Genomic DNA, 324677 nt, shown 5'->3' on the forward strand with positions numbered 1-324677 from the left:
CCCATGCCGTGGTCGATGAACACACGCCTGCCCAGCTGGGCGCCGGGGTGGATCTCGATGCCGGTCATGTGCCGCGCGTGCTGAGAGACCAGGCGCGCGAGCGACCGGCGCCCGCGCAGCCACAGCCAATGCGCGACGCGGTGATACCAGACGGCGTGAACGCCCTGGTAGGACACCCAGATGACGAACGACGACGGCGCGGCGGGATCGCGATCCTTCGCTGCGCGCACGTCCTCTGCCATGAGGGCGATCCCTCTCGGCCTGCCCGTCATCCGGGTGCTCCTTCCTGGTTCTCTGCCTCGACGCTGTCGCGCGTCAGTCCATCAGGTCCGCGTAGAGGACCGTGGACAGGTAGCGCTCACCGAATGACGGGATGATCGCGACGATGGTCTTGCCCGCGTTCTCGGGGCGCTTGCCGACCTCGATCGCGGCGTGCAGCGCGGCGCCTGACGAGATGCCGACGAGCAGGCCCTCCTGGCGGGCGGCGGCGCGCGAGGTCGCGATCGCGGTCTCGGCGTCGACGTCGAAGACCTCGTCGTAGATGTCCGTGTTGAGGATCGGCGGGATGAAGTTCGGGCCGATGCCCTGGATCTTGTGCGGGCCGGGCTGACCGCCGTTGAGGATCGGGGACTCCGAGGGCTCGACAGCGATGATCTGCACGGACGGCTTCTTGGCCTTGAGGACCTCGCCGACACCCGTGATGGTGCCGCCGGTGCCGATGCCCGCCACGACGATGTCGACCTCGCCGTCGGTGTCGGCCCAGATCTCCTCGGCCGTCGTCTTGCGGTGGATCTCCGGGTTGGCGGCGTTCGCGAACTGCTTCGCGGCGACGGCGCCGGGACGCTCCGCGAGGACCTTCTCCGCGGCGTTCAGCGCGCCGGACATGCCCTCGGCTCCGGGGGTGAGGATGAGCTCGGCGCCGAAGGCGCGCAGCAGGGCGCGGCGCTCCTTGGACATCGTTTCCGGCATGGTGATGACGACGTTGTAGCCGCGTGCCGCGCCGACCATCGCGAGCGCGATGCCGGTGTTGCCCGACGTCGCCTCGACGATCGTGCCGCCGGGCTGGAGCTCGCCGGAGGCCTCCGCGGCGTCGACGATCGCGACGCCCAGGCGGTCCTTGACCGAGTTGGCGGGGTTGTAGAACTCGAGCTTGCCGAGGATCGTCGCGTCGACGCCCTCCGTGAGCTTGTTGATCCGCACGAGCGGGGTGTTGCCGATGAGCTTGGTCGCGTCGTCGTAGATGCGTGCCATGGTGAGGAGTTTCCTTCGCTGTTGTTTTCCGGGGTGGGTAACGCCGAGGCGTCGGGTCGGCATTCCTCACTATCGCAGGAAGGCCGGGGGCGAGCACTGGTGAGGCGGTCCCGTTGCCCGGGTGCGCCCAGGGGTCGGGGCCTGCGCCAGCGCTCTAGAGACAGCGGCAGGCGGCCGGCATGCAGGGCATGCCGGCCATGCGCATGGCACAGGTGTCGAGGGCAGGAGCGTGCGTCGCGACGACGCTGCTCACGTTGCTCATCCCGATTCCTCCCTGTGCGATGCGGCCAGGGTAGCCCGGCGTCCGGCGCGGGGGCAAGCGCAGGTTGTGGGTCGGCGGCGAACCTGCCACGTAGGCTGGACGCGTCCGTCAGCGCAGAAGGAGTGTTCGTGGCCGCCGTTCCGTACATCGAGGAGTACACCGTCGAGGGGTTCGTCCGGGCGAGCGCTCTGGAGCTGTGGAACCTGCTGAGCGACCCGATCGACTACGCGAGGTCCCGCAAGGACATCACCGAGATCGAGGTGCTCGACGGCGTCATGGGGGAGAAGGGCTGTCGCACCCGGACCACCCACAAGGTCGGCAAGACCGACTTCATCGTGACCGAGGACACGCTTGAGGCGGACAAGCCCCGGCTGCTCGTGAAGCGGGCCCTCAACGCGCAGATGACCTCGACGTCGCGCTGGGAGATCGAGGATGCGGACGGCGGCGCCAAGGTGACCGTGACGTCGACGCTGGAGGCCTCGCTCGGGATGGTCCAGCGGTGGTTCATCACGCGCCAGGCGATGCAGCGCGAGCGCTCCGCGATCGATGCGGTCCGCGAGCAGTGCGAGGAGTACAGCGTGTTCTTCGACAAGCGCCGCACGAACCTCGGCTTCGACATCTGACGCGACGGGCACCCCAGCGCCATACTGAACCCAGGCATCGTCCGTCCCCGTTCATCGATGCCGCGTGGAGGTCCTCATGGAATGGCTGTCGTTCGCCGACGTGAGCTGGCTGGGAGTGCTGCTCGCGTTCGTCGCCTCGTTCGTGTTCGGGTGGCTCTGGTACTCGCAGTTCGCGTTCTTCCCGGTGTGGGCCCGGCTCGGGAACCTCGACCTCGAGAGGCTCGGCAACACGAGCATGGGCCCCGTGTTCGGTCAGATGATCGTCGGCAACGTGCTCGGCATCGTCACGCTCGCGCTGCTCATGGCCGGCCTGGGCGCCTCGGGGCCGGTCGACGGCCTCGTGCTCGGACTCATCGTCGGCGTGGCCTTCCGCGCGGGCGCGCATCTGGTGCATAACGGCTTCGCGCAGCGCGTCGGTGGGATCACCCTGATCGACTCGGCCCACGACGCCCTCGCGCTCGCGATCTCCGGCCTCGTCCTCGGATTGTTCATGTAACGAGGAAATTCCTCGCGCGTCCCGCACGTTGCCATCTGTATGACAGTGAATACGGATACGACCATCGCCCTCGGTTCCCTCGACCTGTCCGGCGCCCCCCTCGCGCTCGGCGGCAACGTTTTCGGCTGGACGGCCGACGCGGACGCCTCCTTCTCCGTGCTTGACGGCTTCGTCGACGGGGGAGGGCTGCTCATCGACACTGCCGACGTCTACTCGGCCTGGGCGCCCGGTCACGTCGGCGGCGAGTCCGAGTCGGTCCTCGGCGCCTGGTTCGCGGCCGCTGGCCGCAGGGACGATGTGCTGGTCGCCACCAAGGTCTCCGAGCACTCGGAGTTCTCGGGGCTGAGCGGCGCCACGATCCGGGCCGCCGCGGAGGCGTCGCTCAAGCGGCTCGGTACCGACCGCATCGACCTGTACTACGCGCACTTCGACCACGACGACCCGATCGAGGAGACCGCAGCGGCCTTCTCCTCCCTCGTCGACGACGGGCTCGTGCGCGAGATCGGCATCTCCAACTTCTCGCCCGAGCGCATCGACGCGTGGCTCGCCGCGGCCGAGGCGAACGGGCTGCACAAGCCCGTCGCGTTGCAGCCGCACTACAACCTCATGGAGCGCGACTTCGAGGGCGGCCTGCGTGATGCGGCCGCTCGCCACGGGCTCGGCGTGCTGCCCTACTGGGGTCTCGCCAAGGGCTTCCTCACGGGCAAGTACCGCGAGGCGGACGGAGACGTCGACAGCCCGCGCGCCGGTGACGCTGTGAAGTACCTGGATGATCGCGGCCGACGCGTCCTCGCCGCGCTCGACCGCATCGCCCTCGAGCACGACGCCGAGGTCGCCTCGGTGGCTCTCGCGTGGCTCAAGGCGCAGCCGACGGTCGTGGCGCCCATCGCGTCGGCGCGCAACGCGTCGCAGCTGACGACCCTGCTCGCGTCGATGCGGCTGACCCTCACCGACGTCGAGGTCGAGGCGCTCACGGAGGCGTCCGCCTGACGATCCGCGCTCTCGCGACAGGGGCTCGGCGCCGTATGGTGCCGAGCCCCTTCGCGTGGGACGATTCGTGCACCATGAGCACCACTCACCAGCCCGCGTGGGACGAGGCTCGCGCGGAGGCGATCGCGCGGGACTCCTTCGGCATCGACGTCGGTGCGGTGCGGAGGCTCGGGTCCAACGAGGACCTCAACGCCCTCGTCACGGCGACCGGCGGCGCGAGGTACGTCCTCAAGATCAGTCACGGCGGGATCCCGCGCGACTCGCTCGACGCGCAGAACGCCGCGCTCGTCCACCTGCGGGATGCCGCCACGGGGCTGTCGGTGCCGCTGCCGCTTCCCGCGACCGACGGGGCCCTTGTCCAGACGCTCGAGTGGGGCGGCGAGCCGAGGGCCGCGCGGCTGCTCGAGTTCGTCGAGGGGCACAGCCCGACGACGAGTGCGCGGCTGAGCGAGGACACCGCCGCCCGCGTCGGCGCCGCCGCGGGCCGGATCACTGCCGCGCTCGCGGACTTCACCCACCCGGGGCTCGCTGGCGGGGGCGACTGGGACCTGCGCGAGGCGGCGAGGGTGATCCGGGAGGCTCGCGGGCACCTCGATGACACGACCTCGGCCGCGATCGAGAGCGCGCTCGACGGGTCGCTCGAGCGCCTCGCCGAGCGGGCTGACGCGCTCCGCGTCCAGGCCGTGCACGGCGACGTCACGGGGGACAACCTGGTCGGCGAGGCATCCGGAACGGTCGAGGGCGTTATCGACTTCGGCGATCTGGGGCTCGGGTGGGTCGTGGCCGAGGTCGCGATCGTCGCCTGCTCCCTGTTCCAGCACGACGGCGACGCGTTCGGCCTCGCGCTTGCGGCGATCGAGGCCTTCGACCGTGAGATGCCGCTCACCGACGCGGAGATCGAGGCGCTGTGGCCGGCGGTGCGGACCCGTGCCGCGGTGCTCGTGGCCTCAGGCGGACGCGTGCTCGCCGACGACCCCGGCAACACCTATGCGGCGGTGCGCGCTCCGCTCGAGCGCAGGATGCTCGAGCGCGCGCTCGAGACCGGGCTCGACGAGGCGGAGCTGCTGATCAGGCACAGGCTCGGGAGGCTCGCCGGCCCGCCCCGGCCCCTCGGGGCGATCATCGGCGGGCTCGGCACGGCTCCCGTGCTCGACCTCTCGGTCGCGTCGAGCGTGCACGATGCGGGCGCCTTCCTCGACCCCGGGAACGCCCGCGCGGAGCTCCTCGTGCTCGCGCGACGGGATGGCACGGCCGTGACCGCGTACGGCGTGCCGAGCCTCACCCCGGAGGCGGGCCTCGCCGGCGCGCCCGACTCGGTGGAGCTCGCGGTCGAGGCCGCGGTGGTCGCGGGGACGCCGGTCGTGGCGCCCGCGGAGGGCCTTGTGCGCGTCGGCGACGAGCTCGTCATCGTCCTCGACGACGGCACGGCGGTACGGCTGACCGGGGTCGACCCCGCGGTCGCGGACGGCGACCGGGTCGGCCGGGGCGACCTGGTCGGGACCGTGGTGGGGGAGGCGGAGGACGAGGGCGACCACCGCATCGTCTCCGTCCAAGGGGTGTGCCACGCGAGCCTCGTGCCGCCGAGGCGCGTCCGCCCGTCACGGGCGCGCGCCTGGCGCGAGATCTGTCCCGATCCCGCGGCGCTGCTGGGGCGAGTCCCGGCCCCGGAGCCGGATGCCGAGCCCGCCGACCTGATCGCCCGCCGCGACGCCGCCTTCGCGCGCGTCCAGGAGCACTACTACGCCGCGCCGCCGCAGATCGAGCGGGGTTGGCGGCACCACCTGATCGACACCGACGGCCGCGGCTACCTCGACATGGTCAACAACGTCGCGATCCTCGGCCACGGCGAGCCCCGACTTGCTGACGCCGTCGACGCCCAGATGCGTCGCCTCAACACGAACTCGCGGTTCCACTACGCGGCCGTCGTCGAGCTGTCCGAGCGTCTCGCCGCGCTCGCCCCCGCCGGCCTCGACACGGTGATGCTCGTCAACTCCGGCTCCGAGGCCGTGGACCTCGCGCTGCGTGTGGTCCGAGCGGTTACCGGACGCGACGACGTCCTCGCCCTCACCGAGGCGTATCACGGGTGGACCGTCGGCGCCGATGCCGTCTCGACCTCGCTCGGCGACAATCCCCGCGCCCTCGAGACCCGGCCCGCGTGGGTGCAGCTGCTCGACGCGCCCAACACGTATCGCGGGACGCATCGCGGGCCCGACGCGCACCGCTACCTTCCCGACGCGCTCGCGCGTCTTGAGCAGATGGACGATGCGGGGGTCGCCCTGGCGGGCTTCATCGCCGAGCCGCTGTTCGGCAACGGGGGAGGGATCGCGCTGCCCGACGGCTACCTCGCCGGGGTGTGGGAGGCGGTGCGCGCTCGCGGCGGCCTGTGCATCTCCGACGAGGTCCAGGTCAGCTACGGGCGGCTGGGCGACCACTTCTGGGGCTTCGAGCAGCAGGGCGTGGTCCCCGACGTCATCACGGTCGCGAAGGCGATGGGCAACGGGCATCCTCTGGGCGCAGTCATCACCACGCGGGAGATCGCCGAGGCGTTCGCAGTCGAGGGGTCCTTCTTCTCCTCGGCGGGGGGAAGCCCTGTGAGCTGCGTCGTCGGGACGACGGTGCTCGACGTGCTCGAGGCGGACGGCCTTCAGGAGAACGCCCGTGTGGTCGGCGGTCTTCTCGCGGACGGGCTCAGGTCGCTTGCCGGCGCGCACCCGACGCTCGGCGCGATCCACGGGATGGGGCTCTACCTGGGCGTCGAGGTGATCGCGGGCGGGCCGGACGATCCCGATCCGACGGCCGCACGAGAGATCTGCGAGGCGCTGCTCGACGAGGGCGTGATCGTGCAGCCCACGGGCGACCACAAGAACGTCCTGAAGATCAAGCCGCCGATGACGATCGACGCGCCCGCGGTGGAGCGGTTCCTCACCGCGCTCGACCGCGTGCTCACGTGGCGGGAGTCGCGCGCGCAGCTCTGATCCCCGGCCGCCGCGCGGTGTCGTCTACTCGCAGACGATCCCGTCCCCGTCGCCGTCCCGGTACCAGTCGTACTCGGGGTCGACGCCCTCGTAATACGGGCCGTACCCGGCCGGCAGGTCCTTGCAGTAGGGGTAGCGCTCGTCCACCGCATCGTCCGAGGTCTCGGCAGGGGCCATCGTCTTCTCGGCGACGGTCTCCTCGACGGGCTCGCTCTGCCCGCCGAGGTTCGTCGCGACGACGGGCTGGTCGCCGGGCCCCGGCAGCGGGTAGTCGGGGCAGGACTCGAGCACGTCGAGCATCGCGTCCTGCTCGGCCTGCGTCACCCACACCCCGTACTTCGCCTTCACCGCGATCTGGCGGGCGACGTACTCGCAGCGATACGACTTGTTCGACGGCAGCCAGGTCGCGGCGTCGGCGTCGCCCTTCTGCCGGTTCGCGGCGGCCTCGACGGGCTCCAGGTTGAGCGGGTCGTTCGCGAACGCGACGCGCTTGGCGAACTTCCACTTCTGCGCGCCCTTCTGCCAGGCGTCGGACAGTGCGACCATGTGGTCGATGTCGACCTCGCTCGCACCGCCGTACTCGAACACGATCGCGGTGCCCGTGTACGGGTCGTCGAGCGTGCCCGACAGCACCTTGCACGAGCCCGACATCTCCTTGTCCGTCAGCCGCAGCCGCAGCATGTCGTTCCTGGTGTCGCAGCCGTTGGAGTCCACGTCGATCCACCCGGACCCGAACTGGTCGCGCGAGTACCCGGTCTTCGCCGCGCGGCCCTTCACCGTGAGCTCGAGGGCGGCGTCCTGCGCGGTGCCGAACTCAGGCTCCTCCGTCTCGACCGCCGCGGCGGTCGAGGGCTCGGGCGAGGAGGACGGCGTGGACGATGCGCTCGCAGCGGCGGTCGGCTCCTCGCCGAGCGTCTCGCTCGGGCTGGGCGACGCCGACGCGGTGGCCGACGCGGTGACCGACACGGACGGCGACGCCGACCCGTCGGCGACCGTCGCATCGTCCTGGTCCCCGGGGAGGTTGCTCGCGAGGAGGACGAGCGCCGCGGTGACGCCCGCGACGATCAGCTTGGTGATGGGGGAGACGCCCTTGCGGAGGAGCAGCAGGACGACGCCGGGGATGACGCACATGAGGAAGCCGAGGATGATCATCGGCCAGCTCAGCCACCAGGGGTTCGCGGATCCGGCGGCCATCAGGCTTTCCTGGTCGTGGGCGCGGGCGCACCTGCATCGTTGCTCATGCTCATCCCCTCAGCGGTCTCAGCGGCGGGAATGATTGTAGGCGGGGAAAGAGGAAAGCCTCGACGCCTTGCGGCGCCGAGGCTTGATTCCTCCATGCGAGCGGGTGACGGGAATCGAACCCGCACCATCAGTTTGGAAGACTGAGGCTCTACCATTGAGCTACACCCGCACTGCCTTGACCTGGCCGTCGCATGTCCGACCGCGACCTCGGCGCGTACTAGAGTAGCGGAGCCTGGCGGGTGCTGGGTAATCCCGCGCGCAGCGCGGACGGGGTGTGGCGCAGCTTGGTAGCGCATCTGCTTTGGGAGCAGAGGGCCGCAGGTTCAAATCCTGTCACCCCGACTCTGGGGCCCCGGGCGCGCCAGTGGGCCATGAGTGTCGGGATCTGGACGTCCGGCGGCACCGATGGGCTACCAGGGCGCGTGGCCAGGGCGATGCTGTGCTCGGCTCAGCGCCCGGGCACAGGTCCCGTGTGAACCGCGCTCACGAGCGCGTCCGCAGTGGACGACGGATCGGCGCCCGCCTGGATCGCCTTCGCCGCCGCGCCGAGCATGCCGCCGATGAGCGTCATCGCGATCTCGGGATCGGCGGCGCCGCCGTCGCGCACGGCCGTCGCGAGGGGCTCCATCTGCTCGCGATGAAGGGCGTCGATGCGCTCAAGGGTCTCGGGAGGCAGCGTGGCGGGGTCGATCGCGTCGAACATGCGATGCGACGAGCCCGAGGCGAGATCGAGGCTCGCGCGGAGGTAGGCGTCGAGCCTGTCCGAAGGCGAGTCGGCCCGGCCGATCGCCGCGAGGATCTCCGCGTTGGCGCGCTCGAAGGCGTCCTCGATGATCGCGGCGACGAGCGATGCGGTGGAAGGAAAGTACTGGTAGACGCTGGATCGGGCGATCCCTGCCGCCTTCCCCACCGCGCCCGGGGTGACCGCGTCGGGGCCCTCGGATGCCAGGAGCGAACGCCCGGCTTCGAGCAGGGCGGCGCGGCGCAGGGCGTGGTGCTCGGCGACCGTGGCGGCCTCGATCCGTGGCACGGCGGCCTCCCCTCTCGCATTGCTTGCCGACAGACGTGTCGATAAGATGCCGACATGACTGTCGATAAGGATATCGCGGAGTCCCCGAACCCCGCCGGGTCTCGTCGTTGGTGGGCCCTCGCCGCCGTCGCGCTGGGCGTCTCGCTCATCATCATGGACGCCACGGTCGTCAACGTGGCGCTGCCGGTCGTCATCGAGGACATCGGCCTCACCGCGACCCAGGCCGAGTGGATGAACGCGGTCTACTCGCTCATGCTCGCCGCGCTCCTGCTCACCACCGGACGCGCGGGGGACCTCTGGGGTCGGCGCCGTCTGCTGCTGGTCGGCATGGGCGTCTTCATCGTCGCCAGCGTGGCCGCCGGCTCAGTGGACAGCGGCGGCGCGCTGATCGCCGCGCGCCTGGTCCAGGGCGTCGGCGCGGCGATGATCCTGCCCGCGACGCTGTCGACGGTCAACGCGATCTTCTCCGGCCGCGAGCGGGCGATCGCCTTCGCCGTCTGGGGCTCGACCATCGGCGGCATGGCCGCTGTCGGCCCGCTCGTCGGCGGGTGGCTGACCACGGACGTGACGTGGCGCTGGGCGTTCTGGCTCAACGTGCCCGTCGGCATCGCCGTCCTCGCGCTCGTGATCTGGGCCGTGCCGGAGACCCGCGACCCCGGCGAGCATCGCTCCATCGACGTGCGCGGCGCAGCGCTGTCGACGCTCGGCATGGGGGCGATCGTCTTCGCGCTGATCGAGGGCGGCCAGTACGGCTGGTGGCTTCAGGACTCGGGCACCATCTCGCCAGTTCCGATCGCGATGGCCGCGGGGCTCTCCCTCATGGCACTGTTCGTCGTCGACCAGCTCCGACGTCAGCGCGCCGGCCGACCCGTCCTCGTCGACCTCACCCTGCTGCGGCTGAGGTCCTTCCGCTACGGCTCGATCGCCGCGCTCGTGGTCGCGCTCGGCGAGTTCGGCCTGCTCTTCACGCTGCCGCTGCTGCTTCAGAACGCGCTCGGCTACTCCGCGCTCGGAACGGGATGGCTCGTGCTGTTCCTCGCGATCGGCACGTTCCTCATCTCGGGTGCGACGCCGCAGCTCACCGCGCGGCTCGGCGCCCGCGCCGTGGTCCGCATCGGCCTCGCGTGCGAGGCGATCGCCGTCGGCGGGCTCGCGCTGACACTGTCCGCGGACATCGGCGGCGTGGCCATCGCCTCCTGGCTGTTCCTCTACGGCGCGGGCGTCGGCATGGCGACCGCACAGCTCACGAACGTCATCCTCACCGACGTGCCCGTCGCGGAGTCGGGCCAGGCCTCGGGGCTGCAGAGCACCTTCCGTCAGCTCGGCTCGGCGCTCGGCGTCGCGATCCTCGGCACGCTGCTCGTCGTGAGCCTCGGGACGTCCACGGACACCCACCTGGCGGATGCCGGCGTCCCGGACGATGCGCGGCCCGCGATCGTCGAGTCGGTCCGCCACTCCGCTGGTGCCGTCATCCCGTCCCTCCAGGCCGACGCGTCCACCGAGGCCGCGGGTGATGCCGCCGCGGACGGCATGATCACGGCCTCGCGGATCACGACGGGGGTCGCCTCGGCCATCATCCTGATCGGGCTCGCCGCGACGCTCGCCCTGCCCGCGCCCCGCAGGCGCGAGGACGACGAGCAGGACGAGTCCGACGTCGAGGTGGACGCCGCCTAGCTGTAGAAGGGCGCTCCGCCGCCGATCCTCACCGCGGTGTAGAAGGTCGATGCGCCGGCGTCGCACGCCACCTGCTCGGCGGGCGGGACGGTGTCGCAGATCGCGAGCATGTTGCGCTTGAAGTCGGCGTCGATCGCGGCGCGGTCCGCGTCTGTCGGCGAGAGCCGCTCGTTGCCGAGCTTCAGGTAGCCGTAGTCGTGCAGGACGCACGCGAGGAAGAACGTGTCGCTCAGGTCGTCAAGGGCCGGGAGCAGCCCATCGATCTCGGCCGGGACGCTGCATCCGTCCGACGCGGCGATCATCGCGGGGGTCGGGGCGAGGTCCATCGCGTCGTACACCGCGGCGATGTCGGCGGCGTCGCTCGGATCCGCGATGGGCTCCGGGAGCGTCACGAGCCCGGACGACTTGATGCGCCAGCCGCTGATCAGCGTCACGGTGACGCCGCGGATCGCGGTGCCGTAGCCCGCCTCGACCCGAACGGGCCCCGACGCGTCGTCACATCGGACGGTCTTCGTCTGGTTCGCTCCGGAGACCACCGACAGCGTCACCCGGACCGTGCACCGGTCGGCCGCGGACAGATCCAGGACCACCTCGGCGCCCCATCCATCGCGCGTGGCGGTGTACGCCACCGTGTCGTGGTTCGCGGAGACAACCCCAGACTTCGACTCAGCCGCGGGTGCGGCCGCGGAGGCGGACGGCGCCGCCGCCACGGCTGCGGCGAGAGCGAGCAGCAGGGTCAGGGCGAGCGCCACGAGCGGTCGGCGCGCGGGCAGGGACGATGCGGGGGCTGGCTGGGACATCGTTGTCTCCTTGGGAAAGGGGCGACCGGGGATGCGCCCTCCCGTGCAATGTATGTCCGGCCTGCTCATCCCGCACGACAGTGGCACAAGGTGTCCCGAGCGCGACGATGCCCGGGCCTGACCCGGCCCGGGCATCGTCCATGTGCGCGCATCGCCCCGCTGGCGCATCGTCTCCGCGAGGCGGCCAGGGTCAGGGGACCGTGTGCCCCGCCGCCCGGAACATCTCGTACCACTCGGCGCGCGACAGGTGGATGTCGGCCCCCTTCGCGGCGGCCTCGACGCGGGCGGGAGTGGTCGTGCCGAGCACGACCTGCATCTGCGCGGGGTGACGGGTGATCCAGGCGGTGGCGATCGCCTCGACCGGCACCTCGTACTTCCACGCGAGCTTGTCGATCACGGCGTTGAGCTCGGCGTACTTCTCGTTGCCGAGGAACGGGCCGTCGAAGAATCGCGCTTGGAAAGGCGACCACGCCTGGATGGTGATGTCGTTGAGGCGGCAGTAGTCGACGATGCCGTTGTCGCGGTCGATCGACTGGTCCAGGTCGAGCATGTTGGACGCGATCGCGCTCGCGATCACCGGGGAGTGCGTGACCGACAGCTGGATCTGGTTCGCGACGAGCGGCTGCTTCACCGAGCGCTTGAGCAGCTCGATCTGATTGGGCGTGTGATTCGAGACGCCGAAGTTCTTGACCTTGCCCGCGTGGTGCAGCTCGTCGAACGCGCGCGCGACCTCGTCGGGCTCCATGAGCGCGTCAGGGCGGTGCAGCAGCAGGATGTCGAGGTAGTCGGTGCCGAGCGCCTCGAGCGACGCGTTGACGGACTCGATGATGTGCTCGTACGAGAAGTCGAAGTACGGTCCAGGCTGGCGGATGCCGCACTTGGACTGGATCGTGACGGCCTCGCGCTCCGAGGGGGTGAGCTGGAGGGCCTCCGCGAAGCGGCGCTCGCACCCGTGATACGGCGGGCCGTACAGGTCGGCGTGATCGAAGAAGTCGATGCCGGCATCCCTGGCCGCGCTCACGAGCGCTCTGATCTCGTCGTCCGTCTTCTCCACGATGCGCATGAGGCCGAGGACGACCGCGGGGGCGGTGATCTCGGTGCCGGGCATGGTGAACGTCTTCATCGTCGATCCTTCCAGGTCTCACGCCGCGGCGGCGTCGCCGGGCACGCTCTCCAATCTAGGCCCATCCGGCCGCTGAGGGTCTTCCGCGAGTGCCGCTCGGGCCGCGTCGCGGACCGTTTCTGACACACGACGGTGACGCGAGCCGGCGTGTCGCGCGCGACACGCCGCAGCTGCCCTGCGCGCTGTGTCAGGAAGTGTCCGCGGAGGCGTGCGGAGGCGCGCGGAGGGGCGCGGAGGGGCGCGGAGGCGTGCGGAGGGGCGCGGAGGGGCGCGGAGGCGTGCGGAGGGGCGCGGAGGCGTGCGCGTCAGACGAGCAGCACGACGAGCGCGCCCGTCGCCGCGAGGCCGACGATCCCGAGCGGCACCCCGACGCGGACCATGTCCATGGTCGAGACCTTGCCCGTGGAGTACGCGAGCGAGTTCGGGGGAGTGGACACCGGCAGCGCCATCGCGAGCGAGCATGCGAACGTCGTCATGATGAGGGCCGGCAGCGCGCCGCCGACCTCCTGGAGCGCGGGCAGTGACGCCCCCATCGCGGCCACGAGCGGCAGCAGGAGCGCCGCGGTCGCGGTGTTGGAGATCACGGTGCTCATCGCCCACGCGACCAGCCCCACCGCGACGACGACGGCGACGCCCGACATCGCGTGGAACGGCACCATGTCGACGAGCGCGGCGCTGAGCCCCGTGTCGAACATCGCGTTGCCGAGGACGACGCCGCCGGCCACGAGCCACAGCACCTCCCAGTTGAGCTCCCTGAGGTCCACCGCGGTCATGACCCCGGTGAGGAGGAGCACTGCGATCGGGAGGATCGCCACGACCGAGGAGGTCACGCCGTGCCAGCCGCTCGTAAGCCACAGCAGCACCGTGACCGCGAAGGTGGCGTACGTGATGTAGGCCCGGGGCGAGCGCTCCCAGGAGGCGTCGATGCGCAGTGCGACGTGCGTGGTCCCCGACCGGAACCGCCACCCGAGCATCGCCCAGGCGACGACCAGCATGAGGATCACAAACGGCACCGCGAACAGCATCCAGCCGCCGAAGGTGATCGGGTCGACTCCTACGCGGTTGCCGGGTCCCAGGTAGTTGACGGCGAGCGCGTTCGGGGGCGTGCCGATGGGCGTGCCGATGCCGCCGATGTTCGCGCCGACCGGGATGGCCAGGACGAGGGCGCGTCGGGCGCGGTCGCCGGCCTCCATGCTCGCGATGACGGGAGCCGCGACGGCGAGCATCATCGCGGCGGTCGCCGTGTTGGACATGAACATGCTGAACAGCGCCGTGATCGCCATGAGCGCGAGCACGACCATCGGCGTGCGCGTGCCGAAGGGCTTGAGGATGATCCGCGCGAGGTTCTTGTCGAGCTTGTACTTCGTGGCCGACGCGGCGAGGAAGAAGCCGCCGAGAAACAAGATGATCACGGGGTCGGCGAAGCCCGCGAGGATGTCGACGTGGCTGAGCGCCTCGCCGTCGCCGTCGGCGACGGCCCACCAGCGCGGCGTCTCGTCCGAGATGAGCATGAGCTGTGCGGCGATGACCGTGATCGACGTCGCGTAGATCGGGAACGGCTCGAGCACCCACGCGAGCACCGCGAACACGAAGATCGCGAGGAGACGATGCTGGACCTCGTCGAGGCCCGCGAAGGCCGGGACCGCGAGGATCGCCACCGGGACGAGGAAGACGACCGCCACACGCCACCACCGCGCCAGCAGGCTTCTCCGTGCCATCGTCGCTCCTCGTTGAGCCCTGCCTCCCCTGGGCACCAGGTCTATCGGAAGTCCGGGAGCGGCGCACCTTCTGCGCCCTGCGCGTCCCGCGTCGTCCCTGGATCATGTCCCATCCGAGTGAGGCTATTGACATTAGCCATAAGGCTATGGAGCATAGCCATATGACCGAGGAAGCAGTCCCCACCCTGTATCTCGACCGACCCGACGGCCGAGTCGCCTACGACGTGCGAGGCTCCGGCCCGCTCGTGGTGCTCGCGCCCGGCATGGGCGAGCTGCGCCGCACCTACCGCTTCGTCGCCCCCGCGCTCGCGGACGCGGGCTGGACCGTGGCCGCCGCGGACCTGCGTGGCCATGGCGACAGCGACGCGACCTTCGACGTCTACGGCGACGAACCCACCGCCGATGACCTCATCGCGCTGATCGAGCACCTCGGAGGGCCCGCGCTCGTCGTCGGCAACTCGATGTCCGCGGGCTCCGCGGTGATCGTCGCCGCGCGTCGGCCCGAGCTCGTGTCCGGACTCGCCCTGCTGGGGCCGTTCGTGCGGGACCGGCCCGGCGGTGCTGCGGCCCGCATGATGTTCCGGGCCCTCATGCTGCGCCCTTGGGCGGTGCCCGTGTGGAAGACCTATCTGCCGTCGCTGTACGAGGGCGCCAAGCCCGTGGACTTCGACCAGCATCGTCGCCTGGTCGCCGACGCGCTGAGGCGCCCCGGCGCCGCGAACGCGTTCGTCCGCACGACTCGGACGTCGCACGCGCTGTCCGAGTCACTCCTGGACCGCGTCGAGGCGCCGGCCCTCGTCGTGATGGGGGACAAGGACCCCGACTTCCCTGACCCTCGCGCCGAGGCCGCGTGGATCGCGCGCGCCCTCTCCGGCGAGGCGGTCGTCGTCCCCGACGCGGGCCACTACCCGCAGGCCCAGCAGCCCGAGGCGACGCTCGACGCGCTCCTCACCTTCGCCGAGGGGGTGAGGGACGATGCCGCGCGCGGGGCTTGATCGACCTTCCGTGGTCGCGGCGGCGGTCGCGATGGTCGACGAGCTCGGGGCAGAGTCCCTCACCCTCGCACTCCTTGCCGGGCGGCTCGGCGTCAAGGCGCCGTCCCTGTACAAGCACGTCGACGGGCTCGCCGACCTCCGGGCGGCCGTGACGGTCGAGTCCAAGCGCGAGCTCGCGGGGGTGCTCGAGCGCGCCGCAGTCGGACACGGGGGCGCGGAGGCCATCGTCGCGCTCGCGGACGCGTACCGCGCGTGGGCGAAGGCGCATCCCGGGCGCTATCCCATGACGATCGTCGCCGAGCGCGCGGACGACGCCGAGGACATCGCCGCATCGTCCCGGCTGTACGCCGTCGTAGCCGGTGCGCTCCGCGCGCTGCGACTGGACGGGGAGGACGAGGTCGACGCGATTCGCGCGCTGCGCGCCTCGCTCCACGGATTCGTGGGCCTCGAGGCGGCGGGGGCCTTCGGTCTCCCGGACGATGTGGACCGCAGCTTCGCGCTCATGGTCGCCGACGTGGTCGCGGGGCTCGAGCGTAGGGCCGCGAAAGACGGAACGCCCGCCGGCTGACAGCCGGCGGGCGCCCTTCACAGATGCGGCGGAGGCGTCAGCTGATCGCCTCAGTGGCCGCGCGCTCGATCGCGAGACCCGCGCGGTACTGGGCCAGCCAGGCGTCGTATCCGGCCACGTCGGAAGCGTCGGGAGCGACCGTGTCGAGCGTCGCGTCGGCGAAGACCTCGTCGTTCAGGTACGCGCCCAGGCCGGCGTCGCCGCCCTTGCGCAGGTACTCGGCGAGCACCGCGATGCCCCAGGCGCCGCCCTCGGAGGCGGTGTCGCCCACGGACACGGGAGCGTTGATCGCCGCAGCGAGGAGGCGCTGGGCGACGCCAGCGGTACGGAACATGCCGCCGTGCGCGAACATCGAGTCGAGCTTCACGCCCTCGTCGTGCAGGACCTTCATGCCGAGGCTGAGCGTGCCGAAGGCCCCGTACAGCTGCGTGCGCATGAAGTTCGCGAGCGTGAGGCGGCTGCCGGGGGTGCGCACGAACAGCGGGCGGCCCTCGGCCATCCCGGTGATCGGCTCGCCGGACAGGTAGTTGTAGGCCAGCAGCCCGCCGCCGTCGGCCTCGCCCTCGAGCGCGGCCGCGAACAGCGCGCCGAACACGGCGTCCGAGCCGCCCTCGACCCCCATCGCGGTCGCGAACTCGGTGAACACCGAGGCCCACGTGCCGAGCTCGCTCGCACCGTTGTTGCAGTGCACCATCGCGACCAGGTCGCCGCCGGGCGTCGTGACGATGTCGAGCTCCTCGTGGACCGAGTCGAGCGGGTGCTCGAGGACGACCATCGCGAAGATCGAGGTGCCGGCGGAGATGTTGCCGGTGCGCGGCGCGACCGCGTTGGTCGCGACCATGCCGGTGCCCGCGTCGCCCTCGGGCGGCGCCACGGGGGCGCCCGCCTGGAGCTCGCCCGTCGGGTCGAGCAGCAGCGCGCCCTCGGGGGTCAGCGATCCTGCGTCGGCGCCAGCGACGATCGACTCGGGCAGCATGGCCGTGATGTCCATGCCGGGACGACGCTCGGCCACGAGCTCCTTGAAGCGGGCGAGCATCGTCGCGTCGTAGTCACGCGTGGCGGGGTCGATCGGGAACATGCCCGACGCGTCGCCCACGCCCAGCACCTTGCGGCCCGTGACCTTCCAGTGCACATAGCCCGCGAGCGTCGTGAAGAAGTCGAGGTCCGCGACGTGCGGCTCCTCGTCGATGATCGCCTGGAAGACGTGCGAGGCGGACCAGCGCAGCGGGAAGTTGAAGCCCAGCTCCTCGGTCAGCGCGGCCGCGGCGGCCTCGGTGTTGGTGTTGCGCCACGTGCGGAACGGGGTGAGCAGCGTCCCGGCCTCGTCGAAGGCGAGGTAGCCGTGCATCATCGCGGAGAAGCCGAGCGCGCCGACCTGCGTGAGCGCGACGCCGTGAGCGGTGGAGACCTCCGCCTTGAGCGCGGCGATGCTCGCCTGGAGTCCTGCCCAGATCGCGTCCTCCGAGTAGGTCCAGAGGCGGTCCACGAACTGGTTCTCCCACTCGTGGCTGCCCGTCGCGAGCACCTCGTGGTCCGGGCCGATCAGGCACGCCTTGATGCGCGTGGACCCGAGCTCGATGCCGAGCGAGGTCTGGCCGGTGGTGATTGCGGTGGCTGCGTCGATCGCGTGCTTCGCCATCGGTTCTCCAACTCCTTCGTCGTGCGTCCGCCCCGTTGCGGGCGCGCAATGTGAACGTTCGACATCACTGTACGGGTTGCGCCTGCGCCCCGACGACCGCCGAAGGTCCCCCAGTCATCGTGCCAGAAGGCGTGGGCGCGCGCGTGGGAATGCGGCGTTCGTCCCCGTGGGTGCGCTTACCTGCGATGTGATGGCATTCGGTGCTGGATAAATAGTTTGAATATCGCTAAGTTCATCGGGTGATCCCCGTGAAGCGCATCTCGCGCACCCTTGCCGCCTCTGCGGTCGTCCTCGTCCTTGCAGCTATGCCAGCCGCCGCCACCGAGGTCGACGTCTCCGACACCCCGTCCGACACGATCATCGTCGACCGCACGTCGGTCGACCGCGCACTCGAGGTCGACACCGTCGGCATCGTCCAGTCGGCCTCGGTGACGATCGACTTCCAGAAGATCGACGGCGACAACTGCCCCGTGCCCGAGACCGGCACGCCCTACGACGACGAGATCGTCTTCGGCCTCACGTCGCCGACGGGCACGACCGTCGCGCTCCTCGAGGAGGACACCTACGACACCAACGACACGACCGCCGGGCGTGTTCAGATGACGTTCCAGGATGGCGGCGCCGCCTTCGGATCCGCGCCGGCCACCGGCGTCTACGCGCCCGTCGAGCCGCTGTCGGTGCTGGCCGGCGAGCAGGCCGAGGGCACGTGGACCGTCACCGTCGCCGACACCGCGGGCGGCGACGTCCTGTGCTACTACGGCGCCACGCTGTCGCTCGAGGTACTGGCAGCTCCGGTGCTCGCGGGCACCGCGGTCGCTGACGGGGTCCTCGGCGCCGCCTACGACGAGACCCTGGCCCTCGCCAGCACGAGCGACGCGGCTGACTCGTACGCGATCGCGACCGGTGCCCTGCCCGACGGGCTCACGTTCGACACCGCCACCGGCGAGATCTCCGGCACGCCCACCGAGACAGGCGACTTCGCCTTCTCCGTCACCGCGACGAACGCCGTGGGCACGAGCGCCGCGGTCGACTATGTGCTCACGATCGGATCGGCTCCGACCATCTCCGCGACGGGCGCGCTGACCCTCACGCTCGGCAAGGCCTTCGAATACCTGCCGACGATCGTGGCGGGCTACCCCGCTGACCTCACGGTCTCGCTCGCGTCCGGCAAGCTTCCGAGCGGACTCACGCTCGACGCGGTCACCGGCGCGCTCTCGGGCACCGCGAGCGTGGCCGGCGTCTACCCGATCACGCTCAGCGTCACCAACGGTGTGGGGGAGGCCGCCGAGGTGGAGCTGTCGCTCACCGTCGTTGACGACGCCGCGCTCGCCGATTCGAGCGACTCGGACGACTCGACCGCCGACGCTGCATCCACGGAGGATGACGCCGCCGTCACGGAGACGGCGTCCACGACGACGACCTCCGCCACCTCGGCCACGTCGGCCACCGCCACCGAGCTCGCGGAGACCGGAGCGCTCGACGGCTGGCAGCCGCTCGCCGCGGGGGCCGCCGCGCTGATGGCGCTGGGAGCCGCGCTCGTCGCGCGCCGCCGCGCTGTCCGCTGACGCGGGCGCGCACGCCTGACGACAGACGGGGCCGGCCCGGGGAGGATCCTCGGGCCGGCCCCGTCGTCTGTGCGTTCGGCGACTGCGTGGGCGTCTCCTCGCCGCGCGGTCCGCGTGGGTCGGGCGGGTGCTAGGCGAGCAGCGCCGCCGTCATCGACGCGACCGCGATGAGCGGGAAGGTGCCCTGCGAGGCGGCGGCTCGCGCGTACGCGCGGGACCTCGTGACGAGCACGATCGCCGCCGCGAGCATCGATCCGGTGCCTGCCAGGATCAAGGCCGCCCCCGCATCGTCCTGGCCCGACAGGAGCAGGACGATGCCGACGGCCGTCACGATCGCGAGGAACAGGTTGTAGAAGCCCTGGTTGTAGGCGAGCTCCCGGGTCTGCTCGGCCTCCTCGACCGACGCCATGCCGAACACCTTGCGGGCGCGCGGCCCGGTCCAGGCGATCGACTCGAGGACGAAGATGTAGACGTGCAGCAGCGCCGCGAGCGCGGCGGTCACGAGGGCGAGGGCGGTCACGGGGGGTCCTTGCGAGAGACGATGCGCGACCGGGCGGCCGCGCCAGTGCAAGGCGTCGGCCGCCCGAGGTATTCCCGCTCCCTCGAGCGCTCCGTCAGACGGCGTCGCCGACGCTGATCGCCTCGGCCTCGAGCTCGAAGGGCTCGGGCTCGACGCCGTCGACCCGCGCGAGCAGCGGACGGCCCGCGAGGATCACCGCGGAGGCGCCCAGCACCGCGAGCGCGGCGACCGCGTACGCGAGCCAGTCGCCGGCAAGGGCCGCGAGCCATGCGGCCAGCGGGGGAGCGGCCGCGCCGCCCAGGAACCGCACCGACGAGTACGAGGACGAGGCGACGGAGCGGGGCAGGTCCGTGACCTCCATGACCGACTCGGTGAAGACCGTGTTGAGCACGCCGAGCAGGAGGCCGCCCACGACCACGACCGCGACGAGCGCCGCGGCGTTCGCGACCACGACCGCGCCGACGGCGAGGTCGAGCGCGAGGAGGGCAAGCGTCGTCGACAGCACGAGCGTGCGCGGGAAGCGCGCCGTGAGGAGCGGCGCGACCAGCACCGACGTGATCGCGAGGCCGACTCCCCAGCCGAAGAACGTGAGCCCGAGCCCGATCTCGCCGAAGCCGAGGGGGAAGGGCGAGTACGCGAGCAGGGTGAAGAAGCCGATGTTGTAGAGCACCGCGGCGATCGCGAGGAGGCGCAGGCCCGGGTGGGCGAGCGCCTTGAAGGGGGCCGAGAGCGGGACGCGGACGCGCGGGGCGCCGTCTCCCTTGAGAAGCACGACGAGGCCGATGAAGCCGACCGCCATGAGGACCGCCGTGCCGAAGAACGGCGCGCGCCAGCTCACGGTGCCGAGCGCACCGCCGAGCAGCGGGCCGATCGCGATGCCGAGGCCGAGAGCGGCCTCGTACAGGATGATCGCGTTGGCCGCGCCTCCCGAGGCGGCTCCGACGATCGTCGCCAGCGCTGTTGAGATGAAGAGCGCGTTGCCGAGGCCCCAGCCTGCGCGCAGGCCGATGATCTCGCCGACCGTGTCCGAGGATCCTGCGAGGGCCGCGAACAGCACCACGAGCGCGAGGCCCGTGAGCAGGGTGGCGCGGGCGCCGATGCGCCCCGACACCCAGCTCGTGAACATCATCGCGATGCCGGTGACGAGCAGGTAGCTCGTGAACAGCAGCTCCGCCTGGGCGGGGGTCGCATTCAGCTCCTCGCTGATGGCGGGGAGGATCGGGTCCACGAGGCCGATGCCCATGAAGGCGATGACGCTCGCGAAGGCGACGGCCCAGACGGCCTTGGGCTGGTGAAGGATGCTTCCTTCTGGTGAGGCGTGACTCAACGGGGGCTCCTGTCGATCGAGGCGAGGATCGCGACGGTGCGGGCCAGCGCGGCCCAGTCGTCGTCGGAGAGCTCGCCGAGCATGGGGGACAGCGCGTCGGACAGATCCCGACGCCATGAGTCGACCGACGCGCGGCCGGCCGGGGTGAGGGAGATGCGGGTGGCTCGGCCGTCCTCGGGATCCGGGGAGCGGACGACGAGCCCCTCGCCTTCGAGCGCGTGCACGGCCTGGGTGACGGCCGGCTGGGCGAGGCGCAGCTGCACGGCGATCTCGCCGACGCGGTGGTCGCCGTCCCTGGCCAGCAGGGCGAGCAGGGTGCGGTGCGACGACGGGACGATGCTGCCGGTCGCCGTGCCGGCGATCCGAGTGACGCGGTGCGCCTGGGCGAGGAGGTCCTCGAGCGTCGTCCTACGATTACTTTCCATCACGTGAATATATAAGCAGTATATGTAAAGATTGACAAGTGTCCACCTGCAAGGATGGTGCCATGCCCGTCTCGCAGCTCCGTCGCGCGGTCCTGGCCGTCGCGCTCATCAACCTCGCCTATGCGGTCGTCGAGTTCACAGTCGCGAGGCTCATCGGGTCGGTGTCGCTCACGGCGGACTCGATCGACTTCCTCGAGGACGCGATCCTCAACCTCCTGATCTTCTTCGCGGCCGCGTGGTCGGCGCAGCGGCGCGCCCGCATCGGTCACCTGCTCGCGCTCGTGATCCTGGTGCCCGCCGTCACGACCGTCGTGACCGCGATCATCAAGATCCTCGACCCCACGCGTCCCGAGACGATCCCCCTCACCGTGACCGCGTTCGGCGCGCTGCTCGCCAACCTCGCCGCCGCCTCGATCCTCGTGCGGCATCGCCACCACGGCGGATCGCTCGCCCGGGCAGCGTGGCTGTCCGCGCGCAACGACGCGCTCGCGAACGTCGCGGTGATCGGGGCCGCGCTTGTCGCTCTCGTCTGGGTCTCGGGCTGGCCGGACATCATCGTCGGCCTCGGGATCGGAGCGCTCAACGCCGACGCCGGGATGAAGGTATGGCGCACCGCCTCCAAGGAGAGGCTCGAGGCGAAGCAGGCCGAGGCGTAATGCGGGCCGAGGTGTAACGCGGCGCGGGCCGCGCCTCGTGCCCGCCCGGCGCCCCGCATCGTCCCTGCCTCCGCGTCCCCGCCGGACCCCCGCATCGTCCCCGCCTCCGCGTCCCCGCGTGTCAGCCGAGGGCGAACCGGTCGCCTCTCGATTGGGGCGATGCGCCTATCCCTTATAGGATTGCGGGGTTGCCCGTGCGCGGGCCCGCCCGGCACCCGGGTCATATCCCACCCACTCAGGAGTTTTTCAGTGACCAGCGCCCTCGAGAAGATCGACGACACGACCGTCAAGCTGACGGTCACCCTGACCGAGGAGGACCTCAAGCCCTCGCTCGACCACGCCTACCAGCACGTGGGCGAGCAGGTGACCATCCCCGGCTTCCGCAAGGGCAAGGTCCCCCCGCGCATCCTTGAGCAGCGCGTCGGCAAGGGCGCCATCATCGAGCACGCGGTCAACGATGGACTGCCCGGCTGGTACTCCGCCGCGGTCGAGGAGCAGGGCCTGCGCCCCTTCGGCCAGCCCGAGGTCGAGATCACCAAGATCCCCGGCGCCGTCGAGGGCGACGAGGGCCTCGAGTTCATCGCGACCGTCGAGGTCCGCCCCGAGATCGAGCTGCCCGCCGCCGACTCGCTGACCATCACCGTCGAGCCCATCGAGGTCTCCGACGAGGACGTCGCCGAGCGCCTCGACAACCTCCGCGAGCGCTTCGGCTCGCTCAAGAGCGTCGACCGCCCCGCCGCGGACCGCGACTTCGTGACCATCGACCTCGACGCGGTCGTCGACGGCAACGACGTCGACTCCGTGCAGGGCACCTCGTACCAGATCGGCGAGGGCAACATGCTCGAGGGCCTCGACGAGGCCGTCACCGGCCTGTCCGCCGGCGAGGAGACCACGTACGAGGGCCCGCTCGCCGCGGGTGAGTACGCGGGCCAGACCGCGACCATCACCGTCAAGGTCACCGCCGTCAAGGAGCGCGAGCTCCCCGAGGCCGACGACGACTTCGCGCAGCTCGCCTCCGAGTTCGACACGATCGAGGAGCTCAAGGCCGACCTGGTCGAGCAGACCAAGCGCATCAAGACCAACAACCAGGCCATGGAGGCCCGCGAGAAGCTCCTCGAGGTCCTCATGGAGGCCACCGGCGAGTTCGCCGTCCCCGCCAAGGTCATCGAGAACGAGGTCCACCAGCACCTCGAGAACGAGAGCCGCCTCGAGGACGACGAGCACCGCGCCGAGGTCACCGAGGAGGCGCACACCGCGCTGCGCACCCAGATCCTGCTCGACACGCTCGCCGACGACCTGGACATCCAGGTCGAGCAGCAGGAGCTCCTCGACTACCTTCTGAACGCGTCGCGCCAGTACGGCATGGACCCGGGCACGTTCATCCAGCAGATCGAGCAGGCCGGTCAGATCCCCGCGATCGTCGCCGAGGTCGCCCGCTCGAAGGCCACCGCGTTCGCGCTGCGCCGCGCCACCGTCGTCGACACCGCCGGTGCCGCCGTCGACCTCTCTCCCGTCATCGGCTCGCTCGAGGACGAGAACAAGGAGGAGATCGACGTCGAGGCCGCCGCCGCGATGGTCGCCGAGGCCGCCGGTGCGGTCGAGGCCGACGCTGAGGCCGCTGACGAGGCCGACGCCAAGTAACCCCTCTTCACGCACGAGGCCCCCGTACTCCTCAAGGGAGGACGGGGGCCTCGTGCTGTGTCGGAGCCCGTGGGGCCTACCTGGCCGGCGCGAAGACGATCCTCAGCATGAAGGCCGCGAACATGACGACGACATAGAGGCTCGCCGCGAGCAGCAGATAGCTCAGGATCAGGCCGACGACAGCGACCGCGCGATTCGTCGGCCGGCCCCGCTTGATGCCGTACAAGGCTCGATGACCCTGCACGATGCCCATGACCGCGGAGCCGAGCGCGAGCCCGAACATGAGTCCACCCGCGCCGAAGCTGACGGCCGCCGACAGGCCGACGCAGCCCGCGCTCACGAGCCCGTAGACGAGCGAGGAGGTAGCACGCCGGTCCCTGAACGCTCGCGTCGGCGCGGGCCACCGCAAGCCGGACGGTCTCTCACGCGCGTCGCTCATGGACCCCTCCGCAGGTCTCTCGCGTCCCTGCCTGACGCGGACGGCTCATGCCGAGAGACTACTGGCGGTGGTCGTCTTGCCTGGGGAGTCGCGAGTCGGAAGCCGGGCGCCAGGCGGCCTGGGGGTCAGACGGCCTGGGATCAGGCCGCCGTGGCCTCGAGACTTGAGAGCACCTCGGGGTCGCACCAGGACGCGGGGTTGTCGCCGCCGCACTCGTTCGCCAGGTAGCCGACGACCACGAAGAGCATGATCAGCCCGATCGCTGCGGCCACGACGATGACGTAGCTGAGCACCAGGCCGGCGAGGCTCATGCCCGCGTTGTCGGCCTCGCCGCGACGCGCGGCCGCGCGGCCCATGTGACCGAACACGATTCCGGCGAGCGCCGTGACACCCGTGAACAGGCCGAGGAGGCCCATGACGAGCGCGGTGATGCCCATCCAGTTCTTCTCGGTGCCGTACCGCGGACCCGCGGGCGGCTGAGCGTAGGGTTGCTGCATCGGGTACTGCTGCTGCGTGTACTGCTGGTTCTGCGGCTGGCCCTGGTAGGGCGGCATCGCGTACTGCTGGCCCTGCTGCGCGGCGTCGGGCTGCGGCTGCTGCGCGGCTCCCGAATCCTCCGGCCGGCTCTGGAACGGGTCCTGAGGTGTGCTGGACATGATGCCCTCCTGGCGTTCGTCGTCTGTCCTGCTCCTGACGCTACTCAGGGGCGGCGCGCCCCGCATCGTCCATGCGCCCGATTGCGCGGCCCGAGGGATCGGGGAACGCCCCGAAGGGCGCGTCAACCGAGCCCGGGGTGGAGGACCAGCGCGACCACCGACGGCCCGAGCAACCACGCCACCGCGCCGAGCCCCGCGGCGCCCAGGACCACCGCCGCGTAGCCGAGCGCGGCGCACCCGGCATCGTCCCGCGCGGCCGCGCGCACTCCCATGACGCCCAGCGCCACCGCGCCCACGGACATGAGAGGAGCGATGTACAGCAGCGGCCCCACGGGAATTCCGGCGAGCGCGAGCGCGAAGCCCAGGACGTTGATCCACGAGCAGCTCTCGCGCCGCGTCGCGGGCGCGGCGCCGCGCGCGACCGAGCCCCCGATCGTCGCATCGTCCTGCTCGTCGTCATGGGCGCGAAGGCGCGCCGAGGCGTCCGTGAACATCGTGATCCCCCTTGATGGTGCGTCGACCGCCCCCAGCCGTCGACGGATCGACCCTACCCCTTCTGTCATGGAGTGTCCGATGGCTGTTCACCCCGTAGCGAAAAGGCGCGCTTTCCGGCATGACTTGTCAGTCCGCGCCGTTAGGTTTGACGCAAGACCTGAGAAGGAAGGACCGGCGTGAACGAGATCACCGCACGCTCCGAGGGCATGGGGATGGCGCTCAACGACTCCATCTTCAACCGCCTGCTGCGGGAGCGGATCATCTGGCTGGGCGACGAGGTGCGCGACGACAACGCGAACGCCATCTGCGCGCAGATGATGCTCCTCGCTGCTGAGGACCCGGACAAGGACATCTACCTGTACATCAACAGCCCCGGTGGCTCGATCACCGCGGGCATGGCGATCTACGACACCATGCAGTACATCAAGCCCGACGTCGCGACCGTCGCGATGGGCATGGCCGCGTCGATGGGGCAGTTCCTGCTCTCGTCGGGCGCGCCCGGCAAGCGCTACGCGACCCCGCACGCCCGCGTCATGATGCACCAGCCCTCGGGCGGCATCTACGGCACGGCGACGGACATCCGCATCAACGCCGAGCTGATCATGCACATGAAGAAGACGCTCGCGTCGCTGACGGCGGAGCAGACGGGCAAGACGCTCGAGCAGATCACCAAGGACGCGGACCGCGACCGATGGTTCACCGCGGAGCAGGCGCTCGAGTACGGCTTCGTCGACAAGGTCATCAAGCACGCCGCTGAGGCGGGCGACTCTTCCCAGGGAGGCAAGGCGTGAGCAGCTCCGAGTACCAGGCGATCCAGGCCGCGGGACGCACCGCGGGCACGCTGGGCAACGTGGCCGGCTTCGGAGGCGCGGCGGGTGTTGGCGGGACTGCACCGGCCGGCCCCGACTCGCGCTACATCCTGCCCCAGTTCGAGGAGCGGACGGCCTACGGCTTCAAGCGCCAGGACCCCTACGCCAAGCTGTTCGAGGACCGCATCGTGTTCCTCGGCGTCCAGATCGACGATGCGTCGGCCGACGACGTGATGGCGCAGCTCCTCGTGCTCGAGTCCCAGGACCCCGACCGCGACATCAAGATCTACATCAACTCGCCCGGTGGATCGCAGACCGCGCTCACCGCGATCTACGACACCATGCAGTACGTGAAGCCGCACATCCAGACGGTGTGCCTCGGCCAGGCCGCCTCCGCGGCCGCCGTGCTGCTCGCGGCGGGTCAGCCCGGCCAGCGCCTCGCGCTGCCCAACGCCCGCGTCATGATCCACCAGCCGCGCATCGAGGGCGGCTCGCGTGCGCAGGCCTCGGACATCGAGATCTACGCCGAGGAGATCCTGCGGATGCGCGAGTGGCTCGAGAACACCCTCGCGCTGCACTCGGGCCAGACGCCCGAGAAGGTGCGCGAGGACATCGAGCGCGACACCTTCCTGTCGGCGCAGGAGTCCAAGGAGTACGGACTCGTCGATGAGGTGCTGGAGTCGCGCAAGTCACAGGCGCTCTCAGCGAAGGCCTGACCGCCGATAGGACATTCGAGAAGAGGACCCCGGGGCCACCGTCTCGGGGTCCTTCTCGTATCCCCGGCCCTCCCGGCCGCGCTGCCGCCACCTGGCGGCGCGTCGAGAGGCCACGTGTCAGACCGTCTAGGTAGCCTTGAAGCAGACTGGACGGTTGGAAGGAGACCGCATGTCCCGCCCCACGGACACCGGCGATCTGCTGAAGTGCACCTTCTGCGGCAAGACGCAGAAGCAGGTGCGCAAGCTGATCGCGGGACCCTCCGTCTACATCTGCGACGAGTGCATCGGACTGTGCAACGAGATCCTCGAGGAGGAGTTCGCTGAGCAGGTCGAGGCGGAGCTCACCGAGCTGCCGCGCCCTCGCGAGATCTACGACTTCCTCGAGCAGTACATCGTGGGTCAGACGCAGGCCAAGCGGGCGCTCTCCGTCGCCGTGTACAACCACTACAAGCGCGTGCGCGCAGCCGACGCGAAGCCGAAGAACGACGAGGACGCGGTCGACATCGCCAAGTCCAACGTGCTGTTCATCGGCCCCACCGGCACCGGCAAGACCTACCTCGCGCAGACCCTCGCGCGCATGCTCAACGTGCCGTTCGCCATCGCTGACGCCACAGCTCTGACCGAGGCCGGCTACGTGGGTGAGGACGTCGAGAACATCCTCCTCAAGCTGCTCCAGGCCGCCGACTACGACGTCGACAAGGCGCAGCGCGGCATCATCTACATCGACGAGATCGACAAGGTCGCGCGCAAGGCGGAGAACCCGTCCATCACGCGCGACGTGTCGGGCGAGGGCGTGCAGCAGGCGCTGCTGAAGATCCTCGAGGGCTCCGTGGCCTCCGTGCCGCCGCAGGGCGGGCGCAAGCACCCGCACCAGGAGTTCATCCAGATCGACACCACGAACGTGCTGTTCATCCTCGGTGGCGCCTTCGCCGGCCTCGAGGAGATCATCTCCGCGCGCGTCGGACGCAAGGGCATCGGCTTCGGTGCGCAGCTCAAGGAGGCCGACAACACGGACCTCTTCTCGGCCGTCACCCCGACCGACCTGCACAAGTTCGGCCTCATCCCCGAGTTCATCGGGCGCATGCCGGTGATCGCCACCGTGTCGCCGCTCGACGTCGACGCGATGGTCAGCATCCTGAGCGAGCCCAAGAACGCGCTCGTGAAGCAGTACCAGCGGATGTTCCAGATCGACGGCGTCGAGCTCGAGTTCGACGATGACGCGGTGCGCGCGATCGCCGAGCAGGCGCTCGAGCGCGGCACCGGAGCACGCGGACTGCGGGCCATCATGGAGGAGGTCCTCCAGGAGACGATGTTCGAGGTCCCGGGCCGCGACGACATCGAGCGGGTCGTCGTGACCCGCGAGGTCGTCATGGACCGCGTGGCGCCGGCGTTCCTCTCCCGCCCGGCCGCCGACGAGCACGAGGGCGCGGCGTAGCCTTCACGCCACCGCTCTGCGGCGGGTCGGCTCTGGCCACTTGCTCGCGCGTCCGACGTCCACACTCGGAACCTCGCGCCACCCGCTCCGCGTGTCGTGCGTCCCAGTGGACACTCATGGTCGCCTCGCGGGCGTCGTCGCGTGCAAGTGGACGATTCTGGACCACCCGGGGTGCCGCTCCGCACCCTACAGCGCCGCTATGCGCCTACGCGCCCTGACCGCTGCGATCACGCTGCCTCCGCTCGTGACTGCGACGGCGAGCACACGTCGTCCACAGGCGCGCGGCCCTCAGATGTCTGTCCACGGACAACGCCTCCGCGCGATTGGGGCCGGCGGGGTGATGGTGGGCTCGACCCATGGAGCCATCGCTGCCGCGTTCCCGTGTGGACCGGCGCATCGTGGATGCGCTGATCGACTCGCCTGCATGCTTCGCGTTCGACGAGCTTGCCGGGCTTGCGTCACGTCGCGCGGCTCGAACGGCGATCGACACGGGCCACGCGGTCAGGTTGCTGCCTAACGTTTATGTCGGTGCGTGCCACGCTCAGTCCTTCGCGGCCCGCGCTTCCGCGACGCTCCGATGGCTCGGCGACGGCGCGGTGCTGTCCGGCGGGGCGGCGCTGTTTGCCTGGGACGCTGTGAGGGAGGCACCTGAGCGGATCGCCGTGGTTGTCGAGTCATCGCGTCGGCCGCGGGCCCCGGAGTGGATCCGGGTCACCCGCACAGGCGTTGCGATGCCTTCCTCCCTGAGAGGGACGCTCCGGGTGGTGCCACTCGCGCACGCCCTGATTCATGGCTATGCAGAGTTGCCGCGCGATGTCGCTGAGGAAGCGATGTACCGAGCGGTCCAGCAGCGGCGCCTCTCAGCCCGGACGTTGCAGGGGGTGCTCGAAGCCATGCCGCGTGTCGCGCGACGTCGGGAGATCGAGCGGCTCGTCAGGGCTCTCTCCGCCGGCGCGCATAGCCACCTCGAACGTGTCGCGCTGACGGACGTCTTCTACGGGCAGCCGTTCTCCGACCTGCTCCGGCAGCACACGCTCGTCGTCGAGGGCCGGCGTTGCGACTTCGACATGTACGACGCCGCGACCCGCACCGCCCTCGAGGTGGACGGCGCTGCTTATCACTCGACGCCCGCCGCACACCAGAGCGACGCTGAGCGCGATGTCCTGGTGGCGACGCTCGGAATCCAGACCCTGAGGTTCACGTATCGCGACATCGTCGAGCGTCCTGACTGGTGCCGGGCGATGGCTGCGGCCGTACTGCGCGTGCGTGCAAGGCGGCAGGGCTCCGGGCGATAGTGACTTTCTCGGCTTCACCGGGGTGGCGAGGCGTGCACGGGCGCAAGTGGTGCGGAATGGTCCACTGGCTGACGCTGGTGGCGCGAAGACGACAATGAGCGTCCACTGGGGCGCCTTGCCGCAGATGAATGGCGTGAGTGCCGCACGGGTCGCGTTTGCGTGCCAGTGAGGTCGTTCGCGCATGTCTGATCGGGCCGCGGACGTTTTGGTTGCCTTCGGCATTGCTTGCTCACGCAAGGAGGGGCGCGACGCCCCGCAGGCCAGTTCCGTAGGGACCGCGGAGACGCGCGAAGGGGCGGCGCCCGCAGGCACCGCCCCCTCGTCGCTGAGCTCGCGTCAGGCCTCGGCCAGGACCGCGTTCTCCGTGCGGACGACGGTGGTGTCCGCGATCTCGTCAGCGACGCCGTCCTCGGGGGCCTCGCCGTCCACGCCGGGCTCGAGCGCGGGCACCGAGTCGACGATCTGCATCTCGCGGACCTTGCCCGCGGACATGAGGTCTGCCTTCGCCGCGCGCACGGCCGCGACCTGGACCTCGGGCACGAGCACGTCGACCGAGAGGATCTCGGTGCGCTGTGCAACCTTGGCCTCGGACTTGACCTTGCGCAGCGCGGACAGCGCGGCGCCGGCGGCGGGGAGCACGCCCGCGTCGGCGTCATCGCCCGCGGCGGCCGACAGGGGAGCGGAGACCGGCCACGCGGCGTGGTGGACCGAGCCCTCGCGGAACCAGGACCACACCTCCTCGGTCGCGAACGGCAGCACCGGTGCGAACAGGCGCAGGAACGTCTCGAGCGCGAGGGTGAGCGCCGCACGCGCCGAACCGGCCTCAGGTGAGCACCCGGCCGCCGCGTCGATCGCCTCGCCGGGGGCGGCGCCGTCGTAGGCGCGCATCTTCACGAGCTCGAGGTAGTCGTCGCAGAACGTCCAGAAGAGCGTCTCGGCGACCTCGAGGGCCTTGGTGTGGTCGTACTTCTCGTACGCGGCGGTCGCCTGGTCCACGACGGACGCGAGCGCGGCGAGCATCGCCTTGTCCAGGGCCTCGGTGACGGGCAGCGCCATCACGGAGTCGGAAACCGCCACACCCTCAGCGAGCGACACATCAGCCGCCGTCGCGATGCCGGTCGCGCCGAGCACGAACTTGGAGGCGTTGAGGATCTTCATCGCGAGGCGACGGCCGATCTTCATCTGGCCCTCGTCGAACGCCGCGTCGGTGCCGAGGCGGGCCGAGGCCGCCCAGTAACGCACCGCATCGGACCCGTGCTGTTCGAGCAGCCCCATGGGCGTGACGACGTTGCCCTTGGACTTGGACATCTTCTTGCGGTCGGGGTCGAGGATCCAGCCCGAGATCGCCGCGTTCTTCCACGGCAGCACGTCGTCCTCGAGGTGCGCGCGCACCACGGTGGAGAACAGCCAGGTGCGGATGATGTCCTGGCCCTGGGGGCGCAGGTCCATGGGGAAGACCTTCGCGAACAGCTCGGGGTCGGTCCGCCATCCGCCGACGATCTGCGGCGTGAGCGACGACGTGGCCCACGTGTCCATGACGTCCTTCTCGCCGATGAATCCGCCGGCGACGCCGCGCTGCGACTCGTCGAAGCCGGGCGCGGGCTCGGCGGACGGGTCGACGGGCAGCATGTCCTCGGTCGGCACGATGGGCGCGTCCCACACGGGGTTGCCCTCGGCGTCGAGCCCGTACCAGACGGGGATCGGCACGCCGAAGAAGCGCTGACGCGAGATCAGCCAGTCGCCGGTGAGCCCGTTGACCCAGTTCTCGTACCGCTTGCCCATGTGCGAGGGCACGAAGTTGAGCTCCTCGCCGCGAGCCACCAGGCGGGAGCGCAGCGCCTCGTCCTTGCCGCCGTTCGCGATGTACCACTGGCGCGAGGTGACGATCTCGAGCGGCTTGTCGCCCTTCTCGAAGAACTTCACGGGGTGCGTGATGGGCTTGGGGTCGCCCTCCATCGCTCCGGACTCGCGCAGCATCTCGACCACGCGCTGCTGCGCGGAGAACACGGTCTTGCCCGCGAGCTCGGCGTACGCGGCGACGCCCTCAGGCGAGGAGATCGCGGCGGGCGCCTCGGCGAGGAAGCGGCCATCCCAGCCGATGCACGCGCGGGTGGGGAGCTGGAGCTCGCGCCACCACACGACGTCGGTGACGTCGCCGAAGGTGCAGATCATCGCGATGCCGGAGCCCTTGTCGGGCTGGGCGAGGCGGTGGGGGACGACGGGCACCTCGACGCCGAACAGCGGCGTGCGGACGTGCTTGCCGAACAGCGGCTGGTAGCGCTCGTCGTCGGGGTGCGCGACCAGGGCGACGCACGCGGGGAGGAGTTCGGGGCGCGTGGTCTCGATGTAGACGGCCTCGTACGAGCCGGTGGCCTCCTCGAGGTCGGCCGCGGGGTCGAACGCGAGGCGGTGGTACGCGCCGGGACGCTCGCGGTCCTCGAGCTCGGCCTGCGCGACGGCGGTGCGGAACGTCACGTCCCACAGCGTCGGGGCCTCGGACTGGTACGCCTCGCCGCGCGCGAGCGAGCGCAGGAACGCCTGCTGCGCGACCGCGATGGAGGACGGCGAGATGGTCTGGTAGGTGCGCGACCAGTCGACGGAGAGGCCGAGGTGGCGCCACAGCGCCTCGAACTGCTTCTCGTCCTCCTCGGTGAGCCGCTCGCACAGCTCGACGAAGTTCTTGCGCGAGATCGGCACCTGGTCCGCGGCCTTGATGGACTTGCCCTCGCCGCCGACGTGCGGGGGCTCGAAGCCCTCGACGTAGGGCAGCGACGGGTCGCAGCGGACGCCGTAGTAGTTCTGCACGCGACGCTCGGTGGGCAGGCCGTTGTCGTCCCAGCCCATCGGGTAGAACACCTCCTTGCCGCGCATGCGCTGGAAGCGCGCGACGGTGTCGGTGTGCGTGTAGCTGAAGACGTGGCCGACGTGGAGCGATCCCGAGACGGTCGGCGGGGGAGTGTCGATCGAGTAGATCTGCTCGCGGGTCTTCGAGGAGTCGAAGCGGTACGTGCCCTGGGTCTCCCAGGCGGCGTTCCAGCGGTCCTCGAGCCCGTCGACGGTGGCCTTGTCAGGGATGCGCGACGTCATGGGGGCCATTCTTTCAGACGGGTGGGACACTCCGCGCACGGGTGAGCGGGCGCGACGGGCGCCTTCGCGCCCAGGGACGATGCGTGGGCGGGGCTCGCGCATCGCCCGGACGATGCTCGGGTCGCCTTCCGAGGGAGCGCTGGCGACGTGCCGAGACGGTACCAGGTGTCGGATTTGCCCCTTCTCAGATCCGGGTTGCTACCCTGCCTGGCGTGGACGATGCGACGCTGCGACCGGAGTTCCTGCGCCGGATGGAGGGGTCGGACGGTGATGCTGGCCGCGGCCTCAAGGCGGGGCTCAAGGCGATGCTGCGCCTGCGGTGCAGCCACATCAACGGAGACGCCTACTCCGTGCGCATGCACTCGGAGGAGCTCGCCGATCTCGGCGCCAAGCCGGGCCTCATCGCCTCGCTCGCGCGCCCGGTCAAGCTCATGCGCGAGGATCTCGTCTCCGCGCCTCACGCGGCCGCACTGCGTTTCGCGGAGATCCTCACGGACTACCCGCGCGGCCTCGAGGTCGAGGCGCGCGAGGAGCTGAGGGCCCACTTCTCGGCGGAGGAGGTCGGCGCGATCATCGAGGTGATCGCGGTGACGAACGCCTGGAACAGGGTGACGCGCGGGTCGGAGTAGGCGGTCGCTCTCGACCCGTCCGCGCAGCATCGTCTCCGCGAAGGCGGCCCGCGCATCGTCCCCGGGCCCGCGAATGCGTGGCTGCCAGCGCGAATGCACACGATCGACATGCATTCGACGCGCATTTGTCACCCATGCGCGGTAGTGTCCGAATCATGGTGCGATTCATCGTGAACGGGGTCATCTACCTCGGCTCTGCCGCTATCGGTCTGTTCGTGACGTCCCTCATCCTCGGTGAGGACTTCAAGCTGTCGATCGCGGCGCTGCTGCTCGCGACCGTGCTGTTCGCGGCGTTCCAGATGATCCTGGGGCCGTTCATCTTCAAGATGACGCACAAGTACGCCTCGGCGCTCACCGGCGGCGTGGGGCTCGTGTCCACGTTCGTCGCGCTGCTGCTCACCAACATCCTGGTCGACGACTTCTCGATCACGGGCGGCATCGCCACGTGGCTCGCGGCGGTCGTGATCGTCTGGCTCATCACTGCCATCGCGACCTGGGTCCTTCCCATGTTCGTGCTCAAGGAGGCGGTCGAGAACCGCAAGGACTAGGACCCGAACGGCGCCCGGGCCCGGGCCGACGCGGAAGTCGGCGCCTCGTCAGGACCAGCGCCACACCACTCGGGACCTAAGTCCTATGGGCAATGCCCCCGGGGGTATAGTTTCTTCGGAGCCGCAACGGCGCGGTCCTCCTCAAGAAGAAGGTGATCCCCATGGCCCGCGTGGTCGTCCTCGGAGCCGGCGTGTCCGGCCACACCGCCGCCCTCTACCTGCGCAAGCGCCTGCCGCGCGAGCACGAGGTCGTCGTCGTGTCTCCGAACTCCCACTACAACTGGATCCCGTCCAACATCTGGGTCGGGGTCGGCAAGATGACCACGGACGATGTGGTCTTCCCCCTCGCCCCGATCTACGAGAAGAAGGGCATCACGTTCGTCCAGGCCAAGGGCGTCGCCCTGTGGCCCGAGGGCGACGCGAACGTCGAGCCCGGCTCGGACGGCGCGACCGCGTACGGCACCGTCGCCGACGCATCGTCCACGAAGCCCGCCGTCACCGGCGAGATCGGCCTGACCCAGTCCGCCGTGGACGTCGAGCACACCGCGGCGCACCGCGTGGGCGAGATCGAGCGCATCCGCTACGACTACGTCATCAACGCGACCGGGCCCAAGCTCAACTTCGGCGCGACCGCGGGCCTCGGCCCCGACAACGGCTACACCGTCTCGGTGTGCACCCCCAGCCACGCGACCGAGGCGCACGCGCGCCTCGACGAGCTCATCGCCGAGTGCAGGGCGGGTGCCAAGAAGACCGCTGTCATCGGCGTCGGCCACGGCACGTGCACATGCGAGGGCGCGGCGTTCGAGTACACGTTCAACGTCGAGCACCAGCTGCGCGAGGCGGGCGTGCGCGACAACGTCGAGCTCATCTACCTGACCAACGAGAACGAGCTCGGCGACTTCGGCGTGGGCGGCATGCAGTTCGACCAGAACGGCTACCGCACCACGAGCCAGCTGTGGACGGAGTCGCTCTACCGCGAGCGTGACGTCAAGGCGATCACGGGCGCCGCCGTGACGAGCGTCGAGCCCGGCGTCATCCACTACGACCAGCTCGACGGCTCGCACAACGATCTCGAGTTCGACTTCGCGATGCTGCTGCCCCCGTTCAAGGGCAACGACTGGAAGGCCTACGGGGCCGACGGCGCCGACATCACGGGCACCGTCTTCGCGCCGTCGGGCTTCATGAAGGTCGACGCGGACTACACCGCGAAGAAGTACGAGGAGTGGAGCGCCAAGGACTGGCCCCGCACCTACCAGAACCCCACGTACAAGAACATGTTCGCCGTCGGCATCGCGTTCGCGCCGCCGCACCAGATCTCCAAGCCGCGCGCCACGCCTGACGGCGTTCCCGTGGCGCCGAGCCCGCCCCGCACGGGCATGCCCTCGGGCACGATGGGCAAGGTGGTCGCGTTCACGATCGCGGACATGATCAACAAGGGCGCGACCGAGCCCACGCACTCCGCGTCGATGTCGGAGATGGCGGCCGCGTGCGTCGCGTCGGCCGGCACGGGCTTCCGGACGGGCACCGCTGCGGCGATGACCATGAGCCCCGTCGTCCCGGACTGGGAGAAGTACCCGGAGACCGGGCGCAACCTCAAGGAGACCATGGGCGAGATCGGGCTCGCGGGCCACTGGGTCAAGCGCATGCTCCACACGCTGTTCATCTACAAGGCCAAGGTGAAGCCGGGCTGGACCTGGATCCCGGAGTAAGGAGGAATCGACATGGACACGACGAACGACAGGATCGCGGCCGCGCCGCTTCCCACGCAGGGCGAGCTCCGCAGGCGGCGCAACCCCTTCACGCAGTTCTTCCGCTTCATGCGGATCAACCTGACGATGTTCATGCTGGCGCAGAAGAAGCACGGCTGAACCAGTCGGCGGGTCGGCGGGGCCCTCTGCTCCGCAGTCCGGCCGACAGGACGAACCAATCTCAGAACGGACACCCCGGTCGAGGGGCCTCGAGAGGCCACCTCGCCGGGGTGTCGGCGTTCAGATTGGTGCAGACTGTCCGGCGGGGAGGGGGAAAGGGACGATGCCGCACCCGGGTGAGCGCCGCATCGTCCGTGGTCTGGCGCGGGAGGGACGACGCGTCAGTCGCCCATCTCCTCCGGGTCCGCGGCCGCGGCGACCATGAGATCGGAGATCTCGTGCACGCCGACGTACACGCGGCTCGCGCCCATCTCCATGAGGTAGTCGATGTCGACCTGGCGATGGCCGCGCGCGATGATCGTGGCGTCGGGGGCGAGGCGGCGGATCTTCGCGACGACCGCGCCGGCCTGGATCGGGTCGGGGATGCCGACGAGCACCGTGTGCGCTCGCTCGATGCCCGCGGCGCGGAGGACCTTGGAGCGCACGGCGTTGCCGAGGATCGCCTCGTGCCCCGCGTCGCGGATCTCGTGCACGTGGTCCTCGTCGTCCGAGACGACGACCGTGGGCAGCCCTCGGGCCCACAGCCCCGCGGCGATGCGCTTGCCGACGCGGCCGTAGGTCACGACGATCGTGTGGCCCTCGCCGACATAGGCGATGGGGCCCGTCTCGCCGCTCGTCTGGTCGTCGGTGACCTTGGCGACGTACGCGCGCGACGCCCACGCGAACAGCGCCGGGTTGATGACGATCGACACGATCGCGCCCGCGAGCACGAGGTTCTGGGCGTCCTCGGGAAGGATCTCGTAGTCCGCCCCGAGCGTCACCAGGATGAAGGAGAACTCGCCGATCTGCGCGAGCGAGGCGGCGATCACCAGGCTCATCGCCTTCGAGTACTTCATGAGCCGGACCAGCGCGTACGCGCCGAGCCCCTTGCCGACGACGATCGCGAGCACGGTCAGGACGAACGACACCGGCCGCGACACGACGATGCTCGGGTCCACGAGCATGCCGACCGAGACGAAGAACAGGACGGCGAACGTGTCGCGCAGCGGCTGCGAGTCCTCGCCCGCGCGGTGAGCGAGCTCGGACTCCTTGAGGATCGTGCCCGCGAAGAACGCGCCGAGCGCGAACGAGACGTCGAAGACCGCTGCCGCGCCGACGGCGACGCCCAGGCTCAGCGCGAGCACGCCGAGCGTGAACAGCTCGCGCGAGCCCGTGTCCGCGGTGCGCGCAAGGATCCACGGGATCGCGCGACGCCCGAACAGGACCATGATCGCGACGAACGCTGCGACCTTGAGCGCCGTGATGACGAGCTCCCATGCGAGCTCCGCGCCGCTCGCGTCGCCGCCGCCCACGACGGGGATCACGACGAGGGCGACGACCATCGCGAGGTCCTCGACGATCAGCCATCCGATCGCGATGTGACCCGCCCTGGTGTCGAGCAGGCCGCGGTCCTCGAGCCCGCGCAGCATGACGACGGTGGACGCGACGGACAGCGCGAGCCCGAACAGCAGCGAGGGCCCCCAACCCCATCCGAGCCAGTGCCCCAGCATCGTCCCGAGCGCCGTCGCGAGCGTCATCTGCACCACCGCGCCGGGGATCGCGACCTTCTTGACGCTCAGCAGGTCTCCGAGGGAGAAGTGCAGGCCGACGCCGAACATCAGCAGGATCACGCCGATCTCGGACAGCTGGTTCGCGATCTCCACGTCGCCCGTGTAGCCGGGCGTGTACGGGCCGATGATGATGCCGGCCGCGAGGTAGCCGACGATGGGGGAGAGCTTGGCCTTCTGCGCCGCGAATCCCAGCACGAAGGCGACGACCAGTCCCGCGGCGATGGTCAGCAGGAGCGGGGCATGGTGCAGCATTGGGCAAGTCTACCTGGGGTGATGTGAACGGGTCGTGAACTCGTGTCTCCTGGTGCCCCGGGCGCCGTCAGTTCCCGAGCTGCTGCAGCAGCGTCGCCTGCGAGGCCGCGCGCTCCTCGAGGTACGCGGCGAGCTCGTCGGTGTCCGCGTCGGTCCAGCCGTCGGGCTCGGTGATCGCGGCCCAGGCCTCGAGGTTCTCCGTGTACGAGTACATGTGCCCGTATCCGTCGGGCACCGAGCCGGACGTCGGCATGTCGAGCAGCACCTGCCACACGGTCACGAGCGGGAACCAGTCCATGCGCGGGGACACGTCGGGCGCGCGTTCGTCGCCCTCGAGCCAGTCGGGCTCGCTCCACGTGAGCGAGGGGGAGAACATGCCCACCGGGTCGGAGCCGTGCTGCAGGTAGACGATGCGGGTGTCGCCCCAGGTGCCGGTCGGCAGGTCGAGCGTCCCCAGCCCCATCATGAACCGCACGGTGCGTCCCTCGCCCACGATCGGGAGCCATGCGGTGCTGCCCGCGTCGCGCGCGGCGGTGAGCTCGGTGTGCGCCGGGTTCACGAACGTCGGGCCGACCATGAGCGCGCCGTCGATCGGCTCGTTGAGGATGTCCGGCGAGGTGAGCACCGACTCGACGCCGTACGAGCCGAGCGAGAGCCCGTAGAGGTAGAGCTCGGGTCGGTCGTCCTCGGGCAGCGATGACCAGTACTCGTACACGACGCGGAACGTCGCGAGCGCGGTGTCGCGCGTCACCTCCTGGTCGGCGAGCACGGAGATCCAGCTGGGAAGGTACGAGTACTGGATGCCCGCGATGGCGACGTCGCCCTGGTACAGGTAGTCGAGGGGGTCGACGCCGCTGGGTGCGAGGTACCCGGTGCCGGTGACCGTGCCGAGGACGATGGCCTTCCGGTCGAACGCTCCCGTGCGGACCAGCTCCTGGAGCAGCAGGTCGGCCCGCTCCTCGAGCGTGTCCGCGGATCTGAGCCCCACGTAGACCCGGATCGGGTCCATCGAGCCTCCGCCCCAGTAGTCGTCGAGGTCCTCGGCGGTGGGGCCGGAGGAGATGAAGTAGCGCCCCTGCCGCCCGAGGTCGTCCCACGAGATGAGCGACCCGGGGCCGCCGGACCGCAGCGTCGAGTCGGTCTCGACGACGCCCGGCAGGTCGTGGGTGTCGACGATCGAGAACGCGGCGTTCGAGGCCGCGAAGAAGCCCCGCACGAACAGGCCCGACACGGCGAGGTACAGCACCACGAGCAGCAGGGTGGTGCCGATCGCCACGGCGAGACGATGCGGCATCCAGCGGTCGAGCCGCCGGTACGCCGTGCGGAACAGCAGGCGCAGCGCCCGCGCGGAGACGAGCAGGAGCGCCGCGGTCAGCGCCCCGACGCCGATGACGATCGGCCACGCGGTGGGGCTGAGGTCGTCCATCCCGAACTGGTCGCGGATCTCGTTCTGCCAGCCGACCCACTGCCAGATCGCGAGCCCCGTGAGCACGCCGACGATCGCGAGCAGCGCGAGGGAGACGACATGGATCCACCGCCCGCGCAGGTTCGGGATCTGGAGGTAGTTCCACACCGCGTGGCCGGACGCGCCGATCGCGTACCCGATCATGAACGACACGGCTGAGGCGACGCCCTGGATCGCGGGCAGGCGCGGCAGCAGCGACGGCAGGAGCGACAGCGCGATGAAGTACGCGCCGAGCACGAGCCCCACGCCGGAGAACGTCGGCTCGAAGACGCGCGGCGGGATGGGGCGGAGCGCGCGGCGCTGGCGCGCCGGCGAGGTTCCCTCCGGCGCCGCTGACTGCTCGTCACGCATCGTCCCTGGCACGGCCGCTCCCTTCCTCCTTCGACTGTAATGCCGGGAGGAGCCGGAGGATTCCGGGTGGGCCGCTAGAAGGCGAGCGCGTCCCTGCTCAGCGGGCAGGTCATGCAGTGGCCGCCGCCGCGGCCGCGGCCCAGCTCGGCGCCGACGATCTCGAGGACCTCGATGCCAGCCGCGCGCAGGAGGTCGTTCGTGTGGGTGTTGCGGTCGTAGGCGACGACGACGCCAGGCTCGAGAGCCACGAGGTTGTTGCCAGAGTCCCACTGCTGGCGCTCGGCGGCGTACCGGTCGCCTCCAGTCTCGATGAGGTTGAGCCCGTCGAGCCCGAGCGCGTCGGCGACGACCTCCACGAACGGCTTGCCCTCACGCACGACGTCGAGCGTGGCCGGCGGCTCAGCGGGGTACAGCGAGAAGGTCTCGATGTCGTCGACCACGTCGGGGAACATCGTCGCGACGTCCCTGTCCGCGAACGTGAAGATCGTGTCGAGGTGCATCGCGGAGCGCATGCGCGGCATCTTCGCGACGATCACCCTGTCGGCCGCGTCCGCCGCGAACAGCTCGAACGCGACCTGCGTGATGGCCTGCCGCGAGGACCGCTCGGACATGCCGATGATGACCACCCCGTTGCCGATCGGCATCACGTCGCCGCCCTCGAGCGAGGCGAGCCCGTGGCCGATCTCGGGGTCGCCCCACCACACGTTCACCTGCTCCTTGAATCGCGGGTGGTGGTCGTAGACGGCCTTCATGATGAGCGTCTCGGCGTGCCTGGCCGGGTAGTACAGCGGGTTGAGGGTGACGCCCTCGTAGATCCAGCTCGTCGTGTCCCGCGTGTACAGCGTGTTCGGCAGGGGCGGCACCAGGTAGTCGCGCATGCCGGACTCCTCGCGCACGAGCTGCACGGCCGGCGGGGCGAGGTCGCGTGGCAGGTCGGCGACGGCGAGGCCGCCGATGAGGTGGTGGGCGAGGTCCACCGAGGGCAGCTCGTCCAGGAAGGCGCGCACGTCCTCGGTGAGGCCGACGCCGAGATCGTCGCGAGTGAGCTTGCGATCCAGGAGCCATGTTCGGGCCGTCGGTGCGTCCATCGTCTCGGCGAGGAACGTGACGAGGTCGAGCACCTCGATGTCTCGAGAGCGCATCAGCTCGACGAACTCGGCGTGGTCGCGGATCGCGTTGTCGACCCACATCACGTCGTCGAACAGCAGGTCCGCGCAGTTCGTGGGCGTGAGCCGATGATGCGCGAGCCCGGGCGAGCACGTGAGAACCGTGTTGAGGACTCCGACCTCGGAATGCACGCCCAGGGGCGTGACCAGGTCGTTCTGGGTGACAGCGGCGTCGGACACGGGGCCTCCCTATCACTCCTGACGCTAGCATCGGGGCCTAGGCTGGGGAATGGCGAGGGGGCGAGCCGCGCGCCGATGTCGACGCGCAGGAGGGCAAGGGACGATGGCCGAGCACCGTCATGTGACACTCGCCGCCGTCGCGAAGGCGGCCGGCGTCGCGAAATCGACGGCATCCCACGTGTTCACGGGCAAGCGCGTCGTCGCGCCCGAGACCGCCGAGCGGGTGCGACGTGCTGCCGAGGCGATGGGATACACGGGACCGTCCGCGCTGGGGCGCGCGCTCGCGTCGGGGCGCTCCCACCTGATCGGGGTCGTGACGCACGCGCTGCTGGAGGACGCCGACACGGATCCGCTGTCGCTCGCGATCCTCGACGGCCTCCAGCGCGAGTTCGCGCAGGCCGGCTACGGCATCGTGATCATCCCGCCGATCACGGACGATGCGTCGCGCGAGCTCGCGCACGCGGTCCTCTACGACGGGGTCGTGTCGGTGCGCCGCATGGTGGGCTTCGAGGAGACGGACCCGTACCTCGCCTCGCGCAAGGTCCCGTGGATCTCGCTCGACGGCTACATGAACGAGGAGTCGGCGGTCCGCATGGACGATGCGGCGGCCACGGAGGAGCTCGCGCGCCGGGTCCTGGAGGCGGGTCACACGCGGATCGCGATCGCCGCGTACACGTTCGCTGTTGAGGAGCGGCCCGACGGGCTCACGACGTACGACGAGCTCTACGCGATCGCGCCGGAGAACGTGAGGCGCAGGCTCGACGGGTTCCGGCGCGCGGGAGTTCAGCCCGTGGCGGTGTACCAGTGCGGCTCGGTGAGCCGCGCGAGCGGGGAGGCGGCGGGCGAGGCGCTGCTGGGTCTCGATGAGCCGCCCACGTGCATCCTCACGACGGCCGATGTCCACGCCGCGGGGATCATCGACCATGCGCGCCGGAGCGGCGTGAGGGTTCCCGAGGATCTGTCCGTCACGGGCTTCGACGCGATCACGCTGCAGGGCTTCGAGAACGGTGAGATCTGCACGATCGTGCAGGACGGCGAGGCCAAGGGGCGGATCGTGGCCCGCCGGCTGCTCAGGATGCTCGAGGTCGCCGCCGCTGCGCGCGCCGGCGGTGAGGTCGAGGAGCTCGGCGAGGTCGAGGAGCTGCCGCTTCCGGTCCGGTGGGGGACCACCGTCGCGACCTTGTCCTGACACCTGCGCGAGGCGGCACGTGTCACCGTCGCCGCTGCAGCTCTCCTGAAGGCGGCCAGGCACCGCTCCGCCCGATCACTGGCCAGGGCACAAAGAAGCGGCGGGCCGACCCCCGGAATGGTCGACCCGCCGCTGTGGGAGAGAAGGTCTGGATCAGCGACCGAACATGCGGCCGAGCAGGCCGGCAGTCGTGGCGCCGTTACCCGAGGCGGCCGAGTCGCACGAGCAGCGCTGCGCGGCGGGAACGCCGGCGAGGGCCTGCTCGATGTGGTTGCCGCAGCCGGTCCAGGTGGTCTTGCCGCAACGCGGGCAGGTGGCGGGAGAGCACATGTGTGCGTTCCTTTCGTTGGTGGTCTTGACGCATCCAATATACCCATGGGGGTATATGTTCGCAAGTGGATCTAGTCACTCCCGACCCTAGGACGCGGACGATGCGCACGCGGGCTGGGTGCCGCGTCAATGGTTCGCGGAGGGCGAGGGGTTGTGGGAGGCGCCGGGTCGTGGCGTCCCCGCCGCGATCGCGAGGTGCCAGGAGCGGGACCTGCGGGTCCCCGAGCGCGCCCACCGGGCGCCCACTCCCAGCCCGCGCGCGCATCGTCCCTGGTGGGTACCCTGAATCCACGGCGCAGGACGTGCGCGAGGCGGTGCGACGGTGTTCGGTGCGACGGTGTTCGGGCGACGGTGTTCGGCGGGGAGCGTGATGGACCACTACGTGATGGCGATCGACCAGGGCACGACGTCCACGCGCGCCATGGTGTTCGACCACGCCGGGTCGATCGTCTCCGCGGGCCAGCTTGAGCATCGCCAGCACACGCCCCGCCCGGGCTGGGTCGAGCACGACCCCCTCGAGATCTGGGCCAACACTCGCCGTGTCGTCGCGGAGAGCCTCGCGAAGGCCGATCTCACGCGCGTCGACATCGCCGCCGTCGGCATCACCAACCAGCGCGAGACCACCGTCGTGTGGGATCGCCGCACCGGACGCCCTGTCCATCCTGCGATTGTCTGGCAGGACACGCGCACGCAGCACATGGTCGACGCGCTCGCGGCCGAGGGTGGGCGCGACCGCTTCCGCGACGTCACGGGCCTGCCGCTCGCGACCTACTTCTCGGCGTCCAAGATCAGGTGGATCCTCGACAACGTGGAGGGCGCCGCGGAGAAGGCCCAGGCGGGCCATCTGGCCTTCGGGACCACGGACTCGTGGCTTGTGTGGAACCTCACGGGAGGCGTCGACGGCGGCCTCCACGTCACCGACGCCACGAACGCCTCGCGCACGCTCCTCATGGACCTCGCGGAGCTCGACTGGGCGGACGACATCGTCGACACCTTCGGCATCCCGCGCTCGATGCTTCCCGAGATCCGCTCATCGTCCGAGGTCTACGGCATGATCGGCGGGCACTCGCTGCTGCAGGGAGTGCCGATCGCGGGGATCCTGGGCGACCAGCAGGCAGCCGCTTTCGGGCAGGCGGCGTTCGACGAGGGCGAGTCCAAGAGCACCTACGGCTCGGGCAGCTTCATCCTGGTCGGCACCGGGACCGAGCGCGTCCTGAGCGAGCACGGGCTCCTCACCACGGTCGCCTACCAGCTCGGTCGCAGCGCGCCGCGGTACGCGCTCGAGGGGGCGATCGCGGTCACCGGCGCCCTCGTCACGTGGCTGCGCGACAACCTGGGCATGATCGATGACGCCGTGCAGATCGAGGCGCTCGCGGCCTCCGTGCCCGACAACGGCGGCGCGTACATCGTGCCCGCGTTCTCGGGGCTGTTCGCCCCGTACTGGAGGCCCGACGCGCGCGGCGGCATCCTCGGCCTGACGAGCTTCGTGACGCGCGCGCACCTGGCTCGCGCCGTGCTCGAGGCGACGGCCTTCCAGACGCGCGACGTGCTCGGCGCGGTCGAGGCCGACATGGGCGCCGAGGTGCACACGCTCGCCGTCGACGGCGGCATGACGGTCAACGACCTGCTCATGCAGTTCCAGGCCGACATCCTCGGAATCGACGTGGTCCGCCCCGGCGTCACCGAGACCACCGCGCTCGGCGCGGCCTACGTCGCGGGTCTCGCGGTGGGCTACTGGCGCTCGCTCGACGAGCTCAGGGACAACTGGCAGGAGGACCAGCGGTGGGAGCCGACGATGCCCGCCGAGCAGTCCGAGCGCCTGTACCGGAACTGGCGCAAGGCCGTGTCCCGCACCCTCGACTGGGTGGACGACGACGTCGACTGATCCTCGCATCGTCCCTGGTCGGTCGCGGGACGATGCGGAACCGACGATGGGTCAGGGCGCGACGCGCCGGGGCTGCGTCAGCGGATGCCCGCCGCGCGCTGGGCGTTCACCTGGCGCACCTGCGCGGGGATCGTGAACAGGTCCCAGATCACCATGATCCCGAGCACGCCGCCGGTGAGCAGGTAGAGGATCCCGCGGCCGACCTTGCCCATGTAGAACTGGTGCACGCCGAGGATCCCGAAGAAGAACCACAGGATGTACGTGACGAAGGTGTCCTTCAGCGGAAGCGGGGCGGTCTGCTGGGCCATGGTCGAGTCCGTTCTGTCGTGTTTCGGCAACTGGATCGATCGTACGGCGAAGGGGCGCGTGACGCCCTCGTGCCAGGGGATGACGTGGCCGCGTGCCGAGGTCAGGGTGCGGCCGTCGCCCGAGCCTGGAACGCGCCGATGCGGCGGCACTGCATCGTCCGAAATCCGCCAGACAGCGGGCTCCCCGGGCGCGCATCCTGGCGCCATGACTGTAGCGCCGCCCCTCGTCACCCTCGGATCGCACGAGGTGATCGACCCCGCGATCCTCTACTTCGGCACCCCCGTGGTGCTGCTCTCGACCGTCGCCGCGGACGGCGCGGCGAACCTTGCGCCGATGTCCTCGGTGTTCTGGCTCGGGAGCACCGCGGTGCTCGGCATGGGAGGACGGTCGCTCACGGCACGCAACCTCGTCGACACGGGCGAGTGCGTCCTCAACCTCCCCTCGGCAGCGCAGGTCGCCGCCGTCGACCGGCTCGCGCTCACGACCGGCCGGGTCGATGTTCCCCACGTCAAGCGCGAGGCCGGCTACCGCCACGTCGCCGACAAGTTCGCGCTTGCCGCCCTGACGAGCCTCGACGCGGACACCGTCGCCGCGCCGAGGGTCGCCGAGTGCCCGGTGAACCTCGAGGGCCGGGTCGTGGCGCATCGTCCCTTGGATGCCACGAGGGACGACGACGTCCCTACCTGGCTCTTCGAGGTCGAGATCGGCCGCGTCCACGTCCACCCGGAGATCCGCGCGGACGGGCACGCCAACCGCGTGGACCCCGACCGGTGGCGGCCCCTGATCATGAGCTTCCAGCACTTCTACGGGCTCGGCCCGCGCGTGAATCCCTCACGGCTGTCGACGATCGACGAGGAGTGGTACCGCTAGGCGTGGTCGAGCGCGGGCGTGCGGGAGCGCGGCGGAGGCGGCCTCGGGGTGACCCCGAGCCCGGCTACGGTGAGGGCATGACCGATCCGGGCGGAGCGTACGAGCGCATCCACATGAGGGCCGCGCTCGCCGACGTCGTCGCCGCCGCTCCCGCGGCGCCGCGCTGGCGAGCGGGGACGCTCGAGGACCTTGACTGGCAGAACGACATGGCGTGGGGGATGTATCCCGCGCGTCCGCCGTTCGAGTCGCGGGAGGCTCTCGACGTCCTCGCGGACGAGATGCGCGCCGGCGCGTGGGGCGAGATGGTGCCCGAGGCCTCGCCCGTCGTGCTGACCGACGGGGGCGAGGTGAGGGGCTTCGTCGTCACCACCCGGAGGCTGCTCGGCGAGTCCGCGCCCGACTGCCCCTACGTGCTCGACGTCGTCGTCGCGCCTGCGTCCCGACGCCAGGGCGTGGCGGCGGGGATGCTCGGCGTCGCCGCATCGTCCCTGCTCGCCGACGGCGAGGCGCACCTGGCGCTCACCGTCGACGCCGACAACCCGGGCGCGCTCGCGCTCTACGCGCGGCTGGGCTTCGTGGAGACGGGCCGGAGGGTGCAGGCGGGCTAGGCTCCTGCGCCCTGGGGTCGCGAGGTCACGCGAGCGGCGCGAGCAGCTCCTTGAGGGTCGCCGCGGTGGGAACACGGCCCGACATCACGAGCTTCTCGTCGACGACGAGGCCCGGGGTCTTCATGACGCCGTAGCCGGCGATGGCGCCGTAGTCGGTGACCTTCTCGAACTCGGCCTCGATGCCGAGGTCCGTCGCGGCCTCGCGCGCGGCCTTCTCGAGGTTGACGCAGTTGGCGCATCCGGCGCCGAGGATCTTGATGTTCATCATGATGCTGTCCTTTCGGGTGGTTCGTGCGGTGGAAGGTGTCGCTAGACGGGGATCACGGCGTTGAAGAGGTAGCCGACGGCGATGATGCCGACGGTGACGACGCCGATGAACAGCCCGATGAGCTGGGGCTTCAAGACTCGGCGCAGCAGGATCATCTCGGGCAGGCTGAGCGCGACCGTCGCCATCATGAAGGCGAGCAGCGTGCCCATCGGCAGGCCCTTGTCGAACAGCGCCTCGACCATCGGGAGGACGCCCGCGGCGTTCGAATACAGTGGCACGCCCAGCAGCACGGCGAGCGGCACGGCGAGCAGGTTGTCCGCGCCGGCGTGCTCGGCGAACCACTGCTCGGGCGCCCAGCCATGGATCGCGGCGCCGATGCCGATGCCGATCACGAGGTAGGGCCAGATCTTCTTGAGGATGTCGAGGACCTCCTCGATGCCCATCTGGATGCGGTCGTTCCAGGTGAGGCTCATGCCGGGGTCGATGGCCTGCCCGCCGATCTTCGTCTCGAACACGAACGGCTCGATCCAGCGCTCGGGCCTCATGCGGCCCAGGATGAACCCGGCGACGACCGCGATCGTGAGGCCCGCGCCGACGTAGAGCAGCGTCGGGCCCCAGCCGAACAGGCCCAGCAGCAGGGCGATCGCGACCTCGTTCACGAGCGGGCTCGCGATGAGGAAGCTCATGGTTACGCCGACGGGGACGCCCGCCGCGACGAAGCCGATGAACGCGGGCACCGCCGAGCACGAGCAGAACGGCGTGATGACCCCGAGCCCTGCCGCGATGACGTTGCCGACGCCCTCGGCCTTGCCGCCGAGGATCGCGCGCGTGCGCTCGACCGACATGAAGGACCGCAGGACGGTGACGATGAAGATGATCCCGGTCAGGAGCAGCAGGATCTTGACGGTGTCGTAGAAGAAGAAGTGAACACCCGAGCCCAGGCGGGTCTCGAGGTCGAGGCCGATGACGTCGCCGATCATCCAGTTCCAGAACGGCAGGTTGACGCTGTAGAGCGCCCACCAGAGCACGGTGGCCGCGGCGAGGCCGCCCCAGCGCTGCGTGGGGGACGCCTTGTGGACGCGGTCGATGACGGTCATGGTGTCGCCGCCGCGGGGGAGGGGGACGATGCTTGGGCCGACGAACCGCTGACCAGGGACGATGCGGCGGGCAGGGCCTCGGTCAGCCGCGCGAGGGCGTCGGTCGCGAGCGTGTAGTCGACCCAGCGGCCCCGGCGCGAGGTGGTGACGAGCCCCGCGTCGCGCAGGATCCGCAGGTGGTAGCTGAGCAGCGTGTTCGAGACGTCGACGTGGGCCTGGAGGTCGCACACGCAGTGGGTGCCGTCGGCGAGGCGCTCGAGCACCGTCCAGCGCACCGGGTCCGCGATGGCCTGGAGAAGGTCGAGCGCGGGCGCGGGGTCGCGCGGGGTCGGCGCGGAGCCGCACGCGCCTGAGGCGCAGGAGGAGGGCTTGTCCGCCGATTCCTTCGTGGGCTTGGGGCCGATCTTCAATAGTTGAGTCACATTTGAATTGTCCGCCTCGGAGAGGCGGAATCGCGTGGGACGAAGGTCCGCATCGTCCTCGTGAGCCCTCGTTCGCCGTCTGGGCGCCCCATAGCCTCGGCTCCTCGGCTCCTCGGCTCCTCGGCTCCTCGGCTCCTCGGCTCCACCGCCCGCCTGGTTCAGCTCGGCCCCGCGCCGACCCCGCCGCGGACACTTTCTGACACATCGCGGGGCGGTCGCCCCGCGTGTCGCGCGGGACACGCCGTCGGCGGCCGCCGGCTGGTGTCAGAGACCGTCCGCTCGCCGCGAGGTCGGTGTCAGTCCGCGCTCGTAGACTCGTCCGCATGATTGAGCGGGTGGGCGGAAGCGGCGCGGCAAGCACCGGAGACCTCCTCGACGGGCTCAACCCCGGTCAGCGAGAGGCCGTCGTCACCGGCGCGAGCCACAACTTGGTCCTCGCGGGAGCGGGGACAGGCAAGACGACCACGATCGTCGCGCGCATCCGCCACCTCATCAGGAGCGGCGCCGCGCCGAACCGCATCCTCGCGATCACCTTCACCCGCCGCGCCGCCGCGGAGATCCGCTCCCGCGTCCAGGCCGACAGCGCGGCGACCGAGGGCGTCGCGGCGATGACCTTTCACGGCTGGGCGATGCGCGAGGTGCGAGCCAACCCCGACGTGTTCGGCTATGAGGGGTGGAGCGTGCTCGACTCCGACGACCAGGCCCAGGTCATGCGCGGCGTGCTCGGGCGCGGCAAGCGGGTCGAGGGGCTCAAGGCCGCGCAGATCATCGACGTCGTCTCCTTCGCCCGCAACACCCGGGTCACGCTCGCCGACGCGATCAAGGCCAAGTTCCCCGACCAGACCATCGACCCCAAGGCCATCGCGACCGTCGTGAGGGACTACGAGGCGCGCAAGAAGGAGCGGCGCTACCTCAACTACGACGACCTGCTCATGATCTTCGCGGCGCGGCTCGCCGACCCCGAGGTCGCGGCCTGGGTCGGCAGCCACTACGACGAGATCCTCATCGACGAGATGCAGGACACGAACCCGCTGCAGTGGACCATCATCGACCCGCTCGTGCCGCACACGCGGTTCTACTGCGTGGGCGACGACGCGCAGTCGATCTACGGCTTCCGTGGCGCCGACTTCGCGTCGATCCACTCGTTCTCCGAACGGGTGCCAGGCGCGCGGATCCTCAAACTCGAGGACAACTACCGGTCCACGCAGGAGATCCTCGATCTGTCGAACTGGCTGCTCGCGGCGAGCCCTCTCGGCTACGACAAGAAGCTCCGCGCGGTACGCGGCAACGGCGCCAAGCCGGAGCTGCACAGCTTCGAGACCCCGCAGGACGAGGCGGGATGGATCGCGGGGGAGCTCAAGCGGGCGCATGAGGACGGGCTGCCGTGGGCCACTCATCTGATCCTCGTGCGCTCCAACTACTCGGGCCGCAGCATCGAGGCGCTGCTAGTCGAGAACGAGATCCCGTACGTGTTCTTCGGCGGAACGAAGCTGCTGGAGAGCGCGCATGTGCGCGATGTCCTCGCCGCGCTGCGCGTGGTCGCCAACCCCGACGACGAGGTCGCCTGGATGCGCCTGCTCACGCTCGTCCCGAGGGTGGGGGACCGGACCGCGGTCCGTGCCTTCGACGCGCTGCTCGACGCGCGCGCGGGCGGCGCGACCGCGAGGCAGGCGCGGGCCTCGGCGCTCGCGGGCATGCCCGGCTGGCTCACGGCCGGCCTGGACGCGATCGAGGACGCCGCCGACCGCGTGGACGATGCGGTGGGACGGGCGGGCGCGATGCTCACCCCGGTGCTCGCGCACAAGTATCGGAACGAGAACTGGGAGGCGAGGCAGCGTGACCTCGTCCACGTCGAGCGGCTCGCGGCGTCGCGCTCCTCGATCCTCGAGTTCATCGAGGAGTACCTGCTCTCGCCGGTCTTCACCTCCGAGCTGACGGCCGATCAGAAGGACGACGATCACGTCGTCCTGTCCACCGTGCACTCCGCGAAGGGGCTCGAGCGCGACTGGGCGTTCTGCGCGGGCGTGAGCCCGGGCGCGTATCCGTCGTCCCGCGCGCTCGGCGACGAGGACTCGGTCGAGGAGGAGCGGCGCGTGCTCTACGTCGCGCTCACGCGTGCCCGGGACCGGCTGTGCGTCACGCGGTCCGTGTTCCATACGCCGGTCCGCGCGTGGGTCGGCGGCCCCTACGCGATGCACGAGATCGAGGACGCCTACTTCCTCGCGACCCTGCCCGAGGGGCTGATCGAGGAGACGGTGCACGTGCCGCAGCGTCCACCCAAGCCGAAGCCCCCGTCGGGGCTCAGCGCGCCGCGCGAGATCGACCTCGGCGTGGACCTGGGGGATCTGGGGTAGAGAGCAGAGTCATGCGTGGTCCGCGCGTTGGGTGCCGCGGTAGGCGAGGATGCGCCCCTCGCGCCGTACGCGATCGCTCGATCGAAATGCAGCACCGCATCCGCGAGGCGTTCATCGGTGCTCCGGCTCACAGGGGAACTGCCTCATCGAGGATGCGGTCACGCAGATCGTCACGCAACGACGACTCCGCGACGAGGTCGACCTTCACGCCGACGAGCGCCGATAGCTCGCGCTCGACTGCTGAGAGCTGCATCAGGCTCAGCGGCTCTCGCATCTCGAACAGCAGGTCCACATCGGAGTCTGACGACTCGGTGCCGCGTGCCGTGGAGCCGAAGACGCGGACGTTCCTGCCGCCAGCCGCCCGCACCCGCGCCCGTATCTCAGCGCTGTGCAGGCGAAGGGCATGCGCGCGCGGGGTCGAGCCGTGGAAGCGGAGGATTCGGTTCACCTCGGATTGGCTGCGGCCGATTCGGGCGGCGATCTGCTCTTGCGTCATCCCTCCTCGGTAGGCGGTCCTCACCGCGTCGACGAGCGTGGCGCGCGCGTGCTCGACGGCTGCGTCGCACTCACGCGCCACCCGCTCCAGGTCCCGCTCCATGCTCCAAATATAGCAAGTGCGATAGTCGGAGGAATGGAGGCGGCGCCTCGCTGTGGAGAGGCTTGCGCGAGGTGTGCTCGCTGAGTGCGGATGAGGTGACAGCAACGGCTCCGACGCCAGACCTCTGTCACCCGGGGGCGGTAGGGTCGAGGCTTCGCCACCCCGACCGGAGGACTGCATGCCCGCCTACGATCTCCACGACAGGCTCGTCGTGGGCGTGGCCTCGAGCGCGCTGTTCGACCTCACGGAGTCCGACGCGTACTTCCGCGAGCACGGCGAGGCCGCGTACGCGGCGTACCAGGACCGTCACCTCGACGACCTTCTCGCGCCCGGCCCCGCCTTCCCCTTCATCAAGCGGCTCCTGACGCTCAACGACCTGCGCCCGCGCGACCCGCTGGTCGAGGTCATCGTGCTGTCGCGCAACGATGCGACCACGGGCCTGCGAGTGATGCGCTCGATCGAGAAGCACGCGCTCGGCGTGACCCGTGCGTTCTTCACGCAGGGCAGGTCCCCGCTCGAGTACGTGCCCGCGCTGGGGATGAGCCTGTTCCTCACGCGCAACGCGGACGACGTGGTGACCGCGGTGAAGGCCGGCCATCCGGCGGGCCACGTGCTCGAGAACACCGCTGCCTACGACGATGCGGATCGGGGCCTCAGGATCGCGTTCGACTTCGACGCGGTGCTGGCGACGGACGAGTCGGAGCGGGTGTTCCAGTCGGAGGGCATGGACGGCTTCGTGGCCAATGAGGTCGCGAAGCGGGACGTCGCTCACGCGCCGGGGCTGCTGCAGCCGCTCGTCGCGGACCTCAACCGCATCCAGCGGCTCGAGCAGGAGCGCCAGGCGCAGGACCCGTCGTACGAGCCGCGCGTGCGCATCGCGCTCGTCACGGCTCGCGCGGCACCGGCTCACGAGCGCGCGGTGCACTCGCTGCGCAGCTGGGGCGTCACGGTCAACGATGCGTTCTTCATGGGCGGCATCGAGAAGGCGCGGGTGCTCGAGGTGCTGCGTCCGCACATGTTCTTCGACGACCAGCACGGGCATCTGAGCCCGGCCCTGGAGCATGTGGCAGGCGTCCACGTGCCGTACGGCGTCGCGAACGAGCCGCTCTTCTAGGAGCCGTTCAGAACGGGGTGCCGGCGGCGCGGGTGATCTTGCGGCGCGTGTCGGGGTCCAGATGCGCGTCGAAGAGCTCCAGCGCCCAGGAGAAGGCGCTCGTGAACGCGCGCCAGGTGAACCGTCCGACGGAGCCGAGCGCGCGGACCGGCGCCTCGACGACAAGCACGGCGTACCCGATCGCGTTGAACACGAGCGCGAGGATGCTCGAGTGCGGGACCTGCGGGCCGGTCGTCACGCGCGCGGTCGTCATGGCAGCTGGGTGGGGGTCGCGTGCGAGCGCCGTGGATTCTGCAGCGCGGCCTCCTCCTGGTGGCGGGAGTAGGCGTACTCCCAGAGGCGTTGGAAGGCCGTGCGCGGGTCGGGTCGCGTCGGCACGGTGACGCCGAGGTCGAGACGGGTGGTGCGCGGCTGGATGATGAGCCGCGGGGTGGCGAACGAGGTCATGGCGGGGACTCCTGTGGCGGCGGGCGTCACGGCGGTGACGCGGGCGTCACACGGCCGTGGCGCCCGAGCCCAGGCTGTGCCCGGTCGGTCTACGGTCGGTAAACAGGCGGACAATGCGGCACGGGGCGTCGCGCGGCAGAGCGCGATGGAGCGCGGTGGAACGCGGCGCGAGGCGCCGACTTCAGAGGTTCGGTCAGGCGGGCAGATGCAGCCGGTAGAACCGGAAGAAGCTGAAGTCGGAGATGGGCAGCACCGACACGTCGGTGAAGCCGGCCTCCATCGCGTAGTGCGTGAGTGTCGCGGGCCGCATTACGGTGCCGGTCCCGGCGGACGGCTGCGACGACATCCCATCGGGGAGGCAGACGAACAGGCTGAAGCCGTACATGAGCCGTTCGACGTCGTCGCCGGGCGCCACCGCGTCGCCGACGCCCTCGTCCATCACGATCACGACGCCATCGGGCTTCACCGCCCGCCGTATCGCTGCCAGCGCTTCGACCGGGCGCGGCATGTCATGCAAGGCCTCGAAGACGAACACGCCGTCGAATCGACCGCTGAGATCCGCCACGTCACCCGCATGGAACACGACGCGATCCCAGGAGGACGACTCGGAGGCGTTGCGTCGCGCGCGCTCGATTGACGGGCCGTCGATGTCGATGCCCGTGACGGCGGCGAGCGGGTAGGCGTCGGCGAGCGCGATCGTGGACCAGCCCGCGCCGCACGCGACGTCCGCGATCCGAGCGCCGGGCCGGTCGAGCACCTGGTGGACGTCGGGCACTCCGCGGATCGCGTCTGCCAGCAGGGACTCGAACCAGGGCCGGTTCATGTCGGCCTGGGACCAGCGCGCATCGTCCCCGAGCTCGGTCCAGCTCACGCCCTTGCCCGTGCGATACGCGTCGAGCAGCGCGGGCATGTGAGAGGCCGAGCCGGACAGCATGCGGGCCAGCGGGGCTATGTAGGCGAGGGAGTGCTTGTCCGTGAGCGCCTCGGCGGCGCCCTCGGGAAGCCGGAACTGCATCGGGTCGGTGGGCAGGGCCTCGAGGAATCCGGAGGTGACCTGCTGCTCGAGCCACTCCTGCGCGTATCGCGGGTGCGTGCCGGTGCGCTGAGCGAGCTCGCTCGCGGTCAGGGGGCCGGCGGCCGCGAGCGCGCGATACCAGCCCAGCCGATCGCCGAGGTGGATCGCGAGGATGTCGATCGCGCCGAGCGCGGACGCGAAGACGAGGTCCGCCCAGGCGTTGGCGGGTGCGTGAGGATGCAGGGACATGGCAGGTCTCCTCCTGCGGGCGTCTTCGCTCACATACCTCCAGGGTCGCACCGGAGGCGTCGAACGTCCACCCGTTCGACGGGAGACCGGCCTAGCAGCCCGTCAGCACTTCCTCGCGGAGCCCGAGCTTCCCCACGTGCACGTGTCGACCTTCGTGCCGGCCCGGTTCTTCAAGACGGCGACGTCTCCGTCGTTGTTCCAGATGTACCAGGTGCTGCGCCAGTAGCGGTGCTTGCTTGAGTTGCTGCCCTTGCCCGTGTGGAGCGTCACCGTGGCGCCGGGCTTGAGGGTGAGCGTGCCGAACTTGTACACGTGCCCGGCCTTGTCCCGCACGGTCCAGCCGGTGATGTTCCGCGACTTGCTGCTGTAGTTCTTCACGACGATGTACTCGGCGTTGAGCGACGTGTTCGAGCCACGGTCCGAGCCGGGGCTGTTGTACTGGACGTACGAGAACCGTACGGCCGACGCGGCGTCGGCGGGCTCGGTCCCGACGGTGACGCTCCATGCGAGCGCCATCGTCAAGGCGATGGCGAGCGTGGTCACGCGGCGAACAGCAATCATCGGTTGCCCCCTCAGGCATTCGCAGTATCGGCATCGGGATTCTACGCGCGAGCAGGGATGCCGAGGTTCCGCACGTGCGCGAGATCACATGGCCCGCTCCGCGGGTGCCATCCGCTTCTCGCGGCACCGGGTGTTGCGATGTGACGGATGTCACATACAGTCGTGCCATGAGCATCGAGAAGACGCGCCGAGAGGTCACCCGCCTGCGGGCGGAGTTCACGGTTGAGCCGCGCGAGAGCGCGCTTCGCCTCGCCCAGCGACTGTCCTGGTACTCGATGGAGCTCGCGCTCGCCAAGGACTACAAGAGGTCCGAGGAGGCGTGGGAGGAGGCGTACGGCGTCGCCCGCTGCATGCTCGAGGGCGGCGGTCCCACGCAGTACGAGCGCACCGAGCTGATCCGCATCGGCGTCGGCACCGCCCACGCGCTGCTGCTCGCGGGCCGGCAGGACGATGCGTCTGCCGTCGTCGATGAGACGGAGCGCCAGTACGACCGTCTCGTGGCGCAGGCGGACGATCCTTCGACGGTGCTCGCGCTGCGCGGCCCGATCCTCGGGGTGCGGGCCGAGATGCTTCACGATCAGGGGGATCGTGAGGCGGAGATCGAGGCCGTGTGCGAGTCGATCCTCGAGATGCTCGCCGGTTCCGAGGCGAGTCCGGCGATCGTGAACTCGATGGTCAAGGAGCCGCTGCGGAGGCTCCACGCGCTGGTCGTCGCGGGGGACGACGTGTAGCTTCCGCGCGACACGCCGTGTCGTGCGTGGTTAGCCTGAGATCACGGGGGTGTTGATCGCAGGCTGAGGGGACAAGGGGGAGGCCATGCCGGGAGGCGAGGGCCAGGTGCGGCCGCCAAGGCTGCCCGAGGCGGGTTGGCTGCCCGATCCTGCACTGGTGGACGTCGAGCGCTACTGGGACGGCCACCGCTGGAGCGCGCATACGCGCGATCGCGACACCAAGCTCGAATTCGTCGATCCGCTGTGGACCGCCGCCGAGCACCTGGACCGTCGTCGCACCGACGTGAAGCCCATCGATCCGCGCTTCGAGGCGATCCCGGAGCTTCCGGGAGTGCCGGCGGCGGCCGCGACCCATCCGCACAGTCACTGGGTCATGGGGTTCGCGCTCGTCGGCGTGGTCGCCGCGGGGACCATCGCCTCGGCGGGCCTGTTCTCGGGGACGCTGTCGTGGGGCGGTGGCGGTTCGGCGGTACCGGCGGGCCCAGCCGTCGACTATCCGGTCTTCGGGTCGGATGCACTGAGTCTCTACCTCGCGCGAAGCCTCGTCGCTCAGGAGCAGACGATCGACCTGTCATGGATCGCCGTGGACGGCGACGAGCGCGAGGCGCTGGTCGAGGACGCGCTTCTCGAGGTCGCGGCGCAGAACCCGTACGTGTACATCGATCCCGACGCGGCGGAGTTCGCGGAGCTGGGCGACGCGCTGACGCCCGCGTACTCGTATACCGACACGCAGGCCGCGATGCGGCGCGAGCGCACGGCGTCAACGGTCGACGTGATCGTGCAGTCCGAGGCGGTGGCCGGGGCCGTCGGCGATGTCGCGACCGCTGCGGCGCTCTACGACGCGCTGATCGACGCGACCGAGTATGACGCGGACGGCGCCTTCTCCTCGGGCTCCGCGAGCCTGAGCGAGTACGAGGCCTACGGCGCGCTGGTCGACGGCGTCGCGGTGGGCGAGGGGTACGCGCTCGCCTTCCAGGCGCTCGCCGAAGCCGCAGGGCTCACGAGCGTCGTTGTCACGGGCACGGCCTACGACGGCGACGTCCTCGGTCAGCACGCGTGGAACAAGGTGCTCATCGGCGGTGCGTGGCTCGTGGCCGACGCCGCGTACGACGACCTCGGCGAGCTGGGCGCGTCGCACGACTACTTCCTCATCGCGGACTCCAACTCGGCGATGTCGTCGCGCGCCGCGGACAGCGACTGGGTGGCCGACGATCTGGTGTGGACCTTCGGGAGCTAGCCGGCACGGCGCGTCGCGCGCCGGCTCGGGCGTGAGCGTCAGTGCCAGGTGGCGGGACGGCGCGCGGCGTTCGCGATCTCGTCGACCTCCTCGAGCGTGAGGACCCCTGCCCGACGCTCGAAGTGATCCGGCAGATCGAGCGGCCGCAGCACGGCGACGTCCGCCGGCGGCTGGAGGAACGTCAATCCCTGCCCGATCGCGCCCGCGACGATGACGAGCGTGGGGCGGACCTCGACGAGCGCGCCGGTCGCGTCCGACAGCAGGCGGCCCGCGATGTCGGCGTCGGCGCGGGCGTCGAGAAGGTGGTTGGCGGGACGGCCGTCGACCATGACGTCGTCCGCGCCGATCCACACCCGCTTGCCGCGGTGATTGCGGGTCGTGACGGTGAAGACTCCTCCTGGCCCGACGAGCAGGTGGTCCAGCCGTGAGCCGGCGGGGCCGAACGGGACTCCGTGCAGCACCTGCCAGCCGACGTCCGCGAGGCGATCCAGGCGGGCGGAGATCGCGTCGCTCGCGGCGGGGTCGTCGTGGGGCTCGGCGTCGTCGCGAGCCGTGACACCGGGGATCTCGGTGGGACCCGGTGCCGCGGCAAGGATGCGTGCAGGGTCGTCGGGCGGGTCGAGCGCCGGGACCGCGATGTGCTCGCGCGCCGCCCAGGCGCGCACCGCGAGGTCGACCAGCTCGGCGTCGCCCTCAGGGCTCACGGTGAGGCAGCCGGTCCCGAGGTCGATCCAGCCCAGCTCCGTGCCGTCCGCGCGCGCGACCCTGACGCGATCCCTGCCTGGCGCGCCGAGTCGGGTGACGGTGAAGCCGGTCATGGTCCTCAGGAGACCTCCTTGCCTTGACTCGCACATTACGCGCGCGGTGCGCTTCCCGGAAGAGGTGACGCGTCCACAGATCAGGGGGGACCGACCCGGCGGGCTACCGTGGAACGAGGGGGAGGGCTTCGAAGGGGGCCCAAGGTGAGGTGCGCATGGACGATGCGCGCGCGTCGAGGAACCGGCGCGCTGCTCGCGCTCGGCCTGGCTGTCGGCGTCGCGGGATGCTCCGGTGGGGACGATGCGGCGACGACGGTCGCGTCGGCGCCCCTGGCATCGTCCGGGGCTGCGAGCTCGTCCCCAACCCCCGCATCGTCCGTGAGCCCCGCGGCCCTGGCCGCGGAGGACCCGGCGATGCCCGGCGGTGAGTACCCGGTCTACGGCAGCGACGAGCTCGTGAAGTATCTGGCGCGGGCGCTGGTGAACCAGGAGGACCCGATCGACCTCACGAGCTTCGCGGGCGCGAGCGACGGCTTCGCCGTCGACGTCATGGACGCGATGTCCGAGGTGATCGCCCAGGATCCGTACGTCTACCTGGACAGTTGGGACTACTGGGATGACGACCCCGGCCCGCGCGTGCTGCCCGTGTACCTGTACGACGATGCCGCGGCCGATGGGCGGCGCGCCGAGACCGCCGCGGTCGTCGACGAGATCCTCGCGACGTCCGACGTTGCGGCGGCGGCCGACGATGATGAACTCGCCCTCGCGCTGCACGACGCCGTGATCGTGCGCACCGAGTATGACTGGGAGGCGTCCGAAGCGATCGACTCGTTCGACACGACCGACGCGGGCGCCGCGCTCGTCGCCCGGTCGCAGCAGGCCTCAGGGGCCCTCGTGGACGGCACGGCGGTGTGCAACGGCTACGCGCAGGCGTTCCTCGTGCTCGCGGAGGCGGCGGGGCTCGACGCGGTGCTCGTCACCGGCACCACGGACGGGAGCGATGTCTTCCACGCGTGGAACAAGGTGCTGATCGACGGCTCGTGGATGGTCGTGGATGCGACCTGGGACGACACGGACGTCGGTGCGCCGCTGCGCGACTACTTCCTGCTCGGCGACGGAGATCCGCTGCTCGACGGCCGCGAGGCCGACACCGACTGGATGGTTGACGCGTACCTGGGCGATTACGGGGAGTGACAGCACCGCAGGAGCGCGACTGCCCTTCTCAGCCCGGGCGGCAGTCGCTACTCTTCCGTGTGAGAACGGGAGGTCTCGGTGGGGGAGCATGACGCGCGTGTGGTGGCCGGTGACGAGTCGGCCACGCAGCCGTACGTGCCCGGCGCATCGTCCGCCACCGGGGTATGGACCGGGTCGTCGAGCGGGGAGCCGGCATCGTCCTGGACCTCCGAGCCGATACGAGAGCGCCGCGGCCGACCCGCGTGGCTGCAATATGTGCTGCTCCTGACCGTGACCGCGGCCGCAGTCGGGCTCGCCGGCTACGGAGGGCACCTGCCCGGGTGGGTGCCCTGGCCCGACGCGCTCACACCCCAGCAGCCCGAGGCTCCCGACGTCGCGTACGCGGTGCACGGCTCCGACGAGCTGAGCGTCTACCTGGCCACGAGCATGGTCGCCCAGGAGGACTCCATCGACGTGACGTGGCTCGTCTCCGACGAGGACGACTTCGAGGCGATCCTGACGGACACGATGTACGCGGTCGTGACGCAGAACCCCGCAATCTTCGTGGACGGCTGGGCGGTTCAGGGCAACGCGGTCCGCGTCGAAGTGGTGCCCGACTACGTCTACGACGACGTGGAGGCCGAGCGTCGCAGGGCCTCCGCACAGGCCGAAGCCGAGAGGATCGCCGCGCTTCCCGCGATCGTCGCGGCCGCGGACGACGCTGCCCGCGCCGCTGCGATCCACAACCAGGTGATCGCCGCCACCGAGTACGACTGGGATGCCTACGACGCGATCAACTCCGGGGCGTTGGACGCCAACGCCGCGGTCGTGGCGCGCTCGCAGGAGGGCTACGGTGCGCTCGTCGAAGGCGTGGCCGTGTGCACCGGCTACGCGCAGGCGTTCCAGCTGATCGCCGACGCCGCGGGACTCGACAGCGTGATCGTCACCGGCGAGGTGTCGGAAGGGTTGAGCACGGACGGGCACGCATGGAATCGGGTGCTCGTGAATGGGTCCTGGCTGGTCGTGGACACGACGTGGGACGACGAGGGCGAGGGCTACGTCGCGAGCGACGAGTACCTGCTGCTCGACGACACGTCGCCGCGGTTGCTGACCAGGATGGCGGACTCGGACTGGGCGCTCGACGCTGAGCTGGCCGCCTACGGGGCGTAGCCACTCTTCTCGGTACTGACAACAGCCGCTAGTCTTCCCTGGTAGTGGGGGAGGTTACGTGGACGACAACGGCGCGCGAGCGCGGAAGCCGGTTTTACCTGCGCCAGGTTGGCTGCCGGATCCGAGCAGGCTCGACATCGAGCGCTACTGGGACGGGCACAGCTGGACCGCGCGAACACGCGATCGTGTGTCGAAGCTCGAACGAGTGACCTACCCCGAACTTCAGCGTTCGGGGCGCGCGAGCCGTGGCGGTCGGGGGCCCCGCGATGCGCCTTTCGTGTGGCGGGGCGGCTCGAACTGGGACCCGGCGCCCTTGCCTCCACGGCCTCGGGCCTCGCGCATGACGCGGGTGGTCGCTGTGCTCGCCATCGTTGTGGGACTCGTGACCGTGCTCGGATACGCATGGCAGTTGGTGGACCGCGAGGCCTGGGAAGCGGTCCTCGCCGATGAGTCCCCGACGGGGCCGGACGTCGCGTACACGGTTCACGCCACCACGGAGCTCAGTCGATACCTCGCTCGAAACCTCATCGCACAAGAAGATCGCATCTCCGTGTCGGCCTTCATGGATGACAACTTCGACGAGGCGCTCTCGGATGCGATGCAGGAGGCGGCTGCGCAGAATCCCGACGTGTTCATCAATTCGTGGCAGTGGACCACCAGCGCATCCGGGGCGTGGGTCGAGCCCGCCTACACGTACGACGATGCCGAGGCCGAGCGGCGTCGGGTCGCCACGGCGCAGGCCGTCGACGCGATCGTCGCCTCGCCCGCGGTCTCCGGAGCCACGACGCAGGTCGAGCTCGTGACGGCCATCCACGATGCGGTGATCGCCGCGACCGAGTACGACGACGAGTTCTACCAGTCGACGTTGGGCGCGACGATCGAGCCGGGCCCCGATCAGGGCCAGGAGGCCTACGAGGCCCTCGTCGAGGGAACCGCGGTGTGCAACGGGTACGCGCAGGCGTTCCAGCTGCTCGCCGACGCTGTCGGGCTCGACAGCGTCATCGTCACGGGCACTGCGAACAACGGGCTCACCACCGGCCGGCACGCGTGGAACAAGGTGCTGATCGACGGCGAATGGCTCGTCGTGGACACGACGTGGGACGACCTGGGTGCGGCCGGCGCGCGCCACGACTACATGCTGCTGTCGGCGTCGAGCCCGCTGCTCGCCTCTCGCGCCGCCGGGACCGAGTGGGCGATCGACTCGGCGATCGCGGGGTACGGCGAGTAGTCACGGCGTTCCTTCTCAGGATTGACAGCGGTCGCTAGTCTTCCCTGGGAGAAGGGGTGATCTCGTGGTCTCGAACGGTAGGACGGTACGAAGGCTCGGACCTGTGGCTGCGAGCAGGCTGGCCGTGGTGCTCGCGCTCACCGCCTGCACCGGTGGGGACTCCGCCGAGCCGTCGGACTTCGCGTCGACGTCGAACGCGGGCGGCGCATCGTCCTCCGCGTCCGTCGACGGCCACGTCGACAACCCCTTCGCCGGCGCGACCATGTACGTCAACGCCCAGTGGTCCGCCCAGGTCGAGGAGACCGCGTCCGACTACGAGGACTCCGACCCGGACCTCGCCGACGACATGCGCGCCGTGGCGTCCGAGCCGACCGGCGTGTGGATGGACCGCATCTCGGCGATCGATGGCAATGCCGACGGGCCCGGGCTCAGATATCACCTGGACGCCGCCCTCGACCAGCAGGACGGCGACCAGCCCATCACCGTGACCGTCGTCGTGTACGACCTGCCCGGGCGCGACTGCTTCGCGCTCGCGTCCAACGGCGAGCTGCCCGCGACCGACGAGGGGCTCGAGCGGTATGAGACCGAGTACATCGACGCGCTCACCGCGATCTTCGCGTCGCCCGAGTACGAGGACCTGCGGATCGTCACGGTCCTGGAGCCGGACTCGCTGCCGAACCTCGTCACCAACTCCTCGGACGCGAACTGTCAGGCGGCCGATCCGTACTACCGGGCCGGCGTCGCCTACGCGCTCGACGCGTTCGCCTCGCTCCCGAACGTCTACACCTACATCGACGCGGCGCACTCGGGCTGGCTCGGGTGGGACTCGAACTCGGGGCCTTCGGTCGCGCTGTTCGCGTCCGTCGTGGAGTCCACCGAGGCTGGTTTCGACGCCGTCGACGGCTTCGTCACCAACACCGCGAACTACACGCCCACCGAGGAGACCTATCTGGCCGATGCCTCGCTCCAGGTGGGTGGTCAGGAGATCCGGTCTGGGAGCTTCTACGAGTGGAACTACGACTTCGACGAGGCCGACTGGACCGCGGATCTGTACGCGCGGGCCGTCGCGGCGGGCTTCCCTTCCACCATCGGGATGGTGATCGACACCTCCCGCAACGGCTGGGGAGGCGACGATCGGCCGACCGAGGTGACCGACGCATCGTCCGTGGATGCGTATGTCGCCGCCAACAAGATCGACGCGCGCACGCACCGCGGCGCGTGGTGCAACCAGTCGGGCGCGGGGCTGGGGCTCAGGCCGCAGGCGCTGCCGTCGGGGTATCCGGACTCGCACCTGGACGCGTACCTGTGGGTGAAGCCGCCGGGGGAGTCCGACGGGTCTTCCGAGGAGATCGACAACGACGAGGGCAAAAGTTACGACCTGATGTGCTCGCCGTCGTACTCGACCGAGCGGCTTGGCGGTAACACGACCGGGGCTCTGGCCGATGCGCCGCTGTCGGGGAAGTGGTTCGCTTCCCAGTTCGCCGAGCTCGTCGCGAATGCGTATCCGGCCGTGGGCGAGGAGAACCCGCCTGCCAGGGAGGACGACTCGGTGGAGCTGGGGTCCGCTGAGGACTCGGCGGCCGGTGACTCCTCAAGCGATGCGGACGATGCCTGGGGTGAGGACGATGCGGTCGTCGCCGGGGAGTCTGGCGAGTGCTCGGCCTCGCTCGAGGTGACGAACTCGTGGCAGGGCGGGTTCCAGGCGAACGTTGTCGTGACTGCGGTGGGTGACCTGGCGGGCTGGGAGGTCTCGTTCGACCTGCCGACGGGCGTCGAGATCGACGGGCTGTGGAACGGCGACTCGTCCGGGACGAGCGGGGCCGTGACCGTGGGCGACGTCGGGTGGAATGGCGTGTTGGCCGCGGGCGAGACGGGGGAGTTCGGGTTCACCGGGACAGGGGATGCGCCTGACGGCGTGGACGTGGAGTGCGTGGGGAACTGACTCTTCTCGGTTCTCGAACTGATCGCTAGTCTTCACCCGAGGGGGACACATGACCGCTGGTAGTTCTGCAAAGACGGAGTCCGAGCGACAGCTCGCGCTCGCGGCCGCCCACGAGGCCGCGGCGGCTGACGCGCGAGCTGCGGCCGGGCGCTACGAGGTCGCAGGCGTGACCGAGCATCGGATCGCGCGACTGCTCGCGCCACTAAGCGTCTACGAGGCACGGTTCCTCCATGACCGTCGCTGGCCCGGGTCGCGCCGGGCGCAGGTGGACCTGATCATGGTCGGCAAGCCCGGCGTCTTCATCATCGACACGAAGGCCTGGAAGGACGTCTCGATCGTCGACCAGCGCATCTTCCGCGGCGACGAGGACGTGACCGAGGACCTGATGAATCTCGCAGACCTGTGCGATCGCGCGGAGGAGGACCTCGCCGCTATCGGACTTGCTCCGGGCGAGGTCCACGCCGTTGTCGTGCTCGCCGGGCGGCAGGGCATCAATGCGCGGGTCGGACCGGTGGAGGTGGTGGGGGAGAAGGACCTGCTGCGTCACATCGCGTCCAAGGGCGAGAGGCTCACCGTCACCCAGGTGGACGAGGTCGATGGGCGGTGCCGGCAGTTCTTCCCGCCTGTGTCCGCGCCTGCGCACACGGCACCGCCCGTATCCGTCGAGGTGCCCGTGCTGCATGTCCAGACGGATGAGCCTGTGGTCGACGAGGCTGACGCACTCTTCTCTGCCTCCGAGGTCGAGGCCGCGTTGCTTGAGGGGATCATGGCGCAGCCCGTGGAGGAGTGGATGACCTTCCTCCACCCCGACCAGGCGAAACTCGTGCGTCGTTCCTTCAACGGGCCCTCCCGCATCCGCGGCGCGGCCGGGACCGGCAAGACCGTCGTCGGGCTGCATCGTGCGGCGTATCTGGCGCGGACCAGGCCAGGGCGGGTGCTCGTGACGACCTACGTGCGGACTCTTCCTTCGGTGCTGAAGACCTTGCTCGGCCGAATGGCACCCGACGTGGTGGACCGCGTCGACTTCATGGGAGTTCACCAGTTCGCGTCGTCCGTGCTCGACGACCGCGGAGTGCGCCGCAGGCTCGACAGTTCCGCGGCGGATGGTGGCTTCGCCGCGGCGTGGAATGCGGTCCCCATGGACAGCCCGCTGAGGCGCAAGGGGCTGTCCGAGCGGTATTGGAGGGAGGAGATCGACTACGTCATCAAGGGGCGAGGAATCTCCGACTTCGACACCTACGCCGAACTGTCTCGCACCGGGCGGCAGCATCGTCTGGGACTTGACCAGCGTCGGGCCGTGTGGGGCCTGTATTTGGATTACGACCGCAACCTGCGGCGCCAGCGCGTGCATGACTTCGCGGACGTGATCCTGCTCGCCGAGGCGGAGCTCAATCGCGAGCCGCTCGCCGAGGGCTATGCCGCGGTGATCGTCGACGAGGCGCAGGACCTCAGCTGCGCGATGGCGCGCATGCTGCACTCGCTCGTGGGCGACGCGCCCGACGGCTTCACTCTGATCGGAGACGGGCAGCAGAGCATCTATCCGGGCGGATACACGCTTGTGGAGGCCGGGCTCTCCGTGGCCTCGCGAGGCGTCGTGCTCGACATCAACTACCGCAACACCGAGGAGATCCTCGACTTCGCGCATGGGCTCGTCGCGGGGACTGGATACGCCGACATTGAGGGAGAGATCGCGAAGGGTGAGCGGCCTCGCTCCATCTCTCGTTCGGGGCCCGTGCCGGAGATCGCGCGATGTGCCACCTGGCGCGAGCATGATCGCGCTCTCGTGGCGCGGGTCCAGCGCACTGTCCGAGAGATCGGCACGTCGCTCGGGGACGTCGGGGTGCTGTGCGCCTCCAACTACACGGCGGACAAGGTCCGAAAGGTCCTCGCGGAAGCCGGCATCGCGAGTGTGGACCTCAAGGAGTATGACGGTGTCGCGGCCGACGCGGTGCGCGTGGGAACGATCAAGCGCGCCAAGGGTCTCGAGTTCAAGCAGGTGCTCGTTGCGTCGGTGAGGCTGTCGCTGCTCGAGGGCGAGCCTCCTTCCGAGGACGATGCGGCCGAGCGCGAGACTTGGGAGCTTGCTCGCAGGGAGCTGTACGTGGCGCTGACCCGCGCGAGGGACGGGCTTTGGGTCGGGGTGGTCGCGCAGTGAATCACGAAGTCGAGTGCATCGGCGGGCATGCGAGAGGTCTAGTCGAAGTAGGCCCGTAGACGGTGCCTGAGTGCTGGATCGCAGACGTAAACGTACGTTCCTCGCATCCCCCGGGTCAGAAGGACTCGGTATGCGTTGAGAACGAGACTCAGGATCTCGTCGTCGGAATATGTGATTCCCAGGAGTCTGTTGTTTTGTTTGCCACGGGTGTCCGCGTATTGAGCGCGGTCCAGAATGATCCGGCGCGCCGACGGGTCCCACTTCAGCTCCGGTCCAATGATCACCCCCGCGTAGTTCAGGTCGTAACCCTGAACAGTATGGATCGAGCCCACTTCATGTAGGGATGTCGGCGTGTTGATCCAGTCGACGTCGGTTTGATTCCACTGGAGCTGGAGACCGTCGATATTGATATCAACCGCGGCCGGGTCCTTCTTGCTCAACCATTTCCAGCCGAAGCCCGCGACGAGACGCGAAAGCCCCGCTTCGTGGTCGCGGGCGATGATTGCGCTACGCATGTCACGCAGGCTTTCGAAGAACCTGAGGTCGTAGCCTGCGAAACGCTGAGGCTCGCGTGGAGCGGCGCCAGAGAGTAGTTCGCGGACGAACGCAAGATAGTCGTCGCCGCCTTGTACTCGCATCTGGGACCTGAGCGGGTAGAGGCGTCCGACCGCTCCGGCAGCGCTTCGGAGCTGTCTCGTGGTTTCAGGCGGCAAATCGATCGGACGCACGCTTTGCTCATGGTCCAAGAGCAGGAGTTGGTGTCTGCTCCTCCTCGAGATCCAGTCCAATTGCGTGAGGCTCTCCCAGCGCTCTCCTTTATGCGCCAGCGACTGAGAGATGTGGCGGAAACGGTTGGTTACGCCCGGCGCCGACTGGGCGCCCCATTGCGACAGGCGATGGGTCTCGTCGACGATGAGCAGGTCGAAGTCTTCTGGTTGGTTGTAGACGTCGTAGGCGCTCAATACCATGCTGGCGCGCAGGCCCGGAACGCGTCTGAAGACTCCCTTGATTGAACGCCGCAACGACTGCTGAGGTACGACGAGGCCCATTCGGAAGCCGCGCAACGCTTCGCGATATCCGCCGACGAAGAAGTCGGAGAACACGGAGTCAGAAGGTGCATCGTCCGATGGCTCCGTCGACGCGATATCGCTCAGCAGTTTCATGAGGTAGATTGCGACGATCGTCTTGCCCGTCCCAGGCGCGCCTTGGATTACTGCGCGACTCGCCGTGCCACCGGATAGGTCGTCGAAGAGGCCCTCGAGGATGTCGACGATGGCCACTTCCTGGTCCTGCGTGAGGGCCTTGAACGGGGACAGTTTGAAGAGGTCGCTGTTCTCGATCTCGGCAATCGAATTCCGGAAGAGATCGTCTTCGCGTAATTGCTCGAAGATCTCCCCAAACAGTGCTTGATAGCGATCTCGATCGAAGTAGTCCGCGTTGGTGATGCCATCGTTGCGGTTCAGAACCGTGAACTGGCCGTCGCCGGCGAAAAGCCGTATGAGGTACGACTCGAGGTCGAGGCATACCGACTTGTTGAACTGTTCGTCGATGACCACCCGCAGAGACGTCAAATGCTTCTTCTCCGGGTTGTCAAGATGCTGTCGCATCCGCCCGACGGCGTTCAGGGTTTCGCCGACGTACACCTCGCGCCTGTCGTTGAGCGTGTAGACGACGGGCCAGTTCGACTGACGGCCGTGGGGCTCTTCCCAGGTTCGCAACGAGGCCGGGCTGAACGGCAGTCGCTCAATCTTCATAAGCGTCGTACTTGGTGCTCTTGCCTCGGGCCTTCTCGACCGGGTACTTCACGCGCGTCGTCGCCAGTTTGTCGAGCACAATCTCGTCGGCGTCCAGGCCGAGCGCATCGGCGAACAGCAAGCAGTAGGTGAGCACGTCGGCCAATTCGTCCTTGACCTTGTCGGCATCGGCGTAGGGACTCCATTGGAAGCACTCAAGCAGCTCGCCAGCTTCGATGGAGATGCTTTTCGCGAGATTCTCGGGCGTGTGGAACTGCGCCCAATCGCGTTCGCGAACGAATTCTCGGAGAGTGCGAAGGACCTCGTCATCGGCCATGTCTGGACAGTAGCAAGCGGTGCCTGGCCGTGGCAGGAGGGCACCGGCGAGCCGTCCCAGGTGGCGGTGAGCGACGGGGAGGTCTCGCAGCCGAGTGTGGAATACATCACACGCCAAGCAGTACCCTTGAGGCAGTCAGTGTCAAGGAGGCGGTCATGACGGTCGATAGCGCAACCAAGGCCGGCGTCGTGTACTTCCACGGTCCCGAGCCCGTCTTCGCCGACCACTACGACTACCGCGAGGAGAGGGCCTACATGGCGACGCTCGCCGAGATCGACAGCCTTGACGTCCCGACGGACCGTGGTGCCCACGCCGCCGCGTCGGCCCCGGGTAAGAAGAAGTCGCGTGCCCAGGCGGCCGCGGCGGCCACCCGTCGCTCGGTCGCCTACGCCACGCTGGCCGCGCTCGAGGTTCGCGCCGCGCGCGCCTGAACCGAGCCCGCGCTTTCGCGCGGCGGCGGTCCCGGATCCACGGCGCGCCGACGGATCGTTTGACGCCCGTCAAACAAGGTCCTACGGTCTGAGGTGGAGGCACGTCACCGGCGACTGCACCCTTCCCTTCCCCGGGGGCATGGCCAGCGCTGCCGTGCAGCCGCGCGCCACACGAGGCGCAGGCATCGGGCTTGCGCTGCACAACGGAAGGGGAATGCCGTGACCGCTGGAAAGATCGCCAAAGTCGTCGAAGTCCACCGCGACGGCCGCGCCATCGTCGAGATCGGGAGCGAGCGCCAGGAGGTGCTCGAGATGACCGTCTCCGACGACGACATCACGCCGGGGGACTGGGTCATCGTCCGTTCCGGCTTCGCCCTCGAGCGCCTCACGGACAAGGAGCTCAAGGAGCTCCAGGCGCAGCACAAGACCGAGATCACCGCCTGACCGGCGACGCTCAAGCTCCGACGCCCGGGCGGGAGCGCGGGCGTCGGCGTGTCTCGGTGGCTTGCCGACCGGAAGCCGCCTAGCGTGGGGTGTGACAGATGTCACACGTGCGTCGTATAGTTCACCTCATCTGGAATATGCACCGAGTGACGCTAGGCCTGGGGGATTGACGATGCAGATCGCTGGAGACGCGAGCAGTCTGGACCTCTGGCGCAGGGCCGTCCTCGACAACGCGGACGATGCGTCCCTCAAGCTCGGCCTCGCCCGCGCCTTGGTCTCGCACTCCATCCGCGCCACGTGCTCGGGCGGCGACGGAGCGGAGCTCCTCGCCGAGTGCGCCTTCACCCTGTGCGCGATCGATGACCTCGAGGCGCTGACCGACCCCGAGGCTCTGCTCTTCGCGGGCACTGCCGCGGGCTGTGCGAGCGGTCTCGTCACGGCGGGGCGTCCCCGTCTCGCGCTCGGCGTCCTTGCGCCCGCTGCGCACGTCCTCGACTCGCGCCCGGCCCTCGCCGGCACCGCGACGCCGCAGGCCAAGCCGCAGCTGCCCGGCACGGCGGCGGAGGACGGGAGTGAGGCCAAGGGGCGCGCCCTGGCGGCCTCGGCCCGACGCTCCGAGGCCTCGCGCAGGTTCCAGTCGTTCACGCCGTACAGCCCCGAGGATGTCGCCCCTGGCACCGTCTTCACGACGCCGTGGCCCCTGCCTCCCGTGTCGTGGCACTACCTGCGCGCGTCGGTCGGCGTCGCGATGGGATGCGGGCTCGCGGCCGTCGGCGAGACGGACAAGGCGATCGCGGAGCACAGCGAGGCGATGCTCACCTGCTTCGCGGGGGCGCCCTACGACTACGCTCGGACCGTCAGCCTCTCGGCGACGATCGGGCGTCGGCTCGAGCAGCTGCTCGAGACCAGCGAGCCGCACGGTCGCGCCGCGAACCGCTGACGAGCTGCCGGAAAAACCGGACATCGGGGGACATGTCCACCAAATCTCGGGAGATTTCTCCTTGGACTGTGGAATTTCTCACATGTGACACCTAGGCTGGCACTCAGAGTCACTTCGGGGGGCGAAGCGGCTTGTTGGGGGTATTCACATGCAATACAGCAGGGGACTGATCGGTCCGGCCGCCTGGCGGGCCGCACGCGACGCGAGGCCCACCGATCCGTATACGCGGCTCGGACTGGCGCAGGCGCTCATCGTGCGGGCCTTCGAGGCCGATGCGGACGAAGTCGGCGATGCGAGAGGCGACGAGCTGTCGATCCTCGCCGAATGCGCGCGCACGCTCGCCTCGATCGACGGGCTGGAGGGGCTCAGCAACTGCGACGCGCTGCTCTACGGCTCCACCACGGCGCGATGCGCGACGCGCCTCAGCGAGCTGGGTCGCCCGCGGCTCGCGCTCACGATCCTCGCGCCTGCGATCGCGCTCCTCGATGAGCGCGCCGGCAAGGCCGGCTGCGCGCCGTGCGAGCTGTTCCGCGACGCCTCTCCCGGGTCATCGAACGCATCGGCGCCGCAGGCGACCGCCCACGCCGCTCGCCCCGACTTCGTGGCGCTCAGCCCGGAGGACACGGCGCCCGGCGAGCTGTTCACGCGACAGTGGCCGCTGCCGGGCGTGTCCTGGCAGTACATGCGCGCGACCCTCGCGGCCACGGCGGGATCGGCCCTGCTGCTGGCGGGGGACCATGACCGGGCCATCGACGAGCTGAGCCACGCCGCTCTCATCGCGATGGTCGGCGCGCCTCTCGACTACACGCGCACGGCGCAGCTTTCGGAGGAGATCGGTCGCCGGCTCGAGGAGGCGCTCGACCTCGAGGCCGCCCTGAGCCGCGAGGGGCTCTGGGGGCAGTAGGGGAGTCTTCCCTGGTCGCGGCCTCCGAGGTACCCACGACGCGCGGCGCTACACTCGCGCCATGGCCGGTCGCAACTACCCGAAGGGTGCGGCGAAGCGCGAGGAGATCCTCGACGTCGCACTCGAGACGGTTGCCGAGAACGGGTACAACGCCGCGACGATCCGTACGATCGCCGAGGCCGCGGGTCTGAGCAAGACCGGCGTCGGGCACCACTTCGCGAGCAAGTACGAGCTGCTCACCGCGGTGCTCGCGCGGCGAGACGAGGCGGGCGTGGAGGCGACGCAGGACGCGGGCGTCGAGCTCCTGTTCGACGCGATCCGCGAGGCGCTCGCGGAGCACGCCAAGGAGGCGGGCCTCACCGAGCTCTACGTGCGGCTCGCGGCCGAGGCGAGCGATCCGTCCAACGTGGCCCACGAGTTCTTCGTCGACCGCTACCGCCGCCTCGAGGAGTTCGGGGTCGACGAGCTGTCGGAGCTTCAGCGCGCTGGCGGCGTTCCTCGGGATCTCGATCCTCGGGTGCTGTCGGTGCTGATCGCCGCGGTCGTCGACGGGCTGTCTCTGCGCCTGCTGTACGAGCCGGAGCTCGACCCCGAGCCTGTCGTCGACGCGCTGCGCGGACTGCTGGCCGCCGCGGCGAAGGCGGCTCCAGAGTCCTGACGCGCCCGCGCTGACCCCGGCGCGCACCCTGACGGCAGGCCCTGCATACGGACCCTCCTAGTGGGACGATGCGGGTTCCGCTGCCCTGCCCCGCGTCCGACACGCCGCACCGAGCTCTGCGTGAACTTCCTGGCAGACCGGCGATTTTCGCATGGGGACATCGTCCGGTATTGAAAAACGGGACATTGTCCTGTTATCTGGTGACACGACATCCAAGTCGGCGCGACGAAGCGCAGGCTGCTGAGTTCGGAACGCAACGGCGCGTTCCCGACGAAAGGTCCCCCCATGGTCGTAGCAACAGACGTGTCCCTGCTCATCCGAGAGCGCACCGACATCACCGACGAGTGGCTCTCGCGCGTCCTCGGCATCCCAGGGTTGCGGGTCGAGGAGGTGAGGAGCATCGGCGCCGGCGCGATGTCCCTCACGCTCCGCGTCCGTTACTCGGGCGCTGAGAGCGACACCGTGATCGTCAAGCTCGCCTCCGAGGACGAATCCGTGCGGAACCTCGGGCTGATGATGGGTGCCTACGTCCGCGAGGTCGCGTTCTATCAGAACGTGAGGAGCCGCGTCGTCGGACCCCTGCCCGACTATCACTACGCGGCGCTGGACCCGGTCGAGGGCTGGTTCACGCTCGTCATGCACGATGCGGTCGACGCCGTCGCCGGCGACCAGATCGCGGGGGCGACCATCGCGCAGGCCGAGGTCGTGATGCGCACGCTCGCCCAGGTCCATGCGCCCGCGTGGAACGATGCGTCGATCGGAGACGACGCGCCGTTCGTCGATGACGACACCGACTTCATGAACAGCGCGCTCCTGGAAGGCACGGTCCCGAGCTTCACCGAGATGTTCGGCGACAGGTTCCCCGAGGAGCATGCCGACGTGCTGCGGCGCTACGCGGCCGTGGCCGACCAGCACAACGCGGACCGTCGCGCCCCGTTCGGCCTGGTGCACGCGGACGCCAGGCTCGACAACGTGCTCTTCCGCGGTGACGACGAGGCGCTGCTCGTCGACTGGCAGACGGTCCAGTGGGGCCACGTCATGACCGACGTGTCCTACTTCCTGGGCAGCAGCCTCGAGGTCCACGAGCGCCGGGAGCATGAGGAGCGCCTGGTGCGCCTGTACTACGACACGCTCCTCGCCAACGGGGTGGTCGACTTCGCGTGGGAGCACGCTTGGGAGGAGTACAGGCGGCAGGTCTTCTGGGGCATCGCCATGCCGCTCGTGTCCGCCGTGTTCGTCGAGGGCACCGAGCGCACCAAGGAGATGTTCCTCACCTGGGCCATCCGCTCGTGTCAGCAGGCGCTCGACCTCGGCTCGCTCGACCTGCTGCCCGAGCCCGAGGGGCGCGACGCGCTTCGCGTCGAGCCCGACGACGAGGGCGCCCACGACACCGGATCCGCCCGCCTGTGGAGCGAGAGCTACTACCTGGACGCGGTCAGCGACGACGGGCGGCTCGGCCTGTACACGCGCATCGGGGACACGAGGAACCTCGGCAGGTCCCTCGTGTCGCTCGCGATCGTGAGGCCCGGCGAGCCTCCGATCATCCTGTCCGACGCGGAGGCGCCCCTGCCCGAGTGGGCCGACGACGGCGTCCGTCTCACCGTCAGCGCTCCCCGCTACACGCTCGACTACTCCGTCACGAGGCCGGTGGACGAGTTCGCCGTCGCCTTCGACGGGCAGGCGCTCAGGTACGCGGACGACGCGGCGATCCTGCGCGGCGAATCCGGCGAGCCCGTCGACGTCTCTCTCCGGCTTCACTGGATCCGGGATGGGATCGACTACCGCTGGCGCCAGACGACCCGCTACGAGGTGCCGTGCCGAGTCGTCGGCACCCTCATGATCGACGGCCAGGAGATCCGCTTCGCAGGCGACGGGCAGCGCGACCACTCATGGGGGATCCGCGACTGGTGGGGCAACGCATGGATGTGGACGGCGTTCCGCCTCGAGCACGGCGAGAAGGTCCACGCCGTCACCGTCGAGGACACCCCCGGCATCGCCTTCGGCTACGCGCAGACCGGCGCGGACCTCACCGAGCTCCTCTCTGGCCGTACCGACATCGAGCTTGGCGAGACCGGCGAGATCACGCGCGCGCACCTCAGGTTCAACGAGGCGCACCTCAAGGTCGACGCCGAGCCGATCGCGTACGGCAGCCTCAGGCTGGTCGCGGAGGACGGCCGCGAGGCCCACTTCATCCGCGCGCTCTCCAGGTTCCACGCCGCCGACGGTCGCGACGGGATCGGCTGGATCGAGTGGGAGGACCTCAGCCGGATCACCACCACGAAGGGAACCGACGCATGAGCACGATCTACGAGATCACCGAGAGCCACCCTGAGCCCGTGATCAAGCCCATCACCGACGCCGACGTCAAGGGCGACGAGCGTCGCTGGCGCCGCGGCAAGGTGCCCGTCGCCGCGGGGGAGTCGCTCAAGGCGGACGGCACCCCGGACTACGGGATCTTCGGCCCCGACACGGTGGTGTGGGAGGTGTTCACCCACCCCGCGATGGTGATCTTCCACCACGCCGCCCAGAAGCTCGCGCAGGACGTCTACAAGCCCATTCAGGCCGCCGTACGCGACTACGAGCCCCTGAACAAGAAGGCACGCGCCGGCGTCTTCACGCTTTTCGACGCGATGGAGCGGGTCACCCGCGGCGCCGGCATGCACGTGCCGCTGTGGCTGGGCGACACTCCCACCGCCGAGCACATGGCGGCCTGGCTGCATCGGATCCACGAGCCGCTCAAGGGCGACGTGATCGACCCGGGCGAGCCCGAGCTCGGCGGCTACGACGCCGTCAGCCACCGCGAGACGATGTGGGCCGTCTACACCGAGATGCATCCGATGCTGTGCGCGTACGAGGCCTTCGCCTTCCGCGGCCTGCGACCTCCGCGGAGGCTCTCGCCCGAGAAGCGCGACCGCTTCATCGAGGAGACCTCGCACTACGCGATCCTGCACGGCGCCGACCCGGACCGGGTGCCGCGCACCATGGCCGAGCTCGACGCCGCGTACCGGCACGACGCGAAGCTGTTCGAGCACAGCGACACCGTGCAGAACCAGCTGGACACCGGCGAGAGCATCCTCGACCTGTCGGCCCGCGTGAGCAAGAAGAACTGGGACAAGACCCAGACCAAGGCGCTCAAGGTCATCTTCCTCGTCATCCTCGGGATGGAGACGCCGATGCTCGGCGCGCTCCCGCGCGAGTACCGCCTCGCTCACGGACTGAGCCCTGCCAAGGCCACGTGGGCGGCCATCGCGGCCAAGCTGTTCCTCCCCGTCGCGTGGGTCCTGCAGCGCCGCTTCGTCGAGCGCAGGTGGATCCGCATCCTCTGGGGGCCCGACGGCATGCGGCTCATCGACCACGCGCGCCGGGTGCGCGCCGAGCACCTCAAGGCCCAGGAGCGCATCGACACGCGCGCCTGACCTCTCCTCACAGCCCACGACCCACCCCACCCGCCACCCCAAGAGAAAGAGACAACGATGTCCCCGCAGATCGGTACCTGGAACCTCACCGTCAAGGCCCCCACCGGCCCCCAGAACTTCTCCCTGCGCTTCGAGGAGGGGCCCAAGGGCTTCGTCGTCGACGGCCCGGAGGGCGACACGGAGATTCCCGTCGTCGCCTTCGCCGACGACGGCGGCGTGACGTTCGAGAACGACACCCTCAAGCCCATGAAGCTCCACATGAAGTGGGATCTGTTCGTCGACGGCGACGAGATCTCGGGCACCGTCAAGCCCGGCATGTTCCCCGCCCAGAAGGTCACGGGCAGCCGCGCGTGAGCACGGACATGCTTCACGGAGGGAGGCGAGCATGGTCGACACGACGGTAGCGACCCCCGCGCCTGCGGCCCCCGACGCGACGGCGGAGTCGATCGCGGCGCGGGTGGCGACGATCCGAGCCGGCTTCGACTCGGGCATCACGCGACCGCTCTCGTGGCGCCGCGCGCAGCTTCAGGCCGTCGCGCGGATGCTGCGCGAGAACACCGCGGAGATCGAGGCCGCGGTGCACTCCGACCTGGGCAAGCCTCCCGTCGAGGCGTACATGACCGAGATCAGCTCGGTGCTGACCGAGACCAAGGCGATGCTCAAGAACCTCGCGCGCTGGACACGGCGCAGGCGCATCCCGTTCGTGCCGACCGTCTGGTCCGCGGGCTTCGTCCAGCGCGAGCCGCTCGGCACGGTGCTGATCGTCGCGCCGTGGAACTACCCGGTGCACCTGCTGCTCATGCCGGCGGTCGGCGCGATCGCCGCGGGTGACGCGATCGTGCTCAAGCCGAGCGAGCTCGCCCCCGCCACGAGCGCGGTCATGGCCAGGCTCGTGCCGAAGTACCTGGACTCTCGTGCCGTCACGGTGGTCGAAGGCGGAGTACCTGAGACCACGGCCCTGCTCGAGGAGCGGTGGGACCACGTCTTCTACACCGGCAACGGGACCGTGGGGCGCATCGTCATGGCCGCGGCGGCCAGGCACCTCACACCGGTCACGCTCGAGCTCGGCGGCAAGTCGCCCGTGTGGGTGGACCCCTCGGCGAACCTCGATGAGGCGGCACGCTGGCTCACGTGGGGCAAGTTCCTCAACACCGGCCAGACGTGCGTCGCGCCCGACTACGTGCTCACGACGCCCGAGGTGCAGCCGCGGCTCGTGGCCGCGCTCTGTCGCGAGATCGAGGCCTTCTACGGACCCGAGCCGCGCACCAGCCCCGACTACGGGCGCATCGTCAACGAGCGTCACGTCGCGAGGCTCGCGAGGCTGCTCGACGGCGCGTCCATCGCCGTGGGCGGCCAGGTGGACGCGAACGACCGCTACGTCGCGCCGACCGTGCTGCGGGATGTCCGTGCCATCGACGCGGTGATGCAGGAGGAGATCTTCGGCCCCCTCCTGCCCATCGTCCCCGTGAAGGACAGCGACGCGGCGATCGCGCACGTCAACGCGGGGGAGAAGCCCCTCGCGATGTACCTGTTCGCCAAGGCCAAGGAGCCGATCGAGGCGTTCCTGGCCCGCACATCGTCCGGGTCCGTGGCGATCAACGCCGACATGATCCAGCTCGGCGTCGACGCGCTGCCGTTCGGCGGCGTCGGGGAATCCGGCATGGGCGGCTACCACGGCGAGGCGACCGTGCGGCTGTTCAGCCACGAACGCGCGGTGCTGAGAAAGGCGGCCGGACCCAACCCCGCGGCGATGACCTTCCCCCCGTACACGGCCAAGAAGGAGAGGCTGCTGCGCCGCGCGTAGCCGCCTCTCTCCACAGCACGACAAGACACGACACCAGACGAAGGACCACCGACATGACCGCCACGCTGTTCACCAATCAGCATCCGCTCACCACGGACGTCGACATCTCCTCGCTTGCGTTCTGGTCCAGGACGTTCCGTGAGCGGGACGAGTCGTTCAAGCGCCTGCGCGGCGAGTCTCCTGTCAGCTGGCACGAGCCCATGGAGGACCTCGACCTCACCTTCGCCGACCACGGGCAGGAGGGCTACTGGGCCGTGGTGCGGGCCGCCGACGTGAGCTACGTGTCGAACCATCACGAGCTCTTCTCCTCGGCCAAGGGCCACACGATGCTGCACCCCGCGCGCCCCGAGATGGCGGTCGCGGCGGCCTTCCTGGATCAGGATCCGCCCGAGCACACCGCGTTCCGCAAGGTCATGAGCTCGTACTTCACCCCGAAGGCCGTCAAACGGCTCAGCGACAGGATCGAGGAGCGAGCGGCGCAGATCGTCGACCGCGTCGTCGGCGCCGGTGACATCGAGTTCGTCGAGGCCGTCTCGTCGCGGCTGCCGATGCTCACCGTCGCGGACCTGCTCGGCGTCCCCGAGGAGCACATGGAGGCCTTCCGCGAGAACGGCGACAAGCTGCTCGCCCTCCAGGACCCCGACGCGGGCGACAGCGAGGAGGAGCGGATGGGCGTGGTCGGAGAGGCCTTCGGCTTCTACGCCGCGCTTGGAACGGAGATGGCGGAGGAGCGCGAGAAGCGCCCCACCGACGACATCATGACCGCCCTCGTTCAGGCGGAGGTCGACGGCCGCCGGCTAGACATCAGCGACATCACGATGGTCATGCTGCTCCTGTCCACCGCCGGCAACGACACGACGAAGCAGACCACGACGTGGTCGGTCATGAACCTCGTCGAGAACCCCGACCAGCGTGCCTGGCTGCTCGAGGACTACGACGCCCGCATCAACGGCGCCGTCGAGGAGATGGTGCGCTGGGCGAGCCCCGTCATCCAGTTCGCGCGCACCGCGACCCAGGACGTCGAGCTCGGCGGGCAGACGATCCTCGAGGGCGACAAGGTCGGCATCTTCTACAGCTCCGCCAACCGCGACGAGCGGCTCTTCGAGGACCCTTGGAGGTTCGACCTGTCGCGCCCCCGCAACCCGCACCTCGGCTTCGGCGGCGGTGGGGTCCACTACTGCCTCGGCAACGGCGTCGCGAAGGCGCAGCTGCGGGCCCTCATGAGGAACATCCTCACCAAGCTGCCGGACATCGAGCTCGGCGAGCCCACCTACCTGGTCAACGACTTCATCAACGGGGTCAAGACGCTCCCCGTCACCATCCGCTGAGAGAGGAGAATCACCATGTCTGACTATCGCATCGAGGTCGACCGCGGCCGCTGCACGGGCATCGGCATCTGCGAGTCGATGCGCGACGACCGCTTCGAGGTCGACGACGACGGCACGCTCGTCATCCACGACGACGTCGTCGACGAGGACGAGCGGGCCGAGATCGAGAGCATCGTGCTCTCGTGTCCCGCGTCCGCCCTGAAGCTGGCCACGGTCGTGGGATGACCCGCCTCGTCGTCGTCGGCGCCTCGCTCGCCGGGCTGCGCGCGGTGGAGTCGTCCAGGAGGGCAGGCTTCGACGGGGAGATCGTCCTGCTCGGCGCCGAGCGGCACCTGCCCTACGATCGGCCGCCGCTGTCCAAGCGCTACCTGGTCGGCGAGGCTGAGGCCGACACGTGGCGCACCGAGGACGAGATCCGCGGCGAGCTCGGCGTGGACCTGCGCCTCGGCGTCGCCGCGACCGGGCTGCGCCCCGCGGACCACGTCGTCGAGACCACCGATGGCGACGTCCGCTACGACCGGCTGATCATCGCGACCGGAGCGTCGCCGCGGACGCTCCCGAGCCTGCCCGACCTCGACGGGATCGTCACTCTGCGCACGCTCGACGACGCCGACGACCTCCGCCGCCGCATCGTCCCCGGCTCACACGTCACCGTGCTGGGCGCCGGCTTCATCGGTTCCGAGATCGCGTCGTCGGCCGAGAAGATCGGCGCGTACGCGACCGTGGTCGAGGCCGCGCCGGTCCCGCTCGTGCGCGCCGTCGGCGACGAGGTGGGCGCGGCGCTCGCCCGGCTCCACCCGAGGAACGGCACGCGCCTGCTGCTCGGCACCCATATAGCGGAGTACCGAGGAGAGCGTGGGCGCGTCACCGAGGTCGTGCTTTCCACGGGAGAGGTCCTCACGACCGACGTCGTGGTGGTCGGCATCGGCGCCGCCCCGGCGACCACGTGGCTCGAGGGCTCCGGGATCGCGCTGCACGACCGCGACGGCGGCATCGTGTGCGACGAGACGCTGCTCACGTCGGTTCCGGACGTGTGGGCAGCGGGCGACGCGGTCCACTGGCCCAACGCCGCCTACGGACGGACGATGCGGCTCGAGAACTGGACGAACGCGAGCGACCAGGGACTCCGCGCCGGCGCCAACGCCGCGGACCCCGAGCATGCCGCGCCGTACGCGACCGTCCCGTACTTCTGGTCCGACTGGTACGGGCATCGCATCCAATTCGTCGGCGTCGCCTCGGACGAGGTCGAGTTCGTCAGCGGCGGTCCCGACGGCGACAGGTTCGTCGCGCTCTTCACCGACGGCGACCGCGTCGTCGCCGCCGCGACGCTCAACGAGCCACGCAAGATCATGAAGCTCCGTCGGCTCATCGCCGAGCGCGGTGATCGCGCCGCGGCGCTCGCCCTCGTCAACCCCGAGCTCGTCACGAAGGAGTGACCGTGTCCATCACCACGACCGCAGCGGTGCTGCGCGACCCCGAGGCCGCCTACTCGATCGAGGAGGTGACGCTCGCCGACCTCGGGCCCACCGAGGTGCTCGTGAGGCTCGCCGGCGTCGGCTTCTGTCACACCGACGTCGTCGCCCGCGGGATGGCGTCCTACGTGTTGCCCGCGATCCTCGGGCACGAGGGAGCGGGGACGGTCGAGGCGGTCGGCGCCGACGTCGACCGTGTGAGCGTGGGCGACCCCGTGATCATGTCCTTCGCCTCGTGCGGTGCGTGCGCGCAGTGCGCGGCGGCCAAGCCCTCGTACTGCGCGCTGTTCACGCCTCTCAACATGGCCGCGCGCAACCTCGACGGCAGCGCCACCGCCACGGACAGCGAGGGCGGGGAGATCGCCAACCGCTGGTTCGGGCAGTCGTCCTTCGCCGGGCGCGCGGTCATCGACCAGCGCGGCCTCGTGCTCGTCCCCGCGGGCACCGACCTCACGAAGGTCGGCCCGCTCGGATGCGGCATCCAGACCGGCGCCGGCACGGTGCTGCGGGCGATGAACGTCCAGCCGGGGCAGTCGATCGTCGTCTTCGGCGCGGGCGCCGTCGGCCTCGCGGCGGTCATGGCGGCGAGGATCGCGGGCGCCTCCGACATCGTCGCCGTGGACCTCCACCAGTCGAGGCTCGACCTCGCGCTCGAGCTGGGCGCGACGCGCACGGTGCTCGGCAGCGACCGCAGGCTCGTCGACCGGATCACGGACGACGGTGCCGGGCTCGACTTCGCGCTCGACACCACGGGTGTGGGATCGGTCATGGAGGCCGCGATCGAGTCGGTCGGTCCGGGCGGCTCCGTCGTCCTCGTCGCCGCGAGCGAGGCAGCGCTCGAGTTCCACCCCACCCAGCTCACCGGCAAGTCGCTGTCGTACGTGCTCGAGGGCGGAGCCGATCCGCAGGAGCTCATCCCGTACCTGCTCGAGCAGTGGCGGGAGGGAAGGTTCCCTTTCGATCGGCTGATCGCGACCTACCCGTTCAGGGACATCGATCAGGCGGAGGCGGACGCGCGCTCGGGCGCCGCGATCAAGCCGGTGCTGGTGTTCTGATGGCCGCGGCTCCGGAGGAGGGAGTGCTCGTGTGGGCGGTCAAGGAGTCGTTCGTCGAGTACGTTGAGGCGCTCGGTCAGGTCGAGGTGGTCGCCCCGGCCACGAGGGACGATGCGGGGGGCTTCCGATTCCCGGCGTCGGCGGGCGGGTTCTCGGGGACGGTGTCGTTCCGCGCCCACCACGGCGCGATGAACGTGACGCTGCGCGACCCGCGCCTCGAGGGGGATCGGCTCACCGTGGAGTATGACGACCACGGACGTCCCCAGGGGCGGATCGTGCTCGCGGAGGTCTCCGTCGCGGGGCGGACGGCGCTCGCGGGCCCCGGAGCGGTGGTGTTCGACTTCACCTACCCGGTCGGCACCGAGCTGGCGCCGATCGCGGTCGTGGCGGCGGCGGAGGCGGCCGCAGGAGCGTCCGGGGAGCCGGACGTGCTCGGGATCGCGGTATGACCGGGGTCTCCCGGTCGCCTGCCCGCAAGGATTCTCGATTCTTGGAGCGGTACGTGCCAGGCGGGATCGCCGCCTCCCGGACCTTGGTCCCGGGTGTCGATTAGTCGCCGTCCTAGCCTCGCAGGTGAGGCATGTCATGGACGACATCAGGATCCTTCAGGCATCCGGCCTCGACGCCCTTATCGAGGAGTTGCGCTCGCGTGGCTTCCGAGTCGTCGGGCCGACCCTCCGGGGCGATGCGATCGTCACCGGCGAGATCCGTGCGGCCTCGGACCTGCCGCGAGGCAAGGGCGACTCCCAGGACGCGAAGACGTATCGCGTGCGCTCGCGCGGCGACGACGCGTACTTCGGCTTCGCCGCGCCCGCCCAGTCCTCCAAGCCGGTGTTCTTCCCCGCGGAGGAGGTCGTCTGGCGCGGCCACCGCGACCACGACGACGATGGTCACTTCACCGTGGAGCGCGACACCCCGGACGGGGCGCCGATCGCCCTGCTGGGGGTGAGGTCCTGCGACCTCCGCGCCGTCCAGATCCACGACCGGGTCCTCGCGGGCCGGAGCCACGTCGACGCGCACTACGTGGGACGACGCGATGGCGCCTTCGTCGTCGCGGTCGCGTGCTCCGACCCGGCCGCCAGCTGCTTCTGCGCCTCGATGGGGACCGGCCCTCGCCCCGCCACGACGGACCCGGAGACCGGCGCATCGTCCTATGACCTGCTCCTGACCGAGATCCTCGGCGAGGACGACCACCACTTCGTCATGGAGATCGGGACCGATGCGGGAAGGGAGGTCGCCGACGAGATCGGCGCCTCCATGGGCCACCCCGCGGACAGGGACGATGCGGTCGCTGTCACGGACGCGGCCGCCGCCAGGCAGACCCGCGCCATCGACACCACGATCGTCCACGACGTGCTGCGCGCGTCCGCCGAATCCCCGCGCTGGGAGGACGTCGCGAGCCGCTGCCTCGCGTGCACCAACTGCACGCTCGTGTGCCCCACGTGCTTCTGCACGACCGTGCAGGACGTCTCCGACCTCACCGGCGACAGCGCCGAGCGCCACCGCGTGTGGGACTCGTGCTTCTCCGAGAGCTTCAGCTACATCCATGGCGGCCCCACCCGCGAGTCCACGAAGGCCCGCTACCGCCAATGGATCACCCACAAGCTGTCCTCCTGGGAGGACCAGTTCGGCATGCTCGGCTGCGTCGGATGCGGCCGCTGCATCACGTGGTGCCCCGCGGGCATCGACATCACCGAGGAGGCCGCGGCGCTCGGGCGCATGAGCGGCCTCGCGGCACCAGCCCCAGCCACGTAGGGAGCGGGCATGAGCACGGCAGCAGCCGAGCCACGGATCGCCGACGCGGGCGACCCGATGGTGCCGCGCCGCTACGCGATCACCCGCGTGCGCCAGGACACGCGCGACACGTTCACCCTGCTGCTCGACCCCGTCAACGGCGCGCCGCTCACGTTCCGCGCCGGCCAGTTCACGATGCTCCACGCCTTCGGGGTGGGGGAGGTGCCCATCTCCATCTCGGGGGATCCCGCCGCGCCCGCTCCCCTCGAGCACACGATCCGCGACGTCGGCGCCGTCACCCACGCGCTCGTCAACGCCCATCCGGGCACGGAGATCGGCGTGCGAGGCCCCTTCGGGACCTCGTGGGACGTGGACGATGCGGCAGACGGCGACGTCGTCTTCGTCACGGGCGGCATCGGGCTGGCACCGCTGCGCCCGGCCATCCTCGACGTGCTGCGCGAGCGCGACCGCTACGGCAAGGTGCTGCTGCTCTACGGGTCCCGCACACCGGACGACATCCTCTTCGGCAACGAGATGCACCGCTGGGCGGACCTGAACGACGTCAACGTGCAGATGACGGTCGACAACGCCCCCTACGGCTACACCGGCAAGGTGGGCTTCGTCACCGAGCTCATCGCCCGCGCGGGCTTCAACCCGCGCACGTCGTGGGCCTTCGTGTGCGGCCCCGAGGTGATGATGCGCTCCGCCGCGTCGGCGCTCGCGGGCCGTGGCGTCCCCGCGCCCCACATCCGGCTGTCGATGGAGCGGTCCATGAAGTGCGGCATCGGGCTGTGCGGGCACTGCCAGCTGCGCGACCTGTTCATCTGCGTCGACGGCCCCGTGCTCGACTACCCGCGGCTCGAGCCGCTCATGAGCGTGAGGGAGCTGTGACATGAGCATCGCCACCGAGCCCCACGGCGTCACCGAACCACACGCCCACTCCCACGGACACGACGACGCGGCCTCCGCATCGTCCCGGCCCAAGCTGGCCGTGTGGAAGTTCGCGTCGTGCGACGGCTGCCAGCTCAGCCTGCTCAACTGCGAGGACGAGCTGCTCAGCATCGCCGAGGCCGTCCACATCGCCTACTTCCCCGAGGCGACCAGGGCCGTGGTCGAGGGGCCGTACGAGCTGAGCCTGGTCGAGGGCTCGATCACGACCCCCGACGACGTGCGCCGCATCCATGAGATCCGCGCCCAGTCGGGCGTGCTCGCGACGATCGGCGCGTGCGCGACCGCGGGCGGCATCCAGGCGCTGCGCAACTGGGCGGACGTCGATCAATACAGGTCGGTGGTCTACGCCCACCCGGAGTACCTCAAGACGCTCGACACGTCGACGCCGATCGCGTCCCACGTGGACGTCGACTACGAGCTGCGCGGCTGCCCCGTGGACAAGAAGCAGCTGATCGAGGTGCTCGCCGCGTTCCTGAACGGTCGCAAGCCGCGCATCCCGACGTACTCGGTGTGCGTGGAGTGCAAGCTCAAGGGCAACGTGTGCGTGCCCGTCGCGACCGGCCAGCCGTGCCTCGGTCCCGTCACGCAGGCCGGCTGCGGCGCGCTGTGCCCGTCGTACGGCCGCGGCTGCTACGGCTGCTTCGGCCCGCAGGACAGCGCCAACACCGAGTCCCTCACACGTCAGCTGGTGGAGCTGGGGATGCCCAGCGACGACATCGTCCGGGTGTACCGGACCTTCAACGCGGGCGCGCCCGCGTTCGCCGCGGCGTCTGATGCGGTGGAGGCCGACGCGGTCGAAGCCGCGGCCTCCCGCGCCGCAGAGCAGGGAGGCGCGTCATGACCCACCAGCTCAAGGACGGCGGCCAGGTCCTCAACGTCGGCATGCTCGCGCGCGTCGAGGGCGAGGGCGGCATGCACATCGAGATCAAGGACCGCCAGGTCGTCGACGTGAAGCTCAACATCTTCGAGCCGCCACGCTTCTACGAGGGTTTCTTGCGCGGACGCAAGTACACGGAGCCTCCCGACATCACCGCCCGCATCTGCGGCATCTGCCCGGTCGCGTACCAGAGCGCGTCGACCGAGGCGATGGAGACCATCTGCGGCATCGTCACGACGCCGCAGATCCAGCTCATGCGGCGGCTGCTGTACTGCGGCGAGTGGATCGAGTCGCACGCCCTGCACATCTTCATGCTCCACGCGCCCGACTTCCTCGGCTACGAGTCCGTCCTGGAGATGGCCAAGACCTACCCGGACGTCGTGAAGATGGCCTTGCGGCTCAAGAAGGCGGGCAATGACCTCATGGAGCTCGTCGGCGGGCGCGCGATCCACCCCGTCAACGTCAAGGTCGGAGGCTTCTACAGGATGCCGACCGTCGCCGAGCTCGAGGCCCTCCGCCCCGATCTGGAACGCGGCGTCGAGGACGCGCTCGCGGCCGTGGAGCTCGTCGCGGGCTTCGACTTCCCCGAGATGGAGCAGGACTACACGTACGTCTCGCTGCGCCACCCCGACTGGTACCCGCTCGAGCGTGGCGCTGAGGTGGTCGCCTCGAACGGCGTGCGCTTCCCCGTGGCGGAGATCCCGCAGCACATCGAGGAGTTCCACGTCGAGCACTCGAACGCGCTCCACGCACGCTTCGACGGCGGGATCTACTTCGTCGGCCCCCTCGCGCGCTACAGCAACTGCTTCGATCAGCTCTCGCCGCGCTGCCAGGAGGCCGCGCTGCGTGCCGGGCTCGGAGAGACCTGCCGCAACCCGTTCAAGTCGATCATTGTCCGCACCGTCGAGCTGGCCTACGCCTTCGAGGCGGCGGTGCGCATCATCGACGAATGGCGTGACGGGCGCTCGCCCTCGGTGCCGGTCGCGCCGCGCGCGGGAGAGGGCGTCGGCGCGTCCGAGGCGCCCCGCGGCACCATCTGGCACCGCTACCGCATCGACGCCGACGGGGTGATCGAGGACGCGCAGATCGTGCCGCCGACCTCGCAGAACCAGGCGAGCATCGAGGCCGACCTGAGGCTCGCCGCTCAGCAGTGGGTGGACCTCGACGACCACATGCTCACGCACCGCTGCGAGGAGGCGATCCGCAACTATGACCCCTGCATCTCGTGCGCGACGCACTTCCTGGACCTGAGGGTGAAGCGCTCATGAACGCGGCACCCGTGCGCGAGGCGTCGCTCGTCATCGGACTCGGACAGCCTGACCGGGGCGACGACGCCGTCGGGCCCGTCGTCGCCGCACGGATCCGAGAGCTCGCCGGTGACGGCGTCGAGGTGCTCACCCGCGAGGACCCGACCGCGCTGGTCCAGGCGTGGGACGGCTACCGCATCGTCGTGCTCGTCGACTCGATCCTGTCCGGAGCCGATCCGGGCAGCCTGACCGTGCGGCACGCGGGAACCGCAGCCGAGCCGCTGCCGACGCACGCCTTCACCGCGGCGGGCAGGGGAGGCAGCCACGCGTTCGGCGTGGCCGGCGCGGTCGAGCTGTCCCGCACGCTCGGGACGCTGCCCGAGCAGCTCGCGATCGTCGGCATCGAGGCAGAGACCTTCGACCATGGGCCCATGTCCGACGCGGTCGTCGCATGCGTGGACGATGCGGTCGCCACCGTGATCGCCACGCTCGCCCACGCGATCGGCGAGCTGCGGGACACGGAGGCCGGATCATGTGCCTAGGCCAGATCGGGCGCGTCGTCGCGGTGGGCGACGGGGGAGCAGTCCTCGTCGAGGCCGACGGGCGCCGCGTCGACGCGACCGACCTCACCCCTGAGGAGGCGCCTCTCCACAGCGGCGACCGGGTGGTCATGCACTCGGGGTTCGTTCTGAGTAGGCTCACCGAGTCCGAGGCCGACGACGCCCTCAGCATCCGCAATCACCGTGGCCAGGAATCGGACCGGCTTCAGCCTCCGTCTGACCCCACACTCATGGAGGCGAAGTCATGAACCCGACCCGCAGCCGCGGTCTCGTGCTCGCGGCGCTCACCGCCTGCATCTCGGGCGTCTCGATCTACGTGAACACCAACGGGGTCGCCGCGTACGGAGATCCCACGGCCTATACGACCGCGAAGAACGCGACGGCCGCGCTCGTCATCGCCGTGGCGTTCATGGTCGGGCGCCGCGCCGTCGGCGGCGCGTCGGTGTCGTTCACGCGGCCCTCGCGTCCTGCCCACTGGTGGGGCCTCGGCTTCGTCGCGATCCTCGGTGGCGCGGTGCCGTTCGTGCTGTTCTTCCAGGGGCTGGCCACGACGGCGTCCACGCAGGCGTCGTTCCTGCACAAGACCCTCGTCGTGTGGGTCGCGCTGCTCGCCGTCCCGCTCCTCAAGGAGCGCTTCAGCGCGTGGCACCTCGCCGCGATCACGCTCCTCGTGGTCGGGCAGCTCGGTCTCGTCGGCGGGGTGGCGCTCGTCGCGGACCCGGGGACGATGCTCGTGGGCGCGGCGACCCTGCTGTGGGCAGGGGAGGTCGTCGTCTCGAAGCGGCTGCTGGCCGACGTGACCCCGTGGACGCTGTCGCTCACGCGCATGGTGGGCGGCTCGGTCGCGCTGCTCGTATGGTCGGCCGCGGCCGACTCGTTCGCGGCCGTCGTGCCGAGCACCGCCGCGCAGTGGGGCTGGGTGCTCGTCACCGGGCTGCTGCTCGCGGGCTACGTCCTCACGTGGCATCAGGCGCTGTGGCGTGCGCCCGCGATCGATGTCACCGCCGTGCTCGTGCTCGGCGCGCTCGTCACGGCGCTGATCGCCACGATCCTCGACGGCGCTCTGCTCGGCGCCCAGGCGCCGTGGCTCGCCGCGATCCTCACGGGGGCCGCCCTCATCTGGGGCGCGCCTCGCCCCGAGGTCGCCGCCATCTCTGCCTCTGGGGGCGCACGCATGACATGAGCGCCGTCGCGCGCGGGCCCGCGATGCCGGCCACGCCCGCCGTCCCCGCCTCGGAGGTGGACGGCGCGGTCCTGTTCGGCCGCTACGCGTTCCCCCCCAATGAACGCGGCTACTGCGGGCCCGACCGTGCGGCGGAGCTCCTCGAACGCGTGAGCGTCGGCGCGGCCGGTCGTGCTCTCGAGGAGGTGGCCCGCGGCTTCGAGGGGGCCTGGCCGTATCTGGAGCACATCGGCGAGTGCCTGGGTCGCGCGCCGCTCGACCCGCTCGTCGTGCGGACGTACTGGCTCGGCGGTCGCCCGCTGGCCCGGTGCGGTGGTCGGCGCTTCGCCGACTCCCTCGAGAGCCGCTTCCGTTCTCGGCTCTCGCGGCTCGACTTCGAGCGGCTCGTGGACGCCGCCGTCCACGGAGCGACTCCGCACCACAGCTTCCATGTCTTCGGCGTCTACCCGTGGGTCGGGCTGCTGCGCGGAGGCGTGGGCGATGCGCCGCTCGAGGTGCTGGACCGCTGCCGGATCGGTTGGGGCCGGGTGGTCGAGCTGCGCGGCGACGTCGCCGATGTCCTGACGCCGCGGCTCGGCTGGGACGGTCGACGCCTCGCACTCGGGACCCCTCGGCTCGAGCCGATGCGGGTGCGGCGCGGCGAGCTCGGCCTCGCCCGCCCTTTCGTGGTCGGCGACTGGGTGTCCCTGCATTGGGACTGGGTATGCGACAGGCTCTCGCCCGCCGACCTTCGTGATCTGAGACGTTCCACCGCCCAGGAGCTGGCGGCGGTCGATTCCTGCGCCCATGCGGCACCCGCTGCGGTGCTCGCGTGAGGCGCCAGCCTGGAAGGAGAGAGTCATGCACATGCCGGATGGGGTTCTGGACCCGGTGACGCTGAGCGTCGCTGGCGCCGTGTCGGTGGGGGCGATCGCGTGGTCGGCCCGCGAGCTCAGACGCGGCGACGTCCGCTGGGGATCGGCGGCCGGGGGAGCGGGGCTCGTGCTCGTCGCGCACCTGGCCGATGTGCCGCTGTACGGGCCGTACACCGCTCACGTGATCGGTGGCACGCTGCTCGCTGTGGCGCTCGGGCCACGGGTGGCGATGCTGACGATGGCTGCGGTGCTTGCGCTCGAGGCTTTCGCCTGGGGCGATGGCGGGATCGCCGCGCTCGGGGTGAACTTCATGGTCATGGGCTTCGCCGGGATCCTCGCGGGGTGGGGCGCGTATCGCGCTGCGCTTGCGCTTGCGGCTCGACGTCGCGAAGTCACATCGGACGATGCCGCGTCGTGGTGGCGTGTGCCCGCCGCGGCCGTGGGCGCGTGGGTGAGCGTGATGGCGTCGGCGCTGACGTTGACGGTGCTGTCGATCGTGGGTGGCGTCACCGGGATCGTGCTTGAGGAGGTCGTGCTTCCGCATGCGGCGTGGGGCCTGCTTGAGGCCGCCGCTACCGGGCTGCTCGTGGCCGCCGGGGTGGCAGCGGTGCGGTTTGCGCGCGCTCGTGGGCTGGGGGCGTTGGCGAGGGCTTCAGTCTCCGTTCGGGCGTGACAGTACGCGGCTGGATCCGTCGGCGGACTTCGTGACCTCGAGCTTGGCGGGGATCGCCTCCTTCATCGTCTCCACGTGGGAGATGAGGCCGACGGTGCGGCCCTGATCGCGCAGGTCCTCGAGGGTGGCCATCGCGACCTCGAGGGTCTCCTCGTCGAGCGAGCCGAAGCCCTCGTCGATGAACAGCGTGTCGAGCTGGATCCCGCCCGCCTCCGCGGAGACGGTCTCCGCGAGTCCGAGCGCGAGCGCGAGCGAGGCGAGGAACGTCTCGCCTCCCGACAGCGACTGCGTGGAGCGGGAGCGGCCCGTGTGGGCGTCGGCGATCGACAGCGCGAGGCCCGCCTCCTTGTTGCGATACTGCGCGGAGTCGTCGTGCTCGAGCCGGTACTGGCCGGACGACATGGTCTCGAGCCTTGCGTTCGCCGCGGCGACGATCCGCTCGAGCTTGGAGGCGAGCACGAAGGACTCGAGTCGCAGCCTTCGATCGTTCGGGGGCTTGCCCTCGAGCGCGTCGGCGAGCGTCACGATGGTGTCGCGCGTGGCGCGAGCGGCCTCGGTGGAGCGGCCCAGTTCGAGGTGCTCGGCGTGGAGCGCGGCGAACTGCCGTGCCCGGCCGGCCGATGCGGTGGCCTCCTCCACGGCGGCCTCGCGCGTGCGAGCGGCCTCGGTCGCGGCGGTCTCGAGCGCTTCGAGGTCTGCCGGTTCTGCGGGAATCTCTCGCGCGGAGAGCTCGGCGACGACACCCTTGGCCGAAGCGAGCCGCTCGCGATGCGAGGCGACCGTTCCCTCGAGCTCAGCGAGCTCGGCGCTGGGCAGCGCGGCCTCCGCGGCCTCCTGTGCGGTGGCGAAGCCCGCAGACGCGAGCTCCACCCCGAGCGCTTCTCGGGCGGCGGCGACACCGGCGGCCGCGGTCGCCACAGCCCTCGTCGCCGACTCGACACGACCGAGAAGCGCGAGCGCACCGTCGAGCGCCGCCGCGTAGTCGCGGGCGCTCTCGTAGCCGTCGGGAAGATCGGAGGCCCTGGTGCGTGCCGACTCCAGGGCGGCGGACGCACGCGTCTGGGCCTCGCGAGCATCGGCGAGCGCTTGCGCGTGCGTGGACTGCGCGTCGAGGAGGACGGTCTTCTCCTGCTCGAGCGCGTCGAGCGAGGCCTTGAGCCCGTCCTGGTGGATCGCCGCATCCCGTGCCGCGGTGTGCTCTGCTCTCGCCGACGCGAGCGCCGCGGCGGCGTCGTCCGCGCCGCCGTCGCCTGCGGCCTCCCGCGCCGTGGCGATGCTCTTGTCGTGCTCCACGCGTTGGCCACGGGCGTTCTCGAGCATCTGCGAGGCGGCCTGGGCGGCTGCGTAGGCGGCGTCCACCTCGTCGTCGGTGACGTGATCCTCCGTCGGTTCGGCCGGCGAGGGATGCACCGTCGACCCGCACACCGCGCACGGGCGCTCGTCGACGAGCTCCGTGGCGAGGTGAGCAGCCTGGGACGCGAGCCGGCGTCGCACCAGGTCGGCGTGCTCGATGGATCGTTCCGCGGAGGCGGCGGCGGCCTCGGCCTCGCGTGCCCCGATCGGCCCCGCCTGCTCCTCGAGTCGAGCCACCTCGGCATGGGCCGCGACGGCGCGGGCGGCGCGCGCGACCTGCTCCTCCAGGTCGTGCGTCCTGGCCGCGGTCATCGCCGTCGCCTCGAGATCGAGCCGCAGCTCCTTCTCCTTCTCGGGGATCGCGTCCGCTCGTCGTTGAGTCGCGGCCTGTGCTTCGAGCGCCTCGGCGACGGCAGCGACCGAGGACTGGACGGCCGACTCAAGACCTGGCAGGGAGCTCTCCGCCTCGATCGCGTCCTTGAGCTCGCCCCGCTCGCCCGTCAGCGCGGTGATGCGGGTCTCGAGCGCGTCCGCTGTGGCGTCCCGCAGGGAGCCGTCGGGCCACGCGATGCCGAGTCCCTCATTCGACTCCGCAGGCCCGTGGGCGGTCTCGAGTGCCTCGAGTGCTGAGCCCTCCGCGGCCGAGGCCTGGTCGAGCGCGCGGCGCGGTCCCGCGACGGCGACCGCCCTGCGAGCGAGGGCGAGCCGTGCCACCTGCTGCTCGTGGTCCTCCGCCTGGTCCTCGAGCTCGGACAGGGTCGCCCTCGCTCGCGCGAGTCGAGTCCTTGCCTCCTCGTCCGCGCGTGCCTGTTGGAGCGCATCCGACGCCTTCTGCGCCTCCGCGACCGCGGTGACCCTCGACTCGGTGGCACTCGCGGCGGCGGCCGCGAGGGATTCCTCCTGCTCTGCGAAGAACTGCGTCCGTTCCTGCGCGGGAGGCGCGTCTGCTCCGACGAGCGTCGCCGCGCGAGCCGCGAGCGAGGCGAGCCCCGCGTCGGCGGTCTCGACCTTGGCGGCGGCGTCCTTCGCGAGGTCTCGGATCCTCGACTCGAGGTCCTCGAACCGCTGGGTGCTGAACAGTGACCGCAGGAGCGTGCGGCGGTCCTTGGTGTCGGCCTTGAGGAACTCCGCGAAGCGCCCTTGGGCGAGCAGGATCACCTGGAGGAACTGCTCTCCCGTGAGCGGCACGGTCGTGGCGACGTGCTCCGCGACCTCGCGCGGCATCGTCGCGATCGGCTCAGGGTCGCCTTGGCCGAGGCGGTACAGCGACGCCTTGGCCTTCTCGGGTGTCGTGCCCGTGCCGTTCTTCTTGGTGCGTTCGTACGCGGGGGAGCGGACGATGCGGTAGCGCTCGCCGTGGATCTCGTACTCGAGCGTGACGGTGGTCTGCTCATCGGGGCCGCAGAAGTCGCTGCGCACGGACTTCTCGCCGTCGTACCGCGGCACCTTGTCGTACAGCGCGAAGCAGATCGCGTCGAGGATCGTGCTCTTGCCCGCTCCGGTGCGCCCCGAGATGACGAACAGGCCCTGGGACTCGAACTGCGTGAAGTCGATCGATTGCGGGGCGCGGAACGGGCCGAAGCCCTCGACCTCCAGGCTGAGGATCCTCATCGGGTCGACTCCTCCGCTTCCATCGCCTCAAGCGCGTCGTGGAGCAGCGTCCGCTCCGCCTCGGTGGGGCGCTGCCCATTGCGGACGAATTCGAGGAACTCGTCGATCACCTGGGCGTCGGTCCTGCCCTCCACGCGCGTCGCGTAGGTCGCCTCCCCGTGGTCGTGCACGGTCGCGGGACGGTGCGCGAGCGTCACCGCGTGCGGGTAGCGGGTCTGCAGGCGACGCATCGCCTCGCGCGGCAGCTGATCGTCGGTGAGGACGGCCTCCACCCAGGCGTCGATCGCCTCGGGATGGGAGTCGTCCGCGAGGAGGTCCTCGAGCGTGCCTTCGATCCTGACCGCCGCCCGCGGGGTCGGGAGCTCGAGCCATGCGACCGACTCGAGCCCACCGGGGCCGAGGTCGACGAGCCACGTCCCCTTCGCGCTCGAGCGCTCGCCGAAGCTGAACCTCAGCGGTGCTCCGCTGTACCGTGCGTGCTCCCGCAGCGTCTGCTGGCCGTGGATGTGGCCGAGCGCGACGTAGTCGACGCCGTCGAACACCTCGACCGGCACCAGGTTCAGGCCACCGCGCGTGATGTCGCGCTCCTCGGCGTGGCCGCTGTCCTCCGTCGTCGCGTTCACACCCGCCGCGAAGCAGTGGCTCGCCACGACCGTGCGCAGGGCGGGCGACGCCTGCCTGCGGGCGTCCGCATCGTCCCTGATCAGGTCCATCGCGAAGGACAGGGCCTGCTCGTGCGTCGTCCCCGTGAAGTCCGGGATGGCGGCGCGCAGGAACTCCGGGTGGATGTACGGGATCCCGTAGATCGCCACAGGGCCGTGCGCATCCTCGAGGAGCACCGGCTCCGCGAGCGCTGCGAGATCAGTGCGGAGGTGGACGCCGCCGAACGCGGCGAAGTCCGCCATGTGCCCCAGGCGGGCGGGGCCATCGTGATTTCCCGAGGTGAGGACCACCGTCGCGCCGGCCTCGCGAATCGACCCGATGATCCGGTTCAGCAGCGTGAACGCCTCGGCCTTGGGCGTGGACGAGTCGAAGACGTCGCCCGCGATCACCACGGCGTCGACACTGTGAGCCGTGACCTGGGCGACGATGGCGGACAGGGCGATCTCGAGATGCGCGTCCGTGCTGTGGCCGTGGAACGTGCGACCGATGTGCCAGTCCGACGTGTGGATGATCCGCATGGGCCGAGGCTATCCGGCGCCACTGACATCGGATCATGCGCCGTCTGCTCGCCGATGTGATGGCACGCCGTGACGCATCTGTTGCGACATCCTCCAAATGGGGTGAAACTCGACATAAGTGACGACGTGAGTGCAGCGATCCGTCTGCTGTGTTGGGCGCATGGCGGGGCGGGCCGAGCGAAGGGGGAGGACGATGCGGCGCAGCGTCTTGGTCGCCGCCACTGCGGCCACCGCGCTCCTTGTCGCGCCCATCGCCTTCGCCGCGACCACCGACACCGCGACCGCGCCCAACGTGAACGTCAACGCCGACTGCGGGACGGACTTCTACCTGGATGTCACGTACAACGAGGAGCCGACGCCCGGTTACTGGATCCTCACTGCGCAGGTCACCGGTGCCAACAACACCCACTACACGTTCACCATGAAGGACGAGGACGGCGACCTCATGGGGATGCACGTGTACATCCCGGCCGACATGCTGCCCGAGGAGGGCTACGACTATCAGGTCGACGCCACGTTCGTCGAGCAGGATGCCGAGGGCAACTACGTCGCCGAGGTCTCCTTCCCGTCGGTCTACGACGGCATCTGGTGCGGCGGCGTGCCCTCGCCGTCGCCGACCCCGACGCCGACCGTGACCGTCACCGCGACGGCGACCGTCACTGCGAACGCGACCGCGACCGCTACCGCTACCGCTACCGCTACCGCTACCGCGACTGAGACTGCCACCGCGACTGAGACTGCTACCGCGACTGAGACTGCTACCGCGACCGAGACCGCGACGGAGAGCTCCACGGCCACCGCGACTGCTACCGCCACCGAGACGGCGACGGCGACCGAGACCGCTACGGACAATTCCACCGCGACCGAGACCGCGACAGCCACGGAGACGGCGACTGCCACCGAGAAGGCGACCGAGACCGCGACCGCCACTGCGACGGAGACCGTGACCGCGACGCCTCCGACTGTGACGGTGTCCGCCTCGCCCGCGCCCATCGTGACGGTGACGCAGACGGCCACGGAGAGCGCCACTGCGACGGAGACCGCGACCCGGAACGCGACGGAGACGGCGACGGCCACCGCGACGGAGACCGTGACTGCGACGCCTCCGACGGTGACGGTGTCCGCCTCGCCCGCGCCGATCGTGACCGTGACAGCGACGGAGAGGGCGACCGAGAGCGCCACCGCGACCGAGACTGCCACGGAGACGGTGACCGCGACGCCTCCGACTGTGACGGTATCGGCCTCGCCCGCCCCGATCGTCACGGTGATCCAGACGGCCACGGAGACGGCGACGGCCACGGAGACCGTGAGTCAGCCCGCCGTCACCGTCACGGCGTCCCCGGCCCCGGCCGTCACGATCACCGCGACCGAGGTGCCCAGCCCCGGCGCGGTGGTGACGATCACCGAGCAGGTGCCGCAGCCGGCCGTCACGGTGACCCAGACCGAGGCGAAGCCCGCCGTGACGTTCACCCTCACCGAGGCGGCCAAGCCCGCGGTGACCATCACCGAGACCGCCGATGTCGAATGCTCGCCCGGCGCCACGGTGACGGCCACGGTCACCACCGACACCGGCGTGCTCCCGACGTCGGCCACGTCGAGCTCGGCGGAGGAGTCCACCGACACAGGCGGCGGCGTCCTCGGAACCTCGGAGGTCGCGGACGCCGCGACACCGGTGACCGGCAGCCCGAGCTACGTCGGCTGACCGTCGTACCGCCACGCCGCCGGTAGCGTCATGCCCATGTACACCAGGCCCGTCGTCGTGTTCCCCGAGCTCAGGGACGATGCGGGAGCGGTGATCCCGTACGGTCGTCGGCTGGGCGAGATCCCGGGCTGGCCGCCTGATGATGCGTACAGCGTCGTCGTCCACCCCGAACGCTTCGAGGTCGCGTGGACCATCGCGCGCGCCATCGTCGACCACCTGGTCGCCACCTACGACGTCGACGTGATCGAGGATGCCGACCCTGAGGCCGGCCGACTGCCCGGCGTCCGCCACCTCGAACCGCGCGGGCCCATCGCTGACGCGCCCCCTGCGGTGCGCCGCATCGTCCCCCGGGGGCAGGGCGCACCGTTGACCGTGATCGAGACGGACCACCCCGGCGTCGAGCTGCTCGCGGGCGTCACGACGGGAGCGCTCGCGCCCGTGTGCGGATGCGAGGCGTGCGATGAGTCGGTCGAGGAGGTGGCGGACAGCCTCGAGGACTTCGCGTTCGCCGTCGCCTCCGGTGAGGTCTGGGAACGGGTCGAGGGGCGGGGCGTGAGGTCCGGTCATACGGGACCCGTGAGCAGCGGCTCGGGCTGGAGCAGGAGCGAATCGTGGGGGCAGCGCCGCGAGATCGCATCGCTGATGAAGCAGGCGACGCCGTTCGCGCCGTGGCCCTTGCGCGTCGACGAGGTGTCGCGTTGAGAGGCGCGCCCGCATCGTGCACAATGGGCGGCGCAGCGCATCAAACGAAGCCTCGGATTCGCCGCATCGTGCTCGACCAGCCCGAATGCGAGCGGAAGTTGCCTGCGACAGCCCGTCGACCCCTGCGTCGACGGCCGCCCGTCGTCGGGCTCAGCCGTCGCCGCACCCGAGGAGAACAATGAGCAAGCTCATCCAGACCACCACCGCCGGCTCGCTGCCGCGCACCAAGAAGCTCGCGGAGGCCAACGCCGCTCGTCCCGTGTCCGAGGACGGCTTCACGTTTGAGACGAACGACGAGTTCGAGGCCCTCCTGCAGGAGGCGGTCACCGACGTCGTGAAGCAGCAGGTCGAGGCTGGCATCGACATCGTCGGCGACGGCGAGTTCGGCAAGGCGATGTCGCCGGGCCACGACTTCGGCGCCTGGTGGTCGTACTCGTTCCAGCGCACCGGTGGCCTGTCGCTGCCGCCCAAGGACGCGCCCATGCCCGAGCCGGTCCGCTCGAGCCCCGGCAACGTGCGCCTCACGTCGATGAACGACCGTCGCGACTGGACCAAGTTCGCCGAGGCCTACTTCGACCCGACGTCCGGCGTGCTGCTCGGCGACGTCCCCTACTGGCCCGAGACCTCCGGCCCGCTGACGTACCGCGGTCACGACCTCGTCTCCGCGGACGTCCGCCACCTGCGCTCCGCGCTCGACGCCAACGGCCTCCAGGACGGCTTCATCACCGCGCTCGCCCCCGGGTCCGCCGCGCGCATCGGCAACTCGTTCTACAAGACCGAGGAGGAGCACATCTGGGCGTGGGCCGACGTGCTCCGCGAGGAGTACAAGGCGATCGTCGATGCGGGCTTCACCCTGCAGATCGACGACCCGTCGCTCGCCGAGTCGTGGGACCAGATCAACCCCGAGCCGTCCGTCGCGGACTACCGCGCATTCATCCAGACCCGCATCGACGCGATCAATCACGCGATCGAGGGCCTGCCCGAGGACAAGGTGCGCCTGCACCTGTGCTGGGGCTCGTGGCACGGTCCCCACACGACCGACCTCGAGTTCGCGCACATCGCGGACAAGATGCTCGAGATCAACGCGGGCGAGTACTCGTTCGAGGCCGCCAACGCGCGTCACGAGCACGAGTGGAAGGTCTGGAAGGACGTCCAGCTCCCCGAGGGCAAGAAGATCGTCCCCGGCATCGTCGGTCACTCGACCAACGTCGTCGAGCACCCCGACCTGGTCGCCGAGCGCATCGTCCGCTTCGCCGAGCTGGTGGGCCCGGAGAACGTCATCGCCGCGACCGACTGCGGTCTCGGCGGCCGCGTCCACGGCCAGATCGCGTGGGCGAAGCTCGAGTCGCTGGGCGAGGGCGCGCGCCGCGCTGAGGCGCTCCTCAACGGCTGACGCCCGACGTCATGAGGCCCGGCTCCCGCACGATGCGGGGGTCGGGCCTTCGTCGTTCCCGGAAGATGCGGGGGTCTGGTCGTCGTCGTCCCCGGACGATGCGCGGGTCGGGTCGGGTGTCAGACCCCCGTTCTACGGTCGTCGCCATGGCCCTCGATCGGGGGCCTCGGCGCATCCTGAGGGGGAACTGACCATGCACACCATCGGCACCCGCTGCATCCTCGTCGATGTCGAGAACCTGCTCGGCTGCAGCCCCGAGCTCGCCTCCGACGCGGCCTGGGATCTCGCCTGCGAAGGGCTCGTGGAGGCGCTCCGCTATCGGCCTGAGACCGACAGGCTCACCGTCGCCTCGGCCCCGTCCTGGGCGTTCGAGGCGCGGGCCCGATTTCCCCGGGCACGACTCGTCGTGAGGCGCGGGTCGTCGGGAGCCGATCGTGCGCTGTGCGAGGAGGTCGATGATGCGGAGTGGATCGCCTCGCGCTTCGCGGAGGTGATCATCGCGAGCGGTGATCATGAGTTCATCGACTCGGTCGTCGGGCTCCGCGCGGCCGGCGTGCGGACCACCGTCGCGGCGCTTCCGGCCTCGGCCTCGGCCGAGCTGACCGCGCGCGCGGACGACGTGGTATGGCTCGAGCGGCCGGCGGTTCGCCTCGGTGAAAGCGCCTACATCCGGGTCTCGGGAGGCATGCGCCGCGGAACGCCGGCCGCTCGCGCCGCGCATGCGCTCGCGGCCTGAGCGTGGGGGCGTCCGGACATGGCAACGCCCGGTGCACGAGTCGCGCCGTGACGCGTGCACCGGGCGTAGATATGGGGCGGCGGGCCAGGGGGAGAGGGGAAGCCCGCCGCCACAGCTATGGGGGAGGGGTGTCGGTGCCGGTCGACCGAGGGGCTGATGTCTTCATGGCTTCACATTACGTTTCGGTAAAGGACCTCAGAGGATGTCCCAGGGAGTTATGCGGCAACTCCCAGCAGGCGTGTCGCTGACCGCTCAGCCCTGCGCGGGTCGGGGCCGTGAGGCCGCGCGCGTCACGCCCCATGGGCTGCAGCGTGGCGCAACCTCGCAAACCGGGACAAAGCGGCATCGTTGTGGCACGATGCCTGGTAGGGGCAGGGAATTGCGACATAGTTCGCGAAAACTCCGTGGGCGTCCTAGCGTTGTCTTTGATGGCACTTGGCAACGTTCTACAACAAGGGGGAGCTTTGACCACGCCGAACCTGGCGACCGTAGCCATCCGTCCGCTGCGGCGGCCAGTCGCACCGTCACGGGGCGCCGTGCCGAGCGCTCGGACGCTCCGGGTCCCCGTGTACTTCCTCATCGAGCTCATCGTCGCGGCGGCACTGGCCTACCTGGTGTACACCGCGGTCACGGAGCAGTGGTTCTTCCTCGGCGTCGAGTCGCTCACCCATTGGTACATCGACGTGGTTGCCCCGTACTTCGACATCGGACTCTCCTTCCGCACCCCGCCCGCCATGGGCGTGACGGGACCGGAGATGGTCGGTCGGGCTGTCGGCGTCCTCACCTGATCGGCGGCGCTCCGGTCAGAGCGCGCGAGCGGCGGCGCTGTGGTCCACAGGCTGCGCGACGAGATCCAGCCAGTCCTCCACACGCTGCTCGAACAGGTCCGCCGCGTCCGCGTCGTAGTCGCGCAGGGAGCGGTCCATGAACATGTGTCGGCGGTCGGGGTAGCGGAAGACGCGCGCCTGGGGCGCACGGAACGTGAGCCCGTTGAGGGCGCCCTCGTCGACCCACTCGTCGGGATCGGCGAGGTGGATGTCGAGGGGGACCTGGTGGCGCCAGTCGCCGCCGAGCGCCAGCGGCTGAAGCACTCCACCCATCAGCAGGCACCCGCGGATGCGCGGGAGGTCCTGCGCGAGCTGCTGCGCCTGCGCCGCCCCGAGCGAGAAGCCCATGACGATGCTGGCGTGGCGGTGCTCGCGGGCCGCGCGGTGCGCCACCTCGGCGAACGCGTCGTGGCCGATGCTCTGCGCATGAGCCAGACCATCGTCGAGCCTGTCGAAGGTGAGGCCGGCGTACGAGTCGGGGGTGTGAACGATGTGTCCCTGTGCGCGCAGGCGATCCGCAAACGACCTCAGACCGTCCGTGAGGCCGTGCGCATGATGGAAGAGCAGGATCTCTGCCATACGCCCAGTGTCGCCCGAACCCGAGGCGGACGCGAGTCGAACCAGAGTTGGGCGAGGGCGGTCAGGCAGGCGAGTCGCGGAGCGAGTCTGTGGCCTGCCAGGGGTGACGAGGGTGCGTCGCGCACAGGTGGCCGCCCACGTATGGGCGCCATTGACCATACGTGGACAGGTCTCTGGTGGTGCCGACGGCGGCGCCTCGTTCTCAGAAGCGAACCTAGTCCCTGTGACCGTTCACAGGTCTCGACTCGCGGGGTGCCGTGACCGGATCGTTACCTACATCTCGGCGATCGCGAGGGCGTCCGAGGTCGGCTCCTCGGAGCCTCCCATGGGCTCCTCGGTGACGGCTATCGCGGCGACGTCGTCGAGGCCTGCATGCATCATCGTCATCACCTCGCCCGAGTCGTCGGGCATGAACGTAGGGCCGGCCATGGTCGAGCCGTCATCCATGACGAGCCACAGCTGGTACTCCATCCCGTCGTCGGGCATCGGGGTGTCGGCGCACATCACCGCGACCCCCTCCATCCGGTCCGAGACGATCACGTGAGTCGTGCCGAGGTCGAGGTCCATCGTGTGCGCGTCCGGCGCGGAGACGATCATCATGACGTCGCGTTCCATCGCTGAGGTGTCGGCGGCGTCCGGGGTCGGCCGCAGCAGGCCCACGCCGACAGCGACCACCACGACCACGGCGGCCGCTGCGGCGCTCAGCGGCAGCCAACGATGTGCGGGGCGACGAAGCAGGCGCCGTACGGGCGCGATCGTGCTGACCTCGCCGGGACCGACAGCGGCCGCGGGCGCTGCGGCGTCGGTCGACGCGTCAGCCGCTCCCGGCGTGAGCTGCGGAGTCGTCGCGATCTGCGCCATCACGCTGGCGCGCAACGTCTTCGGGGGTTCGATCGCCTCGGCCGAGGCCAACGCCGCCGCGACGTCGCGCAGCGATGCCACCTCGGCGCGGCAATCCGCGCAGGACTGGAGGTGCCGCTCGAAGGCGACCCTCTCGTCGTCCGTCACCGCGTCGACGACGTAGGGCCCGAGGAGCGAGTGCACGCTCTGGTCGTCGTTCATCGTTCCTCCTCCCACATGTCTCGAAGCCTGCTCAAGCCGTCCCGGATCCGCGCCTTGGCCGTGCCGAGCGGCACCCCGAGCGACTCTGCCACCTCGCGGTGCGTGAAGCCCCGGTAGTAGGCGAGCTCGAGCGCCTGGCGCTGCCGGTCGGTGAGGGCCGCAAGTCCGCTTCGCACGCGCGCGGCCTCCCACTCGTGCTGCATCGTGTCGATCACGTTCTCCTGCTCCGCGGGCTCGGACTCGGGCTGGACGCCGTGCGTGCGCAGCCGGTCCGCGTGCGCCTGCTCCGACCGAACCCGGTCGACGGCGCGACGGTGAGCGATCGTGAGGATCCACGACCGTGCCGAGCCCGCATCGGACCTGTACCTGGCGGCCCGATGCCACACCTCCACGAGCACCTCCTGCGCCACGTCCTGAGCCATGTCGCGGTCACGGACGATGCGGACCGCCAGGCCGTGCACCGAGCCTGCGACGGCGTCGAACAGCTCCTCATAGGCGGCCTGATCGCCGCGGCCGACGCGGGTGAGCAGAAGGTCCAGCGCGTCGGCCTCGCGTGGTCGACGGCGCGGGGAGCCGGAGGCTTCGTCCATCGACGACGCGGCGGTGCGGGCGGCGGGATCGTCCCCGTCGCCGCGCACCGCCCTGAGATGCCGTTCGCCCATGGCCGTCGTCCGTCTCCGTCAGGAGTCGGCGCTCTCCTCCATCATCTCGTCGTCGGACATCGTGTCGTCCTCCATGGAATCGTCCTCCATCGAGTCCTCGGAGTCCATGGAGTCCTCGGTCATGGTGTCGTCCTCCATGGAGTCCTCGGTCATCGAGTCCTCCGACATCATCTCGTCGTGCGTCGCGGTCGGCTCCATGGTGTCCTCCGCGTCCTCGGTGTCTCCGCAGCCGGCGAGCATGCCTGCCGCGAGCAGTGCGACCGCCGGAGCGACGATCATCTTCGGTGCGAGCCTCATCGGTTCCCTCCCTGTGCTCGTGAACGGCGGGCGCCGCTCGTGGGGTGTTCGGTGCTGCGGGGGCTCCGGATGGGTCGCGGATCACCCGAAGGTGAAGGCGTACGCCTCGAGGCCCTCGGTGAGCTCGAGCCGCACGGTCGCCTCCTTCGCCTCACCGGAGACGAGCGTGTACAGGTCGGAGGTGCCGTCCACCTGGACCTCGGACGAGGCGCCGGTCTCCACGTCCGTCACGGTGACGGTGCCGGTTCCTGCGAGCACCAGGTAGACGTCGGCGGCGTAGTAGTGCAGGTACAGTCGCGCGTCGTCGCCAGCGCGCGCGTACTCGCTCGCGATGGTCCACGTGCCGTCGAAGGTGAAGTGGTCGAGGCTCGGCTCGGTCTCGCCGGAGAACGCCGTCTCCTGGCCGAACGGGAGCGAGTCGTTCTCGGCGTACGCGATGCGGCTGGACCCGAGGTAGGACTCCTGCGTGCGCCCGCTCGTGTCCGCGGTCTCGTCGGCCTGCACGAAGTCGCCGTCCGACATGCCGAGCAGCTCTTGGATCAGGGCCTCGGTGGCCTCGTAACCGCCCTCGCCGTAGTGAACCTGGCGGACGTCGCCCTCCTGGTCGATCAGGTAGTGCGCGGGCCAGAACCGCTGGTCCCACAGGCGCCACGTCTGATACGAGTTGTCGAGAGCGACCGGGTACTCGACGCCGTACCGGTCGTTCGCGTCGGCCACGTTGGACTCGACCTTCTCGAACGCGAACTCGGGTGTGTGCACGCCGACGATCTCGAATCCCTGGTCCTTGTACTTGTCGTACCACCCGGTCAGATAGGGCAGCGTGCGCTGGCAGTTGATGCAGGAGTACGTCCAGAAGTCGACGAGGACCACCTTGCCCGTGAGGTCGGGCGCGGCGCCGTCGTCCGTGTTGAGCCAGGCCTCGATCCCCTCGAAGCCGCGCGCCTCGCCGCAGTCCTGGAGCACCGAGATGTCCCCTTCCTCGCACTCGTCGAAGGTGCGGCTCTCGCCCGAGGCAACGGCCGCATCGTCCCTGCCCGAGAGGTCGTCCAGCTCTCCCTGGACCGTGTCGTTGTTCTCGACGCGGTCCTGGATCTCCGCGAGGAACCCTGGCACCGCGCGCTGGAGCGGTTCGGCGACGTTCGTCGCGATCACGACCGCGGTGAGCATCAGGACGACGCCCGAGGCGATGCGGATCCCCTGAAGGCGGGTGCGGACCCACCGGGTCCTTGAGCCGATCGCCTGGCCCGCGAGCCCGAAGATCAGCAGCGGGATCGCGATGCCCGCAGAGAACGCGAGCGTGAGCACCACGAGGCCCCAGCTCACGCCGTTGGTCGCGGCGAGGACGGTGATCGCGGCGAGGATCGGGCCGGCGCACGGCACGAACACGAGCCCCAGCGCGAGGCCCATGACGTAGCCGTTGCCGTCGCGGCTGAGCGTGGGGATGCGGGTGTTCTGGAACGGGCGCTCGAGGATGTGGCCCACGGCTGGGACCGCGAGGCCGAGGCCGACGATCGCGAGCACGACGATGCCGATCCATCGCAGCAGGTCGTCGGGCAGGCCCAGGCTCGACAGCAGGATCCCGCCGAGCAGCGTGAACACCGCGAAGCTCGTGACGAGACCAGCGACGACGACGATCGGCCGTCGCCTGGACGATGCGCCGTCCTGGATCGCGCTGGTGAGGATCGCTGGCAGGACGGGCAGCACGCAGGGGCTGACGGCGGTGATGATGCCGGACACGAGTCCGACGATGAGGAGCGTGATCATGTCTGGTGTTCGGAGGCGCCTCGGTGGGGGACGGGTGCTCCTCACCCTGCCACGCGCCGCGCCGGATGACAGCCCTCGCCGGGCGTGGAAGAGTCGAGACCATGACAGTCGGATTCGTCCTCGGTGGCGGCGGGGTGCGCGGCGCCGTCGAGATCGGGATGCTCCAGGCCCTGGTCGAGGCCGGGATCCGCCCCGACCTCATCGTGGGCACGTCGATCGGCGCCATCAACGGAGCGGCCTTCGCGGCCGACCCGACCGAGGCCGTGATCGAACGCCTCGCGGATGCCTGGGGCTCGCCCGCGGCGTCGGCCGTCTACGGTGACTCGTGGATGCGCCAGCTCCAGCGCCTCGCGACCTCGCGCATCCACCTCAACGACCCCGAGCCGCTTCGCGAGCTCATCGCCGCGATGGTGGGTGACGACGCACGCTTCGAGGACCTCGAGATCCCGCTCGCGGTGTGCGCCGCGAGCATCGAGCGCGCGGCCGAGCAGTGGTTCGACTCGGGGCCGCTCATCACCGCCGTGCTCGCCTCGGCGTCGGTTCCCGCGGCTCTGCCCCCCACGTTCGTGAACGGAGAGCACTACGTGGACGGCGGTCTCGTGAACTCGATCCCGCTCGGCGAGGCGATCGCGCGCGGTGCGACCGAGGTCTATGTCCTCCAGGTGGGCCGCATCGAGGAGCCGCTGGCCGCGCCGCGCACCCCCGCGGACGTCGCGAAGGTGTCCTTCGAGATCGCCCGTCGCCACAGGTTCGCCCGGGAGCGCGAGCAGATCCCGGACGACGTGTCGGTGCATGTGCTCCCGTACGGCGGCCCGCACCCCCTGGACTCGCGCCCGGGCTCCTACCGTCGCATGGACGCCACGCATGCCCGCATCGCCGCGGCGTACGAGGCATCGGCCGCCTACCTGGCTCTCGACGGCGAGCGCTGAAGCACGGGAGGATGCCAGCATGAGAGCCGCCGGCAGCCTTCGCCTGCCCCCGATCTGGGTGCGCCGCCTGGTGATCGCCCCTGCGCTCGTGTTCGTCGCGGTCGCTGTGCTGCCGGTCACGGTCATCCTGCTCGCCGTCGTCGCGGGCGTCGTGAGCTGGGCGCTGCCGGGTCGCGGTCGCCTGCTGCGCGTGTTCGCGATGACGGTCTTCTACCTGATGTGGGAGGCGCTCGCGCTCGTGAGCCTGTTCCTGCTGTGGGTCGGGTCGGGCTTCGGGCTGCTGATCAGGCGGCCCGCGTTCCAGGAGGCGCACTACACGCTCACGAGCCGCCTGCTCGCCCTGCTGTTCTGGCAGGTGCGGTGGACGCTGCGGCTCGACATCGTCCACGAGGACCCCGACCTGTACGGCGCGGCGCACGGGCGTCCTGTGATCGTCGTGAGCAGGCACGCCGGTCCCGGGGACTCGTTCGTCATCGTCGAGGCGCTGCTCAACCGCTACTCGCGCGACCCGATGATCGTGCTCAAGGACACCCTCCAGTGGGACCCGGCGATCGATGTCCTGCTGCACCGCATCCCTTCACGGTTCGTCACCCCGCGCCGTCACCGGCGCGCCGGGGCGCCTGGCGGGGCGGAGGCCGTCGGTCAGCTGGCCGCGGGGATGGACGACGACGATGCGGTGCTCATCTTCCCCGAGGGCGCCAATGTCACCCCGCGGCGGCGCGAATCGCGCATCCGCGCGCTGCGCGCCGCCGGGCACGACGCGCTCGCGGACAGGGCCGAGGCCATGCCCAACGTCATGCCGCCGCACGTCGGGGGAGTGATGGCGGCGATGGAGGCGTGCCCCGAGGCGGCCGTGATCGTCGTCGCCCACACGGGACTCGAGGGACTCTCGACCGTGCGCGACGTGTGGCGCGAGCTGCCGATCGACAAGCGCATCACCATGAAGGGCTGGACCGCGATGCCGGAGGAGATCCCCTCGGATGCGGAGCGGCGCACCATGTGGCTCTTCGACTGGTGGGAGCGCGTGGACGGCTGGATCGGACAGAAGGAGGACGAGGTGTCGGATGCGGCGGGCAAGGGGCGCCTCGTCCCTGGACGGATGAGGCTGCTGGACCGTCAGGCGCGCCTGGACTGGACGCTTGTCGCGGTGCAGGCGCTGCTGTTCCTCGGGGTCGGGTTCTGGCCAGCCTCGTGGAGCCCGGACGTGCCGGGCGCTCCGATCGCGGGGCTTGCCGTCGTGCTCGTCGGGGCGGTGGGGCTCGCGGTGTCGGGGTTCCACCTGGGGCGTGCGCTCACTCCGCTGCCGACCCCGAACGGCACGGGGCTGATCGCCAAGGGGCTGTATCGATGGATGAGGCATCCCCTCTACACCTCGGTGGTCGTCATCTGCGCCGGCGTCGCGGTCGCGCGCGGCGAGGTCGTCGTGTGGGGGCTGGTCGCGGCGCTCGCGGTCTTCTTCGAGCTCAAGACGCGACTCGAGGAGTCCTACCTGCTGCGCGAGTACGACGGGTACGCCGACTATGCGGCGAGGACCGGGAAGTTCGTGCCGGGACTCGGGCGGATCCGATAGCGGGGCGATCCGTCCGATACGGTCGAATTCATGTCCGGGAATATCGACCCGGTTCGATGTTCTCATATTGATAATGTCACATTCGGCGACGGTGCATTCAGGAGAATCTCGGGCAATGCGGGCGCGACCAGCGCGAATCTGAGGAAATTGTGCGACATCGAGTGTCGAATATGCTCGAATTCCCGTTTACCAGACAGTAGAATGACTTGACATGGACCCTCGTCGCTCTCGTCTTCTTCTGCACCCCGTCCGCATCCGTGTGTCCCTGGTGCTCGCCCAGTCCGAGATGAACGTCAAGCAGCTCGCCAAGGTGCTCGACGACGTCCCTCAGGCCTCGCTGTACCGGGCGGTCGCCGAGCTGCTCGACGGCGGCATCATCGAGGTGACCCGCGAGGAGCGACGCGGCGGCGCGATCGAGCGCTACTTCCGCGCGAACGAGCAGGAGAGCCTCATCACGCGTCAGGACCTCGGCACTCTCGGCCCCGCCGAGTTCGTCGCCGGCATCGAGGGCCTCAACCGCATGCTCGCCGCAGACGCCTCCCGCTACATCGCGAGCGAGGACTTCGACTGGGTCGCTGACTTCACCCGCATCGCGCGTCAGGTCGGCTACTTCGACGACGAGGAGCGCGCGGAGGTGCAGGGCATGGTGAACGCCCTCATCGAGCGCTTCGAGAAGGCCGCCGAGTACCGCCCGGGTACCAAGCCGTCGCTGCTCAACGTCTCGGCCTTCCCCTACGTGGCGGGATTCCACCACGACGACGAGGACGCCGAGGAGGGCGCGGCCGCCGAGGCGCGCGCCTGACCCTCACCGTCTCTGCGATGCCCGGGCGCGCATCGGCGACGATGCGGCTGCCGTGAGGTTCACACCTCGGGCGCCGCGCCGCCGAGAACCTGGCTCCGCAGCGTCGTGAGCGGCACTGCTCCGTAGCGCAGCACGCGGTCGTGGAAGTCGCGGATGTCGAAGTCCGGCGACTTCTCGGCCTCGGCTCGGATCGCCTGGATCTCGAGGCGGCCCACCATGTAGGCGAGCGCCTGGCCGGGGAGTGAGATGTAGCGATCGACCTCCTGCGCGACGTGCGCAGGATCGATGGGCGAGTGATCCACGACGTACTCGATCGCGCGCTCGCGGCTCCACCCGAACGCGTGGATCCCGGTGTCGACCACGAGCCTGCATGCGCGCATCGAGTCGTTGAGCAGCATCCCCACCCGCGCCATCGGCGTGGAGTACAGCCCCATCTCGTCGGCGAGGCGCTCGGCGTACAGCGCCCATCCCTCGGCGTACGCGGTGTTGAAGAGCTCGCGCTGCACCTTGTGGAGCGAGTCGTCCTCGGCTGCCAGACCCACCTGGAGATGATGCCCGGGCACCGCCTCGTGGAAGGTCAGGCCCTCGAGCTCGTACGTCGACCACGACGAGGGATCGGACGTCTTGACGTAGAACCTCGGCTCCTTGCCGGTCTCGGGATCGGGCGCCGAGTAGTAGCCCATCGCGCCGAAGTCCGTCGCGTTGGCCGTGCACCGTGACCGTGGCAGGACGCGGAACCAGTCGCGTGCGGCGACCTCCGCCCGCGCGAGCGCCGAGGTGGCGTCTGCGATCAGCGCGTCAGCGGAGTCGTAGCGCAGCGACGGATCGTCGCGTAGGCGCGCGTAGATCTCGGAGACGTCGCCCAGGCCGAGCAGCGGACCCGCGATCGTGCGGTACTCGTCCTCGAGCCGGGCGACCTGAGCCAGGCCGAGCTCGTGGAGGTCCTCAGGGGTGCGATCGAGCAGGAGGTTGCCCCAGATGTGCTTGCGATACATGTCGAGGCCGCCGTCGAGGTGCACAAGCCCGGGCCGGTCATCGGGCCTGCCGCGCTCGGCGAGCGCTCGCAGGCGGGCGGCGTATGCGGCAAGGCCAGGCCTCACCTGATCGCGCACCACGGCGATGAGCCGGTTCCTCCACGCGTCGGCGTCGGCGTCGTCGAGGTCGCTCGGCGGCGCCTGTCCGCACAGCCGCTCCTCGGGCCCGGCGGGAGTGGCAAGGTACTCCTCCGCGGTCGCGGCCGTGTCGAGCAGGTGGCGCCGCAACGCGACGCGGCCCTCGTCGGCCGCCGCCCCCGCGACGTCCATGAGCTGATCGAGCATCGTCGGCATCCGGCGCATCTTGGCGAGATAGTCCTCGCCGTGCTCGGCCGTCGCGAGCGGGAACGACGTGATGAACGACATGATGTCCTCCAGCACGCCCATCCGGGGGCTGACGAGCAGCAGCTCGGGCTCCCACGCGTCGAGCAGGGCATTGCTCCGCGCGGTCGTGGACACGACGTCGCGCAGCGCTCGCGCTGCCGGCCCGTCGACCGCGAGCGACTCCGCAGCAGCGGCGATCTCCAGGTATCGACGGTTGCGCTCCTCACGCGCGTGAGGCGAGAGATCGGTCCACTCGCTCAGATTGTCGAGCTTCCCGTCCCACAGGAGCGCGGTCGGGTTGCTCGACGTCGCGTGGTCGTACAGGTCATCGGCGATGCGGTGCAGTGCGGACATGGCTCGACGCTACGCCGATCGAGCGCAGGCCATGTCGATCTCAGGTCTCGAGGCTCGACGGCCTCGTCCGCCACGAGCGCGTGTCGCGGTCGTACTCGGCAGACCTCAGCACGATCGCCAGCTCCTCGGTCGAGGCCGCCAGCGACACGAGGCCCGCGAGCGCGAGCGCCCACACCGGCATCGTCCCCGTCGCCAAGGCGGACCCAGCGACGACCGCCACCGCCACGCCCGTCGCGCGGTTCAGGTGCGTGTGCATGATCGACGCGAGTCGGAAGCGACGCCACGCGACGGCGACGACCGCGAGCCGCGCCGCCGTGACCGCGGCGACCGCACACCACCCCCAGTCCGCGAGCGCCCACGAGACCGAGGCGAGCAGCGCGACGATCGTGCAGACCGTGAAGACCGCGTCCGCGAAGGAGTCGAGCGACGCCCCGCGGTCCGAGGCCGCACCGGCGCGCCGCGCCCACCAGCCGTCCAGCACATCGGTGACGACGCCGAGAACGAAGCAGATCAGCAGCGTCGCCCTTGACTCGGGGGCGATCACAGCCGTCGCCGCGAGGGCCGCGCCGAGCGGGATGCGCGCGATCGACAGCGCGTCGGCGACGCCGGCCCTCGCCCATCTTCCAGCCCCCATGCCTTGAGACTAGGGGCTCGAGGCATGCAGCGTCAGTTGTCCTCGCGGTACGGATCGAGCGCCTGCAGCGCCGCGATCTGCTCCTCGGCATAGCTCTCGTCCGGCGGGGCGACGGGCTCGCCGGCCCCGGCGATCATCGGCACCGCCTCGGTGAGGACGGCCTCCGAGTGCGCGACGTGCTCCTCGGCCGCGAGGCGCACGGCCTCGGCCGCGATCGCCTCCTGCTGGGCGGTGAGCTCGGCAGCCTGCGCGAGGGTGCGCTTCTGCTCGACGGTGGTGCGTCTGCTGACGCGAGCCGTGCGCGCCGCGGGCCAGTGCGGCGTCGGCCGCGCGAGCCTCGCCCCGACGAGCGGCCGGTTCCAGATGGACGCCATCTTGGAGCGCTGCTCGGCGCCCGGCTGCTCGGCGGCGTGCTGGCCGACGGCCCACTGGGCCGCCACGGGACGATGCGCGGGCGCCTCGGTGCGCCGACGCCACTCTCGGCGCTTGTCGCGCAGCTCCTGCTGGCGCTCGAGCGCCATGCGTACCTGGCGCGGCACCGCGAGTCGCGCGACGACCTGCGCGTCCACCGTCGCGAGGGCGACCAGCGCGAGCGCGGAGAACCCGAACGAGACGATCGGCAGCCAACGCATCCCGAAGGTGGACACGATCGTGGCGCCGATGAGCGGTCCGACGGCGGCACCGATGTTCGCGGTGACCATGTACAGGCTCGAGCCGATGTCCGTGCGCCACGGCGTGTGGCGCATCGCCCAGTTGAGCAGGCCCGCGACCAGGACCGCCCACCCCGCCGACACCGAGATCTGGCCCAGCACGGCCGCCCACGGCTGCGCGATCGCGTAGAGCACGTAGGCGAGACCGACGCCCAGGACGCCGAGGCCGACGGTCTGGACCGCGTGCCGTGCGAGGAAGGGACTGATGAGGAGGGTCGACGCGACGCCGACCATGCCTCCGAGCGAGAACAGCAGCGGCACCGCACCCGGCGGCAGCCCCGCTGTGTCGGTGTAGTACGACACGATGTACGTCCACGTGATCGCCATGCCGATCTGCATGCCGAACGTCACGACGAGCACGCGGATGAAGTGCTTGAGCGAGGGGACGTCACCGATCGTGTGAGGTGCGGGCGGCGGCTCGTCGTCGTCGTCCTCGTGCGTGTCCTCGTGCTCGTGTCGCGCGCGCCCCGGCAGCACCAGCGGGAGAGTGACGGTGAGCGCGAGGCCGAGCACGGCCAACGCCCAGAACGGCTGATGCCATCCGACGGTCTCGCCCGCGACGGTGACGAGGGGCGTGCCGATGACGCCTGCCGCGGAGGCTCCGACCATCACCCGAGTCACCGTCATGGCACGCAGGTGGGGCGCGAAGAGGCTCGCGGCGGTCGGTGCGACGACTCCCCAGAACAGTCCATGCGCCGCTGCGGTCACCATGCGTCCGGCCGCGAGCTGCGCGAACGAGTGGGCGGAGGCGGCGATCACGACGCCCGTCGTCCACACCGCGAACGTCGCCGTGAGGGTGGTGCGCTTCGAGAGTCGGCCAGCGAGCATCGTCAGCGGCACGGAGGCGATCACGACGGTGAGGGCGAATGCGGTCGCGAGCAGCCCCACCTGCGCCACCGCGATACCGAGGTCCGCGGCGATCGCCGGGGTCAGCGCGACGATCGCGCCCTCGTTGACCCCAGCCGCGAAGGCCGCGCCGGCCAGCACCAGGAGAGCGGTCATCGCCCTGCGCGGCGACAGCGTCAACGCCTCGAGGGACCGCACCCCGGGTTCGGGCTCGTCGACGACGATCGCCTCGACCGCGCCCGCGACGGGGATCGCGAGCGTGGTCGGCTCCGGGTCGAACGGCTCTGCGGGAGCCGGATGCGCGGGCGCGTCGGAGTGCAGCAGCTCATCGAGCGCGGCCATCTCCAACGTGCGGGTCGTCGCGGACAACGGGGTCTTCCTCTGCGAGGGTCAGGCAGCGGAGGGAGCCGTTGCGTGGGTGTGGCCGGGAGGGTGGCGCGGTGCCGCGAGACGCGGCTCGCCGGGTGCGGATCGCGAGGATCCGCGCAGGAAACGAGGCATTTGATCGTAAGGTTCCCGGCGGCTCGCTGTCGATGCGAAAGGTCCCGGTCGTCCTCGCCGTGGGCGCATCAGGGCATGCGGTCGGGCGGTGCTGTCGCGACCGCGGCCCGGGCCGCGATCACGGCTCCTCGCGGTACGGGTCGAGCGCCTGGAGCGAAGCGATGTGCAGATAGGCGGCGCCCTCGTCGAGGACCTCCGAGGGTGCGCTCGACTCGGCCCGGGCCGTGACCGCGGGGGCGTCGGCATCGTCCTTGGTCATGCTGGGCGCGGAGGCGCTCGTTCCGGGCACCGAGGCGGCGAGCGCGGCATCCGCGTGACGCGCGGCCTGCTGGCCGACGCTCCACGCAGCCGCGATCGAGCGCGGCGCGGTGCGCTCGGTGCGACGGGCCCACTCGTCGCGCCGGTCGCGGAGAGCCTGACGTCGTTCGAGAGCCGTGCGGACGCTGCGCGAGACGCCGAGGCGGTGACGCAGGCGCGGATCCACGGTCGCGACAAGGACGGCGGCGACGCCGGTGAGGGCGAGCGACACGAGGGGAAGCGCGGCGAGGCCGAACGCCCCGAGGACGGCTCCTCCGATGATCGGGCCGACGGCCGCACCCGAGTTGGAGGTCATCATGAAGGTGCTCGCGCCAAGGTCCGTGCGCCACGGGGTGTGGCGCATCGCCCAGTTGAGCAGCGCCGCGACGAGCGCCGCCCAGCCGGCGGCCTGGAAGATCTGCCCGCCGACGGCGCCCCACGCCGTGCCCGTCGCGAGCAACACCCAGGCGATGCCGATGCCGACGACCCCCAGCCCGACGGAGTGGACGGCGCGCCGCGCGAGGTGCGGGCCGATCGCGAGCGTCGATGCGACGCCGAGGACGCCGCCGAGGGCGAACAGCACGGGGAGGGTCGCCTTCGGCATCCCCGCGACGTCCGTGACGTACGACGCGATGTAGGTCCACGTCGCCGACATCGCGACCTGCGCGGTGAAGGTCACGGCGAGCACCCGCGCGAAGTTCCTCATCGAGGGCACGTCGCCGCGGGTGTGCTCCGGCGCCGGGGGCAGGTCGTCGTCGGGGTCGACGGAGTCGTCTCGCACCGGCCGGGGGAGGGTGAGCGCGAGTGCGACCACGAGCACGACTCCGAGCGCGGCGAAGCCCCAGTAGGGCGCCTGCCAGCCCAGATGCTCTCCCGCGATCGTGACGAGCGGGGTGCCGACGACGCCGGCGGCGGCGCCGCCGACCATGATGCGCGTGACCGTCATCGCACGCAGGTGCGGGGCGAACAGGTTCGCCGCGGTCGGGGCGACGAGCGCCCAGAACAGCGCGTGTGCGGCCGCCGAGACGATGCGTCCCCCGGCGAGCTGGGCGAACGATCCGGCGGTCGCGGCGATGGTCACGCCCGTGGTCCACAGGGCGAGGGTCGCGGTGAGCGTGGTGCGCGGCGAGAGCCGCGCGGTGAGCAGGGTGAGCGGCACCGCCGCGACGACGACGGTGAGCGCGAAGGCCGTCGCGAGCAGCCCGACCTGGGCCACGGGGACGCCGAGCCCCGTCGCGATCGAGGGGCTGAGCGCGATGATCGAGGCCTCGTTCGCGCCCGTCGCGAAGGCGCCGGCGGCGAGGACGAGCAGCGCGGCGTGGGCCCGGCGCGGGGAGAGGGTGAGTGCGGCGAGGGAGCGGACCGCGCGCTCGGGCTCGTCGATGACGACGGCCTCGGCACCGCCGACGACCGGGATCGCGGCGGTCGTGGGCTCGGGCTCGATCGACTCGGGACGGGCTCCACGCTGCTCGGGCGCGCGTGCGAGCAGCTCATCGAGCGCGGGCAGCTCAAGCGTGCGGGTGTGGGAGGACAAGGCGGGGCTCCAGGTGCGGGGACGTGAGGCAAGGGGACGAACGTCGCGCCCGCTGGCGGCGGAGGCGGCGTGTGAAGGGCAACGCCGCCCGGCCGGATCGCAAGGGATCCCGATATGGGTTCAACCAGAGGCTCTAGGGTAGGCATTCCCCTGGACATCTGTCGAGGAGCAGGTGACGCGTCTCACAGTTCTCTGCGGGAACTCTCGTCTCCTCCTCAGACGGACGCGAACGTCGCCGGACCGCGCCCGCTACACTTGTCCCACCAGCGTCGACCCGGCCATCACCGGCGAGCTTGCGGAAGAAACCCGGCCACGAGGCGGGGGAGTAGAACCGCACGGGCAGCCCGTCACAGCGTCCGTCCCGTGGAAGCGGGGCACGAGCGGCCGCGATCCGCCTGCACGGCAGGGGAGAGCGGCAAGCGAGGTGGTACCGCGCGAGCGGACCGGTCACGGCCGGGCCCGAGCGTCCTCGCAGAGCGGTCCTGAGGCAACCAGCCCCAGGATCCCCGAGTCGACGCACCACCGAAGACGCCTCACGAAGGCGTCGTCATCCGAAGGAAAGCCTCCACATGGCCGACGCCCGCTATCCGCTGCACCGTCCCGACGCCGAGGTCCCCGCCTCGCCGAGCTTCCCCTCCATCGAGGAGGACGTGCTCGCCTACTGGAAGGCCGACGACACCTTCCAGGCGTCGATCGACAACCGGGCGACGGAAGAGGAGTTCGTCTTCTACGACGGCCCTCCGTTCGCCAACGGACTGCCGCACTACGGCCACCTCCTCACGGGCTACGTCAAGGACGTCGTGCCCCGCTTCGAGACGATGCGCGGCAAGAAGGTCGAGCGCCGCTTCGGCTGGGACACCCACGGCCTTCCTGCCGAGCTCGAGGCCGAGCGCATCCTCGGCATCACCGACAAGTCGCAGATCGAGGAGATGGGCATCGCCCAGTTCAACGACGCCTGCAAGACCTCGGTGCTCAAGTACACGAAGGAGTGGGAGGAGTACGTCACCCGCCAGGCGCGCTGGGTCGACTTCGAGAACGACTACAAGACGCTCGACGTGACCTTCATGGAGTCCGTCATCTGGGGCTTCAAGACCCTGTACGACAAGGGCCTCGCCTACGAGGGCTTCCGTGTCCTCCCGTACTGCTGGCGCGACGAGACGCCGCTGTCCAACCACGAGCTGCGCATGGACGACGACGTCTACGCGATGCGCCAGGACCCCGCGCTCACCGTCACCTTCCCGCTGATCGACGCACCCGGCGACCTCGCGGGCACCGAGCTGGTCGTCTGGACCACGACGCCCTGGACCCTGCCCAGCAACCTCGCCGCCGCCGTCGGCGCCGACATCGACTACGTCATCGTGCGCCCGGTCGAGGGCGCGTTCGCGGGCCGCAAGCTCGTCTTCGCCGCCTCTCGCGTCGGCAGCTACGCGCGCGAGCTCGGCGAGGGCTACGAGACCCTCGCGACCGTTAAGGGAGCCGAGTTCGAGGGCCTCCAGTACACCCCGCCGTTCCCGCACTTCGTGGGAGGCGACAACGCCCACCGTGCCTGGACCGCCGACTTCGTCTCGACCGAGGACGGTACCGGGCTCGTTCACATGGCCCCCTACGGTGAGGACGACCTCGCGCTGCTCGGCGCGAAGGGCGTGCACCCGGTCGAGACCGTCGACGCGAAGGGCCGCTTCACGAGCCTCGTCCCCGAATACCAGGGGATCCAGGTCTTCGAGGCGAACAAGCAGATCATCGCGGACCTCAAGGAGGCCGGCGTCGTCGTCCGCCACGAGACGTACGACCACAGCTACCCGCACTGCTGGCGCTGCCGCAACCCGCTGATCTACAAGCCCGTGAGCTCGTGGTTCATCCGCGTAACCGAGTTCCGCGACCGCATGGTGGGCCTCAACGAGGACATCACGTGGGTGCCCGAGCACATCAAGCACGGGCAGTTCGGCAAGTGGCTCGAGGGCGCGCGCGACTGGTCCGTGTCCCGCAACCGCTACTTCGGCACGCCGATCCCGGTGTGGGTGTCGGACGACCCCGAGCACCCGCGCATCGACGTGTACGGCTCGCTCGCGGAGCTCGAGGCGGACTTCGGCCGTCTCCCGCTCGACGAGAACGGCGAGCCGAACCTGCATCGTCCCTACATCGACGACCTCACGCGCCCCAACCCGGACGACCCGACCGGCGCCTCGACGATGCGCCGCATCCCCGACGTCCTCGATGTGTGGTTCGACTCGGGCTCGATGCCGTTCGCGCAGGTGCACTACCCGTTCGAGAACCGCGAGTGGTTCGACAGCCACAACCCGGCGGACTTCATCGTCGAGTACATCGGCCAGACCCGCGGCTGGTTCTACGTGATGCACACGCTCGCGACGGCGCTGTTCGACCGCCCGGCGTTCACCACGTGCATCTCGCACGGCATCGTCCTGGGCGACGACGGCACCAAGATGTCCAAGTCGCGTCGCAACTACCCGGACGTCAACGAGGTCTTCCACCGCGACGGCTCCGACGCGATGCGCTGGTTCCTCATGGGCTCGCCGATCCTGCGCGGTGGCAACCTCATCGTCACCGAGCAGGGCATCCGCGAGGGCGTCCGCCAGGTGATGCTGCCGCTGTGGTCCACGTACTACTTCTTCACCCTGTACGCGGGCGCGGCCAACAAGGGCGCGGGGCTGCTCGGCAAGAAGGTCATCCCCGAGCGCGTCGCGTCGCTGCCCGTCATGGACCGCTACGTGCTCGCGAAGACCGCGGAGCTCGTCGACACCGTCACCGAGCAGATGGACGCGTTCGACGTGCCCGGAGCCTCCGACGCGCTCGCGCAGTACATGGACCTGCTCACCAACTGGTACGTCCGCACCCAGCGCGACCGCTTCTGGGACGAGGACCGCGACGCGTTCGACACGCTCTACACCGTGCTCGAGACCGTCTCCCGCCTCGCCGCGCCGCTCCTGCCGCTCACGACCGAGGAGGTCTGGCGCGGGCTCACGGGCGAGCGCTCGGTGCACCTCACCGACTACCCGGTCGCCCCGAAGGCCTGGCACGACGACACGCTTGGGGCCACGATGGACCAGGTCCGGGAGGTCGTCTCCTCGGCTCACGCGCTGCGGAAGAAGGAGCAGATCCGCGTGCGTCAGCCGCTGCCCTCGCTCGAGGTCGCCGTGGCGGACCCGGCCGCGCTGGAGTCCTACGCCTCGCTGATCGCATCCGAGCTCAACGTCAAGGCCGTGTCGCTCGTGACAGAGGCCGAGTTCACGGAGGCCAACCCGGTCGAGCGTCGCCTCACCGTCAATGCCCGCGCGGCCGGCCCGCGCATCGGCAAGAACGTCCAGGCCGCGATCAAGGGCTCCAAGACCGGCGACTGGTCCGAGGCGGACGGCGTGGTCACGTCGGGAGGCATCGCGTTGGTCGAGGGCGAGTACGAGCTCGTCACCGTCATCGGCGGGGAAGGGGACGATGCGCTGGTCGCCTCGGTCCTCGCGGGCGGTGGCTTCGTCGCGCTCGACACCGTGCTGACCCCCGAGCTCGAGGCCGAGGGCTTCGCGCGCGACCTGATCCGCGCGATCCAGGACGAGCGCAAGGCCGCGGGCCTCAACGTCGGCGATCGCATCGTCCTCACGCTCACCGTGCCCGCCGAGCGCGTGGCCGCGGTCGAGACGCACCGCGACCTCATCGCGGGCGAGGTGCTCGCGACCGAGGTCGTCGTGACCGAGGGCGATCAGGCGATCGCGGTCGCGAAGGCTTGACGGACCGGATTCTCGACGAGGAGGACGACATGACGGTGCTGATCACGGCGGGCGAGCTCGCCGAGGAGATGGCGAGCGCGCACCCGCCGCTCGTGCTCGATGTGCGGTGGGCGCTCACCCAGCCCGACGGGCGCGCCGAGTTCGAGGCGGGCCACGTCCCGGGCGCGGTCTACGTGGATCTCGAGACCGAGCTGTCGACCCACGGCGAGCCGACCGCCGGCCGCCACCCGCTTCCCTCGCGTGAGCGCCTCGAGAAGGCCGCGCGCGCGTGGGGCCTGAATGACGGCATGCGCGTCGTCGTCATGGACGGCGGGCCGTCCTTCGGTGCGTCCCGTGCCTGGTGGCTCCTGCGTCACGCTGGCGTCGATGTGCGGATCCTCGACGGCGGCTTCCCCGCGTGGGCCGAGCTCGCGCTGCCGATCGAGCAGGGGTCCGCGATGCCGCTGGCCGGCCATGCGACGCTTTCTTGGGGTCACATGCCCGTGATCACCGCGGACGAGGCGGGCGCCTATCAGGGGCTGCTTCTCGATGCGAGGGCTGGCGAGCGGTACCGCGGCGAGGTCGAGCCGATGGACCCCGTCGCCGGTCACATCCCCGGGGCGGTCAACGCGCCCACGACCGAGAACTCCGAGCTCGACGGCCGGTTCAAGCCGGCCGCGGCGCTCACCGCGCGCTTCGCCGAGCTCACGACCGATCCCGGGGCGATCGCGGTGTACTGCGGCTCCGGGGTGACCGCCGCGCACCAGATCGCCGCGATGGAGATCGCGGGCATCACGGATGTCGCCCTCTATCCAGGATCGTGGTCGGCGTGGTCGAACATGGGCCGGCCCGTGGCCACAGGAGAAACGCCCTGAGCCTCGCTCGACGGCGACGTGGCATCTCGTGTCATGATGGTGTCACGACGCGAGATCGGGGGATCTCATGGGGGCAGTACGGCACCGGCACGATGTCATCGGGCCGAGCGACCTGGGCGGCGCGCGACGCCATCCCCGGTCCGACCGCGCGAGGGGATGGGTCGAGAGGATGCCCCGGGTCACCCTGGCGAACCTGTTCGCCGTGACCGGCACCGTGCTCATCGTCGCGGGGCTGCTTGTGCGCTGAGCCCGATGCGCTGAGCCCCGTGGGGACCCGCGCTACAGCGTGCCGGCGAGGATGAGCCGGATCGCCGCCGTCGTGAGCCGCTCGTCGACCTTGTAGCGGCGCCCGTCCAGCGTGTGGAGCGGCCGCAGCAGGAAGCCGGAGTCCGCGAGCCACAGCGCGTCAGCGGTGGCGAGCTCGTCGTGGTGGATGTCGCGGTACTCGCACGTGAGGCCGAGCGACTCGAACGCCTCGAACGCCGCGCGTTGCGCGGTGCCGTGCAGGAGGCCTCCGGTGACCGCGGGCGTGCTGATGACCTCGCCCTGACGGATCAGCAGGGTCGAGCGGGGAGCCTCGAGGACGTACCCGTCCGTGGTGATGAAGAGGACCTCCTCGGCGCCCAGCGTGCGGGCATGCCGCAGCGCGGCCATGTTGACCGAGTAGGACAGCGTCTTGGCGCCGATCGTCAGCCACGGCGCAGTCTCGCCGATGCCGAGCGGGTAGCCGCGCGTCAGGGTCACGGCCGACGTTCCCTCGCGGCGGGCCTCCGTGGGGTCCGGGAAGTCGTAGGCGAGCGCGAAGCCGAGCGGACGGCCCGGGGGTGCCGCGAGCGCATCCTCCTCGCCGCGTGTGTAGACGATCTTGCACAGGGCCGTCACGGGGGTGCGCTCAAGGTTGTCGAGGAGGTCACCGACGGCGAGGGTGATCGCCATGCGGAAGGCCGCGAGGTCGGGGCTCGGCAGGTCCATGAGCCTCGCCGACTGCGCGAGGCGCTCGAGATGGGGCTCCAGGTCGAGCATCCGACCGTGGTGGACGCCGACGGTCTCGAACACGCCGTCGCCGCGGGTCAGGCCGAGATCCGTGGCCGTCGCGATCGGCGTCTCAGGGTCGATCACCCGGGTGCGCTCGGGAGGCATCCCGATCGCCGGAGTGCCGCAGAGGACGAGCGTGCGCATGTGGCTCCCTTCGATTCAGCCAACCTATCGCCTCCTTGCCGCTGCGTGGGAGGATGGCGAGGGGAAAGGGGTGTCGATGACATCACAGGCGGGATGGCGCATCGTCCATGGCCGAGCGCGCTACTGGGACGGCGACCAGTGGGTCGGAGGCGACTTCGACCCCGAGACCATCTCGTCGCAGATGCTCGCCAAGGAGGCGGGATCCGCCGCGCCCTCCGTCGCGTCCACCTACCAGCCCGCCGCGCCGTCCTCACCATACGGCGGCATGGCAGCGGCGCCAGCACCCACACCGACAGCGCCTCCGCGCCCGCCTCAGGGATCAACCGGGGCGCGTCCCGCGCCGGTGGCATACCCCGATCCCACGTCCCCGCAATGGATGGCGGACCTTGTCCAGGGCAGGCTCCCCGGGACGACGTCCCCGGGGGCGCGCCCGGCTCCTCCCGCATCGTCCTCGCCGTCCTCCGGGGCGGCCGGATCGCCCACCGCGATGCCACGCGCCCCGCTGGGGGCCAACCCTCCCCAGACGCCCGCGTCTCAGGCTGACGCGGGGCGCAAGGTGAAGCGCCTGATCGGCTTCATCGTGGGCGGCTGGATCCTCATCCAGATCCTGGGCGGGCTGCTCGGCCAGCTCGACTGAGACCTCCCCGGTGACGACGCGGTGACCACCGCGATCACGGGGCCTCCTCGACGCGCGAAAAGGTTGCTGTAGCAGGGGAGATGAAGGCGCGCTCGGTGTCGTCGAAAATCGCTCCCGAGAATGGTCATGAGCATGCCTTCTCGTGCCTCAGAATTGCTCGGTGACCAACGCAGGTTTCCCCCAGATCAGCCTCTCCGAGGCCGAGCGCGAGATCGACGCGCACATCTTCGCCCGCCACCCCGAGGCCGACCACGAGGCCAAGCTTCTGCGCGTCTCCGAGGCGCTCGCCATGCTCGGTGATCCGCAGCGCGCGCTGCGGATCGTGCACGTCACCGGCACCAACGGGAAGACCTCCACGAGCCGCATGATCGAGTCGCTCCTGCGCGCCTCCGGGCTGCGCACGGGCCTCTACACCTCGCCGCATCTCACGACCTTGCGCGAGCGGATCCAGATCGACGGCCGCCCGCTCCCGCAGGAGGACCTCATCCGTCTGTGGCAGCGCGTCGCCCCCGCGATCCACGCGGTCGATGCCGGCTCCCTCCAGCGCGGCGGTCCTCGCATGAGCTTCTTCGAGGTCCTCACGGTCCTCGGCTTCACCGCGTACGCCGACGCCGCCGTGGACGTCGCGGTGATCGAGGTAGGCATCGGCGGTCGCCGCGACGCGACCAACGTGGGCGACGGCCGCGTGGCCGTCCTCACCCCGATGGCGCTCGACCACGACGGCTACTTCACCGGAGGGCTGCCAGGCGTCGCGTCGGAGAAGTGCGGCATCATCAAGCCCGGCGCCGCCGTGATCTCCGCGATGCAGAAGGACGAGGCCGCGGAGATCATCACCGCTGCCGCGGCTGATCGCGGAGCCTCCGTGTTCTGGGAAGGCGCGCACATGAGCGTTGAGGCGCGACGCGTCGCGCCTGGCGGGCAGATCGTCACGCTGCGCACCGCCGCGGCCACCTACGAGGACATCCATGTCCCGCTGCACGGGGACTTCCAGGCGCAGAACGCGCTCACGGCGCTCGCCGCGGTCGAGGTCGCTCTCGGCGATGGGATCCCTCGCTCGCTCGACCCCGACGTCGTCGCCCGAGGGTTCGCGGCCGCCACCTCGCCGGGTCGGCTCGAGGTCATCGCCGCCGACCCGATCGTCGTCGGCGACGCCGCCCACAACCCGCACGGCATCGAGGCTCTCGCGCGTTCCCTGCACGAGGCGTTCGGGCTCACCAAGGTCATCGGCGTGGTCGCGGTCCTGGGGGACAAGGACTACGTCGGCATCCTCGACGGGCTCGCGCCGATCCTGGACCACGCGGTGGTGACCCGCACCGAGTCGCGCCGCGCCCTCGCGATCGACACGCTCGCCGCTCAGGCGCGGGCGTCGATGGGGCAGGAGCGCGTGACCGTCGCGCCCGACGTTGCCACCGCGCTCGCGGAGGCGCGCGCGCTCGCCGCCGCTCACGGGGAGGGGACGGGAGTGCTCGTCGCGGGGTCCATCACGCTCGTGGGCGAGGCCCGCCGCGAGCTCGCGGCGCAGGCGATGGCGCCGGTCACAGAGGCGACGCTGCCGCTCGCTCGCGGAGTGCAGCACGGCGCGTCGGACGGCAGCGCGGAGCCGCAGCCGGCCTGACGCTCGGGTCCGCGTCGAGCAGCACGGAGCGGACCCGCGACGCTAGGACAGGTCCTCGCCCTGCCCGCACGTGCCGGGGCTCGCGCCGCTCGTCGCGTCGTATTGGAAGCCCGATCCGGCGGAGGACAGCACGAAGACGCAGAAGCCCACGGCGTCGCCGCTGGCCCCTCCCAGGGTCACGTCGGTGGGCAGCTCGAGCGTCTCGGACCAGCCCCCGTCGTAGCTGAGGGTGACTGTTCCGTCGGCGGCCTGCGACAGTTGAGGCAGTCCGCCGGACGGGTTCTCCACGAGGCCGCTTGCGATGGCCACGCCCAGCTTCGCGGCCGCCGCCTGCGCCTCCGCGTCGCTCGCCTTGTGCTGCTGGTTCATGAAGATCGGGATGGAGATCGCTGCCAGGATCCCGATGACGACGAAGCCGGCGACGATGATGCCGAGCACTATCAGGACCCTGGCCCCCGTGGTCATGCCCGTGCGGGGCGCGCCGGTCGCGACGGCGACGGCCGCCGGCGCGAGGGTCGGGGCGGGCGCGACATGCTCCGTCCATGCGCCACCGTCCCAGTAGCGCACCGTCCCCGGCGCGCTCGGGTCGGCATACCAGCCTGCGGGCGCGGCCTGCCCCATGGGATCCCCCTATCCCGTCCGACCCCCGCGGACGGTGCGCCCAGGCTAGCGGCCCGACCGTGAGGTGCGCCAGGGCCTGCGACGTGTCAGCCGCAGCGGCCCTCTGACGGAGTCGTTCCCGGTTCTCCCTGGTAGGAGACCCCGCTGCTGGCAGTGACCCACACGCACCAGTCGCTGCCGTCGGTTCCCGAGAAGCCCCCGAAGGCGACGCCCTCGGACATCCCGACCGACGTGGTGTCGCCCGACGCGCCCTCGATGAGGTAGGCCGACCCATCGGAGGTGATCGTCGGCAGCTCGCCCGACCCGTCGGCGGACAGGTACACGGTGAGCGCGGTCTGGAGCTGTTGCACGTCGCTCCTCGCGGCCGTGTCGCCGGCGTCATCGACCGCGCCGGTCATCTGCGCGCCCGCGTCCTCGACATCGGTCGCGAGGGACGACATCCAGTACCAGGCCCCGACCGCGATCGCGGCGACGACGACCAGCAGGAGCAGGACGACGAGGAACCGCCGTGATCCGCTCGCTCCCGACCGGCCCGGCGTCGGCGCCGACGGCGCGGCGACCCATGACCCCGTGGAGACGCCGGCGGGAGGCGTCGTCGTGTCGGAGACTTCGGGACCGGGGGAGGGGTCGCCTTCCGGCGTGAACGATTCAGGCTCGGGCTCGAACGTCCCGGGCGCGGGCTTCGCGGTCGGGGCCTCCGGTTCCGGCGCGGCCGCGTCAGGCTCGGAGGGCATCCCGGCCGGCGGGGGCGGCTCGGGTCCGTCGAGCGGCGCGGTGTGCTCGGTCCACTGGCTGCCGTCCCACCACCTTGCCAGGCCGGGCGTGGAGGAATCCTGGTACCAGCCCGCCTCGGGCGTCGTCGACGTCATGTCGCCCCCTCAGCCGTCGTTCCTGGACGATGCGGCCAGACTAAGCCGACGCGTCCCGGTCGCGCCAGAGATCGCCACGCGGAACAGCGCTCCGCCCATGGGAGACTGGTGGACATGACAGACCTGGACCTCGGCGGACTGTCGCTCGACGAAGCCGAGCGCGAGATCTACGCCCACATCATCTCCCGCAACCCCGAGCACCGCTTCGAGCCCACCACGGACCGCGTGCGCGCGGCGTGCGAGGCCCTCGGCGATCCTCAGAGCTCGTTCCGCGTCGTGCACCTCACGGGCACGAACGGCAAGACCTCGACGGCGCGCATGACCGAGTCGCTCATCCGCGAGCACGGCCTGCGCACGGGACTGTTCACGTCTCCGCACCTCACGAGCGTGCGCGAGCGCATCCAGATCGACGGCGAGCCGATCTCCCAGGAGGACTTCGTCCGCCTGTGGACGGACGTCGCGCCGATCATCCACCTGGTCGACGCCCGCTCGCAGCAGGAGGGCGGCCCGCGCCTGAGCTTCTTCGAGGTGCTCGTGGTCCTCGCGTACGCGGCCTTCGCGGACGCCCCGGTCGACGTCGCCGTGATCGAGGTCGGCATGGGCGGCGTGTGGGACGCGACCAACGTCGCCGATGCGGACGTCGCCGTGATCGGCCCGGTCGCCATGGACCACCAGGACTACCTCGGCGACAGCCTCGTGGACATCGCCGCGGAGAAGTCCGGGATCATCAAGGACGGGTCCGTCGCCGTCATCGCCGAGCAGTCCGAGCCGGTCGTCCCCGTGCTGCGCGCGGCCGCCGACGAGCGTGCCGCATCGTCCCTGTGGGAGGGCGACCAGATCGAGGTCGTGGACCGCCAGCCCGGAGTCGGCGGCCAGCTCGTGACCCTGCGCACGCCCGCCGCGACCTACGCCGAGATCTTCGTGCCGCTGTACGGCGCGCACCAGGCGCACAACGCGCTGCTCGCGCTCGCGGCGGTCGAGGCGCTCATGGCCGGCGGGGGAGAGCCCCGTGCGCTCGTGGGCGAGATCGTCGAGGCGGGCTTCGCGGGCGTCTCCTCGCCAGGTCGCCTCGAGGCCGTGCGCACGTCCCCGATGATCCTCGTCGACAGCGCGCACAACCCGCACGGCGTGGACGCCCTGGTCGACGCGCTCGAGGAGTCCTTCACGTTCGAGGCGCTCGTCGGCGTCGTCGGCGTCCTCCAGGACAAGGACGCCGAGGGGATCCTCGGCGGTCTCGAGCCCGCGCTCGACCACATCGTCATCACCGCATCGTCCTCGCCCCGCGCGATCCCGGCCGACGAGCTCGGAGAGCTCGCGATCGAGGTGTTCGGAGAGGACAGGGTGACGATCGAGCCGAAGCTGCCCGACGCGATCGACGCCGCGGTGCAGCGTGCCGAGCGCGACCACGACATGGGCGCGGGAGTCATCGTCGTCGGGTCCGTGACGCTCGTCGCGGACGCGCGCATCCTGCTCGACGCGGACAAGCGCAAGGGGGCGGGCCAGGCCCGATGAGCGACACCCGACCACGGGGCCAGCGCCCCGCGACACTCGTGTTCACCCAGACCGTCCTCGCGCTCCAGGCGTTCGTGGCGCTGTTCTCCGCGCTCACCGTCTTCGGCCTGGCCAAGGCCGGCACGCTGTCCGATCACTCGTACGGCGTGATCCTGGGCCTCCTGCTGGGCGGCTTCGCGCTCATGGTGCTGCTCCTGCTCGCCTCGGGCGTCCAGCAGCGGCCCTGGGGACGATGGCTCGGGTGGCTGCTGCAGGTCCCGATGCTGGTCGCGGGAATCGTCGTTCCGGCGATCGCGGCGCTCGGAGCCGTGTTCCTCGTGCTGTGGATCACGGCGCTGCGGCTCGGCGGTCGCATCGACCGCGAGCGCGCGGAGCGCGCCGACGTGGCGGCAGCCACGATGACCGAGCCCGGCGGCGACGTCACCGAGGGAGGTCAGGCATGAGCGTGTCACGCCTGCTGTGGACGATGGGCGGGCTGCTCGTCACGGGCACGATCGGCATGTCGATGATGTTCTGGGCGCTCGAGCGCACCGTCCTGCTGACGTTCGCCGACGGCGCCCACAGCGACCCGCCCGACCACATCTACATCATCATGTTCGTCGGACTGTCGCTCATGAACCTGTCGGGCTTCTACGCGATGCTGCGGTGGTCGCGCTTCCTCCAGGAGAACCCGGACACGAAGCAGGCGCCGATGTGGCTGCTCGGCTCGATCAGCGCGCTCGCCGTCGCTGCGCTCGTGACCGCGGTCGCGACGCATGCCGCGTACGTGCGCTCGCTCGACTCGATCCCCGTGGATCCCAACCAGGGCTATGTGGCGTTCCTGGTCGTGATGGGGATGCTCGTGGGAGTGAGCATCGTGCTCGCGGCCGTCCGGTGGGCACCCGGCTACAAGCAGCGCGCCGTCGTCGACGCCTGAAGCGCGAGGCGCATGCGACGTCAGACGACGACGGCCGAGGTCACCGCGTAGTCCTTCAGCACCTCGCGACCGGGGATGTCGCCGATCTCCATGAGGAAGCTGAAGCGCACGCTCGCTGCTCCGGCGCGCTCGAGCATCTCCGCCACCGCGCGCGCGGTGCCGCCCGTGGCGAGCACGTCGTCGATCACGAGCACGTGCTTGCCGTCGATGCCGTTGGGGTTGAGCGTCAGCTCGGACGAGCCGTACTCGATCGTCGCGTCGGCCTCGAGGAGGTCGCCGGGCATCTTGCCCTTCTTGCGCACCATCGTCATGCCGACGTCGAGCGTCTGCGCCACGACGGGCGCGAAGATGAAGCCGCGCGCGTCCACGCCCGCGACGATGTCGACCTCGGCGTCGCGCGGGGGCATCAGGGAGATGCACGCCTCGCGGAAACGCTCGGGGCTCGCCAGGATCGGCGCGATGTCGTAGAACAGGATCCCTTCGACAGGGAAGTCGGGATACGTGTCGAAGTCATCGAGCGTGATCATGGCTCCCATCCTGGCACGGCCCGGCGCGGTAGGGTCGCGGTCATGGAGCGCACCCTGATCCTGGTCAAGCCCGACGGAGTCCACCGCGGCCTCTCGGGAGAGATCCTGCGACGCATCGAGGGGAAGGGCTATCGCCTCGTCGCCGTCGAGCTGCGGCAGGCGACCCCCGAGATCCTCGGCAAGCACTACGAGGAGCACGCCGGCAAGCCGTTCTACGAGGCGCTGGTCGAGTTCATGCTGTCAGGTCCGACGCTCGCGATCGTGGCCGAGGGACAGCGCGTCGTCGAGGGCTTCCGCTCTCTCGCCGGCGCGACCGACCCGACCACCGCTGCTCCCGGCACCATCCGCGGCGATCTGGGCCGTGACTGGGGCATGAAGGTCATGCAGAACCTCGTGCACGGATCGGACTCGCTCGAGTCCGCCGAGCGCGAGATCGGGATCTGGTTCCCCGAGCTGTAGGCACTGCCCGTCCCAGGGACGGGCCTCCCGCATCGTCCAGCGCGCGGGGGTCCAGCATCCAGCATCGTCCCGCGCGCGAGGGTCCAGCACAGTCCCGCGCGCCTCGGCGCGCAGGCACCCGCTCTTCCCAGACGATGCCGTGGTGGGTATCCTCCCAGGAAAGACCCACGTGGCTGTGGTCGCGTGAGCACCGATGTCCCCGCATCGGCGCGCCGGAGGGCGTGTCGTGGGGCGCCGCGCGAGCCTGAGGGGGCTGCCGTGAGGGATGTGTTCGAGGACGGGCTCGAGAAGGCGATCTTCGCGAGCCGCTGGATCCTGGCGCCGATGTACCTCGGTCTCGCCGCCGCGCTGATCGGGGTCACGATCAAGTTCTTCATCGAGCTCGCGAAGATGGTGACCACCATCACGGTCGACACCCCGACGGACGACATCACGGTCGGGATCCTCACGCTCATCGACATCGCGCTGCTGGGCAACCTGATCCTCATCGTGATCTTCGCGGGCTACGAGAACTTCGTGTCCAAGATCAAGGCCGCCGCGGACTCGGAGGACAGGCCGTCGTGGATGGGCCACGTCGACTTCTCGGGCCTCAAGATGAAGCTCATCGGCTCGCTCGTGGCGATCTCCGTGATCCTGCTGCTCAAGGACTTCGTGGCCATCCACGACGAGGAGCACATCGACTACGAGGGGATCGCGTGGCGCATCGGCCTGCACCTCACGTTCACCGTCTCCGGCGTGCTGTTCTCGATCATGGACTACATGGCCGCGAAGCGTGAGGTGCTGCTCGTGAAGGCGCACGTGGACCACCCCACGTCGGCGCCGGCGCGTCAGTTCGAGGTGCCCGCGCTCGAGAAGGGTGTCCGCACCGACGCCGACGGCATCTGAGCGCGGGTCGGGCGCGCCTCGCCGATCTGGGTATCCTCTCGGGGCTCACCAGTCCCCGAACCCCTGGAGCCCCGTCGTGCGCGACACCCTTGAGAACGGCCTGGAGAGGGCCCTCTTCGCGAGCCGCTGGCTGCTCGCCCCCATGTACGTCGGCCTCGTGGCCGGCCTGCTGGTCGTCCTCGCGAAGTTCTTCACCGCCCTCTGGAAGCTGGTCTCCGGCTTCAGCCTCACGACCGAGGCCGAGGAGATCACCGTCGACCTGCTGTCGCTGATCGACATCGCACTGCTCGGCAATCTGCTCGTCATCGTGATCTTCGCGGGCTACGAGAACTTCGTGTCCAAGATGAAGGCCGCCGAGCAGTCCGAGGACCGTCCGTCGTGGATGGGCCACGTCGACTTCTCGGGCCTCAAGATGAAGCTCATCGGCTCGCTGGTCGCCATCTCCGTGATCCTCCTGCTCAAGGACTTCGTCGCAGTCGAGGGCGCGGGCGAGGACTACGACTACACCGGCATCGCGTGGCGCATCGGGCTGCACTTCACGTTCGTGCTGTCGGGCGTGCTGTTCGCGCTCATGGACTACATCGGCGCCAAGCGCCAGGTGCTGCTCGCGACCGCGCATGACGCGCACCCGTCGATCCAGGCGCCCGAGCTCGACGAGGTCGAGTAGGGCGCAGGGACGATGCGGGCGCGGGGCGCTCTCGGCGGTCGCCGGTGAGCGTCCCCGGCTCGGGGTGCCGGTTCCCCTAGACTCCCGACCATGCATCTCAAGACGCTGACGCTGCGTGGCTTCAAGTCCTTCGCGTCGGCGACGACCCTCGAGTTCGAGCCAGGGGTCACCTGCGTCGTCGGACCCAACGGGTCCGGCAAGTCCAACGTCGTCGACGCTCTCGCGTGGGTCATGGGCGAGCAGGGCGCCAAGACGCTGCGCGGCGGCAAGATGGACGACGTCATCTTCGCCGGCACCTCGGGCCGCGCGCCGCTGGGCCGCGCCGAGGTCTCCCTCACGATCGACAACACCGACGGCGCGCTGCCGATCGACTACTCCGAGGTGACGATCTCCCGCACGCTCTTCCGGTCGGGCGGCTCGGAGTACGCGATCAACGGCTCGGCGTGCCGACTGCTCGACATCCAGGACCTGCTGTCCGACTCGGGCCTCGGCCGTGAGATGCACGTGATCGTCGGCCAGGGTCAGCTCGACGCGGTGCTGCGCGCGACCCCCGAGGACCGCCGCCACTTCATCGAGGAGGCCGCGGGCATCCTCAAGCACCGTCGCCGCAAGGACAAGGCGCTGCGCAAGCTCGACGGCATGCAGGCCAACCTCACGCGCGTCCAGGACCTCACCGCGGAGATCCGTCGCCAGCTCGGACCCCTCGGCAAGCAGGCCGAGGTCGCGCGGCAGGCGCAGACCATCCAGGTGCAGGTGCGCGACGCGAGGTCCCGCCTCATCGCCGACGACCTCGCGCAGCTCACGGGCCGCCTCGAGCAGGACAAGGCCGACGAGTCGGCGCTCACCGAGCGTCGTGAGGCAGTCGAGAAGGCGATGCAGGAGGCCCGCGAGCGGCTCGCCGAGCTCGAGCGCGTCGCGGCCGAGGCCACGCCCGCGCTCACGAGGGCCAACGATCTCTTCTATCGCCTGAGCGCGATCCGCGAGCGGCTGCGCAACCTCGCGACTCTCGCTGACGAGCGCCTGAGGATGCTCGGCCACCAGGTCGAGCAGCTGCCGACCGCCGACCTCGTCGACCTCGACGAGCAGGTGCAGCGGGCGAAGGCCGCGCGCGCCGAGCTCGACGCCGAGGTCGCGGCGGCGGCGGTCGAGCTCGAGGCGGCCGAGGCGGCCCGCAAGGAGGCCGAGGACGTGGCCTACGCGTCCGAGCGCCACCATGCGAACCTGCTGCGCTCGATCGCGGATCGGCGCGAGGGCGTCGCCCGCATCGCGGGCCAGGTCGCCGTGAAGCGCTCGCGCGTCGAGGCGACCGAGGACGAGGTAGGACGCATGCACGAGTCGCTCGCGGCCGCGAGCAGGCGCGCGCACGAGGCGACCACTGAGTTCCAGGCCCTCGAGACCACCGTCACCTCCGTCGAGGAGGGCGAGGAGGACCTCGATGAGCAGCATGAGGTCGCGACCTCCGAGTGGGATGTCGCCAAGGAGACGCTGACCGCGCTCAAGGACGCGCTCAACGCCGCGATGCGCGAGCGCGACACGTGGGCGGCCAAGGCGGAGGCTCTCGAGCTCACGCTCGCCCGCAAGGACGGCGCGGGCGCGCTGCTCGCCGAGGGGGTGCGCGCGGTGCGCGGCACCGTCGCGGCGTTGATCGAGGTCGCGGGCGACGCCGAGGACGCGATCGCGGCGGCGCTCGGCCCGCTCGCCGAGGCGCTCGCGGTCGACACGGTCGAGGACGCCGTGGACGCGATCCGCTGGCTGCGCGACGAGGACGCCGGACGCGCGCGCTTCGTCGTCGCGGACCTCGACGCGCGCCCGGTCAACCCCGCGGTGGCGCTTCCCGACGGCGCGGCCTGGGCATCCGACCTGGTCTCGGGACCTGCAGGGATCGTCGACACCGTGCGCGCGACCGTGTCAGGAGTCGCGGTCGTGGACGACCTCGCGTCCGCGCGGACCCTGGTCGCCTCCCACCCCGAGGTCACCGCGGTCACGCGCAGGGGAGACCTGCTCTCGGGCCGAGGAGCGTACGGCGGCGCCGGCGAGGCGCCGAGCGTGCTGCACCTCCAGGCTGCCCTGGACGATGCGCGCGAGGCTCGCGACGCCGCCGCCCGTCAGGTCGAGGCGACGAGCTTCGAGATCCGCGCGGCCGAGGACGCCGAGCGGGGCGCGCACACGCGGTTCCAGACGACGCTCGACCGCCTCAACGAGTCCGACGCGCGCCTGTCGGCGGTCGCCGAGCAGCTCGGCCACCTCAACGCGTCCGCGCGCGCGGCGCGCGCCGAGGCCGAGCGCGTCCAGGTGCAGCTCGACCAGGCGGCCGAGCGCATGAAGGCCGACCAGGACGCGCTCACGGAGCTCACCGAACGGCTCGCCGCCGCGCAGGAGGAGCCCGAGCAGTTCGAGGCGGACGTCAACGAGGCGCAGGAGACGCGGGCCGCGGACGCGCGTGCCGCGACCGCGGCCCGAGCCCGCGAGACCGAGGCGCGCCTCGCGCTGCGCACGAGCGAGGAGCGGGCGCGGGCGCTCGCCGCCCGCGCCGAGAGCCTCGAGCGGGCCGCGGAGGCCGAGCGGGACGCGCGTGCGCGGGCCGCGGAGGCCGCCAAGCGGCGCGAACGTCAGGCGGCCGCGGCCACCGAGGTGCTCGCGGGAGCGACCGAGGCGATCGAGGCGATCGACGTGTCGGTGCAGCGCGCCGACGACGCCCGCGCCGAGGCCGAGCTCGCGCGCACGGAGCGCTCGGGCGAGCTCGCGGGCGTGCGCCGCTCGGTCGACGAGTACGTCCAGGAGCACGCGCGTCTCACCGACGACGCCCACAAGGACGAGGTCGCCCGCGCCCAGATGCGTGTGCGCCTCGAGCAGCTCGAGCAGCGGGCGATCGACGAGCTCGGCGTGGACCCCGCGCAGCTGGTCGAGGAGTTCGGACCGCACCTGCCGGTGCCGCTGTTCGGCCCAGTCGGAGACGCCGCCCGCGAGGCCGCGCTCGCCGCCGCCGCCGAGGCGGGGGAGGACCTGGACCAGGACTTCACCCCGACCGAGCCCTTCGTGCGCGAGGCGCAGGAGAAGCGGCTGCGCCAGGCCGAGCGGGCGATGAACCAGCTCGGGCGCGTGAACCCCCTCGCGCTCGAGGAGTTCGCCGCGCTCGAGGAGCGGCACAAGTTCCTCCAGGATCAGCTCGCCGACATCAAGTCATCGCGCGAGGACCTGCTCGAGATCGTCAAGGAGATCGACGAGCGCGTCGAGCAGATCTTCACCCAGGCCTTCGAGGACACGGCCGCGCAGTTCGACAGGGTCTTCCCGCGCCTGTTCCCCGGCGGCGAGGGCAGGCTCGTGCTCACCGACCCCAAGCACATGCTGACCACGGGCATCGAGGTCGAGGCGAGGCCCGCGGGCAAGAAGGTCAAGCGGCTGTCGCTCCTGTCGGGCGGCGAGCGCTCGCTCACCGCGGTCGCGCTGCTCGTGTCGATCTTCAAGGCCCGCCCCAGCCCGTTCTACGTCATGGACGAGGTCGAGGCCGCGCTCGACGACATGAACCTGGGACGCCTGCTCGAGATCTTCCGCGAGCTCCAGGAGGACTCGCAGCTCATCGTGATCACGCACCAGAAGCGCACCATGGAGATCGCCGACGCCCTCTACGGCGTCACGATGCGCGGCGACGGCGTCACGACGGTCATCTCCCAACGCCTGCGCGACGACGACGCGGCGTAGCGCCCCCCCGGCGCCGCGAGCGCGAGGCTCCGCCCCCGCATCGTCCGGCTCCCGCATCGTCCCTAGTCCTCCGCGACCACCCTGAGGTCGTAGTCCGCCGCGTCGTCGTCGAAGAACGTCGTGACGGCGATCAGCAGGGTCCCCTCGGGGAGGACCCTGTCGATCGCGGGGTCGGTGCTCGTGAGGGTGTCGTCGTCGGGGTCGGTGTCGGACCAGCCCACGCGGACGGCCTCGCCGTCGACGAACTGCACGACCTCGAGCACCAGGTCCTGGTCGGCGAGGGTCGCCGCCTCGATCCTCAGGCGCTGCTTCGTCGGGTTGTCGAGGCACACGTACTCCTGCTCGCCCTCGACCGTGATGGCGTCGCCGACGTCGATGCTCGTCGCGGAGTCGCACGCGGCCTCCGTGACGCCGTCGATCGCGGTGCTCACGTCGCCCGTGCGCATGATCGAGCCGGCCGGCCCGGCGTAGAGCGTCATGTCGCCCGACTCGGTGCCGAACCAGGACGATGCGGAGACCAGGTACGTGCCGGGCTCGAGGTCGATCGTGATCTCGGGGTCGTAGCCGAACACGTCGTCGTTGGACCGGAGCACCTGGGCGACGCCGTCGTCGTCGAACGCGGAGATGGCGAGGGTGAGGTCGGGGCCGCCCTCGTCCGGGGTCAGCTCCGCGTGCGACTCGGCACCCGCGACCAGGAAGGTCGGCTCGGTGACCTCGAGGCACAGGTACGGCGAGTCGCCGTCGGTCTCGAGCGTCGCCTCGTCCGTGAACAGCGGCACGTCCGCGCCGCAGTCCGCGAGGGTCGGGGTGACGACGGCCGTCGTCGTCGTGTCGGAGTCGGAGGCCTCGAGGGTCGACGTGTACACGAGGAACGGGGGAGCGTCCGTGCCGTCGAGCGCGGTCACGTAGCCGACGTACGCGCCGGGCTCGACGACCACGGTCACGGTCGGGTCGGCGCCGAGCGAGGTGTCCGCCTGGGCGAGGATCCCGCCGTCGGTGGTCTCGAGCGACAGCGCGAGGTCGTCGCCCTCCTCGAGCGCCGCCGCGCCGACCGTCAGCTCCGTGCGCTCGGTGACCACGAGGCAGAACGGTGAATCCGGCTCGACCACCTGACCGTCGAGCTCGAGGACCTCGGACGCGACCGCGGGACACGCGGCCGCGTCCGACGCGGAGGCCGCCGGCGAGCCCGTCCCGGTGTCGTCACCTGACACCAGCCGCCACAGCAGGAACGATCCACCGAGCGTGACAGCGAGTGCCGCCGCCGCTGCGAGGATCGCATATGATGTCCGTGCATTTCCGGAATGCGACGCGGGGGCGTCGTGGTGGTCTGACGGCATCGTGTGGGCGGACTCCGGCATGGGGGGAGCGTAACGCGCGCGTCGATCGTTCACGCCCATGAAGGACCCGGAATGTCCCGTTTCGCCAGATCGTTGCGACCAGGTGCGACGGGGGCCGCCGCGCATCCGAACACGAGAGGACTCGAACTCACTGTGATCTCGTTCCACGACATGGAAGCCACGCTGCTGCTCGCGCTCGCGCTCGCAGTCATCGTCATCGTCGCCGCAGCGCTCGACGAGGGGCGGGGGAGGCACCTGCTCGACCTCGTCCGAGGGCGACGCGAGGGGAACGTGCCACAAGAGGGCGTGCTCGAGCACGAGGTGCCGCGCGACGACTTCGACTGGGATGTCGTGGGCCGGCTCGACTCGCCGACGCGTGCCGAGGACGGAGAGCCCCGTGTGCGGTTCAGGGAGATCGTCGCGGTGAAGGAGCGGACCGAGGGGCCGTCGCTCAAGGACCGGGCAGAGTCCGTCAAGCAGAGCCTCCCCGAGCTCAAGGACCGTGCCGTCGACCTCTGGCAGAGCCGACCCGCGCTCAAGGAGCTGCCGGTCGTGAGGTCGCTCGGCGCCTCGCATGAGGCGAGCACCGAGACCGGCGGGACCCCGGTGCTGGCCGACAGCGGACGCCGCTGAGCCCCCTGGGACCCCTCACCGTCTGACACACTGGGCCCGTGGACGTCACATGGATCCCTGGAGACGCTGACCTCGTCGTCATCATCGTCGCGCTCGCGGCGATCGGCGGCGGCGCCTTCGCGCTGCTGCGCCGCCCCGGCGGCGGACAGCAGCCGCCGAGCGCACCGCCCGCCGCTCCGCCGACGGCCGAGCCGGGCGCCGAGCAGCCCGAGGCAGCGGCGGTCGAGGAGGCTCCGGCTGAGGAGGCCGAGCCCGCCCGTGCCGCTCCCGAGGCTCCCGAGTCCCGGCTCGCCCGCCTGCGCTCACGGCTGTCCGGCGGCTTCGGCGCCACGCTGCTGTCGATCTTCTCGCGCGACTCGCTGAGCCAGGACGACTGGGACGAGCTCGAGGAGACGCTGCTCGCGGCCGACGTCGGCGCGGCCTCGACCGACGTCCTGCTCGAGGATCTGCGCGCCCGGCTCAAGGCCGAGCCCGAGGCGGAGCCGATCGCGCTCCTGCGTCAGGCGCTGCTCGACGTCGTCGATCCGACGCTCGACAGGTCGCTCGACCTCACCGGCGCCGAGGGGATGCCCGCCACCGCGGTCGTCGTCGGCGTCAACGGGGTCGGCAAGACCACGACCGTCGGGAAGCTCGCGCGCGTCCTCGTCGCCGAGGACAAGACGGTCGTGCTGGGCGCGGCCGACACCTTCCGCGCGGCCGCGGCCGATCAGCTCGAGACCTGGGGCTCCCGCGTCGGCGTGCCGGTGGTGCGCTCCGACCGCGAGGGCGCGGACCCCGCATCGGTCGCGTTCGAGGCCGCGCAGGCGGGCAAGGACCAGGGGCTCGACGTGGTCCTCGTCGACACCGCCGGCAGGCTGCAGAACAAGGCGGGGCTCATGGACGAGCTCGGCAAGATCGTGCGCGTCGTGTCGAAGGTCAGCCCTCCCAGCGAGGTCCTGCTCGTGCTCGACGCGACCACGGGGCAGAACGGGCTGACCCAGGCGCGGGTCTTCGGAGAGGTCGCGCCCCTGACGGGCATCGTCCTCACCAAGCTCGACGGCACCGCCCGCGGCGGCATCGTCGTCGCGGTGCAGCGCGAGCTGGGCGTGCCGGTGAAGTTCATCGGGCTCGGCGAGGGCGAGGACGACCTCGCGCCGTTCGACGCCGAGCAGTTCGTGGACGGGCTGCTGGGACGCTAGCAGGCGCATCGTCCGCTAGCAGGCGGGTTCCGTGGACGTGTCACCCCATGCCGGCGATGCGCGTCATCGTCCCACCGTGTGAGATCCGCAACACACCTTTTACTCGACCGGCGTCCATGTAACAGTCCCGAAACACGGGGGCAGTTCAGGCGTAACAGTTCTGCGGGAGGGTCTCTCTTGACTAGCCGAAGGGTTAGCGAAAGGGAGAAAACCAATGGATTTCACGCTGGACACAGGCAATACCGCGTGGATCATCGTTGCGACCGCACTCGTCCTTCTCATGACGCCGGGACTGGCGTTCTTCTATGGAGGAATGGTTCGCACGAAGTCCGTGCTCAACATGATGATGATGAGCTTCATCAGCATCTTCACCGTCGCTGTGGTCTGGGTCGTCTACGTCTACGGCCTCGCATTCGGACCGGGCGAGGGCCTGTTCGGAAGCATCTCCGGGCTGATCGGCCTCAACGGCTACGCTGACGCGGACGGCCTCGGCGCCGGCGTCGGCATCCCGGCCCTCGTGATGGTCGCCTTCCAGGCCACCTTCGCGATCATCACCGTCGCGCTGATCTCGGGCTCGGTCGCCGACCGCATGAAGTTCGGCGCCTGGACCCTCTTCACGGTCATCTGGGTCTCGCTCGTCTACGCGCCCATCGCGCACGGCGTCTGGGGTGGCGGCCTGCTCGGCTCGTTCTCGCCCAGCACCGTCATCGACTTCGCCGGTGGAACGGTCGTCCACATCAACGCCGGTGTGGCTGGCCTCGTCCTCGCGCTCCTGCTCGGCACCCGCAAGGGCTTCGGCAAGGAGCCGATGAAGCCGCACAACCTGCCGTTCGTGATGCTCGGCTCCGCGCTCCTGTGGTTCGGCTGGTTCGGCTTCAACGCCGGCTCCGAGTGGGCCGCTGACGCGACCGCCGGTCGTGCGTTCCTCAACACGCTGGTCGCGCCCGGCATCGCCGCGCTCGCCTGGCTGCTCGTGGAGAAGATCCGCGACGGCAAGCCGACCTCGCTCGGTGGCGCCTCCGGTATCGTCGCAGGTCTGGTCGCGATCACCCCGGCCGCTGCCGCGGTCGACACCTGGGGCGCGCTCGCCATCGGCGCCATCGCCGGTGCGATCTGCGCCATGGCGGTCTCGCTCAAGTACAAGTTCGGCTATGACGACTCGCTCGACGTCGTCGGTGTCCACCTCGTCGGTGGTGTCATCGGTACCGTGCTGCTGGGCTTCTTCGCTAACCTGGACGAGGGCACCACGTGGGCGCCGGACGGTGCGCTGAACGGTCTGTTCTACGGCGGTGACTTCACCCAGCTCGCCTCGCAGATCATCGGTGCTCTCGTGGCGATCGTCTACTCGGGCGTGCTGACGCTGATCATCGGCCTCGCGCTCAAGTACACGATCGGCATCCGCGTCGCCGAAGAGGTCGAGGTGGCAGGCATCGACCTCGCCGAGCACGGTGAGACCGCTTACGAGGAGGCTCTGTAAACCATGAAGCTCGTGACTGCAATCATCCAGCCGCACCGCGTCGACGAGGTCCGGGCAGCCCTTGAGGCTGCCGGCGTCAAGGGCGTGACCGTCTCGGAGGCTGCCGGCTACGGCCGCCAGAAGGGACACACCGAGGTCTACCGCGGTGCCGAGTACACCGTCGACCTGGTGCCCAAGACGCGTCTTGAGGTCCTCGTGGACGACGCCGACGCCGCGACCGTGACCGAGGCCATCGTCTCGGCCGCGCAGACCGGCAAGATCGGTGACGGCAAGGTCTGGGTCGTCCCGGTGGACGACGTCGCCCGCGTTCGCACCGGCGAGCACGGCGCGGACGCTCTGTAAGGAGCCATACCGCATATGCCGAGCCGGGACGGTCAGTTCCGCGAAGGCTCGGACGCTGAGGTCCCGCATCCCGATGGGGTGCGGGACCTCAAGCGTCTGAGGCGCGAGCTGGCCGACACGCTGTACCGGGAGGGAGCTCCCGGGAAGTACCGCCGTCAGGCGCTCACCGACCTCACCATCGCGGCCCTCGCCGCGCACTGGGACGAGGCCGCCGAGGGTCTGGAGGAGGGGGTCGCGCTGGGCGCCGTGGGGTCGCTCGGCCGAGGAGACTCGGGGCCGTACTCGGACCTCGACGTGGTGCTCATCCACGACGGTCGCGCGCTCACGTCCGACGCGGTGGCCGAGCTCGCGCAACGGCTCTGGTATCCGATCTGGGACGCGGGTCTCGAGCTCGACTACTCGTCGCGCTCGCTCACCGAGGTGCGCCAGGTCGCGTCCAAGGACCTGCGCGCGGCCTCCGGCCTGCTCGACCTCAGGCCCGTGGCGGGCGACAAGGAGCTCGCGCAGCGCGCGCGCTCCCTCATCTACCAGGACTGGCGCGCCGCCGCGCGCAAGCGGCTGCCCGAGCTGTTCGCCGCGTCGAAGGCGCGCTCCGAGCGCCATGGAGAGCTCGCCTACCTGATCGAGCCGAACCTCAAGGAGGCCAGGGGCGGGCTGCGCGACCTCGTGAGCCTCACGGGCCTGTCCGCGACGTGGCTCACCGACCGGCCGCACGGCGCGGTCGACGAGGCCGGCTCGCACGTCATGGATGTGCGCGACGCGATCCAGATGGAGGTGGGCCGCCCGCAGAACGTGCTGGGCCGCCACCTCGCGGACGAGGTCGCGACGGCCCTCGGCTTCGGCGACCCCGACGACCTGCTCGCCTCGCTCGCGGAGGCGGGACGTGAGATCGCCTACGCGCTCGACATGACCGAGCGCGGCGCGCGGCGCTCGCTCGAACGCTCGGGCGTCGGCTCGCGCGCCTTCCTCGCGCGGCGGCGAGCCCGCGCGCCCCGTCACACCGTCGTGGCCACGGGACTCATCGACGTCGACGGCGAGCTCGCGCTCGCCCCCGGGTACGACGCGACCGCGGACGCCCTGCTGCCGCTGCGCGCCGCCGCGACCGCTGCGTCGACCGGCCTCACCATCACGCCCACGCTCCTCGAGACGCTCGAGCGCTGCCCCGACCTTCCCGAGCCTTGGCCAGCCGAGGCGCGCGAGCACCTGCGCGAGCTCCTGCGAGGCTCCGCCCACCTCATCGCCGTGTGGGAGGCGATCGACCTTGCGGGCCTCGTCGTGCGCGGCCTCCCCGAGTGGGCGGGGGTGCGCAACCGCCCGCAGCGCAGCCCCATCCATCGCTTCACCGTCGACCGGCACATGATCGAGTCCGTCGTCCTGGCCGCGAAGATGCGCAAGTACGAGATCGACCACGACCTGCTGCGGCTCGCACTCCTCGTGCACGACATCGGCAAGCGTGCGGGCGCGACCGACCACTCGATCGACGGCGCCGCGCTCATCCCCGCGATGGGCAGGCGGCTCGGGCTGTCCGCGCGGACGACGGACGATGTCGAGCTGCTGGTGCGTGAGCACCTCACCCTCGCCGACCTCGCCACCACGGAGGACCCTGAGGATCCCGTGACGATCGAGCAGCTGCTCACCGCCGTCGACGATCGGCTGGACCTGCTGGACACGCTGCGCGCGCTCACCGAGTGCGATGCGCGCGCCGCGGGTCCGAAGGCCTGGACGCAGTGGCGCGAGCAGCTCGTGCAGACGCTCTACGTGCGAGCGCGCGCCGCGCTCGTCGCGAGGGGTGACGCCGGCGCCGAGTGAGCCGGCCCCGTCGTCGGCGGGCGCGCAGGGCGGCGGGTAGGCTGGTGCGCCTGAGACACGCCTGAAGGGACACCTGTGTTCGCCAACCTCTCCGATCGCCTCACCGAGACCTTCAAGAGCCTCCGTGGCAAGGGACGGCTGACCGAGGCGGACATCGACGGCACGATCCGCGAGATCCGCCGCGCTCTGCTCGACGCCGATGTCGCCGTGCCCGTCGTCAGGTCGTTCACCGCTGCCATCCGCGAGCGCACGCTGGGCTCCGAGGTCTCCGGGGCGCTGAACCCGGGCCAGCAGGTCGTCAAGATCGTCCACGAGGAGCTCATCGCCGTCCTCGGCGGCGAGCAGCGCCCGCTCACGCTCGCGAAGCACGGGCCCACGGTCATCATGCTCGCTGGTCTGCAGGGTGCCGGTAAGACGACGTTCGCAGGCAAGCTCGCGCATCACCTCAAGGCTCAGGGGCAGACCCCGATCCTCGTCGCAGCCGACCTTCAGCGTCCGAACGCCGTCACGCAGCTCAAGGTGGTCGGCGAGCGTGCGGGCGTTCCCGTGTTCGCGCCCGAGGCTGGTGTCACGCGCGAGGACGAGCGGCCGCACGGCGACCCCGTCGAGGTCGCGCGCCGCGGCCTCAGGGAGGCGCAGGACAAGCAGCACACCGTCGTGATCGTCGACACCGCGGGACGCCTCGGCGTCGACGCGGAGCTCATGAAGCAGGCCGGCGACATCCGCAAGGCGATCGACCCGCACGAGGTCCTGTTCGTCATCGACGCGATGATCGGTCAGGATGCGGTCGCGACCGCGCAGGCCTTCCAGGAGGGCGTCGACTTCACCGGCGTCGTCCTGTCGAAGCTCGACGGCGACGCGCGCGGCGGTGCGGCGCTGTCGGTCGCCCAGGTCACGGGCCGCCCGATCATGTTCGCGTCGGTCGGCGAGAAGCTCGACGACATCGAGGTCTTCCACCCCGACCGCATGGCGTCGCGCATCCTCGACATGGGCGACATCCTCACGCTCATCGAGCAGGCCGAGCAGAAGTTCGACCAGGCCGAGGCCGAGCGCATGGCCGGCAAGATGCAGCGCGGCGAGGACTTCACCTTCACCGACTTCCTCGCGCAGATGCAGCAGCTCAAGAACATGGGCTCGATGAAGAAGATGCTCGGCATGCTGCCTGGCATGGGCGCGATGCGCGACCAGATCGACAACCTCGACGAGCGCGAGCTCGTGCGCACCGAGGCGATCATCCAGTCCATGACGCCGCTCGAGCGCGACAACCCCAAGGTCCTCAACGGCTCGCGCCGCGCGCGCATCGCGGCGGGCTCCGGCATGACCGTCGCGGACGTGAACTCGCTGGTCAAGCGGTTCGAGGACGCGCAGCGGATGATGAAGGCCATGGCCAAGGGCGGCGGCATGCCCGGGATGCCCGGCATGGGCGGCCCCGGAGGCTTCGGCGGGCTGCCCGGCGGCAAGAAGTCCAAGGGCAAGCAGGCGCCCCAGCGCAAGGTCAAGGGCAAGTCCGGCAACCCCGCCAAGCGCGCCCAGCAGGAGCAGCAGGCACGCGCCCGTGCGGCCGGCGAGAAGCCGGCCGCGCCCGCGGGCTCGGCCTTCGGCCTCGGCGCCCCGGCTCCGCAGGAGGACATCGATCCCGCGCAGCTGCAGGCGGATCTGGGCAAGTACCTGAGAAGGTAGGCGCATGGAGTCCGTCGTCCCCACCGTCGCGAGCGACGTGCTGCACCTGACCGGTCCGGTGCTCGCGGGAGACGACGATGTCAGGCCCGAGGCCTGGGTGGTGGACGGCCGCATGGCCTACGAGCCGCCCGCGGGCCGCCGCGTCGATGCCCGGCTGGACGGCGTCGTCGTCCCCGGCCTCGTGGACGTGCACTGCCACGTGGGGCTGGACAGCGGGGGAGCGGTCGAGCCCGACCTCGCGCTCAAGCAGGCGCATCTCAACCGCGACGCCGGCACGCTGCTGATCCGCGACGCGGGGTCGCCGTCGGACACGTCCTTCCTCGACGGCGTCCTGAACGCACCCCGCATGATCCGCGCGGGACGCTTCATCGCGCGCCCCAAGCGCTACCTGCGCCATTACGCGCGCGAGATCGAGGTCGAGGACCTCCCTCGCGTCATGGCGGAGGAGGCCCGCAAGGGCGACGGCTGGGTGAAGATCATCGCGGACTGGATCGACCGCGAGGCCGGCGACCTGACGCCTCTGTGGCCCGCGAAGGTCCTCAAGCAGGGGATCGCCGCGGCGCATGACGAGGGCGCGCGCGTCACCGCGCACACGTTCGCGACCGAGTCGATCGATGCGCTTCTCGACGGCGGCATCGACTGCCTCGAGCATGGGACGGGCATGACGCCCGACCAGATGGCGCAGGCCGCCGACCTCGGCGTGCCCGCGGTCCCGACGCTCCTCCAGGTGGACAACTTCCCCGGCTACGCCGCGCAGGGGGCCGAGCGCTTCCCCGCGTACTCGGCGCGGATGACCCGCATGCACGAGCGCCGACACGCGCAGGTCCAGGCGATGGATGCCGCGGGCATGCAGCTGCTCCTCGGCACCGACGCGGGCGGGACGATCGGCCATGGACGCCTGCCCGAGGAGGCCTTCGCCCTGGTGGAGGCGGGGATCCCTGCCGCGAGCGTGGTCGCCGCGGCGTCGTGGCAGGCGCGTGCGTTCCTTGGCGTCCCCTCGTTGGGCGAGGGTGCGTCGGCCGACCTCGTCGTCTATGCGTCGGACCCGCGCGACGACATCCGCGTCCTTGCGAGCCCCACGCACGTGGTGCTTCGCGGGGTGCGCGTCGCGCCGTAGCGACGCCGTCGGGAGTCACGGACGATGCGCCTCCCGGTTGCGGGATCGGGCCGACACCAGGGAGAGTTGATACGACAACTGATGGGTCCCGCGTGGGGGCGCGGGCCGGGGGAGGCGACGATGACGGCGACGGTGGAGCGGGAGCGCGCCCGCGAGGGGGAACGAAGAGACTGGTGGCCAGACGGTCTCGAGGCGATGATCTGGGTCGTCGCGGCGATCGGCGTCGCGCTCATGCTGCGCAGCGGGAGCCTGCAGATCGCCGCGCCGATCGACCTGGTCTACACGCTCGGCCGCGCGCTCGGCATCGTCGCCGCGGTGCTCCTGCTCACGCAGGTGCTGCTCGTGTCGCGCGCGCCGTACATCGAGCGGTCCGTGGGACACGACCGCACGACCGCGCTGCACACGCGCCTCGGCACGTGGGCGATCATCCTGATGCTCACGCACGCGTCGATCATCACCGGGATGTCCGCGTACTACGACGGCCGAGGCCTGCTCGACCAGTCGATCGCCACGTTCACGTCGGCCTGGTACCTCGCGGCCGCCCAGATCGCCCTGACCGCGTTCCTCGCGGTGCTCGCGACCTCGATCGCGATCGTGCGTCGCAGGCTGCGCTATGAGCGCTGGCACCTGGTCCACGTGCTCGTCTACGTCGGGATCGCGGGCGCGGTGCCGCACCAGTTCCTCGAGGGCTCGACGTTCCGCGACGGCGGGCCCGCGTGGTGGTTCTGGCTCGTGCTGTACGCGTTCGCGTTCGGGTCGCTCCTCGTGTTCCGCTTCGTCCAGCCGCTGTGGCGGCTCGCGCGACACGACGCGCGCGTTTCCGACGTGACGCGGCTGCCCGACGGATCGGTGTCGATCACCGTTATGGGCAGGGACCTCGACGCGCTCGGCGCCAAGTCCGGCCAGTTCATGCTGTGGCGGTTCCTCGATCGGACCCGCTGGCGTGAGGCCCACCCGTTCTCGCTGTCGGCCCGGCCCACGGACACATCGCTGCGCCTCACGGTGCGCCCGTCGGGGGACTTCACGCGAGAGCTCGCGACGCTCGCCGTCGGCACCCGCGTGCTCGCCGAGGGCCCGCTCGGCGTGTTCACGCACCGGGCGCGGCGCGGGCGCGGACTCGTGCTCGTCGCCGCGGGCATCGGCATCACCCCGATCCGCGCGATGCTCGAGGACTGCGACGCGTCGGAGCCATGCACCGTGATCGTGCGCGTGAGCGGCGCCGAGGACGCGCCGCTGCTCGACGAGGTCGAGGACCTCGTCCGGCGCTCGGGAGCCGATCTGCGCGTGCTGCGGGGCCCTCGCGGCGACGGATGGACGCCGCGGGACGCCCCCGGCGGCCTCGCGGACCTCGTCGAGGAGGTCGGCGGGCGTGACGTGTACATCTGCGGTCCGCTCGCGTGGGCGGACGCGGTCGAGGCGGACGCCCGCGCGTGCGGAGTCCCGCCGGCGGCCGTGCATCGGGAGCGGTTCGCATGGTGACGACGAAGGGCGGACAGGCGTGAGAGCGAGCAGGATGACCGCGGTCGCGGTCGGATCGGCGGCGATCGTCGGGGTCGGGTATGCGACGGCGCCGAAGGGGGTCGTGACGCTCGACCTCGCGGAGTCGGTCGACTCGGACGCCGCGGCGGGTGCGGACGATGCGACCGCGTCGCAGGACGCGGAGGATGGCGCGGACGCGGGGACGCAGGACGGCTCGTCGGAGTCCGGAGGCTCCGGCTCCGGGACGTTCGACGGTCCCGTCGTCACGAACATCAAGGGCGACTTCCAGGCGCAGATCGTCGTGCAGGACGGCGTCGTCGTCGAGGTCAACGCTCTCGCGGCGGGAACCTCCGCGGCCGAGTCGCAGCGGATCAATGCCGAGGCCATCCCCGAGCTGTCCGCGCGCGTGATCGAGGCGCAGGACTGGGACGTCGACGCGTACTCGGGGGCGTCCTACACCTCCCCGGGCTTCCTCGAGTCGGTCCACGGCGCCTTCGACGACGCCGGGCTGTAGCCCGATGCCCGTCGTCCCCGACCGGGCGACCCTCACCCGCATCGTCCATGCGATGGCGATGCCGTTCACCGTGCGACTGCGCGGCGTCGAGGACCCCGCGGCCGCCGAACGTGCCGTGGACGCGTTCGAGGCCTCGCTGCGCGAGGCCGACGACCTCCTGTCCCTGTGGCGGCCCGAGACTCCCATGAGCAGGGTCGCCAGGGGAGAGCTGCACGTGGACGATGCGCCCGCCGAGGTCGCGGCCGTGCTCGCCCTCGCCTCGGCGTGGGGCAAGGAGACAGGCGGCGCCTTCGACGCGAGGCTCACCGCTCGCGCCGCGCGCCGCCTGCCGGTGCCGTACCCGCCCGGCGCTCCCGACCCGACCGGCGTCGTCAAGAGCTGGGCCGTCGTGCGCGCGCTACCCACGCTCGCGGCCGCCCGCGCCGAGGGCTGGCTCGTGGACGCGTCCGGCGATGTCGTCGTGGGCGGACAGGGGCAGTGGCGCGTCGGGATCGCCGACCCGCGGACCCAGGGCGACCCCACGGGAACTCGGCCCGTCGACGCGGTGGCTCTCGGCGACGGCTCGGCGCCTCGCCCATGGCGAGCGCTCGCGACCTCGGGCGGCGCGCAGGTCCACGACCACATCTGGGACCCGGTCACCGGCGACGTCGCACGGCACTACCTGCAGGTCTCCGTCCTGGGCGACGACCCGGTGGCGTGCGACGCGTGGGCGACCGCCATCTGCGCGCGAGGCCCTCACGCGCTCGCGCTCGCTGCCGATCGTCAGGTTGCCGCGCTCGCGGTGACCGGAGGACGATCGGAGGGAGGCTACGACGCCCTGACCACCCCCGCGTGGCCGAGCTCGTGGCACTGAGCGTCGATCCCCGGCGACCTCTCCGTCCGCTCTGAGCCGGTTCTCAGATACGGGCGGGAGTATCGATCCTGTCAGGTTGGAGGACACCTGGCGGAGAGACCTCGGGGAGGAGCCCGCATGACCACGATCCAGACGACGCCGCACCACCCGGCACCGGCGCGACGCCCGTCGTCGCCCGTGGCGGGCCGGCCTCGCGCAGCATCGTCGGTCCCCTCCGAGGCGGTCGCGAGGCGGAAGAGCTTCCGCGCCGACATGCTTCAGGCCGCCGTGTGGCTGATCGCCGTCACGGGCATCGCGTTCATGATCCAGTCGGGCGCGTTCCTCGACTCCGGTCTCTGGGGCTGGCTCGGGATGATCTCCCGCGCCCTCGGCATCGTGGCCGCCGTGATGATGCTCGCGCAGCTCCTGCTGGCCTCGCGGGCCCCGTGGATCGACCGCGTGATCGGGCACGACAAGGCGATCCTCCTGCACACCCAGTACGGCGTGACCTCCGTGGTCGTGATGCTTCTGCACATCGCCACCGTCACCATCGCCGACGCCCACACCGGCGGGACCAACGCGGCGTCGCAGCTGATCGACTACTGGTCCTACGACTGGTTCATGGCGTGGGCGCTCGTCTCGCTCGCCGCGACCCTCATCGTCCTGGTCACGTCGTTCGCCTCGGCGCGGGCGCGCATCCCGTACCACAAGTGGCACGCGATCCACCTGCTCAGCTACGTCTCGATCGCGCTCGCGGTCCCGCACCAGTTCCTTCAGGGCGCGACCTTCCGCAGCATGGGGGCCGCCTGGTACTTCTGGTTCGTCCTGTGGGCAGGAGCGGGTGCCGCGTTCCTGTACTGGCGCGTCGTGAAGCCCATCGTCCTCAACCGCCGCCACCGCCTCACGGTGACCGCGGTGGCGCACGAGACCGACGGCTCGGTCACCCTCACGCTCGCCGGCGACGCCGTCTCCCGCATCGGCGCTCGCTCGGGGCAGTTCCTCAACATCGCCTTCGGACGCTACGCGTTCCTTCGCGAGATGCACCCCTACTCGCTGTCCGCCGCCCCCGGCGACACGCTCCGCATCACGGTGAAGCCGCTCGGCGACGCCTCCTCCCGGCTCGGCGACCTCCAGGTCGGCACGGCCGCCTGGATCGAGGGCCCCCTGGGGATCTTCACGCACGAGCAGCGCACCGGACGGGACGTCATGCTCATCGGCGCGGGCATCGGCGTCACGCCGATCCGCGCCCTCCTCGAGGACGCGCCGGGTCACGGATCCGTGTCGGTGATCGTCCGCGGTCGCTCCCGCGAGGAGATCCCGCTGCTCGACGAGATCGAGCAGCTGTCGGCGGATCGCGGGGCCCGATTCGCGACCCTCCTCGGACGCCGCGGCACCACCTGGGGGACCGCGCTCCACCCGGTGACCCTCGTCGGAGCGATCAAGGACCCTAGCGACACCGACATCTACATCTGCGGACCCGAGCAGTGGGGACGTCAGGTCCAGGACGACGCCCTCGCGGCAGGCGTCCCGGCCTACGCGATCCACCGCGAAGAGTTCACCTGGTAAGCGGCGGGGACTCATATGAAGACCTCACGCGCAGTCATGGTCGGCGGAGCCGCCGCCGCGATCCTCACGACAGGGTGGGTCACGGCCCCTCGAGCCGACGAGTCGGTCGCGTACGCCGCATCGTCGGACTCGGACTCGTCAGGAACGACGCTGGGCGACGGCACGGATGATGCCGATGACTCGACCACCGACGACTCGACCACCGACGACTCGACCGACGACTCCGAGTCGAGCGACGACTCGGGCCTCACGCTCGAGCAGGACTCGGGCGACGCATCGACCGACGACTCGACGACCCCCGACGACGCCACCGCTCCCGACGGCTCCGACCGGGGCTTCGGCGACGGCGAGGCGCCTCAGGGCGGAGGCGGCCACGGCGGCCAGGGAGGACCGCCGGGATCCGGCGGCGAGCAGAGCACCGGCACCCTCGACGACTCGGCGACCACCGCGGGCGACACCGACGGCACCTCCTACACCGGCGCATCGGTCCAGACCCGCTACGGCTCGTTCTCGGTGCAGATCACCGTGGTCGACGGCGAGGTGACCGGCATCACCATGGTCGAGTCGGGTCAGACCGACCACGAGTCGATCCAGATCAACTCGAACGCGCTCCCGCAGCTCATGCAGGAGGTCCTCGACACGCAGAGCTCCGACGTCACCTACGTCTCGGGCGCGAGCTTCACCTCGCAGGGCTTCGCACAGTCCGTGGCCGACGCGTTCGACCAGGCGGGGCTGTGATGATCGTCAGCCGCACCGTCGCGCACGCCCCGGCGGCGCACGACCACTCATAAGGCAACACCCCTCGAGGGCGAAAGGAGAGCAGAGATGAAGACAGGACGGGCATTCATGGTCGGCGGCGCCGCCGCGGCCATCCTCACGACCGGTTGGGCGCTCGCACCCCACGCCTCCGGGACCGTCGCGTACGCCTCATCGTCGGACTCGAGCGCGACCGACTCGACATCCACGGACTCGACGACGGATTCGACGTCCACCGATTCGACGGCCGACTCGACGACGGATTCGAGCGCGACCGACTCGACGTCCACGGACTCGACGTCCACCGGGTCGACGAGCGACGCGGCATCGTCGGACTCGAGCACGTCTGACTCGAGCACGTCCGACGCGACGTCCACGGACTCGACGACCACCGGCTCGACGAGCGACACCGCATCGTCCGACTCGACGACCACCGACTCGACGACCTCCGACTCCTCGGCGGACGGCACCTACACGGGTGAGGCGGTCCAGACCCGCTACGGCGTCTACCAGGTGGAGATCACGGTCTCCGGTGGCGAGGTCACCGACGTCACCCTGGTCCAGGAAGGCGCGAGCGACCGCGAGTCGACGCAGATCAAGTCGGTGGCGCTGCCTGAGCTCATCCAGGAGGTCCTGGACACGCAGAGTTCCGACGTCAGCTACATCTCGGGCGCGAGCTTCACGTCGCAGGGCTTCGCCCAGTCGGTGGCCGATGCGTTCGACCAGGCGGGCCTGTGATGGTCCGCGCCGCACACGTCCCCTCATGCCGCGTCCCCAGCGACGACCTCGCCCGCCACGGGCGGAAGGAGAACTGAGATGAAGACCTCACGCGCATTCATGGTCGGCGGCGCCGCCGCCGCGGCCCTGACCGCCGGGTGGGCGCTCACCCCCAAGGACTCGAGCACGTCGGCGTACGCCTCGACATCGGACTCGACGGACACCTCGTCCTCCGACTCCGACGGCACCTACACGGGCGAGGCGGTCCAGACCCGCTACGGCGTCTACCAGGTCGAGATCACGGTCTCGGGCGGCGAGGTCACCGACGTGACCCTCGTGCAGGAGGGCGAGACCGACCACGAGTCGGAGCAGATCAAGTCGGTGGCGCTGCCGGAGCTCATCCAGGAGGTCCTGGACACGCAGAGCTCCGACGTCACCTACGTCTCGGGCGCGAGCTTCACCTCCGAGGGCTTCGCGCAGTCCGTGGCCGACGCCTTCGACCAGGCCGGACTCTGATGATCGTCTCCGCGCACGCCATGGCGATGGAGTTCACGCTTCACGTGGACGACTCCGTCGACAAGGATGTGCTCGCGACGACCATGGATCACGTCGAGCGCGATCTGATCTGGGTGGACGAGGTGTTCTCCACCTTCAAGGAGGACTCCTGCATCTCCCGCATCGGGCGTGGGGAGACCACTGTAGAGGAATGCCCTCCCGCGGTCGCTCAGGTGCTCGACATGTGCGCCGAGTACCGCGACGCCACGGGTGGCGCCTTCGACGCCGTGAGGCCCGACGGTCGCATCGACCCCACCGGCATCGTCAAGACCTGGGCCATGGAACGGGTGCGCTGGCGTCTCGACTCCCTGCCCGTGCGCGGCTGGATGTGGGGATGCGCGGGGGATGCGACGGTCTCCGGCCAGGGCCCGGACGATGGCAGGGTCTGGCGGGTGGGGATCGCTCACCCCGAGAGCCGGTTCCAGTCCGTCGGCACGGTCGTGCTCGGTGGCCGGAGGACCGCCATCGCGACCTCCGGGACCACGATCCACGCGGACCACATCTGGCCGACGACCGACGACGGCGCGAGGTATGTTCAGGCGAGCGTGGTCGGAGACGACCTCGTCGCATGCGACGCCTGGGCCACCGCGATCGTCGCTGGTGGCGAGAAGGCCGCGCTCGCGGCGCAGGAGCACGGTCTCGACGTGCTCGCGCTGCGCCTCGTCGACGGCAAGGTGCTCGCGGACCGCTCGCCCGGCTGGAGCTGGGCGGCCTGAGGCCCGCGCGTCGCCGCAGGGCGCCCGCATCTGGCATACTTGACCGCTAGCGCGTACGGCCCTCTACCCGTGCGAGCGATTCGTCTTGCCGGACCGACCTCCCCGTGATTCCCCGGGGGCGCGAGGTCAGGCTCATACCGAATGATCAAGGAGACCGCAGCATGGCTGTGAAGATTCGTCTGAAGCGCTTCGGCAAGAAGCGCGCCCCGTTCTACCGCGTCGTCGTCATGGACTCGCGCACCAAGCGCGATGGCCGTGCCATCGAGGAGATCGGCAAGTACCACCCCACCGAGGAGCCCTCGGTCATCGAGATTGACTCCGAGCGTGCGCAGTACTGGCTCTCCGTCGGCGCGCAGCCGACCGAGCAGGTCACGGCGCTGCTGAAGCTGACCGGCGACTGGGGCACGTTCAAGGGCGAGAAGGGTGCCACGAGCACCGTCAAGGGCGCTGCCGCCAAGGTCGACGCCGCCGACGCCATCAAGGCTCACGCCGACGCCGCGGAGAAGGCCAAGGCCGCCGCCGCCGCGAAGAAGGCCGACGACGCGAAGGCTGCCGCCGCTGAGGCTGAGGCCGCCGAGGCGCCCGCCGAGGACGCGGCCCCTGAGGCCGCCGAGTCCGAGGAGAACTAAGCGATGGTCCTCGACGCCCTGGAGTTCCTTGTCCGCAGCATCGTCCGCAACCCGGACGACGTGCGCGTCACCGAGCGCTCGGGGCGTCGAGGCACCACGCTGAACGTGGTCGTCCACCCCGACGACCTCCCGCGCGTGATCGGCCGCCGTGGCCGCACCGCGCAGGCGATCCGCACCGTGGTCGACGCCGTCGCGCGCGATGACGTGCGGGTCAACATCGTCGACGTCGCCTGACGTCCATGGCGGACATCGTGCTCCGCGCCCAGCGCCCCTCGGTCGGCAGGCTCGTCCTGCCAGGCCTGGGGGCGTTGTTCATGCTCGCGCTCTCCGTCGTCTCGATCGCCAACGTCGTGATCGCCCCCGCGACGGTCGCCGTCGTCCTCATGGTCGTGATCGTGCCGACCACGGCGTGGCTGTGGTGGGATCTCGCGAAGGCGCTCGGGCTCGCCCCGCTCGCGAAGGCCGAGATCTCCTCCGACGCGATCGTCGTGCATGCCCCGATGCTCGGATGGCGGGGACGGCGGAAGGCCATGGTCCCGGGAGCCCTGGTCAAGGTCGACGTCCTTCGCCAGTCGGGATTCATGGGCGCGACGTACCTGTACACGTTCTCGCAGGACGATCACAGGACGACCGTCGTCGGGCCCGCCTCGGTGCGTGAGGCGGATCTCGACGCCTTCGCCGACGCGCTCGCTGAGGTCGACAGCCCGCTTGAGATCGGGGTCATGGAGCTCGGCAGGGGACGAGGCCGCCGCTAGGCGGTCAGTGGCCGGCGAACCACCGGCTCGCGTGCGAGGTCCACAGCAGCGCGAGCGTCACCATCGCGAGCACGGACGACACGGCGACGGTGCCGAGCGCGGTCCAGCCGAGCATCCCCCAGGCGGCGCCCTGCGTGCCCAGGCGCGTCACCAGCAGCCCCGACACCATCGCTCGCACCATCGGCGTGCCGTCCGGCAGCAGCACCGCCACCGCCCCGGTGAGGATGCCGAGGGCGAGGAGCGCGGACCCGATCAGCGCGAGTCGCTCCGCGGAGCCGCCCGCGCGCTCCACCGCCGACTCGTCGAGCGCCATCGAGAGCGCCGCCACGCCGGCCACCGTGTCGAGAGCAGCGGTGCTCCATGCGAGCGCGGTCGCCGCGACGACCGTGCGAGGGCGGGTACGTGCCATCGTCCACCTCCGTGCGGGGCCCTCCGGTCCATCGGCCCTGGCAATAGCGTGGCATCTGGTGTCAGATGATGCGAGTTGGACGCTCCGGAGGATGCCCAGGGCAGTCCCTGCGGAGTCGAGGGGCCGCCTGCCTCGGTGCCCGGCCCTAGGCTTGTCCGCATGAACGTGACTGTGGCGCGCATCGGACGCGCGCATGGCTTGAAGGGCGAGGTGACGGTCGAGCTCCGCACGGACGTGCCGGAGGAGCGGCTCGCGAAGGGGGCCGTCTTCGCGACGGAGCCCGCGGAGGCGGGGCCGCTCACGATCGCGAGCACGCGGGTGCAGGCGGGTCGCTGGTACGTGCGGTTCGAGCAGATCGCGGACCGCAACGCCGCTGACGCGGCCCGCGGCGTGTCTCTCGTGATGGACGCCGACGAGGGCGACGAGGACGATGCCTGGTACGTCCACGAGCTCGTCGGCCTGACGGCCGTGCGCCCCGATGGCACGGAGATCGGCACGGTCGTGGATCTGCAGTCGATGCCCGCCCAGGATCTCCTGGTCGTCAAGCAGCCGGGAGGTTTCCGGGCGATGATCCCGTTCGTCACGCAGTTCGTGCCCGAGGTGGACGTCGAGGCCGGCCGCGTCGTGCTCGATCCTCCGCATGGGCTGCTCGCGGGCGAGGAGCCCGAGGCGACCGGCGAGACGACGGGGGGCTGACGTGCGCGTCGATGTCGTGACGATCTTCCCCGAGTTCTTCCAGGTGCTCGACGTGTCGCTGCTGGGCAAGGCGCGCCAGGCGGCGCTCGTCGAGACCCACGTGCACCAGCTGCGCGACTGGGCGGCGTTCAAGGCCGACGGCACTCCCGACGCGCACCGCACCGTGGACGATGCGCCGTTCGGCGGCGGCGCGGGCATGGTGATGAAGCCCGACGTGTGGGGCAAGGCGTTGGACGATGTGCTGCAGCCGGGTGCGGTGCTGCTCATCCCGAGCCCTGCCGGCGTGCCCTTCACCCAGGCGCTGGCGGCCGAGCTCGCTCAGGCGCCCCAGATCGTGTTCGCGTGCGGGCGCTACGAGGGCATCGACGCGCGCGTCGCCGAGCATTACGCGGGCGCCGGCTTCCGCGTGCTCGAGGTCAGCCTCGGTGACTACGTGCTCAACGGGGGAGAGGTCGCGGCCTTCGCGATGATCGAGGCGATCACGCGCCTGATCCCGGGCTTCATGGGCAACGCCGAGTCGATCGTCGAGGAGTCGCACTCCGATGGTCTGCTCGAGTACCCGTCGTACACGCGGCCCGCGTCGTGGCGCGGTCATGACGTGCCCGACGTCCTGCTGAGCGGCCACCACGGGAGGGTGGCCGAGTGGCGCCACGAGCAGCAGGTGGAGCGCACGCGCGAGCGTCGGCCCGACATGCTCGCGGCGCTCGAGCCCGGTGAGTCCGGCTCGTAGCAGGGGGCGATCGTTGGGGATGCCGGGGACGATGTGGCACAATGGTCAGTCGGCGCGCCCGGCGCTCACACCTGCCACAGGGGGTGGAGCATCGGCCCGGAGCGCGGCATTCACTTACGTAGCCTTCGGGCAGAACCGCATGGTGACCTGTGGCATGTGCGAGGAGAGACGTCATGCAGAAGCTTGACTCCGTCGTCGCGGGCCAGATCCGCGATGACATCCCGGACTTCCGCGCCGGTGACACCGTCAACGTCCACGTGAAGGTCATCGAGGGCAACCGCTCGCGTATCCAGGTCTTCAAGGGCGTCGTGATCGCCCGCCACGGCAAGGGCATCGGCGAGACCTTCACGGTCCGCAAGATCTCGTTCGGCGTGGGCGTCGAGCGCAAGTTCCCGATCAACGCGCCGACCATCGACAAGCTCGAGGTCGTGTCGCGCGGTGACGTGCGTCGCGCGAAGCTGTACTACCTCCGCGGTCTGCGCGGCAAGGCCGCTCGCATCCGCGAGAAGCGCGAGAACTAGTCATCAGCGCATCCACGCAGCAGCCGGCGGACGGGGAGCCAACCCCGTCCGCCGGCGCTCGTGTATGGGCCTGGTTCCGGGAGATCGGGATCATCGTCGTCGCGGCGCTGGTCCTGTCCCTCATCATCAAGACCTTCTTCTTCCAGTCGTTCTGGATCCCTTCCGGGTCGATGCATCCGACGCTCGTGGAGGGCGACCGCATCCTCGTCACCAAGTGGCGTCCGGATCCCCTCGAGCTGCGGCGCGGCGACGTCGTCGTGTTCAAGGATCCGGGAGGCTGGCTCTCCGGCTCTGAGACCGTCGAGGCCACGGGCGTGCGCAAGGTCGCGCAGGACGTCCTGCAGTTCGTCGGGCTTCTGCCCGAGGATGCGGGCGAGCACCTGGTCAAGCGCGTGATCGGCCTGCCCGGCGACGAGATCGTGTGCGAGAGCGCCGACAGCCAGGTGATGGTCAACGGCGTCTACCTCGACGAGGACTACCTCGCCGAGGGCTCCCAGCCGTGCGGCGCCGAGTTCACCGTCACCGTCCCCGACGACTCGCTGTGGGTCATGGGCGACAACCGGGACAACTCCGCCGACTCCCGGTATCACATGGGACTTCCCGGCGGCGGCTCGATCCCGCTCAGCTCCGTCGTCGGAACCGCCTTCGTGACGGTCTGGCCGATCGAGAACTGGGGTGGCATCGGCAACCCGCTCGTGGATTCGGGCCAGGCCTGATCCGTGCTCACCGCCGTCTCGCTCGAGCATGAGCGCGCCCTGTGGGACGCCGGCGCCCGCGTGGTCGCCGGCATCGACGAGGTGGGCAGGGGAGCGCTCGCCGGCCCCGTGAGCGTGGGGCTGTGCGCCGTCGCTCCGCGCGAGGACTGGCCTGACGGCCTCGCCGACTCCAAGCAGCTCACCCCCGCGAGGCGGGACCGGATGGCCATCGAGCTCGCCGACTACGGCGTCGCGCGAGCCGTGGCCCACGCGCAGGCGAGCGAGATCGATGAGCACGGCATCGTCGGCGCGCTGCGGCTCGCCGGCCTGCGCGCACTCGCCTCGCTCGCCGCTGACGGCGTCGTCGTCGACGCGATCCTGCTCGACGGCACGCACGACTGGCTCACCCCGCCCGCCGCCGACCTGTTCGCCGCCGACGCCGGCGACCCGCTCGTCGTCCTGGTTCCAGACGCCCCTCCCGTGGCCCCGGTCACCACCGTCGTCAAGGGCGACGGCAAGTGCGCGTCCATCGCCGCCGGGTCGGTCCTCGCGAAGGTCGAGCGCGACGCGCTCATGACCGCTGCGGACGCCGATCACCCCGCGTACGGGTGGGCGCGCAACAAGGGCTACGGCGCCCCGGTGCACCTCACGGCGCTGCGCAAGCAGGGACCGAGCCCGCTGCATCGGCTCAGCTGGTCGCTTCCTCAGCGCGACGTGTAGGCGCCACGCACGGGTCACATCGCGTCACCGCGGCGCTCATCGGCCACAATGGGAGGGTGAGCAGCGAGGACCTGGAGAACTACGAGACCGAGGCGGAGCTGGCGCTCTACCGTGAGTACCGCGACGTGGTGGGCCTGTTCCAGTACGTCGTCGAGACCGAGCGTCGGTTCTATCTGGCGAACAAGGTCGACCTTCAGGTGCGGGCCTCCGGTGGGGACGTCTACTTCGAGGTCAGCATGACGGACGCCTGGGTGTGGGACGTGTACCGCTCGGCGCGGCTCGTGAAGAAGGTGCGCGTCGTGACGTTCAAGGACGTCAACATCGAGGAGCTCGCGCACGACGACGACCCGACGATCCCGGACATCAGGCAGCTCCGAGGGAGATAGTTCACACGTGGTTGACTAAATCTTGCAGAGTCTGCAACAATGCAGAACATGCAAGATTTGATCGAGGCGACCCCCCAGGCCTGTGAGGGGCTGCGTGAGCGCAAGCTGCGGCTCGCGCGCAACGCCACCCAGAAGGCCGCGATCGAGCTGTGCCTCGAGCACGGCCTCGACGCCGTCACGGTCGAGATGATCGCCGACCGCGCGGGCATCTCCGCCCGCACGTTCTACAACTACTTCGGCACCCGCGAGGCCGCGCTGATCGGCGAGGGCCGACCCGAGCCGACCGAGGCGCACATCGCCCGGTTCATCGAGCGCGACGACGCGAGCGACGTCGAGGCCTTCGCCCTCATGATGACGTCCGCGTGGATCGAGGCCGAGCCCGACGCCGAGCTCTTCACCCTGCGCCATCGACTGTTCGAGGCGGAGCCGACGCTCGCCGCCGCCAACCTGTCCCGCATCGGCGACGCGCGCGAACGACTCGCCGACATCGCCGCCCTGCGCCTGCGCGCCCAGCGCCCCGACCTCGACGGGGAGGCGCTCGCGCTCGAGTCCTCGCTCGTCGTCGCGCTCGCCATGGGCGCGCTCCAGACCATCGGACGACGCTGGCTCGCGAGCGGCTCCGACATCTCCCACATGAAGCAGATGATCCACGAGCTCGTGCCGATCGTCCGTCGCCTCACCCAGACCTCTCGCCACTAGGCGAGCACCATCGCAAGGAGTTCCCGTTGACTGACATCACTGCTGAGCCGCGCCCTGACGCGGCCGCCGCGCCCGACCGGCGCGGCATCCTCCTCGTCTTCGTCGGCCTCATGACAGCCATGCTGCTGTCCGCGCTCGACCAGACGATCTTCTCGACCGCGCTGCCGACCATCGTCGGCGACCTCGACGGCGTCGACCACATGCTGTGGGTCACCACGGCCTACATCCTCGCCGCGACGATCATGATGCCGGTCTACGGCAAGCTCGGCGACCTTGTCGGCCGCAAGTCGCTCTTCCTCGGAGCGATCGGACTGTTCATGATCGGCTCGGTCGTCGGGGCGCTGTCCACCGGCATGACCGAGCTCATCGTCGGGCGCGCGATCCAGGGGCTCGGAGGCGGTGGCCTCATGATCCTGTCGCAGGCCGTCATCGCCGACATCGTCCCGGCGCGCGAGCGCGGCAAGTACATGGGGCTCATGGGCGGCGTGTTCGCGCTCGCGTCCGTGATCGGCCCGCTGCTCGGCGGCTGGTTCACCGAGTCCGTCGGCTGGCAGTGGTGCATGTGGATCAACGTGCCGCTCGGCATCCTCGCGATGGCCTCGGTCGCGATCTTCCTCCACCCGGCCCCGCAGGACCGTGAGAAGCCCAAGCTGGACATCGCCGGCATGCTCCTCATCGCGATCGCCTCGGCCTCGCTCGTCCTCGTCACGTCGTGGGGCGGCGGCCAGTACGAGTGGGACTCGGCGGTCATCCTGTCGCTCATCGGCCTCACCGTGGTCGCGGGCATCGCGTTCGTGATGGTCGAGCGTCGCGCCGTCGAGCCGATCATGCCGATGACGCTGTTCACCGAGCGCAACTTCACGCTCACGACCGGCGCGGGCCTGCTCATGGGCATCGCGATGTTCGGCACGCTCGCGTACATGCCCACCTACCTTCAGATGGTGGCGCAGGTCGACGCGACCGAGGCCGGCCTGCTCATGATCCCGATGATGGGCACGATGCTGCCCACGTCGATCATCGTGGGTCGCGTCGTCAGCAGGACGGGCCGGTACAAGTGGTACCCCGTCTCCGGCGCGGTCGTGATGGCCGCCGCGATGTACCTGCTGTCGACCATGACCTACGACCAGCCGCTGTGGCTGACCTGCGCCTACCTCGCGGTCTTCGGCGCGGGGCTCGGACTGATGATGCAGACGCTCGTCCTCATCGTGCAGAACACGTTCCCGCTGCGCATGGTGGGCACCGCGACCGCGGCGAACAACTACTTCCGCCAGATCGGCGCCTCGCTCGGCGCCGCCGTCGTCGGCTCGATCTTCACCAACAACCTGGTGGACCTGCTGTCCGACCGCGTCGCTGCCGGCACCGCCGACCTCAGCGACGCCAACTCGCTCACGCCGTCCGCGGTGCTCGAGCTTCCGCAGGAGATGCAGGACGTCATCGTGAGCTCGTACAACGACGCGCTCACCCCTGTGTTCCTCTACATCGTGCCGCTCGCGCTGATCGCGCTCGTGCTGCTCATGTTCGTCAAGGAGGTGCCGCTGCGCACCACGCTCGAGCGCGACGAGGCCGCGGCGTCGGCCGCGGACGGCGCGGACATGGACGATGCGGGAGTCGACGCCGAGTCCGGGATCGCACCGGTCCTGGTCGGGGCCGCGGACGATGCGAGGGCTCAGGAGCCGGCCGACCGCTGACATCGTCGTGGGCGCCTCGCGCGGGTCCTCAAGGCCTGCGCGGGGCGCCCGCGTCGTTCGTGGCGAAGAATTTACGCGTCCGTAACCCGGCGGCGCCGTGGGACGTCTCGAATGGCCGAAGGCGCCCGCGGGAGACGGCAGGATGGTGGCACGGAGGCGCGCCATCGGCGGGCTCGGACGAGACGGGGGCAAGCATGGCCGGATCGAGCATCCTCGAGGGCAACAGCTTCCGCGCGGACGCGGGGGAGCGGCTCGGCGAGCGCGCTGCCGCGCTGATCGACGACCGTGCCAGGCTGCTCGGGCCGGCCTATCGGCTGTTCTACTCCCGGCCGGTACACCTCGTGCGAGGCGAGGGAACGTACCTGTACGACGCCGACGGGGTCGAGTACCTCGACGTCTTCAACAACGTGCCCGCGGTCGGGCACGGCAACGAGCGGGTCGCTCAGGCGGTGGGCGCTCAGGCCGCGACGCTCAACACGCACACCCGGTACCTCCTCGACGGGCTCACCGCCTACGCCGACGACCTGCTCGGCACGATGCCAGGGCTCGACCAGGTGATGTTCACGAACTCCGGATCGGAGTCCAACGACCTCGCGATCCGCGTCGCGCGTGCGGCGACCGGCGGCACGGGCATCATCGTCACGAGCGAGGCGTACCACGGGACGTCGTACCTCACGTCCGGCGCGAGCCCCGCGATGGGCGAGGGATTCGCGCTGCTGCCGGAGGTCCGCGTGATCCCGGCGCCCGACACCTACAGGCTCGGGGACGATGCGGTGGACGCGGCCTCGCTCGGCGCCTGGATGGCCGCGCGCTACCGGGAGGCGGTGGACTCCCTCGCTGACGCAGGGCTCAAGCCCGCGGCGCTGCTGCTCGACTCGATCATGGCGTCGGACGGCGTGTTCCCCGATCCCCGTGGCTTCCTCGCCCCCGTGCTCGACGCGGTCCACGGCTCGGGTGCGATGTGGATCGCCGACGAGGTGCAGACCGGGCTCGCACGCGTCGGGGACGCGATGTGGGGCTTCGAGCGCCACGGCATCGTCCCCGACCTCGTGACGTGCGGCAAGGCGATGGGCAACGGCATCCCCGTGTCCGCGATGGCGGCGCGCTCCGAGGTCCTCGCGCCGTTCGCGACGCGGGTGCCGTACTTCAACACCTTCGGGGGCAACCCGGTCTCGATCGCGGCGGCTCAGGCGGTGCTCGACGAGATCCGCGACCGCGATCTGATGGCGTCCGCGGCGAAGGTCGGCGCGGTGCTGCGCGACGGGATCCGTGCGATCGCCGCGGACCATCCTCGCCTCGCCGATGTGCGTGGAACGGGCCTGTACAACGCGGTCGAGGTGGTCCGCGACCCCGCGACCCGCGTCGCCGACACGGATGCGGCGCTCGCGCTCGTCAACGCTCTGCGCGAGCGGCGGGTGCTCGTGTCGCCCTCGGGCCCGGCCTCCAACGTCATCAAGGTCAGGCCCCCGCTCGTGTTCGGGATGCGCGAGGCCGAGCGGTTCCTGACCGAGCTCGCGGGAGCCGCGTCCGACCTCGGCCTCTGACCCTCGCGGTGGGTCTCGGGGTGGCACCCCCGTCGTCAGCGTCGTCCCCAGGACCTCGCGATCCCGGCCGCATCCACAGTCTCGAGACCCTCGCCCCCGAGCAGGCGGCGCGCCGCCCACGCTGGCACTCACGGAGGTGAGGCATGGCGGCGAAGGACGCGGTGGGCAGGTACGGGGAGGATCTCGTCGTGCGGCGGCTGGCCGAGCGGGGCTGGGTGGTCCTCGCGAGGAACTGGAGGTGCCGCGAGGGCGAGATCGACATCGTCGCCACCGAAGGCGACGCGCTCGTGGTCGTCGAGGTCAAGACCCGGCGCGGCGCGTCGATGGGCGCGCCGCAGGAGGCGGTGACGGTTCGCAAGCTCGCCCGGCTGCGCAGGCTCGCCGCGGCGTGGCTGGCCGCCCAGGACCGAAGGTGGCCGGAGGTGCGGATCGACGTGGTCGCCGTGACGCTTCCGCGCGCGGGCGCCGCGCGCCTCGAGCACCTCAGGGCCGTCGGATGATCGGACGCACCCGCTCCGTGGTCCTCGTGGGTCTCACCGGGCACCTGATCGAGGTCGAGGCGCATCTCGCCGCCTCGCTTCCCGCCTTCACGATCGTCGGTCTGCCCGACACGGCGCTGGGCGAGGCGCGCGACAGGGTGCGGGCGGCGACGTCGTCCTCGGGGCTGCTCTGGCCCGCGCGCAGGGTGACGGTCAACCTCACTCCGGCGTCCCTGCCCAAGTCGGGCTCCGTCACGGACCTCGCGATCGCCGTCGCGGCCCTCGTGGCCGCCGACCAGATCCCTCCCGCGGCCCCCGCGTCGGCCGTGCATCTTGGAGAGCTCGGCCTCGACGGTCGCGTGCGGCCGGTGCGCGGGATCCTGCCGATGGTCGCCGGCGCGGTCGAGGCAGGTCTGACGCGCATCGTGGTGCCGGTCGGGAACCTCGCGGAGGCGAGGCTCGTGGAGGGCGCCGACGTGCTCGGGGTCGCGAGCCTCGCCGAGCTGCTCGCGATGTACGGCAGCACCGAGGCGGTCGCGACCGCGTCCGAGCCCGTTCTCGAGGCGCCGCCGCCGGTGTCGCACGCGAACCGCGTCGACCTGTCCGATGTCCAGGGCCAGGCGGACGCCCGGTGGGCGCTCGAGGTCGCTGCGGCAGGCGGTCACCATCTCCTCATGACCGGGCCTCCCGGCACGGGCAAGACGATGCTCGCGGAGAGGCTGCCGGGAATCCTCCCCGACCTGCCCGCGCGCGAGGCGGTGGCGGCCACCTCGGTCCACTCGCTCGCGGGCACTCTCGATCCCTCCGCAGGCCTGATCAGCCGACCGCCGTTCGAGGCACCCCACCACAGCGCGAGCGCGGCCGCGATCGTCGGCGGCGGGGCACGGCTGGCCCGACCCGGCGCGATCTCCCGCGCCCACGGCGGCGTGCTGTTCCTCGACGAGGCACCGGAGTTCTCGGCGCGCGTGCTGCAGACCCTCCGCCAACCGCTCGAGTCCGGTGAGATCGTGCTGCACCGCGCGCACGGCGCGGTCCGCTATCCGGCCCGCTTCCAGCTGGTGCTCGCCGCGAACCCATGCCCCTGCGGTCGCTTCCACGGCAACGGAGCCGGATGCACCTGCACCCCGCTCGAGCGACGTCGCTACCTGAGCAGGCTGTCCGGGCCGCTCCTGGACCGCGTCGACCTTCAGGTCGCGGTCCTTCCGGTCAGGCTCGGCGCCGCAGCAGGAGGTGAGGCGGAGAGCAGCGTCGAGGTCGCGGCGCGCGTCGCGGCGGCGAGGCGACGGGCGCGTGAACGGCTCGCAGACGCGGGATGGCGGATGAATGCCGAGGTGGCGGGCGCCTGGCTGCGCGCGCGCACGTCGGGTCCAGCGTGTGCGCCAGCGTGGCGCGCGCTCGAGCGGGGCCTCGTGTCCGCGAGGGGAGCGGACCGCGCGTTGAGAGTCGCGTGGACCCTCGCCGACCTCGATGGGGACGAGGCTCCCGGAGCCGCGCACGTCGAGCAGGCCTTGCTGCTGCGCAGGGGCGACTCATGAGACCTGCGGGGAGCAGGGTGGTTGGCGAGAGTGGGAGGCGAGCTGATCATGGCGGACATCGCTGAGGCAGACGCATGGGTCGCGTGGAGCGCCCTCGCGGAGCCCCTCGACGCCTCGGCAGGGGCGCTGCTCGCCTCCCTCGGGCCGCTCGAGGCGCTGCGATGGCTGCGCGAGGCGGGCCCGAGCCGGTCCAGGGCGCAGGCCGGGCTTCTCGAGCGGCTCGGCCCTGACGTGGACTCGCGCGCCCTCGGGCGGATCGCGGCCGCGACGGAGCGCTGGAGCCAGCGGCTGGCCGGCGCCGATCCCCGCGAGCTGCGGCGTCGCACGGCCGCCGCCGGCGCGGAGGTCGTGACCCCTGCTGACGACGGGTGGCCCGTGACGATGCGTGACCTGGGCCCCGCGATGCCGTCGGCGCTGTACGTGCGGGGAGGGCAGATCGCCCCGCTCCTCGCCGGAGCCGTCGCGCTCGTCGGGTCGCGAGCCGCGACGTCCTACGGCGAACACGTGGCCGCCGACCTGGCGGCGGGCATCGTGGGTGACGGTCGAGCGGTCGTCTCGGGAGGCGCCTACGGGATCGATGCTGCGGCGCACCGGGGAGCGCTCGCGGCGGGCGGCCCGACGGTCGCGGTGATGGCCGGAGGAGTGGATCGCTGGTATCCGACGGGTACCGCGAGCCTGCGGGACGAGGTCGTCCGGAGCGGCTGCGTGGTGAGCGAGGTGCCTCCGGGCCGGGCGCCGCATCGGAGCAGGTTCCTCAGCCGCAACAGGCTGATCGCGTGTGCCGCCGGAACCGTGGTGGTGGAGGCGGCGTATCGTTCGGGCGCGCTCAGCACGGCCCGTCATGCCGCAGAGCTCGGACGCCCCGTGGGCGCAGTGCCGGGGCCGGTGACCTCGGCCGCCTCGGCGGGATGCCATGCGCTGGTGCGCGACGTCGGGGCGGTGCTCATCACGTCCGCAGCCGAGGCGCTCGAGCTCGTGGGGCCGATCGGGTCGGGCGGCCCTCCCGAGAAGCGCGACGAGGACGGATTCGCGTCCCAGGCGGAGCGCGCGGCCTTCGACGGCGTGGGCCCGCGCGGAGCGTCTCTCGAGCAGGTCGCGCTGTCCGCGGCCCTCACCCCCAGTGAGGCCAGGCGGGCGTTGGCCGGGCTCGCCTCAGCGGGGCGGGTCGAGCTCGTCGAGGGGACCTACCGCAGACGCCGCGCGGCATGAGGGCAACCAGGCCCGTGGGTCGCTGCGGCGGCCTCTCCAGGCTGGTAAACGGACAAAAGGGTGACATCTGAGAATATTCTCAGAAATAGATGTGACAAATGTGACTAGAGGGGTTGATTTGACTGGAGTGACGATGCCAGGGTGTCGATATGCCGATAACGCCACGGGCCGCGCACAGCGCGTTGCTCACCGCCTTCGAGGGTCACCTGCGCCATGAGCGCGGCCTCTCGGAGAACACGGTGCGCGCCTACGTGGGCGACCTTGCGCACCTTGTGGACTCGCTCGGCCAGCCCGAGGCCGACGTCGACGCGCTGCTCACCGCGGTAGCGCTCGCCGACCTTCGCGCGTGGCTCGCGACGATGGCGGCCGAGGGCCTGAGCAGGACGACGCTCGCGCGGCGCGGCGCATCGGTCCGCTCGTTCTACGCGTGGGCGCACGACTCGGGCCGACTCGACGCCAACCCCGCGCTGCGGCTCGCCTCGGCCAGGCCCGCCTCCACGATCCCCGACGTGATCTCGACGCACGACGTGCTCACCCTGCTCGAGGTCGCGCGTCAGCGCTGCGACGACGGCGACGCCATGCACCTGCGCGATTGGGTCGCCGCCGAGCTGCTGTACGCGACCGGCATGCGCGTCGGCGAGCTCGTCGGAGTCGACGTCGTCGATGTCGATCTGCGCGAGCGCCTCGTGCGGGTGATGGGCAAGGGCGGCAAGGAGCGCATGGTGCCCTTCGGAGAGCCCGCGGCCAAGGCCGTTGAGGAGTGGCTCGCGCGGGGACGTTCCGCGCTCGCGAACGCCGCCTCCGGCGACGCGCTGCTCGTCGGTCGGCGGGGCACCCGCGCCGACCAGCGGCAGGTGCGGGAATCGATCCACCGCCTGTGCCGGCTGGCGGGCGTGCCGGACATCGCGCCGCATGGGCTGCGCCACAGCGCAGCCACGCACCTGCTCGACGGGGGCTCCGATCTCCGCTCGGTCCAAGAGGTTCTCGGTCACGCGAGCCTCACCACCACCCAGCGATACACCCATGTCTCCGCAGAACGGCTGCGGTCCGCCTACCAACTCGCACATCCGCGCGCATAAGAGGGGAATGCCATGTCGGAGCTGAACACGGTGCTGAAGCACCTCGAGTCCACACCTGAGCCACAGGAGGTCCGCGCGCAGGCGCCGACGGCGGAGGGAGACCGACGGTGGACCGCGCTGCAGCACGGAGACGTGCACGAGCGCCGGGCCGCGCGCGACACGATCATCACCGACTACGCGCCCCTCGTGACCCACGTCGCGTCGCGCATGATCGGCCGCCTTCCGGAGTCCGTCGAGCTGGGCGACCTGGTCTCCTACGGCATGTTCGGGCTCATCGACGCGGTCGAGAAGTTCGAGCCGGAGCGCGGATTCAAGTTCGAGACCTACGCGAGCCAGCGCATCCGCGGCGCCATCATCGACGAGCTCCGCGCGGCGGACTGGGTCCCGCGCTCGGTGCGAGCGAAGGCTCGCGCGGTCGAGACCGCCACGCGGCAGCTCGAGCAGCGGCTCCAGGGTCGCGTCACGGACGAGATGATCGCCGAGCAGCTCGAATGGCAGACTGCCGAGGTCCGCACGGTGCGGGCCCAGGTGGCGCTCAGCCATGTCGCGGCCCTCGACACCCTCGGGGGCGTGGGGGACGACGTGACCGCCCTCGACACCGTGGCCGCGCTCGCGGTGCCGGGCGCGTCGCGCAGCGTGGAGCACCACGAGACCCGCTCGCTCCTTGCCGACGCTGTCCAGCAGGTTCGCGAGAGGGAGCAGGAGGTGCTCCGGCTGTACTACTACGAGAACCTCACGCTCGCCCAGATCGGCAAGATCCTCGGCGTCACGGAGTCGCGGGTCTCGCAGATCCACTCGGCCGCGGTGAAGAAGCTGCGCGAGACCCTCGTCAAGACCGGAGCGTTCAGCTGACGTCCACCGCCTTGAGGCGGATCGGGCCCCACCCGGCGGTCCAGTCGAGCGGGTCCAGGTAGACGTCACCGCGCTTGAGGCCCCAATGGAGGCAGGCCCGCGGAGCGCAATGTCCGACGTCGGGGTCCGTCGCCGACTCCTGCACCGTGCCGATGGCCTCGCCTGCCATCACGATGTCTCCCGCGGAGACGGTCGCATCGACCGGCTGCAGCGTCGTCCGCAGGCCTGCGGTCACCGAGACCACCACGACCCCACGGCCCGCCACGACGCCCGCGAAGGTCACCTCGCCAGTGGCGGGGGAGAGCACCGCGGCGCCGACCACGGTCGAGAGGTCCACTCCACGATGTCCTGGCAGCCAGTCCTTGGATGGGATATCGGCCCCGTGGAGCACGAGCATCCGTGTCGTCGGTGGCTGCAGCAGCGGTTCCGGAATGATGCCTGGGGAATCCGACGCGGTGGCCACCGACGCCGTCGTGGCCTCGGCCGAGACTCCGACGCCGAGCATCAGGATCAGCGCCGCTGTGAGCGCGTACGCGGGGCGAGTATGGGGCAGGTTCATGGGGCGAGCCTCGCCGGACGGAGCGCCCCGCGCTCGCGTGCGACCGCGCGCTGGGGAAGGCCCTGTCAGGCGTCGGGCCTGGGGACGACGACGCCGTCGTCCTCCGGTCGCTGAGGCAAGGCCTCGTCAGGTATGATCGACCCCGCATCCGGCATGCCCGGATGACGTCGCGCGCCTATCGCGCCCGGGACCGTCTCGCACGGAACCGGGAGGCGCCGGGGACGCAAGGTCCGAGTTCGCTCGGTGCGGAACCGCGCAGGTGCCAGGGATCCGCTCCCACCCAGGGAGCGGATCGTCAACCGAACAACGGCGGGTGAGCCCGCCACGACATCATGCACGTGGCATCGCGTGCGGAAAAGGAAGTGCCATGGCCGTCGTGACCATGCGCCAGCTGCTCGACTCGGGTGTCCACTTCGGACACCAGACCAGCCGTTGGAACCCCAAGATGAAGCGCTTCATCTTCACCGAGCGCAACGGCATCTACATCATCGACCTTCAGCAGTCGCTGTCGAAGATCGACGCCGCCTACGAGTTCGTCCGCGAGACCGTCGCCCACGGCGGCACGATCCTCTTCGTCGGCACGAAGCGTCAGGCGCAGGAGACCATCGCCGAGCAGGCCGCGCGCGTGGGCATGCCCTACGTGAACGAGCGCTGGCTGGGCGGCATGCTCACCAACTTCCAGACGGTGAGCAAGCGCGTCGCGCGCCTCAAGGAGCTCGAGCTCATCGACTTCGACGACGTCGCCGGCTCGGGCCGCACCAAGAAGGAGCTGCTGGGTCTGCGCCGCGAGAAGGACAAGCTCGCCAAGACCCTCGGCGGCATCCGTGACATGGGCAAGGTCCCGTCGGCCATCTGGGTCGTCGACACCAACAAGGAGCACCTCGCGATCGACGAGGCCCAGAAGCTTCAGATCCCTGTTGTCGGCATCCTCGACTCGAACTGCGACCCCGACGATGTCGCGTACGGCATCCCGGGCAACGACGACGCGATCCGCTCCGTCGGCCTGCTCACCCGCGTGATCGCGGACGCGGTCGCGGACGGCATCAAGCAGCGTCACGCCGTGAAGTCGGGCACCGAGGCCGAGGCCGAGGGCACCGAGGAGCCGCTGGCCGAGTGGGAGCAGGAGCTCCTGGACGGCGCGAAGGCCGAGGAGACCCCCGCTGAGGAGGCCCCCGCCGCTGACGCCCCCGCCGCCGAGGCCGTCGAGGCCGAGGCTGAGACCACCCCCGCCGCCGAGGCCGTCGAGGCCCCCGCCGCGGACAAGTAAGCGACGAGTCGAAGGACGCATCCATATGGCTAACTACACCGTTGCCGACATCCAGGCGCTCCGTGAGCGCACCGGTGCCGGCATGCTCGACGTCAAGAAGGCGCTCGACGAGGCGGACGGCAACATCGACGCCGCCGTCGACATCCTTCGCGTCAAGGGACTCAAGGGCGTTGCGAAGCGCGAGGGCCGCTCGGCCTCCGAGGGCCTCGTCATCACGCAGATCTCGGACGTCGACGGCGGCCAGGTCGGCACGCTGATCGAGCTCAACTCCGAGACGGACTTTGTCGCGAAGAACGAGAAGTTCATCACCCTCGCGAACGACGTGCTCGCCGCCGTCGCCGCGGCCGGTGCCGCTGACGCCGAGGCTGCTGCCGCGGCCCCGATCGAGGACACCACGGTCGGCGCGTACATCGACGCCGCCGCCGGCACCCTCGGTGAGAAGATCGTGCTCCGTCGCGTCGCTCGCGTCGAGGCCCCGGTCGTCTCCGAGTACCTGCACCGCACCAACAAGGACCTCCCGGCTCAGGTCGGCGTCCTCGTCGGCTCGGACGCGAAGGCCGCCGAGGTCGCCCGCGACATCGCGATGCACATCGCCGCGTACTCGCCGATCTACCTCGTCCGCGACGACGCCCCCGAGGAGACGATCGCCAACGAGCGCCGCGTCGCCGAGGAGACCGCCAAGGCGGAGGGCAAGCCGGAGGCCGCGCTTCCGAAGATCGTCGAGGGCCGCCTCAACGGCTACTTCAAGGAGAACACCCTGGTCGACCAGGCGTTCGCCAAGGACCCCAAGACGACCGTCGGCAAGGTCATCGAGGCGACCGGTGGTCAGGTGACCGCCTTCGCCCGCTTCCGTGTGGGAGCCTAGGCTCTAGTCGGAAGACACCCTTCAGCATCAACCGCGCCGCGTCGCCTAGGAGGCAAGCAATGTCCGAGACCACCACGATCCCGGACACGGCCCCTCCGGCGGCGCGGCGCGTGCTGTTGAAGCTCTCGGGAGAGATGTTCGGGGGCGGCGGCATCGGCGTCGACCCCGACGTCATCTCCCGTGTCGCCCACGAGATCGCCGCGGCGGTCCAGCAGGGCGTGCAGGTCGCCATCGTCGTCGGTGGAGGCAACTTCTTCCGCGGCGCCGAGCTCAGCCAGCGCGGCATGGAGCGGGCGCGCGCGGACTACATGGGCATGCTCGGCACCGTGATGAACGCGCTCGCGCTGCAGGACTTCCTCGAGCAGTCCGGCGTCGCGACGCGCGTGCAGACCGCCATCACGATGGGGCAGGTCGCGGAGCCGTACATCCCGCTGCGCGCGATTCGCCACATGGAGAAGGGCCGCGTCGTCATCTTCGCGGCCGGCGCGGGCATGCCCTACTTCTCGACCGACACCGTCTCGGTCCAGCGCGCGCTCGAGACCCGCTGCACCGAGGTGATCATGGGCAAGAACGGCGTGGACGGCGTCTACACCGCCGACCCGCGCACGGACTCCTCGGCGCGCAAGCTCGACCACGTGACCTACCGTGACGCGCTTCAGCAGCGTCTGAACGTGATGGATGCCTCGGCGTTCTCGCTCGCCATGGACAACCGCGTCCCGATGGTCGTGTTCGGGCTCGAGGAGCATGGCAACGTGACGAAGGCCCTGCTGGGTGAGAGAATCGGGACGCTCGTGACGGCCTGACAGGCCGCACTGACAAGGAGACACAGACGTGATTGACGAGATCCTCCTCGAGGCCGAGGACAACATGGACAAGGCCGTCGCCGTGGCCAAGGACAACTTCGCCAACATCCGCTCGGGCCAGGCCTCCGCGGCCATGTTCGCGAACATCGCGGTGGACTACTACGGTGCGCCGACGCCGCTGCAGCAGCTCGCCTCGATCTCCGTGCCCGAGCCGCGCATGGTCACCATCTCTCCCTACGACGCCTCGGCGAAGAAGGAGATCGAGAAGGCGCTGCGCAGCTCGGACCTGGGCGTGAACCCCACGGACGACGGCAACGTGCTGCGCATCAACATGCCGCAGCTGACGGAGGAGCGCCGCCGCGACTACGTCAAGCTCGCGAAGACGCGCGCGGAGGACGCCAAGGTCACCATCCGCAACATGCGCCGCAAGGCCAAGGACCTCATCGACGCCGCCGTGAAGGACGGCGAGGTCGGCGAGGACGAGGGCACCCGCGGTGAGAAGGACCTTGACGCGATGACCAAGAAGCACGTCGAGGTGATCGACGCGCTCCTCAGCCACAAGGAGAGCGAGCTGCTCGCCGTCTGATGCGTGCAGCGAGCGCATCGTGGGGCTGTCGATGAGGTGGGGACGGCGCCGACCGGCGCAACCCGACACCGCCCATGAGGCGGGGCCTCAGTTCAAGCCCGACGGCAGCGTCGTCTGGCCGACCCCTCAGGGGACGGGCACCGACCTGACCTACCTCGACGCCGAGGGCGATGGCCTCGACGACGACCTTGAGCTGTCCGACGCCGCCTCGGCGGATGAGTACGACGCAGCGCCGACCGCACTGCCCGCCAGCAAGGGCGGTCGCAACATGGCGGTCGCGACGTCGGTGGGCGTCGGGCTGCTGGTGGTGGCACTGTTCGCCGCGTGGCTCGACGCGTGGGTCTTCGCGGTGCTCGTGTACGCGTTCCTGCTGCTCGCCACGCTCGAATGGCGCAGCGCGCTGCTCGGCCAGGGACGACGGGTGCCGGCGGTGCCCCTGGTCCTGGCCACGCTGGGCATCGGCACCGCGACCTGGTTCGGCCGGGCCGAGGGCCTCACCGTCGCCGTGCTGGTGGGGCTCGCGGGCATGGTCGCGTGGCGCGCGACGGACGAGCGCGTCGAGAACACGCTCGCCGACTCCCTCGCATCGATGTTCACCCTGATGTGGATCCCGTTCCTGGGCTCCTTCATCATCCTGATGGAGCAGGCGGACGACGGCTGGCAGCGCGTCGTGGTGTTCGTCGTCGCCGTGGTCGGCAACGACACGGGAGGCCTCTTCGCGGGGATGCGGTGGGGCAGGCACAAGCTCGCCCCGTCGATCAGCCCCAACAAGACGTGGGAGGGCATGATCGGCGGCGTGCTCCTGGGCACGGTCGCCGCGACGGTCGCCGCGGCGCTCCTGTTCGACGGCCGCTGGTGGCTCGGCACCCTCGTGGGCCTCGCCTGCACGGGGGCCGCGGTGCTCGGCGACCTCGCCGAGTCGTCGATCAAGCGCGACATCGAGGTGAAGGACATGAGCTCCCTCATCCCCGGCCACGGCGGCGTCATGGACAGGCTCGACTCGCTCCTGCTCGCCGCTCCCGCCGCCTACGTCATCTTCGCAGCCATCCTCGGTACCTTGGGGGGACGATGAGCACTCCGGTCAAGCTGACCTTCGCCGCACCGCGCAGGGGCAAGCCCCCGCGCCACTTCGCTGATCTCACGGTCGATGAGCGCAAGGAGGCGATGCGCGAGCTCGGGCAGCCGTCGTTCCGCGCCAAGCAGCTCGCGACGCACTACTTCGATCACCTCACGGTGGACGCCGCCGACATGACGGACCTGCCGGCTGACGCGCGCGAGGAGATGGTCGAGGCGCTCTTCCCGCCACTGATGACCCCGATCCGGTCGCTCGAGGCCGACAAGGGCGCCACGCAGAAGACGCTGTGGAGCCTTCACGACGGCGTCAAGGTCGAGTCGGTGCTGATGAAGTACCCGGATCGAGCGACGCTGTGCGTGACGAGCCAGGCCGGCTGCGGCATGGCCTGCCCGTTCTGCGCCACCGGCCAGATGGGACTGACCCGCAACCTCTCGGCTGCCGAGATCATCGAGCAGGTGCGTCTCGCGGCACGGTCCGCGCGCGACGGCGATCTGGGGGAGGGCGTTCGGCTGTCGAACGTCGTCTTCATGGGCATGGGCGAGCCGCTCGCCAACTACAAGACGGTCATGACGGCCGTGCGCGCGCTCGTCGCGCCCGAGCCGCTCGGCTTCGGGCTGTCCGCGCGCCACGTCACGGTCTCCACCGTCGGACTCGTGCCCGCGATCGACAAGCTCTCCAAGGAGGGCATCCCGGTGACGCTCGCGCTGTCGCTGCACGCTCCCGACGATGAGCTGCGCGACGAGCTCGTGCCGATCAACACGCGCTGGAAGGTCGACGAGGCGCTCGACGCCGCGCGCCGGTACTTCGACGCGACCGGGCGCCGCGTCAGCATCGAGTACGCGCTCATCCGCGACATCAACGACCATGCGCACCGCGCCGACCTGCTCGGCGAGAAGCTTGCCGCGCGTGGCACGGGCTGGGTCCACGTGAACCCCATCCCGCTGAACCCGACGCCGGGCTCCAAGTGGACGGCGTCGGACCCCGCGGTGGAGGACGAGTTCGTGCGCCGGCTGCGGGCCCACGGCATCCCCACGACGATCCGGGACACCCGGGGCAGCGACATCGACGGCGCCTGCGGTCAGCTGGCGATCAAGGAGGACGACTGATGGCGGACCTGTTCCCGCGCGCGGGCTGGCTCAAGATCGGCTACAGCCGCGAGCACGTCGATGCGTTCTTCACGCACGCGCGTGAGGCCTACGAGGACATGGAGGGCGACTCCATGGCGGCGCTCGACGTGAGGCGCGCCTCGTTCGATCTCAAGCGCGGCGGGTATGCGACGCAGCCGGTGGACGCCGCGCTCGACCGTCTCGAGCAGGCCTTCTCCACCCGAGCCAGGGACAACTACGTGCGCGACCACGGGCAGCAGGCGTGGTTCGCCGAGCTGGCCACGCACGCTCAGGTCCTCTACCCGCGTCTGCGTCGGCCCCAGGGCGAGCGGTTCGACCGCCCGCGCGGGATCTCCGGGGGGTACGACGCCAAGGCGGTCGACGAGGTGCTGGACCGCATGACGAGCTTCTTCGACAAGGGCGAGCCCCTCAACGTCGAGGACCTCCGCAGCCTCACCTTCAAGCGCCGCGCCAAGTGGCGTGCCTACGACGAGCGCGTGGTCGACGCGTATCTCGCCCGGGCGGTGGACATCCTGCTCGGCGTCGCGTGATGCCCCGTACCGTCTCCCTGCTGGGTTCGACGGGCTCGATCGGCACCCAGGCGATCGACGTCATCGTCCGCAATCCCGAGTCGTTCGACGTGGTCGCGCTCGCGGCGGGCGGCGCCGACCCCGCGCTGCTCGCGGACCAGGCCGCTCGGGTGCGGCCGGGTCTCGTGGCCGTGGCAAGGGACGATGCGAGGGGCGACGTGGTCGAGGCGCTCGCCGCGCGCGGCGTGCGGGCGGAGGTGATCGCAGGGGACGATGCGGTCGCGACGGCCGCCGGCATCGGCGCCGACACGGTCCTCAACGGGGTCACGGGCTCGGTGGGGCTCAGGCCCACCCTCGCCGCGCTCGAGGCGGGATCCACGCTCGCGCTCGCGAACAAGGAGTCGCTCGTCGCGGGCGGGGTGCTCGTGAAGCGCGCCGTGCGGCGCGAGGGGCAGATCGTGCCGGTCGACTCGGAGCATTCGGCGCTCGCGCAGGCGCTGCGCTCGGGATCGTCTGACGAGGTGAAGCGCCTGGTGCTGACCGCGTCGGGAGGCGCCTTCCGCGGCTGGACGCGCGACATGCTCCAGGGGGTCACCCCCGAGCAGGCCCTCAAGCACCCCAACTGGGACATGGGCCCGGTCGTCACGATGAACTCGGCCTCGATGGTCAACAAGGCGCTCGAGGTGATCGAGGCCCACCTGCTGTTCGACGTGCCGATGGACCGCATCGACGTCGTGGTCCACCCGCAGTCGATCGTGCACTCCATGGTCGAGTTCGTCGACGGCTCGACCATCGCGCAGGCCTCGCCGCCCGACATGCGGCTCCCGATCGCGCTCGGGTTGGGATGGCCCGACCGCGTCGCGGACGCCGCTCCCGGGCTCGACTGGACGCAGGCGCAGTCGTGGGACTTCCACCCGCTCGACGAGGACGCGTTCCCCGCGATCCGCGTCGCGAGGGCCGCGGTGGCCGAGTCGGGACTGCATCCCGCGGTGTTCAATGCCGCCAACGAGGAGTGCGTCGCGGCCTTCGCGGCCGGCGATCTTCCGTTCCTCGGGATCGTCGAGACGGTGCGGAGCGTTGTCGAGGAGTATGAGGCTCCCGGTGACATCACGCTGGACGCCGTGGATGAGGCGGAGCGATGGGCCAGACGGGCCGCGCGCACCGCGATCCGCGGATGACCCGCGTCGTCCCTGTGCCTCCCGAGAACAGACCTACGGTGGCGTCGCTCACCGTGACACGGAGCTGATGGTGAACACATGGAATTCCTGATCGGTGTGCTGGTGCTGGTGGTCGGGCTGCTGATCTCGATCGCGTTGCACGAGCTGGGGCACCTGATCCCCGCGAAGCGCTTCGGCGTGCTCGTGAGCGAGTACTTCGTCGGCTTCGGTCCCAAGCTGTGGTCGCGACAGGTCGGTGAGACCGAGTGCGGTGTCAAGGCGATCCCGCTCGGTGGCTACGTCAAGCTCATCGGCATGGTGCCGCCCGCCTCCGCGGTCAAGCCCGTGAAGAGCCGAGGCTGGGCGGGGCGGCTCATCGAGGACACCCGCGCGCAGGCTGAGGAGGAGATCCCCGAGGGCCAGGACGACAGGGCGTTCTACCACCTGTCGTGGTGGCGCAAGGCGATCGTCATGATGGGCGGCCCGGTCGTCAACCTCGTGATCGCCATCGTCCTGTTCACCGGCGTGCTGTCGTTCATGGGGCTGCCGACGCAGACCCTTCAGGTGGCCCAGGTCGCCGAGTGCGTGCTTCCCGTGGACGCGACCGCGTGCACGGCTGACGATGAGGCCTCGCCCGCGTCGACTGCGGGCATCGAGGAGGGCGACGTGCTCGTCTCCGTCGACGGGATCACGCTCGACGGATGGACCGACCTCACGACGTACGTGTCGGAGCACCCCGGACAGGAGCTGTCGCTCGTCGTCGACCGCGACGGCCAGGAGGTCGACCTCGCCGTCACTCCCGCCGTGCGTACCGTCAACCAGTATGACGACTCCGGGAACCTGCTCACCGACGCGAACGGGGACGCGCTGACCGAGGAGATCGGCTATCTCGGCGTGTATTCGGTGACCGCGAACGAGACGCAGCCGCTGTGGGCCGGCACGGTGCTCGCGTGGGACTACCTGGGTCAGACGATGCAGGTGATCGTCCACCTACCGTCCGAGGTCTACCACGTGGCCAGAGCGTCTCTCGGGCTCGAGGAGCGCACGACGGACTCGGTGATGGGCGTGGTCGGGGTGGCCCAGGTCTCGGGTGAGATCGCATCGGCTGACGTCGAGGGCTACACGCTGTCGGAGCGTGTGTCCGACATGCTGATGCTGCTGGGCGGGCTCAACCTCGCGCTCTTCGCGTTCAACATGATCCCGCTCGTGCCGCTCGACGGCGGCCACGTCGTCTCCGCCTTCTGGCAGGGGATCAAGAACGGTTGGGCGCGTGTGCGCGGAGCCGCCAAGCCCGCGCCCGTCGACGTCGCCAGGATGATGCCCGTGGCGTACGGCGTGTTCGCGCTGCTCATGATCATGGGCGCGGTGCTGATCTACGCCGACATCGTCGCCCCCGTGCAGATCGCGTGAGCGAGGCCTCGACACGTGACAGGTAAGGAATACTGAAGACATGACCTCGATCGGACTCGGTATGCCGGCGATGCCGGCCCCGGTGCTTGCCCCCAGGAAGAAGACCCGCCAGATCAAGGTGGGCGACGTGCTCGTCGGCGGTGACGCGCCGGTCTCGGTGCAGACCATGACGACCACGAAGACGCATGACATCAACGCCACCCTTCAGCAGATCGCGGAGCTCACGGCGGCCGGCTGCGACATCGTGCGCGTCGCGTGCCCCACGCAGGACGACGCCGACGCGCTGCCCGCGATCGCGAAGAAGTCCAACATCCCCGTGATCGCGGACATCCACTTCCAGCCGAAGTACGTGTTCGCCGCGATCGAGGCGGGCTGCGCCGCCGTCCGCGTGAACCCGGGCAACATCAAGCGCTTCGACGACCAGGTCAAGGAGATCGCGCAGGCGGCCAAGGACCACGGGACGTCGCTGCGCATCGGCGTCAATGCGGGCTCGCTCGACAAGCGTCTGCTCGAGAAGTACGGCAAGGCCACCCCCGAGGCGCTCGTGGAGTCCGCGGTGTGGGAGGCGAGCCTGTTCGAGGAGCACGACTTCCACGACTTCAAGATCTCGGTCAAGCACAACGACCCGGTGGTCATGGTCAAGGCCTACGAGATGCTCTCCGAGCGCGGCGACTGGCCGCTGCACCTCGGCGTCACCGAGGCGGGACCCGCGTTCCAGGGGACGATCAAGTCCGCGACCGCGTTCGGCGCGCTGCTGAGCAAGGGCATCGGCGACACGATCCGCGTGTCGCTGTCCGCGCCTCCGGTCGAGGAGGTCAAGGTCGGCATCCAGATCCTCCAGTCGCTCAACCTCCGCCCGCGCAAGCTCGAGATCGTGTCCTGCCCGTCGTGCGGTCGCGCGCAGGTGGACGTGTACGAGCTCGCCGAGAAGGTCACCGCAGGGCTCGAGGGCATGGAGGTGCCCCTGCGCGTCGCCGTCATGGGCTGCGTCGTGAACGGTCCGGGCGAGGCGCGCGAGGCCGACCTCGGCGTGGCCTCCGGCAACGGCAAGGGGCAGATCTTCGTCAAGGGCGAGGTCATCAAGACCGTGCCCGAGCGCGACATCGTCGAGGTGCTGATCGAGGAGGCGATGAAGATCGCCGACACGATGGAACCCGTCGAGGGCGCCGAGCCGCAGGTGATCGCGGCACCATGACCGACTCGTTGCTGCGGAGGGCCCAGCAGACGCTGGCGCCCCTGCAGCGGCGTGAGGTGGAGGCGGCGCTCGAGATGTGCGCCGTGGACCCCGTCGCCACGGTGCTGCCCACGATGCACCTCGAGCTGGCTCGGGACAGCGGCGTGGTCCCGCGCGGCATGTGGGCGGTGAGGCGACGCAACGGGATGCAGCGCGAGCTCGCGGGCATCCTATGGAACGGCGCGAACCTTTCCGCAGTGCTTCCGGTGACGCCCGACGACCCGACGGGGGAGGAGCTGAGGGCCGGTGTCTCCGCTGCGATGGTCGCGCGGCTCACGCGGCCCGCGGCACTGGTGGGGAACGCCAGCCTCATCCTGGACCTGTGGGGTCGGGTGGAGCCATGGTGGGGTCCCGCGCGCGAGCTGCGGCCGTGTCAGCTGTCCATGGCGATGTCCGTCGACCCGGCGCCCCAGCCGGCACCGGCCTCGGACGGAGACGTCGAGCTCGCTCCGCTGCGGATCGCGACGATGGACGACTACAGCATCCTCCTGCCCGCATGCGTGCACATGTTCAGGGCCGAGGTGGGATACGACCCCCTGCGTCACGGCCGCGCGGCCTACGAGGACCGGCTCCAGTACCTCGTGCGCGCGGGGCGCTCCTACGTGCAGCTCGGGTCCATCAGGGGGAAGCGCCCCGAGGTGGTGTTCAAGGCCGAGATCGGGGTGCTGGGCGGCGGCGTGGCACAGATCCAGGGAGTGTGGACGCACCCCGAGCTGCGGGGACGTGGCGTCGCGCGCGCGGGGATGGCCGATCTGGTGCGCGCCGTGCGCGCGGACGTGGCGCCCGTCGCGTCGCTGTACGTCAACGATTTCAACGCCCCTGCGCTCGCCGTCTACCGTGCCGTCGGATTCGCCGATGTCGGGACCTTCGCCACTGTCATGTTCTGACCTTTCCCCCAGGTCCATGGCAGGAAGCCGCTATTCCTTGAATTGATTCCGGTGCAGTGTGGAATTCGCCACACCGTCATGACTTTGGGCCTTTTGGGTCGATAAGTTCGGGCCGTCGCCCGGTTCCTCGCGGGCCGCCCGTGTCGTCGATCTGGGAGTCCCACCCATGCGCCGTCTTCTTGCAGTCCCACTGACCATCGCGCTCCTCGTCGGAGTCGCGACCCCGGTGTACGCCGACGCCGAGTCGAACGCGTCCGACGTCATCGTCAGGCTCACCAACAACATCCGCGAGGGTGAGGGCAAGTCCGAGCTCGCCGTCAAGTCTGGGCTGACCGGAGTCGCGGACCGGTGGAGCGAGAAGCAGCTCGTGCGCGTCGTCGCAGCGTGGGAGAAGTACCTCGCCGGCGGCACGCTGTCGGTCCCGCTCGAGCACAACCCGAACTACTCCTCGCAGATCCCCTCCGGGTGGACATCGGCGGGGGAGAATGTCGGATGGGCGTGCGGCTACAGCAGCGCGAAGGAGGCCGCGAAGGCCATCGAACGCGCTTGGAAGAACTCGCCAGCGCACCTGGAGAACATCCTGGGCGGGTACACGCACATCGGCGTGGGTTTCGCCTTCGACACGGAGACCGGGTGCGCGTTCTCGACGCAGAACTTCGGCAAGTACGCGAAGTCCTCTGCGGTGCTGGCTGCGAGCACCTCCAGGTTCTCCGATGTCACGAAGAAGACCGCGGGCTACAGCGCGATCATGTGGCTCGCGGACGAGGGCCTGGTCAGCGGCTACAAGGACGGGACGTTCCGTCCGGGCACCAAGGTCACGCGTCGTCAGCTCGCGGGCATCATGTACAAGCTCGCGGGCTCGCCGAGCGTGTCGCTGCCGTCGAAGAGCCCCTTCTCCGATCTGAAGAAGTCGGATCCCGCGTACAGGGCGATCGTGTGGCTTGAGTCCACGGACCTGGTCAGCGGCTACAAGGACGGGACGTTCCGCCCGGGCAGCAAGGTCACGCGTCGTCAGCTCGCGGGCATCCTGTACAAGTTCGCCGGCTCGCCGAGCGTGTCGCTGCCGTCGAAGAGCCCTTACTCGGACCTCAAGAAGTCTGACCCGGGGTACAGGGCGATCGTGTGGCTTGAGTCCACGGACCTGGTCAGCGGCTACAAGGACGGCACCTACCGTGCGGGGCTGAAGGTCACCAGGCGCCAGCTGGCCGGGGTTCTCTACCGGTACGCGGGGTAGAGGAGCGCGCGAACGACCGTAGCGCTATCGCCGGAGGACCGCGGCTGCGCGCGGTCCGTCCACCGCAACCCACGCGGCCTTGTCGAGGGTATACTTTCTCGCGCCTGAGGGGCCGCATGCCTGAAACCCGGAATCGATCGCTGTCGGCGGCCATCAGCTTTCGAACGGAGTCGAACCCCCCATGGACCAGTTGGCGGTGCTCATACCCTGCTACAACGAGGCGCAGACCATCGAAAAGGTGGTGACCGACTGCCGCGAGCAGATGCCCGAGGCGACCGTGTACGTCTACGACAACAACTCGACCGATGCGACTGCCGGGCTCGCCCGCAATGCCGGAGCGGTGGTGCGTACGGAGCGACTTCAAGGCAAGGGCAACGTCATCCGTCGAATGTTTCGCGAGATCGACGCCGAGTGCTACATCATGCTTGATGGAGATGACACGTACCCGGCTGAGCACCTGCGCGAACTCGCAGCGCCCATCCAGAGCGGCGAGTACGAGATGGTCGTGGGCGACCGACTCTCTTCGACGTACTTCGAGGAGAACAAGCGGCCGTTTCACAACGTCGGCAATGTGAGTGTGCGCTGGTTCGTCAACCGCCTCTTCGGTGCGGACGTGCGCGACGTGATGACGGGCTACCGCGCGTTCTCGTACACGTTCGTGAAGTCGTTCCCCGTGATCTCGCGCGGTTTCGAGATCGAGACAGAGATGACGATCCACGCCGCGAACCACAACATGGGCATTGCCCATGTCGAGGTCGAGTATCGAGATCGACCTGAGGACAGCCACTCGAAGCTCTCCACCTTCTCGGACGGCTTCCGGGTGCTTGGCACGCTGTTCACGCTGTTTAAGGACCTTCAGCCGATGAGGTTCTTCTCGGCGATAGCTGCTGTACTCATCGGTGTCCCCTTGCTGGTGCTCATCCCCACCGTGATGGTCCCGTACGCACGCACCGGAGAAGTTGAGAACTTCCCGACGCTCATCGTCTGTGGGTTCATCGGCCTTGTGGGTGTGCTGGCCTTCATGGTGGGGGCGATTCTCGACACGGCGTCCAAGAACTACAACAAGAACTTCGAGTTGCACCTCCTGCGCGTCCAGCACGAATATCGGAACTTGCCTGAGGAGAACGCGGGTCGATGACTGTGGTGCAGGATCACAAGGAGACTCCTGGTTCTTGGTGGCGTTGGCCCCTGAGTTTCTTGTTCGGGATCTGGAGCGCCGCCTCGCTGAGCGTAGATGTGGCCGTGGGCCGTGGGCCCTCGGAGATCGCGGGGCTGGTCAATGGCAGTGGCCCATTGTTTGCGCTTCTCGCAGTGGGTCTTTCTGTCGGGTACCGTCGTGTCCTATTCGCGCCAAAGGCTCGGCTGTCGAGTACCGCGCTAGTTCTGGCAGTGCTTTTCGGAGCGGCGTCGTTGCTGGGCGTGAGCTACCACGGCCTCGGCAGCTGGGACTTCGTCTTCGGAAACCGCCTGCAGTTCGTGTTTGCCATGGTGGTGCTGGCGGGCTACGTCGCGCTTCTCTACGCGGTCCTAGCTTCAGCGATTCGCGTGATCGATCGGTGGGCGTTGCGGGCCGGTGCGGCACACGGCAGCGCTGCCTCACCTTCAGATGGACACCGGCTCTGGGCGCGGGCAGCTCGCCAGTTCGATGACCACACCCTTGGCTTCTCGATGATCGTGCTGATCGTGTGTTGGCTCCCGTGGCTCGTGGTGTTCTACCCGGGATCGGTTCCCTACGACGGCACCCTAGAGCTGCACATGTACTTCGGGGAGTACCCGCTCACCAACCACCACCCCGTCATCATGACCTGGCTCATGGGAATGTTCATGCAGGTCGGTCGGGCTCTCGGCTCCGACAACCTCGGTGTCTTCCTATTCGTGCTTGCACAGACCGCGGTCGTCGCGTTCGCGTTCGGGTTTGCGATTCGAGTAGTGCGACGGCTTCGTGCCCCTCAATGGGTCGCCCCGAGCAGTTTGGTCTTCTTCGCCCTGCTGCCCATCTGGCCCGCCTACGTCCAGACGGAGATGAAGGACACGCTCTTCTTCGCGTTCTTCACGCTCTATCTCGCGCTACTCATCCAGGTGATCGTGCGGCGCCGAGAGCCGATCCGCGCTTGGAAGCCCTTCGCGCTCCTCACCCTTCTTGGTGTCGCGGTGGTTTTTACCCGCAACAATGGCTTCCACGTCGTGGTACCCGCAGCTGTGCTGCTGATCTTGGTAGTCCATGCCCGCCAGCGGCTCGCTGCAGCGGCTTCGGCCACGGTCGTCACTGTGGCTTTTCTGTCGATCGGCGCCGTATTGCTCCCGGCTTTCGGTATTTCCGGCAGCAGCCCGAAAGAGATGCTCTCGGTGCCGTTCCAACAGACTGCACGGTACTTCGTCGAGTACGGAGACGAGGTCACCGCCGAGGAATGGGCGGCGGTGGACTCGGTGCTGCCTGCGGACCTGCTGGCAGAGAAGTACGACCCGGAGACCGCAGACCCAGTGAAGAACATGTACCGCGCGGGGGCCACTTCGGAGGAACTGCGTCAGTACTTCAGCGCCTGGGGAGAGATGCTCCTGAAGCACCCCGCTGTCTACGTAGAAGCGACACTCAACAATACGTACGGGTACTACACCATCAGCGACCAGATCGAGAATCTGGGCATCGTGCAGTACTACCAGCAAGGCGAGCCCCTGGCGACGGGGTTCTTTGACTACAGCTATCCTGACGAACTCCGGACGGCACGTGAGGGTCTGAAGGACTACACAAGACTCGTGTGGAATCTGCCGCTTGTCGGACTGCTTTACAGCGCTGGGCTGTACACATGGGTCACTGTCGCGCTCTTCGCGTTGCTCATCCGACGAAGGGCATGGGCAGACATGGTGGTCTTCGTTCCAGTGGTACTGACGATCGGGATGTGCCTGGTGTCGCCCGTCAATGGCTATCTCCGATACATGCTTCCTGTCATGGCGGTCACACCGCTGTTGGTCGGCTGGACGCTGCACTCCGTCGCGGCCCACGCACGTGGTTCCGAAGACGAGCACTGCGCGAGCCGGGAAGGCATCGCAAGATGAGGCTGTTCCGGCGAGCCTGGCATCGGTACGGTTCGCTCGGGCTAGAGGCGTCTCGTTTCGCTGTCGCGGGAGTTGTCTGCTTCGCATTGGAATACGCAGCGCTGTTCTTGCTTGCCGGACCGCTCGGAGTGCAGTACCTCGTCGCGAATGGCGTCGCTTTCACGGCGTCGGTGATCCTCAACTACTGGATGTCGGTGGCATGGGTGTTCGACGGGGCCAAAGACTCGGGACACATCGTGCGTGCGGCATTCGTCGCGGTCAGCATCGTCGGGCTCGGGATCAACCAAGTTCTCCTATGGGCGTTGGTCAGCGGGCTCGGAATGCGACTCGTCGTCGCGAAGGTGCTGGTGTCGGGCGTAGTTCTTGTGTGGAACTACGTGGGCAAGCGCAGAGTTATGGTGGGCGACGGGTAGGGTCCGAAGAAGCCGCCTCAGAGGAGCCGATGGACGCGGGCGACCCTCCGGGGAACTACGCCGCGGCCGCCCGCCGGTACGCTTGGCTCATGCTTCGCATGTCCACTCTCTTCCTCCGCACCCTTCGTGAGGACCCGGCAGACGCCGAGGTCGCCTCGCACAAGCTCCTGGTCCGCGCCGGCTACATCCGTCGTGCCGCGCCGGGCATCTACACCTGGCTCCCGCTGGGGCTGAAGGTGCTCGCGAAGGTCGAGGCGATCGTGCGCGAGGAGATGGACGCGGCGGGCGGCCAAGAGGTCCACTTCCCGGCGCTGCTCCCGCGCGAGCCCTACGAGGCGACCAACCGGTGGACCGAGTACGGGCCCAACCTCTTCCGCCTCGCGGACCGCAAGGGCGCCGACTACCTGCTCGCGCCGACGCACGAGGAGATGTTCACCCTCCTGGTCAAGGACCTGTACTCGTCGTACAAGGACCTGCCGCTCACGATCTATCAGATCCAGACCAAGTACCGCGACGAGGCGCGTCCGCGCGCGGGCCTGCTGCGCGGCCGCGAGTTCATCATGAAGGACTCGTACAGCTTCGACCTCACGGATGAGGGCCTCGACGCGTCGTACGCTACGCAGCGCGCCGCCTACATCCGCATCTTCGAGCGCCTGGGCATCGAGTACGTGATCGTGCAGGCGCAGTCCGGCGCGATGGGCGGCTCGAAGTCGGAGGAGTTCCTCTCGCCCACCGAGGTCGGCGAGGACACCTTCGTGCGCTCGCCCGGCGGCTACGCGGCGAACGTCGAGGCCGTGACGACCATCGTCCCCGCGGCGATCGATTGGTCCGACGCGCCCGCGGCTCACGTCGAGGACACCCCCGACACCCCGACGATCGACTCGCTCGTCGCCGCCGCCAACGCGAGCCACCCGCGCGACGACCGTCCCTGGACCGCCGCGGACACGCTCAAGAACGTCGTCGTCGCGGCGACAAACCCGGAGGGGGAGCGTGGCCTGCTCGTCGTCGGCGTCCCCGGCGACCGCGAGGTCGACATGACGCGTCTCGAGGCGGCGCTGTCGCCCGCGACGGTCGAGCCCGCCAACGAGGACGACCTCAAGGCGCACCCCGAGCTCGTCAAGGGCTACATCGGCCCCGGCGCCCTCGGCCCGCAGGCGCGCCCGGCGGACGTCGCGTACCTGTCCGAGGACGACGCGACGATCCCGTACCTGCTCGACCCCCGCATCGTTCCTGGAACCCGCTGGATCACCGGCGCGAACGAGCACGGCCGCCACGTGTTCGACCTGGTCATGGGCCGCGACTTCGTCGGCGACGGCACGATCGAGGCCGCCGAGGTGCGCGCCGGTGACGAGGCTCCCGACGGCTCCGGGCCGCTCGAGCTCGCGCGCGGTGTCGAGATCGGCCACATCTTCCAGCTGGGCCGCAAGTACGCCGAGGCGCTCGAGCTCAAGGTGCTCGACGTGAACGGCAAGCAGCAGGTGGTCACGATGGGCTCGTACGGCATCGGCGTCACGCGCGCCGTCGCGCTGCTCGCCGAGAACAACCATGACGACCTGGGCCTCGCGTGGCCGATCCAGGTCACGCCGTTCCACGTCCACGTGGTGGCGACGGGCAAGGACGATGCGGTGTTCGAGGCCGCGCAGTCGCTCGCCGACGGTCTGGAGGCCCAGGGGATCGAGGTCATGTACGACGACCGCCCCAAGGTCTCTCCCGGCGTGAAGTTCAAGGACGCCGAGCTGCTGGGGGCCCCGTACATCCTGGTCGCCGGTCGCGGTCTCGCCGATGGCGTCGTCGAGCTCAAGACGCGCGCGACGGGCGAGTCGGAGCAGGTCCCCGTGGACGATGCGGTGGCGGCGGTCGCGGCACGCGTGCGTGAGGCGCTCTCGCAGGCGTGAGCAGGAGTTCACGCGACGTCCACCCCGACGTCAGGATCCTGTCACGTGAGCGCGCTAGCGTGCGAGCGTGACGCAGATATGGGCGCACCGCGGTGCGCGTCTCGCAGCACCCGAGAACACGCTCGCGGCCTTCGCTGAGGCAGCGGCTGTCGGCGCCGACGGGGTCGAGCTCGACGTCCACCTCACGGCCGACGACAGGCTCGTGGTCAGGCACGACCCCGAGCTCCCGATGCCGGACGGCTCGCTCGTCCCGCTGGCGGCGCTCACCCGCGCCGAGGTGGCGCTCGCCGACGTCGGCGACGGCGTCTCGGGGCCGCATCGCGTGCCGCACCTGTGGGAGGTCCTCGACCTGCTCGAGCCCACGGGTCTCACGGTCAACGTCGAGATCAAGGTCGGGTGCGCGGCACCGTATCGGGGGATCGCGCAGGCCGTGGCGGAGACTGTCCGCGCCGCGCGGATGTCCGAGAGGGTCATCGTGTCGTCGTTCGACCATGTGGGCCTGCTCGAGATGCGCGAGCACGACGACGCGCTCGCGCTCGCCCCGCTCTACTCCGAGGGGCTCGCGAGGCCCTGGGACTACGCGTCGATGCTCGGCGTGGGGGCGGTGCACCCGCACATCGCCACGCTGCGGCGCCCCGGCGAGGTGGAGTCGTTCCGCGCGGCGGGGATCGCGATCAGGCCGTGGACCGTGAACGACCCCACCGACCTGCACGCGATGCTGCTCGCGGAGGTCGACGCCGTGATGGTCGACGACCCTGCCGGCGCGCTCGCCGCGCGCCGCGCGCTGGCCCGCCAGGCCGCGGCGGACTTGACGACGCAGCCGCTCGTGCCCGCGTGAGCAGGGGCCCCGAACCGTCGATCGTGCGCCTGCGCCGGCATGCCCGTCGCACGCGCCCCGGCGCCTCAGCCCTGCGTGTCCTCCGCTGAGGAGGCGTCGGCGAGCCCCGGCAGCACGGGCAGGTCGGTGAGCCGCCAGCCGTCGAGCAGCGACTCCGCCGCGTAGGCGTCGAAAGCGCCGTCGAGGAGCCACGCGACGTCGCCTGACTCGCTCGAGACCGCAGCGGCGGCGTACGCCGAGGCGACCGCGTCCTCGGTGTCCCTGAGCGTCGCGGCGCGGCTCGCATCGTCCTCGATCGAGGAGGCGAGCGTTGAGTACACCTCGGTGCGCGCATCGTCCGCTCCCGACAGCTCCTGGAGCGCGTCCGAGCGCTCGGCATGGAGCTCGGCACGGGCGAGCGACGCCGCCTTCTCCGCCCCGGACTGGCGGGTCGCGACCAGCTCGTAGAGGTACCGCGCCTGATCGTGACGCAGCGCGAGATCCGCGAGCGTCGTGGAGTCGAGCGCGCTCGAGTCCGGGACCGTGAGGCTCTCGGCCGCATCGGAGGAGGGGAGCGTCCTCGCGGCCGCCCCGGTGTCCACGGAGCCGTCGTCGACGAGACCGAGCCACAGCGCCATGCCATGCACGAGCGCGCCGCTCGTGGCCCATGCGCGCAGGTCGGCGTCGTCGGTCGACGTCGCGATCTCGACGGACGTGTCGAGCGCCGCCTGGACGACGCTGTCGAGCGTCACAGGATCGGCGGACGCGGACGCGGACGCGGAGGCGGACGGAGTGACCCCGGGATACGTGACGTAGCGCTGACCGACGCCGTCGACGAGGGAGGGGAGGCTGCGCGCCTCGACCTGCGCGAGCGTGCCCCCGTCGGAGCCCTCGGCGAGCGCGGTGGACACGTCGTCGAGGGCCGCCGCGAGCGTGTCTCGCTCGACCGTGACGGGTGACGCGGTGCGCGCCGGCGGAGCCGGCGTCTCGAGGCGCACGCAGCCCGCGAGGGACACCGTGAGCAGCGTCGCCGTGAGCCCGACGAGCGCGGGGAGGCGGCGCGGAGAGGTCATGGCCGTCATCATGACACGTGTCCTGCCTGCGTTTAGAATGTCTCGCGAGCGAACTACAGGAACGGAGCGCGTCACCGACGCGCGGGGAGGCTGGGCATGGACATCACGGAGCGCATCGTCGACCTGGCAGCCCCCGCCGCGGAAGCGGCAGGCCTGGTGATCGACAGCGTCGAGGTGCACCGGGCGGGCAAGCGTTCCCGCGTGGTCGTGACCGTGGACCTGCCGGAGACCGAGATCGGCTCGGCGGGCCTGGACGCGGTGGCCGAGGCCTCCCGCAGCATCGGCAAGGCGCTCGACGAGGCCGACCCGATCAAGGGCGAGTACATGCTCGAGGTGTCGACCCCCGGGACGTCACGGCCGCTCACCGAGCGCCGCCACTTCCTGCGCGCCCGCACGCGCCTCGTCGTGATCGACCTCGCGAGCGGCGACCAGGCCAGGGGCCGGATCACGGACGTGACCGACGACGCGGTGCTGCTGGACGGCGACGCCGGCGAGGTCACCGTTCCCTTCGCGAACATCGCGCGCGGCTCGATCGAGGTCGAGCTCAAGCGCATCGACGACGCCGAGCTCACGGAGCTCGCGGACCAGGAAGAGGACTGATGGATATCGATATGACGGCGTTGCGCTCGCTCGAACGCGAGCGCGACATCTCCTTGAACGTCCTGGTCGACGCGATCGAGCAGGCGCTCGCCTCCGCGTACCACAAGACCCCCGGCGCGTATCGGAACGCCCGCGCGCACCTCGACCGCGACACCGGCCACGTGACGATCTACGCCAAGGAGCCCGTTCCGGAGGGCTCGGAGGCGGACCCCGACGCGATGCCCGAGTTCGACGACACCCCCGCCGACTTCGGCCGCATCGCGACGGCGACCGCGCGCCAGGTCATCGTCCAGCGCATGCGTCAGGCCGGGGACGATGCGGTGCTCGGCGAGTACGCGGGCAGCGAGGGACACCTCGTGTCCGGCGTCATCCAGCAGAGCGCCGACCCCAAGAACGTCCACGTCGACCTTGGCGACGTCGAGGCGCTGCTGCCTCAGCACGAGCAGGTCCCGACCGAGGAGTACGTCCACGGCGAGCGGCTGCGCGCCTACGTGCTCCAGGTCGCGCGCGGCCAGAAGGGGCCGTCGATCATGCTGTCGCGCACCCACCCTGGGCTCGTGCGTCGCCTGTTCGAGATGGAGGTCCCGGAGATCGCCGACGGCACCGTGGAGATCATGAGCCTCGCCCGCGAGGCCGGCCACCGCTCCAAGATGGCCGTCCGCGCCACCGTGCCCGGTGTCAACGCCAAGGGCGCCTGCATCGGTCCGATGGGCGCGCGCGTGCGAGCAGTCATGAGCGAGCTCCACGGGGAGAAGATCGACATCGTCGACTGGGACGAGGACCCCGCGAAGTTCGTCGGCCATGCGCTGTCGCCCTCGCGCGTCGTCTCCGTGACGGTCGTCGACCCCGAGGCGCGCGCCTGCCGTGTGATCGTGCCGGACTACCACCTGTCGCTCGCGATCGGCAAGGAGGGGCAGAACGCCCGCCTCGCCGCGAGGCTGACCGGCTGGCGGATCGACATCCGTTCGGACGAGGCCGACGGCGCGCAGTCGGGCGCCGGGGCCTGACGGCCCGGACAGCGGGTAGACTGGTGCAGCCGAGAGACTCGTCTCGTGTCGCCGACCACCCGGAACCGCCCGATGAGGGCCCGCTCCGCACGTGCGTCGGATGCAGGGGACGGGGGTCTCGGTCGGTTCTCGTGAGGGTCGCCGTCCTGGACGGTGCCGCCGTGGTCGACACGGCCAAGACCCTCCCCGGACGTGGAGCCTGGCTTCATCCCGGTGACGACTGCCTCGAGCTCGCTCTCAGGAGACGTACGATCGGACGTGCACTGCGCGCGCCCGACGTCGACCTGAGCGCTCTCGCAGTGCGGTAACGTGGACCGCGTCCACCAGCCATTCGGCCTGACAGAACGGGATGAAAGCCCATGGTCAAGCAGTGAGTACCTCGAAATGAGATACCAGCCGTAACGATGGCTCGACCCTGTCTTGGTCGGGCCAAGACAGGAGAATTGTGGCAAAGCCCCGCGTTCACGAGATCGCGAAGGAGCTCGGTGTTCCGAGCAAGGACCTGATCGCCAAGCTCAACGAGCTCGGCGAGTACGTCAAGGGTCCGTCCTCCACCCTGGAGGCACCGGTCGTGCGCAAGGCCCGCGAGGCCTTCCCCGGTGGTGCGTCGTCCGACAGCAAGCCCGCAGCGAAGCCCGCGGCCAAGCCTGCCGCGAAGCCGGGCCCCAAGCCGGCGCCCAAGCCCGCCCCTGCGGCCGCAGCCGCGCCCGCCGAGGCGCCCGCCGCGTCGTCCGCGCCGAAGCCCGGCGGCCCCAGGCCCGGCCCGAAGCCCGCCGCGACGCCGGCGCCCGAGGCTCCTGCCGTGGCGGCGCCTGCTCCCGCGACCGACGCTCCGGCCGCATCGTCCGCGCCCAAGCCGGGCGCCCCGAAGCCTGCCGCGAAGCCCGGCGCTCCGAGCCCGGCCGACATGCCGAAGCCGCGCCCGCGTCCCGGCGGCAACAACCCCTTCTCGGACCGCTCCGCCGGTCCGCGTCCCCGCCCGCGTCCGGGCGGCAACAACCCGTTCCAGGGTCCCCGCAGCGGCGGCCCCGGCGGCGCTCCGCGTCCGGGCGGTCAGGGCCGTCCCGGCGGCGCGCCCCGTCCCGGCGGCGCTCCTCGTCCCGGCCAGGGCTTCGGCCCGCGCCCGACCGCCCCTGCGGGCGGCAACGGCGGCGCGCCGGGTCGCGGCGGCCGCGGCGGCTTCGGCGGTCCCGGCGGCGCTGGTGGTCCCGGCGGTCCTGGTGGCCCCGGCGGCCGTCCGGCTCCCGGTGGCCGCGGTCGTGGCGGCGGCACCGCTGGTGCCTTCGGTCGTCAGGGCGGTCGTCCCGTCCGTTCGCGCAAGAGCAAGCGCGCGAAGCGGGCCGAGTACGAGCAGCAGCAGGCTCCGGCGATCGGTGGCGTGCAGATCCCTCGCGGTGACGGCACGACCCCGCTGCGTCTGCGTCGCGGCGCGACGCTGACGGACTTCGCCGAGAAGATCGATGTCAATCCCGCGTCGCTCGTCACGGTGCTGTTCCACCTCGGTGAGATGGCCACGGCGACGCAGTCGCTCGACGAGGACACGTTCGAGACCCTCGGCGCCGAGCTGGGCTACAAGATCCAGATCGTCTCTCCCGAGGACGAGGACAAGGAGCTCCTCGAGGGCTTCGGCCTCGACCTGGAGGCCGAGCTCGAGGCGGAGACCGACGAGGAGCTCGAGCCCCGGGCCCCGATCGTCACCGTCATGGGTCACGTCGACCACGGAAAGACGCGCCTGCTGGACTCGATCCGCAAGGCGGACGTCATCTCCGGCGAGGCCGGCGGCATCACGCAGCACATCGGTGCGTACCAGATCCGCCACGTCCACGGCGGCGTCACGCGTCCCATCACGTTCATCGACACCCCTGGTCACGAGGCGTTCACCGCCATGCGTGCCCGTGGTGCGCAGGTCACCGACATCGCGATCCTCGTGGTCGCTGCCGATGACGGCGTGATGCCGCAGACCATCGAGGCGCTCAACCACGCCCAGGCGGCCAACGTGCCGATCGTGGTCGCGGTCAACAAGGTGGACAAGGAGGGGGCGAACCCCGACAAGATCCGCCAGCAGCTCACCGAGTACAACCTGGTGTCCGAGGAGTGGGGCGGCGACACGATGTTCGTCGACGTCTCCGCGCTCAAGGGTCAGGGCATCGACGACCTCCTCGAGGCCGTCCTGCTCACTGCGGACGCCGGTCTGGACCTGCGCGCGAACCCGAACAAGGACGCGCGTGGTGTGGCCGTCGAGGCTCACCTCGACAAGGGCCGCGGTGCCGTCGCGACGGTGCTGGTCAACTCCGGAACGCTGCGCGTCGGCGACGCGATCGTCGCGGGCACGGCCCACGGACGCGTGCGTGCGATGTTCGACGAGTACGACAACCAGGTCGACGAGGCGAAGCCTGGCCGCCCGGTGCTCGTCATCGGTCTGACGTCCGTCCCCGGTGCCGGTGACTCGTTCATCGTGGCCGAGGACGACCGCACCGCTCGCCAGATCGCTGAGAAGCGTGAGGCCGCGGAGCGTGCCGCTCAGCTCGCCAAGCGCCGCAAGCGCATCTCTCTCGAGGACTTCAACAAGGCCCTCGAGGAGGGCAAGGTCGACACCCTCAACCTCATCATCAAGGGTGACGTCTCCGGTGCCGTCGAGGCGCTCGAGGACGCGCTGCTCCAGATCGATGTGGGCGACGAGGTCGACCTGCGCATCATCCACCGCGGCGTGGGTGCGGTGACGCAGAACGATGTGAACCTGGCGACGGTCGACAACGCGATCATTATCGGCTTCAACGTGCGTCCCGCCGAGCGTGTCCAGGACATGGCGGACCGCGAGGGCGTCGACATGCGCTTCTACTCGGTCATCTACCGGGCGCTCGAGGACGTCGAGGCCTCGCTCAAGGGCATGCTCAAGCCCGAGTTCGAGGAGAAGCAGGTCGGCGCCGCGGAGATCCAGGAGATCTTCCGCTCGTCCAAGTTCGGCAACATCGCGGGCTGCCTGGTCCGCGAGGGCGTCATCAAGCGCAACGCGAAGGCGAAGGTCGTTCGTGCGGGCGTCGTCATCGGCGAGCCCACGATCGACACGCTGCGTCGCTTCAAGGACGACGTCACCGAGGTCAAGGACGGTTACGAGTGCGGTATCGGGCTCGGCAAGTTCAACGACATCCAGGTGGGCGACATCATCGAGACCTTCGAGATGGTTGAGATTCCGAGGGACTGATGAGCGACAACCCCCGCGCTCTGCGGCTCGCGGGCACGATCAAGAAGATCGTCGCCCGCGCGCTGGAGAGCGAGATCAAGGACCCGCGTCTCGGGTTCGTGACGATCACGGATGTGCGCGTCACGGGTGACCTGCAGCAGGCCTCGGTGTTCTACACGGTCCTCGGCTCGGACGAGGACCGTGCGGGCACCGCGGCCGCGCTGCAGTCCGCCAAGGGCAAGCTGCGCTCCAAGGTGGGCAGCGAGCTCGGCATCAGGCTGACGCCGAGCCTCGAGTTCCACCTGGACGCGGTTCCCGAGTCCGCGGCCTCGCTCGATCGCGCGCTCCACGAGGCGCAGCAGCGTGATGAGGAGCTGCGTCGCCTTCGCGAGAACGCGACCTACGCCGGTGAGGCGGATCCGTACCGTCACGCCGACGAGGACGACGAGGACTAGTCCCGATGGGCCGTCGTAGCGGCGACGAGCCCACGCCTGGGCTGCTGCTCGTCGACAAGCCGCAGGGCTGGACGTCGCACGACGTGGTCGGCCGGACCCGTCGACTCGCGGGCACCCGCAAGGTCGGGCATGCCGGCACGCTCGATCCCATGGCCACGGGCCTGCTCGTGCTCGGGATCGGGCGTGCGACCAAGCTGCTCACCTACATCACCGGGCACGACAAGGCGTACGAGGCGACGATCCGGCTCGGTCAGTCGACGGTCACGGACGATGCGGAGGGTGACGTCACCTCGTCGGCCGACGCGTCGGGCGTGACGGATGATGCGATCGCCGAGGGCGTCGCCGCCCTCACGGGCGACATCATGCAGCGTCCGTCGTCGGTCAGCGCGATCAAGGTCGACGGCAAGCGCTCGTACGCGCGCGTGCGCGGGGGAGAGGACGTCGAGCTCCCCGAGCGTCCCGTGACCGTGAGCCGCTTCGAGGTGCTCGCCATCCGTCGGGACGATGCGGTGGTCGACGTGGACGTCGCGGTCGACGTGTCGTCGGGAACCTACGTGCGCGCGCTCGCGCGCGACCTCGGCGCCGCGCTGGGAGTGGGAGGCCACCTCACCGCGCTGCGCCGCACCCGCATCGGCCGCATCCCGCTGACCGAGGCGAGAACGCTCGAGGAGCTGTCCGCGCTCGTCGACACCGGTGAGCCTCTGCCGCTGCTTCCGCTCGGCCCCGCGGCCGCCGCGACCCTCCCTCCGGTATCGATCTCCGACGACGACGCGCGCGCGCTCGGCTACGGGCAGTGGATCGAGTCCGACGCCGGATCGGAGGGCGAGCACCTCGCGCTCCTCGACGCCCGCGGCGAGCTCATCGCGCTCGGTGAGCGGCGCGGGGGGAAGATCAAGCCCGTGGTCGTGATGAGGCCCGCCGGGGCTACGGCAGAATGACCGACATGCAGGTCTGGCGCTCCCTCGACGAGGTCCCCTCCGATCTCGGTCCCACCGTGGTCACCATCGGGAACTTCGACGGCGTGCACCGCGGCCACAGGGCCGTGCTGTCGCGCATGGCGGCCGACGCGCGTGCGCAGGGCCTCAAGGCCGTGAGCATCACGTTCGACCCGCACCCCCGCGCGGTGCACGATCCCGCGCATCCTCCCGTCCTCATCACGGGGGTCGACGACAGGCTCGAGCGCCTCGCCGAGACCGGGCTCGACGGCGTGCTCCTCGTGGAGTACACGCTCGACTTCGCGATGCAGACGCCCGAGGAGTTCGTGCGCAACTATCTGGTCGACGGGCTCGGCGCCGCGGTCGTCGTGGTCGGCCGCGACACGAAGTTCGGGCGCGGCAACGCGGGCGACGTCGACACCCTCAAGGAGCTCGGCGTGCGGCTGGGCTTCGCGGTCGAGGTGCTGGCGGACGCCGGCGACACCGACGCGCGCGGCCGACGCTGGTCCTCGACGTGGGTGCGCGAGCTGCTCGACGACGGCAAGGTGGCCGAGGCATCCGAGGTCCTCGGCTGCCCCCACCGTCTGCGCGGCGTGATCGTGCATGGCGACAAGCGCGGGCGCACGATCGGCTTCCCGACCGCCAACCTCGATGTGTCCGCGGGGATGATCCCCAGGCACGGCGTGTACGCGGGCTGGCTCACGGTGCTGGACGCGCACGGCAACGACCGCGCCGCGCACCTCGTGGGCACCCCGATGCCCGCCGCGATAAGCGTGGGGCTCAACTACACCGTCGGAGGCGAGAGCCTGCGCGTCGAGGCGTTCGTGATCGACGCCGACGACCTGGACCTGTACGACGCGTCGGTCGCGTTCGACCTCGTCGGCTGGCGACGGCCGATGCTGGACTTCGGCTCGCTCGAGGCGCTCACGGAGGCGCTCGAGGAGGACGTCGCCTGGAGCCGTGAGGCACTGGGACTGCCCGTGAAGGGCTGACACCGCATCGTCCGCAAGCCCCGCATCGTCCCTGACCAAGGAGAGGCGACCGCGGCATCGTCCTGGTCCTCCCAGCCCGCCCGCCACCGCACCCACCCCGGCAGTACGAACCAATCTGAACCGCGACACCCCGGCGACACGCCGCTTCGACAGGCGACACGCTCGCGTGCCGGAGGTGAGATTGGTTCGGACTGTCGGTGGCGACGGGCCACGGGACGATGCGGAGTCGAGCAGCCAGGGGAGCGGCACCACGCGGTTGGGGCGCAGGGCGTACCTGAGGTATGATCTTCTCTGCCGTTCAACGGCCGCGGTTCCCAGTGCCCCGGTGGACAAGCCCGGGTGCTCCGCGCAACAACCTTGAGAAGGAGAGCCAATGCCGCTCGACACCGCCAAGAAGCAGTCCATCATGGCCGAGTACGCCACCAGCGAGGGCGACACCGGCTCGCCCGAGGTCCAGATCGCGCTCCTGAGCGCCCGCATCACGGACCTGACCGAGCACCTCAAGGAGCACAAGCACGACCACCACTCGCGTCGTGGCCTGCTGCTCCTCGTCGGTCGCCGTCGCAACCTGCTGAACTACCTGCAGAAGGTCGACATCGCGCGCTACCGCTCGCTGATCGAGCGCCTCGGCCTTCGCCGCTAAGACTTCCGCCCCGGGGCCTTCAAGCCCCGGGGCGATTTCTGTGTCACGCTAGTGACCGGCGGTTCGCCGCCACCCACACCACAACTCAACAACCGCGTCCGGTTGCCTGGTCCTCGGTAGTGGCCTCCTCACCTCAACGCAGGGGAGTGGGCCTCGATCGACGACCGACATTCGGACGCCCTTCACGAAACGGAGGGTGACCCATGGAGGGTCCCGAGATCCAGTTCGCCGAGGCCGTCATCGACAACGGCTCGTTCGGCAAGCGCGTGGTGCGCTTCGAGACCGGCCGCCTCGCTCAGCAGGCAGCCGGCTCTGTCGCCGCCTACCTGGACGGCGAGACGATGCTGCTGTCCGCCACCACCGCGGGCAAGCACCCGCGCGACGGCTTCGACTTCTTCCCCCTGACGGTGGACGTCGAGGAGCGCTCGTACGCCGCCGGCAAGATCCCCGGCTCGTTCTTCCGCCGCGAGGGCCGCCCCTCGACGGACGCGATCCTCACGTGCCGCCTGATCGACCGCCCGCTGCGCCCGACCTTCGTGTCCGGCCTGCGCAACGAGGTCCAGGTCGTCATCACGGTCCTCGCGATCAACCCGGACGACGCCTACGACACGCTCGCGATCAACGCCTCCTCGGCGTCGACCCAGCTGTCCGGCCTGCCGTTCACGGGTCCGATCGCCGGTGTGCGCATCGCGCTCATCGACGGCCAGTGGGTCGCGTTCCCCAAGTACTCGCAGAAGGAGCGCGCGGTCTTCGACATGGTCGTCGCCGGTCGCATCGCGGGTGACGACGTCGCGATCATGATGGTCGAGGCGGAGGCCACGGACGACGCCTACAACCTCATCTCCGAGGGTGCCAAGGCCCCCACCGAGGAGGTCGTTGCCGAGGGCCTCGAGGCCGCCAAGCCGTTCCTCAAGGCGCTGTGCGAGGCTCAGATCGAGCTCGCCGAGAAGGCCGCCAAGGAGACCGTCGAGTTCCCGCGCTTCCTGGACTACCAGGACGACGTGCTCGAGGCCGTCAAGGAGTTCGCGGGCGGCAAGCTCGCCGAGGCGCTCACGATCGCCGACAAGCAGACCCGCGAGTCGCGCCTGGACGAGGTCAAGGCGGAGACGCTGGCTCAGTTCGCCGAGACCTTCGAGGGCCGCGAGAAGGAGGTGTCGGCAGCGATCCGTTCCGTCACCAAGCAGTCGGTGCGCCAGCGCATCCTCAAGGACGGCGTCCGCATCGACGGCCGCGGCCTGCGCGACATCCGTCCGCTGTCCGCCGAGGTCGCCCCGATCCCGCGCGTGCACGGCTCCGCGATCTTCGAGCGCGGCGAGACCCAGATCATGGGTGTCACCACGCTCAACATGCTCAAGATGGAGCAGCAGATCGACTCGTACAACCCCGAGACGCGCAAGCGCTACATGCACCACTACAACTTCCCGCCCTTCTCCACGGGCGAGACCGGTCGCGTGGGCTCCCCGAAGCGCCGCGAGATCGGCCACGGCGCGCTCGCCGAGCGCGCCCTCGTGCCGGTGCTGCCGTCGCGTGAGGACTTCCCCTACGCGATCCGCCAGGTGTCCGAGGCCCTCGGCTCCAACGGCTCGACCTCCATGGGCTCGGTCTGCGCCTCGACGCTGTCGATGCTCAACGCGGGCGTGCCGCTGCGCGCCCCCGTCGCGGGCATCGCGATGGGCCTCGTGTCCGACACGGTGGACGGCGAGACCCGCTACGCGGCGCTCACCGACATCCTCGGCGCCGAGGACGCGTTCGGCGACATGGACTTCAAGGTGGCCGGAACCTCCGAGTTCGTCACCGCGATCCAGCTCGACACCAAGCTCGACGGCATCCCCGCCTCGGTGCTCGCCGGCGCGCTCACCCAGGCCAAGGAGGCCCGCCTCCACATCCTGGACGTGATGGCCCAGGCCATCTCGGAGCCCGACGAGATGAGCCCGTTCGCGCCGCGCATCATCACCGTGCGCGTGCCCGTCGACAAGATCGGCGAGGTCATCGGCCCCAAGGGCAAGATGATCAACCAGATCCAGGACGACACCGGCGCCGACATCTCGATCGAGGACGACGGCACCGTGTTCATCGGTGCGGTCGACGGCCCCTCGGCCGAGGCGGCGCGCGACGCGATCAACGCGATCGCGAACCCGCACATGCCTGAGGTCGGCGAGCGCTTCGTCGGCACCGTCGTCAAGACGGTCGCCTTCGGCGCCTTCGTCTCCCTCTCGCCGGGCAAGGACGGTCTGCTGCACATCTCGCAGATCCGCAAGCTCGTCGGCGGCAAGCGCGTGGAGAACGTCGAGGACGTCCTGAGCGTCGGCCAGAAGATCCAGGTCGAGATCACCGAGATCGACCCGCGCGGCAAGCTGTCGCTCGGCGTCGTCGAGGAGGCCTCGGCTGAGGGCTCGTCGGAGGAGGCCGCGGAGTAACCCTCCCGCCTCATCCATCGCCACGCTTCTTCATACCGAAAGGGCGGTCCCGATTCCTCGGGGCCGCCCCTTCGGCGTTAGGCTCGCTCCCATGCCTCACGTCCTGCCGCTGGTGGCGCCGACCACAGCCGGAAGCTCGGTCACGATCGAGCAGGATCACGGAGCCGTGATCCGCCGTTCCATCCTCCCGGGAGGCGTGCGCGTCTTCACGGAGAACATCCCAGGGATGCGGTCCGCGACCGTCGGCGCGTGGTTCGGCGTCGGCTCGCGAGACGAGACCGACGAGCACGCGGGGTCCACGCACTTCCTCGAGCACCTCTTGTTCAAGGGCACCGCGCGTCGCAGCGCCCTCGACATCGCCGAGGCCTTCGACCGAGTGGGCGGGGAGTCGAACGCGCTCACGGGCAAGGAGTACACCTGCTACTACGCGCGGGTGATCGACACGGACCTGCCGATGGCGATCGACGTCATCCTCGACATGGTCACGTCGGCGAAGCTCGACCAGGCCGACTTCGACATGGAGCGCGGGGTGATCCTCGAGGAGCTCGCCATGAACGAGGACGATCCGGGCGACGTCATCCACGAGCGCTTCGCGGAGGCGGTGCTCGGGGGTCACCCGCTCGGCCGTCCCATCGGCGGCACCCCGGAGATCATCGAGTCCGTCTCTCGCGACGCGGTGTGGGAGCACTACACGCAGCATTACGCGCCGAGCACCCTCATCGTGACGGCCGCAGGGGGAGTGGACCACGACGTGGTCTGTGGGCTGGTCCAGTCCGCCCTCGAGGAGGGCGGCTGGGACCTGACGACCGCGGCGCCGCCGGTGAGCCGGCGCGACCCCAGCGCTCCGGTCGAGTCCGTCCACACTCCCGAGATCGACGTGGTGCGCTCGGAGCTCGAGCAGTCGCACCTGCTCCTCGGCACGCGCGGCTTCCGCGCCAACGACGAGCGCCGCAACACGCTCGCTGTCTACAACGCGATCCTGGGCGGCGGGATGAGCTCGCGCCTGTTCCAGGAGATCCGCGAGAAGCGCGGGCTCACCTACACCGTCTACTCCTTCGGCGCCCCGAGCGCCGAGACCGGGCTGTTCGGCGTGTACGCCGCCTGCACCCCGGCGAAGGCTCCCGAGGTGGAACGCCTCATGGGAGTCGAGGTCGACCGGATGGCCGAGGGCGTGACCGCGGCGGAGCTCGACCGTGCCAAGGGCCAGATCGCGGGGTCGATGGTGCTGAGGCTCGAGGACTCGTACTCGCGGATGTCCCGGCTCGGCAAGGCCGAGCTGGCCTTCGGGGAGCTGTGGAGCATCGGGGAGATGCTCGACCAGGTGCATGCCGTGACCGCGGACGATGTGGCCGCCCTGGCCTCCGACATCGCCTCGCGGGACCGCGCCGTGGTGCGCGTCGGGCCTGCACGCTAGGAGGGCTCCTCCTGGTCGTTCAGCCCGCCTTGCAGGGGGTGAACCAGGACCAACGGGACGATTCGGCGCGTCCTCGGAGCCTTCCGAGGTGTCCTCTGGGTGAACTCTGCGATTGCCTGGATGCGCCCAGCAGTTTCTTAGCGTTTTCTTAGATTGCCTTCCTAGGTTGTGACACGGAAACCACGTCACGACCGACAGGACGGCCCATGCCCCAGATCACTTTCCGTTGGAACCGCGCGCGCAAGTGGGTGATCCCCACCACGGCGCTGGTCGCCGGTGCCGGACTCGGCGTCGGCTCGATGTACCTGTGGGGCCCGAGCAGCGGCTCCGACCAGCAGGCCTTCGCGATGGACGGCATGGATGACGCGAGTCAGCAGACGCTGACCGTGAGCACGCAGACCCTCGAGTCGTCGGTCGAGGCCGACGGCACCCTCGCGGCCGTGTCGACCGACTCGCTCGCCTTCGAGGCCTCCGGCGAGGTCACCGCGGTCTACTTCGAGGAGGGCGACTACGTCGAGGAGGGCGATGTCATCGCCGAGATCGACACCCTGTCGCTCACCGCGTCGCTGACGTCCGCGAAGGCCGAGCTCGCGCAGGCGAAGGCGACGCTGTCCAACCTTGAGGACGCCGACGACGGCACGGACGCGAGCGAGGCCCAGATCGAGGCCGCCGAGTCCCAGGTCGCGGTCCTCAAGGCCTCCGTCGCGGACGCCAAGGATGCGATGAGCGACGCCGAGCTCGTCGCAGACATGGACGGGCTCCTCACCTCGCAGCCCTACGAGGTCGGCGATGTCGTCTCGAGCGGCTCGAGCTCCTCCAGCGGATCGAGCTCGACGATGACGGCCACGAGCACCTCGACGTCCACGTCGAGCTCGAGCGGCGTCACGATCGTCGGACAGGACGAGTGGACGGTGACCGTCAGCCTTGGTGAGGACGACGTCGCGCAGATCGAGGAGGGCGACCAGGTCACCTTCACCTCGGACGATGTGGACGGGGAGTTCTACGGCATCGTCACCGACATCGCCAACCTGCCCACGACCACGGGCGGCACCGCGACGTACTCGGTCGAGCTGCAGGTCACCGACGACGTCGAGGGACTGTACGAGGGCACCTCGGTGACCGCGGACATCGTCTACCTGCGTGAGGCGGACGTGCTCGCCATCCCGACCAACGCGATCACGACGACCGACGGTGTCTCGACCGTGACGGTCGTCGACGACGAGGGCAACGAGGAGACCCGTGAGGTCACGCTCGGCGACGCGATCGACAGCTACACGATCATCACCGACGGCCTCGAGGAGGGCGAGTCGATCGCCGTGACGACGACCGCCTCCGCGGACGGCTCCGACTCGTCGAGCACGGACGACTCCAGCGACACGATGGGCCAGATGGGTGGCGGTCAGATGCCCAGCGGTGACATGGGTGGTGCCCCGGCCGGCGGGATGCCCGGCCAGTAGGCCCGGACGCACCTCCGACCAGATCCACTCAGACAAGGACCTTCCATGACCCTCACTCAGAGCGAGCGGCTCGATGAGATCGCCCCGGTGATCGAGCTCAACGCCGCGCGCAAGACCTATCACACGGGCGACATCGAGTTCGAGGCCCTCCGTGGCATCAACTGCAAGATCTATCCGGGCGAGTACGTGGCGATCGTCGGCCCGTCCGGCTCCGGCAAGTCGACGCTCATGAACATCCTCGGATGCCTCGACGTGCTCACGACCGGCGACTACATCCTCGCCGGCGAGGACGTCTCCAGGATGGACGAGAACGCGCTGGCCTCGGCTCGCAACCGTCGCATCGGCTTCGTGTTCCAGCAGTTCCACCTGCTGTCCAGCCTCACGGCGCTCGGCAACGTCGAGCTCCCGCTCGTCTACGCGGGCGTCTCGCCCGCAGAGCGCAAGGAGCGGGCCATGGCCGCGCTCGCACGCGTCGGACTGGGCGACCGGTACCGCAACCACCCGGGGCAGCTCTCGGGCGGTCAGCAGCAGCGCGTCGCCATCGCGCGCGCGCTGGTGACCGAGCCCGCCATCGTGCTCGCCGACGAGCCGACCGGAAACCTCGACTCGAAGTCCACCGAGGACGTCCTCGGCATGCTCGACGACCTTCACGCGGAGGGCAGCACGATCGTGCTCATCACTCACGAGGGTGACGTCGCACGCAGGGCCGGCACCATCTACAACGTCACCGACGGTCAGTTCGTCGGCGCCGGGACGGAGATCGCCAAGTGAGGCCCGCAGACCTTTTCAAGAGCTCGCTGAGCGCGATCCGCGCGCACAAGATGCGCTCCGCCCTCACGATGCTCGGCATCGTCGTCGGCATCGCCTCCGTCGTCCTGACGGTCGGGCTCGGACTCGGCACGCAGAAGGACGTGAGCGAGGAGATCTCCGCGCTCGGCTCCGACCTGCTCATCGTCTCGCCCGGATCGTCCACGGATGAGGACGGCATGCAGGGCGGCTTCGGCACGGGCGACACGCTCACTTTGACCGACGCCGAGGCGCTCGCCTCGATCATCGCGGTGCCCGACGCCGCGGCGGTCGCCGCCGAGAAGACCGAGAGCCTGTCCCTCGAGTACGGCGAGACCAACTGGACCACCGACGTGACGGGAGCGTCGACGAGCTGGACCGAGGTCCGGTCCCGCGAGCTCCTCTACGGCAGCTTCTTCACCGAGGACGAGGAGACCTCCGGCGCGAACGTCATCGTGCTCGGCACGGAGACCGCCACGGAGCTCTTCGGCTCGACGAACGTCGTGGGCCAGGAGGTCACGATCGATGACGAGACGTTCGAGGTCATCGGGGTGCTCGCAGAGGCCGGCTCGTCAGGCGACACGTCGCTCGATGACATGGCGGTCGTGCCGATGACGACGATGTTCGAGTCCCTCATCGACGACACCACGTCGACCGAGTCGGTGGACACCATCTACATCAAGGCGAACGACTCCGACTCGCTCAGCGCCGCGTCCCAGGAGGCGACCGCGCTGCTGCTGAACCTCCACGGCATCAGCAGCGCCGATGACGCCGACTTCTCGATCGATGCGCAGGACTCCCTGATCTCGACCGCGACCGCGGTCTACGAGAAGCTCACGATCCTCCTGACCGGCATCGCGGCCCTCGCGCTGCTCGTCGGCGGCATCGGGGTCATGAACATCATGCTGGTGTCGGTCACCGAGCGCACCAAGGAGATCGGTCTGCGCAAGGCCCTCGGCGCCGCGCCCGCGAACATCCGCAACCAGTTCCTGATCGAGGCGATGATCCTCGGTCTGGCCGGTGGCGCGATCGGCGCGCTCATCGGCGTCGGCCTCGCGCTGGCACTGCCCACCGTCCTCGGATCGACGATCGTCATCTCCGGCCTGGCTCTGGTGGTGTCCATCGTCGTTGCGGTCGGCATCGGCGCGATCTTCGGCGTGTACCCCGCGGCCCGCGCCGCCAAGCTGGCGCCGATCGACGCCCTTCGAGACCAGTGACCGCCGACATGACAACCGTAATGACCGTGAGAGAACAGGAACGACCGAAGATGAAGACCCGTACCCTGACCGCCGTGGTGGCGTTCGGCTGCACTGCCGCCCTGCTCGCAGGCTGCTCCTCGAGCGACGCGGACACGACGGCCTCGGCCTCGGCCTCCGCCGGCACGGAGACCTCAGCGGACGACGGCGCTGACGCGGCGATGCCCGAAGCGTCCGGACTGACCGGCGAGATCTCCTACGTGTCCGACGACACCGCGCAGGTGCAGGACGACTCGTCCCAGACCGCGGTGACCTGGACCGACGACACGACCATCACCCAGGAGGTCGAGATCTCCCTCGCGGACATCGACACCGGCGCGTGCGTCGTCGTCACGCTCGCGGACGACGGCACGACGGCCAGCACGATCTCCGTGACCGAGGCCGACGATGACGGCAGCTGCGCGACCGCGATGGGCGGCGGCATGGGCGGAGGCGACATGGCCGACGGCGACGCGCCGACCGACATGCCGACCGACATGGCGGACGGCGACATGCCGACGGACATGCCCACCGCCGCGGCGGACGGCGACGCGCCGACCGACATGCCCACGGACATGGCCGGTGGCGGCGACTTCGACACGACCTCGATGGTCAACGGCACCGTGACGGCGGTGGGCGACGCCACGCTCACGGTCGAGACGACCGACGGCGATGAGACCACGGTCGACATCGACGACGACTCGGCCATCACGGGCACCGAGGATGCGGACTCCGACGCGATCGAGGTCGGCATGTGCATGACCGCGACGGGCGAGTCCGACGACTCGGGCAACTACGCGGCGACCGACATCTACGTGTTCAGCGCGGACGACGAGGGCTGCGTGACCACCTCCGGCTTCGGCGGCGGCATGGGTGGCGGGATGCCCAGCGGCGACGCGCCGACGGACGAGAGCGGGGAGTGATGAGCACGCAGGCGATGGATCTCGCGAGGCGCTGGAAGTGGCGCCTGGCGGTCGTGCCGGTCGCAGTCGGCGGCCTCGTGGCGGGCACGCTGCTCACGGGCGCCTCGTCGTCCTCGGCGACGTATCGCACCGCGACCGTCGAGACCGGTGACGTCACGCAGACGCTGTCGGCGACCGGCTCGATCGAGTCGGCCAGCCAGTACGACGAGGCGTTCCAGGTCGACGGCACCGTCGACTCGGTGGACGTGTCCGTCGGGGACGAGGTGGAGGCCGGCGACCTGCTCGCCACGCTCGACACCGAGGACCTCGAGGACGCTGTGGCCGATGCCAAGGAGGCGCTGGCCGACGCCAAGGAGGTGCTCGCGGACGACCTCGATGCGCAGAGCGACTCGTCGAGCAGCTCGAGCTCGTCGACGTCGACGGCCTCCTACTCGACCGACTCCGACTCCGACTCTGACTCCGACGACGACTCGGCAGCGAACGTCACGACGGTCGCGTACACGACCGCGGTGTACGCGGCCACCGCGGCCCTCGAGGCCTCGACCGCCACGACGACCACGACGACGACGAGCACTGAGGACGAGGCCGTGACGGCGGCTCGTGAGGCGCTCGAGGCGGCGCAGACCGCGCTCCTCGACCAGTACGAGATCACGCAGAACCTGCTCGACGACGCGGCTGACTATGGGGACGCGGCCACGACCGCGTGCCAGACGTTCACGGACACGTCCGCGGACGCGAGCGCGACCGCCGACGATATCGCGACCGCGCTCGAGGCGTGCCAGACCGCGACCACGGCCGCGCTCGATGCCTCGAACGACGCCTATGACGCGCAGGTTCTCCTGATGGATTACGCCGATGCGCTGGACGACGCGGTCGCGGCTCTTCAGACTGCGATCGAGGAGGCCGCCGCGGCCGACGAGGCGTCGGACGACGACGCCAGCTCGTCGGACGACGATTCCTCCGCTGACTCGGACAGCTCCGCCTCGGCCGGCGACGACACCGCTGCCGGCGACGACTCGGCGATGGCGGGCGATGACTCGGCCACGGCCGGCGACGACTCGGCGATGGCGGGCGATGACTCGGCGATGGCGGGCGATGACTCGGCGATGGCGGGCGACGACTCGGCGATGGCGGGCGATGACTCGGCCATGACCGGTGACGACTCCACGATGACCGGCGGCGACTCCACGAGCGGCGCGACCACCGAGGAGGACGACACTCCGAGCGCGGCCGACATCCTCGCGGACAAGGCTGACGTCACTGCCGCGAAGGCCGCCCTGGAGGTCGCCAAGCAGCAGCTCGAGTACGCCGAGCTCACCGCGCCCGTCGCGGGTGAGGTCGTCTCGGTGGCTCTCGCGGAGGGCGACTCCGTGAGCGCGAACGACACCTCTGCCGTGATCACGATCGTCGCGGACAACACCTATCTCGTCGAGCTGTCGGTGAGCCTCACGGAGGCGCAGCTGCTCGAGGTCGGTCAGGACGCGGAGATCACCCTCACCGCGAGCGGCGACGTCGTCGAGGGCACCGTCTCCAGCGTGTCGAACGTCAACTCCGGCAACACCTACTCGCAGTCCTACGCGGTCACGATCGCCGTGCCCGACCCGGGCATCGACATCAGGATCGGCGCGGCTGCCCGCATGGAGATCACCGTGGCAGGCTCGACTGACGTCCTCGTGGTGCCGACCTCGGCGATCACCGACGCCGCTGGCGACGCCACGGTGCTCGTGGTCGGCGACGACGGCGAGGCCGTCGAGACCGAGATCGAGACCGGTGCGATCGGCGCCGAGTACACCGAGGTCACCTCGGGGCTCGAGGAGGGCGACGTGGTCGTCCTCGCCGACCTCACGACGGACGTCACCTCGGACGACGAGGAGAGCACGGACGACTCGAGCAGCGGACTGCTCTCGGGCCTGAGCGACGACTCCTCCGACTCGAGCAGCGACAGCTCCGGCATGCAGATGCCCTCCGGCGGATTCAGCGGCGGCCAGATGCCGCAGATGGGTGGCTGACACGCCCCGACGAATCCCGACGCCCGAGGCGCCCGGTACGCTCGACGCATGATCTCCGTCGCCGTGCTGGGCGCCTCCGGGCGCATGGGAAAGACCACCGTCCAGGCGATCGAGGGTGCCGAGGGACTGACTCTCGTCGCGTCCCTCGACGCGGGTGACGCGGTGGCGGAGGCGGCCCGCGCGGGCGCGTCCGTGGTCGTGGACTTCACCGTCCCGTCGGCGACCGAGGCCAACGTCCACGCGGCGATCGATGCCGGGCTGCACGCGGTCGTCGGGACGACTGGCTGGACCGCCGACGCCCTGGCCCGCGTCGAGGACCATCTCAAGGAGCGCCCCGAAGTGGGAGTGCTGATCGCGCCGAACTTCGCGCTCGGAGCCGTGCTTGCCATGAAGCTGTCAGCGATCGCCGCACCGTACTTCGAGTCCGTCGAGATCGTCGAGCTCCACCACCCCGACAAGGTCGACGCGCCGTCGGGCACAGCCCGTCACACCGCCGCCGGCATCGCGGCGGCGCGAGCGGCCGCGGGAGTGGCCCCCTCTCCCGACGCGACGACGCAGGATCCCGACGGGGCTCGTGGCGCGGTCGTCGACGGCGTCCACGTCCATGCCGTCCGCCTGCGCGGTCTCGTCGCGCACGAGGAGGTGCTCATGGGCAACCCGGGGGAGCAGTTCACGATCCGCACCGACAGCTTCGACCGGGTGAGCTTCATGCCCGGCGTGCTGCTCGGCGTCCGCGAGGTCGCCTCGCACCCCGGTCTCACGGTCGGGCTCGACGGATACCTGAGCCTGTGAGGCTGATGCGCCGCCCGGCGTTCCTCGGCGCCGTCGCGATGACGGTGCTGGTCGCGATGTACTCGGCGTACGTCGGCCAGCAGGCGCTCGCCTTCCTGGGATCCGGTGAGCCGATCGGCGTCGCGATCGGCATCGCGCTGTTCGTGCTGCCGGCGCTCGCGATCTGGTGGCTCGCGATGGAGTGGCGGCTCGGCGTCGCCGTGCAGAGGATGTCGACCCGGCTCGAGTCGCAGGGACGGCTTCCCGTCGACGATCTCGAGCGCATGCCGTCCGGTCGTGTCGCGCCCGAGAGCGCGGAGGCTGCCTTCGAGGTCGCGCGGCGCGTGGTCGACGACAATCCGGACGACTGGGCGTCATGGTTCCAGGTCGGCTATGCGTACGAGGCGAGCGGGGACAAGCGGATGGCACGTCGGGCGCTCGGCCATGCGGCCTCGCTGTTCCGCGCGGAGCGCCGCCGGTCCTGAGGACGATGCGCTGGCCGGGTCGTCTCTGGAACAGGGACGATGCGCCGGCCGGGTCGCGTCGGATCAGGCCTCGGGCGTGAGGTCCGTGTGCCAGAGCTGCTCGGGGATCGTGATGCCTGGCCCATCGAGCTCGCGGCGCATGCCGGCCTGAGCGAAGCCCGCGGTCTCGAGGAACTCCGATCGCACGGTGTCCTTCTCAAGCGCCCACAGTCGCATCGTCTGCGCCCCTTGCGACCGCATGTGGTCGGCGGCGGCGGAGAGCAGCCGCGAACCGTGACCCTGCCGACGCTTGCCCGGATCCACCTCGAGAGCGACGAGGTCCTTGGGAGGCGCGCAGGCGACGAAGCCCGCGATCTCCCCATCGTCACCGAGGGCGACGAGCACCTGGTGGCCCTCCGAGGGCGGCTGAGCGATCGCGTCCTTCCATCCCGCTTCGACAGCGCCGACGTCGAAAGCGCTGTGCCGTCGCGGACCCAGGCGCTCGCCGAGCGCGGCGATCCATGCTCCGACCTGGATGCGGGCGATCGCGGACTCGTCTCCGGGGCGGGCGGGGCGGACGGTGTCGGCCGGGGATGCGCTCATGCCCCGAGCCTAGAGGCAGAGTGGTCCCGGCGGTGTGGATCGGCGCGCGGTGGTGGAGATCAGCCCCAGCCGAGAGCGCGCAGACCTGCGGCGACGGCCGCCGCCGCAGCCACGACGACGAGGAACGGCGCGCGCCGCCACAGCAGGACCGCGGCCACGATGATCGCGGCGAGCCGCGCATCGATCACGAGGGAGCCGTCCGTCGTGAAGGTCTGCACGGCCGCGAGCGAGATGAGTAGCGCGACGGTGACGAAGGCCGCGATCCGGTGCATGCGAGGGTTCTGCACGACTCGCTCGGGCACGGTGTGGCCCGCGATCTTCGTGAGCCACGCGAGCAGCCCGGCGGCGACGATCGCGGCCCATGTCCACGCGTAGGGGGTCACTCGGGAACCGCCTCGCCCTTGTGGGGCGCCCAGCCCGCGACCACGCCGACGAGCGCGGCGGCCAGGACGGGTACGCCGGCCGGCACGAGGGGCGTGAGCGCGAGCGCGAGCACCGCGGCCGCTCCTGCCACGGCCTGCGCACGGCGAGAGGCGAGGCGCGGCCACACGAGGCCCAGGAAGGCCGCGCCCGCGGCCGCGTCGAGGCCCCAGTCCGCGGGATCGCCGATCCGCGTGCCGAGCAGCGCCCCGAGCACGGTGATCGCGTTCCACAGCACGAAGACGCCGACGCCTGTCCACCAGAAGCCGGCGCGCCTGGCCGGGAGGTCGTCGTGCGGCTGCGCGAGGGCGACGGCGGTGGACTCGTCGATCGTGACCTGCGCGCCCCACGCGAGCCGCGCGCCCCGCATCGGGCGGAGCACCTCGGCGAGCGCGACCCCGTAGAAGCCGTTGCGGATCCCCAGGAAGGTCGAGGTGGCGACCGCAGCGGCGGCGGAGCCGCCCGCCCCGAGCACCCCGACGAACGCGAACTGCGAACCGCCCGAGAAGACGAGCAGGCTCAGCGCGGCCGTCTGCCAGACGTCGAGCCCGGCCGCGACGGACAGCGCGCCGAAGCTGAGCCCGTACGCGCCTGTCGCGATCGACACCGAGACCGCCTGCTGGCGGGCGGGGTCGAGGGTCAGGCGGGCCACGTGATCCGCATTCCTTCGGCGTCGAACACCGTCGGGCGAGGGGTCGCGGCCACCGGCGTGGCGGGGAGGTGCTCGAGAGTCGCCTGCCATGCGACCGGAACGACCTTCCGGTCGCCATCGGTGCACGTCGGGGCATCGAGAGGCGCCTGGCGGACGTATCCGAGCCGCTCGGGGACCGCCTCGCTGCGCGCGTTGGTCGGCGCGTGGACGATGCCGACGAACGGGACCTTGAGAAGCTCGAGCGCGACCCGGGTCAGCGCCGCGACCGTCTCGGTCACGAGCCCCTGGCCCTGCCTTGCCGCGTCGATCCAGTAGCCGATCTCGACGTGGTCGACGGGCCGCTTCCGGGGATGGAACCCCGTGCCGCCGACAAGCTCGCCGGTCTCGCGCGCGAAGATCCCCATCGTGTAGTCGCGGCCCTCATCGAAGTCGGTGTCGGTCACGGCGATGTACTCGATGCGCTGCTCGGCGGTCTGAGGCTCGTATCGGGCCCACGGGAGGTACCTCACAAGATGCTCGCGATTGCGTGAGGCGACCGCCGCGAGCGCCTCCGCGTCGGTGCGCGCGTAGCGCCGGATGACGAGGCGCTCGGTCTCGATGCGCGCGGGCACGTTCCAGGTCATGGGCTCATCCTGGCACTCGGGCGCGGGGCCGCGGGTGAGGCGGGTGCCGTCAGACGCGGTGGTAGGTGACGAACCGATACTCGGGCCCGTCCTCGTCGCGCTGCGGCTCCGAGGTCGCGACCACCCTCCACTCGCTCTCGGGGATCTCAGGGGCGAACGTGTCGCCCTCGACCTCGAGGTCGATCACCGTGATCTCGAGCGTGTCGGCGACGCCGAGCGCCTCGGCGAAGAGGCGTGCGCCCCCCATGATCCAGATGTCCGTGCCCGGGTCCTCGTCCTCGGCGAGCTCGAGCGCCGCGGACAGGGACGATGCGGACGCGGCTCCCTTGGGAGCCTCGTGGGTCGTGACGACGATGTTGAAGCGGTCGCGCAGCGGCCGGAAGCGGGGCGGCAGCGACTCCCAGGTGTGGCGCCCCATGACGACCGCGTCGTTGTGCGTGAGCGACTGGAAGTGCTTGAGGTCGCCGGGAAGGTGCCAGGGCATCCCGCCGTCGAGGCCGATCACCGGCCGTCCGTGCGCGTCGCGGGCCTGAGCCCAGATCGCGTGGATGGCCGCACGGTCCTCTGACATCTGTTCCTCCTCGATGTGCCGACGCTCAGACGGCGACGGGCGCCTTGATCCCCGGGTGGTGCTGATAGTTCTCGATGACGACATCGTCGATGTCGTAGTCGAACAGGCTGTCCCGGGGAGCGAGGCGGAGCGTGGGGTAGGGGAACGGCTCACGCGAGAGCTGCAGCTCGACCTGCTCGATGTGGTTCGAGTAGATGTGGCAGTCGCCGCCCGTCCACACGAAGTCTCCGACCTCGAGCCCCGTCTGCGCGGCGATCATGTGCGTGAGCAGCGCGTAGGACGCGATGTTGAACGGGACCCCGAGGAACAGGTCCGCGCTGCGCTGGTAGAGCTGGCATGAGAGCCGGCCGTCGGCCACGTAGAACTGGAACATCGCGTGGCACGGCGCAAGCGCCATCGACGGGACGTCCGCGGGGTTCCACGCGGAGACCATGAGGCGGCGCGAGTCAGGGTTGTCGCGGATCTGTTGCACGACCTCGGCGATCTGGTCGATGTGCCTGCCGTCCGGCGTCGGCCACGAGCGCCACTGGTAGCCGTAGACCGGACCGAGCTCGCCTTCGGCGTCGGCCCACTCGTCCCAGATGCTGATCCCACGCTCCTGGAGCCAGCGCACGTTGGTGTCGCCGCGCAGGAACCACAGCAGCTCGCCGACGATCGACCTCGTGTGCACGCGCTTCGTGGTGATGAGGGGGAAGCCCTCGCTCAGGTCGAAGCGGATCTGGCGGCCGAAGACCGACAGCGTCCCGGTGCCGGTGCGGTCGCCCTTGGGCGTCCCGGTGGCCAGCACGTCGCGAAGCAGGTCCTCGTAGGGCGTGGGGATGTCGGTCACGGGGTCAGCGTACGGCCTGGGAGCGGTCACGGACCGAAAAGGCGCAGTCGGTCTCAGAACTGAGCGAGCGACCTGCCGATGAGCATGACGCCGATCACCAGCATCAGCACCGCCATGATCGTGGCGTTGTTGGCGCCGAGCCAGCCCTTGAGGGAGTCCAGGGGTCCGCGCAGGCGTTCCTGCGCGATCAGGTAGCCGACCACCGGGATGGCGACGGTCGAGGCGGCGAGCGCAGTGAAGACGAGGATCGCGACGACGACTGTTCCCTCGGGCGCGGTGTCCATCGTGCCTGTGCCGATCTCGACGCCCGCGCTCGCGGCAAGGAGGAGGTTCTTCGGGTTGACGCCCGACAGCAGTGCGCCCATCCCGAGCGCGGCCGGGAGGCTCATGTGGTCGATCGCGCCCATCCACCTCGGCATCTCGGGCTCCTCGCCGGGGCCGGGACGACCGCGCCATTGCGTGACGGCCACGGCGACCATGAGCGCGCCGAGCGCGAGCTTCGCGAAGCCCGCGACGGGCGAGGGCTCGGAGTCGTCGCCGTTCAGCACCGACGAGAGCGCGGTGAAGAGGGTGACGGCGACGACGATGCCCGCGACCCAGCCGATCAGGAAGCCCACGCTCGTCACTCTCGCGCGGGGAGACAGCAGCATGAGGATCGCCGCGATGATCGGGATCGGGCTGATCGCGATCCCCAGGGCGAGCGGCAGCACCGCTCCGACGACTGCGCCCATGGCGGTCTCCTCCCAGCGAGGTGCGGCGCGGCCGGCTGGTACGCGTCGCGTCCTCCCTGCTCCTCACGCTAGCCGTTGTGCGACGGTGGCCGCCGGTTGCGCGGTCGAGGTCGTAGGGCGACTCTTGTCGAGAGGGCAGTTCTCGTCGTCGAGAGCGAGGCGCATCATGCTGAAGAACGATCCCATCCCCACCGTTCGATTGGCGCACGCGGCCCAGTCCGCGATGCTGCCGTTCGACGACACCGCGGACTTCGAGGCCGCCGACCGAGGCTTCCTCGGGACCACCTCGGCGAGCGTCATCGAGGACGATGACGGCAACGTCGTCTGGGACCTCGGGTCCTACGACTTCCTCAGCGGCGACGCGCCCGAGACCGTGCATCCGAGCCTGTGGCGGCAATCGATCCTCAACGCGAAGCACGGCCTCTTCGAGGTCGTCGAGGGCATCTATCAGGTGCGCGGCTTCGACCTCTCCGTGATGTCGATCATCGAGACCGACACCGGCGTGATCGTCGTCGACCCGCTCATCTCCCGCGAGACGGCGAAGGCCGCGTTCGACCTGTACACCGAGCATCGGGGTCGCAGGCCGATCCGTGCGCTGCTGTACACGCACTCGCACCTCGATCACTTCGGGGGAGCCCTGGGGCTCGTCAGCGCGGAGGAGGCGGCGTCGGGCGCCGTCCAGGTGCTCGCTCCCGAGGGTCTGGTCGGGCACGCGATCGCCGAGAACGTCTACGCCGGCACCGCGATGTCCCGTCGCGCGGGCTACATGTACGGCGCGAGCCTCCCACGCGGGCCCCACGGCGCCGTGGGCGCCGGCCTCGGCCAGACCACCTCGACGGGCCACCCCGGCATCGTCCTCCCCACCCACGAGGTGAGGGCCACGGGGGAGAAGGTGACCGTCGACGGCGTCGAGATCGAGTTCCAGATGGCTCCCGGCACCGAGGCGCCCGCCGAGATGCACTTCTTCCTCCCGCGCTACGCGGCGCTGTGCATGGCGGAGAACGTCACCCACACCCTTCACAACATCCTGACGCTCCGCGGCGCTGTCGTGCGGGACCCCAACGTCTGGTCCCGCTACCTCACCGAGGCGCTCGCCCTCTTCGGCGACCGCGCCGAGGTGATGTTCGCCTCGCACCACTGGCCGACATGGGGACGCGAGACGGTCGTCGAGTACATCGCCGCCCAGCGCGACCTCTACAAGTACCTGCACGACCAGACGCTCAGGATGGCGAACAAGGGTCTCCAGGGCGCCGAGATCGCCGAGGCGATCACCCTGCCTCCCGCCCTCGAGCACACGTGGGGCGCCCGCGGCTACTACGGCTCCGTCAGCCACAACGTCAAGGCGATCTACCAGCGGTACCTGGGCTGGTTCGACGGCAACCCTGCACGGCTGTGGCCGCACCCGCCCCAGGCGCTCGCGGACCGCTACGTCGCCGCGATGGGAGGCATGGTGGAGGTCCTCGCGCTCGCACGCACGGCGTACGACGAGGGCGACCTCCGGTGGGCCGCGACGCTGCTCGACCACGCCGTGTTCCACGACCCGGACAACGCGGTGGCGCGGGAGCTCTACGCCGACACCCTCGAGCAGCTGGGGTACGGGTCGGAGAACGGCACCTGGCGCAACTTCTTCCTCTCAGGCGCCGTGGAGCTGCGCGAAGGCAGCTTCGGGACGCCCGTCGCTACCGCCGCCCCCGAGCTCATGGCGCAGCTCACCCCCGAGCAGATCTTCGATGCCATCGCGATCACCGTCGACGGACCGCATGCGTGGGACCTGCACCTGACGATAGGAGTCGTCCTCACCGACCTGGAGCGGGCCTTCATGCTCACCCTGCGCAACGGCGTGCTGGTGCCGGAGGAGAAGGCCCCGACCGAGGACGCCCAGGTCGTCGTGCGCCTCACCAAGCAACGGCTTCTCGGGCTCGTCGGAGGAGACCTCGCCTCGCCGGGAATCGAGACCACCGGCGATCCGCAGGTGCTGAGCTCGCTGCTCGGCGTGCTCGACCCGGGCGACCCCGACTTCGAGATCGTGCTGCCCTGACGAGGCCCCGGTGCCGCCGCGAGCAGGGTGGATGGGCACGTGCGCGGTAGGTTGGTCCCATGACTGATCCCGCACGTCCGTTCGGCACCGTTCTCACCGCGATGGTCACGCCGTTGCACGAGGGCGGCGCGATCGACTACCGCGGTGCTCAGCGTCTGGCGCAGTACCTCGTCTCCCGCGGCTCGGACGGCCTCGTGCTGTCGGGAACGACGGGGGAGGCCCCGACCACGCACGCGCCGGAGAAGGTGGACCTGATCCGCGCCGTGCGCGAGGCCGTCGGTCCCGAGGCCACGATCCTCACGGGCGCGGGCTCGAACGACACCGCCCACGCGGTGCGCATGGCGGAGCAGGGCGAGGAGGCCGGCGCCGACGGCATCCTTGCGCTCGCTCCGTACTACTCGAAGCCCTCCCAGGCTGGCATCGTCGCGCACTTCCGCGCGATCCTCGGCGCGACCGGCCTGCCGGTGATGATCTACGACATCCCCGGTCGCACGTCGATCGCGATCTCGGACTGGGCGTACGACGAGCTCGCCCCCCACCCGCGCGTCGTCGCCGTGAAGGACGCGACCGGCGACGTCGCGACCGGCAAGGCCCGTCACGAGCGCACCGGGCTCGCCTGGTACTCGGGCGACGACGGGCTCACCCTCGACTTCCTCCGCGCGGGCGGCGTCGGCACGGTCTCGGTGATCGCGCACGTTGCCTCCCGGGAGACCAAGGCCATGATCGACGCGTTCGCCGCGGGCGATGAGGCCGAGGCCCAGCGCATCCACGAATCCCTCCTGCCCGTCGTCAGCGCGATGTTCGCCATCCCAGGCGCCGTCAGCGCGAAGGCCTCCATGCAGTGGGCCGGCGTCATCGAGAACCGCGCGATGCGGCTCCCGCTGCTGCCCGCCACGCAGGCCGAGTACGAGGCACTGACCGCGGCCCTCGAGGCCGCAGGAATGACACGATGAACTTCCACCCCGAATTGACGGCGCCCCCGGCGCTCAAGCCCGACACCCTCCGCCTCGTCCCGCTCGGCGGGCTCGGCGAGGTCGGCCGCAACATGCACGTGCTCGAGCTGAACGGCAAGCTGCTCATCATCGACTGCGGCGTGCTGTTCCCCGAGGAGCACCAGCCGGGCGTCGACCTGATCCTGCCCGACCTCACGTACCTCCAGGACCGCCTGGACGACATCGAGGCGATCGTCCTCACGCACGGCCACGAGGACCACATCGGCGCGGTGCCCTACCTGCTGCGCAAGAAGCACGACATCCCGATCATCGGCTCGCAGCTCACGCTCGCCTTCATCGAGGCGAAGCTCAAGGAGCACCGCATCACGCCCATCACCCTCGCGGTCAAGGAGGGCGGACGTGAGCAGATCGGCGCGTTCGACCTCGAGTTCGTCGCCGTCAACCACTCGATCCCCGACGCGCTCGCGGTCTTCGTCCGCACGAGCGCCGGCACGGTGCTCAACACGGGCGACTTCAAGATGGACCAGCTTCCGCTCGACGGCCGCATCACCGACCTGCGCGCCTTCGCCCGCATGGGCGAGGAGGGCGTCGACCTGTTCATGGTCGACTCGACCAACGCCGAGGTGCCGGGCTTCACGACCGCGGAGGCCGAGATCGGGCCGACGCTCGACGGGCTGTTCGCGCAGGCGCAGGGACGCATCGTCGTCGCGTCGTTCGCGAGCCACGTGCACCGCGTCCAGCAGGTCATCGACGCCGCGCACAAGCACGGCCGCAAGGTCGCGCTCGTCGGCCGCTCGATGGTGCGCAACATGGGGCTCGCGGCGGACATGGGCTACCTCAACGTGCCGGCCGGAATCCTCGTCGACCCGAAGAAGGCCGACCACATGCCAGGCCACCAGGTGGTCTACATGTCGACGGGCTCGCAGGGCGAGCCCATGGCGGCGCTGAGCCGCATCGCCACCGGCGACCACAAGGTCACCGTCGGCGAGGGCGACCTCGTGATCTTCGCATCGTCCCTGATCCCCGGCAACGAGAACTCGGTGTACCGCGTGATCAACCTGCTCATGCGTCGTGGGGCGACCGTCGTGCACCAGGGCAACGCTCGCGTGCACGTCTCGGGCCACGCGAGCGCGGGCGAGCTGCTGTACTGCTACAACATCCTGCGCCCCAAGAACGTGATGCCGATCCACGGCGAGGTGCGCCACCTGCTCGCCAACGGCAAGCTCGCGATGAAGACCGGGATCCCCGCCGAGAACGTGATGTTCGCCGAGAACGGCGTCGTCATCGACCTCAAGGACGGCCGCGCTCGCGTCGTCGGCGCGATCGAGCACCAGAACGTCTACGTGGACGGCTCGTCGGTGGGCGAGATCACCGAGACCGAGCTCAAGGACCGCAGGATCCTGTCGGAGGAGGGGTTCGTGTCGGTGTTCGCCGTCGTCGACTCCTCCAATGGCAAGGTCGTGTCCGGCCCCGAGGTGCACGCGAGGGGTCTGGCCGAGGACGACGTCGTGTTCGACGCCGTCCTGCCGCAGATCAAGCAGGCGATCGAGGAGGCCGCGGCCGGCGGCACGACCGACACCCACCAGCTCCAGCAGGTGATGCGTCGCGTGCTCGGCCGCTACGTCGGCACCAAGCTGCGCCGTCGTCCGATGATCGTGCCGATCATCATCGAGGCCTGACCCGCATCCGGACGCCGTCGCCGCGCCTCACGCTCGGGGAGGGCCTGCCGTCGTAGATTGGCGGCATCATGGCACAAGCACGATCCAGTGGCACCCGGACGACGGCGGCCAAGTCCAAGGCGTCGTCGTCGCGCTCGCGCGCGCCACAGCCGCAGAAGCAGCAGCCCCCGGCGATCCTGCGTGGGATCCGCGCGATCGCTCAGGGCGTCTCCCACGGCATCGGCGCGATCTTCCGCTCGATCGGCGACGGCGCGCGCGACGTGAGCCCCGAGGTGCGGCGCGACGGCGCGGCCGTCCTGCTGCTCATCCTCGCGGTCGTCGTCGCGGCGAGCGAGTGGTTCCACGTCGACGGCGGCTGGTTCATCGACCTCGCGCACCGCATCTTCGCGGGCACCTTCGGGGTGCTCGCGGTCGTGCTTCCCGTCGTGCTGTTCGCGTTCGCGATCCGGCTGTTCAGGGCGCCGCAGGAGGACGATGCGAACCAGCGCATCGTGGTCGGCGGGCTGCTCGTCGCGCTGACCCTCGGCGGGCTCATCCACCTCGGCCACGGGCTGCCCAACCCGATGGACGGTCTCGGACCCGTCCAGGAGGCCGGGGGCATCCTCGGCTTCGTGCTCGGTACACCCTTGGCAGCCCTTGTGACGGTGCCGATCGCGGCGATCATCCTCGTGCTGCTGCTCGGGTTCTCGCTGCTCGTCGTCGCGGGGATCCCGCTTCGCGACGCGATCGCGCGGGGCGGCGCCCTCGTCTCACGCATGGGCGGGTCGCGCTCGGACGCGGCCTTCGACGACGACGAGACGTTCGTGCTTCCCGAGCACGGCTCGCTCGATGGGCATGAGGCGCCTCGCCGCCGCCGCAGCCTGCTTGGACGGATCCGCAAGGACGAGGACGCGCTCGACTCCTACGAGGGGGACGAGGCCTTCCAGACCTCGGCGAGCGTCGAGCGCACAGCGCGGGACGCGCAGCTGAGGCCCGCGTCCGGCGCAGGTCGCGACGAGGACGCGATGCGCACCGAGGTGCTCGGCGGTCAGGACGATGCGGACGTCGCGACCGTGCCCGTCTCGCCGTACGTGTCGCACGTCGAGGAGCACGAGGTCGACGCGGACGCCGAGTACGAGTCCGACCCCGAGGCCCCGACCGAGCCGAGCCCGGCGCTCTCGGCGCCCCTGACCACCCGCATCGTCCCGCAAGGCGAGCAGGGTGAGCTCGACGAGACGGGCCCGTACTACCTGCCCGACCCGAACGTGCTCGTTCAGGGCGCCCCGCACAAGACTCGCTCGGCCGCGAACGACCGCGTGGTCGAATCCCTTCAGGCGGTGTTCGAGCAGTTCAACGTCGACGCGGCCGTCACGGGCTTCACGCGCGGTCCGACGGTCACGCGCTACGAGATCGAGCTCGGCACGGGCGTGAAGGTCGAGAAGATCACGCAGCTGAGCAAGAACATCGCGTACGCGGTCGCGAGCCCTGACATCCGCATCCTGTCGCCCATCCCTGGCAAGATGGCGATCGGCATCGAGATCCCCAACGTCGACCGCGAGACCGTGTCGCTCGGCGACGTGCTGCGCTCGCCCGCGGCGATGAAGAACGACCACCCCATGGCGATCGGCATCGGCAAGGACGTCGAGGGCGGCTTCGTGATGGCCAATCTCGCGAAGATGCCGCACATGCTGGTCGCGGGTGCGACCGGCGCCGGAAAGTCGTCGTTCGTCAACTCGATGATCACGTCGCTGCTCATGCGGGCCACCCCCAAGGAGGTCCGCATGGTCCTCGTGGACCCCAAGCGCGTCGAGCTCACCATCTATGAGGGCATCCCGCACCTCATCACGCCCATCATCACCGACCCCAAGAAGGCCGCGCAGGCGCTCGAATGGGTCGTCAAGGAGATGGACACGCGCTACGACGACCTCGCGCTGTTCGGCTACAAGCACGTCGACGACTTCAACAAGGCCGTCCGCGCAGGCAAGGTCAAGCCGCTGCCGGGCTCCAACCGGCGCATCAAGACCTACCCGTACCTGCTCGTGATCGTCGACGAGCTCGCGGACCTCATGATGGTCGCGCCGAGGGACGTCGAGGACTCGATCCAGCGCATCACGCAGCTCGCGCGCGCCGCGGGCATCCACCTCGTGCTCGCGACGCAGCGACCATCGGTCGACATCGTCACCGGGACCATCAAGGCCAACGTGCCGTCCCGTCTCGCGTTCGCGACGTCGTCCCTCGCGGACTCCCGCGTCGTGCTCGACATGCCCGGCGCCGAGAAGCTCATCGGCCAGGGTGACGCGCTGTTCCTGCCCATGGGCTCGTCCAAGCCGATGCGCGTCCAGGGCGCATGGGTGTCCGAGACGGAGATCCACGCCGCGGTCGAGCACGTCAAGACGCAGGCCGAGCCGCAGTTCCGCGAGGACGTCGTGCAGCCTCAGGCGAGCTCCGTCGTCGCCGAGGACATCGGCGACGACCTCGACGACCTGATCGCGGCGGCGGAGCTCGTCATCACGACCCAGCTCGGCTCGACGTCGATGCTCCAGCGCAAGCTCAAGATGGGCTTCGCGAAGGCCGGACGGCTCATGGATCTGCTCGAGACCCGCGAGGTCGTCGGACCCTCGCAGGGATCCAAGGCGCGTGATGTTCTTATCAGACCCGATGACTTGGCCGCGACGCTGGCTATCCTCAGGGGTGAGCGCCCGGCGACCCCGGTCGAGGCGCCCGAGGAACCCGACACTGAGGATGTGCCATGGGAGGACGAGTAGGCGACGTCGTGACATCCACGGCGAGCGTCGGTGACGACGCGTCCGAGTTCTCGATCCTCGTCCTGGCCGTCCTCGTGGCGTTCGCGGTCGGCTTCGTCACCTTCCTGGTGCGAGCGCGGATCGCGCGCGAGGCGCGCGACGCCGCGGTGGCGCGCGAGCATGCCCTGAGGCGACAGTTCGACGCGGTGATGTCCTCCGCGCGCGATGGCGTCCTCATCACGACTCGTGGCGGCGACGTGCTGCTCCTGTCCGACACCGCTGCCCAGATCCTCGGGGTGACGCGCCAGGAGATGCTCGGCCGCTCGATCGCGCGGCTGCCGCTGCGGATCGTCGACGAGCGCATGCGGCCGGTCCTCGCGCACGAGGTCTTCGCGCCCCGCGCGGATGACAAGACCCCGCGCATCGTCGGCGTCCCGGGCCGCAGGGGCACGGACGACATCAGATGGGTGCAGGTGAAGGCGAGGCTCCTCACCGACGAGGAGGACGGCGAGCCGATCACCGTCACGACCATCATGGACACCTCGGGCCTCCGCGAGGCCGCCGAGGCGCTCAGCCGGTCGGACGCTCAGTTCCGCAAGGCGATGGAGAACGCCCCCGTCGGGATGGCGCTCGTCGACCTCGAGTGGCGGCTCATGGAGGTCAACCGCGTGTTCGCCGAGATGATGGGCTCGACCGTCGTCGCGCTCCGCGGCACGCCGTTCTCCGCGCTGTCGCATCCGCAGGACAGGCACGCCGAGCGTGACCAGCTTCAGCGGCTCTACGACGGCTTCCAGACGAGGTTCACGTGCGAGAAGCGGTACGTCCGCGCGGACGGCCACGTGGTGTGGGCCGTGCTCGACGTGGGGCTCGTGCGCTACGCGGGAGGGGCGCCCGACCACTATGTCGTCCAGCTTCGCGACACCACGGACGACCGCATGAACTCCGAGCTCATGGCCCATCGCGCGCTCCACGACCCGCTCACGGGCCTCGCGAACCGCACCCTTCTTCAGGACGTCCTTCAGAGGCTGCTCGTCGACCAGGACGATGCGGAGGTCGGCGTCGTCGCGGTGGACCTGGACGGCTTCAAGGGCCTCAACGACCGCTTCGGGCACGCGGCCGGCGACAACGCCCTCATCCACGTGGCGGGGGTCCTGCGCGGGGCCGCGGCCGGTCGCGGCGAGGTCGCGCGGATCGGCGGCGACGAGTTCATCGTCGTGGTGCACAGCGTCGACTGCGCGGCCGTGATGAGCGAGATCGCGGACGCCGTCCACGCCGCTCTGCGCACCCCCCTTCAGATCAAGCGCCATCAGATCAGGCTCAGCGCGTCGATGGGCTTCGCGGTCGCGGACGACGAGATCGCGGCGGGCGGGCCCGCCGCGCTGCTGAGCGCGGCGGACGGAGCGATGTACCGCGCCAAGGCGGGAGGCAAGGGACGTACCGAGGCGTACGACGCGCGGGAGCAGGGCCCCTCCGAGTCGCAGTCGGCGTTCACGCTCGAGCTCGATGGCGCGGTCCGTCGCGGCGACCTCGTCCTCCACTACCAGCCGATGTACGACCTCTCGACCCGGCGCGTCGTCGGTTTCGAGGCTCTCGTGCGCTGGCAGCACCCGACGCGCGGGCTGCTTCTCCCCGGAGCGTTCCTGCCCCTGCTGAAGGACCGGGACCTCGCGGTCGTGCTCGGCACGACGCTCGTGGACCAGGCGGCGGCGTTCCTCGCCGCCAGGCCGGACGACGAGACATGGGTGTCGATCAACGTCTCCGCGGACCAGCTCGGCAACTCCGAGTTCGCGGACAGCGTCCTCACGGCGATCGGCAGATACCGGCTCAAGCCTCAGCGCATCGTCATCGAGCTCACCGAGGCGTCGCTCGTCTCGCCCAACACCCGGATCCGGCACGAGCTGACCGAGCTGCGCAACGCTGGCGTCCCGATCCTGCTCGACGACTTCGGCACCGGCGTCTCGCCGCTGTCCTACCTGCGCGACCTGCCGGTGTCGGGGGTGAAGCTCGACATGTCCTTCGTGGCAGGCATCCCCGAGGACCCGGCGGGGGCCAGGGTCTCGAGAGCGCTGGGGGCGCTCGCGCGCGAGCTCGGGCTCGCGACGATCGCGGAGGGGATCGAGACGGAGGCGCAGGCGGACTTCCTCGAGAACTGCGGCTGGCGCCTCGGACAGGGATGGCTGTTCGGCGTCGCTCAGCCCGCGCAGACGCTTCTCGACCTCGACCTCGATACCGGCGTCTTCCTCATCGACCCGCTTCCCGAGGGCGAGGACGACGCGCTCACAGGGGCCTGAGCCGACCGGATCGCGGACCCTAGCGCGTCGCCGTCGGCGACGCTTCGGCGAAGGCGGGTGAACCCGTCCCCCGTGGCTCGGCCGACGAGGACGACGCGAAGGAGCCCGCCGGCTCCACGCGCTCGGGCGCCGCGTCGCCCACGGCCCCGGCGACCAGCTCGTGCCGGTGCGCGACCTCGGCGGCGCTGAGAGTGCCGAGGCCCCCGTCGGCGCCGCTGAGCACCTGGATCGTGTGGGAGTCTGAGCGGTCGACGGTGGTCGCGGTCCACTCGACCCGCGTGTCGACCTCCCCGGTCGGCTGCATCGTGAAGGACGCCGTGAGCAGCACGCCGTTGCTGGTCTGCGCCACGCAGCAGTGCGACGACTGGTTCGACAGCATGTTCCCCAGGCCGTACGCGACCCACATGCCGTCGCCCTGGGTGCCGCCGGGGAGCTTGACGATCGGCTGCGGAACGTGCGCGTGATGACCCACGTAGAGATCCACGAGACCGGAGGCCGCGATCTGCCTGGCGACCTCCTCCTGCGCGGGGGTGGGCGACGTCCGGTACTCGACCCCGTTGTGCACGGAGACGACGACGATGTCGGCGCCGGCATCGCGTGCGGCCTGGGCGGCGTCGATGATCGGCGAGGCGTCCGCCGCATCCGCGTCGAAGAGTGAGACCGACCCGGGCAACTCGACCGGCAGCCCGTTGGTCCCGTACGCGAAGGCGAGGTGCGCGACGGTGGCGGTCGTCTCGCCGTCGCTGACGACATAGGTCTGCGCGATCGCGGCGTCGTCGGCGTCGCGCGCAGTGCCCGCGTACCCCAGGCCGGCCTGCTCGAACGCGTCGATCGTCGCGACGACCCCTGCGTAGCCCTTGTCCACCGAGTGATTGGACGCCGTGGAGCATCCGTCCCACCCGATGCCGGCGAGGCCCGTCACGAGCTCCGCCGGCGCGCCGAAGACCGGGTAGGTCGTGATCTGCGTCTGGTCCGGAGCGACCGGCACCTCCATGTGGCACCAGGCCAGGTCGGCCCCCGCGACGAAGGGCTCGACCGCCGTCATCAGCGGCGCGTAGTCGTAGCCGTCCTCAGTGCGCGCCGAGCGGTTCACGGGGGCGTGCGGGAGGACGTCGCCGGCGGTGACCAGGGTGAAGGTCAGCGGCTCAGGATCAGGCTCGGGTTCGGGAGACGGCGCGAGGCTGGCCGACGGCGCGGCCTCCGCGTCGGGCCCGCGCTCGAGCAGCGCCGCGGCTTCCGCGGAGGCGTCTCCCACCGGGGGCGACTCGTGCCCGAGCGTGGGGGAGGCGGGGTGCGGCCCCGAACCGGCGGTCAGCATCGGACCGATGAGGAACGCTCCCGCGCACAGCACGGTGACGGCGCCGGCCGTCACCGCGGCGGTGCGCGCGCGACGCCTTCCAGCTCCCTCAGCCATGCCTCCATTGTCAGGCCTGGGAAGGAGTGCTCTGGCACATGCGCGTGAGTGCTCCGATGCCGCGGCGCCCGTTGAGGCGGCGCAGGTGCGTCCGCGTCGCGGCGCAGTGAAGGCAGGTCCCGGCCTCGCCTAGGTAGGGTGTGGGGGTGACCTCAGCCCTGCCTAACCTGCTCACGGTGCTCCGCCTCATCGGGGTGCCGGTCGTGGTGGTGGCGCTGCTGGTCGACGGTGGCGCCGACGGAAGCTGGCGCTGGGTCGCCTTCTGGGTGTTCGTCGCCGCGTCGGTGACCGACTACCTCGACGGATACCTGGCGCGCCGCTGGCAGGTCGTGTCCAACTTCGGCAAGCTCGCGGACCCGATCGCCGACAAGGCGCTCGTGCTCGGCGCCCTGGCCTGCCTGATCGTCGTCGACGGCCTGCCGTGGTGGCCCGTCGCGATCATCGCGTTCCGCGAGATCTATGTGACGGTCGGGCGCCTCCTGGTCGCCTCGGACGTGGTCATCGCGGCGTCTCCCGGGGGCAAGGTCAAGACGGTCCTTCAGCTGGTGTCGGTGAGCCTCTACCTGTTCCCGCCGGCTCCCGGCTGGATGCTCGTGCTCGCGTGGGTGCTGCTGCTCGGGGCGACGGCGGTCGCGGTCGTCTCGGGAGTCGACTACGGGATGAAGATCGCCAAGGCTCGGCGCGAGCACCCGCCGCAGCCGGGGGAGCACCGGGTCCCGAAGCCCGAGGCCGGGGGATTCCCGCAGTGACCTCGCCCGGCGAGGTCGTCTCGCTCGGGGCCTCGCAGGGCGCCACGCTCGCGGTCGCCGAGTCGCTCACCGGGGGAGCGGTGTGCTCCGCTCTCGTGGGAGTTCCGGGCGCATCCCGGGTGCTCGTCGGCGGCGTGGTCTCGTACACCGTCCACGCGAAGCACACGCTGCTGGGCGTGCCGATGGACCTTCTCGAGGGGCCGGGCCCGGTGTCCGAGGAGGTCGCGATCGCCATGGCCAGCGGCATTCGCGAGCGTCTCGGCGCCGACGTCGGCGTCTCGACCACCGGGGTCGCGGGTCCGGAGCCGCACGACGGCAAGGCGCCCGGCACCGTCTGGGTCGGCGTGGCGACCGCCGCGGGCGTGCACGCACAGCTGCTGTCGCTCACCGGGGACCGCGACTCGATCCGGCGCTCGACCGTCGACCACGCCCTGGACCAGGCGTACGCCGCGCTGAGTGAGGTTTCACACGCTTGAAACGGTTCCGTAGTGTCGCGGAACAAGCGTGGGGTAGTGTGCGTTGTGTCAGACATGGACAACGGTCTGATGGTGAAGAGAGGAGGACGGATGCCCATTCTGCGAACAGAGCTCGGCGACGTTCTCCGTGAGGCGCGCCTGACTCAGGGCAAGACGCTGCGCGACATCTCGTCCGCGGCCCGTGTGTCCCTCGGATACCTCTCCGAGGTCGAGCGGGGCCAGAAGGAGGCGTCCTCGGAGCTGCTCGCCTCGATCTCGGATGCGCTCGAGGTTCCGATGTCGGACATCCTCCGCGAGGTGTCGGACCGCTTCGCGACGGCCGAGGCCTTCGACACGGTCCCGGTGATGCCGATGATCCCGGACACCGCTCAGGAGCTCCTCGACTCCATGCCGCGCCGCTAGCGGCCGCTCGTCCGTGCGCCACAGCGAGTTCTGGTCCCTCATGGACGCCGTCTTCGGCGAGGTCTACGCACCCACGCTCGCACGTGATCACGCCCTCACCGCGCTGTCCTCGCGCACCTGCGTGCAGGCGCTCGAGGATGGGGTCGCTCCGCGCGACGTGTGGCACGCGCTGTGCGACGAGCTCGAGGTGCCGCAGGACCGACGCGACGGCGGCGACCGGCGCCGAGTGATCCCTCCGCGCCGGCGCTGACGGTTCGAGACCGGATCGCCGCAAGCGTGCCCCCGCTGGAGATGCGGACGATGCGCGAGCCTCGCGGCGTGTCGCTTGCGATCGTTCGAACATTCGTTCGATACTTGTGCACAGGACGCCGGGACGCGGTGCTCGTCCCCAGCGGGGGAGGGCTCCGGGACCGCGATGTCAGTGGTCGCATCTAATGTCGGTCACGTTCCACGGCTCACCGGCCGACACCGCGAGACAGGGGAGAACCCGCATGGCACAGGCAGCAGACCGCGCGAAGTCGCTCGAGGCGGCGCTCGGACAGATCGACAGGCAGTTCGGCAAGGGCTCGGCGATGCGCCTCGGCGAGAAGCAGCACGTCGCGGTCGAGGCGATCCCCACAGGGGCGCTCTCGCTCGACATCGCGCTCGGCATCGGCGGGCTTCCCCGCGGCCGCGTCGTGGAGATCTACGGTCCCGAGTCCTCGGGTAAGACGACGGTCGCGCTTCACGCCGTCGCCAACGCGCAGAAGGCAGGCGGAATCGCGGCGTTCATCGACGCGGAGCACGCGCTCGACCCGGAGTACGCCCGCAAGCTCGGCGTCGACACCGACAACCTGATCGTCTCGCAGCCCGACACGGGTGAGCAGGCGCTCGAGATCGCCGACATCCTCGTGCGCTCGGGCGGCATCGACATCCTCGTGATCGACTCGGTCGCGGCGCTCGTGCCCAAGGCGGAGATCGAGGGCGAGATGGGCGACTCCCACGTCGGTCTCCAGGCCCGCCTCATGTCGCAGGCGCTGCGCAAGATCACCGGCGCGCTCAACACCACGGGCACCACCGCGATCTTCATCAACCAGCTGCGCGAGAAGATCGGCGTGTTCTTCGGCTCGCCCGAGACCACCACGGGTGGCAAGGCGCTCAAGTTCTACGCGTCGGTGCGCCTCGACGTGCGCCGCATCGAGACCCTCAAGGACGGCACCGACCCGGTCGGCAACCGCACGCGAGTCAAGGTCGTCAAGAACAAGATGGCGCCGCCGTTCAAGCAGGCGGAGTTCGACATCCTGTACGGCCAGGGCATCTCGACTGAGGGTGGCATCATCGATCTCGGTGTGGAGCACGGCTTCGTGAAGAAGTCCGGCGCCTGGTACACCTACGAGGGCGACCAGCTCGGCCAGGGCAAGGAGAACGCCCGCAACTTCCTCAAGGACAACCCTCAGCTCGCGATCGAGATCGAGCGCAAGGTGAAGGCGAAGCTCGGCATCGGTCAGCCCGCGGTCGAGGCTGAGGCGGAGCCCGCGGTCGACGAGGCTCCCGCTTCCGCAACGGCCAAGGCGACCGCTCGCGGTGGCCAGAAGGCCGGAGCCTAGGCGGGAACGGCTGATGGCTGGGAGGCCTCGGACCAGGGAGAAGCGGGCCGAGACAGCGTCGATGGACCCCGCCGAGAGGGCGCGGGAGATCGCGCTGAGGCTCCTGGACCACTCGCCGAGGTCGGCGGCGCAACTGCACGAAGGTCTGATGAAGCGCGAGGTCGATGCCGAGACGGCGGATCTCATCGTCGAGCGGTACATCGAGGTCGGACTGCTCGACGACGCCGCGCTCGCCGCGGCCATCACGCGGACCAGGCACCGTGAGCGGGGCCTGTCTCGGCGCGCCGTCGCCGAGGAGCTCCGGCGCAAGGGGATCGGCGCCGAGGACGCGGAGGCGGCGCTCGCGCAGATCTCGTCGGACGACGAACGGGTGGCGGCGCGGGAGCTCGCCGAGCAGCGCTGGCAGAGGCTTGCCTCTCACGACGCACGGACCCGCGCGAGGCGCGTCGCGTCCATGCTCGCGCGCAAGGGATACTCGCCGTCACTGGCATTCGAGGTCGTGCGCGAGCTCGAACGTGCCGATAATGGCGGTGAATCTGTCTGACCTCACCGGGAAGGGGCGCGCGTGGAGCCGATCATCATCGTGATGCTCCTCGGCGCCTCGCTGGTGGCGCTGCTGCTGGTGATGTTCGCCAGGCGCGAGGCGGCCGCGGAGAGGGAGTCGGCCCACCGCGAGGCCGAGTCCCTGCGAGGTGAGGCGAGGGCAGCGATCGCGGAAGCGACACGGCGCGAGCAGCAGGTCATCGAGCGCGAGAAGGAGATCGCCGCCGATCAGCGCAACGCGCAGGCCTACGCCCGGGGGCTCGACGAGCGGGTGGAGGTGATCGCACGCGACGAGAAGCGGCTCGGACGCGAGCGTGCGGCGCTGGACGTCGAGCGGCGCAAGCTGCGCGACGAGCACGCTCAGGAGATGGCCCAGCTCTCCGAGACGGAGCCCGACGCGCTCCGCGAGGAACTGCGTGCCCAGCTGCTCGAGCAGGCGCGCGAGGCCTCGCAGACCGAGCTGCGGCGGCTCGAGCGCAAGGCCGAGGCAGAGGCCGCCGCGCGCGCGAGGCAGATCCTCGTCGAGGCCATGCAGAGGCAGACGGGGGAGACGACGACGCACGCGACGACCACGCGGGTCGCGCTGCCGCACGAGGAGATGAAGGGCCGCATCATCGGCCGCGAGGGCCGCAACATCCGCGCCTTCGAATCGCTGACCGGCGTGAATCTCATCGTCGAGGAGAACGTGGATGCCGTCCAGCTGTCCTCGTTCGACGTGCAGCGACGCGAGATCGCGGAGGTGGCGCTGCGCGCTCTCATCGAGGACGGGCGCATCCAACCGCAGCGGATCGAGGCCGCGTACACGAGAGCGCTCGTAGGCGCGGATCAGCGGCACAGGCAGGCGGGTCTCGACGCGCTGGACGAGGCCGGAGTCAAGGGCCTGCCGATGCCCATCGTCGATACGCTCGGGCGTCTACGGCTTCGCACGTCCTTCGGGCAGACGATCCTCGGGCACCTCGTCGAGACCGCGCGGCTCGCGGCGGCGATCGCGGAGCAGGTCGGCGCCGACGTCGAGCTCGCACGTCGAGCGGCCTTCCTGCACGACATCGGCAAGGCCTTCACCCCGGATCAGAAGGGCACCCACGCGCTGCTCGGTGCCGACTTCCTCGCGGAGCACGGCGAGGACCCTCTCGTGGTGAGCGCGGTGGCCGCGCACCACGACGAGGTCCCGCAGCTCACGCTCGAGGGCGTGATCGTGCAGATCGCGGACGCGCTGTCCGCGGCACGGCCGGGAGCGCGGCGCGAGGACCTCGACGCCTACGTGCAGCGCATGGAGAGCCTCGAGGAGAAGGTGGGCCGTCACGCGGGCGTCGCGAAGGCGATCGCGATGTCCGCGGGCAGGGAGATGCGCGTCGTGGTGGAGCCGGACGAGGTCGACGACGAGGGGGCGCGGGCGCTGGCGCGTACAATTGCTGAGCACATCAGCAAGGACTTCACGTTCCCCGGAGAGATCAAGGTGACGGTGATCCGCGAGCTACGCGCGGACGCCGTCGCAGGACAGGCATGACCGACACCACCCTCGCCCCCACCTACGTCGTGCGCACGCTCGGCTGCCAGATGAACGTCCACGACTCGGAGCACATGGCCGGGCTCCTCGAGGGCGCCGGCTACACGGCCGCGGAGCCCGACGCTGAGACCGCCGACGTCGTCGTGATCAACACCTGCGCGGTCCGCGAGAACGCCGCGACCCGGCTCTACGGCAACCTCGGCCAGCTGGCCTCCAAGAAGGCGGCGCGTCCCGGGATGCAGATCGCCGTCGGCGGGTGCCTCGCACAGAAGGACCGCGGCGAGATCCTCGACAAGGCGCCCTGGGTCGACGTGGTCTTCGGGACGCACAACATCGACGTCCTCCCTGTCCTCCTCGAGCGGGCGCGGCACAACGCGCAGGCGCAGGTCGAGATCGAGGAATCTCTCAAGGTCTTCCCCTCCACGCTCCCCAGCAAGCGCGACGCGATCGCCTCCGGCTGGGTGTCGATCTCGGTCGGCTGCAACAACACGTGCACCTTCTGCATCGTCCCGTCGCTGCGAGGCAAGGAGCGGGACCGCCGTCCTGGCGAGATCCTCGCCGAGGTGGAGGCGCTCGTCGCCCAGGGCGCCGTCGAGGTGACCCTGCTCGGCCAGAACGTCAACTCGTACGGCGTCGAGTTCGGCGACCGCGGCGCGTTCGCGAAGCTGCTGCGCGCGTGCGGCCAGATCGAGGGCCTCGAGCGCGTGCGCTTCACCTCGCCGCACCCGGCCGCCTTCACGGACGACGTGATCGAGGCCATGGCCGAGACCCCCAACGTCATGCCGAGCCTGCACATGCCGCTGCAGTCGGGCTCGGACCGCGTGCTGCGCGCGATGCGCCGCTCGTACCGCTCGGAGCGGTTCCTCGGGATCATCGATCGCGTCCGTGCCGCGATGCCCGACGCGGCGATCACCACGGACATCATCGTGGGCTTCCCCGGCGAGACCGAGGAGGACTTCCAGGAGACGCTGCGCGTCGTCGAGGCCGCGCGCTTCACGTCCGCCTTCACGTTCCAGTACAGCCCGCGTCCCGGCACGCCGGCATACGAGCTCGAACCGTTGCCCAAGGCGGTCGTGCAGGAGCGGTTCGAGCGTCTCATCGCGCTCCAGGACAGGATCACGCTCGAGGACTCCGAGCGTTTCGCCGGTCGCACCGTCGAGCTCCTGGTCCTCGACGGCCACGGTCGCAAGGACGATGCGTCGGCACGGATGTCCGGCCGTGAGACGGGCAACCGCCTTGTGCACTTCTCGGTGCCTGCGGGCGACGGGGCAGACGGCGGTGGAGCGCCCCGACCGGGTGACATCGTGACGGTGGACGTCACGAAGGTCGCTCCCTATCACCTCATCGCCGACTCCGCGCTCGAGGGCGGCACCTACGCCGTGCGCCGCACCCGTGCGGGAGACACGTGGGACGCCGTGCAGCGCGGAGAGCACAGCCATGGCGACGGCGATTCGTGCGGCACCGGCCCGAGCACGCCCGCGGGCCCGGTCGGCCTCGGCATGCCCGGCCTGCGTCGCGTCGACGCCTAGGACCCCCGTGGAGGACACCGCTTCCGCGCCGCCCGTCATCGCGATCGTCGGCGCGACGGCGACGGGCAAGTCGGCGGTCAGCGTCGCGCTCGCACACCTGCTCAGCGCGCGCGGCACGCCGGCTGAGATCATCAACGGCGACGCGATGCAGTTCTACCGCGGCATGGACATCGGCACAGCGAAGATCGCCGACCCCGAGCGCGAGGGCGTGCCGCACCACGAGCTCGACTGGCTCGACGTCACCGAGGACGCCTCCGTGGCCCGCTTCCAGGAACGGGCCCGCGCGGACATCGACGCGATCCACGCCCGCGGAGGTCGAGCCATCGTGGTCGGGGGCTCCGGACTCTACCTGCGGGCGCTTCTCGACGTCTTCGAGTTCCCCGCGACGGACCCGGCGCTGCGCGCGCACCTTGAGGCGAGAGCCGAGGCGGAAGGGCCGGGGACGCTCCACAGGGAGCTCGCCGCGCTCGACCCGGACGGTGCCCGCGCCCTCGACCCGCGCAACGCGCGGCGCGTGGTGCGGGCGCTCGAGGTCGTGACCCTCACCGGCGTGCCGTTCGGCACGTCGCTGCCTCGCCACCGGTACGCGATCCCCGCGGTCCAGGTCGGTCTCGAGCTCGTGTACGACGTGCTGGACCCTCGCATCGAGGAGCGGGTGACGCGCATGTGGGAGGGCGGGCTCGTCGAGGAGACCGAGCGGCTCGTGGCGGCCGGGCTGCGCGACGGTACGACGGCGCGACGCGCGGTCGGCTACGCCGAGACCCTGCGGCATCTTGACGGCGAGCTCGATGAGAGCGCCACGCGTGACCTCATCGCGCAGCACACCCGTCGGCTGGCCAGGAGGCAGCGCCGTTGGTTCAACCCCGACCCCCGCGTCGGCTGGGTGCCCGCGCCGACCGATGGCGCGGACGCCGAGCGTGCGGCACGCGACGCGCTCGAGATCGTCGAGGGACGAGGACCCCTGCCCGCGGCCCCCGTAGGGTAGGAGCCATGACGACGCTGCGCTTCACCAAGGGACACGGCACCGAGAACGACTTCGTGCTGCTGTTCGACGAGCGCGGCGAGACCGAGGTCACGCCAGCGCTGGTGCGCTATCTGTGCGAGCGTCGGGCCGGCATCGGCGGCGACGGGCTGATCCGCGCGGTGCGGGCCGGCAGCCTGGCGGCGGGCGCGGGCTTCTCGCCTGACGCCTGGTTCATGGACTACTGGAACGCGGACGGCACCACGTCGGAGATGTGCGGCAACGGCGTGCGCGTGTTCGCGCGCTTCCTGGAGCGCGAGGCCGGGGCCGATCTCTCGGAGGGGCTCGCCATCGGCACCCGTGCCGGCGAGCGCACCGTCACGTCGCTCGGCGACGGCCGGTACGCCGTCGGGATGGGGCGATGGGTCGTGTCCGCGGACGATGCGGTGGTCACCGCGGCCGGCCTCATGCCGCCGCGGCTCGCGCAGCCGGTCGACGTCGGCAACCCCCACCACGTGGTCGCCCTCGCGTCCGTCGACGAGCTGGAGGGTCTCGACCTTCTTGAGGCTCCGGGCGTCGATCCCGTCCCGCCCGCGGGCTCGAACGTCGAGTTCGCGGTGATGCTCGGGATCGACGAGGCCGCGGGGGAGAGCCGAGGCCGCGTGCGGATGCGCGTCCACGAACGCGGCGTCGGGGAGACCCGGTCATGCGGCACGGGCGCGTGCGCCGTGGCCCTCGCCATGCACGCGTGGGCAGGAGAGGCATCGCCCACGGTGTGGGACATCGAGGTCCCCGGGGGCGAGGTGACGGTGCGGATCGAGCCGAACCGGACCGTGCTGGAGGGTCCCGCGGTCCTGGTGGCGGACGGCGTCGTCGACATCCCGGACTCGGGCATCTGACCGCCGCACCGGTTCTTCTCGTTCTCTCCGGAGGATTTCCGGAGTCCTTCCTTCGATTTCAGGCAACTCCCTGCTAACCTGCCGACCGAGGCGTCGGCTCGTCGATGAGGTGACGTCGCGTCGTGCGTGGGCTGCGCACGATGTCCAAAGCTGAGGAGGGAAAGCTGTGGGGAGTCCTTTGCGCCGAGCAGGCGCTGTCGGGATCGTGAGCGCTGTGCTCGTCATGGTCGGAGCGCCGGCGTTCGCCGACAACTACGCCATCGACAACGATTCCGCGTACTGGCACGGCATCGAGAGTGACGGCGGGTTCATCTGGGAGGCCGAGACGCAGTATCCCGACCTGTGGGGTACGGGGATCACCGTGTGGAGCCTCAACACCGACGCGTTCGACAACCTGCCGTACCAGTACACGATCGCGAGCGATCTCGCGGACGTCGTGCTCAACGACAGCGACTTCTCCGAGGTCTCCGCGACCGCTGTGGACGGTGGCGTGAGCACGTTCGTGGCGGACGCGCCGTTCTCGCTCGCCTTGAGCGAGGTTGGCGGCGCGACGGTCGACTTCACGCTCCGGGTCACCCTGACGATCGAGGGCTCCTACGCGTCGTGGGACTTCGCCGTCACCTCCGACTCCGCGGACCCGGCCGTCGCCGACGCGATCGACGAGCTCACGGTGTCGGTGGAAGGCGACCTCGGCTCCGATGGTCAGACGGTGTTCGTGCCCGTTGACGCGACGTCCATGGTGTCGTACGAGGACGACGGGATCTGGAGCGACCCGGTGGTCGCGTACAAGGCGATCGCCGACGCGGTCACCTTCGACGCGGTCGACGGCGACGATGAGCCCACGGTCACGATGGAGCTCACCTCCGCGGGCGAGGCCACCCTGATCCTGTCGCTGCAGGGCTTCGACGTCTGCTCGAAGGACGACGCCATCGCGGCTCAGGTTGCCGCCGCACCCGCCCTCGACACGACGTTCGGGGCCGACAACGACCTCATCGCGTCGGGAGGATGCTGGTCGGCCGAGACCGCCGAAGGCACCGCAGGCGAGGAGTTCGACCAGACGATCGTGCTCGAGCCGACGGCCGACAAGATCGAGTCGTTCGACGGCATGGCGCCGGAGGACGTCGTCTTCGCGCTGCTCGACGCGCCCGCAGGCCTGACGGTCGACGCGACCTACGACCCGATCGAGGACGTCTACATCGTCCACATCACCGGCGTGGTCGCTGACGCGGGTGCCTACGAGGTTCGGCTGGGAATTCTCATCTCCACGTACGGCGGCGAGGAGTGCGGAGACGAGTGCGAGTACTCGTACGAGTACGAGGGCAGCCCGTGGTACGAGCCTACGGTGGCCGTGATCCCGATCACCGTTCACGCCGCGGTCGTTCCCGAGGCCATCGAGGAGACCGAGGACCCTGAGCCCGAGCCGGTCGAGGTCGAGCTCGCCGCCGAGGAGGAGACGGTCGAGACCGCCGAGACCGCTGAGACCGCCGGTGCCGAGCTCGCGACCGCTGAGCTCGCCGAGACGGGGGCCGAGGAGACTGCGCTGAGCGCCGTCGCGCTCGCGCTGATCGCCTCGGGCGCAGGCGCTATCGCCCTGTACCGACGCCGCGTCGCGTGAGAGCGGACGCCCGCTGAGCGACCGTCCCGGTCGCTCAGCGGGCGTCGACCCGCAGGACGCGGAAGCCCTTGGCTGAGGCGACCTTCTGGACCGCGCCCCATCCGCCGGTCCCCTCGCCGGTGTCGGCGAGCCACGTGGCGAGCGAGTCCGCCCCGAGGTTCTTCTGCACGACGAGGTAGGCGACTCCTCCGGGCGCGAGGCGCGGCAGCCACTTCATGAGCAGCTCGTGCAGCGCCTCCTTCCCGATGCGGATCGGGGGGTTCGACCAGATCACGTCGAAGCGTGCATCGTCCGGGACCGCGTCGGGCACGGCCGCGACGATCGGCGCGAGCGGCGCGACCGCGTTGGCGCGCTCCACGTTGCGGCACAGGAGGTCGAGCGCGCGCTCGTTGACATCGACCGCTGTGATGGTCGCGTCGGGGGAGCGAAGCGCGGCGGTGAGCGTGATCGGTCCCCACCCGCAGCCCAGGTCGAGCACCCGGCCCGATGGGTCCGGCACGGTGCGCAGCAGCACCCGGGTGCCGGTGTCCACATGCCCGGGCGAGAACACGCCAGGAGCGGTCTCGAGCGTCAGATCGGTGTCGGCGAGCCTCACGGAGATCGTGCGTCGCTCGTCGGCCGAGGCTGGCCGGGCGCTGAAGTAGTGGTCATCGCTCACGCCTGAAGCGTAACCTTCCGCCGGCCATGGCTCCTCGCGCTGGCGGGGTGAGACAATGGACCCCCTATGACAGACCGCCTTCACCGCCTCGACGACGCATTCGACACCGCCCACGATGACGGGCTCGCCGACGGACCCCTTGCCGACGACCTGGACGTGGACCCCTCGCGGGCGGACGCCGTGCTCGAGCGCATCCTCTCCCGCTCCGGCACGGCCGTGAGCGAGGGCGTCACCGAGGTCACCGACTATGACGGCGACCAGTACGAGCGCGAGGAGCGCGCGGCCCTGCGGCGCGTCGCGGGGCTGTCCACCGAGCTCGAGGACGTCACCGAGGTCGAGTATCGGCAGCTGCGCCTCGAGCGCGTCGTGCTCGTCGGCCAGTGGTCGCACGGCACGGTCCAGGACGCGGAGATCGGCCTGCGGGAGCTCGCGGCCCTCGCGGAGACCGCCGGCTCCGAGGTCCTCGACGGCGTGCTCCAGCGTCGTCCTCATCCCGACCCCGCGACCTACATCGGCTCCGGAAAGGCGCAGGAGGTCCACGACCTCGTCAAGGCGGTCGGCGCGGACACCGTCATCGTGAACGACGACCTCGCGCCCAGCCAGCGCCGCGCGCTCGAGGACGTCATCAAGGTCAAGGTCATCGACAGGACCGCGCTGATCCTCGACATCTTCGCCCAGCACGCGAAGTCCCGAGAGGGCAAGGCTCAGGTCGAGCTCGCGCAGCTCGAGTACCTCCTGCCTCGACTGCGAGGCTGGGGTGAGTCGATGTCCCGCCAGGCCGGCGGCCGGGTCGCGGGTGGTGAGGGCATCGGCTCGCGCGGTCCCGGTGAGACCAAGATCGAGCTCGATCGCCGCCGCATCCGGACCCGCATGGCGATGCTGCGCCGCCAGATCAAGGCCATGGAACCAGCGCGAGCCGTCCGCCGAGAACGTCGCCTCGGACTGCCGAACGTCGCGATCGTCGGTTACACGAACGCGGGCAAGTCGTCCCTGCTCAATCGCGTCACCGGCGCGGGAGTGCTCGTCGAGAACGCGCTCTTCGCGACCCTGGATCCCACGGTCCGCCGATCCCAGACGCCCGACGGGCGCGCCTTCACCGTCTCCGACACCGTCGGCTTCGTGAAGGACCTGCCCCACCAGCTCGTCGCGGCGTTCGCGTCGACGCTCGAGGAGGCGGCGAATGCGGACCTGATCCTGCACGTCGTCGACGCCGCTCACCCCGACCCCGAGGGGCAGATCCGCGCGGTGCACGAGGTGCTCGCGGATGTCCCTGGCGCGACCGACGTGCCCGAGCTTCTCGTGCTCAACAAGTGCGACGTCGCGGACCCCGCGACAGTCCTCCAGCTGCGGTCGCGGCGTGAACGGACCGTCGAGGTGTCGGCGCTCACGGGCGAGGGCGTCGAGGAGCTCATGGACGTCATCGGCGCGATGCTCCCGCGCCCTGGCGTCAAGGTCGACCTCGTCGTCCCTTACACGCGAGGGGACCTCATCAGCGAGGCGCACACCCACGGAGAGGTCCTCGGCGAGAGTCACGAGGCGACGGGCACCCACCTGATCGCGCTCGTCGACGAGGCGCTCGCCGCACGCCTGGAGGCGAGCGCGGCGGACGCCTCGTGACGTCGTCCCGCGGCGTGCGGGCCGAGGACGCCGGCACGGACGATGTGGCGGTCGCCGTCGCGGACGGCGCTCAGGCAGCTGGTGTCACGGTGGACGGCATCACAGTCGAAGACCCTCACCAGGTCGCGGAGCTGCTCGAGGCCGCGGTCGAGGCCCTGGCGGGCCGACCGCGCGAGGGCCAGCAGAGGATGGCCGCCGTGGTGGCGAAGGCGCTTCACGACGGCGAGCATGCGCTCGTCCAGGCGGGCACGGGCACCGGAAAGTCTCTCGGCTACCTCGTTCCCGCCGTCGCGCACGCGGTGCGCACGGGACAGCGCATCGTCGTGTCGACCGCGACGCTCGCGCTTCAGCGCCAGGTCTACACCAAGGATCTGCCGATGGTGCTCGATGCCCTCGAGCCGGTCCTCGGCAAACGGCCTGGCACCGCGCTGTTCAAGGGGCGCTCGAACTACTTGTGCGTGCATCGTCTCGGGGGAGGCTACCCCGAGCCCGACGACGACCGGCTGTTCGATGTCGGCCCCACGAGCGAGCTCGGGCGCGAGGTCGCGCGCCTGCACCAGTGGGCGGATGAGACGGAGACCGGCGACCGCGACGACCTGGTCCCGGGGGTGTCCGGCAGGGCGTGGGCGCAGGTGTCGGTGTCGGGCCGGGAGTGCCTCGACAGCAAGTGCCCCATGGCGGAGGAGTGCTTCTCGCAGCGCGCCCGCAAGGATGCGTCCGAGGCGCGGATCGTCGTGACGAATCACGCCGTGCTGGGCGTTCAGGCGGCGAGTCACGACCTGCTGGGCGAGCACGACGTGCTCATCGTCGATGAGGCGCACGAGCTCGTGCAGCGCATCACCTCGGCCGCGACCCACGAGCTGACCGTCCGCGGGCTCGATCGCGCCGCGAGCGCGGTGCGGCGGTGCGGCAAGACGACGGACGATCTCGACCGTGCGGCCCGCGCCGTCGACTCGGCCCTCGGCGATCTCGCCGTGGGTCGCCTGCGGCGGGGGATGCCCGAGGAGCTCGCGGCCGCCGTCGAGCTCGTCCGTGGGGCGGCCCGAGCGCTGCTCACCGAGGTCGCGAAGACGCAGGAGCAGGCGGGCGCCGCGGCGAAGATGGCGAGCGCCGCCCTCACCGAGATCACGGACGTGTGCGGGGAGCTTCAGGGGGAGGAGGGGCGCTACGTCATCTGGCTCGCCCCGCCCGATGGCGAGTACGACGAGGAGCGGCCTTCCCGCATCGTCGCCGCGCCCCTCGACGTGGCGGCGCTCATCGGGCACCGGCTCGTCGAGGAGAAGGCGGCTGTGTTCACCTCGGCGACGCTCGCGCTCGGCGGCGGCTTCGACTCGATCGCGCGGCACCTCGGCATGGACGACCCCGTGACCCTCGACGCTGGCAGCCCCTTCGACTACGGGAAGCAGGGCATCCTCTACGTCGCGTCGCATCTCCCGCGCCCGACGCAGGGCGGGATCTCGGACGAGGCGATCGACGAGCTCGTCGCGCTCGTTGAGGCGGCTGGCGGGCGGACTCTCGGCCTGTTCAGCTCGCACCGGGCGGCGCAGGCCGCGACCGACGCGGTGCGCGAGCGCCTGGACCTGCCCGTGCTCAACCAGAAGGACGACCAGCTTCCGACGCTCGTGAAGCAGTTCGCGGAGGACCCCCGCGCGTGCCTCTTCGGGTCCACCTCGCTGTGGCAGGGCATCGATGTCCCGGGGCCGACGGCCTCGCTCGTCGTGATCGACCGCATCCCGTTCCCGCGGCCGGACGACCCGGTGTCGCAGGCGCGGACGGAGGCGGTGGGTGCGGCCGGCGGCAACGGGTTCATGGCGGTGAGCGCCACGCACGCGGCGCTGCTGATGGCCCAGGGGTCGGGGCGCCTGATCCGGTCGATGGACGATCGTGGCGTCGTGGCCGTGCTGGACTCGCGCCTGAGGACCGCACGCTACGGAGGGTTCCTCGCCCGGTCGATGCCGCCGCTGTGGGGCACCACGGATCGCGACGCCGTGCTGGGTGCGCTCAGGCGCCTGGACGATGCGGCGTGCGCCGACGGTCGCTGAGGCTCAGAGCCGTCGCATCACCGAGACGACCTTGCCCATGATCTGAGCGTGCGTGCCGTCGATAGGCGTGTACGCAGGATTGTGGGGCATGAGCCAGACCTGGCCGTCCCGACGGCGGAAGGTCTTGACCGTCGCCTCGTCGTCGAGCAGCGCCGCGACGATGTCGCCGTTCTCGCAGGTCGCCTGGCGGCGCACCACGACCCAGTCGCCGTCGCAGATCGCGGCGTCGATCATCGAGTCCCCGGAGACGTTCAGCATGAACAGCTCGCCCTCGCCGGTGAGCTGGCGGGGGAGGGTGAACACGTCCTCGACGGCCTGGTCCGCGAGGATGGGCCCACCGGCGGCGATGCGGCCGACGAGCGGGACCCCGACGGTCGGGCCGTCCGTCACGGCCGAAGGCAGGTCGATGACGTCGTGCGACGGTGCAGCGGTCACGGCAGCCGGCTCCTCCGGCATCACGACCTCGATCGCGCGCGGTCGGTTCGGGTCGCGGCGCAGGAAGCCCTTGGACTCGAGCGCGCTCAGCTGATGCTTCACCGACGAGGTCGACGTGAGGCCCACGGCCTCGCCGATCTCCCGCATCGACGGCGGATAGCCGCGCGAGGCGACCGAGTCCCGGATGTGCTCGAGGATGAGGCGCTGCCTGTCGGTGAGCGCCCTCTCCGCATGCACGTCGGGGAACGCGTGGATCGTCGCGTCCTGCCGATCGCCGTCAGCCATGGTGCCGCCCTCCGTTAGCCCGGGGATGTCAGACCCCGGTGTTTGCCTTGTCTCGAACCTAGATCAGTTGAGTGGCGAAATCAAACACATGTTCGACCGTGTCTTGTGAATGTGGCTGCTCGGTGCTACAACTAGAACATACGTTCGATAGAACAGGTGTTCGAAGGAGGATGACATGTCGATCGGAACCATGACAGTGACGGCGCCCCGCACCGCTTCCGCACGCCTTCGTCGGGCTGTGGTCCTGATGGTCCTCGTCGCGTTGGGGATGCTCGTGGCACCGCGCGCGATCGCGGGCTCCGACGAGGTGCCCGTCGAGGCCGCTCTGTCGACCTACACCGTCGCGACCGGCGACACGCTGTGGGGTCTTGCCTCGGCGTTGACCCCGGCGGGCGAGGACGTGGCGGAGACGGTCGCGGAGCTCGTGGAGCTCAACAGGATGTCCGACTCGGCGCTGATGGCCGGGGAGCAGATCCTCATCCCGCTCGTCGGGTGAGCCGCGGCGGTGCCTGATGAGCTCCGCAGCCTCGTCTCGACCGCTCGCTCGCGCTGCGCGCGCGACGCCCGTCGTAGCGGGCTCACCGCCTTCGATGCGGTATGTGCGTGACTGGTGTGAAACGTGGGAGAGTAGGGGCATGTATTGCCCGTTCTGCAGGAACCCTGACTCCAGGGTCGTCGACTCGCGTGTCGCCGACGATGGTGGCCAGATCCGCCGGCGTCGCGAGTGCCCCAACTGCGGCAAGCGCTTCTCGACCGTCGAGACCCCGACACTGATGGTGGTCAAGCGCACCGGGGTGTCCGAGCCCTTCAGCCGTGACAAGGTCGTCACCGGAGTGCGGAAGGCGTGCCAGGGGCGCCCTGTGAGCGACGACGACCTCGTGAAGCTGGCCTACCGGGTGGAGGACACCATCCGTGAAGGTGGCCAGGCCGAGATCAACGCGCTCGACATCGGTCGCGCGATCCTGGAGCCGCTGCGCGATCTCGATGAGATCGCCTACCTCAGGTTCGCGAGCGTCTACCAGAGCTTCGACACGCTCGATGACTTCCAGGCCGCCATCGACCGGCTGCGCGCCGAGGATGCCGAGCGCGACAGCTGACCTCGGCCTGCGCGCAAGTGTCGTGCGAGACGAGAGAACCCGCCGCGGACCGAGGTCCGGGGCGGGTTCTTCTGCGAGAGGCGTGCTTCAGGAGACGACGCGGACCTTCACGGTGCCGGGCATCGCGCGAAGCTCGTCGACGGCCTCGCGGCTCAGCCCCGACGCGACGTCGGTGACCACGTAGCCGAGATCGCCGCGCGTGGACAGCATCTGGGCGTCGATGTTCACGCCGTGAGCGGCGAACACCTGGTTGACCGCGGCGAGCACGCCGGGGACGTTGGCGTGCAGATGGGCGACACGGTGCGAGCCCTGGAGCTGCTCGAGCGACTGGCTCGGAAGATTCACGGACAGCGACGTGGAGGCGTACTTCACGTAGTCGCGCAGGCGGGAGGCCACGAACTGGCCGATGTCGCGCTGCGCCTCCTCGGTCGATCCGCCGATATGCGGCGTCAGGATCACGTTGCGCTTGCCGCGGAGGGGCGACTCGAACAGGTCGCCCTTCTTCTTCGGCTCCACGGGGAAGACGTCGAGGGCGGCGCCCCCGACCTGGCCCGACTCGAGGGCGTCGCCAAGGGCGTCCATGTCGGTGATGAAGCCGCGCGAGAGGTTGAGGAACTTCGCGCCGGGCTTCATCGCGGCGAACTGCTCGCGACCGAAGAAGTCCTGGTTGCCTGCGCGACCGTCGACGTGCAGCGTGACGATGTCGGCCTCGCCGAGAAGCGCCTCAAGCGAGGGCATCGGGGTGGCGTTGCCCAGCGCGAGCTTCTCGGCGGTGTCGTAGAAGATCACGTTCATGCCGAGCGCCTCGGCGATGACGGACAGCTGCGAGCCGATGTTGCCGTAGCCGACGATGCCCAGCGTGCGCCCGCGGATCTCGTGGGCGCCCTCGGCCGACTTCGACCAGACGCCCTCGTGCATCTGGTTGTTGTGCTCGGCGAGGCGGCGGGTGAGGGAGATCATCTCCGACACGGCCATCTCGACGACGGAGCGGGTGTTCTGGAACGGGGCGTTGAACGCGGCGACACCGTGACGCGCTGCGGCGCCCAGGTCGATCTGGTTCGTGCCGATCGAGAACGCGCCGACCGCGAGCAGCGAGGGCGAGGCCTCGATGACCCGCTCGGTCAGGTGGGTCTTGGAGCGGATGCCGAGCAGCTCGACGCCGTCGAGGGCGGCGATGAGCTCGTCCTCGTCCATCGCTCCGACGTGGTTGTCCACCTCGATGCCGGCCTTGGTGAGGACCTCGGTGGCACGGGGGTGCAGGGATTCAAGGAGAAGTGCGCGCACGAGCGTCATACTCTCGCAAAACCGGCGAAGCACCAACTTCGCGCTATGCCGCGCCGTCGCCGCGGGGGCTCGCGAGCCTCCCGCGCCGAGAGATGCTTGGCACTCTCCGAACGTTCCCATTATCGCGAGCGCTATCGGTTTCGCGGAGTTACCGTGAATTGACGCGACAACGTCGTCCGTCACGACGCAGGCATGGGGCTTGGAGGGGTCATCTATGCGCAGATCGAGGGCGGCCTTCTCCGGGCTGGTGGCGGGCGTGCTCGCGCTCGGGATGTGCGCCGCGGTCGCCGCGCCCGCGTCGGCGGAGGACCCTGCAGTGCTCGGCATCACGAAGTCGGCGAGCACCGAGGAGGTCGTGCCGGGAGAGACCTTCGACTTCATCGTCGACGTGTCGTGCACGTATTCGGGCGTGGTCGCCAACGCGGGGTGCACCAACGCCCAGATGGTGGATCAGATCCCCGCCGGGCTGACCCCGATCAACGTGTCGGTCAACAACTACTCGGACGTGAGCACGTCGATCGACGGCCAAACCGTGACCGTCGACTTCACGAGCGCGTTCGATGACCCCGCAGGCGGCCAGGGCATGATCCAGGGCAGCACGGCGGAGATCATCATCACCGTGCGGGTCGACGATCTGCCGTACTCCGCCGACGGCGTGCTCCTGACGAACGAGGCGGTCTTCACCGCGACGAATCCGGACACCGACGATGTCTCGGCTGAGGCGATCGTCGTTCCTGAGGTCCCGCTCGAGCTCGAGACCACGATCGACAAGTCCTTCTCGCCGACCGAGGCCATGGCGCTTCGGGGTGAGGCGACCACCGCGACGCTCACCGCGACGAACTCCTCGACCGAGGGCGCCGCCGAGATGGTGGTGACCGACCCCGCCGACCCCGCCGCGGACCCCAGCGTCTTCGACTCGCTCGCGCTGACCGACGTGACGGTGGTCGAGTTTCCCGCGTCCGCGGACCGGGTCCAGGTGGAGGTCTACGTCGACGGCGCGTGGGTGTCCGGGCCGGTCTCCTCGGTCGCGGAGATTCCCGCGGGCGTGGACGCCGCTGACGTCGAGGGCGTGCGGCTCACCTTCACGAGCTCGACCGGTGACCTGATCGAGCCGGGCGCGGCCGCCGAGATCGACCTCGGCTTCGAGCAGCGTGATCTCGGGGCGGTCGACGAGGAGATCGCGGTCGACAACACCGCGTCGTCCGAGGTCTCGCGCGACGACGTGGTCGCGACGGCCACCGGCGACGCGACCTACACGATCACGGAGAACATCCCGCAGGTCGAGGCGACGAAGACCATCACCCCGGACACCGCGCCGCACGGAGACTCGTTCGTGGCGGACCTCACCGCCGAGAACTCGTGGACCTCGACCCTCGACTCCTTGTCGGTGATCGAGCCCGCGGCGCCGCAGGAGTTCGACGACTCGATGTCCTTCGGAGGCTTCACCGAGGCGCCGACCTGGCCAGCCGGGGCGACGAGCGCCTCGATCACCTACGACACGGACGGTGGCGAGGAGACCTACGCGTTCGCGAACGGGGAGATCCCCACGCTTCCCTCGGACCTCGACTCGGTGAACGGCTTCAGGATCGACTTCGAGGGATCGATCGAGCCGGGGGCCACCGCCGAGGTGGGAGTGGTGCTGGGCACGGATCCCGACGACCCGAACCTGGTCACGACGCACGACAACGTCGTGGACGTCGAGGGCGTGAGCGGTGACGTGACCGGGGACGACTCCGCGGACGACAGCTTCACGACCTATCTCGCCGTGCTCATGACCCAGCAGGACAAGTCGATCACGCCGAGCACGATCCTCGGGACGGCGGGGCAGTGGGTGGTCGCGACGCTGCCAGGCGGCACCGAGGACTTCCCCGACTCCACCCCGCTTCCCGACGACTTCTCGACCGTCGGCTCGGACACGATCGTGATCCAGGACCCCGCCGCGACCGGCGTCGATGACGACACCCCGGTCGCGAGCGACTTCTGGGACAGGTTCGATCCCACCGAGATCGCCGACGTCGAGGTGCTCGACGACAGCACGCTCACCGTGAACTACTGGGACGGCTCGGAATGGGTGCCGCTCGCGGGCCCCGTCGAGGGGCCGACGATCTGGTCGTTCGACATCGAGGGAAGCGGCGTCGACCCCTCGGACATCGGCGGCCTGCAGTTCGTCTTCGAGTCCGAGTCCGAGGACGGCTTCGAGCCAGGGACCGACCTGCAGCCGAACATCGTCTTCGAGCTGTCCGAGACCATCTATGGCACCGATCCGTTCGTGCTCACGAACTGTGCGACCACCGCGGCCGACGCTGACGACGCCGACGCGGCCATCTCCGATCAAGGATGCGACACGATCGAGATCATCCCGATCGATCCCGAGGGCGGAGGCGGCGACGGCGCGGGAGGCACCGGCGAGTACATCGCCAAGGACATCGATGAGGAGTACGTGTCGGCGCGCACCGGCGACGAGATCGGCGTCACGATCGACTGGTCCACCGGCGGTGCGGCGGATGTCGACTCGATGACGCTGTCGGACATCCCCGATCCCGACGAGGACACGATCGAGGACTCCTTCTACGACGCGTTCGACCTCGTGTCGATCGAGCCGATCACGACGTCGACGGACCCGCTGATCCAGTGGGACAAGGTCGCGAAGGTCGAGCTGTACCGGGAGGGCCAAGGGTGGGTCGACGCCGAGAACGACCCGTGCCCGGCCGCATGCGACGGATCGTTCCCCGGCTACACCCTCACCGATGCGGAGCGGGCCGACACGATCGCATTTCGGCTGGTGTTCGTCGAGGGCTCGGCGCGCGAGACCACGACCGACCCCACGGCGCCGCCGGTCGGCTCAGGCGTCGCGCGCTCGATCGACGGCGAGCGCGAGGTGAGCGCCACGTTCGAGATCCGTGACGACCGCAGGTCCGACGGGTCGCCTGTGACGGGGCACGACTTCTACAACGAGGACGACGAGGCGCTGATCAGGGACGATGCCGGCGCGCAGATGGTCGTGGGGGAGGAGACCTTCACTGACGGCGACAGCGACGTCATCACGATCCTCGACGTGCCGCTCAACACGAGCATCGACAAGCAGTGGGATGGCGGTCCGGTCGGCGTCCCCATCCCGGGCAGCCAGGATCCGGCCGACTATCCGTCGACGCGCGTGACGCTGACCGCGACCAACCTGACGCAGGCCCGCGTCGACAGCATGGTGGTGACGGATCCCAGCAGCGACTCCCTCTCACCGTACGACTACTTCACGCTCGTCGACGTGGTGAGCATGGAGGTGCCCGAGGGGACGACCTCGTGGACCGCGACCTTCGAGCTCGACGGCGGGGGCACGATGGTGGTCGAGTCGGGCACGGATCCTTCCGACCCGAGCCCTCTGACCTCTCTCACCGCCGCCGACCTCGAGGACGTCGTGGGCCTCAGCATCGACTACGAGGGGAGGATCGATCCGGACGCGCAGGCCGTCATCGTCCTCGACCTGCAGCTGCGCCTGTTCAACCGCACCACGGGTGAGCCGGTGGCCGCGCCAGGCGTCGGCTCCACCATCCCCGTCTACAACGCCGCGAGCGTCGTCGTGGACGATGCGGGACGCGACCCCGAGACGGACCCCGCGACCGACGACGACCTCGCGACGGTCGACCTGGAGAGGCTCGACCTCGAGCTCGAGGTCGAGAAGCAGTTCGGCCCGCTGCCCTCGGAGGGGGAGGACTGGTCGGTCGATGAGTTCTCGCAGCACGAGCCGGATCAGAGCGAGTTCGCGATGCTCCTGTCGACCACGCCGATCGGCAGCGCGCGCACGGGCAGCATCACGGTCACCGACGTCGACCCGTCGTTCTGGAACGCGTATCAGCTCGTCGGCTTCGACGACTCGTTCGAGTTCACCGACCCGATCGACCAGGTGCAGATCGACGTCCTCACGGGGGGCACGTTCGTGGAGGACGGCGACGATGTGGCGCTCGAGGGCGCGACCTGGGTCGAGGGGCAGCCGAGCGCCTCCCCGACGCTCCCCGACGGCGTCGCCCCCGGGGACGTTCAGGGGCTGCGCATCACCTACACGCGCGCGGACGGCGACCAATGGGAGAACTCGAACGCGCCCACGCAGGAGATCCCGATAGTCATCCAGCGCCGCGACGAGCTCGAGACCGGCGGCCCCGTCCCGACCGACATGGCGGGCAACGATCCCGCTCCCGGCGAGACGGAGGCGGGCTGGTCCACCAACACGATCAGCGGCGAGGCCGTCTCCTACCTCGAGGACGGCTCGGGCGAGCCGCTCTTCTCGGTCGGCGCGCCCGACGCCACCGCGGAGGTGCTCTACGAGCACGCGACGACGGAGGTCGAGGTCCTGAAGTACCCCGAGGGCATCGTCCAGCCGGGGTCGGTGACGGCGTACACGCTCACGATCACGAACACGGGCGAGTGGCCGCTCGAGAACCCCGTCGTGACCGACCGCCTGCCCACCGAGGACGGCGTGGCCCAGCTGATCCTCGATCCCGACGTCGCTGACCCGTACTCCTACGCGCTGACCGGCGACGCCCCGGACCCCGCCAACGGGACGGCGATGCCCACCGACGCCGACGACGTCACGGTGACGTGGTCCGAGGACGAGACCGAGATCGAGTTCACCTTCCCCGAGGGGACGGTCCTCGAGCCGGGGCAGACCTACACGATCACGATCCTGCTGCTGCCGCGCCCCGGCGTCGAGGCCGGCCAGCTGCTCACGAACGAGTTCGGAGTGGTGGCGGACCGCCCGTACGACGCATGTGACGGCACGCTTGTCGAGGAGACGGGGGAGTGCGCCACGGACACGACCGTCGAGGTCGGCGAGGCGGGCGCGGATCGCTCGGGCAAGAAGGTCAAGGCGGACAACGACGAGCACGGCGTGATCGACCTGCTGCCCGACGACGGCGAGGAGTGCACGCCCGACGACGACGGCTTCTACGGCGCGGGCTGCGTGCCGATCACGGCGCCGGGCGAGACCGAGACGTGGCGGCTCGAGCTGCTCAACACCGGAACGCTCCCGCTCACGGAGCTCGTCGCGATCGACGTGCTGCCCACCTATGGCGACACCGGCGCGATCAACCCCGCGGAGCGCGGCTCGGAGTGGGACGCGATCCTCGTCGCGGTGAACACCGGCGGATTCGGTCCGAAGGGCGAGCTGACCGTCTACGGCACGACCGACGCCGAGCCGTGCACGGATGATCTCGAGCCGCTGACGGATCCGTCCTGCGGGGCGGGGGACTGGATCCCGATCGAGGACTTCGACGACCTCTCCGTCGTCACCGCCCTCAAGTTCGACATCGTCTTCGACGAGGAGGACCCCCTGCTCCCGGGCGAGGTCGCGGCCGTCGACATCCAGACCCGCACCCCCGCGTCGGCCTCGGCCGAGGGCGCTAATCCGATCGCGTGGAACACGGTCGCGACGGGCGCCGTGACCTCGGCCGGCACGGACCTGCTGCCGATCGAGGGCAACAAGGTCGGCGTCGCGCTGCTGACGGGCCCGCTCGCGCTCGAGAAGGCGGTCACCGGCGACGGCGCGGAGTACGCGGCCGAGGAGTTCACCGTCGACGTGCAGTGCACGGTCTCGTGGGAGGAGCCGGACGGCACCGTCGTCGAGGAGCTCGCGTACGAGGGCTCTGCCACCATCGTGCTCGGGGAGACGACCGTCCTCGAGGACCTCCCGTGGGGGGCCGAGTGCACCGTCGTGGACGAGGACGATGCGTCGGGGCAGTCGAGCTGGAGCGCGGACACCGCGACGGTCGGGGACGAGGACGCCGAGGAGATCGGCACCGTCACGGTGACGAACACGTACGAGCTCGCGGACCTCGAGGTCACCAAGACGGTCGACTCGGAGGCGGTGGACGCCGATGGCGAGCCGCTCACGTACGGTCCCTTCGTGGTGCTCGCGCAATGCACGTTCCTCGGAGAGGACGTGTACGCCGACGGCTACGGGCCGATCGAGATCCTCGGCGAGACGATCACGATCCCGATGCTCGCGGTCCTGGCGGATGGCGATTCGGTCACCTTCGAGGGCCTGCCCGCGGGCGCGGAATGCATCGTGACGGAGATCTGGACCGCTGAGGCGGCAGGCGTGGAGATGACGGTGACCGCGGGATCACAGGAGCCCGTGGTCGTCGACGGGGACGAGTCCGTCATCGAGCTCGCGCCGCGCGACGACGGGGTGAGCACGGTCGACGTCCTCAACTGGTACGACGTGGGTGACGTGACGATCGAGAAGGTCGTCGAGGGTCCTGGCGCGGACATCGTGGGCGCGGGTCCCTTCGCCTTCGACGTGGTGTGCACGTACGAGGGGCCCCTGCGGACGGTCGAGACCTGGGCGGGGACCGTCGAGCTGTCCTACCCGGACGAGCTGTCGTACACGATCGAGGACGTGCGAGCCGGGTCGGTGTGCGTGGTGACGGAGACCGACTCCGCGGGAGCGGACGAGGTCGTGCTGGCTCCGCCGGGCGAGGAGGACGGCACCGCCGAGGTCACGGTCGCCGCGGACCAGACTGTCACGGCGACGGCCACGAACTCGTTCGACACCGGCGACCTGACCGTGTCCAAGAACGTCGAGGGCGACGGCGCGGGCTTCGCGCCCGACGAGTTCACCGTCACGGTGTCGTGCCAGGTGGACGACGAGGAGGCGTTCTCCGGCACGTACGTCCTCGACGAGTCGAACGGCTACTCCGTCGACATCCTCGGCGAGATCCCCTACGGCGCCGCATGCTCCGTGACGGAGGAGGAGTCCGGCGCCACGACGGTCGTCGTGTCCCCGGGCTCCGCGGTCGTCGGTGTCGACCCCGACATGACGGTGACCAACACGTACGACCTCGCCTCCCTCGAGATCACCAAGACGGTCGAGTCCGACGCGGTCGATGCGGACGGGAATCCGATCGAGTACGGGCCGTTCTTCGTCTACGCGCGCTGCGAGCTCCTGGGAGAGCAGGTGTTCGCGGACGGCTACGGTCCGCTGTTCCCGATGGTGTCGTTCCTGGACGACGGCGAGTCCGTGACCTTCGACGGACTGCCCGCGGGCGCGGAGTGCACGGTCCGCGAGCTTCTCACCGCGGGCGCCGACGACGTGTCGATGACGGTGACCGCGGGATCTGCCGAGGCCGTGGTCACCGAGGGTCCGCGTGCCGTGGTGGAGCTGGTTCCCGAGAAGGACGGGATCACTGCCGTCGAGGTCCTCAACCTCTACGACGTGGGCGAGCTGACGATCGAGAAGATCGTCGACGGTCCAGGCGCGGATCTTGAAGGCGGGGGGCCGTTCGTCTTCGATGTGGCGTGCACCCTGGACCAGCCCGCAGGCCCGATCGAGACCTGGTCGGGACAGGTGGAGCTCTCGTACCCGGACAACCTCTCCGCGACCCTCACCGACGTCGCCGCGGGCTCGGAGTGCGTCGTGGTCGAGACCGACACCGGCGGCGCCGATGCGACGGTGCTGTCGCCCGCAGGCGCCGCAGAGGGAACCGCCGAGGTGACCGTCGCGGCCGACGAGGCCGTGACGGTGACGGCGACGAACACGTTCGAGGTCGGGAACCTCATGGTGTCGAAGGCGGTCGAGGGCGACGGGGCGCAGTTCGCTCCGGACGAGTTCACCGTGAACGTCACCTGTGCGGTCGACGACGAGGCCGTGTTCGACGGCACGTACGTGCTGAACGAGGGCAACGGTTACACGGTCGAGATCGTCGACCAGATCCCGTACGGCGCCGTGTGCGCGGTGACCGAGGAGGAGTCCGGCGCGACGACCGTGACGATCGCCCCCGAGCAGGCCGTCGTCGGCGTGGACGACGAGGTCGTGGTCACCAACACGTACGGGGCAGGGGATCTGACGATCCTCAAGACCGTCTCCGGCCCCGGCGCCGCCGAGCGGGGCGACGGCCCGTTCGAGATCGCGGTCGGATGCGTGCTCGAGCAGGTGGACGGCACCACGGTCACGACCTGGTCGGGCGTGGTCGAGGTGGGCGGTGGATCCCCCCTCGAGGCGACGATCGAGGACATCGCCGAGGGGTCGGTCTGCACCATCGAGGAGACGGACTCCGGCGGTGCCGACGAGGTAGCCATCAGCGAGGACACCGTGACGATCGGCGCCGACGAGGTGGTGTCGATCACGATCGACAACTACTTCGAGGCGCCCGACAGCGGCACGGCCGGCACGGGTGACGAGAAGGGCACGGGCGGCACGTCGGGACTCGCGGGCACCGGCTACCAGGGAGGCGGCTCGCTCGGCTGGATCGTGCTGCTCCTCGGCGCCGGCATCGTCCTGCTCGTGGGGCGCGCGTGGAGGCTGGGCGCCGCGCGGCGGTGATCCTCTGGGCTACTCTCCCAGGCCTGCGGGGAGGTCGCCCGCGTGGACGATGTCGAGGTGACGGGTGGGGCGCGTGAGCGCCACGTACAGGTCGCCAGGGCGGGAGGCGATGGCGACCGGGTCGACGACGACGACGGCGTCGAACTCGAGCCCCTTCGAGGCGAGCGCCCCGAGAACCTCGACGTCGCGCTCACCCAGCTCCGCGCGCAGGTCGTCGTGGAGCGCCTCGGGCGCGATCACGGCGACGAGGCCGCCGCCCGACGCCGCGAGGGACTCGGCCCGGTGCGCGGCGCGGCGCGCAGACGCCGAGGCGAACGACGCGCGCTCGACCCGGTGGTAGGCCACCGCATCGTCCACCGCCCGCGCGGCGCTGAGCTCCGACACGGGCAGGTGCGCCGCCTTGGCGAACGACTGCGCCGCCTCCGCGACCTGCGCGGGGATGCGGTAGCTCACGGTGAGCTCTCGCAGCGTCCACGTTCCCTTGAACAGGGGGTCCATCGCCTCGGGCCACCACTGCGTGCCCGCCGCCGACGACGTCTGAGCGACGTCTCCGACGATCGTGAACGAGCGGGTGGGGCAGCGGCGGGACAGCATCCGCCAGGCCATCGGGCTGAGCTCCTGCGCCTCGTCGACGACCACGTGGCCGTAGGTCCACGTGCGGTCGGCGGCCGCGCGCTCCGCGACCGTGAGTCGCGAGCTGCCCTCGCGCATACGGGAGGCGAGCGCCTCCGCGGTGACCATGCCCCCGTCGCCGAACGTCTCGAGGACCTCCTTGGCGTACTCGAGCTCCTCGCTCGTGAGATCGCCCGCGTTCGGTCGGGGCGAGCCCGACGGCATGTCGCCGAGCAGCTCCGCGGCCTCGTCCAGCAGGGGCACATCGGCGTCGGTGAACGGTGCCGATGTCGGCCGCAGCAGCAGGTCGCGCTCCGTCTCGCTCAGCGAGGGCGCCGCGTTGTCCAGCAGATGCGGCTTGGAGAAGAGGTCCTTGAGCAGCTGCGATGGCGTGATCGGCAGCCAGCTCAGGTTGATCGCGATGCGGATCGTCCGGTTGTCGCGCACCTCGCGCTCGAGCTCGATCCTGTCGTCGGCCTCCACATGCTCGAGCTGCTCGGCGAGCTGCGAGGTGAGGCGGCCGATCATGTCCTTCGCGAAGGTCGCGCGCGCCTCGTTGTGAGGCCGTCCGTCGCGGCGGGCGCGCGCCTGCGCGTCCCTGATGTCGGAGCGGCGGATGACGACAGGGCGGCCGTCGAGCCTCACCGTCTGGTCCGTCAGGGGGACCCTCTGGCGCTCGCGGACGGCGCGCTTGATGACTCGCGCCATGTCGGCGCGTCCCTTGACCCGCGCGACCTCGTCGGACTCGACCGCGGTGACGGTGACTCCCTTGAGCAGCCCCGCGAGCGTCGTCGAGACCGCGCCGGTCTCGCCGAGCGAGGGCAGCACGTGGTCGATGTAGCGCAGGAACTGGCGCGACGGGCCGATCAGGAGCACGCCGCGGCTCGCGAGCCTCTCGCGGTGGTGATAGAGCAGGAACGCGGCGCGGTGCAGCGCGACGGCGGTCTTACCGGTGCCGGGGCCGCCCTGGACGACGAGCGCGCCCTCCATGGGGGCGCGGATCACGGCGTCCTGCTCGGCCTGGATCGTGGCGACGATGTCTCCCATGCGGCCCGTGCGGCGGGCGTCGAGGGCCGCGAGGAGCGCGCCCTCGCCCGCGAGGCTGTCGGCCTTGCCCGACGTGCGAAGCGCCTCGACGTCCAGCACGTCGTCCTCGACCGCCGTGACCTTGCGGCCGCGCGTCGTGAGGTGGCGGCGGTTCATCACGCCGCTGGGCGCGGCGGCGGTGGCCGAGTAGAAGGCTCGCGCCGCAGGGGCTCGCCAGTCGGTCAGCAGCGGCCCGTGGTCCTCGTCGGAGAGCCCGATGCGACCCACGTACAGCGTCTCGCCGTCGATCATGTCGAGCCGGCCGAAGCACAGGCGGTCCTCGACGGCGTCGAGCTGGCCGATCCGGTCCTCGTACAGCGTCGCGAAGGCGTCGCGCTCAGAGCGGTTCTGCGGGGAGCCCGACGGGCCCTGGCGCCGGATCTCCGCCAGCCGGTCCTGAGTCTCGTCCCTGAGCGTGTCGAGACGCCCGTACAGCGTGTCGACGACGCGCTGCTCGGCCTCGAGTCCCGTATCGGTGGCGGTGGACTCGTCGTGCATTGGCATATCCCTCGGGTCGGGTGTTCGTCCGTGGCAGGCGGTCAATCATTATCGCAGGATTGGGAGGTCCAGACGCACCCCTTTCGCGGAATCTTTCGCCGCACGCGGAAGTTCCTGGTCCGAGCATTGAGGCGTGGGAGGATGAACGGATATGGACACGAAGCTGGTGACGTGGGACCCCGATGGCGTCGCGGCGTGGGCGGACGTCGCGCCCTCCGAGGGCGCCGTGATGATGCATGTGCTGCGCGGCTTCATCGACGGAGGCAAGGCCGGGCGGCTGGTCGGCGAGCACCTTCTGGAGCTCGGAGAGCCGGTGCGGATCGCGACCTTCGACATCGATGAGCTGCTCGACTATCGCTCGCGTCGTCCCGAGATGACCTTCTCGGTGAACGAGTGGACCGAGTACGACGAGCCCTCGCTGGTGCTCGACATGGTGCACGACGTCGAGGGCACCCCGTTCCTCCTGCTGCACGGCTTCGAGCCCGACATCAGGTGGGAGGCGTACATCGCCGAGGTCCGCTCCATGGTGCAGCGGCTCGGCGTCGGCCTGGTGCTCGGTGCGCACGGCATCCCGATGGCGGCGCCGCACACCCGGCCCCTCGGCGTGACGGTGCACGGGACCTCGCAGGACCTGCTGCCCGATCAGCCGAGCATGTTCGGCACGGTCACCGTCCCCGCCTCGGCGCAGAACCTCCTCGAGTACCGCTTCGGGCAGTGGGGCCTCGACATGGTCAACGTGGCCGTGCACGTGCCGCACTACCTCGCGCAGTCCTCGTACCCGCAGGCGGCGCAGCGCGCGCTGTCGGCTCTCGAGGACCTCTCGGGCCTCGTGCTCGAGCCTCAGGGGCTCGACGCGGAGGCCGAGCGCGCCGAGGAGGAGATCGCGCGCCAGATGTCGGAGTCCGAGGAAGTGCAAGCGCTCGTCACGGCTCTCGAGGAGCAGTACGACGCGTTCACGGAGTCGCGCGACGACGAGATGCTCCGTGAAGGGCTCATCCCGTCCGCGGACGAGCTCGGCGCCGAGTTCGAGAAGTACCTTCGGCAGCAGGGGCCGGAGTTCCCGCAGGGCTGACGAGGCCTTCTCCGCGGGCTTCGGCCACCGATCTCGCCGCAGCGATGATGCGGAACTTGCCCCGACATGTCGCGCTCGTGGCCCCTTGCATGACACACTTGGTACCGGTTGCAAGAACGTAGTGTGCAGGAACCCGCCCCCCTGGGTGGGAGAAGTCATTGCGGCGACGAGCGCGGCACGGTGTCGCGCTTCCCTCCCAGGGCATTGTGAAACAAAGGGAGAAACCCGCATGGCGCAGGGTTCCGTGAAGTGGTTCAACGCAGAGAAGGGCTTCGGCTTCATCGCCCAGGACGGTGGCGGCGCTGACGTCTTCGTCCACTACTCGGCGATCGAGACCGACGGCTACAAGTCGCTCGACGAGCAGCAGCGCGTCGAGTTCGAGGTGACGCAGGGTCCCAAGGGCCCCCAGGCCTCGAACGTCCGCCCGCTGTAAGGATCGACCGGGCGTCCGTCAGGGCGCCCAGTCGCTCCTGACGCCCGTCGGCAGGGATGCCGACGCGGCGTAGCGCGCGAGCACATCCTCATCGAGGCGCGTCGACGCGGCGAGCACCACGTTCCCGCGTCGACGCCCCTTGAGGACCGCGTGCTCCGCGACCGCGATCACCGTGCCGAAGGCGGCACGGGCCGCGGCAAGATCGCCGCGGGTCGTGGTCCCTCCTGGCCTCGTCCCCACGTTGGCGAGCACCAGGCCCCCAGGCCGCAGCGCCCGACGCGCGTGCGCCCACCACTCCTCACCTGCCAGGTGCGGGGGAGTGTCATCGCCGGCGAACGCGTCCCTCACGATGAGGTCGACGCTCGCCTCGGCCCGCCCCGACACGGCCTCGAGCCCGTCCTGGGCTCGTATCCTCAGCCGCGGAGCGCGCGGCAGATCCCACCACGTCCGCACGAGCTCAGGAAGCACGTCATCGATGTCGACGGCGATGTGGCCCGAGTCGGGGAACCGGTGCGCCAGATGCCTCGGGAACGCGCACGCGGCGGCACCGACGTGCAGCGCGAGCATCCGCGCGGGAGGTCCCCACGCGTCCACGGCGGCAGAGAAGCGCTCCATGTACTCGAAGTCGAGCACCTCCGGGTCGGATCGGAGCGGGGAGCTGGGAACTCCATTGACCCACAGGAACGTTGTCCCATCGGGTTCATCCTCGAGACGAGCAACGCCGGTCGCGATAGGGAAGTCCACCCCTCGCGGAACTCCGGGGGCGATTTCGTCCGTGGGTGTCCTGCGTCGGGCCATGGGGTCAGAGTAGACGGCTGGATTGCCGTGGCGCTTGCAACTAGACTTGACCTCAAGCCCGTGGCCCCCGGGCGTGGTTGAGGGTAGGGAGGTGGCACCATGCCGCTGTCGGAGTACGAGCAGCGCGTGCTCGATCAGCTCGAGCGCGATCTGGGCACCGACCCGCAGCTCGGACGCGCGATGAAGCGCGGACCGAAGGCCCGCAGCAGGGTCGCGCTCGGTGTGGTCGGAGTGGTTGTAGGACTTGGCGTCGTCGTGATCGCCGTCGTCACGCAGTTCCTCTGGCTCGGGATCGTGGGTTTCGCGGTGATGGTCGCGTCGGCGCTGTGGGCGCTCCTCGGCGGATCGTCCGCGGCCCCAGTCAAGGGTCACGGAGGCAAGCCCCAGGGCAAGGGCGGCGCCGCGAAGCCGCGGCCGTCCAAGAAGCCGTTCACGCAGCGCATGGAGGAGCGGTACGACCGTCGTCGCGAGAACGGCGACTTCTGACGTTCTCCTCGCGGTGACGAGGGCCGGCCGGCGTGGTCGTGCCCCCTCAGCCCCGTGACCTCCCGCGCGCCTCGGCCGCGATCAGGTCCGCCAGCTCCCTCATCCGTTCGGCCGTGAGCCCTCCCGCCTCAGGCTCCGTCGCGTCCGTCGCGGCAGGTGAGCCGTCGTCGGGCAGGTAGCGGGAGCGCACCACCGCGTCGACGAGCGTGGACAGCGCCTCGTCAGCCTCCTGCGTCAGCGTCGCGTGCTCCCTCACGTGGGTCGCGGCCTCCGACGGCGTCGCCGACAGCGGCCATCTCGCGTCCTCCGGGAGGCGCTGACGCAATCGGGCCCACGCGGCCTCGGTGTCGTGAGAGGCCGACGAGGCCGCGCGACCACGCCACGCGAGCCACACGCCGATGCCCATGGCCAGGATCAGGACCGCGAGCGTGGCCCACACGATCCACGCAGAGCCCTCGTCGTCGCTGACGGCGTCGGGGTCAGTGGGCGAGGCGGTCGGCGAGGCCGACGGCGACGCGGATGCTGTCGGCGACTCCGAGGGCGAGGCGGACTGGGACTGCGAGACGCTCGGGGAGGGCGACGGGGTCGCATCGTCGGCGTCTCCGGCCGCGTAGGCGGGCGCGGTCGCCTGGACCGCGGGTGTCGGCTCGAAGCGCACCCAGCCGGTGCCTGGGAAGTACAGCTCCGGCCACGCGTGGGCATTCCCCGCGACCACCTCGAAGGTGCCGTCCGAGGTCTCCTCTCCTCCGAGGAATCCGACGCCGATCCTCGCGGGGATGTCGAGCGTGCGCGCCATCACCACCATCGTGGTCGCGAACTGGACGCAGTATCCCGTGCGCGTGTCGAGGAACTCGGACACCGCATCGTCTCCCGTGAGCGCGACCGTCGTGTCGTACGTGAACTCGTCCGGGTCGCGGAGCCAGTTCTGGAGGGCGACCGCCTGGTCGTAGCGTGTCGTGGCGCCGGCGTCGTCGACGATCTCCTGAGCGAGCGAGCCGATGCGATCGGCGTCGACCGCATCCGGGATCGCGAGCACCGCGCCGGCCGCGTCCTCTCCTGTGAGGGTGCGGAGCCGCTCCGCCGTGACATAGGACGGGTCCGTGACGAGGGCGTACTCGAGCCCGTTGGTGTCGGTCGTCTCCGAGCGCACCTCGTCGGTCTCCATGTCGTAGCCCCAAGCATCCGACACGGACACCCTGCGCGGGTCGACCGTGATCGGCAGCGACTTCTCGGTGAGGGTGTCGACCGTGATCTGCACGGACTCGTTGGGCTCCTGCGTGAGCAGGCTCTGCTCGGGCCAGAGGATCCACCCGCTCGTCGGCTCGTCGGCGTCCGAGTCGATGGCCTGGTCCCACGTGGCTCCGGTGAAGGTGTCGAGCGTGCGCAGCCGCAGCACGTCGACGGGTCCACCCGTCGTGGTGTACGTCAGCACGGTCGAGTCCGAGTTCACGTTCAGCGAGTCCCGCAGGTCGAGGCCCAGGTCCAGCCGGGTGTTCGAGCCGGTCGCCAGATTCGTCTGCGGCAGGCTGCCCCAGCCGGGCGCTCCCGGCGTCAACGGCGCCACGACGAGCGCGATCCCGAGCGCGGCCGCGGTCGCGCCGACCCACGAGGCGAGGCGCGGGGCGAGCACGACGTCCTCGTGCATCGAGGTGAGCGCCATCGTGCCGAGCCAGGCGGCCAGCGTGATCGCGATCGCGATCCACGACACGGACCATGGCATCACGGCCAGCGGCAGCCAGGGCAGGAGCAGCACCGCTCCCGCGAATCCCGTGGCGCGCCACGACACTGCCAGGTGCTCGGCGATGAGGAAGATCAGCGCGAGTCCCGTGGTCACGAGCGCGCTCAGGGGCGCGGCGTCGTCGACGGGCGCGACCGAGGTCGCCGCGTAGGCCGCCCCGTCGCCGATCGCGTCGAGCAGCGCTCGCACGCCGTCGGGGGTGGGGAACGAGTGGGCGGTGTGCATCGGGATCGCGGCGGCGACCGTGACGGCGAGGCCGACCGCCGTCGGCAGCACGCGCGACCTCGTGAGGAGCCGCAGCGTGACCGTGGTGAGGATCAGCGCGGCGAGGAGCGCGAGCGCGGGCAGGAGCCACGCGCCGAGCTCGACAGGCTCGGAGTAGGCGAGCAGCCCGGCGGCGCTGGCCACGCCGATGAGCAGCGTGGCGGCGGGGGAGACGCGGTGGGTCGGCTCGTTCACACCGTCCCCGTTCCGCGCGCCACGGACGCCCAGGCGTCGGGAAGGTCGCCGAGGTCGTTCCAGATCGCGCAGTGCCATCCGCCGCGCGCGAGCGCGCGTCGGGTGTCGGACGCGTGATCGCCCGCGCGGACGAGCGCGATCGCGCGTCCCCCCGCGCCGACCCCGGACAGCGAGACGATGCCGGGGTCCCGCTCGCCGCGTGGCTCCACGAGCGCGATGACCAGGCTCGCGGCGCCGTCGTCGCGCAGCAGCTCGTGGGCGCTCCTCGCAAGCGAGTCCGAGGACTCGGCGTCCCCGGGCCGGAGGTCGACGCACGCATCGAGGATCCCTGCGCGCGCCTCGTCGGGGGCCTCCGCGCCCCACGTCGAGACCGTGGACTCCCCAGGCACGGCGAGCGTGAGGCCGTGGCCGTCGGCGACGACGCTCAGCGCGACCGACGCGGCGGCGGAGACGGCCGTCTCGACCGCGTCGGCGTCCCCGGGCAGGTCGAGCAGCAGGGTCGCGGGCGGGCGTCCGGAGTGCTCGTCCGCGCGGACCACGAGGCTGCCGCGGCGTGCGGTGCTGGGCCAATGGACCCTGCGGGGGTCGTCTCCCGTCCGGTACTCCCTGACGGCGGCGTCGTCGGCGGAGGCGCGTCGCGCGCCGCGTGCGAGCTGCTCGAGCCCGTCGAGGCGCGCCCCGCCGGCCGCGCCGAGATCGACGACCTGGGGTCGGACCGGCACGAGCTCCTCGGCGCCGACCGGGGTGTCCGCCCAGGCGAGCCCGAAGGGATCGGCGACGCGGACGATCGCCGGGCCGAGCGGCCAGCGGCCGCGCGTGTCGGGACGGAGCGCGTAGGCGAGCCTCACTCGGCCTGGCGCGCGCAGGACCTCCGCGGAGGTGGGGCGCGGCCCGGTCAGCTCGGGTGCCGCCTGCTCGCGGATGTCGAGAAGAGGCACGCGGCGCGTCGCATGGAGCGCGTCGACATCGACCGTGACCGCGCCTGGCTCGCCCACGACCAGGGGGAACGGGGCTACGACGCGGCGGGCCGAGCGATACCTGCGTCGGAGCGTCTGCACCGAGCCGAGGATCCACACCGCCGATATCCCCGTCGCCGCGAGCACCGTGAGGCCGACGAACGCGACCATGGTCGAGGCGAGCCCGATGCCGAGCGCGAGCAGCGCCACTCCCGCGCCCGCCATGCCGATGCCGCGCGCCGTGACCACGGTCTCGGTGCGTCCCGGCCGCGAGGCCGTCGGAGCGGTCCGCGCGGTCGCCGTGCCGCGTGAGGTCATGCGGGGCGAGCCGACCTGGTGCGCGCCTCGGAGGGGACCGGCACGTTCGCGGTCAACGAGCTCACGATCGCCTCCGCGCCGCGTCCGGCGGCGCGCGACTCGACCGAGGGGATGACCCGGTGCGAGAGGACGGCGACCGCGAGCGCCTTCAGGTCGTCGGGCAGCACGTGATTGCGTCCTGCCATCGCCGCTCGCCCCTTGGCGGCGGCCAGGAGCTGCAGCGACGCGCGAGGGGAGGCTCCGAGTCGGAGCGCGGGGTCCTGACGGGTGTCGCGCACGAGGTCGACGATGTACTGCTTGATCGCGGGGGCCGCGTACACGCGGCGAGCGACCGCGATGAGGCGTGCGAGCGTCGCGGCGTCCGTCACCGCGGAGACCGACTGCAGCGGGTCGACGCCGTCGTGGCTGTCGAGCATCGCGAGCTCGTCCTCGGGTGAGGGGTACCCCACGGCGACGCGCGTCATGAAACGGTCGCGCTGCGCCTCCGGCAGCGGGTACGTGCCCTCCATCTCGACCGGGTTCTGCGTGGCGACGACGAGGAACGGCGAGGGCAGCGGGTGGGTGGTGCCGTCGACGGTGACCCGGCGCTCCTGCATCGATTCGAGCAGAGCGGACTGGGTCTTGGGCGAGGCTCTGTTGATCTCGTCCGCGATCACGACGTTCGCGAAGATCGGGCCCGGCCTGAACTCGAACCGCTGCTCGTCGGAGCGGAAGATCGAGACGCCGGTGACATCCGACGGCAGCAGGTCGGGGGTGAACTGCACCCTGCCGACGCTCGCGCCCACCGACGCGGCGAGCGCGCGGGCGAGCGTCGTCTTGCCGACCCCGGGGACGTCCTCCATGAGCACATGACCTTCGGCGAGCACCGTCGACAGGGTCGCCTCGACCGCGGGGGCGAGGCCGGAGAGCACCGTTGCGATGGACGCGCGGACGCGCTCCATCACCTCGGCGACCTCGGCGAGCTCCTCCGGGGTGGGGATCGGGTGTGCCATGTGGGGTTCCTCCTGTTCGGACTGGTTCGAGCGTATCGGACGCTCGCGTTGATGCGTCGGCCCTCCACATCCTTCTCTGGGTGATTACCTGCTTGTATGGAGAATTCAACACGGGAATTTGGTCGATCTTCCGAAATTGTGGGGAGAAGTGGAGTAAAGTGGGGGCATCGGGTGAACCGTGGCGAGGGGAGGTGAGGCCACGTGTCGGAGATCGCGGCGCATGGCCTGGGCCCCACAGGGGTCTTCCTTGGCACGTTCATGCCGCGCCTCGACGACAAGGGCCGGCTGATCCTCCCCGCGAAGTTCCGCGGCCGTCTGGCCTCCGGCCTGGTCGCCACCCGCGGCCTGGACCGGTGCATCTTCGTGTTCCCGATCGATGAGTTCCAGGAGGTTCACGCGCGACTCCGCAAGGCGCCGCTCGAGAACAAGGCCGCGCGCGACTACATGCGCAGCTTCCTCGCGTACGCCCAGGACGACATCCCGGACAAGCAGGGTCGCGTGCTGCTCTCGCAGCCGCTGCGCAAGTACGCGGGGATCGACCGCGAGGTCGCGGTGGTCGGCATGGGCTCCCGCGTGGAGATCTGGGACGTGGAGGCCTGGGAGAAGTACCTGGAGGAGGGCGAGGACGCCTACGCGGAGACCGCGGCAGAGGTGTTCGACGACATGTGACGCGCGCGCCCCGTGGCCTTCTTCCGAGCAGCTCTGGCGGACTTCCCCCCGCCAGAGGGGCCGGAGGGAGACCTCGGGGCACGACACGACCGGAGCAGTACCGACCGAGGAAGGGGGCAGGGGATGGGCCAGGATGCGGCTTCACGGCACGTGCCGGTCATGCGCGACCGATGCGTCGACCTGATGGCCCCCGCCCTTCAGCGCGAGGGCGCGGTCGCGATCGACGGCACGCTCGGCATGGGCGGCCACACCGAGGCCCTGCTCGAGCGCTGTCCCCAGGCTCGGGTCGTCGGCATCGACCGCGACGAGCAGGCCATCGCCCTCGCCTCCGAGCGCCTTGCGCGATTCGGCGACCGGTTCATCGCGCACCACGCGACCTACGACGACATGGCGGGCGCGCTCGCGGCCGCGGGGGCCGAGTCCGCCGATGCGATCCTCCTCGACCTGGGCGTGAGCTCGCTCCAGATCGACGAGCCCGAGCGCGGCTTCTCCTACGCGCAGGACGCGCCCCTCGACATGCGCATGGACCGCTCGGAGACGCGCAACGCGGCGGATCTGCTGCGCGAGGAGGACGAGCGCGAGCTCGCGCGCATCCTCAAGGTGTACGGCGAGGAGCGCTTCGCGCCGCGAATCGCGCGCGCGATCGTGCGACGCCGTCAGACCACTCCGCTCACCCGTTCCACGGAGCTCGCGGACCTGGTCCTCGAGGCGATGCCCGCCGCAGCGCGCCACGCGCCCGGCGGTCATCCCGCGAAGCGCACCTTCCAGGCGCTCCGCATCGCGGTCAACCGCGAGCTCGAGGTGCTCGATCGGGCCGTCCCCGCGGCGATCGAGGCGGTGGGCGTCGGCGGTCGCGTCGTCATCATGAGCTACCACTCGCTCGAGGACAGGCTCGTGAAGCATGCGTTCGCGGTCGGCTCCGAGGTCGACGTCCCGCCCGGGCTGCCCGTGGTCCCGGACGAGGCCCAGCCCTACCTGCGGCTCCTCACCAGGGGCGCCGAGAAGGCCTCCCCGGAGGAGGCCGAGTCCAACCCGCGATCCAAGCCCGTCCGCCTGCGCGCGGCCGAGCGGCTCCGTCCGACCCCGCCGTCGCGCAGAAGGAGGGACGCATGAGCGCCGCACCGAAGCTCAAGCCCACCGCATCCGGGCGACCGATCCCGGTCTCCCGGTCGTCGGCCGCCACGGCTGCCGCTCCGCGGCGCCAGCACGCTCGCCCCGAGTCCGAGCAGCCGAGCCGCGCCGCGCACCTGCGCGCCGTGGCCGCGCCCGAGCAGGCTCGCTCGATCGTGCCGTTCGCGATGCTGTGCGTGGCCATCATCGTCGCGGCGCTCGCGAGCGTGCTCTTCATCAACATCGCGATGACCGAGGGTGCGTACGAGCGTCGGGACCTCAAGATCGAGATCGCGCAGCTCGCTCAGGAGCGCGACGACCTCGTGTCCGAGCTCGAGGCGAGCTCGGCGGCTCCGATGCTGGCACAGCGTGCCTCCGAGCTGGGGATGCAGTCCGCGGATAGTCTCGGTTTCGTGTCACTCGAGCAAGGAGTCGTCCTCAAGGCGAGGGCGGGCTGATGGCCGACCGCGCTGACCGCGCGGGACGCTCGCACCTGCCTCGCATCGGGCATCCGGTACGGCGGCAGCGCGCACTGTCCATGGCCGCGCTCGCGATCCTGCTGGTCTTCGTCGGCAGGCTCGTCATGGTGCAGGCGGTGAACGCCGAGGAGCTGTCCGATGAGGCGCTCGCGACCCGCCTGACCACGACCACCGTGACGACCGAGCGGGCGGACATCGTCGATCGCAACGGCGTGACGCTCGCGACGTCCGTGGACAAGTACAACGTGTACGTCGACCAGACGGAGCTCGCCGAGTGGCAGCGGATCGAGGACGGCAAGGTCACCGCGGAGGGCCCCCTCGACGCCGCCAAGATCCTCGCTCCGATCCTTGACGTGAGCGAGAGCGAGCTCGCGGCCAAGCTCGTGGGTGACAGCACCTTCAAGTACATCGCGAAGTACGTCTCGCCCGAGACCTGGGCGCTGATCGACGACGAGGGCATCTACGGGATCGGCAAGGAGAGCGTGTCCCAGCGCGTCTACCCGAACGGCACCGTGGCGGGCAACGTCATCGGCTACCTGGCAGGCAACTCGGACCAGGTGGGGAAGTCCGGCGCGGCGGGGATCGAGCTCGCCCTCGAGGACACCCTCGAGGGAGAGGACGGCTCGGTCACGTATGAGCGCGGCGCGAACGACGCGAGCGGCACCGTGATCCCGACGGGCATCCTCGACGAGGTCGCGGCCGAGCCCGGCGACACGGTCGTGCTCACGATCGACTCGGACATCCAGTATCAGGTGCAGGACATCCTCGACCAGGCAGTGGCCGACACCGGCTCGTCGGCGGGCATCGTGATCGTCGAGGACTCGCAGACGGGAGAGATCTATGCTCTCGCGGACTCCGACACCGTCGATCCCAACGATCCCAGCGCCTCGGACGCGGACGATCGAGGCTCGCGCGCGGTGTCCACGGTCTTCGAGCCAGGCTCCACGGGCAAGGTCATCACGATGGCCGCGGCGCTCGAGGAGGGGGTCGCGACCCCGACATCCGAGTACGTCGCGCCGTACAAGTACACGACCTCGAACGGCCAGACCTTCAGCGACTCCCACGACTACGGCAAGCAGAAGTACACGCTCGCCGGCATCCTGGTGAACTCGTCGAACACCGGCACCATCCAGGTGGGCGAGGAGATCGGCTCGGAGACGTTCTACGACTACCTCACCGCCTTCGGCTTCGGGGAGCCCACGGACGTCGGGCTGCCTGGCGAGTCGGGCGGCATCCTGCGTAGTTGGGAGAGCTGGGACGGGCGCACGAAGTACGCGGTCTACTACGGTCAGGGCGTCGCCGTGACCGCTCTGCAGACCGCGCAGGTGTATCAGACGATCGCGAACGGCGGCGTGATGGTGCAGCCGACCGTGGTCCAGGGATACGAGTCCGCCGACGGCGAGTTCACCGAGCGCGAGACCGACGAGGACACGCGGGTCATCAGCGAGGAGACGGCCTCGGAGCTCATGACGATGCTCGAGGACGTCACCGCTGAGGGCACCGGTGGCGCCGCGAAGATCGAGGGCTACCGCGTCGCTGGCAAGACCGGTACGGCGCAGGTGTTCTCCGACGGGGAGCAGTCGGGAATCGTCGCGTCGTTCGTCGGCATCGCGCCCGCCGATGATCCGCGTATCGTCGTATCCGTCATCATGTTCGACCCGCAGACCGCGATCTGGGGCGGCACGGTGGCAGCACCGGTCTTCCGCGACGTCGCGACGCTCACGCTCCAGTCGCTCGGCGTCGCGCCCTCGACGGGCGAGGCCGACCCGTACCCCACGACCTGGGAGTGAGCTTGACAGAGATGGACCTGCGTCCCGCGCACCCGCGCGGTGCGACCCTCGCCGCCGTCGCCGACCGGTTGGGCCTCGCGCCCCTGCCTGGCGTCGTCGCCACGCTCACCGTCGGTGGCGCGACCGTCGATTCGCGCGAGGTGCGGTCCGGCGACCTCTTCGGGGCGTTCCCCGGCTTCAAGGTCCACGGCGCGCGTTTCGGCGCGCAGGTCGCCGCCGCGGGCGCCGCCGCGATCCTCACCGACGCCGAGGGCGCCGAGATCCTCGCCGCCGACGGCGTCGACATCCCCGTCGTGGTCGTGGACGATGCGCGGGCCGCGATGGGGGAGGCCGCGGCGGAGATCTACGGTGATCCCTCGAAGCGGATGACGTTCGTCGGCGTCACGGGCACCAACGGCAAGACCACGACGAGCTACTTCATCGAGTCCGCGCTGAAGCGCGTCTACGAGCGCACCGGCATCATGGGCACGGTCGAGCTGCGCATCGGCGACGAGGCGATCGAGAGCCCACGGACGACGGTCGAGTCGCCCGTGCTGCACGGCCTGCTCGCGCGCATGCTCGACGAGGGCGTGACCGCCGCGGTGACCGAGGTCAGCTCGCACGCGGCGGCGCTCGACCGCATCGCGGGCGTCGAGTTCGCCGTCGCGGTCTTCACGAACCTCCAGTGGGACCACCTGGACTTCCATCTCACGATGGACGGCTACCTTGACGCGAAGGCGAGGCTGTTCGAGCCGGGGCGCGCGCGGCGCGGCGTCATCAACGTGGACGACGAGTGGGGGCGGAAGCTCGCCGCGCGGGTCGAGATCCCGTGCGAGCGGGTGTCCACCCACCCGGACGACCCCCAGGAGGCCGAGTGGTCGGTGACCTGGGCGGACATCGGACTGGACGGCGTGGGCTCGCGCTTCGCGTTCACCGACCCCTCCGGCGCGAGCCACGGCGCGGAGAGCCCTCTCCCTGGCCTCGTGAACGTCTCCAACTCGATGGTCGCGATCGTCGCGGCGCACGCCGCGGGCGTGCCCCTGGACGAGGCGATCGCGGGTGTCGCGGGCGGTCACGAGGTCCCGGGCCGCATGGAGCGCGTGATCGAGCGCAGTGACGCGGATCCGCTTGCCATCGTCGACTACGCGCACACGCCCGACGCCCTCACGCTCGCGCTTCAGGGCGTCCGCCCCATCACGCCCGGTCGTCTCATCCTGATCTTCGGCTCGGATGGCGACCGCGACCAGGGCAAGCGCCCGGTCATGGGGGAGATCGCCGCGAACCTCGCCGACGTCATCGTCCTGACCGACGAGAACCCGCGCTCCGAGGAGCCCGCCGCGATCCGCGCCGCGATCCGCGAGGGCATCGAGAAGGTGCGTCCCGACCTCGCCGACGTGCACGAGGTCGAGCCCCGCGTCGCCGCAGTCGAGTACGGGCTGCGCCTCGGACGGCCGGGCGACACCGTCATCGTCACGGGCAAGGGCCACGAGCCGACCCAGGAGATCGCCGGAGTCTTCCACCGCTACAACGACAGGGACGCGTACCTCGCGGCCCACGCGCGCATCGTCTCCGAGCGGGAGGCGGCCGAATGAGGCCGCTGACCGCAGCCTGGATCGCCGAGGCCAGCGGGGGAGAGCTGCGCGCCGACGCCGACGTCACGGTCACCTCGGCCTGGAACGACACGCGCGTCCTGAAGCCGGGGGCGTTGTACATCGCCGTCGTGGGCGAGTTCTTCGACGGGCACGAGTTCGTGTCGACGGCCGTCGAGGCGGGGGCCGTGCTCACGCTCGCGTCGCGCCCGGTCGACGCGCCTCACGTCCTCGTGGACGACGTCCCCGCGGCGGTCGGGCTGCTCGCGAAGGCGTACCTCGCGCTGCTGCGCTCCGAGGGCGAGCTCACCGTCATCGGGATCACGGGCTCGAACGGCAAGACCACCACGAAGGACCTGCTCACCCAGCTGCTCCCCGACGTTCACGCGCCCATCAAGAGCTACAACGACGCGCTCGGCATGCCGCTGACCGTGCTCGGCGCCGAGCCCTCGACCCGGCACCTCGTGCTCGAGATGGGGGCGAGCGCGCCCGGAGACCTCGCGTACCTCACCGGGATCGCGCCGCTCGACATCGCGGTCGTCCTGACGGTCGGCACGGCGCACCTCGGGGGATACGGCGGCTCTCCGGAAGGCCTCGCGGCGGAGAAGGCGACGCTCCTGGACGGGCTCGTGCCGGGCGGTCTCGCGATCCTCAACGCCGACGACCCTCGCGTGCTCGCGATGACCTCGCAGCCATCCCTCGCTGCCGAAGGGCGCGAGACCTGGCTGTTCGGGCTCGCGGGCGACGGCCCCGACCTTGCCGTGGCCGCCGAGGGGCTGCGAACCGCGGGCGGACGGGCCTCCTTCACCCTGCGGGGATCTGCCGACGCGCCGGTCTGGGCCGCGATCGACGGCTCCGAGATGGGCACCCGCGTCGCCGCGGGCGTGGAAGCCGAGCGCGCGAAGGTCACGCTGAGGCTCGTGGGAGTGCACCACATCACGAACGCGCTCGCCGCGGCGAGCGTCGCTCTCGCCTGCGGCCTGACGTTTCAGGACGTCGCGGCTCGGCTCGCCGAGGCCGGGCCCCTGAGCGAGCACCGGATGGCGCTCACCGAGCGCGCCGACGGCGTACGGATCCTCGATGACGCGTACAACGCGAGCCCCGAGTCGATGAAGGCCGCCTTCCGCGCCCTCAAGGAGGTCGCCGAGGACGGCCGTGCGATCGCTGTCGTCGGCGAGATGCGCGAGATGGGGGAGGCCTCCAGAGCCGCGCACGAGGCGATCGGCCTCGACGCGGTGCGTCTCCGACTCGACCTGATCCTCGTCGTCGGCGAGGGCGCGCGACCCGCCTACGCGTCCGCGGTGCGCGAGGGTTCGTGGGGCGAGGAGGCGGCCTACGCCGCTACGATTGACGAGGCCCGGACGATGCTCGCGAGCGAGCTGCGATCGGGAGACACGGTGCTGGTGAAGGCATCGCATGGCTCGGGCCTGTGGAAGCTGGCCGACGAGCTCCTGGAGGAGAGTGCATGAAGGCGGTAGTCGCCGCGGGCGGAATCGCGCTGCTGGTGTCCCTGCTCGGGACACCGCTGTTCATCCGGTACCTCACCAGCAAGCACTACGGGCAGTTCATCCGTCAGGACGGCCCGGCCTCGCACCACGTCAAGCGCGGCACCCCCACCATGGGCGGTGTCGTGATCATCCTCGCGACCCTGTTCGGGTGGCTCGGCGGCAACGCCTTCATCGGACGATCCCCGAACGTGTCCTCGATGCTCGTCGTCTTCCTGTTCGTCGGGCTCGGCTTCGTGGGCTTCCTGGACGATGCGATCAAGATCCGCCAGGAGCGCTCGCTCGGGCTCAGGGCCGGGTGGAAGATCCTGGGGCAGGCCGTCGTCGGCATCGGCTTCGCGGTGCTCGCGCTCCAGTTCCCGAACGATGCAGGGTTCGCGCCCGCGTCGACGGCGATCTCGATCCTGCGCGACACGTCGATCGATCTCGCGGTGCTGGGTCCGGCCCTGTCCCTGATCGCCTTCGTCATCTGGTCGAACTTCCTCATCACGGCGTGGTCCAACGCCGTGAACCTCACCGACGGCCTCGACGGCCTCGCGACCGGGGCGTCGCTCATCTTCTTCGGCTCGTACATCATCATCGCCATCTGGCAGCTCCAGCAGAACTGCCAGCTCGATGGCGCCGGGTCGCTGTGCTACAACGTGCGCGACCCCCTCGACCTCGCCGTGCTCGCCTCCGCGATCGCGGGCGCGTGCTTCGGCTTCCTGTGGTGGAACACCTCGCCCGCGCGGATCTTCATGGGCGACACCGGATCGCTCGCCCTCGGTGGAGCGATCGCGGGCATGACCATCGTCTCCCGCACCGAGTTCCTCGGGATGCTCATCGGCGGCCTGTTCGTGATCATCGTCGCCTCGTCGGTGCTGCAGATCGGCTGGTTCAAGATCAGCGGCGGCAAGCGGATCTTCAAGATGGCGCCCCTGCATCACCACTTTGAGCTCATGGGATGGAACGAGGTCACGATCGTCGTGCGCTTCTGGATCATCGCTGGGCTTTGTGCGATGGCCGGCGTCGGAGCCTTCTACGCCGAGTGGGTGGCGAACCTGTGAGCATCGCCGGCCTGAGGGTCCTCATCCTCGGCGTCGGCGTCGCGGGGACGTCGGCGCTCCAGGCGTGCCGTGAGGACGGCGCCGAGGCCGTGACCGTCGACGGGAACGGGCGCGGTGACCACCGCGACGTCTCCGAGGTCGACCTCGCCACCTTCGACGTCGTGATGGCGTCGGCGGCCTTCGCCCCGCACTCGCCCGCGATCCGGGCGTGCGAGGAGGCGGGCCTGCCGATCTGGTCCGAGATGGAGTTCGCGTGGAGGGTCCGCCGTCCGGGGATCCCGTGGGTCCTCGTGACCGGCACCAACGGCAAGACCACGACGACGCAGATGGTCGGTGCGATCGCGGAGGCCGGGGGCCTCGACGTCGCCGTGTGCGGCAACATGGGCATCCCCGTGATCACCTCCGCGCGTGAGCAGCACGACCTCGTGGCGGTCGAGATCGCGAGCCTCCAGCTGCACTTCACCGAGACCCTCTCGCCCCACGCGGCCGTCTGCCTCAACGCCGACGACGACCACACCGACTGGCACGGCTCCCTCGAGGCCTACCGCGCGGACAAGGCACGGGTCTATCGGCACGTCCAGGTCGCGTGCGTGTACCCGAGCGCCGACCCGCTCGTCGAGTCGATGGTCGAGGAGGCGGAGGTCGTCGACGGCTGCCGCGCGATCGGCGTCTCGCTCGGCTCGCCGGCGCCGAGCCAGCTGGGCGTCGTGGAGGGCCTGCTCGTGGACCGCGCGTTCGTCGAGGACCGCCGCCACCAGGCGGCCGAGCTGGGAGAGGTCCAGGACCTCGCGCACCTCGTCGCGGGCGCGGTGCCTCCCTACCTCGTGACGAACGCGCTGTCCGCCGCGGCGCTCGCGCGCGCCGTGGGCGTCACGCCCGAGGCCGTCAGCGCCGGGCTCCAGGGATTCGCGCTCGACCACCATCGGACCGCGTTCGTGCGTGAGCTCGACGGGGTCCAGTACGTGGACGACTCGAAGGCGACGAACGCTCACGCGGCGATCGCGGCGTTCGGGGGCATGGGCGCCGGGTCCGTCGTCTGGGTCGCGGGCGGGCAGCCCAAGGGCCAGGAGTTCTCCGACCTCGTGCTGCAGGTGCGGGACCGGCTCAAGGCCGTCGTGCTCATCGGGGAGGACCCCGAGCCGCTCCTGACGGCCCTCTCGGGACACGCGCCGGATATACCCGTTTCGCGGATCGAGCCGGGAGACACTGTGATGGCGAGGGCCGTCCAGGCCGCTCGCTCGTTCGCCACCGTGGGAGACACGGTCCTGCTGTCTCCCGCGTGCGCGTCGTTCGACCAGTTCACCAGCTATGCGGACAGGGGAGAGGCCTTCGCCGAGGCGGCGGGAGCCCTGAGATAGGCGCGGGGGCGCCGAGGGAGGTGCGTGTGACCGCGACGGCAGACCGCCGCAAGGCCGCGCCCGCGCCCACGGGCTCGCCGGTCGTCACCTACTACCTGCTCGCCGCGGCCACCGCCATCCTGCTGCTCATCGGCCTCGCCGTGGTGCTGTCGAGCTCGTCGATCACGTCGACGTTCACCTCCGACGGGGACCCGTGGGGCGCCTTCCTCGTGCAGGTCGCCGCGATGGTGATCGGTCTCGTCCTCCTCGTCGTCGGCTCGCGGATGCCGATCGTGTGGTGGAAGGCCGCCACCCCGATCGCCTTCTACGGCTCGGTCGCCCTGCTCGTGTTCGTCCAGGTCGCGGGCACCGCGGTGAACGGCAACAGGAACTGGATCCGCATCGCCGGCTTCTCCCTCCAGCCGTCCGAGTTCGCGAAGCTCGGCCTCGCGCTCTTCCTGGGCCTCGTGCTCGCGCAGCGGCGCAAGGAGCTGGTCACCCTCAAGGGCATGCTGCTGCCTGGCGGTCTCGCCGCGGGTGCCGTCATCGGCCTGGTGCTCATGGGCGGCGACATGGGAACGGCCATGGTGATCGCCATGATCACCGCGGCGGCCTTCTGGATCGCGGGCACGCCCGCGCGGTTCTTCGGGATGGCTGCGCTCGCCGCGATCCCGGCCGTCGTCTGGCTGCTCACGCAGGGCTCGACCAGATCCGACCGCATCTCCTCGTGGCTGTCTGGCGAGACCGACACGGTCGGGACAGGCCTCCAGCAGACCCGCGGCACGTGGGCGCTCGCGTCGGGAGGCATCTGGGGCCTGGGCCCCGGCAACAGCCGCGAGAAGTGGGGCTATCTGCCCGAGTCGGAGAACGACTTCATCTACGCGATCATCGGCGAGGAGTGGGGGCTGATCGGCACCGTCACGGTGCTCATCGCGTTCGGCATGATCCTCGTCGCGGTCTCCCGCCTCGTGCACCGCCACCGCGACCCGTACGTGCAGATCGCCGCGGGCGCGATCGGGGCCTGGATCGTGGGTCAGGCCTTCCTCAACATCGCCGTCGTGCTCGAGCTGCTGCCGGTGTTCGGCGTTCCGCTTCCGCTCCTGTCCTCCGGCGGATCCTCGATGATCGCGTCGCTCGCGGCGCTCGGCGTGCTGATGGCCTTCGCGCGCCGAGAACCCGGCGCCCCGGAGGCGTTCGCCGCGAGGCCCTCGATGATCCGTCGCTCCATCGCAGTCGTCTCAAGGGGGCGTCGTGGGTGAACCCATCCTGCTGGCCGGCGGAGGCACCGCCGGCCACGTCAATCCGTTGCTCGCCACCGCGGCCGAGCTCGCCTCTCGGGGGCACGCACCCGCTGCGCTCGGGACCTCGATGGGCCTCGAGGCGGACCTCGTGCCGCGCGCGGGCCTCGAGCTCTTCACCGTGCCCAAGGTGCCCATGCCGCGTCGTCCCTCGATGGATCTGGTGCGGCTGCCGATGAACCTCAAGCGGGCGGTCGACGCCGCCGGTCACGCGATCGACGAGATCGGCGCGAAGGCGGTGGTCGGGTTCGGCGGCTACGCTTCCACCCCCGCCTACCTCGCCGCGCGGCGCCGCGGGCTGCCCGTGATCGTGCATGAGGCGAACATGATGCCCGGCCTCGCCAACAAGCTCGGCGCTCGGTGGGCTGCGGCCGTCGCGACGACCTTCCCGTCGACTCCGCTCAAGGGAGCGGTGGTGACCGGGCTGCCGCTCAGGGCCCAGATCGGGGAGCTCGCGCCGATCCTGCTCGAGGACTCCTCGCGTGCCGAGGCGCAGGCCGCCGCGCGGCGCGCCCTCGGGTGGCCCGAGGACGCCGCGGTCCTCCTCGTCACCGGTGGCTCATCCGGCGCCGCGAGCCTCAACGCCGCCACCGTCGGCGCCGCCGAGCGGCTCACCGCGCACGGCGTCCACGTCATCCACCTCACCGGCATCGGCAAGGCCGACGACGCGCTGCGGGTGCGCGGCGGGATGTCGGCCGCGCATCGCGAGATGTACAAGGTCGAGGAGTACGCGCACGACATGGCGGCGATGCTGTCCGCCGCGGGCGCGGTCGTCGCCCGATCCGGCGCCGGCATGGTGTGCGAGCTGACCGCGCTCGCGATCCCCGCGTTGTACGTGCCACTCCCGCACGGGAACGGGGAGCAGGGCCTCAACGCGGGACCCGCGGTCGACGCGGGCGCGGCCACGATGATCCGCGACGCCGACCTGACCCCGGCATCGATCGAGATGGCCGCCGAGCAGATGCTGCTCGACAAGGAGGCTCCCGCCCGCATGCGCGCGGCCGCGCGCCGCGTGGGGATCGCCGACGGTTCGGCGCGCCTGGCCGACCTGGTGGAGCAGCAGCTGAACGCCGAGACGCGGTCGACACCGAACGAGCAGTCGACACCGGAGGAGCAGCCGTGACCGACAGGATCCACTTCATCGGCGTCGGCGGCTCCGGCATGTCCGCCGTCGCACGCCTCACCGCCGCGACCGGCGTCGACGTGTCGGGCACGGATGCCAAGGAGAGCGCCTACTTCCTCGCGCTCAAGGCCGCGGGCATGGATGTCCGCATCGGGCACGACCCTGCGCTGGTGGACGGCGCGGCCGCGGTGGTCATCTCGACCGCGGTGCGCGACACGAACGTGGAGCTCGTGCGGGCGCGCGAGCTCGGCATCCCCGTGGTCCACCGCTCCGAGGCGCTCGCGAATGCCCTGGCCGGGCAGCGGCTGGTCGGCGTGGCCGGCTCGCACGGCAAGACCACGACGTCGGCGCTCACCGCGCACGTCCTGCACGCGTGCGGGATCGACGCGAGCTACGCGGTCGGCGCGCGGGTGCTCGGCATCGAGGGCGCGGTCGCGGGCGGGTATGCCGGCTCGAGCGGCGTGGGTGTGGTCGAGGCCGACGAGTCGGACGGGTCGTTCCTGCGCTACCACCCCGAGGTCGCGGTCATCCTCAACATCGAGCCCGACCACCTCGACCACCACGGCACGGTCGAGGCGCTCCACCAGGCGTTCGAGGACTTCGCGCGCGAGGCGAGCCTGCTCGTGGCGTGCGTCGACGATCCGGTCGTGCGCGGCATCGCGGAGCGTCTGCGGGCCGAGGGTCGCGATGTCGTCGGCTACGGCCAGTCCGCGGATGCGGACGTGCGCGTGACCGATGCCGGGCTCGTGCGCGGATCGGACACGTTCCCGATCTCGCCCGCTCTCCCGGGCGCCCACCAGCGTCTCAACGCGGCGGCGGCGTGGGCCGCCGCGGTCCACCTGGGCGTCGACGCGCATGAGGCGGCCGATGCGGTCTCCACGTTCGGGGGCACCGGACGGCGGTTCGAGCTGCGCGGCGAGGTTGACGGGATCCGCGTGATCGACGACTACGCGCATCACCCCACCGAGGTCGCCGCGATGCTCGAGGGCGCGCGGGCGGCGGGTGCCGGCCATCTCGTCGTCCTCTTCCAGCCTGCGCTCTTCACGCGCACCGAGCTCCATGCCGCGGCGTTTGGCCAGGCCCTCTCCGTCGCGGATGCCGACGTCGTCCTCACCGAGGTCCACGGGGACCGCGAGGACCCGATCCCCGGCGTGTCCTCGCAGCTCATCGCTGACGCGGCCACGATGCCGGAGGGCTCGACGCTCACGCTCGTGCCGTCACTCGTCGATGCCGCGGCGGAGGCCGCGCGTCTCGCCCGTCCCGGCGACCTTGTGCTCACCGTCGGCTCCGGTCCCGTGACCCAGGCCGCGGGCTGGATCCTCGATGCCCTCGCGAAGGGCGCGGGTCGGAGCCCGGATGCCTGAGCGTCCCGCAGCACCCTCGCGCCCGGCGTCCGGCACGCGCCCGGCGGTGCCCAGGGGGCGGAGCTCCGCGACTCCCGCGTCCTCCGACCGGCCCGCCTCGGTATCGCCGCAGGAGGTCCGTCCTCGGCGCGCGGGTGTCGAGACCGTCGAGCCGCCGCAGGCGCCGTCGCACTCCCAGGCGATCGAGCGCGACGCGCCTCAGGCGCCGAACGGACACCCGATGGTCGACCCGAGCATCTGGGTCGGCAGGGCGTCACGCACCTTCGACCAGGTGACGATGCGGATGCAGGAGCGCCTCGCCGAGCGCCGCAAGGTGGAACGGCGCGTGCAGTGGCGGCGATGGGGGCTGCGAGGCGGGATCGTGCTCGCGGTCGCCGTGCTCGCGTGGGCGGTGATGATGTCGCCCCTGCTGCGCTTCGACGCGTCGGCCGCGGAGATCTCGGGCGAGGGGCGGTACGTGGACGCCGACGCCGTCGCCGCGGCGGTCGCCGAGTATGACGGAGAGTCGCTGCTGCTCGTCGACACGGGCGCCCTCGTGGACGGTCTCGAGAGGATCCAGGGCGTGGCTTCCGCGACCGTCGTGCGGCCGTGGCCGTCGACGCTGCGCATCGAGCTCGAGTCCCGCGTCCCTGTCGCCGCGGTGCCGCAGGATGGCGGCGGCTACGTCATCGTCGATGACCAGGCGCAGCCCGTCTCGACCGTGAAGAACGCTCCCAAGAAGCTCCCCGTCGTGAGCGTCCCGTTGGGCGAGGGAAGCGACAGGGTGCTTCAGGCGGTGCTCGGGGTGATCGATGAGCTCCCGGTGGATCTGCGCGCGAAGGTGGAGAGCATCGAGGCCGAGACGGAGGACTCGGTGAGCTTCACGCTGCGCGACGGTCCGCTCGTGGAGTGGGGGAGCGTCGAGGACTCCGCGACGAAGGCCCAGGTCCTCGCCGTGCTGCTCGACTCGAAGAAGACCTCGCAGGCTGCGGTGATCGATGTGTCGGCACCCACCTACCCCATCACGCGCGACGAGTGACGCGGCGAGACGCGTTGATCTGATCCGCGCGACACGCGCGCGTCCTGCCGGGCGAATCCGGCCACGGGACGTACCTTCGTCGTGGATCAACTTGACATAACTATAACCCTCAAGTTGAAGGTTAATGTTTAGGGGGAGGCACCCATGGCCGCACCGCAGAACTACATCACCAACATCAAGGTCGTCGGAGTCGGCGGCGGCGGCGTCAACGCCGTCAACCGCATGATCGACGTCGGGCTCAAGGGCGCCGAGTTCATCGCGATCAACACCGACGCGCAGGCGCTGCTCATGTCCGACGCGGACGTGAAGCTCGACATCGGCCGCGAGCTCACCCGTGGGCTCGGCGCCGGAGCCGACCCCGAGGTGGGGCGCCAGGCCGCCGAGGACCACGAGGACGAGATCACCGAGGCGCTCAAGGGCGCCGACATGGTCTTCGTGACCGCGGGCGAGGGCGGCGGCACCGGCACCGGCGGCGCTCCCGTCGTCGCCAAGATCGCCCGGGGGCTCGGAGCGCTGACCGTGGGCGTCGTGACGCGGCCGTTCGGCTTCGAGGGCCGTCGCCGCGCCGACCAGGCCGACACCGGCATCCAGCGTCTGCGTGAGGAGGTCGACACCCTCATCGTGATCCCGAACGACCGGCTGCTCGACATCTCCGACGCCCAGCTGAGCGTCCTCGGAGCGTTCGCGGCGGCCGACCAGGTCCTCCAGGGCGGCGTGCAGGGCATCACCGACCTCATCACGACGCCCGGCCTCATCAACGTCGACTTCAACGACGTGAAGTCCGTCATGCAGGGTGCGGGAACCGCGCTCATGGGCGTCGCGTCGGCGCGCGGCGAGGGCCGTGCGCTCGAGGCGGCGGAGGGCGCGATCTCGTCGCCGCTGCTCGAGGCCTCGATCGAGGGCGCGCACGGCGTGCTCCTGTCGATCTCGGGTGGCTCGAACCTTGGCATCAAGGAGGTCGAGTCCGCGGCGCGCCTGGTGCGCGAGGCCGCGCACGCGGAGGCGAACATCATCTTCGGAACCGTCATCGACGACTCGCTCGGCGACGAGCTGCGCATCACGGTCATCGCCGCGGGCTTCGACGGCGGCGCCCCGACCTACCGCCAGCACGACCAGGCGGTCGGCGGCGTCGAGACCAAGCCCGCCGCGGCCGCGGCGCCGGCGGCGCCTGTGTCCGCACCGATCGAGAAGCCTGCGATCCCGACCGCGATCGACGACGAGCCCGAGGCTCTGACGGACGCGATCCAGGTCACGCCCCAGGTCGTCTCGGCCGCGGACGAGCTGGACGTCCCCGACTTCCTGCGGTAACCGCCGCATGCTCGACGCCGGGCTGCCAGTCAGAGCGTTCTTCACGGACCGTCGGGGCGGCCACTCAGCGGCCCCGTACGACAGTCTCAACGTCGCGCTCCACGTCGACGACGATCCGGATGCGGTCGCCCGCAACCGGGTCGTCGTGTCGGAGGCGGCGGGCGCGCTCGTGACCTTCCTCGAGGCCGATCACGGCATCCGCGTCGCGCGGATCGACGAGCCGACGCCCCGGCCGCCCCTGGCCGACGTCCTCATCACCGCGACGCCCGGGATAGCGCTCGCCGCGATCGCCGCCGACTGCGTGCCGCTGCTCCTGCACGACCCGTCCACGGGGGCCGTGGCGGCCGTGCACTCGGGGCGTGAGGGGCTGTACCGAGGAGTCGTCGACGCCGCCATCGCAGCGATGCTCGACCTGCGACCTGGCGGGGCGGGCGCGGCCGGGATCCGGGCCTCGATCGGGCCCGCCATCTGCGGCGCGTGCTACGAGGTCCCCGAGGACATGCGCGCCCGCGTCGGGGAGCGCCACCCGGTCGCGATCGCATCGACCTCGTGGGGCACGCCATCCCTCGACATCCCGCGCGCGATCGAGACCCGGCTCACCGAGCTGGGCGTCGGGCCCGTGCTGCGGCATCGCTTCTGCACGCTCGAGGACACGCGGTGGTTCTCGCATCGTCGCGACGGTCGCACCGGCCGCCACGCCGGCGTGATCGTGTGCGAGGGTCCCGTCGGCGTGTCGGTCCCGTGACCGGACGAGGCCGAGACCTAACGTGGTGGCAGATGGCACAGGACATCCATCACGGGAGAGGAGCACGCCGATGAGCGCGGTGCGCAAGGTTGTTCAGTACCTCGGCTTCGACGTCAGTGAGCACGAGGACTACGACTACTCCGAGGAGGAGCTCGCCCCGGTGACCAACCTCCACGAGGCGGCGGAGTCCCGCAAGAGCTCTCCCGCGACCGGATCCGTCCGCGCCGCCCACCGCGAGCCCTCGGCCCCGCAGTCGAAGAGCCTGCGTCGCATCCAGACCATCAACCCGCGCTCGTACAACGACGCGCGCCTGATCGGCGAGGCCTTCCGCTCGGGCGTGCCCGTCATCATGAACCTCACCGAGATGTCCGACGCCGACGCCAAGCGTCTCGTCGACTTCTCCGCCGGACTGTCCTTCGGGCTGCACGGCTCGATCGAGCGCGTCACCACCTCGGTGTTCCTGCTGTCCCCGGCGCACGTCGAGATCGGCATCGACAACGAGCAGCAGCAGGACCACCAGACCTTCTACAACCAGGCCTGAGCCGCGTCTCGGGCGCTGCGGGAACCCTGCGGTTCGTCGGCTAGGCTCGTCGCGTGAACGTCATCTTCGGCCTGCTGGAATTCCTCGTCTTCCTGTTCCTCATGTTCCTGCTGGGACGTGTCGTGCTGAGCTGGGTGCAGGTCCTCGCACGCGATTGGCGCCCCACGGGCGTCGCAGCGGTCGTGGTCGAGTCCGTGTACAGCGTGACCGACCCGCCGATCAAGTTCCTGCGCTCGATCATCCCGCCGATCACCATCGGCCAGATCCGTCTGGACCTGGCCGTGATCATCCTGTTCTTCGTGTGCTACTTCCTCATGATGGTGTTCTCGCTCTTCGGCTGATTTCGGCGCCGACCTGGGACGTCTCAGGAGCGGGCTCAAGTGCGAGCCGATATTTAAGTGAGTAGAGTGACGGAAACGACGCGTTCGTTTCATGTTCGGACGTAGCGAAGGGGTGACCCATGGCTTTGCTGACAGCAGAGGACGTGCTTAACAAGGCGTTCTCGAAGACGAAGTACCGCGAGGGCTTCGACCAGGACGAGGTCGACGACTTCCTCGATGAGGTGGCGCACACGATCTCCGTGCTCACCGCGGAGCGTGACGACCTCCAGCAGCGCTTGGCTGCCGCCCCCGCCTCAGGCGTGGCCGCGCCCGTGGCGCAGGAGGCCGAGCCCGAGTCGCTGCTCGCGGCGGCGACGGACCCGGCTCAGGCCGGCGGTCCGGAGATGGTCGCGATGGCTCAGAAGCTGCAGGACGAGTACGTCCGCGCGGGCGAGGAGGAGCGCGACCGCATCGTCGAGGAGGCACGCGTCAAGGCGGACGAGCTCGTCCGCCAGGCCGAGTCCGACTCGTCGGCCCGCATGGACCAGCTGGCGCAGGAGCGCTCGGCCGTCGAGCGCAAGATCGATGACCTGCGCCGCTTCGAGCGCGACTACCGCGCCCGCCTGAAGACCTATCTCGAGAACCTGCTCGGTGACCTCGACCACGGCGAGGCGCCCACGGGCGTCGCGGCCTCTGGGCCCGCCGCCGCGATCCCCGAGACATCGAGCCCCGCCACGTCGAGCATGGCCGGGCTTGAGGCGGCGGTCGCCGCCGCAGCGCTCGAGGAGGCCGCTGTCGGCGTCGGTGAGGACACGATCCCCATGGACGACGAGGTGGTCGAGGAGCCCGTGGCCGAGGAGGCCGAGGCTGAGGTGTTCGAGGCCGTGGCTGAGGAGTCGGAAGAGGCCGTCGTCGAGGCCGAGGAGGCCGCCGACGAGTCGCCGGTCGAGGACTTCGCCCCTGTGGGGTCCGAGGCCGAGCCCGACGCGATGCCCTTCGGCGGCTTCCACCCGTACGGGGAGCCCGTCGCAGAGGCTGAGCCGGAGCCCGTGGCCGTCGAGGAGCCGGTGGCCGAGGAGGACTCCGCACCCGCCTGGTCGGCAGCGATGCCCACCTTCGGCGCGGAGCCGACCGCGGTCGAGGCCGAGGAGTCCGCTCCCTACCAGCCGCGCATGTTCGCGGCACCGGAGGAGCAAGCGGCGGACGAGCCTCAGCCCGAGGCCGCGCCGGCGCGCGCCTCGCTGTTCGGGGCCCCCGCGGCGCAGCCCGAGGAGGCGCCCTACACGCCTCAGACGTGGGCCGCCCCGCAGGCCGCTTCCCCGGCAGCGCCGGAGCCCGCGAGCCCGGAGGCTCCGAGCTATGAGGCACCTGCGTCGGCGACGCCGATGTGGGCTCCCACGACGTCCGCTCCCTCGTCGACGTCGGCCGAGCCCGCGGCGGCCGCGGAGGAGGAGCCCGAGGCTCCCAAGCCGGACATCTACGACATCCGTTCGATCTTCGGGGACGTGACCCCGCGCAACGACGGCTGATCCTCAGCACCTTCGGAGAGGGCCGGGCGGCGACGCCCGGCCCTCTCCGTGTCCCCGGCGCGGCGTCGGGCCCGGCAGACGTCCGATTATGGAAGGATGTACGCCGACGGCTGACAAGGCGCGTCACGCTTTGCCTGCGACGCGAAACAGGTCTACTCTCGCGTCACTACCGAGAAGAGGTGTGTCATGACCAGCACGGACGTGACGATCATCGAGATCGACCCGAACGACATCAAGGCGGCTTCCGTGAAGTCGTTGCCTGTGCGCGAGGGTGACGAGGCTTGGAAGGTCGCGGAGCTCAAGGACATCGTGACGCTGCTCAACGCTGACGTGGCGCGGCTGCTCGAGGAGTTCCGGGACACGGAGCTCGAGCTGGATGACCTCCTGCACACCTCGGAGGGCGCGGGCGACGACCAGGCCGACGCCGGTTCCACCGCGCTCGAGCGTGAGCAGGAGATGTCGATCGTCAACAACACGCGCGAGATGCTCGAGCAGAGCGTCGACGCGCTGCGTCGCATCAAGGCCGGCACCTTCGGCGCCTGCCAGGTGTGCGGCAACGGCATCGGCAAGGCTCGTCTCCAGGCGTTCCCCCGCGCGACGCACTGCGTCACCTGCAAGCAGCGCGAGGAGCGTCGTTGAGCTGGCGGCCAGCCTTCTGGCTGGCCGCGATCCTCACGGTGGCGGTCGACCAGGCCACCAAGCAGTGGGCGCTGTCCGCGCTCACGCCGGGAACGAATCAGCCGCTCGTCGGTGATCTGCTGTCGCTGCAGCTCGTGTTCAACTCAGGGGCGGCGTTCTCCTTCGGGAACTCGAGCACGCTCATCCTCACCGTCGTCGCCCTCGTGCTCACGGTGGGCATCCTCTGGTACGGCCGACGCGCCTCGGCGACGTGGTCGGCGGTGGTGCTCGGCCTCGGCCTCGGCGGCGCGGTCGGCAACCTGATCGACCGGCTGTTCCGTGAGCCGTCGTTCGGGCAGGGGCACGTGGTCGACATGATCAAGTACGGCGACCTCTTCATCGGCAACGTCGCGGACATCGCGATCGTCGGCGCGGCCGTCTGGGCGGTGCTCGCGGGGCTGTTCGGGCACCGACTCCTGGAGCACGAGGCGCCCTCCGCGCCGGTGACTGCCGAGGGCACGGCCGACGGTGTCTGAGACCCGCTACCTGCCGGTCCCTGACGCGGTCGTGGGGGAGCGGGCCGATGCCGCGCTGTCCAGGATGCTGGGGCTGTCGCGCACGAAGGCCGCCGAGATCCTCGAGTCAGGTGCCGCGATGCTCGACGGGCGCGTGCTCGGCAAGTCCGACCGCCTCGCCGACGGCATCCTCGCCGTGGATATCCCGGACGAGCGCGAGCCCGCTCCCGAGCCCGAGATCCCCGGCGGCCTGACGATCGCGTATGAGGACGAGGACCTCGTCGTCGTGGACAAGCCCGTCGGCGTGGCCGCGCATCCGTCGCCCGGGTGGACCGGCCCCACGGTGGTCGGCGCGCTCGCCTCCGCCGGGGTGACCCTGGCAGACGCCGGGCCTGCCGAGCGCAAGGGGATCGTGCATCGTCTGGACGTCGGCACGTCCGGACTCATGGTGGTCGCGAAGTCGGTGCCCGCGTACAGCGCGCTCAAGGCGGCGTTCAAGGAGCGCACGGTCGAGAAGATCTACCATGCTGTCGCGCAGGGCCACCTGGACCCTACGGTCGGCACGATCGACGCGCCGATCGGACGGCACCCGAGCTCGGACTGGAAGTTCGCGGTGGTTGAGGGCGGGAAGCCCTCGGTCACGCACTACGAGGTGCTCGAGATGTTCCCCTCGGCGTCGCTGCTGGAGATCCATCTGGAGACCGGCCGCACCCATCAGATCCGCGTCCACATGCAGGCGATGCGGCATCCCCTCGTGGGCGACCTCACGTACGGCGCGGATCCCACGCTCGCGAAGAAGGTCTCGCTGAGCCGCCAGTGGCTGCACGCGCATGAGCTCGCGTTCGCGCACCCGACCCGCGGTGGCGAGGTGCGCGTGGTCTCGCAGTATCCGGAGGACCTCGCCGCGGCTCTCGAGATCCTGAGGGGCTGACATGAGGGTCGAGACGGTCACGACCCCCGAGCTGCTGGATCAGGCGATCGCGGTGAGGCTCGAGGTCTTCGTGACGGAGCAGGGCTTCGATGCCGAGGGCGAGCGCGACGCGGTGGACGACGACCCCCGCACCGTCCACGCGGTGTGCCTCGCCGATGACGGGACGATGCTGGGGACGGCTCGCCTCGTGGCGCCGGGCACGGACTCGGGTCGTGGCGTGGACGGCGGCATCGGCGGCATGGATGCGTCCGTGCCGCACATCGGCCGCGTCGCGGTGACGCGCGCGGCTCGCGGCACCGGTGCGGGACGCGCGCTCATGGAGTTCCTCGAGCGCGAGGCGCTCGAGCGCTTCGGCGTCGACGGGGAGGCGCGCGTGGAGGTCAGCGCGCAGCGCCAGGCGATGCCGTTCTACCGCTCTCTGGGCTACACCGCCTTCGGCGACGCGTACCTCGATGAGCACGTCTGGCACCAGGACGCGTTCCGCATCGTCCGCGACGCCTGAGACGCGTGCTGCCCCGAGGGCGCCGCCGTCAGGACTCGAGTGAGTCCAGGAACGCCAGGGCGGCGTCCGAGATCTGCTCGCGGGCGTCGTCGTTCGAGATCGTCGGCGTGCCGTCGCCCGGCTGAAGGCCGTAGGCTCCGAACTGCGCGTGGCTCCCGCCGTCGATCACGGTGAACGTCGAGTCGGCGGGCAGGTCATCGCGCGACGCGTCGATCTTGTCGGGCGTCGCGAGGCCGTCCTCGGAGCCTGAGATCGACAGCACGTCGCCCGCGAAGTCGCTCATGTCGTCGGCCGGGTATGAGGCGAGGAACAGGAGCCCTACGGGCAGGTCGCCGCCGTTGCCGACCTGGAGCGCCGCGACGGTGCCTCCGAGCGAGTGCCCGCCGACCACCCACTGGGCGTCGAGGTCGAGCTCGGCCGCCATGACGTAGCCGTCGAGGGCGAAGAAGCCGATGCCGAACGGCTGCTTGGTGATCACCACCGTGTGGCCCGCCTCCGCGAGCGGCCTCAGCACGGCCGCGTAGGCGCGCGGGTCGACGCGCGCGCCGGGCTGGAACTCGAGCGCGATGTCGCTGGCCTCGCCGGTGGGCGCGAACAGGATGTAGTCCGCCGTCTCGGTGACCGTCACCGCGTCGTCGGAGGCCATGGCGGCGAGCGCGGGCTCGGTCGCGCTGAAGGGCCGCAGCCATGCGGTCACGGCGATCCAGCCCAGCCCCGCGACCGCGCCGAGGATCCGCAGCACGCGGCGCCACCCAGGGCGACCGCCCCAGCCGCGCCACGAGGCGACGCCCACGAGCGCCGCGCCCAGGACGGTCAGCGCCAGCATGATCGCGTACGCCGGGTGGCCGTGCCGCACCGCGCCCCACTGGGTGAGCAGCACCCACGCGACGACTGCGATCGCGGCGGCCGCGAGGGCGCGCTCGGTCCACACGAGCCAGGCTGGGGCGGTGGTCTTCATGCTGCTCCTTCGGTGATGCAGGGACGATGCGTCGCTCGGGCGTGCGGCGGTCGCGTCAGATCTCGGCGAGCGCCTTGCGGATCCGCTTGTCCGACACGGGCCCGTCGGTGCCGAGGGTCTGCGCGAAGAGCGAGACCCGGTACTCCTCGATCATCCAGCGCACGTCGTCGAGCGCGGCGCGGCGCGCGGGATCGGGGCGACCGGCTTCGAGCGCCTTGCGGACGGCGTCGTGCTCGTCGGCGACCTCGCGCACCTTCCAGGCGAGCTCGGTGTCCCGGGACGATGCGGTCGCCGCCTTCTCGAGGCGCACCTTGGCGGCCTTGAGGTAGCGGGCGAGGTGGCGCAGTCGAGCGGGAGGCGTCGCGGACACGAAGCCGTCGGCGACGAGCTCCGCGGATTGGGCGCGGAGCTCCGACAGCACGTTCAGCAGCGCCATCGAGGTCGATGACCTCACGGCGGAGTCGAGCTCCCGCGCGGCCTCGAGGATCGGGAGCACGCGCGCGACGATCGCGTGGACCTCGTCCTCGAGCCGTTCGCGCAGGATCGTGCGAGCGCGGTCGTACTCAGTTGCCGAGCGGATCGCCCCCGCGTCGAGTCCGGTGTCCGAGCCGGGGGAGGTGAGCGCGGTGACGGCGGCGAGCTGAAGGTCGTCGACGAGCGCCTCGGTGTTCCGGTACGGCGCCGAGGCGAGCAGCAGGGACTCCTTCGAGCTCCACCGCGACGTCACGCGCGCGGTGGCGAGCCCGACGTCGGCGACCAGGAGGCGTCGGATGCCGGCGGGGTGGGCCGCGTCGCGCGAGGGAGCGTCGGGAAGGATCCGCAGCGCTGCCTTGCGCCCCTTCTCCGCGACGATCGCGGGATAGCCGCGGACCGCGACGCCGCCGACGACTCCTTCGACGTGCTCGGGCAGCACGCCGCCGGGGAGGGTCGGCCAGGCGGTGAGCCCCTCCTGCTCGGGCAACGAGGCGACGACCGGGGCGATCGACGCAGGGCTCGGCGTCGCATCGTCCCTGTTGCCAGGCCCTTGCGAGCGGGAACGCGAGGACGGGCGCGCCGTCGCGACCGCGCGCTTGACCGCAGCCTCGGTCCTCGGCGCGAGCTCGCGCTGGAGCGCGATGAGGCTCGTGGACGACGACACGGCCTTGCGGCCCTCGACCGCCTCGAAGGTGACCCTGAGGTGGGAGGGGAGGCGCGCGTCGACCTCGTCCCACGCGTCGTCAGGGATCGTGACGCCCTTGACCGCGGCGATCCCCCGCGTGAAGGCGGAGCGGTAGGACTCGGCCATGTCGCCCGCTCGCGCCATGTCGGTCCATGCGGGTGTCTCGACGTCAAGCCATCGCACGACGGCACGCGCGGTGTCCGGCGCGGGCACGAGGCCTCGGCGCACCACCTTGGGCAGGGCGCGGATGGTCTCGGTCGTGAGCTCCTCGAGCAGGCCGGGGACGAGCCAGTCGAAGCCGTCGGGGACGACGCGGGGCAGCAGCGCGAGCGGGATGCGGACGGTGAGGCCGTCATGGAGCGCGCCCGGCTCGAACGCGTACTGGAGCGGCAGCGCGAGCTCGCCCTGCGGCCAGGAGTCAGGGAAGGCGTCGGGGTCGACGTCGGCCTCGGGAGGCAGCAGGTCGTCGCGGCGCAGCGTGAGCAGGTCGGGTGCGCTCCGCGAGGCGTCCTTCCACCAGCGATCGAAGTGCCGCGCGGAGACGACCGAGTCGGGGATGCGCTCGTCGTAGAAGTCGAACAGCGTCTCGTCGTCGGCGATGAGGCCGCGCGTGCGCGAGCGGGCCTCGATGTCCTCGAGCTCGGCGAGCAGCCGCTGGTTGTCCTTCCAGAACTTGTGGTGCGTGGTCCACTCGCCCTGGACGAGCGCGTGGCGGACGAACATCTCGCGCGCCTCGGCGGGCCGCACGCGCCCCCACAGGATCGCGCGGTCGGACACGATCGGCACGCCGTAGAGGAGCACCTTCTCGTGCGCCATCGCGGCGCCCTGCTTGGTGGACCAATGGGGGTCGGAGTAGGTCTTCTTGGCGAGATCACCCGCGAGCTCCTCCGCCCACTCGGGCTTGATCGCCGCGACGTCGCGCGCCCACAGGCGACTCGTCTCCACGAGCTCGCCTGCCATGACGAACTCCGGCGGCTTCTTGGACAGCGCCGAGCCGGGATTGATCGCGAACCGCACGCCGCGCGAGCCGAGGTACTCGTTCGACGCACGTTTGCGGGCCTTGCGGATCGCCGCCTGGCGCTTCTCGCCCGTGAGGTGGCTGAAGTCGGACGCCTTGACGTCGAGGGTCTCCTGCATGCCGATCTGGGACAGCAGGCCGGCGAGCACCGAGCGGTGGATCGCCTCCTCGTTCCACACGTGCCGGAGCGCGCCGGTGGCCTTCTCGTCGCCCTCGGGGGTGACCTTCTTGGGCCTTCCCGACTGCATCGGGATGCCGAGCGGCTTCGCTGCCTCGCGGATCTGCTGGACCACGTCCTGCCATTCGCGGATCCGCAGATAATGCAGATGCTCGGCCTTGACGAGGCGCCTGAACGCGGAGCCGGACAGCTCGCGGCGGCGCTCGCGGAGGTGCTCCCAGAGGTTGAGGTAGGACAGCAGATCCGAGCTCGGGTCGGCGAAGCGGCGGTGCATGAGGTCGGCGGTCTCGCGGATCTCGGCGGGACGCTCGCGCGGGTCCTGGATGGACATGGCGGCGGCGACCACGGCCACCTCGTGCGCGACGCCGTGCTTGGCTGCCTCGACGATCATGCGCGCCTGGCGCGGGTCCATCGGCAGGCGCGCGAGGGCCCGCCCGGTCTCGGTGAGACGCGTGGCGCCGTCGCGCTGTGAGATCGCGCCGAGCTCGGCGAGGAGGTTCATGCCGTCCCTGATCGCGCGCGTGTCCGGCGGCTCGACGAACGGGAACGACGCCATGTCCTCGGGCGAGGCGACCACGCCGACGGAGATCATCTGCAGCAGCACCGACGCGAGCGAGGTGCGCAGGATCTCGGGCTCGGTGAACCGGGGCCGGCCCTCGAAGTCCTCCTGCGAGTACAGGCGGATCGCGATGCCGTCCGCGAGGCGTCCCGCGCGGCCCGAGCGCTGGTTGGCGCTCGCCTGCGAGATCGGCTCGATCGGCAGGCGCTGCACCTTGGTCGCCTTGGAGTAGCGCGAGATGCGCGCGGTGCCGGGGTCGACCACGTAGTGGATGCCGGGGACGGTCAAGGACGTCTCGGCGACATTCGTCGACAGGACGATGCGGCGCGCGGTGTGGCGCTCGAACACCCGGTGCTGCTCGGCGGCGCTGAGCCGGCTGTAGAGGGGAAGGACCTCGATGCGGCGTGGGTGCCTCGGGTTCCGGACGCGGTCGCCGTAGTGGCCCTCGAGCGCGTCGGCGGCGTCCCGGATCTCGCGCTCGCCCGAGAGGAAGACGAGGATGTCGCCGTCGCCCCACGTCATGAGCTCGTCGCACGCCTCGACGATGCCGGTGACCATGTCGCGCTCGTCGCCCTTGGTCTCGCCCTCGAGCGGGCGGTAGAGGATCTCGACCGGGTAGGTGCGGCCCGTGACCTCGACGACGGGGGCGACCGGCGCATCGTCCATCTGGGGGGACGGGGACGATGCGGTGGTCCCGGACGATGCCAGGGCGGCGGTCGCATCGTCCGTTCCGTCGGGAGCGACGTCTTCGGGAGCGACGTACGGGAGCGGGCCGCCCGGCGCGAAATGCCGCGCGAAGCGCTGCGAGTCGATCGTCGCCGACGTGATGATGACCTTCAAGTCGGGGCGACGGGGGAGCAGGTTGGTGAGGTAACCGAGCAGGAAGTCGATGTTGAGGCTGCGCTCGTGGGCCTCGTCGATGATGAGGGTGTCGTACGCGCGCAGCTCGGGGTCGCGCTGGATCTGCGCGAGCAGGACGCCGTCGGTCATGACGCGCACGAGCGTCTCGGGCGAGGACTCGTCGGTGAAGCGCACCTGGTAACCGACGATGCCGCCCAGCGGCGTACCGATCTCCTCGGCGATGCGCTCGGCGACCGAGCGGGCCGCGATGCGGCGCGGCTGCGTGTGGCCGATCTGGCCCGCGCGGCCGCGGCCGAGCTCGAGGCAGATCTTGGGAAGCTGGGTCGTCTTGCCCGAGCCCGTCTCTCCCGCGACGATGACGACCTGGTTGTTCCTGATCGCCTCGGCGATGTCCTCGCGACGGGCGCTGACGGGCAGCTCCTCGGGATACGAGATCGGCGGCAGCTCGACGGCGGCGCGCTTCTCGGCTGCGGCCGCGAGGGCGGCGTGATTCACGCGCGGCTGGCGAGGTGTGCCCCGACCCGAGCCCTGCCCGCGACCCGAGCCCTGCCCGCGGCGACGGCCGTGACCGCGGCGACCCGAGCGTCCCTGCGCCTGATTCCCGTCGCGGTCGAGGCGACGGCCCGGCGCGTTCTCGGGCGGCGTGTCGGCGGTCATGCCCACCATTGTCCCAAGGTGTCAGGGGTGATCCGTCCGCCACATCGTCGGGCCGCGAGTCTCGCCGATCCGTGTCGGTGGTGGGTCCTAGAATCAACCCCATGCCGGGCAAGGAATTCACTCATCTGCACGTCCACACCGAGTACTCCATGCTGGACGGCGCCGCCCGCATCGGCGACCTCATGACAGAGGTCAAGAGCCTGAATCAGAACGCGATCGCGATCACCGACCACGGCTACCTGTTCGGCGCGTACGAGTTCTGGAACAAGGCGACGGCCGCGGGAGTGAAGCCCATCATCGGCCTCGAGGCGTACCTCACGCCCGGCACGGCTCGCGCCGACAGGACGCGTGTGCGCTGGGGCGAACGCGGTCAGGAATCCGACGACGTCTCGGCCGGTGGTGCGTACACGCACGCCACCATGTGGGCCGAGACCACCGAGGGCATGCACAATCTGTTCCGCATGGGCTCGTACGCGAGCCTCGAGGGGCACTTCCACAAGGCCCGCATCGACCGCGACCTGCTCCAGCGCTACGCCAAGGGCATCATCGCGACCACCGGCTGCCCGTCCGGCGAGGTCCAGACCCGGCTGCGCCTCGGTCAGTACGAGGAGGCCGTCAAGGCCGCCGCGGAGTTCCAGGACATCTTCGGCAAGGACAGCTACTTCGTCGAACTCATGGACCACAACCTGTCCATCGAGAAGCGCGTGTACGAGGACCTCATCCGCGTGGCGAAGGCCATCGGCGCCCCTCTCGTCGCGACCAACGACCTGCACTACGTGCGCAAGGAGGACGCGCACGCGCATGAGGCGCTCCTGTGCATCCAGTCGGGCTCGAACCTCAACGAGCCCACGTACGACCAGGGCGGCAAGCGCTTCGCGTTCTCCGGGGACGGCTACTACGTCAAGTCCTCGGAGGAGATGTGGGACCTGTGGGGCGACGCGCACCCCGATGCGCTCACGAACACCATGGCGATCGCCGAGCGCTGCGAGGTGCAGTTCGACACGAAGGCCGACTACATGCCCGTGTTCGACTGCCCGCCGGGTGAGGACGAGCACTCGTGGTTCGTCAAGGAGGTCCAGAAGGGGCTGCACCTGCGCTACGGCGAGACCATCCCGTCGGAGGTGCAGGAGCGCGCCAACTTCGAGATCGAGGTCATCGCGGGCAAGGGCTACCCGGGCTACTTCCTGGTCGTCGCCGACTTCATCCAGTGGGCCAAGGACCACGGGATCCGCGTCGGCCCCGGTCGTGGCTCTGGCGCTGGTTCCATGGCCGCGTACGCGATGAAGATCACCGACATCGATCCGCTCGTCCACCAGCTGTACTTCGAGCGCTTCCTCAACCCGGAGCGCGAGTCCAAGCCCGACTTCGATGTGGACTTCGACGAGCGCCGTCGCGCCGAGGTCATCCGCTACGTGTCGGACAAGTACGGCGAGGACCGGGTGTCGATGATCGTCACCTACGGCACCATCAAGGCCAAGCAGGCGCTCAAGGACGGCGCCCGCGTCCTCGGCAAGCCCTACGCCGTCGGCGAGCAGCTCACCAAGGCGTACCCCGACGCCATCATGGGCAAGGACATGCCGCTCGGGGCCGTGAACGACGAGAGCCACAAGCAGTACCACGAGGCCGCGGACTTCCGAGCGCTGCTCGAGACCGATCCCGAGGCGCGCGAGGTCATGGACCTCGCGCGGGGACTCGAGGGTCTGAAGCGCCAGTGGGGCGTCCACGCCGCCGGCGTCATCATGTCGTCGGATCCCCTGATCGACATCATCCCGATCATGCGTCGCGAGCAGGACGGCGCGGTCATCACGCAGTTCGACTACCCGACGTGCGAGACGCTGGGCCTGGTCAAGATGGACTTCCTGGGCCTCAGGAACCTCACGATCCTGGACGACGCGCTCGACAACATCGTCGACAACGGCAAGGAGCCCCTGGTCCTCGAGGACCTCCCGCTCGCGGACGACGAGACGTTCAAGCTCCTCCAGAGCGGCGACACGCTCGGCGTGTTCCAGCTCGACGGTCTTGCGATGCGCTCGCTCCTGCGTCAGATGCGTCCCGACACGTTCGAGGACATCTCCGCCGTGCTCGCGCTGTACCGCCCGGGCCCGATGGGAATGAACTCCCACACGAACTACGCCGAGCGCAAGAACGGCCGGCAGCAGATCGCGCCGATCCACCCCGAGCTCGACGAGCCGCTCAAGGAGGTCCTCGGGATCACCTACGGCCTCATCGTGTACCAGGAGCAGGTGCAGCGCATCGCGCAGATCGTCGCGGGCTACACGCTGGGCGCGGCAGACCTGCTGCGCCGCGCGATGGGAAAGAAGAAGAAGGAGATCCTCGACAAGGAGTTCGAGCCCTTCAAGAACGGCGCCCTCGAGCGCGGCTACTCGATCGAGGCGATCAACGCGCTGTGGGAGACGATGCTCCCGTTCGCCGACTACGCGTTCAACAAGGCGCACACCGCCGCGTACGGCGTCCTCTCCTTCTGGACCGCGTACTTGAAGGCGCACTACCCGACGGAGTACATGGCGGCGCTGCTGACCTCGGTCGGCACGGACAAGGACAAGTCGGCCCTGTACCTGGCTGAATGCCGTCGCATGGGCATCAGCGTGCTCACCCCCGACGTGAACGAGTCGCGCGCATTCTTCTCCGCCGTCGGCTCCGACATCCGCTTCGGCATGGCCGCGGTGCGCAACGTCGGCGCGAACGTCGTCGCGGAGATCGTCAAGGCACGCGAGGAGAAGGGCCGCTTCACGTCGTTCTCCGACTTCCTCGACAAGGTGCCCGCGTCGGTGTGCAACAAGCGCACGATCGACTCGCTCATCAAGGCCGGCGCGTTCGACTCGCTCGGCCACACGCGCCGCTCGCTGAACGCGATCCACGAGCAGGCCATCGAGTCCGTCGTCGGCGTCAAGCGCCAGGAGGCGACCGGCCAGTTCGACCTCTTCGGCATGGACGAGGAGCTCGGCGGCGGCGTCACGGTGTCCGTGCCCGACATCGAGGAGTGGGACAAGAAGACCCTGCTCAACCTCGAGCGCGACATGCTCGGCCTGTACGTGTCGGACCACCCGCTGTCGGGGCTCGAGAACGTGCTGCGCTCGGAGGCCTCGCACCAGATCCTCGCGGCGACGCCCGCGAACGGCGTCTCGGACGGCGATCAGGTCACCTTCGCGGGCCTGCTCACGCGCGTCGACCGACGCATCGCGAAGTCCGGCAACGCGTACGCGATCGTCACGCTCGAGGACATGACCGGCGAGACGGAGATCTCGTTCTTCGGCAAGACGTACGAGACCTACGCCCGCGACCTCGCGGACGACGCGGTGATCGTCATCAAGGCGCGTTCGCGCGAGCGCGGCGACGGCGGCATGCAGTTCTCCGCGGTCGAGCTGCGCGTGCCGAACCTGAACGTCCAGGACAACTCGCCGGTGATCATCACGCTGCCCGCGGCACGGGCGACGCCTCCCGTGGTCGAGGAGGTGAGGTCGATCCTCACCTCTCACCCCGGCGGCATCGAGGTGAAGCTCGTGCTCACGGGTTCGGGCGACCCGGTGACGGTCTCGGTGGATGACAAGTTCCGCGTGACCCGGTCAAGCGCGCTGTACGGCGATCTCAAGGCGGCGCTCGGTCCGGCCTGCCTCGCCTGATGCGACCTCTCTCACCGGTCCGCGCATCTGGCGGGTGAGTCGGTGTCGGCGTGCGGGGACCTCGGGGCCGGGCGGGCCCTGTGCTCGCCACTAGGCTGACCTCATGCTCAGCCGTATCGACCTGCGTGACCGCGATCTCACCGCCCGCGAGCTGCTCGAGGTGGTTCCCCGTGCGGAGGTGGACGTCGCCGCCGCGCTCCAGACCGTCCTGCCGATCCTCGCCGACGTGCGCGAGCGCGGCGAGTACGCGCTGCGCGAGTACGGCGAGCGCTTCGACGGCGCTGTGCCCGAGTCGCTGAGGGTCCCTGCGGCCGAGATCGAGGCGGCGCTCGAGACCCTTGACCCCGCGGTCCGCGCCGGACTCGAGGAGGCGATCACGCGCGTGCGCGCCTTCCACGTCGCTACCGTGCCGCCGCCCGTGCGGGTCGAGCTGGCCGACGGCGCGACCGTGTCGCAGCGGTGGATCCCCGTCGGCCGCGTCGGGCTGTACGTGCCTGGCGGCCTCGCGGTGTACCCGAGCTCGGTCGTCATGAACGTGGTCGCGGCGCAGGCCGCGGGCGTCACCCAGATCGCCGTCACCAGCCCGCCCCAGCGCGAGTTCGGCGGTTCGGTCCACCCCACGATCCTCGCCGCGTGCGCGCTGCTCGGGGTCGACGAGGTCTACGCGGTGGGCGGAGCCCAGGCCATCGGGATGCTCGCCTACGGCGCGGCGGCGTCTGACGGTGGCACGCTATGCGAGCCCGTCGACGTCATCACGGGTCCGGGCAACGTGTACGTCGCCGCCGCGAAGCGCGCGGTGAACGGCACCGTGGGCATCGACTCCGAGGCGGGACCGACCGAGATCGCGGTCGTCGCGGACGACTCCGCCGACGCCGACTTCGTCGCCGCCGATCTGCTGAGCCAGGCGGAGCACGACCCGATGGCGGGCTCGGTCCTCATCACGGACGATGCGGATCTTGCCGATCGCGTCGAGCATGCGCTTCTCGCGCGGGCCGATGCGACCAAGCACGTGGCGCGCACCAAGGAGGCGCTGACCGGTGTCCAGTCGGCGATCATCCTGACGTCGAGCCTCGAGCAGTCGATCCAGGTGGCCGACGCGTACGGCGCTGAGCACCTCGAGATCCACACGCGCGACGCGGCCGAGGTGGCGGGACGGATCCGCAACGCGGGTGCGATCTTCGTCGGCGCGTACAGCCCTGTCCCGCTCGGCGACTACCTCGCAGGGTCGAACCACGTGCTGCCCACGGGCGGCACCGCGCGGTTCTCCTCGGGCCTCAACGTCGTGAGCTTCCTCAAGGCGGTGTCGGTCATCGAGTACGACGCGGACGCGCTCGCCGCGGTGGGGCACAAGGTGATCGCGCTCGCGAACGCCGAGGACCTGCCGGCCCACGGGGAGGCGATCGCCGCGCGCCTCGAGCGCCGCTGAACCGCCGCCTTTTTGCGGCGGTCCCACTTCGAACGCCACATCGGAACCATCGTTATCACTTTGTAATGCGTCTGCGCGGACTTGCCCGCCACAAAGGTTGGGAAATGCGGAAGTATCTCTCGCAATGCTGGGCTGGCCGGCAGGAGTTGAGGGGGATCGATGTTCTCGTATGGGAGTGCGCTGCGTCGTGCTCGTCGCGGCGCCGTGATGGTTGCGGCGGCTTTGGTCGCAGCGTTCACGGTGGGTCTTGGCGCGCAGGCGGTGGCGTCTGAGCCGGTGGTGTTCACGGCTGAGGTCGGTGGCGTGGTGCAGGTGGGGCGCACGCTGACCGCGGTGACTGACAACGTGGACGCGACGTATGACTATCAGTGGCGGGTCGGCGGCGTGGTCGTCGATGCTGACGAGTCGTATGACGTGGTCGCGTCAGATGTGGGCAAGACGCTGGTGCTGGTGGTGACGGCGCGTCAGGATGGCTTCGTCGAGGCGACTGTGAAGACCGCTGGGCTGACCGTGAAGCGCGGGACGTTCGCGTCCTTCACGCCGAAGATCACCGGCAAGCGGGTCGTCGGTCAGACTCTTGACACGACGGTCCCGGACAAGGGGAAGGTGTCGATCGCGTGGCTGCGTGATGGGAAGGCGATCTCGGGGGCGACGGGTCAGCGGTACCGGCTGCGGTCGGCCGACGCGGGTCACCGCATCTCGGTGAAGATCGTGCAGCGTGCGTCGGGCTATGTCACGAAGAGGACCGTGTCGCCGTCCACGTCGAGGGTGAAGAGGGCGTTCGCTTCGACGGCGGAGCCGAGCATCGTGGGCATCGCGCGGGTGGGCAAGGTCCTCCGGGCCGAGGCTGGTGAGTGGTCTCCCGACGTGACGACGTTCACCTACCAGTGGTACCGCGATGGGGTCGCGATCGGCGGTGCGACCAAGGCCGAGCGCAGGCTCGGTCTGAAGGATCTCGGCCACACGATCACGGTGAAGGTCACGGGGCGCAAGGCCGGCTACCGCGCGGAGTCCAGGATGTCCGTCGCGACAGCGAAGGTGCGCAAGGGGATCATCAGTCTGAAGGCGGCGACGATCTCGGGGACGCTCAAGGTGGGCAGACGTCTGTCGGTGGATCTGGGGACCGTTCAGCCGTCGGGCGTGACGACCACCTACCAGTGGTATCGAAATCTCAAGCCCATCGAGGGGGCGACAGGATCCACCTACAGGCTCAAGAATGCCGATGAGGATCGGCGCATCACGGTCAAGGTGCGGTACGCCAAGACGGGCTACGTGACCAGGGCGAAGATGTCGGTGGGGGTGGCGGATATCGAGCCGCGCAACCAGGTGATGCGAGGCAATGGAGTGTGGAAGGTGGGGACGGATGTTCGGCCTGGCCTCTATTACACCGCGTCCTCGACAGACTCCTGCTATTGGGCGCGTCTGACCGACGCTTCGGGCTCGCAGGGATCGCTCATCGGCGATGACATCGGCAGCGGGCACAGGATGATCCGGATCAAGGCGAGCGACGAGTATGTCTACACGGAGGGGTGCGGCGGCTGGATCCGCGACGATGGCACCGGGCGAGAGAAGCCTTATCTTCCCGGCGACGGCTGGTTCAGCATCGGATCCGATGTGCAGACGGGCACGTACGTGTCGACGGACAACGACCAGTGCTACATCGCGTTCATGGACACGCCGACCGGCGAGTGGGCGGACATCCTCGCGAGCTACGTTCTTGACGGCACGATCTCGATGATTCTTCAGGAGGGCGACGGCGTCGTCGAGGTGCAGGGCTGCAATCCGTGGAAGAAGGTCGGCTGACACCTTCGCGTGGAGAGGAGGGGCATCGCTGGCGGGCGGTGCCCCTCCTTCCGTCTCATGGACGGCTCGATGCGACACCGCGCCCGCAGCGCCGCTGCGGTCACCGCACCCCGAGCACGAACGGAAGCACCTCGTCCGCACCGGCAAGCCGGAGCGCGCGAGCCGCGACGGTGAGCGTCCAGCCGGAGTCGGTCTGGTCGTCGACGAGCAGCACCCGAGCGCCCGAGAGCTGAGTGCCCCAGACGTGAGTGTCCGAGACCTGAGCGTCCGGCGCGGGCTCCCACCTCAGACGCTTCGCCACGGCCGCGAGCCTTTGAGCCGAGTTCACGTCGTGCCGCGTCGGCTCCTCGTGACCCGGCGCGGGTGCGATGCTCCCGAGCATGGGCACGCCGAGGTAGCGCGCCAGTCCAGGGGCGAGATGGCTCATCAGAGTGGGGCGCGTCGCTGAGGCGACGCCGACCACCCCGTCGATGCGCCCGCGCTCGGGCCATTCATCGAGCACCTGCACCGCGGCGTGCCGCAGCGGCACCGGCAGCTCGGCGTCGAGCGGGGCCCCGTCCTCGGATCGCGCCGCAAAGAGATCGCGCAGCATCCCGGACCAGCCGAGGCCGTCGAGCCTGGCGATCGCCCGCGCGGTCGAGGCGCGCTCGCCATCGGGGATCTTCCCTCGCAGGTCGATTCCGAGCGTGTCCATCCCGCTCGGCCACTGGCGACGGGGCACGATCTCGACGCCGACCGTGCTGAGCGCCTCCTGCGCGCGGGTGACGGACTCGGCGCTGGGCGCGTCGGGCAGCACCACCCCGCCGCATCCGTCGCAACGCCCGCACCTCCAGCCGTCCTCGAGGTCGGGATCGTCGAGCACCCGGCGCAGGAACGCCATCCGGCACCCGTCCGTGCGTTGGTACTCGAGCATCGTCCGCTGCTCCGCCTCGCGCGTCGCGGCGACCTTCGCGTAGCGCTCGGCGTCGTATCGCCAGGGCTCACCCGTGGCGAGCCAGCCGCCCTGGACGCGGCGCACCGCACCGTCGACGTCGAGCACCTTGAGCATCGCCTCGAGCCGCGATCTGCTGAGGTCCACGGCCGTCTCGAGCGCGGGGACGCTCGTGGGGCGCTCGCGGTCGAGCGCGGCGAGGGTCGCGCGCACGGTGTCCTCGGGAGGGAAGGCCTGCGAGCCGAACCACTCCCAGATGGCGCGGTCCTCACGCCCGGGCAGGAGCGCGACGACCGCTCGCGAGACCCCGCGCCCGGCGCGCCCCACCTGCTGGTAGTACGCGATCGGCGACGACGGCGCCCCGAGGTGCACGACGAACGCAAGGTCGGGCTTGTCGAAGCCCATCCCCAGAGCGGAGGTCGCGACGAGCGCCTTGACGCGGTTGTCCTTGAGGTCCTGCTCGAGTCGTTCGCGCTCTGCTGGATCCGTGCGACCCGTGTAGGCGCCGACCTCGAGTCCCGCCGCGCGGAGCTGGGACGCGACCTCTTCGGCAGCCGAGACGGTGAGGCAGTAGACGATGCCCGAGCCCTCGAGCGAGCCGAGCGACTGCGCGAGCCACGCGACTCGCGCGGCCGGGTCGGGAAGGTCGAGCACCGCGAGGTGGAGCGACTCGCGGTCCAGCGCCCCGCGCAGCACGAGCACCTCCGCCGATGCCGAGTCTCCCGTGATCCCGAGCTGCTCGGCGACGTCGCCGGTCACCCTCTCGTTGGCGGTCGCGGTCGTGGCCAGCACGGGGATGCCGGTCGGCAGGTCCGCGAGGAGGGTGCGGATGCGCCGGTAGTCGGGGCGGAAGTCGTGTCCCCAGTCGGAGATGCAGTGCGCCTCGTCGATCACGACGAGCCCGGCGTCGGCCGCGAGCCTCGGCAGCACGGCGTCCCGGAACTGCGGGTTGTTGAGCCGCTCGGGCGAGCACAACAGCACGTCGACCTCGCCCGCGGCGATCGCGTCGTGCACGGCCTCCCACTCGGTGACGTTGGACGAGTTGATGGTGACGGCGTGGATCCCCGCCCGCGAGGCCGCCGCGATCTGGTCGCGCATGAGGGCGAGCAGGGGAGAGACGATGATGGTGGGCCCCGCTCCGGCGTCGCGCAGCAGCCTGGTCGCGACGAAGTACACGGCAGACTTGCCCCACCCCGTGCGCTGGACCACGAGGGCGCGCGAGCGGCGCGCCACGAGCGCCTCGATCGCCGTCCACTGGTCGGCGCGCAGCGACGCGTCCTCGCGGCCGACGAGCGTGCGCAGCGCGGCCTCGGCCGCGTTCCTCATGGTGAGCGTCTCGGTCATGCCGACGAGCCTAGGCCGGGGGTCCGACACGAACCGCCAGGCACCCACGCGGACGTGCGGAATCCCGTCCCGGCATGTCGCGCCGGGCATGGCGCACGCGCGTATAGTCTTGGCGTTCTAGGAAAGTTCGCCTAGGCGAACTTCGGATGCTGGGCGGCCCCGGCATCGTCCCCGTAGGAAGGCGGTCGTCATGACCAGCACGCTGACCCCCAGCGACGAGGGCCAGGACACGCGACGACGCGGCTCGGTCCGGCGCGTCTCCACGCTCCTCGGGCCCGCCTTCGTCGCCGCGATCGCCTACGTCGACCCCGGCAACGTCGCCGCGAACCTCACCGCGGGTGCGGAGTACGGCTACCTGCTCATGTGGGTGCTCGTCGTGTCCAACACGATGGCGGTCCTCGTCCAGTACTCCTCGGCCAAGCTCGGCCTCGTCACCGGCCGCAGCCTGCCGGAGCTGCTGGGCGAGCGGATGGGCCGCGGCACGCGGATCACGTACTGGGCACAGGCGGAGATCGTCGCCGCCGCGACGGACCTGGCCGAGGTGATCGGCGGAGCGATCGCGCTGTACCTGCTGTTCGACATCCCTTTGGTGCTGGGTGGGCTCATCGTCGGCATCGTCTCGCTCGGCCTGCTGCGCGTGCAGTCGAACCAGGGTCAGCGGCCGTTCGAGTTCGTCATCATGGGGCTGCTCGCGATCATCGCGGTGGGATTCCTCGTCGGGCTGTTCTTCACCGACACGCACTGGGGACAGGCGGCCGAGGGCCTCGTGCCCCGCTTCGACGGCCCGCCCACGGTCCTCCTGGCGGCGTCGATGCTCGGCGCGACCGTCATGCCCCACGCGATCTACCTGCACAGCTCGCTCTCGCGCGACCGGCACGGCTCGGGCCACGGGCACTCCCGCCTCAAGGAGCTCCTCCACGCGACCAAGTGGGACGTGGGCCTGAGCCTGATCATCGCCGGCGGGGTGAACATCGGCATGCTGATGCTCGCGGCGGGCGCTCTGCGCGGGGTCGACGGCACGGACTCGATCGAGGGCGCCTACGCCGCGATCGACAACGCGCTCGGCCCTGCGATCGCCGCGATCTTCGGCGTCGGCCTGCTCGCCTCGGGCCTTGCCTCGACCTCGGTCGGCTGCTACGCGGGAGCGTCCATCATGGGCGGTCTCATCCACCGCAGGATCCCGATGATCGTGCGCCGCTCGATCACCCTGGTCCCCGCGCTCGTGATCCTCGGCAGCGGAGTCAGCCCGACGTGGGCGCTCGTGATCTCGCAGGTCGTGCTGAGCGTGGGAATCCCGTTCGCGCTCGTCCCGCTCGTGCGCCTCATCTCGGATCGCGAGCTCATGGGGATGCACGTCGCCGGCACCGCGACGAAGGTCGTCGCCTGGACCGTCGTCGCGGCGATCGTCTCGCTCAACGCGGTCCTCCTGGTGCTGACGGTCACGGGAGACGTGGGCGTCGGCTGACGCCTGCCACCCACCACTAGACTCGGCGGCATGACTCTGCCGCTCCGCCCGGACCTCGCGGGCCTCAAGCCATACGGCGCTCCGCAGCTGGACGTGGACGCGCGGCTCAACGTCAACGAGAACCCCTACCTGCCTCCGGACTCGGTCGTCGACGCGATCACGACCGCGGTGCGCAAGGCCTCGTACGGCCTCAACCGCTATCCGGACCGCGATGCGGAGTGCCTGCGCAGGGACCTCGCCGGATACCTCGCGTCGGAGTCCGACGCGGACTTCCTGCGTGCCGAGAACATCTGGGCGGCCAACGGCTCCAACGAGATCATGCTCCACCTGCACCAGGCCTTCGGCGGCCCGGGGCGCAAGGTCCTGAGCTTCGCTCCGACCTACTCGATGTACCCCGAGTACGCGCGCGACACCCTGACCGAGTACGTGACGTTCCCGCGCTCGGATGACTTCACCCTGGACGTCGACGCTGCCGTCGCCGCGATCGCCGAGGTCCAGCCGTCCATGGTCATCGTCGCGAGCCCCAACAACCCCACGGGCACGGCGCTGCCGCTCGACCACACGGTCGCGCTGCTCGAGGCGGCGGACAAGGTCGACTCCGGCTGCCTCGTCGTGGTCGACGAGGCCTACGCGGAGTTCCGCCACGTCGGCGTGCCGAGCGCGCTGAGCCTCCTTCCGACCCAGCCGAACCTCGTGGTGAGCCGCACCATGTCCAAGGCGTTCGCGATGGCGGGCGGACGCCTGGGCTACCTCGCCGCATCCCCCGCCATCGTCGACGCGCTGCAGATCGTGCGCCTGCCGTACCACCTGAGCGCCGTGACGCAGGCGACGGCCAGGGCCGCGCTCGCGCACGCCCGCGAGCTCCAGGCGCAGGTCGCGGAGATCCGCGCCGAGCGGGACGACACCGTCGCCTGGCTCAAGGCGCAGGGCTACACGGTCGCGGACACGGACGCGAACTTCGCGCTGTTCGGTCCGTTCGAGGACCGCCAGGCAGTTTTCGAGGGACTTCTGGAGCGCGGGGTGCTGATCCGCGTCACGGGTCCCGAGGGTTGGTTGCGCGTGTCGATCGGCACGCCGCAGGAGATGGCGCTGTTCCGCAGCGCGCTGTTGGAGGTCACCGCATGAGCCGCACTGGACGCATCGAGCGCGCCACGAGCGAGTCGCAGGTGCTCGTCGAGCTGGATCTCGACGGGACCGGCGTCACGGACATCGACACGGGCGTCGGCTTCTACGACCACATGCTCACCGCGCTCGGCAAGCACTCGCTCATGAACCTCACGGTCAAGGCGACGGGCGACCTGCACATCGACTCGCACCACACCGTCGAGGACGTCGCGATCTGCATCGGAGAGGCCCTGCGTGAGGCGCTCGGCGACAAGAAGGGCATCTCCCGCTTCGGCGACGCCCTCGTGCCGCTCGACGAGGCCCTGGCCCAGTGCGTCGTCGACGTCTCCGGGCGTCCCTACTTCGTCCACACGGGCGAGCCCGTCGGCCAGGCCACGCACCTCATCGGCGGCAACTTCGCGGGATCGCTGACGGCGCACGCCCTCGAGTCGATCGCGCACCACGCGGGGATCTGCGTCCACATGCGCGTGCTCGCCGGCCGCGACCCGCATCACATCGTCGAGGCGCAGTTCAAGGCGCTCGCCCGCGCGCTGCGCGCCGCGGTGACCGAGGACCCGCGCATCGCCGGCATCATCCCGTCCACCAAGGGTGCGCTGTAGTGGCGGATGCCGAGATCCTCGCGGTCTTCACACCGGTCGGGGATCAGCGGGTGCTCGCCGCGGTCATGGCGATGGGCGGCTGCAAGGGCCGCGTGATCCTCACCTCCGGTGGCGCCTTCGGCGTCCTGGACGATGCGTCCGACGCCATGGCCGCCAAGGTCGGCCAGGTCGTGTCGAACTTCGTCAAGACGATGCCGGTCGTCGTGCTCGACCGCAAGGCCGGCCAGATCACGGCGATCGAGTGGAGGGCGGGGGAGCGCGGTCAGGCGCTGCCCCCCGGCCTCGCGCTCGACAACGCCCCGGGCGTCGTCCTGTCGGTCATGTCGGGCGCGCAGGACTTCGACGAGGTCGCGGCGCTGCACGAGGACAAGGTGTCCGGCGCGCGCATGTCGAAGTGGAAGGCCTTCCGCTCGCTGCGCGCGGTCGCGAAGGAGACGAAGGCGCGGCTCGAGCCGTAGCGCCCAGGCGCCACCTGGTCGCCGCAGGCCCGGCATCTGCGACCCCGCCCGCCACTAGACTTGCGCGGGTGAGCACCCCCACCGTCTGCGTCTTCGATTACGGCTTCGGCAACGTCCGCTCTGCGACCAGGGCGCTCGAGCACGTGGGCGCCGAGGTCCAGCTGACCGCCGACCGTGACGTCGCGATGAACGCCGACGGACTCATCGTCCCTGGTGTGGGCGCGTTCGCGGCCGTCATGGAGGGGCTCAAGGAGGCGCGCGGGGATCAGATCGTCGGCCGCCGCCTTGCTGGCGGGCGCCCGGTGATGGGCATCTGCGTGGGGCTCCAGGTGATGTTCTCGAAGGGCGTCGAGCACGGCGTCGAGTCGGAGGGCCTGGACCAGTGGCCCGGCACCGTCGAGCTGCTCCAGGTGCCCGTGGTGCCCAACATGGGGTGGGCGAAGGTCGAGCCTCCCGAGGGCTCGGTGCTGTTCGACGGGATCGCCGACGAGCGCTTCTACTTCGTGCACTCCTACGGCGCGCGCGAGTTCCCGCTCGGGACCACGGAGGACACCGGCCGCTTCCGCGCACCGCTCGTGACGTGGTCCGAGGCGGGCACCGTCGAGCAGCCCGACCGCTTCGTCGCCGCGGTGGAGAACGGCGCGCTCATGGCGACGCAGTTCCACCCCGAGAAGTCCGGTGAGGCCGGCCTCGCGCTGCTGCGCAACTGGGTCGAGTCCCTCTAGGACTATTCCGCTCCGCGCCGACGTCGATTACCGTGGATCGACGGCTCTGAGGGGGCGACATGGCGACGACGCGGCGCGCACGCGCGGTCACCGCGACCGCGGTGCTCGTCGTCGTGGTGCTCGTGATCGTCGCATGGGTCGCCGTGGCACAGCATCGCGAGCAGGTGGCGCTCGAGGCCTCGGCCGCCAAGGTGGACGAGGCGGCCGCCGCGTGCGCCGCCGCTGAGCAGACGATGCGGGGCGCCTACGGCAGCGCCGAGGAGGCCCAGACGGACGCCGACCTCGCGGCGGAGTCGGATGCCGCGACCGCGCTCTCCGCGGCCCTGATCCAGGCTGACGCGGCGACGGGCGGCTGCGCGGCAGACGGGGGAGCGACCGTCGAGGAGAACGAGGCGATGGTCGCGGATCTCGAGACCAGGACCGCCGAGCTGGTGTCGCTCGCGTCGGACCTCGCCTCCAGCGAGTCCGCCCTGGCCGACGCGGAGGCCGCCGCCGAGCTGGACGCCGCCGAGGCGACGTATCAGGAGGCCGTGGCCTCGGCCGAGGGCGCGCAGGCGACGGCCCAGCAGTCGTACGACGACACCGCGGGAGAGGTCGCGGACAGCGCCACCAGGGAGCAGCTCGCCTCGGCGCTCTCCGCGCTCGCCGCGGCGCTCGGCGACGAGGCGGCGACCGACGTCGACGTGGCCTGGTATCGCGCGCAGGCCTCCCTGCTCGACGCGGCTCGGAGCGACGCGGGGTCGGCCGTGGACGGGGTCTCCGCCTCGCACGACGAGTGGGAGAAGGCCCGTGAGGAGGCCGCAGCGCAGCGGGCGGCCAAGGCCGCCGCCGCGCAGGCGGCGCAGAGCGGCTCGGGGAGCTCGCAGTCCTCGAAGGATGACTCGACTGCCGCGTCGGGTTCGGAGTCGTCCGGCTCCGAGGCCTCAGGTGAGACCCCGATGACGGGTGTCGGGGCGTCCGGCGCCTCGACCACGGCTCCCGTCCGCCTGGAGCATCGCAGCAGCGAGGACGCGTTCTGCGAGGCGCTCAGCGACGCGCGTGAGGCCGAGGGCGTGCCCGCGCTGACGTCGTGCTCGGAATCCGACTGGCTCGTCGGTCACGCCGAGGACATGGCGCGAGAGGCTGAGATCTGGCACTCGGGACGCGACAGCATCGTCGGCTACGCCGCGGGCATCCCCGCGCTCATGAAGGCGTTCCTCGCGTCGCCCGCCCACCACGACGCGATCATGGGCGACGGCGGACCCGCGAAGGCGACAGTCGGGTGCTACTGGCGCGTGAGCGACTCGGGCGAGCGCGTCTTCTGCGCCGCGAGCATCGTCTCCTAGCGCCGCGCACCCGGTGCCGGTCGCGCGCCGGTACGCTGGACGTCGGCCCCGTACCCGCGCGCCCGCGCCACCCACGAGAGAGCGACCACGATGACCGACCTGCCCCGCCTCGAGCTCCTTCCCGCCGTCGACGTCGCCGACGGCCAGGCCGTCCGCCTCACGCAGGGCGAGGCCGGCTCGGAGACCGGCTACGGCGATCCGCTGTCGGCCGCGATGGACTGGGTGAAGGGCGGCGCGGAGTGGATCCACCTCGTGGACCTCGACGCGGCCTTCGGGCGTGGTTCGAACGCCGAGCTGCTCGCGGCCGTGGTCAAGGCCGTGGACGTGAAGGTCGAGATGTCGGGAGGCATCCGCGACGACGAGTCCCTCGAGCGCGCGATGGCCACGGGCTGCGCGCGCGTGAACCTGGGTACCGCGGCGCTCGAGAACCCCGAGTGGACCGCGTCCGCCATCGACCGCTTCGGCGATCGGGTCGCCGTCGGGCTCGACGTGCGAGGCACCACCTTGGCGGCGCGCGGCTGGACCCAGGACGGCGGCGACCTGTGGGAGGTGCTCGCGCGCCTCGACGCCGCCGGCTGCTCCCGGTACGTCGTCACCGACGTGAAGAAGGACGGCATGCTCACCGGGCCGAACCTCGAGCTGCTCGCCCAGGTGTGCGAGGCGACCAAGGCCCCCGTCGTCGCGTCGGGCGGCGTGAGCTCGCTCGCCGACATCGAGGCGATCCGCACGCTCACCCCGCAGGGAGTCGAGGGCGCGATCGTGGGCAAGGCCCTCTACAACGGCAACTTCACGCTGCCCGAGGCGCTCGACATCGCCGGGCGTCCGTAGCAGCCGGAACGCCGCGCTCGACCCGACGATCCGGGTGAACCGCGCGTCGTCCCTCCGGAAGGCACCCCCCGATCACGCAGTTCCTCCCCGAGCGGTACGCTCGCAGTGACCAGGGGGGATGGCGTGGAGAACACCAAGATCTCAGCAGCGGCGCTGAGCGTGGCAGCGCTCGCATCCGTGCTGACCGGGTGCTCTGGTGACGCCGGGTCGTCGGGCGATCAGGGGTCGGCTGCCGCGGGCTCCGAGCTCGCCGCCCATGACGGAGTCGCGTGCCCCGAGTCGCTCGTGGACTCGTCCGACAGGTACGGGCTCGGGGTCGACCTCGAGGGCGACGCGATGCCTGAGCTCGGCGGCTACGACGCCGTATGGCTGTGCGAGTACGTCCCCATCGACCGCCCGCAGGAGGACGGCAACGGGACGTTCAGCTCGTGGCAGGTCGCGACCACGCCCGTCGAGCTCGCGGAACAGGACCTGCCGGTGGTCGCCGATGTCCTGGACCGGCTCACCGTCGCGCCGAGCGACATGGACTGCACCGCCGACCTCGGTCCTCGCGAGCTCATCGTGCTGGTGGACGGAGGCGACCTCACGGGAGTCGCGATCGACGTCTTCGGTTGCGGCACTGTGCGCCTCACCGATGACCCCTACCTCACCGCACCGGGGGAGAGCACCGACGAGGCGCTGGAGTCCGGGTCGCTCATCGTCGACGGTGGGCGCGCCGCGTTGGACGACCTGCGCGCGCTGCTCGGCCCCGCGATCTCGATCTCCGCCACCGCCTCAGCGTCGGCCGCTGCGGGGACGTCCGCATCGTCCTGAGCGTCGGAATCGCCACAGCGGTCTGCCGTCTTGTCGGGCACTGCCCGTACCCTTGAGGCATGACCGACGAGGACCCGCTCAAGGAGATCCCAGAGTCGATCTTCGCGGACGACGACGGGAGCGCCGACGCGCGCCTCGCGCAGGCGCTCATCCGCCACTCCCGTGGCAAGGCGCCGCTCGCCGAGGTGGTCGAGGCCCTCGCCTACGCCCGCGTGCTCGTGCCGGTGCTCGCCGACGGCGAGCAGCGCGTGATGGGCCGGCATGGGCTCCAGCAGGACCACGTGGCCTCGACCGGCGTGGTGGCCGTGCAGATGCCGGACGGACGTGCGGGCCTGCCCGTGTTCACGGACGTCGACGCGATGAAGGCCTGGAACGAGCATGCGCGCCCCATCCCTGCCGAGGGTCCGCGCGCCGCGCTCGCGGCCATCACCGAGGAATGGTCGGTGATGGTGCTCAACCCCGGCATGGAGACCACGGTGATCCCGCGCCCCGCGGTGTGGGCGCTGGGGCAGGGCGAGACGTGGCGGCCCGCGATCGTGGAGGGCCAGGTCGAGGACGATGTGCTCGACGCCGTGCGTGACGCCGTCACCCTGGACGACAGGTTGAAGGACGTCGACGCCGCGCCCGGCCGGCGCAGCGAGGTCGCGGTCGTGCTGCGTCTCATCCCCGGCCTCACCCAGCCCGAGGTCGACGACCTGCTCAGGCGCGTGCAGCGCCAGCTCGCCGCCTCGGACGTGGTGGCGCACCGCATCGACAGCGTCGAGCTCAGGCTCGCGCCCGCGGAGTAGGCGCCGCCGGCGGCCCTCCGGGGCCGATCGCTGAGGAGTCGATCGGTCAGCGGCCGATCACTCCGCGCAGAGCCCGACCACGGGGTCCAGCATGCTCGTGTCGTCGAGCATCGCCGTGAGCGACTCGAGGCTGACCGCGTAGGACCAGCCGTCCTCGTCCGCGTCGATCGCGTACAGCACCCCGACCACCTCGGACTTGTCGTTCACGACCGCGGAGCCGGAGCTGCCCGGCGCGGCCGGCACGCGCACCAGGAGCACGTCGTCCGGATCGGTGCCGAACACCTCATCCACGGTGCCGCGCAGCGGGCCCGACACGGTGGTGAGGCTCTCACCCTCGGGATACCCGGACACCGTGACGGTGTCGCCCTTCGCAGACTCCTCGTCCGCGATCGCGAGCCACTCGTCGAGCGTGTCGTCCACGGTGAGCACGGCGAGGTCGGCCTCGGTGTCGACCTGCGTCGAGACCACCTCGAGCTCGTGTCCGTCGTAGCTCGTCACCTCGACCTCGACCGACTCATCGACGACGTGCCGGTTGGTGACGAGCGTGTGCTCGTCGATCGCGAAGGCGGTGCCCGTCGCGTACCCGGTGCAGGTGCGCACGCGGACCCGGTACGACGCGTGCTCCGCATGGGTGAAGCCGTCGCTGGACACGTAGGCCTCGGCCGCCGTGGCATCGGTGGCGGGCACGAAGCTGTCGGGCAGCGGGGGAGGGGACGACGGCAGGCTCGCACACCCGGCGAGCAGGGCCGCCGGGGCCAGCAGGAGCAGCGCCGGTCGCCTCACTCGCCGCCCGCCGTGTACTCCTCGTAGGCGGCCGCGAGCGAGTCGCAGTAGTCCGCCACGTCCGCCTGGACGCTCCTGGCGTTGGAGTTCGTGTACGTGTACCCGGACGTGAGCGCGTCGGTGAGCACCTCGTCGTACGAGTCGACGCAATCCGCGTAGGCGTCGATGAGATCGCCGAGGTACTGGAGGTCGTCTCCCGCGTGCGCCTCGTCGTTGACGACGTCGGACAGCCTGGACGATGTGGTGTCGAGCTGCGTCTGGAGGGTCTCGACCTCGGATTCGAGGGAGGAGACCTGCTCGCGAGCGTCGGCGAGCTCCGCTCCCATGTCCGTCGCCTCGGACCGCAGCGTCTCGTTCTGATCGATCCACCGCGAGCTCACGAGCCACAGGTAGGCGGCGAGCCCCGACGAGGCGAGGAGCGCGACGACCAGGACCGTGACGGCGAGCACGCGCCAGGCGTGCCCGCGCTTGCGCGCGGGATCGGCCGGACTCTCTGACTGGGAACCGGCGGCAGGCTCGGTCGCAGGACCGGCGACTCGCCCGGGCTCGGGAACGGTCTCCTCGGCGGCGATCTCGTCGGCGGGTGGGGCGTCGTACGCGTCTGTCATCCAATGTCCTCTCGGGCGCGGGGTGAGCGTGACCAGTATCCGGCATCGGCCCGATCCTCGGCCGAGGCGAGCACGGGACCCGGTCCGCGACGGGTCAGGACGTGGAGGAGTGCGTCGTCGAGGTGTCGCAGGTGAGCGCCTCCGGCACGAGCAGCGAGGTCTCGTCGAGGAGCGTGCGCAGCGTGGAGACCGGCACGATCAGGCTGCGGTCGTCGTCGGTCTTGGCGTAGACGACGCCGACCACCGCGCCGCTCTCGTTGAGCACGGGCGAGCCGGAGGACCCGGGCTCGACCTCGGCGCTCGTGAGCAGCACCTGGCCGACGGACGAGTCGAGCGGGTCCGCGGTGGCCCCGAGGACCACGCCGGAGACGGTCGTGAGCTCGCCGCCGTTGGGGTAGCCGATGATCGTGATGACGTCGCCCTCGGCGGGATCCTCCTGGGCGAGCGTCGCCGCGCTCGACAGCACGGACTCCTCGATGCGCACGATCGCGATGTCGGCGACCGTGGTCGACGACACCGCGGTGGTCGTGAGGCTGGTCCCGTTGTAGGTCGAGACCTGGATCTGTCGCGAGTTGTCGATGACGTGCCGGTTGGTGATGAGCGTCGTGCTGTCGTAGATGAAGCCCGTGCCCGTGGCGATGAAGCCGCACCCGATGTTGCGCAGCCGCACCGTCATGCGCTGCGCGGCCGAGAACCCGTCGGGGGAGACGGCGCCGGCGCGCGCCGCGGGTGACGCGGAGGCCGTCGGCACCCAGTCGGAGGGCATCGGTGAGGGGCCGCTCGGGAGCACGCCACAGCCGGTGACGAGCAGCGCCGACGCGGCGAGCGCGAGCGAGGGGAGGAGTCTCATGCGCTTCACTCGGTCAGCAGCGCCTGGAAATCGGAGTTCGACTTGCGTGCTGCGGTGCACAGCTCGTCCACGGAGTCCGCGTAGGCGGCGACCTCGGCCTCGTCGTAGTCGTCGGGGCTCTGGAGGTACTTGACGAGCTGCTGCTCGCCGTCGAGGCAGCGGGACAGCGCGTTCGCGACCGCGGCACCGGTGCTCGCGTAGCCGCTGAGGATCTCGATCCGCTGCTGCGCGTACGCGAGGTCGTCGTCGCTGTTCGCGCTCTGGCTCGCGAGCTCGTTGATGCTGTCCTGCGCGGTGCTCAGCTGGTTGGTCAGGATGTCGATCTGCTCGGTGAGCGATGCGATCGACTCCTTCTGGCTCGCGACCTTGTCCCCGAGGTCGTAGTTCGCCGCGGTGAGCTCGTCCGAGCGGACCTCCCACTGGTCCACCACGTCGGTGAGGTAGATCGCGACTCCGGTGAGCGACAGGACGGTGATGGCGAGCAGCGTGGTGACCATGATCCAGCGGACGGTGGTGCCGCGGGAGTCGTCGTCCCGTGAGCGACCCTGCGGGTCCAGGTCCTCCCAGTCGTCGTCGAGCTCGTACGCGGATCGCGTGCGCTCCGGCGCGGGGGACCCTGCGGGCGCGAGACCTGCGGACGTGACGGGCGGGCTCGATGGCTCCCGGTCGGCTGCGAGTGAGGCCTCCCGCGCGGCGGGCTCCGTCTCGGCGCCTGAGGACCGCGACCTCAGGAACCTCGCGCGGCGGGAGCGACGCGGCTGTCGGGACGCCCGGGGGGATCGACGGGCGGTCGACTCGAGGTCGGCGCCGTCGTCCGGGCCCCCTGGTCCGTCGGCTCCCGCGTTGTCTCGACCCATCGTCAGCTGACTGCTCCCGTGTACTTCTCGCCTGGCCCCTCGCCCGGAGCGTCGGGGAAGACCGACGCCTCTCGGAACGCCAACTGTACGCTTCGGAGACCATCGCGCAGCGCGCGCGCGTGGGTGTCGCCGATCTCGGGGGCCGCCGCCGTGACGAGGCCGGCGAGCGCGGTGATGAGCGTGCGGGCCTCGTCGAGGTCCTGGTGCGTCTCGCCGTCCTCCGCGAGCCCGCAGCGCAGCGCGGCTGCGCTCAGCAGGTGCACGCCCACCGTGGTGATCAGCTCGACGGAGGTGACGTCGGAGAGGTCGCGGGTCTCCTCCTCGGCGTCGGCCCACGTGCGGCGCGACGGGGCCGTGGGGGCCGGAACGGGCGTTTCTGGGCTCATCGTGCTATCCTTCTTGATCGACCGGTCGCGGCACATGCCGTGACGCACAAGTGGAGTCCGCCTCCCACCCTAGGGCCAGCAGATGGGCCAGGGTACAGGTCCTCGCCGACGGCGTGCGTTCATCGTACGCGGGGCGGGATCTCTGGTGGCCTCTGCTCGTGTTCGGGCAGGGGCCTTTTCCTGTTCCCGGGGGTCGGCGACGTCGTCAACCGAGGAGGAGCATTATCAACGAGCCCCGCATCAACGAGCGCATCCGCGTCCCGAAGGTCCGTCTGGTCGGTCCGTCGGGCGAGCAGGTCGGCATCGTCCGAGTCGAGGATGCTCTCCGTCTCGCGCAGGAGGCCGATCTCGATCTGGTCGAGGTCGCCCCCAACTCGCAGCCGCCGGTCGCCAAGCTCATGGACTACGGAAAGTTCAAGTACGAGGCGGCGGTGAAGGCCCGCGAGGCCCGCCGCAACCAGGCGAACACCGAGATCAAGGAGATGCGGTTCCGCCTCAAGATCGACGAGCACGACTACGAGACCAAGAAGGGCCACGTCGTCCGCTTCCTCAAGGGTGGCGACAAGGTCAAGGTCACGATCATGTTCCGCGGCCGCGAGCAGTCCCGTCCCGAGATGGGCCGTCGCCTGCTGCTGAAGCTCGCGGACGAGGTCGCGGAGTTCGCGGTCGTCGAGAACCGTCCCAGCCAGGAGGGGCGGAACATGTCCCTCGTGCTCGGTCCTCTGAAGAAGAAGGCCGAGGCTCGGGACGAGCAGCGCAAGGAGCGTGAGGCGCGCAAGGCGGCAGATGCCGCGGAGCGTACCGAGCGCGAGGCCGCCAAGGCCGCCACCAAGACCGCGGTCGCGGAGCCGGAGGCGGACGAGGTGGAGGAGGCGTAAGCCTCACCCCAGACTTCCCGGTCCCCCAGGGGCACCGGACGAACGTGTCGTGCCCTGACGGGTGCGGCCTGACTTGAAGAAGGAGGCCATCGTGCCGAAGAACAAGACCCACTCGGGTGCCAAGAAGCGCTTCAAGCTCACCGGCACCGGCAAGGTGAAGCACGCCTCGGCGATGAACGTCCACAAGTTCGAGGAGAAGCACTCCTCGCGCAAGCGCCGCGTGGCCGTCGACCAGACGCTCGCCGACGGCGACGCCAAGAAGATCAAGAAGCTGCTGGGCAAGTAAGCGCCCGAGGAAATCAAGGAGTAAGAAATGGCACGCGTCAAGCGGGCGGTCAACGCCCAGAAGAAGCGCCGGTCCACCCTCGAGCGCGCCGCGGGTTACCGCGGCCAGCGCTCGCGCCTCTACCGGAAGGCGAAGGAGCAAGTCACCCACTCGATGGTCTACTCCTACGGAGACCGTCGCAAGCGCAAGGGTGACTTCCGCAAGCTGTGGATCCAGCGCATCAACGCTGCGGCCCGCGCGAACGGCATGACCTACAACCGCCTCATCCAGGGCCTCAAGGCCGCGGAGATCGAGGTCGACCGTCGCATGCTCGCCGAGCTCGCGGTCAACGACGAGGCCGCCTTCGCGCAGCTTGTCGAGGTTGCCAAGAAGGCCCTTCCGGCCGACGTCAACGCGCCCGCCGCGGCGTAACGCACCTCCCGCATGACAGGACGCCCCGCCGGGCCCCGCCTCCGCGACACGCTCTCGAACCCGAGGGCGGACCGCGTGAGAGGCGTGAGGGCCCTGGCGGGGCGTTCTGCGCGCAAGCGTTCGGGGACCTACCTCGTGGAGGGCCCCCAGGCCGTGCGCGAGGCGGTGCGTTTCGTCGCCGCCGACGTGCGCGACGTCTACGTCACGGACGATGCGCGGGTCGCGCACCCCGAGATCGTTGACGAGGCGCTCGAGGCGGGGTTGTACGTGCATCCCGTCACCGACGAGGTCGCGGTGGCGATGAGCGGTGACGCGCAGGGCGTGATCGCGGTCGTCACCGCCCGCTCCGAGGCCGATCTCGACAGCCTTCCTTCCGATTCGACGCTCGTCGCCGTGCTGAGCGCGATCCGCGACCCCGGCAACCTCGGCGCCGCGATCCGCGTGGCCGACGCCGTCGGCGCCGATGCCGTGGTGCTCGCCGGCGACTGCGTGGACCCGACCTCGCCCAAGGTGATCAGAGCCTCGGTCGGCAGCGTCTTCCACCTGCCCGTCCTGCGGGCGGCTCCGCTCGCCGACAGCGCCTCACTGCTCAAGGCGCGCGGGCTCGCGCTCGTGGCCGCCGATGTGAGCGGCGCGATGGAGCTCGGCCGGGCCACGGAGCCCGTGCTGCGCGAGCCGCACGCGTGGGTGTTCGGCAACGAGGCCTGGGGTCTCACCGACGACGAGCTGGCCGCGGTCGACCACGTGGTCCGCATCCCGATCTCGGGTCATGCCGAGAGTCTCAACCTCGCGACGGCCGCCGCGGTGTGCCTCTACGCAAGCAGGTTCTCGCGGTCCTGACCGGGTTCATCCTGGTTCGCCCGATGTGTGCGGCGAGGCGCGTGTGGTTGTCCCCACACTGCCTGGACTGACCACTTGGTCAGTTCCTACCGTGGAATCATGACGGAAGTGTCTTCGCAGGGGCGTACGGGCCCGCGAAGCATGTTCGCGCTCGGTGGGGCCGTCGTCGTCTTCATGCTCGTCGCGCAGCTGGGGATCGCGCTGTGGATGCGCGAGGTGTCCGTCAACGGCGTCGCCGATGCGGTCGACTCGGTCATGACCTCCTCGGCCGCGACCGCCGAGGCGTGGGTCGCCGACTACACGGACGCGGTCGAGGTCATGGCGTCGGGCACGTCGCGATGGATCGAGACCGAGTCCCCGGACCGCGACGCGGTCGCGTCCGGCATCCTGACGAGCGCGATCCTCAACGAGCACTTCACGACGATGGTGGTCGCGTATCCCGACGGATCGTGGACGGCCGTGCAGACCGGCGGCCCTCAGGACGACTACGCCTTCGCGGTCGCCGAGTCCTCCGAGTCCGGCACCGGGGTGTCGCAGACCGCGACGCTGTACGACGACGAGCTCAACCTCCTCGACGCCGTCACGCTCGACGGCGGCGACGTCCCGCTCGAGCCGAGCTTCTGGGAGGCGGCGCAGGACGCGACCGCCGAGCTGTGGTTCGTGTCCGACACGGTCGACGCCACGAAGGATGACGGCGTGTGGGTCGCGGAGCCCGCGCGCGACGCCGACGGCGAGCTGATCGCGGTCGTCGCCGCTGCCTTCCCTGTCGAGGCGCTCTCCGACGCGCTGAGCAGCCTCTCGCTCGGCGACAGCGGTTACGCCGCGATCATGGACGCCGACCGTCGGGTGGTGGCAGCGCCGCCGGAGACGCTCACCGGGGACGGCGCCGCGCCCCCGGAGGAGCCCACGGAGTGGAGCGGCACGGGCGTGGCTCCGAGGGCCACCGCGGAGTCGCTCGGCCTGGGGACCTCGGACGAGGCCGACCCGACCGAGCGGAGCGTCCAGCTCGGCTATGACGGCGACCTGCACGTCGCCGAGGTGGGCCTGCAGTCCGTCGGCGTCCCGTGGATCCTTCAGCTGCGAGCGGTGGACGACGAGATCGCGCCTCAGATCATGACGCTGAGGACGACGATCAGGATCGCTTCCGTCGCCGAGTTCACGGTGCTCCTGATCGGCGCGGGGCTGTTCTTCGCCTACTGGCGGCCCATGCGGCAGATCCGCGAGAAGGCCTTCACGGACGGGCTCACGGGACTGCTTCGACGCAGCCGTTTCCTCGAGCTCGCCCCAGCCGCCATCGCCAGCGCGCATCGCGCGGGCAGGGCCGTCGCCGTCGTGGTGCTGGACCTCGACAACTTCAAACGGATCAACGACGAGGGCGGGCACGGCGCGGGCGACATCGCGCTCACCGAGGTCGCGTCGACCCTCCAGGATGTGGTGCGACGCGGCGACCTGGTCAGCCGGTGGGGCGGCGACGAGTTCGTGGCGCTCCTGACGCTTCCCGACCACTTCTCGGGCCTCACCGTGGCCGAGCGGCTGCGGAGCGAGTGCGAGTCCGCGTTCCGTGCGTCGTTCCCCGCCGACCTCGGGCTCGGCGCGACCGCGGGCGTCGTGGTCTCCCGCGCGGTCGATGACGACGTCGTCGACCTCATCCAGGCGGCGGACGCGCTGCTCGTCGAGGGCAAGCAGAGGGCGAAGTCCCACTCCTACGCCGGCGCGTTGTAGGCCGTCCGCGTCCGCTTCGGGCGGAGTGCCCGGTTCTGCGAGCCGAGCGGCCCATCATCCCCTGGCCACCGCATCGTCCATCTGCCTACGATCCAGGTATGAGGCGTCTGTCCCTGCCCCGAGTGCGACGGTCACGGGACCTCACGCGCGTCGGTGCCGTCGTGGTGGCTGCCGTGCTCGTGATCATGCTGATCGTCACGGTCTGGATCAGCGCCCTCGCGAGCAGGGGGGTCGAGCGCGTCGTGGAGGGCGCTCTCGAGTCCGCGGCGGGCACCGCCCTGGGGCGTGTCGAGGAGTACCTGGGGTCCTCGGAGGACACCACGACAGGCCTCGTGAGGTGGATGCGCCAGAACGACCCGACGATGGACGAGGTCGCGGACAGGCTGCTCGTCACCGCGGCGGTCGACACCGCGTTGCGCACCGTCGCGGTGGCGTATCCCGACGGGTCGTGGGTCGCCGTGACGCGAGGGGTGTCGCGCGACGAGGACGCGTTCACGATGGTGAAGAGCGAGGGCACCGGTGGGGCGGAGACGACCACCGCGTACTCCAACGGCCTCGGCCGACTTGAGATGACCGAGCAGACGGGGGAGCTCGGAGCGGAGGACCTGGGCTTCTGGACCGACGCCGCGGCCTCCTACGAGCTGGTGTGGACCGAGCCCCAGATGAAGGAGTTGAGCGGCGACATCGGGTCGTGGGCGGCGCAGTCGGTGCGCGACGATGCCGGGGACGTCTCCGCGGTCGTGGCGTCGGACTTCGCGGTCGATGCGATGGCGGAGGCGATCAACGCGGTCTCGCTGGGCGACAGCGCCGAGGTGTACATCCTCGACAGCGAGCGGCGCGTGCTCGTCGCGCCGACACCGCTCGAGGGCGGCGTCCAGGACGCGAAGGAGTTCACGGTGTCGACGTCGGCGCCGGCGACGCCGGACGATGCTGCGGTCGAGGTGGGCGTCGACGGCGACATGAGCACCGCCGAGGTGGGCCTCGAATCGATCGGCGTGAGCTGGGTCCTGCACCTGCGGGCGGTCGACACCGAGGTCTCGCCCGACGTCGTGACCCTCCGGCGAGCGCTCGGATGGGCCGCGGCGATCCTCTTCGGGATGTTCATCGGGGCGTCCGCGATCTTCTTCGTGCTGTGGAGGCCCTTCGCGGACATGCGGAATGCGGCGTACACCGACTCGCTCACGGGCCTTCTGCGGCGCGGTCGGTTCATCGAGCTGGCCTCGGCGACGATCCTCGAGGCGCACCGGGGTGGCGGCATCGCCTACGTGGTCCTGCTCGACCTCGATAACTTCAAGGGCCTCAACGACGCGCAGGGGCACGACGCCGGCGACGCGGCGCTCGTGGTGGTGGGGCGCGCGATGGAGGCGGAGGTGCGACGCAAGGACCTCGTGTCGCGCTGGGGAGGCGACGAGTTCGTCGCGCTGCTGATCGTGCCCGACGCCGCGGCAGGCGAGGCCGCGATGGAGCGGCTGCGTGCGGGCGTGGCCGACGCGCTCGAGACGACGTTCCCGCGCCAGCAGGGTCTCGGCGTCACAGCCGGCGGCGCCCCCGCGGAGGGCGGATGGGACGACGTGGAGGAGCTCATCACGCTCGCGGACGAGGCATTGATCGAGGGCAAGCAGCACGCCAAGTCGCGGTCGTACGCGGCTGGCTACTGAGCCCCGGAGCATGGGTTGGTTGATCGTGGACCTGTGAACAAAGCCCCTGGTGAGAGGGCGTGAGAGTTCCCACATTCTGTGACTTGCGCTGTCCCGGTCCCCTACGGTGTGGCCGTGAGCAAGCGCAAGAGGTCCCCGAGCCGGTCTCGCCGCCACATGTTCGTGGTCGGAGTGCTGCTAGCCGACCTGGTGTTCATCGCGCACCTCGGCGTCGCGCTGTGGACTGGAAGCGTCGCACGGCAAGGCATCGAGGTGGCGCTCGCCGAGGCGTTCACCTACGTGGCCGAGAGCTCGGCCGAGCAGGTGGGCGAGTACGTCGAGGCCTCGGAGCAGACCACCTACACGGTGGTGCGCTGGATCGAGCGCGACTCGCCCACGGTCGACGAGATCGAGGATCGGCTGCTCATGCTTGCCGCAGCCGACTCTCGCTTGCGGGTCATCGCGGTGGCCTTCCCTGACGACTCGTTCGTCGCGGTGGTGCCGGGGCAGGACGGCAGCGGGCTCGCCTACGTCACGGCCAGGGCCACCACGACGGAGGGAACCTATCGCTTCACGGGCTACAGGGTCGATCTCACGGTCGCATCCGTCGAGGACGGCGAGCTGACCGTGGGAGGCAGGGAACTCGGCTTCTGGGACGCGGCGGAGTCCGCCTACGAGCTCGTGTGGACGCAGCCCGCTCTTCGCCCGATCACCGGTGTCGGCGGGTCCTGGGCTGCCAAGCGGGTCCTCGACGACGAGGGCGAGGTCCAGGCCGTCGTCGCCACGGACTTCCCGCTCGACGCGCTCGAGGCTGACCTCAACAGCCTGCCGATAGGCAAGGATGGCGAGATCTTCCTGCTCGATAGGGGTCGACGCGTGCTCACCGGCCCCGCCTCCGTGAGCGACCAGATCGCGTCCGGCTTCGACGAGGACGGCGGTCTGCCGGCGTCGGACTTCGCCATCGATCCGTCGGAGACCGCCACGCCCTTCGACGTGACCGTACAGATCGGCCAGGACGGTTCCCTTCAGACAGCCGAGCGGGGCCTGACCGACCTCGGCGTTCCCTGGATCCTCCACTTCCGAGCCACCGACTCAGCGCTCGCGCCTGGCATCATCCACCTCGCGCAGGTGTTCCGTTGGATGACCGGCGGCATGCTCGTCGTGCTCGTGTTCGCGCTAGTCGTCTACGCGATCATCTGGAACCCGCTGCAGTCGCTGCGTCGCGCGGCGTATCAGGACGGGCTCACGGGCCTGCTCACGCGCCGTCGGCTCGCCGTGCTCGCCCCCGGGGTGATCGCCGACGCCCATAGCGACGGGGGCCACGTCTGCGTGGTCGTGCTCGACCTCGACAACTTCAAGTCGCTCAACGATGCTCTCGGGCACGACGCGGGGGACGCGGCGCTCGAATCCGTGGGAACGGCCCTCGCGGGCTACGCGAGAAGCGGCGACCTCGTGGCGAGATGGGGTGGCGACGAGTTCGTCGCGGTTCTCGCGATGCCTGATGACACGCTCGGCACCACCGCCATGGAGAGGCTGCGAGCCTCGACGGAGCAGGCGCTCGTCACGATGTACCCGGAGGTCGCCGGACTCGGTGTCACCGCAGGCGGCACGCGGTCGCTCAGCGGCAGCGACCGTCTCGAGGACCTCGTGCGCGCAGCGGACCAGGCATTGATCGAGGGCAAGCAGCACGCGAAGTCGACGTCCTATGCGGCGCACCACTGAGAGCGGCACCGAGACGCTGGTAACCTCAGGCGCAGTCTGAGGAGGACTCATGGATAACACGGTGGAGATCGACGTGCGGGGCGCGCGGGGCAGGGTCGAGGTGGAGGGCCGGCACGGCGTCACCGCGAGGGTGCTCCTCGACGGAGCGCCGGTGCAGCCCAAGAAGGGCGTCTTCGCCATCCCCGTCACCGGGGGCCGCAGCGCCGAGGTTCGCCTTCGTGGGCTGCTTCCCGGCTTCCAGAACGTCGTGGTCGACGGCGAGCGCGTCCTCGGCCTCGGGGATCACGTTCCGCCGGCCGCGCGCGTGACGATGTTCGCGCCGCTGCTGCTGGTCTTCACCGCGCTGCTCGGCACGGTGGCAGGCACCGTCGGGTTGATCCTTGCGCTCCTGCTGTTCTTCATGTCGATCATGGTGGTCAAGAACCCCGACATGCCCGTGTGGATGCGCACGGGCCTGCCGCTCGCGAACACCGTCGCAGGCGCCGTGGTCGTCCTCGTCTTCACGGGCGTGCTCGGCTAGAGGCATGTCACAGGGGATGGGCACGATGACCGAGGGGTTGATCAGCGAGCGGATGCGCGACCCGTTCGCGTGGGTCGTCGGAGTCGCCCTGGTGGTGCTCACGCTGATCGCAGGGTCGTCGCTGTTCGTGCGTGCGGACGTGACGGACGAGGCTCAGCAGGTGACCTCGGAGGCCGTCCAGGTGATCGGCGACGCGGCGGCCGCGCAGCTCGTGGAGTCGTCGCAGCCCGCCGACCTGGTCCTGACGGCGCTGCAGTCGGGGATCTACGCCGACCCGACCCTGCTCGAGCCCACCGACCTCGCGACGATGCTGGCCACCGCGCTGCTGTCGTTCGGCGACGTCGGATCGATCGAGGTGCAGGCCGCAGACGGGACCACGGCAGCCATGTATCGCGTGTCCGACGGCTTCGCGCTGGTCGGCCGATCCGCCGACGGCACGGTGACGGGCACGCACTTCAACCCGTCCTTCACGAGCCAGGACGAGATCGCCGACCCGCCCGAGAAGGTGCTCCTCGACCTCGAGCAGGTGGACGTCGGCGACGTCGTCCGCGGCGAGCCGCAGCCGATCGGCTCGAACGGCGGGCTCGCCGTCCCGAGCCGGCTGTCGGTGTACAGCGAGGACCGCGAGCTCATCGCGACCGTGCAGGCGGCGATCGACATCGACACGCTCGACGAGGCGCTCGCCGACACCCGTGCGGTCGAGGTCGGCACCGTCGGCGTGTACTCGCCGGAGGGCGAGCTGATCGCGGGCGAGGACGTCGACGTCCCCGACGACATCATGGGGACAGCGGAGGGCGAGGGCACGGTCGTCATCGACGGCAGCTGGGTCTACTACACGCGCACGGTGAGCAACGATGCGGGGCTCGCGTGGACGCTCGTCCTGTGCGCCAACGCCGACGACGTCGTTCCGGCGGCCTCGGCCGTGTCGCACACGATGAGCTTCTACACCGCGCTCGTGCTCGTGCTCGTCGTGATCTTCGCGGCGGTCGCCTGGTTCCTGAGGCGGCCGGCGGGCGAGGTGTCGCTGCTTGCCCGCACCGACGCCGTGACGGGCCTCGCGAACCGCCACCGCTTCTTCGCGCGCGGGCGCGACATCCTGAGGGCCGCGGCTCGCCGCGGTGCGCACGTCGTGGTCGTGGTCTTCGACCTCGACGGCTTCAAGCAGGTCAACGACGTCATCGGGCACGATGCGGGCGACGAGGCGCTTCAGGCGGTCGGCGACGCGCTCGAGGACCGCGCTGGGCCGCGGGACGTGGTGGCGCGCACCGGGGGCGATGAGTTCGCCGTGGTCCACTGGCTCGCCGAAGGTGACGACGCGGGAGCGATGGTCGAACGAATGCGCGCGGCGGCCGACGCTGCGCTCAAGGAGTACGTCACCGAGGACATCGCGGTCGGCGTCAGCGCGGGCTGGGCGACGACCCACGGGGGAGAGCGTCACCTCGATCACCTCATGAAGGCCGCCGACGGCGCGATGGTGCGCGGACGCCAGGACGAGAAGGGGACGGCCTACGGAGCGAAGGTCGAGGTCGTCGACTGACGCATCGTCCCTTCCCCAAGTGACCATCGCATCGTCCTGTCGCGACGTTCGGTGACTGCTGCATCGTCCGCTTGCTATGGTGGCTCCATGAGCACGAGCGAGCAGGCCGCAGGCACCATGCCGCGCACCGCCGTGCCTCGGGAGTCGGGCGCGCACCGCCGCACCGCACCTTCGCTGTTTATCTAGGCCCGGCGAGGACCGCCGGGCCTGAACGCGCACGCGGCCGCACTGACTGCCCCCGCGCGCGCCGGTAGACTCCCGCACGGACATTCCCTCAAGGAAAGCAGCCATGACCGACCTTTCTCCGCTCGACGCCGACGGCGTCCAGGCGGCCGTCGACGAGGCGCTCGCCGCCTTCGCGGCCGCCACCACCCTCGACGAGCTCAAGGATGCGCGCCTCGCCCACACCGGCGATAAGGCGCCCCTGACGCTCGCCAACCGCGCCATCAAGGACGTGGCCCCCACCGACAAGGCCGCCGCGGGCAAGGCCATGGGCGCCGCCCGCGCAGCCATGGGGCGCGCGCTCGCCGCACGCACCGAGGAGCTCGAGGCCGAGCGCGACGCTCGCGTGCTGGTCGAGGAGACGGTCGACGTCACCCTCCCCGTCCAGCGCGGACTGGTCGGCGCCCGCCACCCCTTGGAGACGATGCAGGAGACCATGTGCGACACGTTCGTCGCCATGGGCTGGGAGGTGGCCGAGGGCCCGGAGATGGAGGCGGAGTGGTTCAACTTCGACGCCCTCAACTTCGATCCCGACCACCCCGCGCGCGAGATGCAGGACACGTTCTTCATCGACCCGCCCGAGTCGGGCCTGCTGCTGCGCACCCACACCTCGCCGGTGCAGGTGCGCGCCGCGCTCGACCGCCGCGACGCGCTCGTGCGCGAGGGCCGCGGCATCTACGTCGTGTGCCCCGGCAAGACGTTCCGCACCGACGAGCTCGACGCGACCCACACCCCGGTCTTCCACCAGATCGAGGGTCTCGCCGTCGACAAGGGCCTCACGATGGCGCACCTCAAGGGCACGCTCGACGCGTTCGCGCGCTCGCTGTTCGGGCCCGACGCGGTGACGCGCCTGCGCCCGTCGTTCTTCCCCTTCACCGAGCCCAGCGCGGAGATGGACCTGCGCTGCTTCGTGTGCGGCGGGTCTGATGCCTCCTGCCGCACCTGCTCCGGCACCGGCTGGATCGAATGGGGCGGCTGCGGCATGACGCACCCGAACGTGCTGATCGCCGCGGGCATCGACCCGTTCGAGTACACGGCGTTCGCGTTCGGCATGGGCATCGAGCGGACCCTGATGTTCCGCCACGGTGTGAAGGACATGCGTGACATGGTCGAGGGGGATGTGCACTTCTCCCAGCAGTTCGGGATGGAGATCTGACATGCCCAAGATTCCGCTGAAGTGGCTCGAGGAGTCGATCGACCTCCTGCCCGGCTCGACCGGAGCTGATGTCGCCGCCGCGCTCGTGCGCGTGGGGCTCGAGGAGGAGGGCATCGAGGGCGGCTCCGTCACCGGGCCGCTCGTCATCGGCCGCGTCATGTCGCTGGTGAAGGAGGAGCAGTCCAACGGCAAGACCATCAACTACTGCCGCGTTGATGTGGGCTCGCACAACGACCCCGAGGGGCCGGGCCACAAGCCCGACAACAAGGTCGAGTACCCGTCGTCTCGTGGGATCGTCTGTGGCGCCCACAACTTCGTCGAGGGCGACTTCGTCGTCGTCGTGCTTCCTGGCGCGACGCTGCCCGGGCCGTTCCCGATCTCGGGCCGCAAGACGTACGGCCACTGGTCCGACGGCATGATCTGCTCCGCGAAGGAGCTCGGGCTCGGCGAGGACCACTCGGGGATCATCGTGCTGTCGTCGCCCTCGGGTCAGTCTTCGGTGTTCGAGGGCGTCTCGGTGCCTACCGACGCGCTGGTGCCCGGTGCCGACGCGATCCCGCTGCTCGGGCTCGACGAGCAGACCATCGAGATCAACGTGACGCCCGACCGTGGGTATTCGTTCTCGGTGCGCGGCGTCGCGCGCGAGTACTCGCACTCGACGGGTCAGCCGCTGCGCGATCCCGCTGCCATCGCCGTGTCCGGACGACGCGGCGCGGGCTTCCCCGTGGACATCGACGACCAGGCGCCCATCCGTGGGCGCGTGGGCTGCGACCGCTTCGCCGCGAGGATCCTGCGCGGCTTCGATCCGGCCGCGCCGAGCCCCACGTGGATGAAGCGCAGGCTCGATCAGGCCGGCATGCGGCCGATCTCGCTGGCCGTCGACGTCACCAACTACGTGATGCTCGAGCTCGGTCAGCCGCTGCACGCGTACGACCTCGCGAAGCTCGAGGAGCCGATCGTGGTGCGTCGCGCCAAGGCGGGGGAGACCCTCGTGACGCTCGACGACGTGGAGCGCAAGCTCGATCCCGAGGACATCCTCGTCACCGACTCGGTCGGCGGCGCTGGCGAGCGCATCATCGGACTGGGCGGCGTCATGGGCGGGCTCGACACCGAGATCTCCGACACCACCACGGACATCCTGCTCGAGGCCGCGCACTGGGACCCGATCTCGATCGCGCGTACCGCGCGACGGCATCGTCTGGGCTCGGAGGCGTCGCGCCGCTACGAGCGGGGCGTGGACACCGCGCTCCCGCCGCACGCGATCGAGCGTGCGCTGGGGCTCATGAAGGAGTTCGGTGGCGGTGAGATCGAGGAGATCTACACCGACATCAACCACGTGGACCCGATCAAGCCGATCGTCATGGACGCTTCGTACCCGTCGACGCTCGTCGGGGTCGAGTACCGCCAGGACGTCGTGGTCGACTCGCTCGAGCAGGTGGGCTGCATCGTCGTGGAGGACGGCACCAAGCTGACCGTCACGCCGCCGTCGTGGCGCCCCGACCTCGAGTCGCCCGTGAACCTCGTGGAGGAGGTCGCGCGTCTGGAGGGCTACGACACCCTGCCGTCGGTCCTCCCGGTCGCGCCCCCTGGACGCGGGCTCACGCACTCGCAGAAGACCCGTCGCTCGGTGGCCCGGACACTGGCCGAGGCGGGCCTGACCGAGGTGCTGACGTACCCGTTCATGGCCGAGGCCCGTCTGGACGACATGCTCGTGCCTGCGGACGACTTCCGCCGCGTGCAGGCCGTTCGCCTCGCGAACCCGCTGTCCGCGGACAAGCCGCTCATGCGGACCGGGCTCACCGCGACGCTGATCGACGCGGTGAAGACGAACCTGGGCCGTGGCGCGCAGGACGTGGCGGTGTACGAGATCGGCCGCGCGTACCGTGCGGACCTGATCGGCGACGTGCCGCGCTCGTTCTCGGGCTCGACGATCACGCCGGACGATGTGCAGCGCCTCAACGAGGCCCTGCCGGGTCAGCGCAGGCGTGTGGCGGGCATCATGGCTGGTAACCGCGTGCCCGCGTCGTGGAACCACGGCGCGGAGGCCTTCGACTGGACCGATGCCATCGCGATGGTCCAGAAGGTCGCTGCGGTGTGCGGCGTGGAGCTCGAGGTGTCGCGCGAGCCGTTCGAGCACCTGTCGGCGGCGCCGGCGCACCCGGGCCGCGTGGCGTTCTTCCGCCTGGCCGACGGCGAGCCGATCGGCTTCGCGGGCGAGATGCACCCGAAGGTGTGCGAGAACCTCGGTCTGCCCGCGCGGACCGTCGGGTTCGAGGTCGTGCTGGACCCGATGATCGATGCGTCGGAGGGCCGGATCGCGCCCGCGACGCCTGTGTCGCAGCAGGTGCTGGCGAAGGAGGACTTCGCGTTCGTCGTGCCGGACTACGTTCCCGCAGGCTCCCTTGTGGCCGCCGTGAAGTCGGCCGGTGGCGAGCTGGTCGAGGACGCGCACGTGTTCGACGTATACACGGGCTCGCAGATCGGTGCGGGCAAGAAGTCACTGGCCGTGAACGTCGTGATGCGTGCTGCCGATCGGACCTTGTCTGCTGATGAGGTTCTTGCTGTGCGCGAGGCGATCATCGCGGCGGCGGGCGAGGAGTTCGGGGCCGTGCTGCGGTAGTGCTGTTGGCTCTGTGACGATGGGCGGTCGGGTGGATCTTCCTCCGGCCGCCCGCAGTCTTTCATCTGGTCAATGAGGCGCTGGTTTCGCCGTCAAGTGAAGTTCGCTCGCGGAGAGCGGACATTCATCTCAAAGAGCGCCGAGTGCCATGAGGTCAGGGGCTGCGGTTCTGGAAGTCGGTCGCGACCGCGTTGGCTCCGTGGCGCGTCGTTTGCGGCCAGTCGTACTTGAGGTCTAGTTGGACATCTCTGTGGATATCGGCAACCCAACTCAATGTGACATCTAGTGTCGTCATTATGAATATGGGCGAGATCAACTGTGTCTGCAAGCACCTAAAGATTCCAGCGATCGGCGAGCAGCGATTCGGCTTCTGGCGGGTGCGGAGACCGGGGGTCAGCGATATGGCTAGGCTTCGTGCTCAATCGGCGTTGGGGCTTGATCAGGGAACCGTTCAACAGTTGGAGGATCTACGCCTCGGGCTGACCGCTGCCTCGGCTGCTTCAGCGTGGTTCCCCGCCACCGCATTGGCCGCCCTCGCCGTCATTGTCGCTGCTGCGACCGCCTTTGGTAGCGGGTCCAGTCCAGCGGACTGGAATCTCGGAGTGCTCGCGGTCATCGCTGCGGTCGTGATATTCCTGGTGAGCAGTCCCTGGCATCGAAACGAGTCCGCTGGTGCGGCTTGGATCTATCTCATCGATCGGGTGCTGACTTCAGGCGCCGGAGTTGGCCGGGCGGAGCCAGACTGTTCATGCGCACCGGCGGACCAAACGCGGCGGACTTGTGGCAAGTCCGTCAGTATGGTGTTTCGTCCCTCGTTGGAGATGAACATCTGGAGGCGATCAGCCGACTGAGAGTTGAGTCGCGCCAAGCGGACGCTGACCAACGCCGGTTGCGTGGCGCGGCAACAGGGAAGTTTCAGGAAAGGTCTATCGCGTGATGAGCCTGATGAGGTCGTAACGGGTGTCGGTGAGCCGGGACTTCGTCGCTGGCGCTGCGCGTCACTCCATTGACGCGGACTGACCCGGAGCGCGACAACCGGGTACCCGGTGGGCGACCACCAGGTACCCGGCAGTGCAGCGAAGCCGGAAATCTGAGCCCTACGCGACAGTGAGCTCCAGCACCACGTCCTCGTAGCCCTCGGCGGACACGGTCACCGTCGCGGCACCCGCACCAGCAGGACGCACCACAGCGAGCGCGCGGCCGTCGAACGTCGTCACCGAAGAAGCGTCGAAGCGCTCCTCCGTCGTCGGCGTGCCGGACGCGATGCCAGCCAGCACGGCCGCGCCTTCCACGGCCACTGTCACCGCCGTCACGGCGTCAGCCGCGAGGACCCCAGAAGCGTCGCGCAGCTCGATCGCCACGAACGCCAGGTCGTCGTCCGTGTCGGTGAGCGAGGCGCGGTCCACCGACGCCGTCAGCGCCGGGGTAGAGGCGGTCACCAGAGAAGTTCGCCCCACCTCGTTCCCATCGCGGAAGGCGACGGCCACGAGCGAACCCGGCTGATACGTCGTCTCGAGCGTGGCCAGCATCGGCTTCGCGTCCCCGACGGCGGTGCGCGCGACCTCGACGCCGTCGAGCTCCAGGGCAACCTCGGAAGCGTCCGCGTACACCTCGACGGTCACGGGCTTGCCCTCGAAGCCGTTCCACGTCCACGAGGACACGGAGTCGCTCCACCCCCACGGGGACGGGTTGAGGATCTCGCGGCCGTGGAATTCGGGCCGCAGCACGGCGATGTACGGCTCGGTCCTCAGCCCGAACACGATCTCGCGGTAGTAGGAGATGGGACGGCGCCAGCCGGTGATGTCGATGTCTCCGCACCACGCGGTCAGGTACGGGAACTCGCGCTCGAGCTGCCCCGAAGCGGCGGCGTCCCCGACGTACATCGTCGAGCCGATGCCGACCTCGCCCAGGTAGTCCCAGCCGGTCCACGTGAAGTCGCCGATCACGTTCGCGTGCGACTTCACGAGCGGCCACAGGTTGCCGATCTCCGACCCGAACGTCTCTGACCCGACGATCACGCGGTGGGGGAACGCCTCCGCGTCCTGCGTGTACCGGGAGTCCCCATAGTTGAGCCCGAGCACGTCGAGCACGGACGACGACTCCTCGATGCGCGTGGTCGCGTTGTCGGAGCGGGACACGGCGGCGAACGCACCCTCGCCGGCCATGAGCTCGTTGAGCCCGCCCGCCGCCTCGATCATCTGCGGCATCTCGTCGATCACGGCGAGCAGCGCGTTGACGCCGTTCGTCACGGGCCGGGTGGGGTCGAGCGCGCGCACCTTCTCGGCAAGACGACGCGCCCAGCGGGCGCCGTGCGGGGTGCCGACCTCGACGATCTCGTTGCCGATCGAGTACATGACCACCGACGGGTGATTGCGGTCCTTCGCGACGAGCGCCTCGATGTCCGCCTCCCACCACACCGGGAAGTCGGCCGCGTAGTCGTACGGCGTCTTGAAGCGGGTCCACATGTCGAACGCCTCGTCCATGACGAGCATCCCGAGCCGGTCGCACGCGTCCAGCATGGCGGGGGAGGCGGGGTTGTGCGCCGTGCGGATCGCGTTGAACCCGGCGGCCTTCAAGAGCTCGATGCGGCGCTCCTCGGCGCGGCCGATCGCGGCGCCGCCGAGCGGCCCGTTGTCGTGGTGGATGCAGGCGCCGCGCATGAGCACCTCCTCGCCGTTGATCCTCAGCCCTTTGCGCGGGTCGACGGTGATGGTGCGGATGCCGAAGGCGGTCTCGACGGGCACGCCGTTGTCGATCGTCACGGTCGCCTTGTACAGCGACGGCGAGTCGGGTCCCCACAGGGCGGGGTCGGCCACGTAGAAGCGCTGGCGCGCCACCGAGGTCTCCCCGGGCGCGAGCGTCAGGGGAGTCGCCTCTCCCTCGACTCGCTCACCCGAGGGGGCGGCGACATCCGTGACGACCCACACCGTCCTCGTGACGCGAGTGTCGTTGACCACGGTCGTCGCGACCGCGACGACCGCCTGGTCGTCCTCGATCCGTTCCGTCACGATGGTGACGCCGTCATTGGCGATGCGCACCGCATCGTCCACGTGCAGGATCACGGGACGATGCAGCCCCGCCCCCGCGTACCAGCGCGAGTCCTCGCCGGTGCGGGTCTCGATGCGCAGCGCGTTGGGCTCGCCGTAGACGAGGAACGGCGTGAGGTCCACGAAGAAGCGGGCGTAGCCGTCGGCGCGGACGCCCGCGAGCTCGTTGTTGAGGAACACCTGAGCGCGACGCATCGCGCCCTGGATCTCGAGCTGGACGGTCTTGCCCTCCCATGCGGCGGGCACGTCGAGCGTGCGCTCGTAGGTGAAGTTCGCCGACGGGTGGTAGGCCTGGGCGCCCTTGGCAGGGGCGTCGGCCGAGCGCTCCTCGTCGCGGAGCGCGTCGTGCGGCAGGCGGACGATGCCGAGGTTGCCGGGGCCGTTGCCGTCGAAGCCCGCGAAGGGCCCGGTCGGGCGCCGGTAGGTCCACTCGGAGTTGAGGGGGATCGCGGTCATGAGTCTGCCTTCCGGTCGGGAGCCGGCTGTCCGGCGTCGTGGAGGATGAGGTGGAGGAAGCCCTCCAAGGCGGCGGGGACGTCCACCTCGTCGGGATCGATGAGCCAATGGAGCTGCGCGCCCTCCCACAGGGACAGGAGGGTCGCGGCCGCCCACGAGGGGGTGACGCCGTCGCGCAGCGCGCCGTCCTCCGCGAGCTGGGAGAGCCAGCCCTCGAAGTTCGTGCGCACATGGCGGAGTCGGTCCCTGAAGTAGTCGTCGAGCGGGTGGTCGGGCGTCACGGACTCGGCGGCGAGCACGGTGTACAACGCGATCGCGTCGGGTGAGGACTCGTTGTGCCGCGCGAGTGCAAGGACCGCATCGACGGGGCGGGCCGGGCCGTCGGTCTGTGTCGCGGCCACGAGCGCATCGCCCCTGGCGTCTCGCTCATGCATCAGAGCGAGCAGCAGCGCGGGCTTGCTGGGGAAGTGGTGGGTGACGGTCGACTGGTCGATCCCGCATCGTCGGGCTACCTCCCGCATCGACCCCGCGCGGTATCCCTGCTCGGAGAACACCTGCGTCGCGGCCTCAAGGATCGCTGCGCGGGTGGTGGCCGAGCGCTTGTAGGGGCCGCGGGGCTTCGCGCTGGAGGTCCGTGCGCTGGGGGTCTGCGCGCCAGGGGTCTGTGCGCTGGGGGTCTGTGCGCCAGGGGTCTGTGCGCTGCGCGGGCTCGGGGTGGCATGGGGATCGTCGTCGATCATGGCGCCATGCTCCCTTCCTCATTGAAAATCCATCAAGCGCAGGAATTTGATGGTTGCACAGCAGTTGAGCCGTTGCAAAACTGAGAAGGTAGTGCCTGGGGTGAGGTGCGGTGCCAGACTCGACTCATGAGCGAATCGGGAAGCCTGGTCCACGTCGTGCTGGTGAAGTGGCGCGAGGGTCTGCCTTCCCGCGTGCTCGACGAGATCGGGCGCAGGGTCGCCGGCTTCACCGAGACGATCGACGGCGTGGTGGACGCCGTGGAGGGTTCCAGCGTCAGCTCGGAGGACCTCGAGGGCGGGTTCGACTGGGGCCTGGTCGTCACCTTCGCTGACGCGGTCGCGAGGGACGGCTACCTGGACCACCCCGAGCACCTGCCCGTCTCCGCGGCGATCGGGGAGTGGAGCGAACGCGTCGTGGTGTTCGACCTCGCGCGATAGCTCGACCGCATGTCCTGGGTCCTCCTGCTGCTCGACGTCGATGGCGTCATCTCGCCGATGGCTCCGCCAGGCTCGCACGGAGGCTCCTGGCCCGAGGCCTCGTGGGAGATCGCCCCGGTCGGCGGGATGCTCGGCACCGAGTACTCGACGGAGATGATCGGTCAGCTCCGCAGGATCGCGTCACTCCCGGGTGTGGACGGCGCGTGGTGCACCACGTGGGGGCCGATGGCGCCGAAGCGGCTCGCCCCCGTGATCGGGCTGGGGCGCCGATGGCCGGCGCTCGAGCCCGGGCCCCATGAGAGCCACTTCTGCGGGCCGGGGTGGTGGAAGGCCGCGCGAGCGCGCGAGGAGGTCGCCAGGCACGATGCGGTGGTGTGGGTCGATGACCTCATCGACCCGTGGCGAGAGGCGTTGGACGATGCGGGCCTCGCCGGGCCAGAGTCCTGGCCGGGCGGGCGGCTGCTCGCGGTGTCGCCGGCTCCCGACGAGGGGCTGTCACCTCAGGATCTGGCCGAGATCGGCGCGTTCGTGCGGCATGCGCTGCGGGCGAACGAGGGCGTCTAGCGCGGCCCCAGGATCGGGTGGTTGAGGACGATGCGCAGGATGCCGCTCGCGGTGAGGATGACGTGCGGTTCGGTGCCGTCGTCCAGCGTCTCCTGACGCTCCGCGTCGCCCTCGTCGAGCACCGCGACCACGACGCTCTCGGGGAACGCAGGCGTGCCCACGGGCGGGTTCGCTGTCCAGCAGTCGCCGGAGTCCATCCACTCGGTCTCAAGATCGTCTCGCATGCATGACGCCCACTCGGTGGCCGGCGTCTGCACGATCACGGGCGAGATGCCCTGCCCCAGCAGCCACGCGGTGATCCGGGACGTGCGCTGGATCTGCTCGAGCGGCGTGCCCGTGAGGGTCTCCATCGAATGACCCCACTGGAGGGCCGCGTCCGCGGCCTTCGCGAGGGGTGAGCCGGGGGTGAGGGTCGGCTTCATGGTCGGACTCCTTCGGGGACATCGCCACGCGGGGGATCACGGGCGTCCATATGCTCCATCGACCCGCGGAGCGACCCGGTAAGACGCGCCGGTGTCTGCTTGGACACATCACCAAGTGCTCCCGGGTGTCGGCAAGAGCCGGCTCGCGCCGCACGGCTTTGCGTGAAAAAGCGTGGAATGCCAGGGATGACCCTTGTGCGGCGGCGCTGTCTCCGGCAGAGTGGGTCCGCCGGAACCGTGCGGGGGCACGCTTCGACACGGCCTCGTGAGGGGGAGACGATGTTCGGACGACGCAAGCGCGCGAGCGAACCGCAGCCGTTCCAGCAGGATCCGGAGATCACGTTCCTGAGCACGGTCGAGGCGGACCGGCTGCGAGCCATGGTCGTGCGCCACTTCGCACAAGGCGGCGTGCCCGTCGCGCTCCAGCCGGGCGCCGTCGCCGCGCCCGACGGGCGCGTCTTCGGCCTGTGGAACCTCGCGGTCGCGTGCGCCCAGACCTCGCCGAACCCGGCCGACTGGGAGCCTGTCGTCGCCTCCCACGTGCAGACGCTGCTCAACCCTCCGCCCGCGGCGGCCGACCTGTCCGACGAGGACATGCTCAGCATCGTCCATTCCCGCCTGGTCCCTGCGGCCGCGCTGTCCGAGCAGGGCACACCGCTCACGGCCGAGCATGCGAGGCCAGTGGCGGAAGGCGTGATCGAGGTGCTCGCGCTCGACTTCCCTGACACCGTCCAGATGCTGGGCGGCGATGCGCTCGCCGGTCGCGACGTCGACGCGCTGTGGGCGGCGGGCCGCGCTCGCACGCTCGCCGTGCCCATCGAGGACCGCGAGGACGTCGAGGTCCAGGGCGGGGGCGTGCTGACCCTGCTGTCCTCCGAGTCGTACTTCTTCGCGGGCCGCATCCTCGACATGCCGTCGCTGCTGATGGAGGTCTACGGGCCCCGCGCGCTGCCGCGCGGCGTCGTCGTGGGCGTGCCCCACCGCCACGCGATCGTGCTCCACGCCGTCGACGGCATGCGCTCGGTCCAGGCGATCAGCTCCGCCGCGCAGTTCGTCGCCCGTTCGGCGTCGGGCGCGGCGGGTGCGCTGTCGCCGCACCTGTACTGGTGGGATGGTGCGACGCTGCACACGATCTCGCGGCCCAACGGTCAGGGTGGCGTCGCCGTCGAGGCGCGCGGAGCGTTCGGCGACATGGTGGGCTCGCTCCAGTAGGGACGAGGCTCCGCCAGCGGCGACGCGTCGCCCGTCCTGTCGGCGCATCGTCCGGGAGGCACGAAGGGCGCGCTCCGGTCGGAACCGGAACGCGCCCCAAGGCGCTCACGAGCGGGTGGCTACGCGTCGACCGAGTGACGGGCGCCCACCTGGAAGCTGTCCGCGTCCTTGAACATCTCGAGCACGGTGAGGGGCTTGCGTCCGGTCACGACGGTGAAGTCGAGCGAGCAGACCGCCATCTTGCCCAGGCGGATCGCCTCGCCGAAGGTGACCATGCCCTCGGAGCTGAAGGGGGCCTCGGAGCCGTCCTCGAACTTCCCGTCGGTCGTGCGCGGCACGCCCATGGCGTCGAAGACCGCGTACTGCTGCTCGTCGTCGATCGCGTGGAACGGGATCGAGTTGCCAGTGGCCTCGTTGCCGTAGGCGCAGAACTGCGCCATCGTCATCGCCTCGGCGCCGTTGATGTTGAGCGCGAGGTGGTGCAGGTAGGGGTTGGCGAGCACATGAGCGGCCGCGCGGGCGCAGTCCTGACGCGAGATGAAGGCCATGAGGCCGTCGCCCGCGTTGTTGGCCATCGCTCCGGGTGCGAGCGAGCCGAAGTAGGCGGTGATCATCGCCTCGGCGTACTGGGAGTTGCGCAGGAACACGTAGTCGAGGTCGGTCGACTGGACGTAAGCCTCGGTCCACGCGTGGTCGATCTTCTCGATGCTCGGGTTCTCCGGGTCGGTCGCGTTGACGAGCGACGTGTAGACAACCTGCTTCACGCCTGCGGCGACGCACGCGTCGACAGCGTTCTTGTGCGCGGCACGACGCTTGGGGCCGACGAACGGCATCGACACGACGAGCACCTTGTCGGCACCCGCGAAGGTCTCGGCGAGTCCGGCCGGGTCGTTGAAGTTGGTGATCGCCGTCTCGATCCCGGCCGCCTTGTACTCCTCGAGCCCGGCCTCTGTCGGAGCGGTGACGCGGATCCTGTCGGCAGGGACGAGCTCTCGCAGGACGGAGGCGGCGAAGCCTCCGAAGTTCCCGTCGACGCCGCAGACAACAAGCTTGCCCATGATCTCTTCCTTCCACGTTGAGGGGGCGACCACGTTGAGGGTCTGGAGAGATCGTAGGCAGGCGTCGTACAGCCGTCCGTCGTTCTTTGGTCCTGGTACTGCTGGGAGCTTGCTGGGATCGTGGCGTCCGCTCAGGTGTAGACCCGCACGTAGTCGACGTACAGGTCCGTGATCCCGTCGGTGGACGACAGGTCCACGGGCCAGCCGCCTCCGAGCGCCATCGTCACGAGGAAGTGGAACGGCTGGTCGTCGTTGGGGAGCGGACCCATCTCGCTCACCTTGACGCCGTCCAGGTAGAACGTCGCTCCGGCCTCGGTGATCCTGGCGCCGTACGTGTGCCAGCTGAGCGCCACGTCGGCCAGGTGCGAGTAGCCGTCGCAGTCGATCCGGCTGAGCGCCCCCGGCGTGAGCCAGCCGTGCACGCCCAGGCAGTACTTGGTCGAGTCGGTGCCGTAGATCTCGGTGACGTCGACCTCGTCGACGGGCCCCTCCTCGTAGCCGACGCGCAGCCCGCCGGCGGACAGCAGCCAGAACGCCGGCCACGTGCCGGTCGAGTCGGGCGCGAGCATCCGGGCCTCGAAGTAGCCGTACTGCGCCGAGATGCCGCTGCCCGAGGCTCCGCCCGAGGCGAGCATGCCTCCCACGAGGCTGCGGCCCCACTGCATCGGGTCGCTCTCGCCGGCCGGCAGCGGCATGGTTCGCATGCGCAGGTACTCGTCCTCGAGCAGCGTGAGGTTGCCGTAGCCCTTGCTCGGCTCCGCGAAGATCGCGTCGCCGTACTCGTAGCCCTTGCCGCCCGACGACGGCTTGTTCGAGGAGAACACGGCGTTCACGCCGCCCCGCGCGGCCGACACCGGCTGGCGGAAGTCCAGGTCGTAGACCAGGTGGAGCCCGCCGGTCGCGGCGCTCGCGCTTGCCGCCGCGGTGGTCACGCCGCCCGGGTTGTAGAACTGCGCGGTGAGGTCCGTGCCGTTCGGCAGGGTGAACCGCAGCGGCAGCGGGCCGTGCATGAGTGTCGCGAGCCGCGACGATGCCGGGGTGAAGCTCCCGTAGCCGTTCGCGCCGATCGCGACGGTCCCGATGGTCTTCACGGCCCCGGTCGAGGAGCCGGACGATGCGGGAGTCCAGGCGGTCACGGTCGCGGTCGTGTTCTTGGGTCCGGCCAGGACGATGCTCGACGACCCGGTCAGGGTCGTGCCCGTGTCGGGGCAGACGAGGTGCAGGCTCGACCTGCTGCTCGTGCCCGTCGGGACGGCGCACGCGCTCGCGGCCGTGGCGCTCACCTCGGGCAGCAGCGTCGAAGCGGCGGCGCCCTGGTACTGCGGCACGACGGTGCCGGTGTCGTACGCGACGAGCTCACGCAGCGAGGCGGGCGTCCCGTCTCGGGTGCCGGTGATCTCGAAGCGCACCGAGGTGACCGTGCGCGACGGGAAGGCGACCGTGGTCGGCGGCGCGTTGCCCGCGATGACGCCGCCGGTCAGCACGCGGCTGCCGTCGGAGAAGACGAGGTGGCCCCACGAGACCGTGCCCGCGGAGTCGTTGGAGCCGAAGATGTCGACCGCGGAGATCGTGCGCGGCGCATCGAAGCGGATCTCGACCCATTGCGCGCCGGACGAGGTCGCCTGCCAGGCGTTACCCGTGGCGCCCGCGACGGAGTCGGTCGCGTCGATCAGGGCGGCCGGGCCCTGGCCCGAGGCGGAGCTCGAGGCGACCGCGGTGACGCCGACGATGCTCGGCTCGATCGGCGTCGGGTCGGGCGTCGGCTCCTCGGTCTGCGCGGGTGTGGTGGTCTCGGTGGGGGTCGGGTCGGTGGTCTGAGGCGCCGTGGTCTCTGTGGTCTCGGTCGGTGTGGGGTCCGCGGTGGTGCTCCCACCGATCCAGGTGGGGGCGGTGCCCCAGGCGAGGAAGACGGCCATCTCGCGCAGGGAGGCGGGGGTGGATCCTGCGGGGATGTCGAGGCGGACCCAGGAGACCTTGCGGGAGTCGAACTCGACCTGGGTGGGGGCGCCGCCGGCGGTGACGGCGGGGACGGCGATGGTCGTGCCGTTGGCGAAGGTGAGGGTCGCGCCCGAGAGCGCGGAGTTGCCGTAGAGCTGGATGGTGTCGATCGTCCTGGCCGATGGCCAGCGGATCTGGACCCATTGCGCGCCGGTGCCTGCGGCGGTCCACACGTAGCCTGTGTCGCCGGTGTGGATCTGTCCGCCGTCGACGAGCGCGTCGGGGGAGGTTCCGGATGCCGAGGACGATGCGGTCGCGGTCGGCATGGACGCGAGGCCATCCACGGGGTCGCCGGTCGCGGCGGCGCCGGTGGTCACCGTCGCGGTCGTCGTTGTTCCTCCGGACGTGGTGTTCGACGACGTGGTGTTTGACGACGAGGTGCTCGACGAGGTGGTGCTTGACGTGGTGGTGCCGGACGACGAGGTGGTGGAGCCCGTGTCGGTGACCACCGCATCGTCCGTGGCGTCAGCAGTGACGACCACGGCATCGTCCGTGGTCGCGGTGCCGCCGGACGTCGTGACGCCGGCGCTCCCACCGATCCAGGTGGGGGCGGTGCCCCAGGCGAGGAAGACTGCCATCTCGCGCAGGGAGGCGGGGGTGGATCCTGCGGGGATGTCGAGGCGGACCCAGGAGACCTTGCGCGAGTCGAACTCGACCTGGGTGGGGGCGCCGCCGGCGGTGATGGCCGGGACTGGGACGGTGGTGCCGTTGGCGAAGGTGAGGGTCGCGCCCGAGATCGCGGAGTTGCCGTAGAGCTGGATGGTGTCGATCGTCCTGGCCGATGGCCAGCGGATCTGGACCCATTGCGCGCCGGTGCCCGCGGCGGTCCAGACAAAGCCGGTGTCGCCGGTATGGATCTGGCCGCCGTCGACGAGCGCGTCGGGGGAGGTTCCGGGCGCCGAGGACGATGCGGTCGCGGTCGGCATGGACGCCAGGCCATCCACGGGGTCGCCAGTGGCGGACGCGGTCGACGCTGCGGTGACAGTGGTCACTGCCAGCAAGGTGACGCCGAGCAGAGCAGCGCTCAGCGCCGATGCGAACGAGGCATGCATGTGGGGACCTCCGCGTAGCCGCTTCCGGACGGCATGGTGGACAGATGCGGCGCGAGCCATGCCCGCGCGAGTTTCGTTCGATCGATCTTTCCCAGAATCGGTCATATTGGGCGATTTGGGAAGATCGTGAGGCGAATCTCTCAAAAGGCCAGGGACACGCCTGCTATCCTTATGCGGTGATCGGGCCGCTCGGCCTGACATGCGTCGCAGATTGCTTCTCCTTCTCGCCAGCGCCAGGTCCCCACTTCGCGCGGCTCGTAGAAATCCTCTCTTCGGCGAACGAACGCGAACACCTTCGCGCTTCGCCACCACTGCCGGTGCCCCTGAAAGCAGGGGTGATATGCGCGTGCGCGCGTCCGGCACCTGACAGAAAGACTCTGCATGTCTCTCCAGTTCGCCGACCTCGGCGTGCCCACGCAGCTCACCACCGTGCTCGAGCGCGAGGGCAAGACCACCCCGTTCCCCATCCAGGAGGACACCCTCCCCGACACCCTCGCGGGCCGCGACGTTCTCGGCCGCGGCAAGACCGGCTCGGGCAAGACCCTCGCGTTCTCGCTTCCCGTCGCCGCGCGCCTCGGCGCGAAGGGCGGCCGCGCCCGCGCGGGTCACCCCCGCGCGCTGATCCTGTGCCCCACGCGCGAGCTCGCGACGCAGATCGACGCGGTCATCGCGCCGCTCGCCGCGTCCTACGGCATGTCCACCACCACGATCTTCGGCGGCGTCAACCAGCGCCGCCAGGAGCAGGCGCTCTCGCGCGGCGTCGACATCGTCGTCGCGTGCCCCGGCCGCCTCGAGGACCTCATGGGCCAGCGCATCGTCTCGCTCGACCAGGTCGAGATCACCGTGCTCGACGAGGCCGACCACATGGCCGACCTCGGCTTCCTGCCCGGCGTCACGCGCATCATGAACGCGACCCCCACGCGCGGCCAGCGCCTGCTGTTCTCCGCGACGCTCGACAACGGCGTGGACAAGCTCGTCAAGAAGTTCATGAACGACCCGCTGCTGCACTCGGTCGACTCGGCCGACAGCCACGTCGACGCGATGACGCACCACGTGTTCCACGTCGCCGACGCCGGCGCCAAGAAGGACGTCGTGCGCGCGCTCGCCTCGGGCATGGGACGCCGCGTGCTCTTCATGCGCACCAAGCACCAGGCCAAGAAGATGGCCAAGCAGCTCACCGCCGACGGCATCCCCGCGGTCGACCTCCACGGCAACCTGTCGCAGAACGCGCGCGACCGGAACCTCGCACAGTTCGCCTCGGGCGACGTCAAGGTGCTCGTCGCGACCGACGTCGCCGCGCGCGGCGTCCACGTGGACGGCATCGAGCTCGTGGTCCACGTCGACCCGCCCGCCGAGCACAAGGCGTACCTGCACCGTTCCGGTCGAACCGCGCGCGCCGGCTCCTCGGGCGACGTCGTGACCGTCGTCCTGCCCGAGCAGAAGCGCGACACGCAGCAGCTGCTGCGCAAGGCCGCGATCACGGTCGAGCCGCAGGCCGTCAACGCCGAGTCGAAGCAGGTCGTTCGCCTGGTCGGCGAGGTCGCCCCGTACGTCAAGCCGGTGCCCGTCGAGGCCTCGGCCTCGCGCGGCGGCGGACGCGGCCGCGCGGGTGGCGCGCGTTCGGGCGGCGCCCGTTCTGGTGGCGCTCGTTCTGGTGGCGCTCGCGGCGGCCAGGGCGGCGAGGGCGGCCAGTCCCGTTCCGGGCGCGGACCGCGCAGGGACGATGCGCAGGGCCAGTCGCGCGGCGGCCAGTCGCACGGTGGGCAGTCGCGCGGTGGGCAGTCGCGCGGTCGCGGCCAGGGCCGTGACCGCGGCGCCGCCGAGCAGGCGCAGGGGCACGCCCCGCAGGGTCGTTCCGGTGCGGGTCGTTCCGGCTCCGGGCGTGGGCGCTCGTCGGCGCAGGCGCGCCAGTCCGGCGGCTACTCGTCCGCCGCGTCGTTCTCCGCTGGTGGGAGCCGCCGCGGTCGTTGACGCCGTGAAGCGCTGAGGCGGGGCGACTCGTCGGCATGGCCGGCACGGCTCGTCGGCGCGACGTCCGCGTCGCGAGCCGCCGACGTGATGAAGGTCCTGCGAAGGCCCGGGCACGCTGAGGGTGCCCGGGCCTTCGCGCATCACCGTCCCTGGTAATGAGCCTACTGTTCCTGCATGCTGCCCCATTTGTCTGAATTGTCAGACCCCCCTGATGGACTGTGGTCATGGTGATCGGGGTCGGTGAGGTTGAGCGGGTGAGTGCGCAGGTGCGTGTGCTTGCGGCGCTTGATGTATCGGGGGTGTCGGCGAAGGAGCTGCTGGATCTGACTGAGGCGGTGTCTCATCTTGAGCGGCTCGCGGGGGCGTTGGTGTCGCGGGTGGCGGGTGAGGTGATGCGCCGGTCGGATCCGGATCTGCCTGGCGGGGGTTTTGCGCGTGGGCAGGGTTTCGGCACTGCTGAGCGTCTGATCTCGAAGGCCCGCGGAGGGTCTGTGGGTGGTGCGCGGCGGTCGATGTCGGCGGGGCAGGCCTTCGACCCGGTGCCCGACCCGGATGCTTCCCACGCGGATGGCGCCGGTTCGTGCGACGCGGATCCCGCCGGTTCGGGCACTCCCGAGCCTGCGTCGTCTGACGGCGCCTCTGACGGCGCCTCTGACGGCGCCTCTGACGGCGCGTCTGGTGTGAGCGCTGGCGGTGGTGCGAGGCCGATGCGTGCGAAGTATCCGTATGTGGCTG

At 70.4% G+C, this 324677-nt stretch carries 292 protein-coding genes, 2 tRNA genes and 1 pseudogene (1 of these 295 cut by a window edge); 215 read left to right on the forward strand and 80 right to left on the reverse strand.

Annotated elements, in window-relative coordinates; all coding sequences use genetic code 11:
* Positions 1–242: the start of a serine O-acetyltransferase gene (cysE, locus tag AOP78_RS07225; RefSeq protein ID WP_369401080.1), read on the reverse strand. 367 nt of this gene lie to the left of the window's left edge; only the first 242 of its 609 coding nucleotides appear in the window; the start codon lies at positions 240–242; its stop codon lies beyond the left edge, outside the window.
* A 73-nt stretch (positions 243–315) separates the two neighbouring features.
* Positions 316–1251, reverse strand: a complete 936-nt coding sequence (gene cysK / locus AOP78_RS07230; protein ID WP_062202736.1) for a cysteine synthase A — start codon at positions 1249–1251, stop codon at positions 316–318.
* Positions 1252–1641: 390 nt separating this feature from the next.
* Between cysK and AOP78_RS15205 the strand changes: the two genes are divergently transcribed.
* From AOP78_RS15205 to AOP78_RS07250, 4 genes are all read left to right on the forward strand, one after another.
* The gene (locus tag AOP78_RS15205) at positions 1642–2136 is read left to right on the forward strand and encodes an SRPBCC family protein (RefSeq protein WP_062202738.1); all 495 of its coding nucleotides are present in this window, start codon (positions 1642–1644) and stop codon (positions 2134–2136) included.
* A gap of 76 nt (positions 2137–2212) precedes the next feature.
* On the forward strand, positions 2213–2632 hold the full coding sequence (locus tag AOP78_RS07240) for a DUF1761 domain-containing protein (protein WP_152659445.1): 420 nt from the start codon (positions 2213–2215) through the stop codon (positions 2630–2632).
* Positions 2633–2671: 39 nt separating this feature from the next.
* Positions 2672–3622, forward strand: coding sequence for an aldo/keto reductase (locus tag AOP78_RS07245; RefSeq protein WP_062202741.1), 951 nt, complete (start codon positions 2672–2674; stop codon positions 3620–3622).
* Between the two features lie 74 nt (positions 3623–3696).
* Positions 3697–6597: an aminotransferase gene (locus AOP78_RS07250; protein WP_062203236.1), complete on the forward strand. Its 2901-nt coding sequence runs from the start codon at positions 3697–3699 to the stop codon at positions 6595–6597.
* Between the two features lie 24 nt (positions 6598–6621).
* Here the strand turns inward: AOP78_RS07250 and AOP78_RS07255 are convergent, their stop codons facing one another.
* Both AOP78_RS07255 and AOP78_RS07260 read right to left on the reverse strand, forming a co-directional pair.
* Positions 6622–7791: a GmrSD restriction endonuclease domain-containing protein gene (locus tag AOP78_RS07255; protein WP_201774761.1), complete on the reverse strand. Its 1170-nt coding sequence runs from the start codon at positions 7789–7791 to the stop codon at positions 6622–6624.
* Between the two features lie 146 nt (positions 7792–7937).
* Positions 7938–8008 (reverse strand) — tRNA-Gly (locus tag AOP78_RS07260).
* A gap of 99 nt (positions 8009–8107) precedes the next feature.
* On the opposite strand from AOP78_RS07260, the gene AOP78_RS07265 reads away from it, so the two are divergent.
* Positions 8108–8181: transfer RNA gene (locus AOP78_RS07265), tRNA-Pro, on the forward strand.
* Positions 8182–8287: 106 nt separating this feature from the next.
* Here the strand turns inward: AOP78_RS07265 and AOP78_RS07270 are convergent.
* Complete coding sequence (locus AOP78_RS07270) at positions 8288–8869, reverse strand: TetR/AcrR family transcriptional regulator (RefSeq protein ID WP_062202743.1); 582 nt, start codon at positions 8867–8869, stop codon at positions 8288–8290.
* Between the two features lie 54 nt (positions 8870–8923).
* On the opposite strand from AOP78_RS07270, the gene AOP78_RS07275 reads away from it, so the two are divergent.
* Positions 8924–10543 carry an MFS transporter gene (locus AOP78_RS07275; protein ID WP_062202745.1) on the forward strand — a complete coding sequence of 540 codons (1620 nt, stop codon included), beginning with the start codon at positions 8924–8926 and terminating at the stop codon, positions 10541–10543.
* Here the strand turns inward: AOP78_RS07275 and AOP78_RS07280 are convergent.
* The 3 genes from AOP78_RS07280 to AOP78_RS07290 all read right to left on the reverse strand — a co-directional run bounded on the left by AOP78_RS07280 (position 10540) and on the right by AOP78_RS07290 (position 14184).
* Positions 10540–11343, reverse strand: coding sequence for a phospholipase A2 (locus AOP78_RS07280; RefSeq protein ID WP_062202747.1), 804 nt, complete (start codon positions 11341–11343; stop codon positions 10540–10542). The genes AOP78_RS07275 and AOP78_RS07280 overlap by 4 nt on opposite strands.
* 190 nt (positions 11344–11533) lie before the next feature.
* Positions 11534–12466, reverse strand: coding sequence for an aldo/keto reductase (locus AOP78_RS07285; protein ID WP_062202749.1), 933 nt, complete (start codon positions 12464–12466; stop codon positions 11534–11536).
* Between the two features lie 305 nt (positions 12467–12771).
* Positions 12772–14184 carry an SLC13 family permease gene (locus AOP78_RS07290; RefSeq protein ID WP_083979913.1) on the reverse strand — a complete coding sequence of 471 codons (1413 nt, stop codon included), beginning with the start codon at positions 14182–14184 and terminating at the stop codon, positions 12772–12774.
* Between the two features lie 161 nt (positions 14185–14345).
* On the opposite strand from AOP78_RS07290, the gene AOP78_RS07295 reads away from it, so the two are divergent.
* Together AOP78_RS07295 and AOP78_RS07300 are read left to right on the forward strand one after the other, a co-directional pair.
* A complete protein-coding gene (locus tag AOP78_RS07295) occupies positions 14346–15179 on the forward strand; it encodes an alpha/beta fold hydrolase (RefSeq protein ID WP_236685326.1) in 834 nt (277 codons plus the stop codon).
* Positions 15180–15189: 10 nt separating this feature from the next.
* A complete protein-coding gene (locus AOP78_RS07300) occupies positions 15190–15747 on the forward strand; it encodes a TetR/AcrR family transcriptional regulator (protein ID WP_236685327.1) in 558 nt (185 codons plus the stop codon).
* Between the two features lie 37 nt (positions 15748–15784).
* Here AOP78_RS07300 and AOP78_RS07305 read toward each other — a convergent pair whose 3' ends face one another.
* Positions 15785–17386: a xylulokinase gene (locus AOP78_RS07305; protein WP_062202759.1), complete on the reverse strand. Its 1602-nt coding sequence runs from the start codon at positions 17384–17386 to the stop codon at positions 15785–15787.
* Between the two features lie 239 nt (positions 17387–17625).
* On the opposite strand from AOP78_RS07305, the gene AOP78_RS07310 reads away from it, so the two are divergent.
* On the forward strand, positions 17626–18951 hold the full coding sequence (locus AOP78_RS07310; RefSeq protein ID WP_062202761.1) for a putative Ig domain-containing protein: 1326 nt from the start codon (positions 17626–17628) through the stop codon (positions 18949–18951).
* A 130-nt stretch (positions 18952–19081) separates the two neighbouring features.
* Here the strand turns inward: AOP78_RS07310 and AOP78_RS07315 are convergent, their stop codons facing one another.
* The 3 genes from AOP78_RS07315 to AOP78_RS15475 form a co-directional block, all read right to left on the reverse strand.
* Entirely contained in the window at positions 19082–19471 is a 390-nt protein-coding gene (locus AOP78_RS07315; protein WP_062202763.1) for a DUF1304 domain-containing protein, read from the reverse strand.
* 94 nt (positions 19472–19565) lie between these two features.
* Positions 19566–20798 (reverse strand): MFS transporter, encoded by a 1233-nt coding sequence (locus AOP78_RS07320; protein ID WP_062202766.1) that lies wholly within the window; start codon positions 20796–20798, stop codon positions 19566–19568.
* Positions 20795–21223, reverse strand: a complete 429-nt coding sequence (locus AOP78_RS15475) for a MarR family winged helix-turn-helix transcriptional regulator (protein ID WP_062202768.1) — start codon at positions 21221–21223, stop codon at positions 20795–20797. The genes AOP78_RS07320 and AOP78_RS15475 overlap by 4 nt, the downstream gene beginning before the upstream one ends.
* Before the next feature lie 62 nt (positions 21224–21285).
* On the opposite strand from AOP78_RS15475, the gene AOP78_RS07330 reads away from it, so the two are divergent.
* The gene (locus AOP78_RS07330; RefSeq protein WP_062202771.1) at positions 21286–21879 is read left to right on the forward strand and encodes a cation efflux transmembrane domain-containing protein; all 594 of its coding nucleotides are present in this window, start codon (positions 21286–21288) and stop codon (positions 21877–21879) included.
* Between the two features lie 249 nt (positions 21880–22128).
* Complete coding sequence (gene tig, locus AOP78_RS07335; RefSeq protein ID WP_062202773.1) at positions 22129–23520, forward strand: trigger factor; 1392 nt, start codon at positions 22129–22131, stop codon at positions 23518–23520.
* A 76-nt stretch (positions 23521–23596) separates the two neighbouring features.
* Here the strand turns inward: tig and AOP78_RS07340 are convergent, their stop codons facing one another.
* The 3 genes from AOP78_RS07340 to AOP78_RS07350 form a co-directional block, all read right to left on the reverse strand.
* Positions 23597–23959: a hypothetical protein gene (locus tag AOP78_RS07340; RefSeq protein ID WP_062202775.1), complete on the reverse strand. Its 363-nt coding sequence runs from the start codon at positions 23957–23959 to the stop codon at positions 23597–23599.
* Between the two features lie 140 nt (positions 23960–24099).
* Entirely contained in the window at positions 24100–24615 is a 516-nt protein-coding gene (locus AOP78_RS07345) for a DUF4190 domain-containing protein (RefSeq protein ID WP_062202777.1), read from the reverse strand.
* 122 nt (positions 24616–24737) lie between these two features.
* A complete protein-coding gene (locus AOP78_RS07350) occupies positions 24738–25109 on the reverse strand; it encodes a hypothetical protein (RefSeq protein WP_062202779.1) in 372 nt (123 codons plus the stop codon).
* A 207-nt stretch (positions 25110–25316) separates the two neighbouring features.
* On the opposite strand from AOP78_RS07350, the gene AOP78_RS07355 reads away from it, so the two are divergent.
* From AOP78_RS07355 to AOP78_RS07370, 4 genes are all read left to right on the forward strand, one after another.
* Complete coding sequence (locus AOP78_RS07355; RefSeq protein WP_062203242.1) at positions 25317–25901, forward strand: ATP-dependent Clp protease proteolytic subunit; 585 nt, start codon at positions 25317–25319, stop codon at positions 25899–25901.
* A gap of 50 nt (positions 25902–25951) precedes the next feature.
* The gene (locus AOP78_RS07360) at positions 25952–26635 is read left to right on the forward strand and encodes an ATP-dependent Clp protease proteolytic subunit (protein ID WP_062203244.1); all 684 of its coding nucleotides are present in this window, start codon (positions 25952–25954) and stop codon (positions 26633–26635) included.
* Positions 26636–26804: 169 nt separating this feature from the next.
* Positions 26805–28070 carry an ATP-dependent Clp protease ATP-binding subunit ClpX gene (gene clpX, locus AOP78_RS07365; RefSeq protein WP_062202782.1) on the forward strand — a complete coding sequence of 422 codons (1266 nt, stop codon included), beginning with the start codon at positions 26805–26807 and terminating at the stop codon, positions 28068–28070.
* A gap of 356 nt (positions 28071–28426) precedes the next feature.
* Complete coding sequence (locus AOP78_RS07370; protein WP_152659447.1) at positions 28427–29365, forward strand: PDDEXK family nuclease; 939 nt, start codon at positions 28427–28429, stop codon at positions 29363–29365.
* Between the two features lie 336 nt (positions 29366–29701).
* On the opposite strand, the gene valS is transcribed toward AOP78_RS07370, so the two are convergent.
* Positions 29702–32461, reverse strand: a complete 2760-nt coding sequence (gene valS / locus AOP78_RS07375; RefSeq protein ID WP_083979917.1) for a valine--tRNA ligase — start codon at positions 32459–32461, stop codon at positions 29702–29704.
* A gap of 203 nt (positions 32462–32664) precedes the next feature.
* Here valS and AOP78_RS07380 point away from each other — a divergent pair, with 203 nt between their 5' ends.
* The 4 genes from AOP78_RS07380 to AOP78_RS15370 all read left to right on the forward strand — a co-directional run bounded on the left by AOP78_RS07380 (position 32665) and on the right by AOP78_RS15370 (position 35497).
* A complete protein-coding gene (locus AOP78_RS07380; RefSeq protein ID WP_152659448.1) occupies positions 32665–33081 on the forward strand; it encodes a carboxymuconolactone decarboxylase family protein in 417 nt (138 codons plus the stop codon).
* A 155-nt stretch (positions 33082–33236) separates the two neighbouring features.
* Positions 33237–33629, forward strand: coding sequence for a phage holin family protein (locus tag AOP78_RS07385; protein ID WP_062202787.1), 393 nt, complete (start codon positions 33237–33239; stop codon positions 33627–33629).
* 161 nt (positions 33630–33790) lie between these two features.
* Positions 33791–35338: an NAD(P)/FAD-dependent oxidoreductase gene (locus AOP78_RS07390; RefSeq protein ID WP_062202790.1), complete on the forward strand. Its 1548-nt coding sequence runs from the start codon at positions 33791–33793 to the stop codon at positions 35336–35338.
* A 12-nt stretch (positions 35339–35350) separates the two neighbouring features.
* A complete protein-coding gene (locus AOP78_RS15370) occupies positions 35351–35497 on the forward strand; it encodes a hypothetical protein (RefSeq protein ID WP_169748451.1) in 147 nt (48 codons plus the stop codon).
* A gap of 221 nt (positions 35498–35718) precedes the next feature.
* On the opposite strand, the gene AOP78_RS07395 is transcribed toward AOP78_RS15370, so the two are convergent.
* The 3 genes from AOP78_RS07395 to AOP78_RS07405 all read right to left on the reverse strand — a co-directional run bounded on the left by AOP78_RS07395 (position 35719) and on the right by AOP78_RS07405 (position 40521).
* Positions 35719–37359 (reverse strand): cation:proton antiporter domain-containing protein, encoded by a 1641-nt coding sequence (locus tag AOP78_RS07395; protein WP_062202795.1) that lies wholly within the window; start codon positions 37357–37359, stop codon positions 35719–35721.
* Between the two features lie 67 nt (positions 37360–37426).
* Positions 37427–39187 carry an alpha/beta hydrolase gene (locus AOP78_RS07400; protein ID WP_152659449.1) on the reverse strand — a complete coding sequence of 587 codons (1761 nt, stop codon included), beginning with the start codon at positions 39185–39187 and terminating at the stop codon, positions 37427–37429.
* A gap of 62 nt (positions 39188–39249) precedes the next feature.
* The gene (locus AOP78_RS07405) at positions 39250–40521 is read right to left on the reverse strand and encodes an arginine deiminase (protein WP_236685328.1); all 1272 of its coding nucleotides are present in this window, start codon (positions 40519–40521) and stop codon (positions 39250–39252) included.
* 103 nt (positions 40522–40624) lie between these two features.
* Here AOP78_RS07405 and AOP78_RS07410 point away from each other — a divergent pair, with 103 nt between their 5' ends.
* Complete coding sequence (locus tag AOP78_RS07410) at positions 40625–41710, forward strand: LacI family DNA-binding transcriptional regulator (protein WP_062202799.1); 1086 nt, start codon at positions 40625–40627, stop codon at positions 41708–41710.
* 153 nt (positions 41711–41863) lie between these two features.
* Here the strand turns inward: AOP78_RS07410 and AOP78_RS15375 are convergent, their stop codons facing one another.
* Entirely contained in the window at positions 41864–42040 is a 177-nt protein-coding gene (locus AOP78_RS15375; RefSeq protein WP_169748452.1) for a DUF8730 family Cys-rich protein, read from the reverse strand.
* A 370-nt stretch (positions 42041–42410) separates the two neighbouring features.
* On the opposite strand from AOP78_RS15375, the gene glpK reads away from it, so the two are divergent.
* Positions 42411–43925, forward strand: a complete 1515-nt coding sequence (glpK, locus tag AOP78_RS07415) for a glycerol kinase GlpK (RefSeq protein WP_062202800.1) — start codon at positions 42411–42413, stop codon at positions 43923–43925.
* A gap of 77 nt (positions 43926–44002) precedes the next feature.
* Here the strand turns inward: glpK and AOP78_RS07420 are convergent, their stop codons facing one another.
* Complete coding sequence (locus tag AOP78_RS07420) at positions 44003–44233, reverse strand: TM2 domain-containing protein (protein ID WP_201774762.1); 231 nt, start codon at positions 44231–44233, stop codon at positions 44003–44005.
* Positions 44234–44438: 205 nt separating this feature from the next.
* Here AOP78_RS07420 and AOP78_RS07425 point away from each other — a divergent pair, with 205 nt between their 5' ends.
* Together AOP78_RS07425 and AOP78_RS07430 are read left to right on the forward strand one after the other, a co-directional pair.
* Positions 44439–45104: a flavin reductase family protein gene (locus tag AOP78_RS07425; protein WP_062202803.1), complete on the forward strand. Its 666-nt coding sequence runs from the start codon at positions 44439–44441 to the stop codon at positions 45102–45104.
* 77 nt (positions 45105–45181) lie between these two features.
* Positions 45182–45712 (forward strand): GNAT family N-acetyltransferase, encoded by a 531-nt coding sequence (locus AOP78_RS07430; RefSeq protein WP_062202805.1) that lies wholly within the window; start codon positions 45182–45184, stop codon positions 45710–45712.
* 25 nt (positions 45713–45737) lie between these two features.
* On the opposite strand, the gene AOP78_RS07435 is transcribed toward AOP78_RS07430, so the two are convergent.
* The 3 genes from AOP78_RS07435 to AOP78_RS07445 are packed head-to-tail and all read right to left on the reverse strand — an operon-like array spanning position 45738 to position 47499.
* Positions 45738–45980, reverse strand: coding sequence for a thioredoxin family protein (locus AOP78_RS07435; RefSeq protein ID WP_236685329.1), 243 nt, complete (start codon positions 45978–45980; stop codon positions 45738–45740).
* A 41-nt stretch (positions 45981–46021) separates the two neighbouring features.
* Positions 46022–47077, reverse strand: a complete 1056-nt coding sequence (locus tag AOP78_RS07440) for a permease (RefSeq protein WP_062202808.1) — start codon at positions 47075–47077, stop codon at positions 46022–46024.
* Entirely contained in the window at positions 47074–47499 is a 426-nt protein-coding gene (locus tag AOP78_RS07445; protein WP_236685330.1) for an ArsR/SmtB family transcription factor, read from the reverse strand. The genes AOP78_RS07440 and AOP78_RS07445 overlap by 4 nt, the downstream gene beginning before the upstream one ends.
* A gap of 323 nt (positions 47500–47822) precedes the next feature.
* Between AOP78_RS07445 and AOP78_RS07450 the strand changes: the two genes are divergently transcribed.
* Entirely contained in the window at positions 47823–49853 is a 2031-nt protein-coding gene (locus tag AOP78_RS07450) for an ATP-dependent helicase (RefSeq protein ID WP_083979919.1), read from the forward strand.
* Positions 49854–49980: 127 nt separating this feature from the next.
* Here the strand turns inward: AOP78_RS07450 and AOP78_RS07455 are convergent, their stop codons facing one another.
* On the reverse strand, positions 49981–50451 hold the full coding sequence (locus AOP78_RS07455; protein ID WP_062202811.1) for a nucleotidyltransferase family protein: 471 nt from the start codon (positions 50449–50451) through the stop codon (positions 49981–49983).
* A 178-nt stretch (positions 50452–50629) separates the two neighbouring features.
* Here AOP78_RS07455 and AOP78_RS07460 point away from each other — a divergent pair, with 178 nt between their 5' ends.
* A complete protein-coding gene (locus AOP78_RS07460) occupies positions 50630–51565 on the forward strand; it encodes a 5'-nucleotidase (RefSeq protein ID WP_062202813.1) in 936 nt (311 codons plus the stop codon).
* A 7-nt stretch (positions 51566–51572) separates the two neighbouring features.
* Here the strand turns inward: AOP78_RS07460 and AOP78_RS07465 are convergent, their stop codons facing one another.
* The 4 genes from AOP78_RS07465 to AOP78_RS07480 form a co-directional block, all read right to left on the reverse strand.
* On the reverse strand, positions 51573–51818 hold the full coding sequence (locus AOP78_RS07465; protein ID WP_062202815.1) for a hypothetical protein: 246 nt from the start codon (positions 51816–51818) through the stop codon (positions 51573–51575).
* The gene (locus tag AOP78_RS07470) at positions 51815–52012 is read right to left on the reverse strand and encodes a hypothetical protein (protein WP_062202817.1); all 198 of its coding nucleotides are present in this window, start codon (positions 52010–52012) and stop codon (positions 51815–51817) included. Before AOP78_RS07470 ends, AOP78_RS07465 begins: the two co-directional genes overlap by 4 nt.
* A gap of 193 nt (positions 52013–52205) precedes the next feature.
* Positions 52206–53276 carry a class I SAM-dependent methyltransferase gene (locus AOP78_RS07475; protein WP_062202818.1) on the reverse strand — a complete coding sequence of 357 codons (1071 nt, stop codon included), beginning with the start codon at positions 53274–53276 and terminating at the stop codon, positions 52206–52208.
* A gap of 102 nt (positions 53277–53378) precedes the next feature.
* Positions 53379–53837, reverse strand: a complete 459-nt coding sequence (locus AOP78_RS07480) for a lamin tail domain-containing protein (protein ID WP_083979920.1) — start codon at positions 53835–53837, stop codon at positions 53379–53381.
* A gap of 167 nt (positions 53838–54004) precedes the next feature.
* On the opposite strand from AOP78_RS07480, the gene AOP78_RS07485 reads away from it, so the two are divergent.
* Positions 54005–54568, forward strand: a complete 564-nt coding sequence (locus AOP78_RS07485) for a hypothetical protein (protein ID WP_062202820.1) — start codon at positions 54005–54007, stop codon at positions 54566–54568.
* An 85-nt stretch (positions 54569–54653) separates the two neighbouring features.
* Positions 54654–55805 (forward strand): DUF2510 domain-containing protein, encoded by a 1152-nt coding sequence (locus AOP78_RS07490; RefSeq protein WP_062202821.1) that lies wholly within the window; start codon positions 54654–54656, stop codon positions 55803–55805.
* A 38-nt stretch (positions 55806–55843) separates the two neighbouring features.
* On the opposite strand, the gene AOP78_RS07495 is transcribed toward AOP78_RS07490, so the two are convergent.
* Positions 55844–56623, reverse strand: a complete 780-nt coding sequence (locus AOP78_RS07495; RefSeq protein WP_062202822.1) for a nuclease-related domain-containing protein — start codon at positions 56621–56623, stop codon at positions 55844–55846.
* A 162-nt stretch (positions 56624–56785) separates the two neighbouring features.
* Here AOP78_RS07495 and AOP78_RS07500 point away from each other — a divergent pair, with 162 nt between their 5' ends.
* The 6 genes and pseudogenes from AOP78_RS07500 to AOP78_RS07520 all read left to right on the forward strand — a co-directional run bounded on the left by AOP78_RS07500 (position 56786) and on the right by AOP78_RS07520 (position 64231).
* Positions 56786–57757: a transglutaminase domain-containing protein gene (locus AOP78_RS07500; RefSeq protein ID WP_062202823.1), complete on the forward strand. Its 972-nt coding sequence runs from the start codon at positions 56786–56788 to the stop codon at positions 57755–57757.
* A gap of 78 nt (positions 57758–57835) precedes the next feature.
* Positions 57836–58906, forward strand: coding sequence for a transglutaminase domain-containing protein (locus AOP78_RS07505; RefSeq protein ID WP_152659451.1), 1071 nt, complete (start codon positions 57836–57838; stop codon positions 58904–58906).
* Positions 58907–58964: 58 nt separating this feature from the next.
* Positions 58965–59081 (forward strand): annotated as a pseudogene (locus AOP78_RS15605) (DUF2510 domain-containing protein); the annotation flags it as partial.
* Between the two features lie 183 nt (positions 59082–59264).
* Complete coding sequence (locus tag AOP78_RS07510; protein WP_236685331.1) at positions 59265–60134, forward strand: transglutaminase domain-containing protein; 870 nt, start codon at positions 59265–59267, stop codon at positions 60132–60134.
* A 103-nt stretch (positions 60135–60237) separates the two neighbouring features.
* Positions 60238–62076 carry a glycoside hydrolase family 6 protein gene (locus tag AOP78_RS07515; protein ID WP_062202829.1) on the forward strand — a complete coding sequence of 613 codons (1839 nt, stop codon included), beginning with the start codon at positions 60238–60240 and terminating at the stop codon, positions 62074–62076.
* A gap of 49 nt (positions 62077–62125) precedes the next feature.
* Positions 62126–64231 carry a nuclease-related domain-containing DEAD/DEAH box helicase gene (locus AOP78_RS07520; RefSeq protein WP_062202831.1) on the forward strand — a complete coding sequence of 702 codons (2106 nt, stop codon included), beginning with the start codon at positions 62126–62128 and terminating at the stop codon, positions 64229–64231.
* A 38-nt stretch (positions 64232–64269) separates the two neighbouring features.
* On the opposite strand, the gene AOP78_RS07525 is transcribed toward AOP78_RS07520, so the two are convergent.
* Positions 64270–65985: a DUF2075 domain-containing protein gene (locus tag AOP78_RS07525; protein WP_062202833.1), complete on the reverse strand. Its 1716-nt coding sequence runs from the start codon at positions 65983–65985 to the stop codon at positions 64270–64272.
* Positions 65975–66301, reverse strand: coding sequence for a nucleotide pyrophosphohydrolase (locus AOP78_RS07530; protein WP_062202836.1), 327 nt, complete (start codon positions 66299–66301; stop codon positions 65975–65977). Before AOP78_RS07530 ends, AOP78_RS07525 begins: the two co-directional genes overlap by 11 nt.
* Positions 66302–66456: 155 nt before the next feature.
* On the opposite strand from AOP78_RS07530, the gene AOP78_RS07535 reads away from it, so the two are divergent.
* The 23 genes from AOP78_RS07535 (at position 66457) to AOP78_RS07645 (ending at position 86832) form a co-directional block, all read left to right on the forward strand.
* Entirely contained in the window at positions 66457–66732 is a 276-nt protein-coding gene (locus AOP78_RS07535) for a hypothetical protein (RefSeq protein ID WP_062202839.1), read from the forward strand.
* Positions 66733–66951: 219 nt separating this feature from the next.
* The gene (locus tag AOP78_RS15210) at positions 66952–67176 is read left to right on the forward strand and encodes a HypC/HybG/HupF family hydrogenase formation chaperone (protein ID WP_062202841.1); all 225 of its coding nucleotides are present in this window, start codon (positions 66952–66954) and stop codon (positions 67174–67176) included.
* Between the two features lie 172 nt (positions 67177–67348).
* Entirely contained in the window at positions 67349–68116 is a 768-nt protein-coding gene (locus AOP78_RS07545; RefSeq protein WP_062202843.1) for a hypothetical protein, read from the forward strand.
* 148 nt (positions 68117–68264) lie between these two features.
* A complete protein-coding gene (locus AOP78_RS07550) occupies positions 68265–69020 on the forward strand; it encodes a hypothetical protein (protein WP_062202845.1) in 756 nt (251 codons plus the stop codon).
* A 61-nt stretch (positions 69021–69081) separates the two neighbouring features.
* Complete coding sequence (locus AOP78_RS07555; RefSeq protein ID WP_062202847.1) at positions 69082–69678, forward strand: TetR/AcrR family transcriptional regulator; 597 nt, start codon at positions 69082–69084, stop codon at positions 69676–69678.
* Between the two features lie 285 nt (positions 69679–69963).
* Complete coding sequence (locus tag AOP78_RS07560; RefSeq protein WP_083979924.1) at positions 69964–71976, forward strand: DUF7064 domain-containing protein; 2013 nt, start codon at positions 69964–69966, stop codon at positions 71974–71976.
* Complete coding sequence (locus tag AOP78_RS07565) at positions 71973–73094, forward strand: oxygenase MpaB family protein (RefSeq protein WP_062202851.1); 1122 nt, start codon at positions 71973–71975, stop codon at positions 73092–73094. Before AOP78_RS07560 ends, AOP78_RS07565 begins: the two co-directional genes overlap by 4 nt.
* Positions 73095–73151: 57 nt before the next feature.
* On the forward strand, positions 73152–73448 hold the full coding sequence (locus AOP78_RS07570) for a hypothetical protein (protein ID WP_062202852.1): 297 nt from the start codon (positions 73152–73154) through the stop codon (positions 73446–73448).
* A 31-nt stretch (positions 73449–73479) separates the two neighbouring features.
* On the forward strand, positions 73480–74898 hold the full coding sequence (locus AOP78_RS07575) for an aldehyde dehydrogenase family protein (protein ID WP_062202855.1): 1419 nt from the start codon (positions 73480–73482) through the stop codon (positions 74896–74898).
* A 53-nt stretch (positions 74899–74951) separates the two neighbouring features.
* Positions 74952–76226, forward strand: a complete 1275-nt coding sequence (locus AOP78_RS07580; protein WP_062202858.1) for a cytochrome P450 — start codon at positions 74952–74954, stop codon at positions 76224–76226.
* Positions 76227–76241: 15 nt separating this feature from the next.
* A complete protein-coding gene (locus tag AOP78_RS07585) occupies positions 76242–76451 on the forward strand; it encodes a ferredoxin (RefSeq protein ID WP_062202861.1) in 210 nt (69 codons plus the stop codon).
* Positions 76448–77662, forward strand: coding sequence for an NAD(P)/FAD-dependent oxidoreductase (locus AOP78_RS07590; RefSeq protein WP_062202863.1), 1215 nt, complete (start codon positions 76448–76450; stop codon positions 77660–77662). Before AOP78_RS07585 ends, AOP78_RS07590 begins: the two co-directional genes overlap by 4 nt.
* Before the next feature lie 2 nt (positions 77663–77664).
* A complete protein-coding gene (locus AOP78_RS07595; protein ID WP_201774763.1) occupies positions 77665–78753 on the forward strand; it encodes an NAD(P)-dependent alcohol dehydrogenase in 1089 nt (362 codons plus the stop codon).
* Positions 78753–79202: an HtaA domain-containing protein gene (locus tag AOP78_RS07600; protein ID WP_062202864.1), complete on the forward strand. Its 450-nt coding sequence runs from the start codon at positions 78753–78755 to the stop codon at positions 79200–79202. The genes AOP78_RS07595 and AOP78_RS07600 overlap by 1 nt, the downstream gene beginning before the upstream one ends.
* A 136-nt stretch (positions 79203–79338) precedes the next feature.
* Positions 79339–80508: a 4Fe-4S dicluster domain-containing protein gene (locus AOP78_RS07605; protein WP_062202865.1), complete on the forward strand. Its 1170-nt coding sequence runs from the start codon at positions 79339–79341 to the stop codon at positions 80506–80508.
* Positions 80509–80517: 9 nt separating this feature from the next.
* A complete protein-coding gene (locus tag AOP78_RS07610; RefSeq protein ID WP_062202866.1) occupies positions 80518–81378 on the forward strand; it encodes an FAD/NAD(P)-binding protein in 861 nt (286 codons plus the stop codon).
* Position 81379: 1 nt separating this feature from the next.
* Entirely contained in the window at positions 81380–82279 is a 900-nt protein-coding gene (locus AOP78_RS07615) for an NADH-quinone oxidoreductase subunit B family protein (RefSeq protein ID WP_083979925.1), read from the forward strand.
* On the forward strand, positions 82276–83583 hold the full coding sequence (locus AOP78_RS07620) for a Ni/Fe hydrogenase subunit alpha (RefSeq protein WP_062202867.1): 1308 nt from the start codon (positions 82276–82278) through the stop codon (positions 83581–83583). The genes AOP78_RS07615 and AOP78_RS07620 overlap by 4 nt, the downstream gene beginning before the upstream one ends.
* Positions 83580–84104 (forward strand): hydrogenase maturation protease, encoded by a 525-nt coding sequence (locus tag AOP78_RS07625; protein WP_062202868.1) that lies wholly within the window; start codon positions 83580–83582, stop codon positions 84102–84104. The genes AOP78_RS07620 and AOP78_RS07625 overlap by 4 nt, the downstream gene beginning before the upstream one ends.
* Positions 84095–84370 (forward strand): HypC/HybG/HupF family hydrogenase formation chaperone, encoded by a 276-nt coding sequence (locus AOP78_RS07630; protein WP_062202869.1) that lies wholly within the window; start codon positions 84095–84097, stop codon positions 84368–84370. Before AOP78_RS07625 ends, AOP78_RS07630 begins: the two co-directional genes overlap by 10 nt.
* A complete protein-coding gene (locus AOP78_RS07635; protein WP_062202870.1) occupies positions 84367–85305 on the forward strand; it encodes a DMT family transporter in 939 nt (312 codons plus the stop codon). Before AOP78_RS07630 ends, AOP78_RS07635 begins: the two co-directional genes overlap by 4 nt.
* Positions 85302–86120, forward strand: a complete 819-nt coding sequence (locus tag AOP78_RS07640) for a DUF6390 family protein (protein WP_062202872.1) — start codon at positions 85302–85304, stop codon at positions 86118–86120. Before AOP78_RS07635 ends, AOP78_RS07640 begins: the two co-directional genes overlap by 4 nt.
* 25 nt (positions 86121–86145) lie before the next feature.
* Entirely contained in the window at positions 86146–86832 is a 687-nt protein-coding gene (locus AOP78_RS07645; protein ID WP_062202874.1) for an energy-coupling factor ABC transporter permease, read from the forward strand.
* Here AOP78_RS07645 and AOP78_RS07650 read toward each other — a convergent pair.
* Positions 86812–89796 (reverse strand): AAA family ATPase, encoded by a 2985-nt coding sequence (locus AOP78_RS07650; protein WP_062202876.1) that lies wholly within the window; start codon positions 89794–89796, stop codon positions 86812–86814. The two genes, AOP78_RS07645 and AOP78_RS07650, sit on opposite strands and share 21 nt — an antisense overlap.
* Positions 89793–90977, reverse strand: a complete 1185-nt coding sequence (locus AOP78_RS07655) for an exonuclease SbcCD subunit D (protein ID WP_062202878.1) — start codon at positions 90975–90977, stop codon at positions 89793–89795. The genes AOP78_RS07650 and AOP78_RS07655 overlap by 4 nt, the downstream gene beginning before the upstream one ends.
* A gap of 193 nt (positions 90978–91170) precedes the next feature.
* Between AOP78_RS07655 and AOP78_RS07660 the strand changes: the two genes are divergently transcribed.
* From AOP78_RS07660 to AOP78_RS07680, 5 genes are all read left to right on the forward strand, one after another.
* Positions 91171–92679 carry a hypothetical protein gene (locus tag AOP78_RS07660; protein WP_152659452.1) on the forward strand — a complete coding sequence of 503 codons (1509 nt, stop codon included), beginning with the start codon at positions 91171–91173 and terminating at the stop codon, positions 92677–92679.
* Between the two features lie 36 nt (positions 92680–92715).
* Positions 92716–93381 (forward strand): DUF6226 family protein, encoded by a 666-nt coding sequence (locus AOP78_RS07665; protein ID WP_152659453.1) that lies wholly within the window; start codon positions 92716–92718, stop codon positions 93379–93381.
* A gap of 178 nt (positions 93382–93559) precedes the next feature.
* Complete coding sequence (locus AOP78_RS07670; RefSeq protein WP_062202884.1) at positions 93560–94774, forward strand: cobalamin-independent methionine synthase II family protein; 1215 nt, start codon at positions 93560–93562, stop codon at positions 94772–94774.
* Positions 94775–94967: 193 nt separating this feature from the next.
* A complete protein-coding gene (locus AOP78_RS07675) occupies positions 94968–95510 on the forward strand; it encodes an NYN domain-containing protein (RefSeq protein ID WP_062202886.1) in 543 nt (180 codons plus the stop codon).
* Between the two features lie 536 nt (positions 95511–96046).
* Complete coding sequence (locus tag AOP78_RS07680; protein ID WP_160297606.1) at positions 96047–96298, forward strand: hypothetical protein; 252 nt, start codon at positions 96047–96049, stop codon at positions 96296–96298.
* 15 nt (positions 96299–96313) lie between these two features.
* Here the strand turns inward: AOP78_RS07680 and AOP78_RS07685 are convergent, their stop codons facing one another.
* From AOP78_RS07685 to AOP78_RS07705, 5 genes are all read right to left on the reverse strand, one after another.
* Entirely contained in the window at positions 96314–96916 is a 603-nt protein-coding gene (locus tag AOP78_RS07685; protein WP_062202890.1) for a dienelactone hydrolase family protein, read from the reverse strand.
* A 273-nt stretch (positions 96917–97189) separates the two neighbouring features.
* On the reverse strand, positions 97190–97978 hold the full coding sequence (locus AOP78_RS07690) for an anti-sigma factor (RefSeq protein ID WP_062202892.1): 789 nt from the start codon (positions 97976–97978) through the stop codon (positions 97190–97192).
* On the reverse strand, positions 97975–98640 hold the full coding sequence (locus AOP78_RS07695; protein ID WP_236685332.1) for a sigma-70 family RNA polymerase sigma factor: 666 nt from the start codon (positions 98638–98640) through the stop codon (positions 97975–97977). Before AOP78_RS07695 ends, AOP78_RS07690 begins: the two co-directional genes overlap by 4 nt.
* 18 nt (positions 98641–98658) lie before the next feature.
* The gene (locus tag AOP78_RS07700; RefSeq protein WP_062202894.1) at positions 98659–98937 is read right to left on the reverse strand and encodes a hypothetical protein; all 279 of its coding nucleotides are present in this window, start codon (positions 98935–98937) and stop codon (positions 98659–98661) included.
* Between the two features lie 81 nt (positions 98938–99018).
* On the reverse strand, positions 99019–100701 hold the full coding sequence (locus tag AOP78_RS07705; protein ID WP_062202897.1) for a cytochrome c biogenesis protein CcdA: 1683 nt from the start codon (positions 100699–100701) through the stop codon (positions 99019–99021).
* A 101-nt stretch (positions 100702–100802) separates the two neighbouring features.
* On the opposite strand from AOP78_RS07705, the gene AOP78_RS07710 reads away from it, so the two are divergent.
* The 3 genes from AOP78_RS07710 to AOP78_RS07720 all read left to right on the forward strand — a co-directional run bounded on the left by AOP78_RS07710 (position 100803) and on the right by AOP78_RS07720 (position 104002).
* Positions 100803–101630 carry a patatin-like phospholipase family protein gene (locus AOP78_RS07710; RefSeq protein ID WP_062202899.1) on the forward strand — a complete coding sequence of 276 codons (828 nt, stop codon included), beginning with the start codon at positions 100803–100805 and terminating at the stop codon, positions 101628–101630.
* A gap of 19 nt (positions 101631–101649) precedes the next feature.
* Positions 101650–103200 carry a 1-acyl-sn-glycerol-3-phosphate acyltransferase gene (locus tag AOP78_RS07715; RefSeq protein WP_083979929.1) on the forward strand — a complete coding sequence of 517 codons (1551 nt, stop codon included), beginning with the start codon at positions 101650–101652 and terminating at the stop codon, positions 103198–103200.
* A 211-nt stretch (positions 103201–103411) separates the two neighbouring features.
* Complete coding sequence (locus AOP78_RS07720; RefSeq protein WP_062202900.1) at positions 103412–104002, forward strand: helix-turn-helix domain-containing protein; 591 nt, start codon at positions 103412–103414, stop codon at positions 104000–104002.
* A gap of 59 nt (positions 104003–104061) precedes the next feature.
* Here AOP78_RS07720 and AOP78_RS07725 read toward each other — a convergent pair whose 3' ends face one another.
* From AOP78_RS07725 to AOP78_RS07740, 4 genes are all read right to left on the reverse strand, one after another.
* Positions 104062–105714, reverse strand: a complete 1653-nt coding sequence (locus tag AOP78_RS07725; RefSeq protein ID WP_062202901.1) for a DUF885 domain-containing protein — start codon at positions 105712–105714, stop codon at positions 104062–104064.
* A 40-nt stretch (positions 105715–105754) separates the two neighbouring features.
* Positions 105755–106348, reverse strand: coding sequence for a CDP-alcohol phosphatidyltransferase family protein (locus AOP78_RS07730; protein ID WP_062202902.1), 594 nt, complete (start codon positions 106346–106348; stop codon positions 105755–105757).
* Between the two features lie 32 nt (positions 106349–106380).
* Complete coding sequence (locus AOP78_RS07735) at positions 106381–108273, reverse strand: MFS transporter (RefSeq protein ID WP_152659455.1); 1893 nt, start codon at positions 108271–108273, stop codon at positions 106381–106383.
* A 250-nt stretch (positions 108274–108523) separates the two neighbouring features.
* A complete protein-coding gene (locus tag AOP78_RS07740) occupies positions 108524–110236 on the reverse strand; it encodes an MFS transporter (RefSeq protein WP_062202904.1) in 1713 nt (570 codons plus the stop codon).
* Between the two features lie 569 nt (positions 110237–110805).
* On the opposite strand from AOP78_RS07740, the gene ileS reads away from it, so the two are divergent.
* From ileS to AOP78_RS07755, 3 genes are all read left to right on the forward strand, one after another.
* Positions 110806–113973, forward strand: coding sequence for an isoleucine--tRNA ligase (ileS, locus tag AOP78_RS07745; RefSeq protein WP_062202905.1), 3168 nt, complete (start codon positions 110806–110808; stop codon positions 113971–113973).
* A gap of 29 nt (positions 113974–114002) precedes the next feature.
* Entirely contained in the window at positions 114003–114827 is an 825-nt protein-coding gene (locus AOP78_RS07750; RefSeq protein WP_066730244.1) for a sulfurtransferase, read from the forward strand.
* Positions 114828–114894: 67 nt separating this feature from the next.
* Positions 114895–115074, forward strand: coding sequence for a hypothetical protein (locus tag AOP78_RS07755; RefSeq protein ID WP_062202906.1), 180 nt, complete (start codon positions 114895–114897; stop codon positions 115072–115074).
* Positions 115075–115106: 32 nt separating this feature from the next.
* Here AOP78_RS07755 and AOP78_RS07760 read toward each other — a convergent pair whose 3' ends face one another.
* Positions 115107–116006, reverse strand: coding sequence for an aminotransferase class IV (locus AOP78_RS07760; RefSeq protein ID WP_062202908.1), 900 nt, complete (start codon positions 116004–116006; stop codon positions 115107–115109).
* A 76-nt stretch (positions 116007–116082) separates the two neighbouring features.
* Here AOP78_RS07760 and AOP78_RS07765 point away from each other — a divergent pair, with 76 nt between their 5' ends.
* The gene (locus AOP78_RS07765; RefSeq protein WP_152659456.1) at positions 116083–116643 is read left to right on the forward strand and encodes a hypothetical protein; all 561 of its coding nucleotides are present in this window, start codon (positions 116083–116085) and stop codon (positions 116641–116643) included.
* Positions 116644–116803: 160 nt separating this feature from the next.
* Positions 116804–118258 carry a bifunctional folylpolyglutamate synthase/dihydrofolate synthase gene (locus tag AOP78_RS07770; RefSeq protein ID WP_152659457.1) on the forward strand — a complete coding sequence of 485 codons (1455 nt, stop codon included), beginning with the start codon at positions 116804–116806 and terminating at the stop codon, positions 118256–118258.
* 42 nt (positions 118259–118300) lie between these two features.
* Here the strand turns inward: AOP78_RS07770 and AOP78_RS15415 are convergent, their stop codons facing one another.
* Positions 118301–118879 (reverse strand): DUF2510 domain-containing protein, encoded by a 579-nt coding sequence (locus AOP78_RS15415; protein WP_062202912.1) that lies wholly within the window; start codon positions 118877–118879, stop codon positions 118301–118303.
* Between the two features lie 86 nt (positions 118880–118965).
* Positions 118966–119748, reverse strand: a complete 783-nt coding sequence (locus AOP78_RS07780) for a DUF2510 domain-containing protein (RefSeq protein ID WP_062202914.1) — start codon at positions 119746–119748, stop codon at positions 118966–118968.
* 114 nt (positions 119749–119862) lie between these two features.
* On the opposite strand from AOP78_RS07780, the gene AOP78_RS07785 reads away from it, so the two are divergent.
* Genes AOP78_RS07785 through AOP78_RS07795 form a run of 3 tightly spaced genes read left to right on the forward strand, consistent with a single transcriptional unit; the run spans position 119863 to position 122176 of the window.
* Positions 119863–121260: a bifunctional folylpolyglutamate synthase/dihydrofolate synthase gene (locus AOP78_RS07785; RefSeq protein WP_062203268.1), complete on the forward strand. Its 1398-nt coding sequence runs from the start codon at positions 119863–119865 to the stop codon at positions 121258–121260.
* Positions 121257–121703 carry a DUF4233 domain-containing protein gene (locus AOP78_RS07790; protein ID WP_083979932.1) on the forward strand — a complete coding sequence of 149 codons (447 nt, stop codon included), beginning with the start codon at positions 121257–121259 and terminating at the stop codon, positions 121701–121703. The genes AOP78_RS07785 and AOP78_RS07790 overlap by 4 nt, the downstream gene beginning before the upstream one ends.
* On the forward strand, positions 121700–122176 hold the full coding sequence (locus tag AOP78_RS07795; RefSeq protein ID WP_062202918.1) for a hypothetical protein: 477 nt from the start codon (positions 121700–121702) through the stop codon (positions 122174–122176). The genes AOP78_RS07790 and AOP78_RS07795 overlap by 4 nt, the downstream gene beginning before the upstream one ends.
* Positions 122177–122196: 20 nt before the next feature.
* On the opposite strand, the gene AOP78_RS07800 is transcribed toward AOP78_RS07795, so the two are convergent.
* Positions 122197–122703, reverse strand: coding sequence for an adenine phosphoribosyltransferase (locus AOP78_RS07800; RefSeq protein WP_062202920.1), 507 nt, complete (start codon positions 122701–122703; stop codon positions 122197–122199).
* 42 nt (positions 122704–122745) lie between these two features.
* Here AOP78_RS07800 and ndk point away from each other — a divergent pair, with 42 nt between their 5' ends.
* The 4 genes from ndk to smc all read left to right on the forward strand — a co-directional run bounded on the left by ndk (position 122746) and on the right by smc (position 128413).
* Positions 122746–123162 (forward strand): nucleoside-diphosphate kinase, encoded by a 417-nt coding sequence (gene ndk / locus AOP78_RS07805; RefSeq protein ID WP_062202922.1) that lies wholly within the window; start codon positions 122746–122748, stop codon positions 123160–123162.
* Positions 123163–123420: 258 nt separating this feature from the next.
* Positions 123421–124047, forward strand: coding sequence for a TIGR00645 family protein (locus AOP78_RS07810; RefSeq protein ID WP_201774764.1), 627 nt, complete (start codon positions 123421–123423; stop codon positions 124045–124047).
* 76 nt (positions 124048–124123) lie between these two features.
* Positions 124124–124714, forward strand: coding sequence for a TIGR00645 family protein (locus AOP78_RS07815; protein WP_062202924.1), 591 nt, complete (start codon positions 124124–124126; stop codon positions 124712–124714).
* A 90-nt stretch (positions 124715–124804) separates the two neighbouring features.
* Positions 124805–128413, forward strand: a complete 3609-nt coding sequence (smc, locus tag AOP78_RS07820; protein WP_062202926.1) for a chromosome segregation protein SMC — start codon at positions 124805–124807, stop codon at positions 128411–128413.
* 62 nt (positions 128414–128475) lie between these two features.
* Here the strand turns inward: smc and AOP78_RS07825 are convergent, their stop codons facing one another.
* Positions 128476–129771 (reverse strand): hypothetical protein, encoded by a 1296-nt coding sequence (locus AOP78_RS07825; RefSeq protein ID WP_062202928.1) that lies wholly within the window; start codon positions 129769–129771, stop codon positions 128476–128478.
* A gap of 132 nt (positions 129772–129903) precedes the next feature.
* On the opposite strand from AOP78_RS07825, the gene AOP78_RS07830 reads away from it, so the two are divergent.
* The 18 genes from AOP78_RS07830 to AOP78_RS07915 all read left to right on the forward strand — a co-directional run bounded on the left by AOP78_RS07830 (position 129904) and on the right by AOP78_RS07915 (position 146505).
* The gene (locus AOP78_RS07830) at positions 129904–130383 is read left to right on the forward strand and encodes a hypothetical protein (RefSeq protein WP_062202930.1); all 480 of its coding nucleotides are present in this window, start codon (positions 129904–129906) and stop codon (positions 130381–130383) included.
* Positions 130384–130421: 38 nt separating this feature from the next.
* The gene (gene ftsY, locus AOP78_RS07835) at positions 130422–131561 is read left to right on the forward strand and encodes a signal recognition particle-docking protein FtsY (protein ID WP_062202932.1); all 1140 of its coding nucleotides are present in this window, start codon (positions 130422–130424) and stop codon (positions 131559–131561) included.
* A 214-nt stretch (positions 131562–131775) separates the two neighbouring features.
* Positions 131776–133038 (forward strand): ammonium transporter, encoded by a 1263-nt coding sequence (locus AOP78_RS07840; protein ID WP_062202934.1) that lies wholly within the window; start codon positions 131776–131778, stop codon positions 133036–133038.
* A 3-nt stretch (positions 133039–133041) separates the two neighbouring features.
* Positions 133042–133380, forward strand: coding sequence for a P-II family nitrogen regulator (locus tag AOP78_RS07845; protein WP_042215355.1), 339 nt, complete (start codon positions 133042–133044; stop codon positions 133378–133380).
* 15 nt (positions 133381–133395) lie between these two features.
* Positions 133396–135189 (forward strand): [protein-PII] uridylyltransferase family protein, encoded by a 1794-nt coding sequence (locus tag AOP78_RS07850; RefSeq protein WP_062202936.1) that lies wholly within the window; start codon positions 133396–133398, stop codon positions 135187–135189.
* A gap of 75 nt (positions 135190–135264) precedes the next feature.
* Positions 135265–136869 carry a signal recognition particle protein gene (gene ffh, locus AOP78_RS07855; protein WP_062202938.1) on the forward strand — a complete coding sequence of 535 codons (1605 nt, stop codon included), beginning with the start codon at positions 135265–135267 and terminating at the stop codon, positions 136867–136869.
* A gap of 4 nt (positions 136870–136873) precedes the next feature.
* The gene (locus AOP78_RS07860; protein WP_062202939.1) at positions 136874–137986 is read left to right on the forward strand and encodes an amidohydrolase family protein; all 1113 of its coding nucleotides are present in this window, start codon (positions 136874–136876) and stop codon (positions 137984–137986) included.
* 120 nt (positions 137987–138106) lie between these two features.
* Positions 138107–139465, forward strand: a complete 1359-nt coding sequence (locus AOP78_RS07865) for a ferredoxin reductase family protein (protein ID WP_160297607.1) — start codon at positions 138107–138109, stop codon at positions 139463–139465.
* A gap of 19 nt (positions 139466–139484) precedes the next feature.
* The gene (locus AOP78_RS07870; RefSeq protein WP_152659458.1) at positions 139485–139979 is read left to right on the forward strand and encodes an FMN-binding protein; all 495 of its coding nucleotides are present in this window, start codon (positions 139485–139487) and stop codon (positions 139977–139979) included.
* 4 nt (positions 139980–139983) lie between these two features.
* Positions 139984–140832, forward strand: a complete 849-nt coding sequence (locus tag AOP78_RS07875; RefSeq protein ID WP_062202944.1) for an FAD:protein FMN transferase — start codon at positions 139984–139986, stop codon at positions 140830–140832.
* 117 nt (positions 140833–140949) lie between these two features.
* Positions 140950–142377, forward strand: coding sequence for a ferredoxin reductase family protein (locus AOP78_RS07880; protein WP_062202947.1), 1428 nt, complete (start codon positions 140950–140952; stop codon positions 142375–142377).
* A 15-nt stretch (positions 142378–142392) separates the two neighbouring features.
* Positions 142393–143115 carry an FMN-binding protein gene (locus AOP78_RS07885; RefSeq protein ID WP_152659459.1) on the forward strand — a complete coding sequence of 241 codons (723 nt, stop codon included), beginning with the start codon at positions 142393–142395 and terminating at the stop codon, positions 143113–143115.
* Positions 143116–143202: 87 nt separating this feature from the next.
* Positions 143203–143871 (forward strand): FMN-binding protein, encoded by a 669-nt coding sequence (locus AOP78_RS07890; protein ID WP_062202951.1) that lies wholly within the window; start codon positions 143203–143205, stop codon positions 143869–143871.
* A gap of 78 nt (positions 143872–143949) precedes the next feature.
* Entirely contained in the window at positions 143950–144366 is a 417-nt protein-coding gene (locus AOP78_RS07895) for an FMN-binding protein (RefSeq protein WP_062202954.1), read from the forward strand.
* Positions 144366–145121 carry an FAD:protein FMN transferase gene (locus tag AOP78_RS07900; RefSeq protein ID WP_062202956.1) on the forward strand — a complete coding sequence of 252 codons (756 nt, stop codon included), beginning with the start codon at positions 144366–144368 and terminating at the stop codon, positions 145119–145121. The genes AOP78_RS07895 and AOP78_RS07900 overlap by 1 nt, the downstream gene beginning before the upstream one ends.
* Before the next feature lie 161 nt (positions 145122–145282).
* Entirely contained in the window at positions 145283–145750 is a 468-nt protein-coding gene (gene rpsP, locus AOP78_RS07905) for a 30S ribosomal protein S16 (protein ID WP_062202958.1), read from the forward strand.
* A 3-nt stretch (positions 145751–145753) separates the two neighbouring features.
* Positions 145754–145984, forward strand: coding sequence for a KH domain-containing protein (locus AOP78_RS07910; protein ID WP_062202960.1), 231 nt, complete (start codon positions 145754–145756; stop codon positions 145982–145984).
* A gap of 5 nt (positions 145985–145989) precedes the next feature.
* Positions 145990–146505, forward strand: a complete 516-nt coding sequence (locus tag AOP78_RS07915) for a hypothetical protein (protein WP_062202962.1) — start codon at positions 145990–145992, stop codon at positions 146503–146505.
* A gap of 4 nt (positions 146506–146509) precedes the next feature.
* Here the strand turns inward: AOP78_RS07915 and AOP78_RS07920 are convergent, their stop codons facing one another.
* Positions 146510–146914 carry a hypothetical protein gene (locus AOP78_RS07920; RefSeq protein ID WP_062202964.1) on the reverse strand — a complete coding sequence of 135 codons (405 nt, stop codon included), beginning with the start codon at positions 146912–146914 and terminating at the stop codon, positions 146510–146512.
* Positions 146915–147073: 159 nt separating this feature from the next.
* On the opposite strand from AOP78_RS07920, the gene rimM reads away from it, so the two are divergent.
* The 14 genes from rimM to AOP78_RS07990 all read left to right on the forward strand — a co-directional run bounded on the left by rimM (position 147074) and on the right by AOP78_RS07990 (position 159747).
* Positions 147074–147610, forward strand: a complete 537-nt coding sequence (rimM, locus tag AOP78_RS07925; RefSeq protein ID WP_062202966.1) for a ribosome maturation factor RimM — start codon at positions 147074–147076, stop codon at positions 147608–147610.
* Position 147611: 1 nt separating this feature from the next.
* On the forward strand, positions 147612–148340 hold the full coding sequence (gene trmD / locus AOP78_RS07930) for a tRNA (guanosine(37)-N1)-methyltransferase TrmD (protein WP_062202968.1): 729 nt from the start codon (positions 147612–147614) through the stop codon (positions 148338–148340).
* Positions 148341–148513: 173 nt separating this feature from the next.
* A complete protein-coding gene (rplS, locus tag AOP78_RS07935) occupies positions 148514–148861 on the forward strand; it encodes a 50S ribosomal protein L19 (protein WP_062202970.1) in 348 nt (115 codons plus the stop codon).
* A 125-nt stretch (positions 148862–148986) separates the two neighbouring features.
* Complete coding sequence (lepB, locus tag AOP78_RS07940) at positions 148987–149577, forward strand: signal peptidase I (protein WP_236685343.1); 591 nt, start codon at positions 148987–148989, stop codon at positions 149575–149577.
* 3 nt (positions 149578–149580) lie between these two features.
* Complete coding sequence (rnhB, locus tag AOP78_RS07945; RefSeq protein ID WP_236685333.1) at positions 149581–150276, forward strand: ribonuclease HII; 696 nt, start codon at positions 149581–149583, stop codon at positions 150274–150276.
* 56 nt (positions 150277–150332) lie between these two features.
* A complete protein-coding gene (locus tag AOP78_RS07950; protein WP_062202974.1) occupies positions 150333–150662 on the forward strand; it encodes a DUF2469 domain-containing protein in 330 nt (109 codons plus the stop codon).
* A gap of 48 nt (positions 150663–150710) precedes the next feature.
* Positions 150711–151361 carry a TetR/AcrR family transcriptional regulator gene (locus tag AOP78_RS07955; RefSeq protein WP_160297608.1) on the forward strand — a complete coding sequence of 217 codons (651 nt, stop codon included), beginning with the start codon at positions 150711–150713 and terminating at the stop codon, positions 151359–151361.
* 26 nt (positions 151362–151387) lie between these two features.
* Positions 151388–153049 (forward strand): MDR family MFS transporter, encoded by a 1662-nt coding sequence (locus AOP78_RS07960; RefSeq protein ID WP_062202979.1) that lies wholly within the window; start codon positions 151388–151390, stop codon positions 153047–153049.
* Positions 153050–153243: 194 nt separating this feature from the next.
* Positions 153244–154593, forward strand: coding sequence for an aspartate aminotransferase family protein (locus AOP78_RS07965; RefSeq protein WP_062202981.1), 1350 nt, complete (start codon positions 153244–153246; stop codon positions 154591–154593).
* 143 nt (positions 154594–154736) lie between these two features.
* Positions 154737–155093: a YraN family protein gene (locus AOP78_RS07970; protein WP_062202982.1), complete on the forward strand. Its 357-nt coding sequence runs from the start codon at positions 154737–154739 to the stop codon at positions 155091–155093.
* The gene (locus tag AOP78_RS07975; protein ID WP_062202984.1) at positions 155090–156607 is read left to right on the forward strand and encodes a YifB family Mg chelatase-like AAA ATPase; all 1518 of its coding nucleotides are present in this window, start codon (positions 155090–155092) and stop codon (positions 156605–156607) included. The genes AOP78_RS07970 and AOP78_RS07975 overlap by 4 nt, the downstream gene beginning before the upstream one ends.
* Before the next feature lie 48 nt (positions 156608–156655).
* Entirely contained in the window at positions 156656–157816 is a 1161-nt protein-coding gene (locus AOP78_RS07980; protein ID WP_083979963.1) for a DNA-processing protein DprA, read from the forward strand.
* 149 nt (positions 157817–157965) lie between these two features.
* Complete coding sequence (locus tag AOP78_RS07985) at positions 157966–158895, forward strand: tyrosine recombinase XerC (RefSeq protein WP_062202988.1); 930 nt, start codon at positions 157966–157968, stop codon at positions 158893–158895.
* Positions 158896–158907: 12 nt separating this feature from the next.
* Positions 158908–159747 (forward strand): sigma-70 family RNA polymerase sigma factor, encoded by an 840-nt coding sequence (locus AOP78_RS07990; RefSeq protein ID WP_062202990.1) that lies wholly within the window; start codon positions 158908–158910, stop codon positions 159745–159747.
* On the opposite strand, the gene AOP78_RS07995 is transcribed toward AOP78_RS07990, so the two are convergent.
* Positions 159740–160306, reverse strand: a complete 567-nt coding sequence (locus AOP78_RS07995; protein WP_236685334.1) for a M23 family metallopeptidase — start codon at positions 160304–160306, stop codon at positions 159740–159742. The two genes, AOP78_RS07990 and AOP78_RS07995, sit on opposite strands and share 8 nt — an antisense overlap.
* A 367-nt stretch (positions 160307–160673) precedes the next feature.
* Between AOP78_RS07995 and rpsB the strand changes: the two genes are divergently transcribed.
* From rpsB to AOP78_RS08080, 17 genes are all read left to right on the forward strand, one after another.
* Positions 160674–161573, forward strand: a complete 900-nt coding sequence (rpsB, locus tag AOP78_RS08000; RefSeq protein WP_062202992.1) for a 30S ribosomal protein S2 — start codon at positions 160674–160676, stop codon at positions 161571–161573.
* Between the two features lie 25 nt (positions 161574–161598).
* Complete coding sequence (tsf, locus tag AOP78_RS08005; RefSeq protein WP_062202994.1) at positions 161599–162438, forward strand: translation elongation factor Ts; 840 nt, start codon at positions 161599–161601, stop codon at positions 162436–162438.
* Positions 162439–162497: 59 nt separating this feature from the next.
* The gene (gene pyrH, locus AOP78_RS08010; RefSeq protein WP_062202995.1) at positions 162498–163241 is read left to right on the forward strand and encodes a UMP kinase; all 744 of its coding nucleotides are present in this window, start codon (positions 162498–162500) and stop codon (positions 163239–163241) included.
* A gap of 28 nt (positions 163242–163269) precedes the next feature.
* Complete coding sequence (gene frr, locus AOP78_RS08015) at positions 163270–163827, forward strand: ribosome recycling factor (RefSeq protein ID WP_062202997.1); 558 nt, start codon at positions 163270–163272, stop codon at positions 163825–163827.
* Positions 163828–163858: 31 nt separating this feature from the next.
* Positions 163859–164899, forward strand: a complete 1041-nt coding sequence (locus AOP78_RS15480) for a phosphatidate cytidylyltransferase (RefSeq protein WP_236685335.1) — start codon at positions 163859–163861, stop codon at positions 164897–164899.
* A complete protein-coding gene (gene rlmN, locus AOP78_RS15485) occupies positions 164896–166008 on the forward strand; it encodes a dual-specificity RNA methyltransferase RlmN (protein WP_062203002.1) in 1113 nt (370 codons plus the stop codon). The genes AOP78_RS15480 and rlmN overlap by 4 nt, the downstream gene beginning before the upstream one ends.
* Entirely contained in the window at positions 166008–166559 is a 552-nt protein-coding gene (locus AOP78_RS08030) for a DivIVA domain-containing protein (RefSeq protein WP_062203004.1), read from the forward strand. Before rlmN ends, AOP78_RS08030 begins: the two co-directional genes overlap by 1 nt.
* On the forward strand, positions 166556–167716 hold the full coding sequence (dxr, locus tag AOP78_RS08035; protein WP_201774765.1) for a 1-deoxy-D-xylulose-5-phosphate reductoisomerase: 1161 nt from the start codon (positions 166556–166558) through the stop codon (positions 167714–167716). The genes AOP78_RS08030 and dxr overlap by 4 nt, the downstream gene beginning before the upstream one ends.
* 78 nt (positions 167717–167794) lie before the next feature.
* Positions 167795–169105 carry a M50 family metallopeptidase gene (locus AOP78_RS08040; protein WP_062203008.1) on the forward strand — a complete coding sequence of 437 codons (1311 nt, stop codon included), beginning with the start codon at positions 167795–167797 and terminating at the stop codon, positions 169103–169105.
* A 40-nt stretch (positions 169106–169145) separates the two neighbouring features.
* Complete coding sequence (ispG, locus tag AOP78_RS08045; protein ID WP_062203010.1) at positions 169146–170300, forward strand: flavodoxin-dependent (E)-4-hydroxy-3-methylbut-2-enyl-diphosphate synthase; 1155 nt, start codon at positions 169146–169148, stop codon at positions 170298–170300.
* Positions 170297–171226 carry a GNAT family N-acetyltransferase gene (locus AOP78_RS08050; RefSeq protein ID WP_062203012.1) on the forward strand — a complete coding sequence of 310 codons (930 nt, stop codon included), beginning with the start codon at positions 170297–170299 and terminating at the stop codon, positions 171224–171226. Before ispG ends, AOP78_RS08050 begins: the two co-directional genes overlap by 4 nt.
* Positions 171227–171392: 166 nt before the next feature.
* Positions 171393–172460: a CAP and S-layer homology domain-containing protein gene (locus AOP78_RS08055; RefSeq protein WP_062203014.1), complete on the forward strand. Its 1068-nt coding sequence runs from the start codon at positions 171393–171395 to the stop codon at positions 172458–172460.
* Positions 172461–172641: 181 nt separating this feature from the next.
* Positions 172642–173598, forward strand: a complete 957-nt coding sequence (locus AOP78_RS08060; protein WP_062203016.1) for a glycosyltransferase family 2 protein — start codon at positions 172642–172644, stop codon at positions 173596–173598.
* Complete coding sequence (locus AOP78_RS15215; RefSeq protein ID WP_062203018.1) at positions 173595–175514, forward strand: DUF6020 family protein; 1920 nt, start codon at positions 173595–173597, stop codon at positions 175512–175514. Before AOP78_RS08060 ends, AOP78_RS15215 begins: the two co-directional genes overlap by 4 nt.
* On the forward strand, positions 175511–175927 hold the full coding sequence (locus tag AOP78_RS15220) for a GtrA family protein (protein WP_062203020.1): 417 nt from the start codon (positions 175511–175513) through the stop codon (positions 175925–175927). Before AOP78_RS15215 ends, AOP78_RS15220 begins: the two co-directional genes overlap by 4 nt.
* A gap of 98 nt (positions 175928–176025) precedes the next feature.
* Entirely contained in the window at positions 176026–177822 is a 1797-nt protein-coding gene (locus AOP78_RS08075; RefSeq protein ID WP_062203270.1) for a proline--tRNA ligase, read from the forward strand.
* Between the two features lie 67 nt (positions 177823–177889).
* On the forward strand, positions 177890–178660 hold the full coding sequence (locus AOP78_RS08080; RefSeq protein ID WP_062203022.1) for a glycerophosphodiester phosphodiesterase family protein: 771 nt from the start codon (positions 177890–177892) through the stop codon (positions 178658–178660).
* 65 nt (positions 178661–178725) lie between these two features.
* Here AOP78_RS08080 and AOP78_RS08085 read toward each other — a convergent pair whose 3' ends face one another.
* Positions 178726–179712 (reverse strand): hypothetical protein, encoded by a 987-nt coding sequence (locus AOP78_RS08085; protein ID WP_152659460.1) that lies wholly within the window; start codon positions 179710–179712, stop codon positions 178726–178728.
* A 96-nt stretch (positions 179713–179808) separates the two neighbouring features.
* On the opposite strand from AOP78_RS08085, the gene rimP reads away from it, so the two are divergent.
* The 17 genes from rimP to AOP78_RS08165 all read left to right on the forward strand — a co-directional run bounded on the left by rimP (position 179809) and on the right by AOP78_RS08165 (position 199022).
* Positions 179809–180312, forward strand: a complete 504-nt coding sequence (gene rimP / locus AOP78_RS08090; RefSeq protein WP_062203026.1) for a ribosome maturation factor RimP — start codon at positions 179809–179811, stop codon at positions 180310–180312.
* On the forward strand, positions 180312–181319 hold the full coding sequence (gene nusA / locus AOP78_RS08095) for a transcription termination factor NusA (protein ID WP_062203028.1): 1008 nt from the start codon (positions 180312–180314) through the stop codon (positions 181317–181319). The genes rimP and nusA overlap by 1 nt, the downstream gene beginning before the upstream one ends.
* A gap of 23 nt (positions 181320–181342) precedes the next feature.
* Entirely contained in the window at positions 181343–181627 is a 285-nt protein-coding gene (locus AOP78_RS15635) for a YlxR family protein (protein ID WP_439645021.1), read from the forward strand.
* A 137-nt stretch (positions 181628–181764) separates the two neighbouring features.
* Complete coding sequence (gene infB / locus AOP78_RS08100) at positions 181765–184521, forward strand: translation initiation factor IF-2 (protein ID WP_062203030.1); 2757 nt, start codon at positions 181765–181767, stop codon at positions 184519–184521.
* Entirely contained in the window at positions 184521–184955 is a 435-nt protein-coding gene (gene rbfA, locus AOP78_RS08105; protein WP_062203032.1) for a 30S ribosome-binding factor RbfA, read from the forward strand. Before infB ends, rbfA begins: the two co-directional genes overlap by 1 nt.
* Positions 184956–184960: 5 nt before the next feature.
* Positions 184961–185893 carry a tRNA pseudouridine(55) synthase TruB gene (truB, locus tag AOP78_RS08110; RefSeq protein ID WP_062203035.1) on the forward strand — a complete coding sequence of 311 codons (933 nt, stop codon included), beginning with the start codon at positions 184961–184963 and terminating at the stop codon, positions 185891–185893.
* A gap of 5 nt (positions 185894–185898) precedes the next feature.
* The gene (locus AOP78_RS08115) at positions 185899–186882 is read left to right on the forward strand and encodes a bifunctional riboflavin kinase/FAD synthetase (protein ID WP_062203272.1); all 984 of its coding nucleotides are present in this window, start codon (positions 185899–185901) and stop codon (positions 186880–186882) included.
* A 373-nt stretch (positions 186883–187255) separates the two neighbouring features.
* A complete protein-coding gene (gene rpsO, locus AOP78_RS08120; protein WP_062203037.1) occupies positions 187256–187525 on the forward strand; it encodes a 30S ribosomal protein S15 in 270 nt (89 codons plus the stop codon).
* Between the two features lie 203 nt (positions 187526–187728).
* Positions 187729–189942, forward strand: coding sequence for a polyribonucleotide nucleotidyltransferase (locus AOP78_RS08125; RefSeq protein ID WP_062203039.1), 2214 nt, complete (start codon positions 187729–187731; stop codon positions 189940–189942).
* A 91-nt stretch (positions 189943–190033) separates the two neighbouring features.
* Positions 190034–191356 carry a M16 family metallopeptidase gene (locus AOP78_RS08130; protein ID WP_062203041.1) on the forward strand — a complete coding sequence of 441 codons (1323 nt, stop codon included), beginning with the start codon at positions 190034–190036 and terminating at the stop codon, positions 191354–191356.
* A gap of 206 nt (positions 191357–191562) precedes the next feature.
* Positions 191563–192813 (forward strand): efflux RND transporter periplasmic adaptor subunit, encoded by a 1251-nt coding sequence (locus tag AOP78_RS08135; protein WP_062203043.1) that lies wholly within the window; start codon positions 191563–191565, stop codon positions 192811–192813.
* A 45-nt stretch (positions 192814–192858) separates the two neighbouring features.
* Complete coding sequence (locus AOP78_RS08140) at positions 192859–193584, forward strand: ABC transporter ATP-binding protein (protein ID WP_062203045.1); 726 nt, start codon at positions 192859–192861, stop codon at positions 193582–193584.
* The gene (locus tag AOP78_RS08145) at positions 193581–194816 is read left to right on the forward strand and encodes an ABC transporter permease (RefSeq protein ID WP_152659461.1); all 1236 of its coding nucleotides are present in this window, start codon (positions 193581–193583) and stop codon (positions 194814–194816) included. The genes AOP78_RS08140 and AOP78_RS08145 overlap by 4 nt, the downstream gene beginning before the upstream one ends.
* 50 nt (positions 194817–194866) lie before the next feature.
* Positions 194867–195757 carry a hypothetical protein gene (locus AOP78_RS08150; RefSeq protein ID WP_062203047.1) on the forward strand — a complete coding sequence of 297 codons (891 nt, stop codon included), beginning with the start codon at positions 194867–194869 and terminating at the stop codon, positions 195755–195757.
* Entirely contained in the window at positions 195757–197766 is a 2010-nt protein-coding gene (locus AOP78_RS08155; RefSeq protein ID WP_062203049.1) for an efflux RND transporter periplasmic adaptor subunit, read from the forward strand. Before AOP78_RS08150 ends, AOP78_RS08155 begins: the two co-directional genes overlap by 1 nt.
* A gap of 48 nt (positions 197767–197814) precedes the next feature.
* Positions 197815–198558, forward strand: coding sequence for a 4-hydroxy-tetrahydrodipicolinate reductase (dapB, locus tag AOP78_RS08160; RefSeq protein WP_062203051.1), 744 nt, complete (start codon positions 197815–197817; stop codon positions 198556–198558).
* Positions 198559–198563: 5 nt separating this feature from the next.
* Positions 198564–199022: a hypothetical protein gene (locus AOP78_RS08165; RefSeq protein ID WP_160297610.1), complete on the forward strand. Its 459-nt coding sequence runs from the start codon at positions 198564–198566 to the stop codon at positions 199020–199022.
* Positions 199023–199085: 63 nt separating this feature from the next.
* Here AOP78_RS08165 and AOP78_RS08170 read toward each other — a convergent pair whose 3' ends face one another.
* From AOP78_RS08170 to AOP78_RS08200, 7 genes are read right to left on the reverse strand one after another with little or no spacing between them, the layout of a single operon-like run.
* Positions 199086–199604 carry a GNAT family N-acetyltransferase gene (locus AOP78_RS08170; protein WP_062203055.1) on the reverse strand — a complete coding sequence of 173 codons (519 nt, stop codon included), beginning with the start codon at positions 199602–199604 and terminating at the stop codon, positions 199086–199088.
* A gap of 59 nt (positions 199605–199663) precedes the next feature.
* Positions 199664–199987, reverse strand: a complete 324-nt coding sequence (locus AOP78_RS08175) for an AzlD domain-containing protein (RefSeq protein ID WP_174442382.1) — start codon at positions 199985–199987, stop codon at positions 199664–199666.
* On the reverse strand, positions 199984–200676 hold the full coding sequence (locus AOP78_RS08180; protein WP_062203057.1) for an AzlC family ABC transporter permease: 693 nt from the start codon (positions 200674–200676) through the stop codon (positions 199984–199986). The genes AOP78_RS08175 and AOP78_RS08180 overlap by 4 nt, the downstream gene beginning before the upstream one ends.
* Positions 200664–201299 carry a GNAT family N-acetyltransferase gene (locus tag AOP78_RS08185; protein WP_062203059.1) on the reverse strand — a complete coding sequence of 212 codons (636 nt, stop codon included), beginning with the start codon at positions 201297–201299 and terminating at the stop codon, positions 200664–200666. The genes AOP78_RS08180 and AOP78_RS08185 overlap by 13 nt, the downstream gene beginning before the upstream one ends.
* Positions 201300–201348: 49 nt before the next feature.
* Complete coding sequence (locus tag AOP78_RS08190) at positions 201349–201870, reverse strand: dihydrofolate reductase (RefSeq protein WP_062203062.1); 522 nt, start codon at positions 201868–201870, stop codon at positions 201349–201351.
* Between the two features lie 25 nt (positions 201871–201895).
* Entirely contained in the window at positions 201896–202699 is an 804-nt protein-coding gene (locus AOP78_RS08195; protein WP_062203064.1) for a thymidylate synthase, read from the reverse strand.
* Between the two features lie 53 nt (positions 202700–202752).
* Entirely contained in the window at positions 202753–203430 is a 678-nt protein-coding gene (locus AOP78_RS08200; RefSeq protein WP_062203066.1) for a GAP family protein, read from the reverse strand.
* A gap of 166 nt (positions 203431–203596) precedes the next feature.
* Here AOP78_RS08200 and AOP78_RS08205 point away from each other — a divergent pair, with 166 nt between their 5' ends.
* The 5 genes from AOP78_RS08205 to AOP78_RS08225 all read left to right on the forward strand — a co-directional run bounded on the left by AOP78_RS08205 (position 203597) and on the right by AOP78_RS08225 (position 213114).
* A complete protein-coding gene (locus AOP78_RS08205) occupies positions 203597–205468 on the forward strand; it encodes an alkyl/aryl-sulfatase (protein WP_062203068.1) in 1872 nt (623 codons plus the stop codon).
* Between the two features lie 59 nt (positions 205469–205527).
* The gene (gene dapA / locus AOP78_RS08210; protein WP_062203070.1) at positions 205528–206421 is read left to right on the forward strand and encodes a 4-hydroxy-tetrahydrodipicolinate synthase; all 894 of its coding nucleotides are present in this window, start codon (positions 205528–205530) and stop codon (positions 206419–206421) included.
* Positions 206418–208100 (forward strand): ribonuclease J, encoded by a 1683-nt coding sequence (locus AOP78_RS08215; protein WP_062203072.1) that lies wholly within the window; start codon positions 206418–206420, stop codon positions 208098–208100. The genes dapA and AOP78_RS08215 overlap by 4 nt, the downstream gene beginning before the upstream one ends.
* A 68-nt stretch (positions 208101–208168) precedes the next feature.
* A complete protein-coding gene (locus AOP78_RS08220; protein WP_083979941.1) occupies positions 208169–210844 on the forward strand; it encodes a DNA translocase FtsK in 2676 nt (891 codons plus the stop codon).
* Positions 210829–213114 (forward strand): putative bifunctional diguanylate cyclase/phosphodiesterase, encoded by a 2286-nt coding sequence (locus AOP78_RS08225; RefSeq protein WP_083979942.1) that lies wholly within the window; start codon positions 210829–210831, stop codon positions 213112–213114. Before AOP78_RS08220 ends, AOP78_RS08225 begins: the two co-directional genes overlap by 16 nt.
* Positions 213115–213133: 19 nt before the next feature.
* On the opposite strand, the gene AOP78_RS08230 is transcribed toward AOP78_RS08225, so the two are convergent.
* The gene (locus AOP78_RS08230) at positions 213134–214528 is read right to left on the reverse strand and encodes a CapA family protein (RefSeq protein ID WP_062203074.1); all 1395 of its coding nucleotides are present in this window, start codon (positions 214526–214528) and stop codon (positions 213134–213136) included.
* Between the two features lie 146 nt (positions 214529–214674).
* Between AOP78_RS08230 and pgsA the strand changes: the two genes are divergently transcribed.
* From pgsA to AOP78_RS08285, 11 genes are all read left to right on the forward strand, one after another.
* Positions 214675–215277: a CDP-diacylglycerol--glycerol-3-phosphate 3-phosphatidyltransferase gene (gene pgsA, locus AOP78_RS08235; RefSeq protein ID WP_236685337.1), complete on the forward strand. Its 603-nt coding sequence runs from the start codon at positions 214675–214677 to the stop codon at positions 215275–215277.
* Positions 215274–215753: a CinA family protein gene (locus AOP78_RS08240; protein WP_236685338.1), complete on the forward strand. Its 480-nt coding sequence runs from the start codon at positions 215274–215276 to the stop codon at positions 215751–215753. Before pgsA ends, AOP78_RS08240 begins: the two co-directional genes overlap by 4 nt.
* A gap of 90 nt (positions 215754–215843) precedes the next feature.
* Positions 215844–216155, forward strand: coding sequence for a helix-turn-helix domain-containing protein (locus AOP78_RS08245; protein ID WP_062203076.1), 312 nt, complete (start codon positions 215844–215846; stop codon positions 216153–216155).
* 13 nt (positions 216156–216168) lie between these two features.
* Positions 216169–216405 carry a DUF3046 domain-containing protein gene (locus tag AOP78_RS08250; RefSeq protein WP_062203078.1) on the forward strand — a complete coding sequence of 79 codons (237 nt, stop codon included), beginning with the start codon at positions 216169–216171 and terminating at the stop codon, positions 216403–216405.
* Positions 216406–216646: 241 nt separating this feature from the next.
* On the forward strand, positions 216647–217741 hold the full coding sequence (recA, locus tag AOP78_RS08255; RefSeq protein ID WP_062203080.1) for a recombinase RecA: 1095 nt from the start codon (positions 216647–216649) through the stop codon (positions 217739–217741).
* A gap of 61 nt (positions 217742–217802) precedes the next feature.
* Complete coding sequence (locus AOP78_RS08260) at positions 217803–218285, forward strand: regulatory protein RecX (RefSeq protein ID WP_160297611.1); 483 nt, start codon at positions 217803–217805, stop codon at positions 218283–218285.
* 21 nt (positions 218286–218306) lie between these two features.
* The gene (locus tag AOP78_RS08265; protein ID WP_062203084.1) at positions 218307–219791 is read left to right on the forward strand and encodes an HD domain-containing protein; all 1485 of its coding nucleotides are present in this window, start codon (positions 218307–218309) and stop codon (positions 219789–219791) included.
* A complete protein-coding gene (gene miaB / locus AOP78_RS08270) occupies positions 219788–221320 on the forward strand; it encodes a tRNA (N6-isopentenyl adenosine(37)-C2)-methylthiotransferase MiaB (RefSeq protein ID WP_062203087.1) in 1533 nt (510 codons plus the stop codon). The genes AOP78_RS08265 and miaB overlap by 4 nt, the downstream gene beginning before the upstream one ends.
* Before the next feature lie 7 nt (positions 221321–221327).
* Positions 221328–222305 carry a tRNA (adenosine(37)-N6)-dimethylallyltransferase MiaA gene (miaA, locus tag AOP78_RS08275; protein WP_062203089.1) on the forward strand — a complete coding sequence of 326 codons (978 nt, stop codon included), beginning with the start codon at positions 221328–221330 and terminating at the stop codon, positions 222303–222305.
* A 5-nt stretch (positions 222306–222310) separates the two neighbouring features.
* On the forward strand, positions 222311–223180 hold the full coding sequence (gene dapF / locus AOP78_RS08280; protein WP_062203091.1) for a diaminopimelate epimerase: 870 nt from the start codon (positions 222311–222313) through the stop codon (positions 223178–223180).
* Between the two features lie 205 nt (positions 223181–223385).
* Complete coding sequence (locus AOP78_RS08285; RefSeq protein WP_152659462.1) at positions 223386–224795, forward strand: hypothetical protein; 1410 nt, start codon at positions 223386–223388, stop codon at positions 224793–224795.
* 34 nt (positions 224796–224829) lie between these two features.
* Here the strand turns inward: AOP78_RS08285 and AOP78_RS08290 are convergent, their stop codons facing one another.
* Complete coding sequence (locus AOP78_RS08290; protein ID WP_062203094.1) at positions 224830–225453, reverse strand: class I SAM-dependent methyltransferase; 624 nt, start codon at positions 225451–225453, stop codon at positions 224830–224832.
* 66 nt (positions 225454–225519) lie between these two features.
* Here AOP78_RS08290 and hflX point away from each other — a divergent pair, with 66 nt between their 5' ends.
* Positions 225520–227070 (forward strand): GTPase HflX, encoded by a 1551-nt coding sequence (gene hflX, locus AOP78_RS08295; RefSeq protein ID WP_083979945.1) that lies wholly within the window; start codon positions 225520–225522, stop codon positions 227068–227070.
* Entirely contained in the window at positions 227067–229112 is a 2046-nt protein-coding gene (locus AOP78_RS08300) for an ATP-dependent DNA helicase (protein WP_304512090.1), read from the forward strand. Before hflX ends, AOP78_RS08300 begins: the two co-directional genes overlap by 4 nt.
* A gap of 3 nt (positions 229113–229115) precedes the next feature.
* Here the strand turns inward: AOP78_RS08300 and lexA are convergent, their stop codons facing one another.
* Complete coding sequence (lexA, locus tag AOP78_RS08305) at positions 229116–229832, reverse strand: transcriptional repressor LexA (RefSeq protein ID WP_062203096.1); 717 nt, start codon at positions 229830–229832, stop codon at positions 229116–229118.
* A 175-nt stretch (positions 229833–230007) separates the two neighbouring features.
* Between lexA and AOP78_RS08310 the strand changes: the two genes are divergently transcribed.
* Together AOP78_RS08310 and nrdR are read left to right on the forward strand one after the other, a co-directional pair.
* Positions 230008–230328 carry a LysM peptidoglycan-binding domain-containing protein gene (locus AOP78_RS08310; RefSeq protein ID WP_062203098.1) on the forward strand — a complete coding sequence of 107 codons (321 nt, stop codon included), beginning with the start codon at positions 230008–230010 and terminating at the stop codon, positions 230326–230328.
* A gap of 139 nt (positions 230329–230467) precedes the next feature.
* The gene (nrdR, locus tag AOP78_RS08315; protein ID WP_062203099.1) at positions 230468–230929 is read left to right on the forward strand and encodes a transcriptional regulator NrdR; all 462 of its coding nucleotides are present in this window, start codon (positions 230468–230470) and stop codon (positions 230927–230929) included.
* An 87-nt stretch (positions 230930–231016) separates the two neighbouring features.
* Here the strand turns inward: nrdR and serA are convergent, their stop codons facing one another.
* On the reverse strand, positions 231017–232222 hold the full coding sequence (gene serA, locus AOP78_RS08320; RefSeq protein ID WP_062203101.1) for a phosphoglycerate dehydrogenase: 1206 nt from the start codon (positions 232220–232222) through the stop codon (positions 231017–231019).
* A gap of 205 nt (positions 232223–232427) precedes the next feature.
* Between serA and AOP78_RS08325 the strand changes: the two genes are divergently transcribed.
* The gene (locus AOP78_RS08325; RefSeq protein WP_152659463.1) at positions 232428–240524 is read left to right on the forward strand and encodes a DUF5979 domain-containing protein; all 8097 of its coding nucleotides are present in this window, start codon (positions 232428–232430) and stop codon (positions 240522–240524) included.
* A 9-nt stretch (positions 240525–240533) separates the two neighbouring features.
* On the opposite strand, the gene AOP78_RS08330 is transcribed toward AOP78_RS08325, so the two are convergent.
* Positions 240534–242720, reverse strand: coding sequence for a HelD family protein (locus tag AOP78_RS08330; protein ID WP_062203106.1), 2187 nt, complete (start codon positions 242718–242720; stop codon positions 240534–240536).
* 151 nt (positions 242721–242871) lie between these two features.
* Between AOP78_RS08330 and AOP78_RS08335 the strand changes: the two genes are divergently transcribed.
* Positions 242872–243792, forward strand: a complete 921-nt coding sequence (locus tag AOP78_RS08335; RefSeq protein ID WP_062203108.1) for a PAC2 family protein — start codon at positions 242872–242874, stop codon at positions 243790–243792.
* A 229-nt stretch (positions 243793–244021) separates the two neighbouring features.
* Positions 244022–244225 (forward strand): cold-shock protein, encoded by a 204-nt coding sequence (locus tag AOP78_RS08340; protein ID WP_062203110.1) that lies wholly within the window; start codon positions 244022–244024, stop codon positions 244223–244225.
* Between the two features lie 18 nt (positions 244226–244243).
* Here AOP78_RS08340 and AOP78_RS15020 read toward each other — a convergent pair whose 3' ends face one another.
* On the reverse strand, positions 244244–245023 hold the full coding sequence (locus AOP78_RS15020) for a spermidine synthase (RefSeq protein ID WP_269082103.1): 780 nt from the start codon (positions 245021–245023) through the stop codon (positions 244244–244246).
* 99 nt (positions 245024–245122) lie between these two features.
* Between AOP78_RS15020 and AOP78_RS08350 the strand changes: the two genes are divergently transcribed.
* The gene (locus AOP78_RS08350) at positions 245123–245509 is read left to right on the forward strand and encodes an SCO2097 family morphological protein (RefSeq protein ID WP_062203114.1); all 387 of its coding nucleotides are present in this window, start codon (positions 245123–245125) and stop codon (positions 245507–245509) included.
* Positions 245510–245555: 46 nt separating this feature from the next.
* Here the strand turns inward: AOP78_RS08350 and AOP78_RS08355 are convergent, their stop codons facing one another.
* From AOP78_RS08355 to AOP78_RS08365, 3 genes are read right to left on the reverse strand one after another with little or no spacing between them, the layout of a single operon-like run.
* Positions 245556–247706: a transglutaminase TgpA family protein gene (locus AOP78_RS08355; RefSeq protein ID WP_062203116.1), complete on the reverse strand. Its 2151-nt coding sequence runs from the start codon at positions 247704–247706 to the stop codon at positions 245556–245558.
* The gene (locus AOP78_RS08360; protein WP_062203119.1) at positions 247703–248980 is read right to left on the reverse strand and encodes a DUF58 domain-containing protein; all 1278 of its coding nucleotides are present in this window, start codon (positions 248978–248980) and stop codon (positions 247703–247705) included. The genes AOP78_RS08355 and AOP78_RS08360 overlap by 4 nt, the downstream gene beginning before the upstream one ends.
* Positions 248977–249972, reverse strand: coding sequence for an AAA family ATPase (locus tag AOP78_RS08365; RefSeq protein ID WP_062203121.1), 996 nt, complete (start codon positions 249970–249972; stop codon positions 248977–248979). The genes AOP78_RS08360 and AOP78_RS08365 overlap by 4 nt, the downstream gene beginning before the upstream one ends.
* A gap of 201 nt (positions 249973–250173) precedes the next feature.
* Between AOP78_RS08365 and mraZ the strand changes: the two genes are divergently transcribed.
* From mraZ to AOP78_RS08470, 21 genes are all read left to right on the forward strand, one after another.
* Complete coding sequence (gene mraZ / locus AOP78_RS08370; protein ID WP_083979948.1) at positions 250174–250641, forward strand: division/cell wall cluster transcriptional repressor MraZ; 468 nt, start codon at positions 250174–250176, stop codon at positions 250639–250641.
* A 123-nt stretch (positions 250642–250764) separates the two neighbouring features.
* Positions 250765–251754 carry a 16S rRNA (cytosine(1402)-N(4))-methyltransferase RsmH gene (gene rsmH / locus AOP78_RS08375; protein WP_062203123.1) on the forward strand — a complete coding sequence of 330 codons (990 nt, stop codon included), beginning with the start codon at positions 250765–250767 and terminating at the stop codon, positions 251752–251754.
* The gene (gene ftsL, locus AOP78_RS08380) at positions 251751–252209 is read left to right on the forward strand and encodes a cell division protein FtsL (RefSeq protein ID WP_062203124.1); all 459 of its coding nucleotides are present in this window, start codon (positions 251751–251753) and stop codon (positions 252207–252209) included. Before rsmH ends, ftsL begins: the two co-directional genes overlap by 4 nt.
* Positions 252209–254020 (forward strand): peptidoglycan D,D-transpeptidase FtsI family protein, encoded by a 1812-nt coding sequence (locus AOP78_RS08385; protein WP_062203126.1) that lies wholly within the window; start codon positions 252209–252211, stop codon positions 254018–254020. Before ftsL ends, AOP78_RS08385 begins: the two co-directional genes overlap by 1 nt.
* Positions 254021–254031: 11 nt before the next feature.
* Positions 254032–255591 (forward strand): UDP-N-acetylmuramoyl-L-alanyl-D-glutamate--2,6-diaminopimelate ligase, encoded by a 1560-nt coding sequence (locus AOP78_RS08390; protein ID WP_062203128.1) that lies wholly within the window; start codon positions 254032–254034, stop codon positions 255589–255591.
* Positions 255588–257057, forward strand: a complete 1470-nt coding sequence (locus tag AOP78_RS08395) for a UDP-N-acetylmuramoyl-tripeptide--D-alanyl-D-alanine ligase (protein ID WP_062203129.1) — start codon at positions 255588–255590, stop codon at positions 257055–257057. Before AOP78_RS08390 ends, AOP78_RS08395 begins: the two co-directional genes overlap by 4 nt.
* Positions 257054–258139, forward strand: a complete 1086-nt coding sequence (gene mraY / locus AOP78_RS08400; protein WP_062203131.1) for a phospho-N-acetylmuramoyl-pentapeptide-transferase — start codon at positions 257054–257056, stop codon at positions 258137–258139. Before AOP78_RS08395 ends, mraY begins: the two co-directional genes overlap by 4 nt.
* A complete protein-coding gene (murD, locus tag AOP78_RS08405) occupies positions 258136–259497 on the forward strand; it encodes a UDP-N-acetylmuramoyl-L-alanine--D-glutamate ligase (RefSeq protein ID WP_236685339.1) in 1362 nt (453 codons plus the stop codon). The genes mraY and murD overlap by 4 nt, the downstream gene beginning before the upstream one ends.
* Positions 259498–259523: 26 nt before the next feature.
* On the forward strand, positions 259524–260735 hold the full coding sequence (locus AOP78_RS08410) for an FtsW/RodA/SpoVE family cell cycle protein (RefSeq protein ID WP_160297612.1): 1212 nt from the start codon (positions 259524–259526) through the stop codon (positions 260733–260735).
* The gene (locus AOP78_RS08415; RefSeq protein ID WP_236685340.1) at positions 260728–261897 is read left to right on the forward strand and encodes a UDP-N-acetylglucosamine--N-acetylmuramyl-(pentapeptide) pyrophosphoryl-undecaprenol N-acetylglucosamine transferase; all 1170 of its coding nucleotides are present in this window, start codon (positions 260728–260730) and stop codon (positions 261895–261897) included. The genes AOP78_RS08410 and AOP78_RS08415 overlap by 8 nt, the downstream gene beginning before the upstream one ends.
* Positions 261894–263261: a UDP-N-acetylmuramate--L-alanine ligase gene (gene murC, locus AOP78_RS08420; RefSeq protein ID WP_236685341.1), complete on the forward strand. Its 1368-nt coding sequence runs from the start codon at positions 261894–261896 to the stop codon at positions 263259–263261. The genes AOP78_RS08415 and murC overlap by 4 nt, the downstream gene beginning before the upstream one ends.
* Positions 263262–263481: 220 nt before the next feature.
* Positions 263482–264279, forward strand: a complete 798-nt coding sequence (locus AOP78_RS08425) for a cell division protein FtsQ/DivIB (protein WP_160297613.1) — start codon at positions 263482–263484, stop codon at positions 264277–264279.
* Between the two features lie 144 nt (positions 264280–264423).
* Positions 264424–265587, forward strand: a complete 1164-nt coding sequence (gene ftsZ, locus AOP78_RS08430) for a cell division protein FtsZ (protein ID WP_062203139.1) — start codon at positions 264424–264426, stop codon at positions 265585–265587.
* A gap of 7 nt (positions 265588–265594) precedes the next feature.
* Positions 265595–266332, forward strand: coding sequence for a purine nucleoside phosphorylase YfiH/LACC1 family protein (locus AOP78_RS08435; protein ID WP_062203140.1), 738 nt, complete (start codon positions 265595–265597; stop codon positions 266330–266332).
* A 70-nt stretch (positions 266333–266402) separates the two neighbouring features.
* The gene (locus AOP78_RS08440; RefSeq protein WP_062203143.1) at positions 266403–266873 is read left to right on the forward strand and encodes a cell division protein SepF; all 471 of its coding nucleotides are present in this window, start codon (positions 266403–266405) and stop codon (positions 266871–266873) included.
* A 53-nt stretch (positions 266874–266926) separates the two neighbouring features.
* A complete protein-coding gene (locus AOP78_RS08445; RefSeq protein ID WP_062203144.1) occupies positions 266927–267214 on the forward strand; it encodes a YggT family protein in 288 nt (95 codons plus the stop codon).
* Between the two features lie 119 nt (positions 267215–267333).
* Positions 267334–268722 (forward strand): DivIVA domain-containing protein, encoded by a 1389-nt coding sequence (locus AOP78_RS15025; protein WP_152659464.1) that lies wholly within the window; start codon positions 267334–267336, stop codon positions 268720–268722.
* 186 nt (positions 268723–268908) lie between these two features.
* Entirely contained in the window at positions 268909–269361 is a 453-nt protein-coding gene (locus AOP78_RS08455) for a TraR/DksA family transcriptional regulator (RefSeq protein WP_083979951.1), read from the forward strand.
* Positions 269358–269876, forward strand: coding sequence for a signal peptidase II (gene lspA, locus AOP78_RS08460; protein ID WP_169748453.1), 519 nt, complete (start codon positions 269358–269360; stop codon positions 269874–269876). The genes AOP78_RS08455 and lspA overlap by 4 nt, the downstream gene beginning before the upstream one ends.
* Complete coding sequence (locus AOP78_RS08465) at positions 269869–270786, forward strand: RluA family pseudouridine synthase (RefSeq protein WP_062203146.1); 918 nt, start codon at positions 269869–269871, stop codon at positions 270784–270786. Before lspA ends, AOP78_RS08465 begins: the two co-directional genes overlap by 8 nt.
* Position 270787: 1 nt before the next feature.
* Positions 270788–271288: a GNAT family N-acetyltransferase gene (locus AOP78_RS08470; protein ID WP_062203148.1), complete on the forward strand. Its 501-nt coding sequence runs from the start codon at positions 270788–270790 to the stop codon at positions 271286–271288.
* Positions 271289–271316: 28 nt separating this feature from the next.
* Here AOP78_RS08470 and AOP78_RS08475 read toward each other — a convergent pair whose 3' ends face one another.
* Both AOP78_RS08475 and AOP78_RS08480 read right to left on the reverse strand, forming a co-directional pair.
* The gene (locus AOP78_RS08475) at positions 271317–272246 is read right to left on the reverse strand and encodes an alpha/beta hydrolase (RefSeq protein ID WP_062203149.1); all 930 of its coding nucleotides are present in this window, start codon (positions 272244–272246) and stop codon (positions 271317–271319) included.
* A 55-nt stretch (positions 272247–272301) separates the two neighbouring features.
* Entirely contained in the window at positions 272302–276678 is a 4377-nt protein-coding gene (locus AOP78_RS08480; protein WP_083979972.1) for a DUF3418 domain-containing protein, read from the reverse strand.
* 101 nt (positions 276679–276779) lie between these two features.
* On the opposite strand from AOP78_RS08480, the gene dnaE reads away from it, so the two are divergent.
* The 3 genes from dnaE to AOP78_RS08495 all read left to right on the forward strand — a co-directional run bounded on the left by dnaE (position 276780) and on the right by AOP78_RS08495 (position 283548).
* A complete protein-coding gene (gene dnaE / locus AOP78_RS08485; RefSeq protein WP_062203151.1) occupies positions 276780–280319 on the forward strand; it encodes a DNA polymerase III subunit alpha in 3540 nt (1179 codons plus the stop codon).
* Between the two features lie 103 nt (positions 280320–280422).
* On the forward strand, positions 280423–281745 hold the full coding sequence (hisD, locus tag AOP78_RS08490) for a histidinol dehydrogenase (protein WP_062203154.1): 1323 nt from the start codon (positions 280423–280425) through the stop codon (positions 281743–281745).
* 159 nt (positions 281746–281904) lie between these two features.
* Positions 281905–283548: an Rv1352/Rv1906c domain-containing protein gene (locus AOP78_RS08495; RefSeq protein ID WP_152659465.1), complete on the forward strand. Its 1644-nt coding sequence runs from the start codon at positions 281905–281907 to the stop codon at positions 283546–283548.
* Between the two features lie 100 nt (positions 283549–283648).
* Here AOP78_RS08495 and AOP78_RS08500 read toward each other — a convergent pair whose 3' ends face one another.
* Complete coding sequence (locus AOP78_RS08500) at positions 283649–285823, reverse strand: RecQ family ATP-dependent DNA helicase (protein WP_062203158.1); 2175 nt, start codon at positions 285821–285823, stop codon at positions 283649–283651.
* Between the two features lie 190 nt (positions 285824–286013).
* Here AOP78_RS08500 and AOP78_RS08505 point away from each other — a divergent pair, with 190 nt between their 5' ends.
* The 9 genes from AOP78_RS08505 (at position 286014) to AOP78_RS08545 (ending at position 293949) form a co-directional block, all read left to right on the forward strand.
* Positions 286014–287288, forward strand: a complete 1275-nt coding sequence (locus AOP78_RS08505; protein WP_062203160.1) for an Nramp family divalent metal transporter — start codon at positions 286014–286016, stop codon at positions 287286–287288.
* A gap of 30 nt (positions 287289–287318) precedes the next feature.
* Entirely contained in the window at positions 287319–288413 is a 1095-nt protein-coding gene (locus AOP78_RS08510; protein WP_062203162.1) for a histidinol-phosphate transaminase, read from the forward strand.
* The gene (hisB, locus tag AOP78_RS08515; protein WP_062203164.1) at positions 288410–289012 is read left to right on the forward strand and encodes an imidazoleglycerol-phosphate dehydratase HisB; all 603 of its coding nucleotides are present in this window, start codon (positions 288410–288412) and stop codon (positions 289010–289012) included. Before AOP78_RS08510 ends, hisB begins: the two co-directional genes overlap by 4 nt.
* On the forward strand, positions 289012–289470 hold the full coding sequence (locus tag AOP78_RS08520; protein ID WP_062203166.1) for a hypothetical protein: 459 nt from the start codon (positions 289012–289014) through the stop codon (positions 289468–289470). The genes hisB and AOP78_RS08520 overlap by 1 nt, the downstream gene beginning before the upstream one ends.
* 68 nt (positions 289471–289538) lie before the next feature.
* Entirely contained in the window at positions 289539–290195 is a 657-nt protein-coding gene (hisH, locus tag AOP78_RS08525) for an imidazole glycerol phosphate synthase subunit HisH (RefSeq protein WP_062203167.1), read from the forward strand.
* A gap of 59 nt (positions 290196–290254) precedes the next feature.
* A complete protein-coding gene (locus tag AOP78_RS08530) occupies positions 290255–291520 on the forward strand; it encodes a hypothetical protein (protein WP_062203169.1) in 1266 nt (421 codons plus the stop codon).
* A gap of 90 nt (positions 291521–291610) precedes the next feature.
* Entirely contained in the window at positions 291611–292348 is a 738-nt protein-coding gene (gene priA / locus AOP78_RS08535; RefSeq protein ID WP_062203171.1) for a bifunctional 1-(5-phosphoribosyl)-5-((5-phosphoribosylamino)methylideneamino)imidazole-4-carboxamide isomerase/phosphoribosylanthranilate isomerase PriA, read from the forward strand.
* Positions 292349–292471: 123 nt separating this feature from the next.
* Positions 292472–293161, forward strand: coding sequence for a hypothetical protein (locus AOP78_RS08540; protein ID WP_062203173.1), 690 nt, complete (start codon positions 292472–292474; stop codon positions 293159–293161).
* A 59-nt stretch (positions 293162–293220) separates the two neighbouring features.
* Entirely contained in the window at positions 293221–293949 is a 729-nt protein-coding gene (locus tag AOP78_RS08545) for an SseB family protein (RefSeq protein WP_062203175.1), read from the forward strand.
* Between the two features lie 57 nt (positions 293950–294006).
* Here the strand turns inward: AOP78_RS08545 and AOP78_RS15225 are convergent, their stop codons facing one another.
* From AOP78_RS15225 to AOP78_RS08570, 5 genes are all read right to left on the reverse strand, one after another.
* Complete coding sequence (locus AOP78_RS15225) at positions 294007–294732, reverse strand: S1 family peptidase (RefSeq protein ID WP_062203178.1); 726 nt, start codon at positions 294730–294732, stop codon at positions 294007–294009.
* Positions 294729–295340 (reverse strand): SNARE domain-containing protein, encoded by a 612-nt coding sequence (locus AOP78_RS15230; protein WP_062203180.1) that lies wholly within the window; start codon positions 295338–295340, stop codon positions 294729–294731. The genes AOP78_RS15225 and AOP78_RS15230 overlap by 4 nt, the downstream gene beginning before the upstream one ends.
* Before the next feature lie 94 nt (positions 295341–295434).
* Positions 295435–296190: a S1 family peptidase gene (locus AOP78_RS08560; RefSeq protein WP_062203182.1), complete on the reverse strand. Its 756-nt coding sequence runs from the start codon at positions 296188–296190 to the stop codon at positions 295435–295437.
* Positions 296191–296195: 5 nt separating this feature from the next.
* Positions 296196–297047, reverse strand: coding sequence for a hypothetical protein (locus AOP78_RS08565; RefSeq protein WP_062203184.1), 852 nt, complete (start codon positions 297045–297047; stop codon positions 296196–296198).
* A 2-nt stretch (positions 297048–297049) separates the two neighbouring features.
* Positions 297050–297433, reverse strand: a complete 384-nt coding sequence (locus AOP78_RS08570; protein WP_062203186.1) for a DUF1844 domain-containing protein — start codon at positions 297431–297433, stop codon at positions 297050–297052.
* A 158-nt stretch (positions 297434–297591) separates the two neighbouring features.
* On the opposite strand from AOP78_RS08570, the gene infC reads away from it, so the two are divergent.
* The 11 genes from infC to pheT all read left to right on the forward strand — a co-directional run bounded on the left by infC (position 297592) and on the right by pheT (position 310984).
* Entirely contained in the window at positions 297592–298311 is a 720-nt protein-coding gene (infC, locus tag AOP78_RS08575; protein WP_369401082.1) for a translation initiation factor IF-3, read from the forward strand.
* A 91-nt stretch (positions 298312–298402) separates the two neighbouring features.
* Complete coding sequence (gene rpmI / locus AOP78_RS08580) at positions 298403–298597, forward strand: 50S ribosomal protein L35 (protein WP_062203297.1); 195 nt, start codon at positions 298403–298405, stop codon at positions 298595–298597.
* Between the two features lie 27 nt (positions 298598–298624).
* Positions 298625–299008 carry a 50S ribosomal protein L20 gene (gene rplT, locus AOP78_RS08585; protein ID WP_062203188.1) on the forward strand — a complete coding sequence of 128 codons (384 nt, stop codon included), beginning with the start codon at positions 298625–298627 and terminating at the stop codon, positions 299006–299008.
* 12 nt (positions 299009–299020) lie between these two features.
* Complete coding sequence (locus AOP78_RS08590) at positions 299021–299848, forward strand: TrmH family RNA methyltransferase (protein ID WP_062203189.1); 828 nt, start codon at positions 299021–299023, stop codon at positions 299846–299848.
* Positions 299849–299947: 99 nt separating this feature from the next.
* Positions 299948–301570 carry a GGDEF domain-containing protein gene (locus AOP78_RS08595; protein ID WP_083979953.1) on the forward strand — a complete coding sequence of 541 codons (1623 nt, stop codon included), beginning with the start codon at positions 299948–299950 and terminating at the stop codon, positions 301568–301570.
* 98 nt (positions 301571–301668) lie between these two features.
* The gene (locus AOP78_RS08600; RefSeq protein ID WP_152659466.1) at positions 301669–303228 is read left to right on the forward strand and encodes a GGDEF domain-containing protein; all 1560 of its coding nucleotides are present in this window, start codon (positions 301669–301671) and stop codon (positions 303226–303228) included.
* A gap of 114 nt (positions 303229–303342) precedes the next feature.
* The gene (locus tag AOP78_RS08605; RefSeq protein WP_152659467.1) at positions 303343–304929 is read left to right on the forward strand and encodes a sensor domain-containing diguanylate cyclase; all 1587 of its coding nucleotides are present in this window, start codon (positions 303343–303345) and stop codon (positions 304927–304929) included.
* Positions 304930–304978: 49 nt separating this feature from the next.
* Positions 304979–305449: a hypothetical protein gene (locus tag AOP78_RS08610; RefSeq protein WP_062203197.1), complete on the forward strand. Its 471-nt coding sequence runs from the start codon at positions 304979–304981 to the stop codon at positions 305447–305449.
* Positions 305450–305474: 25 nt separating this feature from the next.
* A complete protein-coding gene (locus AOP78_RS08615; RefSeq protein ID WP_152659468.1) occupies positions 305475–306986 on the forward strand; it encodes a GGDEF domain-containing protein in 1512 nt (503 codons plus the stop codon).
* 289 nt (positions 306987–307275) lie between these two features.
* On the forward strand, positions 307276–308364 hold the full coding sequence (gene pheS, locus AOP78_RS08620; RefSeq protein WP_062203200.1) for a phenylalanine--tRNA ligase subunit alpha: 1089 nt from the start codon (positions 307276–307278) through the stop codon (positions 308362–308364).
* Between the two features lies 1 nt (position 308365).
* Complete coding sequence (gene pheT, locus AOP78_RS08625) at positions 308366–310984, forward strand: phenylalanine--tRNA ligase subunit beta (RefSeq protein ID WP_062203202.1); 2619 nt, start codon at positions 308366–308368, stop codon at positions 310982–310984.
* 1097 nt (positions 310985–312081) lie between these two features.
* Here pheT and AOP78_RS08630 read toward each other — a convergent pair.
* Entirely contained in the window at positions 312082–314487 is a 2406-nt protein-coding gene (locus tag AOP78_RS08630; protein ID WP_062203205.1) for a glycoside hydrolase family 2 TIM barrel-domain containing protein, read from the reverse strand.
* The gene (locus AOP78_RS08635) at positions 314484–315227 is read right to left on the reverse strand and encodes a TetR/AcrR family transcriptional regulator (protein ID WP_062203207.1); all 744 of its coding nucleotides are present in this window, start codon (positions 315225–315227) and stop codon (positions 314484–314486) included. The genes AOP78_RS08630 and AOP78_RS08635 overlap by 4 nt, the downstream gene beginning before the upstream one ends.
* Positions 315228–315353: 126 nt before the next feature.
* Here AOP78_RS08635 and AOP78_RS08640 point away from each other — a divergent pair, with 126 nt between their 5' ends.
* Positions 315354–315665, forward strand: coding sequence for a Dabb family protein (locus tag AOP78_RS08640; protein WP_062203209.1), 312 nt, complete (start codon positions 315354–315356; stop codon positions 315663–315665).
* A gap of 9 nt (positions 315666–315674) precedes the next feature.
* Positions 315675–316229, forward strand: a complete 555-nt coding sequence (locus AOP78_RS08645; protein ID WP_062203211.1) for an HAD domain-containing protein — start codon at positions 315675–315677, stop codon at positions 316227–316229.
* Here AOP78_RS08645 and AOP78_RS08650 read toward each other — a convergent pair.
* Positions 316226–316651, reverse strand: coding sequence for a hypothetical protein (locus AOP78_RS08650; RefSeq protein WP_062203213.1), 426 nt, complete (start codon positions 316649–316651; stop codon positions 316226–316228). The genes AOP78_RS08645 and AOP78_RS08650 overlap by 4 nt on opposite strands.
* A gap of 279 nt (positions 316652–316930) precedes the next feature.
* On the opposite strand from AOP78_RS08650, the gene AOP78_RS08655 reads away from it, so the two are divergent.
* Positions 316931–317863 (forward strand): hypothetical protein, encoded by a 933-nt coding sequence (locus AOP78_RS08655; RefSeq protein WP_062203215.1) that lies wholly within the window; start codon positions 316931–316933, stop codon positions 317861–317863.
* A 119-nt stretch (positions 317864–317982) separates the two neighbouring features.
* Here AOP78_RS08655 and AOP78_RS08660 read toward each other — a convergent pair whose 3' ends face one another.
* Both AOP78_RS08660 and AOP78_RS08665 read right to left on the reverse strand, forming a co-directional pair.
* A complete protein-coding gene (locus tag AOP78_RS08660) occupies positions 317983–318921 on the reverse strand; it encodes an NAD(P)H-binding protein (protein WP_062203217.1) in 939 nt (312 codons plus the stop codon).
* A gap of 131 nt (positions 318922–319052) precedes the next feature.
* Entirely contained in the window at positions 319053–321971 is a 2919-nt protein-coding gene (locus AOP78_RS08665; RefSeq protein WP_062203220.1) for a glycoside hydrolase family 16 protein, read from the reverse strand.
* Positions 321972–322352: 381 nt separating this feature from the next.
* On the opposite strand from AOP78_RS08665, the gene AOP78_RS08670 reads away from it, so the two are divergent.
* A complete protein-coding gene (locus AOP78_RS08670; protein ID WP_062203223.1) occupies positions 322353–323942 on the forward strand; it encodes a DEAD/DEAH box helicase in 1590 nt (529 codons plus the stop codon).
* 224 nt (positions 323943–324166) lie between these two features.
* Positions 324167–324677: hypothetical protein (locus AOP78_RS15030; protein ID WP_201774766.1), on the forward strand; the 511-nt coding region annotated here is incomplete at its 3' end.

It is taken from the genome of Demequina salsinemoris, assembly GCF_000974805.1.
GTDB lineage: Bacteria > Actinomycetota > Actinomycetes > Actinomycetales > Demequinaceae > Demequina > Demequina salsinemoris.

Bases quoted from the DNA above. Each gene is read 5' to 3' on its own strand.
- AOP78_RS07500 (WP_062202823.1), top strand. From the start codon at position 56,786: ATGCGCGCGCGTCGAGGAACCGGCGCGCTGCTCGCGCTCGGCCTGGCT.
- AOP78_RS08655 (WP_062203215.1), top strand. From the start codon at position 316,931: ATGTTCGGACGACGCAAGCGCGCGAGCGAACCGCAGCCGTTCCAGCAG.
- rimM (WP_062202966.1), top strand. From the start codon at position 147,074: ATGAACGTGACTGTGGCGCGCATCGGACGCGCGCATGGCTTGAAGGGC.
- AOP78_RS08155 (WP_062203049.1), top strand. From the start codon at position 195,757: ATGAGCACGCAGGCGATGGATCTCGCGAGGCGCTGGAAGTGGCGCCTG.
- AOP78_RS08055 (WP_062203014.1), top strand. From the start codon at position 171,393: ATGCGCCGTCTTCTTGCAGTCCCACTGACCATCGCGCTCCTCGTCGGA.
- AOP78_RS15475 (WP_062202768.1), bottom strand. From the start codon at position 21,223: ATGGAAAGTAATCGTAGGACGACGCTCGAGGACCTCCTCGCCCAGGCG.
- AOP78_RS08545 (WP_062203175.1), top strand. From the start codon at position 293,221: ATGACCGACGAGGACCCGCTCAAGGAGATCCCAGAGTCGATCTTCGCG.
- ileS (WP_062202905.1), top strand. From the start codon at position 110,806: ATGGCCGACGCCCGCTATCCGCTGCACCGTCCCGACGCCGAGGTCCCC.
- dapB (WP_062203051.1), top strand. From the start codon at position 197,815: ATGATCTCCGTCGCCGTGCTGGGCGCCTCCGGGCGCATGGGAAAGACC.
- AOP78_RS07670 (WP_062202884.1), top strand. From the start codon at position 93,560: ATGAGCAAGCTCATCCAGACCACCACCGCCGGCTCGCTGCCGCGCACC.
- AOP78_RS08640 (WP_062203209.1), top strand. From the start codon at position 315,354: ATGAGCGAATCGGGAAGCCTGGTCCACGTCGTGCTGGTGAAGTGGCGC.
- AOP78_RS07585 (WP_062202861.1), top strand. From the start codon at position 76,242: ATGTCTGACTATCGCATCGAGGTCGACCGCGGCCGCTGCACGGGCATC.
- AOP78_RS07640 (WP_062202872.1), top strand. From the start codon at position 85,302: ATGAGCGCCGTCGCGCGCGGGCCCGCGATGCCGGCCACGCCCGCCGTC.
- AOP78_RS08075 (WP_062203270.1), top strand. From the start codon at position 176,026: ATGTCCACTCTCTTCCTCCGCACCCTTCGTGAGGACCCGGCAGACGCC.
- AOP78_RS08205 (WP_062203068.1), top strand. From the start codon at position 203,597: ATGCTGAAGAACGATCCCATCCCCACCGTTCGATTGGCGCACGCGGCC.
- AOP78_RS08510 (WP_062203162.1), top strand. From the start codon at position 287,319: ATGACTCTGCCGCTCCGCCCGGACCTCGCGGGCCTCAAGCCATACGGC.
- AOP78_RS07520 (WP_062202831.1), top strand. From the start codon at position 62,126: ATGACCGCTGGTAGTTCTGCAAAGACGGAGTCCGAGCGACAGCTCGCG.
- recA (WP_062203080.1), top strand. From the start codon at position 216,647: ATGGCACAGGCAGCAGACCGCGCGAAGTCGCTCGAGGCGGCGCTCGGA.
- AOP78_RS08125 (WP_062203039.1), top strand. From the start codon at position 187,729: ATGGAGGGTCCCGAGATCCAGTTCGCCGAGGCCGTCATCGACAACGGC.
- AOP78_RS07685 (WP_062202890.1), bottom strand. From the start codon at position 96,916: ATGGCAGAGATCCTGCTCTTCCATCATGCGCACGGCCTCACGGACGGT.
- rplS (WP_062202970.1), top strand. From the start codon at position 148,514: ATGCAGAAGCTTGACTCCGTCGTCGCGGGCCAGATCCGCGATGACATC.
- AOP78_RS07250 (WP_062203236.1), top strand. From the start codon at position 3,697: ATGAGCACCACTCACCAGCCCGCGTGGGACGAGGCTCGCGCGGAGGCG.
- AOP78_RS07750 (WP_066730244.1), top strand. From the start codon at position 114,003: ATGACGGTGCTGATCACGGCGGGCGAGCTCGCCGAGGAGATGGCGAGC.
- rpsB (WP_062202992.1), top strand. From the start codon at position 160,674: ATGGCCGTCGTGACCATGCGCCAGCTGCTCGACTCGGGTGTCCACTTC.
- AOP78_RS07495 (WP_062202822.1), bottom strand. From the start codon at position 56,623: ATGACCGGCTTCACCGTCACCCGACTCGGCGCGCCAGGCAGGGATCGC.
- miaB (WP_062203087.1), top strand. From the start codon at position 219,788: ATGACCGACACCACCCTCGCCCCCACCTACGTCGTGCGCACGCTCGGC.
- AOP78_RS08495 (WP_152659465.1), top strand. From the start codon at position 281,905: ATGTTCTCGTATGGGAGTGCGCTGCGTCGTGCTCGTCGCGGCGCCGTG.
- AOP78_RS07655 (WP_062202878.1), bottom strand. From the start codon at position 90,977: ATGCGGATCATCCACACGTCGGACTGGCACATCGGTCGCACGTTCCAC.
- AOP78_RS07470 (WP_062202817.1), bottom strand. From the start codon at position 52,012: ATGACCTCGTTCGCCACCCCGCGGCTCATCATCCAGCCGCGCACCACC.
- AOP78_RS07345 (WP_062202777.1), bottom strand. From the start codon at position 24,615: ATGTCCAGCACACCTCAGGACCCGTTCCAGAGCCGGCCGGAGGATTCG.
- AOP78_RS07275 (WP_062202745.1), top strand. From the start codon at position 8,924: ATGACTGTCGATAAGGATATCGCGGAGTCCCCGAACCCCGCCGGGTCT.
- AOP78_RS08185 (WP_062203059.1), bottom strand. From the start codon at position 201,299: ATGACCTGGAACGTGCCCGCGCGCATCGAGACCGAGCGCCTCGTCATC.
- AOP78_RS07580 (WP_062202858.1), top strand. From the start codon at position 74,952: ATGACCGCCACGCTGTTCACCAATCAGCATCCGCTCACCACGGACGTC.
- AOP78_RS07955 (WP_160297608.1), top strand. From the start codon at position 150,711: ATGCAAGATTTGATCGAGGCGACCCCCCAGGCCTGTGAGGGGCTGCGT.
- AOP78_RS08190 (WP_062203062.1), bottom strand. From the start codon at position 201,870: ATGTCAGAGGACCGTGCGGCCATCCACGCGATCTGGGCTCAGGCCCGC.
- AOP78_RS07720 (WP_062202900.1), top strand. From the start codon at position 103,412: ATGGACCCTCGTCGCTCTCGTCTTCTTCTGCACCCCGTCCGCATCCGT.
- AOP78_RS07305 (WP_062202759.1), bottom strand. From the start codon at position 17,386: ATGGCGAAGCACGCGATCGACGCAGCCACCGCAATCACCACCGGCCAG.
- AOP78_RS07615 (WP_083979925.1), top strand. From the start codon at position 81,380: ATGAGCATCGCCACCGAGCCCCACGGCGTCACCGAACCACACGCCCAC.
- AOP78_RS07765 (WP_152659456.1), top strand. From the start codon at position 116,083: ATGACATCACAGGCGGGATGGCGCATCGTCCATGGCCGAGCGCGCTAC.
- AOP78_RS07370 (WP_152659447.1), top strand. From the start codon at position 28,427: ATGGAGCCATCGCTGCCGCGTTCCCGTGTGGACCGGCGCATCGTGGAT.
- AOP78_RS07480 (WP_083979920.1), bottom strand. From the start codon at position 53,837: ATGATTGCTGTTCGCCGCGTGACCACGCTCGCCATCGCCTTGACGATG.
- AOP78_RS08040 (WP_062203008.1), top strand. From the start codon at position 167,795: ATGGAATTCCTGATCGGTGTGCTGGTGCTGGTGGTCGGGCTGCTGATC.
- AOP78_RS07525 (WP_062202833.1), bottom strand. From the start codon at position 65,985: ATGAAGATTGAGCGACTGCCGTTCAGCCCGGCCTCGTTGCGAACCTGG.
- AOP78_RS07240 (WP_152659445.1), top strand. From the start codon at position 2,213: ATGGAATGGCTGTCGTTCGCCGACGTGAGCTGGCTGGGAGTGCTGCTC.
- AOP78_RS07475 (WP_062202818.1), bottom strand. From the start codon at position 53,276: ATGTCCCTGCATCCTCACGCACCCGCCAACGCCTGGGCGGACCTCGTC.
- AOP78_RS07355 (WP_062203242.1), top strand. From the start codon at position 25,317: ATGGGGATGGCGCTCAACGACTCCATCTTCAACCGCCTGCTGCGGGAG.
- AOP78_RS07860 (WP_062202939.1), top strand. From the start codon at position 136,874: ATGGAGTCCGTCGTCCCCACCGTCGCGAGCGACGTGCTGCACCTGACC.
- AOP78_RS07710 (WP_062202899.1), top strand. From the start codon at position 100,803: ATGACAGTCGGATTCGTCCTCGGTGGCGGCGGGGTGCGCGGCGCCGTC.
- AOP78_RS07545 (WP_062202843.1), top strand. From the start codon at position 67,349: ATGCAGATCGCTGGAGACGCGAGCAGTCTGGACCTCTGGCGCAGGGCC.
- AOP78_RS07390 (WP_062202790.1), top strand. From the start codon at position 33,791: ATGGCCCGCGTGGTCGTCCTCGGAGCCGGCGTGTCCGGCCACACCGCC.
- AOP78_RS07915 (WP_062202962.1), top strand. From the start codon at position 145,990: ATGGCGGACATCGTGCTCCGCGCCCAGCGCCCCTCGGTCGGCAGGCTC.
- rlmN (WP_062203002.1), top strand. From the start codon at position 164,896: ATGAGCACTCCGGTCAAGCTGACCTTCGCCGCACCGCGCAGGGGCAAG.
- AOP78_RS07490 (WP_062202821.1), top strand. From the start codon at position 54,654: ATGCCGGGAGGCGAGGGCCAGGTGCGGCCGCCAAGGCTGCCCGAGGCG.
- AOP78_RS07715 (WP_083979929.1), top strand. From the start codon at position 101,650: ATGAGAGCCGCCGGCAGCCTTCGCCTGCCCCCGATCTGGGTGCGCCGC.
- AOP78_RS07970 (WP_062202982.1), top strand. From the start codon at position 154,737: ATGGCGGCGAAGGACGCGGTGGGCAGGTACGGGGAGGATCTCGTCGTG.
- glpK (WP_062202800.1), top strand. From the start codon at position 42,411: ATGGACCACTACGTGATGGCGATCGACCAGGGCACGACGTCCACGCGC.
- AOP78_RS07780 (WP_062202914.1), bottom strand. From the start codon at position 119,748: ATGACGTCGACGACGCCCGAGGCGGGCTGGTACCAGGATTCCTCCACG.
- ftsZ (WP_062203139.1), top strand. From the start codon at position 264,424: ATGGCCGCACCGCAGAACTACATCACCAACATCAAGGTCGTCGGAGTC.
- rpsP (WP_062202958.1), top strand. From the start codon at position 145,283: ATGGCTGTGAAGATTCGTCTGAAGCGCTTCGGCAAGAAGCGCGCCCCG.
- AOP78_RS07785 (WP_062203268.1), top strand. From the start codon at position 119,863: ATGACAGACCTGGACCTCGGCGGACTGTCGCTCGACGAAGCCGAGCGC.
- AOP78_RS07610 (WP_062202866.1), top strand. From the start codon at position 80,518: ATGAGCACGGCAGCAGCCGAGCCACGGATCGCCGACGCGGGCGACCCG.
- AOP78_RS08565 (WP_062203184.1), bottom strand. From the start codon at position 297,047: ATGGGTCGAGACAACGCGGGAGCCGACGGACCAGGGGGCCCGGACGAC.
- rbfA (WP_062203032.1), top strand. From the start codon at position 184,521: ATGAGCGACAACCCCCGCGCTCTGCGGCTCGCGGGCACGATCAAGAAG.
- AOP78_RS07660 (WP_152659452.1), top strand. From the start codon at position 91,171: ATGCGGCGCAGCGTCTTGGTCGCCGCCACTGCGGCCACCGCGCTCCTT.
- mraY (WP_062203131.1), top strand. From the start codon at position 257,054: ATGAAGGCGGTAGTCGCCGCGGGCGGAATCGCGCTGCTGGTGTCCCTG.
- AOP78_RS07440 (WP_062202808.1), bottom strand. From the start codon at position 47,077: ATGACCGTCATCGACCGCGTCCACAAGGCGTCCCCCACGCAGCGCTGG.
- AOP78_RS08650 (WP_062203213.1), bottom strand. From the start codon at position 316,651: ATGAAGCCGACCCTCACCCCCGGCTCACCCCTCGCGAAGGCCGCGGAC.
- AOP78_RS08670 (WP_062203223.1), top strand. From the start codon at position 322,353: ATGTCTCTCCAGTTCGCCGACCTCGGCGTGCCCACGCAGCTCACCACC.
- AOP78_RS08085 (WP_152659460.1), bottom strand. From the start codon at position 179,712: ATGACCTCTCCGCGCCGCCTCCCCGCGCTCGTCGGGCTCACGGCGACG.
- AOP78_RS07425 (WP_062202803.1), top strand. From the start codon at position 44,439: ATGACTGTAGCGCCGCCCCTCGTCACCCTCGGATCGCACGAGGTGATC.
- AOP78_RS07635 (WP_062202870.1), top strand. From the start codon at position 84,367: ATGAACCCGACCCGCAGCCGCGGTCTCGTGCTCGCGGCGCTCACCGCC.
- rplT (WP_062203188.1), top strand. From the start codon at position 298,625: ATGGCACGCGTCAAGCGGGCGGTCAACGCCCAGAAGAAGCGCCGGTCC.
- truB (WP_062203035.1), top strand. From the start codon at position 184,961: ATGGGCCGTCGTAGCGGCGACGAGCCCACGCCTGGGCTGCTGCTCGTC.
- pyrH (WP_062202995.1), top strand. From the start codon at position 162,498: ATGTCCGAGACCACCACGATCCCGGACACGGCCCCTCCGGCGGCGCGG.
- AOP78_RS07980 (WP_083979963.1), top strand. From the start codon at position 156,656: ATGGCGGACATCGCTGAGGCAGACGCATGGGTCGCGTGGAGCGCCCTC.
- AOP78_RS07795 (WP_062202918.1), top strand. From the start codon at position 121,700: ATGAGCGTGTCACGCCTGCTGTGGACGATGGGCGGGCTGCTCGTCACG.
- AOP78_RS08135 (WP_062203043.1), top strand. From the start codon at position 191,563: ATGCCCCAGATCACTTTCCGTTGGAACCGCGCGCGCAAGTGGGTGATC.
- ndk (WP_062202922.1), top strand. From the start codon at position 122,746: ATGGAGCGCACCCTGATCCTGGTCAAGCCCGACGGAGTCCACCGCGGC.
- AOP78_RS07890 (WP_062202951.1), top strand. From the start codon at position 143,203: ATGAAGACAGGACGGGCATTCATGGTCGGCGGCGCCGCCGCGGCCATC.
- AOP78_RS07895 (WP_062202954.1), top strand. From the start codon at position 143,950: ATGAAGACCTCACGCGCATTCATGGTCGGCGGCGCCGCCGCCGCGGCC.
- nrdR (WP_062203099.1), top strand. From the start codon at position 230,468: ATGTATTGCCCGTTCTGCAGGAACCCTGACTCCAGGGTCGTCGACTCG.
- ispG (WP_062203010.1), top strand. From the start codon at position 169,146: ATGACCTCGATCGGACTCGGTATGCCGGCGATGCCGGCCCCGGTGCTT.
- AOP78_RS07900 (WP_062202956.1), top strand. From the start codon at position 144,366: ATGATCGTCTCCGCGCACGCCATGGCGATGGAGTTCACGCTTCACGTG.
- tsf (WP_062202994.1), top strand. From the start codon at position 161,599: ATGGCTAACTACACCGTTGCCGACATCCAGGCGCTCCGTGAGCGCACC.
- valS (WP_083979917.1), bottom strand. From the start codon at position 32,461: ATGGCCCCCATGACGTCGCGCATCCCTGACAAGGCCACCGTCGACGGG.
- AOP78_RS08030 (WP_062203004.1), top strand. From the start codon at position 166,008: ATGGCGGACCTGTTCCCGCGCGCGGGCTGGCTCAAGATCGGCTACAGC.
- AOP78_RS08480 (WP_083979972.1), bottom strand. From the start codon at position 276,678: ATGACCGCCGACACGCCGCCCGAGAACGCGCCGGGCCGTCGCCTCGAC.
- AOP78_RS07530 (WP_062202836.1), bottom strand. From the start codon at position 66,301: ATGGCCGATGACGAGGTCCTTCGCACTCTCCGAGAATTCGTTCGCGAA.
- AOP78_RS08225 (WP_083979942.1), top strand. From the start codon at position 210,829: ATGGGAGGACGAGTAGGCGACGTCGTGACATCCACGGCGAGCGTCGGT.
- AOP78_RS07730 (WP_062202902.1), bottom strand. From the start codon at position 106,348: ATGGGGGCTGGAAGATGGGCGAGGGCCGGCGTCGCCGACGCGCTGTCG.
- AOP78_RS07420 (WP_201774762.1), bottom strand. From the start codon at position 44,233: ATGGCCCAGCAGACCGCCCCGCTTCCGCTGAAGGACACCTTCGTCACG.
- AOP78_RS07910 (WP_062202960.1), top strand. From the start codon at position 145,754: ATGGTCCTCGACGCCCTGGAGTTCCTTGTCCGCAGCATCGTCCGCAAC.
- AOP78_RS07880 (WP_062202947.1), top strand. From the start codon at position 140,950: ATGACCACGATCCAGACGACGCCGCACCACCCGGCACCGGCGCGACGC.
- AOP78_RS15370 (WP_169748451.1), top strand. From the start codon at position 35,351: ATGGACACGACGAACGACAGGATCGCGGCCGCGCCGCTTCCCACGCAG.
- AOP78_RS07560 (WP_083979924.1), top strand. From the start codon at position 69,964: ATGGTCGTAGCAACAGACGTGTCCCTGCTCATCCGAGAGCGCACCGAC.
- AOP78_RS07410 (WP_062202799.1), top strand. From the start codon at position 40,625: ATGGCCGAGCACCGTCATGTGACACTCGCCGCCGTCGCGAAGGCGGCC.
- AOP78_RS07800 (WP_062202920.1), bottom strand. From the start codon at position 122,703: ATGATCACGCTCGATGACTTCGACACGTATCCCGACTTCCCTGTCGAA.
- serA (WP_062203101.1), bottom strand. From the start codon at position 232,222: ATGACGCTCGTGCGCGCACTTCTCCTTGAATCCCTGCACCCCCGTGCC.
- AOP78_RS07725 (WP_062202901.1), bottom strand. From the start codon at position 105,714: ATGTCCGCACTGCACCGCATCGCCGATGACCTGTACGACCACGCGACG.
- AOP78_RS07455 (WP_062202811.1), bottom strand. From the start codon at position 50,451: ATGGAGCGGGACCTGGAGCGGGTGGCGCGTGAGTGCGACGCAGCCGTC.
- clpX (WP_062202782.1), top strand. From the start codon at position 26,805: ATGTCCCGCCCCACGGACACCGGCGATCTGCTGAAGTGCACCTTCTGC.
- AOP78_RS08140 (WP_062203045.1), top strand. From the start codon at position 192,859: ATGACCCTCACTCAGAGCGAGCGGCTCGATGAGATCGCCCCGGTGATC.
- AOP78_RS07975 (WP_062202984.1), top strand. From the start codon at position 155,090: ATGATCGGACGCACCCGCTCCGTGGTCCTCGTGGGTCTCACCGGGCAC.
- AOP78_RS08360 (WP_062203119.1), bottom strand. From the start codon at position 248,980: ATGACCTCACGCGGCACGGCGACCGCGCGGACCGCTCCGACGGCCTCG.
- AOP78_RS08645 (WP_062203211.1), top strand. From the start codon at position 315,675: ATGTCCTGGGTCCTCCTGCTGCTCGACGTCGATGGCGTCATCTCGCCG.
- AOP78_RS07965 (WP_062202981.1), top strand. From the start codon at position 153,244: ATGGCCGGATCGAGCATCCTCGAGGGCAACAGCTTCCGCGCGGACGCG.
- AOP78_RS07605 (WP_062202865.1), top strand. From the start codon at position 79,339: ATGGACGACATCAGGATCCTTCAGGCATCCGGCCTCGACGCCCTTATC.
- AOP78_RS08340 (WP_062203110.1), top strand. From the start codon at position 244,022: ATGGCGCAGGGTTCCGTGAAGTGGTTCAACGCAGAGAAGGGCTTCGGC.
- AOP78_RS07665 (WP_152659453.1), top strand. From the start codon at position 92,716: ATGTACACCAGGCCCGTCGTCGTGTTCCCCGAGCTCAGGGACGATGCG.
- AOP78_RS08365 (WP_062203121.1), bottom strand. From the start codon at position 249,972: ATGGCACACCCGATCCCCACCCCGGAGGAGCTCGCCGAGGTCGCCGAG.
- AOP78_RS07840 (WP_062202934.1), top strand. From the start codon at position 131,776: ATGGATTTCACGCTGGACACAGGCAATACCGCGTGGATCATCGTTGCG.
- dnaE (WP_062203151.1), top strand. From the start codon at position 276,780: ATGCCGGGCAAGGAATTCACTCATCTGCACGTCCACACCGAGTACTCC.
- AOP78_RS07650 (WP_062202876.1), bottom strand. From the start codon at position 89,796: ATGAGGATCCTCAGCCTGGAGGTCGAGGGCTTCGGCCCGTTCCGCGCC.
- AOP78_RS07790 (WP_083979932.1), top strand. From the start codon at position 121,257: ATGAGCGACACCCGACCACGGGGCCAGCGCCCCGCGACACTCGTGTTC.
- AOP78_RS07590 (WP_062202863.1), top strand. From the start codon at position 76,448: ATGACCCGCCTCGTCGTCGTCGGCGCCTCGCTCGCCGGGCTGCGCGCG.
- AOP78_RS15220 (WP_062203020.1), top strand. From the start codon at position 175,511: ATGAGGCTGTTCCGGCGAGCCTGGCATCGGTACGGTTCGCTCGGGCTA.
- AOP78_RS07850 (WP_062202936.1), top strand. From the start codon at position 133,396: ATGCCGAGCCGGGACGGTCAGTTCCGCGAAGGCTCGGACGCTGAGGTC.
- AOP78_RS15375 (WP_169748452.1), bottom strand. From the start codon at position 42,040: ATGTGCTCTCCCGCCACCTGCCCGCGTTGCGGCAAGACCACCTGGACC.
- AOP78_RS08220 (WP_083979941.1), top strand. From the start codon at position 208,169: ATGGCACAAGCACGATCCAGTGGCACCCGGACGACGGCGGCCAAGTCC.
- AOP78_RS07430 (WP_062202805.1), top strand. From the start codon at position 45,182: ATGACCGATCCGGGCGGAGCGTACGAGCGCATCCACATGAGGGCCGCG.
- AOP78_RS08310 (WP_062203098.1), top strand. From the start codon at position 230,008: ATGTCGATCGGAACCATGACAGTGACGGCGCCCCGCACCGCTTCCGCA.
- AOP78_RS07435 (WP_236685329.1), bottom strand. From the start codon at position 45,980: ATGATGAACATCAAGATCCTCGGCGCCGGATGCGCCAACTGCGTCAAC.
- AOP78_RS07990 (WP_062202990.1), top strand. From the start codon at position 158,908: ATGTCGGAGCTGAACACGGTGCTGAAGCACCTCGAGTCCACACCTGAG.
- AOP78_RS07350 (WP_062202779.1), bottom strand. From the start codon at position 25,109: ATGTTCACGGACGCCTCGGCGCGCCTTCGCGCCCATGACGACGAGCAG.
- rimP (WP_062203026.1), top strand. From the start codon at position 179,809: ATGGACATCACGGAGCGCATCGTCGACCTGGCAGCCCCCGCCGCGGAA.
- AOP78_RS07885 (WP_152659459.1), top strand. From the start codon at position 142,393: ATGAAGACCTCACGCGCAGTCATGGTCGGCGGAGCCGCCGCCGCGATC.
- AOP78_RS08500 (WP_062203158.1), bottom strand. From the start codon at position 285,823: ATGACCGAGACGCTCACCATGAGGAACGCGGCCGAGGCCGCGCTGCGC.
- AOP78_RS08665 (WP_062203220.1), bottom strand. From the start codon at position 321,971: ATGCATGCCTCGTTCGCATCGGCGCTGAGCGCTGCTCTGCTCGGCGTC.
- AOP78_RS08635 (WP_062203207.1), bottom strand. From the start codon at position 315,227: ATGATCGACGACGATCCCCATGCCACCCCGAGCCCGCGCAGCGCACAG.
- AOP78_RS15415 (WP_062202912.1), bottom strand. From the start codon at position 118,879: ATGGGGCAGGCCGCGCCCGCAGGCTGGTATGCCGACCCGAGCGCGCCG.
- AOP78_RS08630 (WP_062203205.1), bottom strand. From the start codon at position 314,487: ATGACCGCGATCCCCCTCAACTCCGAGTGGACCTACCGGCGCCCGACC.
- hisB (WP_062203164.1), top strand. From the start codon at position 288,410: ATGAGCCGCACTGGACGCATCGAGCGCGCCACGAGCGAGTCGCAGGTG.
- AOP78_RS07280 (WP_062202747.1), bottom strand. From the start codon at position 11,343: ATGTCCCAGCCAGCCCCCGCATCGTCCCTGCCCGCGCGCCGACCGCTC.
- AOP78_RS08595 (WP_083979953.1), top strand. From the start codon at position 299,948: ATGACGGAAGTGTCTTCGCAGGGGCGTACGGGCCCGCGAAGCATGTTC.
- AOP78_RS08425 (WP_160297613.1), top strand. From the start codon at position 263,482: ATGGTCGACCCGAGCATCTGGGTCGGCAGGGCGTCACGCACCTTCGAC.
- AOP78_RS08200 (WP_062203066.1), bottom strand. From the start codon at position 203,430: ATGGGCGCAGTCGTCGGAGCGGTGCTGCCGCTCGCCCTGGGGATCGCG.
- AOP78_RS08350 (WP_062203114.1), top strand. From the start codon at position 245,123: ATGCCGCTGTCGGAGTACGAGCAGCGCGTGCTCGATCAGCTCGAGCGC.
- AOP78_RS07340 (WP_062202775.1), bottom strand. From the start codon at position 23,959: ATGAGCGACGCGCGTGAGAGACCGTCCGGCTTGCGGTGGCCCGCGCCG.
- AOP78_RS07395 (WP_062202795.1), bottom strand. From the start codon at position 37,359: ATGCTGCACCATGCCCCGCTCCTGCTGACCATCGCCGCGGGACTGGTC.
- AOP78_RS08115 (WP_062203272.1), top strand. From the start codon at position 185,899: ATGCAGGTCTGGCGCTCCCTCGACGAGGTCCCCTCCGATCTCGGTCCC.
- AOP78_RS08330 (WP_062203106.1), bottom strand. From the start codon at position 242,720: ATGCACGACGAGTCCACCGCCACCGATACGGGACTCGAGGCCGAGCAG.
- AOP78_RS07565 (WP_062202851.1), top strand. From the start codon at position 71,973: ATGAGCACGATCTACGAGATCACCGAGAGCCACCCTGAGCCCGTGATC.
- AOP78_RS08505 (WP_062203160.1), top strand. From the start codon at position 286,014: ATGACCAGCACGCTGACCCCCAGCGACGAGGGCCAGGACACGCGACGA.
- AOP78_RS08230 (WP_062203074.1), bottom strand. From the start codon at position 214,528: ATGGCTGAGGGAGCTGGAAGGCGTCGCGCGCGCACCGCCGCGGTGACG.
- AOP78_RS08165 (WP_160297610.1), top strand. From the start codon at position 198,564: ATGCGCCGCCCGGCGTTCCTCGGCGCCGTCGCGATGACGGTGCTGGTC.
- AOP78_RS08455 (WP_083979951.1), top strand. From the start codon at position 268,909: ATGACCAGCACGGACGTGACGATCATCGAGATCGACCCGAACGACATC.
- priA (WP_062203171.1), top strand. From the start codon at position 291,611: ATGACCGACCTGCCCCGCCTCGAGCTCCTTCCCGCCGTCGACGTCGCC.
- AOP78_RS08395 (WP_062203129.1), top strand. From the start codon at position 255,588: ATGAGGCCGCTGACCGCAGCCTGGATCGCCGAGGCCAGCGGGGGAGAG.
- AOP78_RS07550 (WP_062202845.1), top strand. From the start codon at position 68,265: ATGCAATACAGCAGGGGACTGATCGGTCCGGCCGCCTGGCGGGCCGCA.
- AOP78_RS15230 (WP_062203180.1), bottom strand. From the start codon at position 295,340: ATGACAGACGCGTACGACGCCCCACCCGCCGACGAGATCGCCGCCGAG.
- AOP78_RS08610 (WP_062203197.1), top strand. From the start codon at position 304,979: ATGGATAACACGGTGGAGATCGACGTGCGGGGCGCGCGGGGCAGGGTC.
- AOP78_RS07705 (WP_062202897.1), bottom strand. From the start codon at position 100,701: ATGATCACGCTCCTCATCGTCGGACTCGTGTCCGGCATCATCACCGCC.
- AOP78_RS08215 (WP_062203072.1), top strand. From the start codon at position 206,418: ATGAACTTCCACCCCGAATTGACGGCGCCCCCGGCGCTCAAGCCCGAC.
- AOP78_RS07865 (WP_160297607.1), top strand. From the start codon at position 138,107: ATGACGGCGACGGTGGAGCGGGAGCGCGCCCGCGAGGGGGAACGAAGA.
- AOP78_RS07330 (WP_062202771.1), top strand. From the start codon at position 21,286: ATGCCCGTCTCGCAGCTCCGTCGCGCGGTCCTGGCCGTCGCGCTCATC.
- AOP78_RS08440 (WP_062203143.1), top strand. From the start codon at position 266,403: ATGAGCGCGGTGCGCAAGGTTGTTCAGTACCTCGGCTTCGACGTCAGT.
- AOP78_RS08060 (WP_062203016.1), top strand. From the start codon at position 172,642: ATGGACCAGTTGGCGGTGCTCATACCCTGCTACAACGAGGCGCAGACC.
- lexA (WP_062203096.1), bottom strand. From the start codon at position 229,832: ATGGCTGACGGCGATCGGCAGGACGCGACGATCCACGCGTTCCCCGAC.
- rsmH (WP_062203123.1), top strand. From the start codon at position 250,765: ATGGGCCAGGATGCGGCTTCACGGCACGTGCCGGTCATGCGCGACCGA.
- AOP78_RS07690 (WP_062202892.1), bottom strand. From the start codon at position 97,978: ATGAACGACGACCAGAGCGTGCACTCGCTCCTCGGGCCCTACGTCGTC.
- cysK (WP_062202736.1), bottom strand. From the start codon at position 1,251: ATGGCACGCATCTACGACGACGCGACCAAGCTCATCGGCAACACCCCG.
- AOP78_RS07920 (WP_062202964.1), bottom strand. From the start codon at position 146,914: ATGGCACGTACCCGCCCTCGCACGGTCGTCGCGGCGACCGCGCTCGCA.
- ftsL (WP_062203124.1), top strand. From the start codon at position 251,751: ATGAGCGCCGCACCGAAGCTCAAGCCCACCGCATCCGGGCGACCGATC.
- nusA (WP_062203028.1), top strand. From the start codon at position 180,312: ATGGATATCGATATGACGGCGTTGCGCTCGCTCGAACGCGAGCGCGAC.
- AOP78_RS07485 (WP_062202820.1), top strand. From the start codon at position 54,005: ATGAGCATCGAGAAGACGCGCCGAGAGGTCACCCGCCTGCGGGCGGAG.
- AOP78_RS08435 (WP_062203140.1), top strand. From the start codon at position 265,595: ATGCTCGACGCCGGGCTGCCAGTCAGAGCGTTCTTCACGGACCGTCGG.
- AOP78_RS07995 (WP_236685334.1), bottom strand. From the start codon at position 160,306: ATGAACCTGCCCCATACTCGCCCCGCGTACGCGCTCACAGCGGCGCTG.
- AOP78_RS08660 (WP_062203217.1), bottom strand. From the start codon at position 318,921: ATGGGCAAGCTTGTTGTCTGCGGCGTCGACGGGAACTTCGGAGGCTTC.
- rpsO (WP_062203037.1), top strand. From the start codon at position 187,256: ATGCCGCTCGACACCGCCAAGAAGCAGTCCATCATGGCCGAGTACGCC.
- AOP78_RS15020 (WP_269082103.1), bottom strand. From the start codon at position 245,023: ATGGCCCGACGCAGGACACCCACGGACGAAATCGCCCCCGGAGTTCCG.
- AOP78_RS07290 (WP_083979913.1), bottom strand. From the start codon at position 14,184: ATGGCACGGAGAAGCCTGCTGGCGCGGTGGTGGCGTGTGGCGGTCGTC.
- smc (WP_062202926.1), top strand. From the start codon at position 124,805: ATGCATCTCAAGACGCTGACGCTGCGTGGCTTCAAGTCCTTCGCGTCG.
- AOP78_RS08170 (WP_062203055.1), bottom strand. From the start codon at position 199,604: ATGAGCGCATCCCCGGCCGACACCGTCCGCCCCGCCCGCCCCGGAGAC.
- AOP78_RS07755 (WP_062202906.1), top strand. From the start codon at position 114,895: ATGGGGGCAGTACGGCACCGGCACGATGTCATCGGGCCGAGCGACCTG.
- AOP78_RS07875 (WP_062202944.1), top strand. From the start codon at position 139,984: ATGCCCGTCGTCCCCGACCGGGCGACCCTCACCCGCATCGTCCATGCG.
- AOP78_RS08615 (WP_152659468.1), top strand. From the start codon at position 305,475: ATGACCGAGGGGTTGATCAGCGAGCGGATGCGCGACCCGTTCGCGTGG.
- AOP78_RS07600 (WP_062202864.1), top strand. From the start codon at position 78,753: ATGGCCGCGGCTCCGGAGGAGGGAGTGCTCGTGTGGGCGGTCAAGGAG.
- AOP78_RS15480 (WP_236685335.1), top strand. From the start codon at position 163,859: ATGAGGTGGGGACGGCGCCGACCGGCGCAACCCGACACCGCCCATGAG.
- AOP78_RS07700 (WP_062202894.1), bottom strand. From the start codon at position 98,937: ATGAGGCTCGCACCGAAGATGATCGTCGCTCCGGCGGTCGCACTGCTC.
- AOP78_RS07555 (WP_062202847.1), top strand. From the start codon at position 69,082: ATGGCCGGTCGCAACTACCCGAAGGGTGCGGCGAAGCGCGAGGAGATC.
- AOP78_RS07575 (WP_062202855.1), top strand. From the start codon at position 73,480: ATGGTCGACACGACGGTAGCGACCCCCGCGCCTGCGGCCCCCGACGCG.
- AOP78_RS07285 (WP_062202749.1), bottom strand. From the start codon at position 12,466: ATGAAGACGTTCACCATGCCCGGCACCGAGATCACCGCCCCCGCGGTC.
- AOP78_RS15025 (WP_152659464.1), top strand. From the start codon at position 267,334: ATGGCTTTGCTGACAGCAGAGGACGTGCTTAACAAGGCGTTCTCGAAG.
- AOP78_RS07385 (WP_062202787.1), top strand. From the start codon at position 33,237: ATGGTGCGATTCATCGTGAACGGGGTCATCTACCTCGGCTCTGCCGCT.
- AOP78_RS07535 (WP_062202839.1), top strand. From the start codon at position 66,457: ATGACGGTCGATAGCGCAACCAAGGCCGGCGTCGTGTACTTCCACGGT.
- AOP78_RS07450 (WP_083979919.1), top strand. From the start codon at position 47,823: ATGATTGAGCGGGTGGGCGGAAGCGGCGCGGCAAGCACCGGAGACCTC.
- AOP78_RS08130 (WP_062203041.1), top strand. From the start codon at position 190,034: ATGCCTCACGTCCTGCCGCTGGTGGCGCCGACCACAGCCGGAAGCTCG.
- AOP78_RS08325 (WP_152659463.1), top strand. From the start codon at position 232,428: ATGCGCAGATCGAGGGCGGCCTTCTCCGGGCTGGTGGCGGGCGTGCTC.
- AOP78_RS07620 (WP_062202867.1), top strand. From the start codon at position 82,276: ATGACCCACCAGCTCAAGGACGGCGGCCAGGTCCTCAACGTCGGCATG.
- AOP78_RS08475 (WP_062203149.1), bottom strand. From the start codon at position 272,246: ATGAAGACCACCGCCCCAGCCTGGCTCGTGTGGACCGAGCGCGCCCTC.
- AOP78_RS08260 (WP_160297611.1), top strand. From the start codon at position 217,803: ATGGACCCCGCCGAGAGGGCGCGGGAGATCGCGCTGAGGCTCCTGGAC.
- AOP78_RS08600 (WP_152659466.1), top strand. From the start codon at position 301,669: ATGAGGCGTCTGTCCCTGCCCCGAGTGCGACGGTCACGGGACCTCACG.
- AOP78_RS07760 (WP_062202908.1), bottom strand. From the start codon at position 116,006: ATGCGCACGCTCGTCCTCTGCGGCACTCCGGCGATCGGGATGCCTCCC.
- pheS (WP_062203200.1), top strand. From the start codon at position 307,276: ATGACCGACCTTTCTCCGCTCGACGCCGACGGCGTCCAGGCGGCCGTC.
- AOP78_RS07630 (WP_062202869.1), top strand. From the start codon at position 84,095: ATGTGCCTAGGCCAGATCGGGCGCGTCGTCGCGGTGGGCGACGGGGGA.
- AOP78_RS07695 (WP_236685332.1), bottom strand. From the start codon at position 98,640: ATGGGCGAACGGCATCTCAGGGCGGTGCGCGGCGACGGGGACGATCCC.
- AOP78_RS08245 (WP_062203076.1), top strand. From the start codon at position 215,844: ATGCCCATTCTGCGAACAGAGCTCGGCGACGTTCTCCGTGAGGCGCGC.
- AOP78_RS07295 (WP_236685326.1), top strand. From the start codon at position 14,346: ATGACCGAGGAAGCAGTCCCCACCCTGTATCTCGACCGACCCGACGGC.
- AOP78_RS07570 (WP_062202852.1), top strand. From the start codon at position 73,152: ATGTCCCCGCAGATCGGTACCTGGAACCTCACCGTCAAGGCCCCCACC.
- dapF (WP_062203091.1), top strand. From the start codon at position 222,311: ATGACGACGCTGCGCTTCACCAAGGGACACGGCACCGAGAACGACTTC.
- AOP78_RS08385 (WP_062203126.1), top strand. From the start codon at position 252,209: ATGGCCGACCGCGCTGACCGCGCGGGACGCTCGCACCTGCCTCGCATC.
- AOP78_RS08530 (WP_062203169.1), top strand. From the start codon at position 290,255: ATGGCGACGACGCGGCGCGCACGCGCGGTCACCGCGACCGCGGTGCTC.
- AOP78_RS15215 (WP_062203018.1), top strand. From the start codon at position 173,595: ATGACTGTGGTGCAGGATCACAAGGAGACTCCTGGTTCTTGGTGGCGT.
- dapA (WP_062203070.1), top strand. From the start codon at position 205,528: ATGACTGATCCCGCACGTCCGTTCGGCACCGTTCTCACCGCGATGGTC.
- pheT (WP_062203202.1), top strand. From the start codon at position 308,366: ATGCCCAAGATTCCGCTGAAGTGGCTCGAGGAGTCGATCGACCTCCTG.
- AOP78_RS07845 (WP_042215355.1), top strand. From the start codon at position 133,042: ATGAAGCTCGTGACTGCAATCATCCAGCCGCACCGCGTCGACGAGGTC.
- AOP78_RS07460 (WP_062202813.1), top strand. From the start codon at position 50,630: ATGCCCGCCTACGATCTCCACGACAGGCTCGTCGTGGGCGTGGCCTCG.
- AOP78_RS08390 (WP_062203128.1), top strand. From the start codon at position 254,032: ATGGACCTGCGTCCCGCGCACCCGCGCGGTGCGACCCTCGCCGCCGTC.
- AOP78_RS07245 (WP_062202741.1), top strand. From the start codon at position 2,672: ATGACAGTGAATACGGATACGACCATCGCCCTCGGTTCCCTCGACCTG.
- hflX (WP_083979945.1), top strand. From the start codon at position 225,520: ATGACAGACCGCCTTCACCGCCTCGACGACGCATTCGACACCGCCCAC.
- AOP78_RS08150 (WP_062203047.1), top strand. From the start codon at position 194,867: ATGAAGACCCGTACCCTGACCGCCGTGGTGGCGTTCGGCTGCACTGCC.
- AOP78_RS07985 (WP_062202988.1), top strand. From the start codon at position 157,966: ATGCCGATAACGCCACGGGCCGCGCACAGCGCGTTGCTCACCGCCTTC.
- AOP78_RS07825 (WP_062202928.1), bottom strand. From the start codon at position 129,771: ATGCCGGAGTCCGCCCACACGATGCCGTCAGACCACCACGACGCCCCC.
- AOP78_RS08570 (WP_062203186.1), bottom strand. From the start codon at position 297,433: ATGAGCCCAGAAACGCCCGTTCCGGCCCCCACGGCCCCGTCGCGCCGC.
- AOP78_RS07255 (WP_201774761.1), bottom strand. From the start codon at position 7,791: ATGGCCGCCGGATCCGCGAACCCCTGGTGGCTGAGCTGGCCGATGATC.
- AOP78_RS07465 (WP_062202815.1), bottom strand. From the start codon at position 51,818: ATGACGACCGCGCGCGTGACGACCGGCCCGCAGGTCCCGCACTCGAGC.
- AOP78_RS08560 (WP_062203182.1), bottom strand. From the start codon at position 296,190: ATGAGACTCCTCCCCTCGCTCGCGCTCGCCGCGTCGGCGCTGCTCGTC.
- AOP78_RS08470 (WP_062203148.1), top strand. From the start codon at position 270,788: ATGAGGGTCGAGACGGTCACGACCCCCGAGCTGCTGGATCAGGCGATC.
- AOP78_RS07645 (WP_062202874.1), top strand. From the start codon at position 86,146: ATGCACATGCCGGATGGGGTTCTGGACCCGGTGACGCTGAGCGTCGCT.
- AOP78_RS07625 (WP_062202868.1), top strand. From the start codon at position 83,580: ATGAACGCGGCACCCGTGCGCGAGGCGTCGCTCGTCATCGGACTCGGA.
- AOP78_RS08050 (WP_062203012.1), top strand. From the start codon at position 170,297: ATGACCGACTCGTTGCTGCGGAGGGCCCAGCAGACGCTGGCGCCCCTG.
- AOP78_RS08590 (WP_062203189.1), top strand. From the start codon at position 299,021: ATGACAGGACGCCCCGCCGGGCCCCGCCTCCGCGACACGCTCTCGAAC.
- hisD (WP_062203154.1), top strand. From the start codon at position 280,423: ATGCTCAGCCGTATCGACCTGCGTGACCGCGATCTCACCGCCCGCGAG.
- AOP78_RS08335 (WP_062203108.1), top strand. From the start codon at position 242,872: ATGGACACGAAGCTGGTGACGTGGGACCCCGATGGCGTCGCGGCGTGG.
- AOP78_RS07675 (WP_062202886.1), top strand. From the start codon at position 94,968: ATGCACACCATCGGCACCCGCTGCATCCTCGTCGATGTCGAGAACCTG.